Origin of the sequence: Cellulosimicrobium sp. PMB13 (genome assembly GCF_051294865.1) — a bacterium.
Taxonomy (GTDB): Bacteria; Actinomycetota; Actinomycetes; order Actinomycetales; family Cellulomonadaceae; genus Cellulosimicrobium.
The window spans coordinates 3,208,210-3,669,582 of sequence record NZ_CP145910.1 but is presented as its reverse complement, the minus strand read 5'-3'; the positions used below and the strand labels follow the sequence as shown (position 1 = coordinate 3,669,582).

Below are 461,373 nucleotides of genomic sequence, written 5' to 3'. Positions count from 1 at the left end.
ACGCGCTGAGCTCGTGCGCCGCGGCGGCGTCGGCGAGGTCGAAGACCTCGGCGACCTCGGGGCGCAGCACGCCCGCGTCGCCGAGCCGTGCGAGCTCGGCGAGGTCCGCGGCGTCGGGCCGGACCCACACGTAGTGCCCGCCGAGCTCGTCGCGCGCCCGCGCGTCGGTGATCGAGGCGACCGTGCCGCCGTCGCGCAGGACGTCCGGGACGGAGTCGAGGGCGTCACCGCCCACGTAGTCGAGGACGACGTCGACGCCCTCGGGCGCGAGCGCGCGCACGCGGTCCGCGAGGCCCTCCCCGTACGTCACCGGCTCTGCGCCCAGCGAGCGCAGGAAGTCGTGGTTCTTCTCGGACGCCGTGCCGATCACGCGCGCGCCCAGCGAGCGCGCGACCTGCACGGCGAACGACCCGACGCCTCCGGCCGCCGCGTGGACGAGGACGGTCTGCCCAGGCTGCACGCCCGTACGGCGGATCGTCTGGTAGGCGGTCAGGCCGGCGAGCGGGACCGCCGCCGCCTCCTCGAACGACCACGCGGCGGGCTTGCGCGCGAGGGTGCGCACGGGCGCGGCGACGAGCTCGGCGAACGTACCGCCCGAGAGCTGGCCGCCGACGACGTCCTTGCGCACGTACCCGTACACCTCGTCGCCGACCTGGAACTCCGGGGTGTCGAGGCCGACCTGCTCCACGACGCCCGCGACGTCCCAGCCCGGGACGACGGGGAACGCCGCGTCCATGACCGGGTCCAGGTAGCCCTGACGCACCTTCCAGTCCACCGGGTTGACGCTCGCGGCGCGCACGCGCACGAGGACGGAGTCGGGGCCGACCTTGGGGGTGGGGAGCTCGGTGAGCTCGAGGACCTCGGGGCCGCCGTAGCGGGAGTACGTGATGGCTCGCATACGGGCGGCAACGGCGAGCCACCACGCCCGCATTCCCGGGGAGGTGTCAGCCCTCGAGCGCGCTCGGGTCCATGTACAGGACCTCCCACTGGTGACCGTCGAGATCGGCGAAGCTCCGGGAGTACATGAACCCGCCCTCCTCCTGCGGGTCCTTGACCGCCGTCGCGCCCGCGGCGAACGCGGCGTCGGCGACGCGGTCGACGGCCTCCCGGCTCTCCACGCCGAGCGCGTTGATGACCTCGGTCGTCGCGGTCGCGTCGGCGATCGACTTGTTCGTGAACTGCTTCGCGAACTCCTCGGAGAGGAGCATCACGTAGATCGTGTCGCTGATGACGATCGACGACGCGTTCTCGTCCGTGAACTGCTCGTTCACCGAGTAGCCGAGCGAGGTGTAGAACGCCTTCGAGGCGTCGAGGTCCTTGACGGGCAGGTTGACGAAGATCTGGGTGCTCATGGATTCCTCCGGTCGTCGTGGCGCGTGGTGCGCCCGTTCGGTCGTCTCGAGGGGGTAGACGGCACCTCGGTGAGGAACTCATCGCCCCAGGCCGCCGGAGGTTTCGGAGGGTCGGGGTGTCGCGCCAGGTCCGTGGCTCGCTACGCTCCCGGCAGGACCGGGACGCGCGTCCGCGCGCCGACGGAAGGACGCCGCATGCCGGACGACCTGCTCGGGCGCGACGACGAGCTGCACCGGGTCGCGACGCTCGTGCGCGACGCGCGGAACGGTATCGCGGGCGCGCTGGTCGTCCGCGGCGAGGCAGGCATCGGCAAGTCCGCGCTCCTTGCGGCGTCGACCGCCGCGCTCGACGGCCTCGGTGTCGTGCGCACCGACGGGTACGAGGCGGAGTCCGGCATCGCCTACGCGGGTCTCCACCGCCTGATCGGCCCCTGGGGCACCCTCGTCGAGGGCCTCGCGTCGCCGTACCGCACCGCCCTGCGATCTGTGCTCGGTGGACGTGACGGGACGGCGGCCGACCGGTTCCTCGTCGGCCTCGGCGTGCTGGAGCTCCTCTCGGCGGCCGCACGCGAGCGCCCGCTCGTGTGCGTCGTCGACGACGTGCACTGGCTCGACGCCGAGACCGTGGCGGTGCTCGCGTTCGTCGCGCGCCGGCTCGGTGCCGAGGCGGTGGCGCTGCTCATGGCGTGCCGCGACGACGGCCGTCTCGACGAGAACTTCGCCGGCGTGCCCGTGCTGCCGCTCACGGGGCTCGACCCGGCAGCCGGTGCGCAGCTTCTGGTCGCGAGCCTGGACGACGGCGTCGACCCGCTCGTCGTCGCGCGGGTCGTCCGGGCGACGGGAGGGAACCCCCTCGCGCTCGTCGACCTCGCGCGCGAGCTCACGACCCAGGAGCTCAGCGAGTCGGCCGTCGGCGAGGAGCCTGTTCCCGTCGGCCGGCACCTCGAGGCGCACTACCTCGCGCGGGTACGGCAGACGTCGCCGGCGGTGCAGGAGTGGCTGCTCGTCGCCGCCGCCGAGGCGACCGGCACCGCGCGCCTGGTGTCGGAGGCGTGCGCCGGGCTCGGCATCGACCCGCGCGCCGCCGACGAGGCGGAGGAGCTCGGTCTCGTCGCTCTCGGCGCGACCGTGCGGTTCCGCCACCCGCTCGTGCGGTCCGCGGCCTACGGAGCCGCTCCCGGCCCGGACCGACGCCGCGCCCATCGTGCGCTCTCCGACGCCGCCGACGCGTGCGCACTGCCGGAGCTCGCGGCGTGGCACGCGTCGAAGGCGACGGTGGGCGAGGACGCCGCCGTCGCCGACCGGCTCGAGGCCGTCGCGGACGCCGCAGGCGCGCGGGGTGGCTTCGTCTCCCGGGCACGGGTGCTCGGCCGCGCGGCAGAGCTGACGCCGCCCGGCCCGTCGCGCGACCGCCGCGTCGTCGCGGCCGCCGAGGCTGCGGTCGCCGCCGGTGCTGCGCAGGTCGGCGCCACCCTGCTCGACGGGCTGCCGGACGCACGCCTCCCACCGGTCGAGCGGGCGCGGGTCACGGCGGTCCGTGTGTCGCTCGGCCTCTTCACCGGTGACCCCGACGTCCTCGCCCACGCCACGTCCGACCTCCTCGCAGCTGCGGAACAGCTGCGAGGCATCGAACCGGAGCGCGAGCGCCAGGCGCTGGTGCGCGCGTTCGAGTACACGCTGGTCGCCGAACGCTCCCGTCGGGGGGTGACCCTGACGGAGCTCGGCCGGCGTCTGCGCGAGGGTTCGGCAGGTTCCGACGACGCGGCGGCCAGGGTGCTGCGCGCGCTCGGCGCGCTGGTGCTCGACGGGACCGAGGACGCCGTGCCGGCGCTCCGGCGGGGCCTGGACGCGCTGCGCACGCTCGAGGGCCCGGGGGTCCTGCCGTACGCGTCCGCGGGCGTGGCGCTCGCGACGGCGCTCTGGGACCTGGCAGCACGCACGGCATGGCTCGACCAGGTGACCCAGGCCGCGCGGGACGCCGGGTCGCTCCAGATGGTCGACACGGGACTGTGGATCTCGTCGCTCGCCGAGCTCACGGGCGGCACCCCGCGCCGTGCCGGTCAGTACGTCGAGCAGGTGCGCGAGCTGCGTCGCGCCATCGGCTACGACGGCGAGCACGTGGTCAACGTCGCGTTCCTCGCCTGGACCGACGCCCCGCGCACGCAGGTCGAGGCCGTGGCGGTGGCCGCCGGGCAGGCCGGGTACGGCGGCGTCGAGTCGAGCGGACGGGCGGCGCTCGCGGTGCGCGACCTCGCGCAGGGCCACTACCGCGACGCCTACGTCGCGCTGCGGCCGCTCGTGGACGACCCGTTCCTCCAGGTCACCCCCCTGCAGCTCCCGGACTTCGTCGAGGCCGCGGTCCGCAGCGGGCACGACGGCGAGGCGGTGCGCCACGTCGGCCGGGTCGAACGGATCGCGGACGCGACCGCGTCGCCCTGGGCGCGAGGCGTCGCCCTGCGGTGCCGAGCCCTGGTGGCGCCCGGGACGGCGTCGACGGACCTCCTCGACGCCTCCGCCGAGGCGCTCGACGAGGCGGGTGCGGTGGTCGAGGCGGCGCGGTCGAGGCTCCTGCTGGGGGAGAGCCTCCGCCGGGACCGGCGTCGCGCCGAGGCGCGCGCACGGCTGAGGTCCGCCCTCGCGTTCTTCGAGGACGCCGGCGCGGCCGCGTTCGCCGAGCGGGCGCGGACCGAGCTGGAGGCGACCGGCGAGGCGCGGGGACGAGGACGGGCGGAGACGCCGTCCCTCCTCACGCCGCGGGAGGAGACGGTCGCCCGGCTCGCCGCGCGGGGGGAGACGAACGCCGAGATCGGGGCGACGCTGTTCATCAGCGCGAACACGGTCGACTACCACCTGCGCAAGGTGTTCCAGAAGCTCGGCGTCTCGTCCCGGCGGCAGCTGCGGGAGCGCTTCCCGGACGGGACGACCGTCTGAGCCGAGGGGGTCGGCGCGCGGTGAGGCCGCCGGGACGTCACCGGGGACTACGTGCCGCGCGTGGTCCGCGGGGCGGCGTGGCACGCGAGGCTCGGGTCGTCGGCACCCACCCCGAGGAGGCAGCATGCCGTACGTCACCACCGAGGACGGAGGACGGATCTTCTACAAGGACTGGGGTGACGGCGGGTCGCCGGTCGTCCTCAGCCACGGCTGGCCGCTCGACGCGGACGCCTGGGACGCCGCCGCGCTGTTCCTCGCCGAGCACGGGCACCGCGTGGTCGCCCACGACCGGCGGGGCCACGGTCGCTCCACGCAGACGTGGCACGGGAACGAGATGGACACCTACGCCGACGACCTCGCCACGCTCGTCGAGACGCTCGACCTGCGGGACGTGACGCTCGTCGGGCACTCGACGGGCGGCGGCGAGATCGTGCGGTACGTCGGGCGGCACGGCACCGGACGGGTCGCCCGGCTCGTGCTGGTCTCGGCGGTCCCGCCGTTCATGCTCCGCACCGACGACAACCCCGAGGGCCTGCCCGTCGAGGTCTTCGACCAGATCCGCGCGGGCGAGCTCGCGGACCGTGCGCAGCTCTACCGCGACCTCGCCGACGGCCCGTTCTTCGGCCACAACCGCAACAACGACGTCGACCAGGGCTTCCGAGACGCGTTCTGGCTCCAGGGCATGACGACCGGCCACCGGGGCGCGTACGAGTGCATCGCAGCGTTCTCGGCCACCGACTTCCGCGACGACCTCGCCGCGGTCGACGTCCCCACGCTCGTGATCCACGGCGACGACGACCAGATCGTGCCCTTCGAGGTCGGCGGCAAGCGGTCCGCCGAGCTCGTCGACGGGGCCCGCCTGGTCGTGTACGAGGGCAGCCCGCACGCCCTCCCGGACACCGACCGTGCCCGGCTGCACACCGACCTGCTCGACTTCGTCGACCCGTGAGGAGAAGCACCATGACCGAGAGCACCACGTCCGGCGCAGCACCCGAGGGCGCTGCGCCCGGACCGAGCACCGTCGTCCTCGTCCACGGGCTCTGGATGACCCCGCGCAGCTGGGAGGGCTGGGTCGAGCACTACGAGGCGAAGGGGTTGCGCGTCGTGACGCCGGGCTACCCGGGATTCGAGATCGAGGTCGAGGCGCTGCGCGAGAACCCGCAGCTCATCGCGGACCTCACCGTCCCCGAGACCGTCGACCACCTCGCCGGGGTGATCGATGCGCTCGACGAGCCGCCGATCATCATGGGCCACTCGTTCGGCGGCACGCTGACCCAGCTCCTGCTCGCGCGCGGGCTCGGGGCCGCGGGCGTCGTCGTGGACTCCGCGCCCACCGAGGGCGTGCGCGTCAACCCGCCGTCGCAGGCGCGCTCGCTCTTCCCCGCGCTGCGCAACCCGGCGAACAGGCACCGCGCCGTCGGCTTCACGCCCGAGGAGTTCCACTACGCGTTCACCAACACGCTCTCGGCGGAGGAGTCGCGGGCGGTCTGGGAGCGGTACGCGATCCCGGCGCCGGGGTCGTGGGTGTGGGAGTACGGCCTCATCGCCAACTTCAAGCCCGGGCACCAGGACACGTGGGTGGACTACTCCGCGGACCGTGCGCCGCTGCTGTTCATCGGCGGCGAGAAGGACCACATCATGCCGCCCTCGGTGAACCGGTCGAACGCCAAGCACTGGGAGAAGTCCCCGGCCGTCACCGAGTACCACGAGTTCGCCGGTCGCGACCACTGGACGTGCGCCGCCCCGGGGTGGGAGGCCGTCGCCGACCACGCGCTCGAGTGGGCGCTCGCACACGCCCGGACGACGGCGCCGCTCGCCTGACGCGCCGACCGCGCCCGGCAGCGTGGGCGGCGGCCCGAGGAGGACCGCCGTCCACGCCTCCCGGGTCGCACGGTCCCGGGGCGGGGACGCGTCAGACCAGCACGTCGCCGTCGCGCGCGACGACGCGGCCACCGGCCACCACGAGGGCGCGTCGCGGCGCGCGCACGACGGCGTCGGGGACGTTCTCGGCGTCGACGAGCACGACGTCCGCGGGCCCGCCCACGACCAGGTCGTGCACGTCGCGCCCGACGAACCGGGCGGCGTCGGCGGTGGCGATCCGTGCGGCCGTGACGAGCTCGTCGTCGTGGCGGAAGCGGGAGAGCCGCGCGAGCTGGGTGGTCAGCGCGAGCAGGTCGCCCGTGCCGTAGGGCGACCACAGGTCGCGGATGCCGTCGGTCCCGAGCCCGACGGCGACCCCCGCCTCGCGCAGCGCGTGCAGCGGCAGGGGAGCGGCACCGATCGGGGCGACCGTGGTCATGGTCATGCCCGCGTCACCCATCGCGGCGACGAGGTCCGCCTGGCGCGACGCGGGCACCTGCCCGACCGCGAAGCCGTGCGCGACGTTGACCTTCCCCTGCAGACCCGAGCGCAGCGTGCGCTCGATCATCAGCTCGATCTGGAAGGCCCCGAGCTCGCCGCCGTCGTGCAGGTGCACGTCGATCCCGACACCGTGCCGCTCCGCGATCGCGAAGAGCCCGTCGAGCTGGCCGACCGGGTCGCGGTCGATCGACGCCGGGTCCAGTCCGCCGACGTGCTCGGCCCCCGCCGCTGCCGCGGCGTCCAGCAGGTCGAGGACGCCGGGCCGGCGCAGCACGCCGTCCTGGGGGAACGCGACGATCTCGGCGTGCACCGCGCCGCCGAGCTCGGCGAGCGCCTCGCGCACGACCTCGATGCCGCGCAGCCCGAGCCCGAGGTCGACGTCGACGTGGGTACGGATCGCCGTCGTGCCGTGCCGGACGAACTCCCGCAGGACGGCGAGCGTGACGTCCACGCCGGGGATGCCGAGCTCGTCGCGGTGCGCCCGCTCGTGCGCGATGCGACCCTGCGTCGTCGCCTCGCCGCCGTAGCTCACCCACGGCTTGCCCCACCAGCTCTTGTCGACGTGCGCGTGCGCGTTGACGAGGCCGGGCAGCGCGAGCAGGCCGTGTCCGTCCACGACGCCGTCGGCGCCGCCCGGCTCGTCGGCGGTCCGCGCGGTGCCCGACGCCGCGGGCCCGGCCGGGTCGTGCGGCGTCACCGCCGCGATCCGGCCGTCGGCGACGTGCAGGTCGACCCGGTCGCCGCCCCACGGGCGGACGTCGCGCAGCACGGTCAGGGGTCGCGCGGCGGCTGCCGTCGGGGCGGTGCGGTCGGGGGTGCTCATCGATCGGTTCCTTCCGGGAAGGGGACGACCACCTGGGGTCGTCCGGGGATCTGGATCTCGGAGGACTCGAGGGTCGCGAGGTCGACGACCGTCGCGCCGTCCCACGCCTCGGCCTGGGTGTAGCCGCCCGCGAGCACCGCGTGGAGCGCGCCCGAGCCCGGGTCCGTCCACGTCGTCACGGTCTCGTGGCGGCGGGTGAGCGGCGCGACGCGCTCCTCGCCCGTCGCGGGGTCGAGCACCGCGACGTTGGGGCCGCCCGTCGCGTTCCCGAACGGGCCGTTGCCGACCACGACGACGCGACCGTCGGGCGTGCGGGCGACGCCGTGCTGGTGGCTGTCGGCGGCGGACGCGACGGTCGTCGTCGTCCCCGTCGCGGGGTCCAGGCGCACGAGCACCCTGCCCTGGTACGGCAGGAGCAGGGTGCCGTCGTCGTCGAGCGCCGCGTAGTGCGGCTTCTCGAACGACGCGAGCCCGTCCTCGGTGCCGAACGGCGCGACCTCGATGCGCCATGCCTGGAACGTGGTGGTGTCGACGACGTGCACGGAGAACTCGTCGTGGTCGACCGTGTAGACCTCGCTGCCGTCGGCCGAGACGAGCACGTCGAACGGCCGCAGCCCGACGGGCGTGCTCGCGACCACCTCGCGTGTCGCGACGTCGATCGTCTCGAGCGTCGAGTCCTCGCCGCGGTGCACGGCGACGTGGACGCGCGCGCCGTCCGGCGAGACGGCGATGCCCATGCCGCCGCGGCGGTACTCGCCGTAGCCGACGCGGGACGGGGCGTCGCGGTAGGGGATGAGGTCCGTGCGCACGAGCGCGTCGAGGTCGACGACGGCGACGCCCTGCGCGGTCGCGACGAACGCCGTGCGGCCGTGCGTCGCGATGCCCCACGGTGCCGGGCCGACGACGACGCGCGCCACGACGGCGCTGCCGTCGCGCACCGTCGGGTCGACGACCGCGAGCCCGTCGGACTCCGCCTCGGTGGCGAGCAGGAGGCGCGGTTCCGCCGGGTCCGTCGCCGTCGGTTCGTCGGTCGCGGTCGTGGGCTCGTCGGTGGGCTCGTCGGGAGTGGTCGCGGGCGGGGACGTGGAGGTTGCTCCGGACGAATCGGTCGCGCCGCCGGTCGTGCTTCCCGGCGAGCAGGCTGCGAGCACCGTGAGCGCCAGGACGGCGACGAGCGTACCGATCGACGTGGCGAGACCGGAGCGCCTGACGGGACGCCGGGCGGTGCTCGGTGCGGACGGGCAAAGCGAGGGCATTCGCAGATGGTATACCATTTACGACCGGAGAGCGCTGGTGCGGAGAGTGCCGCGGGATCGCCGTGACCCGCACGGGCAGTCCTCCGGGAGGATGGGACCCATGACTGCCGAGACCGTGGGACGTCCCGACGAGGGAGGCGTGCCGTCGGACGGGCCGTTCGAGCCGGAGGCGCGACGCGTCGAGCGGGTGCTGCGCGACCAGATCGTCGACGGCGCGCGCGCTCCCGGCAGCCGCCTCGTCGAGCGCGACCTCGCCGGCGAGCTCGGCGTCAGCCGGGTGCCGGTGCGCGAGGCGCTGCGCGTCCTCGTCGCCGAAGGGCTCGTGACCCCCCGGCCGCGCACGTGGGCCGTCGTGCGGACCTTCACCGATGACGACGTCGAGCACCTCCTCGAGGTCCGGTCCGCGCTCGAGCAGCTCGCCGCGCGTCGCGCGGCGGAGCGGCACGACCCCGTTGCGCTGGCCGCGCTCGACGCCGCCCTCGCCCGTCAGGCCGGTGCCGCCTCCCGCGGCGACGCGACCGCCGCCCGCCGGGCCGCCGCAGACTTCCACGAGGTGCTGCTCGCGGCGGCCGGAAACCCCATGCTCTCCGAGATCTCCGCCGTCACCGCGAGCCGGGTGCGCTGGCTCCTCGGCCAGCACGAGGACCTCGTCGAGATGGTGGACGAGCACTGCGCGCTCCTCGACGCCGTCCGCGCGCGGGACGCGGACGAGGCCGCGGAGCGTGCCGTCGCGCACCTCCGGACGTCGCGCGAGGCGGCGGCCAGGAACCGCGCCGCACCCTGAGCCGCGCCGCACCCACCGCCGCGCCGCACCCACCGCCGCGCCGCACCGCTCGTGCCGCGCAGCATGCCGAGCCGGCGTCAGGCGTCGGGCCCGTGGCGCCGGGGCTGGAGCACGACGACCGCCGTCTCGGTCGGACGCCGGGCCGCGAACCCGTCGAGCTTCTCGTCGAGCGTGCGCCACCGCGCCCAGAGCCGCTCGCGCTCCGCACCCCGCGCCGCACGGGCGTGCACCGGGCGCGTCTCGCCGTCGAGCACGACGGTCGTGTCGGGGAACGCCTGGAGGTTGAGCCACCATGCGGGCTCGGGCGCCGCCCACCCGTTCATGGCCAGCGTGACGAGGTTCGGCCCGTCCTCGAGGTAGCCGACGATGACGGCGTGCTCGCGGCCGGTACGTCGGCCGACGGTCCGCAGCAGGAGGGTGCCCCACCGGGTGGGCCCGGGACGCCACAGCCCACGACGGCCACCGGTGACGCGGTACCAGGCCCGGTGCACCACCCACGCCGACCGCACGAACCAGCGCGGGGGCAGGCGGGGACTCCGACCCGTGTCGGGACGGTCAGCAGTCGTGTCACCCATGAGCGCGCCTCCTGAGCGGCGAAGACGTCGGACGAGCCCACGGTCCCGCGCCGGACCCTCGCCGTCAACGGGTCGGGCCGTCACGGCGGGGGCAGCTCCACCACGACGTCGTCCGGCGACTTGTCGCGCCGCCAACCCTTCCACACCGGGTGACGGAGCTTGCCGAGGGGCGTGTCGCCGTCGGCCACGTCCTCGGCACCGCCCTCGGGCCGCCCCGTCCAGTCCCCGTAGACGACCTCCGCCACCCGCCGCGGCGAGACCCACCGGGCGTCCCGGGCGTCCTCGCGCGGCACGCCCACTGCGGCAGGCGTCGTCCGCTCGATCTTCCCGAACTCGGCGACGAGCTCACGGCGCTCTCCGTCCGTGAAGCCCGAGCCGACGCGGCCCACGTAGACCAGCCGGCCGTCGTCGGGCACGGCGAGCAGGAGCGAGCCCATGAGGTGCGTGCGCTCCCCGTGGCCTGGGCGCCAGCCCACCACGACGACCTCCTGCGAGCGCGCGTGCTTGAGCTTGAGCCACTGCTGCGAGCGCCGCCCCACGACGTACGTGCTGTCGCGCCGCTTCGCGACGACGCCCTCGAGACCGAGCTGCTTCGAGGTGCCCATCGCGGCGTCGAGGTCGCCGTCGAACGCGGGCGGCACGTGCACCGGGGCGTGCGCCCCGGCCAACAGCTCCTCGAGGATCTCGCGGCGCTCGTCGTACGTCCGCTTCGCGTGCGACCGGCCGCCCGACTCGAGGACGTCGAACACCATGACGTCGACCTTCACCTTGCGCCGCGCGACGGCGACGTCCGCCGGCTTCGCGATGTTCGCGCGCTGCTGCAGGCGCCGGAAGCTCGGGCGCCCCTGCGCGTCGAGCGCGACGATCTCGCCGTCGAGCACCACGGGCAGAGCATCGGCCGGGACCTGCTCCGCGAGCGCCTGCAGCTCGGGGTACGTGACGGTCATGTCCTTTCCCGACCGGCTGATCAGCCGCACCGACCCGGCGGAGACCTCGGCGAGCGTGCGGAACCCGTCCCACTTCATCTCGAACGCCCACGCGTCCGCGCCGTCGGAGAAGTCGGACGGGATCCCGGACGTGGCGAGCATGGGGCGCCAGTCCGTGCGGGCTCGCGACGGTACCTCGGGGGTGTCGTGGTCGGGTTGGGTGGCGGGTGGGCGGCGCGCGCCGGGTCTACCATCCGCGGCTCGTTCCTCGCCGCTCCCGCCAGACCCGCCACGACCCGGCGCGCGCCGCCCACCCGCCTGCTGAATCTCGCCGCGTCCCGTGGCCGCGTTGCCCGACGGCCGCCGCTCGCCCTCCCCGTCCGCCGCGCCCCGACCCCGCTCCCGATCGCGACGCGAGCCATCCGCCGCACCCTTCGGGGCCATGAGGTGGATGAGCCAGTTGTTCTCCTCGTCCTTGCCGCCGCGGCCGCGCGTGTGGATGAGGGCGAGGCGACGGGTGCCGTGCTGCTCGCCGTGGAGGGTGACGATGACCTCCTCGCCGTCGCGCCACTTCTCGAGCTCGTAGGTGCCCGCGTCCCAGATCGTGACCTCGCCCGCGCCGTACTCACCCTTCGGGATCGTGCCCTCGAAGGCTCCGTAGGCGAGGGGGTGGTCCTCCGTCTGCACCGCGAGGTGGTTCTTCTTCGGGTCGGTGGGCTCGCCGCGGGGCAGCGCCCAGCTGACGAGGACGCCGTCGTGCTCGAGGCGGAAGTCCCAGTGCAGGCGGCGCGCGTGGTGCTCCTGGATGACGAAGCTCATGCCCTCGCTCGTCGGCGGTGCGTCGGCCGGCACAGGTTCGGGCGTCTTTCCCGCGTCGCGCATCGAGCGGTACTTCTGCAGCCTGTCGGTCCGGTCCGTGCTGCCCGACGCCGCAGCGCCCTTGCGCTCGAACGTCGCCATGCGCTCGGGCGTGGGTTCGAGCGCCGAGAGGTGGCCGGAGGTCAGTGCGGCGAGCGGGTCGCCGATCGTGCGGACGCGCTCGACGACCTCGTCGGCCTCCAGGTGGCGCAGGTCGGGGTCGTCGAGCTCGTCCCACGTGCGGGGCGCGGCGACCGTGGGGTGCTCGCGCCCGCGCAGCGAGTAGGGCGCGATGGTCGTCTTGTTGCCGTTGTTCTGGCTCCAGTCGACGAGCACCTTGCCGCCGCGCAAAGACTTCTTCATGTCGCTCACGACGAGGTCGGGGTGCTCGGCCTCGAGGTAGCGCGCGAGCTCGTGCGCGACGGCGGAGACGGCCGCGGCGTCCTGCTTGCCGTCGAGCGCGGCGTAGAGGTGGATGCCCTTCGAGCCGCTCGTCACCGGGTGCGGGTCCAGGCCCATGCCCTGGAGGATCTGCCGTGCGAGGCGCGCGACCTCGGCGCACTCGGGAAGCCCTGCGCCCGGCCCGGGGTCGAGGTCGAGCACGAGCCGGTCGGGGTCGAGGTGGACGCCCGTGCGGCCGAACTGCCACTGGGGCACGTGGAGCTCGAGGGAGCCGGTCTGTCCGAGCCACGTGAGGGTCGCGAGGTCGTTGACGAGCACGTAGTCGTTGACGCTGTGCTTGTGCTCGATGCGCCGCGTGCGCACCCACGACGGAACGCCCTGCCCGGCGTTCTTCTGGAAGAACACCTGGCCGTCGACGCCGTCGGGCCAGCGCTTGCGCGTCGCGGCGCGGTTCGCGCAGTGGGGGAGCATGACGTCGGCGACGGCGGCGAGGTACGCGAGGACGTCGGCCTTGGTCGTGCCCGTCGCGGGGTACAGCACCTTGTCGAGGTTGGTGAGCTTGAGGCGGTGACCCTCGACGCTCACCGTGTGCCCGGACGTCGTGGCGGGAGGCATGCTCCATGGTCGGTCAGCCGTCCTCGGTCCGCGAGCCGCGCACGAGCAGGTCGCCGACCTCGCAGTCGAGCGCGTCGCAGATCGCGACGAGCGTGCTGAACCGGATCGCGCGCGCACGGTCGTTCTTGAGGACCGAGAGGTTGACGAGGCTGACGCCGACGAGCTCGCTGAGCCGCGTGAGCGTGAGCCCGCGGTCGTCGAGCAGCTCGTCGAGCCGGCAGTGGATGCCGGTCTCGCCGTCCGGGTCGGCGGGCGCCATCACACGAGCCCGTCGGTGTCGCGCTGCAGGCGTTCGCCCGACCGTGCGACCACGGCGACGAGCACGAGGAGGAGGGCGAGCGCCGCGAGCGGCCACGACACGCTGCCGAGGTCGAACCACGGCATCGCCACCCACTCGCGCTCGTCGAGCGGTCCGGTCCCGACGTCTCCGCTGGTCGGGTAGCCGAGCGCGACGAGCGCGCGCCGGGTCGAGAGGGTCTGCGCCCACGGCGCGACGACGGCCGTCGTGGCGCACAGGGCGGCGAGCGCGGCGAGGCCCCAGGTCGCGGTCCGCGCGAAGCTGCGGCCGAGCCACAGCCGGCGGCACAGGAGGACGACGACCGCGCACGCGGCGACGAAGAGCACGAAGGGCAGGGCGCCGGCGACCGCGGCGAGGACGCGCGCGTCGGTGAGCGGGTCGTGCGACTCGACCGTGACCTGCGAGTACCAGGACCACGACTCGCCGGCCGCTCCCGCGACCCGGGGTGACACGTCGAGCGGGGTCGCGACGCCGGCGTCGACCGTGAACGGGTACGCCGGGTTGAACAGCACCGCGACGCGCCACAGGCCGAGGAGCGTCGCGACGACCGCGGCGAGCACGGCGACGGTCGTCGTCAGGGTGAGGAGCGGGCGGTGCGCCGCACGCACCGCCGCCGTGGTCGTCGAGGCCATCAGGGTCCACTCCTTATCGATGATCGATATTATCGACGAACGATAACAGTGTGTGCCGTGCATGACGAGGGCGACCGGTGAAGACGTCGTGGCTCGGGAGGTCGAGGGAACGTCCGGGTGCCCCGGGGCGTCCAGACTGGGAGAGGGCCCGCGCGGCTGCGCGGGCACACCGGTGAGAGGAACGACGTGACGCACGAGACGGCGGACCGCCCGCCCCTGCCCCCAGACCTGGCCCCCCGCGTCCAGGAGTTCCGGCGCCTCCTGATGACGTACAAGTTCGGCATCGACGAGGTGATGACGAAGATCACCGTGCTGCGGGACGAGTTCCGCCACATCCACGACGACAACCCCATCGAGCACCTCGGGTCGCGCCTGAAGTCGATCGACTCGATCCTCGCGAAAGCGCGGCGCAAGGGCATCCCGCTCACGCCCGAGGGCGTGCGGGAGAACATGTTCGACGTCGCCGGCGTGCGCGTGACGTGCAGCTTCGTCTCCGACATCTACCGGGTGCGGGACGTGCTCGTGGGGCAGCGCGACCTCACCGTGCTGGAGGAGCGCGACTACATCGCGCACCCGAAGGGCAACGGGTACAAGAGCCTGCACCTCATCGTCCAGGTGCCCGTGTTCCTCTCGGACCGGGTGGAGGACGTCGTCGTCGAGATCCAGCTGCGGACGATCGCCATGGACTTCTGGGCGAGCCTCGAGCACAAGATCTACTACAAGTACCAGCGTGACGTCCCGGGCCACCTCACCGACGCTCTCCGGCTCGCGGCCGACGTCGCCGCCACGCTGGACACCACGATGGAACGCATCCACGACGAGGTGCGCGGGCTCGACGGGGGCCCCGAGCCCGCGGAGACCGCCGAGACCGTCGCCACGCCGCGCGAGACGCTCGAGGCGATCATGCGCACCGCCCAGGTCACGGACGAGGCGTTCCACGACCGCCGTCGGGAAGGCTGAGCCGCCGACCCGCCGAGCCCGCTCGTCCGCCGAGCCGGGTCACCCAGCCGGGTCACCCGCCATGGCCCCCGTGGCCGTCCTCCAGCCCGGCTCCGGGCACCTGGCGGGGCCCGCTGCCGGTCTCGCGTCCCGTCCCGTCGGCGTCGTCCCCGGTGTCGTGCTCGGCGTCCTGCCCCGTGTCGTGCGCGGCGTCATCCGAGGTGTCGTGCGACGCGGCGGGCGTCCTGATCTCGCCCGCCGACCCGCCCGGCTCGACGACGACGAGCTGGCCCATCATGCCCTCGTCCTCGTGCCGCAGCATGTGGCAGTGGTACATGTACGGCACGTCCGGGTCGGTGTAGTCGTCGAAGCGCAGGAGCAGGCGGTAGGTCCGGCTCGGCTCCAGGTAGATCGTGTCCTTGGGGCCTGCGAGCGCCGCCGGGGGCGGGTCGCCGTCGACGTCGAGGACGCGGAACTGCACGTCGTGGACGTGGAAGCTGTGCGGCACGGGGTGCGCGTTGCGCACCGTCCAGATCTCGGTCTCGCCGACGGTGACGGTCTCGTCGATCCGGCTCATGTCCATCCGGCGGCCGTTGATCTCGCGGTCGGCGAGCTCGAACGTCCGCTCGACGGTGGCGTCCTTGGCGCGCAGGGCGTCGGCGGCGGCTAGGCGGGACGGTGCCCATGCGGGCTCCGGTGACGGGGCGAGCTCGTCCGCGGCGCGCAGCTCGAGGACGTCGAACGACTCCTTGCCGCCCATCGCGAACGACGCGGCGACACCGCCCAGGTCGGCCGCGAAGGAGTGCAGCCGGGTCGTCTCCCCGGGTGACATCGTGACGACCACCTCCGCGCGCTCGCCCGGCGCGAGGCGCACCCGGTCGAGCCGGACGGGCGCGTCGAGCAGCCCGCCGTCCGTCGCGACGAGGTCCAGCCCCCGGTCCGGGAAACCCAGCTCGTAGGTACGCGCCGTCGAGCCGTTGAGCAGGCGGAGCCGCACGCGTTCGGTGGTCACGTCGTGGTACGCGCCCACCGTGCCGTTCGTCATGACGACGTCGCCCAGGATCCCCGGTTCGCCGGCGCCGTCGAGCTCCAGCCGGCCGTCGTCGTCGAGCACCTTGTCCTGCACGACGACCGGGACGTCGTCGACGCCGTACGCCGACGGCAGCGACGCCGCCGCGGACGCGTCGTCGTCCAGGAGGAACAGCCCCGCGAGACCGCGGTAGACGTGCTCCTCCGTCGCGCCGTGGGGGTGCGGGTGGTACCAGAGCGTCGCGGCGGGCTGGTCGATCGTCCACGTCGGTCGCCACGTCGCGCCGGGCGCGACCTCCTGGTGCGGGCCGCCGTCCATCGCGGCGGGCAGGTGCATGCCGTGCCAGTGGACGCTCGTCGCCTCGTCGAGGTCGTTCGTCACCTCGACCGCGACGCGCTCGCCGCGCGCGGCCCGCAGCGTCGGGCCGAGATAGGGGCCGTCGAAGCCCCACGTGGGGGTCTCGACGCCCGGCAGGAACGACGTCGTGCCCTCCTGGGCGGTGAGGGAGAACACGCGCGTGCCCTCGACGACGCGCGACGGGGCGAGCGGCGGGATGGCGAGCTCGGTCGTGAACTCCTGCTCCTGGACGGGGTGGACCGACGGCGCGAGCGCGCACCCGGCGAGCAGGCCCGACGCGGCGACCACGGCGGCGGTCGCGCGCACGATCCCCCGGCGGATCGGGGGCCTCACCGGGCCACCCCGTCTCGGACGCGCTGCACGAGCGCCGCGACCGCGCCGGCCACGAGGCCCCAGAACGTGCTCAGGGCGAGCGCCGGCACGAGCGTCCAGGCCGCCCGACCGCCGTCGAGCCCGACGAGCGCGGACACGGCCGCCGCGACGACGCCGAACGTCAGCCCCGCGAGGGTGAGGGTCAGGACGGGTCGCGCGACGCGGCCGAGGCCCACGACGGCGATCCACACGAGAGCCGTCAGACCGAGGATGGTCAGCGCGCGCGGCGCGCCGCTGCCGAGGCCGAGCAGGCCGGTGAGGGGCCACAGGAGGGCCATCGAGCCGAGGCCGAGCACGGTGGGCCACGAGAGCCGACCGGTCGTCGCGGGCGTGTCGTCGTCGGGGTGTGCCGGATGGGCAGCGGGGCGTGGAGGTGTCATGGTCTCGACGATGCCGGGGGCACCGGCCCCCTCACATCGGCCCCCGGACGGCTGTTGCCGCCGCGGCCCGTCGCGGCCCGGCGACGACCGGTGTCGCCCGGGGGCGACACCACCCTGAGACCGCGGGCTGATGCCCTCGGGGTACCCGGCTCCGTACGCTGGCGCCATGAGTGCGCCACAGCCTGCGTCGGTGCGCAGCCCGGGGGTCGCCGTCGCGGGCGCGCGGCCGGGCGTCGACCCTCGCCTCACGGACGGCCTGCTCGCGGTCGCGATGACGCTCGCGATCGCCGTCGTCATCGCGGCCGACTTCGACGGCGCGGGGGAGTCGGGCCCCGTCGCGTACGTCTTCGCGGTGGGGTTCGGGGCGCTGGTCGCGATCCGGCGCCTGGCGCCGCGCACGATGCTCGTGCTCACGGTGCTCGGGATCTTCGCCTACTACGCGCTCGGGCTGCCCGTGATCGGGATGGCCCTGCCCGCGGTCGCCGCGCTCTACTCGGCGGCCGAGCTCGGGCGGACGTGGTGGGCCGTCGGGTCCGGGGTGGTGCTCGTCGCCGTCGCCGCGTACTTCCGGGTCGCGGAGGGACAGCCGGTGACCTACCTCTACGGGTACGAGCTCGTGACGAACGTCGCGCTCGTCGCGGCGGCGATCGCGCTCGGCGTCGCGGTCCGGCTCACGCGCGCCGCGCGCGAGCAGGCCGAGCGGGTGCGCCTCCTCACCGCGGCGGAGCAGGCGCAGGCGGCCGACCGGCGGCTCGAGGCCGAGCGCGTGCGCATCGCGCGCGACCTGCACGACGTCCTCGGTCACCACCTCGCGGTCGTCGCGCTGCACGCGAACGTCGCCGGCGAGGCGGTGGGTCGCGACGACGACGCGGCGCGCGCGGCGCTCGGCCAGGTCGGGGACGCGGCGTCGGCGGCGCTGCGCGAGCTGCGCGCGACCGTCAAGGTCCTGCGCGGGCCCCTGCCCGACGCCCCGTCGCGCGGGTCGACGTCCCTCGCCGGGCTGGACGTGCTCGTCCGGCCCGCGCGCGCCACCGGCCTCGACGTCGTGCTCGACGTCGACGTCGCCCCCGGCGCGCTCGACGGCGCGATCGACGCCGCGGCCTTCCGGATCGTCCAGGAGTCCCTGACGAACGTCCTGCGGCACGCGGACGCGCGACGTGCGACGGTGAGCGCGCGCGTCGTCGACGGGCACCTGCTGCTCCGTGTCGCCGACGACGGCGCCGGGCGCCGCGCTCCCGGCGCCGAGGCGGGGCAGGGCATCGCGGGGATGGTCGAGCGGGCGACGCTCCTCGGGGGCCGGCTGGACGCGGCGGACGGCGCGCACGGCGGGTTCGTCGTGAGCGCCGACCTCCCGGCGAGGCTGGCGCCGTGATCCGCGTCGTGATCGTCGACGACCAGGAGCTCGTCCGCGCCGGGCTGCGGGCGCTCGCCGTGCACGACGGCGACGTCGAGGTCGTCGCCGAGGCCGGCACCGGGCGCGAGGGCGTGGCCAGGGTGCGCGAGCACCGGCCCGACGTCGTGCTCATGGACATCCGCATGCCGGGGACGGACGGCCTCGAGGCGACGCGCGCGATCGTCGCCGACCCGGCGCTCGAGACGGTCCGGGTGCTCGTCCTCACGACGTTCGACGAGGACGAGCACGTCGTCGAGGCGATCCGGTCGGGCGCCGTCGGGTACCTGCTCAAGGACGTGTCGCCGGGAGACCTGCGGTCGGCGATCCGCGTCGTCGCGGACGGCGGTTCCCTCCTCTCGCCGGCGATCACCGCGTCCGTCATGCGCGCCGCGGTCGAGGGCGCCCCGCACGCCCTCGACGCCGGACGCCTGGAGTCCCTCACGGCACGCGAGCGCGAGGTCCTGGAGCAGGTCGGGCGGGGCCTGACGAACGACGAGATCGCCCGCGTGCTGTTCCTCAGCCCCGCGACGGCGCGGACGTACGTGAGCCGTCTCCTCGCGAAGCTCGGGGCGCGCGACCGCGCCGCGCTCGTCGTCCTCGCCTACGAGACGGGCCTCGTGCGCCCGGGGGACTGAGGTTCCCGGGCGCACGAGGACGACCCGGGTCACGTCCAGCGGAAGAACCGGGCCGCGACGAGCGAGCACACCACGACCGTCCCCCCGAGGGCGACGAGGTGCGACGCCTCGACCGGTTGCCCGGCCCACGCGTCACCCAGGGCCTGGACCGACGCCCCGAACGGCAGCGCCTCCCCGACGCGGGCCACCGGCTCGGGCAGGTTCGACACGTCGCCGAACATGCCGCCCGTCGCGCCGAACGCGAAGAACACGACGAGGCCGAACGCGACGGACGCGTTCGGCGTCGGGGCGACCGCGGCGACGAGCATCCCCACGGCGTACATCGCGGTCGCGCTCAGCGCGAGCACGCCGAGGGCGACCGCGGGCACGGCGGGCATCCGCGCGTCGAACGCGACCGTCGCGACGACGAGCGCCATCGCGACGCCGAGCGCGGTCTGGACGGCGCTCACCACGACCTGCGCGACGAGCACCATGGCCGGCGACGCGGGCGTGACGGACAGGCGCTTGAGGACGCCTGCCCGCCGGTAGTAGGCGAGGAAGCTCGGCATGTTGATCACGCCGATGATCCCGACGACGATCGCGAGCACGACCGGCACGACGAACACGTCGAACGCGGTGCGGCCGCCCGAGTGCGGGATGACGACCTGCGTCGCGTCGCTGATCCCGTACATGACGAGGATGAGGACCGGCATGCCGAAGGGCATGACCAGCCCGGCCGTGTCGCGCACGACCATCTTCGCCTCGGCGACGACGAGCGCGGCCCACGCGCGCGGGCCCGGCCCTGTGGCGGCGCGCGCGACGGGCGTGGTGGCGGGGGCGGTGGTGGACATCAGGCGGCCTCCTCGGTCGTGGCGCGGGTGGGGTCGTCGCCCAGCGGGCGACCGGTGAGGGCGAGGAACGCGTCGTCGAGCGTCGCGCGCTCGAGCCGGGTCTCCGTCGCGACCACCCCGGCCCGCACGAGCGCGGTGCTCACCTCCTGGAGCAGCTCGCCGTGCCCCGTCACGACGACCTGCTCGCCGCGCACCTCCACACCGTCGACGCCGGGCACGCGGTCCAGGAGACCGGGCGAGAGCCGCGCCGCGACGCGGAAGCGCACGCGCTGGTCCAGCCCGGCTCCGGCGACCAGACCGGCGGGCGTGTCGTGCGCGACGACGCGGCCGCCGTCGAGCAGGGTCACGCGGTCGCACAGCCGCTCGACCTCCTCCATGAGGTGGGAGACCAGCAGGACCGTGACGCCGTCGTCGCGCAGCCGCTCGACCACGCCCCACACCTGGCGGCGCGCCTGCGGGTCCAGGCCCGTGGTCAGCTCGTCGAGGACGACGACGCGCGGGTCGCCGACGAGCGCGAGGACGATCGCCACGCGCTGCTGCTGACCGCCCGAGAGCTTCTCGTAGCGCACGTCACGCTGCTCGTCGAGGCCGAGCGTGGTGACGAGGTCGTCCGGGTCGTGCCCCGCCCCGTAGAACGAGCGGTACAGGTGCGCGAGCTCGCGCACCGTGAGCGCGCCGTGCAGGTAGCCGGACTGGAGCTGGACGCCCAGCACCCGGCGCACCGCGGCACGCTCGGTGAAGGGGTCGAGGCCGGCGACGCGCACCGAGCCGCCGTCCGGCCGGCGCACCCCGGCGACCATCTCGACCGTCGTGGTCTTGCCCGCGCCGTTGGGCCCGAGGATCCCGAGGATCTCGCCCTCGGCGGCGACGAGGCTCACGTCGTCGACCGCCACCGTCGTCCCGTGCTTGCGGCGGTAGCTCTTCGTCAGGTTCCGTGCGTCGACGGCGCTCATCGGCCCGTCCTTCCGGTCGGTCGTGGTCCGCATCCCGCGGCCGGTCCGCGAGCGGTCCCTCGACGCTACGGAGCGGGACGAGCGGTGCGCGCGTGCCGGACGTCACGGGCTCCGACCATGACTTCCGGCACGTGGCGGCACGCCCCGCGGTCCGTAGGGTGAGGAGATGCGACGCACCGACCCCGAGATCTGGGCCGGCATCGCGATGCTCGTCGTGGTGCTCGGCCTCGGCGCGCTCGTCCCCGCCGCCGCGCCGGAGTCCCTGACGATCCCCGTCGGCGCCTGGCTCACCGCGTTCGCCGCGTTCGTCGCCGTGACCGCGTGGCTCGTGCTCGGGGCACGGTTCGCGACCGCGCGCGCCTACCTGCTGCTCGGCGTGCAGGTCGTGCTCGTCGGCGTCCTCGTCCTCACCGCCCCGGGCGCCGGCTGGCTGCCGATCCTGCTCGTCGCCGTCGCTGCCGTGAGCGTGTACGTGGTCCCGGTGCGCGTGACGGCCGTCGTGGTGGTCGTGAACGTCGTCGTCGTCGCGGTCTCCGCAGGAGTCCGCGGGAGTCCCACCGACGCCGTGCTCGGCGGGGCGATCTACCTGCTCATCCAGGTCGCCAGCGTCGGGTCGACGCTCGCGCTGCGGCGGGAGCGGACGATGCGCGAGCAGCTCGCCGCAGCACACGTCGAGCTGCGCGCGGCCGCCGTGCTGCGCGACGTGTCGACCCGGTCCGACGAGCGCCTGCGCATCGCGCGCGAGCTGCACGACGTGCTGGGCCACCAGCTCACGGTGCTCGCCCTCGAGCTCGAGACCGCGAGCCACCAGGACGGCGACCGCGCTCGCGAGCACGTGCTGCGCGCCAAGGCCGTCGCGCGCGAGCTCCTGGGCGACGTGCGCGCCACCGTGGGGGAGCTGCGGCGCCGCGCGCCGAGCCTGGAGGAGGCGATCGAGTCGGTCGTCGAGCGGGTGCCGACCCCACGCGTGCGGGTCCGCGTGGCCGACGACGTCGCGGTCGACGAGGAGCAGACCGTCGTGCTCGTGCGCGCCGTGCAGGAGGTCGTCACGAACACCCTGCGCCATGCCGAGGCCACCGAGCTGACCCTCGACGTCGGCCTCGCCGCCGACGGCCGGGTCCGCCTCGTCGCGCAGGACGACGGGCGGGGCGCGCACCGCGTCGAGCCCGGTCACGGCCTGCAGGGCCTCGCCGAGCGCGTCGAAGCCCTCGGCGGGACCGTGCGCGTCGACGGCGCGTCGGGCTTCCGCGTCGAGGTCACGCTCGCCGACCCGCCCGCGAGGCTCCTGCCGCGCGAGGTCGTGCGGTGATCCGTGTCCTGCTCGTCGACGACCAGACGCTCGTGCGCCAGGGCATCCGCAGCCTCCTGGAGATCGCGCCCGACGTCGAGGTCGTCGCGGAGGCCGAGGACGGCATGACGGCGCTCGCGGCCGTGCGCGAGCACGCGCCGGACGTCCTGCTGCTGGACCTGCGCATGCCGCGCCACGACGGGATCTGGGCGCTCGAGGCGATGCGCGAGAGCGGGATCGAGACCCCGGCGCTCGTCCTCACCACGTTCGACGACGACGAGCTCGTGCTGCGCGCGCTCCGGGCCGGCGCCCGCGGCTACCTCCTCAAGGACGTGACGCTCGAGCAGCTCACGGGAGCGGTCCGCGCGCTCGCCGACGGCGGGACCCTCGTCCAGCCGTCGATCACGGACCGGCTCCTGCGCGCGGTGCGGTCAGGGGCGGCGGCCGACCCGGGGGAGGACGACGGCCCTCCCTCCCAGGACCTCACCGAGCGCGAGCTCGAGGTGCTGCGACTGGTCGCGGCCGGCTACTCGAACCGCGAGATCGCGCACGCCCTGTTCCTCGCCGAGGGGACGGTGAAGAACCACGTGTCGACGGTGCTGCTGAAGCTCGGGGCGCGGGACCGCACGCGCGCCGTGCTGCGCGCGCTCCACCTGGGCGTCCTGGGCTGAGGTCGTTCAGAGCAGGGTCTCGACGCCGATCCGGACGACGTCCCCCACGTCGACCTGCTCCGCCCGGCGGACGGCGGCCTTGACGGGGAGCACGTAGGTCTTGCGGCCCGCGTCCGGGAAGACGGACGTCGACCAGCGCGTGGCGCCGATCGTCACCTCGACCTTGACGGAGCCGAACCCGGCGGGCGGCAGGGGCAGCTCGGCGATCTCGTCGCTCACGTCCTCCGGCAGCGCCGCGAAGACCCAGCTGTCCGTGCGCGCCTCCCAGCGCCACAGCTCGGCCTCGAACTCGAAGCGGGTCCCGCCGCTGGCACGTGTCCCAGCCATCTGTCGTCCCCCGGTCGTCGTCGCCACCGTCCCATCCTTCCGCGGGCCACCCACACGCGGACGAGCCCCCGAGGGGTCGCGTCCGGGCGCGTCGCACGCCACCATGGACGGATGAGGGCCATCTGGAAGGGCGCCATCACGTTCGGGCTCGTCAACGTCCCCGTCAAGGTGTACTCCGCGACGCAGGACCACGACGTGCCGTTGCACCAGGTGCACGACAAGGACGGCGGACGCATCCGCTACCGGCGCGTGTGCGAGATCGACGGCGAGGTCGTGCCCTACGAGAACATCGCGAAGGCGTACACCGACGGCGAGCAGACCGTCGTGCTCACGGGCGAGGACCTCGACGCCCTGCCCGCCGAGCGCAGCCGCGAGATCGAGGTCGTCGAGTTCGTCCCGAGCGACCAGATCGACCCGCTGCTGCTCGACCGCAGCTACTACCTCGAGCCCGACTCGAAGTCCAACAAGGCGTACGTGCTCATGCGGCGCACGCTCGAGGAGACCGACCGGACCGCGATCGTGAAGTTCGCGCTGCGCCAGCGCACGCGGCTCGCCGCGCTGCGCGTGCGTGACGACGTGCTCGTCATCCAGACGCTCCTGTGGGCCGACGAGGTGCGCGACGCCGCGTTCCCCTCGCTCGACGACGAGGCCAAGGTCACCGACAAGGAGCTCGCGATGTCGTCGCAGCTCGTCGCGAGCTTCGAGGCGGACTTCACGCCCGAGGACTACGAGGACGACTACCAGGCCCAGCTCCGCCAGCTCATCGACGCCAAGCTCGAGCAGGGCGACGCGATCGACGTCGCCGAGACGTTCGGCGAGCAGGCGCAGGAGGGCGAGGGCGCCGAGGTCATCGACCTCATGGAGGCGCTGCGCAAGTCCGTCGCGTCGTCGAAGAGCGGCAAGGGCTCGTCGGGCTCCTCCGGTTCGTCGGGGTCGTCGTCCCGGTCGTCCGGTGGGTCGGGCACGACGGCGAAGGCCGGCTCCTCCGGGAAGGGCGGCTCAGGCTCGTCCTCCTCCTCGTCGTCGTCGACGAGGAAGACCGCGTCCTCGGGCTCGAAGACGGCGGCGAAGTCGGGGACGAAGAGCGCCTCCGGTACCAAGAGCGCGTCCGGGACGAAGAGCGCGGGGTCGACGACCAAGAAGGCGACGACCAGCACGCGCAAGAAGGCGTCCGCCTGAGGCACCTCGGGCCGGACGGGGTACGACGTCGAGGCGATGAGTTCGGGGACCGGGCGCCGTCGTACCTCCTGACGGCCCGGGCGGGCCGTGCCCGACACGAGGAGGCACCATGCGAGCGATCGTCCCGAGCCTGTGGTTCGACATGAACCTCGAGGAGGCCGTGGAGTTCTACACGGGCGTGTTCCCCGACGCGAAGGTCGGCGAGATGTTCCGCCAGCCCGACGGGACGGTCGTCTCCGCCGACTTCGAGCTCGCCGGGCAGCGGTTCGCCGCCATCAACGGCGGCCCGCAGTTCCCCTTCACGGAAGCGGTGTCGTTCGTCGTCGAGTGCGACTCCCAGGACGAGGTGGACAGGTACTGGGACGTCCTCACCGCGGACGGCGGTCAGGAGTCGCAGTGCGGGTGGCTCAAGGACAAGTTCGGGCTCTCGTGGCAGATCGTGCCCACCGAGTTCCTCGCGATGCTGCAGGACCCGGACGGCGCCAAGGTCCAGCGCGTCGTCGACGTCATGATGACGCAGGCCAAGCTCGACCTCGGGCCGCTGCGCGCCGCGTACGACGGCTGACCGCAGCGCGTTTCGTGAGGACCGGCCGGGGGCGCCCGCAATCGGACGCGAGCGAGGTATGTCCAGAGAGTCCGGGGTCTGGTTGAATGCGCGAGTCAGTCCCGCGACGGCCCGCGCCGTCCTTTCGTGAAGGACCACGAACCGAGTGAAGAAGCTCATCGCCAGCGCCGTCGGGACGGTGTTGGCCCTCGGCGGGCTGGGCGTCGCCACCGCGGCCCCCGCCTCCGCAGCCACGCAGGAGGTCCAGACCTCCTGCTCCACCGTCTACGTCAGCTTTCAGGAATACCCGGCCGGCACCACGGTGTCGATCGTGATCGACGGGAACACCGTCGAGGACGCGACCCTCGAGGACGGGTGGTTCTCCTCCTGGTACGAGGTCGACTGGTCGACGCCGCACGAATGGAGCGTCGTCGTCGATGCGCCCGACGGCGCGGAGGGAGACTTCTCCGACGGCGGCACGACGACGCCGTGCGACACCGATCCGTACCGGAACGCCGACGCCTCGGCCTCGTGCGGGGAGGTCACGGCGAACGTGTCGTCCTACCCCGAGGGTTCTCGGGTCCTGTTCTCGCTCGACGGGGAGACCGTCGCCGACGATCCGGTCGACGGCAACTATTGGAACGTCTGGCCGCTCGACTGGACCGTCGCGCACACCTGGTCCGTCACCCTGGACGCCGAGGACGACGCGCTCGACCTCTCCTGGGAAGGAGTGACAGAACCGTGCGACTCCGACCCGAACCTGCGGGTGGAAGTCTTCGCCTACTGCGACCAGCTGTCGGTGAACGTGAGCGGCTACCCGGCTGGTACGGCGGTCGTCGTGTCCGTCGCCGGCCAGACCGTCGGGGAGGGGAGCACCGACGAGGGTGGCTACTTCTGGGAGTCGTACGTGCTCGACGGGACCACGACCCACGACTGGACGGTCGTGCTCGACGCGGCTGACGACGTGTTCGATCGGGTCGAGTCCGGGACCTCGGTCGAGTGCTGGACGGAACCCGAGACGGTGCACCCGGAGACGCCGGCCGTGCTGACCGCGTGCGAAGCGACGCCCGACGACGTCCCGCTGCCTGCCGACACCGAGTCGATCTCCTACGCGCGCACGCCCGAGGGGATCGTGGCGACCGCCGCGCCCGGCTACCTCTTCCCTTCCTTGCAAGAGCTCGAGGAGTGGCGACTGGTCGTGGACGGACAGGTCGTGGTCGAGAACCAGGTCCTGCTGGACTGGAACTCCGTCGTCCGACCCCGTTGCGACCTCGACGTGGTCTCCGTGACCCCGGTCTGCGTCGATGGTGTGCCCTCCGTCGACGTCGTCGTTACGCCGCCGCCCGGTGCCGGCGACGACTCGCTCGAGATGGAGTGGGTGGGCCCGAACGGCGGCTACGACGACGTCGTGTACGGGGGCGGAGGCTTCGGTCAGCCCTTCGAGAGCCGCCAGCCGTGGCCGGCGTGGATCTCGAACGAGGACGGGACGGTCTCGCCCCACCACACGCCCGACTGGCGGCTGGACGACGTCGACCTGGCGTTCGGGGCGTCGGTGTGGGTGGACGGGTGGACCTACTCCCGCTACTACCGCGCCGTGTGGGAGGACGCGCCGACAGCCGATCCGTGCGCCGACGACCCGGGGCCGCACTTCAGTGTGGACGCTCGCGAGCGTCGGCTCGCCGGGAACATCTACCTCGCTGTGCGTGTGCTCAACGAGGACGACACCGCGGCAGAGATCACGGTGACGACGCACTTCGGCACCCGCACCTTCCGGGATGTCGCCCCCGGTGCGAGCGCGTACCAGTCGTTCGCGGTCCGGGCGTCGGAGTTTCAGGGCGTGCCGGTCGCGGTCAGCTTCGCCACCGACGTGGAAGGCCAGGTCGTGACGAGGGAGCGTGTCGTCACCGCGTGGGTCGGAGGGTAGGCGCTCGCCCGAACGCCATCGCGCTCCGGCGCGCTCCCTCGCCGGAGCGCGATGTCAGCGACGCATCGCGACGATCTCGGCGACGAGCGCGAGCAGGTCGTCCACGTCGTCTCCCCGGCGCGGCGCTCGGAAGGTGAGTCCCTCTGTGTCGTCGCCGCCCGAGGGCGGGCGGACCGGTGCTGACCCGCCCGGGTCCAGGACGGCGCCGTCGAAGGCGGCGTGCGCGTAGAGGCCGTCGCTGATGAGCACGACGGCGCGTGCGACGACGGGGTCACCGACCTCGTCGAGGACGGCGCGCGTCCAGGCGTCGTGCGCGCCGTCGAGCGCGGCGCGGGCGCGCGGGTAGGCGCCCTGAGCGAGCCGTGAGACGGCGAGGTAGACGAGCTCGAACTCGCCGTCGACGACGGTCGACGTGCGCAGCAGGTAGTCGACCGGGCCTTCGGGCGCCGCGCGCATCACGGCGACGTCGGCGTCGGTGAGCTCGCGCAGGTGGTCGACCAGGCCGTCGACGAGCGCGTCCTTCGACCCGAAGTGGTAGAGCAGGCCGCCCTTGGAGACGCCGGCGCGCTCGGCCACGGCCTCGAGCGTCGCGGCGCGCTCACCGTGCTCGACGAGGAGAGCGGCGAACGCGCGCAGGACCTTGGCGCGGGCGGCGGGGGGCGGGGGCATGGCGTCGAGGGTAGTCGCGACAGGTCACCGGCGGCATCGTCGTGAGAGCGAGGGCGGCACAGGACGCGCGCGGTGCCGAGCGTCACAGCCGTCTCGGGATGACGAAGGACGCTGGAGCGCGTTACTGTACCGTCTGGACGGTCCGGAAGTTCGACGCCACCGCGTCGCCCCGGCCGTCCGCTGTCGTGGAAGGACCTCGTCGTGACGGCGACCCAGCTCAACCGCCCCGCGATCCGCCCGGACGCCCCCACCGCAGCCGCGCCCGGCGCGGCGCGCCGGTGGCTCGCGCTCGCGGTGCTCATGCTCCCCGTGCTGCTCGTGTCGATCGACAACACGGTGCTCAGCTTCGCGCTGCCCCAGATCTCCGAGGCGCTGCGCCCCACGGGGACGCAGCTGCTGTGGATCATCGACATCTACCCGCTCGTGCTCGCCGGCCTGCTCGTGCCGATGGGCTCCTTCGCCGACCGCATCGGGCGACGCCGCCTCCTGCTCGCCGGTGCGGTGGGCTTCGCCGCGGTGTCCGTCGTCGCCGCGTACGCCCCGAGCGCGGAGGCGCTCGTCGCCACGCGTGCGGGCCTCGGGTTCTTCGGCGCGATGCTCATGCCGTCGACGCTCTCGCTCCTGCGGAACGTCTTCACCGACCGGGAGGAGCGGCGTCTTGCCATCGCGATCTGGGCCGCCGGGTTCGCGGCGGGCTCGGCGCTGGGCCCGATCGTCGGCGGTTTCCTCCTCGAGCACTTCTGGTGGGGATCGGTCTTCCTCCTCGCCGTCCCCGTGCTCGTCCTGCTGCTCGTCCTCGCGCCGCTCTTCGTGCCCGAGTCGCGCGACCCGGCTCCCGGGCGGGTCGACGTGTGGTCGATCCTTCTCGTCATGGCGACGATGACCCCGATCGTCTACGGGATCAAGACGCTCGCGAAGTCCGGGGTGAGCGGTCTCGCCCTGGCGAGCGTCGCCGTCGGGCTCACGGCCGGGACCCTGTTCGTCCGGCGCCAGCTGCGCCGCCCGGACCCGATGCTCGACGTGCGCCTGTTCACGCGCGGCGCGTTCAGCGGTGCCGTGCTGGTCAACCTGCTCTCGGTGTTCTCGCTCGTCGGCTTCCTGTTCTTCGTGTCGCAGGACGTGCAGCTCGTGCTCGGCCTGTCGCCCATGCAGGCGGGGATCGCCTTGCTGCCGGGGCTCGTGCTCATGGTCGTCGCGGGGCTCGGCGTGGTGAAGGTCGTCCGGCGCGTGCGCCCGGCACGGGTCGTCGCCGTGGCGCTGCTGTTCTCCGCGGCGGGGTACGCGATCGTCGCGGCGGGTGCCGGGGAGAGCACGCTCGCGCTGCTCGTCGTCGCGTTCGTCGTGCTGTCCTTCGGCGTCGGCGCGGCCGAGACCGTGTCCAACGACCTCATCGTGTCCTCGGTGCCCGCCGAGAAGGCGGGCGCGGCGTCCGCGATCTCCGAGACGGCCTACGAGGTCGGGGCCGTGCTCGGCACGGCGGTGCTCGGCAGCATCCTCACCGCGTCGTACCACGCGAACGTGGTCGTCCCCGCGGGAGTGCCCGCGGCGGACGCCGCCGCAGCGGCCGAGACCCTCGGGGGAGCGACACAGGTGGCCGGCACGCTGCCCGCAGGGCAGGCCCAGGCGCTGCTGGACTCGGCGCACGCCGCGTTCGGCAGCGGCGTCGGCGTGACGTCGCTCATCGGCGTCGTGCTCATGCTCGTCGCCGCAGGTGTGGCACTCGTCACGTTGCGCGACGCGCGGGCCTGATCCTGGTGCCCGGGTTGGCGGCACGGTGGCCGATCCGGGAGGCTGGGCGGTGATGAGCACCCCGCACCGCACCCCGCCCCGCTGGGTCCGCTGGACCCTGGGCATCATCGCCGCCCTCGTGCCGTGCGTCGTGTGGGGGGTCACGACGGCGACCGCCGAGCGCAGCCTCGGCCCGCACGAGGCGACGTACGAGGTGACGACCGACGGTCTCGTCGTCGTGGACCTCGGGCCGCTCGGCACGCTGCAGATCGAGTCACCGCTGCCGCTCGGGCTCGGCGCCGACGTCACGGTCCAGGAGATCCCGGCGGACCTGACCGCCGTCGGGCAGGCCGACACCCTGGAAGGGCTGTCGCAGGACCTCGAGGACTACCTGCGCTTCTTCGGCGGGCCCCAGGAGACGATCGGGTCGGTCGCGCGCGCCCTCGTCGTCGACGCCCTGCGCCGCACCGGCTTCGCGATCCTCGTCGTCGCCGCGGGCGGCGCGGGCCTGTACGCGCTGCTCGGTGCGGCGCGGCGTCGCGAGCTCACGGCGGTCACCGCGCCTCGGACGTTCGAGATCACCGCGAGCGTCGTCCTGGTAGGCCTCGTCGCGGCGTCCCTCTCGTCGAGCGACCCCGCGTCCTCGCGCAGAGAGGGGCAGCCGGCCTCCGCCGTGTTCGCGGGCACGCCGCTCGAGGGCGCGCGCATCACCGGGCGCCTCGCGGGCGTCGTCGACACCTACGGCTCGCTCGTCCTCGACTTCTACCGCGAGAACGAGGACTTCTACGCCGAGGCGAACGACAACCTCGTCACCGCCTGGGACCGGCGGCAGACCATCCAGCGGCTCAACGCCGCCGCGGTCGCGCGAGGCGAGCGGACCGACGGCGAGCGCGCCGTCGCGACGATCGCGCCGGACGACGGGCCGACGGCCGAGTCGAGCGATGAGTCGACCGATGCGGCGACCGACGAGGCGACCGACGACGCGACGGCGGCAGGGACGCCGACGTCGCCGGAGCCGGCGGCCGAGGAGGACCTCGTGACCCTCGTCGTCATCTCGGACCTGCACTGCAACGTCGGGATGGCGCCGCTCATCCGCACCGTCGTCGAGGGCTCGGGTGCGAGCGTCGTGCTCAACGCCGGGGACACGACCATGAACGGGACCGCCGTGGAGTCGTTCTGCGTCGACGCGTTTGCCGGCGCGATCCCGAACGGCGTGACGACGGTCGTCGCGGACGGTAACCACGACAGCGTCGAGACGTCCGCGCAGGAGCGCGGCCATGGCCAGGTCGTGCTCGACGGCGAGGTCGTCGAGATCGAGGGCATCCGTATCCTCGGGGACCGCGACCCGCTCGAGACTCGGCTCGCCGCCGCCGCGCAGCCCGCGCGCGAGGAGACGCCCGAGGAGTACGCGGCGCGCCTCGCCGAGACGGCCTGCACGGAGCAGGAGGACGGTGACGGCATCGACCTGCTCATGATCCACACGCCGCGCATGGGCAACGACGCGATCGAGTCGGGCTGCGTGCCGAACCAGATCTCCGGGCACATGCACACGCGGTCCGGGCCGGAGCGCATGGGCGGCGGGGTGCGCTACGTGAGCGGGAGCACGGCGGGTGCCGTGAAGGACCAGCTCCGCGTCGGGCCGCTCAAGGGGACCGCGGAGATGACCGTGCTGCGCTTCGACCCGCAGCAGCGCCGGATCCTCGACTGGCAGCTCGTGCAGGTCGGCACGGACGCGTCGGCGACGGTCTGGCCGCGACTCGCGTGGCCGGCACCCGCGGACCCGGCCCCGGCCGCGGAGGAGTGAGTCCGCTCGTGCGCGTCGCTGGCGTCGGGCCGCCTCGAGGCGCGGCAGGATGGTGCTCATGAGCAGGTCCACGCGCTGGGTCGTCGTCAGCGTCGTCCTCGCGCTCGTCGTGCTGCTGCTCGCCCCCTTCGTGTACAGCGAGCTCACCGAGGGTCGCACGCCGCCGCCGCTCGGTCTGCAGTCGCCGGGGGAGACGTCGCCCGCCGTCGAGTCACCGGCGCCGGGCCCGTTCGACGTCGACGGGCGCTGGGTCGTCGGACCGGGCTCCGCGGCCGGGTTCCGTGCCGAGCGCCTCGGCGTCCCCCGGGACGAGGCGACGGTCGTCGGCAGCACGCAGGACGTGACCGGTGCGGTGGAGGTCGTGTCGGGCGAGGCGACGACGTCGCGCGTCGAGGTCGCGACCGCGACCCTCACGACCGGGGACGCCGTCGAGGACGCCCTCCTGCGGCGCGTGCTCGAGGTCGACGTCTACCCGACGTCGGTCTTCGCCCTCACGACACCGCTCGACGTGACCGCGGTCGAGGACGCGCCCGGACCCGTGCTGCTCGAGGCGAGCGGGACCCTGACCCTGCGCGACGTCACCGAGCCGGTGACCGTCGCCCTCGAGGTCCAGCGCTCGGGCGAGGGGCTGCAGGTCCACGGTGCGATCGCCGTCCGGTTCTCCGACTACGGCATCGGCGCCCCGCAGCTCGCGCCGGTCGAGGTGCGCGACGAGGGCACGGTCGAGGTCAGCCTCGCCCTGTCCCGATCCTCGGGCTGACCGACGCCGGTGGCCGTGGCCTAGGGTGGTCGCGTGGACCGCCCCGACGACCTCACGCCCGTGGCCCAGGACTATCTCAAGGTCGTCTGGTCCGCCCAGGAGTGGTCCGACGAGCGCGTCACCACCAAGCTCCTCGCCGAGCGCATGGGCGTCGGGGCGTCGACCGTCTCGGAGACCGTGCGGCGCCTGAGCGCCCAGGGGCTGCTCGAGCACGCGCCGTACGGGGCGATCGCCCTCACCGAGCGGGGGCGGCTGCTCGCCCTCGCGATGGTGCGCCGGCACCGGCTGCTCGAGACCTACCTCGTCTCCGAGCTCGGGTACGGGTGGGACGAGGTCCACGACGAGGCCGAGGTGCTCGAGCACGCCGTCTCGGACCTCATGGTCGAGCGCATCGACGCCCGTCTCGGCCGTCCCACGCGGGACCCGCACGGCGACCCGATCCCGAGCGCCGACGGCGTGGTGGTGCGCCCGCCCGCCGTGCCGCTCGCGGAGCTCGTCGCGGGGGACGAGGGCGTCGTCGTGCGGATCTCCGACGCCGACCCGGACGTCCTGCGCTACCTCGCCGAGCTGGGCGTCGGCCTGGACACGCGCGTCGCGGTCACCGAGCGGCGCGAGTACGCGGGCACGCTGACGCTCGCCTGGTCGGGTGCGGGTGCGGGTGCGGGTGCGGGTGCGGGGGCCGGGCCGACGGCGCCGTCGCAGCTCGGTCTGCGCGCGGCCGGGCACGTGTGGGTCGTGCGGGACGCGGCCGTCTCCGCCTAGACTGACCACCTCACCTTCCTTCTCGTCGTCGATGTCGCCGACGGCGGTCGAATCGATTCGACCGCGCCACCTCGACCACCTCGACGACCCCGGGAGAACCATGACGGCACCGCGGACCGGGCCCGCGCTCCTCGCGCTCGCCCTCGGCGGCTTCACCATCGGGACGACCGAGTTCGCCACGATGGGCCTGCTCTCCGACATCGCGACCGACCTCGACGTGTCGATCCCCACCGCCGGTCACGCGATCACGGCGTACGCCGTCGGCGTCGTCGTCGGGGCGCCGCTGCTCACCGTCCTCGCGGCCCGCATGCCGCGCAAGACGCTGCTCCTCGCGCTCATGGGCTTCTACGCCGTCGCGAACGTGCTCTCCGCGACCGCGGGCAGCATCGAGACCCTCGTCGCCGGACGGTTCCTCGCCGGGCTGCCGCACGGCGCGTTCTTCGGCGTCGGTGCCGCGGTCGGTGCGGCCGTCGTCGGTCCCGGCCGGCGAGGTCATGCGGTCGCGATGATGATGACGGGCCTGACCGTCGCGAACGTCGTCGGGGTGCCGCTGTCGACGTACGTCGGGCAGCAGCTCGGGTGGCGCGCCGCGTTCGTCCTGGTCGGGGTCCTGGGGCTGGCCACGCTCGTCGCGCTCTGGCGGCTCGTCCCCGCCGGCGCGGGGCACGAGGCGTCGAGCGCCCGCCGCGAGCTCGCCGCGCTGCGCAACGCACCGTTGTGGATCGGCTTCGTCGCCGCGTCGATCGGGTTCGGCGGCATGTTCGCCGTCTACTCGTACGTCGAGCCGACGATCACCCGCGTGACCGGCCTCGCGACGGGTGCGGTCCCGATCGTCCTCGCGGTCTTCGGCGTCGGGATGACGGTCGGCACGCTGCTCGGCGGCAGGCTCGCCGACCGGTCGGTGATGCGCACCGTGTACCTCGGCTTCGTCTCGACCGCGGCGGCGCTCGTGCTCTTCGCCCTCACCGGTGAGCACCCCGTCCCGGCGGTCGTCGCGCTCTTCCTGCTGGGCGTCACGTCGCAGGTGCTCGGTCTCTCGCTCCAGACGCGCCTCATGGACCTCTCGCCGTCCGCCCCGTCGCTCGGTGCGGCGCTGTGCCACTCCGCGCTCAACGTCGGCAACGCCAACGGCGCGTTCCTCGGCGGGCTCGTCATCGCGGCCGGCTGGGGCTACCTCGCTCCCGCGTGGACGGGCGTCGCGCTCACGCTCGCCGGGCTCGTGATCATCCTCGTGTTCGGTCGCCGCCCGGCCGGCGTCGTCGTCGCCACCCTGCCCGACGCCGTCCGCTCGCCGCTGACCTCACAGCCGCGTCCCAGCGAGTCGCGGTAAGTTGTGCCCACCGCGCCGTCGGCGCGACCACGACGGTCCGGCGCGAGCCGGCGACCCACGAGGAGCGTCCCCGTGAGCAAGAGCGCCCCTGTCGACGCGACGGACGAGTCCGGTCCGGACGAGCTCGAGCGGCTGCACCCGGACGGGCCGCGCCCGATGAGCGCGCGGACGATCGGCTGGCTGCTCGTCGTCCTCGGGGCGATCGGCTTCTTCGCCTCCGCCGACCTGACCGTCGAGCGCTATCTGACGCTGATCGACCCCGACCACGCCCTGTCCTGCACGCTCAGCGTGTTCGTGGACTGCGGTCCGGCCATGGGGTCCTGGCAGGGATCGCTCCTCGGGTTCCCGAACCCGTTGCTCGGGATCGCCGGCTTCGCGGTCGTCATCACGACGGGCGTCGTCGTCCTCACCGGAGCGCGCCTCCCGCGGTGGTACTGGCTGTCGCTCCTCGCCGTGACGACGCTCGCGCTCGCGCTCATCGTCTTCCTCGTCTGGACGAGCCTGTACTCCCTCGTGCGCCTGTGCCCGTGGTGCATGGTCGTCTGGGCCGTCATGCTGCCGCTGTTCTGGTACCAGGTGGTCCACGCGGTGCAGGAGGGCTTCCTGCCCGCGAGCGACGGCGTGCGCCGGACGGTCGTCGGCAACCGGCACCTGTTCCTCGCGATCGGCTACGTGGCGCTCGTCGCGTGGGTCTTCCTGGTCATGGGCCAGTACATCCTCACGAGCCTCTGAGGCGGCACGGACCTCGGGACGTCGGGCGGCGCGCCGCCGACGGGCGGGCGCGCGGCCGACGGGTGCGTCGTCGTGCGCGACGGCGAGCGGTCGGTCCTCAGCGCCAGGCGGGCTGGTCCGGGGCGCTGTCCTGGGGCCCGCCCTGGGTGCCGTAGGCGGGCGCGGGTGCGGCCGACGCCTGGTGCGCGGACTGCGACGTCGCACCCGGCTGGCCCGCCGGGATCGGCGAGACGACGACCGCCGTCCCGTACGCGCAGACCTCGGAGAACGACTGCGCGATCTCGCCCGTGTCGAACCGCATGCCGACGACGGCGTTCCCGCCCCGGCGCTGCGCCTCCTGGACCATGCGGTGCATGACCTCCTGGCGCGACTCGTAGACGAGCTGGGTGTACTCCTTGACCTCCCCGCCGCCGATGGCGCGGAACCCCGCGACGAAGTTGGCGCCCATGTTGGCGCTGCGCACGGTCATGCCCATCACCTCGCCCAGCACGGCGTCGATGCGGTACCCCGGGACCTCGTTCGTCGTCACCACGATCACGCGCACATCCTGCCACGGTGCGCCCGGTCGGGGGACCGCCGTCGGGCCTGCGGACGGTCGGTAGAATCGGCCGCGTGACCACCCCTGACACCACCGAGATCACGCACGCCTCCGGCCAGCCCGCCTTCCGGTACACCCCGGCGCTCGCGGAGCAGATCGAGCTCAAGTGGCAGGAGCTGTGGGAGCAGCGCGGGACGTTCTTCGCCGCGAACCCGACGGGTGACCTCACCGACGGCGAGGGGAACGGCCCCGCCGGCTCGAGCCCGTACTTCATCATGGACATGTTCCCGTACCCCTCGGGTGCGGGGCTGCACGTCGGCCACCCGCTCGGGTACATCGCGACCGACGTCGTCGGGCGCTTCCGCCGCATGTGCGGCGACAACGTGCTGCACGCCCTCGGCTACGACGCGTTCGGCCTGCCCGCCGAGCAGTACGCCGTGCAGACGGGCCAGCACCCGCGCACGACGACCGAGGCGAACATCGTCAACATGCGGCGCCAGTTGCGCCGCCTCGGCCTCGCGCACGACTCGCGTCGTTCGTTCGCGACGATCGACCCCGAGTACGTGCGCTGGACGCAGTGGATCTTCCTGCAGATCTTCGACTCCTGGTACGACTCGGAGGCGGAGCGCCCCGACGGCGGTCGCGGCCGCGCGCGCCCCATCGCGGAGCTCGAGGCGCAGTACGCCGACGGGTCTCGCCCCGTGCCCGGCGGCGTCGACGGCGTCGAGGAGGGTGCGGACTGGGCCTCGCTCACGCCCGTGCAGCGCCGAGCGGTGATCGACCCGCAGCGCCTCGCGTACGTCGACGAGTCGCCCGTGAACTGGGCGCCGGGGCTCGGGACCGTCCTCGCGAACGAGGAGGTCACGGCCGACGGTCGCTCGGAGCGCGGCAACTTCCCCGTGTTCCAGCGCAGCCTGCGCCAGTGGAAGATGCGGATCACCGCGTACGCGGACCGCCTTGCCGACGACCTCGACCTCATCGACTGGCCCGAGAAGGTCACGGCGATGCAGCGGAACTGGATCGGCCGCAGCGAGGGCGCCCTGGTGCGCTTCGCGGTGCTCGGCTCCGCGGACGGCGCCAACGACGCCGCCGCGGAGTCCGGGACGCAGGTCGAGGTCTTCACGACGCGACCCGACACGCTGTTCGGCGCGACGTTCATGGTCGTCTCGCCCGAGCACCCCCTGCTCGACGAGGTGCCCGCGCACTGGCCCGACGGGACGTCGTCGGCATGGACGGGCGGGCACCGCTCGCCGGTCGAGGCCGTCGCCGCCTACCGGCGCGAGGCCGCGGCGAAGACCGCGGTCGAGCGGCAGGCCGACGCCGGGAAGAAGACCGGCGTCTTCACGGGCCACCTCGCGGTCAACCCGGTCAACGGCGCGACCATCCCCGTCTTCACCGCCGACTACGTCCTCATGGGCTACGGCACCGGCGCGATCATGGCCGTCCCCGGCGGCGACGAGCGCGACTTCGCGTTCGCGGAGGCGTTCGGGCTGCCCGTCGTGCACACCGTCCGGCCCGCCGACGGCTTCCCCGAGGGCTTCACGGGCGCGTGGACGGGCGACGGCGAGATCGTCGCGTCGTCCAACGACGAGGTGTCGCTCGACGGGCTCGACGTGCCCGCCGCCAAGCGCGCGATCACCGAGTGGCTCGTCGCGAAGGGTCTCGGCGAGGGCACCACGACGTACCGCCTGCGCGACTGGCTCTTCAGCCGTCAGCGCTACTGGGGCGAGCCGTTCCCCATCGTGTGGGACGCCAACGACCAGCCCGTCGCGATCCCCGACGCGATGCTGCCCGTCGACCTGCCCGACGTGCCCGACTACGCGCCGCGCACGTTCGAGCCCGACGACGCGGACTCCTCCCCGGAGGCGCCGCTCGGCCGCAACGCCGACTGGGTGAACGTCACGCTCGACCTGGGCGACGGGCCGCAGCAGTACCGCCGCGACACCAACACCATGCCCAACTGGGCGGGGTCGTGCTGGTACTACCTGCGCTACCTCGACCCGGCGTGGACCGGTTCGGCAGCGGGCGGGCCGGTGGCCGACGGTGCGGCGACCGGTGCCGACGAGCTGACCGTTGTCGACCCGGAGCTCGAGCGCTACTGGATGGGTCCGGAGCACAACGCGACCGCCGGGCGCGCGGGCGGCGTCGACCTGTACGTCGGCGGCGTGGAGCACGCCGTGCTGCACCTGCTCTACGCACGGTTCTGGCACAAGGTCCTCTACGACCTGGGGTACGTGTCGAGCATCGAGCCGTTCCACCAGCTCTTCAACCAGGGCTACGTGCAGGCGTACGCGTTCACGGACGCGCGCGGCCAGTACGTCCCGGCGGCCGAGGTCGTCGAGGAGCCCGCGGCGGACGGCTCGGGCGAGGTCGTGTACCGCTGGAACGGCGAGGTCGTGCTGCGCGAGTACGGCAAGATGGGCAAGTCGCTCAAGAACGTCGTCACGCCCGACGACATGTACGCCGAGTACGGCGCCGACACCTTCCGCGTCTACGAGATGTCGATGGGCCCGCTGGACCTGTCGCGCCCGTGGGAGACGCGCGCCGTCGTCGGGTCGCAGCGCTTCCTGCAGCGGCTGTGGCGCAACGTCGTGAGTGAAGACACCGGGGAGACGACCGTCTCGGACGAGCCGGCGTCGCCCGAGACGCTGCGCGCCGTGCACCGTGCGATCGCGGACGTGCGCGTCGAGATGGAGCACATGCGCCCCAACACGGCGATCGCGAAGCTCATCACGCTGAACAACCACCTGACGTCGCTCGACCGGGTGCCGCGCGAGGCCGTCGAGCCGCTCGTGCTCATGACCGCGCCCGTCGCGCCGCACCTCGCGGAGGAGCTCTGGCAGCGGCTCGGCCACGAGAGCTCGCTCGCGCACGCGCCGTTCCCGACGGCGGACCCGCAGCACCTCGTCGAGGACACGGTCACGTGCGTCGTGCAGGTCAAGGGCAAGGTCCGCGGCCGGCTCGAGGTGCCGCCGTCGATCTCCGACGAAGACCTGCAGGCTGCGGCGCTCGCCGAGCCGAACGTCGTGCGCGCGATCGACGGGGCCGAGGTCCGCAAGGTCATCGTCCGCGCCCCGAAGCTGGTCAACATCGTCGTCTGACGCTGAGTGCTGGGTATGTGTCGTCGTCTACCGGTCTGGACGACAAATACCCAGCACTCAGGGCTCGCTGACGAGGAGTCGACGGCGTGCCCGCGCCGCCTGCACCCTGCTCACCAGACGTTCGGGGTGGCGGATCACGTCGTCGGCGGTCGCGGTGATGATGATCCAGCCCGCGCCCTCCAAGCGCTGCCGCCGCTCGACGTCCCGGCGCCAGGTCGCCGGGTCGGTCCGGTGGACGTCGCCGTCGTACTCGATCGCGATGCGGAGATCGGGGTAGGAGAGGTCGGGCAGGGCGAGGAAGCGGCCGGACCCGTCGAGGGCTGGCCGGTTGACCTGCGGACAGGGCAGCCCGGCATGGACGAGCAGCAGCCGGGTCCGGGTCTCCATGCTGGAGTCGGTGCCTGACCGCAGCAGGTCGATCGCAAGGCGGCACCTCGCCAGCCCCCGCATCTTGTACGTGCGCTCCATGAGGTGGCGCAGCTCGTGGACCGTGGTCCGGGGTTCCGTACGCCGCATCATCGCGTCCCCGAGCACGACGACGGCGTCGGGTGTGAGCGCGTGCGCGAGGTGGAGCCACGTCTGCGCCGGCGACGTGACCCGCAACCCGTCGACGTCCACGACGTCGAGACGATCCTGCCCGCAGAAGTGCGACGTCACGGCGGCCCGCTGCGGCCGAGCACCGCGACGCGGCACGACCACGTGGATCCGGTCGTCGTGCTCGAGCTGCCACGGCACCTCGACGCCGAGAAGTCGGAGCGCTGTCGTCCGCGCGAACGCGGCGGTGCCGTCGAGCGTGTGCGCGATCGCCTGGCAACGGTCCACGAGAGTGGCGCAGGCGCCGACGATCCGTACCCCCGAGGTCGGCGCGATCATCGACGGCCCACGCAGGACGCCGGGCGTCACCCCCTGGGCCAACGCCTCGGACGTGGTGAGGATTCTGGGTTCCATGCGCCGAGGATGGTGACTCCCGAGCGCGAGCGGGCCCTCCTGCCGAGAACTGTGGACAACCCGACGCTGAGTGCTGGCAATCTGTCGTCAGAAGCCGGTCAGCACGACAAATACCCAGCACTCAACGGGCGGTCAGCGGCGGCGGGTGCCGAAGATCGTGCGCGTGAGCTCGCGGCCGAGCTGCGTGCCCGCCGAGCGCAGGAACGCGTCCAGCGGGTTCGACGCACGCGACCCGCCCGACCCGGAGCGGGAACCGCCGGAACCCGTCCCGCCCGTGCCGGAACGGGCCTTCTCGGCGTCGCGCTCGAGCTTCGCGCGCATCTTCTCGAGCTCCGCCTGCTCCTTCTTCGCCGCGCGCTCGGCCTCCTTCGCCGCCTCCTTCGCGACCTTCTCCTGCGCGGCGGCCTCCTCCTCCGCCGCCTGCGCCGCAGCGCGGGCGGCGGCCTGCTCCTGGACGCGCACCTGGAGGAGCTCGAAGGCCGACTCGGCGTCGACGGGCGTGCCGTACCGCGCGGTCGCGGGCGACGCCGCGACGATCGCCTCGAGCGCGTCCGACGGCGCCGGGTCCATCGAGGACTGCGGAGCACGGACCCGCGTCCATGCCACCGGGGCGGGCGCACCCTTCTCGGTGAGCACCGTGACGACCGCCTCGCCGGTGCCGAGCGACTGCAGGAGCCGCTCGAGGTCGTACGGCGAGTGCGGGAAGGTCCGCGCGGCGGCGCGCAGGGCGGACGCGTCGTCGGGCGTGAACGCCCGCAGCGCGTGCTGCACGCGGTTGCCGAGCTGAGCGAGCACGTCGGCGGGGACGTCCTTCGGGCTCTGCGTCACGAAGAACACGCCGACGCCCTTGGACCGGATCAGTCGGACGGTCTGCACGACCTGCTGGAGGAACTCCTTCGACGCGCCGGTGAAGAGCAGGTGCGCCTCGTCGAAGAAGAACACGAGCCGTGGCTTGTCGGCGTCACCGACCTCCGGCAGCTCCTGGAACAGGTCGGCGAGCAGCCACATGAGGAAGGTCGAGAAGAGTGCGGGCCGGTCCTGCACGGCGGGCAGCTCGAGCGCCGAGATCATGCCCCGACCGTCCGGTCCGGTCCGCAGCAGGTCCGACGTCGCGAACGCCGGCTCGCCGAAGAACACGTCGGCGCCCTGCGCCTGGAGCGCGACGATCTCCCGCAGGATCACCCCGGCCGTCGCGGCGGAGACGCCGCCGATGCCCTTCAGCTCGGCCTTGCCCTCGTCGGACGTGAGGTAGGCGATGGTGGACTGCAGGTCCTTGAGGTCGAGCAGCGCGAGCCCGTGCTGATCGGCCCAGTGGAACACGAGCCCGAGGCTGGACTCCTGGGTCTCGTTGAGCCCGAGCACCTTCGACAGCAGCAGGGGTCCGAAGTCCGTCACCGTGGTGCGGATCGGCACGCCCGTCCCCAGCCCGCCGAGCGTGTACAGCTCGACGGGGAACGCGGTGGGCGCCCAGTCCTGCCCGATCGAGCGCGACCGCTCGACGATCTTCTCGTTCGGGGCGCCGGGCTGCGTCAGACCCGACAGGTCGCCCTTGATGTCCGCGAGGAACACCGGGACTCCGGCGGCGGAGAGCCCTTCGGCCATCCCCTGGAGCGTCTTCGTCTTCCCCGTGCCGGTCGCACCCGCCACGAGCCCGTGCCGGTTGAGCATCCCGAGCGCGAAGCCGACCTGGACGTCCGCGCGCGCCGCCGGGTCACCACCGGGCTCGCCCTCCAGCAGCGCCCCGAGCGGCAGCGTGCCGTCCTCGGACGCGTACCCCGCGGCCACCTCGGCGGCGTAGCCCTCGAGCGTGCTCGTGCCCGACGGCGCGGCCTCCTCGTCCCGGGCGGTCGCCTGCGCGTGCCCCTCCGTCGCGGAGCTCGCCGCCGGGGACGCCGGGGTCACGTCGCCCTCGGCCGTCGCGGCCTCGGCGGCAGCCGCGCGTTCGGCCTCGGCCGCCTCCAGCGCCGCCTGGGCCGCGGCGGCGCGCGCCTCGGCGGCCTCCGCGGCAGCCTGCGCGGCGGCCGCGCGCAGGGCGGCGAGCTCCTGGTCGGTCCGGGCGGCGTCGTCGGGCATGCTCGGATCGTAGGTTCGGCGGGGGCGCACCGCAGCCGGACCGGGGATGCGTGCGCCCCGCCCGACGCCGTAGGGTGGCGCGGCCATGACCCACGACCACCACGTCCACGTCGTCACCGACTCGACCGCGTCCCTGCCGCGCGACGGCTCGCCGCGCCTCCACTCGGTTCCCCTGCACGTGGTGGTCGACGACGTGTCAGCCCTCGAGGGCGTGGACATCACCGCCGACGACGTCGCCGCGCGCCTCGCCGAGGGCCGCCGTGTCACGACGTCGCAGCCCTCGCCGCGCGCGTTCGCCGACGCCTACGCCGCGGCGGTCGACGCCGGCGCGCGCGCGATCGTGTCCGTCCACCTGTCGGGCGAGCTCTCGGGGACCGTCCACGCCGCGGCGCTCGCGGCGGCCGACGCCCCGGTGCCGGTGCGCGTCGTCGACTCACGGACGGTGGCGATGGGGCTGGGCTTCGCCGCGACGGCGGCGGCCGACGTCGGGCTGGACGGCGCGGACGTGGACACCGTCGCGCGTCGGGCGCTCGCGGTCGCGGACACGAGCCGAGCCGTCTTCCTCGTCGACTCGCTCGACCACCTGCGGCGGGGAGGTCGCCTCAGCGCGGCCTCGGCGGCGCTCGGCACGGTCCTCGGCGTGCGGCCGCTGCTCGCCGTGCGGGACGGGCGGATCGAGGTCGTGCAGAAGGTCCGGACGAAGGTCGCCGCCGTCGAACGTCTCACGACCGTCGCCGTGGAGTCGGCGGGCCGCCGGCACGCCCCCGTCCTCGCGGTGCACCACGTGGGGGACGACGACGGCGCCCGGCGCCTCGCGTCCGAGCTCACGGCTCGGACGGGGCTCGAGGTCACCGTGACGCCGGTGAGCGCGGTCCTCGGCGCTCACGTCGGGCCCGGTGTCCTGGCGGTCGTCGTCGCGGACCTCGCGCCGTAGGTTGTCGGCCGGGCGTCCGGGCCGTGCACAGGCCCGACGACGCACGGTCCCGTCCACAGGTGCGGTCCGGCGAGCCGCGTGCGCCCGAGGAAGATCCCTAGCGTGCGGGCATGACCACGCCTCGCCACGCTCCGCCACCTCTCCCGTCCCGGTCGCCGGTCGGCCGTGCGCCGCGCCGCAGCGACGCCGTCGTGCGGCAGCGGCTGCGGGCTGTGGCCGGGGGGACCCGGCCCGCGCTCGCCTGGCACCCCGCGACCGAGGCGGTCGAGGTGGTCCGGAGCCAGGAGCCGGAGCACCGTCAGGCCACGACGGAGCCCCTGCCGGACGGGTGGCTCCCGACTCGGCCGAGGCTCGGGTCTGGGTCTGGGTCTGGGTCTGGGGCTTGGGCTGCGTCCGGGTCCGGGTCCGGGTCGTGGGCTGCGTCCGGGTCTCGGGCTGCGGTTGAGGTGGGGACGGCGACCGGGTCAGCGCCGGTGTCGGAGTCTCCGTCTGCGCTGGGAGACGGGGCCGAAGGGGACGACGACCCGTGGCCGGACGGCACCGCGGCGGAGGCCGACGACGGTGCTGCTGCCGAGGCGATCGGGCTACGGGCCCGGCGGCGGACCGCGACGACCGTCGCGCACGCGTATGCCGCGGCGCACGGGCACCCGACGACGCACTCGGGCTTCGCCGCGCTCGACCCCCCCGACACGTCCGACGAGGGCGTGGGGCCTGGGACCGGGCGAGTACGCGCCTCCATCGCCGTTCGGGTCGCGGTCGCGGCGTCGCTGCTCGTCCTCGTCCTCGGCGGGGTGACGGCGGCACTCACCCTGCGACCCGAACCCGTGGCGGCGCTCGCGGCGGTGGACGACGCTCCGGGGACGGACGTCGGTGGGCCCTCGGGAGAGGAGGCCCGAGCGGCGGCGGACACCGTCGGCGGCCCGCACGACGACGCCGCGACCGACGACGCCGCGGGCGGTGAGTCACCGGACGCGGGAGCCGGCGCGGATCTCTCGCCGGAGGGTGCGGCGGCGGTCGTCGTGCACGTCGTCGGGCAGGTCGTGACGCCCGGCCTCGTCAGCGTGCCCGCGGGCGCGCGGGTCGCCGACGCGCTCACGGCGGCGGGCGGGGCGGGGCCGGACGCCGACCTCACCGCCCTCAACCTCGCACGCACCGTGGTGGACGGCGAGCAGATCGTCGTGCCTCGCCCGGGTGAGGTGGTCGCTTCCGGGACCACGACAGCCGGGCCCACGGGCGCCGGGACGACGGGCGCCGGGTCGACGGCCGGGACGGCGGCGGGGCCCGTCGACCTCAACACCGCCGACGCGGCGGCGCTCGACGGCCTCCCGGGCATCGGGCCGGTGCTCGCGGAACGCATCGTGGCGTGGCGCGACGCCAACGGCCGCTTCACGTCCGTCGACGAGCTCGGGGAGGTCAGCGGGATCGGACCCGCGACCCTCACCGACCTGCGCGACCTCGTCCGCGTGTGACGGACCTCCGGCTCGCGCCGGCGGCGCTCGCGGCGTGGACGGCCGCCGCGGTCGGCGTCGGAGGCGCGCCCGCTGCGGTCCTGGTCGCGGCGGCTGTCGGGGCGGCGGCGCTCGGCCTCGTGTGCCTCGCCCTCGTCGGCCGTGCGGTGGGTCCTCGCAGGACGACGGCTGTGGCGGCGACGGCTGTGCCCGCGACGGCTCTGCCCGCGACCGCTGCGCCAGCGACCGCTGCGCCCGCGACCGCTGCGCCCGCGACCGTGCCGGGCCGTCGGGGCGGGCTCGTGGGGCAGGCGGTCCTCGTCCTCGCCTGCGTGACGGCGGTGCTGCTCTCGTGCGGCGCCCAGCTCGTCGAGCGCGCCGGCTCGGGTCTCACCGACCTCGCGCAGGACGGTGCCACGGCACGCGTCACGGCGACCGTGCGCTCGGCCGTCGTCCCGCGAGCGAACCCGTGGACGGGGGAGGAGGACCGCCGCGAGGTCCGGGTCGAGGCGGTCCGGCTGACGGCGCGCGGCGTCACGACCCCCGCGTCGGGCCAGCTCGTCGTCGCGGGAGCAGGCGGCTCGTGGGACGGCCTCGCCTACGGGGCGACGGTCGAGGCCGTCGGCACGCTGTCCGTCGACGGCGACCGGACGTTCCTGCGCGTCGACGAGGCTCCGCGCGTCCTCGAACCGGCCCCGCCGCCGCTGCGTGCGGTGCACTCGATGCGGCAGGGACTTCTCGACGCCACCGCGGGGCTCTCCCCGCAGGCTCGGGGCCTGGTGCCCGGCGTCGCGGTCGGTGACACGTCACGCCTCGACCCGGAGCTCGACGAGGCGATGCGCACGACGTCCCTCACGCACGTCACGGCCGTGTCGGGCGGCCACTTCGCGATCATCGTCGCGTGCGTCGCCGCGCTGTGCGTCGCCCTGCGTGCGTCGCGCACGGTGCGCGTGCTCGTGACGGGCGCCGCCATGGCCGGGTTCGTGGTGCTCGTCCATCCGGAGCCGAGCGTGCTGCGCGCGGCCGCCATGGGCGTCGTCGGGCTGACGGGCGTCCTGCTGGGACGTCCGTCCCGGGCGGTCGCGGCGCTCGGGGCAGCCGTCGTCGTGCTCCTCGTGCTCGATCCCTGGCTCGCGAGGTCCTACGGCTTCGTGCTCTCCGTGGCGGCGACCGCGGGCCTCGCGCTCGGCACGGCACCCCTCGCACGCACCCTCGCGCCGTGGTGCGGCCGCACCACGGCGCACGTCCTCGCGGTCCCCGTCGCGGCACAGGTCGCGTGCGCACCGATCCTCGTGCTGCTCGAGCCGTCGGTGAGCGTGTACTCCGTGCCCGCGAACCTCGTCGCCGCTCCGGCGCTCGGGCCGGCGACGGTGCTCGGGGTCGTCGCGACGCTCCTGGCGCCGGTCTGGCCCGCTGGGGCGACGGGCGTCGCGGCGCTCGCCGGTGTGTTCACGGGCTGGATCGCGGGCGTGGCGGAGGTCTTCGCCGAGCTACCGGGCGCACGCCTGCCGTGGCCCGGTGGCGTCGGCGGGCTGCTCCTGCTCGTGCTCGTCACGGCGACGGGCCTCACGGTGCTCCTGCGCTCGCGGGGTCTGCGACGCGCCGCGGAGCGCCGCGAGCTGCTGCGAGTCCGCCGCCGGCCGTGGCGCAGCCGCCTGCGCAGGCACCTGCGCGCCGTGCGCAGGACGTCTCGCCCGGTCCTGCTCACCGCACTGGTCGGGATCGTCGCAGCGGTCCTCGTCGTCGTCCTCGTGGGGCACCGGCTCGCCGTCGTCGACGACGGCGTCCCGGCCGACTGGGCGGTCGTGGCGTGCGACGTCGGCCAGGGCGACGCGCTCGCGCTGCGCTCGGGTCCGTCGTCTGCGGTGGTCGTCGACGTCGGTCCGCCCGGCGCCGCGGCCGACCGGTGCCTCGACGACCTCGGCGTCGACCGGGTCGACCTGCTCGTCCTCAGCCACTTCCACGCGGACCACGTCGGAGGCCTCGACGCCGTCCTGCAGGACCGCGTCGTCGAGCGCGCGCTCGTCACGGGGACGCGCGACCCCGTCGCGCAGGCGGACCGCGCCCTGGGCCTCCTCGAGGACGCCGGGGTGCCCGTCGACGTCGCGCGACCAGGAGACGCCGCGCTCGCGGGCGGCGCGGACGGCGTGCGGTGGGAGGTGCTCCAGGCGGGCCCCGCTCCCGGGGGCACGGACCGCGACGGTACGGTGCCCGACCGCGGTCAGGGCGGCGGCGAGGGAGCCACGGGGGAGGAGGGAGCGGCGAACGACGCGAGCGTCGTCCTGCTTGCCGAGGCGCAGGGGATCGACGTCGTCGCGCTGGGCGACCTGGAGGACGCGGGCCAGGAGTCGCTCGTGCGAGTGCTCGAGGGGCGGGGCGGCATCGCGGTCGACGTCGTGAAGGTCGCCCACCACGGCTCGCGGACGCAGTCGGAGCGGCTCGCCTCAGCGCTGTCCCCGGCTGTCGCGCTCGTCAGCTCGGGGGAGAACACCTACGGCCACCCGACCGACCACGCGATGGACCTCTACCGAGGCGTCGGCTCGACGGTCCTGCGGACCGACACGTGCGGCACGTTCGCCCTCGTCGTGCGCGACGGCGTGCTCGGGTCGGCAGGCTGCGGGTGAGCCGGGCTGCGGGTGAGGCGGGCTGCGCGGACCACGGTGCCGACTGCTGTGCCGTGCGCGGTGCCGATGCCCTCGTCGACCGCCGCTGCGCGGTACGGGTGTCCCGTCGGGCCGAGCACAGGTGTCAGGGACCTCATGCCGAACGGGAGTCCTGCGGTGCTCGTCGTGGCGGTGACCGGCGCCACGGGTGGGTGGGGCGTGGCAGGCTTGGCGCATGCCCGCGCCGTCCCGGTCCTCCGCCCGCCCGTCCGCCGCGACCGGGTGGGACGACGTGCGGCTCGCGCCGGTCGTGCTGGTCCAGGGGCCGGAGTCGTTGCTCGCGGAGCGGGCCGTGGACGCGGTGCTCGACCTCGCGCGCGAGCGCGACCCCGAGGTGGAGAAGGTCGAGCTGGAGGCCGCGACGTACCAGCCGGGGACGCTCACCGTCGCGGCGAGCCCGTCGCTGTTCGGCGAGGCGAAGGTCGTCGTCGTGCGCGGGGCGGAGGGCGCGACCGACGCGCTCGTCACCGACGTGGTCGCGTACGTCCCCGTCGCGGACCCGGCGACGACGGTCGTCGTCGTGCACGGTGGCGGCGTGCGGGGCAAGCGCATGCTCGACACGATCCGCGCGAGCGGCGCGCCCGTCGTCACCGTCGAGGCGGTCAAGAAGGACGCGGACAAGGCCGCGTTCGTCACCGCGGAGTTCCGTCGTGCGCGTCGCCGCATCGACGGCACGGGCGTCCGTGCCCTGGTGGAGGCGCTCGGCAACGACCTGCGCGAGCTCGCGGCGGCGTGCGCCCAGCTGATCACCGACACTGACGGCACGGTCACGGAGCAGGTGGTCGACCGCTACTACGGCGGGCGCGTGGAGGCGACGGGTTTCCGCGTGGCCGACGCCGCCGTCGCCGGCAACGCGGGCGAGGCCGTCGCCCTGCTCCGGCACGCGCTCGCGACGGGCGCAGACCCGGTGCCGCTCGTGGCAGCGCTCGCGATGAAGCTGCGGGCGCTCGCCAAGGTCGGTGCGATGCGAGGGCGCGGCGGGGCGTCCGCGAAGGAGCTCGGCATGGCGCCCTGGCAGGTCGACCGCGCGAAGCGCGAGCTCTCCGGGTGGTCGCCCGAAGGGCTCGCGACGGCGATCAGCGCCGTGGCCCAGGCCGACGCCGAGGTCAAGGGCGCCGGGCTTGACCCCGTGTTCGCCGTCGAGCGGGCCGTCCTGACGATCGCGGGCTCGCGCGGGCGCTGAAGCCCGGACGGGCTCGGCCCGACCTCCGGCGCCCCACCTTCCGGTGCCCGACCTCCGGCGCGCCGTCGGGCATGCACGAGGGGCGCCGACCCGTCCGGGTCGGCGCCCCTCGTGGAGAAGCCTGTGGTCGCCTCAGTGGCGACGCGTCGTTCAGAGCGCGTTGACCGACTTCGCGATGGCCGACTTGCGGTTCGCGGCCTGGTTCGCGTGGATGACGCCCTTCGAGACGGCCTTGTCGAGCTTGCGCGAGGCAGCCTGGAGCGCGGTGCTCGCCGCGTCCTTGTCGCCGGCGGCGACGGCCTCGCGCACGCGGCGCACGTACGTCTTGAGCTCGGACTTGACCGCCTTGTTGCGCAGGCGAGCCTTCTCGTTCGTGCGGATGCGCTTGATCTGGGACTTGATGTTGGCCACGTGTGAGCTTTCTGGTGTGTTCGCCGGAGCGAGCGGATAGGTCGTAGAGGGCGGCTCCAGCTCCGGGACTGGGGTGGGGAACCCGTGGAGAGGTGCTGGAGCGGTGCCCGCCGACCTGGGCGGACACGCGACCATCGAGACTACCAGCCCGGACCCCTCTGAATCCAGTCGGCCCAGGGCGTCCGGCCGCCGTCAGCGGTGCGCTGCGACGCCCGCGACGACGCGGTCGAACACCGCACGTCCGACGACCGCGCCCTCGCGGCGCACGGCACCCGGGTCGACGCGCAGCACGCGGTCGAGCCGCACCTCGCTGTCCCGGCCCTTCCCGTCCCACGGGCCCGAGCCGATGTCGAGCCAGTGCCGGCCCCACCGCGCCTCGTCGCGCGCGTCGCGCGAGTGGTCCTTGCTCGTGAGCATCACGCCGAGCAGCCAGGCGCCGTCCCGACCGACGAGCAGCACCGGGCGGTCCTTGCCCTGGGTGTGGTCCTCCTCGAACGGGACCCAGGTCCAGACGATCTCGCCCGGGTCCGGCGAGCCGTCGAGCTGCGGCGCGTACGAGGCGCGCACCGCCCCCGTGTAGTCGCCGGGGTACGCCCCGCCCGGGCGAGCGGTCGGGCGGGCGGCGCCAGGCGTCGTGCCCGACGAGCGCCTGGGCGCCGGTCGCGGTGCGGGCCGGGGCCCACGGGTCGTGGTGGTGCCCGACCTCCCGGAGGGGCGCGAGATCCCGCGCACGACGGCGCGCGCCGCGTCGCCGAGCAGTCCCAGCCATCGGTTGCGTGCCACGCGCGGCACCCTACACGCGCGGACGGGCCGACCCGGGCGACCTCACGCAACACCCGTCCGGGCGCCGTTACCCCGCCGACACGTGCACGTGACGTGCCGGCATCCCGGCGCGCCTACCGTGCGGGCATGGCGGACCTGTTCGACGACTACCCGGTGTCGCGGGCCTGGGACGAGATGCTCGACCACGACGGCGCGCTGCGCCCTCGCTACGAGCGCGTGCACGCGACGATGACGCGGCTCACTGCCGGCGAGGTGGCGTCGCGCGCCGATTCGCTCGCCCGTGCCTACCTCGCCCAGGGCGTGACGTTCGACTTCGCGGGAGAGGAGCGGCCCTTCCCGCTCGACGTCGTGCCGCGGGTCGTCGAGCCGGACGAGTGGGACGTCGTGACGCGGGGCGTCGCGCAGCGCGTGCGGGCGCTCGAGGCGTTCCTCGCGGACGTCTACGGCCCGCAGCGCGCCGTGGCCGACGGCGTCGTGCCGCAGCGGCTCATCCTGTCGTCGTCGGAGTTCCACCGGCAGGTGTGGGGCATCGAGCCGCCGAACGGCGTGCGCGTGCACGTGGCGGGCGTCGACCTCATCAGGGACGAGGCCGGTGGGTTCCGCGTCCTCGAGGACAACGTGCGCGTGCCCAGCGGCGTGAGCTACGTCATCTCGAACCGGCGCGCGATGGTCCGGACGTTCCCCGAGCTGTTCTCGAGCCTGCGGGTGCGGCCCGTCGTCGACTACCCGCAGCGCCTCCTCACGGCGCTCCTCGCGGCGGCGCCCGACGGCGTCCCCGACCCGACGGTCGTCGTGCTCACGCCGGGCGTGTACAACTCGGCGTACTTCGAGCACTCGCTCCTCGCCCGACTGATGGGCGTCGAGCTCGTCGAGGGGCGCGACCTGTTCTGCGCCGGGGGCCGCGTGTACATGCGCACGACGGAGGGCCGGCGGCGCGTCGACGTCGTGTACCGGCGCGTGGACGACGAGTTCCTCGACCCTGTGCAGTTCCGTGCCGACTCGGTGCTCGGCGTGCCGGGACTGCTCGCGTGCGCCCGGCTCGGCACCGTCACGATCGCCAACGCGGTCGGCAACGGGGTCGCCGACGACAAGCTGGTCTACACGTACGTCCCGGACCTCGTGCGGTACTACCTCGGCGAGGAGCCGGTCCTGCCCAACGTCGACACGTGGCGGCTGCAGGAGCCCGCAGCCCTCGCCGAGGTGCTCGACCGGCTCGACGAGCTCGTGGTCAAGCCCGTCGACGGCTCGGGCGGGAAGGGCATCGTCGTGGGCCCGGCGGCGAGCCGCGCCGAGCTCGACGTGCTGCGGTCGCGCCTGCAGGCCGACCCCCGAGGATGGATCGCCCAGCCGGTGGTGCAGCTCTCGACGGTGCCCACCTTCGTCGACGGGGCCTTTCGTCCGCGGCACGTCGACCTGAGGCCGTTCGCCGTGCACGACGGCCGCGACGTGTGGGTCCTGCCGGGCGGCCTGACCCGTGTCGCGCTGCCCGAGGGGCAGCTCGTCGTCAACAGCTCGCAGGGCGGGGGCTCGAAGGACACGTGGGTGCTCGCGCGCGAGGAGCGCCGGCCGGAGGCTCCCGCCGGTCCGGCCGACTCCACGGACGTGCGGACCGTGCCGGCCGGTCCCGCGGCCGACGGGGACGCCCCGACGGCGCCCGGCGTCCCGCTCGTGACCAACCCGGCGGACGACCCGGGCCGTGCCGGCCGGACCGCCCAGCAGCAACAGCAGCAGCAGGGGCAGTCGCACCAGGTGGAGCAGCAGTCGCGGGACGACCTGCCGTCGTCCGCGCCGGAGGAGGTGGGCACGTGCTGAGCCGGATCGCGGAGTCCTTGTTCTGGATCGGGCGGTACGTCGAGCGCGCGGACGACACGGCTCGCCTGCTCGACGTCCACGTGCAGCTCCTCTCCGAGGACCCGTGGGCGGAGGAGGACCTCGCGTGCCGCGCGCTCCTCGCGGTGATGGACCATCCGGTGCCGGACGACGGCACGCTGGTCGACCGGGAGCACGTGCTGCGCCTCCTGGCGCACGACCAGATCGACCCGTCGTCGGTCGCGGGCTCGCTCGTCGCGGCGCGCGAGAACGCGCGCCGGGCGCGCGAGATCGTCTCGACCGAGCTCTGGGAGTGTCTCAACACGACGCGCAACCAGGTCTTCGGGGCGATCCGGACCGCGCCGCCGCACGAGTACTTCTCGTGGGCCCGCGAGCGCGCCGCGATCGTCGCCGGTCTCATGGACTCGGCGACGAGCCGCGACGCGACGTGGCACTTCATGATCCTGGGCCGGTCGATCGAGCGCGCCGACATGACGGCGCGGCTCGTGACGACGCAGGCCCGGCTCGGCCCGGCAGGCCCGGGCTGGACGACGCTCCTGCGCTCGTGCGGCGCTCACGAGTCCTACCTGCGGGCGAACCGCGGTCTGGCGTCGGACGAGCGCGCGGCAGGGTTCCTCCTCCTCGACCGGCTCTTCCCGCGCTCGATCGTGCACGCGCTCGAGACCGCGGAGAGCTGCCTGCGCGAGCTCGGCCCGCTCGAGGGCCGGCACGGCGTCGCCGACGAGGCGCGCCGGGAGCTCGGGATCGTGCGCACGAGCCTCGAGTACGCGCGCCTGTCGGACCTGCTCGCGTCACTGCCCGACGCCATGGAACGGGTGCAGCGCGCGTGCTCGCGGGCCTCCGACGCCGTGCGGGCGCGCTACTTCCCGTCCGGAGCGGTGACGACCTGGGTGGGTGAGGCCCTGTGAGCAGCGTCCTGCGGGTCGTGCACACGACCGCGTTCGAGTACGCCGAACCGATCACGGCGTCCTACAACGAGGCGCGCATGACGCCCGTGTCCGGCGGGCTCCAGGTGGTCGAGCAGGCGAGCGTCCGGGTGCACCCCACGACGTGGTCGCACGACTACACCGACTACTGGGGGACGACCGTCACGGTGTTCGAGGTGCTCGAGCCGCACGTGCGGCTCGTCCTGCGGGCCCACAGCACGGTCGAGGTGCGGGAGCAGGCGGCGCCCGCCGCGCCGCCGTCGTGGACGGACCTCGGCGACGAGCGCACCCTGGACGCGCACGCGGCGTTCCTCGCGGACACCCCGACGACCGCGGTGCCCGACGACGTCGCCGCCCTCGCGCTCGACGTCTCCGCGGGTCTCGAGCCGCACGCCGCCGCCGAGGCGGTGTGCCTCGCGGTGCGCGACCACCTCGATTACGTCCCCGGCGTCACGACGGCGCACACCCCGGCGCGCGAGGCGTGGGACGCGCGTCAGGGCGTCTGCCAGGACATGGCGCACCTGTGCGCGGGCGCGCTGCGCAGCGTCGGCATCCCCACGCGCTACGTCTCGGGCTACCTGCACCCGCGCCCGGACGCGGCCTTCGGCGAGCCCGTGGCGGGGGAGTCCCACGCGTGGGTCGAGTGGTGGGCGGGGGGCTGGTACGGGTTCGACCCGACGAACCGCCGACCCGTCGGGCACGACCACGTGGTCCTCGGGCGTGGGCGCGAGTACCGCGACGTCGCGCCGCTCACCGGGGTCTACGCGGGCGCCGGCGCGAGCGAGCTGGACGTCACCGTGGAGATCACGCGCCTGCGCTGAGCCGTGCGTCGCGAGCGGCGCTCACGGCGTGATGCGCTCGGCGAGTGCGGCGTCGAGCGCCGTCTCGTCGCCGTCGAGCGTGAGGCCCGTGACGACAGCGGGGTCCGGGACGACGCGCCCCCACAGGACGAGGGCGAGCTCCTGCGCGGGCGCCGAGACGCGCACCGCGCTCGGCACGCCGTCGGCCGCGCCGAGGACCCACGTGCCCGGTGCGTCGGTGGCGACGAGCGTCACGGGACGCTCCAGCGGCGACATGCGCCCGAGGCGCACCTGGCGCGGCTGCATGACCGTGACCACCTCGTCGACCGTGTCGGCCCACACGTGCGGCGCGACGTCGTCCACCGTTCGGCCCGTCGCCGCGCGCAGGTCGTGCAGGTGCACGAGCGTCTCGTGGACCTGTCGGCGGTGCCAGAACCGCGCGGTCGAGCCGGGGTCGTCGGTCTCGAGGAGCGTCCAGGCGCGCGCGTCGGGATCGAGCGACACGAGCGTCCCGTGCAGCTCGGCGGCCTGCTCCGCGTAGAACGATGCGAGGTCGAACGGACCGCGGCCCAGCGGCGTCTCCTGCCGGCGCCGCGCCTGCGCCGCCGCCCAGTGATGGATGCGCCCCAGGTGCTCGACGAGGTTCCGCACGCGCCACCGCCCGCACGCCGGGACGGGAGCACGCGGGTCGGCGTCGGGTATGTCGGCGAGGAACGCGTCCTGGAGCCGTCCGAGCAGGGCCAGCTGGTCGTCCATGGCGCGAGTATGCCGGGTGCCACGGACAGCACGGGCGAGGGGGCGCGCACCCCGGCCGGGACGGCGGGGCGCACCGTCCGGCTCAGGCCGCGAGCACCGCGTCCACCTCGCGCAGGAACGCGTCGAGGTCGTCGGGGTCGCGGGACGTCACGAGCGTGTAGCCGCCCGCGTCGTCGCGCACGACCTCGCGGTCCACCCACGCGCCGCCCGCGTTGAGGACGTCGGTCTCGAGCGACGGGTAGCTCGTGAGGGTCTTGCCCTCGACCGCTGCCGTCTCCACCAGGGCCCACGGGCCGTGACAGATCGCGGCGACGGGCTTGCCACCCGTGGTGAAGCTCCGCACGATCTCCATGGCGCCGTCGTCGAGGCGCAGGGAGTCGGCGTTGATCGTCCCGCCGGGCACGAGGAGCAGGTCGTAGGAGGCGGCGTCGACGTCCCCGAACGTGAGCTCCGGCGTCACGGTGCGGCCGGGGTCCTTGTCGCCTACGAGCGTCTGGACGTCGTCCGCGGAGACGGCGGCGACGTCCACGCGGACGCCCTCGCCGCGCAGGTGGTCGAGCGGGACGACGAGCTCGTCCTGCTCGACGCCGTAGTTCGTGACGATCGCCAGCACGCGGCGGCCGGTCAGGTCGGTTCCGGGCACGGTGGTCTCCTCTCGGGGGAACTCGCGGGGTCTCGCTCTCCACGCTAGGTCGGTGCCCCGGGTCTCGCAGGACGACGCGGCCGGTCCCGACGGCCGGGACACGCGTGGGACAATGGACGTCCGTGTCAGCCGGGCAGCGGGCGTGACCGCCGAGAGACCAGCCCACGGCGGCCCGGCCGCACGTCAGCCCACGTCACGCCCTTCCGTCCCTCACGCCACTCACAGCCCACGTCACAGGAGCGCACCCGCGTTGTCCCCGATCCCCAGCGCCGAGCTGAGCACCCGGATCCAGCCGGCGGCCACGCCGCCCGAGCTGATCCGCAACTTCTGCATCATCGCGCACATCGACCACGGCAAGTCGACCCTCGCCGACCGCATGCTGCAGCTCACGGGCGTCGTCGAGCCGCGGGCCATGCGTGCGCAGTACCTCGACCGCATGGACATCGAGCGCGAGCGCGGCATCACCATCAAGTCGCAGGCCGTGCGCATGCCGTGGGGGCGCACCGACGCGTCGGGGACCGACCAGGCCTACGCGCTGAACATGATCGACACCCCGGGCCACGTCGACTTCACGTACGAGGTCTCACGGTCGCTCGCGGCGTGCGAAGGCGCGGTGCTGCTCGTGGACGCGGCGCAGGGCATCGAGGCGCAGACGCTCGCGAACCTCTACCTCGCGATGGAGAACGAGCTCGAGATCATCCCGGTCCTCAACAAGATCGACCTCCCGGCGGCGCAGCCGGAGAAGTACGCGGAGGAGATCGCGGGCCTCGTCGGCGGCGACCCCGCGGACGTCCTGAAGGTCTCCGGCAAGACGGGCGAGGGCGTCGAGGTGCTGCTCGACCGGATCGTCGAGCGCGTCCCGGCCCCCGTCGGCGACGCCGACGCCCCGGCCCGCGCCATGATCTTCGACTCGGTCTACGACACGTACCGCGGCGTCGTGACCTACGTGCGCGTCATCGACGGCAACCTCAACCCGCGCGAGCGCATCGTCATGATGTCGACGCGCGCGACGCACGAGCTCCTCGAGATCGGCGTCATCTCGCCCGAGCCGATCATCACGAAGGGGCTCGGGGTCGGCGAGGTCGGCTACCTCATCACCGGCGTGAAGGACGTGCGCCAGTCGAAGGTCGGCGACACGGTGACGAACGCCGCGAAGCCCGCGTCCGACGCCCTCGGCGGGTACTCGGACCCGAAGCCGATGGTCTTCTCCGGCCTCTACCCGGTCGACGGCTCCGACTACCCGACGCTGCGCGACGCCCTGGACAAGCTCAAGCTCAACGACGCCGCCCTCAACTACGAGCCGGAGACGTCCGTCGCGCTCGGGTTCGGGTTCCGCGTCGGGTTCCTCGGCCTGCTGCACCTGGAGATCGTGCGCGAGCGCCTGGAGCGGGAGTTCGACCTCGACCTCATCTCGACCGCGCCGAACGTCGTCTACGACGTCACGCTCGAGGACGGCACCACGGTCAAGGTGACCAACCCGTCGGAGTTCCCGGGCGGCAAGATCAAGGAGGTCGTCGAGCCGGTCGTGCGCGCGACCATCCTGGCGCCGAGCGAGTTCGTCGGCACGGTCATGGGGCTGTGCAACGACCGTCGCGGGCAGATGCTCGGCATGGACTACCTGTCGGAGGACCGGGTCGAGCTGCGCTTCACGCTCCCGCTCGCCGAGATCGTCTTCGACTTCTTCGACCACCTCAAGTCCCGCACGCGCGGGTACGCGTCGCTGGACTACGAGCCCTCCGGCACCCAGGCGGCCGACCTCGTCAAGGTCGACATCCTGCTCCAGGGCGACCAGGTGGACGCGTTCAGCGCGATCGTGCACAAGGACAAGGCGTACGACTACGGCGTGATGATGACCGCCAAGCTCAAGGAGATCATCCCGCGCCAGCAGTTCGAGGTGCCGATCCAGGCCGCCGTCGGTGCCCGCGTCATCGCGCGCGAGACGGTGCGGGCCATGCGCAAGGACGTCCTCGCCAAGTGCTACGGCGGCGACATCAGCCGCAAGCGCAAGCTGCTCGAGAAGCAGAAGGAGGGCAAGAAGCGCATGAAGAACATCGGGTCCGTCGAGGTCCCGAAGGACGCCTTCATCGCGGCGCTCTCCTCGGACGGCGCGGGCGGCAAGGAGACCAAGGACAAGTCCAAGAAGTGAGCCCGGTGTGAGTCCGTCGTTGCCGGACGGCGAGCCCGTGCCCGACGACGGTGCCCTCCCCGCGTGGGTGGGTCACCCCGGTCCGGGCGCGCCGGCGCACGCCGGGAACCCGACGACGGAGCGTGCGTTCGGCGTCTACCTGCACGTCCCGTTCTGCTCCGTGCGCTGCGGGTACTGCGACTTCAACACGTACACCGCCTCCGAGCTCGGGGGCGGCGCGAGCCAGGCGTCGTACGCGACCACGGCGCTGCGCGAGATCGACCTCGCGGCGCGCGTCCTGCGCGACGCGCGCGTCCCCGAGCGCCAGGTCTCGACCGTGTTCGTCGGGGGCGGGACCCCGACCCTCCTCCCGGCGGGCGACCTCGCACGCCTGGTCGCGGGCGTCCGGGACGCGTGGGGGCTGGCCCCCGACGCCGAGGTCACGACCGAGGCGAACCCCGACTCGGTCACGCCCGCGTCGCTCGCCGAGCTCGCCGCCGCGGGGTTCACACGCGTGTCGTTCGGCATGCAGTCCGCCGTGCCGCACGTGCTCGCGACCCTCGAGCGCACGCACGACCCGCGCCGCATCCCCGACGTCGTGCGCTGGGCGACCGAGGCGGGCCTCAAGGTCTCGCTCGACCTCATCTACGGCACGCCGGGGGAGACGCTCGACGACTGGCGCACGAGCCTGGAGACCGCGCTCGCGACGGGCGTCGACCACGTGTCGGCGTACGCGCTGGTCGTGGAGCCGGGGACGAAGATGGCTGCTCAGGTGCGGCGCGGCGAGCTCGCCCTCCCGAGCGAGGACGACCAGGCGACGAAGTACGAGCTCGCCGACGAGCTCCTCACGGCTGCGGGCCTCACCTGGTACGAGGTGAGCAACTGGGCGCGCACCGACGACGACCGCTGCCGGCACAACCTCGCCTACTGGCGCGGCGACGACTGGTGGGGCATCGGCCCGGGCGCCCACTCGTACGTGGCGGCGGCGCCGGGTGCGGGCCCGCACGACGGCCGCACCGGGGTGCGGTGGTGGAACGTGAAGCACCCGCGGCGGTACGCGGCGCTGCTCGAGGCGGGGTCGAGCCCCGCGGCGGGGCGCGAGCTCCTGACGAGCGCCGAGGCGCACCTCGAGCGGGTCATGCTGCAGGTGCGCCTGCGCGAGGGCCTCGACCTGTCGCGGCTCTCGGCGGCGGGGCGCCACGCCGTCGCGGGTCTCGTCGGGAGCGGGCTCCTGGACGGCCGGTCCGCGGTCGCGGGCCGAGGGGTGCTCACCCTGCGGGGACGGTTGCTCGCGGACACGGTCGTCCGGGAGATCTCGGACGAGTGACGACGACCTGCGGCGTGACGCGGGTGAACAGGAACCCGGGGCGGCGTTTCCTCTAGCGCCGGTCGCCGTTTGCCGACAGGGTGTACCCCGACCGCGACCGGCGCACGGTACGGGCTCTCCCCACCGGGGGACACGGTGCGCGACGGCGGTCGACGTACCGAACGAGGAGACGCGATGAGCGACACGAGCGCCGGCGGCCCGCCGCGCGACGAGAACGACCCGAACCAGCCGCAGGAACCGGGCACGCCCGACCTGTCAGGCCCTGCGCAGCCCGAACCCCTTGCGCAGCCTGGACCCCCAGCGCAGCCCGAGCCTCCTGTCTCGCCCTACGGCGGACCGGACCCCGCCGCCGGGGCGGGTGGCCAGCCGACGGCCCAGCCCTACGGCGCGCCCCCCGCGGACCAGACGCCGTACGGGCAGCAGCCGCCACCGGCACAGCCGTACGGCCAGCCGGGCTACCCGCCGCCGGGACAGCCGTACGGCCAGCCGGGCTACCCGCCGCCGGGACAGCCGTACGGCCAGCCGGGCTACCCGCCGTCGGGCCAGCCCGGCTACCCGCCGCCGGGACAGCCGTACGGCCAGCCCGGCTATCCGCCGCCCGCCACGCCCTACGGCCAGGTCGACCAGCCGGTGCAGATCGGCGACGCGTTCTCCTACGGCTGGAACAAGTTCACGCAGAACGCGGGCGTGATCATCGGTGGGGTCCTCACCTACGTCGCCGCGCTCGCGCTCCTGAGCGTCCTCTTCTACGCCCTGCTCGTGGGGACCGCCGTGACGAGCATCGACCCCGTGACGAACGAGGTCAGCACCTCGGGCGGGCTCGCGTTCGGGATCGGCCTCTTCGTGTTCATCGCGGTGCTCGCCGTGCTCTCGCTCGTCGTGCAGGGTGTCGTCGTCAACGTCTCCCTGCTGGTCACGCGGGGCAAGAAGCTCGAGTACGCCGACTTCTTCCGTCTGCCGAACATCGGCAACGTCCTGCTCACCGCACTGCTCATGGGTCTGGCGATCGGCATCCTGAGCATCACGTTCATCGGGAGCATCGCCTTCGCGTTCTTCGCCCTCTTCACGATGTTCTACGTCATCGACAAGAACCTCGGGGTGTTCGACGCGTTCAAGGCGAGCTTCACGGTCGTGAGCCGCAACCTGGGAACGGTCGTGCTGCTGTTCCTCGCGGTCTACGCGGCGCAGATCGTCGGGACGCTGCTCTGCTACGTCGGGCTGCTCGTCGCCCTGCCCGTCGCGCAGATCGCCACCGCGTTCGTCTACCGACGGCTCAACCAGGAGCAGCCCGTCTGACGGTCCGCTCGCACGAGGGGGAGGTGCCTGACGGCGCCTCCCCTTCGTCGTGCCGGCCCCATCTCTCGCCGCCGCACCGGCGTGCCGACGCGCGGTGTCCGGCGGGAGCGGGCATCGTGTGGACGGAGCACGTCCTCCTAGACGAGAACGAGGTGGACCCATGACGCAGGATCCCGCCAACCCCGGCGACGAGCCACGCCGCGACCCCGCCGAGGGGGGCGACGGGGCCGACGAGGCCTCGTCGCCGACGCCCTCGCCGGCAGAGCCGTCGCCGCAGGACGCTCCGTCCCCGTACGGCGTCCCGGACGACACCGGCACGCCGCCTCCCGTCGGCTATCCACCGCCGGTCGCGGGGGCGCAGGCCGGCTACCCGCCGCCGGGGGCCGGCTACCCCCCGACCTCCGGCCCGGAGGCCGGGTACCCGCCGGGGTCCGCGCCCGGCTACCCGCCGCCCGCCGCACCGGCGAGCGGGTACACCGGTCCCGCCTTCGCCGTGGGCGAGGCGATCTCGTACGGCTGGCGCACGGTCACGTCCAACCTGGGTCCGTGGATCCTCGTCGCGCTGATCTTCATCGCCGTCAACGTCGCGTGGAACCTGATCACCGGGAGCTTCGACCAGTTCACGGAGGGCTACGACTTCGGGGACACGAACTTCGTGGCGGTCACCGGGATCACGTTCACGAGCGTCCTGCTCTCGGTGCTGGGTGCGATCATCGGCTACCTCATCACGGCGTTCCTCACGCGCGGTGCGCTGGACGAGTCCGCGGGGCGCCGCCCGGACGTCGCGGCCTTCTTCCGGGTGGGGAACGTCGTCAACGTCGTGCTGGCCGCGTTCCTCGTGACGATCCTCGCCACGATCGGTCTGGTCCTGTGCATCCTGCCGGGCATCGCCGTCGTGATCTTCTCCGCGTTCGTCTACTACTTCACGCTCGACCAGGGGCAGGACGCGATCAGCGCGATCCGGTCGAGCTGGTCGCTCGTCGCGAAGAACTTCGGGTCGGTCTTCCTCCTGCTGCTCGCGCTGTTCGGGATCAACATCCTCGGGGCGATCCCGTGCGGGCTCGGTCTGTTCGTGACGATCCCGCTGAGCTACGTCGCCGTCGCATTCGCCTACCGTCGCCTCGTCGGGCAGGTGCCCGCCTGACCGACGTCGTCCACCGACCCGGCCGGCACCCTGCCAGGTGCCGGCCGGGTCGCGCGCGGGACCCGCTCCCGACGGGTCAGGGCGCCGTCACGAAGTCGATGAGCTCCTCGACCCGGCCGAGCAGCGACGGCTCGAGGTCCGCGTAGGTCCGGACCGTGCCGAGGATGCGCTGCCACGCGCGCGCGACGTCGGCCTGGGACGACGCCGGCCAGCCGAGCTCGCGCAGGATGCCGCGCTTCCACTCCGTGCCGCGCTCGATCACCGGCCACCGCTCGAGCCCCACCCGTCCGGGCCGCACCGCCTGCCAGACGTCGACGTAGGGGTGACCCAGGACGACCACGGTCCCCGCCGGGACCGTGCGCAGCGCCGCGTCGGCGATCCGCTGCTCCTTGCTCCCCGGCACGAGGTGGTCGACGAGGACGCCTACCCGCTGCTGCGGCGTCGGGCCGAAGTCCGCGAGCGCGTCGGCGAGGTTGTCGACGCCGTCGAGCAGCTCGACGACGACGCCCTCGACGCGCAGGTCGTCGCCCCACACCTTCTCGACGAGCTCGGCGTCGTGCTTGCCCTCGACCCAGATGCGGCTCCCGCGCGCGACCCGGGCCCGCTGACCGGCGACCGCTCGCGACCCCGACGCGGTCCGTGCGGGGGCGGCGGGCGCCCGCGACGTCACGGGCGCGGTCAGCTCGACGGGCTCGCCGTCGACCCAGAAGCCCGGGCCGAGCGGGAACGTCCGCGTGCGGCCGGACCGGTCCTCGAGGACGACGACGTGCATGCCGCCGGACTTCTCGACGCGCACGACCGCGCCGACCCAGCCCGTCTGCACCTCCTCGACGACGAGGCCGCGCTCGGCGGCCTGCGGGCGCGAGACGCGGCGCGCGCGGTGGTGGGGGGTGGCGGGGCCCCCGAGGACGTCGGATCCGTAGCGGTCTGCAGGCACGACGACAACCCTAGGTTCGACCGGAGCGTGACCTGGCGGTACGACACGCGCCCTCCGGTCCCGGACGCGCGGGCCGGGGTGCCGGATGGTACGACGGACCGGTGACCGACTCCCCGGAACCCGACCGTCTGCGCTGGCGCGTCCTGGCGGTGTGCCTGGCCGTGGGGTTCGTCACGACGCTCGACGTGTCGATCGTCAACGTCGCGCTGCCCTCGATCGAGGAGTCGCTCGACGCCGGGCCGAGCCAGCTGCAGCTCATCGTCGCCGGGTACACGCTCGCCTTCGGCCTGGCCCTCGTCCCGGCGGGCCGGCTCGGGGACGCGGGCGGCCGACGTCGGCTCTTCATCGCCGGCCTGGTCGGGTTCGCGGTGTTCAGCCTCGCGTCCGGGATCGCTCCGACCGACGACCTGCTCGGCGTCGCCCGGCTTCTCCAGGGGGTGAGCGCGGGCCTGCTCAACCCCCAGGTCGTGGGCCTGATCCAGCAGCTCTTCGCGGGCGCCGAGCGCGGGCGGGCGTTCGGCCTGTTCGGCGCGACGATCGGCGTCTCGACGGCGATCGGCCCGCTGCTGGGCGGGCTGATCCTGGCGATCGCCGGCTCTGCCGACGGCTGGCGCTGGATCTTCCTCGTCAACATCCCCGTGATCGCCGTGCTGCTGCCGTTCGCCTGGCGGCTCGTCCCCGCCCCCACCCGGAGGCCCGGGCCCCGGCGGCTCGACCCGGTGGGGCTCGCCCTGCTGGCGGTCGTCACGGTCGCCGTCATGCTGCCGTTCGTCACGACGACGGGCCGCGGGGACGACCCGTCGCGCTGGTGGTGGCTCGCCCTGGGCGCGGCGGTGGGCGTCGTCGCGCTGCTGTGGGAGCGCCGGTACCAGCGACGCACCGGCGCCGCGGTGCTCGACCCGGACGTGCTCGGTCTCGCGTCGTTCCGCAACGGTGCGCTGCTCGGCATGGCGTACTTCGCCGGGTTCACGGGGATCTTCCTCGTCGTCACGCTCTACCTGCAGGACGAGGTCGGGTACACGCCCCTGCAGGCGGGCCTGGTCGGCATGCCGTTCGCGGCGGCCTCGGGCGTGTCGGCGTGGCTGGCCGGCCGTGCAGTCGCGCGGCTCGGCCGTCGGCTGGTCGTGCTGGGGCTGCTGCTCGTCCTGGCCGGCATGGTCACCGCGGACACCCTCGTGCGCACGCTCGGTGACGAGCCCGCCGTGATCGGTTGGGCGCTCGCGGGCGCCCTGGCTGTCGCGGGGACGGGCAGCGGCATGGTCATCGCGCCCAACCAGACGCTCGCGCTCGCCGAGGTCCCCGTCGCGAGCGGAGGTGTGGCCGGCAGCATGATCCAGGTCGGGCAGCGCATCGGGTCCGCCGTCGGCATCTCGGTGATCCTCTCGGTGTACTACGGCGGCCTGGCCGCCGGGACGGACGCCGCCCGGGCGACGGGGCGCGCGATGCTCGTCACCATCGGCCTCGTGGCGCTCGCTCTGGTCGTCGGTCTGGTCGACCTGCGTTCGCGTCGAGCGGAGGCCGCCCCGACCCGCGCGTCGGCCGCGTAGGATTAGCACTCGACGGACGAGAGTGCCGACGTCCCGGGCCCGGACCGGGCGGCGGTGCGCGGTACGCAGGCACGTGGGTGCGCAGGAGGTGGACGTGAGCGAGGAACGCCGGCTGGAGGTCCTGCGGGCGATCGTCGAGGACTACGTCCTGACGCGCGAGCCCGTGGGGTCGCGCGTGCTCACGGAGCGCCACGGTCTCGGCGTGTCGCCGGCCACGATCCGCAACGACATGGCCGCCCTCGAGGACGCCGGGTACATCGCGCAACCGCACACGTCGGCGGGCCGCATCCCGACGGACAAGGGCTACCGGCTCTTCGTCGACCGGCTCTCGGGCGTCAAGCCGCTCTCCGCGCCGGAGAAGCGCGCGATCGAGACGTTCCTGTCCGAGGGCGTCGACCTCGACGACGTCATCGCACGCGCCGGGCGTCTGCTCGCGCAGCTCACTGGCCAGGTCGCCGTCGTGCAGTACCCGTCGCTGCGCCGCTCCGGGCTGCGGCACCTCGAGCTCGTCCCCGTGGGGCAGGACCGCCTGCTCGTCGTCATCATCACCGACACCGGGCGCGTCGAGCAGCGCACGCTCGAGGTCGCGAGCGTCCCGGACGAGGGCACGCTCGCCGAGGCCCGCGCACGGCTCAACGCCGCCGCTGCCGGCAAGCGGCTCGCCGACCTCATCCCGGGCCTCGCGGAGGTCGCCGAGACCTTCCACCCCGACGACGCGCCGCTCGTGCGGGCGGTCGGCGAGCTCGTCGCGCAGACGCTCGCCGAGGAGAGCGAGGAGCGGCTCGTCCTCGCCGGGACGGCGAACCTCGCGCGTGCGGGCATGCGGTTCGAGCACGCGCTGCGCCCCGTGCTCGAGGCCCTCGAGGAGCAGGTCGTGCTCCTCGGTCTCCTCACCGAGATGGCCGCCGAGTCGGGCGTCAACATCCGGATCGGCCACGAGAACCGGCTCGAGGGGCTCGTGGAGACGTCCGTCGTGACGACGGGCTACGGTAACGACGGGGACACGGTCGCCCTGGTCGGCTCCATCGGTCCCACGCGCATGGACTATCCCGGGACGATCGCCGCGGTCCGCGCGGTCGCCCGGTACCTGTCGCGGGCGCTCGGCACGTGACCGGCCGCCCACCGACGACCACCGACGACCGGTCGACGACCGTCGGCGACCATCGAACCTGCCGGGCACGGCTCCGGCGCCCGGCACCAGCAGAGAGTGACGTGTGAGCGACTACTACGAGATCCTCGGCGTGGCCCGCGACGCCAGCCCGGACCAGATCAAGAAGGCCTACCGCAAGCTCGCCCGCGAGCTGCACCCGGACGTCGCGGGGGAGGAGTCGGGCGACCGGTTCAAGGACGTCGCGCGCGCCTACGAGGTGCTGTCGAACCCCGAGAAGCGCCAGCAGTACGACCTCGGCGTGGACCCGACCGCTCCCGGCGGCGGGGCCGGTGGCCCGATGGGCGGGGGCTTCGGCTTCCAGGACATCTTCGAGACGTTCTTCGGTGGCGGTCAGGCGCAGCAGGGCCCGATCCCGCGCGCGCGCCGCGGCCAGGACGCGCTCGTCCGCCTCGACATCGACCTCGCGGAAGCGACGTTCGGTGCCAAGCGCGAGCTCCAGGTCGACACCGCCGTCGTGTGCGGCACGTGCGGCGGCTCGTGCTGCCGCCCGGGCACCTCGCCGCGCACGTGCGACGTGTGCCACGGCCGCGGCACGGTCCAGCGCGTCGCGCGGTCGTTCCTCGGTCAGGTCATGACGAGCGCCCCGTGCGCCGCGTGCCAGGGCTTCGGCACCGTGATCCCGGAGCCGTGCGCGGAGTGCTCGGGAGAGGGCCGCGTCCGCAGCCGCCGCACGATCAGCATCAACGTGCCCGCCGGCGTCGACACCGGGACGCGCATCAAGCTCACGTCGCAGGGCGAGGTCGGCCCCGCCGGCGGTCCGGCCGGCGACCTGTACGTCGAGATCCGCGAGCGCAACCACGACACGTTCGTGCGTCGCGGCGACGACCTGCACTGCACGCTCCAGGTCCCCATGACGGCGGCCGCGCTCGGCACCGTGCTCGAGCTCGAGACGCTCGACGGCGCGCAGGAGATCGACCTGCGACCCGGCACGCAGCCGGGCCAGATCGTCACCCTGAAGAACCTGGGCGTCGGGCACCTGCACGGCGCGGGTCGCGGCGACCTCAACGTGCACATCGAGGTCCAGGTCCCGACGGCGCTGGACGAGGAGCAGGAGCAGCTCCTGCGCTCGCTCGCGACGCTGCGGGGCGAGGAACGTCCCGACCCGCGTCTGTCGGCCGCGCACCCCGGTGTCTTCTCGCGCCTGCGCGACAAGCTCTCCGGACGCTGAGGGATGCGCGTGAGCGAGCAGCGCCCGTGAGCGCCCCCGTCTTCCTCGCCGAGACCGGCATCGACCGCGTCGCCCCCGGCGACCGGTACGTCCTCGACGGCGCGGAAGGGCGCCACGCGGGCGTCGTGCAGCGCAAGGCGCGCGGGGAGCGGGTCGACGTCGTCGACGGCGACGGCGTGCGCCTGCGCTGCGTCGTCGAGGACGCCGACGCGGGCACGGTGACGCTGCTCGTCCAGGAGGTGGACCGCGAGCCCGCGCCGGACGTCGTGGTGACGCTCGTGCAGGCGCTCGCCAAGGGCGACCGGGACGAGATGGCGATCGAGGCGGCGACCGAGGTCGGCGTCGACGCCGTCGTCCCGTGGCAGGCGGAGCGCTCGGTCGTGGTGTGGCGCGGGGAGCGCGCCGCGAGGTCGCACGCCCGCTGGCTCGCGACCGTGCGGACCGCGACGAAGCAGGCTCGCCGGGCCCGCCTGCCGCACGTCGCGGAGGCCATCGACTCGCGCGGTCTCGCGGCGCGCACGGCGGAGGTGGTCGCCACGGGCGGGATCGTGCTCGTGCTGCACGAGGAGGCGACGACGGCGCTCGCCGACGTGCCCCTGCCGGCTCCCTCCAGCGACGCGACCTCGGCGGACGTCGCGGCACCCGAGATCCTCGTCGTCGTCGGGCCCGAGGGCGGGATCTCCGACCGCGAGCTCGACGCGCTCACCGCCGCAGGTGCCGTCGCGGCCCGGCTGGGGCCGCACGTCCTGCGGACCTCCACGGCAGGTCCGGTGGCCATCGCCCTGCTCGCGCAGCGGCTCGGGCGGTGGGGTGTCGACCGCGCCTGACGCCCGCGCGTCCGGCAGTGCGCCGCCCGGGTCCGCACGGCCCGGGCGAGGACCGGGGTCGTGGACTAGCCTCGGCCGCATGACGAGCACCGACACCGACTGCCTCTTCTGCCGGATCGTCGCGGGCGAGGTCCCCGCGGACGTCGTCGCGACGAGCGAGCGCTCGGTCGCCTTCCGGGACATCGACCCGCAGGCGCCCGTGCACGTCCTCGTCGTCCCGCGCGACCACCACGGGGACATCGCGCAGCTCGCCGCGGCGGACCCCGAGCTGCTGAGCGACGTCGTCGCGCTCGCCGACCAGGTGGCGGGGGAGCTCGCGGACGGGCAGTTCCGCCTGATCTTCAACTCCGGACCGCGCGCGGGGCAGAGCGTGTTCCACGTGCACGGGCACGTCATCGCGGGGACCGAGCTGGGCTGGTCGCCCGCCTGACGCGGAACCGTGCGAAAGCGCGTGTGCGCCCACCGCGTGCTCGGTACGATGGTGAGGTGCCCCACGGCACGTGTCCCACCGGCACCATCTGCACCACCCGTGCCACCTGACCCACCCGTACCACCCGTACGACTGCCCGAACGAAGGAGCGCAGCGGCGCAAGCCGGCTCATGACATCCCTGCCACGAGACACCGCACCCGGCTCGCCGGACGGAGGAACCACCGAGCACCGGGTCGAGCACCGCATCGTCATCCCGGGCCACGTCCCGATGGTCGCGCTCCTCGGCAGCGGCGACTCCGTGCTCCGCGCGGTCGAGGACGGGTTCCCCGCCGTGGACGTGCACGTGCGCGGCAACGAGATCGCCGTGACCGGACCGGCAGGGGACGTCGCCCTCGCGTCCCGCCTGCTCGACGAGCTCGTCGAGGTCGTGGAGGCCGGCACCCAGCTCACCGCGGACGTCGTCCGCCGGTCGATCCGGATGCTCACGGCCGCGACCGCGTCGCGCCCCGCCGAGGTGCTGACGTTCAACATCCTGTCCAGCCGCGGGCGCACGATCCGCCCGAAGACCGTCGGGCAGAAGCGCTACGTCGACGCGATCGACGCGAACACCATCACGTTCGGCATCGGTCCCGCGGGCACGGGCAAGACGTACCTCGCGATGGCCAAGGCCGTGCAGGCGCTGCAGTCGAAGCAGGTCAACCGGATCATCCTCACGCGACCGGCCGTCGAGGCGGGCGAGCGCCTGGGCTTCCTGCCCGGCTCGCTCACCGAGAAGATCGACCCGTACCTGCGGCCGCTCTACGACGCGCTCCACGACATGATGGACCCGGACGCGATCCCCAAGCTCATCGACGCGGGCACGATCGAGGTCGCGCCGCTGGCCTTCATGCGGGGTCGCTCGCTCAACGACTCGTTCATCATCCTCGACGAGGCGCAGAACACGACGTCCGAGCAGATGAAGATGTTCCTCACGCGCCTCGGGTTCGGCTCGCGGATGGTCATCACGGGCGACGCGACGCAGGTGGACCTCCCGGGTGGCACGGCGTCGGGCCTGCGGGTCATCGAGGACGTCCTCACGGGCGTCGACGACGTCGAGTTCTGCCGGCTGACGTCGTCCGACGTCGTGCGGCACCGGCTCGTGAGCGACATCATCGACGCGTACGCCCGCTGGGACGTCGCGACGGCGCCGGCACGGGACCGCGAGGCACCGCGCGGCGGTCGGCGGGCGGACCAGCAGCGGAACGACGGACGGGCAGGCGGACGATGAGCATCGAGGTCAACAACGAGACCGAGGCGGAGGTCGACGAGGCGGAGTTCGCCGCGCTCGCCCGGTACGTGCTCGACGCGATGCGCGTGCACCCGCAGAGCGAGCTGTCGGTCCTCTTCGTCGACACCGACGTCATGACCGAGCTGCACGTGCGCTGGATGGACGAGCCGGGACCCACAGACGTCCTCTCCTTCCCCATGGACGAGCTGCGGCCGGGCCGCGACGGGGAGGTCTCGGGTCCCGGCCAGCTGGGTGACGTCGTGCTGTGCCCCGAGGTCGCGGCCCAGCAGGCACGCGTGGCGGGGCACTCGACCGCGGAGGAGATGCTGCTCCTCACGACGCACGGCATCCTCCACCTGCTCGGCTACGACCACGTGGAGCCCGAGGAGGAGAAGGAGATGTTCGCGCTGCAGCGCAAGCTTCTCCTGACGTTCCTCGCGGGCCGGTGAGCGGCGAACCCGTCGCGCTCCTCGCGGCGCTGACCGTCGTGGCGGTCCTGCTCGCCGCTGCGCTCAGCGCGGCCGAGGCCGCGGTGCCGCGGGTCACGCGCGCCGCCGTCGCCGGGGAGGGCGAGCCCGGCGCCGTGTCGCCGCGAGCCCGCCGCGCGCTCGCGCTGCTCGCCGACCCGGCCGCGACGGCGCGGTCCGTCGGGTTCGCGCGCGTCGTCGTCGAGATGGTGGCCGTCACGTGCCTGACCCTCCTCGTCGCGGCGTGGCTCGAGCCGTGGTGGCAGGTCCTGCTCGTCGCGCTCGCGGCGAGCGTGGTCGTCGGCCTCGTCGTGGTGCGGGTGAGCCCGCGCTCGCTCGGGCGGCGGCACGCCGTGCGGGTGCTGCTCGCGCTGTCGGGGCTCCTCGCCGCCGTCACGGCCGCCACCCGCTGGCTGACCCGGCTCGCTCCGGCTCCGGACGCCGGGGCGCACGAGCGCGAGCTCCAGGACATGGTCGACCGGGTCAACGAGTCCGAGGTCATCGAGGACGAGGAGCGCGAGCTCATCCGCTCGGTCTTCGAGCTCGGCAGCACGCTGACGCGCGAGGTCATGGTGCCGCGCACGGACATGGTGACGACCTCGCGCGACACCCCGCTGCGCAAGGCGCTGTCGCTCTTCCTGCGCTCCGGCTTCTCGCGCGTCCCCGTCACGGGGACGTCGGCCGACGACCTCGTGGGCGTCGCGTACTTCAAGGACGTCGTGCGCGTGCTGGAGACCACGCCGGGCGACGCCGCGCGACCGGTGGGGGAGGTCGCACGGCCCGCGATCTTCGTCCCCGAGTCCAAGCCCGCGGACGACCTCCTGCGGGAGATGCAGGCGTCGTCGTCGCACATGGCGATGGTCGTCGACGAGTACGGCGGCATCGCCGGTCTCGTGACGATCGAGGACGCGCTCGAGGAGATCGTCGGCGAGCTCACGGACGAGCACGACCGTCCCGAGCCCGAGGTCGAGGATCTCGGGGAGGGGCGGCTCCGCGTGCCGGCGCGCCTCGGCGTCGACGAGCTCGGCGAGCTCTTCGACCTCGACCTCGACGACGACGACGTCGACACCGCGGGCGGTCTGCTCGCCAAGGCGCTCGGCAAGGTCCCGCTGCCCGGCTCCTCGGCCGACGTGCACGGCCTGCACCTCGAGGCGGACCGGGTGCAGGGCCGCCGCAAGCAGCTCGCGACCCTCGTCGCCTCCCGGGCAGACTCCCGCGCCGACTCCCGGGGCACCTCTCTCGACCACGCATCCCCCACCACGAAGGACACCCCATGAGCACCCCCCTGCCCGAGCACCGTTCCGGGTTCGCCTGCCTCGTGGGACGCCCCAACGCCGGCAAGTCGACCCTGACCAACGCGCTCGTCGGCCAGAAGGTCGCCATCACGTCCGGTCGGCCGCAGACGACGCGGCACACGATCCGCGGCATCGTGCACCGCCCCGACGCCCAGCTCGTCCTCGTGGACACGCCCGGGCTGCACCGGCCGCGCACGCTGCTGGGCGAACGGCTCAACGACCTCGTGCGCGGCACGCTCACCGAGGTCGACGTCATCGCGTTCTGCCTGCCCGCGGACCAGAAGATCGGCCCCGGCGACCGGTTCATCGCGAACGAGCTCGCCGAGGTCCGGCACGGTCGCCACCGCACGCCGGTCGTCGCGGTCGTCACGAAGGCCGACCTCGTGGACCGGGGGACCCTCGCCGCGCACCTGCTCGCCGTCGACCGCCTCGGCGAGCAGGCGGGCGGCTGGGCCGACATCGTCCCGGTCTCCGCGCAGGACGGCTACCAGGTCGACGTCCTCACGGACGTGCTCGTCACCCACCTGCCGGAGGGTCCCGAGCTCTACCCGGGCGGCGAGCTGACGGACGAGCCCGAGGCCGTCATGGTCGCCGAGCTCGTGCGCGAGGCCGCGCTCGAGGGCGTGCGCGACGAGCTGCCCCACTCGCTCGCGGTCCAGGTCGAGGAGATCGTCCCCCGCGAGGGCACCGGCGACGAGGCGGCGGGGAAGCCGCCGCTGCTCGACGTGCGCGTCAACCTGTTCGTCGAGCGCGACAGCCAGAAGGCGATCATCATCGGCCGCGGCGGCTCGCGCCTGCGCGACGTCGGCACCCGTGCCCGTCACGGCATCGAGGCGCTGCTGGGCACCCGGGTCTACCTCGACCTGCACGTCAAGGTCGCGAAGGACTGGCAGCGCGACCCGAAGCAGCTGCACCGTCTGGGGTTCTGAGGACGTGCCGGCGAGGCGGGGGCGGGGGAGCGCCCCCGCCCGACCGGCGGGTTCGTCCCAGGGACCCCGCCGCACGCCGCGACGTACGATCCTTCGGTGATCTTCCGGACCGCGGCGACGACGGCCGCTCTCGCGATCGTGCTCGCGGTCCTCGGCGCGGTCACCGGCCCGCAGTGGGACCCGGTGCCCGTGTCCGAGCACCTCGAGCCGGAGACGTCGGACACGACGATCGGCGGCCAGCCCCCCGGCGGCGCCGACGGGGTCGGGGCCTACGAGGTGCGCGAGACCGACGTGACGGTCCGGCTCGACGGCACGTCCGTGGGTGCCGTCCTGCGCGAGCCCGTCGACGCGCCCGGGGACCGGCCCGGCGTGGTGTTCGTCCACGGCGCGGGCACCGGTCTCGCGTCCGAGGCGTTCGTCGACGTCGCGGTCGACCTCGCGAGCGCCGGGGTGGTGACGCTCGTGCCGGACAAGCGGCTCGACACCTACACGACGCGTCACCGCGACTACGAGGCCATGGCGCTCGACTACGCGCACTCGGTCGACCTGCTGCGCGCGCGGCCCGGCGTGGACCCGGGCGCCGTCGGGCTGTACGGCGAGTCGGAGGGCACGTGGATCGTGCCCGTCATGGCCGCGGACGACCCCGGCATCGCGTTCTCCGTGCTGGTCTCGGCCCCCGTCGTGCCCCCGCGGCAGCAGGCTGCGTTCGCGGTCGACAGCTACCTGCGCAACACCGACGTCCCGCACGGGGTCTTCCGCGCCATCCCGCGCGCCGTCGGCATGGCCATCCCGGGTGGCGGGTTCGAGTACGCCGACTTCGACGTCGAGCCCTTCCTCGAGCGGCTGACGCAGCCCGTGCTCGTCGTCTACGGCACCGCCGACCCCTCGATGCCCGTCGAGCAGGGCGCGCAGCAGGTCCTCGACGCGACCGCGGACCAGCCAGGGGCCGGCACGACCGTGCGCTTCTACGAGGGCGCGAACCACGGCATCAAGATCGACGACGTCCTGGTGCCCGACTTCCCCCGGGACGCGGCCGCTTGGGTGACGTCCTTGCCGGACAGCGCCGACGCGTCGCCCCAGGTCGCGGGTGCGCAGCCGAACCAGCAGTACCTCGCGGGGCCCGTCCCCACCCCCCGCTGGTTCGGCAACGGCGACCTGTTCGTCGCGCTGGTCCTCGTGGCCGTCGGCCTGCTCGTCGTCGGGCCCGTGATCCGGCTCGTCACGAGCCTCGTCTCACGGCTGCGGCGGGTGGTCGGGCGCACTCCGCGCCCGTCCGGGCTCGCGCCGGGATTCCGCGGTCCGCTGACGGGGCTCGGTGCCGGCGCCGTCGCGACGGTCGTCGGGCTCGTCGTCTACCTCGTCGCGGTCGCCCGGCTCGCGCTCGACTACGAGAAGGACGCGTGGGTCGTGCAGGGCGGCTGGGTCGCGGTGCGGCTCGGGGGGCTCGCGACCCTCGTGGCCGCTGCCCTGCTGATCAACCGGTGGGCCGAGGTCCGGACGGCGCGCAAGGCCGTGGCGGGCGGCGCGCCCGCGGACGAGGCGGCCGAGCGTGGCGCCTCCGTGCGCGTCGCGGAGGGCGTCACGGCGCACGTGATGCTCTGGAGCGTGCTCACGGGCGCGACGGTCCTCCTTGTCGTGCTGGCGTACTGGGGCGTGTACCAGCTCGGCATCTGAGGGATGCCTGAGCCGCGTCCGAGCCGCGCCTGAGCGGGCCTCTGAGCGGCGTCGTCGGGCCGGCGCGCCTACCGTGGACGGGTGAGGCCTCGTCGGCGCGGCCACGACGGAGCGGGGGACGCCCGAGGTCGGGCGGGCGGTCCGCCGGACGTCCCTGCGACCGACGAGCGCGCGCCGCTGCGGTTCGAGCTCGTCGCGGACGACGACCCCGCGGTCGACGCGGCGGACGTCGCGCCTCCTGTCGAGCCGCACCCGGTCACCGACCTCCCGACACCGAGCGGGGGTCCGCCGACCCCGGGTCGGCCGTGGTACGCGCACCCCGTCCTGTGGGTCGCGGCGGTGGTCGCCGTCGCGCTCGGCGGGTCGTTCCTCGCGACGCGCGCCCTCGAGGCGGCGCAGCGCGTCGAGGTCGCGGCGCTCGACGGCGGTCTGCGACCCATCGAGGCCCCCCTGGAGGCACGCTGGTCTGTCCCCATCGAACCGGGTGGGGCGGTGATCGCCGGGCCGGGCGTCGTCGTCGCGCACGGCGACGGGCTGACGGCGTACGCGGTCGACGACGGCACCCCCGTGTGGCGCTCCGAGGCGGTGGGTGAGCTCGCGACGTGCGTGCCCCGCGCAGACCGGTCGCCGGCCCAGGTCGTCGTGTGCCTGACACCGCAGGAGGGTCCGGGAGCCCGGCTCACCGTCGTGCAGGCCGCGTCGGGCCGGACCCTGGGCGAGCGCGTCGTCCAGGTGGCGGGGCAGGCGGTCGTCCCGGTGGGCGAGGCCGACGTCGTGCGCGCCCGCTGGGACGACGGCGACGTCGTCCTCGTCCGGGAGGAGGCCGCGACAGGCGTCCTCCGGTGGGAGCGGCGCGTCGAGCGCGAACCGTCGGGCAGCCTGGGCCTCGCGGTGCGCTCGTCGGGGAACGGGATCGTGCTCGACGTGAGCCGCGGGGTCGTGACCCTCATGGCCCCGGGCCTCGTCGCGTCCCTCACGGAGGACGGCACGGTGCTCAAGGAGGGTGACGTGTGGACCGTCGCGCGCCTGCCCGACGGGCGGTACGTCGGCAACGAGTACGGCAGCGGCACGACCACCGTGTTCACGGCGGAGGGCGACCCCCGGCTGGAGGTCCGGGGGAGGGTCGTCGAGGCGCCCCTGAGCGACGGGTCGGTCCCGGGAGTCCTCGTCCTTAACACGTTCCGTGGCATCGCCGGCGTCGACGCCGCGACGGGCGCTGCGCTCTGGAGCCTCGCCGGCGTCGGTCACCGTCCCGTCGTGCGCGTCGACGGCCTGGTCGTCCTGCGGACGGAGGAGACGTTGCACGGGGTCGACGTCGCGTCGGGGGCGCTGCGGTGGGAGGCGCCCCTCACGGACGGGGCGACGTGGCCCGCACTCACCGACGGACGGTCGCTGCTGGTCGCCGAGGGGGAGGGCGGGCGACGCCAGCACCTCGTCTCGATCGCGCTCGCGGACGGTACCGTCGAGTGGCGGTGGCCGATCCCGGAACGCACCTACCACGCGTTCACGTCCGAGGGTCGGCTCTTCCTGCTCGGCACCGACCGTCTGACGGCGGTGTCCTGACCGGCGCCGCGTGGCAGGTTGAGCGCGGCGTGAGGAAACGGTAGAAACGGTCGGGGCCTCTTCGGCCCCGGCGGGGTGCGGCCTGCACCGCGCGACAGCGTAGGGAGCCACGATGACCAACGAGAGCCCAGCGGTCGGCGAGCCGCAGACCGACGACCCGGGGCCCGTGACCGGGGAGACACCGGGGGCGTCCGGCGACGAGGCGGCGACCGCCGAGCCCCGTCCTCGGGGCGGCGGTGCGGGCGAGCAGGCCGGGGAGGCGTCGGCACCCGGCGCGCTCTCGCCCTTCGCAGGGATCCCCGTGAGCGACTTCGTGCGCGACGGCGTGGCCGCCTTCCTGCTCCTCGTCTCGCTGGCGCTGCCGTGGGACATCGCCCACCGCGCCTCGGACAAGGTCGAGGTCGTCCTGCTGACGATCCTCTCCCTGCTGTCGCTCGCCCTGCCGTACCTCGCCCGGACGGGGGTGCTCCCCGCGACCTGGACGGTCCACACGACGCGCCAGGTGCGGCTGCTCGCCAACGCCCCCTACGCGCTGCTGGTCCTCGTCTACGTCGTCGTGGACGTCGTGGGCGGTGGCGACCTCTCGGACGGGTGGGGCGGCATCGGCTCGGCGGTCGCGCTCGGGCTCGCCGGCGCGCTGCTCGCGGCACAGCCCCGGCAGAGCGAGCTCGGCCCGGAGGACCTCGACCGCGCGGTGACGGGACAGTGGCTGCGGGTCCACCTCGTGCTCTCCGCCGTCCTCGCGGTGGGCGCGCTCGTCACCGTGGTCCTCACGGTGGTCGGCGCGTCCGACATCAGCGCGTTCGACGTGATCGACCTGCTGGTCATCGCGGCGTTCGTCGTCGCCCTCGTGGGCCTGCCCGCGCTCGGGACGTGGCGACGCTCCGAGGCGGCGCGGCTCACGCTCGTCGGCCTGGGCATCATCGTCGCCTCGGCGTTCGTCCTCGGCTCCGGCGACAACGGCATCCTCACGATGGAGGGGACGCACCTCGGCCGTTTCGGGCTCGTGCTCGTGCCGGCGCTCGCGGCGGTGGCGTCGTCGCCCGCGGTGCGGCGCGCCATGGCGACGGTCTCGCCCGTCCAGGCGTGGCTGGGGGTCGCTGCCCGGGGACTGGACCTCGTGGTCGTCGTCGGCGCCTTCCTCGCCCTGCACAGCGTCCTCGAGCTGGCCGACGGCATGCGGGGCGTCCCCGTGGTCCTCGGTGTCGTCATCGGCCTGCTCGTCGCGGGCGTCGCCCTCGTCGCACGCCGATCCCTCGCCCGCGACGCGGCGACGGGGCGCCAGCTCGCGCTCGGGGCCACGGGCGTCGTGGCGCTGCTCGGCATCGTGCTGCTCGTGGTGACCGCGAGCCGCGTGGCCTACGGCGGGAGCGTCGAGCACCTGCTCCTCGCGTTCGGGCTCCCGCTCCTCGTCGCGTACGCCCTGACGGTCCCGCGGGAGGTTCGCGACTACTTCGCCGAGCACCGGCCCGACCCGGCCGCGGCCGGTGGCGTGGCGACCGCCGCCTACGTCTGGCAGCCCGCCGCGCCCAAGCCGCCGCGCCAGTCCACCCCGGCGTCCGCGCCCGGCGCCGGGCCTCACGCGACGGCCGAGCCGCACGGGCCGGGCGCGTGGTCGACCGCGGCGGGCGGGACCGAGGTCCTCCCGGTCCAGACCGTGCAGCCCGAGCGCAGCGGGTACGCCGCACGGCCGGGTCTCACGCCCGTGGACTCGCAGACGACCGCGGTGATGCCGGCGGTCACCGACGGCTCGCGCGACGTCCCGGGCCAGACGGCGCAGCAGGGCTATCCGGCGCCCCACCAGGGTGGCGACCCGCAGCACCAGGCTGCGCCCGGCCAGACGGCGCAGCAGGGCTACGCCCCGCAGCAGGGATACGGCCAGCAGCAGGGGTACGGCCAGCAGACGCCGCAGGGCTATGCCCAGCCGGGGCACGCCCAGCCGGGCTACGGCCAGCAGGGTCAGCAGGCGTACGCGCCCCAGCCCGGCTTCACGGCCCAGCAGGCGCTCGACCCGTCGACCCCGCTCGAGGTGCTCGCCCAGATCGTGCAGGACGCCCCCCACCTGCGCCCGCAGGTCGCGGCGAACCCGTCGACCTACCCCGCCCTCCTCGAGTGGCTCGGCAACCTCGGTGACCCGGCGGTCGACGCGGCGCTCCGCTCCCGGCGGGGCTGAGCGTCGCGGAGCGCTGGCGCCGACGCGTGCGGGTGCTCGGGGCGTGGACGTCCCGGCCACCCGCGCGTGCTCGGGGTACAGTGAACGCGTGCACCTGATGCGGCGGCTCCTCCTTCGTTGCCGCGGCGAGGCCCTCTAGCCGGTCCCTCGTCGCGGTGGTTGGTGTGCCGGCTGACACCGATCAGGACGACCCGGAGGACCCACGATGAACGCCTCGACCAGCACCACGAGCACCAGCACCACCGACGCCGCAGCCGCGCAGGCGAACCCGCAGCAGCCGTCGGGCATGCCGATCCACAAGTACCTGCCGTTCCACCGCCAGTTCGACGTCACGGTCCCGGACCGGACGTGGCCGGACAAGCGCATCACGCAGGCGCCGCGCTGGTGCGCCGTCGACCTGCGGGACGGCAACCAGGCCCTCATCGAGCCGATGAACCCCGAGCGCAAGCTGCGCATGTTCGAGCTGCTCGTCGAGATGGGCTACAAGGAGATCGAGGTCGGGTTCCCGTCCGCCTCGCAGACCGACTTCGACTTCGTGCGGATGCTCATCGAGGAGAACCGCATCCCGGACGACGTCGTCATCCAGGTGCTGACCCAGTCCCGCGAGCACCTCATCGCGCGGACGTACGAGGCGATCCAGGGCGCGAAGCAGGCGATCGTGCACCTGTACAACTCGACCTCGGTCCTGCAGCGCGAGGTGGTGTTCCGCTCCGACGAGGACGGCATCATCGCGATCGCCGTCGACGGCGCGCGGCTGTGCCGGAAGTTCGAGGAGACCGTCCCGGGCACGACCGTCTACTACGAGTACTCGCCCGAGTCCTACACGGGGACCGAGCTCGAGTTCGCCGCCCGCATCTGCAACGAGGTCCTCGAGGTCTTCGAGCCCACGCCCGAGCGCAAGGTCATCATCAACCTGCCCGCGACGGTCGAGATGGCGACGCCGAACGTCTACGCCGACTCGATCGAGTGGATGCACCGGCACCTGAACCACCGCGAGAACGTCGTGCTGTCGCTGCACCCGCACAACGACCGCGGCACGGCGGTCGCTGCCGCCGAGCTGGGCTACCAGGCCGGCGCGGACCGCATCGAGGGCTGCCTGTTCGGCAACGGCGAGCGCACGGGGAACGTCTGCCTGGTCACGCTCGGCATGAACCTGTTCAGCCAGGGCATCGACCCGCAGATCGACTTCTCGGACATCGACCACGTGCGCCGCACGGTCGAGCACTGCAACCAGCTCGGCGTCCCGGAGCGGCACCCCTACGCGGGCGACCTCGTCTTCACGGCGTTCTCCGGCTCGCACCAGGACGCCATCAAGAAGGGCTTCGACGCCATGGCGGCGCACGCCGAGGCCGAGGGCGCGACCGTCGACGACCTCGTGTGGGCGGTGCCCTACCTGCCGATCGACCCCAAGGACGTCGGGCGCTCGTACGAGGCCGTGATCCGGGTCAACTCCCAGTCGGGCAAGGGCGGCATCGCGTACCTGCTGAAGACCGAGCGCCACCTCGACCTGCCGCGCCGGCTGCAGATCGAGTTCTCGAAGTCGGTCCAGACCCACACCGACGAGCACGGCTCGGAGGTCACGGGGGAGGACATCTGGCGGATCTTCTCCGACGAGTACCTGCCCGTCGAGCCGGGCTCCGGCCTGGAGCCGTGGGGACGCCTCAAGCTGCGCGCGACGCGCGCGTCCTCGAGCGAGGACGGGCCGGACACGCTGAGCGTCGACGTCGTCGACCGCGGCGAGGAGCTCACGCTGGAGGGCACCGGCAACGGGCCGGTGGCGGCGTTCGTCGACGCGATCGCCCAGGTCGGGGTCGACGTCCGGGTCCTGGACTACGCGGAGCACGCGCTGTCCGAGGGCGGCGACGCGACGGCCGCGGCCTACGTCGAGTGCCAGGTGGGCGACGACGTCCTGTGGGGCGTCGGCATCGACCCGTCGATCACGACGGCCTCGCTCAAGGCGATCGTCTCGGCGGTCAACCGCGCGGAGCGTGCCGCGGGCTGATCGTCCCGGGGCTCACGGTCACGGGGCCGCGGCGCTCACCCTCCGGTGGGTGCCGCGGCCCGGTCGTGCGCCGTCACGCGTTCGAGCAGGACCTGGAGCTGCGCGAGGTCCTCGTCGTCGAGGCGTTCCAGCGGCGACTCGGCGCTCAGCCGGTCGAGCATCGCCCGGCGGACCTCGTGCCCCCGGGGCGTGAGCGCGACGAGCTTGGAGCGGCGGTCGGTCGGGTGCGGGCGTCGCTCGGCGTAGCCGAGCGACACGAGCCGGGAGACGACGAACGTCACGTTGGACGGCTCGCACTCGAGGAGCACGGCGAGCTGACTGGGCGTGAGCGGGTCGACCAGGTCGCGGACGGCGCACGCCTGCGTGCACGTGAGCCCGTACGGCTCGTACATCCCCCTGATCGCCCGCTCCGACTGTTCCGCTACCGCATCGAGCAGGATGCGTACATCCCGTGTGCGGTCGTCGCGGTCGTGGGAACGGACCATGGACGCATGGTAGTCCTATCACCTGCGAGGACGTGCGGGTGAAAGGTGGTCAGATCGTGCAGTGGCAGCGCTAGACTGCGAGACCTGACGTGCCGACCGGCACGACGTCCGTCCGGAGGAGCCGCATGAGCACCGCTGCGTCGATCGACGACCTGCTGGGGCCGGCCTCGGCGCGGTTCTTCGGTTCCGGGTACCGCGCGGTGCGTCACGAGCTGCGCGACCTCGTGCACGAGCGGGGCCCGACGGGCGTCCCCGAGGTCCACGGCTCGGCATCCCTCCGCTACCCGCGGTCCTGGTCCGAGAAGGACGGGCGCGCGCTCGTCCCGCACGTCTCGTCGATCGACGCGTTCGTCCTCGCCGCCCAGCTCGCCGAGGTCCTGCTCGTCCTGTCGCTCGGGCTCCGCGACGAGGAACGCACGCGCGCGTGGGTCCGCTCGGTGGACCTGCGGTCGGGCGCGCAGCCGCAGGAGGACCTGGAGTCCGTCCCGCTCAGCGCCCGGTTGGTCGCGACCTCGACCGGTCCTCGAGAGGTGGCCTCGACCGTCGAGGCCCGCGTGGGCACGCTCACGACCGTCCTGGTCGTGGCCCACCCGCCCGGCGCCCGCGGCCGTCCCGTGGACGGCCCGGTGGTCCTCGACGACCTCCTCGGGCCGGCGTTCGAGAGGTTCCACGCGGGCGGGTACACCGCGTCGTCGCAGGAGATCGTCGACGTCGAGGTGGACGACGCGCGCGGCGTCCGGGCCGCCGTCGTCCCGTCCGCGGACCGCGCCGTGCCGCCGTCGTGCGACCTCGGCGGGTCGTACCGACCGGGCGTCACGTTCGTCGATGCGATCGTCGGTCTCGCCCAGGTCTCCGAGGTCCTGCTCTACGCGCTCGACGCGGTCGACCGTGCCCGCTCCCACACGATGTGGATGCGCCGCGTCCGGCTCGAGACCCCTGTCCCGGGCATGCCGCGCGAGCCGTTCCGCACGCGCGCCGACCTCCGGAGCGCACGCCTCGTGCCCCTGCACGGTGCGACGTGGCGGGCGGTCGAGATGTCGGCCACCTACCACGCGTACTCGGCGCGCTACGCCCTCGCCCACGAGCTGCCGACGGGCGGCGACGGGTCCGTCGTGCGCCCGGCCGTCGCGCCGGTCGAGGCCGCCTGATGCGGATCGCGGTCTCGGGCACCTACTCCGCCGGGAAGACCACGACGTCGCTCGCCCTGAGCCACCTCACAGGTCTCCCGCGCACGCACGCCCGCTCGATGCGGGAGATCCTGCCCGAGGTCCTGCCGGGGCGCCGGCTCGAGGACTGCACCGCGGTCGAGCTGCTCGAGCTGGGCATCGTCCGGTACACGGAGCGCGCGGTGCACGAGAGCCGCGCCGGGGACGCGTACCTCTCGGACGGCTCGTCCCTGCACGAGTGGGTGTACGGGGCGGTCCGCGCGGAGACGGGTATCGTCCCGAGCGACCACCGGCAGGACGACGCGCGCACCGCGGAGCGGGAGTTCCTCGCGTCCGCGATGTCGGCGTTCGGGGGAGTCGTCCGGCGGCACGCGCTGCGGTCGTACGACCTCTTCGTCCACCTGCCGGTCGAGTTCCCGCTCGTCCTGGACGGGCACCGACCGGTGTCTGAGCGGTTCCGTGAACGGTCCGACACCATGCTGCGCACGACGCTGGGGACCCTCGGCATCCCGTGCATCGTCGTCGGGGGGACCCTCGAGCACCGGCTCGAGCGGATCGTCGACGAGCTCGGCCTGCCGCGCGTCACCTCGGTCGCCGCCGCGGTGGCGAGGGCCCACGCGGACCTCGCCGCGATGGACGTGCGCGTGGAGACGGCTCGCCTCTGAGCCGTCGGGTCGTGGGCGGTCGCGCAGGGGGAGACCGCCCACGGCCCTCGTCCTGTCCCCGCGCTTCGCTCGCCCTCGCCGTCTGCCTGTCCGGCGCCCGGCGGGTGCGACGTCCGGGACGTCGGTGGCATGCGGGAGAATGGGCGCGTGGTCCTCTACCGAGACGACGCGATCGTCCTGCGCACCCAGAAGCTGGGTGAGGCGGACCGCATCGTCACCCTCCTGACGCGTGAGCACGGGAAGGTGCGCGCGGTCGGCAAGGGGGTGCGGCGCACGTCGTCGCGGTTCGGTGCTCGCCTGGAGCCGTTCATGGTCGTCGACGTCCAGCTCCACGCCGGACGCTCGCTCGACACCGTGACCCAGGCGGAGACGGTGGGCCCGTACGCGCGGCGCATCTGCGAGGACTACGCGCTCTACACGGCCGGGACGGTCATGCTCGAGACCGCCGAGCGGCTCGTCGCCGACGAGCGCGAGCCGGCGGTGCAGCAGTACTGGCTCCTCGCCGGGGCGCTGCGCGCGCTCTCGGAGCGCGCCCACGACCCGAACCTCGTGCTCGACTCCTACCTCCTGCGCGCGCTGGCGGTCGCCGGCTGGGCGCCGTCGTTCACGGACTGCGCGCGGTGCGGAGAGCCCGGCCCGCACCACGCGTTCGCCGTCGCCCAGGGTGGGGCGGTGTGCGGGCGGTGCCGCCCGCCGGGCTCGACGTCGCCCGCCCCCGAGACCTTCGCCCTCCTCGCCGCGCTGCTCGCCGGGGAGTGGGAGACCGCCGACGCCTCCGTGGCGCGGCACCGCAAGGAGGCGAGCGGCCTCGTCGCCGCCTACGGCCAATACCACCTGGAGAGAACGTTGCGATCCCTGCGCATGGTCGAGCGGGACGCCTGATGGCGCGCCGCACGCGTCCCGTCGTCCCGCCGTTCGCCCACCCGTCGGGTGCGCGCCCTCCGGCGATCCCGCAGCAGTTCGTGCCGAACCACGTCGCGGTCGTCATGGACGGCAACGGCCGGTGGGCGAACGCGCGCGGCCTGCCCCGCACCGCGGGCCACGAGGCGGGCGAGGCGGCGCTGCTCGACGTCGTCGCGGGTGCCGTCGAGATCGGCGTGAAGCACGTCTCCGCGTACGCGTTCTCGACCGAGAACTGGAAGCGCTCGCCCGACGAGGTGCGCTTCCTCATGGGCTTCAACCGCGACGTCATCCGTCGTCGTCGTGACGAGATGGACTCGTGGGGCGTGCGCGTCCGGTGGGCAGGGCGCCGCCCACGGCTGTGGACGTCCGTGATCAAGGAGCTGGAGATCGCGGAGGAGCAGACGAGGGACAACGACGTCTGCACGCTGACGATGTGCGTCAACTACGGCGGGCGCGCGGAGATCGCGGACGCCGCGGCGGCCATCGCGCGCGAGGCGGCGGCCGGGCGGCTCGACCCGTCGAAGGTCACGGAGCGCACCGTCCAGAAGTATCTCGACGAGCCCGACCTGCCTGACGTGGACCTCTTCCTGCGCAGCTCCGGCGAGCAGCGGACGTCGAACTTCATGCTGTGGCAGGCCGCCTACGCGGAGCTCGTGTTCCTCCCGGAGCCGTGGCCCGACGTCGACCGGCGCCACCTGTGGCGTGCGGTGGAGGAGTACGCGCGACGCGACCGGCGGTACGGGGGCGCGGTCGACGCGGTCGGCACGGCCTGACGGCGCGACCGGCTCAGGCGGGGACCGCGCGTACGGCGAGCGCCTCGAGCCGGTCCGCCAGATCCGCGGGACGGCTCAGCGCGACGAGGTGACCACCGGGCATCTCCTCCACCTCGAGCCCCAGGCGGTCCCGGGCCACCTCGCGCTGGAACGCGAGCGGGAAGAGGCGGTCGTCGCGCGCCTGCAGGACGACGGTCGGCACGTCCGGCCACGAGCTCGCGGGCCACGGCTGGGCGAACGACCGCGAGGACGGGGCCCGGTCCTCGCCGGCCAGGACCGCTGCCGTGATGTCGGCCGGGACGTCGTGGAAGAAATCCTCGACGCCGTCGAACGGTCCGAGACCTGCGGCGGCGCGTGCGGCCTCGTGCCCGGTCGCCGCCCACCAGTCACCGGCCGTCTCCCCGGGGCCCGGGATCATCGGGTTCAGCAGGACGAGGAGGCCGACGGGGACCTTCTCCGCGACCAGCCCTCCGACGTACGCCCCCATCGACTGTGCGACGACGACGAGCGTGCCGTCGGGCGGCGCGTCGTCGGGCAGGGCGGTGCGGAGCGTCGCGAGCGCCACGTCCGTGAGGGCCTCCCAGCCGTAGCTCTCGTCGTGCTGGGGAAGGTCGACCGGGACGGTGCGATGTCCGCGCACGTCGAGCTCGGGCACGAGCCGCTGCCAGTACCCGGGGTGACCGCCGGCGCCGGGCAGGAGGAGGAAGGTCGTCATGAGGGGAGGACCCGCGGCGGGCCCGCGACTCATCGGGCTCACCGCCCTGCGCTCGGCCCGTCCTCGGCCGCGGCGGACGGCACGTGAACGATCGACCGTGCTGCACGCCGTCGGACCGTGACCACGACCACGGCGACCGCACCGGCCACCAGGAGGAGCAGCGCGGCGGCGCCCCAGGGCGATCCCGCGGCGACCGCCAGGGCGGCGGACCACGCCGCCCAGCCGACGGTCGCGTAGATCGTCGCGTGCAGGGCGCAGCCCAGCAGCATGGCGGCCAGGTAGCGGCCGAACGGCATGCGGACGACGCCGGCGGCGGCGTTGACGACGGTCTTGGTCCCCGTCGCGAGGAACGACGCCGGGACCGCGACGATGCCCCAGCGGCGCAGCACGTCGACGCCGCGCGCGGTGGTGTCCCCGTCCAGCCACGCGTGGACCCGCGAGACCCAGGGCCGCACGGGTCGCGTGCGGTCGAGCGTCCAGACCGTGACGAGCCGAGCGACCCAGTACGTCGCCTGCGTGCGCACGAGGACGACGGCGAAGAAGAAGGCGAACAGCGCCGGGAACGGCGCGCCGTCCAGCGCGTCCGGCACGGCTCAGCCCCGCTCGGACCCGCGGGCCGCGCAGCTCTCGCACGTCCCGAACAGCTCGATGGTGTGCTGGATCTCGACGAACCCGTGCGTCGCCCCGACCTGCGTCGCCCAGGCCTCGACGGTGGGCCCGTCGATCTCCACCGTCCGGCCGCACGTGCGGCACACGAGGTGGTGGTGGTGCTCGCGTCGTTCGCACCGACGGTAGAGGTTCTCGCCCTCCTCGGTGCGCAGGACGTCGACGTCACCGCCGTCCGCGAGGCTCTGCAGCGTGCGGTAGACGGTCGCGAGCCCGACGGAGTCGCCGCGCGAGCGCAGGATCTCGTGGAGCTGCTGGGCGGAGCGGAAGTCCTCGACGTCCTCGAGGGCGTCGGACACCGCGGCGCGCTGGCGCGTCATGCGCTGCACGTGTCACCTCCGGTGGTGGGGCGGTCGGCGCCGGGGCCGAGAGCGCCGGCGGGGACGGGCCGGGCCTCGGGGAGGTCGACGTCGTCCGGGATGTCGGGGTGCGGGTCGCGCGCGACGCGCGGCCGGCGGCGCACCCACAGGGGGCTCAGGAGGGCCACGACGAGGTAGGTCCCGATCGCCAGGACGACGATCGTCGCACCCGGCGACAGGAGCTTCCAGTACGTGATCGACAGGCCGACGACGCACACCACGACGCCGACGACGCTCGCGACGAGCATCGTGCGACGGAAGGACCGCGTGACGAGCTGGGCGACCGCGACGGGCACGATCATGAGCGCGCTGACGAGCAGCAGCCCGACGACACGCATGGAGACCGTCACCGTGAGCGCGGCGACGACGGCGACCGCGATGTTGAGCGTGCGCACCGGCAGCCCGGAGGCGCGCGCGAACTCCTCGTCGTGGCTCACGGAGAACAGCGCGGCGCGCAGCCCGAGCCCGACGAGCAGGATGACCGCGCTCAGGACGACGGTGAGGACGAGGTCGGACGACGTCACGGAGGAGATCGAGCCGAACAGGTACTGCATGAGGCTCCCCGCGGAGCCGCCCGCGACACCGATCAGCAGGACGCCGCCCGCGATGCCGCCGTAGAAGAGCAGCGCGAGCGCGAGGTCTCCGCTCGTGCGGCCGCGCTCGCGCACGAGCTCGATGGCGACGGCACCGATCACCGCGGCGACGACGGCCCCGGGGATCGCGAGGGCGTCGTTCGGGACCAGACCCATGGCGGACCCGACGAGCCAGCCGAGCGCCACGCCCGTGAGGGCGACGTGACCGATGCCGTCACCGAGGAGCGACAGCTTGCGCTGCACGAGGTACGTGCCGACCACGGGCGCGCTCACGCCCACGAGGAGGGCCGCGACGAGGGCGCGCTGCATGAGCGGGTCGGTGAGCATCCCCGCGAGCTCGGAGGTGATCGACCCGGTCATGACGCCGTCCTCGGTGCGTGACCCGCGGCCGGGTCGGGGTACAGGGTGTCGCCGAGCCCGGTCGTCGGACCGGCGGGGGCGCCGTCGGGCGCCGGCTCGTGGGGGTGCTGGTGCTGGTGCGTCGCACCGGCGTGCGGCGACGACGGGCGGGGCGGAGCGCCGTCGTGCACCACGCGCCCGTGCCGCAGGACGACGGCGCGGCGGATGAGCGGGGCCAGGGCGCCGAGCTCGTGCAGGACGACGAGCACGGTGAGGCCGTCCCCGACGAGGCGCGTCATGGTCGCGGCGAACGACTCCTGGCTCGACTTGTCGACACCGGCGACCGGCTCGTCGAGGACCAGCAGGTCCGGCCGGCGGACGAGCGCGCGGGCGATGAGGACCCGCTGCTGCTGGCCGCCCGAGAGCTCGGCGGTCGAGTCCGCGGCGCGGTCGGCGAGGCCGACCTGGTCGAGCGCGGCGACGGCGCGTGCGCGCCAGTCGCGCGGCAGGCGCAGCCGTCCGCCGCCCAGGAGGCCCGAGGCGACGACCTCCGCGGCCGTCGACGGCATCCCCGACGGCGCGGCGACGCGCTGGGGGACGTAGCCGAGCCGCCGCCACGGGACGCGCGGACCGAGCGGTGCGCCGAACAGCTCGACCGAGCCCGCGGAGAGAGGGACGATGCCGACGAGCGAGCGCACGAGCGTGGACTTCCCCGAGCCGTTCGCGCCGAGGAGAGCGACGACGTCGCCCTGCGGCAGCGTCAGGTCGATGCCCCGCAGGATCTCGCTGCCGCCGAGGCTCACGTGCACGCCGCGAGCGGCGACGAGCGGGGCGGAGGACGTCACGAGCAGACCAGCCCGGACGTCAGCGCCTCGAGGTTGGACTCCATGACCCCACGGTAGTCCGTCGTGTCGTCGGCCAGGCCCTCGAGCGGGTCGAGCACCGCGGTGCCGACGCCCAGGTCGTCCGCGAGCGTCTGGGTCACCTTCGGGCTGGTCAGCGTCTCGAAGAAGAGCGTCGTCACGCCGTTGTCGCGCACGACCTCGCCCACCTCGCGCAGCCGCGCGGGGGACGGCTCGGCCTCGGGGTCGATGCCCGAGATGCCGACCTGCACGAGGTCGTAGCGCTCGGCGAGGTACCCGAACGCCTCGTGGGACGTGACGAGCGTCGCGCCGGCGCACGCAGCGAGGGCGTCGGCGTACTGCGCGTCGAGCGCGTCGAGGTCCGCGGTCAGGGCCGCGGCGTTGGCCTCGTACTCGTCGGCGTGCTCCGGGTCGATCGCCGACAGCTCGGCCGCGACCTGGTCGCCGACGGCCGCGAGGCGCGTGGGGTCGAGCCAGAAGTGCGGGTCGAGCGCGCCGTGGTCGTGCCCGTCGTCCGCGTGCTCCTCGGCGCTCTCTCCCTCGTGCCCGTCCTCGTGGTGGTCCGAGGTGCCGGACCCGGGGTGCTCCTCGAGGTGGGCCGCCTCGGTCGCGTCGACGACGTGCTCGGGGTCGCGCTGGACGACGCCCTCGTCGACCGCGGCCTGGAAGCCCGACTGGTAGACGACGAGGTCCGCGTCGCCGATCGCGCGCACCTGCGCGGGCGCGAGCTCGAGGTCGTGCGGCTCTGCGGCGGGCGGCGTGAGGTTGGCGACCGACACGAGGTCCCCGCCCACCTGCTCCGCGACGTACTGGAGTGGGTAGAACGACGCCAGGACCTGTACCCGCCCGTCCTCCGCCGCGCCGCCGGTCTCGCCCGTGCCCGACGAGCAGGCGGCGACGAGCGCCGTGGCGGCGAGGACGGCGGAGGCGGTGAGCGCGCGGCGGCGCAGGCGGGAGGAGGGAAGCATGGCTCCAGTCTCCTCCTTAGTGAAAATGAATGTCAAAACCGTTCGCGGTGACCCGGCTCACGCCCGGGGTACGCTGGTCGGTCGGCGCCGTCGTGGCGCCCGCCCACCCGTCCAGCCCCCACGAGCCACGTGCGGGGCCGATCTCCAGGAGTGATGACCGTGGCCGCTGCGCCCTCACCGACCGCCCGCCTCGACGCCGTCGTGTCCCTCGCCAAGCGGCGCGGGTTCGTCTTCCCCTCGGGTGAGATCTACGGAGGCACGCGCTCCGCGTGGGACTACGGGCCGCTCGGCACCGAGCTCAAGGAGAACATCAAGAAGCAGTGGTGGCGCTCGACCGTCACGAGCCGTGACGACGTCGTGGGGCTCGACTCGTCCGTGATCCTCCCGCGCCAGGTGTGGGTCGCCTCCGGGCACGTCGGCGTCTTCACCGACCCGCTGACCGAGTGCCTGTCGTGCCACAAGCGGTTCCGCGAGGACCAGATGATCGAGGAGTTCGAGGAGAAGAAGGGCCGCGCGCCCGAGGGCGGCCTCGCCGAGATCGCCTGCCCGAACTGCGGCACGCGCGGGCAGTGGACCGAGCCGCGCGACTTCAACATGATGCTCAAGACGCACCTCGGCCCTGTCGAGGACGAGTCCGGGCTGCACTACCTGCGCCCCGAGACCGCGCAGGGCATCTTCGTGAACTTCGCCAACGTCATGGGGGCCAGCCGCAAGAAGCCCCCGTTCGGCATCGGCCAGATCGGCAAGTCGTTCCGCAACGAGATCACGCCGGGCAACTTCATCTTCCGTACGCGCGAGTTCGAGCAGATGGAGATGGAGTTCTTCGTCGAGCCCGGGACGGACGAGGAGTGGCACCAGTACTGGATCGACGCGCGCACCGACTGGTACGTCGACCTCGGCATCTCGCGCGACAACCTGCGCCTGTACGAGCACCCGCAGGAGAAGCTGTCGCACTACTCGACCCGCACGGTCGACATCGAGTACCGCTTCGGCTTCCAGGGGTCCGAGTGGGGCGAGCTCGAGGGCATCGCGAACCGCACGGACTTCGACTTGAAGACCCACGCGGAGCACTCGGGCAAGGACCTGTCGTACTTCGACCAGACGAAGAACGAGCGCTGGGTCCCCTACGTCATCGAGCCGGCCGCCGGCCTGACCCGGTCGCTCATGGCGTTCCTCGTCGAGGCGTACACCGAGGACGAGGCGCCCAACGCGAAGGGCGGCGTCGACAAGCGCACCGTGCTCCGCCTCGACCACCGCCTGGCCCCGGTCAAGGCCGCGGTGCTGCCGCTGAGCCGCAACGAGCAGCTCTCGCCCAAGGCGAAGGACCTCGCGACCGAGCTGCGGAAGTACTGGAACGTCGACTTCGACGACGCGGGCGCGATCGGCCGTCGCTACCGCCGCCAGGACGAGATCGGCACGCCGTTCTGCATCACGGTCGACTTCGACACGCTCGACGACCAGGCCGTGACCATCCGTCACCGCGACTCGATGGCGCAGGAGCGCGTCGCCCTGGACAAGGTGACCGAGTACCTGGGCGGGCACCTGCTCGGCGCCTGACACGGCGGCCGCCGACGACAGACGACGACGGGGCGTGACCGTGAAGGTCCCGCCCCGTCGTCGTGCGCCTCGGGCGGCGCACCAGCCCCCTGCCGTCGTGCTAGATCTTCTTCGCCGCGCCCTTGCCCCTGTTGAGCACCGCGAGCACCAGGCTCACGACGAGGATCGCGACACCGATCCAGAGCAGCACCTTCGCGGCCTCGATCGCCACGCCCAGGATGAGCAGCACGGCGCCGACGATGACGAGGATCAGCCAGAGAGGCATGGGTGTTCCTTTCGTCTGTTGTCGGCCGAAATGCCGACCTGGGAACCCTCCCACACCTCCCTCTCCCTCGCGCGGCGACGGGAGACCAGCAGACGTCGGACGGTTGTCCGGAGTGCTGGGCGAGCACGCGGTCCCGCACGGATGGGACAATGGAGCGCGTGAGTGCCCCGACCCTCGACACGACGACCACGGCGAGCACGGCCCGCGCGTCCGCCCCCGTGCTGCCGCCCCTGCAGATCGGCCCGATCCGGGTGGACACGCCCGTGGTGCTCGCCCCCATGGCCGGCGTGACGAACAAGGCCTTCCGGACGCTGTGCCGCGAGGCGGGCGCGAGCGTCGGTGAAGACCCGGGTCTGTACGTGGCGGAGATGGTCACGAGCCGCGCCCTCGTGGAGCGCAACCCCGAGGCGCTGCGCATCGTGACGTTCGGGGCGGACGAGTCGCCGCGCTCTGCCCAGGTGTACGGCGTCGACCCGGCGACGGTGCGCGAGGCCGTGCGCATCATCGTCGCGGAGGACCGGGCCGACCACGTCGACCTCAACTTCGGCTGCCCCGTGCCCAAGGTGACGCGCCGGGGCGGCGGCGCCGCGCTGCCCTGGAAGCGCGACCTGTTCACCGCGATCGTGCGCGGGGCCGTGGAGGCCGCGCGACCGTACGGCGTCCCCGTCACCGTCAAGATGCGCAAGGGCATCGACGACGACCACCTGACCTACCTGGAGGCGGGGCGCATCGCGGAGGGCCTGGGAGTCGCTGCCGTGGCGCTGCACGCGCGCACGGCCGCCGAGCACTACTCGGGCACCGCGGACTGGTCCGCGATCGCGCGGCTCAAGGAGGCCGTGACGAGCGTCCCCGTGCTCGGCAACGGCGACATCTGGTCCGCGGAGGACGCGCTGCGCATGGTGGACGAGACGGGGTGCGACGGCGTCGTCGTCGGTCGTGGCTGCCAGGGCCGGCCCTGGCTCTTCGCCGACCTCGCCGCCGCGTTCGCCGGTCGGCCAGAGCGCGTGCGCCCCGGCCTGCGCGACGTCGCGGAGACGGTCTACCGCCACGGCGAGCTGATGGTCGACTACTTCGACGGCGACGAGGGCAAGGGCATGCGCGACCTGCGCAAGCACATGGCCTGGTACCTGAAGGGCTATGCGGTCGGCGGGGACGCGCGGCGAGCGCTCGCGATGATCTCGACGCTCGCCGAGCTGCGCGACCTGCTCGACGCTCTCGACCTCGACGCGCCCTACCCGGGCGAGGCGGCCGAGGGGCAGCGCGGACGCGCCGGCTCGCCCAAGACGCCGCACCTGCCGTACGGGTGGCTCGACTCGCGCGAGCTCGACGCCGAGCACTCCGAGCGGCTGCGCGAGGCCGAGCTGAGCGTCTCGGGCGGCTGACCGCACCGTGCGCACCGCGGGGGAGGCTTCCTGGCGCCTGTCCGTCTCCGACGGCGGCGCGCTCGACGAGGCCCTGTGGCTGCGGGACGCCCTGTCTCTCGACCTGTCGCTCGACCGGTCCGTCGACGACGCGGCCGACGACGTCCCGCCACGGGTCCTGGGCGCGGCGCCGGACCGGTCCGAGCTCGTCCCCGTCGCCGAGCGGGCCGCCGTGGCGACGCGGTGGCTCGCGTGGTGGCGCGACCTCGTGCGGTTGGAGGTGGCCGACCGGCTCGCCGAGGCGCCCTCGGGGCCCGACGCGTTCTTGGCCTGGGCCGGCGCGCGTCATGACGAGCGCCAGGTGCTCGGTACGCCGCCGGAGTACGACGGTCTCGGGGACGTCCCGCCGCTGCAGCGCGCCGCGGTGCTGCTGCACCCCGAGGCCAGGGAGCGGCTCGACCGGCGCGAGCGCACCGCTGGCCCGCGGCAGGCGGCGCCGCAGTACGCGGTCACCGCCCGCGACGTCGTCGCGGCGGTCGCCTCCGAGCGACGCGTCTCACCGGGCGCGCTCCGTGGCGCCGTCCTCGTGCTCGACGTCGACGGGCCGTGGTGGCGGGCCGTCGCGCCGGGAGCGGTCGCGTGCTCCGCCGACGTGCTCGACGACGCGAGCCGGGCGGAGGGCGTGCTGCGGGTCGCGTTCGAGTCGGGCCTGGGCGTCTGACGCCGGGGCGCCCGGGCGGGTGGACCTCGGTCGCGCGCACGGTCAGGGGAGCGGTCCCCATGTCCTGCGCACGTCGTGCGGTGCTAGCCTCCCGAACGGTGCGCGTGGAGCCGCACCGGACGACAGGACGGGGGCACGATGCGGGCGCTGAGCGTGACACGAGCGGCCTGGGCTGTGGCCGTGGCACGGGTGCGGGAACGGCTCGCCGCCCAGGGGATCGAGGCCGACGGCGTGCGCGTGCCGGCCGCGCCCACCGAGCCCGCGGACGACGTGTGGGCGGAGCTGCGTGAGCTGGGGATCGGCGACGAGCACGGGGGCGTCGAACCCGCATGGGCGGCGGCGATCGGGCAGCACCTCCTGTCGCCGGTCCGGGCGACGCTCCGGGCGAGCACGGGGACGATCGGTGCGACGACCGGCCTGACGCTCGTCGACGACCGCGTCCTGCTCATCCACGACGCCGTCCGGCGCGGCCCCGGACCGCGCGACCCCGAGGTCACGGCGGTCTCGCGGCACGTGGACGTCGTCCTGGTCCGTGTCGACGACCTGTGGCCCGCGATCACGCGCTTCCTCCCGCCGCTGCACCAGCTGACCGCCGGTGCACGGCCGTCGGGACGCTCGTCGTCGCTGCCGACGACGCCGCTCGACCGGGCCCAGGTGGAGAGCCTGCGGACGGGTACCGACGTGGACACCCTCCCGGCCGCCGCGCGTGCGGTCGTGCAGGACGAGCACGCGAGCTTCGCCGTCGTCGTCGAGGCCTGGCCCACGCCGGCCGGGCCGAGTGTCGTGTGGTCGCGGTGGTGGTCGGTCGCGGGCGACCTGCTGCTGGACGTACAGCTCCGCGACGACGGCGTACGTCTCGTCGAGCGCGCGCCGGGTGCCGTCGCGGCCGAGCTGCGCTGGGCGCTGGTGGGCGCGATCGACGTCACCGCCGGAGCGCCCCGGGCCGTGGTCGGCGAGGGGGGCGAGCGGTGACCGCGGGGATGTGGGGGATGGACGTCGCCGCGGTGCGGCGGCTCGGCACGGACCTCGAGAGAGCGGCCGACGACCTCGAGTCGGCCCGGGACCAGGTCGGTGTCCGGATGGCGATGTCGTTCGGGTTCGGCCCGGACATGGACGAGTTCCGCGGTCGGTGGAGCTCCGAGCTCGCGCCGTCGCTGTCGCGCGTGTGCGCGACGCTCCGTGAGGCCGCGCAGAGCGTCCGCCTCGACGCGGACCAGCAGGACACGGCGTCCAACGACGGCGGCGGGTCTGGCGGTGGGCACGGATCGGACGGCGGTGCTCGCGGACCGGACGGCGGCGGTCGCGGGGACGGTGACGACGGTGGCGGTGGTCCTCTCGACTGGTTGCGCGACCGCGGCGAGGACCTCTGGGACGCCGGGGGCGACGCTCTCGACTGGCTCGGGGACCGTGGCGAGGATCTCGCCGACGGTGCCAGCACCTGGTGGGACGCGACGAGCGACGACTGGCTCAACGTCGGCGACTCGTTCGGTCAGCTCTGGGACGCCACGGGCGGCTCGATCCTCGACGGTCGCTGGCCCCGCACGACGGAGGTCGCCGCGTCGATGATCATGGGCGCCGGCGCGCTCGGCGGTGCCCTGTACACGACCGCGACCGGCGACGAGGCGAACCTCTTCGACGACGGCGACCCGTACGCCGGCGATCCGCGTCGGGTGCCGACCGGAGCGAACCCGGACGGCGTCGAACCGCTGCGCATCCCGGACAGCCTGGACGATCTCACGGCGAGCGTGACCGACGCCTACCTCTCGGGAGACGGCTCCGTCCGGGTCACCACCATCGAGACAGCTGACGGACCTCGTGTGATCGTGAGCGTCCCCGGGACGGAGAGCTGGAGCCCGGGCGCGTCGAGCAACCCGATGGATCTCACGGGCAACCTCGTGACCGCGGGTGGCGGCAGCTCTACGATGTCCGAGGCGGTCGAGCTGGCGATGCGCAACGCGAACATCCCGGAGGGCGCCGAGGTCATGCTCGTCGGCCACTCGCAGGGCGGGATGACGGTCGCCGACCTGACCAGCGACCCGGACTTCGTCTCGCGCTACAACGTGACCAACGCGATGACGTTCGGGTCGCCGATCGACAGCCAGCAGATCGACCCGCGCGTCTCCGTCCTCGAGCTGCAGCACCAGACCGACGTCGTGCCCCGGCTCGACATGGAGGACAGCCTCTATGTCCCCAACCTCATGCCTCCCGGTCCTCTGAACCCTCTGGGACCCGCCTTCCCGTCGTTGCCGGGGCTCCCGAGCTTTTCCGACCAGACGGGGGCGAACCATGCCACGGTGACGCTGCCGAACCCGGGCCCGTGGTACGACGCCGCGGGCAACCACTCGCACCAGGCCTACAGCAGCTCGATCCTGCAGAGCACCGACCCCGGGCTCAGCGCGTACGAGCAGCAGCTTCGCCAGAGCGGGTTCCTGAGTGGATCGCCGGGCACGACGAGCGCGGTGGACGTCACCGTGGGACGAAGGGACTGACGGCGTGGCACGAGCGCGGTGGAGGCTGGTTCGGCGAGCGCTGGGCGTGGGCGTGGCGTTCGGGGTCGTGCTGCCGGTCGCCGGTTGTTCTCCCGGTGGTGGTGCCGTCGAGGAGTGCGAGGAGACGCTGGAGTCGTTGTCCCTCTCCGTCGACGGTGTGTCCGGGGCGGACTTCGAGTGTCATCGCAGCTTCGGGAACGACTGGGAGAAGGGCACCGTGACGGTGGCGGCGACGACGCAGGACGAGCTCGTCGGTGTCATGGAGGACGTGCTCCGGACGTATGCGGCATCGCCTGATCTCGATGACGCGTCCGGCCCGTCCGTGTACTTCACGTCGGAGGACGGCGGCCTCGGGGCCGGACCAGGTGACGTCGGCTTCAACGGGACGCCCTCGATGGCGCAGATCCGGGAGCACTACGGGATCGAGCCCTGACGCCGACGGCCGGGGTCCGGAAGACCCCGGCCGTCGGTGCGCTGTGCTGCGCCGCCTCTCTGGGCGTCAGAGCGCGCGCAGCCAGACCGTCGTGTCGGACGGCACGCGCACCTGCGGGTCGGCCGACCGGTCGGTGAAGACCGGACCCGACGCGACCAGCACCTCGACGCCGCGCGGCAGGACCACGGGCTCGCTCCCGAGGTTGGCCAGCACGACGACGTCGCGGTTGCGCAGCGCGATGACGTCGTCGGAGCCGGCGTACTCCTCGACCCACGCGAGCGTGCCCGTGCCGAGACGCTCGGCACGGCGCGTCGCGAGCGCGGTGCGGTACGTCTCGTACGTCGAACCGTCGACGCCGCGCTGGACGTCGGCGGCGTAGCGCGCGTAGGACTCGGGCTGGGGGAGCCACGTCTTGCCGGTCGGACCGAACCCGTGGCCGGGGGCGTCGGCGCTCCAGGGGAGCGGGACGCGGCAGCCGTCGCGGCCGGCCTCGGCGCCCTGCGTGCGGAAGAACGCGGGGTCCTCGCGCACGTCGTCGGGGAGCGCTGTGTGCTCCGGCAGGCCGAGCTCCTCGCCCTGGTAGAGGTACGACGACCCGGGCAGGCCGAGCATGAGCAGCGACGCGGCGCGCGCGCGCCGCAGGCCGAGCTCCTCGTCCGGCTGCGGCTCGTGCGCGAAGATCCCGTTGGGCCGCAGGCCCGGCTCGGCGAGACCGAGGCGCGACGCGTGCCGCACGACGTCGTGGTTCGACAGGACCCACGTCGTCGGGGCGCCGACCTCGTCGTTCGCGCGCAGCGACGCGGCGATGACCGTGCGCAGCGGAGCGGCGGACCACGGCGTCGTGAGGAACGAGAAGTTGAACGCCTGGTGCATCTCGTCCGGGCGCACGTACCGCGCGAGGCGGGACAGCGGCTCGACCCAGGCCTCGGCGACGAGCGCGCGGTCGCCGTCGTACCCGGCGAGCACCTGGTGCCAGGCGCGGTAGATCTCGTGCACGCCGTCCTGGTCGAACATCGGTCCGGAGTTGCCCGCGCCGGTCGAGCCGTCCTCGGGCGCGCCGGGGTCGACCGCCTCGTCGGACGTGGCGCCGCCCTCGGTGCCCTCGACCATCGAGACGGTGCCGTCCCAGTCGGGCAGGCCCGGGGCCTTGACCATGCCGTGCGCGACGTCGATGCGGAACCCGTCCACGCCCTTGTCGAGCCAGAAGCGCAGCACGTCCTCGAACTCCGAGCGCACCTCGGGGTTCTCCCAATCGAGGTCCGGCTGGGAGGAGTCGAAGAGGTGCAGGTACCACTGGCCGGGCACCTCGTCGGCCGCCCCGGTCAGGGGGCGGGCGTCCGCGCCGGCCGTGACGCGCGTCCAGGCAGGCCCGCCGAAGATCGACTGCCAGTTGTTCGGGGGCAGCTCCCCGTGCTCGCCCTCGCCCTCGCGGAACACGTACCGGGCACGTTCCGCGGACCCCTCGGGGGCGGCGAGCGCGGCCTGGAACCAGGCGTGCTGGTCGGACGTGTGGTTCGGCACGAGGTCGACGATCACGCGGATGCCGCGCGCGTGCGCCTGCGCCAGGAGCTCGTCGAAGTCGGCGAGCGAGCCGAACAGGGGGTCGACGTCGCGGTAGTCCGCCACGTCGTACCCGGCGTCCTTCTGGGGCGAGCGGTAGAACGGGCTGAGCCAGACGGCGTCCACTCCCAGCTCCGCGAGGTGGTCGAGCTTCGACGTGATGCCCGGCAGGTCACCGATCCCGTCACCGTCGCCGTCGGCGAACGAGCGGGGGTAGACCTGGTAGATCACCGCGTCGCGCCACCACTCGGGTGCCTCGCCCGCGCCCGCGTGCACGAGCGCACCCGCGGCGAGCGGCTGCAGGGTGGCGGTGGTGGTCGGCGTCGTCGAATCGATACGAGTCATCGAGCTGAAGGTCCTCACGTGTGTGGTCGTGCGTCGGGGTCGTGGTGCGTCGAGGGACGTCGAGGCGTGGTCGCGCCGACCCGCCATCGAGTGTAAGCGCTTGCGGTCCGGGCCTGTCGAGGTGCGACGGCGCGGGGCCGGGTCAGGCGGTCGGGTCTCCCGAGGGAGGCGCGGTCTCGGGGGCCGGGCGCGACGGGGCCGCGCCCGTGGAGTCCCGCACGATGAGCTCGGGCTGGAACAGCAGCTCCGAGCGCGGTGCCCGCTCGCCGGCGATCTCGGTGAGCAGCGCGCTGATCGCCGCGTGGGCCATCGCCGTGACGGGCTGGCGCACGGTCGTGAGCGGCGGGTCGGTGAACGCGATGAGCGGGGAGTCGTCGTACCCGACGACCGACACGTCGTGGGGCACCCGCAGGCCCCGGGAGCGCGCCGCGCGGATCGCGCCGAGCGCCATGAGGTCGGAGCCGCACACGATCGCGGTGTGCCCGGCGTCGATGAGCTCGCCCGCGGCGGCCTGCCCGCCCTCGACCGTGTAGAGCGTCACGACGACGTGCTCGGGGACCTCGGACGCGTCGGCGACGAGCTCGTGGCGGACTAGCGCGTCCGTGAACGCCGCGAGCTTGCGCTGCGCCGGGACGAAGCGGTCGGGCCCGATGGCGAGACCGATCCGGCGGTGACCCAGCGACACCAGGTGGCGCACCGACAGCTCGACGCTCGAGACGTCGTCGGGTGACACGAACGGCGCGTCGATGCCCTCCGCGTACCCGTTGACGAGGACGATCGGGATGCCGCGGCTGCGCAGACGCTCGTACCGCTCGTGGCTCGCCTGGGTGTCGGCGTGCAGGCCGGAGACGAAGACGATGCCGTCGACGCCGTGGTCCATGAGCATGTCGACGTAGTCGTCCTCCGTCGTGCCACCAGGGGACTGGGTGCACAGCAGCGGCGTGTACCCGTGCTCGGCGAGCACGGACTCGATCGTCTGGGCGAACGCGGGGAAGACGGGGTTCGTCAGCTCGGGGACGACGAGGCCGACGAGACCGGCCGACCGGGTGCGCAGCGTCGACGGACGTTCGTAGCCCAGCACGTCGAGCGCCGCGAGCACGGCCTGGCGCGTCTCGCTCGCGACGCCGGCCTTCCCGTTGAGCACGCGCGAGACCGTCGCCGTGGAGACGCCGGCCTGGGCGGCGAGATCGCTGAGACGGGTGCGCACGTGGGGAAGCGTAGGGGACACCGGACCTCCTCGTCCTGGTCGTCCGCCCGGTGAGTCGCGCGCTCGTGGTCGAGGCGCGCGAGGATCGCCGGCCGGAGGAGGCGGGCAGACGCCGTCGGGCGCCTTGAAAAGCGTTGCATGAAAGTTACCGCAACAACTTGCACAGGCGCCACCCGCCGATCTACGGTCAGTCGCATCAGGGTCCGGCACCGGCGCCAGCCGGGCGGGCCACCACCACACACGCTTGGAGTGCCCCTGATGCGACGGAGCATCCTTCTTGCCGCCGCGCTGACCACGACGCTCGCCCTGGCGGCCTGCTCGTCCGGCGAGAGCGGCGACGAGACCACCACGGAGCCCGAGGACACCGCGTCCTCCACGGGCGCGCTCACCGTCTGGGTCGACGAGACCCGCCAGGACGCCGTCACCGCCGCCGCGACCTCCTTCGAGGAGGAGACCGGGACGAGCGTCGAGGTCGTCCTGAAGAACTTCGAGGACATCCGCGCGGACTTCCTCGCGCAGGTACCGACGGGCGAGGGCCCGGACATCACGGTGGGTGCGCACGACTGGCTCGGTGAGATGACGACGAACGGTGTCGTCGCCCCGCTCGAGCTCGGTGACAAGGCGTCGGAGTTCGAGACGGTCTCGCTCGAGGCCTTCACGCAGGACGGCCAGGTCTACGGCCTGCCCTACGCGATCGAGAACATCGCCCTCATCCGCAACACCCAGCTCGCGGCCGAGGCGCCGGCCACGTGGGACGACGCCGTCGCGGCAGGTCAGGCGGCGGGGACGAAGTTCCCGATCCTCGTGCAGTCGGACAACGACAAGGGCGACCCCTACACGCACTACCCGTTCCAGACGTCGTTCGGCGCCCCGGTCTTCACGCAGAACGAGGACGGCAGCTACTCGTCCGAGCTCGCGATGGGCGGCCCCGAGGGCCAGGCCTACGCGACGTGGCTCGGCGAGCAGGGCGCTGCCGGCGTGCTGAGCCAGGACACGACCTACGACATCGCCGTCGAGGCGTTCAAGAACGGTGAGTCGCCGTTCATCGTCGGCGGGCCGTGGATGATCGAGTCCTTCGAGGGCATGGACCTGTCGATCGACCCGATCCCGGCCGCGGGCGACCAGCCCGCGCAGCCGTTCGTGGGTGTGCAGGGCTTCTACCTCAGCGCCGAGAGCGAGAACGCGATCGTCGCGAACGACTTCCTCGTGAACTTCCTCTCGACGGAGGAGGCGCAGCTCGCGCTGTACCAGGCGGGCAACCGTCCGCCGGCGCTCACCGCCGCGGCCGACTCCGCCTCGTCCTCCGACCCGATCGTCGCGGGCTTCCGTGCCGTCGGCGCCGAGGCCGTGCCGATGCCGTCCATCCCCGAGATGGCCTCCGTGTGGAGCTTCTGGGGCGTGACCGAGGCCGCGATCGTCAGCGGTGCGGACCCCGTCGCGACGTGGGACAAGATGATCGCCGACATCGAGGGCGCCATCGGTTCCTGACCGGACCCCGACCGGTACCGGCCGTCGTCGGCCGTGGGACGAATCCCACGGCCGACGGCGGCCCACCGGTCCGCCGCCTCACCGGGGCGGCCCCTGACCTGTGACGCGGTGCCGCTGCCGCGTCGGACCACCTCGGAGGCACCACGATGTCCGCCCCTCAGACCACGACCGACGAGCCCGTCGGCACCCCACCGGCCGACCCGCCGGCGCGTCGGCGTCCGACGCTGCGGCCGCGCGACGGCTCGCACGCGCGGGACTACGGGCCGGGCTTCTTCGTCAAGCTCGCCCTCATGGCCGTCGTCGACGCGCTCGGGGTCTACGTCGTGTGGTCCGCGTGGCAGGCCGGCTCGTACGGCGTCCTCGTCGCGAGCCTTGCGCTGCTCGTCGCCGCCAACTGGGTGTACTTCTCGCGCCGTGCCCTGCCGCTGAAGTACATCCTCCCGGGGCTCGCGTTCCTCCTGGTCTTCCAGATCTTCGTCGTGGCCTACACGGGCTACGTCGCGTTCACCAACTACGGCACGGGGCACAACGGCACGAAGGAGCAAGCGGTCTCCGCGCTCCTCGTGCAGAACGAGCGGCGCGTCGAGGGCTCGCCCTCCGTCCCGCTCACCGTCGTCGCCGACGGCGACGAGCTCGGGTTCGCCGTCCTCACCGAGGGTGGCGACGTCGAGGTCGGCTCCGCGGACCAGCCGCTTACCGCCGCCGACGGCGCGAGCGTCGAGGACGACCGCGTCACCGAGGTCCCGGGCTGGACGGTGCTGCCGCGCGACCAGGTGCTGCAGCGCCAGGGCGAGGTCACCGAGCTGCGCGTCCCGGTCTCCGAGGACCCCGAGGACGGCTCGATCCGCACGACCGACGCGCGCACGGGCTACGTCTACACCTCGTCGCTCGAGTGGGACGAGGCCGCGGACACGATGACGGACACCACGACGGGGACCGTCTACACCCCGAACGACGAGGGCCAGTTCGAGGCCGCCGACGGCACCACGCTCGCCGTCGGGTGGCGCGTGCCCGTGGGTCTCGACAACTTCGCGACGGCCTTCACCGACAGCCGGTACGCGGAGCCGTTCCTCAAGATCCTCGTGTGGACCTTCGTGTTCGCGGTCGGGTCCGTCGCGACGACGTTCCTGCTCGGCCTGTTCCTCGCGATCACGTTCAACGACACGCGGATGCGCGGCCGCAAGTTCTACCGCACGCTCATGATCCTGCCGTACGCGATCCCGGGGTTCCTCGCGGCGCTCCTGTGGTCCGGCCTGCTCAACACGCGGTTCGGGTACATCAACACGGTGCTGCTCGGCGGGGCGGAGATCCCGTGGCTCACCGACCCGTGGCTCGCGAAGCTCGCGGTCCTCGGCGTGAACCTGTGGCTCGGCTTCCCCTACATGTTCCTCATCTGCACGGGCGCGCTCCAGTCGCTGCCGTCGGACGTCATGGAGGCCGCCAAGATCGACGGCGCGGGCCGCTGGCGCACGTGGAAGTCGATCACCCTGCCGCTGCTCCTCATCGCGACGGCGCCGCTGCTCATCTCGTCGTTCGCCTTCAACTTCAACAACTTCACGCTCATCTACATGCTCACGGGCGGCGGTCCACGGTTCGCCGACGCGTCCGTCCCGCTCGGGCACACGGACATCCTCATCTCGATGGTCTACTCGATCTCCGGCGTCGACGGCTCCGCCGCGAAGGACTTCGGTCTCGCGAGCGCCCTGTCGATCGTCATCTTCCTGATCGTCGGGACCATCTCCGCCCTGGCGTTCCGGACCACGCGCAAGTTCGAGGAGATCAGCTGACATGGCGACCACCCACGCCGCGCCCGTCGTCGACGGCGCCACCCAGCCGGCCCCGGAGCGCCGCATGAAGCCCGGTCGCTGGTTCACCGAGCTCGGCTGGCGCCACGTCGTCGGCGTCGTCGCGGTCGTCTACGCGGCGTTCCCTCTCGTCTACGTGCTCTCCGCGTCTCTCTCGGAGAACGGCACGCTGACCGGGTCGAACTCCCTGTTCTCCGACGTCAGCGGCGCGAACTACGCCGAGCTCGGCACCACGATGTTCTGGACGTGGATGACCAACACGCTCGTCATCGCCGTCGTGACGTCGGTCGGCACCGTGCTCATGGGGGCCGCGGCGGCGTACGCGTTCTCGCGCTTCCGGTTCGCCGGGCGGCGCGTCGGCCTGACCTCGCTGCTCATCATCCAGATGTTCCCGCAGATGCTGGCGTTCGTGGCGATCTTCCTGCTGCTGCTCGGTCTCGGCGACGTCGTCCCCGCGCTCGGGCTGAACAGCAAGATCGCGCTCATCGCGGTGTACCTCGGCGGCGCGCTGGGCGTGAACACGTTCCTCATGTACGGGTTCTTCAACACGGTCCCGCGTGAGCTGGACGAGGCGGCGAAGATCGACGGCGCCACGCACACGCAGATCTACTGGACGATCATCCTGCGCCTCGTCGCGCCGATCCTCGCCGTGGTGGCGCTCCTGTCCTTCATCAGCACGTTCGGCGAGTTCATCATCGCGCGCATCGTCCTGTCGTCGGAGAGCAACTGGACGCTCGCCGTCGGGCTGTACGGGTGGGTGTCCTCGCTCCGCGAGGCCAACTGGGGGCTGTTCACGGCCGGAGCCGTGATCTCGGCGCTCCCGGTGCTCGCCCTGTTCCTGTACCTGCAGAAGTACATCGTCGGCGGCCTGACCGCGGGCTCCGTCAAGGGCTGAGCGTGCAGCAGTCCTCGCCCGGGGCCGCCCCGACGACCGCCGTCCCGACCACGACGCCGTCGGCCCACCACGACGGTTCCGCCCTGTACGTCCCCGAGGGCACGCCGGGCCTCGGCGACACGGTCCCGGTCCGCGTGCGCGTGCCGCGCGGTGCGGGCGTGCGGGACGTGTGGCTGCGCACGGTCCGTGACGGCGAGCCGCGGATGTCTCCCGCCCGGCTCGACCGCTCGGACGAGCACGAGGACTGGTACGTCGCCGACGTGCTGGTGCACAACCCGCAGACGGGGTACCGCTTCTTCCTCGACGCCCCGGGCGCCGACGGGACCAGCGGCTACCGCTGGCTCAACGGGCGCGGCACGTGGGACCGCGACGTACCCGACGCTGCCGACTTCCGCCTCACGGTCCACGACCCCGCGCCGTCGTGGATGGCCGACGGCGTCGTGTACCAGGTCTTCCCGGACCGGTTCGCGCGGTCGGGTGCCTCGGGGCGCCGGGACCTGCCTGGCTGGGCGGTGCCCGCGGCGTGGGACGACGAGCCGCACGGCGGGGGCCCCGACGTCGGGACGCAGTACTACGGCGGCGACCTCGCGGGGATCGAGGAGCGGCTCGACCACCTCGTCGCGCTGGGCGTCTCCACGCTGTACACGACGCCCGTGTTCCCGGGCCGATCGAACCACCGCTACGACGCGAGCACGTTCGACCACGTCGACCCGCTCCTCGGCGGTGACGAGGCGTACGCGTCGCTCGTCCGGGCCGCGCACGCGCGCGGGCTGCGCGTCATGGGCGACCTCACGACGAACCACACGGGCGTCGGCCACGAGTGGTTCTCCCGGGCGCTCGCCGACCCCGGCGCGCCCGAACGGGACTTCTACTACTGGACCGACGGCGACCCCGGGTACGTGGGCTGGCTCGAGCACGCGTCGCTGCCCAAGCTCTCCTACGGCTCGGCCGAGCTCGCGGCGCGCATGATCGACGGGCCGGGCTCCGTCGTCGGGCGCTACCTGCGCGAGCCGTTCGGGATCGACGGGTGGCGCATCGACGTCGCGAACATGACGGGTCGCTACGGCGCCGAGGACCGCACGCTCGACGTCGCACGCACCCTGCGGTCCACGATGGCCGCGATCAACCCCGACGCCGCGCTCGTCGCCGAGCACTTCCACGACGCCACGGGCGACCTCGCGGGCGACGGCTGGCACGCGAACATGAACTACTCGGCGTTCACCCGGCCCGTCTGGACGTGGTTGTCGCCGGCCGGGTCGTCCGTGCCGTACCTCGGCCTGCCCGTGCGCACGCCGCGGCGAGGCGGCCGGTCCGTCGTCGAGACCATGCGCGACTTCGACGCCGTGCACCCGTGGCGCGTGACCGCGTCGCAGTGGAACATGCTCGGCTCGCACGACACGCCGCGACTGCGCTCGATCGTCGGCTCGCGCGAGCTCGTCGAGGTCGCGGCGACGCTGCTGCTCACGTACCCGGGCACGCCGGTCGTCTTCGCGGGCGACGAGGTGGGCCTCACCGGGCTGAACGGCGAGCACGCGCGCGCCACCATGCCGTGGGACGAGCCGGAGCGCTGGGACATCGCGACGTTCGACCTCTACCGCTCCCTGATCGGGGTGCGTCGAGCGTCGTCCGCGCTGCGCTCGGGCGGGCTGCGGTGGGTCCACGTGGACGACGACGCGCTCGTCTACCTGCGCGAGACACCTGACGAGCGCGTGCTCGTCGCCGTCGCGCGCGACGCGTGGCCAGGAGTGCGCCTGCACCCCGCGGTCGTCGGGGCGGCGCGGGAGGCCGAGCACCTGCACGGTGGTCTCGACCTGTCCGTGCACGACGGCGCGTGGCGCCTCGGGAGCGACGGCCCCGCCGTTGGGGTCTGGCGCCTGCGCTGAGGCGCCGTCCGGTCGTCGCGGTCGCGCACGACGTCGTCGCGTCTCAGACGAAGAGGTGCGACACCCTGTCCACGGCGTCGTCGTACTGCGCGCGGTCGAACGCGAACGGCCCGAGGCGGCCGTAGTCCCAGCGCGGCTGGTGCGGCTGGGAGAAGCCCGACCACGTGACGGTGTCCTCGTCGACGGCGATCGTCGCCTCGAGCGGCCAGCACCCGGCCTCGTGACAGTCGCACGCCAGGATCCACGCGTGCCCCGGGGCGGGCACGCGCCCTCGTCCGTACCAGTGCTGCGCCGCCGGCCCGTACCGGAAGTGCTCGGGGACGAGCCCTCCGTACGCACCGGCGGGGGAGTATCCGGCGGACGACTCGAGGTCGCGTGCGAGCGCGACGAGCGAGCGACCGTCGACGTAGGGCACGACTTCGACCACGCCGTCGACGGTGACGACCCGGAGCTCGAGCGCGTGCGGTGCACCCATACGGCCGAGGCTACCGCCGGTGCACGGTCCAGGCTCTGCCGAGACGTGAGCTTCCGCCCCTGTCCCGCCCGGATCCGGGGCCGAAAGTCACTTCTCCGCGGCACCGGCCCCGTGGCAGGATCGCGGTCGTGCCCGCCGAACGCCTCGCCGTCATCTCGGACGTCCACGGGAACCTCTCCGCGCTGGAGGCGGTGCTCGCCGACGCCGCGTCGCGCGGCGTGACCCGCATCGTCAACCTGGGCGACGACGTCGGCAAGGGCCCGCGCGGGAGCGCGGTGGAGGACCGGTGCCACGAGGTGTGCGAGGTCAACGTGCGCGGCAACTGGGACGACTTCCTGCCGCGCTGGGCCGACGAGTCCGCGCCCGAGATGGTGTGGTGGCGCGACGAGCTGCGCCCTGACCAGCGTGAGCGGCTCGCCGCGCGCCCTCTGTGCCACGACCTTCTGCTCAGCGGGCGCCGCGTGCGCCTGTTCCACGCGTCCGCGGCCAGCCTGTACACCAAGGTGCACTTCCACCACACGCCCGAAGAGTTCGCGGCGATGTTCGCGACGACGGACCTCACCGGGCCCGGGCCCGCGCCGACCGTCGTCGGGTACGGCGACGTGCACGACGCCTACCTCGAGATCGACCGGGGCCGGACGCTCTTCAACACCGGCAGCGTCGGCAACCCGCTCGACGAGCCGACGCCGGTCTACGTGATCCTCGAGGGGGTCGTCGACTCGCCCGAGCCCGCGCCGTTCTCGGTGCAGCACGTCCGCGTCCCCTACGACGTCGAGGCCGAGATCGCCGTCGCGTACGAGCGGGGGATGCCGCAGGCCGACGAGTGGGCGCGCGAGCTGCGCACCGCGGTCTATCGCGGGCTGCACGAGCAGCCGGACTGACCGGCCGCGTCCCGGCGGACCAGCAGCTCGTCACGCAGGGATCGCTACGCTGAGCCGGTGCAGACCTTCGAGCAGGGCGCGTTCGACCCCACGGTCGTCGGGACCTCCCCCCGCCCGGCCTCCGGCGAGGAGGGGACGGCGTCGTACACGGACGCCGACACCGAGCGCTGGATCGTCGAGTCGCCCAAGTCCCGGGCCCGCACCCCGTTCGAGCGCGACCGCGCGCGCATCGTCCACTCGTCGGCGCTCCGCCGTCTCGGCGCCAAGACCCAGGTGCTCGGGCCGGGCAGCGACGACTTCGTGCGCACCCGCCTCACGCACACGCTCGAGGTCGCGCAGGTGGGCCGCGAGATCGGCAAGGCGCTCGGCTGCGACCCGGACATCGTGGACACCGCCTGCCTCGCGCACGACCTCGGCCACCCGCCGTTCGGGCACAACGGCGAGCGGGCGCTCGCAGACCTCGCCGTCGACATCGGCGGGTTCGAGGGCAACGCCCAGACGCTGCGTCTCCTCACCCGTCTCGAGCCCAAGGCCGTCGCCGACGACGGCCGTCCCGTCGGCCTCAACCTCACGCGCGCGAGCCTCGACGCGAGCGTCAAGTACCCCTGGGGCGCCGGCGAGGGGCCGCCCCGCGCCGACGGCCGCGCGACCCACAAGTTCGGCGTCTACGAGGACGACCGCCCCGTGTTCGACTGGCTGCGCGCCGGCGCGCCCCGTCAGGTGAAGTGCCTCGAGGCGCAGGTCATGGACCTGGCCGACGACGTGTCCTACTCCGTGCACGACGTCGAGGACGCGGTCGTAGGGGGCCGCATCGAGCTCGCGGTGCTCGAGGACGCCGAGGAGCGCGACCGCGTCGTGCGCGCGGTGCACGCCTGGTACGGCACCGCGCAGGACGCGGCCGAGCTCGAGGCGGCGATCGGTCGCCTGCAGAAGACCGGGCACCTCGTCACCGGGTTCGACGGCTCCCGCCGCGCGCTCGCCGCGCTCAAGGACGCCACGAGCCAGCTCATCGGCCGGTTCACGGGCGCGGCGCAGGAGGCGACCCGCGCCGTCTACGGCGACGGACCCCTCACGCGCTACGCGGCCCGCCTGGTGGTGCCCGACGAGACCGTCGCCGAGATCCTCGTGCTCAAGGGCATCGCCGTCGCCTACGTCATGGCGCCCCGGGAGCAGGAGCCGCTCTACCAGCGCCAGCGCGACGTGATCGCGGACCTCGTCGAGGTCCTCGCCGACCGGGCGCCGGTCGCGCTCGAGCCGTCCTTCGCCGCGGACTGGGCGGAGGCGGCCGACGACGCCGCGCGGCTGCGCGTCGTCGTCGACCAGGTCGCGTCCCTCACGGACGTGTCGGCGATGCAGCTGCACGCCCGGCTCGTGCGTCCGCGCGGCTGACGGCGCCGCCGTGCGACCTCACGCGTCGCCGCGCTCGGTGAGCCACGCGTCGCTCGCGCGCTGCACGTCCTCCGCGGTGACGGAGTCCGCGACGGTGACGAAGTACCAGCGGTGGCCGAACGGGTCGCGCACCGCGGCCTGGCGAAAGCCCTCGAACCAGTCCGCCGGCTCCGCGAGGCTCGACGCACCCGCCGCGACGGCGCGGTCGTGCGCCGCGTCCGTGTCCTCGACCGGTACGGAGAACGACGCGTGCGTCGGTGCGCCGGGCTCGGGTGCGACCGAGTCGGGCGGGAACGCCTCCGCGACCGTGAAGGTCGAGACGCCCGCCGCCGACCGGATCCGCAGGTCCGAGTGGATCACGGCGTCGCCCGACGTGACCACGTCGACCACCTCGGCACCGAGCGCCGCCTCGTAGAACGCGATGGCCTCTCGGGCGCCGCTCACCGTGACGTTCGGGTGCAGTGCCGACATCTGCATGGTGTCCTCCTCCGACCGGCGCCCGGTTGTGGGCGCGTCCGTCCTCGTCGCGAGCTCGTCGGAAGCTCGCCCCGAGCTCGTCCCGAGCTTGCCCCGGGTACCTCCCGGGAGCACCATGCTCGTGTCGGTCGGTCGTGCCAGTCTTGGAGGAATGCGACAGGTGTTCGAACGCGAGCCTCCCGGCGGTGCACGCCCCTCGACGACCTCGTTGCGCGGGATCGTCGACCCGGCCTCCGCGCGGCGCGGCTTCGAGCTCGTGCGGATCGACCCCGCGCCCGACCTCGCGGACCTCGTCGAACGGCACTGGGTCGTGCGCTGGGACCTCCCGCCGGGGCAGTCGTTCACGCAGGTCGTCGTGCCGCACCCCGTCGCCAACGTCGTGGCGGAGGAGTCCGGCTACGCCGCGCACGGCATCCCTCCGGGCCTGTTCGAGCGCACCCTCGTGGGGTGCGGTGCCGTCGTGGGGACAAAGCTGCGTCCGGGTGCCTTCCGCGTCCTCCTCGGGTCCGCGGACGCCGTCCGACCGGGCGTGCTCGTCCCCGCCGCGTCGTTCCTGGGTCTGACGGCGGACGCGGGCGCCCGCTCCGCCGTCACCCTGGCGGTGGCCGGACGCCCCGGGGAGGCCGTCGCGGAGGTCGAGCCGCTCGTGCGCGCCCGCGCACGCACGGTCCGCTCCGCCCGGGCCGCCCGCGACCTCGGACGGGTCCAGGGCGTCATGGCGGCGCTCGTCTCCGGTCGCCTCGGGCCCGGAGCCGGCGTGCACGAGCTCGCGGACGTCGTCGGGACCACGCCGCGCACGCTGCAGCGACTGTTCGCCCGGTACGTCGGCGTGAGCCCCAAGTGGGTGCTGCAGCGCCACCGCGTGCACCTCGCCGCCGACCTGCTCGCGAGCGAGCCCGCGCAGGACCTCGCGACCCTCGCGACCGCCGTCGGGTACTACGACCAGGCGCACCTCGGGACCGACTTCGTCCGCGCGACCGGGACCACCCCGGCGCGGTACGCCCGCCGCTGCGCGGCGTCGCGGGCGGCGCTCTCGGAGGCGGTCGGCGCGGCACCCGGCACGGGCGCCGGACCGGCCTCCGCGACCGCTCCGGACGCATAGACTCGGGTCGTGGCAGGCCTGATCCGACGCGAGGACGTGGACGCCGTCCGCGACCGCGCACGGATCGACGAGATCGTCTCCGCGCACGTCACGCTCAAGTCCGCCGGCGTCGGTTCGCTCAAGGGGCTGTGCCCGTTCCACGACGAGCGCTCGCCGTCGTTCCACGTGCGGCCAGGGGTCGGGCGCTGGCACTGCTTCGGCTGCGGCGAGGGCGGCGACGTCATCTCGTTCGTGCAGAAGATCGACGGCCTGACGTTCACGGAGGCGGTGGAGTACCTCGCCGACCGCGTGGGGATCCAGCTCCGGTACGAGGAGAGCGGGCACGGCGGGGGAGCGCCGCGGCCGCGCGAGGAGCCGGGCAGACGCCAGCGTCTGCTCGAGGCCCACCGTGTCGCAGCGCAGTACTACATGGAGCAGCTCGTCGGCCCGGGCGCGGGTGCCGCGCGCGCGTTCCTCGCCGAGCGCAGCTTCGACCGGTCCGACGCCGAGCACTTCGGGGTCGGCTACGCCCCGACCGGTTGGGACAGCCTCCAGAGGCACCTCCAGGGACGCGGGTTCACCCAGGCAGAACTCGTCGCGTCCGGGCTGATGAGCCAGGGCCAGCGCGGGATCTACGACCGCTTCCGTGGTCGGCTCGTGTGGCCCATCCGTGACGTCACGGGCGAGATCGTCGGGTTCGGCGCGCGCCGCCTGTACGACGAGGACCAGGGCCCGAAGTACCTCAACACCCCCGAGACGTCGCTCTACAAGAAGTCGAACGTGCTCTACGGCATCGACCTGGCGAAGCGCGAGATCGCGAAGCAGAAGCGGGTCGTCGTCGTCGAGGGCTACACGGACGTCATGGCCGCGCACCTGTCCGGCGTGACCACCGCCGTCGCGACGTGCGGCACGGCCTTCGGCACGGACCACGCGCGCATCGTCCGTCGGCTCCTGGGGGACACGACGGCGGGCGGCGGCATGCAGCTCGCGTCCGGCGCGTCGGTCGGCGGCGAGGTGATCTTCACGTTCGACGGCGACGCCGCCGGCCAGAAGGCCGCGGTCCGCGCGTTCGGCGAGGACCAGCGCTTCTACGCGCAGACCTTCGTGTCCGTCGAGCCCAGCGGCATGGACCCGTGCGAGCTGCGCATGGCGCGCGGTCCCGACGCGGTGCGCGCGCTCGTCGACGGGCGTCAGCCGCTGTTCGAGTTCGTCATCCGCACCACGCTCGCCGGCTTCGACCTCGACACGGCCGAGGGACGTGTCGGCGCGCTGCGCGCCGCTGCCCCGATCGTCGCCGGCATCCGCGACGCCGCGCTGCGCCCCGAGTACGCGCGCCTGCTCGCGGGCTGGATCGGGATGGACGCGGACCGCGTGCGGCGCGAGGTCTCCTCGGCGAGCCGGCGCCCGACGCCGGGTCCCGTCCGCGGCGCGCGGACCGACGACGCCCGGGCGGCCACGTCCGACGCCGCACCCGCCGTGCCGACGATGCCCGCACCTGACCCGCGCGACCCCGTCGCACGCCGCGAGCGGCTCGCGCTCGTCGCGGTCCTCCAGTACCCGCAGCACGTCCCTCCGGTGTTCGACACGCTCGACGAGGACGCCTTCTCGGTCCCGGCCTGGCGCGCCGTGCACGCCGCGGTCCGGGCCGCCGGGGGAGCGCGCGAGGGCGCGGCGCTCGGTGAGGGTCGCTGGGTGGAGGCCGTCGTCGAGCAGGCCGCCGAACCCGTCCAGGGCCTCGTCACCGAGCTCGCCGTGGCTCCGCTCCCGGAGGACCGCGAGAGCGTCGTCGGGGGCTACGTCGCCGGTGTCGTGCGCGGGCTCGTGGACCTCGGGCTGACCCGCCGCATCGCCGACGCGAAGAGCAGGCTCCAGCGTCTCGACCCGTCGGCCGACGTCGCCGCGTACCAGGAGGCGTTCGCCCGTCTCCTCGCCGTCGAGGCCGAGCGGCGCACGCTGCGCGAGGGTGAGATCGCCTGACCCAGATCGCCTGACCCACGGTGGCTGACGCGGGCGCGAGGCTGCCGTGAGCCCTGAGGTCGGGCCAGGACGTGAAAAGGGGCGCCGACCTGTGTCGACGCCCCTCTCGAAGGCTCCCGCGGTAGGACTTGAACCTACGACCGTCCGATTAACAGTCGGATGCTCTGCCAGCTGAGCTACGCGGGATCGGCCACGGTTTCACCGTGGTGACCGGGGAAAACTCTAGCAGGCTCAGAGGGGTAGTCCGGACGCCGACCGGACACGGGACTCGGCCGCGTCGACGCGTGCGGCGACCTCCGGGTCGTCGAGATCGACCCCCGGCTCCGTGACGACCTGGGAGAACAGGCCGCCGTCGGGATGGCGTCGCACGGCGACGCGCGCGGTGCGTCCTGCGGCGAACGTCACGGTCTCGGACAGGACGACGGACGACTGGACCCGTTCGCGCAGCGTCTGGACGAGAGCGGTGCGTCGCGGGTCGGCGAGGTGCAGCTCGACCGGGTCGGAACCGTCGACCCACGTGACCGTGAGGGTCGAGGGCTCGGGGGCGTACGACGCCCGGTCGACGTCCGACCACGGACGCCGCAGCGTCACCGCGCCGGCCGGGTCGCTCGTCACGAGGGTGCTGCGCGTCGCGACGGCCCACGACCCGTCCACGAGCTCCGCCGACGCGAGGACGCGGTCACCTGCCGCCACGTCGAGGGCGCGGCGGACCGGGTCGGGGAGCGAGTGACGGCGGAACCAGGGCACGGACCTACGGTAGCCGCTGAGCGGCCGCAGACGGCGCCGTCCCGCCCGGTCACGGTCCGCACGGGGTGCCCCGGGTGGCCCTCCGAGACGCACCCGCCCCGATGTCGGCGCGGTGCGGGATGATCCGGGGCAGCGTCCACCCACATCGAGGAGCCGTCATGACGACCGAACAGCCGACCACGCCCGACGCCGAGGACGGGGCCGTGTACCCGCACCGGCCCGCGTCGCGCCCGGTCGGACCGCCGGAGCCGATCGTCGTCGTGCGGCCGAAGCCGGCCGCGTTCTTCATCGCGCTGGGATTCCTCGGCGCGGTCCTCGCCACGTTCCTCATCGGGACCGGGATGCAGGAGAACAGCGCCGGCATCTACGCGAGCAACGACGGCGACGGGTTCCTCGTGGTCGGGATGGCCATCGCGATCGCCACTCTGGCGTGCCTCGCGGTCGGCGTCTACCGGATCGTCGCGGCCGTCGACGCGATCGCCGCGGAGCGGTACAACTCGACGCTCGAGCGACGCTGACGTCGGCACGGTGCGACGACGGCGCGTGGTGCGCGTGCGGGGAGGGATCGCAACGACCCGGCCTGGTGCCCCGTGCAGGACTTGAACCCGCGACCGAGAGATTATGAGTCTCCTGCTCTGACCAGCTGAGCTAACGGGGCGCGCCGCGATCTTAGCGCTCACCGAGTGCGGTCCGGGCGCTGGGGCGGTCTCATGGAAGTCATGACCATCCGGGTGCGGCGCGTCTACGACGAGCCCACCGACCGCGACGGTTTCCGTGTGCTGGTCGACCGGCTGTGGCCTCGTGGGGTCAGCAAGGAGGCCGCACGGGCCGACCTGTGGCTCAAGGACGTCGCGCCGTCGGACGCCCTGCGCCGCTGGTTCCACCACGAGGAGCCTCGCTTCGAGGAGTTCGCGCGGCGCTACCGCTCCGAGCTCGACGCGAACCCGGCGGTCGCCGACCTGCGCGACGTGGTCGCGTCGCGTCCGGTCGTCACGCTGCTCTACGGCGCGAAGGACCAGGAGCACAACCAGGCGGTCGTGCTGCGCGACTACCTCGGGACGGGGACGCCTACCGCCTCGGCCTGAGCGGCCGAGGATCGGGTACCGGGGCTCTCGTGGAGCGGTCGGCTCTCCCGGCGCAGGTCGCGGTCGAGCGCCCGCCTCAGCCGGGGCCCGAACGGCCGTTCGACGAGCCGGTGGATCGCGAGCGCCAGCAGCAGGCACGTCGTCACGGCGAGCGCGAGGGTGGCCCAGCCGGGCAGCGTGGGGTGCGCCGTCTCGATGACCCACCGGCCCCACGACGAGTGGACGAGGTAGAGCGGGTAGGTCAGGGCGCCGAGCAGCGTCGGCCATCTCCAGGAGAGCCGGGCCAGCGGGGTCATGGTCGCGGCGGCGACCACGGCGAAGCACAGGACGATCGCGGTCCAGTAGGTCGCCGGGGCCAGGGCGAGGTCGGTGCTGTTCTCGATCCGTACCGCCTGGATGCGTCCCGAGTGCGCGGCCGCGAGCGCGACGTCGAGCCCGAGCACGAGCCAGAGCACCGGTGAGCGCGGCTCGCGCGTGAGCAGGTAGAGCACCATGCCGCCGGCGAACAGCGGGGCGTCGGCCGCGACGAGGACGGTCGCCAGGAGATCGGACCCGGTCTGCGTCGCGATGGCCCCCGCGACCGGCCAGAGCGTGACGAACGCGATCAGCCGACCGCGCGTCAGGCCGACCGCCAGCAGCACGCCGACGAGCACGTAGAACCGCAGCTCGGACCAGAGAGTCCAGTAGACGGCCTCCACGTCGTCGATGCCGAACGCCCGCTGCACCATCGTGAGGTTCACGACGGCCTGCGGCAGGTCGACGTCGCGCCGACCCGGCGCGACGAGCACGAGCAGCACGAGCGTCACGAGGACCGCGGCCCAGTACGCGGGGAAGAGGCGCCCCGCGCGAGAGGCGACGAAGCCACGCACGTCGCGCCCCCAGGCGGTCATGAGGATGACGAACCCGCTGATGACGAAGAAGAGCTGGACGCCGAACGAGCCGAAGGCGGCGACCTGCTGGACGCCCGGCATCGCCTCGCTCGTGCGGTCGCCCCACGCGTGGTGGTTGACGGCCACGAAGTGGTACGCCAGGACGGCCGCGGCGGCGGCGAACCGGAGCCCGTCGAGGGCGACGAGACGGGGAGGCGTCGTGGACATCCGTGGCACGTTACCAAACCGTGATCTTGCACGCCCGCGAGGAGCGCCCGAAATGCGTGGAACCCGGACTGCTGCCAGAGTGTCGGGGCCGGAGATCCCGGCGGCGCAAGGGGCGGCGTCCCGAGTGAAGGAGAATCCGTGGCACCGAGCATGAGCTCAACGGGGAAGTCGGCCGCTCGTAGCGCGCAGGGGAGCAAGACGCTCGAGCTGCTGGCACGTGCCGGGTACGCGATGAGCGGCGTGCTCCACCTCGTCATCGGGGTGCTCGCCGTGCAGGTCGCGACCGGATCGGCGTCGAGCGAGGAGGCGAGCCAGACCGGGGCGCTCGCCGCCGTCGCCGAGACGCCCGGAGGTACCGCGCTCCTCTGGTTCGCCGTGGTCGCGTTCGCCGCGCTCGGTCTGTGGCAGGTGACGGTCGCCCTCAGCGGTGCGCTCGAGACCTCCGACCGGCTGAAGGCCGCCGGCAAGGCGGTCGTCTACGTCGCGCTCGGCGTCCTCGCCGTGCAGGTGGTGTCGGGCGCGTCCAGCGGGTCGGGCCAGGAGGAGAGCTTCACCGCGCGACTCATGCAGAGCCCGGGCGGCACGCTGCTGGTCGGGGCCGTCGGCGTCGGTGTCGTCGTCACCGGCGTCTACCACGTCGTCAAGGGGTGGAAGAAGAAGTTCCTCGAGGACCTGCGCGGCGGCACGAGCGGCCATGTCGGGCGCGCGGTCGTCCAGCTCGGCCGGGTGGGCTACATCGCGAAGGGGGTCGCTCTCGGCGTCCTCGGCGCGCTCTTCGTCGTGGCCGCCGTGCAGAACGACCCCGAGCAGGCCGGTGGGCTCGACGCCGCGTTCGCGACGATCGTCGAGCAGCCCTTCGGCGTGGTGCTGCTCGTGGCCGTCGGGCTCGGGTTCGCCGCCTACGGCCTGTACTCGTTCGCCCGGGCGCGGTACGCCCGCATGTGACGTACGTCCCGGGCAGGCGCCACGTCGGGGCCTGCCCGGGATCGGGCACCACGACGTCGTCGTGGAAGAATGCGGGCATGGCGATGAGAGAGATCCGCACCATCCCCGACCCCGTGCTCCGCACGCCGTGCGACGAGATCACCACGATCGACGACCGTGTCCGGTCCCTGGTCGCGGACCTCGTCGAGACCGTGGACCACGAGGGCCGAGCGGGTCTCGCCGCGAACCAGATCGGCGTGAGCCTCCGCGCCTTCTCGTGGAACATCGACGACGAGATCGGCTATGTGCTCAACCCCCGGATCGTCGAGCTCTCCGACGACTTCCAGGACGGCGACGAGGGGTGCCTCTCCGTCCCGGAGCTGTGGTTCCCGACCCGGCGCGCCTGGTACGCGCGCGTCGTCGGCACGGACCTCGACGGCAACGAGGTCGTGGTCGAGGGCACCGAGCTGATGGCTCGCTGCCTGCAGCACGAGTGCGACCACCTCGACGGCATGCTCTACCTCGACCGCCTCGACCGCTCGGTCCGCAAGAAGGCGATGCGGGAGCTGCGCGCGCAGCTCTGAGAGCCGAGCCCGCGTCGTCGGCCGTAGACGGCGCGCCCCGCCGAACTCTCGCGCAACCGCGCGCCGTCGTGCAAGATAGGCACGAGACACGCCGCGACGTACGTGTGACGTGCTGTGGATCCACCCTGGAAGAGGACGTTGGGGAAGACGCAACCTCGACCTAGGGAGGCAGACATGGCCGGTGCCATCACCCGCGGTGTTCTTTACGTGCACTCAGCACCCCGTGCTCTGTGCCCGCACATGGAGTGGGCCGCCGGGAACGTCCTCGGCGTGCGTGTCTCCCTGGACTGGACCGAGCAGCCCGCCGCGCGCGGGCTGTACCGCGGCGAGTACTCGTGGCAGGGCGCGCAGGGCACGGGGGCGAAGCTCGCGTCGGCCCTGCGCGGCTGGTCCCACCTGCGGTACGAGGTGACCGAGGAGCCCAGCCACGGCGTGGACGGCGGGCGCTGGTCCCACACGCCCGACCTCGGGATCTTCTACGCCGCGACCGACGTGCACGGCAACATCGTGGTCCCCGAGGACCGCGTGCGTGCCGCGCTCGACCAGGCCAACGATCCCTGGGCCATGCGCGAGGCGCTGCACCTCGCGCTCGGCAAGGCGTGGGACGACGAGCTCGAGCCGTTCCGCTACGCCGGGGCGGGCGCCCCGGTGCGCTGGCTGCACCGCGTAGGCTGACCACAGGCTGACCCGGACGCCCGCACGGCGGAGCACCGGCACGACGACGCGAGGCCGCCTCCCAGCCGGGAGGCGGCCTCGCGCGCGTGCGGACTCGTGAGAACGCCCGTCAGGCGCTCGTCACCGCCAGCGCCACGTTGTGCCCGCCGAACCCGAACGAGTTGTTGAGGGCCACGACGTCGCCCGCGGGCAGCGGCGACGGCGTGTCGCGCACGAGCGGGACCTGGAGCTCCGGGTCCGGGTTCGCGACGTTGATCGTCGGGGGCGCGAGGCGCTCCGCGACGGCCTTGATCGTGAAGATCGACTCGAGCGCGCCGGCGCCGCCGAGGAGGTGCCCCGTCATCGACTTGGTCGCGGAGAGCTGGACGTGGTCCGCGTCCCCGCCGAGCAGCGTGCGGATCGAGCGGGTCTCGGTGAGGTCGCCGACCTTGGTCGAGGTCGCGTGCGCGTTGACGTGCACGACGTCGCGGCCGGTGACCCCGGCCTCCTCGAGCGCCCGGCGCATCGCGGCGACCTGGCCGCGGCCCTCCGGGTCGGGGGACGTGATGTGGTAGGCGTCGGAGGACAGCCCGACGCCCGCGAGGCGCGCGTACACGCGGGCACCGCGGGCCGCGGCGTGCTCGGCGCTCTCGAGCACGACGACGCCCGCGCCCTCACCGATGACGAACCCGTCGCGGTCGACGTCGTAGGGGCGCGAGGCACCCTGCGGGTCGTCGTTGCGCAGCGAGAGGGTGCGGGACGCGGCGAACGCCGCGATCGGCATGGGGTGGATCGTCGCCTCGGTGCCGCCCGCGACGACGACGTCCGCGCGGCCCGCGCGGATCATGTCGACGCCGTAGCCGATCGCCTCGGCACCGGACGCGCACGCCGAGACGAGCGCGTGGGCGCCGGCGCGGGCGCCGAGCTCGAGCGAGACGTACGCGGTGGGGGAGTTGGGCATGAGCATCGGGACGGTCATGGGCAGCATACGGCGGGTGCCGCGCTCGCGCAGCGTGTCCCAGCCGTCGAGCGTGGTCCAGATGCCGCCGATGCCGGACGACACCACGGTGCCGAGCCGGTCGCCGTCGACGTCGGGGCTGCCCGCGTCGGCCCAGGCCTCGCGCGCCGCGATGATCGCGTACTGCGTCGAGGGGTCCATGCGCTTCATCTCGGGGCGCGCGAGGACCTCCTCGGGCTTGACCTTGATGGTTGCGGCGAAGGTCACGGGGATCTCGTAGCGCTCGGACCAGTCGTTGTCGAGCGTGCGCGCCCCGGACTCGCCGGCGAGCGCGGCCGCCCAGGTCGTGGGCACGTCCCCGCCGAGCGGCGTGGTGGCGCCGAGGCCGGTGACGACGACTTCACGGACGGCAGACATGGGAGCTCCTCGAGGGTGTTCGGTCGACGGGTGGGCGGACGGGCCGGCGGGGTGGTGCCGGCCCGTCCGCGCGGCCTGCCGGGCAGGCCGGGTGCTCAGGCTGCCTGGGCGCCCGTGATGTACGAGACGGCGTCGCCGACCGTGGTGAGGTTCTTGACCTCCTCGTCGGGGATGCGGACCCCGAACTTGTCCTCGGCGTGCGTGACGATCGTCATCATCGAGAGGGAGTCGATGTCGAGGTCGTCGGTGAAGGACTTCTCGAGCGCGACGGCGTCGGTCGGCAGACCCGTCTCCTCGGCGACGATCTCCGCGAGGCCGGCGAGGACTTCCTGCTCGGTGTAAGCCATGGTTTCTCCTTGTCGTGGGTCCGGCGGACCGGTCCCGGTGGCGATGCTCGGGCGGGCCCGAACGGTGGTGCGGTACTTGGTTGCGGTGTGGCTCGCCGGTCGACGACGAACCGCCCAGGGTGATTCTTCCCTACGGGAGGACGACCACCTGCGCCGCGTAGACGAGCCCGGCCCCGAAACCGATCTGGAGCGCGAGGTCGCCGGAGCCGACCTGCCCCTCGGCGAGGAGCCGCTCGGTCGCGAGCGGGATCGACGCGGCGGAGGTGTTGCCGGTCTCGACGATGTCGCGCGCGACGGCGACGGTCTCGGGGAGGCCGAGCTGCTTGACGAGCTGGTCGGTGATCCGCAGGTTGGCCTGGTGCGGGACGAAGGCCCGGATGTCGTGCGGGCCCACCCCGGCCTCGGCCATCGCCTTCGCGGCGACGGGGGCCATCTGGAAGCTCGCCCACTTGAAGACGGTCTGGCCGTCCTGGCGCATCGTCGCGAAGCCGGCCTCGGGCTCGGAGCGCAGGTCGGTCCAGGCGTGGGTCTGCCGGATCGCGTTCGCCCGGCTCCCGTCCGAGCCCCACACGGTGGGGCCGATGCCGGGCACGTCGGACGGGCCGACGACCGCGGCACCCGCACCGTCGCCAAGCAGGAACGAGATGGTGCGGTCCGTCGGGTCCACGAAGTCGCTGAGCTTCTCGGCGCCGACCACGAGGACGTGACGGGCGACCCCGGACCGGACGAGGGCGTCCGCCTGCGCGATGCCGTAGGCGTACCCGGCGCATGCGGCGGACACGTCGAAGGCCGCGGCGGGCGTCGCGCCCAGCCGGTCGGCCAGCACGGCCGCCGCGGACGGGGTCTGACGGAACCACGTGATGGTCGCGACGATCACGGCGTCGACCTCGGCACCGGTCAGGCCCGCGGCGTCGAGCGCGCGCCGTGCTGCGGCCTCCGCGAGGTCGACGACGTCGACGCCGGCCCCCGCCCGGCGGCGGGTGACGATGCCGGTGCGCTGGCGGATCCACTCGTCCGAGGACTCGATGGGCCCGGCGAGGTCGTCGTTGGTCACGACGTCCTCGCCGCGCGCGGCGCCGATCGCGAGGATCCGCGAGTGGGCGGGCCCGGTGGCCTGCCGCAGCGTCGGGCTGGTCACGCCCCCGCTCCCGCGGCGACGGAGTGCCGTGCGACGAGGTCGCGCGCCTTCTCGACGTCGGCCGGCGACTTCACCGCGACGGTCTCGACGCCGGGCAGGGTGCGCCGTGCGAGGCCCGTGAGGACACCGCCGGGGGCGAGCTCGAGGATCGCGGTCACGCCGAGCTCCGCGAGCGTCTCCTGGCACAGGTCCCACCGCACGGGAGCGGCGATCTGCGCGGTGAGGCGCCGCACGACGTCGCGCGCCTTGCCGTGGTCGCTGCCCTCGAGGTCGATGCGGCCGTAGGGCTCGCCGTCCGCGTTCGAGAGGAACGGCAGGCGCGGGTCCTGGACGTCCCAGGAGGCGGCCACGGGCTCGAAGGCCTCGAGAGCCGACTGCATGAACGGCGTGTGGAACGCCCCGGCGACCTGCAGGGGGATGACGCGCGCCTTGGCCGGGGGCTTCTCGGCGAGCGTGAGCAGGTGCTCGAGCGCACCGGCCGCCACGACCTGGCCACCGCCGTTGACGTTCGCGGGCCACAGGCCGGCCGACTCGATCGCCGTGAGGACCTCCTCCGGGTCCCCGCCGACGACGACGCTCATCCCGCTGGGGTTCGCCGCGGCCGCCGCGGCCATGAACCGCGCACGGTGCGAGACGAGCCCGACGGCGCCCGCGTCGTCGAGCACGCCCGCGACCGCGGCGGCGGCGAGCTCGCCGACGGAGTGGCCGGCGGTGACGTCGACGACCTCGGTGGCGTCACGGCCGTCGAGGATCTCGCGCAGCGCGACGAGCGAGGAGGCGACGATCAGCGGCTGCGCGACGGCGGTGTCCCGGATCGTCTCCGCGTCCGACGTCGTGCCGTGGGCGACGAGGTCGGTCTCGGCGGCCTCGCCGAAGGTGGCGAGGCGGTCGGTGACACCGGGCAGCTCGAGCCAGGGCGCGAGCATTCCGGGGGACTGGGAGCCCTGTCCAGGGCACAAGACGGCGAGCACCTGTCAACTGTGCCAACGCGGTGTCGATGGACCACGTCACGACCCGCACCAACCTTGAGGGGGGCGTTTGTGCGGAACCTCCAAGGATGGCGCGGTGGCCTCAGCGCGGGAGCGCCGCGAGCTGGCCCAGCGCGAGCGCGATCTGGAGCACGAAGGACTCACGGGCGTCGAGCGGGTCCCACCCCGTGATCTCGGAGACCTTGCGCAGGCGGTACCGCACGGTGTTGGGGTGCACGTACAGCGTGCGCGCGGCGGCCTCGAGCGAGCGGCCCGTCCCGAGGTAGGCCGAGAGCGTCTCGAGCACCGAGCCCGTCGCCTCGGCGAGGGGCCGGTACGCCTGCGTGACGAGCGTGCGCCGGGCGGTCGTGTCGCCCGTCAGGACGCGCTCGGGCAGCAGGTCGTCGGCGAGGACGGGGCGCGGCGCCTGGGGCCACGCGGGCGCCGCGCGCAGCCCGGCGAGGGCGGCCTGCGCGGAGCGACCGGCCTCCTCCAGACCGGCCACCGTGGGACCGATGACGACCGGGCCGGGCCCGAAGCGCGGGAGCAGGGAGGCGGCGGCGGCCTGGAGGTCCCCCTCGCCGCCGAGGACGAGCACCAGCCGGTCGCCGTGGATGCCGACGAGCGCGTCGCCGGCGGCCCGGCGCGTGGCCCGCCGCAGCTCGGCCGTGCGCACCTCGTCGAGCGACGCGGTCGTCGTCCCCGCGATGACCAGCGTCGACCCGCGGCCGCCCCAGCCGAGCGCGGACACGCGCGAGCGCAGCGAGTCGTCACCGTCGCCGCGCACGAGCGCGTCGACGACCAGGGCCTCGAGGCGCGCGTCCCACGCGCCGCGCACCTCGGCCGCCCGCGCGTAGACCTCGGCGGCCGAGAAGGCGACCTCGCGCGAGTAGCGCAGCACGGCCTCGCGCAGGTCGCGCTCGCCACCGGGGGCGGCGAGCTGGTCGGAGTGCGACTCGACGACCTCGACGACGATCCGCACGAGCTGGAGCGTGTTCTGCAACGAGATCGAGCGCGTGAGCTCGGGCGGTGCCGCGGCGAAGATCTCGCTCACGCCGTGCGGCGGGGCCAGCGGGTCGGCGTACCAGCTGACGAACGCGGTGATGCCCGACTGGGCGACGAGCCCGACGTACGACCGGTCCTCCGCGGGCAGCTCGCGGTACCAGGGCACCTCTTCGTCGAGCCGCCGCAGCGCGGCCGCCATGAGCAGACCGCTCCCGTCGCGCAGCCCCTGGAGGTTGTCCGCGTTGCCGGCGGTGCCGGTCGCGCGGGAGCGCCCGGAGGCTGTGGGGGAGGTGGCCGTCACGCGCCGAGCATACGGGCCGGTGTTGTGGACAGTCCACAAACCGCCTGTCGCAGAGGACCCGCGGAAGGCCGGTAGCGAGCGGGCGGGTGAGCGCCCGGGGGAGCCGCTAGGGTCGTGGGCATGGCTCTGATGCCCCGCCTGCGCCAGCTCATGCGACGCCCGACGTCCGCGTCGACGGTCGGCGCGCGCCGACCCAGGTCCGGGGAGAAGCGCGGCGACACCGTCCACGAGGACGCCCTGCGCGCGATGCTGGTCGACGACCCGAACGACGAGCGTGCCTTCCGCGCGCTCGCCGAGCTCGTGCGGCGGCGTGCCGCCGAGGGCACCCAGGTGGACGACCCGCTGGCCGCACCGGCCGACGAGTCTGAGAAGCAGCGTGCCGCCGACCTCGCGGTGTGGGCGCTCGCCGAGGAGCTCGCGGGCCACCCCAAGGGGTGGTTCCCCCTCATCGAGCTCGGTCGCCTGTCCCTCGACGACGACCAGGAGTCCGCGCTGCGCCGCTTCGCCACGGCCGCAGAGCGCGACCACACCGGGCGCGCGCTGGCCCAGTCGATGGAGGTCCTGCGCGACGCCGGCCTGCCCGGCGAGGCGCTCGGCCTCGGCGTCGGCCACTGGCGTGCGCGCGAGCACGACCCCGAGGTCGGACGACAGCTCGTCCTCGCCGCGATCGAGGCGGACCGCGCGGTGGAGGCACGGCACCATCTCGAGTCGCTGACGTCGTACGGCGACCCGGAGGCCGTCGCGCGCGTGCGCACCGAGCTCGAGCGTGCCGTCGCGCAGGCCGAGCAGCACCGCGCGGGCACGTAGACGAACGCGTCCGCGCCCCACGGCGAGCGCTGCACGCGGCGCTGCACGACGACGGCCGGTCACCTCCCCGCGGGAGGTGACCGGCCGTCGTCGTGCAGCGGTCAGGCCGTGCGGACCGTCAGGAGTCGCCGCCCGCGTTGCCGGACGTCCCGGCGGTGACGTCCATGAGGCGGTACTTCTCGATCGCCTTCGCCGACGCGTCGGCGGGCACCTTGCCCTGCTTGGCGAGGGCCTGGAGCGTGCGCACGACGACGGACGGGCCGTCGATCTTGAAGTGGCGGCGGGCCGCGGCGCGCGTGTCGGAGAAGCCGAAGCCGTCCGCGCCGAGCACCTCGTAGTCGCCCGGGACCCACTTGCGGATCTGGTCGGGGACGAGGTGGTCGTAGTCGCTCGTCGCGACGAACGGGCCCTCGGCGCCCGCGAGCTTCGCGGTGACGTACGGCGTGCGGGGCTCGGCCGCCGGGTCGAGGAACGCGGCCTGGTCCGCGGCGAGGCCGTCGCGGCGCAGCTCGTTCCAGCTCGTCACGCTCCACACGTCGGCCGAGACGCCCCAGTCCTCCTTGAGGAGCTGCTGCGCCTCGAGCGCCCACGGCACGCCCACGCCGGAGGCGAGGAGCTGGGCCTTCGGGCCCTCGGCCTCGGAGACCGAGACCCGGTGGATGCCGCGCAGGATGCCCTCGACGTCGACGTCCTCGGGCTCGGCCGGCTGGACCATCGGCTCGTTGTACACCGTGAGGTAGTACATGACGTTCTGGTCGCGGCCGTCGGAGCCGTCGCCGAACATGCGCTCGATGCCGTCGCGCACGATGTGGCGGATCTCGTAGCCGTACACCGGGTCGTACTGCACCATCGCGGTGTTCGTGCCCGCGAGCAGCGGGGAGTGCCCGTCGGCGTGCTGGAGGCCCTCGCCCGTCAGCGTCGTGCGGCCCGCGGTGGCGCCGACGATGAAGCCGCGCGTGAGCTGGTCGCCCGCCGCCCAGAACTGGTCGCCGGTGCGCTGGAAGCCGAACATCGAGTAGAAGATGTAGACCGGCACCATGATCTCGCCCTGCGTGGCGTAGGACGTGCCGACGGCCTGGAACGCGGCGGCGGAGCCGGCCTCGTTGATGCCGGTGTGCATGATCTGCCCGGCCTCGGACTCCTTGTAGCTCAGCATGAGCTCACGGTCCACGGCGAGGTAGTGCTGGCCCTGGGTGTTGAAGATCTTCGCCGAGGGGAAGATCGAGTCCAGGCCGAACGTGCGCGCTTCGTCCGGGATGATCGGCACGATGCGCTTGCCGATCTCCTTGTCCTTGATGAGGTCCTTGAGCAGGCGCACGAAGGCCATGGTGGAGGCGATCTCCTGCTGGCCCGAGCCCTTCTTGAGGATCTCGTAGGTCTTCTCGCCCGGGAGCGTGAGGGGCTTCGGCGACGAGCGCCGCTCCGGCACGAACCCGCCGAGCTGGCGGCGGCGGTCCAGGAGGTACTGGATCTCCGGCGCGTCGGCGCCCGGGTGGAAGTACGGCGGCTCGTAGGGGTTCGCCTCGAGCTCCTCGTCGGTGATCGGGATCCGCAGCGAGTCGCGCAGCGTCTTGAGGTCGGCCAGGTTGACCTTCTTCATCTGGTGCGTCGAGTTGCGGCCGGCGAAGGTCGACCCGAGGCCGTAACCCTTGACGGTGTGCGCGAGGATCACGGTCGGCTGGCCGGTGTGGGCGCGAGCCGCCGCGTACGCCGCGTAGAGCTTGCGGTAGTCGTGCCCGCCGCGCTTGAGGTTCCAGATGTCGTCGTCGGTCATGTTCTCGACGAGCTGCTTGGTGCGCGGGTCGCGCCCGAAGAAGTGCTCGCGGATGAACGCGCCGTTCTCCGCCCGGTACGTCTGGTAGTCGCCGTCAGGCGTGGCGTTCATGAGGTTGACCAGCGCACGGTCCTTGTCCGCGTTGAGCAGGACGTCCCACTCGCGGCCCCAGATCACCTTGATGACGTTCCAGCCCGCCCCGCGGAACTGCGCCTCGAGCTCCTGGATGATCTTGCCGTTGCCGCGCACCGGGCCGTCGAGACGCTGCAGGTTGCAGTTCACGACGAACGTCAGGTTGTCGAGCTGCTGCTGTGCCGCGAGCTGGAGCATGCCGCGCGACTCGGGCTCGTCCATCTCGCCGTCGCCGAGGAACGCCCAGACGTCCTGCTGGCTCGTGTCCTTGATCCCGCGGTTGTGCAGGTACCGGTCCGTCCACGCCTGGTAGATCGCGCTGGCCGGGCCGAGGCCCATGGAGACCGTCGGGTACTCCCAGAAGTCCGGCATGAGCCGCGGGTGCGGGTACGACGGCAGGCCGCCGCCCGCGTGCGACTTCTCCTGGCGGAACCCGTCGAGCTGGTCGGCGGACAGCCGGCCCTCGAGGAACGCCCGCGCGTAGACGCCGGGGGAGGCGTGACCCTGGAAGTAGACCTGGTCACCGCCGCCCGGGTGGTCCTTGCCGCGGAAGAAGTGGTTGAGGCCCACCTCGTACAGCGTCGCGACGGACGCGTAGGAGGAGATGTGCCCGCCGACCCCGATGCCCGGACGCTGCGCGCGCGTCACCATGACGGCGGCGTTCCAGCGGATCCAAGACCGGTAGCGGCGCTCGAGCGCCTCGTCGCCGGGGAAGTAGGGCTCCTCGTGCACGCCGATCGTGTTCACGTAGGGCGTGGCGAACGAGGACGGGATGGCGACGTTGCGCTCCCGGGCCCTCTTGAGCAGGTTCAGCAGGACGTAGCGGGCGCGCGGGCCCCCGCGGTCGTCGATCAGGCCGTCGAGGGACTCGACCCACTCGCCGGTCTCGGCGGGGTCGATGTCCGGTACCTGGCTGAGCAGACCATTGATCAGCGGTCCGGTCTCGTCGTACGAAGCCACCAGCAACCTCATATCTCGTCGGATGCCGGACGCCGGTCGCGCGGTACACGCCCGGTCGTCCGTCTCGGAGCCACACCGGGCACGCGGCCGCGGCCGCTGGTGGCGACCGCGCCTCTTCACGAGACCAGGGTGGTCTCCCCATTGTGTTCTCATCCGGGCCTGAAGTCACACCAACGAGTGGTCAAGGAGCAGTGATTTCCGTGACACGCGCGCGAGGCGGGACGCACGCGGACGACGCGTCGACGGGCCGTGTCCACGGGGTGCGCCTTGCCAAGCAGGGCACCGTACGGTGGGCTACCTTTGCCAGACACGGCACAGACACGGCATACGGTGGTCCGCCACCGGCCGTCCGGACCCGCAGGTGCGGGCCCGTCGGGCCGGTGCGGACTATGACGGACGAGGAAAGGAACGGCACGACTGTGACGGACACCGCAGGATCCGGCGGTATCGACCGCCTGGGGTTCGCGCCCGGGAACGTGGTCCAGGAGTTCGGGTGGTCGGAGGACGTCGACGACGACCTGCGCGCCGACCTCGAGGAGCTTGTCGGCGGAGAGCTGGTCGACGAGGACTACGACGACGTCACCGACGGCGTGATCGTGTGGTGGCGCGAGGGCGACGGGGACCTCACGGACATGCTCGTGGACGTCCAGACCGTCCTCGACGACGGGGGCCTGATCTGGATCCTCACGCTCAAGCCGGGCCGGCCCGGGCACGTGGGCCACAACGACATCCAGGAGGCCGCCACCACCGCGGGCCTGCACGCGACGAGCACGTTCTCGATCGCCCAGGACTGGTCCGCGACGCGCCTCGGGACGCGGGGTCGTGGTCGCTGAGCCGACGACGCCGTCGGGCACCGTGAGCGTCGCACCACCCGGGCCGGGCGACCCGGCCCCGGACTTCACGCTGCCCGACACGCACGGCACGCCGGTCCACCTCGCCGACCTGCGCGGCGGTCCGGTGCTGCTCGTGTTCTACCCGTTCGCGTTCTCCGGGATCTGCACGGGCGAGCTGTGCGAGCTGCGCGACCACCTCGACGAGTTCGAGACGTCCGGCGTGACGCTGCTCGGGATCTCGTGCGACTCCGTCTTCGCGCAGAAGGCGTGGGCGGAGCAGGAGGGGTTCGAGTTCGACCTCCTCGCCGACTTCTGGCCGCACGGCGCCGTCGCCCGGGCCTACGGCGTGCTCGACGAGGAGAACGGGCTCGCGCTGCGCGGGTCGTTCCTCGTCGACGCCGACGGGATCGTCCGCTGGTCCGTCGTGAACCCGCGCGGGCAGCGCCGCGACCTCGACGGGTACCGGCGGGCGCTCGAACAGCTCTGAGGACGGCGGCGCGGCCAGGCGGGGGATGACCGACGGCGGTCCTCGCGCCCGCTGGTCGCGCGGCACGAGGGCAGGGTGGCGACCGGTAGGCTGTGCATCGCTGTTCCAGGGCCTGTAGCTCAGCTGGTCAGAGCGCCACGCTTACACCGTGGATGTCGGGGGTTCGAGTCCCTCCGGGCCCACCCAGACTCCTCGGCTGTAGACGTTACAGCCGCGGCAGCACCGTGTCCCAGACCGCTCGCAGGATGTCGTTCGCGACGGCCTCGTTGTGGGCCGTCACGGTGACGACGGCGCGCTGCTCGGGCAGCGCGATCGAGAACTGGCCGTACTTGCCGTCGGCGCGCCACGCGCCGTCGGGCGTGCAGAGCCACACCTGGTAGCCGTACCCGCCGGTCGACTCGGGGTCCGTGGAGAAGGTCGACGTGTCCACCACGTCGGTGTGCATGGCCTCGACGTAGTCCGCGGGGACCAGCTCGGAGCCCTCCCAGGTGCCGTCCTGCAGCAGCAGCCGGCCGACGCGGGCGAGCTCGGACGTCGTGAGGTGCAGGCCCTTGGCCGCCTCGCTGTACCCCAGCGGGCAGCGCAGCCACTGCGGATTGACCACGCCCAGCGGGTCGAACAGGCGCGGCACGAGGTAGTCGCGCAGGTCCTGCCCGCTCGCGGCCGCGACGGCACGCCCGAGCAGGTAGGTCGACCCGTTGGAGTACTCGAAGCGCTCGCCGGGCGGCGCGACGAGGTCGGCGCCGAGGAACGCCGCCGCGACGTCGCGCGGTGCGTCGGCGGGACGCTCGAACCACGTGACCGGGCTCCCGGACGACATGTGCAGGAGGTGCCGCAGGGTGACGCCGTCGACGCCCGCCCCGAGCGGCCCCTCGTGCGGGACGTGGTCGACGAGGAGGTCGTCCAGGTCGAGCAGCCCCTCCGCACGGGCGATCCCGACGGCGAGAGCCGTCACCGTCTTCGAGCACGAGTAGACGTTCACGCGGTCGTCCGCGCGGAACCGGTGCTCGACGGGTGCGTGCCCCTCCCGGTGGACGTGGATGCCGTAGCTGCCGAGGGCCCGCTCGGCGTCGAGACGGGCGTAGTCGGCGAGGAGGTGGTCGTCGTCGGTCACGGGGACCATCATCGCCGACGTGTGGGCGGTCACTGGCAGGCTTCCACCATGCAGCCCGAGGACCCGGCAGACGACGCCCTCTGGACGGTCGAGCGGCACCTGCGCGCGGCACCACCCGCGGCGGCCACGCTCTACCGCGACGTCGAGGCCGCCGTGCGGGGCCTCGGTCCGGTGACGCTCTCGGTGTCGCGGTCGTCGATCACGTTCAAGGGCACCCGACGCGGGTTCGCCGGTGCCAGACCGACGGCGGCGGGGGTCGTGGGCTACCTCGACCTCCTGCGCGAGCTGTCCCGCGAGCGGCGGATCCGCTCGGTGAGCCCGTACCAGAGCAACCTGTTCGTCCACCAGTTCGTGCTGCGGGAGCCCGGTGATGTCGATGCGGAGTTCGTCGGGTGGCTGCGCGAGGCCTACGAGGTCGGGTGCGGGGCCCACCTGAAGGGCTCCTGATCGCGACGGGTCCCGGAGACGCCGCGCGTGGGTGGCGACCGGCAGACTCTCGTCGTGCACCTCGTCCTGTCCCGTTCGCCGGCCGACCGCGTGGCGCTCACCACCGTGCCCGACGGCGACGGGCCGGTGACCGCGCGCGAGGTCGAGCGCGGCCGGCTCGCCGAGGAGCTCCGGCGCACCGGCCCCGCCGCCCGGTGGACGTGGGACGACACGAACCGTTGGTACCCCGCGCTGCTCGCCGCCGGCGCTCGCGTCGAGCGGTCGCACGACCTGCGCCTCGCCCGCACGGTCCTGCGCCGGTCCGCGCTGACCGCCCGGACCCCGTACGCCGCACGGGAGCCCGGGCCGTGGGACGCCCTGACCGCCGCGCCGGCGGGCCCCGACCCGACGCTCCCGCTCCGCCCCGAGTCGCTCTTCGACCTCGGCGCCGACGCGCCCGGGGCGCTCGCGGCGCCGTCGGGCCTGGACCCGCTGCCCGAGCTGACCGACCAGATCGCGGCGGTCGCGGCGGCGCAGGGCCCGGACGCCGCGGGCCGCCTGCGGCTGCTCCTCGCGGGCGAGTCCGCAGGGGCGCTCGTCGCCGCGGAGATGCACCACGCCGGGCTGCCGTGGCGTGCCGACGTCCACGACGAGATCCTGTCGGGCGTCCTCGGTCCGCGACCGCGTCCCGGGGAGCGCCCGGCGCGCATGGAGGCGCTGGCCCGCACGATCCGCGACGCGCTGGACGCGCCGCCGACGCTCAACCCCGACTCGCACCCTGACCTGCTCAAGGCCCTCCAGTACGCGGGCGTCGGCGCGCGCTCGCTGCGCAAGTGGGAGCTCGAGCAGATCGAGCACCCGGTGATCGAACCGCTGCTGGAGTACAAGAAGCTCCAGCGGCTGCTCACGGCGAACGGCTGGGCCTGGCTCGACACCTGGGTGCGCGACGGCCGGTTCCGCACCGAGTACGTGGTCGGCGGCGTCGTCACGGGGCGGTGGTCGTCGAGCGGCGGGGGTGCCCTCCAGCTCCCGAAGCAGGTGCGCCGGGCAGTGGTCGCGGACCCGGGCTGGCGGCTGGTCGTCGCCGACGCCGCCCAGCTCGAGCCGCGGGTGCTCGCGGGGCTCGCGCACGACGAGCGCATGGCGGACGCCGGCCGGGGCGTCGACCTCTACGCGGGGATCGTCGCGTCCGGGGCGGTGGCGAGCCGCGAGCACGCGAAGGTCGGCATGCTCGGGGCCATGTACGGCGGGACGACCGGCGACAGCGCCCTGGTCCTGCCGCGGCTCGCGAAGGCGTTCCCGGACGCGATCGACCTCGTCGAGCGCGCCGCTCGCGCCGGGGAGCGGGGCGAGGTCGTCACGACGCGGCTCGGGCGCAGCTCCCCGGAGCCCGGCGCCGCCTGGCAGGAGGTCCAGTCCGGGGCGTACGCGGCCGACGACGCGACCGACGGCGCGGGGGGACGAGCCGGCGGCGGTGCGGACGCGCAGTCACGTGCCCGGTCGCAGACGCGAGCCTGGGGCCGCTTCACGCGCAACTTCGTCGTGCAGGGCACAGCTGCGGAGTGGGCGCTGTGCTGGCTCGCGTCGATCCGACGCCGGCTGTGGGCCCTGCCCGTGAGTGACGCCGCGGGGCAGGTCCAGGCACCGTTCGAGGGCCGGGCGCACCTCGTGTTCTTCCTCCACGACGAGGTCGTCGTGCACGCGCCCGCCGAGCTGGTCGAGGCGGTGGAGCACGAGGTCCGGGAGGCCGCCGTCGAGGCGGGGCGGCTGCTGTTCGGCGACTTCCCGGTCGACTTCCCGCTGACGGTCGCCGCCGTCGACCACTACGCGGAGGCCAAGTGAGCGCCGGTCCACCACGCGCAGGCGGCGCGGCGTCCGCGTCCACCCGGCGCAGGCGACCGACCGCGTCCGGCGGTGCGGGGCGGGATAGCCTGCCGCCATGACCTTCGACGCCGCCGCGGAGCCCGCCGACGAGCCCGCCGCCGGGCTCGCGCCCCCGACGCTCGGCCAGGTCGTGCGCACGCTCGACGAGCTCTACCCGCCGGGTACGGCCGAGGACTGGGACGCCGTCGGTCTCGTCGCCGGTGACCCGGCCGCGCCCGTCCGCAAGGTGCTGCTCGCCGTCGACCCGGTCGAGGACGTCGCGGACGAGGCGCTCGCCTGGGGCGCCGACCTGCTCGTCACGCACCACCCGTTGTTCCTGCGACCCGTGCACTCGGTGGCCGCGACGACGTTCAAGGGCTCGCTCGTGCACCGCCTCATCCGCGGCGGGTGCGGGCTGTACGTCGCGCACACGAACGCCGACGCGGCCGAGCGCGGCGTCGCGGACGCGCTCGCCGACGCGCTCGACCTGCTCCACCGCGTCCCTCTCGTCCCGCACGACGCCGGTCGCGGCGCGCCGCACGCGGCCGTCACCACCGGCACTGGACGCGTGGGCCGCCTGGCCGCGCCGCTCACGCTGCGCGCGTTCGCCGAGCGCGTCGCCGGGGTCCTGCCCGCCACGGTGCAGGGCGTGCGCGTCGCGGGTGACCTCGACGCGACGGTCGAGTCCGTCGCCGTCGTCGGCGGCTCCGGGGACTCCTTGTTCGACGCGGTCCGCGCGAGCGGTGCCGACGTCTACCTCACGTCCGACCTGCGCCACCACCCGGTCTCGGAGCTGCGCGAGCGGGCGCAGCTCGAGGGTGGGCCGTCGGCGACGCCGTTCCTCGTCGACGTCCCGCACTTCGCGTCCGAGTGGCCGTGGCTCCGCTACGCTGCCGAGGACCTCGCGCGGGCGCTCGCCGCGCGCGGCGCGCACGTGGAGACGCGGGTCAGCACGACCGTCACCGACCCCTGGACGGCCCGCGTCCCGTCCGCGTCGGCGCCCGGGGCGTCGGCGACGGGCTGACCCTGCGACGCCGTCGCCCCGCTGTCCGCGGCAGCCCGCCGCGACCCGCCGCGACCTCGACCCGCCCGACCCGACCGCGTCCCACGACCTGACCGGTCCCATGAAAGGAAGCACCACGTGGCCACCGCCCCGCCCGCAGACCAGCTCCGGCTCCTCGACGTCCAGGAGCTCGACACGCGACTGCAGCAGCTCGCCCACCAGCGCAAGAACCTGCCGGAGATCGCTCGCATCGCCGAGCTCGACGCGCAGGTGCAGGACCTCGCGACGTCGCTCGTCGAGTCCCGCACGGCGGCGTCCGACCTGCGCCGCGAGCTGAAGAAGGCCGAGGCCGACGTCGAGCAGGTGCGCACGCGCGCCGCGCGCGACCAGGCACGCCTCGACTCCGGGCAGGTCGGCGCGAAGGACGCGCAGGCGCTCGTCGGCGAGCTCGAGTCGCTCGCGCGCCGCCAGGGCGTGCTCGAGGAGGTCGAGCTCGACGTCATGGAGCGCCTCGAGGCGCACGAGGAGGCCCTCGGTCGCCTGGAGTCCGCGAACGCCGAGCTCGAGGCGGCTCGCGCCGAGGTCGTCGCGGCGCGCGACGCCCGCTTCGCGGAGCTCGACGAGGAGGCGGCGCAGGTCGCCGAGCGCCGTCGCGCGGCGGCCGACGGGATCGACTCCGCGCTGCTCGCGCTGTACGAGCGCGTGCGCGACCAGAACGGCGGCCGCGGGGTCGTCGCGATGCGCGGCCGTCGGCTGGAGGGCCTCAACGTCGACCTGAGCCCCGCCGAGCTCGCGGCCGTGACGTCCGCGGCCCCGGATCAGGTCGTCCGGCTCGAGGACTACGGCCACATCGTCGTGCGTCCGGAGGCCGTGGGCGCGTGAGCGCGGACGCACGCCCCGACGCCTCCCGGACCGGCCCGCAGGGCTCGTCGGGACGGCGCCACCTCGTCGTCGAGGCCGACGGCGGCTCCCGCGGCAACCCCGGGCCGGCCGGCTTCGGTGCCCTCGTGCGCGACGGCGCGAGCGGCCGCGTCCTGGCGGAGCGTGCCGCGTTCCTCGGCACGACGACCAACAACGTCGCCGAGTACTCCGGCCTCGTCGCCGGGCTGCGGGCGGCCGCCGCGATCGACCCCGACGCCCGGGTGACCGTCCGGATGGACTCGCGCCTCGTCGTCGAGCAGATGTCGGGGCGGTGGCAGATCAAGCACGCCGACATGCGCCGCCTGGCGGCGGAGGCCGCGACCGTCCTGCCGGCGGACCACGTGACCTACGAGTGGATCCCGCGCGCGCAGAACGCGGACGCGGACCGGCTCGCGAACGAGGCGATGGACACCGGCGGCACGATCGCTCGGGACCACGGCACGGACGACCCGCCGGACGACGGCGGCGTGGCTGCCGGGCACGACGAGGCGCCGCTCGAGCAGGCGCCCGGGGAGGGACGCGGCGAGGCCGGCACGACGACCGATCCGCTCACCCGGCCGTCCGGAGCCACGATCCGCTTCGACGACGCACCGGCGCTGACGGTCGTCCTCGTCCGCCACGGGCAGACGCCGTACACGCTCGCCGGGGCGTTCAGCGGCTCGTCGGTCCCCGGTCCGTCGCTGACGCCGCACGGGCGCACGCAGGCGGCGCGCGCCGCGGACCTCGTGTTCCGGATCGGCAGGTCGGCCTGGACCGACGTGCCCCGACCGTCCGCCCTCGTCGCGTCCCCTATGGTCCGTACCCAGGAGACGGCGCGCGCGGTGAGCCGGCGCCTGGGGCTGCCCGTGACGACCGACGCACGCTTCGCCGAGGTCGACTTCGGCGACTGGGAGGGCCTCACGGCCGAGCAGATCGACGAGCGGTGGCCGGGGCTGCGCCGCGACTGGTACACGTCGGGGACCGTCGCCGCGCCGGGTGGCGAGTCGGTCGCGGACGTCGGGGTCCGGGTGCGTGCGGGGCTCCGGGAGCTCGCGCGCACGCAGCTTGAGACCGCGCCGCCGGCGGGACGCACGGTCGTCGTCGTGGGCCATGCCGTGCAGGTGCGCGCCGCGATCGGCGTCGCCGTCCAGGCTCCGCCGGACCAGTGGTCCCGGTTCCGCGTGCCGCCCGCCTCGGTGAGCATCCTGCGGCTGTGGGCCGACGGGACGAGCGAGCTCGTGGCCCAGGGCGTCCCGAGCGACCTCTGAGTCAGGCCACGACGAGCTCGAGCGTGAACCGCCCGCGGCCGTCGTCGTGGAGGGTCGCGTCCAGCAGGTCGGTGCCGACGAGCTCGTCCGCGGCCTTCGCCAGGTCGTCCGCGGACGCCACGACACCGGCCCGGCGCACGAGGTGGGCCGTGAGCACGCCCCGCGTGTGCTTGGCGTTGTGGGACACCACCGAGCGCCTGCCGTCCGCCTCGCGCAGCACGCGCACGGCGACCCACTGCGCGGCGTCCGTGCCGGTCGTGCGGGGCCGCCACGCGGCGGCATACGTGGCGGACCGGCAGTCCACGACGACGTCGCCCGCCGCCCGCGCGTCGAGGGCCGCGCCGAGGTGCGGGCGCCAGGCCGTCGCGAGGCGCCCGAGCCCCGGGAGCGCCACGCCCATCGAGAGGCGGTACGCGGGCACGCGGTCGGCGGGGGACAGGGCGCCCCACAGCCCGGAGACGACCCGCACGTCCTCGGTGGCGCGTCGCGCGGCCTCTCCCTCGGCCGCGAGCGCGCCGCCGAGGTCCGCCGCGCCGTACAGGACGCCCGTGTAGACGTGCGCGGCAGGGGCCGCCGGCGCCGTGCGCAGCCCGGTGTTGCGGCGCACCTCGTCCGCCAGGCCGGGGCTCACGCCGAGCAGCTCGACGGCGTCCGCGCGGGCGCTCGCCGTGACGAGCGCGTCGAGGACCTGCTCGCGCCGGGCGGTGAGGGCCGGGGCGGTGAGCGTCGCGAGGTCGACCGGAGAGGCGCCGTCGGGCGCGGGGGTCTTGCCCTCGGACGGGGGCAGGAGCACGAGCACCCGGTCACTCTACGGTTGCGCCCGTGCCCTGCCCGGGCGGGTGGTGAGGCCGGCAGCGTGGGGTGCGTCACGTCGTCGGGCCGGAGCGCTACGCTGCCGCGGTGGCCCAGGTGAAGATCTACGGACGGCGCAGCGTGTGGGGCGAGCGGCGGGCGGAGGTGTCCGACGCGCTGCACGGCGCGCTCGTCCGCGCGTGGCAGCTTCCGGAGGACAAGCGGTTCCACCGCTTCCTGCTCCTGGACGACGACGACCTCGTCGCCCCGCGCTCGGACGCCTACCTCGTCGTCGAGGTCGTGTGCTTCACAGGGCGCACGCGCGAGGCGAAGCGCGCCCTGGTCACGGCCCTGTACGACGATGTCGCGCCCGCCCTCGGGATCGGCGCGGACGACGTCGAGCTCGTGATCCTCGAGGCGCCGCGCGAGAGCTGGGGGATCCGCGGCGTGAGCGGCGACGAGCTCGCGCTGACGTACCGCGTCGACGTCTGACCTGGTCGAGCTGGTGCTCGTCCGAGCAGCGCGCGCCGGGCAGTATCCTTGCGGGTGCGGACGAGTCGGTCGGGCGGTCGCGTCGGGGCAGGCCGCAAGGCCTCCCCGCCGAGGAACGTCCGGGCTCCGAAGGGCAAGGTGGTGGGTAACGCCCACCCGGGGTGACCCGCGGGACAGTGCCACAGAGAACAGACCGCCGTGCTGGTCGAGGCTTCGGCCCCGATCGGCGCGGTAAGGGTGAAACGGTGGTGTAAGAGACCACCAGCGGGCCGGGTGACCGGTCCGGCTCGGTAAACCCCACCTGGAGCAAGGTCAGACAGACTGTGTTTGAGGGCGGCCCGCCCGATTCTCTGGTGAGAAGCACAGTCGGGTAGACCGCTGGAGGCGTACGGCAACGTGCGTCGTAGATGGATGACCGTCGCCCGCGCGGGGGCAACCGCGCGCGGGAACAGAACCCGGCGTACAGACCGGCTCGTCCGCACCTTCGCACCCTCGCACGACGGGCGCGGAGGGACCCGACCCACCGTGCCGCACGACGCCGAGGAGTCCCCGATGAGCCAGCAGCCCCAGCAGCCCCCCGTCGCCTACGTCATCGCCGGGTCGGAGGCGACCGGCGGCGCCGGCATCCAGGCCGACCTCAAGACGTTCCAGCAGCTCGGCGCGTACGGCGTCGGGACGCTCACGTGCATCGTGTCGTTCGACCCGAAGAACGACTGGGGCCACCGCTTCGTCCCGGTGGACGCCCAGGTCATCGCCGACCAGTTCGAGGCCGCCGTGGCGACGCACTCGCCGTCGGTCGTGAAGATCGGCATGCTCGGCACGCCCGCCACCATCGACGTCGTCTCGGCGTCGCTGCGCTCGCGGTCGTGGGAGCACGTCGTGCTCGACCCGGTGCTCATCTGCAAGGGTCAGGAGCCGGGCGCAGCGCTCGACACCGACACGGCGCTGCGCGAGCAGGTGCTGCCGCTCGCGACGGTCGTGACGCCCAACCTCTTCGAGACGCGCACGCTCGCGGGCGTGGAGTCGATCGAGACCGTCGAGGAGCTCGTGGAGGCCGCGCAGCGCATCCGCGCCCTCGGCCCGGACGTCGTCGTCGCGAAGGGCGGCGTGGAGCTGCCCGGCCCGGACGCCGTGGACGTCCTCGTGGACGGCGACGGCGTCGTCGTGCTCTCCCGCCCCAAGGTGGGCGAGGAGCGCGTCTCCGGTGCCGGCTGCACGTTCGCCGCGGCGATCACGGCCGAGCTCGCGAAAGGCTCGGACGTCCGGTCGGCCGTCGAGGTCGCGAAGGAGGTCGTCACGCAGGGCATCGCGGCGCGCGTCCCGGCGGCGACGCCGTTCGACACCGTCTGGCAGGGCGCGTACCGCCCGTGATCGGGGATCACCCACCGGACGCGTGCGCGTCGGGTGTCGGTCAAGGAATACCCTCGTCCCCGTGAACGACCTCTCCCCACCGGAACTGACCCCCGGCAGCGGCGACCCCGCCCGGCTCGGCACCACCGTCCCCGGAGGCGCGGACGAGAAGGACCGCGGCCTCGCGCGCCACGACGTCCCCGCCCCGCTGCGCGACGACGTCCGCCTCCTCGGCGGGCTGCTCGGCACCGTGCTGCGCGAGACGGGCGGGCAGGAGCTGCTCGACGACGTCGAGCGCCTGCGCGAGCTCGCGATCGCCGCCTACGACGACACGACGGGCGCGGCGCTCGCCGACGCCGAGGCGCTCGTCGAGGGCCTGACGATCGAGCGCGCGGAGCAGGTCGCTCGGGCCTTCACGTGCTACTTCCACCTCGCGAACCTCGCCGAGGAGTACCACCGCGTGCGCGTCCTGCGGGAGCGCGAGGCCGAGTTCGCCACCCGTGCCGTCACGCACGACGACTCGCTGCCCGAGGCGTTCGAGCAGCTCGTCGCCGAGGTGGGCCGCGAGGAGGCGCTGCGGCGGCTGCGTCGCCTCGAGTTCCGCCCCGTCCTGACGGCGCACCCCACCGAGGCGCGCCGCCGGGCCGTCTCGGGGGCCGTGCGGCGCATCGCGACCCTGCTCGACGAGCGCGACGCCCAGCCCCTCGGCGGCACGTCCCTCGCCGAGAACGAGCGCCGCCTGCTGGCCGAGATCGACACCATGTGGCGCACCGCGCCGATCCGCGAGAACAAGCCGTCGGTCCTCGACGAGGTGAAGACGGCGCTCGGCGTGTTCGACGCGACGATGTTCGACACCTTCCCCACGGTGTACCGCCGCCTCGACGACTGGCTGCTCGGCGACGAGGCGGGCCGCGAGGAGCCGCTCGTGCGCCCCTTCGTGAGCCTCGGCACCTGGATCGGCGGGGACCGCGACGGGAACCCCAACGTCACGGCGGAGGTCACCCGGCAGGCCGCGGCGATCGCCTCCGAGCACGCGCTCGTCGCGCTCGAGGAGCAGACGCGTCGCGTCGGCCGCAAGCTGACGCTCGACGAGGTCGGCACGCCGCCGTCCGACGGGCTGCGCGCGCTGTGGCAGCGTCAGCGACAGCTCTCGGAGGCCGTCACGGCGGCGGCCTCCGCGGCGTCCCCGCGCGAGCCGCACCGCGCGGTGCTCCTCGTCGTCGCCGAGCGTGTCGCGGCCACGCGCGCCCGCAACGCCGACCTCGCCTACGCCGACCCGGAGCAGCTCGAGTCGGACCTGCGCGTGGTCCAGGAGTCGCTCGTCGCGGCGGGCGCCCCCCGGGCGGCCTACGGCGACCTGCAGCAGCTCGTGTGGCAGGTCGAGACGTTCGGCTTCCACCTCGCCGAGCTCGAGGTGCGCCAGCACTCGCAGGTGCACGCCGCGGCGCTCGCGGAGATCGCCGAGAAGGGCGTGCACGGCGACCTGTCGGACCGCACGCGCGAGGTCCTCGACACGTTCCGCGCCCTGGGCTCCGTCCAGCAGCGCTACGGCCTGCGCGCCGCGCGCCGCTACATCGTCTCGTTCACCCAGGCGCCGGAGCACCTCGCGGCGGTGTACGAGCTGGCGGAGCACGCGTTCGCGGGCGCGGACGACAAGCCGGTCGTCGACGCGATCCCGCTGTTCGAGACGTTCGCGGACCTCGAGGCGAGCGTCGACATCCTCGAGTCGATGCTCACGCTGCCGCAGGTCCAGAAGCGGCTCGCGGAGAACGGCCGCCGTGTCGAGGTCATGCTCGGCTACTCGGACTCCTCGAAGGACGTCGGGCCCGTCTCGGCAACCCTCGCGCTGCACGACGCGCAGCGCCGCATCGCGCTGTGGGCGGAGCGGCACGACATCACGCTGACCCTCTTCCACGGCCGCGGCGGCGCGCTCGGGCGCGGGGGCGGCCCGGCGAACCGGGCCGTGCTCGCCCAGCCGCCCGGTTCCGTGGACGGCCGTTTCAAGCTCACCGAGCAGGGCGAGGTCATCCTCGCGCGGTACGGCGACCCGACGATCGCGTCGCGCCACATCGAGCAGGTCGCCGCCGCGACGCTGCTCGCGTCCGCGCCGTCGACCGAGCAGCGCAACGCTGAGGCGACGGACCGCTACCGCGAGCTGGCCGCGGCGCTCGACGCCTCGTCCCGGCGCCGCTTCCACGAGCTCGTGCGCGCGGACGGCTTCCCGCAGTGGTTCGCGCAGGTGACGCCGCTCGAGGAGGTCGGTCTGCTGCCGATCGGCTCCCGGCCCGCGCGGCGTGGGCTCTCGGTGTCCTCGCTCGACGACCTCCGGGCGATCCCGTGGGTGTTCTCGTGGTCCCAGGCGCGCATCAACCTCGCGGGCTGGTACGGCCTCGGGACGGCGCTCTCCGAGTTCGGGGACCTCGACCTGCTCCGCGAGGCGCACCGCGAGTGGCCCCTGTTCGCGACGCTGCTCGACAACGTCGAGATGTCGCTCGCGAAGACCGACGAGCGCATCGCCGAGCGCTACCTCGCGCTCGGCGACCGTGACGACCTCGCGCAGGCCGTCCTCGACGAGCTCCGGCTGACGCGCGAGCGCGTGCTCGCGGTGACGGGCAACGCGTGGCCGCTCTCGAGCCGTCGCGTCCTCGGCCGTGCGGTCCAGCTCCGCAGCCCGTACGTCGACGCGCTGTCGCTGCTGCAGGTGCGCGCACTCCGGGGCCTGCGTGCGGGCGCCGACGGGACGACGAAGGACGAGCTGCAGCACCTTCTGCTCCTCACGGTGAACGGCGTGGCCGCCGGCCTGCAGAACACCGGCTGACCGGGCCGCCGACCGACCGGCCGTCCTCGGGGCAGCGCTCCGGGGACGGCCGTCGTCGTCTGGACAGCCGTCCAACTGTTGAATGAATCCTCAACTACCGGCCGTGAAGACGGCCATCTCGGGCGCTCAGGTAAAGTTCTTGCCAGAGGGCTCCCATTCGGTGGCATTTTTGGGCTACCCTGGCAACGATCGACCGCACTCCCCGCCGCGGTCCGACGACGTGCCGGGCGGGCCGGGCGGTCGATGGCGCCAAGCAGGTGGCGCCGACCCGTCGGGGCGGGCGGGGCAGGCAGCAGGAAGGCGGGGCGATGACGGTGCAGCAGGCAGAGACAAAGGACGCGGCGGTCGAGACGGGCGGGATCCGCCTGCTCGAGGAGCCGGGCGCCAGCGTGGTCGCCATGTGGGGGGAGATCGACGTCGCGCTGCGGAGCGAGGCGAGCGCCGCGCTCGCGAACGCGCTCGAGCGGGACGTCCCCGTGGTCATCGACACGTCGCGGGTGACGTTCATGGACTCGACCGGGATCGCGTTCCTCGTGCAGTTCTACACGATCGGGTCCGAGGAAGGTCTCTCGGTGACCCTGCGCAACCCACCCAGCGTCGTGACCGACGTCCTCGAGATGCTCGGCGTCATCGAGATCTTCGGCACCGAGCGGCACGAGGTCACGACGGCCTGAGCCCGCCGGCCGGCGGGCGCGCACGGAGCGGGCGCGGCGACCGGCCGGACGTCAGACGGCGTCCGCGGTACGCCGCGCGTCCTCGGCGGCGAGCGACGCGGCCCCCACGATCCCGGCGGCGTTGCGCAGCTGGGCCGGGACGATCGGGGCGCGCAGGTGCAGGCGCGGCAGGAAGTGCTCGTGCTTCTTGCTCACCCCACCGCCCACGACGATGAGGTCGGGGGAGAACAGGTCCTCGACCACGCCGAAGTAGCGCTGAAGACGTTCGGCCCACTGCTCCCAGTCCAGGTCCTCGCGGTCGCGGGCCGCGTCCGACGCCTTCGTCTCGGCGTCGTGCCCGTCGATCTCGAGGTGGCCGAGCTCGGTGTTGGGCAGGAGGTGTCCTTCGACGACGATCGCGCTGCCGATCCCGGTCCCCAGCGTCGCGACGAGCACCACGCCGTCGGCGTCGCGCGCCGCGCCGTACCGCACCTCGCCGATCCCGGCGGCGTCGGCGTCGTTGACGGCGACCACGTGACGACCCGTCTCCCGGTGCAGGAGCGCGGGGAGGTCCACGCCCGTCCACGACGCGTCGAGGTTCGCGATGAACCGGACGACCCCGTGCTGGAGGGGCGCCGGGAACGCCACGCCGATCGGGACCTCGGCCGGGAGGTCGTACTCGTCGACGAGCCGGGCGATCACCTCGGCGACGGCCTGCGGCGTCGAGGGCTGCGGTGTCGGGATGCGGTGACGCTCCTGGGCGAACTCGCCCGTGGCGAGGTCGACGGGGGCGCCCTTGATGCCGCTGCCGCCGACGTCGATGCCGAAGGCGAGCCCGTTCGGACCGGAGGTGTGGGGGGTCTTGTGCGCGTTCATGGGAGTGTGAGGATCTCCGCTCCGTCGTCGGTCACCAGCAGCGTGTGCTCGAACTGAGCCGTGCGTGAGGTGTCTGCGGTGACTACCGTCCACCCGTCCTCCCACATCCGCCACTCGGACGTGCCGAGCGTGAGCATGGGCTCGATCGTGAACACCATCCCGGGTTCGATCACCGTGCCGTGCAGGGGAGCGGCGTCGTAGTGGGGGATCACGAGGCCGGAGTGGAACGCCCTCCCCACGCCGTGGCCCGTGTACTCGCGCACGACGCCGTAGCCGAACCGGGCGGCGTAGCGCTCGATCACGCGCCCGATCACGTTCACCTCGCGTCCGGGTACGACGGCCTTGATCCCGCGCGCGAGCGCCTCGCTCGTGCGCTCGACGAGCAGTGCGGACTCCTCGTCGAGCGTCCCGACCGCGAAGGTCGCGTTCGTGTCGCCGTGGACACCGCCCAGGAACGCCGTGACGTCGACGTTGACGATGTCGCCGTCCACGAGCTCGGTCGAGTCCGGGATGCCGTGGCACACGACCTCGTTGACCGATGTGCACAGCGACTTCGGGAAGCCGCGGTAACCGAGCGTCGACGGGTAGGCACCGTGGTCGAGGAGGAGCTCGTGCCCGACGCGGTCGAGCTCGTCCGTCGTGACGCCGGGCGCGACGTGGCGCCCGACCTCGGCGAGCGCCTGCGCCGCGACGCGCGACGCGACCCGGATGCGCTCGATCGTCTCCGGGTCGTTGACCTCGCTCCCGGTGAAGGGCTGCGGCCCGGGACGACCGACGTACTCGGGACGCGCGATCGACGCAGGGACGGCGCGACGCGGCCCGACCGTCCCGGGGGTGAGGGGAGCGCGCCGCGCGGGCGCCGGGACCGCGGGGGCGGGTCGGACGCTGCCCGCGCCGGAGGGAGGAGTGGTCGGCGGCATGTGCGCAGTCTACGAACGTGCGGGCGCGTGCGCGGCGCCGGGCACGTGGGGGAGGATCGGAGGATGAGCACCGGACCTGTCGCCGACGACGGCGAGACCCCCACGACCGAGGACCAGTACTACTACGACACGAGGACCGGCGAGGTGCACCGCGGGCCGAGCGGGTCGTGGACGCACCGCATGGGCCCGTACCCGACGCGTGAGGCCGCCCAGAAGGCCCTCGAGACCGCGCGGCAGCGCTCGGAGGCCTGGGACGAGGAAGAGCGCCGCGAGCGCGGCGAGTGACGCACGCGCCTCCGCCGGGTCCGTGGCGCACCACGTGGGGTCGCCTCGGGCTGCTCCTCGCGGGACTGGCCGTCGGGGCGCTGACGTTCCTCGTCGCGCTGCAGGTCCGCCCCGGTCCCGGGGGCGGCCCGACGACGCTCGCGCCGTCGGGCCCCGCGGCCGCCGCGTCGCCGTCCCCGGACGCCACGACGGCGACCCCGGAGCCGACGGTCACGGCCGAGAGCGCGCCGCCGCCGCCGCTCGCGGGGCTCACGGTCGCCGTCGACCCGGGCCACAACGGGGGGAACGGTGCGAACCCCTTGACGGTCAACGCGCCCGTCGATGACGGGCGCGGCGGCAGCAAGGCCTGCAACACCGTCGGTGCGTCGACCGACGCGGGCTACCCCGAGCACGCGTTCACGTGGGACGTGAGCGGTCGCCTCGCCGCGCGGCTCACCGAGCTCGGTGCGGTCGTGGTCCTCACCCGGTCCGACGACGCGGGGGTCGGGCCGTGCGTCGACGCCCGGGGTCGCTTCCCTCAGGAGAACGACGCCGACGTGCTCGTGTCGGTGCACGCCAACGGCACGGAGGACCGGAGCGCGAACGGGTTCTTCGCGATCGTGTCGGACCCACCGGTGCACGACGCGCAGGGCGAGCCGAGCGTCGCGCTCGCGCGCGAGCTCGTGTCGGCGCTGGGAGAGGCCGGGTTCGCGCCGTCGTCGTCGGTCGCGGGGGACGACGGCCCGATCCAGCGGCGCGACGACCTCGCGACCCTCAACCACGCCGAGCGCCCCGCCGTCGTGCTGGAGCTCGGCGAGATGCGCAACGCGGGCGAGGCCGCCGTCATGGCGTCGGAGGACGGCCGCCAGCGCTACGCCGACGCCCTCGCGGCGGGTCTCGTCGCGTGGGCGGCGGACCGTGCGCCGGACGACCGGTAGACGCCGCGGCGTACCGCTGCGGGCGGTGCGCGGGTGGGCGGTGGGCGGTGCGGCCGGCGTCAGTGGGCGTCAGTGGGCGAAGCTGTGGGCGTCGTCGGGGAACGTCCCGCCGCGCACGTCGGCGGCGTAGTCGGCGGCGGCCTGGCCGAGCGCCGCACCGATCTCGGCGTAGCGCTTGGCGAACCGTGGTGACCAGTCGGTCATCCCCGCCATGTCGGTCCACACGAGCACCTGGCCGTCGCACGCGGCGCCCGCGCCGATGCCGATCGTCGGGATGCGCAGGATCTCGGTGATGCGCTCCGCAACCTCGACGGGGACCATCTCGAGGACGATCGCGACCGCCCCGGCCTCGGCGACGGCGAGCGCGTCCTCGCTGAGCCGCTCGGCGGCGTCGTCCCCCCGGCCCTGCACGCGCGGCCCGCCGAGCAGGTGCTCCGACTGGGGCGTGTACCCGAGGTGGCCCACGACGGGCATCCCGGCGTCCGTGAGGGCGCGGATCTGCGCGGCGACGCGGCGCCCGCCCTCGAGCTTGACCGCGCTCACACCGGTCTCCTTGAAGAAGCGCACGCCGGTCGCGAGCGCCTGCTCAGGGCCTGCCTCGTACGACCCGAACGGCAGGTCGACGACGGTGAACGCACGCCGCGCGGCGCGCGCGACGGCCCGCGCGGGCGGGATCAGGTCGTCCACGGTGACGGGCAGGGTCGTCGCGTGCCCGTGCATCGTGTTGCCGATCGAGTCGCCGACGAGCAGCATGTCGATCCCCGCCTCGTCGAAGATCCGCGCGGTCACGGCGTCGTACGCGGTGAGCATCGTGATCTTCTCGCCGCGCGCCTTCGCCTCGGCGAGGTGGTGCACGCGGACGCGACGCGGCCCCGTCCCGCCGGTCGCGGCGGGCTCGGGGGTGGTGTGAGCGGACATGGACGACCTTCCTGAGACGGGTTCTGACAGGCGACCGGCGGGGTGCCGCGACGGTCAGTCGAGCGGCTCGCGCCAGCGGTTGGTGATGGGCAGACGGCGGTCGCGCCCGAACGCGAGGGCCGTCACCTTCGGCCCCGGCGGGTACTGGCGGCGCTTCCACTCGGCGCGGTCGACGAGCGTGACGACCTTGTCGACGACGTCCGGGTCGAAGCCGCGCGCGAGCAGCTCCGTGCGGCCCTCGGCGTGCTCGATGTACGCGTCGAGCACCTCGTCGAGCAGGTCGTACGGCGGGAGCGAGTCCTGGTCGGTCTGACCGGGGCGCAGCTCGGCCGACGGCGGCTTGGTGATCGACGACTCGGGGATGGGCGGGATCTCGCCGCGGTCCAGGGCGTGGTCGTTGCGCCAGCGCGCGAGCTGCCACACGCGGGACTTGTCGACGTCCTTGAGGGGCGCGAACCCGCCGATGCTGCCTGCGTCGTAGATCGTCGCGTACCCCGTGGCGAGCTCGGACTTGTTGCCGGGCGCGATGACGAGGTGCCCCTCGCGGTTCGAGATCGCCATGAGGACCACGCCGCGCACGCGCGCCTGGAGGTTCTCCTCGGCGACGCCCTCGAGCTCCAGCTCGCCCTGGAAGGCCTCGACCATGGGCGCGATGGGCTGGACGCGGTAGTCGGCGCCGAGCCTCTTGGCGAGGTCGGCGGCGTCGTCCTTGCTGTGCTCGGACGAGTACCGGGACGGCATGGAGACGCCGACGACGTTCTCGCCGCCGATCGCGTCCGCCGCGATCGTCGCCGTGAGCGCGGAGTCGATGCCGCCCGAGACGCCGAGGACCACGGACCGGAAGCCGTTCTTGCGCACGTAGCCCGCGAGGCCCGTCACGCACGCCCGGTAGACCTCCTCGTCGGGGTGCAGCTCCGGCGCGCTCGGACCGCGGGGTGCGTCGCCGTCGTCGGGCAGGTCCCACACGAGGAGGTCCTCGACGAACTGCGGCGAGCGGGAGACGACGGCGCCCGTCGCGTCGGTGACGAACGACCCGCCGTCGAACACGAGGTCGTCCTGCCCGCCGACGAGGTTGACGTAGGCGACCGGCGCGGTCACCTCGCGCGCGCGGCGCGCGGCGAGGTCGGTGCGCACGTGACCCTTGCCCTCCTCGAACGGGGAGCCGTTGAGCACGAGGAGGAGGTCGAGGCCGTTCCCCGCCTCGTCGAGAGCCGCCATCTCGGTGACCGGGCCACCGTCCTGCCAGATGTCCTCGCAGATCGCGACGCCCACGCGGCGGCCCTCGACCTCGACGACCGTCGTCGTGCGGCCCGGGGCGAAGATGCGGAACTCGTCGAACACCCCGTAGTTGGGCAGGTGGTGCTTGTCGTACGCCGCCTGCACGACGCCGTCGCGCAGGACGACGGCGCGGTTCGTCGGCAGGTCGGCGGGGGAGCCGGACGCCTCACGCTCGGCGGCGCCTGCGCCGCGCGGGTCGCCGGCCGTCCCGACGGTGCCGAGCACCACGGTGACGTCGCCCAGGCCCTCGGCCGCGAGCCGGGCCGCGATGTCCGCGGCGGCCGCCCAGGCCGCGCGGCGGAAGGACGCACGCAGCGCGAGGTCCTCGATCGGGTAGCCGGTGAGGGTCATCTCGGGGAACGCGACGAGGGCGGCGCCGGCGGCCGCGGCCTCGCGGGTGCGCTCGAGGACCAGGGCGGCGTTGCCGTCGAGGTCCCCCACGCACGTGTCGACCTGTGCCAGCGCGACGCGCAGATCAGCCATGCGGCCAGCGTAGACGAGCGCGACGCGCGCCTCGTCCGCACGTGCCGGACGGCGTGGGGAGTCCGTAACCTGTCCGCGACAGGTCCGCCACACGGTCGTGTCACCCGTTCGTCACACGGATCAGGCAGGATGTACCGCATGGACAGGCAGCAGGAGTTCGTGCTCCGCACGGTCGAGGAGCGCGACATCCGCTTCATCCGGCTCTGGTTCACCGACGTGCTCGGGATGCTCAAGTCGGTGGCGGTCGCCCCGGCGGAGCTCGAGTCCGCGTTCGCCGAGGGCATCGGGTTCGACGGGAGCTCGATCGAGGGCCTCACGCGCGTGTACGAGGCCGACATGATCGCCAAGCCGGACCCGACGACGTTCCAGGTCCTGCCGTGGCGCGGCGAGCGGCACGGCACCGCGCGCATGTTCTGCGACATCCTCACGCCCGACGGCGAGCCGTCCCTCGCGGACAGCCGCAACGTCCTCAAGCGCGCGCTCGCGCGGGCGAGCGACAAGGGCTTCACGTTCTACACGCACCCCGAGGTCGAGTTCTACCTCTTCAACCAGCCGGCCGACGCCGAGTCGCCGCTCGTGCCGGTCGACCAGGGCGGCTACTTCGACCACCTCGCGCGGGGGTCGACGCACGACTTCCGCCGCGCCGCGATCACGATGCTCGAGTCCATGGGCATCTCCGTGGAGTTCTCGCACCACGAGGCCGGGCCGGGCCAGAACGAGATCGACCTGCGCTACGCCGACGCGCTGACCACGGCGGACAACCTCATGACGTTCCGCACGGTCGTCAAGGAGGTCGCGCTGGAGCAGGGCGTGTTCGCGTCGTTCATGCCGAAGCCGATGGCCGACCAGCCCGGCTCGGGCATGCACACGCACCTGTCGCTCTTCGAGGGCGACCGCAACGCGTTCCACGAGCCCGGTGCCCAGTTCGAGCTGTCCAAGACGGCGCGCCAGTTCATCGCGGGCCTGCTCGTGCACGCCGCGGAGATCACCGCGATCACCAACCAGTACGTCAACTCGTACAAGCGCCTGTGGGGCGGCGCCGAGGCGCCGAGCTACGTGTGCTGGGGCCACAACAACCGGTCCGCGCTCGTGCGCGTGCCCATGTACAAGCCGGGCAAGGGCAACTCGAGCCGTGTCGAGTACCGCGCGCTCGACTCGGCCGCGAACCCGTACCTCGCGTTCGCCGTCATGCTCGCCGCGGGCCTCAAGGGCATCGAGGAGGGCTATGACCTGCCCGAGGCCACCGAGGACGACGTCTGGGAGCTCACGGACGCCGAGCGCCGCGCGCTCGGCATCAAGCCGCTGCCGCAGTCGCTCGACGCCGCGATCCAGATCATGGAGAGCTCCGAGCTGGTCGCCGAGACCCTGGGCGAGCACGTGTTCGACTTCGTGCTGCGCAACAAGCGCCAGGAGTGGGACGCGTACCGCGCACAGGTCACGCCGTTCGAGCTGAAGCGGTTCCTCCAGGTCCTGTGAGCAGCTCCACGACGGCGTCGGGCCGGGCGGGCGGGTCGCGCCGGCCGACGATCACCGGTCGCCTGGTGCGCCTCGGGTTCGCCGACGTCACGCGCTCGGCGAGCCTGCTCGCCGACCCGGACCTGGCCCGCCTCCTCGACGGCGGTGCGGCCCCGGACGACGACCCCGGCACGACCGCGCCGGTGGACCTGAGCGACGACCTGCTGGCCGCGTTCGGTGCCGCGGCCGATCCCGACCTCGCGCTCCTCCAGGTCGTCCGCGTCGCGGGCGCACTGCGCCCGGAGGTCGAGCAGGGCGGGCCCCTGGCCGGTCTCGCGCGGCGCTGCCTCCGGCCCGGCGAGGCGCGGGACCGCCTGCTCGCCGTGCTCGGCGCCTCGGTCGCGCTCGGGGACGACGTCGTGCGACGGCCCGCGCTGCTCGAGGTCGTCGCCGACCCGGCGCCCGGGACGGGGGTCGACGCGCGGGACGTGCGGGCGGAGCTCCTGCGCGCCGTCGGCGCGGACCCCGACGCCGCCGCGCCGGTCGCCGACGAGCCGGGGCCCGCCCGCGTGGACGCGCTGCGCCGGGCGTACCGCGAACGGCTCCTGCGCATCGCCGCCACCGACCTCACGGCGACCGAGCCCCTCACCCGCCTGCCCGCCGTCGGCGCGGCGCTCGCGGACCTCGCTGCGGCGGCGCTCGAGGGCGCGCTCGCGGTCGCCCGCGCCGAGCTCGACGACCACGGCGCCGGGGTGCGTCTCGCGGTGATCGGCATGGGCAAGTGCGGCGCGCGCGAGCTCAACTACGTCTCCGACGTCGACGTGGTCTACGTCGTCGAGCCCGCCGACGGGTACGACGAGGCGTACGCGACGAGCGTCGGGGCGCGCCTCGCGACGGGCCTCGCACGCGTGTGCTGGGGTACCTCCGGCGAGCCCCCGCTGTGGCAGGTCGACGCCGCGCTGCGTCCCGAGGGCAAGCAGGGACCCCTCGTGCGCACCCTCGCGAGCCATGTCGCGTACTACGAGCGCTGGGCGAAGACGTGGGAGTTCCAGGCGCTGCTCAAGGCCCGCACGGTCGCGGGGGACCGCGAGCTGGGCCGCGCGTACGAGGAGGCGATCTCCCCGTTCGTGTGGTCGGCGGCCGGACGGGAGAACTTCGTCGAGGACTCGCAGGCGATGCGGCGCCGTGTCGAGGACCACGTGCCCGCGGCCGAGGCGGACCGCCAGCTCAAGCTCGGCAAGGGCGGCCTGCGCGACGTCGAGTTCACGGTCCAGCTCCTGCAGCTCGTGCACGGGCGCGGCGACGACTCGATCCGCAGCCGGTCGACGCTCACCGCGCTGACCGAGCTCGCCGCGGCCGGATACGTCGGCCGCGACCACGCGGCCCGGCTGGGCGTGTGCTACCGGTTCCTGCGCGCCCTCGAGCACCGCATCCAGCTGTTCCGGCTCAAGCGGACGCACCTCGTGCCGACGTCCGACGACGAGCTGCGCCGCCTCGCGCGCTCGCTCGGCCTGCGCGCCGAGGGTGCCGACGGGCTCACCGAGCGCTGGCGTTCGACGCGTCGTGAGGTGCGCACGCTGCACGAGGAGCTCTTCTACCGCCCGCTGCTCCCGGCGACCGCCCAGCTGTCGCCCGACGAGGTGAGCCTCGCCCCGGAGGCGGCCAAGGCACGCTTCGCGGCGATCGGCTACCGCGACCCGGCGGGCGCGATGCGCCACGTCCTCGCGCTCACCGAGGGCGTGAGCCGGCGCGCGGCGATCCAGCGCCAGCTCCTGCCCGTCATGCTCGGGTGGTTCGCCGAGGGCGCCGACCCGGACGCCGGTCTGCTCGCGTTCCGGACCCTGTCGGAGACGCTGGGGGCGACCCACTGGTACCTCAAGCTCCTGCGCGACTCCGGCTCGGCGGCCCGACGGCTCGCCCACCTGCTCTCGAGCTCGCGCTACCTGGCCGACGCCCTCGCGCGCTCGCCCGAGTCGGTGCGCTGGCTCGCCGCCGACGCCGACCTCACGCCGCGGGGCGCCGAGCGGCTCGCGGCGGAGACGGACGCGATCCTCACGCGCGCGGACCAGGTCGAGCCGGCGACGGTGAGCCTGCGGGCCGTGCGGCGACGCGAGCTCGCGCGCACCGGGGCGGCGGAGCTGCTCGGGGTCGTCGACCCCGTCCACGCGGCACGGAGCATCTCGGACGCGGCCGACGTCGTGCTCGTCGGAGCCCTGCGGGTCGCGGAGTTCGTGGCGCGCGACGAGCTCGGGTACGACCCCCAGGACCCCGGCTCCGCGCCGGCACGCGTGCTCGTCGTCGCGATGGGCCGCCTCGGTGGCCGGGAGATGGGCTACGGCTCCGACGCCGACGTCCTGTTCGTGCACGACCCGGCGCCGGGCGCCGCCGAGCGCGACGCCCAGGCGTACGCGCTCGCCGTGGCGACACGGCTGCGCCAGCTCCTGTCCGCCGTCGGGCCGGAACCGGCGCTTCCCGTCGACGCGGACCTGCGCCCCGAGGGCCGCAACGGCCCGCTCGTGCGCTCGCTCGCGTCATACGCCGAGTACTACGAGCGGTGGTCGAGCGTGTGGGAGGCGCAGGCGCTCCTGCGGGCGCGCCCCGTCGCGGGCGACGTCGCCGGGCTCGGCGAGGAGTTCGTGGGCGTCGTGGACCGTCGGCGCTACCCGGTGGGCGGACTGGAACCGGCCGAGGTGCGCGAGGTCCGCAGGATCAAGGCGCGCGTCGAGTCGGAGCGGCTGCCGCGCGGCGTGGAGGCCTCGCGCCACCTCAAGCTCGGGCGCGGGGGAGTGTCCGACGTCGAGTGGACCGTCCAGCTCTTGCAGCTCCAGCACGCGCACGACGTCCCGGGCCTGCGGACGACGTCCACGGTCGACGCGCTCGACGCGGCCGTCGCGGCCGGGCTGGTCGACGCCGACGACGCGGCCGTGCTCGGCGAGGCGTGGCACCTCGCGTCACGCCTGCGCAGCGCGCTCGTGCTGTGGTCCGGACGGACGACGGGGACGACCGTCGACGTGCTGCCGCACGACCGCTTCGCCCTCACCGGGCTCGCGCGCGTGCTCGACCTCCCGGACGTCGAGACCGGCGCGGAGCTCGAGGAGCACTACCTGCGCACCGCGCGGCGAGCACGCACGGTCATGGAGCGCGTCTTCTACGGCGAGGACTGACCGTGGCCCGGCGCGACGAGCCGCCCGTCCCGGGCCTGCTCGAACGGCGCGAGCCCCGGGTGCTCGGCGATTCTTGCGACCGCCGCGCGGCGCCCGAGCGCGGCCGCCGGCCGGCCGGGTCGTTCTACGGCTCGCGCCTGCGCTGGGCAGGGTGGATCGCCTGGGCGCTCGCGGCGTTCGCGGTCGTGCTGACCGTCGCGTGGCAGCGCCCCGAGCCCCTCGCCGCCGCGGTGCTGTGGGGCCTGTGCGGCGTCGGCTGCCGACGGTCAGCGCGCCTTGTGGAGGGTCCGCTCGGACCGGCCCGCGCGTTCGCGCTCCTCGGCCTCGTGGTCGCGCTCCTCGTGCTGCTGATCGTGGGCGCGGGCCTCGTCGCCCGGGGCGAGCGCGTGTGAGGCACCCGCCCCGGGGCGGGCACGTCAGAGGGTGCGGGGCGCGCGGTCGAGGTTCGCGCGCAGCTCGTCGGCGTCCTGGCGTGCGACGTACGCCGGACGGTCACGCTCGACGCGCCACGACTCCACGAGCGGGCTCGTGTCGACGGCATCGAACCCCAGCTCGTCGTAGAACCGCACGACCCAGGCGGCGGCCTCGGGGAAGTCGCTCGCGGTCGCCAGCGCGCGGCGTCCCGGCGTGCCCGCGGGGGTCCCGTCGGTCGTGATATCCGTCGACCGGATGTGGTTGAACGCCTTGGCCACCTTCGACCCGGCCAGGTGCTCCTGGAGCAGGCCCGACGACGTGGCCTCACCCCGGTCGAGGGCCTCGACGTGCCCGTCGCGCTCCCAGTAGTAGTTGTTCGTGTCGAGGACGATCTTGCCGTCGAGCGGCTCGGCGGGGACGTCGCGGTACGCCCCGAAGGGCACCGCTACGACGGCGACGTCCGCAGCGCGCGCCGCCTCCTCGGCGGTCGCCGCCCGTGCCCGCGGACCCAGCTCGGCGACGAGGCCGTCGAGCGTCCGGGGGGCCCGCGAGTTCGCGATGACCACGTCGTAGCCGTGGGCGATCGCCGCCCGGGCGACCTGTGAGCCGATGTTGCCTGCGCCGATGATGCCGAGAGTCGTCATGGTCATCGACAACGCACCGGCGCGCCCGCTATTCCGGCGACCTCCCGGACGGGGCGCCGTGTGGCATCCTGGCGTCCCAGGGGGTGTCCATGATCGATCCGCTGGTCGCGACGTTCGTCATCCTGGCGCTCGCGGTCGTGGGCTTCATGACCAACCGGTTGCCGCTCGTGGTCGTCGCGCTCTTCGTTCCGGTGGCGCTCTGGGCGACGGGGGTGCTCCCGCTCGACGAGGCGCTGGGAGGCTTCAGCGACCCGATCGTGCTGTTCATCGCCTCGCTGTTCGTGCTCAGCGAGGCGCTGGACTCCACGGGGATCACCGCGTGGATCGGGCAGTGGCTCGAACGGCGGGCGTCCCTCGGGCGCGCCGGGCTGCTCGCGCTCATGGTCGGCGTCGCGGCGCTCCTGGCGGCGGTCATCAGCATCAACGGTGCCGTGGCCGCGCTCCTCCCGGTCGCGGTCGTGGCGGCCGGGCGGGCCGGCATCGTCCCGTCGCGCATGCTCATCCCGCTCGCGTTCGCCGCCGGCGCCGGATCGCTGCTGACGCTGACCGGCACACCGGTGAACATCATCGTCTCCGAGGCGGCGGCCGAGGTGGGCGGCACGGAGTTCGGCTACTTCGAGTTCGCCCTCGTCGGGATACCGCTCGTCCTCGCCACGGCGGTGCTCGTCGTGACGCTGGGGGACCGGCTGCTCCCGGAGCGCGTCCCCGAGCACCTCGCCGAGACGACGGCCGACCCGCGCGAGCGGGTGCGCTCGTGGCGGGAGAGCTACACCACCGACCTGGACACCGGTCGCCTGTTCACCGGGGGGACGGGCGTCGTCGAAGTGCTCATCGCGCCGCGCTCCACCCTGGTCGGGCGGACCGTCAGCCCGGGCATGACGACGCGCGACGAGGGCCTCGTCGTCGTCGCGCTCCGGCGCGGCGACGGTCGCTCGACGGGACCGAACGCGCCGCAGGCCTCCGGCGCCATGACGCTCCAGGCCGGCGACGCCGTGCTCGTTCGCGGTCCCTGGGACGCGCTCCACCGCTACACGCGGTCGCCCGACGTCATCGCCGTCGACTCCTCGCAGAGCCTGCAGCGGGGCGTCCCGCTCGGGCGCGGCTGGCGACGGTGCCTCGTGGTGCTGGTCGTGACGATCGTGCTGCTCGCGACCGGGGTCGTCCCTCCCGTGATCGCGGGCCTGCTCGCCGCGGGAGCCCTCGTGCTGCTGGGTGTCGTCACCGTGCCTCAGTCGTTCCGCGCGATCTCGTGGGACACCGTCGTCCTGATCGCTGCGCTGATCCCCTTGTCGTCGGCCTTCGTCTCGTCGGGAGCCGCCGAGGCGATCTCCGGGTACGTGCTCGGCGCTCTCGGGTACGGCTCGCCACGCCTCGCGCTCCTCGTGGTGTGCGTGCTCACCATCGTGCTCGGTCAGTTCATCTCGAACGTCGCGACCGTGCTCGTGATGGCTCCTGTCGCGGTGTCGTTCGCGCAGTCGCTCGAGGTGAGCGTGCAGCCGTTCATGATGGCGCTCACGGTCGCCGGGGCCGCGGCCTTCCTCACCCCGATCGCCACGCCGGTCAACCTCATGGTCCTGCAGCCGGGCGGCTACCGGTTCGGGGACTACTGGCGTCTCGGCCTGCCCCTCGCGCTGGTCTTCCTCGCCGCCGCGGTCCTGTACGTACCGCTCGTCTGGCCGTTCTGAGCTCACCGTGTCCGCAGGTCAGGGTGGATTCACCCTGGCACGAGCACCGCGCGCGTGGGACGGTGTACCGCGACGTGCGCACTCCTGCCCGCGGCGCTCCGCCGGACCGGACACAGGGAGTCGTGCATGCACACCACAGACCCTCGCGTCGAGACCTACGACGTCGTCGTGATCGGGGCCGGGTACTCCGGGCTCGCGATGCTGCACCACCTGCGCGAGATCGGTCTGTCGACGCTCGTGGTCGACGCCGCCGACGGCGTCGGCGGCACGTGGTGGGCGAACCGCTACCCGGGCGTGCGCACCGACTCGGAGTACGACTCCTATGCGTTCTCGTTCTCCACCGCGGTGCGCGAGGAGTGGGTGTGGACCGAGCGGTACCCGCGGGGCGAGGAGATCCGCGCCTACCTCGAGTTCGTCGCCGACCGCCTCGACCTGCGCCGCGACATCCGGCTGAGCACGCGGGTCGAGAGGGCCGAGCACTCGGACTCGACCAACCTCTGGACGCTGACGCTCGCGGACGGCTCCCGGCTGCGGTCGACCTACCTCGTGTCGGCGACCGGTCTGCTCTCGCGCCCGGTGCTCCCGGCCGTCCCGGGGCTGGAGACGTTCGCGGGCCCGGCGCACCACTCCGCCCGCTGGCCGCACGAGGGCGTGGACCTGACCGACAAGCGCGTCGGGATGATCGGGGTCGGGGCGTCGGGCATCCAGATGCTGCCGGAGCTCGCCGCGCAGGCCGCCCACGTCACCGTGTTCCAGCGCACGCCCAACTACGTCGTCGAGTCGACGAGCCCTCCCGTCACCCCGGAAGAGCTCGCCTCGCTGCGCGAGAACTACGACGCGGTGTTCGAGCGCGCGGCACGGCACCCGTTCGGGGTGCCGATGGACTTCCCCGCGCACTCGGCGCTGGAGGTGGACGACGACGAGCGGCGGCAGGTGTTCGAGTCCAAGTGGCAGGCGGGGGGCTTCCACTTCGCGATGGAGTGCTTCACCGACCTCATGACGAGCCCGGAGGCCAGCGCGTACGCGTCGGAGTTCATCCGCGGCAAGATCCGTGAGGTCGTCGCCGACCCCCGGACTGCGGAGGCGCTGTGCCCGACGACCTACACCTTCATGGGCAAGCGCCCGCCGACCGGCCACGGCTACTACGACGCGTTCAACCGGGAGAACGTCGAGCTCGTCGACGTGCTCGCGTCGCCGATCACCGAGGTGACGCCGCGCGGCGTGGTCGTCGACGGGGTCGAGCACGAGCTCGACGTGCTCGTGCTCGCGACGGGGTTCGACGCCATGACGGGTGCGCTGACGGCGATCGACGTCGTCGGGCGCGAGGGGATCACGCTGCGCGAGAGGTGGGAGCGCGACGGCCTGCTCACCTATCTCGGGATCGGCGTGCACGGGTTCCCGAACTTCTTCATGTCCGTCGGCCCGCAGACCCCGCTGTCCAACCTGCCGGTCCCCGTCCAGCGCGGCGCGCAGTGGCTGCAGCGCGCGCTGTCGTTCGCTCGGGAGAACGGCGTGGACCAGCTCGAGCCGACGCGCGAGGCCGAGGACTGGTGGCGGGCGGAGACCGAGCGGGCCGGGCACGCCACGGTCATGTACGCCGAGGGCCGCAAGGCCGGCGCGTGGTTCGTCGGCGGCAACGTGCCCGGCAAGCGTGAGGAGATGGCCGTGTACCTCGGCGGCGGGCACGTCTACCAGGACCTGTGCGCCGAGGTCGAGGCGGAGGCCTATGCGGGGCTTCGCCCGGACGCCGGCCTTCCCTCGGCACATGTCCCGGCGGGAGAGACGCCGCAGGTCGCCTGACGCACCGCTCCGCTCACACGACTGCGTCGCTGGGCCACGCCGGTGGGGCCGCCGGGGGAGCGGCAGCCCCTCGCCTGCGCAGGCCGCGAACCAGGAGTGACGACCCGAACCCGGCGAAGACCACGCCCGCCCCACCGAGGATCACCTCGAGCGCATGATTGAGCGGGCCGCTGTCCAGCCGCGCGTCGGACGGGTCCGCAGGGTCGTACAGGACCGTGACGTCGTCGCCGATCTCCGGATGCGACGTGCCTGTCACGGCGCTCACGACGGTGTATCGCTGACCGTCGGCCTCGAACTCGACGACGGGGTACTCCGCGCGGCTCGACGAGCGGCTCCCGTGCGACCCCCACCGCACGTCGAGGTCGACGACGGTGCCGGTCGTCCGCTCGGCCGTCTGCTGGAACGAGTAGGTCGAGCACCCGATCACGACCGCAGCAACCACGAGCCCCAGCCCGACCGCGGCGAACACCCCTCCGACGATCATCCTCACCCGCACGTGCACGGACCGTTCCTCTCCCTCGTCCCGCCCCGACGGACGGTGCGGGCCATACCGTACCGGCACGCTCGGCCCGTGGGGGATCCCTGTCCGTCGCCGGGCGGTGGTCGAGAACGCGTCGATGACACCGCGAACGCGAGACGGCGGCTGACGCGGCGCGTCGCCCGAAGGCGATCGCGCACGTCAGCCGCCGTGTCGGGCGACTCACCAGGGGCTAGGAGCCCCGTCTGTCAGATGTCGTAGTAGAGCTCGAACTCGTGCGGGTGCGGGCGCAGACGGATCGGGTCGATCTCGTTGGTGCGCTTGTAGTCGATCCACGTCTGGATGAGGTCCGGCGTGAAGACGTCGCCCTGCGTGAGGAACTCGTGGTCGGCCTCGAGGTTGTCCAGCGCCTCACCGAGCGAGGCGGGAACCTGCTGGATCTGCGCGTGCTCCTCGGGCGGCAGCTCGTAGAGGTCCTTGTCGATCGGCTCCGGCGGCTCGATGCGGTTCTTGATGCCGTCGATGCCGGCGAGCAGCTGGGCGGCGAACGCGAGGTACGGGTTGGCCGACGGGTCCGGCACGCGGAACTCGACGCGCTTGGCACCGGCGGAGGAGCCGGTGACCGGGATGCGGATGCACGCGGAGCGGTTGCGGGCCGAGTAGACCAGGTTGACCGGGGCCTCGTAGCCCGGGACCAGGCGGTGGTAGGAGTTCACCGACGGGTTCGTGAACGCGAGGAGCGACGGGGCGTGCTTGAGCAGGCCGCCGATGTACCAGCGCGCGATGTCCGACAGGCCGCCGTAGCCCTTCTCGTCGAAGAACAGCGGCTTGCCGTCCTTCCACAGGGACTGGTGGGAGTGCATGCCCGAGCCGTTGTCGCCGAAGATCGGCTTCGGCATGAACGTGACCGACTTGCCGGCCTCGAAGGCCTGGTTGCGGATGACGTACTTGAACTTCATCAGGTCGTCGGCCGCGTGGAGCAGCGTGTTGAAGCGGTAGTTGATCTCCTGCTGGCCGGCGGTGCCCACCTCGTGGTGCGCGCGCTCGACGTCGAGGCCGACCTGCTCCAGCGTCGCGCACATGTCGTCGCGCAGGTCCGCGAAGCGGTCCGACGGGGAGACGGGGAAGTAGCCGCCCTTGTAGCGCGTCTTGTACGCGAGGTTGCCACCCTCCTCCTCGCGGCCCGTGTTCCACGCCGCCTCGATCGAGTCGAGGTAGTAGAAGCTCGAGTGCTGGTTCGTCGCGAAGCGCGCCTCGTCGAACAGGTAGAACTCGGCCTCGGGGGCGAAGAACGCCGTGTCCGCGATGCCGGTGGAGCGCAGGTACGCCTCGGCCTTCGCCGCGATGTTGCGGGGGTCGCGGGAGTACGGCTCGCCCGTGAACGGGTCGACGATGGAGAAGTTCACGACGAGCGTCTTGCGCTTGCGGAACGGGTCCACGAACGCGGTCTTGACGTCCGGCACGAGCTTCATGTCCGACTCGTGGATCGCCTGGAAGCCGCGGATCGAGGATCCGTCGAACATCAGGCCGTCCTCGAACGCCGCCTCGTCGAACTGCGAGACGGGGATGTTGAAGTGCTGCATGATGCCGGGCAGGTCGCAGAACCGGACGTCGACGAACTCGACGCCCTCGTTCCGCGTGAAGGCGATTGCCTCCTCCGCGTTGTTGAACATCCGTTGCTCCTTGATCGGTGGTGCCGTCGGGCCGCGCGGCACGAGCCGCTGACGTGGCGCCCACGAACCTAGGCCGCGGCGGTTTCCCCGCCGTGTACCCGTTGTTTCGGGCGTGTTACGTCCCGCGTCCCTGTGTGACGGTCGTGCTACGCGAGGGCGCGCTCGACCCACGCGGATCGAGCGCCGTGACGCACAGTACCGCCGCGCGACCGGCAGGCGCCGCGGGTGTCCACCGGCGGGCACGTACGCTGGACCCGTGGTTTCACGCGAAGACATGGGTTCGTGGCTCGAGGGCACGCCCGGGGGTCGGCAGGAAGGGCGCGGTGCCCGGCTCGGGCTCCCGCCGGAGGGTCCGGGCTCGCTCGCGACGGTCGGACGGCGCGTCGTCGCTCTGGTGATCGACTGGACGCTCGCGACCCTCGTCGCCTTCCTGTTCTTCCGACCTGCCGCGCCCGGGTTCTTCGAGGGCGTCTCCGCGCTGCCCGTGTGGTCGCAGCCGCTCGTGTTCGCGATCGAGAACGTGCTGCTCGTCAGCACTCTCGGCTTCACGGTCGGTCACCGGCTCCTCGGCATGCGGGTGCACCGGCTCGCGGCTCCCACGCGCATGGTCGGCGTCGGGCGCGCCCTCCTGCGCACCGCCCTGCTGCTGCTCGTCATCCCCGCGGTCGTCTGGGACTCCGACGGCCGAGGTCTGCACGACCGCGCCGCCGGCACGGTGCTCGTCCGCACCTGAAGCACCGCGGGCTCTTCCGCGCGACCGCGCCTCCCTCCGCCAGACCGGGCTGACGGGTCGCGGGGACGACGACGCCCGGCCGGTGAGGTGGTGCTCCTCGCCCGGCCGGGCGTCGTCGTGCAGCGGTATCGGAAGCTGCGGGGACCGGTCAGCGGCCCTTCATGCCCTTGCGGTCGGGGCGGGCCCGCGTGGGGTCGATGCCCTTGGGGATCGGCAGCCGGGCCGCACCGAGGGCGCGCAGACGCTTGGAGACCTGCGCCGTCTCGGGCTTGGTGAGGGTCGGCTTGAGCTTCTGCACGGTCCGCGGCAGCTTCTGCAGAGCGACCTGGCCCTCCTCGTTGCCGACCTGGATCGTCGTCACGGGGACGTTCGGCAGGACGCGGGTCACGCGCTTGCGCTCGCTCTCGAGGAGCCTGTTCGCGCGGTGCGCCGGGCCTTCGCTGACGAGCACGACGCCCGCACGCCCGACGCCGCGGAACACGAGGTCCTGCGTGCGGGGGTCGATCGCGACGGGCTCCTCGTCGAAGGTCCAGCCGCGGCGGATCGTGCCGAGCGCGGCGCGCGCTGCGCCCGGCTGGCCCTCGATCTGGCTGTAGGCGGCACGCTCCGCGCGGCGGGTGAGCACGAACATCGCACCCAGCAGGCCGAACGGGATGCCGACGATGAGCGTGTAGACCCACTGGCCCCACCACAGGCCGATGCCCACGGCGACCGCCACGACCCCGAGGAACACGCCGAGCATGATCCACGTGACCGCGGGGTCCTGCTTGCGCGTCATCTGGTACGCGGCCCACACCTGGTGGTACCAGCGCTGCTTCTTGGGCTTCTTCTGCTTGCCGACCGGCTCGCCGGCCGCGGGCGCGCCGGTGGCGTCGGAGTTCTTGCGGGCCATGGTCCCTCAGTCTAGTGGGGTGCGCGGGCGAGGAGGCTCGCGGCCTCCTGGCGCGAGGTGGTGGGCTCGGCGAGGTGCGCGAGCGCCGTCGGGATCTCCATGCCGCGGCGCGTCATCGCCTGGCCCCACAGGCGCCCCGCGCGGTAGGACGAGCGGACCAGCGGCCCCGACATGACGCCGAGGAACCCGATCTTCTCGGCCGCGTCGGAGAGCTCGACGAACTCCTCCGGCCTGACCCACCGGTCGACCGGGTGGTGACGCACCGACGGGCGCAGGTACTGCGTGATGGTGACGAGGTCGCACCCCGCGTCGTGCAGGTCCTGGAGGGCGTCCTTCGCCTCGGCGATCGTCTCGCCCATGCCGAGGATGATGTTGGACTTCGTCACGAGGCCGGCCTCGCGCGCCCGCGTGAGCACCGAGAGCGACCGCTCGTACCGGAAGCCGGGACGGATCTGCTTGAAGATGCGGGGCACGGTCTCGAGGTTGTGGGCAAGCACCTCGGGGCGTGAGCCGTTGACCTCGTCGAGCAGCTCCGGGATCGCGTTGAAGTCCGGGATGAGGAGCTCGACGCCCGTGCCCGGGTTGAGCGCGTGGATCTGGCGGACGGTCTCCGCGTAGAGCCAGGCGCCGCCGTCGGGCAGGTCGTCGCGGGCCACGCCCGTGATGGTCGAGTAGCGCAGGCCCATCGCCTGCACGGACTCGGCGACACGGCGCGGCTCGTCGGCGTCGAAGTCCGCCGGCTTGCCGGTGTCGATCTGGCAGAAGTCGCAGCGTCGCGTGCACTGGTCGCCACCGATGAGGAAGGTCGCCTCACGGTCCTCCCAGCACTCGAAGATGTTGGGACAGCCCGCCTCCTCGCAGACCGTGTGCAGCCCTTCGCGCTTGACCAGTCCCTTGAGCTCGGAGTACTCGGGGCCCATCGTCGCGCGGGTCTTGATCCACTCGGGCTTCTTCTCGATCGGCGTCGCGGCGTTGCGGGCCTCGACCCGGAGCATGCGCCGGCCTTCAGGTGCGATCGTCACGGGTGTCTCCCGGTCGTCGTGGCGGGGTGAGCGCCGGCGCCAGACCGCGAGCGGTCAGGAGGGCGCCTCGCCGGTGGGCGCGACGCCCGGTACGACGCCGGACTCAGGTCAGCGTACGGCAGCCGCCGCGCTCGTCCCCGCCCGGCGACCAGCACGTGGACGTGACGTCAGCGACATCCCGGCCGCGAGCAGGAGCGTCGCCGCGACGACCGGGACGGCGAACGCCGCGGTCGTCGATGCGGACTCCGCGAGCAGGCCCGCGCTCGTCGCCCCGAGCGCGACGCCGACGACGTTCGCGCTCGCGACGAGCGTCATCGCCGCCGCGGTCCGACCGGCGGGCGCCCTGCGACCCGCGACGGTGAAGACCGTGACCATGACCGGCCCGACGAACAGGCCCGCGACGGCGACCGCCGCGACGACGAGCGGCAGCGAGCCGGTGGACGCCGCCCCGAGGAGCGCGAGGGCGCTGACCAGGAGCCCCCCCGAGAACGTCGTCCACCGGCCGGCCTGGGACCAGCGGTCGGGCAGCGCGACGACCGCGAGCGCCGTGATCGCGGACCCGACGCCGAGCACCGCGTACACGAGCCCGGCGAGGTCGGGGGATCCCACGTCGCGCGTGAGGGCCGTGAGCGCGGCCTGCGTGCCGCCGAACACGAGGCCCATCGCGACCATGCCGACGACGGCGACCGCCTCGACCCGTACGAGGCGCAGCGCGGCGCGGGGCCCGGTCGGGCGGGTCGAGCGGGCGGCCTGCGGGCGGTTCGTCCCCGTCCGGGCGCGCGCCGTCGGGTGCAGCGCGAACGCCGTGCCGGCGACGACGACGAGCGCGGCGGCGGCGAGCATCGCCGTCCGCGGCGAGCCGAGCGCCGCCAGCACGCCCACGAGCGCGGGGCCGAGCACGAAGCTCACCTCGTCCGCGGTGCTCTCGTAGCTCATCGCCGCGGACAGGGTGCGCGGCTCGTCGGCGGTGAGCGCGATCCAGCGCACCCGCGCCAAGGGTCCGACCTGCGGCACCGACGCCCCGACGAGCGCCGCGGCACCGAGCACGGCAGCCGCCGGGCCGGTGGGCCCTGCGGTCGCGGCGAGCAGAGCGAGCACCGCGAGGCCCGCGAGGGGTGCGCAGACCAGCACGACGCGGCGTTGCCCGACGCGATCGGCGAGCGCGCCCTGGGTGGGCCCGCCGACGGCGGTGCCGAGCGCCGTCGCGGCGGACGCGAGGCCGCCCTGGCCGACGGAGCCGGTGGTCTGCGTGACCAGCAGCAGCGTGCCGATCGTCAGCATGGAGAACGGCAGCCGCGCGAGGAACGCGACGGGGAGGAACCAGGGTCCCGCGAGGCGCGGGAGGCGGGCGTAGGCGCCGGTCCGCTCGAGGGCGCCGCGGCGCCCGTCGCTCGGCGACGGCCCGGCTGCCGGTGTCTGGGTGGGTGGGGCGGGGAGTGCGGAACGTGTCATGCGGTGTCCAGGGTCGACGTGTCGCGCGCCGACCCACCCGAACTCCGGAGCGCAAGACTTCCCTGAGCCCCCAGGATAGCGCGGGGTGTGCGCTAGCCGGCGGTGAGCGCCGTGGCGCGCCCCGCAGCGGCGCCGGACGTGGCGGCACGCAGCGGGGCCAGCGCGTCCTCCAGCGCCGGGACGAGCGCGGGCGCGACGTCGGCGAGGGTGACGGTCCGGCCGAGCTCCGTGGTGAGCGAAGTCACGTCGGCGTCCTCGATCCCGCACGGCACGATGCGTTCGAAGCGTGCCAGGTCCGGGTCGCAGTTCAGCGCGAGGCCGTGCATCGTGACGCCGCGGGCCACGCGCACGCCGATCGCGCAGACCTTGCGCTCACGCCGGGACGCGTCTGCCGCGAGCCACACCCCGCTGCGTCCCTCGACGCGGATCGTCTCGAGCCCGAGACCGGCGCACACCGTCATGACCGCGTCCTCGAGCGCCCGGACGTACGCGACGACGTCGACCGGCTCCGCGAGCCGGACGATCGGGTAGACGACCTGCTGCCCGGGGCCGTGCCACGTGATCTTCCCGCCCCGGTCGACGTCGACGACGGGCGTGCCGTCGTCCGGGCGGTCGGTGCGGTTGGTGCGGCGACCGGCCGTGTACACGTCGGGGTGCTCCACGAGGATCAGGGTGTCCTCGCGGGCACCCGACGCCACGGCGTCGTGCACGGAGCGCTGGAGCTCCCACGCCTCGTGGTAGTCCGTCCGGGCGGGCAGGGTGAGCACGTCCATCGGGCCAGGCTAGCCCTCGTCGCGCGGTGCGCGGGGCGCTGTGGGCAAGGTCTCCAGCATCGTCAGGAGCAGCTCCCGCAGCGCGGCGACCTGGTCGTCGTCGAGGCCGCGGGTCGCGAGGTCCTCGGCGGGGCGCCGACGGGCCGCCGTGAGCCCGGCGGCACGACCCGCGTCGGTGATCGCGACGACCCGGCGACGCCGGTCCTCCGGGTCGCCCGTCCGCGTGACGTATCCCGAGCGCTCGAGGCGCGCGACGATGCGGCTCATCGTCTGCTCCGTCACGCCGGAGTCGGCGGCGAGCTCGCGCTGCGACCGTGGCCCGCCGAGCAGGTGCATGAGGACGGGGAAGCCGGCGTGGTTGAGGTCCCACTGCGCGAGGTGGGCGTTCCACGACCGCTCGATGCGGCGGGCGACGGCGAACAGGATCCGGCCCGTGGGCCACTCGGTCGGATCGGCGGACGCCGGGTCGGCCGACGTGGGGTCGGCGAAGGTCGGATCGGCGTCCGACCCGTCGGCACGGCGCACGGCCGGTCTCTCCACGTGCATTCCTCCCTCCGCCATGGCACCATTCCTCAGCATGCTGAGCAACAGGACGAGCGGGATCCTCCGCGGGCTGATCATTGTCGCAGTCATCGGTGTGTGGATGGTGATCGGCGCGCTCGGTGGACAGGCGCAGGGCAAGCTCAGCACCGTCCAGACCAACGACGCCGCCGCGTTCCTCCCGGCGAGCGCCGAGTCCACGCAGGCCGCCGAGCTCGCGGACGACTTCGTGGACACGGAGTCGCTCCCCGCGCTCGTCGTGGCCTCGACGGGCGACGGGTCGGCGCTCGCCGCGGACGATCTCGCCGCGCTCGAGGCGTACGCCGCGGCCGTGCCGGACGCGGAGCTCGAGGGCACCTCGGGCGACGAGCCGCGGACCGTCGGCGACGTGTCCACTGCCGACCCGGTCGTCGTGCCGTCCGAGGACGGCGAGGCGGCGCTCGTCGTCGTCTCGCTCGACGCCGCCGTCGCGTCCGACCGTGTCGGTGCGGACGAGGACAGCGTGAGCGAGCTCGCCGTCGGCGCGCTGCGCGACCTCGCCGCGGCGGACGTGGCGGACGGCGGGCTCGCGGGGACGGAGCTCGAGGTCTACGTCACCGGGCCGGCCGGGTTCGTGGCCGACCTCGTCACAGCGTTCGGCGGGATCGACACGGTCCTGCTGCTCGTCGCTCTCGGGGCGGTCCTGATCATCCTGGCGATCGTCTACCGCTCGCCCGTCCTGCCGTTCCTCGTCATCCTCACCGCGGTGCTCGCGCTCACGCTGGCCGGCCTGGTCGTCTACCACCTGGCCGCCGCGGACGTCCTCACGCTCAACGGGCAGTCGCAGGGCATCCTCTCGATCCTCGTCGTCGGCGCCGCGGTCGACTACTCGCTGCTCGTCGTCGCGCGGTACCGGGAGGAGCTGCGGCTCGTGCGCTCGACCGTGACGGCGCTGCGCCGCGCGGTGCGCGCGTCGGTCGAGCCGATCGCCGCGAGCGCCGGCACCGTGATCGCCGGGCTCCTGTGCCTCCTGCTGTCCGACCTCTCCTCGAACCGCAGCCTCGGGCCCGTCGCCGCGATCGGGATCGCGGCCGCTTTCGTCGCGGCGCTCACGCTGCTGCCCGCGCTCCTCCTCGTCGCCGGCCAGCGCTCGCGCGCCCTGTTCTGGCCGCGCATGCCGCGGTTCGCGGGCGAGCACGCGCTGCCCGACGACGCCGTCCCCGGGTCAGGTGCGGACGTCGCCCGGGCCGCGACGTCGTCCGAGGACGCCGTGAGCGTCGAGGGCCACGGCGTCTGGTCGCGCGTCGCGAGCTTCGTCGGGCGCCACGACCGGCCGGTCTGGATCGTGACCGCCCTCGTCCTCGCCGCGTGCGCCGCGTTCGTCCCGACGCTCGACGCCGACGGCACCGGGGACTCGGAGGTCTTCCTCACCCAGGTCGACTCCGTCGACGGCGAGGAGGTCCTCACGGAGCACTTCGAGGGCGTCTCCGCGCAGCCCGCGATCGTCGTCGCGCCCGAGGCCGACGTGCAGGCCGTCGTGGACGCCGCCGAGGCGACCGACGGCGTCGCCTCGGCGAGCCCCGTGACCGACCAGCCGGCGCCCGCGCCGGGTGCGCCCGCCCAGGGCGACCCGCTCGTCGTCGACGGGCAGGTGCGGGTCGACGTGACGACGGACGCGCCGTCGGACAGCCAGGAGGCCGTCGAGACGGTGTCCGCGCTGCGCGACGCGGTGCACGACGTCTCGCCCGACGCCCTCGTCGGGGGAGCGGCGGCGGAGCGTCTCGACACGCAGCTCGCCGGGCAGAGCGACCTGCGGACCATCGTGCCGGTCGTGCTCGTCGTGATCCTGCTCATCCTCATCCTGCTGCTGCGCTCGGTCGTCGCCCCGGTGCTGCTCATGGCGGCCAACGTGCTGTCGTTCGGCGCCGCGCTCGGTGTCGCCGCGCTCGTGTTCAACCACGTCCTCGACTTCCCCGGGGCGGACCCGGCGGTGCCGCTCTACGCGTTCTGCTTCCTCGTGGCGCTCGGCGTGGACTACTCGATCTTCCTCATGACGCGCGTGCGCGAGGAGAGCCTGCGGGTCGGGACCCGGCGCGGCGTGCTGCGCGCGCTGGCCGTCACCGGGTCCGTCATCACCTCCGCCGGCGTGGTGCTCGCGGCCACCTTCGCGGCGCTCGGCATCATCCCGCTGCTGTTCCTCGCCCAGCTCGCCTTCATCGTGGCGTTCGGCGTGCTCGTCGACACGCTCATCGTGCGCAGCCTGCTCGTGCCGGCGCTCGTGCACGACGTGGGGCGCCGCTCGTGGTGGCCGAGCGCGCTCGGGCGGACCGACGGTGGCTCGGACGAGCCGGGGAAGCCGGACGAGCCCGGGGAGCCCGCGGCGCCGGCCGCCCCTGCGGGGCGCGGCGCGAGCTGAGGGAGGGACCTAGCCCGCAGGGATCGGCTCGGCGGGGCAGTCCGCGAGGACGCGCTCCATCGCCTCGGCCTCGGACGGCGTGACGGACAGCCCGTACTCCGCCTTCACGGCGATCTGCCGCGCCACGTACGGGCAGCGGAACGCGTGGTTCGGCGGGAGCCAGGCGGAGGCGTCGCGCGCACCCTTCGACTGGTTCGAGGGTCCGTCCGCGGCCAGGAGGTTGAGCGGGTCGTTCGCGAAGCGCGTGCGCGTCTGCGCGTCCCAGGAGCGCGCGCCCTTGCGCCACGCGTCGAGCAGCGGGACGACATGGTCGATCTGCACGGCCGCGCTCGTCGCGTTGCCGCGGCGGAACTCGATCGTCTCCCCGGTGTACGGGTCGAGGAACGTGCCCGTGCGGACCTCGCACGGCTCGCCGCGCGTGGAGAACGTGAGGTCCGTGAGGTCGCGCGCGAGGACGTCGTTGCGCGTGTCGCAGCCGTTGTCGTCCACGTCGGCCCACGCGCTGCCGAACTCGGCGCGCTCGTAGCCGGTGTCGGGCCCCGGCCCCTTGACGTCCAGGCGCGCGAGCGCGGCGAGCGCCGTGCCCTCCGTCGCCACGGGCTCTGGCGCGTCGACCGCGGCCGACTCCTCGTCGAGCACGTTCGCGAGGACGATGAGGAGCGCGAGCGCGACGAGCACGTAGCGCAGGACGGTGCGTCGAGGAACCCGACGGCTCGTGGTGCTCAAGGGACGACCTTCCCGAATCCGATCCTCGACCCGCGTGCGCAGGAGCCGCACGCAGTACACCAATCCGGACCAACGCGCACATTCTGCCAGAGCCGGACGCATGCTCCGACCCGGTCTCGACCCGTCGTCGGGCGGTGCTCGCCGACTAGATTGGTGCGCATGGTCAGCGCAGAACGTCCGCTCAGGGTCGGGGTCGTCGGGTACGGGGGAGCGGGACGGGGCATCCACGCGCGGCTCGTGCGCGAGGCCGGGCACGTCGTCACCGCGGTCGTCGTGCGCTCGCCCGAACGGCGGGCGGCCGCCGCCGAGGACTGGCCCGGGGTGCACCTGCACGACGACCTCACCGCTCTCGTGGCCGACCGCGACTCCTACGACGTCGTCGTCGTGGCGAGCCCGACGGCGCTGCACGCCGAGCACGCCGCGGCGCTCGCGCAGGCCGGCGTCCCGACGGTCGTCGACAAGCCGCTCGCCCTGGACACGGCGTCGGCGCGCGGCGTCGTCGAGGCCGCGCAGGCCGCCGGCACGCCCCTGACGGTGTTCCAGAACCGGCGCTGGGACCCCGAGCAGCTCACGCTGCGGCACGTGCTCCAGCAGGGCGACCTCGGGACCGTGCATACGTTCGAGCGCCGCTGGGAGCGATGGCGGCCCGTGCCCCAGCAGCGGTGGAAGGAGAACGACCCCGTCGGCGGTGGGCTCCTCCTCGACCTCGGTCCGCACCTGGTCGACTCCGCGACGCAGCTCTTCGGGCCCGTGACGTCGGTGTGGGCCGAGCTCCGCTCCCTGACGACCCCGACGGAGGACGACGTCTTCCTCGTGCTCCACCACGCTCCCGACGCGACGGGGAACGCGGTCGTGAGCCGGCTCTGGGCGGGTTCCGTCGTCGGGGCGCCCGGTCCGCGCACGCGGGTCCTCGGGTCGGCGGGAGCGTACGTCGTGACGACCTTCGAGAACGACGCGTCGCCGTTCGAGGTCTTCGACGACGCTGCGCCGGCCGGCTCCGAGGGCTGGGTCACGCACGGTCGCGAGCGCGTCGCCGTGGAGCGCGCCCCCGGTGGCCACGCGGACTTCTACCGCGCCGTGGCCGCGTGGCTGCTCGACGGCGGTCCCGTCCCGGTCGACCCGCGCGACGCCGTCCGCACGGCGGAGGTGCTCGACGCGGCGCGGCGCAGCGACGCCGAGGGCCGTCGGATCGACGTCTGACCGGACGACGCGCCGGCGACCGTCCGTCCTGTGGATAACCCGTCGCTGCGGCTCTCGGCACGGTGAGATGGGGTCCATGCCCGTCTCGCCGCCGTCGCACGTCACCGACCCTCCGGCCGTCACCCCGCGCGCGATCGAGACGCTCACCGCAGCGGGTTGGCAGGTGCTGCCCCGTCCCGGCGCCCCCGGGGGCCTCGTCGCGCGGGACGCGGCCGGGGACGACTGCACGATCAGCGTCGTCGCGGTGCCCGACGAGCCCGCGGCCCGCACCGCGCTCGTCGACCACCTGCACGGCCTGGGCGGCGGCGACGAGCACCTCGTCGCGGTGCGCGCCGTCGTCGAGACCGGAGACGGCGGCCTCGCCGTCCTGAGCCAGCACGTCGAAGGGCTGCGTCTCGACGAGCTCGCCGCGGCCCGCGGCCCGTTCACCGCGGGGGAGGCCGTGACCGTGCTCGTCCCGGTCGCACAGGCGCTCGCGGCGCTCCACCGCGCCGGACGCGTGCACGGGTCGCTCGACGCCCGGGCGGTCGTGCTCTCCCCGGACGGCCGTGCCGTGGTCCGGCCACCGCTCACGCCAGGCGACGGGACCGCGGCCGACGACGTGCGCGACCTGGCGCGGCTCGCGCTCGGGCTCGTCCCGCCACCGGCGTCGAGCCACCCCGCGTCCGGCGGGCCGCCGGCGGACCCGGACGAGGCGCGGGACCTGGCTGCGCTGCACGGCGAGCTCGTCGTGGCGTTGCGCGAGGACCCCCAGGCCCGCCCGGCGGCGGGGACGTTCGCCGCCCGCTGCTACGACGCGGTCGAGCCCCGGCCCGTGACCATGCCCGACCCGGCGCGGCTCGTGGCCGCCGCCCTCGGCGGGCGGCGCACGACGGCGGGGGTCGCGACCGCGGAGCCAGGTCCGGCACCCAGGGCGTCCCGCTCGCGCAGGGACGTGGCTCGTGCGCGCCGGGTCGGTCCCCGCACGGCCGGCGGACGTCCGGGCCGTGCGGCCCGTGCGCCCGGGCGGGCCGCTGAGCGGACGGCCGGGGCTCCGGGGCGCGGTGGCGTCACGCGCGCGGTGCTGGCGGCCACCGGGATCGTCGCGGGCTGCGTCGCCCTCGTCGTCGTCCTGCTCCAGCTCGCAGGCACGCCGGAGGGCACGCCGACCCCGGGCGACGGGCCGGCGACGCGCAGCGCCGCGACCGATCTTTCGACGGGCTCCGCGTCCGACCCCACGGCGGACCGGGACGACCCGCTGGGCGCCGCCCACGAGCTCACGGTCCGGCACCTGGCCCTCGTCACGGGCGGCGGCGGAGACCTCGCGGCCGTGGTCGTCCCCGGCACGCCCGCGGCGACGAGCGAGCAGGAGCTCCTGGCCGAGCTCGAGGGCACCGTCGTGCTCGACGCGCAGGTGGAGGTCTTCGACGCGCGGCAGGGCTCGTCCGCGCCCGCGGACGAGGCGCACGTCGAGGTCGACTACGCGGTGAGCGCCCACCGCCAGCGGACTCCGGAGGGCGAGGTCCAGGTTCCTGCGACGCCGCGGACCACCGTGGGCCTCGTCCTGCGCTGGACCGACGCGGGCTGGCGTGTCGCCGAGGTGCTGGGCTGACGTCTGCTGACGTCTCCCCGGCTGCTCAGCCCTCGACCACCGACCGGGCAGCGGCGTCGAGCTCGGGGTCGTTGAACCGGAAGCCGCTCGCCTCCAGCACGGTCGGCAGCGCCCGCTGGGAACCCAGGATGTCGGACGCGAGCTCGCCGAGCGCGATCTTCAGAGCGAACGACGGCACGGCGACGATCGCCGGGCGGTGCAGCGCGCGGGCGAGCGCGGACGTGATCTCGGCGTTGGTGGCGGGCACCGGTGCGCACAGGTTCACCGGGCCGTGCACGGGTGCGGTGAGGAGGTGCCGCAGGGCGGCGACCTCGTCGCGCAGGGTGATCCAGCTCCAGTACTGCCGGCCGGAACCGAGGCGGCCGCCGACCCCCAGGCGCAGGAGCGGCAGGAGACGGCCCAGCGCACCGCCCTCCGACGACAGGACGATGCCGGTGCGTGCGTGCACGACCCGCACCCCGGCGTCCTGCGCGGGAGCGGTCGCCGCCTCCCACTCGCGCACGAGGCGTGCGAGAAAGCCGTCGCCCGACGCGGACGTCTCGGTGAGGACCTGCGCGCCGCGGTCGCCGTAGTACCCGATCGCCGACCCCTGGACCCAGACCGGCACCGGGCGGTCGAGACCGGCGAGCGTGCGCGCGAGAAGACCGGTCGTGCGCGTACGGGACGTGACGAGCGTCCGTTTGTAGTCCGTCGTCCAGCGGTGGTCCCCGACGCCCGCGCCCGCGAGGTTGACGACGGCGTCCGCGCCCTCGAGCGCCGCGGGATCGAGGATCCCGGCGTCGGGGTCCCACTGGCGCTCGTCGCTCGTCTGCGGCGGTCGCCGCACGAGCCGACGCACGTGGTGCCCGTCCTCGCGCAGCCGTTCGAGCAGCTCGGCGCCGATCAGTCCGTGCGAGCCGGCCACCACGATGTCCATGGGTCCACCGTACGGGTCCCGGCGGGTCGCGTGCACCGGTGCCGCGGACGCACCGAGGGCCCCCGACCGGTGCGGTCGGAGGCCCTCGGAGGAGGCGCGGTGTCAGCGCACGAGCGTGCCGGTCAGAGACCGACCTCGGACTCGAACGCGCCCTCCTCGATCCGGTTCTTGATCGAGGTGAGGAAGCGCGCGGCGTCGGCGCCGTCGACCAGGCGGTGGTCGTAGGACAGGAAGATGAAGCACGTCGAGCGGATGCCGATCGTGTCGTTCCCGTCCGCGTCCGTCACCACGGCCGGGCGCTTCGTGATCGTGCCCGTGCCGAGGATCGCGACCTGACCGACCGGGACGATCGGCGTGTCGAAGACCGCGCCGCCCGACCCGGTGTTCGTGATGGTGAACGTGCCGCCCGCGAGCTCGTCGGGCCCGACCTTGTTGGCACGGGTGCGTGCGCCGAGGTCGGCGATCTTGCGCGCGATGCCGGCGAGGTTGAGGTCGCCCGCGTCCTTGATCACGGGGACCACGAGACCACGCTCGGTGTCCACCGCGATGCCGACGTTCTCCTGGCCGTGGTACGTGATCTCGTCCTCGGCGAAGGTCGCGTTGATCTTCGGGTAGGCCTTGAGCGCCTCGACCGCGGCGAGCGTGAAGAACGGCAGGAACGTGAGGTTCGCACCCTCGCGCGCCTTGAAGTCCGCCTTCGCGCGGTTGCGCAGCGCGGCGACGCGCGTGACGTCGACCTCGACCGCCGTCGTGAGCTGGGCCTGGGTGCTGAGCGCCTCGACCATGCGGCTCGCGACGAGCTTGCGGAGCCGGCTCGTCTTCTCCGTCGTGCCGCGCAGCGGCGACACGGCGGGCACGGACGGCTTCTTCGGCGCGGCCGGAGCCGACGCGGCGGCAGGGGCCGCGGCGGACGCCTTGGCCTCCTCGGCCTTGCGAGCCGCCTCGAGGACGTCCTCCTTGCGGACGCGTCCCCCGACACCCGTGCCGGTCACGGTCGACAGGTCCACGCCCTTGTCGGCCGCGAGCTTGCGCACGAGCGGCGTGAGGTACGTGCCGCCAGCCTTCGCCGCCGGCGCCGGGGTCGCACCCGGTGCCGAGGGAGCTGCCTGCGCGGGCTTCGCCGGCTCCGACGGAGCGCTCGTCGCGGGCGCCTCCTCCTGGGCCGCCTGCGCCGGGACGTCCGCCTCGCTGGCCGGGGTCTGCGCGGTGACGGGATCCTGCGCCGACTGCTCCTCGTGCTTCGGCGTCTCCTGCGGCTGCGCCGCCGCGGGAGCCTCCTGCTGCGGAGCCTCCTGCGCCGCGGCCGGGGCCGCGCCCGAGCCGACGATCGCGAGGACCGCGCCGACCTCGACCGTCTCGTCCTCCTGGACGAGGATCTGCTGGACGGTGCCCGCGACGGGCGACGGGACCTCGGTGTCGACCTTGTCGGTCGAGACCTCGAGCAGCGGCTCGTCGACCTCGACGCTGTCGCCGACGGCCTTGAGCCAGCGGGTGACGGTGCCCTCGGTGACGGACTCGCCGAGCGCCGGGAGCTTGATCTCCTCGCCGCCCGAGCCTCCTGCGGGAGCGGGAGCCTCCTGGGCAGGGGCCTCCTGCGCCGGGGTCTCCTGCGCGGCGGCGACGGGGTCCGCGGCCTGGGGGGCCGGCTCCTCGGCCGGCTTCTCCTCGGCGGCGGGCTCCTCGGCCTGCGCGGGCGCGGCGGAGCCGCCGCCCTCGCCGGAACCGATGACGGCCAGGTTCGCGCCGACCTCGACGGTCTCGTCCTCCTGGACGAGGATCTGCTCGAGGACGCCTGCGACGGGGGAGGGGATCTCGGTGTCGACCTTGTCGGTGGACACCTCGAGCAAGGGCTCGTCGACCTCGACGGTGTCGCCGACGTTCTTGAGCCAACGGGTGACGGTGCCCTCGGTGACGGACTCGCCGAGTGCCGGCATCTGCACGTTCTCAGACATGACCTGCCTGGTCTCCTTCGATCGTTGGGGGTCAGTTGTGGGCGTGCAGAGGCTTGCCGGCAAGTGCCAGGTGCGCCTCTCCGAGTGCCTCGTTCTGGGTGGGATGGGCGTGGACCAGGGCGGCGACGTCCTCGGGGTACGCCTCCCAGCCCACGATGAGCTGGCCCTCGCCCACGAGCTCGCCGACGCGCGCACCGATCATGTGCACACCGACGACGGGGCCGTCCTTGCGGCGGACGAGCTTCACGAAGCCGCTCGTCCCGAGGATCTTGCTCTTGCCGTTGCCCGCGAGGTTGTACTCGAGGGCCTCGACGGCCTCGGACCCGTAGGTCTCGCGCGCGTCGGCCTCGGTGAGCCCGACGGACGCGACCTCGGGCTCGCAGTACGTCACGCGGGGGATCGACGACTCGACGATCGGCGTCGGCTCCAGGCCGGCGATCTGCTCCGCGAGGAAGATCCCCTGGGCGAACCCACGGTGCGCGAGCTGCAGACCGGGGACGATGTCGCCCGCGGCCCAGATGTTGCCGACGCCGGTGTGCAGGCGCTCGTCGACCACGACGAAGCCGCGATCGAGCGTGACGCCCTGCTCCTCGTACCCGAGGTCGGCGGTGCGGGGTCCGCGACCGACCGCGACGAGCAGCAGCTCGGCGTCGAAGGTCTTCCCGGACTCGAGCGTGACCGTGACCCCGGAGTCGGTCTCCTTGACGCCCGCGAACCGGTCGCCGAGCGAGAACTGGATGCCGCGCTTGCGGAACGCGCGCTCGAGAGACTTCGACAGCGCCACGTCCTCGTTCGGGACGAGGTGGGGCAGCGCCTCGACGATCTGGACGTCGGCGCCGAAGGAGCGCCACACGCTCGCGAACTCGACGCCGATGACGCCGCCGCCGAGCACGACCACCGAGGAGGGGACCCGGTCGAGGCCGAGCGCCTGGTCGGACGTGACGACGCGGCCGCCGATCTCGAGACCGGGCAGCGTCCGGGAGTACGAGCCGGTGGCGAGGACGACGTGGCGGCCGGTGTACCGGGTGCCGTCGACCTCGACGGTGTCCGGCCCGACGAGGCGACCGTGGCCCTCGACGTAGGTGATGCCGCGCGACGCGACGAGTCCCTGCAGGCCCTTGTAGAGCCCTGCGACCACGCCGTCCTTATAGCTGTTCACCCCGGCCATGTCGACGCCGTCGAAGGTGCTGCGGACACCGAACCGGGCGCCCTCTCGCGCGCCGTCGGCGAGCTCGGCCGCGTGCAGCAGGGCCTTCGTCGGGATGCACCCGTTGTGCAGGCACGTCCCGCCCAGCTTGCCCGACTCGACGAGCACGACGTCGAGGCCGAGCTGCGCGGCCCGCAGCGCCGTCGCGTAGCCGGCGCTGCCTCCGCCCAGGACGACGACGTCCGACGGGGTGCCGGATGGTGTGGCGGGTTCGGCCACGTGCGACTCCTTCAGGGAGGGGAGAGCGGTGTCGGACGTCCACGGCACGACGACGGGCCGACGGGACCGGTGGGTCCCGGCCCACGGTACGTGAACGTTCTCCGGAGCCATCTTGGCACCTCGGGCACCGCCTCCCCAATCGAGGACGGCCTTGGCGGCTGTGACGATGGAGACAGGAGCGGGGTGGACCGGCGCCCCGGTGTCGCACGGACGTCGCCCGTCTCCCGCCCGGGAACCGTCCAGCGCCGCGCTGTACCCTGCCGGTGTGTCCCGGCTCTCACGACTCTTCTCCCGTCGTCCGACCACGAGCTCGGCCGCGGCCTCGTCCCCGGCAGCATCGTCGGACGCCCGCAGGGCGACCCTCGCGCACATGCAGGACTTCGTCCGCACGCGCGTCGGTGTCGAGGCGTACGTCGAGCCGCCGACGCAGGACACGGGGGCGACGCTCCTGCTCATCGCGACGACCGGCGAGTGGACGCGTCGACGCGTGCCGGACGAGCGGACCGCGTTCGACGTCGCGGGCTCGCTCGGCGTGCCCGTCTACAACGTGCGGTTCACGGGATACCCGCAGCGCATGCGGGACTGGAACTCGCGCCAGCGTCGGCGCTGACGCCGGCGCGAGTCCCTCGGGGCTCAGCGCCCGGCGCGGCCCTCGACGAGCGACAGCAGCGTCCGCACCGCGACGCCGGTCCCGCCCACGGGCGTGTACCCGTGCGCCGAACCCTCGTTGAACGCGGGTCCCGCGATGTCCAGGTGCGCCCACGGCGTCGACCCGACGAACTCCTGGAGGAACAGCCCGGCGACGAGCATGCCGCCGAACCGGTCCCCGATGTTCGCGAGGTCGGCGACCTTCGACTTCAGGGACGCCCCGAGCTCCTCGGGCAGCGGCATCGGCCAGAACTGCTCGCCCGCGCCGTCCGCGGCCGCGACGACCTCGGACCGCACGGCCTCCGCACCCATCACGGCGGACACGCGGTTGCCCAGCGCGACCATCTGCGCACCGGTGAGCGTCGCGACGTCGAGCACGACGTCCGGCTTCTCCTCGACGGCCGCGACGAGGCCGTCCGCCATGACGAGGCGGCCCTCGGCGTCGGTGTTCAGCACCTCGACCGTCTTCCCGCCGCGGATCGTGATGACGTCGGACGGGCGCTGCGCGGTGCCCGACGGCATGTTCTCCGCGAGGCACAGCCACCCGGTGACGGCGACCGGCAGGCCCAGGCGGGCCGCCGCGACGACCGTGCTCAGGACCGCTGCGGCCCCCGCCATGTCGGACTTCATCGCCTCCATGCCCTTCGCGGGCTTGATGGAGATGCCGCCCGAGTCGAACGTGATGCCCTTGCCGACCAGAGCGACCTTCGCCGCGGGCCGCGCGGGGGAGTACGCCACCTTGACGAGCCGCGGCCCGCGCGTCGAGCCCTGACCCACCCCGACGAGGCCGCCGTAGCCGCCGGCCACGAGCGCCTTGTCGTCGAGGACGGTGACCTTGAGGCCCTTGGCCCCGGAGTCCTTCACCGCCTGCTTCGCCGCGTCGGCGAACGCGGCAGGGAAGAGGTCGTTCGGCGCGGCGTTGACGAGGTCGCGCGTCGCGTTGACGGCGTCCGCCACGACCCGAGCACGCTCGACGGCGGTCTTGACGGCAGCGCTGCGGGCGTTCGGGGCGAGCACCTCGATCGTCGCGACCGGCTGCGCCGACGCAGCGGTCGCGGCCTCGCCCGTGCGGTACCGCGCGAACGCGTAGGCGCCGAGCAGAGCGCCCTCGGCGACCGCTGCGACGTCCTCGACGTCCTCGACGGGCAGCGCGACGGCCACCGAGCCCGTGCCGGCGAGCGCGCGCACCGCGGCGCCCGCGGCCCGGCGCAGCGTCTCGGTGCCGAACGTGCCGTCGGCACGGCGGGCGCCCAGCCCGACCAGCACGAGCACGTCGGCCGCGAGGTCGGCGCCCCCGGGCACCTTGCGGACCTCGTCGGCGGCCCCGGTGATGCCGAGCGCGGGCGCGAGGTCCTCGAGACCGGCGACGACCGCGCGGGGCAGGTCGCCCCCGACGATCGCGACGCCGTCCGACGACGTGTGGGTGCCGACGACGAGCACGTCGACCTTGGCACCGGCGGGACTCTTGCTGGAGACGATCAGTTCAGCCACACCGGCGATGCTAACCCCGGACCCGGCCCGATTCCGCCTGGGCGTACGACCGCCGGTACGCTCGGCGGCGTGGTCCTTCCCCTCGTGCTCGCCGTCGTCGCGGCGTGCGTGGCGCTCGCGGGCTGGGCGACCGTCTACGTCGTGCGCGACCAGGCCGTGGTCCTGCGCCAGCTCTGGGGCGCCGCCGTCGTCGAGGGACTGATCCTCGTGCAGGGCGTCGTCCTCGGCGTCCTGGGTGCGACGGGGACCGCGCCGACGGACCCGGTGCTCCTGTGGGGCTACCTCGTGACCGCGCTGTTCGTCCTGCCGGTGGCCGCGCTGTGGGCGTTCGCCGAGCGCACGCGCTGGAGCTCGGTGGTGCTCGCCGTCGCCGCGCTCACGGTGGCCTTCCTCGAGTGGCGGGTCTGGCAGATCTGGAACACGTGACCCGGAGGTCTCGATGAGCGCACCCCGCCCGACCGGCAGCGGGTTCGGCCGCTTCCTCGTCGTCGTCTACGGCATCTTCGCCGTCGCCGCCACGGCGCGCGCCGGCGTGCAGCTCCTGCGCGACTGGCACGAGGCGCCGCTCGCGTACGGCCTGTCGGCGTTCGCCGCGCTCGTGTACGTCGTCGCCACCGTCGCCCTCGCGCGCGGCGGTCCGGTGGCCCGGCGGGTCGCCTGGTGCGCCGTGGGGGTCGAGCTCGTCGGCGTGCTGGCCGTCGGGACGCTCTCGCTCGTCGACGCCGCGGCCTTCCCGCGCGCGACCGTGTGGTCCGGCTTCGGTCAGGGCTACGGCTACGTGCCGCTCGTCCTGCCGTTCGTCGGCCTGTGGTGGCTGTGGCGCACGCGCGCCGTACCCGACGACCCGCACGCCAGCCTGCCCGACGACGTCCCGCCCGCGAGCGGGACCACCCGCCCGTCCGCCCACGACACCTCGGAGGACGTCGCATGAGCCGCCGCCCGGTCCTGTACTCGCTGCTGTTCGACACCGTCTTCACCCGCATGGACCCCGAGCGGGCCCACGAGGTCGCGTTCACCCTCATCTCCGCCGCCGGCCGGGTGCCCGTGCTGCGCGACGTCGTGCAGGGTGCGCTCGCGCCCTACCTCGGCCGGGGGGTCGGGGGGCGCGGGAGCGTCGAGGTGCTCGGACGCGTCTTCCCGGCGCCGTTCGGCCTCGCGGGCGGGTTCGACAAGAACGCGCGCGCGGTGCGCGGGCTGACGATGCTGGGGTTCGCGTTCGTCGAGATCGGGACCGTGACCGCGCACGCCCAGCCGGGCAACGAGAAGCCGCGCCTGTGGCGCGAGCTCGACGTGCGCGGCGTGCGCAACCGGATGGGCTTCAACAACGAGGGCGCGGCGGCGGCGGCCCGACGGCTCGAGGAGCTGCGCTCCACGCCCGCCGGTCGTGCGGTGATCGTCGGGGCGAACGTCGGGAAGACGAAGGTCACGCCGGCCGCGGAGGCGCCGGGCGACTACGCGACGAGCGCGAGCCTGCTCGCCCCGTTCGCGGACTACCTCGTCGTCAACGTGTCGTCGCCCAACACGCCCGGCTTGCGCGACCTCCAGGAGGTCGAGTCGCTGCGCCCGATCCTCGTGGCGGTGCGCGAGGCCGCCGACGCCTCGACCGCCGCCGCGGGCGTCGGTCGCGTGCCGCTCCTCGTGAAGATCGCGCCCGACCTGGCCGACGAGGACGTCGACGCGGTCGCGGACCTCGTCGACGAGCTGGACCTCGACGGGGTGGTGGCCGTGAACACGACGATCGGTCACGACCGCGGCCCGGGCGGGCTGTCCGGCCCGCCGGTCCTCGCCCGCGGACGAGCGGTCGTGGCGCGCCTGCGCGAGCGCCTCGGCGACCGGCGCGCGATCATCGGCGTGGGTGGCATCACGACGGCGCACGACGCGCGCGACTACCTCGACGCGGGCGCCGACCTCGTCCAGGGCTACACGGGCTTCCTCTACCAGGGCCCGTTGTGGGCGGCCCGCATCAACCGCTCGCTCGTGCGTCACCCGGAGCCGGGTGCGAACGTGCGGGGCACGAGCAGCACGGACACGGAGGAGACGCGATGATCCGGCCGCAGTGGGTCTGGGAGCTCGACGACGCCGACGGGCGCCCGCTCGGCGCTCCGGTGAGCCCGGTCTTCACGACGCAGTTCGACGCCGAGCAGTGGCTCGGCGAGACGTGGCGCACGCTCGCGGCCAGCGGCGCGGTCGTCGCGCGACTCCTGCACGACGGCGCGCAGGCGACGGCGCCGGTGGAGCTCAGGGCGGGCTGAGCCCAGGGCGTGTCCGCCGGCGATCGCGGCCGGGCGGACCGCGTCCAGGGGGTCGCGGACTGACGGCGCACGGTGGTTCAGCCCCGCACGCGGTCCCACGCGGCCGCGAGGCGCCGCACCGCGCCGGCGACCTCGTCGGGCGGGCGGGAGAACGTCAGGCGCACCCGGTCGGTCGAGCTGCCGTCCGGGGTGAAGGTCGGCCCGGCGTTGACGAGCACGCCCTCGGCGGTCGCCGCCGCGGCGAACGCGTGCGCGAGCGGCGCGCCCAGCCCGGCCCACAGCGACAGGCCGCCGGGTGGCACGGGGACGTCCCAGTCGGGCAGCGCGTCGGCGAGCAGGCGGCACACGTGGTCGCGCTGCTCGCGCAGCATGACGCGTCGCTCGGCGAGCACGGCCGTCCGGTCCTCGAAGAGCTCCACGACCGCGAGCTGCTCGAGCAGCGCGGTCGCGATGTCCGCCGACTGCCGCGTCCGGGCCAGGCGCGCGACGAGGTCGGGGTGCGCGCGCACCCACCCGACGCGCAGGCCGCCCCAGAAGGACTTCGACGCCGAGCCGACGGTGACGAGGTACGGCGACGTGCCGTCCCCGGCGAGCGGCGGCGCCACGTCTCCCTCGTCGTGGGGGTCCGTGTCCAGGGACAGGTCGGTGAGCGTCTCGTCGCCGATGACGGTCACGCGGTGGCGCGCCGCCGCCTCGCGGACCCCCGCGCGCTCGTCGGGCGTGAGCGTGTAGCCCGTCGGGTTGTGGAAGTCGGGGACGAGGTAGACGAGCCGCGGTGACACCTGCCGCAGCGTGGACTCGAAGAGGCCGACGTCGAAGCCCGGCGCCGACCCCGGTCCGCCGCGGCCCACGGGGAGCGCGACGAGACGTGCCCCGGCCCGGCGCATCGCCTCCATCGCGTGGTAGTAGGTCGGCGACTGGACGACGGCCCGGTCGCCGGTGCCGAGGAGCGTCGCGGCGAGCGTCGCGATCGCGTGCTGGGCACCCGTGGTGACGAGGATCTGGTCGGGGTCCGTCGGCGTGCCGCGCGCGGTGAAGCGCGCCGCGACCGCCTCGCGCAGCGCCGCGACGCCGTAGGGCTCGTACCCGCCGCCGGCGAGGTGCTCGGGCAGGCGCTCGAGCGCGCGCCCGTAGGCGCCGTGCAGCCCGGACGGCGCCGCCGACGTCGCCTGCGACAGGTCGGCGAGGTCGGCGGCGACCCCGGTGCCCGCGAGACCGGCGGGCGCCGGGGCGTCGCCCCCGGCGGGTCGCGCCGCGGACCGGCGTCGGCCGCCGTGCGGCAGCACGACCACCGTTCCCGCGCCCGTGCGCGACCGCGCGAAGCCCAGCTCGCGCAGCCGACGGAAGGCTGCGGCCGTCGTCGTGCGGGAGACGCCGAGCGCGGTCGCGAGGTCGCGCTCTGACGGCAGCCTCGTGTGCGGCGCCAGCGTGCCGGCGAGCACGGCGGCGCGCAGCGCGTCCGCGAGCGCGACGTAGGCGGGTCCGCCCGCGTGCCAGCGACCGAGGAGCCGGACGGCCGCGGCGGGGGAGAGGTGACGGTGCACGTCGAGCCCGGCGCTCGCGGGGGCGGGCCGGGCGGTCGGCCGCACCTCGTCGCGGGTCGCACGCGCAGTACTCATCAGGCCACTCTCTCCCCATTGGCTATAGAAGGCGATGCCAATCAGACCACAGGATGGTGGCCATGTCACCGTTCCGCCGCACCGTCCAGCTCTTCCTCGGCCTGCTCGGCTACTCGCTGTCCATGGCGATGCTCCTGCACGCCGGTCAGGGCGGGATGCCCTGGGACGTGCTCCACCAGGGGATCGTGGAGCGCACCGGGCTGCCCTTCGGTGTCGTCGTCGTGGCCCTCAGCGCGCTCGCGCTGCTGGCGTGGATCCCGCTGCGGCAGCGACCGGGGATCGGGACCCTCGCGAACGTCGTCGTCATCGGCGTGACCATCGACCCGGCGATCGCGCTCGTCGAGCGGGTCGTGCCCTCGCCGGGGACCGTGGCGGGCGTCGCCCTCGCGCTCGGCGGCGTCGTGCTCAACGGCGTGGCGACGTCGGCCTACCTCGGCGTGCGCCTCGGCCCCGGGCCGCGCGACGGCCTCATGACGGGCCTCGTCGCCCGGACGGGCCGGTCCGTGCGGCTCGTGCGCACGCTCATCGAGGTGGTCGTGGTCTCGCTCGGCTGGGCGCTGGGCGGGACGCTCGGCTGGGCGACGCTCGCCTACGCCGTCGGTGTCGGTCCGATCGTCCAGGCCACGGCGCGCTGGTTCGCCCCGCGTGACCAGCCGGGCGGGCGTCGTGCGCGCCGGGCGACGGCGGTGGCGACGGACGACCGGACGACGGCGGACGTGGCGACGGTGCCGCGTGCGGGGGAGACCGCGCCGGCGCGATGAGGCTCCCGGCCCGGGCGAGGGAGGCATGCCCGACGCCCGGGCCGGTGGGACGACGACGCGCGGGGCGCCCGGACCGGGCACCCCGCGCGTCGTGCACGGCGATCGTGCGGTGCTGCGGCAGCAGGCGTCAGGACGGACGCTTCTGCGGCGCACCCTCCGCGGTCTTGCGCGCGTCGCGCTCGACGACGTCGCCCAGGACCTCGTCGATGCGCGCGAGGAGCTCCGCGGGGATCGTGACGCCCGCGGCCTTGACGTTCTCCGCGACCTGCTCGGGGCGCGACGCGCCGACGAGCGCCGCGGCGACGTTGTCGTTCTGGAGGACCCACGCGATGGAGAGCTGCGCCATGGACAGGCCGAGCTCGTCCGCGACCGGCTTGAGGTCCTGCACGCGCGCCAGGACGTCGTCGGTCATGAAGCGCTGGATCATCCGCGCGCCGCCCTTGTCGTCCGTGGCGCGCGAGCCCTCGGGCAGCGGCTGGCCCGGCACGTACTTGCCGGACAGGACGCCCTGGGCCATCGGCGACCAGACGATCTGCGACACGCCGAGCTCGCGCGAGGTCGGCACGACCTCGTCCTCGATGACGCGCCACAGCATCGAGTACTGGGGCTGCGACGAGATGAGCTGGAAGCCGAGGTCCTTCGCGAGGGCGTGCCCCGCGCGGATCTGGTCGGCGGTCCACTCCGAGACGCCGATGTACAGGGCCTTGCCCTGGCGGACGATGTCGGCGAACGCCTGCATCGTCTCCTCGAGCGGCGTCTCGGTGTCGAACCGGTGCGCCTGGTAGAGGTCGACGTAGTCCGTGCCGAGCCGCGTCAGGGAGCCGTTGATCGACTCCATGACGTGCTTGCGCGACAGGCCGGAGTCGTTCGGGCCGGCGGGCCCGGTCGGCCAGTACACCTTGGTGAAGATCTCGAGGGACTCGCGACGCTGCCCCTTGAGGGCGTCGCCGAGGACCTGCTCGGCCTTCGTGTTCGCGTAGACGTCCGCGGTGTCGAACGAGGTGATGCCGGCGTCGAGCGCGGCGTGGACGCACGCGGTCGCGGTGTCGTTCTCGACCTGGGAGCCGTGGGTGAGCCAGTTGCCGTAGGTGATCTCGGAGATCTTGAGACCCGAGTTGCCGAGGTAGCGGTAGTTGGGCATGGCCCTAACCTATCGGCCGGGACGGTTGCCCGAGGAACCGGCGGGCGGACGCCCGGCGGTCCCGGCCGTCACTCCGGGTAGACGCCGTGCTTCTTGTGCACCGGCTTCGGCAGACGTGCCCTGCGCAGCTGGAACGCGCGCATCACGGCGTACATGACGGTGCCCTTCGGCACCTCGCCGAACTTGCGGACCAGCCGCTTGCGCAGTCCGCGCCACATGATGAACGCGTCGATGATCGTCAGCAGCACGATGACGTACAGCGCCATGACCGTGACGAAGGCGAGGCCCTGGTTCTGGGCGGTGAGCAGCGACATGACGATGAAGACGAGGGCGATCGGGAGGAAGAACTCGCCGAGGTTCCACCGCGCGTCCACGTGGTCGCGCACGTAGCGGCGGACCGGTCCCTTGTCGCGCGGCGGCAGGTAGCGCTCGTCGCCCGTCTGCATCGCCTGGTACTCGCGGTCGCGCATCTCGCGCTGCTTCTCCCGCGCCGACTTCGCCGCCGCCCGACGGTCGTTCGGCACGAGGGGGCGCTTGTTCGCGGCCTCGGAGTCCTTGCGCTTGGGTGTGGGACGGCCCTTGCCTGTGGCCGTGCCGGCCTGCTCGATCTCGGCCGCCGCGGCGACGGGGTCGGGGGCAGGCGGCGTGGCGCCGGACTTGTTGCGGGAGAACACGGGTCCAGCGTAGTCGAGAGCGAGGGCGCTCCTCGCCCCGCCCCCAGGGTGACGTACGGTGCTCGCCGTGACGAACTCACCCGACACCACCGACCCGACCCTCGCCACCACGCTGCGCGAGACGGTCGCCGGCCTGTTCCCCGCCCTGCGCGCGTACCTCGAGGCGCTCGTGCGCATCCCGAGCGTCTCGAACGCCGCGTTCGACCCGTCGCGCGTCGCGGCGAGCGCCGACGCCGTGGCCGCCCTCCTGCGCGAGGCCGGGCTCCCGGAGGTCCAGGTGCTGCGCGCGACCACCGAGGACGGCCGCGAGGGCGCACCCGCGGTCGTCGCGCGCCGTCCCGCTCCCGACGGCGCGCCGACCGTCCTGCTCTACGCCCACCACGACGTGCAGCCCCCGGGCGACGCGTCCACCTGGGACACCGAGCCGTTCGTCCCCACCGAGCGGGACGGCCGTCTCTACGGGCGTGGAGCGGCCGACGACAAGGCGGGCGTCGTCGCCCACCTCGGCGCGCTGCGCGCCCTCGCGACGCTCGGGGACCTTCCGGTGGGCGTCACCGTGTTCGTCGAGGGCGAGGAGGAGGTCGGCTCGCCGACGTTCCTGCCGTTCCTCACGCAGCACCGCGACCTGCTCGCGGCCGACGTCATCGTCGTCGCCGACTCGGCGAACTGGAAGATCGGCGTCCCCGCCCTGACCACGTCGCTGCGGGGTCTGGTCGACTGCGAGGTCGAGGTCGCCGTCCTCGACCACGCCGTGCACTCGGGCATGTTCGGAGGTCCGGTGCTCGACGCCGTCACGCTGCTCGCCCGCCTGATCGCCACGCTGCACGACGACGCGGGCGACGTCGCGGTGGACGGGCTCGTCGTCGGGGCCGAGCCCACGGTCGACTACGCGGAGTCCGACTTCCGCGCGGACTCGTCGCTCCTCGACGGCACGGTCCTCGCCGGGCAGGGCAGCATCGCCGGGCGGTTGTGGACCAAGCCCGCGATCGCCGTCATCGGTCTCGACGCGCCGAGCGTCGCGCACGCGTCGAATACGCTCACGCCGCGCGCGACCGCGAAGCTCTCCGTGCGCCTCGCGCCCGGCCAGGACCCTGCGGCCGCGATGGCGGCGCTGCGCACGCACCTCGAGGCGAACGCGCCGTTCGGCGCGCGCGTCACCGTCCGCGACGGCGAGCAGGGCAAGCCGTTCCTCGCGCCCGCCGACTCCGCGGCGATGCAGGCCGCGCGGTGGGCGTTCGCGACGTCCTGGGGCACGGACCCGGTCGACATCGGCATCGGCGGGTCGATCCCGTTCATCGCCGACCTGCTCGACGTCTTCCCCGACGCGGCGATCCTCGTCACGGGGGTCGAGGACCCGGACTCGCGCGCGCACGGCGCGAACGAGTCGGTGCACCTCGGCGAGCTCGAGAAGGTCGTGCTCGCGGAGGCGCTGCTCCTCGCGCGGCTCGGCGGCCTCGTCGCCTGACGCGCGGCCTCACCCGAGGCTCGCGCGCAGCTCGTCGGCGTCGTCGAGCGCGGTGCCGACGGCCTGGCGCGCGGCCTCGTCCAGCGTCGGGACGAGCGCCGCGAGCACGTCGAGGTGCTCGCGGGCCGCGTCGGGGTCGTCCGTGCGGACGGCGAGCTCTGCCAGGTAGGCGAGCGCGCGCACCCGGTCCGCGGGGTCGGTCTCGTCGCCCGCGCGCCGGAGCGCGCCCGCGAGGATCCGGCGTCCTTGCACGGCGTCGCCGTGGGAGTCGGCCTGCACGACGGCGTCGTCGAGGGCGCGCGCGACCCGGCCGGCGGGCCGCTCGGCGTAGGCCTGGCGCGCCGACTCGTCGCCGGTGCTGCTCTCCCGGGCCTCCTGGTCCGGGCCGCCGCCCGAGCCACCCGCTCCGGCGGGCGGCCGCCGCATGACCCGTACCCAGTTGCCCGCCGGGTCGACGACGCTGAACCCGGCCGTGCCGCCCGCGTTCGCACGACGGCGCGGGCGCGTGATCCGGGGCACGCCCGTCAGCGGGAGCCGGCCGTACCGGGCGCGCAGGCCCGCCGCGAAGGTCTCGAACACCGGCGCCGTGTCGTCGACGAGCGCGATGCACGTGCTGTACGAGTCGTCGGGCGCGACGCCGTCCATCCCGAAGTAGTGGATCTGGAACTCTCCGCGCCGCACGACGACGTAGGGGTTCGGCCGGAGCTGGCGGTAGGTGACGGCGAGCCCGAGGTCCACCCAGAAGTCGCGCATCGCGTCGACGTCGGGACAGGGGAGCGCGGGCACCATCGTGGCGTCGAAAGGGTCGGTCTCCATCCGCCCATCGAACCACCAGGGGCGACGTCCGCCTCAGACGGTGCGGTGGGCGACGTCGAGCGCGCGGGCCCAGGCCGCGACGTCGTCGGGGAGCTCGGGCGAGACCAGGTCCCCGCCGAGCAGGCCGACGACGTCCGGTGCCGGTACGCGGTCCCCGGAGCCGCGGGCCAGGAAGCGGCCCGCGACGAGGCCCCGTGCGCACAGCTCGCCGCGTCGCGAGAAGACCTGCTCGAGATACACGACGCGCTCGTCCCAACCGACCACGCGCGTCGTGATCTCGAACCGGTCCCACAGCTGCAGCGACCGGCGATACTTCATCGTCGACGCCGCGACCACCGGGTACCAGCCCTTGTCCTTGAGGAGCGAGAACCCACCGAGGTCGGCGATGTAGTTGCTGCGCGCGATGTCCATCAGCTGCAGGTACACGCCGTTGTTCACGTGGAGGTAGAAGTCGAGGTCGCCGGGGTGGACGCGAAGGTGCGTCACCGACGGGTCGAGAGGGTGCCGTCCGGGGACGGCTCGGCGGGGCATCGTGCTGGCGACGAGGAGCTGGAGCTGACGGGTCACGCTCGCAGGCTACTATCCCGCACCACCGGTATCAGGTATCGACGGAGGTGTGCGAGGATGCGCGGCGTGACGACGACGAGCACCGCACCTCGCCCCACCGCTCCTGACTCAGCACGGCACCCCTGGGTCGTTCGTGCGTTCCGCGCCGTCGCGATCGCCGAGGCGTTCTCCTGGGCGGGCCTCCTCGTCGGGATGTACCTCAAGTGGGTCGCCGGGACGACCGAGCGAGGGGTCGAGATCTTCGGGCCGGTCCACGGCGGGCTCGTGCTCGTCTACGTCGCGCTCGCGGTAGCGGTCGCGGTACGCCTGCGCTGGTCTCTCTGGACCACGTTCCTCGCGCTCGCGGCGACCGTCCCGCCCTTCTGCACCGTCGCCTTCGACGTGTGGGCGCACCGCTCCGGCCGCTACCGCGCGCGTCGCGCCTCGACGCCGGTCGCGGGCTGAGGCCCGCCGGGGCCCCCTGGGGGCCCGCTGGGGGCCCATGCCTAGACCGGCGGCACCGGGTCGTACTGGATCGCGCGCCGCACGGCTCGCGCGACGTCCGGGCTCTCGAGGCGGGCGACCAGGTGCAGCGCCATGTCGATGCCGGCCGAGACGCCCGCCGACGTCACGACGTCGCCGTCGTCGACGAACCGCGCCTCGGTGTCGAGCACCACGCTCGCGTCGATCTGGGCAAGGTCGTCGTAGTGCGCCCAGTGCGTCGTCGCGGGCCGCCCGGAGAGCAGGCCCGCGGCCGCCAGCACGAGCGACCCCGTGCACACCCCGGCGATGATCGGCGTCTGCGCGCGCATCGCGCGCAACCAGTCGAGGTGCGCGCTGTCGGCGAGGAGGGCGCGCGTGCCCCAGCCGCCCGGGTAGACGAGCAGGTGCAGCGGCCCGACGTCGTCGGCGGACCGGTCGGGGACGAGCCGCAGCCCTTTCGCGAGGCGCACGCCGCCCCCGTCCCACGAGAACGTCGAGACGTGAGGCTTGATCGCCGAGTGCTCGGCCCACGCGGTGAGGACCTCGAACGGGCCTGCGACGTCGAGCTCCTCCGCCTCGTCGAACACGAAGATGCCGACGTTCATCCCGTTGCCGGTGCTCATGCACCCACCTCCGCGTGCCGCCGGTCCCTCGACGGCCTCGTCGCGCCGGGCCGCTAGATCCCCGGCAGCGCCAGCATCTGGTCGAGCGCGACGCGCGCCCAGTGCGCGTCGTCGGCGTCGACGACGATCCGGTTGACCACGCGGCCCACGGCGAGCGACTCCATCGCCCACACGAGGTGCGGCAGGTCGATCCGGTTCATCGTCGAGCAGAAGCACACCGTCGAGTCCAGGTAGTGCACCTGCTTGTCGGGGTGCGCGCGGGCGACGCGCCGCACGAGGTTGAGCTCCGTGCCGATCGCCCAGGACGACCCCGGCTCCGCGGCGTCGAGCGTCTGGATGATGAACTCCGTCGAGCCCACGAGGTCCGCCGCCGTGACCACCTCGTGCTTGCACTCGGGGTGGACGAGCACGTTCACGTCGGGCACCGCGGCGCGGATGTCGGACACGTTCTTCGCGGAGAACCGACCGTGCACCGAGCAGTGCCCGCGCCACAGGATCATGCGCGCGTCGCGCAGCTCGGCGTCCGTCAGGCCGCCGTTCGGCTTGCGCGGGTCGAACACGACGCACTCGTCGAGCGACATCGCGAGCTTGAGCACCGCGGTGTTCCGGCCCAGGTGCTGGTCGGGCAGGAAGAGGACCTTGCCCGTGCCGTCGACGCCTCCGACCTGGTCGAACGCCCAGCGCAGCGCGACCACCGCGTTCGACGACGTGCACACCGTCCCACCGTGGCGTCCCGTGAACGCCTTGATCGCCGCGGACGAGTTCATGTACGTCACCGGGATCGTCGAGTCGGCGATCCCCGCCTCCTCGAGCACGTCCCACGCGTCCTCGACCTGGTCGATCGCCGCCATGTCGGCCATCGAGCAGCCCGCCGCCAGGTCCGGCAGCACGACCTGCTGGGCGTCGGACGTGAGGATGTCCGCGCTCTCCGCCATGAAGTGCACGCCGCAGAAGAGGATGAACTCCGCCTCGGGCCGGGCGGCGGCCTCGCGCGCGAGCTTGAACGAGTCGCCCGTGACGTCGGCGAAGTCGATCACCTCGTCGCGCTGGTAGTGGTGGCCGAGGACGAACGCGCGCTCGCCCAGCGCCGCCCGCGCCGCCCGGGCGCGCTCGACGAGGTCCGGGTCGCTCGGCGCGGGCAGGTCGCCCACACACTCGACGCCGCGCTCGGACGCGAGGTCGCGACCCTGACCCAGCAGCAGCAGGGCGGAGGGAGCGGGCTCGGCGAAGCCGGAGCCGTCCCCCCGCGGAGCCGCGTCGGGGCCGGTCAGACCGGAGTCCAGCAAGGTGCTACCAGTGCTCACGGGAACATCGTCGCACAGGGTGTCGTCGACGCGTCTCCGGTCGCGCGGGGCGGCCCGGACGCCACCTGGCAGGCTCGCAGGCTGGCAGAATCCCCGCATGCGCGTCCTCGTCACCGGTTCGACCGGTCCCGTCGTGCCCGACGGCGCGTGGCCGGCCCGGGCGGGCGACCTGGCGCCCGCGTCGCCGGACGGGGCCGGTGGGCCGGTGTCCGCGCGGTCGACGACGCCGGCGCCTCGGGACGTCGCGCGCTGGTGGGCGGAGACGGTGAGCGCCACCGGACGACCTCGCGGCGAGGTGCAGGTCGACCACGTCGGGCTCGCGAGCTCGGGGCCGGCCTTCCTCGATGCCGTCGCCCTCGTCGCGCCCGAGCTGCTCGCCGGCGTGGTTCCCGGCCCGGGTGGCCGGGACGTGCCGGTCGCTGTCCGCCGGGACGTCCGCACCGGCACCGTCTACGCGGACGCGTCCCAGGTGCCGGCGGTCGAGGACCCCGCGACCCACGACCTCACGACCGGCCGGCGTGCACCCGACGGCCCGTCCAGCAGCGCGGCCGCGTCCTCGACCCCCAGGGCGTCCGACGCCCTCGGTCACCTGGTCGCCCTCTGCGCGGACGCGGCACGGACCGCGGACGGGCGTCCGGGACGCGTCGTGCTCGCGACCGGGGGAGCGCGCAGCCACGACGCGGGGGAGGGGCTGCTCCGAGCCCTGTCGGGCGCACCGGCGGCGAGGACCGGACCCGGTGGACCGCCCGGTGCGACGGGGCGCGCGCCGTCGTGCAGTGACGGCGCGCCGACGGCCGCCGCGCCGACGGCCGAACGGCTGCGCGCGGCCCGCCGGGCGCTGCGTGACGTGCGCCTCGTGGCGGCCGTCGCCACTGACGCTCCGCTGCTCGGCCTGCACGGGGCGAGCGCGGCGCTCGCAGCCCGTGGCGTGGAGGACGCCCTCGCCCAGGACCTCGAGCGGGCGCTCGGGGCGGTCGCGCACGAGGTGGCGGCGGCCGTCGAGGCGCTCGACCGGGACGGCCGTGGGCCGCTCGGTCGCGACCTCCTCGCCACGGCGGGCCCGCGTCGGCTGGCCGGTGTGCCCGGGTCGGGCAGCGGCGGAGGCGCTGCCTTCGCCGTCGTGGCTCTCGGCGGGCGTCTGGTCCCGGCGCTGCGCGAGGTCGCGGACGTCGTGGGCCTCGACGAGCGCCTCGCCGTCGCCGACCTCGTGGTCGTCGTCGTGGACGAGCTCGGCGCGCACGAGATGGGCGAGGGCGCGGTCCACGTGGTCGCGCAGCGTGCCGCGAGGCATGCCGTACCGGTCGTGGTCGTCGCACGGTCGGTCGTCGCCGGCCGGCGGGAGCAGGCGGCAGCGGGTCTCAGCGGCGCCTACGCGTGGGGGCAGGACGCGCCGCAGACCCTCGTCGAGCGCGTCGCCCGCACCTGGTCGCGCGCCTGACAGCTGCTTCCTGGAGGCTCCTGCCGGGCCGGGGACCGCGTCAGCCGAGGTCGACGCTCCCGTCGGGCAGCACCCGCCATGCCGGGTTGTGGGCGATCTCCCACACGACGCCGTTCGGGTCGACGACGTGCGCGTGGAAGACCCCGCCGAACCGGCCCTCCTGCGGCTCCTTGCGGAGGTCCCCGCCCGCGGCGAGCATCCGCTCGCACAGCGCGACGACCTCGGCCCGCGAGCCGACGTTGTGGGAGAGGGTGACGCCCGTCACCGAGGCGTCCTGGTCGTCGACGCCCTGGTCCTCGATGAACTTCGAGCGCTCGAAGAACCCGAGGAGCTGCCCGGCCGCCGAGCGGTAGAAGAGGATCTCACCGGGGACGTCGAGCTGGGCGGTCCAGCCCAGCGCCCCGTAGAAGCGACGCGCGGCGTCGAGGTCTCGCGTCGCGATCGTCACGAAGTGCACCGCCTGGTCCATGTCTGCTCCCGTCGTCGGTGTCGTCCGGCCGTGGTCGACCGTACGCCCCGCACGCGTCGTAGACTCGGGAACACGACCGGCACGTGTGGTGTTGTGGACCTGACGGGATCTCTCGGGGACCAGGCTCGAGAGGCCACGGATAGCCGGCCACCACCGGGGCACACGTGCCCCCGACAGCGCGGAGACGAGATGAGCGAGACCACCGAGATTGCCACCCACGGCGTCGACCTGACCGATGTGGCCGCGGACAAGGTCCGCACCCTCCTCGAGCAGGAGGGCCGCGACGACCTGCGCCTGCGCGTGGCGGTGCAGCCCGGCGGCTGTTCCGGCCTGATCTACCAGCTCTACTTCGACGAGCGCCTGCTCGAGGGCGACGCCCTGCGCGACTACGACGGCGTCGAGGTCGTGGTCGACAAGATGAGCGTCCCCTACCTCGAGGGCGCGACGATCGACTTCGCCGACACCATCGAGAAGCAGGGCTTCACGATCGACAACCCCAACGCGGGCAGCGCCTGCGCGTGCGGCGGCTCGTTCAGCTGACGCACCGTCCCTGCGGGACTCCACGGGAGCCCGGTCCCCTCGCGGGGGCCGGGCTCCTGGCGTCTCAGCGGCCGAGCTCGACCGTGATCGCCCACACCGACGGGGCGGCGGCAGGCTCGCGCTCCTGAGGGACGTCACGCTCCTGCGCGACCTCGTGGCCCTCGGCGACCTCGTGCTCGTCGACGACGCGGTGACCCCGCATGCGCGCCCAGGCGGGCACGTCGAGACGCGCCGCCGGGTCCGTCGACCACACGGTCAGCAGGTCGCCGGTCCCGCGCTCGCGCGCCGCCGCGGCGAGGCGGATCACCGGTACCGGGCAGCGGAGCCCGCGGGCGTCCACCACGACGGGCTCGCGCGCACCCCCCGCGACGGCGTCGGTCGCGTCGTCGGGGCTCACAGCCCCTCGACCCCCAGCGCGGCGCGCACGCGCGCGACGGCGTCCGGCAGCACCCCGAGGAAGCGCTCGACGTCCTTCTCCGTCGTCGAGCGGTCGATCGCGATCCGGACGTTCCCGTGCGTGAGGACCCCCATCGCGGCGAGCACGTGGGACGGCTCCAGAGTGCTCGACGTGCACGCCGATCCCGAGCCGACGGCGATGCCCTCCCGGTCGAGCTCGGTGAGCAGCGCCTCCCCGTCGACGTAGAGGAACGAGAACGTCACGACGTGCGGGAGCCGGTCGACCGCGTCGCCCACCACCTCGACATCGGGGATCGCGGCGACGCGCGTGCGGACCCGGTCGACGAGCTCGCGCCGGCGGGAGTCCTGCGCCTCGCGGTCCGCGAGGACGGCCTGGAGACCCACCGCGGCGGAGAACGCGGCCGGGACGCTGACCCCACCCGGTGCGAAGGGTTCCGGGTCCTCCGGGAACGGGCTGCGCCGTCGGACGCGCGAGCGCAGGGCGAGGACCCCCACGCCGGGGGCCGCGCCCCAGTCGCCCGGGTCAGCGGCCAGCGCGTCCCACGACTCCCCGACGGAGACGTGGCCGAGGCTCGCACCCGCGTCCACGAGCAGGGGGACACCCGCCGCGCGCGCGGACCCGTGGACCGCGGAGAGCGGTTGGAGGGTGCCCACCTCGCCGTTGGCGTGCTGCAGCGCGGCGAGGGCGGCGCCGGGCTGCGACACGGCGTCGGACATGTCGCCGGCGCTCACGCGGCCGGAGCCGTCCACGGGGACCACGACCCGATCGAGCCCGCCGTGCTCCGCGGCGTGCAGCACCGCCGCACGCTCGACCGCGCCGACGACGACGCGCGAGCCGACGCGTCGTCGTCCGGCGGCCAGCGCCGCGACGGCCGTGTGCAGCGACGCGGTGTGCGACGGCGTGAAGACGACCTCCTCGGTCCTCGCCCCGAGCGCGGAGGCCACGGCCTCCCGGGCGCCGTCGAGCAGCGCCGCGGCACGGCGACCCTCCGCGTGGAGGCGGCGCGGGTCGGCCCAGCCGTCGTCCATCGCCTGCTCGAACGCCTCGCGCGCGAGCGGGTGCCAGGGCGCGCGCCCGCCGTTGTCGAGGCGGACGCGCGGTGCGCGGGTGGTGTGCGTCACAAGGTCTCCAGCGTCGCGGGGGGCGGGAGCGGCCGGGGCCGCACGTGGCGGCCCGGGTCGCCGACCGCGGGTGACCCGGCAGGATCGTTGCGCTCGCGCGGTCCTGCACGGTGGCGTGCGCGAGACACGAGCACGGTACCGCCGAACCGCGCCGCAGCGGTGCGGGCGAACGATCTGACAGAGTCGCCCGGCGTGTTCCGAACCCGGCCTGACCGGCCCGGACGTGTCAGGGATCTCCTGCCGGTGCACGGCGTTCCGGGGCACGAGGGGCGGAATCCCGCGCTAGGCTTCGTGTGTCGAGGACGAAGGTCCTGTGCTGGGCTCGTGGAGACGGGTTCGGGCAGGACGTGACGTGAAAGGCCCCCCTTGCACTCGCAACCCCCTAGCCGCACACGGCGCACCATCCTGCGGGCGACGGCACTCGCCGTCGCCGTCGCTGCGGTGGCGTCCGGCTGTGCCAGCGACACGGTCCAGCGTGGGTTCCTACCCGGATACGACGACGGGGAGGTGACCAACCAGACCGCACGGATCACCTCGTTGTGGAACGGCTCCTGGATCGCCGCGCTCATCGTCGGCATCATCACGTGGGGCCTGATGCTGTGGTGCGTCGCCGCCTACCGCAAGCGCAAGGACGACCACGTCCTGCCGGTCCAGACGCGCTACCACCTGCCGCTCGAGATCATGTACACGGCCGTGCCGATCCTCATGGTCCTCGTCCTGTTCTTCTACACGGACCGCGACATGAGCGCGATCCAGGACAGGGACGTCGAGTCCGACATGACCGTCCAGGTCATCGGCAAGCAGTGGAGCTGGGACTTCAACTACGTCGACGAGGACGTCTACGAGACCGGCCAGCACCTGGCGAACGTCGGCGAGACGCTGACCGAGGAGGCCGCGATTGACGGCGCCCCCGGCACGGGAGAGGTGCTGCCGACGCTGTACCTGCCCGCCGGCGAGAGCATTCGGTTCGTCCTCGACTCGCGCGACGTCATCCACTCGTTCTGGATCCCCGCGTTCCTCTACAAGCAGGACATGATCCCGCACCGCACGAACGAGTTCGTCGTGACCCCGGAGCGCGAGGGCGTCTACGCCGGGAAGTGCGCCGAGCTCTGCGGCGAGCACCACTCCGGCATGCTGTTCAACGTCGAGGTCGTCGATCGCGCCGAGTTCGACGCGCAGATGGAGGCGCTCCGCGAGAAGGGCCAGGAGGGGCAGATCCCCGTCGAGGGCTTCAGCCGCCTCCAGGACCCGAACCCCGTCGCCGCTACCACGGAGGGTGAGCACTGATGGTCGCGCAGGCCGAAGTCATCCCCGGTCTCGCGCCCCGGCGCCAGACCCTCGGGCGGACCGTGATCAAGTGGGTCACGTCCACCGACCACAAGACGATCGGGTACCTCTACCTGATCTCGTCGTTCATCTTCTTCTGCATCGGCGGCCTCATGGCCCTCGTGATCCGGGCGGAGCTCTTCGAGCCCGGGATCCAGCTCGTGCAGAGCAAGGAGCAGTACAACCAGCTCTTCACGATGCACGGCACGATCATGCTGCTGCTGTTCGCCACCCCGCTCTTCGCGGGCTTCGCGAACGTCATCATGCCGCTGCAGATCGGCGCGCCGGACGTCGCGTTCCCGCGGCTCAACATGTTCGCGTACTGGCTCTACCTCTTCGGTGGGCTCATCGCGTCGGCCGGCTTCTTCACGCCGCAGGGTGCCGCGTCGTTCGGCTGGTTCGCGTACGCGCCGTTGTCCAACACGACCTTCAGTCCAGGGCTCGGGGGAGACCTCTGGGTCTTCGGGCTAGCACTTGCAGGCTTCGGGACGATCCTCGGTGCGGTCAACTTCATCACGACGATCATCACGATGCGCGCTCCGGGCATGACCATGTTCCGGATGCCGATCTTCACCTGGAACACGCTCGTCACGAGCCTCCTGGTGCTCATGGCGTTCCCCCCGCTGGCCTCGGCGCTGTTCGCGCTCGGCGCGGACCGACGCCTGGGTGCGCAGATCTTCAACCCCGAGAACGGGGGCGCGATCCTCTGGCAGCACCTGTTCTGGTTCTTCGGGCACCCTGAGGTGTACATCATCGCGCTGCCGTTCTTCGGCATCGTGACCGAGATCCTGCCGGTGTTCAGCCGTAAGCCGATCTTCGGCTACAAGGGCCTGGTCTACGCGACGATCGCGATCGCGGCGCTCTCGGTGACGGTGTGGGCGCACCACATGTACGTGACCGGGGCGGTCCTGCTGCCGTTCTTCGCCTTCATGACGATGCTCATCGCCGTCCCGACCGGTGTGAAGTTCTTCAACTGGATCGGCACGATGTGGCGCGGCAAGCTCACGTTCGAGACGCCGATGCTCTGGTCGATCGGCTTCCTCGTCACGTTCCTCTTCGGCGGCCTGACAGGGATCATCCTCTCGAGCCCCGCGCTGGACTTCTCCCTGTCCGACTCGTACTTCGTCGTGGCGCACTTCCACTACGTGGTGTTCGGCACCGTCGTGTTCGCGATGTTCGCGGGCTTCTACTTCTGGTGGCCGAAGTTCACGGGCCGGATGCTCAACGAGCGCCTCGGGAAGATCCACTTCTGGCTGCTGTTCGTGGGCTTCCACACGACGTTCCTCATCCAGCACTGGCTGGGTGTCGAGGGCATGCCGCGCCGGTACGCGGACTACGCACCGTCCGACGGCTTCACCTGGGAAAACCAGGTGTCGACCGTGGGTGCGTTCCTCCTCGCGGCGTCGACGCTGCCGTTCCTCTGGAACGTGTACACGACGTGGCGCAACGCGCCGAAGGTCACCGTGGACGACCCGTGGGGCTACGGGCGGTCGCTCGAGTGGGCCACGTCCTGCCCGCCGCCGCGGCACAACTTCACGTCGCTGCCGCGGATCCGTTCCGAGTCGCCCGCCTTCGACCTGCACCACCCCGAGGTCGCGGCGATGGACCACGCCGAGCCGAACCCCAACGTCCTCGAGCAGGTTTACGGCGAGGCCGACCGGCGCGGTGAGAAGAGCGTGGCGCTGGACCGCCTGAGCGGCAGCGACGAGGCCGCGAGCCACTCCACGACCACGACGATCATCGACGAGCCCGGCACCACGGGCCCCACGGACGAGGAGACGGGCAAGTGAGGGTCGAGTACAAGCTGTTCCTCTACGGGACGCCGTTCTTCGTGCTGGCAGGAGTCGTCTACGGGTTCATGAGCGGCTGGGAGCCGGTAGGTTCCGTGGCCATCCTCCTCACCGCGGGCCTCGTGGCGATGATCGGCGCCTACCTGTGGCTGACGGGCAAGCGGATCGACGACCGCCCCGAGGACGACCCGGACGGCCTCGTCGAGCAGGGCGCCGGCGACCAGGGCGTCTACGCGCCGTGGAGCTGGTGGCCGCTCGCGATCGCCTCCGCCGGTGCCATCACGTTCCTCGGCCTCGCCGTCGGCTGGTGGCTGGTCTACGTCGGCGTCGCAGTCGGCGCGATCGCGCTGGTCGGCTGGGTCTTCGAGTTCTCCCGGGGGCAGCACGCCCACTGATCGACCCCTTCCCGCCAGCTGGCGGAAACCGACGTCGGGCCCGGCTCTCCTCGCGGAGATGCCGGGCCCGACGTCGTCGACCTGCGGCGGTGTCACGGGCCGTGACGCGAGCGCGGCGAGGTGCCGAACCCGGGGTTGAACGTCACTGGAGCATCAGGGCGATGCGTAACCCGGGGTTCGGGAGGGCAGGATGCCGAGAACGTCTTGGGGGCCGTCATCCGATGGATAACGGCCCCCAAGACGTTCTCGTCGTTGGCAGGCGGTGTTGTCAGGCCCTGTTCTCAGGCGGGGACGATGAGTCCGGCGGTCTGGGTCTTGGCGCGCTGGAGGCGGGCCTCGGCGTCGGACCAGTTGACGAGGTTCCACCAGGCGGTGACGTAGTCGGCGCGCACGTTCTGGTAGTCGAGGTAGTAGGCGTGCTCCCAGACGTCGAGCAGGACGATGGGGGTCAGGCCGAGGGCGATGTTGCCCTGCTGGTCGTAGAGCTGGACGGTGATGAGCTTCTGGCCGATGGAGTCCCAGGCCAGGATGGCCCAGCCGGAGCCCTGGACGCCCGCGGCGACGGCGGCGAACTGCTTCTTGAAGGCGTCGAACGAGCCGAAGTTCTCGTCGATCGCGGCGCCGATCTCGCCGGTGGGCTCGCCGCCGCCCTCGGGGGAGAGGTTGGTCCAGAAGGCGGAGTGGTTGACGTGGCCGCCGAGGTTGAACGCGAGGTTCTTCTCGTGGAGGTTGATCGCGGCGAAGTCGCCGGACTCGCGGGCGTCGGCGAGCTTCTCGAGGGCGGTGTTGGCGCCGGTGACGTAGGCCTGGTGGTGCTTGGAGTGGTGCAGCTCCATGATCCGCCCGGAGATGTGCGGCTCGAGCGCACCGTAGTCGTACGACAGCTCGGGCAGCGTGTAGACAGGCATGCGGATCTCCTCCTGGTTCGGGCCACCGCAGGCCTGGTGCCGGCACGGCGGCTGGTCGACGGGCGAACGGGAGCGGTGAAGTCACCAACCCCCGGAGACGCCGATGACCCGCGACCAGCCCTCGGAACTCCGAGAAGCCGTGTCGCGGGTCATCGTCCTACTGTGCAGGAACGTCAGGGTCGACGCTCGTCGGCACCGCCCTCGGGCTCGACCAGGTCACGTCCACCACCGACGGCGGCACCTGTCTCGAGCTCGGCGTGGGAGCCGCCCCCGAGCGCGTCGTGCTCGCCGTGCGAGTGGGCGGCCGCCAGCTCGGCAGGCGTCACCGGCTCGACACGGTCCTCGTAGAAGAACCGCGAGAGCCGCTGCAGACGCTTGTCGCTCTTGTAGCCCTTGCGCCGCACACCGCGGGAGTCGGTCGCCGGCTCGATCTCGAGCGGGGCGTGAGCCGGGTAGTTGACGCGCAGCCAGCGCTCCTGCTCGTCGAGCGGGCGGTGGACCTCGATGTACTCGCCGTGCGCGAACCGGACGATACGTCCGGTCTCGTGCCCGTGGAGCACGAGCTCGCGGTCCTTGCGCTGGAGACCCAGGCAGATGCGCTTCGTGATCCAGTACGCGAACCACGGGCCGACGAAGAACAGGATGCGGAACACCCAGGTGATCGTGTTGATCGACATGTGGAAGTGCGTGGCGATGAGGTCGTTCGACCCGGCGAGCGCCAGGATGATGAACGCCGTGAGGAACGCGACGCCCAGGCCGGTGCGGACCGGGACGTTGCGCGGACGGTCGAGGACGTGGTGCTCGCGCTTGTCCTTCGTCACGGCCGCCTCGAGGAACGGGTAGACGAACAGGAACGTGAACAGCAGACCGGGGACCACCACGGCGGGGATGAGGACGTTCAGGGGGACCGTGAAGTCGCCCCAGGTGACGAACTCCGCCCCGCCTGGCATGAGGCGCAGAGATCCCTCGAGGAACAGCATGTACCAGTCCGGTTGGGCGCCCGCCGACACCGGTGACGGGTCGAAGGGACCGTAGTTCCACACGTTGTTGATCGCCATCGTGCCGCCCATGAGGGCGAGGATGCCGAACACGACGAAGAAGAAGCCGCCGGCCTTGGCCACGTACACCGGGAACAGGGGGAAGCCGACCACGTTCTTGTCGGTGCGGCCACCGCCGGGGTACTGCGTGTGCTTGTGCAGCACGACGAAGAAGAGGTGCAGGGCGACGAGCGCCAGGATGAGACCCGGCACGAGCAGGATGTGCACCGTGAACAGTCTCGGGATGATGTGCTCGCCCGGGAACTCGCCGCCGAAGATGAAGTACGACAGGTACGAGCCGATGAGCGGGATCGCCTTGACGACGCCGTCGGTGATGCGCAGGCCGTTCCCCGACAGGACGTCGTCAGGCAGCGAGTAGCCGGAGAAGCCGGCGGCCAGCCCCATGATCATGAGGAGCAGGCCGACGATCCAGTTGACCTCGCGCGGCTTGCGGAAGGCGCCGGTGAAGAAGACGCGCATCATGTGCGTGACGATCGCGGCCATGAAGACGAGCGCCGCCCAGTGGTGGATCTGCCGCATGAGCAGACCACCGCGGACCTCGAACGACATGTGCAGCGTCGACGCGAACGCGTCGGACATGAGCACGCCGTCCATCGAGGCCGGCTCACCGTGGTAGGTGACGAGCGACATGCTCGGCACGAAGAACATCGTCAGGAAGATGCCCGTGATGATGAGCACGATGAACGAGTAGAGCGCGATCTCGCCGAGGAGGAACGACCAGTGGTCGGGGAAGACCTTGCGCGCGAACTCCTTGACCGCCGAGCCGATGCTCGTGCGCTGGTCGAGGTAGTCCGCCGCCTTGCCCGCGCGCGTGGTGGGTGCGGCACCGCCGGCGCGGGCGGTCGGTGCGGCGTTCCCGGTGCTGGTGGTCACTTCAGACGCTCCCAGAAGCTCGGACCGATGGGCTCGTGGAAGTCGCTCTGCGCGACCAGGTAGCCCTCGTCATCAACGGTGATCGGCAGCTGCGGCAGGGGCCGCTTGGCGGGGCCGAAGACCACCTTCGCGCCGTCGGCCACGTCGAACGTCGACTGGTGGCAGGGGCACAGCAGGTGGTGCGTCTGCTGCTCGTAGAGCGCCACGGGGCAGCCGACGTGCGTGCAGATCTTGGAGAACGCGACGATGCCGTCGTACGACCAGGTCTCACCCTCGGGGGACTGGTCGGCGTGGAGGTCGCGCGGGTCGAGACGGACCAGGAGGACGACGGCCTTGGCCTTCTCCGTGATCCACTCGTGGGACTGCATCTCCTCCTGGGAGGCCTCGGGGATGATGTGCACGACGGAACCGATGGTCACGTCAGCCGCCTTGATGGGCCGGCCCGACGGGTCGATCGCGAGGCGCGTCCCGGGCTTCCACATCGTGTGCTTGAACTTGGAGACGTTCCAGTCGCCGCCGACGCTGCTCACGAGCGGCACCGCGATGGTCAGCGGGAAGAGCGCGAGGGCGGAGATCACGGCGCCTTTGAGGACCCCGCGGCGGGCGATCCCCGAGTCCTTCACGCCGGCCTCGAGCTCGGCGAGCGCGCCGGCACGGGTCTCGTCGTCGCTCGCGATCGCGTGGCGCTCGTCGACCTTCTCGTGGTCGGACATGAGCGTCTTGGCCCAGTGCACGGCACCGAGGCCGATGCCGAGCAGCGCGAACGCGATGGCCACGCCGAGGGTGAGCGTCGAGAGACGGACCCCTGCCGTGGTGCCGTCCGGCGGCAGCGCGAAGTAGACGACCATCGAGGCGATGGTGCCGATCACGGAGATGCCGAACAGGGTCGCGGTCTGACGCTCCGCACGCTTCGCGGCACGCGGGTCGCGGTCCGCCTGGCGGCTCTTGTGCTCCGGCAGGCCCGGGTCCGGGAAGGTCTCGAGGGTGCCGTGCTCCTCGCGGTGCCCGACCTCGCGGTGCGAGGACTCGGGCGAGCGCGGGTTCTTGTAGTCGCTCACGAGGACTTCGCTCCGATCCACACTGCGGCCCCGATGAGGAGGCCCATACCGACGATCCACGCCCACAGGCCCTCGCTGACGGGGCCGAGCGAGCCGAGGCTGAGGCCACCGGCCGAGCCCTCGCGCTGGTCGACGAGGAACGCGATGACGTCGCGCTTCTCCTCGGGCGTCACGGTGGCGTCGTTGAACACCGGCATGGACTGCGGACCGGTCAGCATCGCCTGGTAGATGTTGCGCTCGGAGGTGTCCCACAGCGGAGGCGCGAACTTGCCCTCCGACAGGGCGCCACCGGCTCCGACCGCGTTGTGGCACATGGCGCAGTTGGTGCGGAAGATCGCGGCACCGTTGGCGATGTTGCCGAGCTCGGCGTCCACCTGCTCGTCCGTCGGGATCGCCGGGCCGGCGCCGAGCGAGGCGACGTAGGCGGCGAGCTGGGCCGTCTGCTCCTCGTCGAACTGGCGCGGCTTCTGGAGTGCCTGCGGTCCGTCCATCTGCATGGGCATGCGGCCGGTGGACACCTGGAAGTCGACCGACGCCGCGCCCACGCCGACGAGCGACGGGGCGGACTCCGTGCCCTCCGCGTTCGGGCCGTGGCACGTGGCGCAGTTGGCCTGGAACAGCTTCTGGCCGGTCTCGATGTCCTCGGTGCTGGCGGTCTCGGCGTTCGCCGGGGTCGGGGCAAGGGCGGCGTAGACGCCACCGGTGACCAGCAGCGCCAGCAGCAGCAGCACGACCGGCGCGAAGCGGTGGTGTCTGCGGGCGGCGAGTGCCTTCACGAAATGATCCTCGTCTCGCAGGTGGGGGAGCAGGGGGCGGGAGATCTGGCGGCGGACGGAGCCCGGAGGGACGTCAGCGCAGGATGTAGATCACGAAGAACAGCGCGATCCACACGACGTCGACGAAGTGCCAGTAGTAGGACGTCACGATGCCCGTCGTGGCTTCGTGGTGCCCGAAGTTCTTGGCCGAGAACGAGCGGCCCAGAAGGAACAGGAAGGCGATGAGTCCGCCGACCACGTGCAGGCCGTGGAAGCCCGTCGTGATGTAGAAGACCGAGCCGTACGGCGTGGACGAGATCGAGACGCCGTGCTCGACGAGCTCCGCGTACTCGAAGACCTGGCCGCCGATGAAGAAGGCGCCCATGAGGAACGTCAGCGTGATCCACTCGTTCATGCCCCAGCGGTTGATCTGCCAGATCGAGCCGGTGCGGACGGGCTGGAAACGCTCCGCCGCCATCACCCCGAGCTGGCACGTCACCGACGACAGGACCAGCACGATGGTGTTCGTCAGGGCGAAGGGAAGGTTGAGCTTCTCTGCCTGTGCGGCCCACTCCTCGGCAGGCATCACCGAGCGGACGGTGAAGTACATGGCGAACAGGCCGGCGAAGAACATGAGCTCGCTGGCCAGCCACACGATCGTCCCGACCGAGACGGGGTTCGGTCGGTTGACGCTCACGTGCTGATGGGCGTGGGGGGCAGCCGTTGCGGTCGACACACCAGCCATTATGGCCGACGACAGGGTGGTTCGCGGCACCGGGCGTGCCACCCGGAGGCGGTGAATCTCACAAAGTCTCCAGATCTTCCCACGCGGACCTGCACTTGGTGACGGATCCCCGTGAAGTGCCATGAAATCGGCGCGCCCCGCCGCTGGTCAGCGGGCGGACGACTCCCTGTGGAACGAGCGTCCGGGGGTGCTGCGAGGACCCCGGACGTGCCAAGATGCCAGCGTGAGCCGGGCTCCCTCGCCCGTCCGCTCCGACCGCCGAGGACGAAGGTGACGGTGACGACGATGACGACGACCGTGACGACCACGCACGGGGACGCCGCGGCGCCCCAGGCGCGCGCGCCGCGCATCCTGCTCTACAGCGACGACGTGAGCGTGCGCGAGCAGGTGCGGCTCGCCGTCGGGCGCAGGCTGCGAGCCGGCAGCCCCGACATCGAGTGGCACGAGGTCGCCACGTCCGACGCCGTCGTCTCCGCCGCCGACTCGGGTGGCTGGGACCTGCTCGTGCTCGACGGGGAGGCCGACAAGGCCGGCGGCATGGGCCTGTGCCGCCAGCTGAAGAACGAGATCTACCGCTGCCCACCGGTCCTGGTCCTCACCGGCAGGCCGCAGGACGGTTGGCTAGCATCGTGGTCGCTCGCCGACGACGCGGTGCCGCGTCCGTTCGACGCGGTGGAGCTGCAGCGCGCCGTCGCCGACCTGCTGGGTGCCGCCGGCACCCCGTGACCGACCAGCCGAAGGGCAGGACCTCGTGACCGCCACCTCCCATCCCGCCAGCACGACACCGGGTCCGACGGGAGCGACGCGGTCGTGGCCGGCGATGCTCGCCGGTCTCGTCGCGGGACGGGACCTGTCGGTCGACGACGCGGCGTGGGCGATGGACCAGGTCATGTCCGGCGAGGTGTCCCCGGTGCGCCTCGGGAGCTTCCTCGTGGCGCTGCGGGCCAAGGGCGAGACGGTCGCCGAGCTGACCGGGCTCGCCGACGCGATGCTCGAGCACGCCAGCAGGTTCACCGTCGAGGGTCCGTCCGTCGACATCGTCGGCACGGGAGGGGACCAGGCCCACACGGTTAACGTGTCGACGATGGCCTCCCTCGTCGTGGCCGGCGCCGGACCGCGCGTGGTCAAGCACGGCAACCGGGCCGCGACGTCCTCGTCGGGCGCGGCGGACGTGCTCGAGGCCCTCGGGATCCGGCTCGACCACGGTCCGGAGCGCGTCGCGCGGATCGCGGACGAGGCCGGCATCACGTTCTGCTTCGCGATGGTGTTCCACCCGTCCATGCGCCACGCGGGCGTCGCCCGCAAGGAGCTGGGCATCCCCACCGCGTTCAACGTGCTCGGTCCGCTGACGAACCCGGCGCAGCCGCCGGCCGCGGCCATCGGGGTGGCCGACCGGCGCATGGCGCCGCTCATCGCCGGGGTGCTCGCGGCGCGCGGCACGTCGGCACTCGTCTTCCGCGGCGACGACGGCCTCGACGAGCTCGCCGCGACCGGGACGGCGACGATCTGGGAGGTGCGTGACGGCGCGGTCGTCGAGCACCGGCTCGACCCGGTCGCCGACCTCGCGCTCGAGCCCATCACCGTCGAGGACCTGCGGGGCGGGGACGCGGCGCACAACGCCGAGGTCACGCGCCGGTTCCTGGACGGCGAGCCCGGTCCCGTGCGCGAGACCGTCCTGCTCAACGCGGCCGCGGCGCTCGTCGCGGACGCGACCCTCCCGGGCACGACGGACGGATCGCTCGTGGAGAGGCTGCGGGCGGCCTACGAGCTGGCCGCCGCGAGCGTCGACTCGGGCGCCGCTCGCGGGGTTCTCACGCGCTGGGCCGAGGCGGCCGCCCGGGACTGACCGTCAGTCGTCGAGCCCCAGGGCGAACGCCTGCTCGAGGTCGACGTTGGAGTACGCGCGGAAGGCGATGAAGGTCTCGGTCCGGACGACGCCGGCGACCTTGCTGATGCGGTCGGCGATCACGTCGGCGAGCTGGTCGTGCTCCTGCACGCGGACCATCGCGACGAGGTCCGCCTTGCCGGTGACCGAGTAGACCTCGCTGACGCCCTTGAGGTCGGCGACCTCCGAGGCGACCTCCGGGATGCGCGCGGGATCGGTGTCGATCAGGACGATGGCGGTGAGCATGGTTCCTCCGGGGACGGGTCGTCGTCGTGCGCCCACTCTACGACCGAGCCTGCGGCGTCTGCGGGCACGCCGTGCCGGGCCACCTCGCGGGCCGTGACGGCGGGATCGACGTGGGACCGGGCGGAACGCACGGGGGAGGTCCACGTGCCGGTCACCTCGACGAGGCGCACCCCGGGCTGCTCGAGCCACGCGAGCACGATCTCGGCCTCGTGGGGGTGGCACGCCGGGGCGGGCGGCACGGGCGCCGCGACGCTCTCCGCTGTCGCGACGAGCGCCCGCACGAGCGGCCACGGGTCCTCGCCCGGAGGGCTCACGCCCGTCGCGGCGAGGCGCGCGTGGCGGACGACGACGATCTCCCACCCGCCGTCGTCCGTCTCGCGTGCGGCGACGAGCTCCTCGCACGCGGACAGCGGGGCCAGCCGCTGCGCCCGCCCCGCACCGGCGAGGAACGCCCGGAGCCGGTGCGTGACCTCGCCCGCCTGCTCGTACCGCTCGTCCTGCGCGAGCGCCGAGATGCGCCGGCCGAGCTCGGCGACGACCTGCGACGGATCCCCTTCGAGCGCCCCCCGGACGGCTTCGGCGACCGCCGCGTAGCCCGCGTCCGGCGTCCTCGCGACGCAGGGCGCGGAGCAGCGACCCATCTCGGCGAGCACGCACGCGCTCGCGCCGCTGCTCGCGACGACCGGCAGGCGCCGGCTGCACTGCCGGATCGGGAAGGCGTCGTGGAGCGCGTCGACCGCGGCCTGGGCCTGCTTGCCCGACGCGAACGGGCCGATGTGGGCGGCCGGCGCCCGCACGTCGCGCACGACCGACAGGCGCGGGTACGCCTCGTGGGTCAGCCGCACCCACGCCATGCGTTCGGGGTGGCGCGAGCGCCGGTTGTACCGGGGCGAGTGCTCGGCGATCAGGCGCAGCTCGCGCACCTGCGCCTCGAGCGGCGTCGCGCACACGACCGGGGTCACGGCGTGCGCGATGCGGACCATCTCGGTGATGCGCGCACGCTTCTCCGACCGGGTGAAGTACGAGCGCACCCGGCGCCGGATGGAGGTCGACGTCCCGACGTACAGCACCTCGTCGCCCGGACCGCGGAAGAGGTACACGCCCGGCGCGTCCGGCAGACCGTCCGCGAGGTGGCGCTTGCGCCGGACGTCCTGCGGCACGGGGTCGGTCGCGGTGGCGAGGTCCTCGAGGTGCGTCACGCCGAGGGGGCCGAGGCGGCCGAGCAGGGCGTGCAGCACGTCGACCGTCGCGCGCGCGTCGGCGAGCGCGCGGTGGTCGGGCGTGACGGTCGCGCGGAAGAGCGCCGCGAGCGTCGAGAGCTTGTGGTTCGGCGCCTCGTCGCGCGTGACGACGCGCCGCGCGAGGGGCACGGTGTCGAGCACCTGGTTGCCCGGCCACTCGTACCCGGCCGCGGCGCACGCTGCCTTGAGGAACGACACGTCGAACGGCGCGTTGTGGGCCACGAGGACCGCGTCGCGCGCGAACTCGAGGAAGCTCGGCAGGACCGCCTCGATCCGCGGTGCCGTGGCGACCATCGCCGACGTGATCCCCGTGAGGCGCGCGACGAAGGCCGGTACCGGCCGTCCCGGGTCCACGAGCGTCTGGAACTCGCCCAGCACCTCGCCGCCGCGGACCTTGACGGCCCCGATCTCCGTGATGCCCTCGGCGGCCGGCGACCCGCCCGTCGTCTCGAGGTCGACGACGACGAACGTCACGTCGCTCAGCGGGGTGCCCAGGTCCTCGAACGACGCCTGGACCGGCGACCCGACGGTCGCCGCCGCTGCTCCCGCCGGACCCGTCCGGTGAGGCGACAGCAACGGGCTCGGTGACATGGCGGGAAGGCTAGCCATGCCCTCCGACAGACGACGGCCCCGGACGACGACGGCCCCCCGGATCGTGCCGGGGGGCCGTCGCCAGGAGCGGTGGCAGGTCAGCGCACGGGGGCCGCGCCGTCGGCGTAGATCGCGTCGACGTCGGCGGCGAAGGCCTTGAGCACCTCCGAGCGCTTCACCTTGAGGGACGGCGTGAGATACCCGTTCTCGACGGTGAAGTCCGTGGTGAGGACGGTGAACTTGCGGATGGACTCCGCCCGCGAGACGGCCTGGTTCGCGCGCGTCACGGCCGCGTCGAGCGCCGCCAGGACGTCGGCGTCCTTCGCCGCCTGCTCGACGGTCAGCTCGCCCTTGCCGTGCATGGCGGCCCATCCGGGCAGCCCTTCCGGGTCGAGCGTGACGAGCGCCCCGATGAACGGCTTCTGGTCGCCGACCACGACGCACTGCGACACGAGCGCGTGCGCGCGGATCCGGTCCTCGAGCATCGCGGGCGCCACGTTCTTGCCGCCGGCGGTGACGATGATCTCCTTCTTGCGACCGGTGATCCGCAGGAACCCGTCCTCGTCGAGCGAGCCGAGGTCGCCCGTGCGGAACCAGCCGTCGTCGAACGCCTCCTGCGTCGCCTGCTCGTTGCCGTGGTAGCCGCGGAACACGTGGTGCCCCTTGAGGAGGATCTCGCCGTCCGCACCGATCCGCACGGCGCACCCGGGGAGCTGCGTGCCGACCGTGCCGATCCGGGTGGCCGACGGTCGGTTGACCGCCGTGGGCGCCGTCGTCTCGGTGAGGCCGTAGCCCTCGAGGATCCGGATCCCGATGCCGCGGTAGAAGTGCCCGAGCCGCTCGCCGAGCGGCGCACCGCCCGAGACGGCGAACTTCGCGTGCCCACCCAGCGCGTGGCGCAGCTTCTTGAACACGAGCGCGTCGGCGACCTTGTGCTGCACCTTGAGGCCGATTCCGGGGCCCTTGGGGTCGTCGAGCGCGCGCGAGTACGCGATCGCCGTCGCCGCGGCCCAGTGGAAGATCTTCAGCTTGCCGCCCGCGGCCGCCTTCTGCTCCGAGGAGTTGTAGACCTTCTCGAACACGCGCGGCACCGAGAGGATGTAGGTCGGCTTGAAGGTGCCGAGGTCGGCGAGGAGCGTCCTCGTGTCCGGGGTGTGGCCGAGCACCGTCCCGCCTGCCACGACCAGCACGCCGATGAAGCGTGCGAACACGTGCGCGAGCGGCATGAACAGCAGCGTGCGCGCCCCGGGCTGCTTGAAGACCTCGGGCACGGCCTCGACCGCGTTGACCGTGAGCGAGTAGAAGTTCTCGTGCGTCAGCTCGGCGCCCTTCGGGCGACCCGTCGTGCCCGAGGTGTAGATGATGGTCGCCACGTCGGCGAGGTCGGCGAGACCGCGTCGGCGCACGATCTCCGCGTCGTCCACGTCGGCGCCGTCCGCGGTGAGCGTCGCGATCGCCCCGCTGTCGATCACGAGCACGTCGCCGAGCGACGGTGCTCCCTGCCGCACCGACTCCGCGGTCGCGGCGTGCGCCTCGGTCTCGACGACGAGCAGACGCACGTCGGCGTCGGACAGGATCCACTGGACCTGCTCGGCGCTCGACGTCTCGTACAGCGGCACGGGCACGGCGCCCGCGGCCCACGACGCCCAGTCGAGGAGCGTCCACTCGTACCGCGTCCGCGACATGATGCCCACCTGGTCGCCGGGCTGGACGCCGCGCGCGACGAGCCCCTTCGCGACGGCGACGACCTCGGCGTCGAACTCCTGCGCGCTGAGAGCCTCCCACGCCCCGCCCGGGCCCGTCGGGCGTTCCACCATGGGTGCCGCCGGGTCGGCCGCGACGCGGCTCGCGAGAAGGTCGTTGAGGTTCTTCGACGGATCGACTTCGACGATCCGTGGGGCGCTGATCTCGTCCATGCTGGCTCCAGTGGCAGTAGTCGACGGTGGGAGAACCCTACCCAGTGGCGGTGCGTGCCGCGGACCACCGGATGTCGGTAGGCTTCAGTCGCTGTGCGCTGCTTGCGCAACGTTTCGCGCGTGCGTGGAGTTCCGGCCCGACGCGTCCTCGCGTGCCCGGCCGCGGGCGCCCGGCATCGGCTCGGTCAGCGACATCTAGCGAGTGAGGACGGGACATGCACGCCATCGGTGTGGACATCGGCGGGACGAAGATCGCGGCCGGCGTCGTCGACGAGACGGGTGAGATCCTCGCCCAGACGCGTCGCGACACCGAGCCGGACGACGTCGCGAGCATCGATCGTGCGATCGCCGAGGTGTACGCCGAGCTGTCCGCCGACCACGAGGTCGGCGCCGTCGGCCTCGCCGCCGCCGGGTTCGTCAGCCCCGACCGCACCTCGGTGCTCTTCGCGCCGAACATCGCGTGGCGCGAGTACCCCCTGGCGCGCAACGTGCGCGACCTCATCGGGGACGACGACGTGAGCATCGTCGTCGAGAACGACGCGAACGCCGCCGGCTGGGCCGAGTTCCAGTTCGGCGTGGCGCGCGACGCGAGCGACATGCTCATGCTGACCGTGGGCACGGGGCTCGGCGGCGCGATCGTCGTCGACCGTCAGCTCGTCCGCGGCAAGTGGGGCGTCGCCGCCGAGGTGGGCCACATGCGCGTCGTGCCCGGCGGGCACTACTGCGGGTGCGGGCACGAGGGCTGCTGGGAGCAGTACGCCTCCGGCACGGCGCTCGTGCGCGACGGCCAGGGCGCGCTCATCGCGCAGCCCGACCGCGCGCGCCGCCTCCTCGAGCTGTGCGGCGGCGACGCCGACAAGCTGACGGGCCCCCAGATCACGCAGGCCGCGCAGGAGGGGGACGACCTCGCCGTCGAGCTCCTCGCGAACCTGGGCCGCTGGATCGGCGAGGGTGCGGCCTCCGTGACCGCGCTGCTCGACCCGGAGCTCATCGTCATCGGCGGCGGCGTCGGCGCGGCGGGAGACCTGCTCCTCCAGCCCGTCCGCCGTGCGTTCGCCGACCAGCTCTCGGCCCGCGGACACCGGCCCGAGGCGAAGATCGAGCTCGCCGAGCACGGCAACGAGGCCGGCATCGTCGGCGCGGCCGATCTCGCGCGCCGCTGACGTGACCGCGGGCGGGGCGGTCCGGCGACCTCCCCGCCCACGGCACGGTCACACGACGGCGCCCGGCCCCCGGTCGTCGTCGCGCCGGTGCGGCATGCGCCACAGCAGCACGGCGAGGCCCGCGAGGAAGGCGAGCCCGCCCACCTGTGCCACGACGACCGGGAACGGGCGCGCGACCACGAGCAGCACGAGCAGGACCACGGGCACGCCGACGACGAGCGACCACGCCATCGTCAGCAGCGGGTCACGACCGAGGACGAGCGGCGGGTCCGGGGGCACGAAGTGGCTCTCGGCCTCCTCGAGCGCCTCCACCTCGGGCGTCGCGGGCCAGTCGCGCGGCCCGGACGGCTGGACCCACGGGGCGACCGGGACGGATCCGAGCACGTCCCGCCCGCGCGGTGCCTCACCGGTGGCCGACGGTGTCCGGCGGCCCGGGGCCTCGCCGTCGCCCGGGGCAGGGCGGACCGGGCCCGGGTCGAGGTCGGACAGGTCGCCGAGCTCGGCGACGATGCCCGCCCAGCGTGCGTCCACGTCCAGGTTCTCGTCGCCCTTCTCGGCGGGTGCCCCGGCGGTGGCCCCGTCGTCGCCGGGAGCGGGCACGGCGCTGCCGGGACCGGTGACGTCGGTCCCGTCGTCGGGGTCGGTGCGGTCGGGGTCCGGACGTTCGGTGCCGGCGGGCTCGGGCGTCCCGTCCGGGGAGGGCTCCGGGACGTCGTCGGGGGGTCCGGCGTCCGGCTGGGCATTCGGTGCGGCCATGACAATCACTCTAGAGTCGGATGCACGTCCCGTGCCGGGACCCCGCGAGGAGGAACGTTGTTCTACTGGTTCATGAAGCAGGTGATGGTCGGGCCCCTGCTCCGGGTGCTCTACCGTCCCTGGACGCGGGGCGTGGAGAACGTGCCGGACTCCGGCGGGGCGATCCTGGCGAGCAACCACCTCGCCGTCATCGACTCGTTCATCCTCCCGTTGGTCCTGGGCCGCAAGGTGCAGTTCCTCGGGAAGTCCGACTACTTCACGGGGACCGGGGTCAAAGGACGCCTGACCGCGGGCTTCATGCGCGGGGTCGGCACCATCCCGGTCGACCGTGCGGGCGGCAAGGCGAGCGAGGCCGCGCTGAGCACCGGCCTGCGCGTCCTGCGCGACGGCGACCTCTTCGGCATCTACCCGGAGGGCACGCGCAGCCCGGACGGCCGGCTGTACCGCGGCAAGACCGGCGTCGCGCGCCTCGCGCTCGAGTCCGGTGCGCCCGTGGTCCCCGTCGCGATGATCGGGACCAACATCGCCCAGCCGATCGGCAAGGTCATCCCCAAGCCCATGCGCATCGGGATCGTGGTCGGCGAGCCGCTCGACTTCTCGCGCTACCGCGGCATGGAGAACGACCGCTTCATCCTGCGCTCGGTGGCGGACGAGATCATGTACGCGATCATGCGGCTGTCGGGGCAGGAGTACGTCGACATCTACGCGGCGACGGCGAAGGCCCGGATCGCCGCCGGTCACCAGGAGGTCGAGCACGGCGGAGGTGCCCCCGGCGGGCGTCCCGTCCCCGACGTCCAGGTGCCGGAACCGCCGTCGGAGCCCGACGCCGCGTCAGTAGACTGAGCCGGGCTGACCGGACCGCGAGCACCGCGGTCCGTCGCCGGCCTCGTGGCGCCCACCTCCGCCGTCGCCCGCGCGAGCACGACGGGCGGCAGGGCCGGGCGCCAGCAGATCCCGTCCCACGGATCCCGTCCCACGAGAGGTTCTGAGTTCACATGTCGGTTCGTCGCGTCGCCCTCCTCACCGCGGGCGGCTTCGCCCCGTGCCTGTCCTCCGCCGTCGGCGGGCTCATCGAGCGGTACACCGAGCTGGACCCGGAGATCGAGATCATCGCCTACCAGTACGGCTACCACGGCCTGCTCACGGGCACGAAGATCGTCGTGGACGACGAGGGCCGCAAGCAGGCCGGTCTCCTGCACCGCTTCGGCGGCTCCCCGATCGGCAACTCGCGCGTCAAGCTGACGAACGCGAAGGACTGCGTCAAGCGCGGTCTCGTCCAGGAGGGCCAGGACCCGCTGCAGGTCGCGGCCGAGCAGCTCAAGACCGACGGCGTGGACGTGCTCCACACCATCGGCGGCGACGACACCAACACGACCGCTGCCGACCTCGCGGCCTACCTGCACGACAACGGGTACGAGCTCACGGTCGTGGGCCTGCCCAAGACGATCGACAACGACGTGATCCCGATCCGCCAGTCGCTCGGCGCGTGGACCGCGGCCGAGGAGGCCGCGGGCTTCGCCGCGAACGTCATCGGCGAGCACCGCTCGGGCCCGCGCATGCTCATCGTGCACGAGGTCATGGGCCGGCACTGCGGCTGGCTCACCGCGGCGTCGGCGGCGGAGTACCGCAAGTGGCTCGACGCCCAGGAGTGGGCCCCGGCTCTCGGGCTGACGCGCGAGCGCTGGGACGTGCACGCCGTCTTCCTGCCTGAGCTCGCCCTCGACATCGATGCCGAGGCGGAGCGCCTCAAGGCGATCATGGACACGCAGGGCAACGTCAACATCTTCCTGTCCGAGGGCGCGGGCATGCACGAGATCGTCGCGCAGCTCGAGGCCGCGGGGGAGACGGTCGAGCGCGACCCGTTCGGCCACGTCAAGCTCGACACGGTCAACCCCGGCCAGTGGTTCGCGAAGCAGTTCGCCGAGAAGCTGGGCGCCGAGAAGGTCATGGTCCAGAAGTCCGGCTACTACTCGCGCGCCGCGGCCGCGAACGCCGAGGACCTGCGCCTCATCAAGTCGATGACCGACCTCGCGGTCGAGTGCGCGCTGCGCGGCGAGTCCGGCGTCATCGGCCACGACGAGGAGCAGGGCGACCGCCTGCGCGCGATCGAGTTCCCGCGCATCGCGGGCGGCAAGGCGTTCGACGTCACGCAGGCGTGGTTCGGCGAGCTGCTCGACGGCATCGGTCAGCCGCTCGTCGCCGCCGCCCCGGCCGCGCACTGACGCCGGCGGCACCGCGATGACCACCACGAGCGAGCCGGAGGTCGGCACCGACCTCGACCGATTCCGTTCCCTCGTCGCGCTCCAGCAGCCGACGTGGCCGGACGAGGCGGCGCTCGCCGAAGTGCGCGAGCGCCTGTCGGCCTCCGCGCCGCTCGTGGTGCCCGCCGCCGCGGACACCCTGCGCTCCCGGCTCGCCGCGGCGAGCCGGGGCGAGGCGTTCCTCCTCCAGGGCGGCGACTGCGCCGAGACGTTCGCGGAGGCCAACGCCGACCGCATCCGCAACAAGATCCGCACCATCCTCCAGATGGCGGTCATCCTCACGCACGGCGCGAGCATGCCGGTCGTGAAGATGGGGCGCATGGCGGGGCAGTACGCGAAGCCGCGCAGCTCCGACAGCGAGACGCGCGACGGCGTCACGCTGCCGGCCTACCGCGGCGACATGATCAACGGCCACGCGTTCACCGCGGCGTCGCGCGTCCCCGACCCCGAGCGGCTCGTCGAGGCGTACCAGATCTCGAGCGCGACGTGGAACGTCGTGCGCGCCTTCACCACCGGCGGCTTCGCCGACCTGCGCCAGGTCCACGAGTGGAACCGCGGCTTCATGCGCAACCCCGCGTACGCGCGCTACGAGCAGACCGCGTCCGAGATCGACCGCGCGATCCGCTTCATGGACGCGTGCGGCGCGGACTTCGACGCGCTGCGAACGGTCGAGTTCTTCGTCAGCCACGAGGCCCTCGTGCTCGACTACGAGCGCGCGCTCACGCGGTTCGACGCGCGTACGGGCGACGCGTACGACACGTCCGCGCACTTCCTGTGGATCGGGGAGCGCACGCGCCAGCTCGACGGCGCGCACGTCGAGTTCCTGTCGCGCGTCGCCAACCCGATCGGCGTCAAGCTCGGCCCGACGACGTCGCCGGACGACGCGCTCGCCCTCGCCGAGCGCCTCAACCCGGGCCGGGTCCCCGGCCGTCTCACGTTCATCTCGCGCATGGGTGCGGGCCGGGTCCGCGAGGCGCTGCCCCCGCTCGTGGAGGCCGTCGCGCGCGAGGAGGTCCCCGTCACCTGGGTGACCGACCCCATGCACGGCAACACCATCACGTCCGCGAGCGGGTACAAGACGCGCCGGTTCGACGACGTGCTCGACGAGGTCCGCGGGTTCTTCGAGGTCCACCGTGCGGCGGGGACCGTCCCCGGCGGGCTGCACGTCGAGCTCACCGGCGACGACGTCACGGAGGTGCTCGGCGGGTCCGAGGAGATCGACGACGCGGGGCTGGCCCTGCGCTACGAGACGCTCGTCGACCCGCGGCTCAACCACCAGCAGTCGCTCGAGATGGCGTTCCAGGTCGCGGAGATGCTGCGGCGCTGAGAACTTCGACCAGGTCCGTCACCGTCGCCCGGGGGTGCCCCGGGCGATCGTGTCAGAAGACGTTGAGGACGATCGTCGAGCCCTTGGGGGCCGTCCTGCCGTCGCCGCCCGGCGGGTCCTGGGCGTAGACGATGTTGAGCGGGTGGATGCCCTGCGGGTAGCGGATCTCGACCTCGAAGCCCGCGTCCTTCAGGAGCTTCTCGGCGTCCGCGACGTTGCGGGTGTTGGTGTTCGGCACCTCGACGAGCGGCGGGCCGAGCGAGACGACGACCGAGACGGTGTCGGTGCGGACGGCGTCGGTGCCCTGCTCCGGAGACTGCCGCACGACGAGACCGGCGGCCACCGACTCCGAGTACTCCTCGGTGACGTCGACGACGAGCCCTGCGTCCTCCAGGGTGCGGACCGCGGAGTCCTTCTCGGACCCCGTGACCTGGGGGACGACGACCGGCGCCGGTCCGGCCGAGACGGTGAGGACGACGGGCACGTCGTGCCGGATCGTCGAGCCCTCCTCGATCGCCGCGCCGTCGGGGTCGGTGACGGCCATGACCTGGCCTGCCGGCACCTCGTCGTGGTGCTGCGTCACCGGCTCGCCGAGGGTCAGGTCGGCGCCCTCGACGGCCGCCGCGGCCTCGACCTGCGTCGACCCGACCAGACCGGTCGGCACGGTGAGCATCCGCACGCCCTGGGACACCACGAGCTGGACGCTGCCGTCCTTGCGCACCGCGTCGCCCGACGGCGGGTCGGTCGACACGATCGCGCCCGCGGGCACGGTGTCGTCGTAGCGCTCGTCGACCGTCACCTCCAGACCTGCGTCGTCCAGGACGGCGCTCGCCTCCGCCTGCGAGACCCCGGTCAGACCGTCCGGGACGGTCGTGTACGCGCCGGGCCCGGACGTGAACCACCAGGCCGCGCCGCCGCCGCCGAGGGCGAGCACCAGGAGCACGACGAGCGTCCAGACGAGCGCGCGGACGGCGCGCCCACGCCTCCGGCCGCCGTCCCGGGACGGGTGCGGCGGCCCGGGCTGCGTCGTCGGCACCATGAGGTGCCCGACGGCGAGCGGTTCGGTGAGTCCTGCGGCCTCCCGGTCGCGGAGGCTGAGCGTCGCGAGCGAGGCGGTGGGGGCGGGTCCGGCGTCGTCGGCCCCATCGACCCCGTCGGCCTCGTCGGGGGCCCAGCGGGGCACCGCACCGGTCGCGGGGGCAGCTGCCGCGTGCGCCGCGTCGTCGGGCGCGGCGGGCGGGTCCACGCGCCGCTCCAGGTCCGCGGGGTCGAGCGCCGCGCGGACCGAGCGGACGAGGGCGAGTGCCGCGCCGGCGTCGGCCGGCCGGTCCGCCGGGTCGCGCGCGGCGAGCGCGCACAGGAGGTCGTCGAGCTCGGGCGGGAGCCAGGGTGCGGTGTCCGACGGCGGCGGGACGTCGTTGTTGACGTGCTGGAACGCGACCTGGATGGGGGTGGAGCCGACGTACGGCACGGAGCCGAGGACCATCTCGTACGCGAGGATCCCGACGGCGTACACGTCGGTGCGCGCGTCGCACGCGCCGGTCGCGATGAGCTCGGGCGAGAGGTAGGCCACCGTGCCGAGGATCGTCCCCGTCGTCGTGGACGTGACCTCGTTGACGGCGCGCGCGAGCCCGAAGTCCGTCACCTTGAGACGGCCGTCCGCGTCGAGCAGGACGTTCTCGGGCTTGATGTCGCGGTGCACGAGGCCCGCGCGGTGCGCGGCGGCGAGCGCGTCCAGGACCTCGCTCAGCACGTCGAGCGTGCGGCCCAGGGTGAGGGTCCCCTCCGAGAGCATCACGCGCCGCAGGTTCGTCCCCGCGACGTACTCCATGGTCAGGTAGCTCGTGTCGCCGTCGAGGCCCTGGTCGTAGACCGCGACGAGACCCGGGTGCGTGAGCCGGGCCGCGGCGCGTGCCTCGCGCCGGAAGCGCGAGACGAAGTCGGCCCCCGTCGCCCCCTCGGCGAGGTGCGGGTGCATGACCTTGAGCGCGACGTCGCGGTCGAGCCGGCGGTCGACCGCGAGGTACACCGTGGCCATGCCGCCGCGCGCGATGCGCGACACGACCTCGTAGCGCCCGTCGACCAGGCGGCCTACGAGGGGATCGGTCGTCACGGTGGCCACGGTGGCAGTCTAGGCGGCGACCGGCGCCGTTCCGGTGAGCCCGGGCGGTCGGGTCGTGGGCGTCCTGTGCAGGCGCCGTAGGCTTGCCCCGTGACCGATCACGACGCGACCACCGACCCCTCGACCGATCCCTCCGTCGACCGCTCCGCCGAGCTCGACGCCCTCGTGGGGGAGTGGCTCTCCCTGCCCGACTTCGCCGAGGCTCTCGGCACCGACGTCGGCAGAGCGCGCAGCATCGTCCAGGAGCGCCGCGTCGTCGGGATGCGGCGCGGCGAGCGCACGACGTTCCAGGTGCCCGCACGCTTCCTCGTGCCGCTGCACCTCATCGAGCCGGCGAACGCGAAGCAGCCCTCCGGCGACGGCCGCCTCGGCGTGCTCGCGAGCCTGCAGGGGACGATCGCCGTGCTGACCGACGCCGGGTTCCGTGACGAGGAGATCATCGGCTGGCTCTTCCGCACCGAGGAGGAGCTGGGGGAGTCGCCGATCGACGCCCTGGTCAAGGGTCGCAAGGCGCACGTGCGGCGCATCGCCCAGTCGCTCGCCTGACAGGCGCCGTCAGGCCGAGCGTTCGACGGCGGCGCGCGAGAGCGCGGCGAGCATCTGCGCTCCCGGTTCCTGGAGGTCGACGCCACCGAGGGCGACGAACGCCCGGTCGGTGAGGTCGTCGATGAGCGCCTCGACCGACGCGAGGGCACCGGTGGCGACGAGAACCTCCCGCAGGTGCCCGACCGACGCGGCGTCGAGCGCGGGGTCCCCGAGGCGGTCGAGCAGCAGCGTCCGCTGCTCGGGCGACGCCGCGGCGAGGGCACGGATCACCAGGACGGTGCGCTTGCCCTCGCGCAGGTCGTCGCCGGCGGGCTTGCCGGTGACCTGGGCGTCGCCGAACACGCCGAGCACGTCGTCGCGGAGCTGGAAGGCCTCTCCGACGGGCAGCCCGAACGTGCCGGTCGCTGCGACCTGGGCGTCGTCGGCGCCCGCGAGCGCGGCCCCGAGCGCGATCGGGTGCTCGACGGAGTAGCGCGCCGACTTCGACCGGACGACGGCGCGGGCGCGCTCCTCGTCAGCGGCCGGGTCCTCGCCCCAGGGAAGGGCCTGCGCGTGGACGTCCAGGTACTGGCCGACCGTCACCTCGGTCTGCATGCGCCCGAAGACGCTGCGGCTGCGCCCGGCGACGTCGTCCGGGACCGTGGCCAGCGCGTCCCCCAGCTCCCGGTGGCTCCCGATGAGCGCCAGGTCGCCGAGCAGGATCGCGGTGCTCTCGCCGTACCGGTCCGCGTCCCCGTGCCACCCCGAGCGGTGGTGCAGCCCGGCGAAGGCCCGGTGCGCCGTCGGCCGCCCGCGTCGCGTGTCGGACGCGTCCATGACGTCGTCGTGGAAGAGCGCCGCGGCCTGGAACAGCTCGAGCGCCGCTCCGGCGCGCAGCACGACGTCGCGCCGCGGGTCCTCCGGGTCGCCCCCGTGCGCCCGCCACGACCAGTAGCAGAACGCCGCGCGGAGCCGCTTGCCGCCCGCGAGGAGCTCCTCGGTGGCCCGGACGAGCGGTGCGGCGTCCGGGTGCGTCGTGGCGAGCTCGTCGGCGAGCCCGGCGCACGCCCTGCTCAGCGCCGCGTCGACGCCGGCGCGCACGCCCTCACGGTCGACGAGGCTCGTCGGGGTGGCCTGCTCGTCCTCGGACGGACCGGCGTGGGGGGCGGAGGCGCTGGGGGTCCCGTTCGGCACGGGGGCAGCCTATGCGACGGAGGTCAGCCGCCGACGACCTGGCCGCTGATCGTCACGAGGCGCTCGGCCTCGTCGTCGAAGATGCCCACCGCCACCGACTCGGCGGGCGCGTCGGCCGCCGGGGCGCGGACGAACGTCGTCAGCGACGTGAGCGCGCTCGGGACGGCCGATGGCGAGACCGTGAAACCAGCGGCACCGAGGGTCTCCGCATAGTAGGCGGTGAGCGCGTCGACGGAGTCCTCCGAGCGCAGGTTGAGCGTGATCGCGGTGAGGGTGCCGTCGTCGGACGGACGAGCCGAGCTCGCGAGGACCTGGGAGCCGGGGGCGACGGGCACGAGCTCGGCGGGAAAGCCCTGGGCGAGGTCGCCGACCGCCGAGGCGACGTCGTACTCGGGCAGCGGGGTGCCCGGCGCCGCGACCGGTGCGTCGTCGGGGCCGTGCGTCTCGTCGGGGTCGTCCGCGAGCCGACCCCGATCGGTGGGTGCGGCGTCGGGTGCGTCGTCGCTCCCCGCCGGGCCGCACGCGGTGAGCGCCACGACGAGCAGGGCGGCGAGGACGAGGGCCGGGACCGCGCGGACGTCGGAGGCGCGAGGCGGTCGAAGGGGCACGCGCACACCGTAGTCATCGTGGCGGGATCGGGCCAGCAGCTGCCAGGACGGTCGACCACAACCTCTGGCCGTGTCCACAGCCGCGCGAGCGAACCCCCGCGCGGGCGCCGGAGCGGCTGGGATGGCGACCATGTCGACCCTGATCCGGGCCCGCGGCCCGCGCGAGCTGCTCGCCTACGTCCCCTTCCGTCTCGGCTACCGGCCGCACGAGAGCGTCGTGCTCGTGGGGCTGCGCGGCCCGCGCGGCCGCGTCGGCCTCGTCGCGCGCGTCGACATCGACGACGTCGCGGACCTCGAGCACGGGCCGCAGGTCGCGCGCACGGTGCTCGCCCACCTGTCCGCCGACGGCGCGTCCCGGGCCGCCGTCGTCGTGTACACCGACGCGCCGCTGCGCGCCGGCGGCCCGGAGGCCGCCCGCGCACGGGCCGCCGTCGAGCACTGCCGCGAGACGGTCGAGGACACGTTCGGACCGACCGACGTGTGGGTCGTCACGACGACGGGCTGGGGCTGCCTCGACTGCGACGACCCGGTCTGCTGCCCACCGGGAGGTCGGCCTGCGAGCGAGCTCGAGTCGAGCGAGGTCGGGGCTCACATGGTGCTCGCGGGTGCGAGCGTCGCCGACACCCGGGAGGACGCGTTCCGGATCCCGCCCGCCGCTCCTGACGCCCGCCGCAGCGCCGCGCGGGCGTCGCGCCGCGCGAGGGTCCGGTCGTCCGGGCGGCCGGCGTCCGAGGCGTCCACCTGGAGACAGGAGGGCCTCGCCGCCTGGCGGCGCGCGGTGGCGCTCGCCGCGGGCGCGGCCCCCGGGAGCCCCCCGGAGCTCTCGCCCACCCTGCTCGGCCGCGTCGAGGCGGCCCTCGAGGCCGTCCCCGTCCGGGACGCCGTGCTCCTGTCGTTCGTCCCGGGTGTGGGAGACCTGCCGGAGCGGACGGCACGAGGCGGGGGCGACGTCGACGCAGGGACGGGCGAGGCCATCGCGAGGATCGTCGACCCGGCCGTCGCCATCGTCCCGGACCCGGAGGAGACCGAGCCGGCGCGGGTCGTGCTCGAGGGCGTCGTCGCCCATGCCGCCCGACGGCGAGCGGCCCCGGCCCTGACCCTGCTCGCGCTGATCGCCTGGTGGCACGGCGACGGGGGCCGAGCCTCCGAGCGCTTGCGGGAGGCGCTCGCCCAGGACGGTTCGTACCGTCTCGCGCTCCTGCTCTCGAGCGCCCTCGACGCCGGTGTCCCCCCGGGATGGGTCCGTGCTCGGGGCTGAGGGTCTCCGGTCGTCCGGGCGTGGTCGGCTCGGGTACGGTCGGCACGGTGGCGCCGCCACCTCCCGTTCCGACGAGCCGCCCCGCGGAGGACACATGACCGTCGTCGTCGCCCACCTGAGCACACCCGAGGGCCGGGAGGCGCTCGACACCGCCGCGACGGAGGCGGTCCGCCGCGGGACCGAGCTCGTCGTCGTGGTCGGCGAGTCCGCGGTGTCCCCGGAGGCGGACACGGTGCGCGGAGACGACCTGCGCCGGGTCGAGGAACGGCTCCAGGGTGCGGGCGCGACCGTGCGCGTCGAGAACGGCACGGCCGACCTCGCGGAGGACCTCGTGGCGGTCGCGGAGCGCACGTCCGCGGACCTGATCGTCATCGGCCTGCGACGACGCAGCCCGGTCGGCAAGCTCATCCTGGGATCCAACGCGCAACGCATCCTCCTCGACGCGCCGTGCCCGGTGCTCGCGGTCAAGCCGGAGCGTGCCGCGGCCCGGTGAGGACGGTCCGCCGGGAATCTTCGGCGTGCCGCGGTCGTTGACCCCACATGGCCCCGGCGCGGAAGCGCCCTGTGACACAGCACTGAGCACGAGAAGCCGCCGACGACGAGCGCGTGCAGCCACGTGTCGCGACGCTCCGCGCGCGGATCGCCGGTACAATAGAGATGTCCACCCGAGCCCGACGACTCGCCGCGAGAGTCGGTGTGAGCCCGTGAGAGTTCCCGAGCGAGCACCCTGATCACGGTCCATGTCCCCCGCTCTGGTGGCCCTACCGCCCCCCATGTGATGCCGAAAGGTCGGTTTGTGGCGCCCTCCACACAGATCCCCGCACTCCCGCGCGAGTTCGAGCACCCCGCACTGCAGGAGCTCCTGCGCCGCGGGAGCGCCAACGGCCGCGTCGACGCCGAGAGCTTTCGCACCGCGTGCGAGCAGGCGGCAGTCAACGACGCCAAGCGGCTGAAGGCGGTGTTCCGCGCGCTCGCGGGTGCAGGCGTCGAGGTCGAGATCCCCACCGCGACCGCGGTCGCCGCGGCGGCGAGCCCGCGCAGCACGACGACGGCACGCGCGAAGGCGGCCCCCAAGGCCTCGTCGACGCGCACCACGAGCGCTGCCACGGCCGAGCCGGCGTCCGACGAGTCGGACGCTGCGCCGTCGGCCACCCCGACGCGTGCGACGAAGGCGGCCGCCACGAAGAGCGCGGGCGCCAAGACCACGCGCGCCACCCGGTCCACCGCCACGAAGTCCGCGGCCGCGGCCAAGGCGGGCGCCGCGAAGGACGTCGACGCGGACGACGCGGTCGACGTCGAGGACCTCGAGATCGACCTGGCCGAGGACGCCGGGGAGGTCGGCGCGGCGACGACCGCCGGCGCGAAGACCGGAGCGGCCGCCACCGAGGGCGCCGAGGAGGCGCGTGGCTTCGTCGTGTCCGACGCGGACGAGGACGACGCCCCGGTGCAGCAGGTCGTCACCGCCGGCGCGACCGCGGACCCGGTGAAGGACTACCTCAAGCAGATCGGCAAGGTCGCGCTGCTGAACGCGGAGCAGGAGGTCGAGCTCGCCAAGCGCATCGAGGCCGGCCTGTTCGCGGAGGAGAAGCTCGCGGCCGAGGGCGACGACCTGGAGCGCAAGCTCAAGCGTGAGCTGCAGTGGATCGCGCACGACGGCAAGCGCGCGAAGAACCACCTCCTCGAGGCCAACCTGCGCCTGGTCGTCTCGCTCGCCAAGCGGTACACGGGCCGCGGGATGCTGTTCCTGGACCTGATCCAGGAGGGCAACCTCGGTCTCATCCGTGCGGTCGAGAAGTTCGACTACACCAAGGGCTACAAGTTCTCGACGTACGCGACGTGGTGGATCCGCCAGGCGATCACGCGCGCGATGGCCGACCAGGCCCGCACCATCCGCATCCCGGTGCACATGGTCGAGGTCATCAACAAGCTTGCCCGCGTGCAGCGGCAGATGCTCCAGGACCTGGGCCGTGAGCCCACGCCCGAAGAGCTCGCCAAGGAGCTCGACATGACCCCGGAGAAGGTCGTCGAGGTCCAGAAGTACGGTCGTGAGCCCATCTCGTTGCACACGCCTCTCGGCGAGGACGGCGACTCCGAGTTCGGTGACCTCATCGAGGACTCCGAGGCCATCGTGCCCGCCGACGCCGTGAGCTTCACGCTCCTGCAGGAGCAGCTGCACCAGGTCCTCGACACGCTCTCGGAGCGCGAGGCCGGCGTCGTGTCGATGCGGTTCGGCCTGTCCGACGGGCAGCCGAAGACGCTCGACGAGATCGGCAAGGTCTACGGCGTGACGCGCGAGCGCATCCGTCAGATCGAGTCCAAGACGATGTCGAAGCTCCGCCACCCCTCGCGCTCGCAGGTCCTGCGCGACTACCTGGACTGACACACCGCGCGAAGGGCCCGGGAGGACTGGTCGTCCTCCCGGGCCCTTCGTCGTTCACCGGGTGCCGTCGCCGTCGTCCAGGCTCCTTCCGGCGCTCGAGTCCCCACGACTGCGCGCCGCCGGCCCGTCCGAGGTCGGGTCGTCCGGGGACGACGACGCCCCTCCCGGTGGGTGGTCACCGAAAGGGGCGTCGTGGGGTAGGGGTGGCCTCAGCGCATCGCGCCCGCGCCGTGCTCGGCGTGCAGGCGGTCCGTCTCGTCCTGGATCTGGGTCGCGACGCCCGAGTAGGCGTCGGCGTGGGCCCGTGCGTGGTGGCCGCAGAACAGCAGCTCGCCGCTCGGCAGGACCACGCGGACGTACGCCTGGGCCCCGCAACGGTCGCAGCGGTCGGCCGCGGTCAGGGGTTCGGTGGTAGTCGTCGTAGCAGTCACACGACCATGAAACCATCTTCTGCCCACCCGACCGTGCCCGCGGCGCCCTGGTTCGCTACCCGCGTAGCCCTCGCCCGACGGGAATACGGCGGCACGGCGGTCGAGCGGCATGGCAGCGCCGGGGCGTGGGTGGCCTCGACTACGCTGTCCGCCGTGACGACCACCTCCGCTGAGTCCAGCTACACCGCTCGGCACCTGTCCGTGCTCGAGGGCCTCGAGGCCGTGCGCAAGCGCCCGGGCATGTACATCGGCTCGACCGACTCCCGCGGCCTCATGCACTGCCTCTGGGAGATCATCGACAACTCCGTGGACGAGGCGCTGGCCGGCAACTGCTCGCACATCCGCGTCGTGCTGCACGCCGACACGTCGGTCACCGTCGAGGACGACGGGCGCGGCATCCCGGTCGACATCGAGCCGAAGACCGGGCTCTCGGGCGTCGAGGTCGTCTTCACGAAGCTCCACGCGGGCGGCAAGTTCGGCGGCGGCTCGTACACCGCGTCGGGCGGGCTCCACGGCGTCGGCGCCTCCGTCGTCAACGCCCTGTCGGCGCGCCTCGACGTCGAGGTCGACCGTGGCGGCAAGACGCACCGCATGACCTTCCACCGCGGCGAGCCCGGGACGTTCGCCGACCCGAAGACGGGGCCGACGCCGGACGCGCCGTTCGAGCCGTTCGTGGACCGGTCCGAGCTCGCCGTGGTCGGCAAGACCAAGCGGGGAGTGACGGGGACGCGCGTGCGCTACTGGGCGGACCGTCAGGTCTTCCCGAAGAACGCCGTGTTCTCCTACGACGAGCTCGTCACGCGCGTGCGCCAGACGACCTTCCTCGTCCCGGGCCTGCAGGTCACGGTCCGTGACGAGCGCGGCCTTCCCGGCACGCCGGCGCAGGACGGGCCGCACGAGGAGACGTTCGTCCACCACGGCGGCTCCGTGGACTTCGTCGAGTTCCTCGCGCCCGACGCCCCGGTCACCGCGACGTGGCACCTCACCGGGAGCGGCACGTTCACCGAGACGGTCCCGGTCCTCGACGACCGCGGCCACATGTCGCCGCAGGCGGTCACGCGGGAGTGCGAGGTCGACGTCGCGCTGCGCTGGGGCACGGGCTACGAGACCGAGGTGCGCAGCTTCGTCAACATCATCGCCACCCCCAAGGGCGGGTCCCACCTCGGTGGGTTCGAGGCCGGTCTGCTCAAGGTCCTGCGCAAGGCCGTCGAGACGAACGCGCGCCGCCTCAAGGTCTCGACACGTGACGCGTCGGAGCGCATCGAGAAGGACGACGTCCTCGCGGGCCTCACGGCCGTCGTCACGGTGCGCCTCGCCGAACCGCAGTTCGAGGGCCAGACGAAGGAGGTCCTCGGGACGGCGCCGGTGCGCGCGATCGTCACGCGCGTCGTCGAGAAGGAGCTGAACGCCCTGCTGACGTCGACCAAGCGCGACGAGAAGACCCAGGCCGCGCTGCTGCTCGACAAGGTCGTCGCGGAGATGCGTGCGCGCATCACCGCACGCAAGCAGAAGGAGATCTCGCGGCGCAAGAACGCGCTCGAGACCTCGTCGCTGCCCGCGAAGCTCGTGGACTGCCGCAGCGACGACGTCGGGCGCAGCGAGCTGTTCATCGTGGAGGGCGACAGCGCGCTCGGTACCGCACGCCTCGCCCGCAGCTCGGACTTCCAGGCGCTCCTGCCGATCCGCGGCAAGATCCTCAACGTGCAGAAGGCGTCCGTGAGCGACATGCTCCGCAACGCCGAGTGCACCGCGATCATCCAGGTCATCGGCGCAGGCTCGGGTCGGTCGTTCGACCTCGAGGCCGCGCGCTACGGCAGGATCGTGCTCATGACGGACGCCGACGTCGACGGCGCGCACATCCGCACCCTGCTCCTCACGCTCTTCTACCGGTACATGAAGCCGATGGTCGAGGCGGGCCGTGTGTTCGCCGCCGTTCCGCCGCTGCACCGGATCGAGGTCATCGGGTCGGGACGTCGCAAGAACGAGTACATCTACACGTACTCCGAGGCGGAGCTCACGGCGACGCTCAAGAAGCTCGACAAGGCCGGGCGCCGCTACAAGGACGACATCCAGCGGTACAAGGGCCTGGGGGAGATGGACGCCGACCAGCTCGCCGAGACGACGATGGACCCGCGGCACCGCACGCTGCGTCGGGTCACGGCCGAGCACGCGGAGGCCGCGGAGCGCGTGTTCGAGCTGCTCATGGGCAGCGACGTCGCGCCGCGCAAGGACTTCATCGTCGCAGGCGCCGCCGAGCTCGACCGCGCTCGCATCGACGTCTGACACAGGTCACCTCCGCGGGTGCCGGGGCCCGACAGGAGCACGTCCGCCTGTCGGTCGGCAGGTCCTGACGACGTCGGCGCTGAGTAGGCTGTGCGGGTGACCCTCCGGACCCTTCGCGAGACGCCCGCGCGCTCGCTGACCACCCTCACGTCCCTCCTGCTCGCCGCGGGCCTCCTCGCCGGGTGCTCGTCGGCCGCCGACACGGGCGACGCAGCCGAGACCACCACGCCGACCGCTAGCGAGAGCAGCGCGAGCGAGGAGCCCAGCGCCCCGGCCGACGGCTCCTCCGCAGAGGCGCCGGAGTTCTCGTACGAAGGCGAGGAGGGGAGCATGGCGCTCGACCTGCTGCTCGCGGCGGACCCGACGGCCGAGGTGACCGGCGAGGGCGAGAACGCGTACGTCACCGCGATCGACGGCATCACGGCCGACCCGGAGAGCGAGTTCTGGGCGCTGTACGTCAACGGTGAGATGGCTACGGTAGGGGCAGGCATGCTCGAGACGAAGGACGGGGACGAGATCACGTGGAAGCTCGAGACGTTCACCTCGTGACACACCTCCTGACGCGCTGGTGGCGCCCGGCGCTCGTCGTCGCGCTCGCGGCGCTCGCCGTCGTGTGGCGCCTCGTGCGGGCCGACCTCGGCGCGCCGCCCAACCTCGAGCTGGTCACCGCGGCGACGTTCGCCGCGACGATCCTCCTGCGCTCGCGCTGGGCCTTCGTCGTGCCGCTGGCCGTGACGGTCGTGTCCGACGTCGTGCTGGGCAACACCTCCATCGCGCTGTTCACGTGGAGCGCGTGGCTCGTGGTCGGGCTCGGTTCCCTGCTCGCGCGGAACACGTCCGGGTGGCGACGGGTCGGTGCGGGTGCGGCGTTCGGCGTGGCCGGGTCGCTGTGGTTCTTCCTCTGGACGAACTTCGGCGTGTGGCTCCAGGGCCGCGGTACGTGGTACCCGGCGAGCGTCGAGGGTCTGGTCGCGAGCTACGTCGCCGGCCTGCCGTTCCTGCGGACGATGCTGCTCGGCAACCTCGTGCTCGTCCCGCTCGTCGCGGCGGGGACCCTGCTCGTCGACCGGCTGGAGGCGTCGCACGATCTGGCCTCCGCCGTCGCGCGCCCGGCCTGATCTCCGCGCGGACACGGCCCGCCAGCGCGGGGGGCCGCGCGGCCGCGCGTAGGGTCGACGGCATGCAGATCACGGCGGAGCGCGGGGACATCACCCGAGCGACGACGGACGTCGTCGTCAACGCGGCGAACTCGAACCTCCTGGGCGGGGGAGGGGTCGACGGCGCGATCCACGCCGCTGCGGGGCCTCGCCTGCTCGAGGCGTGCCGCCATCTGCGGGCGACCACGCACCGCGACGGCCTCGACGTCGGCGACGCCGTCGCCACCGACGCGTTCGACCTTCCGGCGCGATGGGTCGTCCACACCGTCGGGCCGAACCGGCATCGCGGCCAGACCGATCCTGCGCTGCTCGCGTCGTGCTTCACCCGCTCGCTCGACGTCGCGGCGGAGCTCGGCGCGCGCTCCGTGGCGTTCCCTGCCGTGAGCGCCGGGGTCTACGGGTGGGACCCGGAGGTCGTCGCGACCGTCGCGGTCGATGCCGTGCGGGGCTGGCGTCCGCAGGGTGGGGGCAGCGTCGAGGAGGTCCGGTTCGTGCTCTTCAACGACATGCTCCTCGACGCGTTCAGGACGGCGCTCGCGCGCCGGTGAGGCAGCGCGTCATTCGAGCTGCTCGGCGAGCGCCACGATGATGCCGCTCGGGCCGCGCAGGTAACAGAGCCGGTACGCGTCCCCGTACCGGACGATCTCGCCGAGGAGCGCCGCACCGTGGCCGCGGAGGCGTTCCACCGTGTCGTCGATGTCGTCGACGGCGAACATCACGCGGTGCAGGCCGAGCGTGTTCGGCGACGCGTCGCGCAGACCCACGTCGACGAGCGCGGGGGAGTGGTACGTCGTGAGCTCGAGCCGACCCGCGCCGTCGGGCACCCGCATCATCGCGATCTCGGACCGCATCCCGTCGAGTCCGACGACGCGCTCCGCCGACCGGCTCTCGATCGGCGTCCTGCCCTCGAGCTCCATCCCGAGCTCGGTGAAGAACGCGACCGCCGCGTCGAGGTCGTCGACGACGACGGCGACGTTGTCCAGCCTCTGGATCGCCATCCATCGAGAGTAGGACCCGGACGCCGCCGTGGCGAGCGGCCGGAAGGCGCTGCTGCGCGGTGTCTCGCTCAGGAGAGGGCTGCGCAGTCCCCGCGGATGCGAGACTGGTCGCGAGGGCGGCTGCGAGCGGCGAGAGGTCGTCGCGCTCTGACGTCAGCCGCACGCACGAGCACGGAGGAACACCGATGGCACACCCGCGGCTCTTCAGGATGAGCTTTGCCAGCATCTACCCGCTCTACGTGACCAAGGTCGAGCGCAAGGGACGGTCGACGGAGGAGCTCGACCAGGTGATCACCTGGCTCACGGGCTACGACGAGGCGGGACTCGAGAAGGCGATCGCCGACGAGGTCGACCTCGAGACCTTCTTCGAGCAGGCGCCGGCGATGAACCCGAACGCGGCGCTCATCACGGGCGTGATCTGCGGCTACCGGGTCGAGGACATCGAGGACCCGCTCATGCAGAAGATCCGCTGGATGGACAAGCTCGTCGACGAGGTCGCACGCGGCAAGAAGATGACGTCGATCCTCCGGGGCGCGCCGACCCCGGCCCCCGCCGCGTAGCCGGGGCCGTTCGGCGTTCGTGAGAGTGCGGCTGCCTCGGACGTCGCCGGCTCAGACGCCGCGGCCCGGCTCGCTCATGTCGCCCGTCCCCGGCGTCCCCTCGGCGAGGCCGTAGCGCAGGAGCACGGTGCCGGTGGGGCTCGGTGCGGGTGGCTCGAGGAGCGTGAGGTTGGTGGGGACCGCTCCGCCGTCGAACACCGTCTTGCCCGTGCCGAGCACGATGGGGTGCACCCACAGGTCGAGGCGGTCGAACAGCCTCTCGCGCAGGAGGGACTGCACCAGGTTCAGGCTGCCGACGACCTTGACGTGCTCGTGCCGGTCGCGGACCTCGCGCACGGCCGTCGCCAGGTCGGGCCCGAGCAGCGTCGACCCGGCCCACGGCAGCTCAGGCGTCCCTCGGGAGGCGACGTACTTGGGAACGCGGTTGAAGAGGGTCGCGAAGCCGGCGTCCGGCCCGTCCTCCTGGTGCGGCCAGTACGACGCGAAGATGTCGTACGTGCGCCGGCCGAGCAGCAGCGCGTCCGTCCCCTCGTAGGCCGCGTCGATCTGCGCTCCCGCCACGTCGTCGAGCAGCGGCGCCTGCCAACCGCCGAACGGGAACCCGTTCTCGGGGTCCTCCTCCGGCCCGCCGGGCGCCTGCCCGACGAGGTCGAGGGTCGTGAACAGCTCGATCTCGATGAGTCCCATGGTCGTCTCCAGGTCGCTCGCCGTCTGGGCCCTGGGGTAGACCCCGCAGCGCCAGGGAACTCATCGATCACGGAGGAGCGCACCACGCCACTCGGCGACGAGGACGAGCGAGGTGTGCTCGAGGAGGAGGGTCGCTGCCGGACGCGCGCGCGGCCCGACCGTGCCGACGTGGCGTATCCCACGCGCTCGGTTGGAACGGCGGGCATCCGCCGAGCGTCCTACGCTCGGGGACGCGGGAGTGGACGGCGCCAGCCGTCGGCGCCCGCCCGGCGCGGCCGCGGTGCCGCACCGGCGGTCAGGCGCCCCCGGTCGTCTCGTCGCTGAGCCGGGCGCACGTGCGCCCGGTCGTCTGGAGCTCGTGTGTCAGGTAACGCCACCGCCAGGTTCACCAACGTCGCGCTGCTGTCCGTCACCAGCCGGCTTCCCGCCGGTGTGCGGACGTCTGCCGAGGTGCAGGAGCGTCTCGCCCCCGCGCTGCGGCGGCTGCACCTCCCGTCCACGCTGCTGCAACGGGTAGCGGGCGTGCGCGAGCGGCGTACCTGGACCGCCCAGGAGGACGTCGACGACGCGACGGTCGCCGCGGGGCAGGAGGCGTTCCGCGCCGCCGGGGTGGAGCCGAGCGACGTCGGGCTCCTGATCAACACGTCGGTCACGCGCAAGCACCTCGAGCCGTCGGTCGCGGTGCGGCTGCACCACGGGCTCGGCCTGCCGTCGTCCGCCACCAACTTCGACGTCGCCAACGCGTGCCTCGGCTTCATCAACGGCATGAGCCTCGCCGCGGGCATGATCGAGTCCGGTCAGATCCGCTACGCGGTCGTCGTGGACGGCGAGGACGCCGACGTCATCCATGACCGCACGATCGAGCGGCTGCTGCGCGAGGACCGCGACCGCGACGACTTCATGCAGGAGTTCGCCTCGCTCACGCTCGGCTCCGGCTCGGCCGCCGCCGTGCTGGGCCGCGCGGACGAGCACCCGCGCGCCCACCGCGTGCTCGGCGGCGTCACGCGCGCAGCCACCCGGTTCCACGACCTGTGCGTGGGCAGCACCGACGGCATGTTCACCGATGCCCAGGCGCTGCTCGAGGGCGGCCTCGAACTTGTCGTGGACGCCTGGAAGGACGCCGTCGCCGACTGGGACTGGTCCGCCATGGACCGGTACATCACGCACCAGGTCTCGCGCGTGCACACCGACGCGATCGTCGAGGCGGTGGGCCTGGACCGCTCGCGCGTGCCCACCACCTACGAGCGGCTCGGCAACGTGGGTCCGGCGTCCGTGCCGATCACGCTCGTCGAGGAGCAGAGCACGCTCAGCGCCGGCGACCGCGTGCTGCTCATGGGCGTGGGCTCCGGCATCAACACCGCGATGCTGGAGCTGGCCTGGTGACCGGGCCCGCCTCCACACCCGCGACCGACACCCTCCTCCGCCCCGCTCGCACCGTCCCACCCGGGCTGCCCGGCCTGGACCCGCGGTACAGCCACGTGCTGCGCGACGCCCGGGGCGCGACCTGGCACTACCTCGACACGGGCCCCGAGCTCGAGCGGCGCGGCCTCGCGCCCGTCGGCACCGTGCTCGCCGTGCACGGCAACCCCACGTGGTCCTACCTGTGGCGGCGGCTCGTGTCCGACTCCGTCGCGGCCGCCCGGGGCGGCGGTGCGGAGTGGCGCGTCGTCGCCGTCGACCAGCTCGAGATGGGGTTCTCCGCCCGCACCGGCGAGCACCGCGCGCTCGCGCGCCGCGTCGCCGACCTAGGGGCCTTCACCGAAGCCCTCGGCCTCGCCGGGCCCGTCGTCACCCTCGGCCACGACTGGGGTGGCGTCATGTCCCTCGGCTGGGCCGTCGACCACCCCGACCTCCTCGCCGGCGTCGCTCTGCTCAACACGGCCGTGCACCAGCCCGACGACGCCGCGCTGCCCGCGCCGCTGCGCCTCGCGCTCGCCGGGCCCGTGCACCGGGTCGGCACGCGCACGACGCCCGCCTTCCTCGACACGACGCTCGCCCTGGCGCGCCCGCGCCTGCCTGCCGAGGTCGCGGCCGCCTACCGGCTGCCCTACCGCGCCGCGCACGACCGCGACGGGATCGAGGGCTTCGTCGCGGACATCCCCGTGGACGCCGCGCACCCCAGCGCGCCCGAGCTCGACCGCGTCGCCGCCGGCGTCGCGCGGCTCCGCGTGCCCGCCGTGCTGCTGTGGGGGCCGCACGACCCGGTGTTCTCCGACCGCTACCTCGACGACCTCGTGCGCCGGCTGCCGCACGCGCACGTGCACCGGTTCGCGGACGCCGGCCATCTCGTCGCCGAGGACGCGGACTGGACGCCTGCTGTCCTCGGGTGGCTCGGGGGCGAGGTGCTGTCCAGGGCCGGTGCGGGGACCACCGGCGCCGACGGGGGTGCCGACTCGCCGTTTGTGCCGCTGTGGGCGGGGCTGGACGCGCGGGCGGAGGACGACGCGCCCGCGGTGCTGGACATGGCGGCGACCGGTGCCGGCGGTTCTGCCCGGGCCGTGAGCTGGCGGGCGCTGCACCGGCAGGTGCGCCGGGTGGCGGCGGGGCTGCACGCGATCGGGGTGCGCCGGGGCGACCGCGTGTCGCTGCTCGTGGAGCCGGGGCCCACGCTGACCGCGCTGGTGTACGCGTGCCTGCGGATCGGGGCCGTCGTGGTGGTCGCCGACGCCGGGCTGGGAGTCCGCGGGCTCACGCGCGCCCAGCGCGGGGCGTGGCCGCGGTTCGTCGTCGCGCAGACCAAGGGCCTGGCCGCGGCGCGCGCGCTCGGCTGGCCCGGCGTGCGGATCTCGGCGGACCCGCTCGCGCCCGCGGTCCGGCGGGCGCTGGGCGTGGCCCACGAGCTCGTCGACGTCGCGCGCGCCGGCGAGGGCGGCGCGCTGCCGTCCGAGCCCGGCCCCGACGACGAGGCCGCCGTGCTGTTCACGTCCGGGTCCACGGGCCCGGCCAAGGGCGTCGTGTACTCGCACGCCCGCCTCTCCGCGCTGCGGGACACGCTCGCCGAGCACTTCGACGTCGGCCCCGACACCGGGCTCGTCACGGGCTTCGCCCCGTTCGCGCTGCTCGGGCCCGCGCTCGGCACCCGGTCGGTGACGCCGCGCATGGACGTCTCCTCGCCGCGCACGCTCACCGCCCGGGCCGTCGCCGACGCCGTGCGCGCGTCGGACGCGCGCATCGTGTTCCTGTCGCCCGCCGCGATCCTCAACGTGGTCGCGACCGCCGACGCGCTCGACACCGCCGACCGCGCCGCCCTCGTGCGCGTGCGCACGTTCCTCTCCACGGGCGCGCCGATCTCGGCCGAGCTGCTCGGCTCGGCCGCCGAGCTCATGCCCGCGGCCACCGCGCACACCCCGTACGGGATGACGGAGTGCCTGCTGGTCACGGACGTCACGCTCGACGGCATCCGTGACGCCGCCGCGGCCCCCGACGCGGGCGTGTGCGTCGGCCTCCCCGTGCCCGGGGCGGAGGTGCTCGTCAGCGCGCTCGACGACGACGGCGCCGCGACCGGCGCGCCGTCGGCGGCACCCGGCGTGCTCGGCGAGGTCCTCGTGCGGGCCGGGCACCTCAAGGAGCGCTACGACCGGCTGTGGCTCACCGACCTGGCCGCCGAGCGCGACACCCCGCCCGGGCGCTGGCACCGCACCGGCGACGTCGGACACCTCGACGCGCAGGGCCGCCTGTGGATCGAGGGGCGGCTCGGGCACGTGCTCCGCACCGCCGACGGCCCGCTGGCCCCCGTGGGGCCGGAGCAGCACGTCGAGCGGGTGGCGCAGGTGCGGCGGGCCGCCGTCGTCGGCGTCGGGCCCGCGGGCGTGCAGCAGGCGGTGGCGGTGGTGGAGACCGTGCCCGAAGCACGGCGCCCCGGGCTGGCGCCCGAGGCGCTGACCGCCGCCGTGCGCGTCGCGTCGCCCGTGCCGCTCGCGGCCGTGCTCGTGGTGCCGCGCATGCCCACCGACGTGCGGCACAACTCCAAGATCGACCGGACGCGCCTCGCCGCCTGGGCGGACGGCGTCCTCGCCGGCGGGCGGGTGGGGCGGCCGTGACCGTGGTCGTGACCGGGGCGTCGGGGCTGCTCGGAGGCGCCGTCGCCCGCGCGCTCGTGGCCCGCGGCGACGCGGTCCGCACGCTCCAGCGGCGCTCCTCCGGTGTGCCGGGCGTCCAGGACGTCCAGGGGTCCGTGACCGACCCGTCGGCCGTCGCGCGCGCCGTCGAGGGCGTCGACGCTGTCGTGCACCTCGCGGCCAAGGTGTCGCTCGCGGGCGAGCCTGCGGAGTTCCACGCCGTGAACGTCGAGGGCACCCGCGCGCTCCTCGACGCGGCCGAGCGCGCCGGGGTCGAGCGGTTCGTCCAGGTGTCCTCGCCGTCCGTGGCCCACCTGGGCTCGTCCCTGGTCGGGGCGGGCACGACGCCGGCCGACCCCCGGCACGCGCGCGGCGAGTACGCGCGGACCAAGGCGGTGGCCGAGCTGCTCGCCCTGGGCCGCGACCGCCGTCGGCGGCCGGACGGGTCGGGCGGGACCGGACCGAGCGTCGTCGCCGTGCGCCCGCACATCGTGTGGGGGCCGGGCGACACCCAGCTCGTCGAGCGGGTGCTCGAGCGGGCGGCGGGCGGGCGCCTGCCTCTACTGGGGCACGGCGCGGCCCTCATCGACACGCTCTACGTGGACAACGCCGCGGACGGCATCCTCGCCGCACTCGACCGCGCCCACGACGTGCACGGCCGCGCGTACGTGCTGACCAACGGCGAGCCCCGCACTGTCGCCGACCTGCTCGCGGGCATCTGCCGCGCGGGCGGCGTCGAGCCACCGCGGTGGCGCGTGCCGGCCGCGGTCGCGCGCGCCGCGGGCGGCCTGGTCGAGGCCGTCTGGCGCGTGCGCCCGGGCACCGACGAGCCGCCGATGACGCGCTTCCTCGCCGAGCAGCTGTCGACCGCGCACTGGTTCGACCAGCGGACCACGCGCCGCGACCTGCGCTGGTGCCCCGCCGTGAGCGTCGACGAAGGGCTGCGGCACCTGGCCGTGCACTACGGCGGCACTGCCGCCTAATGCACGAACGGGACCGAGGTGCGGCCGGGACCCGTCACGAGGGCCTGCTCTGCGGGGAACCAGAGGCCAGTTCGCCAGGTCAGGGCCACGCCTTGTGAGGTTCTGGGAGCACGAGGAGTCGACGCCAGTCGCGGAACGTATCCAGGCGGCGATGTTGCCCCAACTGGCGGCGATGTTGCCCGAAATGTAAGAGGGCCCTTCACGGTTGAGGGCGTAGCAGTGCCCTCGATGTCATGTCTCGGGAGACTGTGAACGAATGTGTCTCGATGTCCCGCCTCGAACAGTCGGCTGGTATTTCGGTCTCGGGTAGGGCGGCCATGGCAGGATGCGCACCATGTCAGACCCGGGTCCTGCAACCGACGAGTACGATCGGCGCGCGAACATCTATAGCAACCAGTCTGGGGAGGTCACGCCCGTCCGCAAAGACCAGATCCACGGACTCGACTCGTTCATTGAAGGTTGGCGTCACAACGTTGAGTTCCCACATCAGTTAAGTTTTGGTGGCTGGCAGATGTCGGATGAGGAACATCCGGCTGGCACCGGGCGACCAGCGTATCGCCTCGTGCATAAGACAATTCGCACCATCCCCAATCCTCAGGTATCAATGCTCTATCCGAACCTTAGGATCAATGTAGGGAATGGTAAAGTCACATTTGGCGAACCTCGATTTGGCGACGCCTTGGCGGGCCGACTGCCAGGCATTTTTATCGTGCCTGAGTGGGGTGAGCTCAAGCAGTCAGGACTAGATTACGGGTACGAATGGCAACCCAATGCCAACTTAAAATTCGAAGGTCACCAGGAGGTGACGCCGCCAACAAACTACCTTGAGATCCTTTATGAGTTGCCCGAGGGCGATTGGTCGGAGTTCGACGCTATGCTGGCAGCCGGTCGAGCGGGAGTCGCTGAACTCACTGCAATGATCGACTTCATGTATGGCGCGCGGCTACTTGGTCCGATACTCACCGAGGAAGTCGGTGAAGTGTTCGAGGATTGGCACTGGAACCGTCTGCTCGGAGGCCGTTCGCTGGGAATGGAGAGCCAGGCTCGCATGGAAGTCCTTGACGGTCAGCGCTTCATCGATCTGGTGGGTTCGGCGATCGAGAAACGGCTTGAGCTTCCGGCGGAAGAGCGGGCACGACTCAAGGTGGCATCCCAATGGTATTGGCGTGCGGACTCCGAGCTGGATCGCGTACAAAAGTACATTGCCTACTGGCTGTGTATCGAGGCGCTCGAGCTTGGCGAGAACGCCAACATCAAGCCAGTAAAGCTGGCGGTTGCGCGGATTCTTGAAATCGACCATAAGGCGGCCAGTGCGGCGGTCGGCGAGATGTATCGCATTCGGAATGGTCTAGTCCATGGTGTCGTTCGGGCGGTGGAGAAATCCGCCCTGGATCGCGTTGAGGCATTGGCCGTGGTGCTGCTTGAGGAGCACAGCCTTGGAACGGTCTCTGATCAGCGTCGAGACGCCTTGCGAGTCGCCGTCGAACTGGCCAAGCTGCCCAAGGTGAACCGCACCCAGCACTGACGCATTAGCGACGAAGGTGAATGCGCCAGTGGGGAGCCCTGCAAGAGTGCTGCGGCGCGTGCAAGCGCCACTCCAGGAACGCCTCGTGGGCCCGGTTCACGACCCGTCTTGGAACGCCCTTCAACTGGCAGAGCTAAATTGCGACCATCCAGACCTTCAGGTACTGGTCGCGCAAAAGCATCGCCGCAGGTCAGCTCACTGGAGCCGGGCCGACCAGCCGGGACCCAACTTGAAGAACGTCAGACGGAGAAGTACTTCGCCTCGGGGTGATGGAAGACGAACGCGTCGGTCGACTGCTCCGGGTGGAGCTGGAGCTCCGCGGACAGCTCGACGCCCACGCGCTCGGGGCGCAGCAGCTCGACGACCTTGGTGCGGTCCTCCATGTCCGGGCACGCGGGGTACCCGAGCGAGAAGCGCGCGCCGCGGTACTCGAGCTTGAACATGTCCTCGACCGCGCTCGGGTCCTCGTCGGCGAAGCCCAGCTCCGACCGCACCCGCGCGTGCCACATCTCGGCGAGCGCCTCCGTGAGCTGCACCGAGAGACCGTGCAGCTCCATGTACTCGCGGTAGTGGTTGCCGGCGAACAGCTTGGCGGTGTGCTCGTCGACGCTCGCGCCCATCGTCACGAGCTGGACGGGCAGCACGTCGTACCGGCCGGTCTCCTCGACCCACGACCGCGGCTTGACGAAGTCGGCGAGGCACAGGTGCCGGTCGCGCCGCTGCCGGGGGAACGTGAAGCGCAGGCGCTCGGTCCCCGGCTCGCCGCCCGAGCCGCCGTCGGGCGCGCCGATCCCCGCGAGCCCGGCACCGTGGTGCGCGACGACCACGTCGTCGCCCTCCGACCACACCGGGAAGTAGCCGTACACGACCGACGGGTCGACCATGCCCTCGGTGCGGATCCGGTCGAGCCACTCGTTGAGGCGCGGCCGACCCTCGGTCTCGACGAGCTCCTCGTAGGAGGCACCGTCGTCCCCACGCCCCGGCTTGAGACCCCACTGGCCCATGAACGTCGCGCGCTCGTCCAGGAACGCCGCATAGTCTGCGAGCCGCACGCCCTTGACGAGCCGCGTTCCCCAGAACGGGGGATCGGGCACGGGGTTGTCCGCCGCGACGTCGGACCGTGCGGGCAGGTCCTCGGGCGCGGTCTCGGTCACGGTGACGACCGCGTGCCGGCGCTTCTTCAGCGCGGGCAGCCCGACGGCGTCGGCCGACTCGCCGCGCGCGACGCGCACGAGCGGCTCCATGAGCCGCAGGCCTTCGAACGCGTCGCGTGCGTACCGCACCACGCCGGGGAACTGCCCGGCGAGGTCGTCCTCGACATAGGTCCTGGTCAGGGCAGCGCCCCCGAGTAGCACCGGCCAGCGCTCGGCCAGCCCGCGCGACGCGAGCTCGGCGAGGTTCTCCTTCATGACCACGGTGGACTTCACGAGCAGCCCGGACATCCCGATCACGTCGGCGTCGTGCTGCTCGGCCGCCTCGATCATCGCCGAGATCGGCTGCTTGATGCCGATGTTGACGACCGTGTAGCCGTTGTTCGTGAGGATGATGTCGACGAGGTTCTTGCCGATGTCGTGCACGTCGCCGCGCACGGTCGCGAGGACGATCGTGCCCTTGCTCCCTGTGTCCCCCTCGACGCGCTCCATGTGCGGCTCGAGGTGCGCGACGGCCGTCTTCATCACCTCGGCCGACTGCAGCACGAACGGGAGCTGCATCTCGCCGCGTCCGAAGAGGTCGCCGACGACCTTCATGCCCTCGAGCAGGTGGTCGTTGACGATGTCGAGCGCCTTCATCCCGTCGGCGAGTGCGGTGTCGAGGTCGTCCTCGAGCCCCTTGCGCGCGCCGTCGACGATGCGCCGCTCGAGGCGCTCGCCGACGGGCAGCGCGGCGAGCTCGGCCGCGCGCTGGTCCTTGAGGGCCGCCGAGTCGACGCCCTCGAAGAGGTCGAGCAGCACGGCCAGCGGGTCGTGCACGAGGTTGCCCTCGTCGTCGTACCGGCGCCGGTCCCACACGAGGTCGAGCGCGGCCTCGCGCTGCTCGTCGGGGATCTGCGCGAGCGGCAGGATCTTCGCCGCGTGCACGATCGCGGAGTCCAGGCCGGCCTCGACGGCTTCGTGGAGGAACACCGAGTTGAGCACGGTGCGCGCGGCCGGGTTGAGCCCGAACGACACGTTCGACACCCCGAGCGTCGTGTGGATGCCGGGGAAGCGGCGCGTGATCTCGCGGATCGCCTCGATCGTCTCGATCGCGTCGCGTCGCGTCTCCTCCTGCCCGGTCGCGATGGGGAACGTCAGGGCGTCGACGATGATGTCGTCGACCCGCATGCCCCAGTCGCCCGTGAGCGTCTCCACGAGGCGCGTCGCGATCGCGACCTTCGTCTCGGTCGTGCGCGCCTGCCCCTCCTCGTCGATCGTCAGCGCGACGACCGCCGCGCCGTGCTCCACGACGTGGGGCATGACCCGCGCGAACCGCGACGTCGGGCCGTCGCCGTCCTCGAAGTTCACCGAGTTCACGACGGCCCGCCCGCCGACGAGCTCGAGCCCGGCGGCGATGACCTCCGGCTCGGTCGAGTCGACGACCAGCGGCAGGGTCGACGCGCTTGCGAGGCGCGAGACGACCTCGCGCACGTCCGCGACGCCGTCGCGCCCCACGTAGTCGATGCAGACGTCGAGCAGGTGGGCGCCGTCGCGAGTCTGGGCGCGCGCGATCTCGACGCACTCCTCCCAGTTCTCCGCGAGCATCGCCTCGCGGAACGCCTTGGAGCCGTTCGCGTTCGTCCGCTCGCCGATCGCGAGGACCGACGCGTCCTGGTGCAGGTCCGTGTGCGAGTACAGGCTCGCGACGCCGTTCTCACGCTGGGGGTGCCGCTCGGCCACCGGGCGCCCGTGCACCGCCTCGACCACGCGGCGCAGGTGCTCGGGCGTCGTCCCGCAGCAGCCGCCGACGAGCCCGAGCCCGAACTCCTGCACGAACTGCGTGTGCGCGGCGGCGAGCTCGTCAGGAGTGAGCGGGTACGACGCGCCGTCGGGCCCGAGCACGGGCAGGCCCGCGTTGGGCATGCACGTCACGGGAATCTCCGCGTGGCGCGACAGATGCCGCAGGTGCTCGCTCATCTCCGCCGGGCCCGTCGCGCAGTTGAGCCCGATCGCGTCGACCTTCAGCGCCTGGAGCGTCGTGAGCGCCGCGCCGATCTCCGAGCCCATGAGCATCGTGCCCGTGGTCTCGACCGTCACCTGGGCGATCACCGGGACCGAGCGTCCCACCTCACGCATCGCGGCCCGGGACCCGTTCACCGCGGCCTTCGTCTGCAGCAGGTCCTGGCTCGTCTCGACCAGGATGGCGTCCGCGCCACCCTCCAGCAGACCGGCGGCCTGCTCGGCGAACGTGTCGCGCAGGTGCGCGTACGTCGTGTGCCCGAGGCTCGGCAGCTTCGTCCCCGGCCCCATCGAGCCGAGGACCCAGCGCGGCTGCTCCTCGGTGGCGAAGGCGTCCGCGCGCTCACGGGCGATCCGCGCGCCGGCCGCCGCGAGCTCCCGGATGCGGTGGTCGATGTCGTAGTCCGACAGGTTGGACCAGTTCGCGCCGAATGTGTTCGTCTCGATCGCGTCGACCCCGACCTCGAGATACGCGTCGTGCACGGAGCCGATGATGTCCGGGCGTGAGACGTTGAGGATCTCGTTGCAGCCCTCGAGCCCCTCGTAGTCCTCGAGGCTCGGGTCCTGCGCCTGGATCATCGTGCCCATCGCGCCGTCCGCGACGACGACGCGCGTCCGCAACGCCTCGGCGAAGGCCCGGGAGCGGGCGTCGGCGATCTCCTGGGCGACGGCAGTGAGCATGGGTGCAGCCTAGACGCCGGGTGCGACCGTGCGAACGACCATCTCACGACCCCCTCGCCGGTGGCCGAGAAGCGATTTTCCGCCCTGGATTCGCCCGGTGACGGGGCGGAAGGTCACGTCTCGGCGTCCGCGGCCGGCAGAAATCCCCGTGCCCGACGCCGGTCCCTCGCCTAGCGTGGTCGGCATGCCTTCCAGCCCGGTCACGAGCACGACCGCCCCGCCGCTCACTCCGATCGCCCAGCGTGCCGCGGCGCCGGCGACCCTCCCGCCCGTGAGCGCAGGCGGTCTCACGTGGCGGCCCGCCGTCGCGGCCGACGCGCCCGCCCTGCTGACGCTGAAGAACGAGATCGCCGCGACCGACGCCGAGCCGTACCGCGAGACGCTCGCCGAGGTCGAGGAGATGTTCACCGCGCCGTGGCGCGCTTTCGAGACGGACTCGCTCGTCGGGGTCGATACCGACGGCACGCTGCGTGCCTACGCTCTCGTCGACACGCACCCCGGGGACACGAGCACGGTGCGCGTGTACCTCTGGGGCGGCGTCCACGCGTCGCACCGGGGCCGCGGCGTCGGGCGCGAGGTGCTCGCCTGGACGGTCGCGCGAGCGCGCCAGGTGCTCGCGGCCAGCGGCAAGGAGATCCCGGCCCGGCTCGCGCTCTACGGCGAGGACACCGACCCGCCGTCGAAGGCCCGGCTCTACGAGCGGTTCGGCTTCGAGGCCCGCCGCTACTACTCCGACCTGCGCCGCGACCTCGCCGCACCCGTGCCCGACGCACCGCTCGACGGGTCGCTGCGCGTCGTGCCCTGGTCCGAGGAGCTCGACGAGGCGACGCGCCTCGCGCACAACGACGCGTTCCGCGACCACTGGGGCAGCGAGCCGCGCACGCCCGAGGCCTGGACGCACGGCCGCAGCGAGTTCGCGCCGCAGTGGTCGTTCCTCGTGGTCGACGACGCCCCCGACGTCGACGCGCTCCTCGCCGACCCGCACACGGACCCGGAGACCGCGGCGACGCTGCGGGCCGGCGGGCCGCTCGTCGTCGGCTACGAGATGGCCGGGCGCTACGACGAGGACTTTCCGGTCCGCGGCTACACGTTCGGCTACACCGAGCTCCTGGGGGTGCGGCGCGCGTACCGCGGCAGGAAGGTCGCCGTCGCGGCGCTCGCGGCGGCCATGCGGGCGATGGCGGCGGACGGGATGCAGTACGCGAGCCTCGACGTCGACACCGAGAACCCGTCCGGCGCCCACGGGCTGTACGCGAGCCTCGGCTACGAGAAGGTCAGCGGCTCGCGGATGTACTCGATCGAGCTCTGACGCCTGTCCCGCGAGATCGACCCGTACGCCGCGAGATCGACCTTCGGAGGGTCGATCTGGTGCCGTACGGGTCGATCTCGCCGCGGCGGGTCAGAGCGAGGGGGCGTCGAGCGCGTTGCAGTCCTGGATCGTGCCGCCGTTGTAGCCGATGGTGAACCAGCGCTGCCGCTGCTCGCTCGAGCCGTGGGTCCACGCCTCGGGGTTGACCTGACCGGTCGCGGACTCCTGGATGCGGTCGTCGCCGACGGCGGACGCGGCGGAGAGCGCGTCGCGGAGCTGCTGCTCGGTGACGGGCTCGAGGAACGTCACCCCGGTGTCCGGGTCCGGGGTCGACGACGCGTGGCCGGCCCACATCCCCGCGAGGCAGTCGGCCATGAGCTCGATCCGCACCGAGTCGGACTCCGGTCCGGTCCCGCTGCGGTCGGCCGCCTCCATCGCGCCGATCTGCTGCTCGATGTGGTGCCCGAACTCGTGCGCGACGACGTACATGCGCGCGAGGCCGCCGTCGTTCGCGCCGAAGCGCGACGTGAGGTCGTCGTAGAAGCCCACGTCGATGTACACCGTGCGGTCGCTCGGGCAGTAGAACGGCCCGACGGCGCTCGTCGCGGCACCGCACCCTGTCGACACCTGGCCGGTGAAGCTCACGACCTCGGGAAGCTCGTACTGGACGCCGGACTGTGCGGGCAGGGTCTCGTCCCAGTACGCGTCGAGCGCCTGCGCGGTGGCGCTGAGCTCGCACTCGAGGTCGGTGTTGGCCTGCTCGGCGGTGCAGTCGCCGACGGCCTGCGCCTGGCCCTCGCCGAGCGCGTCCGACCCGCCGCCGTCCTCGCCGGTCAGACCGCTGAGGTCGATGCCCGTCTGGCCGCTGAGGAACGCGACGGCGAGCGCGACGAGCACGGCACCGATCCCGCCGCCGGCGATCAGCGGTCCGCGACCGCGGCCGCCGCCCTTGCGCACACGGCCGCCCTCGAACGAGCCACCCTCCTGGAACGTCACGAGCACAAGGTACCGCCGGGCCGGTCAGCAGGCCCCCGGACGGGCGGTCCGGTGGACCGGACGGCAGGCCCGTAGAATCGACGAGGCCCACCGCGGGCCGGTCCCCCTGCGAGGGCTTGCGATGGCCTTGCGACGGCCCAGCGACGACCCTGTGTCGCCCGAGGCCGAGGCGACCGGCCGCCGTCGGGCACCACGAACCACCCGAGAGGACCCTCCCGTGATCACCGCCCACGGCGTCGAGCTGCGTGTCGGCGCCCGTGTCCTGCTGCACGAGGCCACGTTCCAGATCGCCGCCGGCGACCGGATCGGCCTCGTCGGGCGCAACGGCGCCGGCAAGACGACCCTGACCAAGACGCTCGCGGGGGAGACCCAGCCGACGGCGGGGAAGATCACGCGCGGCGGCGACATCGGCTACCTCCCGCAGGACCCGCGCACTGGCGACCTCGACGTCCTCGCGCTCGACCGCGTGCTGTCGGCCCGCAACCTCGACTCGATCGTCCGCCAGATGCGCGAGACCGAGGGCGCGATGGCGAGCGCCGACGTCGAGACGCACGAGGCCGCGATGGAGCGCTACCCCCGGCTCGAGGCGCGCTTCCAGGCCGCGGGCGGGTACGCGGCCGAGAGCGAGGCGCACCGGATCACGAGCAACCTCGGCCTCGACGACCGCGTGCTCGGCCAGCCGCTCAACACGCTGTCGGGTGGCCAGCGCCGTCGCGTCGAGCTCGCGCGCATCCTGTTCTCCGGCGTCGAGACGCTGCTCCTCGACGAGCCGACGAACCACCTCGACGCCGACTCGATCATCTGGCTGCGCGACTACCTCAAGGGGTACTCCGGCGGCTTCGTGGTGATCTCGCACGACACGGAGCTGCTGCGCGCGACGGTCAACAAGGTGTTCCACCTGGACGCCAACCGTGGCGAGCTCGACCAGTACAACCTCGGCTGGGACGCCTACCTCGCGCAGCGCGAGTCGGACGAGCGCCGTCGTCGCCGGGAGCGGCAGAACGCCGAGAAGAAGGCCGGTGTCCTGCAGGCTCAGGGCGAGAAGATGCGCGCCAAGGCGAGCAAGGCCGTCGCGGCGCAGAACATGATGCGGCGCGCGGAGAAGCTGCTGGCCGGTATCGAGGGCGAGCGTCAGTCCGACAAGGTCGCCAAGCTGCGGTTCCCGAAGCCGGCCCCGTGCGGGCGCACGCCGCTCACCGCGTCGGGGCTGTCCAAGGCGTACGGGTCGCAGGAGGTCTTCACGGGCGTCGACCTGGCGATCGACCGGGGGAGCCGCGTCGTCGTGCTCGGGCTCAACGGCGCCGGCAAGACGACGCTCCTGCGGATCCTCGGCGGCGTCGAGAAGCCGGACACGGGGGAGGTGCACCCCGGGCACGGCCTGAAGATCGGCTACTACGCCCAGGAGCACGACACGCTCGACATGGACGTGACGGTCGTGGAGAACCTGCGCCACGCCGCGCCGGACCTCACGGACACCGAGGTCCGCTCGACGCTCGGCTCGTTCCTCTTCTCCGGGGACGACGCGGACAAGCCGACCAACGTGCTGTCCGGCGGCGAGAAGACGCGCCTCGCGCTGGCGACGCTCGTCGTGTCGTCGGCCAACGTCCTGCTGCTCGACGAGCCCACCAACAACCTCGACCCCGCGTCGCGCGCGGAGATCCTCGGGGCGCTCAAGACGTACGAGGGCGCGGTGGTCATGGTCACCCACGACGACGGCGCGGTCGAGGCCCTCGAGCCCGAGCGCGTGCTGCTGCTGCCCGACGGCGACGAGGACCTCTGGAACGACGGCTACGCGGAGCTGGTCTCGCTCGCCTGACGCGCGGCGTCGAGCTGGGCGTCGACGAGCGCGTCCTCCTCGTCCTCCGCGGTGGGGCGCCGGGTGCGGGCGTCGCGCCGGGCGCGCGCCGCGCCCGGGTCGTCGGCGGCGAGAAGGTCGCCCGCGGTCAGCGTGGTGTCCTCGCCGCGTGCGTCGCGCCGGTCCCGGCGTACGAGCAGCCAGAACCCGATGACCGCGCCGAGCGCGAAGACGGCCCACTGGAACGCGTAGGACAGGTGGGACCCGGGGTCGGTGTCGGGCTTCGGCAAGGTCTCGAGCGGCACGGCGGGCGCCGGGTCCTCCGACCGGAGCTGCCCGTACGCACCGACCGTCCGCCCGTCGGCCCATGCGGCGCCGTCGGGCCCGGCGGCGAGCACCTGGTCGGTGGAGATGGCCTGCACCTGTCCGTCGGGCGCGTCCCGGCCCGACGACGGCTCGTCGCCCCGCAGGGTGACGGTCGCCTCGACGTCTCCCTCCGGCGGGGCGGGCAGGTCGCCGGGGGTCACGGCGTCCGTGCCGAGCGGCACGAAGCCGCGGTCCACGACGACCACGAGCCCGTCGGGCGCGCCGGGGGCCGGTTCGGTGACGAACGGCACGAGGACGTGGAAGCCCGGGCTGCCGCCGACGGGGCGGTTGCGCAGGAGGACGGTCGCGTCGGCCTCGTACCGACCCTCGAGGACCACCGGCCGCCACACGTCGGCGTCGTCGAGGGACGCGCCGGGCGCCGGCAGGAGGTCGGCCACGGGAACCGGGTCGGAGACGTAGTTCGCCTCGATCTGCTGGATCTCCGCGTCGCGCGCGACGTACCGGTTCCACTGCCAGCGCCCCGCCAGGAGGCACAGCGCGACGAGCACGACGACGCCGACGGCGAGCGTCACCCACTGCCGCGGCGTGCGCGGCTGGTGGGCGTCGGCGGTGGCGCGCTGCGTCGTCGGGCCCGGGGCTGCGGAAGGCGCGCCCGGACCGGTCGGTGCAGCCGTCACGGTGCCGGCCGGCGGTCGAGGTCGTCGACGGGCACGGTCGAGCGCCAGAACGAGCGCGCACCGAGGAACGTCTCGAGGTGCTCGCGGTGGGCGTCGCACGCGAGCCAGACCTTGCGCCGCTCGGGCGTGTGGATCTTGGGGTTGTTCCACAGCAGGCCCCACGCGGCAGCCTCGCGGCAGCCCTTCGCGCTGCACACCAGCTCGTCGTCGCCGACCGGGTCGGCGAGCCCCAGCACGTCGGTCATCGCGGGTCTCCCGACGTCGGTCCGGGCCCGAGGCCGTGACCGCCCGGCACGTCGCCGGGCGGCAGGGCACGGTGCTCCATCGGGGAGGTGTCGTAGTGCACCTGGTCGCGGCCCGCGTTCGCACCGAGAACCGCCACGTACGGCAGCACGACGGCCGCGACCGCGAGGATCAGGGTGAGCCACGGCAACGTGTTCCACACGGCGACCGCCGCGACGAAGCACACGACGCGGATGCCCATCTGGACGAGGTACCGGCGCGTGCGACGCGCCTGGTCCTCGGCCAACGGCTGGGGCGCGGCCGTGATGCTCTGGACGGGCTCGGAGGACCGACCGCCCGCACGTCGTGTGCTCACCCGACCAGTCTACGTTTGTGCGGACCCCACAAAGCGCGCGGCGGCGACGTATGACGGTCCGCGCGCGCACCTCGTCGAGCTCACGGGGTAGGTTCGGTGCGGTGCCGAGCGCCTGCCGACGCGGGCGCGCACCTCCCCACCGCCGCCACCGAGGAGACCCACGTGTCCGACGTCACCAACTCCGCCCCGCGCACCGTCGTCGTCACCGGCGCCGCACGCGGGATCGGCCGGGCCATCGCCGAGCGGTTCGTAGCCGACGGCGACCGGGTCGCCACCGTGTACCGCGGCGGGGACCTGCCCGAGGGTGTCTTCGGCGCGGTCGCCGACATCACCGACACGGCTGCGGTCGACGCCGCGTTCACGGAGATCGAGAACGAGCTCGGGCCGGTCGAGGTGCTCGTCGCCAACGCCGGCGTGACGCGCGACCAGCTCCTGCTGCGCATGACCGACGAGGACTTCGAGTCCGTCGTCGACGTGAACCTCACCGGGACGTTCCGCTGCGTGCGGCGTGTGACGAAGGGCATGATCCGGCAGCGCCGCGGGCGCATCGTCCTCGTGTCGTCCGTCATCGGCCTGTACGGCGGCGCCGGCCAGGTCAACTACGCGTCGTCGAAGTCCGCGCTCGTCGGCATGGCGCGCTCGATCACGCGCGAGCTCGGGTCGCGCGGCATCACGGCGAACGTCGTCGCGCCGGGCTTCATCGACACCGCGATGACCGCCGAGCTGCCCGAGGAGCGCCAGGCCGCCTACAAGGCGGCGATCCCGGCCGGCCGGTTCGCGCAGCCGGAGGAGGTCGCGGGCGTCGTCCGGTTCCTCGCGTCCGACGACGCCGCATACGTCTCGGGGGCCGTGATCCCCGTGGACGGCGGCCTCGGCATGGGCCACTGACCCCTCGCCGGTCCACACCTCCGGGCGTCCCACGCCGCCCGGAACCTGCTCTCTTTCAGTACGCTCGCCCCAGCGCGCCCTCTCACCGGGCGCTCGACGGAAGGAAACCGATGGGTCTGCTCGACGGCAAGAAGCTCCTGGTGACGGGGGTCCTCACCGACTCCTCGATCGCGTTCCACGCGGCGCGGCTCGCCCAGGAGGAGGGAGCGCAGGTGGTGCTCTCCTCGTTCGGCCGCCAGATGAAGCTCACGCAGGCGTTCGCCAAGCGTCTGCCCGCGGAGGCCCCCGTCGTCCAGCTCGACGTCACCGACCAGTCGGACCTCGACGGCCTCGCGGACGCGGTCCGCGAGCACGTGGACGTGCTCGACGGCGTCGTGCACTCGATCGGCTTCGCGCCGCAGTCCGTCATGGGCGGCAACTTCCTCTCCGCCTCCTGGGAGGACGTCGCGACCGCTCTGCAGGTCTCCACGTTCTCCTACAAGTCGCTCGCGACGGCCGCCAAGCCGCTCATGACCAACGGCGGGGCGCTCGTGGGGCTGACGTTCGACGCGCAGTTCGCCTGGCCCGTCTACGACTGGATGGGCGTCGCGAAGGCCGGCCTGGAGTCCGCCAACCGCTACCTCGCTCGCGACCTCGGCCCCGACGGCATCCGCGCGAACCTCGTGTCCGCCGGGCCGATCCGGACGACGGCCGCCAAGTCGATCCCCGGTTTCGCGACCATGGAGGACGCCTGGCCGACGCGTGCCCCGCTCGGCTGGGACCAGACGACCGCCGAGCCGGCCGCGCGCGCCGTCGTCGCCCTCCTCTCCGACTGGTTCCCGGCGACGACCGGTGAGATCGTGCACGTCGACGGCGGCGTGCACGCCATGGGTCAGTGAGGCAGGTGGCGCAGGTGGGCGACGAGACCGGCGGCGCGCGGCGCCTCGTGCTCCTGCGCCACGCCAAGGCGGAGCGGGCGGGGGCCGTCGACGACGTCCTGCGGCCCCTCCGGCTCGACGGCCGGCGCCAGGCCGGACGGGTCGGGGCCGCGCTGCGGGACAGCGGCCTCGTGCCCGACCGGGTCCTGTGCTCGTCGGCGCTGCGCACGCGCCAGACGTGGGACCTCCTCGCGGCGCACCTGGGCGACGTCGAGCCGGACGTGACGGTCACCGACACGCTGTATGCGGCGGACGTCGCGGACGTCGTCGAACTCCTTGCGCAGACCGACCCGCGCGTGCGCACGCTGCTCGTCGTGGGCCACGAGCCGACGATGGCCGCCACGGCGACGCACCTCGCGGACCCCGCGTCGGACGGCGGGGCGCTCGCCCAGGTGCGCGTCGGGGTGCCGACCGCGACGTACAGCGTCCTCGAGTCCGACGCCGCGTGGCAGGACTGGGGACCGCGCGGGGCGCTCCTCACCTACGTGGGACGACCCACGGCCTGAACGTCGCAGCGGCCGGTACCGGGGTCCCCGGTGCCGGCCGCTGCCGTTCCGCGGGCGTCGCTCGCGGAGCGCCCGCGAAGATCCTCAGCGGCGCCCGGCCGCCGCGTCCGCACGGTCGACGACGTCCAGCACGGCGTCGAGCCGGGGCCCGTCCACGCTGAAGGGTGCCTGCTCGCGCACGACGGGCTTGGCCGCGAACGCGATCCCGACACCGGCCGCCGCGATCATGTCGAGGTCGTTCGCGCCGTCGCCGACGGCGATCGTGTCCTCGACCGGGACGCCTATGCGCGCCGCGAGGTCGAGCAGCGTCGCCGCCTTCGCCGCCCGGTCGATGACGGGCCCGACCGTGCGGCCCGTCAGGTGGCCGTCGGCGACCTCGAGGCGGTTCGCGCGGAACAGCGTGATGCCCAGCTCCGCGGCGAGATGGGCCACGATCTCCTCGAACCCGCCGGACACGAGCCCGACCTCCCAGCCGCGCCGGCGCGCCTCGGTGACGAGCTCCGCGGCGCCCGGCGTGAAGGTGGCGCGTCCGCGCACGTCCGCGAACGCCTCGACGGGGACGCCCGCGAGCGTCGCGACACGCTCGCGCAGCGACGCGGCGAAGTCGATCTCGCCGCGCATGGCGCGCTCGGTGACCGCCGCGACCTGCTCCCGCGTCCCTGCGTGGTCGGCGAGGAGCTCGATGACCTCCTGCTCGATGAGCGTCGAGTCGACGTCCATCACGAGCAGCCGGGCGGGGCGGGTGGTCGTCACGGCGCGTGGGTCCTGGTCCGGGTGCTGGGCGAGTGCGGGGGAGGCCGTCACTCGACGACCGTGCCCTTCGGGACCACGGTGATGCCGGACTCCGTGACCGTGAAGCCGCGCGCGCGGTCCTGCTCCGGGTCGAGCCCGATGCGTGCCTGCTCCTGCACGACGACGTTCTTGTCGATGATGGCGCGGTGGACCTGCGCGTGCCGGTGCACCTGGACGCCGTCCATGAGCACAGAGTCCGAGACCGACGACCACGAGTGCAGGTAGGTCCCGGGCGACAGGACCGAGCCGACCGCCGTCGCGCCCGAGATGATGACGCCGGGGGAGACGAGCGAGTCGGCCGCGTGCCCGAGTCGGCCCCGCCCGGCGTGCACGAACTTCGCGGGGGGAAGACCCACGTAGCCCGTGTGCAGCGGCCACTCCTCGTTGTAGAGGTTGAACACGGGCGTCACCGCGATGAGGTCCTTGTTCGCGTCGTAGTACGAGTCGATCGTCCCGACGTCGCGCCAGTAGTCGCGGTCGCGGTCGGTCGAGCCGGGGACGTCGTTGCGGATGAAGTCGTAGACCGCCGCCGTGCCCTTCTCGACGAACGCCGGGACGATGTCCCCGCCCATGTCGTGGCGCGAACCGGCGTTCGCGGCGTCGGACGTCACCGCCTCGACGAGCGCGTCGGTGTCGATCACGTAGTTGCCCATGGACGCGAGGATCTCCTGGGGGGAGTCCGGCAGCCCGACCGGGTCCGTCGGCTTCTCCCGGAAGGCGGCGATCTTCGTCGGGTCCTTCGCGTCCGTCTCGATGACGCCGAACTGGTCGGCCATGCCGATCGGCTGGCGGATGCCCGCGACGGTGAGCTGTGCGCCCGACTCGACGTGCGCGTCGACCATCTGGGAGAAGTCCATGCGGTAGACGTGGTCGGCGCCGACCACGACCACGATGTCGGGGCGCTCGTCGTCGATGATGTTGAGGCACTGGTAGATCGCGTCCGCGCTGCCGAGGTACCAGTGCTTGCCGACGCGCTGCTGCGCGGGCACCGGGGCGACGTAGTTGCCCAGCAGGGCCGACATGCGCCACGTCTTCGTGATGTGCCGGTCCAGGCTGTGCGACTTGTACTGCGTGAGCACGACGATGTGCAGGTAGTGGGAGTTCACGAGGTTCGACAGGGCGAAGTCCACCAGCCGGTAGATGCCGCCGAACGGCACGGCCGGCTTGGCCCGGGACTCCGTGAGGGGCATGAGGCGCTTGCCCTCGCCCCCGGCGAGGACGATGGCGAGAACTCGGGGTGCGGCGGCCATGCCCAGACCGTAGTCCCTCGGGACGGGGCCTCGCAGCCGGGGGCCGGATCCTGGTCCCGACCCGACCGTGGGCGTCCCGTGGCGGGTGTGTCGTCGTGCACTAGCGTGTGGCGCGTGAGAGTCGACCTGCTGACACGCGAGTACCCGCCGCACGTGTACGGGGGCGCCGGCGTGCACGTCGCCGAGCTGTCCGCCGTCCTGCGCCGCCACGTCGACGTGCGCGTGCGCTGCTTCGACGGACCCCGCGCCGAGGACGGGGTCACGGGCTACTCGGTGCCGGGCTCGTTGTCCGCGGCCAACGCGGCGCTCGGCACGTTCGGCGTGGACCTCGCGATGGCCGGCGACGTCGCGGGTGCCGACCTCGTGCACTCGCACACCTGGTACGCCAACCTCGGGGGCCACCTGGCAGGTCTGCTGCACGGCGTGCCGCACGTGCTGTCCGCGCACTCGCTCGAACCCCTGCGTCCGTGGAAGGCCGAGCAGCTCGGCGGCGGCTACGCGCTGTCGTCGTGGGCGGAGCGCACGGCCTACGAGGGGGCCGCCGGCGTGATCGCCGTCTCCGCCGGCATGCGGGACGACATCCTGCGGGTGTACCCCCAGGTCGACCCGGCGAAGGTCCACGTCGTGCACAACGGCATCGACCTCGACGGCTGGCGCCGGCCCGAGAGCGATGCCGACCGCGTGGTCGCGGACCGGGTCGTGCGGGACCTCGGCATCGACCCGGACCGGCCCGCCGTCGTGTTCGTCGGCCGGATCACGCGGCAGAAGGGCCTGCCCTACCTGCTGCGCGCCGCACGCGCCCTGCCCCCCGAGGTCCAGCTCGTGCTCTGCGCGGGCGCCCCCGACACGCCTGAGATCGCCGCCGAGGTCAGCGGCGCCGTCGAGGTGCTCCAGGCCGAGCGCACGGGCGTCGTGTGGATCGAGCAGATGCTGCCGCGCGCCGAGCTCGTCGCCGTCCTCGCCGCGTCGACGGTGTTCGTCTGCCCGTCCGTCTACGAGCCGCTCGGCATCGTCAACCTCGAGGCGATGGCCGTCGGGCTGCCCGTCGTCGGGACCGCGACCGGCGGCATCCCCGAGGTCGTCGACGACGGCGTGACGGGCCTCCTCGTCCCGATCGACCAGTCGGACGACGGCACGGGCACCCCTCTCGACCCCGACCGGTTCGTCGCCGACCTCGCCGACGCCCTCACGCAGCTCGCCACCGACCCGGCGCGCGCCACCGAGATGGGGCACGCGGCGCGCACGCGCGTCGAGGAGCACTTCGCGTGGGACGCGATCGGAGAGCGCACCCTCGACGTCTACCGGACGGTCCTGGGACAGTCCTGACGCACGCGGGGTTCGCCGCGGGTGGTGCGAGCGCCGTGGTCGGGTCGGGTGGCCGGGGCGGCTGACGTGCTCGGGCTGCCGCGCCGTGGTCGGGTCGGGGGCCGGGGCGGCTGACGTGCTCGGGCTGCCGCGCCGTGGTCGGGTCGGGGGCCGGGGCGGCTGACGTGCTCGGGCTGCCGCGCCGTGGTCGGGTCGGGGGCCGGGGCGGCTGACGTGCTCGGGCTGCCGCGCCGTGGTCGGGTCGGGTGGCCGGGGCGGCTGACGTGCTCGGGCTGCCGCGCCGTCACCACGGTCCGTCGGCTCGCCTCTGAGGAGCGCGGCTCTGACGCCCTTCGCACATCACCCGCCCCGGCCGCCGTCGTCTCGCCTCGGGTGCCCCTCGCCTCACGACGTCCGACCCGGTCGCGATCGTCGGCCGGACGGCGCGGTGCGGAGTGGTGACGGGCAGGACGAGCGGTGGGGTCGGACCGTGTGCGAAGGGCGTAGAAGCGCGCGCGGGAACGTGACCTTGCCGGCCGAGGTGACGGCGCGCCAGCCCGAGCGCACGGTGCGACGCCACCGCGGAGGTGACGCACGACCGGACGCGACGGGCTCAGGCGCGAGGGCGGCCGGGCGCGTCGTCGCTGACCCAGAGAGTCGCGGCCCCGATCGCGCGGCGGGACGCGCGGTCGACCTCGCGGAGCGCCGTGGAGCGTTGGTCGGCCTGCCACAGGTTGACCGCACCGCCGTCGTCGGCCGCCGCGAGGTCGACGATCGCGCGCAGGCGCACGGCCTGCTCGAGCACCCGGACCGCGCGGCCGTCCAGGCTGGCCGGCAGCTGCCAGGAGGGGGCGCCCCCGGAGCGCAGGCCCGCGATGGCGTCGGCCGCGTCCTCCCGCCAGCGTGCGACGTCGAGGGCGTCGAGGGCCTGCGTCGCGACGAGGAGGGCCGTCCGGAGCTCGTGCTCGGCCTCGCCCAGGGTCCCGGTGGCGCCGAGCACCCGGGTCGTCCAGGGCGCCACGGCCGTCACGTGCCACGTGACCAGGTGGCCGGGTTCGAGGTCGCTGCCGAACTCGGTGACCTCGGGGGCGAGCGCCCACGACCCCGCGGAGGTCGTGACCAGCACGCACTCGCCGACGTCGGTGGCCGTGGCGGCGACCTCGGGCGGGACGCCCGTCACGTCCCCCGGGACCGGGGCGAGCGCGACGACGGCGCTCGCGCCGCCCGACCACGCGCCGAGCAGGTCGGCGAGCCGGACGTCGCCCAGCGCACCGGAGGCGACGTGCGGCTCGTCGTCCCGCTCGACCGCGCGCACGGCGCGCGCGAGGGCTTCGTCGTCGGCGGGAGCACGGTGCGCGGCCCGCAGCCACAGCGCGAGCAGCGCGCTGCGGGGCAGCGCACCGGGCGCGGACGCCGAGGCCGCCCCGGGCGTGCTGGACGAATGGGAATCCACGTCGGCCAACCTATAGGGTCGGTGACCATGAGCGCGGTTCTCGACCTGCAGGGCGTCACCGTCCGACGTGGCACCACAACCATCCTCGACGCGGTGGACTGGCAGGTGAACGAGGGCGAGCGCTGGGTGATCCTGGGCCGCAACGGCGCCGGCAAGACGACCATGCTGCAGATCGCCTCGGCACGCATGCACCCCACGTCGGGGTCCGCGGAGGTCCTGGGCGAGCGCCTGGGCCGCGTGGACGTGTTCGAGCTGCGCCCCCGCATCGGGCTCGCCTCGGCGGCTCTCGCCGAGCGCATCCCGGGCGACGAGACGGTGCGCGACGTCGTGCTCACCGCCGCGTACGGCGTGACGGGGCGGTGGCGCGAGAGCTACGAGGACTTCGACACCGAGCGCGCGGACGACCTGCTGCGCGCGTTCGGGGTGGACGGCCTCGCGGACCGTACGTTCGGCACGCTGTCGGAGGGCGAGCGCAAGCGGACGCAGATCGCCCGCGCGCTCATGACGGACCCCGAGATCCTCCTGCTCGACGAGCCCGCCGCCGGACTGGACCTCGGCGGGCGCGAGGAGCTCGTCGCCGCGCTGTCGGAGCTCGCGGGCGACCCGGCGTCGCCGGTCCTCGTGCTCGTCACGCACCACGTCGAGGAGATCCCGCCGGGCTTCACGCACCTCATGCTGCTGCGCGACGGAAGGGTCCACCGGGCCGGGCCGATCGGCGAGGTCCTCACGGCCGAGAACCTCAGCGAGGCCTTCGGGCTCCCGCTGCTCGTGGCGCACGGCGGCGGGCGCTGGATGGCGCGCGCGGCCCGCCCCTGACCTGGTCGGACGGTGGTGGGGGCACGCGACTCGTGCCTGCCCGACGAGGCGTGCATCCAGCCCGATAGTTCGGTAAAGTACTCGTAAAGACCGCACGGACGATCGGGGGTCGAGATGGACTGGCTGTGGTGGGTCGGAGGCGCGCTCGTCTTCGCCCTGATCGAGATCATCTCGCTCGACCTGGTGCTCATCATGTTCGCCGGGGGCGCGCTCGCCGCGGCCGGCGTGAACGCGGCGGGCGGGCCGCTGTGGCTCCAGATCCTCACGTTCGCCGTCGTGAGCGTGATCCTCCTCCTGACGCTGCGGCCGTGGCTCCTGCGTGGACTGCGGGACCGCGTGCCCCTCGCCGAGACGAACGTCGCCGCGCACGTCGGGCGGGCCGCGCTCGCCGTCGACCAGGTCACCGAGGTCGGCGGCCGGGTCAAGCTCGTCGGCGAGGTGTGGACCGCGCGCACGGAGCCCGACGCCCCACCGATCCCCGCGGGCGCCGACGTGCGCGTCCTGCGCATCGACGGCGCGACCGCCGTCGTCGCCCCGCTGCCGGCGGAGCACCCCCGGGGCGCCTGACCAGACCGAGACGTCCCACGGCACACCGCCCAGCCCGGCCGGGCTGGGGAGACGACCAGGAGGCAGCCGATGACCGACCCCAGCCCCGGAACGATCCTCGCGTACATCGTCCTCGCGCTCGTCCTGATCTTCGTGATCGTCGCGCTCGTCAAGGCGGTGCGCATCGTCCCGCAGGCCGTGGCGCTCATCGTCGAGCGGCTGGGGCGATACTCCCGCACCCTCGAACCGGGCCTGCACCTGCTCGTCCCGTTCGTCGACAGGGTCCGCGCGTCCGTCGACCTGCGCGAGCAGGTCGTCTCGTTCCCGCCGCAGCCGGTCATCACGTCGGACAACCTCGTGGTGAGCATCGACACCGTCATCTACTTCCAGGTGACCGACCCGAAGTCCGCGGTGTACGAGATCGCGAACTACATCACGGCGATCGAGCAGCTCACCGTCACCACGCTGCGCAACGTCATCGGCTCGATGGACCTCGAGCAGACGCTCACCAGCCGTGACCAGATCAACGGGCAGCTGCGTGGAGTGCTGGACGACGCCACCGGGCGGTGGGGCATCCGCGTGAACCGCGTCGAGCTGAAGTCGATCGACCCGCCGGCGAGCGTCCAGGGCTCGATGGAGCAGCAGATGCGTGCGGAGCGTGACCGCCGCGCCGCGATCCTCACCGCCGAGGGCTTCAAGCAGTCCCAGATCCTCACGGCCGAGGGTGAGAAGCAGGCCGCGATCCTGCGCGCCGAGGGCGACGCACAGGCGAAGATCCTCACGGCCGAGGGCGAGGCGCGCGCGATCCTCCAGGTGTTCGACGCGATCCACGAGGGGGACGCCGACCCCAAGCTCCTCGCGTACCAGTACCTGCAGATGCTGCCGCAGATCGCCAACGGCACCGCGAGCAAGCTGTGGGTCGTGCCGACCGAGTTCACGGCGGCGCTCGGCTCGATCGCCAAGGGCTTCGGCGGCGTGCCCGGTATCGACGGCGGGGGAGTGCCGGGCCCGACGCCCGCGGAGGACGCGGAGGCCGCCGAGGCGAGCGCCGAGGCCCGGCGCGAGCGCGACCGCGACCGGGTCCGGTTCGGGACGCCGTCGCTCACCGACCCGGCGGAGGCGCTCGCCGAGGCGCGACGCCAGGCGGAGGCCGCGACGGCCGACGCCACGAGCTCCGGCACGCGGTCCGGGCTGCCGTTCGACCCGTCGACGGAACGCGGTCAGCATCCTGGCGGCCAGCACCGCGCGACGCCGCCCGAGCCGGGGGCCGCGGCTCCTCGGCCTCTCGGTGGAGCCGCGCCGTACGCGCCGCCGCCCCCACCGCCCGTGACCGAGGACGAGCCGCCGACGGACGAGCCGCCTTTCGGCCAGCCGCCGTCGTTCGAGCCGGGGCGTTGAGCCCGGCGAAAATCTGTTGCAAGTGAGTGCTCACTCACTTACTGTGGTCCTGTGATCGACTCCTCCCGCGCCGCTGCGCGTCCCGAGCGTGCGGCGCGGATGTCGCGCGACGACCGTCGGGACGCCATCGCGGCGGCGACGGTGCCGCTCCTCGTCGAGCACGGCGCCGCGGTCACGACGCGACAGATCGCCGAGGCCGCCGGCGTCGCGGAGGGCACGCTCTTCCGGGCGTTCGCCGACAAGGACGAGCTCCTGCGCGCCGCGGTGGTCCGCTCGCTCGACCCGCAGCCGCTCGTCGACGCGATCCTCGCGCTCCCTGGTGACGACCTCCCCGCGCTCGTCCGGGAGCTCGCCGGACTGCTCGCCGAGGCCCAGCGGGCGGGCATGCGCGTCTTCGCGGCCGCCCACCAGGTCCTCGGTGGGCGCTTCGGTCCGGGCGGCGGCCCACCGGGCGGGGAGTCGCGGACGGCTGGCGCCGGTGCGCACCCCCCGCACCCCGGCCTCGACGCGCGCCAGCGCTCCGCGGCTGCCCTGGGAGCCGCGATCGAGGAACGGCTGCAGCCGCACAGGGACGAGCTGCGGGTTCCCGTGAGCGTCGCGGCGGTGGTCGTCTCGTCGTTCGTGCTCGCCCCCGCCGTCGCGCACCTCGCGGGCGGGAGCCGCCTCGACGCCGACCAGGTCGCCGACCTCCTCCTGCACGGGATCGCTGAGCCCACCGGCACCGACCCGTCGCCCTGACACCGCCGCACACGTCCGGCCCGAGCCCCGTCCGCGCGGTGCGCCGCGCAGCACCTCGACCCCGAACCCGTCCCAGCGACAGGACCTCCCATGCTCCTCAGACTCCTGCGGGCCTACCTGCGCCCGTACACCACCCCGATCGTGGTCATCCTGGTCCTCCAGCTCGTCCAGACCATGGCGACCCTGTACCTCCCGAGCCTCAACGCCGACATCATCGACCAGGGCGTGACCCAGGGCGACACCGCCTACATCGTGCGGACCGGCGGCGTCATGCTCGCCGTCAGCCTCGGTCAGGTCGTGTGCGCGATCGTCGCCGTGTACTACGGCGCCCGGGTCGCGATGGCCCTCGGCCGCGACGTCCGCGCGGGCCTCTTCACGAACGTCCAGCGCTTCTCGGCCCAGGAGATGGGGCGCTTCGGCGCGCCGTCGCTCATCACGCGCACGACCAACGACGTCCAGCAGGTGCAGATGGTCGTGCTGCTGTCCTTCACCATCATGGTGATGGCGCCGATCATGCTCGTGGGCGGCGTCATCATGGCGCTCCAGGAGAACGTTGAGCTGTCGGCGCTCCTCCTCGTGATCGTGCCCGTGCTCGGCGTGAGCGTCGGCCTGATCGTCGCCCGCATGGTGCCGTACTTCCGGCAGATGCAGACGCGCATCGACGCGATCAACGCCGTGCTGCGCGAGCAGATCACGGGTATCCGCGTGATCCGCGCCTTCGTGCGCGAGCGCCACGAGGAGCAGCGGTTCGGGGAGGCCAACGAGGCGCTGTTCGACACGTCCCTGCGGGCCGGCAAGCTCATGGCCCTGATGTTCCCGACCGTCATGCTCGTCATGAACGCGTCGAGCGTCGCGGTGCTGTGGTTCGGCGGGCGGCAGATCGACGCGGGCGCGATGGAGGTCGGGGCCCTGACGGCCTTCCTGTCCTATCTCATGTACATCCTCATGGCCGTGATGATGTCGACGATGATGTTCGTCATGGTGCCGCGGGCCGCCGTCTCGGCCGAGCGCATCACCGAGGTGCTCGACGCGCAGGCCTCCGTGGTCGAGCCCGAGCGGCCGGTCGCGCTCGGCGACCGCACCGGGAGGGTCGAGCTCTCCAACGTCGAGTTCCGCTACCCGGGTGCGGAGGAGCCGGTCCTGCACGACGTCTCGTTCGTCGCCGAGCCGGGACGCACGACGGCGATCATCGGCTCGACGGGAGCGGGTAAGACCACGCTCCTCAACCTCGTCCCGCGGTTGTTCGACGTCACCGGCGGGTCCGTGCGGATCGACGGCACGGACGTGCGCGACCTCAGCGGTGCCGACCTCGGCTCGCTCCTCGGGCTGGTGCCGCAGAAGGCCTACCTGTTCTCGGGGACCGTCGCGGACAACCTGCGCTACGGCAGGCCCGAGGCGACCGACGACGAGCTCTGGGCGGCGCTCGAGGTCGCCCAGGCGCGAGACTTCGTCGAGTCGCTCGACCAGGGGCTCGCGTCCCCGGTCGCGCAGGGCGGGGCGAACTTCTCGGGCGGTCAGCGCCAGCGCCTCGCGATCGCTCGCGCCGTGGTGCGCGACCCGGCCGTCTACCTGTTCGACGACTCGTTCTCGGCGCTCGACTACGCGACGGACGCCCGGCTGCGCGCCGCGCTCGCGCCGCGGACCCGGCGGTCGACCGTCATCGTCGTCGCCCAGCGCGTCGCCACCATCCGCGGCGCCGACCAGATCCTCGTGCTCGACCACGGCCGCATCGTCGGGCGCGGCACGCACAGCGAGCTCCTCGAGTCCAACGAGACGTACCAGGAGATCGTCTACTCCCAGCTCTCCATGGAGGAAGCAGCATGAGCCGCGACGAGACGGCCCGGGGCGCGGACGAGGCGCTCGCGCAGAGCACCGACGAGGGTGACGGCACCACGACCAGCGGCGGGCGCGACGTCGCCTCCACCCGGCTCCGGGGTCGTCCCACCGGGGGCGGCCCGGGACCGATGGGCGGCATGGGGATGCCGGGCGAGAAGGCCATGAACTTCCGCGGCACGCTGCGCCGGTTCGCGGGAGCGCTGCGCCCCGAGCGCGTGCCCGTCGTGGCGGTGGTGCTCCTCGGCATCGTCTCGGTCGCGCTCGCCGTCGCCGGGCCGAAGCTGCTCGGCAACGCGACGAACGTCATCTTCGCGGGCGTCGTCGGCGCGCAGCTGCCGTCGGGCATCACGCAGGCACAGGCGGTGCAGGGGCTGCGGGACCAGGGCCAGGACCAGGTCGCCGACCTCGTCTCCGGCATGGTCGGCCTCGTGCCCGGCCAGGGGATCGACTTCACGGCGCTCGCGACCGTGCTCGCCTGGGTGCTCGCCGTCTACGTGGGCTCGTTCCTCTTCGGCTGGCTCCAGGGCCGCATCACGGCGATCGTGGTGCAGCGCACCGTGCTCCGCCTGCGCAGCGACGTGCAGACCAAGCTCGGCCGCCTGCCGCTGGCGTACTTCGACCGCAACCCGCGCGGCGAGATCCTCTCGCGCGTGACGAACGACATCGACAACATCTCGCAGACCCTCACCCAGACGCTGTCCCAGCTCGTCACGTCGATCCTCACGGTGATCGGCGTGCTCGCGATGATGTTCTGGATCTCGCCGCTGCTCGCGGTCATCGCCCTCGTCACCGTCCCGCTGTCGGTGCTCGTCACGGCGCAGATCGCGAAGCGCTCGCAGCCGCAGTTCATCGAGCAGTGGGCGGCGACCGGCCGCCTGAACGCGCACATCGAGGAGATGTACACGGGCCACACGCTCGTCAAGGTCTACGGCCACCAGCAGGCGGCGATCGAGGACTTCGACCGCGAGAACGACGCGCTGTACCGGTCGAGCTTCAAGGCGCAGTTCATCTCCGGCACCATCCAGCCGGCGATGGGGTTCATCGCGAACCTCAACTACGTCGTCGTGGCAGTCGTGGGTGGTCTGCGGGTCGCGTCGGGCACGATGACGCTCGGCGACGTCCAGGCGTTCATCCAGTACTCGCGCCAGTTCACGCAGCCCATCACGCAGATCGCGTCGATGATGAACCTGCTCCAGTCGGGTGTCGCGTCGGCCGAGCGCGTCTACGACCTGCTCGACGCCGAGGAGCAGTCTCCCGACCCGTCGCCCTCCGCGACGGTGGAGCCCGTGCGGGGACGCGTCGCGTTCGAGGACGTGTCGTTCTCCTACGACCCGGACGCGCCGCTCATCGAGCACCTCGACCTGGTGGTCGAGCCGGGGCAGACGATCGCGATCGTCGGCCCGACGGGCGCCGGCAAGACGACGCTCGTCAACCTGCTCATGCGCTTCTACGACGTCGACTCCGGGCGGATCACGCTCGACGGCGTCGACACGCGCGACATGACGCGTGACGACCTGCGCTCCGACATCGGCATGGTGCTGCAGGACACGTGGCTGTTCAAGGGCACGATCGAGGACAACCTGCGCTACGGCGTGCGGGACGGCGTGCACGTCGATGACGAGGCGTTCCTCGCGGCGACGCGCGCCACGTCGGTCGACCCGTTCGTGCGGACCCTGCCCGACGGGTACGCGACCGTGATCGACGACGAGGGCAGCAGCGTCTCGGCGGGGGAGAAGCAGCTCCTCACGATCGCGCGCGCGTTCCTTGCCGACCCGGCGATCCTCGTGCTCGACGAGGCGACGAGCTCGGTCGACACCCGCACCGAGGTGCTCGTCCAGGAGGCGATGAACGCCCTGCGCGCGGGGCGCACGTCGTTCGTCATCGCGCACCGGCTGTCGACCATCCGCGACGCCGACACGATCCTCGTCATGGAGCGCGGCGCGATCGTCGAGCAGGGGTCGCACGACGAGCTCCTCGCCGCGGGCGGTGCGTACTCGCGCCTCTACGAGAGCCAGTTCGCGGCCCCGCTCGGCGCCGACGCGGGCGACCAGGACGATGCGGCCGCGGTGGCGGCGGGCCCTCCCGCGGGGTGATCTCCGAACCCGTCAGGGCCCTGGGTCACCGGAGTGACCCAGGGCCCTGACCGGTGAGCGGGGTGTCAGCCGCGCGTCACGAGCGCGGGGACGTGGTCGCGCGCCAGCCAGCGGCGGTCGACCCACTTCGTGACCTCGACGAGCAGGAACACGACGACGGAGAGCCCGATCGTCTTGCCCCACTCCGCGGCGTCGATGGGCGCCGACTCGAACCACGTGTGCATGAACGGCGCGTAGACGAAGACCGCCTGGAGGACGAGCAGCGTGGCGGCCGAGATCCAGATCACCCGGTTGCCGCGCAGGACGTCGAGCGTGAGGCTCGACCGGTCGAGGAACCGGCAGTTGAACAGGTAGGCGAGCTGTCCGAGCGCGAGCATCGTCACGGCCGTCGTCTGCGCCTCCTCCAGCGGCACGCCCTGCGCACGCTCGACGTAGAACAGCAGGATGGTCGCGCCGCCGATGAGGAGCGAGACGAGGAGGATGCGACGCAGGTAGGCGCCGTCGAGGATCGACGCGCCGGGGTCGCGCGGCGGGCGGCGCATGACGTCGGGCTCCGCCTTCTCGTACGCCAGGGCGAGCGACAGCGTGACTGCGGTGATCATGTTGATCCAGAGGACCTGGACCGGCTGCAGCGGGAGCGTGAGCCCGAACAGCACGGCCACCAGGATGACCAGCGACTGCGCGCCGTTGGTGGGGAGGAGGAACAGCACCGACTTGCGGATGTTGTCGTAGATCCGGCGCCCTTCCTTCACGGCCCGCTCGATCGTCGCGAAGTTGTCGTCCGCGAGGACGACCTCCGCGGCCTCCTTCGTCGCCTCGGTGCCCTTGATGCCCATCGCGACGCCGACGTCTGCCTGCGTGAGCGCCGGTGCGTCGTTCACGCCGTCGCCCGTCATCGCGACGACCTCGCCGTGGGACTGCAGCGCGGAGACGATCCGGATCTTGTGCTCAGGGCTCGTGCGCGCGTAGACGTCGACGTCGCGCACGACGGCGCGCAGCTTCTCCGTCGACATGGCCTCGAGCTCCGGGCCCGTGAGGACCGCGGGGGAGGAGTGCCCGTCGCCGCCGTCGGGCGAGCCGTCCACGATGCCCATCTCGCGACCGATCGCGACGGCCGTGCCCGCGTGGTCGCCGGTGATCATCTTCACGCGGATGCCGGCGTCGCGGCACTCGGCGATCGCCGCGACGGCCTCGGGTCGCGGCGGGTCGACGATCCCGACGAGACCGCACAGCTCGAGCCCCGTCGCGACGTCCTCCGCGTCGAGCGTCGAGGTCTTGTCCGCCGCGCGCGCCCGGGCGGCCGCGAGGACGCGCAGGCCGCGCGCTCCGAGCGCGTCGATCTGCTGCTCCCACAGCTCCCGGTCGAGCGGCGCCGGACGCCCGTCCGAGCCCGTCTGCGTCGCGCAGCGGTCGAGCACCCGGTCGGGGGCGCCCTTGACGTGCACGTGCAGCGCGCCGGCGCTGTCCGCGTCGAGCGTCGCCATGAACTTGTTCTCGGACTCGAACGGCACGACGGCGACGCGCCGCCACCCCGTCGGGTCGACGCCAGCCTTCATGCCGAGCGTGCGCAGCGCGCCCTCGGTCGGCTCGCCGACGAGACGCCAGCCGTCGGCGTCGGCGTCGTCGGGGACGATGCGCGCGTCGTTGCACAGCATCATGGCCGTCGCGACCGCCGCCAGGTCCGGGTCGTCGGCGAGGTCGACGGCCCGGCCGTCTGCAGGGCCAGCCGGTCCCGCCCCGGCCGACGCCGCGGCGTCGGGCACGAGCGTCACGTCGCCGACGGGCGCGTACCCGGCCCCGGCCACCGCGAACGACCGCGAAGACGTGCGCACGGTGCGGGCCGTCATCTCGTTCTTGGTGAGCGTCCCGGTCTTGTCCGAGCAGATCGTCGTGACCGAGCCGAGCGTCTCGACCGCCGGCAGCTTGCGCGTGATCGCGCGCCGCCGCGCCATCTGCTGCACGCCCAGCGCGAGCGTGATGGTCACGAGCGCCGGCAGGCCTTCCGGGACCGCCGCGACGGCGAAACCGATGGACGCCGAGACGAGCTCGGGCACGGAGAAGTCGTGGACGACACGTCCGATGATCACCATGACGACGGCCATGGCGAGGATGAGGACGGCGAGCACCTTGCCGAACTTGTCGAGCTGGCGCGTGAGCGGCGTCTCGAGGTTCCGGACCTCGGAGATCATCGTCTGGATGCGACCGATCTCCGTCGCCTGCCCGGTCGCCGTGACGACGCCCAGCCCCTGGCCGGCCGCGACGATCGTCCCCGAGAAGAGCATGCTCGTGCGGTCCCCGACGCCCGCGTCCGCGTCGACGGCCGCGACCTTCTTCGACGACGCCACCGACTCTCCCGTGAGGGCCGACTCCTCGACGCGCAGGTTCGTCGCCTGCAGCAGTCGCACGTCGGCGGGCACCTTGTCGCCCGACCGGACGCGCACGACGTCGCCCGGCACGACGTCGTCGGCGTCGATCGTCGTCCACGCCCCGTCTCGCCGGACCTGCGCGGTCACGGAGAGCATGTTGCGGATGCCGTCGAGCGCGCTCTCGGCCCGGCCCTCCTGGATGAACCCGATCGCCGCGTTGATGACGGCCACCGCGAGGATCACGGTGAAGTCGACCCAGTCGCCGAGGATCGCCTTGAGGACGGCGGACACGAGCAGGATGTAGATGAGGATGTCGTCGAAGTGGACGAGGATCCGCTTCCACAGCGGGTCGCGCTGCGGCGGTGCGAGCCGGTTCAGCCCGACCTCCGCGAGGCGGGCGGCCGCGTCGTCGCCCGCGATCCCGTCGTCGGTCGAGCGCAGCGCGGTGACGACGTCGGCAGGCGGCCGTGACCACGGCGCGGCGAGCGCGGGGTCGTCGGCGAAGGTCGTGGTGGAGGTCGGCACGGCGTCCGGCGGGGGTCCCATGTGCCCATTCGACCGCTCGCGGGCGCATCCCGCGAGAGGGCGAACGTCCTTCAGCGTCCGCCCGGGTCCGTGAACGGGTCGACGACGGGGACGCCCGTGTCGCGGAAGTCCCGGGCGTTGCGGGTCGCGACCGTGAGGCCGTGCACGAGCGCGGTCGCCGCGAGCAGGGAGTCCACGGCCGGGAGCGTTCGCGTCGCGTGCAGCGTCGACCACCGTGCCGCGACGTCGAGGGTGACGGGCAGGAGGCGGTCGGCGTAGCCGTCCTCCAGCCCGCGGACCCACGCGTCGAGGGCCCTCGCCCGGCGCGCGTCGCGGGGAGCCAGGCGCTCGATCCCGGTGCAGATCTCCCCGATCGTCAGCACCGAGAGGTGGAGCTGGTCCGTGCGCAGCCCGCGGAGCCACGACACGACGTGCGCGTCGGGCCGCGACCTGACCAGCTCGGAGACGACGTTCGTGTCGAGCAGATACTTCACGAACCGGTCCCCAGGTCGACCTCGCGCAGGGACGACCGGTCGCGCACCACCTCGAGGTCGTCGACCTCGGGCGCCTGCAGGAGGTAGTCGGCGAGCTCGAGCCGGACGCCCGTCAGCTCGTGGTAAAGGTCGATCCCCACGACCACGGCGACGTCCTTGCCGTGCCGGGTGATCACCTGGGGTGTGCCGTCGGCTGCCTGCCGCAGCACCTCGCTGAGACGCTGCTTCGCGTCCTGGACCTGCCAGCTCGTCATCGTCGCTACCTCCCATCGGTCAGTCTAGACCGTCTGGACAGGATGTCCGGGCCGTCGTCCCGTGGCAGGTTCGCGCCCTGCAACCCTCCCTACGTCGTGGGCAGCGTCGCGCGACGGCCGCGCGACGCGGACGTCGGAGGTGGGCAGGATGCCTGACGAGCGCACGACCGAACAGACCGTCCTCGAGCTGCGGATCCACGGCGTGGCGAACACGCCGCCGCACGGCATGCTCGACCTCCCGCACGGTGAGGTCGAGCAGTGCGACGGGGACGGGCTGGGCAGCTTCTGGGTCCCGACGCCTGCCGTGGACGCACGCGACCGGGTCCCGGGGAGCGGCGCCGTCCCGGTCGCGCCGGGTGACCTCCACGCGATCCGCGGGGACGTGCGGCGCGAGGCCTACTCGTGGGGCGCGATGGCACGACTGGGATCCTTCCCCCTGTCCGGGGTCGTCGGCGCCGTCGGTCGCGGCCTCACGCGCGCGCTGTGGGCGCTCAACGTGCCGTTCGGTCTCGCGAACGTCGCGTACTGGGCCCGGCGCGTGCCCGGCGCCGAGGACGGGGACGTCGGCCGGGACCCCGCCCGTCGTGCCGACGAGACCGTCGAGCGCGCGCGACCCGAGGCCGCGGCGGCCGCCGTGCGCCTCTTCGGCCTCGCCCTCACCCTCCTGCTGACCGCCGCCGTGACGACGGTGACGGTGCTCGTCGTCGGCACCCGCTGCATGGGCGTCGTCGCACCGGACGCCACGACCGTCGACGTGTGCGCGCGCGTCCCGGCGGTGCTCGACGGCCTCGCGCGCACGGACCACGGGGACCGGGTCGTGCTGCTCTCGCTCGTTCCCGTCGCCGTCGTGCTCCTGCTGGTCGCCGTCGCGCGCGCCGGCCAGGTCCGGTTCGACGAGCGCGTCTCGCTCGCGCGCGCGGGGCAGGTGCGCGTCGGGGCCGGGACGGGCCCGCTGCTGTACCGGGCGGGCTTCTGGAGCCGACGCGTCGCGGGCCCGTCGGCCCTCCTCGCGCACCTCGCCGGGGCCGTCGCGATCGTCGCCGTCCTGCTCGCCTGGACCGACGACCGGTCGAGGACGGGCACGGGGCTCCTCGTCGCGGGGGCCGTCGTGATCGCCCTGTGCGGTGTCGTCGTCGCCCTGCGCAACGACGACGACGGGATCCAGGTGACGCCGCCCCGCTGGAAGGGCGCCCTCGCCGTCGCCGCCGTCGCCCTCGCCGTGGCCCTCTGGGTCGCCTCCGCGATGCTCAGCGCAGATCGCGCCCCGGGAGCCGACCTGCCGTCGTACGTCGGGATCGACGTCGCGCCCACGATGCTCGGCGCGGCCCTGTCCGGGATCGCGGCGGCCGCACTGCTGTGGCGCCGGCGCGTCCCGACGCTCGTGTGGGCCGCGGTGCCGGTGGTCGTCACTGCGTGCCTCGCCGTCGTCGCCGTCGCCCGGGTGGTGGACGACGGCGGCGCGGTCGCCGCGTACGGCCAGACCACGAATGCGCTCCTCGTCTGGGGCGCCGTCGCGGCGCTCGCGGTGCCGCTCGGCGTCGCCCTCGTCCCGGTGCTCTCGCCGGTCCGTCGGCAGGGCCCGGCGCGCTGGTCGGGCTGGTCGGGTGCCGGCCCCGGGGTCTTCCTCCTGACCGCCACCGCGACCGCGGCGGTGCTCACGAGCCTGCTCGTCCTGGGTACCCAGGTGTACCTGGCCGGCGGGAGGGACACGCGCCCGGACGCGGACGGGCAGCTCAGCGTCGCGATCGTCCGCACCGTGCCCGGCGTGCAGGACCTGCCCGTCCCCTCCGCGTACACCGAGTTCGGCATCAGCGCGCTCGTGCTGTGCGCGACCGCTCTTCTCGGGCTCCTCGCGCTCGCCGCGCCGGGCCTGCACGACCTCACCCGGCCGTGGACCACCTGGATCGGTCGCGCCGCCGGGACGGAGTCCGACACGACCGGTCCGACGGGCTGGGCGGCGTCGAGCATCGCCGAGGCCGAGCGGCGGCGGACCGAGGGCACGCGGCAGCGGGTCGCCGACATCCCCGTCGCGGCACGCCGCGCCGTCCGCGCCCGACAGGTCGCAGGGGTCACCCACCGGGCGGAGAACGCCGTCGGGGTCCTCGCCCTCGCGTCCTGGTGCACGCTCGTCGTGACGATCCTGCTGGGGCGGACGGGGGAGTCGGTGGCCGGGGTGTGGGACCTCGGCTGGGACCAGCTGGCCGCCGTAGCGGTCCCCGCCGTCGGGGCCCTCGCCCTGGCGCTCGTGGCGAGCTTCGTCGCCGCGGGAGGCGAGGGCTTCTCTCGCCCCTGGGGGCTGCTGTGGGACCTCATGTGCTTCCTGCCGCGCAGCGCTCACCCCTTCGGCCCGCCGTGCTACGCCGAGCGCACCGTCCCCGAGGTGGCTGCGCGCGTCGAGGCGTGGCTCGACGCCGAGGACCTGCCGCCCGCGCGTCGTGTCGTCGCGGCCCCCCGGCGCCGCGTCGTCCTCTCGGCGCACTCCCTCGGCGCCGTCATGGCGGTCGCCGTCGTGCTGGGCCGCGCGGGGAACCCGGCACCGCGCACGGGCGACGTCGCGCCCTCGCTCCGGACCGACGGCGACGGCAGGCTCGGGCTCCTCACGTACGGGGTGCAGCTCCGTCCGTACTTCGGCCGGTTCTTCCCGTCCCTGCTGGGCCCACAGGTGCTCGGGACGCCGCCCTGCAGCGGGCCGGCATGGCGCGGGGACCCGTGGCGCCGCCAGACCACGAACCCTCGGGTGGCGCTGCGCGAGGCCGCGTGGCTCGAGGCCCCGGGTGCACGGTCCGGCAGCGCCGCGGGAAGCACGCTCGCCGCGCACGACGCCCTGCGCAGGACCGCGGTGGAGCGCGACGCGGAGCTCCGGCGGGCCGAGCGCCGCCTGCGGAGCGCGACGGCGCGCCGGCTGCCCGAGGCCCGCGTCGAGCGGCTGCGGGCCGACGTCGCCACCGCGAGGGAGGCGCTCGAGGTCGCCCGGGTACCGCTCGAGGCCGCGGAGGACACCGTGACGGGCGCCGTCGTGGCGGGGCGTCGCGCGCTCGGCACCGCGGCCGACGCGGCGGAGCGCGCCTATCGCGCCGCGCGCCTCCACGGTGAGGACGCGACCGCGGAGCGCCGCGCCGCCGACGCCTCGTGGTGCCGCGCGGCCGCCGGTCCCGGCTCCGGGCCGCTCGATCCCGCGACGCCCACGCTCGTCCGGCTCCTGCGGCACCACGAGCGACAGCCCGCGTGGGTCAACCTGTGGCGCCGCACCGACGTCCTCGGCTTCCCCGTCGTGTCCTACGGGACGAATCCCGTGGACCGGGGCGCGGACGAGGTCGACCGCGGCGCCTACCTCTTCACCGTGGCTGCGCACAGCGCCTACCCCCGCGCCTGGGCCTACCACCTGGCCCTGGACACGGTGCTCGGCAGGCTCGGCACCCCGCCGCCCGACCCGAGCCCCGGCCGGACCACGCCACCGCGGGTGCGCAGGATGCCCGCCACGGTCGGCTGATCGGGGAGAATCGACGGCGTGATCCCCGAGAGCCTGCACGTCGTCCGCGTCACCGATCCTGCCGACGAGCGGCTCGCCGACTACACGAGCCTCACCGACGTGGCGTTGCGCGCGAAGCACGAGCCCGAGAAGGGGATCTACATCGCGGAGAGCTCGACCGTCATCCGCCGCGCGCTCGCCGCGGGGCACCGGCCGCGGTCGTTCCTCATGGCCGAGCGCTGGCTGGCAGACCTCGCCGAGGACATCGAGGCGCTCGCCGCGCGGTTCCCCGTCGACGACGCGCCGGGCGGCACGGGGCAGCCGGTCCCGGTGTTCGTCGGGGAGCCCGACGTGCTGGAGGCGATCACCGGCTTCCACCTGCACCGCGGGGCGCTCGCCGCCATGCACCGCCCGCCGCTGCCCGGCGTGCACGAGCTCGTGACCGGCGCGCGCGGCGGGGCGGGCGCCCGTCGCGTCGCGGTGATCGAGGACGTCGTGGACCACACGAACGTGGGTGCGATCTTCCGCTCGGCGGCCGCGCTGGGCGTCGACGCCGTGCTCGTCTCGCCGCGGTGCGCCGACCCGCTCTACCGCCGGTCCGTGCGGGTGAGCATGGGCACGGTGTTCCAGGTGCCGTGGACGCGGTTCGAGACCTGGCCCGGAGGGCTCACGAGCCTGCAGGAGGACGGCTTCACCGTCGCGGCGCTCGCGCTGTCCGACGACGCGGTGACCCTGGACGAGCTCGTCGCCGACGCGCCCGAGCGGCTCGCGCTCGTGCTCGGGACCGAGGGCGACGGGCTGTCGCGCGGCGCGGTCGAGGCGGCCGACCGGGTCGTGACGATCCCGATGGCCGGGGGAGTGGACTCGCTGAACGTCGCGGCGGCGTCGGCGGTGGCCTTCTGGGCGACGCGCGCGGAGATGTCCGGGCTTCTTGACACAGATGTCTGAGAGCGCTCAGTATTGATTGCGTTCGGCAATTTGCTTGCGAGCGCCTCTGGGCGCGGACGGCCCGCTGCGGCGGGCGTTCGACCCGCCTGACCACGAAGGAGCACCACCCCCGTGCGAGCATTCGGCATCACCGGCTACAAGCGGCCGCTGACGGAGATCGAGGTTCCCGAGCCGGTCGTCGGCCCGCACGACGTGCTGGTCGACGTCGAGGCCGCGGGCCTCAACCACCTGGACGAGAAGATGCGCGCGGGAGAGTTCAAGGCGATCTTGCCGGTGCCGATGCCGCTGGTCCTGGGCTACGACGTCGCCGGTACCGTGCTCGAGGTCGGCGACCGGGTGAGCCGCTTCGTCCCAGGCGACCGCGTGTACGCGCGCCCGGCCGCGGGCGGGACGTTCACCGAGCGGGTCGCCGTCCCCGAGGACGAGCTCAGCAGGATCCCTTCCTCCCTCAGCACGGTGGAGGCCGCCGGCCTGCCTCTCGTCGCGCTCACCGCGTGGCAGGCCCTCGTGGAGCGGGGGAACCTCCAGCCCGGACAGAAGGTCCTGGTCCACGCCGGTGCCGGCGCGGTCGGGTCGCTCGCGATCCAGCTCGCGAAGCACCTCGGCGCACACGTCGCCACCACCGCCGGCGGCGCGGGCGTCGAGCTGGTGCGCGAGCTGGGCGCGGACGTCGTCGTCGACTACCGGGCCCAGGACTTCGAGAAGGAGCTGTCCGGGTACGACCTCGTGCTCGACAGCCTCGGCGGGGAGAACCTCACCAGGTCGCTGGGGGTTCTCCGACGCGGCGGGAAGGTCGTCGGCATCGCCGGGCCGCCCGACCCGGCCTTCGCCCGGCAGGCCGGCCTCCATCCCGTGCTGCGGCTCGCCGTCGCCGCCCTGAGCGGCTCGGTCCGCCGCCGGGCGAAGAAGCTGGACGTGACCTACGAGTTCCTGTTCATGCACGCGTCCGGCGACCAGCTGCGTCAGATCACCGCTCTTGTCGAGAGCGGCACCCTGCGGCCGCTGCCCGTCGAGACCTTCCCCCTCGACGAGGCCCCCGAGGCGCTCGCCGCGCTCGCCGCCGGCCGCATCCGCGGCAAGGCCGTCGTCACCCGCGCCTGACCGCCCGTCGCGGTGAGGATCCGGCTCCGTGACCGGCATCGGATGCCACCCGAGCGGCTGGTGCCGCGGCGCGCGGGGCGGCGTCGCGGCACCGTCGCTCCGGTCAGGGCCTCGCGGCGCTCAGCTGGGGGTACAGCACCTCCAGGGGTGCGCTGAGCCCGGCCTTGAGCTGGACGGACGTCTCGTCCGCGAGCACCTCGTGCTCGTCGGCCTCGACCGCGGCGAGCACGGTGGCGACGAGGTCGGCGGGATCGGTCTTCGGGCCGTCGGCATGTGCGGCCATGGCGGTGTCGACCCAGCCGACGTGCACGCCGACCACGTGCACACCCGCAGGTGCGAGCTCCAGGCGCAGCGAGTTGGTCACCGACCACAACGCCGCCTTCGTGGCGCTGTAGATGCCGCCGGCCGCGTACCAGCTCATCGCGGAGTGGATGTCGACCACGGCCGCGTCCTGTGCTCGGGCGAGCAGCGGCGCGTACGCACGGGTGAGCAGCAGCGGGCCGACGAAGTTCGTCTCGACGCTGGCGCGGATCTCCGCGTCCGTGTGGTCGAGGATCCCGGAGCTCGCGACGGAGACGCCGGCGTTGTTGATCAGCACCGTGACGTCCGGCGCGGCCTCGACGACCGCGCGGACCGAAGCGGGGTCGGCGACGTCGAGAGGCAGCGGGACGACGCGCTCGTCCTCCCAGGTGCGCGGGGTGCGGGCAGTGGCGTAGACCTTCGCCGCGCCGTGCGCGAGGGCCTGGTGGACGAACTGCGTGCCGATGCCGCCGTTCGCGCCGGTGACGAGGACGACTGCTCCGTGGAGGCTGGGCATGGGTGCTCCTTCTGGTCGGGCCGCAGGCGTGCGGGGCGCTCGTGGAACAATGAGGCCCGGCACACCTGAGGCCGCACAGCGCTGACTCTGCTCTGAACTGAGCGGACTCAGAGACTATTCCGGAGGCAGCACGTCATGGCAGTCGCCCCCACGCCGACCGGCCGGCGCGAGCGCAACAAGCAGCAGAAGCTCGAGCGGATCACCGCAGCCGCGCGAGAGCTGTTCGCCGAGCGCGGTGTGGACGACGTCACGACCCAGCAGATCGCCGACCGGGCCGACGTCGGCGCCGGCACCCTGTTCCTCTACGCGAGGAGCAAGGGCGACCTGCTGCTCCTCGCGCAGAACGCGTCCTACGCCGACGCGCTGGCCCGCGGCATCGAGGCCGCGGCGGGCACCCCCGAGGTCCTCGACGCGGTCCTCGCGCTCGTCCGGCCTGTCGTCGAGTGCAACCGCACCCAGGTGGAGAACGGCCGGACCTATCTGCGCGAGATGGTGTTCGGCGACCCGGCAGAGCCGCACCACCGCGAGGCGCTCGCCATCGTGGAGCGGACCGAGCGCGCGGTCGCCGACGTGCTGGGTCGCGGCGGGAGCGTGCCGGAGCAGGACGTGGCCACGCTGGCGCACGTGGTGTCCGCAGTGGTGTTCCTGGCGATGGCCACGCGAGCGGACGCCGGCACGGGGGTCGACGAGATCCTGGCCGACATCCGCCGCCAGGTCGCCGCGGTGCTGCCTGCCGGGATCTCCTGACCGTCGACGCCGACCTGATCGGCCGTCGGGCCACCGAGGCCGGGTGCGCCGCCCGTCGACGTCGGGCGCTCGGCGTGACGTCGTGAGCTGCGGATCACTGCTCGGGGCGTGGCGCCACGGCATCCGCGAGGCGCTCGACCTCGCGCACGACGACCGCCACGACGCGCGGGTCGCCGAGCGGCTTGAAGTGGCCGGACACGGGGAGCTCGATGTTCGTCGCGCCCGGGAGCGCGCCGGTCTCGGGGATGTGCGGGTCGAACCGCGGGAACACGGCGGTGATGCGCGCGTCGACGGCGCGCTCCGCGACGAGGGCGAGGAGCTCGGCGTCCGTGGGGGAGAACGCGCGCAGCGTGCGGCCCACGAGGTACCGGGCCCAGCGCGAGCCGCGGAACGGCGTCGCGACCGCGACCATCCCGGCGACGCGGTCGCCGGCGGGGGAGAGCATGACGCGCTTGCCCATGAGCCCGCCCTTGCTGTGCGCGACGAGGACGGCGCCGCGCAGGTCGGCCGTCTCGAGGTACGCCGCGGCGAGCTCGGCGCCCGCGGCGACGGGCTCGCGGTTGTACCGCAGGTCCGGCACGACGTGCACGGGGTGGCCCGCCGCGGCGAGCGCGCGGGCCTCGGGCGCGAGGAACTGCCAGGTCTCGTAGACGCCGGGCAGGAGCAGGACCGGGGCGCGGTCTCCCGGCCCGGTCGGCACCGGCCGTCCGGGCCGCAGACCGTGCTCGAGCTGGCGGGCGCCGGCGTAGACGTAGTCGGCGGCCCAGTGCGCCAGGTGTCGGGCGCGGTCCGGGAGGCTCACGCTCATCGGGCGACCTGTCCGACGTCCCGTGCGGCGGCGAGGACCGCGTCGACGAGCGCGCCCGGGTCGGAGTCCATCGCGTGGTGGCGACCGGTCACCTCACGCAGCTCCCCGTGCGGCGCGGTCTCGGCGAGCTCGCGGGCCCAGGCGTGCGGCGCGATCGGGTCGTCCCTGCCGCGCAGCACGACGACGCGCCCTGGCACGCGCGGCAGGACCTCCTCGAGCCGGTGCCCCAGCATGCGGCGCACCTGGCGCGCGTAGTACGGCAGCGTGCAGCGCAGGACGTAGTCGACGGCGAGCGTGCCGAGCGCGCGCGGTCGCTCGCCGAAGCCGTCGCGCAGGAGGCGCAGCCCGTGGCGCGGCGCGGTGCGCGCACGGCGGTCCGCGGTCGGCCCGACGAGCACGCCCGCGGGCGCCTCGCGCGGGTGGTCGGCCATCGCCTGCCCGACGATCTGCCCACCCATCGAGTGGCCTACCAGCACGACCGGAGGTGCGGGGGCGTCGTCGGGCAGCACGGCCAGGACGCGGTCGCGGACGTAGGCGGCGACGACCGCCGCGTGCTCCTCGAGCGGGACGTCGCGCCCTGTGCGGGGCGCGGCGCCGAAACCCGGCAGGTCGAGGGCGTGGACGGCGGCGCGGACGTCGTCGCGGCGTGCGAGCTCGTCGACGACCGGGCTGAACGCTCGCGCCGACGAGCCCACGCCGTGTACGAGCACGACGACGACCTCGGGGTCCGGTGGCCCGCTGACGTGCGCGACGGCGGTCAGGTCGCCGACCGTGAACCGACCGTCCGCCTCGTCCTGCGTCGGAATCCAGGACGAGGTGCGGGTCGGCATGCGCCCAGCATGCGGGAGGTGCGGCCGGCGCGCACGGCCGGCCCGGAACGGAGGCAGGGCGGTGCGACCGGCGGAGCGACGAGAGCGGGCCCGGGGAGACCCCGGACCCGCTCCGTCATGGTGCGTGCGGCCGTCAGCTCACGTCGCCGCGCCACGCGCCCGTCTCGACGCCGCGCGACTCGATGAACTCCTTGAACCGTGCGAGGTCGCCCTTGACGCGACGCTCGTCGAGCTGCAGGAGGTCGCCGGCCTTCTCCACGACGCCCTCCGGCGACCAGTCGAGCTGGACCGTCACACGGGTCTCGGCGTCGCTCAGGCGGTGGAACGTCACGACGCCCGCGTGGTCCGGGCCCGACGTGCTGTTCCACGCGACGCGCTCGTCGGGGTGCTGCTCGGTGATCTCGGCGTCGAACTCGCGCTCCACGCCGCCGATCTTCGTCTTCCAGTGCGTGTGCGTCGCGTCGAGCTGCCGGATCTCCTCCACGCCCTCCATGAAGCGGGGGAACTCCTCGAACTGCGTCCACTGGTCGTAGGCCGTGCGGACGGGGACGCTGACATCGACGGACTGGGTGACCGTGCTCATCGAGATACCTCCTGGTGTCGGGGGCGGTACTCCTCCACCCTGAGCAGGTTGGCGTCCGCTCGCGCGTCGAGCGCCGTCACTCCACGTGGCTCGACGGGTCTCCCGAGGCAGGGCTGGACCCCGTGTCGCGCTCCGCGGCGGGGTCGCGCATCTCCGCCTTGTCGACGACGCCCAGCTCGTCGAGGAGGAAGAGGAACGCGCGGGCGTACGGGTTGTCGTCGACCCGCTCGCGCACCTCGGGCCACGCGATCTGCTCGCGCATCGCGCGCGCCACCGGGAGCAGGCGCGAGAAGTCGCAGAAGTGCTCGCCGATGACGCGCAGCTTCGACGCCATGATCTCCGTCGCCGACAGCACGGGCATGCGGACCGCGAGCACCTCGAGCTCGTCGGTGCGGGCCAGCAGGTCGTCGTCGATCGGCTCGCCGACCATGCGGTAGAGCACGTCGACGAGCTCCCCGTGGTGGTACGCCTTGAACAGCCAGTTCTCCGTCGGCTCGGTGATCTCGAGCCCCGCGTCGGCCAGCACCTCGCGCGCCCGGTCCACGTCGATCTCCCGGATCGCGAAGTCGGCGTCGTGGCTGGGCTCCGGGGCGCCGCGCGCCCACGCGGCGTACCCGCCGACGAGCGCGTGCGGGATCCCGGCCTCGGCGAGCGCGGCCGCCGTCATGCGCAGGCCGTCGTGCAGGGCCTCTCTGTCGTCCACCATGCCGAAGGGTCTACACCACGCGCCGTCCACCGGCACGTCGCGCGCCCGTCCCTCGGCACGTCGTGCGCTCGTCGGGCGGACGGCGGCGCACCGACGGGCCGTGCGGGGGTGCGGCGTGGCGCCCCCGCCCTCAGAATCGAGACGATGCGCCTCGCGACGTTCAACATCCTCCACGGACGGTCGACGGTCGACGACAGGGTCGACCTCGACCGCTTCGCGGACGCGGTCCGCGCGCTCGACGCCGACGTCCTCGCGCTCCAGGAGGTCGACCGCGACCAGCCGCGGTCCCACGGAGCCGACCTCACGGCCGTCGCCGCCGAGGCCGCGGGAGCGGTCGACCACCGGTTCGTGGCGACGCTCGTCGGGGAGCCGGGCGTGTGGTCCGCGCCCACCGGTGAGCAGCAGCCGGGCCAGGCGGCGTACGGGATCGCCGTCGTGAGCAGGTTCCCGGTGCGTTCGTGGCGGACCGTCGTCATGCCGCCGCCGCGCACGCGCGTCCCGGTGCGCTTCCCCGGGAGCCGCGTGCCCACGCTCGTGCGCGACGAGCCGCGCGCCGCGCTCGTGGCGTGCGTCGACGCGCCCGCGGGCCCGGTGACCGTCGTGTGCGCGCACCTGACCTTCGTGCCGGGACGCAACCTCACCCAGCTCGTCCGGCTGACGCGCTCGCTCGTCGAGGACGCACCGGCCGGAGAGCCCGTCGTGCTCATGGGCGACCTCAACATCGACGCGCCGCAGGCCGCCCGCACGAGCGGGTGGCAGCCGCTCGCGAGCGCCCCGACGTTCCCGGTCGGCACGCCCGCGCGCCAGCTCGACCACGTGCTCGCCCACGGGGCCGTCCGCGCCACCGCTCCGGGGGTCGCGGTCGACACGGGGCTCTCCGACCACCGGGCGCTCGTCGTGCCCGTCGCGCTCGGCGGCGAGCACGCCGCGTCGCCCACGCGCGCGCACGCCGCGGACGAGGACCGCGCGCCGTCGGTCCACCAGCAGGAGCACGGCGCCCGACGCACGTGACGGCAAGGGTGACGGGCTCGCGTGACGACGGTCGCACCGCCAGCCACTGGATCAGGACGGCCTATGTAGATTAGCCTCACCTTTGTGAGTGCACCCTCAGTCGAGTCCCCGACCTCGCGCCGGCCCCGTGCCGCAGCGCTGTCCGGCCACGACCTGCACCTGTCGTACGACGCCCGGACCGTCGTGCACGGCGCCGGTCTCGACCTCGTCCCGGGCGAGGTCACGGCCCTCATCGGGCCGAACGGGTCGGGCAAGTCCACCCTCCTGCGCTCGCTGGCCCGCCTGCACCGGCCCGACGCCGGCTCCGTCACGCTCGACGACGCGACCGACGCCCTCGCGCTGCACCCCAAGGACTTCGCACGGCGCGTGACGCTGCTGTCCCAGAGCCGGCCCACGCCGTCGGGCGTGTGCGTGCGCGACGTCGTCGCCTACGGCCGCCACCCCTACCGCGGGCGGTTCCGCGCGAACGACCCCGACGGCCCGCGCGCGATCACGCACGCGATGGAGGTGACAGGGGTCGCCGCGATGGCCGACCGCGGCGTCGACGAGCTGTCCGGCGGCGAGCTGCAGCGCGTGTGGCTCGCGACGTGCCTCGCGCAGGACACCGGCGTGCTCCTGCTCGACGAGCCCACGACGTACCTCGACCTGCGCTACCAGGTCGAGCTGCTCGACCTCGTGCGCGACCTGGCGGCCGAGCACGGCGTCGCCGTCGGCGTCGTCCTGCACGACCTCAACCAGGCCGCCTCCGTGGCCGACCACGTGGTCCTGCTCCACCACGGCGTGGTGCGCGCGGCCGGGCCGGCCGACGAGGTGCTCACCTCGGAGCTCCTCACCGAGGTGTACGGCATCCACGTCGACGTCTACACCCACCCGCTCACGGGTCGCACGTGCTGCGAGCCGCTCGGGCGGCACGCCGCCCGGGTCGGCGCCGCCGTGCTCGCCTGACCGCCCTCCGCACGTCCCTCATCCCGCAACGCCCGGGTCTCGCGCGGCCTCCTGCCGCACCGTCGCGCCCGGCACCTACACCGAACTTGTGAGGACACTCATGCGCTCGACCCGTACCCGATCCCTCGCCGCGGGGGCCCTCGCCCTCGCCGCGACGTTCGCCCTCGCCGCGTGCGGCACGACCGAGGACCCGGCGGACGCCGCGACCGACGACAGGGCGACCGACGCGGCCTCCGGCCCCGTGACGTACACCGACGAGCGCGGCGAGCACACGCTCGACGCGCCCGCGACCGAGATCGTCTCCCTCGAGTGGGGCCTCACGGAGAACCTCGTCGCGCTCGGCGTCGAGCCCGTCGGCCAGGCCGACGTCGAGGGCTACAACACGTGGGACACGGTCGCGCCGATCGACGCGAGCACGCCCGACGTCGGCACGCGCGGCGAGCCCAGCCTGGACGCCATCTCGGCACTCGAGCCGGACCTCGTCGTCACGACGACGGACCTGCCGGAGAACGTCATCGCGCAGATCGAGGAGGTCGCGCCGGTGCTCGTGCTGCGCGGCTCCGACGGCGAGGACCCGATCGGCTACATGCGGTCCACGGTCGAGACCCTGGGTGCCGTCACGGGCCGCGAGGACGAGGCGACCGCCGCGCTCGAGGAGTACGACGCGACGATCGCGGACGCCACGGCGGCGCTCGAGGAGGGCGGTCTGGCCGGGGCCGAGTTCGTCATGGCCGACGGCTGGGTCACCAACGGCGCCGTGTCCGTGCGCATGTTCACCCCGGGGTCGTTCTTCGGCGCGATCGGCGAGGAGCTCGGCCTCGTCAACGCCTGGACCGAGGGCGGCGACCCCGACTACGGCCTCGCGCAGACCGACGTCGAGGGCTTGACGCAGCTCGGTGACGTGCAGTTCCTCTACGTCGCGAGCGAGTCGGAGCCCGACCCGTTCACCGACGGCCTCGCGGGCAACGCCGTGTGGGAGCAGCTCCCGTTCGTCGTCTCCGGCGACGTGCACCGCCTGCCCGACGGCATCTGGATGTTCGGCGGCCCGCTGTCCGCGGCGGCCTACGCCGACGCGGTCGTCGACGCCCTGACCGCCTGACCCTCCCACCACCGCGGGCGTGAGCCCGCGACCAGAAGGCTGACGAGACGACTGTGACGAGGCGAGAGCGCACGACGGCGGAGCCGGACACCCTCCTCCTGGAGGACCCGGCTCCGACCGCCGTGCCGACATCCGACACCGCCCGCGGCGACGATCCCGCCGTCACGACGGCAGCACGCGTGCCGACGTCGCGCCTCGGGATCGCCGGGGCGTTCGTCGTCGCGGTCGTGGTCGCGGCCGTCCTCGCCGCCGTGCACCTCACGCAGGGCACGGCCGACGTCGGACCGCTCGACCTCCTGCGTCTGGCCACCGGCGGGGACGGCGTCGACCAGACCGTCGCCGTCCTCGTGGCCTCCCGCGTGCCGCGGCTCCTCGCGGGCCTGCTGCTGGGCGTCGCGCTCGGCGTCGCGGGCGCCGTGCTCCAGTCGGTCGCGCGCAACCCGCTCGCGTCCCCGGACACGCTCGCCGTGAACGCGGGCGCGTACCTCACGGTCGTCGTCGTCGCCGCGTTCGGCGTCTCGATCCCGTTCTACCTCCAGGGCGGCCTGGCGTTCCTCGGCGGGCTCGCCGCGGCCGGGCTCGTGCTCGTGCTCGCGCGCGGCGGTGCCGACGGGCCGACCCGCCTCGTGCTCGCCGGGTCCGCGATCATGCTCGCGTTGCACTCGCTGACGATGGTCCTGCTCGTGCTGTTCGAGCAGGAGACGATGGGCCTGTTCGCGTGGGGGAGCGGGTCCATCGTCCAGTCGGGCACCCGTACCGTCGCGATGGCCACACCGGTCGTCGTGGTCGGCGTCCTCGCCGCCCTCGTCCTGTCGCGCCGCCTCGACCTCCTCGGTCTCGGTGACGACGCCGCGACCGTCCTCGGCGTCGACGTGCGCCGCACGCGCGTCGTCGCGGTCCTCGTCGCCGTGCTGCTCGCCGCCATCGCCGTGACCGTCGCCGGACCGGTCGGGTTCGTCGGGCTCGCGGCCCCCGTCGTCGCGCGGCTCGTCGCGCGCCGCGTCCCCGGGCTCGGGCGGCACGTGCTGCTCCTGCCGTTCGCCGCGGTCGTCGGCGTGGTCGTCGTCCTCGGCGCGGACGTCCTGCTGCGCCTCCTGCTGCCGGGCATCCTGTCCATCGCGGTGCCCACGGGGATCGTGACGACCGTCCTCGGCGCAGTCCTGCTGATCTGGCTCGCGCGACGTCTGCGCGACTCCGGCTCCGGGGCCCGCGGCGGGCACGGCGCGCTGAGCCGGCCACGCTCGCGCCGGGCCGTGATCGTGGTCCTCGTCGTGCTGGCGCTCGCGGTCGCCGCGGCGGCCGTCGCCGGGCTCCTGCTCGGCGACCGGGTCGTGCTGCTCGGCGACGTCGCGAACTGGTGGAACGGTGCCGCGGGGCGGCACGTGACCTTCGTGCTCGACCAGCGCGTCCCGCGCGTGCTGGCCGCCCTGCTGGCCGGCGCGGCGCTCGCGCTCGCCGGCACGATCGTGCAGGCCGTGTGCCGCAACCCGCTCGCCGAGCCCAGCCTGCTCGGCGTGACGTCGGGTGCCGGGCTCGGGGCCGTGACGATGATCCTCCTCGTCCCGGGCGTCGGGATCTGGCCGATGTCCGCCGCCGCGGCGGTCGGGGCCTTCGCGGTGTTCGGCCTCGTCTACGGGCTGTCGTACCGCGGCGGGCTGAGCTCCGACCGGCTCGTGCTCATCGGCATCGGCGCCCAGGCCGGCGTCATGGCCCTCATCACGCTGCTCGTCGTCGTCGTCGCGCCGTGGGACGTCAACCTCGCGCTCACCTGGCTCTCGGGCTCGACGTACGGGCGCACGCTCGAGCAGCTCCTCCCGGTCGCGCTCGCGCTCCTCGTCATCACGCCGCTCGCCGCCGTGCACCGCCGCGACCTCGACGTCGTCGCGCTCGACGACGACACGCCGCGCGTCCTCGGCGTCGCGCTCGACCGCACGCGCCTGCTCCTGCTCGGTGCCGCCGCCCTGCTCACCGCCGCGGCCGTGTGCGCGATCGGCGCGCTCGCGTTCGTGGGGCTCGTCGCCCCGCACGCGGCGCGGGCGCTCGTGGGCGCGCGGCACGCCCGCGTGATCCCCGTCGCGATGCTCCTGGGTGCGCTCCTCGTCTCCGTCGCGGACACGCTGGGGCGCGTCGTCATCGCGCCCGAGCAGATCCCCGCGGGCCTCGGCACGGCGCTGCTCGGCGCGCCGTACTTCGTCTACCTGCTCTGGCGCAGCCGGGGCCGGGGTGCGTGACGCGGATCACCGGTTCCCCGGGAGGTCCGGAGCCCGGACGGGTTGACCCGGGCCGCACTGCGTAGGTTAGCCTCACCTGTGTGAGTCAGACCGTCGAGACGCCCCGGACCGCCGCCCGTCGTCGCCCCGCCGCGCGGGCCGCGGCACGGGCCACGAGCCCGTGGCAGTTCTTCGACGTCGCGGTCGCCCGGATCGAGCAGCTCACGCCGAGTTACCGGCGCTTCACGTTCACCGGGCCCGAGCTCGCGCACTTCGCCGACCCGGGCCGCGACGTGCGGATCAAGTTCGTCCTGCCCGCCCCCGACGGCGGCTACGAGCACCTCGTGCGCTCCGACGACTGGTACGCCGCGTGGCGCGCCCAGCCCGAGGAGCGGCGCAACCCGTTCCGCACCTACACGACCGTCGCCGTGCGCCCCGAGGTGGGGGAGGTCGACGTCGACGTCGTGCTCCACGGTGACGCCGGACCGGCCTCGCGGTGGGCGCTGCACGCCGAGGTCGGCACGCCGCTCGTCCTGCTCGGCCCGGACGCTCGCTTCGACGGCCCGCCCGGCGGGATCGAGTTCCACCCGCCGGCACGTGCTCACGCGCTCCTGCTCGCGGGCGACGAGACCGCGCTGCCCGCGATCGCCGCGATCTGCGAGGACCTGCCCGCCGACGCGTGGGGCGAGGTCTACGTCGAGGTGCCGCACGTGCAGGACGCGCGCACGCTCGTCGCGCCCCCCGGGGTGCGCGTGACGTTCCTGGCGCGCGACGCCGAGGCGGCGCCCCACGACCTGACCGACGACGTGGCCGGTGACCGCACGCACGCGGAGCACGGCGCGCTGCTCGTGCCCGCCGTCAAGGAGGCCGCCGAGCGGATCCTCGCCGCCGGTGTGCTGGGCACCGACCCGCCGACGCAGTGCACGACCGCGGAGTCGCTCGAGGACGTCGACGTCGACGCGTCCATCCTGTGGGAGGTCCCCGCCCTGCTCGAGGACGAGACCGTCCTGTACGCGTGGCTCGCGGGCGAGGCCAGCGTCATCAAGACGCTGCGCCGCCACCTCGTCGCCGAGCTGGGCGTCGACCGCCGGGCCGTCGCGTTCATGGGCTACTGGCGCCAGGGCCGCGCCGAGGGCTGAGGCCTCTCCACGCGCGAGGCCCCGCCGCATCGGGGCGGTTCCCAGGGGTCGTCGCACGACGTACTCACGTGGGGAGCGAGCTGAGGGCGTCGTGCTGTGTGTAGTCTCTGGCCACACACGGTCACGACGGGGGTGCGTTCATGCGAGGAAGCAGGGCGGCCGGGGGCTCAGCCCTGGTGCTGGTGGCGCTGTTGGTGGCTGGCTGCAGCAGCGCGAGCAGCGAGCCACCCGAACCCACGGGAGAGGTGGCCCAGGTCGACGCGCCCGGAGACGCCGTGGCGCAGGACGCTGCCGCGTGCGCGGCTGTCTCCGACGTGATGACGATCGTGGAGAACGCAGACGTCGCCCTGAGCGAGGGCCGCATGGCCGCCCAGGAGCAGCAGGGCTGGTACGCCGTCGCGACGCGCTCACTCGACCGCATCCCGTCGAGCGGGGACGGTGCTGTCAGCCGCGGGATCGCCGACCTGCAGGAGGCGGTCGGGGTCAGGTCGGACGCCTGGAACGACGCGCTCACCGCGCTCGGCGAGCCGTGCCTGGCGGTGGATGCCGAGCTGACCATCTCCATGTTCACCGGCGGCTGAGGCGCGCTTGCGGCGACCACGTGAGCTCACGTCGTCCGGCGGGGCCCTCGGCGTCCGTGCGGGAGGTCGGCGCCGGGCAGGTCGGGACCGGCAGGTCAGCCGGCCGGGACGGCGAGGTCGTCGACCACCTCGACGCCCGGCAGGCGGCCCAGCAGCGCGCCCGGTAGGAGCAGCTTCGAGCGGCGCACCCCGCTGCCGACCAGCGCGAGCTCGCCGTCGGTCACGACGCGCGCGTCGACGAGGACCCGCCACCCCTCGGGCAGCCCGATCGGCGTGATCCCGCCGTACTCCATCCCGGACTCGGCCGTCGCGCGGTCGGTCGGCAGGAACGACGCCTTGCGCACGTCGAGGAGCTTGCGGATGCGCGTGTTGACGTCGGCGCGCGTGTGGGCGCGCACCACGGCGGCGGCGATCCTCTCGTCACCCGCGCGCGAGCCGCCCACGACCACGCAGTTGGCCGACGCCTCGACGGGCAGCGCGAACGTCTCGTTGAGGGTCGCGGTGTCCGCGAGGTCGGGGTCGATCTCGGTGACGGCCACCAGGGCGGCGACGTCGGGATCGACGTCGGCCCAGCGCCGCAGCGCGTCCGCCGTCGCCGGGGCGACGAGGTCGAGGTGGTCGAGCGCGGGCTCCCAGCGCAGGGAGCCGAGCGTGGGGAGGGCGGGGGCGTCCATGGGTCCTTCCGGTGGTCGGCGGCACGGCGGCACCCGTCCGGAGGGGTGGGTGGAGGGTGGCCAGGCGGCCGGCGGTCAGTCCTGCACCTGGTACGTCACCGTCAGGGTCGCGCGTGCGAGCGTGTGGAACAGCGCGTTGAACGCTACCGCGGTCGGCGTCGCGTCGGGGCCCAGGCCCGCGGCGTCCGCGAGCGAGTCGACGTCGAGGGCGTGCACCGCGAACACGTAGCGGTGCGGGCGGTCGCCCGCGGGCGGCGCGGCGCCGGTGTAGCCGGGCTCGCCGCCGTCGTTGCGGACGTGGAATGCGCCGTCGGGCAGGCCCGAGCCGTCGGGGGCGCCGGCGCCGCTCTCGAGCGACGTCACGGTGGCGGGGACGTCGGCGACGGTCCAGTGCCAGAAGCCGGCGGGGGTCGGAGCGTCCGGGTCGAAGCACGACACGACGAACGAGCGCGTCCCCTCCGGGGCGCCGGACCACGCGAGGGCGGGGGACCGGTCGCCCTCCGCGGCGACGTGCGCTGCGGGCATGGGCTCGCCCTCGGTGAGGTCGGTGCTCGTGAGCGCGAACGACGGCACCGCGGGGAGGCGGTCGTAGGGGTCGGGGGCGGTCGGACGGGAGTCGAGGTCCACAGAGGTCATGGCCACATCGTGCCGAACCGGACGGCCGCAGGCATCTCGCGGAGCACGCGGCGCCGGGTCCGGGGAAGAGTGACCCTCAGGTGAAGGTCGAGGGTTCGAGGGCGGCGCAGAGAACATTCGACCGATGGTCGAGGGTTGAGGAGGAGCATTCGGACGAAGCCGACGACCCGACCCCGCGGAGTTGACAGGGCCGACGGGGCGGTCGAACACTGGAGATGTTCGAACATCTGTTCGAGACGCTGCTCGTCCTGACCGACGAGCGCCGTGGAGCACGAGCAGGACCTGGAGGCGAGATGACCGTCCTCGCCGATCCGGCCGAGCGCCCGACGCCTCCGGTCGGCCCGACACCTCAGGACGCAGGCCGGGCCGAGCGCGCCGCCCTGGCGCGGGCCGCGCTGCGCCGGGCGGAGGAGCGCGCAGGCGTGCGCCACCACGACCGCCGTCGCCCTCTCGCGACGCCGGCCCTCGCTCCCGTCACGCCCGTCGCCGTCCTCCGCGACCGCGCCACCGACGTGCGCACCGCCGCGCGGACCGACGTGCGCACCGACGCGCGGGCCGTGCCCACCGTGCCGGCGGTGCGCGTCCCGCCGCGCGAGCCGTCGCGGACGACGGCGCCCGACGAGCGGTCGTGGCCCGTGCAGGACGCGCTCGCCCCTCTCCTGCCCACCGGCGCGCTCCAGCGCGGCACGGTTCTCGCCGTGCGCGGCTCGACGAGCCTGCTGCTCGCGCTGGTCGCGGGCGCGTCGGCGGCCGGGGCCTGGACGACCGCGGTCGGCCTGCCCGACGTCGGGCTGCTCGCCGCCGCGGACGCCGGCGTCGACCTCGGCCGCCTCGCGCTCGTGCCCCGCCCGGGGCCGGACGCCGCGGTCGCCCTCGCGGCGCTCGTCGACGGGATGGACGTCGTGGTCGTCGGCCCGGCGGCGGCGCTCGTCGACGCCGACCGCCGTCGCGTCGTCGCGCGGGCGAGGGAGCGCGGCACGGTGCTCCTCGCCGCGACCACGTGGCCCGGAGCGCACGTCGCGCTCACCGTGACGGGCGGGGCCTGGTCGGGCGCCGACCACGGCGCGGGCTGGCTCCGTCGCCGCACGCTGCGCGTCGAGCGTGCGGGGCGCGCGGGGGCGGCGCGGCCGGTCCACCTCGAGGTCGAGCTGCCGCTCGGCCGCCGGGACTGGCCCGCGTACCTCGTCGAGCGCGACAGCGCGACGGCGGCCGACCGGCGGACGGCCGACGACCCGGTCGCCCTGACGCAGCGCGCGGACCGGCTGAGGCTCGTGGGATGAGCCGCCCGACCCGTGGCCCGAGGCCTGCCTCCGGGCAGGCAGGGCAGGCAGGTCAGCCCGCGACCGACGTGGTGGGCAGGGCGCCCACGCGCACCGCCGCCCTGTGGGTCCCGGACTGGCCCGTGCTCGCCGCGATGGCCGTCCGCGAGATCCCCGCGCACGTGCCCGCCGCGACGCACGACGGCCGCCGCGTCGTCGCCGTCTCCGCCACCGCGCGGGCCGCCGGGGTGCGCCGGGGGATGCGGCGCCGTCGGGCGCGCGAGTGCTGCCCGGAGCTCGAGCTGCTCGACGTCGACGACGCGCGCGACGCCCGCGAGTTCGAGCCCGTGGCGCTCGCGGCGGAGTCCGTCGTGGCCGGGCTGGAGATCACCCGGCCCGGGCTGCTGCTCCTGCCCGCCACGGGCGCGAGCCGCTACCACGGCTCTGACGCCGCGCTCGCGGAGGCGCTCGTGGCGCGCGTCGTCGAGCGCACGGGCCACGAGGCCCAGGTGGGCGTCGCCGACGGCATCCTCGCGGCGGTGCTCGCCGCGCGCTCGTCGGTGACGGTGCCGCGGGGCGAGGCCGCGGCGTTCCTCGCGCCGCGCCCCGCGGCCGACCTCGTCCACGTCGCCACCCGGCCCGACGTCGCGGTCGCGGTCACCGAGCTCGTCCAGCTCCTCGACCGCCTCGGCGTCCGCACGCTCGGTGCGCTCGCCGCCCTGCCCGCCGCGACCGTCGAGGGACGCTTCGGCGAGACCGGCGCGTGGGCGCACCGCCTCGCGCGCGGCGAGGACCTGCGCCCGCCCGCCCGGCGGCGCGTCGAGCCGGACGTCGCGGTCGCCACCGAGCTCGACCCGCCCGCCGAGCGCGTCGACGTCGCGACGTTCGCCGCACGCCGCCTCGCGGAGGACCTCCACGACCAGCTCGTCACCCGGTCCCTCGTCGCGGGGAGGCTGCGCATCACCGCGCGCACGACCGAGGGCGACGACCTCGAGCGCACGTGGCGCCTCGACGGTCCCACGGGCGTGCTGAGCCCGGCCCGCATCACCGACCGGGTGCGCTGGCAGCTCGAGGGCTGGCTCACCACGGCCTCGCTCCGGGCCGCCGGGCGGCCCGGCGGCACCGTCGCCGTGCCCGACGGCGCACCCCTCGCGCGCCTGGCCCTCACCGCCGAGGAGGTCGTCCCCGCGGGCGCCGAGCAGCCGCGTTTGTGGGGCGCCTCCAGCGGCGAGGACCAGCGCGCCCACCGTGCGCTCGGCCGCGTCCAGGGCCTGCTCGGCGGCGACGCCGTGCTGCGCGCGCGCGTCCAGGGCGGCCGCGACGCGGCCGACCGCGTCCACCTCGCCCCGTTCGGCGAGGACGTCGCGCTCCCGCGCGACCCCGACCGGCCCTGGCCCGGCGCGCTGCCCAGCCCGGCCCCCGCCGTCGTGCCCGCCGCCCCGCAGGACGCCGTCGTGCTCGACGACGCCGGGCGCCCCGTCGTGGTCGACGCGCGCCTCGCGATGAGCGGCGAGCCGGCGAGCGTGCGGTGCCCCGCGGACGAGGCGACCGGGACGGCCCGGCGGACGCCGGAGAGGGTGGGCGAGACGGGTGCGGGTGAGGAGCGCGCCGTCGTCGACTGGGCCGGGCCGTGGCCCGTCGCCGAGCGCTGGTGGGCCCCCGCGCCCCGCCGCCGCGTCCACCTCCAGGTGCTGCTCGACGACGGCCGTGGGCTGCTGCTCGCGAGCACGCGCGGCCGCTGGACCGTCGAGGGGGTGTACGACTGATGCCGCGCGCCCCCCGGTACGCCGAGCTGCACGCCCACTCCGCGTTCAGCTTCCTCGACGGCGCGTCCCACCCCGAGGAGCTCGCCGCCGAGGGCGCGCGCCTGGGGCTGTCCGCGCTGGCGATCACCGACCACGACGGCCTCTACGGCGTCGTCCGGTTCTCCCAGGCCGCCGCGAAGGTGTCGCTGCCCACCGTCTTCGGCGCGGAGCTGCACCTGCCCGTCCCCGCCGGCCCGGCGGGGGAGACGGCCGGGAACCCGTCCGGGCGCGGGGCGCAGCGCGGGCGGCGCGCGCCGTCGGGCGCACCCGTGCTCGACCCGCCCACCGGCGTGCCCGACCCGCGCGCCACCCACCTGCTCGCCCTCGCGCGCGGCCCCCAGGGCTACCGGAACCTGTCGCGCGCGATCGCCACCGCGCACCTCGCGACCGGGACCAAGGGCGCCGCCGACTACCGGCTCGAGGAGCTGGGTCACGAGGCCGACGGGCAGTGGCTCGTCCTCACCGGGTGCCGCAAGGGCGCCGTGCGCCGCGCGCTCGTCACCTCCGGGCGCGCCGAGGCCCGTCGCGAGCTCGACCGGCTCGTCGCCGTCTTCGGCGCCGGGAACGTCGCCGTCGAGATCACCGCCCACGACGACCCGCGCACCGCCGACCTGCACGACGCGCTCGCCGACCTCGCCGCCGACGCGCGGCTCCCGCTCGTCGCGACGACCGCCGCCCACTACGCCCGCCCGCGCGACGCCGACCTCGCGGGGGCGCTCGCGGCCGTGCGCGCCCGGTCGTCGCTCGACGACATGGACGGCTGGCTGCCCGGCGCCCCCACCGCGCACCTGCGCTCCGCCGCCGAGATGCTGACGCGCCACCGCCGGTACCCGGAGGCCGTCGCGACGGCCGCGGCGCTCGGCGACGAGTGCGCGTTCGACCTGAGCCTCGTCGCGCCGCGGCTCCCGCCCTACCCCGTGCCCGACGGGCACACCGAGGCCACGTGGCTGCGCGAGCTCGTGCGGCGCGGGGCCGAGGACCGGTACGGGCCCCGCCCCCGGCCGGGCGAGAGCGAGCGCGTGCCCGGCGCGTGGCGGCAGATCGACCACGAGCTGAGGGTCATCGAGGACCTCGAGTTCCCCGGGTACTTCCTCGTCGTCTACGACCTCGTCGAGTTCTGCCGCGTCAACGGCATCCTCGCGCAGGGCCGCGGGTCCGCCGCGAACTCCGCCGTCTGCTACGCGCTCGGCATCACCGCCGTCGACGCCGTGAAGCACGGCCTCCTGTTCGAGCGCTTCCTCGCGCCCGAGCGCGACGGCCCGCCCGACATCGACGTCGACATCGAGTCGGAGCGGCGCGAGGAGGTCATCCAGCACGTCTACGGGAAGTTCGGCCGCACGCACGCCGCGCAGGTCGCGAACGTCATCTCCTACCGTCCCAAGTCCGCCGTGCGCGACGCCGCACGGGCGCTCGGGTACGACATCGGGCAGGCTGACGCCTGGAGCAAGTCCATCGAGCGGTGGGGCTCCCTGCGCGGACCGGACCCGTCGTCGCCGGCGGCGGACCGCGCCGCCAAGGAGCGGGACATCGCGACGAAGACCGCCGAGAAGGACGCGCGCGTCGCGGCGCTCTGGGGCCCTGTCTCTCCGGGGTCGGTGGCACCTGGGAGGGAGGTGGGGGTGGCGCGCGCGGCCTACCATCCGCGGGCCTCGTCCCTCGGCCCGCTCCCGCCAGACCCGACCACGGCCGCGCGCGCCACCCCCACCTCCCCACGCACCGGCACCTCCCGAGGTGAAGCCTCGGGCGACGACGGCCTCACCTCCCGACGTGCCGGCACCTTCCGGGACGGCGCCTCGCGCGACGACGGCCCCACCTCGGCGTCGGGCGTCGTTACCGGTGCCACGTCCGGTGGGCGCGGCGAGCGGCTGCACGTCGGGCACCGGGGCGACTGGTCGCCCGACCTGACGGGCCGGGCGATGCGTCCGCGCGTCGTCGACCCTCTCGCCGAGGACCAGGGCGACGCGCACGGCAGAGGGCGGGGGGTGGGGACCGCCGAGGGCCGTGGTCGGGCCTGGCGGGAGGACCCGAGGAACGAGGGTCCGGATGGTAGGCCCGAGCGCGGTCCCCACCCCCCGGCCGGAGGTGACCGGGAGCGAGGCGACCACAGGAACAGGATCGAGGGCGCGCTGCGCGCGGACGACACGCACGACGTCGTGCCCGAGCAGCGGCCGCCGTCCGCCGCGGAGGACGGTGAGATCCCCGACGAGGTGCTGGACCTCGCGGACCGGATGCTGCGCCTGCCGCGGCACCTCGGGATCCACTCGGGCGGCATGGTCATGTGTGACCGCCCGGTCATCGAGGTGTGCCCCGTCGAGTGGGCGCGCATGGAGGGGCGCACGGTCCTGCAGTGGGACAAGGAGGACTGCGCCGACGCGGGGCTCGTGAAGTTCGACCTGCTGGGGCTCGGGATGCTCACGGCGCTGCGCATCGGGTTCGGTCTGGTCGAGCAGCACGAGGGGGCGCACCTGGAGCTGCACACGCTGCCCGAGGACGACCCGGCGGTGTACGACCTGCTGTGCGCCGCCGACACCGTGGGTGTGTTCCAGGTGGAGTCGCGCGCGCAGATGGCGACGCTGCCGCGGCTGCAGCCACGACAGTTCTACGACATCGTCATCGAGGTCGCGCTCATCCGCCCCGGACCGATCCAGGGCGGGTCCGTGCACCCGTACATCAACCGTGCGCGGGGCCGGGAGCCGGTGACGTTCCTCCACCCGCTGCTGGAGAAGTCGCTGGGCAAGACGCTCGGGGTGCCGCTGTTCCAGGAGCAGCTCATGCAGATGGCGATCGACGTCGCGGGCTTCTCGCCGGCGGAGTCGGACCAGCTGCGGCGCGCGATGGGGTCGAAGCGCTCGGTCGAGCGCATGGAGGCGCTGCACGGGCGGCTCCTCGAGGGGATGGCGAAGAACGGGGTCCCGCCGGACGTGGGCGAGCAGATCTACGACAAGCTCAAGGCGTTCGCCGACTTCGGGTTCCCCGAGTCGCACGCGTACTCGTTCGCGTTCCTCGTGTACGCGAGCTCGTGGCTCAAGGTGCACCATCCCGCGGCGTTCTACGCGGGGCTGCTCGCGGCGCAGCCCATGGGGTTCTACTCGCCGCAGTCGCTCGTGGCCGACGCGCGGCGTCACGGCGTGACGGTGCTGCGCCCGGACGTCAACGCGTCGGGGGTCGAGGCGACGGTCGAGCGTCTGCCTGCGGACGGGGGCACGGGAGAGGGCGGGGGGTCGCGGATCGACACCGCGTTCGGGCCCGAGCCGGACCTCGGGCTCGCGGTGCGGCTCGGGCTCGCGAGCGTGCGGGGGCTGGGCAAGCAGGCCGCCGAGCGGATCGTCGCGGCCCGGGACGGGGCCGACGGCGAGGGCACCGCGGCATCGCCCGCCGGCCCGGCGTCGTCGTGGGTCGACGACGGGCCCCGACCGTTCACCGACCTGCGCGACCTCGTGCGGCGCGTCGACCTCACGACCGCCCAGCTCGAAGGGCTGGCGACCGCGGGCGCGACGGAGTCGCTCGGGACGTCACGCCGCGAGGCCCTGTGGGCCGCGGGCGCCCTGTCCCAGGAAGGACCGGACACGCTGCCGGGCGTGAGCGTCGGCGTCGAGGCACCGCCCCTGCCCGGGATGACCGACGTCGAGACCGCCGTCGCCGACGTGTGGGCCACGGGCGTGTCGACCGACTCCTACCCGACGCAGCACGTGCGCGGTGGGCTCACTGCCGCCGGGGTGCTCACCGTCGCGGGCGCGGTGCGTGCCGCGGAGGAGATCGAGTATGCGGACGAGGCGGAGCGGGCGGCGGGGGAGCCGCCCGGTACCCGCCCGCGGCCGGGGTCGCGCGTCGCCGTCGGGGGCGTCGTGACCCACCGGCAGCGCCCCGGCACGGCGCGCGGCGTGACCTTCCTGTCCCTCGAGGACGAGACGGGCATCCTCAACGTCGTGTGCTCGGCCGGGCTCTGGCGCCGGTTTCGCAAGGTCGCGCGGGCCTCTGCGGCGATGGTCGTCCGGGGTCGTCTCGAGCGGGCCGACGGCGCGACGAACCTCGTCGCCGAGCACCTCGCCCCGCTCTCGCTCCAGGTGTCGACGACGTCGCGCGACTTCCGTTGAGCCGGCGTCTGGTATCACGCGTCCCGCGCGGCTGCTCCTTCCTCGTAGGAGGACCACGGGAAGGACCGGGCCATGTCGACGGAGACAGGACAGGGCGGACGCCGCCGGTCCCCGCGTCGCGTCATCGCCGTGCTGCTGACGGCCGGGGTCGTGTGCGCGGCCGCCGCGTGCAGCTGGGACGGTGAGCAGCCCGCACCGGACCTCGGGACGGTGGCCGACGACGCGACGGCGACCGAGGACGCAACGGCGACGGAAGGCGGCGGGCCCCCGGCGCGGGGCGGAGCCACCGGCGGTTCGCCCGTGAGGATGGGGACCGCCGCGCAGCAGGTCGGCATCGACTTCGCCCAGGTGCGTGCGACGTTCCTCGACGAGATGACGGAGAGCTGCGGCGGGGAGCTGTGCGTGACCGTCGTCTCCGATCCCTCCGACGCCGGGCCCGGGTGCCTCTACGACGGGTCCGACCCGGCATGGCGCGAGGGCCTCACCGTCGAGCGGTGGTCGACCGTCGTCCTCCTGGCCGACTGCAGCGCGACCACGACCGATCCCGGCAGCACGGACACCGACGGCACGGACACCGAGAGCACGGACACCGAGAGCACGGACACCGGCACGACGGATCCTGGCGGCACGAGCACGACGACCGGCACGGGCGGCGACCCGGGCGGCGACCCGGGCGGCGCCGGCGGCGGCGGGGGAGCCGCGACGGGCGACGGGCCGTGACCGAGCGTCCTCCGGCACCGAGCGGTGCTGCCCGCCCGGCCGACGCCCGGCCACCGGAGGACGCCGACCCGAGCACCGACGTGCCGCGTCTCGCGAGGATCGTGACGGAGGTCGTGGCCCCTGCGGGACTGCTCACCGCGCTGCTCTACTTCTTCGGCCGCCAGCGCGCCATGTTCTTCTACCAGTACTTCGGCGTCGACGTCACGTCCCTCCAGCTCACGTCGACGGACTACCTGGTGCTCGCCCAGGACGGCTTCCTCCTCCCGCTCGCCGTCGTGGCGGTCGCCGTCCTGGTCGCGCTCTGGGTGCGGGGCGGCTCGGTCCGGGCGGACGAGCGGCGACCGCACCCGCGCGTGCTCCTCGGCATCGGCGCGGTCGCGGCGGTCCTCATCGGGTTCGGGCTCTTCCAGGCCGTCTGGCCGGGCCGAGGGCTCGCCGACGGCGTCCCGTCCTGGGTCGCGCCGCTCTGCCTCGCGCTCGGCCTCCTGGTCATGGTCGCCGTCGTCCGGAGATGGCGCGACGAGCTCCGACGTACCCGCCCGGAGTGGCGTCCACCGTCCGTCGCCGCACGTCTCACCGAGTGGGCGGCGGTGTTCGTCCTCGTGGCCGTCTCGCTCTTCTGGGCGGTCGCGAACTACTCGGCGGACATCGGCGAGAGCCGCGGCCGTCAGTTCGAGGCCGAGCTCGCCGCGTACCCGGGGGTCGTCGTGCGCAGCACGGCAGACCTGCGGCTCGTCGCGCCCGGCGTGGAACCGCTGGTCTGCGGTCCGGAGGGCACCGCCTTCCGGTACCGGTACGACGGGCTCGTCCTCGTGCAGCAGGCGGGTGGAACGTACTTCCTCGTCCCGCGCGACTGGTCGCGCGCGGCACGGGACTCCGCAGTGCTCGCCGTGCCGGTCATGGACGGGGTGCGCCTGGACTACCTGCCGCCGGACGCGCAGGGCGGGGCGCCGCGGCACGGGCCGGTCGCGCCGGACGGCGGCTGCTGAGAGCCGGGGCTCACGCGCCGTCGGGCGCCTCCGTCACGACGACGCACACCTCGAACCCGTCCCGGGCCCGGCGCAGCAGGTAGCGCACGGCGCTCGACTCCTTCTCGTTCGCGTACTCGTCCCGGTAGCTCCAGCGCACGTGCGCCCACACGAGCGCGTCGCCGACCTCCTCGACGTGCTCCAGGTGCACCGTCGCCGCGACGAGCCCGCGCTCGCGGTAGCCGCGAGCGGCGTCCCGGGCGGCGTCACGCACCGCGTCGGGGTCGGGCACGAGCTCGGACGACGACGCTCCGACGGTGAGCGCCGGGAACGCGTACGCCGACGCGATCGCGTCGAGGTCGCCCGTGCTGACCGCGACCCCGAAGGTGGTGAGGAACGCCTGGACGTCGTCGGCGTCGAAGGACGCGGTGGAAGGCTCCATCTCCCCGTTCTACCGTGCGCTCGCTGACTGCGCCGCGCGGCGGGCGCCTGTCGTGGCCGCCCGTGTCCGCCTGGTGACCATGAGCGTCTTACGTTGTCCCGAGTCGCAAGACGGCCATCCATGTCGACAAAGCCGACCCGTAGCGTCCAGATATGCGGACGGACCGGAGCCCCAGCGCCTGGGCCACACGACGATGTGCGTGTCCTGGCAGCTCCTGACACTGCCGCGGCCCGGCTCCACGCCGTCGACCCGACACCGGTCCTGACCTCGTCCCGTAGGTCGATCCCCTCCCCATCGCCTCCTGCACGGCAGATCCACGCCCCGTCGCAGCAGTGCTGCGCGCGCCCACACCGAAAGGCTGCCCCACGATGACCGTCGTCCCCTCGTCACCACCCACCACGGAGCACGACGAGCCACCACCGGGTGACGGCTCCCTGCGTCTCGGCGTCGACGACAGGTTCGCGGTTCCGCCCCGAGCGACCAGGCGTCGTCGACGACTCACCGATCTCGCCGGACGCGCGGTCGGGCCGGTCCTGGTGCTGGTCCTCTGGGCGGTCGCCACGTCCCTCGCCTGGGTGTCGCCCATCCTGCTGCCCTCGCCGGCGAGCGTGTGGGACGCGGGCGTCGACCTCGTCGCGTCCGGCCAGCTGCAGGAGAACCTCCTCGTCTCGCTCGCCCGTGCGGGGACGGGGCTCGCCATCGGGGTCGCGGTCGGCGGGCTGCTCGCCCTCTTCACCGGGCTGAGCCGGGTCGGTGAGGTCCTCGTCGACTCGAACGTGCAGATGCTCCGGGCGATGCCGATCCTCGCGCTGCAGCCGCTCGTCATCGTGTGGTTCGGCATCGGTGAACCCACCAAGATCCTGCTCGTGGCGCTCGCCGTGACGTTCCCGGTGTACATCAACACGCACGCAGCGATCCGTTCCGTGGACGCGCGGCTCGTCGAGCTCGCGACGACCGTCGGCCTATCGCGGTGGGAGCTCGTGCGGCGGGTCGTGCTGCCCGGGGCGCTCCCCGGGTTCCTCACCGGGCTGCGGTTCGCGACCGCCATCTCGTGGCTCGTGCTCGTCGTCGCCGAGCAGATCAACGCGACCGCGGGGATCGGCTACCTCATGACCCAGGCCCGCACGGTCGCACGGACCGACGTCATCATCGTCGGGCTCGTCGTGTACGCGCTGCTCGGGCTGATCTCCGACACCGTCGTCCGGCTCATCGAGAGGAGGTCCCTGGCATGGGCATCGACGCTGCAGGCGCGTTGAGCTCCGGCGCGCCGACCACCGGCGCCGAGGCACCGGTGGTGGCGACGGCCGGACGCGGACCCGTGGTGGTGGAGACCGCGGGCGTGGCCCGCGCGTTCGACGGCCGAGGCGTGCTGCACGACATCACGCTGCAGATCCGTCGCGGGGAGTTCGTCGCGCTGCTCGGCCGCTCCGGCTCCGGCAAGTCCACCCTGCTGCGCATCCTCGCGCGGCTCGACCAGCAGTATGAGGGCCGCCTCGACGTGCCACGACGCCCCGCCGTCGCGTTCCAGGACTCCCGGCTCCTGCCCTGGGCGCGCGTCCTGCCGAACGTCGTGCTCGGTCTCCGCGGAGCGGCCGCCCGGGAGCGCGGTCGCGAGCTGCTCGCCGACGTCGGACTGGCCGACCACGCGGACGCCTGGCCCAAGACCCTGTCCGGCGGGGAGCAGCAGCGGGCCGCGCTCGCCCGGGCGCTCGCCCGGGACCCTGAGCTGCTGCTCATGGACGAGCCGTTCGGCGCGCTCGACGCGCTGACGCGGATCAAGATGCACCGGCTCCTGCGCGACCTGGTCGCGCGACACTCCCCGGCGGTCCTGCTCGTCACCCACGACGTGGACGAGGCCGTCCTCCTCGCCGACCGCATCATCGTGCTGACCGACGGCCGCCTCTCCCTCGACGAGCAGGTCGACCTGCCCGCCGTCGGCAGACGGTCCCACCCGCGGTTCGCCGAGCTGCGCAGCCGCCTGCTCACCGAGCTCGGCGTCGGCGACGACGACCACTGAGACGACACGACCTCACCGGGACGGCCGCGCGACGCGGCCGCCCACACGACCACCGTCCCCTTCTCCGCGAGAGGTTCATCCACCATGCCCACGAACAGCCCCGGCCGGCCCACGGGCCGCACCCGGTCCCTTGTCGGCGCCGCCACGGCGCTCCTCGCCCTCACGCTCGCCGCGTGCAGCTCCGCGGGGGCCACGGGTAGCCCGTCGGCGAGCGGCGACGACGCCTCCGGCGTGGTCCTCACCGTCGGCGAGCTCGGCGCCGCCCTCACGCAGCAGTCGCTGCTGGAGGCCGCCGGCGAGGCCGACGGTCTCGACTACGAGGTCGAGTACGCGCTGTTCCCCTCCGGGCCGGCGTTCATGGAGGCCGTGCCCTCCGGGGCGGTCGACCTCGCGCTCATGGCCGACACCCCGGCGATCTTCGCCCAAGTGGGCGGGATCCCCGTCAAGGTCGTCGGCGTGCAGCGCTCGGTGGCCGACGGCCGGTCGTTCGTCGAGATCGTGACCGACCCGGGCTCCGGCATCGACGACGTCGCCGACCTCGAGGGCAAGAAGGTCGCGCTCCTGCCCGCGACGATCCTGCAGTACACGGTCGCCCGCGTGCTCGAGGCAGAGGGGCTCGACTACGCGGACATCACCCCCGTCGAGCTGCCGCTCACGGACGCCGTGGCGGCTCTCGCCAAGGGTGACGTCGACGCCGTCGCCTCGCTCGATCCCACGCTCGCCCAGCTCAAGGCCAACGGTGCGGTCACCGTCGGGGACGGCGTCGGCGTCACCTCCGGGTACTCCTACGTCGTCGCCACCGACGCCGCCCTCGCCGACCCCGCCAAGGAGGCGGCCGTCGCCGACTACCTCGGGCGGCTCGGTCGTGCCGAGCAGTGGGCCGTGGAGAACCCGGACGCCTGGGCCGCGACCTACTCCGAGCTCACCGGCCTCCCCGTCGAGATCTCTCGGGCGGTCCGGGAGCGATCAGCCGCCGGCTGGGTCCCGATCGACGACGAGGTGATCGCGACGCAGCAGGAGCAGGCCGACGTCTACACCGAGCTCGGGCTCATCGCCGAGACGCTCGACGTCAGCCTCGAGTTCGACGACCGCTTCAACGACGTCCTCGTCGGAGGTGCCGCATGACCGGCACGGAGCAGCACCCCGCCCAGCACCCCGACGTCCCGGCCGGCGCACGCGGCTACGAGCGCTTCCCCGGTCGCGTCGGCGAGACCGTCCGCGCGTCCACCCGAGCGTGGCCCCGTCCGCGCACCGCTCGCGAGGGCGCACCGAACGTCATCGTCGTCGTCCTCGACGACATGGGCTACTCCGACGTCGCGCCGTTCGGCTCGGAGATCGCCACGCCGACGCTGTCGGCGCTCGCGGACCGCGGGTACCGGCTCACGAACTACCACACGACGCCGGTCTGCTCACCGGCGCGTGCCGCGATCATGACGGGCCTCAACCCGCACCGCGCGGGCTTCGCGTCGGTCGCCAACTCCGACCCCGGGTTCCCGAACCTGCGCCTGGAGATCGACCAGGACGTCGCCACGCTGCCGGAGTCGCTGCGCGCAGCGGGCTACGCGACGTACGCGTTCGGCAAGTGGCACCTGACGCGCGACGCGCTCATGCACGACGGCGCGGACAAGTCCTCGTGGCCGCTGCAGCGCGGGTTCGACCACTTCTACGGCACGCTCGAGGGCGCGAACTCGTTCTTCCACCCGAACCAGCTCGTGCGGGACAACACGCCGGTCGACCTCGAGGACTGGCCGGCGGACTACTACCTGACCGACGACCTCACGGACGACGCGATCGCCCAGCTCGCGACGCTGCGCGCGCAGGAGCCGGACAAGCCGTTCTTCCTGTACTTCGCGCACCACGCGATGCACGGGCCGCTCGGGGCGAAGCCGGGGGACATCGCGGCCCAGCGCGGGCGCTACGCGGCCGGGTGGGACGAGGTCCGGCGGGCACGGCACGCCCGTCAGATCGAGCTGGGGATCTTCCCGCCGCACACCCCGCTGCCGCCGTCGGCCACCGAGCCGGGCTTCGAGGTCCCGGCGTGGGACGATCTCGACCCGCGCACCCAGGACCTGTACGCGCGGTACATGGAGGTCTACGCCGCCATGGTCGCGAACGTCGACGAGAACCTGGGCCGCCTGCTGGGCGTCGTCGACGACCTCGGCGAGCTCGACGACACGGTCGTCGTGTTCACGTCCGACAACGGCGGCACGGCCGAGGGCGGCCCGGAGGGCACGCGGTCGTACTTCTCCCGGTTCGTGCACATCGCGGGCCTGCCGCAGGACTGGGAGAACGACGTCGAGCGCGACCCCGACCTGATCGGTACGCCCCGCACGATGGTCCACTACCCGCGCGGGTGGGGACAGGTGTCCAACACGCCGTTCCGTTTCTACAAGGGTCAGACCCACGCTGGCGGGGTGCGGGTGCCGTTCTTCGTCTCCTGGCCGGCCGGGCTTCCCCGGGCGGCCGACGACGACGGTCTGCGCCGCCAGTACCAGTACGTCACGGACCTGACGCCGACGATCCTGGACCTCGTCGGCGTCGAGCGCCTCGCCGAGCGGAACGGCCTGCCGACCCAGGAGATCGACGGCGTCTCGCTGCGTCCCGTCCTGGCCGACCCGTACGGTCCCTCGACCCACCCGGAGCAGTACGCGGAGTTCGGCGGGTCTCGCGGGTACTACCGCGACGGCTGGAAGCTCGTGTCCCTGCACACGCGCGGGCAGTCGCTCACCGAGCCACGGTGGGAGCTCTACCACGTCGAGGAGGACCCCAACGAGCTCGTCGACCTCTCGGAGAAGGAGCCGGAGCGGGTCGTGGAGCTGGCGGCCGCCTGGCAGGACGCCGCCTGGCGCAACACGGTGTTCCCCCTCGGGGCGTCCTTCGCGCCCGGGCGGCGACCGGCGGAGAAGGTGCTCGAGCGACCGGTCCGGCTGCTTCCGCGGACCCGGCGTCTCGAGCGGTACCGCTCCGCGAAGCTCACGTCGCTGCGCTCGTTCGACGTCGTCGCCGAGGTCGCCGCGGCGGGGGAGGGCATCCTCGTGGCGCACGGCGACCAGGGCGGCGGCTACGCGCTGTACGTCGAGGAAGGGACGCTGCACCTGGCCTACAACGAGTACGGACGCCTCCACGAGGTGCCGCTCGGGTCGTTCACGACGGGCACGGTCGGCGCGTCGTTCACGTGGCTCCCCGACTTCCGCTGGAAGGTCGCCGTGAGCGTGGACGACGCACCCCGCGGCGGCCTCGACGACGTCACGATGCTCGTGGGCATGGCGCCGTTCAGCGGGATCGACGTGGGCGTCAACCGTGGCGGCCCCGTGCACTGGGGGCTGCACGAGCGGCGCGGGTCGTTCCGGTTCACGGGCCGGCTCGTCGCCGTCACGTACGTACCGGGCGAGCGAGCGGCCTACGACCCGGACCGGGTCGCCGAGGTCGAGGAGGACGTCGCCGCGTTCTACGACTGACTCTCCGACCTCGTCGGTCGGCGGTCACGTCGACCGCGCCCGCGCCCGGACCGTCGTCCGGGCGCGGGCGCTCGCGTCCCTGCGTCGGTCACCACGCCTGGGCTATCAGCTCGGCGAACAGCTCGTCCCCGTCGGCGTCGAGACCGCGGGTCACGAACCACGCGCACATCGTCCGGCAGTCGCGCAGCAGGAGCTCGGTGCCGAACGGGTTCGCGACGAGGTCCACGACCTGGGGGAGGTCGATGAGGACGAGCCGGTCGTCGTCGGCCAGCACGTTGTACGGCGACAGGTCGCCGTGCGCGTAGCCGAGCCGGGCCATGACGGCCATCGCGTCGCGCAGCTGGTCCCACCACGTGGCGAGCACGTCGACGTCGGGCCGGGTGCGCGCGAGGCGCGGTGCGGCTTCGTGGGTCTCGCCGTCGCTCGTCCCGACGAACTCCATGAGGATCTCGGTGCCGTCGATCTGGACGGGGTAGGGGACGGGCACGCCCGCGGCCCACAGCTCGCCGAGCGCCGCGAACTCGGCCGCCGCCCACTGACCGGCCGCCACCTGCCGCCCGTAGGACGACTTCCGGTCGAGAGCGCGCCGGTCGCGCGTCCGGCGCACGCTCCGGTCCTCGGTGTACAGGGAGTCGCGACGGAAGGCGCGGTGGTCGAGGTCGCGGTAGCGCTTCGCGGCGAGCAGCGACCGCTGCGCGGGGTCCCCGGGGACGGCGCGCTCGACGAGGAAGACGTCCGCCTCCTTGCCCGTCTTGAGCACGCCGAGCTCGGTGTCGACGGCGGCGTCGGCCGTCACGACCCAGGCAGGGTGAGGTTCCGGGCCGCGCTGGCCCTTCTCGACGGCGTGCCACGTCGACCACCGCTGGTCGGCGTCGAGCGCGGCGTCGAGCACGCCGAGGGTCTCGCCGGCCAGCTCGTCGGCGCCGTCGTGACGTCGCAGGCGCCGCGGCGGGGGAGTGCGCGGGTCGTGCGCGAAGGTCGGGGGCAGGTACGGGTACGGGTCGGACAGGTCGTGCTCGGGCACGGTGGCTCCTTCGGGCGAGGAGCGCGCGGTGTGCCGGCCCGGCGCCGTCGTGGCGCGGGCGGACGACAGCCGCATCAGCGGCGGGCAGCGCTCCCGGGGGTGGTGGACACGCAGGACGGGCTCGTCCAGCTCATGGCGTCCTCCTCTCCTCCGGTGCCCGACGGCGCGGGCGGCTCGGATCCGACCGTCTCACCGGCCGCCGTGGCGGGGCAAGGCCTTTTCCGGTCTCAGAACGCCACTGCCACCGCGGACTCGACCGCCGTGACGAGGCGGTTCCAGGTCCCCAGCGTGTCGAAGCCCATCTGGTCGAGCGCCGACCAGGTGAACCCGACGACGGCGTAGAGCCCGACCGCCGTCGCGAGCAGCCACTCGCGCACGGAGCCGGTGTCGCCGAGGAGCGGGACGGCGAAGCTGCCGCCGGGCCGCCAGACGTCGTCCACGAGGAAGGAGCGACGCACCCAGCGCGGCGAGCGCAGCTTGACGGGCCACAGCAGGGGCGCGCCGTTCGTCGTGAGCACGTCGCCGAGGATGTGCACCGTCACCCCGAGACCGACGGCGACGGGCAGCCAGTTCCACTCCTCGGGGGAGAAGAGCGCGACGAGCGCTGCAACGGTGAGCGACGTGAGCCAGGGCGCGAGCTTGCCGCGGCGCGTGAGCTTGAGGGCCTTGAGAGCGAGCGCGACGAGCAGGACCGCGAGGATGCCGCCGCCGACGTACACCGTCCCGAACGACTCGGTCTCGACCGTCACGAGGCCCGCGGCCCACGCCAGTGCGGTGAACACCGCGATGCCGAGGAACGAGTGCGTGCCCTGCCGGTGGCCTCCGGAGATCGCCTCGACGGCGTCGGAGACCCACTCGCTGACGGGCGGCAGGGAGTGGGCGAACGTCCCGTTGTGGTGGTCGGCGTCCGGCAGCAGGGCGGCGCCCGCACACACGACCGCTCCCGTCATGACGCCCACCGACGACACCGGGTGCAGCCCGAGAGCGAAGGGCGCGGTCGACGTCACGGCGATCCAGGCCGCGGCTCCTGTCGCGGCGTGGTTGGCACCCATCATGGTGAGGCGGTCTCCTCGTCGTCGGCCCGCCGCGTCCGTCGGCGTCGGGAGGTCTGTCCGGAACGTCCGAACCCTACCGGTGGTCGGTGACATCGCTGCTGCGCGAGGGGGGACCGAGAAAAGTGTGCCAAGCGCAGCATCTCGACGCTTCGACCCGCGCGGAGCCACCACCAGGCGCCCGGACGAGGACACCCGTAGCCTCGATCGATGCGCCCTCGCACTCTTTCCGCCGCCGGCCTCGCCACGTTGTTGGGGTCGTCCGGCGTGCTGCACCTCGTTCGCCCACGAGTCTTCGAGCCGCTGATCCCGCACGGACTCGGCTCTCCGAGGGCGTGGGTCGTGGGCAGCGGGGTGGCCGAGCTCGCGTGCGCCGTCGCGCTAGCCCTGCCACCGACGCGCCGACTCGGGGGCGCGGCGAGCGCCGCCCTGCTCGTCGGGGTCTTCCCGGGCAACGTGAAGATGGCCCTCGACTCACGCCGTGGTGCGCGCGCGTGGGCCCGGCGCCCCGCGGTGGCGTGGGGTCGGCTCCCGCTCCAGGTCCCGCTCGTCGCCTGGGCGGTCTCCGTCGCGCGGGACGAGGGTCCGGGCCTCGTCGGGTAGACGGCGGTCCCCGCCGCGAGGCGGGGACCGCGTGCCGGACGGGACCGGCTGGACGGCCCGTCAGGCGCCGGGCTTGAGCAGCACCTTGGTCCAGCCGTCCTCGCGCGCGTCGAAGCGCGCGTAGCCGTCGGGCGCCTCGTCGAGCCCCAGCTCGTGCGACACGATGAACGACGGCCGTGCCCGGCCCGCCACGATGAGGTCGCGCAGCTGGCGGTTGTACCGCATGACCGGTGCCTGGCCGGTGCCCATGTGCTGGCCCTTGGTGAAGAACTGGCCGTAGTCCCACCCAATGCGGCCCTGCTTCGCGTCCTCGTCCTGCGCGCCCGGATCCTGGGGCACGTAGACGCCCACGACGCCGATGCCCCCGGTCGCGCGCACGACCTGCACGAGATTGTCGAGCACGAGCTCGGGGTGCTCCTCGCCGGACGGGTCGTGGGCCTGGTAGCCGACGGCCTCGACGCCGCTGTCGACGCCGCGACCGAGCGTGGCCTCCATGATCTGCTCGACGGGGTCGCCCTGCGAGAAGTCGACGCCCTGGGCGCCGATCGACTCGGCGAGGCGCAGCCGGTCGGGTTCCTTGTCGACGACGAAGACGCGCGCCGCGCCGCGGATCAGCGCGCTGTGCGCCGCCATGAGTCCGACGGGTCCGCCGCCGAAGACCGCGACGTCGTCGCCGGGCGACACCCCGGCGAGCTCGGTGCCGTGCCACCCGGTGGGGAAGATGTCGGAGAGCATCGTGAAGTCGTTCTCGTGGTCCGTGCCCTCGGGGAGCTCGAGCAGGTTGAAGTCCGCGTACGGGACGCGCAGCACCTCGGCCTGGCCGCCGTCGTAGGGGCCCATGTTGGCGTAGCCGTAGGCGGCGCCGTCCATGCCCTCCGTGGGGTTGGTGCGGAGGCAGAACGACGTCCAGCCGGCGATGCAGTTCCGGCACGTGCCGCAGGCGATGTTGAACGGGACCGAGACCCGGTCGCCGACCCGGACCCGGTCGACGGCGTCGCCCACCTCCTCGACGACCCCCATGTTCTCGTGGCCCAGGACCTTGCCCTCCTCGACGGCGGTCCTGCCCTCGTACATGTGCAGGTCGGAACCGCAGATGTTGGTGGTCGTGATCCGGACGAGGGCGTCCGTCGGCTTCTCGATCCTGGCGTCGAGGACCTCGGTGACCTCGACCTGCTTCGGCCCGCGGTAGAGGACTGCGCGCATGGCGACCTCCTGGCTGTCAGGGGTGGGACCCGTGTGCTCGAGCCCGGCCCCGCCATCGTGCGCAGGCAGGAGGGCGCTCGCACGCCCGGCGGCGGCGACCGGGTCGGTGACGGGACCCGGGGTCGACGAATTGCGCTCCCGACATCTTTCCGACCACCTCCAGAAAAGGGGTTGTGCCCCTTGAATTGATGCCGTACGGTAATCCTCGGTCCACTCAGAGCCGGACCTTCGGGTGCGAAGACCGACGCGAGAGGAGCAGCACAGTGCGAGCATTCCACCGGAACGACCCACGCCGTCCCGTGCTGCGGGGCGAGCAGGAGCTCGTCCTGCCGAGCGCGCCGCGACAGTGCCGCTCCACGTATGCCCTCGAGCCCTTTGGCGGCCCCGTCGTCTGACCCTCGCGTCGACACGACGGGCCGCCCCGGAGCATTTTTCCAGGGCGGCTCTTTCGTGCGCCGATCCTTGGTCGGGGTCGCATTCTCGTGACCATTCATCGTCATTCTTGCCGGCGCCGTGCGTGCTCCGTCCGCGCGGCCGTGGTGAATGCACGACGGTGAGCGGAGCGATTCTTCGTGGTCCTTTCATCACGACGTCTGCCCGACGTTAAGGGCACCAGCGCACGTAGCTCAGCGGAAGAGCGCCGGCCCTCGCGGGTCGGGAGTCGAGGGTTCGAGCCCCTCCGCGCGCACCCCGTCCCGTCACCCGGCGGGCACCATGGGAAGAACGACCCGAGGAGGTCATCACCGTGAGCACCGAGGCCCACGCGTTCCCCGTCCCGCTGTCCGGCGCGAAGGCGCCCACCCTCATGTGGGCGCACGAGCACGAGGTCGACAGCGCCGCGCTCCAGCAGCTGCGCAACATCGCCGCGCTGCCGTGGGTCGAGGGCGTGCGCGTGATGCCCGACGTCCACCTCGGCAAGGGAGCGACCGTCGGCTCGGTCATCGCGATGCGCGACGCGGTCTCGCCGAACGCGGTCGGGGTCGACATCGGCTGCGGCATGATCGGTGTCCGGACGTCGCTCACGGTGGAGGACCTGCCCGACGACCTGCACGCCCTCCGCTCACGGATCGAGGCGGCGATCCCCGTCGGGTTCCACGCGCACGACGAGCCGGTCGACGTGCGCCGGCTGCGGTCCATCGCCGGGACCGGTCCGGCCGAGGTCGGTCGAGGCGTCGACGCCTTCTGGTCGCGGTTCTCGGGCCTGCACGGCAAGGTCTCCGACCTGGAGGCCCGGGCCCGTCGTCAGCTCGGAACGCTTGGCTCAGGCAACCACTTTGCTGAACTGTGCTCGGACACCGAGGGTCGCGTCTGGCTCCAGCTGCACTCGGGCTCTCGCAACATCGGCAAGACGCTCGCGGAGCAGCACGTCGCGGTCGCGAAGCGCCTGGAGCACAACCAGGGCCTGGTGGACCGCGAGCTCGCGGTGTTCCTCGGCGGCACGCCCGAGATGGACGCGTACCTCGCCGACCTCTGGTGGGCGCAGGAGTACGCGGCGCGCTCGCGCGCCGTGATGATGACGCTCGTCGTCGACGCGGTCCGGGCGTCGTTCCCCGACCGTGAGGTCACGTTCGAGGAGGCCGTCAACGTCCACCACAACTACGTCGCGGTGGAGCAGGTCGACGGTCGGGACCTCGTCGTCACCCGCAAGGGTGCGATCCGCGCCGGCGCGGGCGACCTGGGGCTCATCCCCGGCTCGATGGGCACCGGCTCGTACATCGTCCGCGGCCTCGGCAACCCGGAGTCGTACTGGTCGGCGTCGCACGGCGCAGGGCGTCGGATGTCGCGGACGAAGGCGAAGAAGACCTTCACGCTCGACGACCTCGCCGCGCAGACGGCCGGCGTGGAGTGCCGCAAGGACGCCGGGGTGCTCGACGAGATCCCGGGCGCGTACAAGGACCTCGACGCGGTCATCGCCGCGCAGTCCGACCTGGTCGAGGTCGTCGCGCGGCTCACCACGCTGCTCTGCGTGAAGGGCTGACGCGGCACGTGCGGACACGGTCGGCGCCGGGGCTCCCGGCGCCGACCGCGTCCGACGTGCCATCGCCTCAGGAGGACACGTCCGCCGTCGTGAACCGGCTCCAGGCCAGGGCGCCGAAGACGGCCGCCCACGCCGCCTGGACGGCGAGCCCCTCGCCGAGCACGCCGAGGTCGATCTCGGCCCGCAGCAGCTCGCCGACGTCGAGCCAGTGGTGGGTGAGGAGCGCACCGTGCACGGCGGACAGCTGCGGGAGGGCATCGAGGACGCCGGACACGATCGCGACGACGACGGTCGCCGCCGTCGCCGCCACCGGGACCTCGGTGAGCGTCGAGAAGAACAGGCCGACCGCGACGAGCCCGGTGAGCGACAGCCCGACGTACGCGACGATGCCCGCGGTGCGCGCCACCCCCTCGGCCGTGGACACGGTGTCGCCCGACAGCAGTGTCACCTCGCCGACGCCGAAGTACGCCGCTCCCGTGACGAGTCCCGAGAGCGCGATCGCGACGACGGCGCACCCTGCGAAGACGAGCACGGCGAGCGCCTTCGCGGCGAGGAGCCTGGTCCGGGGCACGGGGACGAGCAGGAGGTAGCGCAGCGTGCCGGCCTGCGCCTCGCCGGCGACGGCGTCGCCCGCGACGACGCCCACCACCAGCGGCAGCAGCAGGGGCAGGCACGCGACGAGCGCGGTCAGCACGAGGAACAGGCCGTTGCCGGTCACGCGGTCGAGGAACGGCGGTCCCCCCGCACCGACCGCGGTGTCCCGGGTGACGAAGAGCACGGTACCGAGGAGCACGGGGACGAGGGCGAGCCCGACGAGCAGGACGACGTTGCGCCGCCGGCCCAGGACGAGCCGCAGCTCGCTGGTGAGCAGCCGCCCGAACGCGCCGCGGGTCCGGCCGGGCGACGTCTCGGGCTCCGCGCCGGTCTCCACCTCAGCGAGCGACATCGAACCCCTCCCCGGTCAGCTCGACGAACAGGTTCTCCAGGCTCGGCCGTCGGACCTCGAGCCCGACGAGGTCCAGCCCGGAGCCCACCATGGCGGCCGAGATCTTCTCCGGCGCGACCATCCCGAGGCGGGCGGACAGCGCCGTCCCCTCGGTCTGCACGTCGACCAGGCCGAGGTCCCCGAGGAGCCGTGCCGCGCCCTCGACGCACGCGCGCGTGGTGCTGACGACGACCGTCGCCTCCCCGTCGGCGGCGAGCTCCTGGGGCGGTCCCTGGACGAGGAGCCGACCGCGGCTCATGACGCCCACGTGCGTGCACACCTGCTCGACCTCCCCGAGGAGGTGCGACGAGACGAGGACGGTCGTGCCGGCGTCGGCCAGCTCGCGCAGGAGGTGGCGCACCTCGCGCGTGCCCTGCGGGTCCAGCCCGTTCGTCGGCTCGTCGAGGACGAGCAGCTCGCGCGGCCGCAGCAGCGCCGCGGCCAGCCCGAGGCGCTGCTTCATGCCGAGCGAGTATTGGCGGAACGGCTTGCGCGCCGCCGCCGTGAGTCCCACCCGGTCGAGCGCCGCGGCGGCCCGCCGGTCGCGGGTCCGGGGGTCGGCGGTCGCGTCGACGGCGTCGAGCCGGTCGAGGTTGGCTCGCCCGGACAGGTAGGGGTGGAACCCCGGGCCCTCGACGAGCGCGCCCACCCGGGGCAGGACGCGCCGCCCGGCCCCGGGCATCGGCTCCCCGAGGAGGGTGGCCGTCCCCGAGGTGGGTGCGACCAGTCCCAGCACCATGCGCAGCGTCGTCGTCTTCCCGGAGCCGTTCGGTCCGAGGAAGCCGTAGACGGCGCCGCGCGGCACCGCGAGGTCGACCCCGTCCACCGCGACCTGACCCGAGCGGAAGCGCTTGGTCAAGCCGCGGGTCGCCACGGCGAGGTTGCCGGTGCCGGCAGCGCTCGACGGGCTCGTCGGGCTCGTCATGCGAGGTCGCGCAGCACCTCGGGGGGCACGGCCCCGACGAGGACGCGGCCGTCGTCGGTCACCAGCACCGAGAGGAGCGCCGAGGAGAGCAGGCGGCCCTCCGGAACCTCCTCGGTCAGCTGCTCGTAGATCGCGGCGGCGTCGATCTCCGGCAGCCCGGGCGCCGTCCCGTCCTCCCCGACGAGCTCGTCGTACAGGTCCTGGGCGCCGGCGGAGCCGAGGCTCCGCTCGGCCCCCGGCAACGCGGCCACCGACGCCGGGTCTCCGGCGAGCAGGCCGGCGACGTCGACCCCTTCGACCGACACGACCGTCTCCCAGCCGGTGCCGCTCACCGAGACGCCCTCGGGCGCGGCCGTGAGTGCCTCGGGGCCCGACGACGGGTGGTCGGCCGGGTCCGGCAGCGGAACCTCGACCTCGCTCGTGGTGGCCCCCGCCGGAGCGGCGAAGTCGAAGACGGCGTCGTCCGGCGTCGCGAAGGAGACGTCGGTGAAGCCGATCTCCAGGGCGGGCGTCTGCGCGTCCTGCGTGCTCCAGACCTGGACCCGCAGCGGCGTGGAGGTCTCCGCGTCGACCGCGACGAGGACGCGCTCCACGAGGGTGCCGTCGGTGCGCGGAACGAGGCCCAGCTGGTAGGCGTCGCGGCCCGCGACCTCGGTGGCCGAGCCGACCGTGACGTCCGTGGAGAGCCCGGCGTAGGCGACCAGCGCGTCGGCTGCCTCCGCGGGTGTCGGCAGGTCGCCCGCCACGTCGGGTGCGGTGCCTGAGCGGGCGGCCTCGTCGAGCTGCTCGTACGCCGCGAGGTCCTCGGGAGCGACCGTGTAGTGCACGACCTCGTCGTCGCGGCTCGAGTACGTCCAGGCCTCGGCCCCGTCCCGGACGACGGAGAACTCGGACAGGTCACCGAGCAGCGCGGCGCGCGAGCGGTCCTCGCCGTCGGACCACAGGCGCACGGTCGAGCTGCCGCCCAGCAGGTCGAGCGGGCTCGCGCCCTGCAGCTCCTCGAGCGGCAGGTCGGGAAGTCCGAGCCGTGCGGTGTGGACCACGGTGCCCGACAGGGGGACCGGGTCCGCCTCCGCGACCCGCGCCAGCAGCTCGGCGGGCGTGAGCTCGGGAAGGTCGGAGTCGGCGGACGCGATGAGCGCGGGCGCCGCGAACGCGCCGCCGACCACCGCGGCGACCACGACGGGCACCGCCCAGCGGGCGCGGCGCGACGGCCCGCGGGGGGTATCGCGGGCGGGCTCGCTGGGGGACGACGGGAGGGGTTCCGTAACCATGTCGACACCGTCGCACACCGCACCTGTGGCCACGCTGAGAAGGACCCGCCCGCCGCGCGCACGTCGCCGGGCGGGTGGGATGCTGTCGGCGTGCGAGTGCTGGTGGTGGAGGACGAGCGGGGCGTGGCCCGGGCGCTGCGCCGCGGCCTCCTGGCCGAGGGGTTCGCCGTCGACGTCGCGCTCGACGGGCGGCGCGGTCTCGAGCTCGCGGCGTCCGGCGAGTTCGACGCGGTGCTCGTCGACATCATGCTGCCCGGCCTCAACGGGTACGACGTGGTCGCCCGGCTCCGCGAGCTCCGGGTCTGGACGCCCGTGCTCATCCTCAGCGCCAAGGACGGCGAGTACGACATCGCCGACGGCCTCGACCTCGGCGCGGACGACTACCTCACGAAGCCGTTCTCGTTCGTCGAGCTCGTCGCGCGGGTGCGGGCCCTGGTACGGCGGGGCCCGCAGCCGCGACCGGCGGTGCTCACGGTCGGCGACCTGTCCCTGGACCCGGCGACGCGCGTCGTGACCCAGCGCGGCTACGAGGTCGTGACCACGGCGCGCGAGTTCGCGCTCCTCGAGTACTTCATGCGCCGGCCGGGCCAGGTCCTGAGCAAGGGCGAGCTGCGCGACCACGTGTGGGACGCGGCCGGCGACGGGCTCAACGTCGTCGAGGTGTACGTCGGCTACCTGCGACGCAAGTTCGGCCAGGCGGTCATCGAGACCGTGCGCGGCGCCGGGTACCGACTCGTGGTGCCCGCGGCGCCCGCGCCACCCCGTCCCGTCGCGCCGTGACCAGTGCCGGGGACCGGTGACGGCCGTGCGGACCTGGTCGTTGCGCGCCCGGCTCACCACGCTGGCTTCCGTGGTCGTGGCGGCGGCGCTCGCGGTCGGCGCTCTCGCGCTGTCCTCCGTCGTCTCGGGGAGCCGTGTCGCCGCGCTGGACGACATCGCGCGCGACCGCGCGCTCCTCGTCGCCCGGCTCGCGACGAGCGACCAGGTACCGGACGTCCTGCCGGTCTCCGAGCCAGGGGAGGTCGTGCAGCTCCTCGGGCCGACGGGCGACGTGCTCGCGTCCTCGGCGTCGGCGAGCCGGACCTTGCCGATCCTGCCGGCCGGGGAGGTCTCGACGCTGCGTGCCGAGGCCGTCGCCGCGGACGACGTGCGCGTCGTCGGCACGGACCGCAGCGCCTACGACGCCGCGGCGCGGGTCGCGGTGGCGCCCGCGCCGGGGACGGACGGGGCCACCGCGGTCGCGAGCATGCCGCTGCAGGAGGTGGAGGGGGTGGTGCGGGCGCTGCGCGTCTCGCTCGCCGTCGTCGTGCCGCTGCTCACGCTCGTGGCGGCGGCGGTGATCTGGACGGTGCTGGGGCGCGCGCTGTCCCCCGTGGAGGAGCTGCGCCGGGGCGCCGACGCCATCGCCAGGTCGGGGGGACCCGGCGAGCTGCCGGTGCCGCGCGCCGACGACGAGCTCGGGGCGCTCGCCCGCACCCTCAACGCGATGCTCGACAGCCTGCAGGCGGCCGCCGCCCGGCAGCGGTCGTTCGTCGCGGACGCGGCGCACGAGCTGCGTTCCCCCGTGGCGGCGCTGCGGGCGAGCATCGAGGTCGCGAGGCTCCACCCGGCGGCGTACCCCGGCGACGAGCTCGCCGTGGAGCTCGAGGACGAGGTGCTGCGGCTGCAGGCGCTCGTCGACGACCTCCTCGTCCTCGCACGTCTCGGCGCGCTGCCCGTCGTCGACGAGGACGTCGACCTCGGCGCGTTGGCCCGCGAGGTCGTCGCGGTGTCGGGGGAGAGGCAGCCGGGGGAACCCGGTCGTCGTCCCGTGGCGGTGACGGTCGTCGTCGACGGCACGGCCGTCGCGCGGGCCGACCGGGCCGCCGTCGGCCGGATCCTGCGCAACCTGGTCGACAACGCCGTCCGGCACGCCACGTCCCGGGTCCGTGTGACAGCCTCGCCCGCGAGCCTCGTCGTGGACGACGACGGGCCGGGCATCGGCCCGGGCGACCGTGAACGCGTCTTCGAGCGCTTCACCCGGCTCGACGAGGCGCGCGAGCGGGACGCGGGCGGCACCGGTCTCGGGCTGGCGATCGCTCGCGAGACCGCCCGCGAGCACGGTGACGACGTGGTGCTGGGAGACTCGCCGCTCGGTGGTCTGCGCGCCGAGGTGCGGCTCTCCCCGACGTGATCCTCTCGCCGTCCGCGACGCGGACGGCTCAGGCCGGGACGAGCACGGGCTCCGGCGCAGGGTCGGCGTGGGGCTCCGGCAGGCGTGCGGGTCCGGTCTCGTGAGGCGTCACCGGCACGGGTGCAGGTCCGGTCCCGCGAGGGGGCTCGGGCCTGCGCCCCGACGTGCTCAGCCGTCGGTGCAAGGCTCCGGCGCCCACCACGCCGGCCACCACGAGGCCGCCCGCGACCAGCGCGCCGCGTGCCCCCAGGAGCTCCATGAGCAGCCCGAGCAGCGGAGGCCCGGCGAGGCCCCAGGTGGTGCTGGCGGTGCGCCAGACCCCGAGCACGCGACCCCGCAGCTGGGGCGGCGGGTCGGTCTGCAGGACGGTGGTCCCCGCGGTGTCCGAGATCGACTCGACGACGGCCATCGGCCCGACGACGAGCAGGAGGACCGTCAGGGTCGGGGCCAACCCGGCGACGACCTGGAGGAGTGCGCCGGCCGCGGCGAGCAGGGCGACCAGGCGCACCGTCGGGCGCCGGAGCCGTCCGGCGAGCACGGCCCCCAGGATCCCGCCGACGGCCAGCACGGTCGACACCGTGCCGAACTCCTGCGCGCCACCCGCGAGCGCGCCCGTGACGAGGACGGCGAGCGTGAGGGTGTAGTTGCGGCCGAGCACGGCGCTCACGGCCGTGACGACCAGGAGCGCCACGAGTCGTGGTCGGCCGAAGAAGTAGGGCACCGCCCCGCGGCTCTCGTCGCCTGGGCCGGGGCGCACGACCGGGTCCGGGCCGACGACCGGGCCGACGACCGGACCCGCGGTCGGCACGTCCACCTCCTGAGGCGGGGGTGCGGAGGAGCGCCCGGCGTCCGGGTGCAGCACGAGGAACGGCACGACGAGCGCCACGCCGAGCAGGGCCACGCCGTTGGCGACATAGGCGACCGCCGGTCCGGCGAACGCCACGGCGCCGCCCGCGAGCGCGACGCCGACGAGCCGGCCGGCGCTGTGCACCACCGAGCCGATGCCGATGGCGGACGGGACGTCCTCGACCGGGACGAGGTCGTTGCCGAGGAGCGCGGTGGCGGGCCCGTCGACGGTCGCGACGAGGCCGGTGACCGCGGCGAGGACGAGGAGCACGGGCAGGCTGAGCAGGTCGAGCGCGACGAGCCCCGCCGTCGTCAGGGCGACGACGCCGAGCACCGCCTGGCTGAGGGCGGCGGTCAGCTTGCGCGGCCACCGGTCGACGACGGCGCCCCCCGCGACCCCGAGGAGCAGGGCGGGGGCGGCCTGGACGGCGAGGGAGAGGCCGGTGACGGCGGCCGACCCGGTGACCTGCAGGACGAGCAGGTTCTGGACGGTGAGCTGCATCCAGGCGCCCGCGTTCGACACGAGGTTCGCGCCGGACCACCAGCGCATCGACCGGTGCCGCAGCGCGCGCCAGGGGGATCGGTCGGGGGCCGTCGGGGGGAGAGGTCGGTCGAGGGCAGGACGGGAGAGCTTCAGGGCAGGGAGAGGCACAGCACGCATTCAGGAAGAGGGAGGCGCCCGTCAGGACAAGGGGCGCGGGCGTCCGGAGCGGGCACCCGCGCGGACGGTCGAACATTCAAGCAAGCGTCTCGGGAAGCGCTCCACCTCCGGACCCCGATCGTGACCAAGGTCGCAGCGCGCGAGCGCGGGCCGGCGTGCCTACCGTGAGCGGGTCCTGCCGACGGGACGACGGGGGAGGGACTGTGCTGACCGAGGTCGCGGACCGTGTGCACCGGCTGGAGCACGCTTACGTCAACGTCTACCTCGTCGCCGACGACGAGGGCCGGGTCCTCGTGGTGGACACCGGCCTCCCGGCGACGTGGGACCTGCTCGGGCACGCGTTGCGGGAGCTCGGGCACCGCCCGTCCGACGTCGCAGCCGTCGTCCTGACGCACGCCCACTTCGACCACACCGGCTCGGCCGCGAAGGCGCAGACGAGGCTGGACGTGCCGATCTGGCTCCACGAGGACGACTTCGAGATCGCCGCTCACCCGTACCGGTACGCGCACGAGAACGTCCGTGCGCTGTACCCGCTGCGCTACCCGGCAGCCGTGCGCATCCTCGCGTCCATGACGGCGGCGGGTGCCCTCCGCGTCCCCGGTGTGCGGGGGCTGCGGCATACGGAGCCGGGGGCGACGCTCCCCGTGCCGGGCTCGCCTCGCGTCGTCTTCAGTCCAGGCCACACGGCCGGGCATTGCGCGCTGCACCTGCCCGAGCGCGACGTCCTGCTCACGGGCGACGCGCTCGTCACGCTCGACCCCTACACCGGTGCCCGAGGACCGCAGATCATCGCCGGCGCGGCGACGGCCGACAGCGCCCAGGCGCTCGCGTCCCTGGACCGCCTCGTCGAGACCGGTGCGACGACGCTCCTGCCGGGCCACGGGGACCCGTGGACCGAGGGGGTCGAGGCCGCCGTCGAGCGGGCGCGCGCCGTGGGCGCGCACTGAGCGCCTGCCGGTCGAGCGAGCCGTCGGGAGGACGGACGACGGAACGACGAAGCGGGCCCAGGTTTCCCTGGACCCGCTCCGTCGTCGCTGTCTCAACGAGTGTCCGGAGGGGGACTTGAACCCCCACGCCCGATAAAGGGCACTAGCACCTCAAGCTAGCGCGTCTGCCATTCCGCCACCCGGACGAGTGGACCTTCCCGGCGTTTCCGCCGTTCCGGTGCGGGGAAAAACATAGCACGGTTGGCGGGTGGATCCCGCATCGCGTCCACCTCGCCGACCTGCGCCCCGAGAGCTGTCCGCCGGGGCGGGAGGACCTCTCCGGGGCCGGTGCGCCGTACCCGGCGTCGGGGGACGACCTGGGGCACACTGGGCGGATGAGGGCGACGAACGGACGGTGCCACGCGTGACGGACGAGCAGCGGCCTGCGAGCGGTCCCGTGCCCACACCGCGTCCCGGTGCCGGTTCCGAGCGCTCGGCAGCGTCGGTCAAGCACCTCGCGGGGGCGTCGCGCGAGGCGCGCAAGGTGGCGGGAGCGCGTCGCAACCCGTCGGTCGTCGGGTACGACGACACCGTCCCCGCGTGGCTGCGCACGACGGCCGGCTGGTCGTGGCGGCTGCTCATGGTCGTGGCGGCGGTCGCGCTGATCTTCTACGCGACGGCGCAGGTCCAGCTCGTGTTCGTCGCCGTGTTCCTGGCCCTCGTCATCACCTCGGTGCTGCGGCCGGTCACCGACTTCTACGCGCGCGTCATGCCCCGCGGCCTGGCGACTGCCCTCGCCATCCTCTCGGCGGTGCTCTTCATCGCGGGCTTGCTCACCTACATCATCACGTCCGTCGCGGGCCAGTGGCAGAGCCTCGCGGAACAGTTCGACCAGGGCATCAGCCAGATCCTCGACCTCCTCGAGAACGGCCCCCTGCCCGTGACGATCACCTCGGACGACTTCGAGGGATGGATCGAGAACGGCCGCCAGTGGCTCACCGAGCACGGTGGTGACATCGCGAGCCAGGCGGCCGCGAGCGCCGGCTCGGTGTTCGAGGCGTTCGCCGCCGTCGCGCTCGCGATCTTCTGCACGGTCTTCTTCCTCGCGCGCGGCAAGGACCTGTGGACGTGGTTCCTCAACCAGCTCCCGGCGCGCTCGCGCGACAGCTGGAAGATCGCCGGGGGCGCGGGCTGGTACACCTTCTCCGGCTACGCGCGCGGCACCGTCATCATCGCGATCATCGACGGCATCCTCGCGGGGATCCTGCTCGCGATCCTCGGCGTCCCGCTCGCGGCACCGCTCGCGGTGCTCGTGTTCATCGGAGCCTTCATCCCGATCATCGGCGCACCGCTCGCGATGATCATCGCGGCCGTCGTCGCGCTCGCCGCGGAGGGCATCGTCACCGCGCTCATCGTCACGGTCGGCATCGCGCTCATCGGGCAGTTCGAGGGCCACATCCTGCAGCCGCTGATCATGGGCGCCCAGGTCTCGCTGCACCCCGTGGTGGTCGCGCTCGCGGTCACGGCCGGGACGTTGCTCGCCGGGATCCTCGGGGCCGTGGTGTCCGTCCCGCTCGTCGCGGTCGCCTGGGCGGTGTTCTCGAAGCTGCGGCACAAGGACCCGCCGATGGAGGACGAGATCCCCACGGCCAAGGAGATCGCGCTCGCGGACGGCCCGTCGTCGACACCGCCGACCCGCGACGCGGCGGTCTGACCGCGGGGGACGAGCAGGCCGGCACCCGGCCCCGCGTCAGCGCCGGATCGCGGAGACCTCCGCGGCGAGCCGCAGGCTCACGTGGACCCGGTCGCCCGCGCCCTTGCCGAGCCGGTCCCGGACCGCCCGCAGGACGGCGAGCAGGTGCGGGCCGCCGTAGGCGACGAGCGACGCGTGGTACGCGACGTCGTCGACCTCCACCCGGACGGGGACGCGCCCACGCGTGCCGAACAGGTCCGTGGTGTCGAGCGGCACCTCGACGAACAGGCCCGAGGCGGTGCCGGCCGCGGTGAGGACGGCGTCGAACTCCACCTCGCCGGGGTCCGTCCACGTGGGCATGGCCCGACCGTAGCGGACAGGCCGGGTGCGCGGAACCCTCCGCGTGGGGGGCGTGCGCCCGCCGTCGTGCGCGCCGGGGCGAGGCGCGACGACACTGGACCATGAGGATCGGGATACCCACCGAGATCAAGAACCACGAGGACCGCGTCGCGCTCACCCCCGCCGGCGCCCACCACCTCGTGCGGGCCGGGCACGACGTGCTCGTCCAGTCCGGGGCCGGTACCGGCTCCCACCTGCCCGACGACGAGTTCGAGCGCGCGGGCGCGCGCGTCGTCGCCTCCGCCGAGGAGGTGTGGGGCGAGGCGGAGCTCGTGTGCAAGGTCAAGGAGCCGGTCGCGAGCGAGTACGGCCATCTGCGCGAGGACCTGCTGCTGTTCGCCTACCTGCACCTCGCCGCCGACGCCGCGGGCACGCGCGCGCTGCTCGACGCCGGCACGACGTCGATCGCGTACGAGACCGCGCAGGCCCCGGACGGGACCCTGCCCCTCCTCGCGCCGATGAGCGAGGTCGCCGGGCGCATGGCGACCCAGGTGGGGGCGTGGCTCCTGCAGCGCCCGGCCGGCGGGCGCGGCGTCCTGCTGGGAGGCGTGCCCGGGACGCCGCCGGGTCGGGTCGTCGTGCTCGGGGGAGGCACGGCGGGGCGCAACGCCGCCGAGATCGCTGTCGGGATGCGAGCCGAGGTGACCGTCCTCGACCTGTCGCTGCCGGTCCTGCGCGCGCTCGACCTCGAGTTCTCCGGCCACGTGCGGACCGTCGCGTCGAGCCTGTACGCGGTCGAGCGCGCCGTGCTCGAGGCCGACCTCGTGGTCGGGGCCGTGCTCGTCGCCGGTGCCCGCGCGCCACGGCTCGTGAGCGACGACCTCGTCGCCCGGATGCGCCCCGGCGCCGTGCTCGTCGACGTCGCGGTCGACCAGGGCGGGTGCTTCGAGGGGTCGCGGCCCACGACCCACGACGACCCGACGTTCGCCGTGCACGGCACGACGTTCTACTGCGTCGCCAACATGCCCGGCGCCGTGCCGGTCACGAGCACGCAGGCGCTGACGAGCGCGACGCTGCCGTGCCTCGCGGCGCTCGCGGACGGCGGGCTCGACGCCGTCCGCGACGACCCGCTCCTGGCGTCGGGCGCGTCGACGCACCGCGGCGTGCTGCTCAACGAGGCCGTCGCGGCGGCGCACGGGCTCGAGTGGTCGCCCCTCGCGGAGGTGCTCGGGGGCTGAGCACTCGCCGGACGTCCCGGCACGTCGTCGGGCCCGGAAAGGACGTGAGGCCTGGCGCCGCACCGTGGCAGGGTGGTCCGGTGCAGCCCTTCGCCCTGGACGACGGCGTCGTCCACCTCGCTACCCCGACCCTCGACGACGTCGACGCGATCACCGTCGCGTGCCAGGACCCCGACGTCGCCGCCTGGACCGTCGTCCCCGACCCGTACACGCGCGAGGACGCGCTCGGCTTCGTGCGCGACTACGTGGCGCCCGGCTGGGAGCGCGGCAACGTCTTCACGTGGGCGGTGCGCGAGTCCGTCGGCCCGTCGGGCATGCCGGGACCGGAGGGGGTCGGCCCGCTGCTCGGGATGTTCGGCCTGGGCGTCGACGACGCCCCGGACGGGCAGCGCTCTGCCGAGATCGGCTACTGGATGTCGCCCGCCGGCCGCGGTCGTGGCCTCGCGACGGCCGCGGGCCGGCTGGTCGTCGACTGGGCGTTCGACCCGGAGGGCCTGGGCCTCGCGCGCCTGTCGTGGGAGGCGTACGTCGGCAACTGGCCGTCGCGGCGCCTCGCGTGGCGACTCGGCTTCCGGGTCGAGGGCACCGTGCGCGGTCACTCCCTCCAGCGGGGCGTGCGTCGCGACGCGTGGGTCGCGACGCTCCTCCCGGACGACCCGCGCGAGCCGGTCGAGCCGTGGCCCGACGACGCACCTCGCCTCGCGACGACGTCCTGAGTGCCGTCCCGCCGCCCGGGTGGATTCCGTTTCACCCGGGCGGTGCCGCGGGGTGAGGATGGGGGCCATGACGTCTCAGCCGCTCGCGCCCACCGGCGCAGACCTCGACCTCGATCCCGCCAACCCGTTCGCCGCTCCGTCGCCGCTGCCGTACGAGCTGCCCGACTACACCGCGGTCCGCGAGGAGCACTACGTGCCCGCGCTGCGCGCGGCGATGGCCGCGCAGCGTGCCGCCGTCGAGACGATCGCCACCGACCCGGAGGCGCCCACGGTCGCGAACACGCTCGAGGCGCTCGAGCGTTCCGGCCGCAGCCTGTCGCGTGTCGCGCACGCGTTCTACAACCAGCTCAGCGCCGACGCGACGCCGGGGCTGGAGGACATCGAGGAGGAGCTCGCCCCTGAGTACGCGGCCCACCACGACGCGATCTACATGGACGCGCGCCTGTACGCCCGCGCGCGGGCGCTCCAGGAGGCCGCCGACGCCGGCGACGAGACGCTGGAGCCCGACGCCGCGTGGCTGCTGCACACGCTGCTCACGGACTTCCGCCGCTCGGGCGTCGAGCTCGACGCGGCGGAGCAGGAGCGTCTGCGCGAGATCAACGGGCGTCTGACGAGCCTCGAGGCCGCGTTCGGTCGCAAGCTCCTCGCGGGTGCCAACGCGGCGAGCGTGCTCGTCACCGACCGGGCCGAGCTCGCCGGGCTCGCGGACGACGCGGTCGCGGGCGCGGCCGAGGCTGCCGCCTCGCGCGGCCACGAGGGCGCGTGGCTGCTCGAGATGCAGCTCCCGACCCAGCAGGGCGTGCTCGCGTCCCTCACGGACCGCGACGTGCGCGAGCGCGTGCAGCGGGCGTCGGAGGGTCGCGGCGCGACGGGTGACGACCACGACACGCGCGAGATCGTCCTCGAGACCGTGCGTCTGCGCGCCGAGCGCGCGCGGCTCCTCGGGTACGAGCACCACGCGGCGTACGTCGCCGAGGACGCGACGGCGAAGACGACCGACGCGGTGAACGCGATGCTGTCCCGGCTCGCGCCGGCCGCCGTCGCGAACGCCCGTCGCGAGGCCGCGGACCTCGAGGCGGCCCTGCAGGCGGACCACGCCGGCGCGAGCCTGCGTGCCTCCGACTGGTCGTTCTACGCCGAGCGCGTGCGCAAGGACCGCTACGCGCTCGACGACGCGCTCCTGCGCCCCTACCTCGAGCTCGAGAAGGTCGTGCACGACGGCGTCTTCCGCGCCGCGAACCGGCTCTTCGGCATCTCGTTCACCGAGCGCACGGACCTCGTCGGCTACCACCCCGACGTCCGCGTGTTCGAGGTGTTCGACGCCGAGACGCCCGGGGCCGCGGGGGAGGGGATGGGCCTGTTCCTCGCCGACTGGTACACGCGCGAGTCCAAGCGGGGCGGCGCGTGGATGAACAACCTGATCGACCAGAACCACCTGCTCGGCCAGAAGCCGGTCGTCGTGAACAACCTCAACATCGTCAAGCCGCCGGCGGGCCAGCCGACGCTGCTCGTGTGGGACGAGGTCATCACGCTGTTCCACGAGTTCGGGCACGCGCTGCACGGGCTCTTCTCCGACGTGCGGTTCCCGTCGCAGTCCGGCACCGACGTGCCGCGCGACTTCGTCGAGTACCCGTCGCAGGTCAACGAGATGTGGGCCTGGGAGCCCGACATCCTGCGCGCCTACGCCGTGCACCACGAGACCGGCGAGCCCATGCCGTCGGAGTGGGTCGACACGATGCTCGCGTCGCGCCAGTTCAACGAGGGCTTCGGCACCACGGAGTACCTCGCCGCCGCGCTGCTCGACCAGGCGTGGCACCAGCTCGCGCCGGACGCGGTGCCGGCGGCGGTCGACGAGGTCGTGCCGTTCGAGACGGCGGCGCTCGAGGCCGCGGGCGTGGCGTTCGCGCCGGTCCCGCCGCGCTACCGCACGACGTACTACAACCACGTCTTCGGCGGTGGCTACTCGGCGGGCTACTACTCGTACATCTGGTCCGAGGTGCTCGACGCGGACACGGTCGAGTGGTACCGGGAGAACGGCGGTCTGACGCGCGAGAACGGCGAGCGGTTCCGCCGCGAGCTCCTCGCCCGCGGAGGCTCGCAGGACCCGCTCGCGTCGTTCCGCGCGCTGCGCGGGCGCGACGCGGACATCGCCCCGTTGCTCGCCCGCCGCGGTCTCGACGCCTGAGACGTCCGCGAGGTAGAGCCCTGGTCACGACCACGGCTCTACCTCGCCGACCACGGCTCTACCTCGCGCTCCGGCCCGGGTAGCGTGAGCCCATGACCAGCGCTCGCCCCGAACCTGTCGCCGTGCCCGTCCCGACCGCGCAGGACGAGGTGGTGCGCATCTGCCAGGACCTGCTGCGCATCGACACGTCGAACTTCGGCGACGGGTCCGGTCCCGGCGAGCGCGCCGCGGCCGAGCACGTCATGGCGCTGCTGCACGAGGTCGGCCTCGAGCCCGAGCTGTTCGAGTCCGCACCTGGGCGCGCGAGCGTCGTCGTGCGGCTCGAGGGCGCGGACGCCACCCGGCCCGCGCTCGTGCTGCACGGGCACCTCGACGTCGTGCCCGCGCAGGCGTCCGACTGGTCCGTCGACCCGTTCGCCGGCGAGGAGCGCGACGGTCTCCTGTGGGGGCGCGGCGCGGTGGACATGAAGGACATGGACGCGATGATCCTCGCGGTCGTGCGCCAGATGGCCCGCGAGGGGCGCAAGCCCGCGCGCGACGTGATCGTCGCCTTCTTCGCCGACGAGGAGGCGGGCGGGACCTACGGGGCGCGCTACGCCGTCGACCACCGGCCCGAGCTCTTCGAGGGCGCCACGGAGGCGATCAGCGAGGTCGGCGGCTTCTCGGTCGAGGTCGGCGGCCGGCGCGCGTACCTGCTGCAGACCGCCGAGAAGGGCATCGCGTGGCTGCGGCTCGTCGCCGACGGCCGCGCGGGCCACGGCTCGCAGGTCAACGACGACAACGCGGTGACACGCCTTGCCGAGGCCGTGGCGCGTATCGGCGCCCACCACTGGCCGTACACGCTCACGCCGACGGTCGACGCCCTCCTGCGTGGCGTCGCCGACCTCACGGGCCTGCGCTACGACCCCGAGGACCCCCGCAGCGTCGACGCGCTCGTCGCCGCGCTCGGTCCGGCGTCGCGCTTCGTCGGCGCGACCGTGCGGCACACCTCGAACCCCACCCAGCTCGCCGCCGGGTACAAGGCCAACGTCATCCCGGGGCGTGCGGAAGCCACGATCGACGCGCGCCTGCTCCCCGGCCACGAGGAGGACGGGTTCCGGCGACTGCGCGAGCTCGCCGGCGAGCACGTGCGGGTCGAGGAGATCCACCGCGACATCGCGCTGGAGGTCCCGTTCACGGGCGACCTCGTCGACTCGATGGTCGACGCGCTCGTCGCCGAGGACCCCGAGGCGACCGTCCTGCCGTACACGCTCTCGGGCGGCACGGACAACAAGTCGCTCGCGCGCCTCGGCATCACGGGGTACGGGTTCGCGCCCCTGCGCCTGCCCGGCGACCTCGACTTCTCGGGCATGTTCCACGGCGTCGACGAGCGCGTGCCCGTCGACTCGCTGCGGTTCGGGGTCCGCGTGCTCGACCGCCTCCTGCGCACCTGCTGACGCGTCAGCGGTCGTCGAGGAGCGCCGCGACCGTCGAGCGCAGCTGCGCTCGGTAGCCGCCGCCGAACAGCACCGCGTGGACCGCGACGGGGTACACCTGGTGCAGCGCGACCCGGTGCCGCCAGCCACGGGCCAGCGGCCGCACCTCCTGGTAGCCGGCGACGATCTCGTCGAGGTGCGGGGCGCCGAACAGCGCGAGCATCGCGAGGTCGGCCTCGCGGTGCCCGCCGTGCGCCGCGGGGTCGATGAGCACGGCCTCGGCCTCGCGCGAGCCGTCCGGCGCGGCGTCCGTCGGCGTGGACCAGAGCACGTTGCCCGACCACAGGTCGCCGTGCAGGCGTGCGGGGGAGTCGTCGAGCGCCGGTCGGGCGAGGTCGGGGAGACGCTCGGCGAGCCGCGCGAGGAGCGCCGCGTCGTCGGCCCCGAGCGCCCCGCGCACCTGGCCCTGCTCCGCGACGGGCGCGAGGCGGGCCTCGGCGTAGAACGACGGCCAGTCCGCCCACGCGCCCGTCGGCAGGGGCAGCGGGTCGTCGAGCGGCCCGAAGAACCCGTCCCCGTGCCACCCGGCCGCAGGTGCTCCCCAGGCGGGCGCCCCGGCGTCGTGCACGACGGCGAGGCCTCGCCCGAGCGCGCGGGCGGCCGACGGCGTCGGTCGGGCGGGCACCAGCCGCTCCAGGTCGAGGTGCGTGCGGCCCACGTCGCGCACCTCCACGACGCGCGGGCCGCCCGGGACGCGGAGCCACGCGAGCCCCGCGGCCTCGCACGCGAAGAAGCCCTCGGGAGCGTCCCGCCGGGACTTCGTGAAGACGTCGCTCACGCGCTCGCCCCGACGGTCACGACCCCGACGGTCACAGCGTCGAGCGCACCCGGATGATCTTGCGGCGCAGCCACACGCGGCGCTCCCCGCCGACGTACAGACGCGTGCGGGCCAGCTCCCACCGGCCGTACTCCGCCTCGTCGGTCAGCAGCCTGGTCGCGTCCGACCGGCTCGTCGAGCGGTCGATCGTCAGGACGCGGTACTCGTACTGCCCACCCTGCGCAGCCCTCTCGGGCTGCCGGCGTGACGTCGACCTGCTCTCCACGTGTCACCGTCCTCGTTCCGCTGCTCCCGTCGGCGGGCCGGAGTGGTCGGCCACCGGCGACTTTCGAGTGCCATTGTGCCCCGCTCAGGGCTACCGTCAGGGTATGACCGCTGACCCGCGTGCCGCGCTCGACCGGTTCATCGCCGCGCTCGAGGCCCACTACAACGCCGTCGCCGCCCGACGGGGGGACGACGACCCGTCCGTGGACGACGCCTACTACGTGCTCGCGGACGCCTTCGAGGTCTACGACGAGGCGCTCGGGCAGGTGCACGGGGAAGCGACGCCGTTCTACCTCGCCGAGGAGGACGACGACGAGGACGACGACGACGAGGACGACGAGGACGCGGACGACGACGAGGACGACGCGCTCGACACGATCGACGACGACGAGCTCGCGAGCGAGCTCGAGACGGACGGCGCGCGCTGACCTCCCGAGGTCACCACCGCTCGGGGTAGCCGACCTCGATCTCGCTCACGTCGTCGAGCGCCGCCCGCACGGCGTGCGGCAGCTCGAGGTCGGTCGCGTCGAGCGACGCGCGCAGCTGTGCGGGTGTGCGGGCCCCGACCAGGGCGCTCGCCACGGTGGGTCGGCCCAGCAGCCAGGACAGGGCGACGTCGAGCGGCGCGCGCCCCAGGCCCTCGGCAGCGGTCACGACGGCCTCGACCACGCCCGACGACCCGTGGTCGAGGTACGGCTCGACGAACGCCGAGAGGTGCGGTGACGCGCCACGGGAGTCCGCGGGCAGCGAGCGCCGGTACTTGCCCGTCAGCACCCCGCGGCCGAGCGGCGACCACGCGAGCAGGCCGAGCCCGAGGGCGTCGGCCGCAGGCACGACCTCGCGCTCGGCGCCGCGCTGGAGGAGCGAGTACTCGACCTCGACCGCCGCGAGGCCCACGTCGTCGGTCCCGCCGAGGAGCGCCGCGGCCTGCGCCGTGGCCCACCCGGGGTGGTTGGAGAGCCCCACGTAGCGCGCACGACCCGAGGTCACGGCGTGGCGCAGCGCGGAGAGCGTCTCGGTGAACGGCGTCCCGGCGTCGGGGGCGTGGACGAGGAACAGGTCGACGTGGTCCGTGCCCAGCCGGTGGAGCGAGTCGTCGAGCGAGTCGAGCAGCGCGCCGCGCGACGCGTCCACGACCGGCCCGGTCGGGGTGTGCCGCACGCCCGCCTTCGTGCACAGCAGCACGTCCCGCCGGGACACCTTGCTCCCCAGGAGGGAGCCGAGCAGCGTCTCGGCGTCCCCGTCGGCGTACGACGCCGCGGTGTCGACGAGCGTCCCGCCCGCGTCCACGAAGTCGCGCAGCTGCTCGCCCGCGTCGAGCTCGTCGGTGTCGCGGGCCCACGTCATCGTCCCGAGGCCGAGGACGGACACGCGCAGGCCGGTGCGGCCGAGCTGGCGGAGTTCCATGGGAGCCGAGGGTACCGGCGCGCACCCGCTCCCGCGGGCCGGGCGCGCGCCGTCGGACCCGGACCCGGCCAGGTTCACCCGGTGGTCGGGGCGGGCCTCCGGGCCCGGTATCGTGGCCGCTCGTGAACGCGTGGGAAGCCGTCCTCCTCGGCCTCGTCCAGGGCCTGACCGAGTTCCTCCCGATCTCCTCGAGCGCGCACCTGCGCATCGTCGGGGAGCTCATCGGGTCCCAGGACCCAGGAGCGGCCTTCACGGCCATCACCCAGATCGGCACGGAGACGGCCGTCCTGCTGTACTTCCGCCGGGACATCGCGCGGATCTGCGTCGCCTGGTGGCGCTCGCTGCGCGGCGACCACGGGACGGACTGGCGCTCGCGCATGGGCCGCGGCGACCACGACGCCCTCATGGCCTGGTACATCGCCCTGGGCTCGATCCCCATCGTGGTGCTCGGCCTGCTGTTCCAGGACGCCATCGAGAACACGTTCCGCAACCTGTACCTCACGGCCCTCATGCTCGCCGTGTTCGCGCTCCTGCTCGGCTGGGCGGACCGTGTGGGCGCCAAGCGGCGCGCGCTGCGCGAGCTCACGCCCGGGCAGGCGGTCGCGTTCGGGTTCGCGCAGGCGCTCGCGCTCGTGCCGGGCGTCTCGCGCTCGGGCGGCACGATCACGGCGGGGCTCCTCATGGGGTACACGCGAGAGGCCGCGGCGCGCTACTCGTTCCTCCTCGCGATCCCCGCGGTGCTCGGATCGGGGTTCTACCAGCTGTTCAAGTCCGCGGGGGAGCCCGTGCCGGGCGCCCCGGGCGCCGGGGCCACGCTGATCGCCACGCTCGTCGCGTTCGTCGTGGGCTACTTCGTCATCATCGCGTTCCTCAAGATCGTCTCGACGTTCAGCTACACGCCGTTCGTCGTCTACCGCCTCGTGCTGGCTGCGCTCCTCGTGCTGCTCCTGCTCACGGGAGTCCTCGAGCCGGGCGGCACCGCGGCCACGACGCCCTGACCGGACTGGGCGGCACAGCCGTTCAGAGCCAGCCCGCGCGCCGGAACACCCGGTAGAGCACGACGCACCCGACCGCCATGAGCGCGAGGGCCATCGGGTAGCCGAGCGTCCAGGCGAGCTCGGGCATGTGGGCGAAGTTCATGCCGTACACGCCGGCGACGATCGTCGGGTAGACGAGGATCGCCGCCCACGCGGAGATCTTGCGCATGTCCTCGTTCTGCCGCACCGAGACCTGCGACATGTGGACCTGGAGCATGTCCGAGAGCAGGTCGTCGTGGGCGTCGAGGTGCCGGTCGATGCGCTCGACCGTGGAGACCAGGCGCTCCAGCACGCGGCGGTCCACCCCGAGGTGGTCCGGCACGTCCGGGTCGAGGAGCTCGGGCAGCTCGGCGGTCACGGGCAGCAGCGCCCGCCGCGCCTCGGTGATCTCGCGCTTGAGGTCGTAGATGCGCTGGACCGGGTCGGCGCGCCGTTGCTCGAACACGAGCCGTTCGGTGCTCGCCACCGCGTCCCCGAGCTCCAGCTCGACGGCCGACGCCCCGGAGACGACCGCGGTGACGGCCGCCGCGGTCACTCGCCGGACCGCCCCGCCGCGCGGAGCGCCCGGGGCCTGAAGGCGGTCGAGCATCTCGTCGTGCACCCCGGCGCCACCGTCCTCGGCGGTGAGCACGACGCCGGGGCCCACGAGCGTCGCGAACCGACCCGTGTGGACCTGGCGGTCGTCCGGCGTGTACCAGGCCGTGGGCGTCACGACGAGGAGCCAGTCGTCCGCGACGCGCTTGACCACGGCGAGCGGGTGTCGCGACCGCGGGGTGTCCGGGTGCCCCGCCCCCGCGTGCGCGTCGGGCCCGAGCCCCGCCGCGGCGTCGTGCAGGGCCGCGACGTCCGCCAGGCGCACCCACGTCGCCCGGTCGGCCGCTCCCGCGGCGGCGTTGCCGCGCAGCAGCTCCGCGACCGGGGCGACGGCGCCGGGGTCGAGCGGGCGGGCCTCGCCCGCGCCCGCGTCGACGTGCCAGGCGGCGACCGGCCGGGTCGCGGTCGCCGTCCCACCCTTCGCGGGCGGGCCGGGGAGCGTGGGGTTCGTCACGTCCGCATTGTCGCGCGCCACGTGGGCGCGCGCCCGGGCGGGACGGCGGCGCGACGCGTGCGACGTGGCCGTTATGGTGGTCGCGTGCACAGCTGGCCCGCCCCCCAGATCCCCGAGCTTCCCGGCCGTGGCCATCCCGTCCGGGTGCACGACTCGACCTCAGGCGAGCTCGTCGTCGCCGCCCAGGGCGACACCGCGACGCTCTACGCGTGCGGCATCACGCCCTACGACGCGACGCACATCGGCCACGCGAACACCTACGTCGCGTTCGACCTGCTCGTGCGCGCCTGGCGCGACGCCGGGTACGACGTCACGTACGCGTCGAACGTCACGGACGTGGACGACCCCCTGCTCGAGCGCGCCGCGGCGACCGGCGTCGACTGGCGCGCGCTCGCCACGGAGCAGATCGCGCTCTTCGCCGAGGACATGACGGCGCTCGGCGTCGTCCCGCCCGACGTCTGGGACGGTGCGGTCGAGAAGATCCCCGCCGTCGTCGAGGCCGTCTCCGCGATGCTGGCGGCCGGCACGGCGTACCGCGTACCGGTCGAGCCCGGCGCAGGGGGCACCGACGCGGGCCTCGGGGACGTCTACGCCGACCTGTCGGCCGACACGGCCTTCGGCTCCGTCTCGCGCTTCGGGCGCGACGTGATGGAGCGGCTCTTCGCCGAGCGCGGGGGAGACCCGAACCGCGACGGGAAGAAGGACCCGCTCGACCCGCTGCTGTGGCGGCGCGAACGACCGGGTGAGCCGGCGTGGGACGGTGGCGTGCTGGGCACCGGCCGGCCGGGGTGGCACATCGAGTGCTCGGTCATCGGGCGCGACGCGCTCGGGCTGCCGTTCGACGTCCAGGGCGGCGGGGCCGACCTGCTGTTCCCGCACCACGAGATGTCGTCGTCCCACGACCGGGTGCTCGCCGACGGCGCCGCGCCGCGCGTGCACGTGCACGCCGGGCTGGTCGCCTACGAGGGCCAGAAGATGAGCAAGTCGCTCGGCAACCTCGTGCTCGTGTCGAACCTGCGCGCCACCGGGGTCGACCCCATGGCGATCCGGCTCGCGCTCCTCGCGCACCACTACCGCACCGAGTGGGAGTGGACCGACGACGACCTGCCGTCCGCCGCCGCGCGGCTCGAGACCTGGCGCGACGCCGTCTCGGGCAACGGCGGCCCGGACGCGACCGCGATGCTCGACGCCGTGCGGGCCGCGCTGGCGACGGACCTCGACGCGCCCGCGGCGCTCGCCGCCGTCGACGTGTGGGCCGCGGAGTCGCTGCGTCCCGGCCGGGACACGAGCGCCGACGACGAGGGCGCGCCCGGCGTCGTCGCCCGGACGGTCAACGCCCTGCTGGGCGTCCGGCTCTGACGGCTCGGCAGCCGGCCGCGAGGTCCTAGACCGTCGGACCCTTGCCACGCTCCCCGGAGCTGCCCGGGTCACGACGCCGCAGGTAGCGCTCGAACTCGCGCGCGATCGCCTCGCCGCTCGCCTCGGGCAGCTCGGCGGTGTCCTTGGCCTCCTCGAGCTGCTGCACGTACTCCGCGATCTCGGCGTCCTCGGCCGCGAGCTCGTCGACGCCGTGCTGCCAGGCCTGCGCGTCCTCCGGCAGCTCGCCGAGCGGGATCGCCTCCGACACGAGCTCCTCGACGCGCGCGAGGATCGCCAGCGTCGCCTTGGGCGACGGCGGGTGCGCGACGTAGTGCGGGACGGCCGCCCACAGCGACACGGACTGCATCCCGCGCTCGGCGGCGGCGTGCTGCAGGACCCCGACGATTCCCGTGGGCCCCTCGTACGTGCTCGGCTCGACGTCGAGGACGGCCTGCAGGCCGACGCTCTCCGAGGTCGCGGTCATGGGGATCGGCCGCGTGTGCGGCACGTCGGCGAGCAGCGCGCCGAGCGTCACGACCGTGCGGACGTCGTGCTCGACGGCGATGTCGAGGAGCTCCCGGCAGTAGGTACGCCACCGCATCGACGGCTCGATGCCGTGCACGAGGACGACGCGGCGGCCGCTCGGAGCGATCGTCGCGGTCGCGATCGTCGTGGTCGGCCACGTGATCTCGCGGCGGCCGTCCTCGTCGGTCGTGACGACCGGGCGGTTCACCTGGAAGTCGTGGTACTCCTCGGGATCGAGCTCGTCGACGTCCTCGGCGCCCCACACCTCGTGCAGGTGAGCCAGCGCGGACGTCGCGGCGCTGCCCGCGTCGTTCCAGCCCTCGAACGCCGCGATCATCACGGTCTGGCGGGCGCCGTCGTGCACGTTCTCGCTCATCGCCCCAGCCTATGCGGCAGGGCGCCGTGGCGTCGGGAGGGGTTCGCCCGTGGCGTACCCGCCCGCCGCGTAGGGTGGTGGGAGCGGGCCGGCGCCCCGGCGCGGCCCGCGCACCGCCCCCCACCCCTGGAGCCTGAGTTGACCTCGCCACGCCCTGCCCCCGTACCCGTGCCCCGCGACGCGCTGCCCGCCGCCGTCCTGTGGGACATGGACGGCACGCTCGTGGACACCGAGCCGTACTGGATCGCGGCGGAGCACGAGCTCGTGGACGCGCACGGCGGCACCTGGACCCACGAGGACGCGATGTCGCTCGTCGGGAACCCGCTGCTCACCTCGGCGCAGATCCTCCGCGAGCGCGGCGGCGTCGACCTGCCCGTGGAGGAGATCGTGCAGTTCCTCATCGGCCGGGTGATCGACCAGGTGCGCGTGAAGGTGCCGTGGCAGCCGGGCGCGCGCGAGCTGCTGGCGTCGCTGCGCGAGGCGGGGGTCCCGTGCGCCCTCGTGACGATGTCCTACCGCGAGCTCGCGGAGCCCGTCGCCGCGCTCGCGCCCGCCGACGCGTTCCAGGTGCTCGTGTGCGGGGACGAGGTCGAGCGCGGCAAGCCCGACCCGGAGCCGTACCTCCTCGCGGCGGAGCGCCTGGGCGTCGACGTCACGCGGTGCGTCGCGATCGAGGACTCGCCGGCGGGCATCGCGTCCGCCCTCGCGTCCGGCGCCGCGACCCTCGGGGTCGAGGCCGTGGTCCCTGTCCGCCCGGCACCGGGCCTCAGCCGCACCCCGTCGCTGGAGCACGTCGACCTCGGCCTGCTCGCACGGCTCGTCGCCGACGAGGTCGTGGACCTCATGCCGGTCAGCCTCTGATCGGGGGGCTTCCCGGTACCACGCGCCCGGCGTCGCGCCGGTACATCGCCGCGTGGTCGTGCAGCTCCGGCCGGCCGGTCGTGCGCGCGTGCTCGTCGGTCCAGCCGGCGAGGTCGAGGAGGCGACGGCGCATGGTCGTCAGCACCTCGCCGGGAGCCGGGGCGAGGTCGCGACCGTAGCCGTCGAGCAGCACCGTCAGCCGGTCGGGTGGTGCGAGCCGCGGTGCGGGCGGACCGGGGACGGGCATGTCCTCGCACCACCCGCACATCCGGTACGCGAGGTACGCCAGGTCCCACGCCCGCGGGCCGGGGGACGCCATGTCGACGTCGATGAACCCGACCAGGCCGCCGTCGGAGTGGACCATGTTGTAGGGCGCGGCGTCGTTGAGGCACACGACCTCGACCGGCTCGCGCGCCGGGGAGCGCCACACCGCGCCCGCCGGGGCGAACCCGACGGTGGCGTCGTGCCACTCCCGCAGCATCGCGCCGGCAGCCCGCAGGGTGCGCGGGTCCCAGACCCAGTCCGGGACGGGCCAGCCGCCGACCTCGCCCTCCAGCCACGTCAGGACCTCGCGCCCCTGCACGTCCAGGCCGAGCGGCGCCGGGACCGACGTCACGCCGTGCGCACGCACCCACGCGAGCAGCGCGTGCACGGTCGGCGTCCACGGGCCGGCGGTGCGACGGACGGTGTCGCCGACGCGCACGACGTCGTTGACGTTCCCGCCCGTCAGGGTGATCTCCGCCGTGCCTGCGTCGGCCGTGTCGTCGGTGCGCACGGGCCGATGGTCGCACGAGGCGTCCGCCCGAGGCGAGGTCGGGGAGCCGCGGCTCGGGTGGCTCAGAGCAGCGCGGCGAGCAGCGAGGCGGCGCGCGCCGCGCCGTCGGTCTCGACCGGCAGGGTGCGCCGGTCGCGGCCGCCGGAGAGCTCGGCCACCATCGCCGCGGCGAGCGCGTCCGGGTCGGACGCCTCGCCGTACTCCACGCACCGGCCCGCGCCGTAGCGCTCGAGCCGGTGCCGGACGTGGACGTTCTGCTCGAAGTGGTGCCGCAGCGGGACGTAGAGGAACGGCGTGCCCGCCGCGGCGAGCTCCATGCACGTCGTCAGCCCGCCCTGCACGACGGCGAGGTCGCACGCCGCCAGGTGCCGGTACAGCTCGGGGACGTAGCCGCGGTAGGTGACACCGGCCCGCCGGGGCAGGCTCGCGGGGTCGATCCTGGGGCCGGTCACGACGAGGACGTGCAGCCCGTCGACCAGCCGTCGGGCGGACGGGACGGCGTCGAGCACGCGCCGCAGCAGCGGGCTCCCCACGCCGGAGCCGCCGACGGTGACGACGCACAGCACGTCGTCGGGGCCGTAGCCCAGACGATGCCGCAGCTCCTCGCGCTCGGCCACGGTCGGCGGGACGAACCCCGTGACGTAGCCGGCGAAGTCGAAGTTCTCCTCGGTCCACTCCCGGATCCCCGGGAGGCCGGGACCGAGCGGGAGGTCGACGACGTCGGCCGGGTCGCCGACGAAGACGGAGCGGTCCCGGACCCGCCCGTAGCGCGCCCGCTGCTCGACCATCTCGGCGTTGTAGTCGGCGGTGAGCGCCGCCTCCCGGGCGCCGCCGTCGGGCATCGGCACCCACCCGACGAAGTCGGTCATCCACGCGAAGGAGAACCGCTTGAGCTCGGGGTTCTCGTGCAGGAAGTGGTCGACGTCCCACGCCTCGTCCCCGACGACGAGGTCGTAGTCGCCGTCTGCCACGACGTCGGCGAACACCATGAAGTTGTTCACCATGATCTCGTCCATCCGGCGGATCGCCTCGAACGCGTGCAGGTCGTGGTCGGCGGCCTCGTCCTCGACGTGGGCGGACTCGTCGGCGAGCCACGCCGAGGCAGGGTGGACCCGCTCGCCGGCGTCGGCGAGCACGCGGGTCACCGGGTGCTGCGTCAGCCAGTCGACCTCGAGGTCCGGGTGGTGCTCCCGCAGCGCCTGCGCGACGGCCAGGTCGCGCCGTGCGTGGCCCAGGCCGATCGGGGAGGACAGGTACAGCGCCCGGCGGCGTCGGCGCTGCGCGCGCGTCCAGGTCCGACGGCGGGCCGGCGGCCGGGTCTCGGCGGCGGCGGTCCGCTCGACGAACTCGCGTAGCAGCAGGTTGGTCCGCACCGGGTCGCGCGCCGGCAGCCCGTGCCCGCCGCCGTCGACGAGGACGAGCTCGCCGCCGGTGAGCGCGGCGAGCCTCTCCCCGATGGCGGTGGGCCGGACGGCGTCCTGCGTCCCGTGCACGACGAGCACCGGGCAGCGCACCTGCTCGCACAGAGGGTCGAGCGGCGTCCGGGTGGCGCCCTCGAGCCCGAGCCGACCGGCCGTGGTGTCGGCGAGCGTCTGCGGGCTGACCTCGTGGGCCCACCCGACGACGTCCTCGACCTGCTTCGTGGAGTGGGGTTCGGTGAACATCTTCCGGGCGAAGAAGTCGACGTAGTCGTCGTACCCGCCGCCGAGCCAGTACTCCTTGTTGTACTTGGCCCAGCCCTCCGTGGTGTCGTGATGGCGGTCCCACGCGTACTGCTCGCGCTCCGGCATCGAGACCGCCAGCCCGCACGAAGGGGCGATGGCGACGATCCCCTGGACGCGTCCCGGGCGCGCCACGGCCAGGTGGACCGCCCAGGCCGCCCCGCAGGAGTACCCCACGGCGACGGCCCGGTCGGTCCCGGTGGCGTCGAGCACCGCGGCCGCGTCCGCCGCGTACTGCTCGTCGGTGTAGGCCGCGGCCCCCTGGGGCCGGTCGGCGTCGCCGCTGCCGCGACCGTCGAACGTGACGACGCGGAACGACCGCGACAGGAAGGGCACCTGCGCCTTCCAGAACCGGGACCGCACGAGGGACCAGGTCGGCAGCAGCAGCACGGAGGTCGCACCGCTGCCGTGGACGGCCCAGGGGAGCCGCACGCCGTCCCGGACGGCGACGCCGGTCCGGTCGGGCGGGCGTGCTGGCCGCGGCTCCCTCGGTTCCATACTCATTCCTACTCCTCCTGGCTCTCGAGCGTCAGGCCCGGATCTCCAGGACGCGGTTGAACGGCGTCTCGGCGACCGACGCGAACCGGCCGAAGCCCGCCGCGGTCGCGACGTCCCGGATACGGGCCGGGCCGGCCTGCGTGCCGAGCGCGAGTCCGACGTCCTGCGACAGCGACGCCGGCGTGCACAGCAGCGTGGAGAAGCCGTAGTACGCGCGCCCGACCGGGTTGAGGTTGTCCTCCACGTGGTCCCCGGCCATCGGCTCGACGACCATCCAGGTGCCGTCCGGCGCGAGCGCGGCGCGGACCTGCTCGGCGGCCCCGACGGGGTCGCCCATGTCGTGCAGGCAGTCGAACATCGTCACGAGGTCGAAGCCTGTCCCCGGGAGCTCCTGGGCCGAGGCCACCTCGAACCGCACACGGTCCGCGACGCCGGCGTCCTCCGCCCGCTGCCGCGCGGTGGCGATCGACTCGGGGTGGTAGTCGGAGCCCACGAACCGTGAGAGCGGGAAGGCCTGGGCCATGAGCACGGTCGACGCGCCGTGCCCGCAGCCCACGTCCGCGACGAGCGCGCCCGCCTCCAGCTTCTCGACGACCCCGTCGAGCGCGGGGAGCCACTCGGCGACCAGGTGCGCGTGGTAGCTGGGACGGAAGAACCGCTCGCAGCCGACGTGGACGTCGGTGACGTGCTCGTGCCAGCCGAACCCGCCGCCGCTCCGGGCGGCGTCGAGGACGTGGTCGACGTCGTGCACCGTGCCCAGGGCGATCTGGAAGAAGCCGGGCAGGAACGCCGGGCTGTCCTCGACCGTGAGCGCGACCGCCTGCTCGGGCGGGAGCGTGTACCGGCCCGACGGCGGGTCGTACGTCAGGTAGTCGCCCGCGGCCTGGGCGTTGAGCCACTCGCGCGCGTACGGCTCGGCGGTGCCGGTGCGCTCGGCCAGCTCGGCCGGCGTCGTCGGGCCGTTTGCCGCGAGGTCTCGGTAGTAGCCGAGCTTGTCGCCGAGGACGACGAGCGCCGCGTTGAGGGTCGCGCCGACCTCGTCGACGGCGCGGAAGACGAACGCCATGAGGGCGTCCATGTCGAGGGCCGGGGGCGCCTCGCTCGAGGTGGTCATCGGATGCTCCTGTGGTGTCGGTGTCCCGGCAGGTGCCGGTACCGGCGAACGTAGGCGTCGGCCCGTTCCGCCCGCGTCAGGTGGCCCCCCTGGTCGTCGGCACCCGGAAGCTCGTCCTGGCTGGGGCGGTCCGCGCCTCCCTAGACTCATGGACGTGGTGCTCCTCGGCAGGGCCGCCGAGCAGGAGACGGTCTCCCGCCTCCTCGCCTCGGCGCGTCTCGGCCGCGGCGGCGCGCTCGTGGTCACGGGGGAGCCGGGGATCGGCAAGACCGCGCTCCTGTCCGCCGCCGTCGCGACGTCCGTCGGCGACGGCGGCGCGGTCACGCGCGTGCTCGAGGTGACGCCTGCGGAGGTCGAGCGGGACCTGCCGTTCGCGGCCCTCCACGCCCTGCTGCTGCCCGCGCTGTCCCTGCTCGACGAGATCCCCGGCCCGCAGGCCGCCGAGCTCGGGGCGGCACTGAGCCTCCGCCCCGGTGACGGCAGGGACCGGTTCGCGATCGGCGCGGCGACCCTGAGCCTGCTCTGCCGCTACGCCGAGGAGGGCCCGGTCGTCGTCGTGCTGGACGACGTGCACTGGGCGGACCGGCCGTCGGTCGACGCGCTGGCCTTCGCCGCGCGCCGCGTGCGCGACGACCCCGTCGCGGTGCTCGTCGCGGGACGCAGCGGCGAGCTCCCCGAGCCCGTGCGCGACCTGCCCACGCTCGACCTCGCCGGCATCGCCCCCGACGCCGCTGCGCGGCTGCTCTCCGCGGCGTTCCCGTCCGGGCCGTCGCGCGCGCTCGACGAGCTCTACCGGGAGACCGGCGGGAACCCCCTCGCCCTGCTCGAGCTCGCGGCCGAGCCGCTGGACGACCCGACCGCGGGCGACGCCGCGGCGGGGTTCCCGCACACCCTCCCCGAGCGGCTCCAGAGGTCCTTCGCGCGGCGGCTGGACACCCTGTCGGCGGCCGACCGGACCGTCGCGCTGGTGGCGACGCTCGCCGGCGGCGACCTCCGTCTCACCCGCGCGGCGTGCCGTCGGCTCGGCCTCGACCCCACCGGTCTGGACGATGCCGCGAGGGCGGGCCTGCTCACGGTCGAGGGCGAGCGCATCACGTTCCGCCACCCGCTGCTGCGCTCGGTCGTCTACGGGGCCGCCGACCAGGAGTTGCGCCGCCGCGTGCACGGCAGCCTCGCCGCCGAGCTCGCGCCCGTGGACGCCGACCGGCACGCGTGGCACCTGGCGGCCGCCACGACCCGGCTCGACGAGGACGTCGCGACGCTCCTCGAGGAGCTCGGCGCCCGGGCGGCGGCACGGACGGCGTTCACCGTCGCGTCGACCGCCCTCGAGCGCGCCGCTCGGCTGAGCCCGACGCCCGGTGCGGCGCGGTCGCGGCTCGTCGCGTCCGCACGGGCCGCCGCGTCCGGGGGCCTGCCCGACCGGGCGCTGGCGCTGCTGGACGAGGCCGAACCGCCGACAGGACCTCTCACGGCGCAGGGAGCGGAGCTGCGCGCCACCCTCGCGATGCGTTCGGGCTCGGCGCGCGTCGGGCTCGACCTGCTCGAGCGCGCGGCCGACCTCGCCACCGTCGACGACCGTGTCCTGCTCCTCGCGGAGGCGAGCCGGGCGTGCATGTACCTCGTCGACACGGTCGCCCTGCGTCGCGTCGAGGCACGGCTGGTCGCGTCCCTGCCCGACACGACGGACCCCGTGGCCCGTGCCGTCGGGCTCGCGTCCTCCGGGGCGTCGGGTGTCCTGCTCGGCCGAGACAGCACGTCGCGCCTCCGCACCGCCGTCGCGCTGCTGGCCGAGCACGCCGATCCCCTCGCGCACCCCGCCGCGCTGCCCTGGCTCATGCTGGCGCCGCTGTTCCTGCGCGACGCCGTCGACGGTTCGCGGCTGCGCGCCCTGGTGGACCAGGTCCGCACGCGCGTGGGCGTGGGCGTGCTGCCCGACGTGCTGTTCCACGTCGCGCGGGACCAAGCGACGTCGAACGCCTGGGAGCGGGCGGCGGCCAACTACGACGAGGCCGCACGCCTGGCCCGGGAGACCGGACAGGGCGGCGGTCTCGCCATGGCGCTCGCGGGACTCACGTGGCTCGAGTCGCGCGCCGGGCGGAGCACGGCGTGCCGGCGGCACGCGGCGGAGGCGTCGGCGCTCTGCCGCGAGCGGTCGATGCTGTTCGGCGAGATCTGGTGCGAGCTGGCGCTCGGCGACCTCGCGCTGTCGGAGGGCTCGTCGGGCGAGGCGGCGGACCGCTTCACGGCGCTCGCAGCGCGCCTCGAGCGCCTCGGCGTCGGTGACCCCGACCTGCATCCCGGGCCGGAGCTGGTCGACGCCCTGCTGCGGACCGGCCAGGCCGGCGCGGCGGGGACGGTCGCCGAGCGGTTCGCGGCCTCCGCCGCGGCCAGCGGGCGCCCGTGGACGCTCGCGCGCGCCGAGCGGGCGCTCGGTCTCGTCGCCGCCGAGGACGAGTTCTCGACCCACTTCGACGCGGCGCTCACGAGTCACGCGCAGACCCGCGACCTCTTCGAGCGCGCCCGGACGCAGCTCGCCTACGGGATGCGGCTGCGCCGGGCAGGTCGACGCGTGGACGCCCGCGTCGTCCTGCGGGACGCGCTGGGCACGTTCGACGCGCTCGGGGCCGTCGTCTGGGCGGCCGGCGCCCGGGCCGAGCTCGAGGCGACGGGCGAGAGGGTCGCGCCGCGGGAAGGGGTCGGTCCGAGCGCCCTCACGCCCCAGGAGCTGCAGGTCTGCTTGCTCCTCGCCGACGGGCGGACGACCCGCGAGGCGGCGGCGGCCCTGTTCCTCAGCCCCAAGACGATCGAGTACCACCTGCGCAAGGTGTACACGCGGCTCGGTATCCACTCCCGGGAGGAGCTCGCCGTCGTGCTCCGGGGAGCGGACCCGGCGAGCGCATAGTCTGTGCCGGTGGACGGACCAGAGCCCCGAGCCCCCCGCACGCCCCCACGTCAGGACGTGCCCGGGCGCACGAAGGGCTGGGTGATCGGCCGCGTCTCGGGTGCCCCCGTGATCCTCACGCCGTCGTGGTTCCTGGCCGCCGCGATCCTCACGGTGCTGTTCGCGCCGACGGTCGAGAACCTGGCGCCCCACCTCGGCGGCGAGCGGTTCCTCGTGTCGTTCGCGTTCGTCCTGCTGCTCTTCGGGTCGGTCTTCCTGCACGAGGTCGCGCACGCGCTCGTCGCCCGCGCCCGGGGCCAGCAGGTCACCGAGCTCGCCGTCACGCTGTGGGGCGGGCACACCGCGTACTCCGGCACGTCGGCCCGTCCGCTCGACGGCTTCCTCATCTCGGTCGTCGGCCCGCTGACGAACCTCGCGCTCGCAGTCGTGTTCTGGCTCTCCTTCCAGGCGACGGACGTCTTCTCCGTCCCCGCGCTGCTGCTGTATGCGGGCGCGTTCTCCAACGCGTTCGTCGGGTTCTTCAACCTCCTGCCCGGGCTGCCGCTCGACGGCGGGCAGATCCTCGAGTCCGCCGTGTGGGCGGCGACCGGCTCGCGGACCAGGGGCACCGTCGCCGCGGGCTGGGTCGGCCGAGCCGTCGCCGTGGGCGTCGTCGCGTGGGCGCTGCTGTGGCCGCTGTCGCTAGGTCGGCAGCCCTCGCTCTGGACCGTCGCCTGGGCGGCCCTCATCGGCGCCTTCCTCTGGTCCGGAGCGGGGCAGGCGATCGCGGCCGGGCGGACGCGCGAGGCGGTCGCGGGACTGTCGGTGCGTGGCCTCGCGCGGGCCGCCGTGCCAGTGGCCTCGGGTTCGTCAGTCGCTGCGGCCGGTCGTGCGGTCGCGCTCGCGGGCGGCCCGCACGTCCTGGCCGTGCTGGTCGACGACGCTGGGCGGACCGTCGGGTACGTCGACCCGGCCGCAGCCGCCGCGGTCCCGCCCGACGCCGCCGAGACCACGCCCGTCGGCGCGGTCGCCGTGCCGCTCCCGCCGGGTACCGCCGTGGACGCCGGGCTCGTCGGGCAGGACATGCTCGCCACGCTCGCCCGTGCCGGTCGGCAGACGGCCGTCGTCCCGGTGACCGACGGCGGCCGCGTCGTCGGCGTGCTCGAGGTCGCCCGGGTGGTCACCGCGCTCCGGGACGCACGACGGCGCTGAGCCCGTCCTCGCACGAGCCCCTCGCACGTCCTTCCCGGCCCGCGCACGACGGCGCCTGCGGGTGCGGCGCAGGCGGGCCCGTAGGATGGTCGCCCGTGACCGACGAGCCCACCGCCAGCCTGCCCGCCCAGCCCTCCGCCCCCGAGCCCGCGGACGGCCCGGGGCCTGCCGGCGCGACGGGTGCCGACCAGCGGCGCGGTCCGCTGCGGGTGGGTGACAAGGTGCAGCTCACGGACCCCCGGGGCCGCCTGCACACCATCACGCTCGCGCCCGGGGCCACGTTCCACACGCACAAGGGCTACCTCCGTCACGACGACCTCATCGGGGCCCCCGAGGGCTCGGTCGTGCGCAACACCGCGGAGATCGAGTACCTCGCGCTGCGACCGCTGCTGGCGGACTACGTGCTCTCCATGCCGCGCGGCGCCGCGGTGGTCTACCCGAAGGACGCCGGGCAGATCGTCGCGATGGCCGACGTCTTCCCCGGCGCGCGCGTCATCGAGGCCGGCGTGGGCTCGGGTGCCCTGACGATGTCGCTCCTGCGCGCCGTCGGCGACGCCGGCGACCTGCACTCGATCGAGCGTCGCGAGGACTTCGCCGCGATCGCACGCGGCAACGTCGAGAACTTCTTCGGCGGCGAGCACCCCGCCTGGACGCTCTCGGTGGGCGACCTCGCCGACGTCCTGCCCACCGTCGCCCCCGACGGCACGGTGGACCGCGTGGTGCTCGACATGCTCGCGCCGTGGGAGAACCTCGACGTCGTGGCGCGCGCGCTCGTGCCCGGCGGGGTGCTGGTCTGCTACGTCGCGACGACCACGCAGCTGTCCCGCCTCGCCGAGGACCTGCGCTCGGACGGCCGGTACGCCGAGCCGGTCGCGTGGGAGTCGATGGTCCGCGGCTGGCACCTCGAGGGGCTCGCGGTGCGCCCGCAGCACCGCATGATCGGGCATACCGGGTTCCTCCTCACGGCGAGGCGCCTGGCGGACGGCGTCGCACCGCCCGAGCGCAAGCGCCGGCCCGCGAAGGGCGCGTACCCGACCGACGCGGAGCAGTGGTCCCCGGAGGAGCTCGGCGAGCGCCCCGTGTCCGAGAAGAAGATCCGCCGCGTGCGGCGCGACGTCGGGCAGGCGCCCGGCGATGCGGCGGTCGCCGGTCCGGGTGCTCGGTCGGACGCCGGGCCGGACGCTGGGTCGGACGCGGCGGAGGGCCTCGCGGACGACGTGCCGGGTGCGTGACGTTCCGGTAACGATCGGCACCGCGTCGTCTCACGGTGGGTGTCGTCCGTGTACGCGGACGAGAATTGTGCCTAAGGTCTAGACCCGATCGCCGGTGGTGGCCGACCACGGCACGGGCGCGGCGTACGCCGCGCGCCGTCCGGCCGCCCGCGGCGACCGGGTGAGCCGCCGGCGAGAGGGGAACACCCGATGAGCGAGACATTCGGCCGAAGCGACGAGGGCGCGCCCAGCGGCGCGCGAGAGCTCGCGCTGCTCTCCGCGAAGAACGAGAGGCTCGCGGAGGCGCTGCGCGCCGCGCGGGACCAGATCCTCGACCTCAAGCGCCAGATCGACGACCTGGCCAAGCCCCCGGGCACGTACGCGGTGTTCCTCGCGGCGCACCCGGACGGCTCGGTCGACGTGTCCGCGTCGGGTCGCAAGATGCACGTGGGCGCGAGCCCGAGCCTCGACGTCGAGCGCCTGCGCCCCGGCCAGGAGGTCAAGCTCAACGAGGCCATGACGGTCGTCGCCGCCGGTGGCTACGAGCGCACCGGCGAGATCGTCACGGTCAAGGAGGTGCTCGACGCCGACCGCGCGCTCGTCGTCGGGCGCGCCGACGAGGAGCGCGTCGTGCGCCTCGCGGGCTCCGTCGCGCACACCGCTCTGCGTGTCGGTGACTCCCTGACGATCGACACGCGCTCGGGCTTCGTGTTCGAGGTCATCCCGAAGTCCGAGGTCGAGGAGCTCGTCCTCGAAGAGGTCCCGGACATCCGGTACGAGGACATCGGCGGGCTCGGCCCGCAGATCGAGCAGATCCGCGACGCCGTCGAGCTGCCGTTCACCCACCCCGACCTGTTCCGCGAGCACGGGCTGCGCCCGCCGAAGGGCGTCCTGCTCTACGGCCCGCCCGGCTGCGGCAAGACGCTCATCGCCAAGGCCGTCGCGAACTCGCTCGCGCACACCGTCGCGCGATCCCGCGGCGAGGACGTCGAGCCCGGCACGGCGAAGAGCTTCTTCCTCAACGTCAAGGGCCCGGAGCTGCTCAACAAGTACGTCGGCGAGACCGAGCGGCACATCCGGCTGATCTTCGCCCGGGCGCGCGAGAAGGCGTCCCAGGGCACACCCGTCGTCGTGTTCTTCGACGAGATGGAGTCCCTGTTCCGCACGCGCGGCACGGGTCTCTCCTCCGACGTCGAGACGACGATCGTGCCGCAGCTCCTCTCGGAGATCGACGGCGTCGAGCGGCTGGACAACGTCATCGTCATCGGCGCCTCGAACCGCGAGGACATGATCGACCCGGCGATCCTGCGCCCGGGACGCCTCGACGTGAAGATCAAGATCGAGCGGCCCGACGCCGAGGGGGCCAAGGAGATCTTCGCGAAGTACCTCACCGACGACCTGCCGATCCACGCGGCGGACCTCGCCGAGCACGGCGGCGACGAGCGCGAGGTGCTCGATGCGATGATCCGGTCCGTCGTCGAGCGCATGTACTCCGAGGACGAGGAGAACCAGTTCCTCGAGGTCACCTACGCGAGCGGCGACAAGGAGATCCTCTACTTCAAGGACTTCAACTCCGGCGCGATGATCCAGAACGTCGTCGACCGCGCGAAGAAGTCCGCGATCAAGGACCTCCTCGCCACGGGCCAGCGCGGCATCCGCGTCGACCACCTCCTCTCGGCGTGCGTCGACGAGTTCAAGGAGAACGAGGACCTGCCGAACACCACCAACCCCGACGACTGGGCGCGCATCAGCGGCAAGAAGGGCGAGCGCATCGTCTTCATCCGCACGATCGTCCAGAAGAAGGGCGAGGGCGGCTCCCCGCGCACCATCGACACCGTCACGAACACCGGCCAGTACCTGTAGCGCGTCGCGGGTTCGCGGTTGGCGGGGTGCGCCGGGACGTGGCACTCCGGGGCGGCCGTGCCGCGGCGTTGGTGGCGCCGGGGCGTGGCACTCCGGGGCGGCCGTGCCGGGTCTACCATCCGCGGTGCTCGTTCCTCGCACCGCTCCCGCCAGACCCGCCACGACCCGGCACGGCCGCCCCTCCGGCCACGCCCCGGCGCCGTCGCGTACTGACCTCACCGAGCGCGTTGGCGAGGGACCGGACGAGCGGGTGGGGCGACGTCGCGCACTGCGACGTGGTGAGGGACCGGACGAGCGGGTGGGGCGACGTCGGATGCGAAGGGCGTCAAGGCCGCGCTCCTAGAGCCCACGGCCGAAAGACTGTGGCGACGGCGCGGACAGCCCGAGCACCGACGGCGCGCCACCCGTGGTGGCGACCTGCGTTCGCCGTGGACAGAGCCGACGCGTCGTCGCAGGTGCGGCTTAGGGTGGGCGCGTGAGCGTTCGACGGGTCATGGGGATCGAGACCGAGTACGGCGTGCTGCAGCCGGGCCAGCCCCTGGCGAACCCGATGCTCATGTCGAGCCAGGTCGTCACGACGTACCGGGCGCTCGCGGCGCGCAGCGACGGGGCCCGGGGCCGGGCGCGCTGGGACTACGACGACGAGGACCCGCTGCAGGACGCGCGGGGGTTCCACGTGCCGCGCGCGTCGGCGCACCCGTCGCTGCTCACGGACGACCCGGCCGCGCCGGCGCCGTCGGGACCGGTCGCGGGGGACGGGGCCGACGAGAAGGACGCCTCGTTCCAGGAGGTCGCGCGGCCGACGACGGAGGAGTACGACGACCCGAGCGCGGCGAACGTCATCCTCACGAACGGCGCGCGGTTGTACGTCGACCACGCGCACCCCGAGTACTCGTCACCCGAGGTGACCGTGCCGCACGACGTGGTGTGCTGGGACGTCGCGGGGGAGCGCGTGATGCTCGCGGCGTCGCGGGAGCTGGCGAACGCGCCGGGCGCCCCGGTGGTGCTCTACAAGAACAACGTCGACGGCAAGGGCGCGAGCTACGGCACGCACGAGAACTACCTCGTGGACCGTGCGGTGCCGTTCGGCGTGATCGTCGAGATCCTCACGCCGTTCCTCGTCACGCGGCAGGTGTTCGCGGGGTCGGGACGGGTCGGGCTGGGCCCGACGGGAGACGGGGACGGGTTCCAGGTCTCGCAGCGCGCGGACTACGTCGAGGCCGAGGTGGGTCTGGAGACGACGTTGCGGCGCCCGATCGTCAACACGCGCGACGAGCCGCACGCGGACCGGCAGCGGTGGCGGCGGCTGCACCTCATCATCGGCGACGCGAACCTCTTCGAGACGGCGACGTACCTCAAGACGGGCACGACGTCGCTCGTGCTGTTCGTCGTCGAGCATCTCGAGGAGCTCGGTGCCGCGCTGAGATCGCGCCTCGCGGGCCTGCGGCTGGTCGACCCGGTGGCCGACGTGCAGCGCGTGAGTCGTGACCTCGACCTGACGCAGCGGCTGCGGCTCGCGGACGGCCGCACGCTCACCGCGCTCGAGATCCAGCGCGAGTACCTGGAGGTGGCGGCGGAGGCGTCGCGGCGCCTCGCCGGGGAGGACGGCCCCGACGCACCGACGCGCGACGTCCTGGAGCGCTGGGACTCCGTGCTGACGCGCCTCGCGACCGACCGGGAGTCGTGCGCGCGCGACGTCGAGTGGGTCGCGAAGCTGCGGCTCCTCGACCGGTTGCGCGAGCGCGACGGTCTCGACTGGGGCCACTCCCGGCTCGCGGCGCTCGACCTGCAGTGGTCCGACGTACGGCCGGAGCGCGGCATCTATCACCGCCTGCTCGCGGCCGGGGCGGTCGACCGGGTGGTCACGGAGCGCGAGGTGGGCGCGGCGGTGCACCACGCCCCGGAGGACACTCGCGCGTACTTCCGCGGCGAGGTCATGGCGCGGTTCGGGGACCAGGTCTCGGCGGCGAGCTGGGACTCGGTGATCTTCGACGTGCCGGGATCGCCGTCGCTCCAGCGCGTCCCGATGATGGACCCGCTACGGGGCAGCCGCGCCCACATCGGTGCGCTGCTCGACGCGAGCCCCGACGCGGCGTCGCTCCTGGCGGGTCTCGCGGCACCGGGGTGACGCTCAGGAACTAGGCTGGACGCACGACGGCGCCCCGCACGGGGCGTCGCGTGCGAGCAGGAACCGCTCGCGGCCGGGCCGCGTGCGGGTCGGAGGACGAGCGCCGGTCACGACCGGCGGACGAGGAGGCCACCATGGCGGGTACGGAACGCACCCACGCGTCGCACGAGGACCGTCGCCCCGACGACGAGCCGGACGTCCCGGAGGTCCCCACCGCGCCGCAGGCGCAGTCGCGCGACGCCGAGGTGGACGCCCTCCTGGAGGAGATCGACGAGGTCCTGGAGACGAACGCGGAGTCCTTCGTCCGGGGCTTCGTGCAGAAGGGCGGCGAGTAGGAAGGGTGGCGGACCGCTGATGAGCACCCACCAGCCCGACCGCCTGCCCGGGCGGCTCCCCGACGCGTTCACGACCCCCGGGTCGTCGTCGTTCCTCGACTTCCTCTCCGGCCACGCCCCGGACCTGCTGCCGTCGCACCGCGCGGCGTCGCACGCCGGCTCGGGCGCCGCACCGGCGGCCCCGCACGCGACCACGATCGTGGCGTGCACGTTCGGGACCGACGGCGCGGGCGGGGTCGTGATGGCGGGTGACCGGCGCGCGACGATGGGCTCGATGATCGCCCATCGTGAGATCGAGAAGGTCTTCCCGGCGGACGAGTTCTCCGCCGTCGGCATCGCCGGCACGGCCGGCCTCGCGGTCGAGCTCGTGCGCCTGTTCCAGCTCGAGCTCGAGCACTACGAGAAGATCGAGGGGACGTTGCTGTCGCTCGACGGCAAGGCGAACCGCCTGTCGACGATGATCCGGCAGAACCTCGGCATGGCGATGCAGGGCCTCGCCGTGGTGCCGCTGTTCGCGGGCTTCGACCTCGACCGCGGGCAGGGCCGCATCTTCTCCTACGACGTCACGGGCGGGCGCTACGAGGAGCGCGAGCACCACAGCGTGGGCTCGGGGTCGGTGTTCGCGCGCGGCGCGCTGAAGAAGCTGTGGCGTCCGGGCCTGGACCGCGACGCGGTCGTCCGGGTCGCCGTCGAGTCGCTGTACGACGCCGCGGACGACGACTCCGCGACCGGCGGTCCGGACACGGTGCGCCGGATCTGGCCGGTCGTCGCCGTCGTGACGGGAGCGGGCTACGAGCGGGTCCCGGAGACCGAGCTCGAGGCGGTCGTCGAGGAGATCGTCGCCGAGCGTCGCGGCCTCGCCGGGGGCGGGCGCGGCACGGCCGAGCAGGGAGGTGACCTCGCATGACGATGCCGTTCTACGTCTCGCCCGAGCAGCTCATGAAGGACCGGGCCGACTTCGCGCGCAAGGGCATCGCCCGGGGCCGCTCCGTCGTCGTGCTCGCGTACGAGGACGGGATCGCGTTCGCGACGGAGAACCCGTCGCGCGCGCTGCACAAGATCTCGGAGATCTACGACCGCATCGCGTTCGCCGCGGTGGGCAAGTACAACGAGTTCGAGAACCTGCGGGTCGCGGGGGTGCGCTACGCCGACCTGCGCGGCTACTCCTACGACCGGACCGACGTCAACGCGCGGGGTCTCGCGAACGCCTACGCGCAGACGCTCGGCACGGTCTTCACGACGGAGTCCAAGCCGCTGGAGGTCGAGCTCGTCGTCGCCGAGGTCGGGCCGACGTCCGCGCAGGACCAGATCTACCGCATCTCCTACGACGGGTCCGTGGCCGACGAGCAGGGCCACGTCGTCATGGGCGGGCAGTCGGAGCAGCTGGGTCGCATCCTCGACGACGCCTGGCGGCCCGGGCTCTCGCTCGGCGAGGTGCTGCGGCTGGCCGTGCGCGCGCTGGGGTCCGGCGGAGAGGGCGAGCAGCCGCGGGGGATCGCCGCGAACCAGCTCGAGGTGGCCGTGCTCGACCGCACCCGACCGCGGCGTGCGTTCCGACGCCTGTCGGGGACGGTGCTCGACGAGCTGCTCCAGGCACCACCCGGCGAGACCCCGGCGACGGGCGACGACGCCGAACCCGCGCCCGGCGCGGCGGACGAGGGGTAGGACGGCATGGACCGCAGGATCTTCGGGATCGAGACGGAGTACGGCGTCACGTGCGCGTCGGACGACGGCCGCGGGCTCTCGGCCGACGAGGTCGCGCGCTACCTGTTCCGCAAGGTCGTCGCGTGGGGTCGCTCGTCCAACGTGTTCCTGCGCAACGGCTCGCGCCTGTACCTCGACGTGGGCTCGCACCCGGAGTACGCGACCGCCGAGTGCGACGACGTGCGCCAGCTCGTCGCCTACGACCGCGGCGGGGAGCGGATCCTCGAGGGTCTCGTCGCCGACGCACAGCAGCGGCTCGAGCACGAAGGGCTGCCCGGCCGGATCCACCTGTTCAAGAACAACACGGACTCGGCAGGCAACTCGTACGGGTGCCACGAGAACTACCTCGTGCGCCGCCAGGGCGACTTCGCGCGGCTCTCGGACGTGCTCGTGCCGTTCCTCATCACGCGTCAGGTCCTCACCGGCGCGGGGAAGGTGCTCTCGACCCCGCGGGGCGCCGTCTACTGCCTCTCGCAGCGCGCCGACCACATCTGGGAGGCGGTGTCGAGCGCGACCACGCGCTCGCGGCCCATCATCAACACGCGCGACGAGCCGCACGCCGACGCGGAGAGCTATCGGCGGCTCCACGTGATCGTGGGTGACTCGTCGATGGCCGAGACGACCACGATGCTCAAGATCGGCACGACCGACCTCATCCTGCGCATGATCGAGGCCGGCGTGCCGATGCGGGACCTCGCGCTGGAGAACCCCATCCGCGCGATCCGCGAGATCAGCCACGACATGACGGGCAAGCAGCCCGTCCAGCTCGCGAGCGGGCGCACGGTCACCGCGATCGACCTGCAGGGCGAGTACCTGCAGCGCGTCAAGGAGTTCGTCGAGGCCGGGGTCTCCCCGACGCCGGTCGTCAAACAGGTCCTCGACCTGTGGGAGCGCGGGCTGCGCGCGCTCGAGTCGGGCGACCTCTCGCTCGTCGACCGCGAGCTCGACTGGGTCATCAAGTACCGGCTGATCCAGCGTTACCAGGCCAAGCACGGGCTCGAGCTCGACGACCCGCGCATCGCCCGGCTCGACCTCGCCTACCACGACATCTCGCGCACCGAGGGCCTGTACAACCTGCTCGCGGCTCGCGGCATGGTCGAGCGGATCACCACCGACCTCGAGGTCTTCGAGTCGACCGCGGTCCCGCCGCAGACGACGCGCGCGAAGCTCCGCGGCGACTTCGTGCGCGCCGCGCAGGAGGCCCGCCGCGACTACACGGTGGACTGGGTACACCTCAAGCTCAACGACCAGGCGCAGCGCACGGTGCTGTGCAAGGACCCTTTCCGCAGCGTCGACGAGCGCGTGGAACGACTCATCGAGTCGATGTGACGTGCGGGGCGTGATGTGAGGACAGTGGTTCCGACGGTCGTGCGGCCTCTCGCGGGAACGGCACGGCCGGTACGACGGCGCGCGCGCGGTGCGGGCGTGACCGTGCTGGTGCTCGCCGCGGCCCTCCTGCTGGGGGCGTGCGAGGAGCCCGAGGACACGCCGTCGACGCCGGCGAACACCGCGCTCGAGGTGACCGGTTCGGCGGGCTCGCCGCCGACCCTCGAGTACACGCCGCCGCTCGACGTGCCTGAGGTGCGTTCAGAGGTGCTGTGGCCGGGGACGGGGCGCGAGCTCGCGGACGGCGACCCGGTGCTGCTCAACCTCTACGCGCAGGACGCGCGGGACGCCACGGTGCTGCAGAACACCTACGCCGACGCCCCGCAGTGGCTCGCGCTCGACGACTCCTCGGTGGGCGGCGAGCTCGCCGACGAGCTCCGCGGGCAGCGCGTCGGGGCGCGCCTGCTGCACGTGGAGGAGGACGACGGCGTCCCCGTCGTCCTCGTCGTCGACGTGCTGCCGACCCGGGCGGACGGGGAGGCCGTCGCGCCCGAGGCGGCCGAGGGCGTACCGACGGTGACGCTCGCCGAGGACGGCGCCCCGACGATCACGATCCCGCCGGACGCCGCGCCGCCGGGCGACCTGGGGATCCGGCCGCTGATCCGCGGCGACGGGCGGCAGGTCGAGGCGGGCCAGGTCGTCACGGTCCGCTACACGGGGGTGCGCTGGTCGGACGGCGAGGTGTTCGACACCTCCTGGGCGCCGGACGCCGCCCCGTCGTCCGTGATGATCGGCCTCGGCGAGGTGATCGAGGGCTGGGAGCAGGGACTGCTCGAGCAGTCGGTGGGCAGCCAGGTCATGCTCGTCGTCCCGCCGGAGCTCGGCTACGAGGGCACCGCGAGCCCGCTCGCGGGCGAGACGCTCGTGTACGTCGTCGACATCCTCGACGCGCACTTCCCCGTGACGGCGGAGGAGGCGGCGGGCGGAGCGGGCGGCACCGACGGCGCCGAACCTGCCGCGCCCGACCAGACCGGCGACGCGCCGGCCGACCAAGGAGAGACCTCATGACCGTCGCGATCCGCGTGATCCCCTGCCTCGACGTCGACGCGGGCCGCGTCGTCAAGGGCGTCAACTTCGAGAACCTGCGCGACGCGGGCGACCCCGTCGAGCTCGCGTCCCGCTACGACGGCGAAGGCGCGGACGAGGTGACGTTCCTCGACGTCTCGGCGTCGTCCGGCGACCGTGAGACGACGTACGACGTCGTGCGCCGCACGGCCGAGCAGGTGTTCGTCCCGCTCACCGTGGGTGGGGGCGTGCGCGCGGTCGAGGACGTGGACCGTCTGCTGCGCGCGGGCGCGGACAAGGTCGGGGTGAACACCGCGGCGATCGCGCGACCGGAGCTCATCGCCGAGATCGCCGACCGGTTCGGCAGCCAGGTGCTCGTGCTCTCGGTCGACGCCCGGCGTGTCACCGGGGAAACGGCCACGGACTCCGGCTACGAGGTGACGACCCACGGCGGACGACGGGGCACCGGGATCGACGCGGTCGGCTGGGCCGCGCGTGCGGCGGAGCTCGGCGCGGGGGAGATCCTGCTCAACTCGATGGACGCGGACGGCACGACGGCGGGCTTCGACCTGGAGATGTTCGCCGCGGTGCGCCGCGAGGTGCGCGTGCCGCTCATCGCGAGCGGTGGCGCCGGCACGCCGGAGCACTTCGTCGAGGCGGCGCGGGCGGGCGCGGACGCCGTCCTCGCAGCCAGCGTGTTCCACTTCGGCGCCCTGACCGTGGGTCAGGTCAAGGACACGCTGCGCGAGGCCGGCATCGCCGTGCGCTGAGGCCGGCCGGACCGGACGGGGTGCCGTTTCCCTGTGAGAAGATCGTCGGATCCCGAACGAAAGACGAGGTACGTCCCGTGCCCGGCAGCACGACGCGCCCGAACGGTGCCGACGCCCAGCCCACCGCCCCCGACTCCCTCCCTGCAGAGCCGCGGGTCCGTCGTCCGCACGGCCTGACCGGGTCGCGCGTGCGTCGCTCGCTCGTCCTCATGGGGCGTGGCCTGCGTGACGAGCCGCGCACGTACGTCCTCGCGATCGGCTCGTCCGCGATCTTCGGGGCGCTGACCGTCGGCGTGAGCAGCGCCATCGGCACGGTCACCGACGAGGTCGTCGTCCCGGCGCTCGCGGGTGACGAGGCCGCGCGGGACCGCATCTGGCTGGCCGGCCTCGTGCTCGCAGGCATCGCCGTCTCGCTCGCGGCGAGCGTCGCCGCCCGGCGCATCTTCGCCGGTAACGGCTATGCGGCGCTCCAGGCACGGCACCGCACGGCCGTGACGCGGCAGTACCTGCGGCTGCCGATGTCGTGGCACCGCGCGCACCCGGCGGGTCAGCTCCTGTCGAACGCGAGCTCGGACGTCGAGGCCGCGACCGGCGTGTTCAACCCGCTGCCGTTCGCGCTCGGCGTCGTCGTGATGATCGGCGTGTCCGCCGTGATGCTGTTCCGGATCGACGTGTGGCTCGCGTGCGCCGCGCTCGTCGTCATCCCGGTGGCCGTCGCCGTGAACGTCGTGTTCCAGCGGTACATGTCGCCCGCCATCACGCGCGCCCAGCGGCTGCGCGCCGAGGTGGCCGACGTCGCGCACGAGAGCTTCGAGGCGGCCCTGCTCGTCACGTCGCTCGGCACCGCGGACCGTGAGGAGCGCCGCTTCGCGGAGCGCACCGACACCCTGCGCGCCGCGAACGTCCGCGTCGGCGTCGTGCGGGCCTTCTTCGACCCGGTCATCGAGCTGTTGCCCTCCCTCGGCACCCTGCTCGTCCTCGGTGTCGGCACCGTGCGCCTCGCCGCGGGCGGCGTCCAGCCGGGCGAGATCGTCACGGCGGCGTACCTCCTGACGATCATGGCCGTCCCGGTGCGCGCGTTCGGCTGGGTCCTCGGCGAGCTGCCGCGAGGCCTCGTCGGGTACGAGCGCATCAGCCGCGTCGTCGACGCCGGGACGGGACTCGTCCCGGGGGCGCAGCCCCTCACCGGGGCGGGCGGGGTGCGGGTGCGGTTCGAGGGCGTGGGCGTCGACGTGCGTCCCGGCGGCCGTCCGGTCACCCTCCTCGACGGCGTCGACCTCGACCTCGCCCCCGGCAGCACGGTCGCCGTGGTGGGGTCGACGGGCGCGGGCAAGACGACCCTCGTGTCCCTCCTCGCGCGCCTGTCCGACCCCACGCGGGGACGGGTCACGCTCGACGGCACCGACGTGCGCGACGTGCGGCAGGCCGACCTCACCGCGCAGGTCGCGCTCGTCGCGCAGCAGGCGTTCGTGTTCGAGGACACCGTGCGCTCGAACGTCACGCTCGCCGACGAGGGCAGCGGTCCCGACGACGCCCAGGTGTGGGAGGCGCTGCGCCTCGCGCGCGTCGACGACGTGATCGAGCGGCTGCCCGGCGGCCTCGACGCCCCCCTCGGCGAGCGCGGCGCGAACCTTTCCGGCGGGCAGCGCCAGCGGCTCGCGATCGCCCGCGCCCTGGTCCGGCGACCGCGCCTGCTCGTGCTCGACGACGCGACGTCCGCCGTCGACCCGCGCGTCGAGCAGCAGATCCTCGCCGGGCTGCGGGACGAGGGCCGGGACCGGCCGACGGTCGTCATGGTCGCGTACCGGATGGCGAGCGTGGCGCTCGCGGACGTCGTCGTGCACGTCGGGTCGGGACGCGTGGTCGACGTCGGGACGCACGACGAGCTGCTCGCGCGCGACCCCGGCTACCGCGAGCTCGCGACCGCCTACGCGCGGGAGGCCGAGCGCCGCGCCGCCGACGAGCAGGACGCGGCGGACGACGAGATCCGCCGGCACGAGCTGCAGGCGGCCGACGAGACGGCCGACCCCGCGCCTGGGGACCTGGACGGGCGCGAGGGCTGGCGCGAGGACGAGGCGGACGACGTGGCGCGTCGGGCCGAGGCAGGGGCTCTGGAGGAATGACGACCACGACGACGACCTCGGACACGGGCACGACCACGGGCGCGCCCGCCGACTCGCGCATCGCCTCGGCCAGCACGCTCGGCGTGCTCGCCACGCTGCGCCGCGGCGTGCAGGTCTCGCCGCAGATCCTCGACGGGCTGTGGATCACCCTCGGCCTGGCGGTCGCGGCGGCGCTCGGACGCGTCGTCGTGCCCGTGACCGTCCAGCAGACGATCGACACCGGCATCCTCGCCGACGGCGGACCGGACACCGGCCGCGTCGGGCTGCTCGTCGGCGCGGCCGCGGCGGTGCTCGTCGTCGCGGGCCTGTGCTCGGCGCTCGTCAACGTCCGCCTCTTCCGGTCGACCGAGGCAGGGCTCGCGCACCTGCGCGTGCGCGCGTTCCGCCACGTCCACGACCTCTCGGTGCTCACGCAGAACACCGAGCGTCGCGGCTCGCTCGTGTCCCGCGTGACCAGCGACGTCGACACCATCTCGCTCTTCGTGCAGTGGGGCGGCATCATGCTGCTCGTCTCCGTGCTGCAGATCGGCGTCGCGACGGTGCTCATGGCGATCTACTCGTGGCAGCTCACGATCGTCGTGTGGGCGTGCTTCGTGCCCCTCTTCCTCGTCCTGCGACCCGCGCAGCGACGGGTCAACGACGCCTACACGACCGTGCGGGCGCGCGTCGGCGCGATGCTCGGTGCGATCTCCGAGTCCGTGGTCGGCGCCGAGACCATCCGCGCCTACGGCGCCGGCGCGCGCACCGCGCGGCGCATCGACTCCGCTGTCGACGGCACGCGGCGCGCCATGGTGCGCGCGCAGAAGCTCGTCGCGGTGGTCTTCTCCAGCGGCGTGCTCGTCGCGAACCTCGTCCTCGCCGTCGTCGTGGTCGTCGGGTCGCTCCTGGGCGTCGCGGGCGACATCTCCGTGGGGCGGCTCCTCGCGTTCCTCTTCCTCGTCCAGCTCTTCACGGGACCGGTCCAGATGGCGACCGAGATCCTCAACGAGCTGCAGAACGCCGTCGCCGGGTGGCGCCGCGTGCTCGCGGTGCTGGAGACCCCGGTCGAGGTCGTCGACCCGGGCGAGGACGGCGTCACGAGCCCGCGAGGGCCCGCGAACGTCCGTCTCGAGGGCGTGCGGTTCGCCTACCCCGACGGCCCGGAGGTGCTGCACGGCGTCGACCTCGACCTGCCGGCCCGCGCGTCCGTCGCGGTGGTCGGCGCGACCGGGTCGGGCAAGACGACGATCGCGAAGCTCGTCACGCGGCTCATGGACCCCACCGCGGGGCGGGTGCTGCTCGACGGCGTCGACCTCCGCGAGATCCGGACCGCGAGCCTGCGCGAGCGCGTCGTGCTGGTCCCGCAGGAGGGCTTCCTCTTCGACGGCACGCTCGCCGACAACGTGGCGTACGGCCTGCGAGGGGACCCGGGCGCGCCCGCTGCGGGCACGCCCGAGCGCGAGCAGATCGAGTCGGCGGTCGACCGGCTCGGGCTGACCGACTGGGTCGCGGACCTGCCGGACGGCCTCGACACCGAGGTCGGGCAGCGCGGCGAGTCGCTCTCGGCGGGGGAGCGTCAGCTCGTCGCGCTGCTGCGCGCGTACCTCGCCGAGGCCGACCTGCTCGTCCTGGACGAGGCGACGTCCGCCGTCGACCCGGCGACCGAGGTGCGCATCGCGCGGGCCCTGGCGTCGCTCACGGCGGGACGGTCGACGCTCACCATCGCGCACCGCCTCTCGACGGCCGAGGCGGCCGACCTCGTCGTCGTCGTCGACGCAGGGCACGTGGTCGAGCTCGGGCACCACGCCGAGCTCGTCCGCGCGGGCGGCGTCTACGCGCACATGCACGACGCCTGGGTCTCGCAGACACGGTGACGCGCGCACACGACGGGCGGTCGGCCGGGCCCGGCGAGACGACGCGCCGCGCGGGCGCCCGCGTCTGGCAGGATTCTCGGGTGCCCGACGACACCCTGCCCGCACCGTCCCTCGACCCCGACGTCGCGGCGCGCCTCAAGCGCGACGACGCCGGGCTGGTGGCGGCGATCGTCCAGCAGCACGACACCGGCGACGTGCTCATGCTCGGCTGGATGGACGACGAGGCGCTGCACCGCACGCTCACGAGCGGCCGCGTGACGTTCTGGAGCCGCTCCCGACAGGAGTACTGGCGCAAGGGCGACACGTCCGGTCACGTCCAGGTCGTGCGCTCGGTCGCGCTCGACTGCGACGGTGACGCGCTCCTCGTGCGCGTCCACCAGGTCGGCGCCGCGTGCCACACGGGGACTCGCACCTGCTTCGAGGCCGGGGGAGACCTCGGCGCGGTGGTCGGGGAGCTCCCCGCCGCGGTCGCCGAGACGACCCCCGACGCCACGGCGGACCGCACGACCGATCCCGAGGAGGAGAACCAGTGAACGCGACCGCGCAGGCCGAGCCCACCACCGTCCCGGCAGGCGGACCGGCGTGGGGCGAGACCTGGCCGGTCGCCGCGGGCTTCCGCGCCCTCGCGTCGACGCGCCGCGTCGTCCCGGTGGTCCGTCGTCTCCTGGCCGACGACGTCACGCCCGTCGGGCTGTACCGCACCCTCGCGCAGGGTCGCCCGGGCACGTTCGTGCTCGAGTCCGCCGAGTCGGACGGCACGTGGGGGCGCTGGTCGTTCGTGGGCGCCGCGTCGCGCGCGACGCTGACGTCGCGCGACGGCCGGGCCGTCTGGTCGGGTGACGTGCCGGTCGGCATCCCGACCGAGGGCGACGTCGTCGAGGTCCTCGACGCGACGCTCGAGGCGCTGCGCACGCCGCCCGTCGAGGGACTCCCGCCGCTCACCGGCGGTCTCGCGGGCGCGATCGGCTGGGACGTCATCCGGCACTGGGAGCCCACGCTGCCCGCCGCCGCGCCGGACGAGCTCGGTGTGCCCGAGCTGACCCTGTGCCTCGCGACCGACGTCGCCGCGGTCGACCACCGCGAGGGCAGCGTGTGGCTGGTCGCGAACGCGATCAACTTCGACGACACCGACGAGCGCGTGGACGAGGCTTACGCGGACGCGGTGGCCCGGCTCGACGCGATGCAGGCCCGGCTCGTCGCCGGCGGCTCGCACGTCGTCTCGGTCGGCGCGGACCTGCCCGAGCCCGAGCTCGAGTTCCGCTCGACGCGCGAGGAGTTCGAGGCCTCCGTGGTCGCGGGCAAGGACGCCATCCGCGAGGGCGAGGTCTTCCAGGTCGTGCTGTCCCAGCGCCTCGACCTCGACTGCCCCGCGGAGCCGCTCGACGTGTACCGGGCGCTGCGGACCATCAACCCCAGCCCGTACATGTACTACTTCCAGCTCACCGACCCCGACGGCCGGGACTTCGCCGTCGTCGGGTCGAGCCCGGAGACGCTCGTCAAGGTCACCGCCGGTCGGGTCGTGACCTTCCCCATCGCGGGGTCGCGGCCGCGCGGCGCCACGCCCGAGGAGGACGTGGCGCTCGGCGAGGAGCTCCTCGAGGACCCGAAGGAGCGCGCCGAGCACATCATGCTCGTCGACCTGTCGCGCAACGACCTCGTCAAGGTCTGCGAGCCGACGTCCGTCGAGGTCGTGGAGTTCATGGCGACCAAGCGGTTCAGCCACATCATGCACCTGTGCTCCACCGTCGTGGGCACCCTGCGCGACGGCGCGACCGCGCTCGACGCGTTCCGCGCGACGTTCCCCGCCGGCACGCTCTCGGGCGCACCGAAGCCGCGCGCGATCGCGCTGATCGACGAGCTCGAGCCCGCGCGGCGGGGGATCTACGGCGGGACGGCCGGCTACTTCGACTTCGCCGGCGACATGGACATGGCGATCGCGATCCGTACCGCGCTCATCCGCGACGGCCGCGCGAGCGTCCAGGCCGGCGGCGGGATCGTCGCCGACTCGGTGCCCGCGCTCGAGTACGCGGAGTCGCGCAACAAGGCCGCGGCCGCCGTCCGGGCCGTCCAGGTCGCGGCACGGCTGCGGGGCCTGCGATGAGTGCCGGCACGGCGTCCCGAGCCCGCACGCCCTCGCGTCGCGCGGCGATCTGGCTGCTCCTGCTGCTCGGGGGGGCGACGCTCGCCGCGTCCGCCGTCACGTGGTCGACCACGACGGGGGCGACCGCGCTCGACCCGGTCGTGGAGGTCACCGTGAGCGGGACCACCGCGGCGCCCGGCGTGGGGGCCGCCGCGCTCGTCCTCGTCGCCGCCGGTCTCGCGCTCGGGCTGGTCGGCCGCATCGGGCGGTGGGTCGTGCTCGCCGTCGCCGCGGCGAGCGGCGTGGTCACCACGGCCGCCGCGCTCGGCGTCGCGCTCGACCCCGAGCCGAGCGCGCGCTCCGCCGTCGCCGAGGCGACCGGGGTCACCGAGCTCACGTCGGCCGTCTCGCTCACGGCGGCACCGTGGGTCGCCGCTGCGCTCGGCGTGCTGACCGTCGTGGCCGTGGTCTGGGTCGCCGTCGGCTCCCGGGGCTGGCAGCGGGCCTCGACCCGCCACGAGCGCGACGGCGCGGCCGCCGGGGCACCGGTGGCGGCCGAGGCGGGGGCTGCGGGCGCGACGACGCCACCCCCCGACACCGGCGGCGCGGCGACGACACCGCAGGACGACGAGCTCACCGACCACGACGCCTGGGACGCGCTGTCCCGGGGCGAGGACCCCACCGACCGCTGACCCGACCGTCACCGGACGACCCGGCTCCCGGTCCGCCGCTCGCGCGGTCACGAGGGCTGGTCCGATAGTCTGGCGGCACATCTTGACGAAAGGCACGACCCTCATGGCCGAGAACCAGAAGACGACCGAGATCGCCTACCTGCCGCCCGCGGCGCCGCCCACGAACCACGGGCACACCGTCGCGGCGTGGACCACGATGATCGGCATCATGCTCGGCGCGCTCGTCGCCGCGATCGGCGTCGTGCTCCCCGCGGTCTCGGACGTCTCCGCCGTCTGGCTGTTCTGGGTCGGCATGGGCGTCGTCGCGCTGAGCCTCGTGGCCGGTGTCGTGCTCCGGAACATGGGCTACGGGCAGAAGTCCGTCTCGCGGTGACCCAGCCGCCGGTCGCGGGACCGCCGGGGGACGAGCTACCAGCCGTGCCCCCCTACGCAGGGAGCCCGTACCCGCCGGTCCTGGCGCAGAACGGTCTCGCGGTGTGGTCGCTCGTCCTCGGCATCGCGTCGTTCGTCCTGAGCTGCGGGCTGCTCACAGGCATCCCCGCGATCATCCTCGGCACGCAGGCGCGGCGCGCGGTCGCGAACGGCCAGGCCGACAACGGCGGCCTCGCGACCGCGGGCATCGTCCTCGGCTGGGTCGCCGTCGGGCTGTCCGTGGTCGCTGTCGCGCTCGCCGCGATCCTGTTCCCGGCGCTGCTCGCCTGGCTCGGGTCGATCCCGGACCAGCAGTGATCGCGCCGTCGTCCCCGAGCGGGACGCTCGGGAGCGCCGGGCCGGACGGCGGACCGTCCCGGCCGGTGCCCGAGCGCCGGGCGCGTGGGCCGCGGGGCGCGGCCGCGCCGCTGGCGACCGGCGCCGCGGTGGCGGCGGCCGTCGTGTACGTCGGGCTCGTGGACCCGAACCGTCCCGGCCACTTCCTCGTGTGCCCCCTCCTCGCGCTGACGGGCCTCGCGTGCCCCGGGTGCGGCGGGCTGCGCGCGACGCACGACCTCGTGCACCTCGACCTCGCCGGGGCCTGGTCGATGAACCCGCTCTGGGTGCTCGTCGCACCGTTGCTCGTGGGCCTGTGGTCGGTCTGGCTCGTGCGGGCGTGGCAGGGCCGGTCAGGGCCGAGCCTGCCGCCCGCCGTCGCCTGGACGGGCCTCGTCCTGCTCGTCGCGTTCGGCGTCCTGCGCAACGTCCCGGGGCTCGTGGAGTGGCTCGGCCCCGTCCCCTCCTGAGGGCTCCGGCGCACGTCTCGGGGGATGGGCCGTGGTCATCGTCACTCGGGCACGGCCCTACGATGGCAGATACCTCCGTGTCAACGGGCTGACTCGTCCCTGTGGACGAGCCCGTCCGGGTCGACCGACGACGGAGGCCGGGGACGAGCACGGGGAGTGATGGGGCGATGACGGTTCTCGACGACATCGTCGCCGGGGTGCGCGAGGATCTCGCGGCACGCCAGGCGACGACCTCGCTGGACGACCTCAAGGAGCGCGCGGCACGCGTGCCGGGCGCGCTCGAGTGCGTGAGCCGCCTCAAGGCGGACCACGCCGTCGCGATCATCGCCGAGGTGAAGCGCTCGAGCCCGAGCAAGGGCGCCCTCGCGTCGATCGCCGACCCCGCCGAGCTCGCCGGCGAGTACGAGACGGGCGGCGCCTCCGCGATCTCCGTGCTCACCGAGCAGCGCCGGTTCAACGGCAGCCTCGCGGACCTCGACGCCGTCCGCGCACGGGTCGACGTCCCCGTGCTGCGCAAGGACTTCGTCGTGACGCCCTACCAGGTGTGGGAGGCGCGCGCTCACGGTGCGGACCTCGTCCTCCTCATCGTCGCGGCGCTCGAGCAGACGGTGCTCACGTCGCTCGTGGAGCGGGTGCACTCGCTCGGCATGACCGCCCTCGTCGAGGTCCACACGCTCGACGAGGTGGGGCGCGCGCTCGACGCCGGCGCCCGCGTCGTCGGCGTGAACTCGCGCGACCTCAAGACGCTCGACGTCGACCGCACGACCTTCGCGCGCCTCGCGCCGGCCATCCCCGACGACGTGGTGCGCGTCGCGGAGTCCGGCGTGCGCGGACCGCACGACGTCATGGACTACGCCCGGTCCGGGGCGCACGCCGTGCTCGTCGGGGAGGCGCTCGTGACGGACGACGCCCCGCGCGCGTCCGTCGCGGACCTCGTGGCCGCCGGCGCGCACCCGTCGCTGTGGTCCGTGCGGCCCTGAGGCGTCGACCGTCCCCGACCGTCACGCTGCAGGTGCCGCGCCCCGGCCCACCACCCCGTCTCCCGCAGGAGGTCCGGCCCCGTGCCCGACTCGACACCCACCACCCCTGAGACCGCAGACACCGCCTCCGTGCGCGCCGAGCTCACCCGCTCGCTCGCGAACCAGGAGGGTCCGTACTTCGGCGCGTTCGGCGGACGCTTCGTCCCCGAGGCGCTCATCGCCGCGCTCGACGAGCTCGAGACCGAGTACCGCAAGGCGCTCGACGACCCGGCGTTCGTCAACGAGCTCGCGCGGCTCCAGCGCGAGTACACCGGTCGGCCGAGCCCGCTGACGGAGGTCCCCCGCTTCGCCGCGCAGGTCGGGGGAGCCCCCGGCGCCGTCCGGATGTTCCTCAAGCGCGAGGATCTCAACCACACGGGCTCGCACAAGATCAACAACGTGCTCGGCCAGGCGCTCCTCGTGAAGCGCATGGGCAAGACGCGTGTCATCGCCGAGACGGGGGCGGGCCAGCACGGTGTCGCGACGGCGACCGCCGCGGCGCTGCTCGACCTCGAGTGCGTCGTCTACATGGGCGAGGAGGACACGCGCCGCCAGGCCCTCAACGTCGCGCGCATGCGCCTCCTGGGCGCCGAGGTGGTCCCCGTGACGATCGGCCAGCGCACCCTCAAGGACGCGATCAACGAGGCGCTGCGCGACTGGGTCGCCAACGTCGAGTCCACGCACTACCTCCTGGGCACCGTGACCGGGCCGCACCCCTTCCCCGAGATGGTGCGCGAGTTCCACCGCGTCATCGGCGAGGAGGCGCGCACCCAGGTCCTCGACCGGATCGGCCGCCTCCCGGACGCCGTCGCGGCGTGCGTCGGCGGCGGGTCCAACGCGCTCGGCATCTTCAACGCGTTCCTCGACGACGACGGCGTCGAGCTGTTCGGGTTCGAGGCGGGCGGCGAGGGCGTCGAGACCGGACGGCACGCTGCCCGCTTCAGCGGCGGCGTCCCGGGCGTGCTCCACGGCGCGCGCTCCTACCTCCTCCAGGACGAGGACGGGCAGACGCTGCCGAGCCACTCGGTCTCCGCCGGGCTCGACTACCCGAGCGTCGGCCCCGCGCACGCGTGGCTGCACGACCTCGGACGGGCCACCTACGAGCCCGTGACGGACGCCGAGGCCATGGAGGCGTTCCGCCTCCTGTGCCGCACGGAGGGCATCATCCCGGCGATCGAGTCGGCGCACGCGCTCGCCGGCGCGCTGCGGGTCGGGCGCGCCGCCGTCGCGGCGGGGCGCGAGGACCACGTGGTCCTGGTCAACCTCTCGGGCCGGGGCGACAAGGACGTGGCGACCGCCGCACGGTGGTTCGACCTCGTGGACGACGACGCGATCGCCGAGACGGCGACGGGTACGGAGGGACAGCTGTGAACGGCGTGCAGGAGGCCCGGAGCACCGCGGTGCCGAGCGAGCCGGGCGGGGTCACCTCACCCACCGCGGACCGTCTCGCCACGCTGCGGGACGAGGGGCGCGCCGCGCTCGTCGGCTACCTCCCGGTCGGGTTCCCGACCGTGGAGCGGTCGATCGAGGCCGCGCTCGCGATCGTCGACGCGGGCGTCGACGTCCTCGAGCTGGGCGTCCCGTACACCGACCCGGTGATGGACGGCCCCGTGATCCAGGCTGCCGCGCAGACCGCGCTGGACGCGGGCAGCCGCGTCGCGGACGTGTTCCGCGTCGTGGAGGCCGTGTCGTCGCGCACCGGCGGTACGGTGCCCGTCCTCGTCATGACCTACTGGAACCCGGTGCTGCGCTACGGCGTCGACGCGTTCGCGCGCGACCTCGCCGCCGCGGGCGGTGCGGGCCTCATCACGCCGGACCTCATCCCCGACGAGGGGCGGGAGTGGATCGAGGCGGCGGACCGCCACGGCCTCGACCGCGTGTTCCTCGTCGCGCCGAGCTCGACGCCCGCGCGCCTGAGCCTGACCGTCCGTGCGACCCGTGGCTTCGTCTACGCGGCGTCGACCATGGGGGTCACGGGGGAGCGGACGCAGGTGGGGCCGCGCGCCGAGCAGCTCGTCGCCGACACGCGCGCCGCGGGCGCGCCGTTCGTGTGCGTCGGCCTGGGGGTCTCGACCGGCGCGCAGGCCGCCGAGGTCGCGCGCTTCGCCGACGGCGTCATCGTCGGCTCGGCGTTCGTCCGTCCGTTGCTCACCGACGCACCGTGGGAGGAGCGACTCGACGCGCTGCGCGCCGTCGCGTCGTCGCTCGTCGACGGCGTCCGGGGGGCACGCCTGACCGCGCCCGACGGCGGCCCGGCGGGCGACGCACCGGCCGTCGGTGCCGGGGAGGTGGTCGCGTGAGCGCCACGCTCGCCGTCGCGCAGGTCGTGGAGGCAGCAGGAGCCCTGCCCGCGGCGATCCCGAGCCCGCCGCAGCACACGTGGTACCTCGGGCCGTTCCCTATCCGTGCGTACGCGCTCGCGATCCTCGCGGGCATCGTCGTCGCGCTGTGGCTCACCCGGCGCCGCTGGGTCGAGCGCGGGGGCGAGGCCGACGACGTGCTCGAGATCGCGTTCTGGGCCGTGCCGTTCGGCATCGTCGGCGGCCGGCTCTACCACGTGTTCTCGACGCCGGACCCGTACTGGGGACCCGGCGGCGACCCCGTCCGTGCGCTGTACGTGTGGGAGGGCGGCCTCGGGATCTGGGGCGCCGTCGCGCTGGGTGCCGTGGGCGCCTACATCGGCTGCCGCCGGCAGCGGGTCAGCTTCCCCGCGTTCGCCGACGCGCTCGCGCCCGGTCTCCTGCTCGCCCAGGCGGTCGGGCGGCTCGGCAACTGGTTCAACCAGGAGCTCTTCGGGTCGCCCACGACGCTCCCGTGGGGTCTGCGGGTCGACGACTCCGTCGCTGCGGCCGCCGGGTTCCCGCCGGGCACGCTGTTCCACCCGACCTTCCTGTACGAGATGGTCTGGAACATCGGTGCTGCCCTGCTCCTGATCTACGTGGACCGTCGGTTCCGGCTCGGTCATGGTCGGGTATTCTGGCTGTACGTCTTCGTCTACACGCTGGGTCGGGTGTGGATCGAGATGTTGCGCATCGACGAGGCCGAGCTCGTCTGGGGTCTTCGGCTGAACGTCTGGACCTCGATCGTGGTCGGTGTCGGTGCGTTGGTAGCGTTTATCGTTGTCGGGCGTCGCCACCCCGGGCGTGAGGAGACGGTCTCTCTGGAGACGACCTCCGACGGATCGCCCGAGGAGACGCCCGCCACGGAGTCCGAGGAGCCGGTCGAGCAGTCGACCGACGACGAGGACGCCGAGCAGACCGAGGACCCCGACGACTCGTCGAAGTCCGAGCAGGCAGGTGCCGCGCGACCAGACCCAGGTCGCTGAGCTCCCGTCATTCATCGGCGAATCCGCCGGGCGACCGCCCGGTGGGTTCTGTCATGTTCGTAGGGCCGAAGACGTCCCGAATCCCCCCAGCTGGATACCAGCCCGGCCGTCTCGGCCGGGCGCCTGTGAGGACGGTGTTGATGACCACGCCGCAGCATCGGGACGCGCACCGGGCACCTGCCCTGTCCGTGCCTCCCACGGCTCTCGGTCTGTACGACCCCGCCGCCGAGCACGACGCGTGCGGTGTCGCCTTCGTGGCGACGCTGCGCGGCACGCCCGGACGCGACATCGTTGACGCAGGGCTGACGGCCCTGCTCAACCTCGACCACCGCGGTGCCGTCGGCGCCGAGGAGAACAGCGGCGACGGTGCCGGGATCCTCACGCAGATCCCCGACGCCTTCGTCCGCGACGTCGTCGACGCCGAGCTCCCGCCCGCGGGGCACTACGCGATCGGCATGGCGTTCCTCCCGCAGGACGACGAGGCCGCAGCGGCCGCCGTCCGCGGGGTCGAGGCGATCGCGGCCGAGGAGAAGCTCGACGTCCTCGCCTGGCGCGACGTCCCGGTGACCGCCGACCTCGTCGGCCCGTCGGCCCGCGCCTCCATGCCCACCTTCCGTCAGGTCGTCGTCGCCGACCCGGCGCGAGAGCTCTCGGGCGTCGCACTGGACCGCCGCACGTACCGGCTGCGCAAGCGCGCCGAGAACGAGCTCGGGCTGTTCTTCGCGTCGCTGTCCGCGCGCACGCTGACGTACAAGGGCATGCTCACCACGGCCCAGCTCGAGCCGTTCTTCCCGGACCTGTCCGACCCGCGCTACGCGAGCGAGATCGCGCTCGTGCACTCGCGCTTCTCCACGAACACGTTCCCGTCGTGGCCGCTCGCGCAGCCGTTCCGGATGATCGCGCACAACGGCGAGATCAACACGGTGCGCGGCAACCGCAACTGGATGGCCGCGCGCGAGGGCACCCTGGAGAGCGAGGCGCTCGGCGACCTCGCCCCGCTGCTGCCCGTGTGCTCCGACGGCTCGAGCGACTCCGCGAACTTCGACGAGGTGCTCGAGCTCCTGCACCTGTCGGGCCGCCCGCTGCCGCACGCGGTCCTCATGATGATCCCGGAGGCGTGGGAGAACCACGCCGAGATGAACCCGGACCTGCGGGCCTTCTACGAGTACCACGCGGCCCTCATGGAGCCGTGGGACGGACCGGCCTGCCTGAACTTCACGGACGGCACGCTCATCGGCGCCGTCCTCGACCGCAACGGCTTGCGCCCGGGACGGTACTGGGTGACCGAGGACGGTCTCGTCGTGCTCGCGAGCGAGGCGGGCGTGCTCGACCTCGACCCGGCGACGATCGTGCGCAAGGGCCGCCTCGAGCCGGGGCGCATGTTCCTCGTCGACACCGGCCAGGGCCGGATCGTCGAGGACGAGGAGATCAAGTCGCAGCTCGCCGCGCAGCGTCCGTACGCGCAGTGGGTCGCCGACAACTCGGTGTACCTCGACCAGCTCCCCGAGCGCGAGCACGTGGCGCACAGCCCCGCGTCGGTGCAGCGCCGCCAGCGCGCCTTCGGCTACACGGAGGAGGAGCTGCGGATCATCCTCACGCCGATGGGCAACACGGGCGCCGAGCCGCTCGGCGCGATGGGTACCGACACCCCCGTCGCGGTGCTCTCCGAGCGTCCGCGGCTGCTGTTCGACTACTTCACGCAGATGTTCGCGCAGGTGACGAACCCGCCGCTCGACGCGATCCGCGAGGAGCTCGTGACGTCGATCGGCGGGGCGATCGGCCCCGAGCCGAACCTGCTCGTCGACACGCCCGAGCACGCGCGCAAGCTCGTGCTGCCGTTCCCCGTGCTCGACAACGACCAGCTCGCGAAGATCATCCGCGTCGACAAGGACCCGAGCCTTGCCGGGATCTTCCGCGCCGTGACGGTGCGTGGCCTGTACCGCGTGTCCGGCGGGGGAGAGGCGCTGCTCGAGCGGCTGGAGGAGATCTTCGCGGAGGTCGACGCGCACGTCGAGGCCGGCGCGAGCTTCATCGTGCTCTCCGACCGCGACTCCGACTCCGACCTCGCGCCGATCCCCTCGCTCCTGCTCTCGAGCGCGGTGCACCACCACCTCCTGCGCCGGCACACCCGCACCCAGGTGTCGCTCGTCGTCGAGGCGGGCGACGTGCGCGAGACGCACCACGTCGCGCTGCTGATCGGGTACGGCGCGGCCGCGGTCAACCCGTACCTCGCCATGGAGACGGTCGAGGACCTCGCACGCCGCGGCTACCTCGCGGTGGACCCCGAGAAGGCCGTCGCGAACCTCATCAAGGCGCTCGGCAAGGGCGTGCTCAAGGTCATGAGCAAGATGGGCATCTCGACCATCTCCTCGTACCGCGGCGCCCAGGTGTTCGAGGCCGTCGGCCTCTCGCACGACCTCGTGCGCGACTACTTCGCGGGCACGACCTCGCGGCTCGGCGGCATCGGGCTCGACGTCGTCGCCGCCGAGGTCGCGGCACGGCACGCGGAGGCGTACCCGGCGTCGGGCAACCACCAGGCGCACGTGCGCCTCACCACGGGCGGCGAGTACCAGTGGCGCCGCGACGGCGAGGAGCACCTCTTCGACCCGGAGACCGTCTTCCGTCTCCAGCACTCGACGCGCGAGCGCCGGTTCGACGTGTTCCGCGACTACACGCACCGGGTGGACGAGCAGTCGTCGCGCCTCATGACGCTGCGCGGCCTGCTCGCGCTGCGCGAGGGCGAGCGCCCCCCGGTCCCGCTCGACGAGGTCGAGCCGGTGAGCGAGGTCGTCAAGCGGTTCAACACGGGTGCCATGTCCTACGGCTCGATCTCCGCCGAGGCGCACGAGACGCTCGCGATCGCCATGAACCGCCTCGGCGGTCGCTCGAACACGGGCGAGGGCGGCGAGGACCCCGAGCGCCTGTACGACCCGGAGCGTCGTTCGAAGGTCAAGCAGATCGCGTCGGGACGCTTCGGCGTCACGAGCGAGTACCTGACCAACGCCGACGACATCCAGATCAAGCTCGCGCAGGGAGCCAAGCCCGGCGAGGGCGGTCAGCTCCCGGGGCACAAGGTGTACCCGTGGGTCGCGAAGACCCGGCACTCGACGCCGGGTGTCGGCCTCATCTCGCCGCCGCCGCACCACGACATCTACTCGATCGAGGACCTCGCGCAGCTCATCCACGACGCGAAGAACGCGAACCCGGCGGCGCGCATCCACGTCAAGCTCGTGTCCGAGTTCGGCGTCGGGACGGTCGCGACGGGCGTGTCCAAGGCGCACGCGGACGTCGTGCTCATCTCGGGCCACGACGGCGGCACGGGCGCGAGCCCGCTGACGTCGCTCAAGCACGCCGGCACGCCGTGGGAGATCGGCCTCGCCGAGACCCAGCAGACGCTCGTCCTCAACAACCTGCGCGACCGCATCGTCGTGCAGGTCGACGGCCAGATGAAGACCGGTCGCGACGTCGTCGTGGCCGCGCTGCTCGGGGCCGAGGAGTTCGGGTTCGCGACGGCCCCGATGGTCGTCTCCGGCTGCGTCATGATGCGCGTCTGTCACCTCGACACGTGCCCGGTGGGCGTCGCGACGCAGAACCCGGAGCTGCGCGCGCGGTTCACGGGCAAGCCCGAGTTCGTCGTGAACTTCTTCGAGTTCATCGCCGAGGAGGTGCGCGAGTACCTCGCGCGCCTGGGCTTCCGCAGCATCGAGGAGGCCGTGGGCCACGTCGAGCTGCTGGACACGCGCAAGGCGGTCGACCACTGGAAGGCGCAGGGTCTGGACCTGGGTCCGGTGCTCGAGCGGCCGGTCCCCGTCGAGGGCTCCTCGCTGCGCAACACCACGACGCAGGACCACGGCCTCGACAAGGCGCTCGACAACCAGCTCATCTCGCTCGCGGCCGACGCGCTCGAGCGGCAGGAGCCGGTGCGGATCTCGCTCTCGGTGCGGAACGTCAACCGCACCGTCGGGACGATGCTCGGCCACGAGGTCACCAAGCGCTACCGGGGCGCGGGCCTGCCCGACGACACGATCGACGTCACCCTCACCGGGTCCGCCGGCCAGTCGTTCGGCGCGTTCCTGCCGCGCGGCGTCACGCTGCGCCTGTTCGGCGACGCGAACGACTACGTGGGCAAGGGCCTGTCGGGCGGCCGCATCGTCGTGCGGCCCGACCGCAACGCCGTGCTCACCGGATCGAGCAACGTCGTGGCGGGCAACGTCATCGGCTACGGCGCGACGTCGGGCGAGATCTTCCTGCGCGGACGCGTCGGCGAGCGCTTCGGCGTGCGCAACTCGGGCGCGACGCTCGTCGTCGAGGGCGTGGGCGACCACGGCTGCGAGTACATGACGGGCGGCACCGTGCTGGTGCTCGGGCCTACCGGGCGCAACTTCGGCGCCGGCATGTCCGGCGGCACGGCGTACGTCCTCGACCTGCGCGAGGCGGCGGTCAACACGAGCGCGCTCGCCACCGGCGAGCTGGGCCTCGGCCCGCTCGAGGACGCCGAGGTCGAGCTCGTCGAGCAGCTCGTGCGGCGCCACCACGAGGAGACGGGGTCGCTCCTCGCGGCCGAGCTCCTCGACGACTTCCCCGCGGCGGTGCAGCGGTTCACCCGCGTGCTGCCGACCGACTTCGCGCGCATGCGCTCCGCGCTCGAGAAGGCCGAGTCCTCGGGTCTCGACCCTGCGGCCCCGGGCGTGTGGGACCAGATTCTGGAGGTGGCCCGTGGCTGACCCCCGTGGCTTTCTGAAGGTGCGGGAGCGCGAGCTCCCGCCGAACCGGCCGGTCGCCGTGCGCCTGCGGGACTGGAAGGACGTGCACGCCCACCTCGAGGAGGGCCAGGTCTTCCTCAAGGAGCAGGCGGGCCGCTGCATGGACTGCGGCATCCCGTTCTGCCACCAGGGCTGCCCGCTCGGCAACCTCATCCCCGAGTGGAACGACCTCGTCTACCGCGAGCAGTGGGCCGACGCGATCGACCGCCTCCACGAGACGAACAACTTCCCGGAGTTCACCGGTCGCGTGTGCCCGGCACCGTGCGAGTCGAGCTGCGTGCTCGGCATCAACCAGCCGGCCGTGACGATCAAGAACGTCGAGGTCTCGATCATCGACGAGGCGTTCGCGCGCGGGTACGTCACGCCGCAGGTGCCGCAGCGACTCACCGGCTCGACCGTGGCGGTCGTCGGGTCCGGCCCGGCCGGGCTCGCCGCCGCGCAGCAGCTCACGCGTGCCGGGCACACGGTCGCCGTGTACGAGCGGGACGACGCGATCGGCGGGCTGCTGCGCTACGGCATCCCCGACTTCAAGCTCGAGAAGGTCCACATCGACCGCCGCATCGCGCAGATGGAGGCCGAGGGCACGCGGTTCCGCCCCGGTGTCGAGATCGGCGTCGACATCACGTGGGACGAGCTGCGGGCGCGCTTCGACGCGGTCGTCGTCGCGACGGGCGCCACGGTGCCGCGCGACCTCACGATCCCCGGCCGCGAGCTCGACGGCGTCCACTTCGCGATGGAGTTCCTCCACCAGGCGAACGCGGTCGTCGCAGGGAGCGAGGTCCCCGGACAGATCACCGCGACCGGCAAGCACGTCATCGTCATCGGCGGCGGGGACACGGGGTCCGACTGCCTCGGCACCGCGCTGCGCCAGGGTGCGGCGAGCGTCACGACGCTCGCCATCGGCAAGCAGCCACCGCTCGAGCGCGCCGCGAACCAGCCCTGGCCGACCGACCCGATCCTCTTCGAGGTGTCGTCGTCGCACGAGGAGGGCGGCGAGCGCGAGTACCTCGCCTCGACCGTCGAGCTCCTCGGCGACGACTCCGGGAACGTGACGGCGCTGCGCGTCGCCGAGACCGAGTACCTGCCCGACGGCCGACGCGTGCCGAAGGCGGGCACCGAGCGCGAGATCCCCGCGGACCTCGTGCTCGTCGCGATGGGCTTCACCGGACCCGAGACCGACACCCTCACGGGACAGTCGGAGGCCGGGCTGACGGCCCGCGGGCTCGTGGCCCGCGACGACGACTTCGCGTCGACGCTCCCCGGCGTCTTCGTGGCGGGGGACGCCGGACGCGGTCAGTCGCTGATCGTGTGGGCGATCGCCGAGGGTCGGGCGGCGGCGGCCTCCGTCGACGCCTACCTTCAGGGAGGGACGGAGCTGCCCGCGCCGGTACGCGCGAGCACCGTGTCCTTGCGCGCTTGACGTGCACCCGGCGTCGGATGTCCGGCGCCGGGACGATGAGCGGGGCATCCTGGGAGGGGCACCCCGCGACGGCCGGCTCGCCGCCGGTCGGAGAACCAGAGGCTGGAGATATGCGCAGAGCAAAGATCGTCTGCACCATCGGACCCGCGACCGAGTCGAAGGAGCAGCTCAAGGCGCTCGTCGACGCCGGGATGGACGTGGCCCGGATCAACCGGAGCCACGGCAGCGCCGCGGAGCACGAGGCCGTCTACCACGGCGTCCGTGAGGCCGCGGCGGCCTCGGGCCGTTCCGTCGCCGTCCTCGTCGACCTCCAGGGGCCGAAGATCCGCCTCGGGCGATTCGGTGGCGACGAGAAGCACTGGCTCGACGAGGGTGACACGTTCACCATCACGACCGAGGACGTCGTCGGGACCAAGGAGCTCGTCTCGACGACCCACAAGGGTCTGCCGGGCGACGCACGCGTCGGGGACCCGCTGCTCATCGACGACGGCAAGGTGCTCGTCCGGGTCACGGCGGTCGAGGGACCGCGCGTGGTCACCCGCGTCGAGGTGGCCGGCCCGGTGTCCAACAACAAGGGCATCAACCTGCCCGGGGTCGCGGTCTCCGTGCCGGCCCTGTCCGAGAAGGACCGCGACGACCTGCGCTGGGCGCTGCGCCTCGGTGCCGACATCATCGCGCTGTCCTTCGTGCGCTCCGCGGCCGACTTCGACGACGTCAAGGCGATCATGGACGAGGAGGGCCGCACGGTCCCCGTCGTCGCCAAGATCGAGAAGCCGCAGGCGATCGAGAACCTCGCCGAGATCGTCGACGCCTTCGACGGCGTCATGGTGGCGCGCGGCGACCTCGCGGTCGAGCTCCCGCTCGAGCAGGTCCCGCTCGTGCAGAAGCGCATCGTCGAGCTCGCGCGCCGCAACGCCAAGCCCGTCATCGTCGCGACGCAGGTGCTCGAGTCCATGACGAACTCGCCGCGCCCCACGCGCGCCGAGGCGTCCGACTGCGCCAACGCCGTGCTCGACGGCGCGGACGCGGTCATGCTGTCCGGCGAGACGAGCGTCGGGGAGTACCCGATCCTCACCGTGCAGACGATGGCGCGCATCATCGAGGCGACCGAGGAGGCCGGCCGCGAGCGCATCGCCCCGCTCGGCTCGACGCCGCACACCCGCGGTGGCGCGATCACGCGTGCCGCAGCCGAGATCGGCGAGATCCTCGGCGTCAAGTACCTCGTGACGTTCACGCAGTCCGGCGACTCCGCGCGCCGCATGTCGCGCCTGCGCTCGTCCATCCCGCTGCTCGCCTTCACGCCGCGCGAGCACGTGCGCAACGCCCTGTCGCTCACGTGGGGCACGCAGACCTACGAGGTCCCCGAGGTGGAGAACACCGACGCGATGGTGGGACAGGTCGACACGACCCTCCAGGCCAACGGCCTCGCCGAGGTCGGCGACCTCGTCGTCGTGGTGTCCGGCGCGCCGGTCGGCCAGCCCGGCACGACGAACTCGATCCTCGTGCACAAGATCGGCGACCACTCCGACACGCGGAAGTGACGCCGTCGCACCCGTGAGGGTGTGACGACCTGACGCCCGGGTGGGCGCGCCGCACGGCGCACCCACCCGGGCGTCGTCGTACCGCGTCCTTTCGGGCGGCGAGGTGTCGGTGCTTGCCTTCGCGGGCGCTCCGAGGAGGAGGGCGCGGGTCTACCATCCGGCCGCTCGTGCCTCGCGGCCTCCCGCCAGACGCGCGGTCGATCCGGGCGAAAACGGAGCGACGGCGACCCGGCGTTGCTTCTACCCTCGCGGGATGCGCGCCGTGCCGGACTCCCTGGACCCTGAGGTCGTGCGTCGGGTCGACGCGCGGCTCGACGCCGTGGTGCGGGGCGAGGGGGTGGCGATCCCGCTCGCCGTCGAGAGCGGGAGCCGGGCGTGGGGGTTCCCGTCGCCGGACTCCGACTACGACTGCCGCTTCGTGTACGTGCGGCCGCGCGCGGACTACCTCGACCCCTGGCCGGCGCGTGACGTCGTGGAGACGCCGCTCGACGCCGTGCTCGACGTCAACGGCTGGGACCTGGTCAAGGCCGTGCGACTGCTGGTGCGCGGGAACGCGACCGTGACCGAGTGGTTGCGGTCGCCGGTCGTCTATCGCGGGGACGACGGGTTCCGGGCCGAGCTGCTGCGGCTCGCGGAGCAGGTCGTCCGCCGCGACGACCTGCGTCGGCACTATCTGCACGTCGCGCTCGCCCAGGGCGAGCGCCAGAGGCGTCGGCACGGGGCGGGCGACACCGCGTCGTCGGCGGCTGCTGTGGCCATGGCCGGGCCGCGGCTCAAGACGTTCTTCTACGTCCTGCGTCCCGCCGCGGCCCTGCGCTGGCTGCGCGTGCACGACGGCGCCGTGGCACCGCCGATCGACCTGCTGCGGCTTCTCGAGGAGTCCGCGGCGCCGGGCGTCGTCGTGCGTGCGGCGGCGGAGCTCGTGGCGCGCAAGGCGGTCACGCGCGAGGCAGGGACGGGCACCGTTCCGGGCGTCCTCGCGACGTTCGTCGAGGACGAGCTCGACCGCGCGCGGTCGGCCGTCGGGGCGGCTGCGAACGGCGTGGCGGCCGGCGGCGCCGCGGGGGAGCGTGCGGCGGCGCGCGAGACGGCCGCCGCGGCGTTCCGCGGCCTCGTGGACCGGTACGCGCCGGACGTCACACCGCGGCCGGTTCCCACGGCGTGAGCCACGCCGGCGCGTCGGGGCTGAGGGCGAGCGCGCGGAGGATGCCGTCGAGCACCGCGGCGCGGCCGAACTGCAGCGCGTGCGCCCGCGCTTCCTCCCGCGCGCGCTGACGCGTCGCGTGGTCGGTCGCGAGGACGTCGTCGAGCGCCCGGGCGATCGCCGCCGGGTCGGCGACGGGGACGATCTTCGCGTGGTGGCCGACGGCCTCGCCGATGCCGCCGGTGTCGGTCGTCACGACGGGCCCGCCGCCCGCGAGCATCGACTCGGTGAGGGCGATGCCGAACGTCTCGACGAACTCGGGCCGCGGCTTGCTCGGGAGCACGAACGCGGCGCTCGCGGCCATGAGGTGCGGCTTCTCCGCGTCGTCGACGTCGTCGAGGAACGTGATGCGGTCGGCGGCCGTGCTCGCGGCGGCCTGCGCGCGCAGCTCCGCCTCCTGCGGGCCGCGGCCCGCGACGACGAGACGGTGCGTCGCGGCCGCGCCCGAGCGCGCGAACCCCTCGATCAGGTCGTCGACGCCCTTCGCCGCTGCGAGCCGCGAGAGGTAGAGCACGTAGCCGTCCGCGTCGAGCCCCCGCCGCGCGAGGACGGCGGCGGTCTCCTCGGGGTCGAGGTCCGTGTAGGCGCTGGTGTCGATCGCCGGGTACGAGACCTGCACGCGCTCGCGGCACTGCGGGGCGAAGAAGGTCCCGTGCCGGTCGTCGATCTCCTGGGCGCACGCGACGATGAGGTCGCGCGTGTACCGCGACACGGCGACGCACAGGTCGCTGGACAGGTAGTCGGCGAGCACGTGGGCGGCCGCCCCGAACCGCCCCGCCTCGACGCACGAGCGCACGACGTTCGTCACGTCCGAGCCCACGGCCTCGGCGACGGTCGCGACGTCGACCGGCAGGCCGGTGCTGCGCGCGACGCGCACGGCGTCGGCGACCGCGGTCGTGTGCGGGCTGAGGTAGAGCGAGAGGCAGACCGTCGGGACGCCGTCGGTGAACAGCTCCACGAGCCGGCCCGTGAGCCCGGCGAGGTACCGGCCGTCGGGGACCTTGTAGTCGCCGACGGGCTCGGGTCGCTCGACGGTGATGCGGGGGCTGTAGGGCAGGACGGTGTCGAGAGGCTTGAGCGGCAGCCCGGCCTCGCGCAGCCGGTCGACGGGCCACGTGACGATCCGGACGTCGGTGAACCCTCGTTCGAGCGCGGCCTCGGCGAGGTTGCGCGCCTCGCCGGAGTGGCCGCAGATCACGGGGTCGGCGCGCACGACGATCACGAGTCGGCGGTCGCGGGCGGCGTCGGTGCGGTTCATGGCGTCTCCCGGGGTGGTGGGGTGGGGATGGCGGTGTGCGACGGCGGGAAGGACGGGGGTCGGTCCGCGGGAGCCGTGCCCCATGCGGCCGGTTCGGGGCCGAGCTCGAGGAGGAGGCGTCCGCCCCGCCGGACCGCGCTGGCCGGCAGCCAGGTCCGGAGGAGGGGCCGCCCGTCGAGCCAGGCGGCGCGGACGTACTGGGGCGGGGTCGACCGGCCTGGGGGCGCGAACCCGGTGGTCTCGATCGTGAGGACCCCGCCGGGGACCTGCAGGCGGGACTCGGAGAAGGACGGGGCGTTGACCAGGAAGAGCGCCTGCCCCGCGACGGGGAACAGTCCGAGCGACGCCCACACGTACCAGGAGCTCAACCCGCCGGAGTCGTCGTTGCCGGGCAGCCCACCGGGGCCGGTGCCGAACCTCTGGTGCACGGCCGCGTGCACGACCTCCGCGGTCCGGTCGGGCCGGCCCGCGTAGTGGTAGGCCCACGGGGCCTCCATGTCGGGCTCGTTGTTCAGCCCCTCGAACCGGTCGAGCGCGTAGCCCGCGGCCATCTCCGCGGGGCCGGGCCGCTCGCCCGGCTGGACGACCGGCTCCGCGCCGTAGCCGAAGAACCGGTCGAGCAGCGCGACGAACGCGTCGTCGCCGCCCGCGAGCGCGATCCGCGCCGCCATGTCGTGCACGAGGCGGAACGAGTAGTTCCAGCGCCCGCCCTCGTAGAACGTGGAGTCGTGCAGCAGGCCGGTCGCGGGGTCGAACGCGTTCGCCCACCCGGCGGCGAGCCGGCCGAGCTCGTCGGCCAGCGCGACGTCGCCGACGCGACGGGCGACCCGCTCGGTGCACCAGTACCCGAACGCCAGGTCGAGCGTGTGGCTGATCGGGTGCGCGACGCCGTGCAGGAGGTAGTCCTCGCCGTACGTCCGGCGCAGGTCGTTGTGCATGTGGACCAGGGCCCAGTCCCAGTCCAGTCCCGGCACGTCGAGCGCGCAGAGATCGGCGAGGAACGTCTGGGCGAGCGCGCTGGCCTGGCGCGAGAACCGGTCCGCGCCGCGCGCCATCCGGTAGCCGATGGGGAAGTTCCCCTCCTCCTCGCAGATGTGCAGGAGCGCCGTCGCGAGCTCGACGGCGCGCTCGGGGAAGAACGTGGTGAGCAACGGGAGCTGCGTGCGGTAGATGTCCCACATCGTCGAGAGGTCGTACGCGAACGGCCCGTCGGTCGGCCAGAACGGGCTCTCGTCGAGGGCGAGGCACGGCTTGACGAGCGAGTGGTAGAGGGCGGTCACGAAGACCGAGCGGCGCTCGTCGTCGGCGCCGTCGACCTCGACGCGGCCGAGGTGCTCGCGCCACGTGCGCGCGGTCACGGCATGCCGTCCCGTGAACGACGCCGGGCCCGGCCCGCAGTCCGCGACGAGGTTCTCGCGCGCCCGCTCGGGCCCGCGCAGGGAGAACCCGACGCGCAGCTCGACGACCTGGCCCGCGCTCGTCGGTCCCGCCCACATCAGACCGAACGGACGCAGCGTCGTCGGCCGGATGTCGCCGAGCTCCAGGCGCGTGCTCCCGGGCATGAGGCGCCGGTCGTACCAGAGCATCTGGCGCCACCGCGGGGCGTCGCACTCGAGGTGTGCGGCGAGCGGGGCGCCCTCGACGACGATCTCGCCGTACGCCGCCCCGGGACCGAGGGTGCCGAGGCGGGCGCGCAGCGGGACCGTCGCGCCGAACGGGATGGCGAGACCCCCGAGCGACAGGTCGACGACGACCCGCGCGTCGTGGTGCTCCGGGAAGGTGAAACGGTGCACCGCGCTCTTCGGGCCCACCGTCACCTCGCACAGCACGCCGCTGTCGAGCGTCGCCGCGTAGCGGCCCGGCGAGGCCTCCTCGTCGTGCAGCGCCCACGTGCGTCCCAGCGCGTCGAGGGGCTCGAGCATCGGCGTCACCCGGAGATAGTTGTAGTACTTGCGGATCGCCCCGGTGCCGGACTGCTGGAAGTGCGTGACCCCGGACGCGACCTGGACGTCGGCGAGCGACGTCGGCATGCCCTCCGTGCTGATGTCGTACCGCCCGTACCCGGTCGGGTACGCACCCGAGTAGGCGCACGCGGACACCATCCCGAGCGGGTGGCACGCGCCCGGATGGGTGTTGCCGACCTGCGGCTTCGGGGCCCACCAGGTCGCCGCGAGGCCCGTGGGAGGGGGCAGGGCGGTGGCTGCCGTGCCGACGAAGGGGTCGACGAGGTCGAGCAGGTCGTCGGTCATGGCCCCCCTCTCGCGCGCCGGCGGGTGGCGGCGCGGCCCGTGCGTGCGTCGTGCTGCGACGGTACGACCGTGGTGTGTCCGCGGAGTTTCCGTCAGATGAAGGGGTGGGGCGCACCGTCCACCGACACCGTCCGTTCGCCGGCCGTGCACCTGCCCCGTCTACCCTTCGCCCAGGACCATCTACCAGCCCTGGAGCAGTGTGCAGCCCGTCACCACCTCGCCCGACCCTCTCCTCGCGGCAGGCCGCGCGCCCGCGCCGAGGACGCTCCTCGACGTGCTCGCCTCGACGGCGGCCGCCCACCCGCAGGCCCCGGCGATCGACGACGGCCGGACGCTGACCTACGCGCAGCTCCTCACCGAGGTCGGTGCGCGGGCGGCCCGGCTCGTCGAGCAGGGGGTCGGTCCCGGGGATCGCGTCGGCGTCCGGGCGACCTCCGGGCGGGCCGACCTGTACCTGTCGATCCTCGCGATCCTCACCGCCGGAGCGGCCTACGTCCCCGTGGACAAGGACGACCCGCAGGAGCGGGCGGAGCTCGTCTTCACCGAGGCGGGTGTCCGGGCCGTCGTGGGCGACGACGGCCACCTCGCTGTGCCGCCCGACGTCGCGCCGAACGCCCGCGCGGGGGAGCGGCCCGGCCCGGGAGACGACGCGTGGATCATCTTCACGTCGGGGTCGACGGGCACTCCCAAGGGCGTGGCCGTGTCCCACCGCAGTGCGGCGGCGTTCGTCGACGCGGAGGCGCGGCTCTTCCTGCGGGACGCCCCGCTGGGTCCGGGGGACCGGGTCCTGGCCGGCCTGTCCGTCGCGTTCGACGCCTCGTGCGAGGAGATGTGGCTCGCGTGGCGGCACGGCGCGTGCCTCGTCCCTGCTCCTCGCTCGCTCGTGCGTACCGGTGCCGACCTCGGCCCGTGGATCGCGGAGCAGGGGATCACCGTGGTCTCGACGGTCCCGACGCTCGCGGGCCTCCTGCCGCCGGAGACGCTGAGCTCCGTGCGCCTGCTCATCTTCGGCGGCGAGGCGTGCCCGCCGGAGCTCGTCGACCGGCTCGCCGTACCGGGCCGCGAGGTGTGGAACACCTACGGTCCGACGGAGGCCACCGTCGTGGCCTGCGCCGCCCTGCTCGGCGGCCCCGGGCCTGTGCGCATCGGTCTGCCGCTGGACGGGTGGGACCTGGCAGTGGTCGCGGCCGACGGCGCACCGGTCGCGCCCGGGCAGACGGGGGAGCTGGTCATCGGCGGCGTGGGGCTCGCCCGCTACCTCGACCCGGCCAAGGACGCCGAGAAGTACGCCCCGCACCCCGGGCTCGGCTGGGACCGCGCCTACAGGTCGGGCGACCTCGTCGTGCGCGACGACGCGGGGCTGCTGTTCGTCGGACGCGCCGACGACCAGGTGAAGGTGGGCGGGCGCCGCATCGAGCTCGGCGAGATCGACTCCGCCCTCCTCGCGCTCGACGGAGTGAGCGCCGCCGCGAGCGCCGTCCGACGCTCGGGCGCGGGCAACCAGGTGCTCGTCGGGTACCTCGTGCCGGACCCCGGGCGGGAGGAGCCGCTCGACGCGCGGGCGAGCGTCGAGGCGCTGCGGCACACCCTGCCCGCCGCGCTCGTTCCCCTGCTCGCGGTCGTCGAGGAGATCCCGACCCGGACGTCGGGCAAGGTCGACCGGGACGCGCTGCCCTGGCCGCTGCCCGAGGGGTCGCAGCTCGCCGCCGAGTCACGCGTCCCCGACGACGCCGTGCCCCTCACGGCGGCGGAGGAGTGGGTCGCGGGGATCTGGCACGCGGTGCTCGGCGCCGCTCCGCAGGTCGCGGACGACGACTTCTTCGAGCTGGGCGGGGGGAGCCTCACGGCGGCGCAGGTGGTCTCGGCGCTGCGCGAGCGCCTGCCGAGCATCACGGTGGCCGACCTCTACGACAACCCGTCGGTGGGTGAGCTCGCCGCGTTCGTCGAGCGCGGCGCCGCCGCCGCGGCGTCCGACGGCGCGCCCGCGGACGGCAGCTCCCCGGCCGCCGCGACCGCCGGCCCGGTGGCGCGGCGGACGCAGCTGGTGCAGCTCCTGGTCGTGCTCGCGCTGCGGACGATCGCCGGGCTGCGGTGGCTCGTCTGGGTCGCCGCCCTCGGCAACGTGCTCGCCGCCACGACGTCCCTCCCGTTCGTCCGCCCGGTCTCGTGGTGGTGGGTGGTCGCCGGCTGGCTGCTGCTGGTGAGCCCGCCGGGCCGCCTGCTCGTCGCCGCCCTCGGGGCACGCCTGCTCCTGCGCGGTGTCCGACCGGGGAGCTACCCGCGCGGTGGCAGCGTGCACGTGCGGCTGTGGGCGGCGGAAGGGCTGGTCGGGGCGAGCGGTGGGGTGACGGTGGCCGGGGCGCCGCTCGTCGGGCTCTACGCGCGCCTGCTCGGCGCGAAGGTCGGTCGCGACGCCGAGCTGCACGCGCTGCCGCCCGTGACCGGGATGCTCTCCCTCGGCAAGGGGAGCGCGGTCGAGCCCGAGGTCGACCTGTCCGGGCACTGGCTCGACGGCGACACGCTCCACCTCGGCAGGGTGCGGGTCGGAGCCGGCGCGACGATCGGCGCCCGCTCGACCCTCCTGCCCGGCGCGCGGGTCGGCAAGGGCGCGGACGTGGCCGCCGGATCGTGCGTCGCGGGACGGGTGGGCGCGCGCGAGTACTGGGCGGGCTCGCCCGCGGTGCGCGTCCGCAGCGAGGTGAAGCACCCGTGGCCCGACGAGCGCCCTCCGCGGCGACGGCGGTGGGAGGTCGTGTACGGGCTGAGCGGGCTCGGCCTGAGCCTGCTCCCGGTGCTCGCCGTCGCGGCCGGTCTGCTCGTGCTGCTCGGCGGCGTGCCGCTGACCGGTGTCCCCCGGGGCGTCGGGGCGCTGCTCGGACCGCTCGCGGCATGGGTCCCCGCGGCGGCGCTCGCGGCCGCGGCGACGTACGCGCTGCTCGTGCTCGTCAGCGTCCGGCTCCTCGCGCTCGGGCTCGGCGAGGGCTATCACGCCGCGCACAGCCGGCAGGGCTGGCAGGCGTGGGTCACCCAGCGGCTCATGGACTCGGCGCGCACGGCGCTGTTCCCGCTGTACTCGAGCGTCTTCACGCCCGGGTGGCTCCGACTGCTCGGCGCGCGCGTGGGCCGGGACGTGGAGGCCTCGACCGTGGTCGGCCTCCCGTCGATGATGGAGGTCTCGCGCGGCGCGTTCCTCGCCGACGACACGATGGTCGCCCCCTACGAGCTCGGCGGCGGCTGGGTCCGGGTCGCCCGCGCCCGCGTGGGCAAGCGCGCGTTCCTCGGGAACTCGGGGATCACCGCGCCAGGTCGTTCCGTGCCGAAGAACGGCCTCGTCGCGGTGCTGTCGGCCGCGCCGGCCAAGGCCAAGGCGGGATCGTCGTGGCTCGGCAGCCCGCCGACCCGGCTGCGCCGCGTCGCGCAGGGCGAGACCGACGAGTCGCGGACGTTCTCGCCGCCGGCCCGGCTGCTCGTCGCGCGGGGCGCGTTCGAGCTGCTGCGCTGGGCGGCCGTCGTGTGCTCGGCGTACCTCGCCGTCGGGGTGGTCGTCGTGCTCCTGACGGTCGTCGACACGCGCGGCCTGGGGGCGGCCGCCCTCGGGTCCGGGGTCGTCCTGCTCGCGGCCGGAGCGGTGGGCGCGCTCCTCACCTCGGTGGTCAAGTGGGTGCTCGTCGGTCGGTTCCGGGCGGGGGACCACCCGCTGTGGAGCACGTTCGTCTGGCGCAACGAGCTGCAGGACACCTTCGTCGAGGTGGTCGCCGCGCCGTGGTTCGCCACGCACGTCTACGGCACCCCGCTGCTCACCGCGTGGCTGCGCACGCTCGGCGCGCGGGTCGGCCGCGGCGTGTGGTGCGAGACGTACTGGCTCCCCGAGGCGGACCTGGTCCACCTGGACGACGGCGCGACCGTCGGGCGCGGGTGCGTCCTGCAGACCCACCTCTTCCACGACCGGGTGATGAGCCTCGACACGGTGCGCGTCGCGCCGGGCGCGTCCATCGGCCCGCACGGGGTGATCCTGCCCGCCGCGGTCGTGGCGGACGGAGCGCGCGTCGGCCCCGCGTCGCTCGTCATGCGCGGCGAGCTCGTGCCGCCGGGAACGCTCTGGCACGGCAACCCGATCGTCCCGTGGACGAGCGACCTGCCGGCGACCGCCCTGCGGCGCGGCGGTCGGGCGAGCACGCGGTGAGCGCGCCCGCCCTCACGTACGATGCGGCGGACCCGACCCTGGAGGACGCCCGACCGTGGCTCACCGTCGATCGTTGAACGGCCCCGACCCCTACGCCCCGCACCGCGGGACGTCCGACCACCACGTGAACCGCTACGGCCTCCAGCTGACGTACCGCGTGCGTCCCAACCGCCTCGACGGCGTCGCGACCCTGGACGTCGTCCTGGACGCCGACGTGGACGTCCTCGAGCTCGACCTCGTCCACCTCAAGGCGACGCGCGTGACCGTCGACGGCGCCCCGGTGCGGTTCGGGCACGCCGGCGGGCGGCTCACCGTCCGGCTGGGACGCCTCGCCGTGCGCGGCACGGCGCTGCGCGTCGAGGTCGTCTACGGCGGGCGGCCCCGGCCGTGGATCGGCCCGTGGGGCGACGTCGGCTGGGAGGAGCTCACGGAGGGCTCGCTCGTCGCCGGGCAGCCTGACGGCGCTCCCACCTGGTTCCCGTGCAACGACACGCCCGCGCACAAGGCCACGTTCGAGATCACCGTGACGACCGACGCGGGCTACACCGTCGCGGCCAACGGGCCGCTGCTCGACGTGTCGCGCAAGGCGTCGACGAGGACCTGGCGGTTCGGCCCGACCGCCCCCATGTGCACCTACCTCGCGACGGTGGTCGTCGGCCGGTTCGACGACCTCGACGTCGGCCGCAGGTCCGGCCTCTCCGGCCTCCTGGACGCCGTCCGGCACCCCGTCGCCCAGACCGCCCTCGCGCACGCGTCGCAGCGCGACGCGGTGCGCCACGACCTGGCGCGGCACGCCGAGACGATGAGCGCGTTCGAGTCGATGTTCGGGCCGTATCCCTTCGCGGAGGGCTACCGGCTCGTCGTCACGGAGGACGACCTCGAGATCCCGCTCGAGGCGCAGGGACTGTCGATCTTCGGCGCGAACCACCTCGACGGCGACGGGACGTGGGACCGGCTCGTCGCGCACGAGCTCGCCCACCAGTGGTTCGGCAACAGCGTGTCCGTCGCGCGGTGGCAGGACATCTGGCTCAACGAGGGCTTCGCGTGCTACGCCGAGTGGCTGTGGTCCGAGGCGGCGGGCCGCGAGAGCGCCGACGCGCACGCGCGGCACCACCACGCACGGCTCGGGGCGCTGCCCCAGGACCTCGTGCTCGCCGACCCGGGGCCCGACCTCATGTTCGACGACCGGCTCTACAAGCGCGGGGCCCTGACGCTGCACGCGCTGCGCCTGACGCTCGGCGACGACGGCTTCTTCGCGTTCCTGCGCCGCTGGACGTCGACCCACCGGTTCGGCTCGGTGACGACCGCCGACCTCCGGGGGACCCTGCGCGAGGGCGGGGCGGACGTGGACCGGCTGCTCGACGCCTGGCTGCTCGACGCACCCCTGCCGGAGCTGCCCGTGGCACCGACGTCGTGACGACGGTGCCGGGGAGATGCTGCGGTGAGGTGCCCCGGGTGGGATTCGAACCCACACTGGATCGGGTTTGAGCCGAACGCCTCTGCCGGTTGGGCTACCGGGGCATCGCATCGCCACCACGACGGCGCTGCGCGGCTCTATCGAACCACACGGCCCAGATGGAGCGAGAATCACAGTGCGCCGGGGGTGAAACCCGGGGGCGGCACGGGGTGGGGCGCACTACGATGAACAGCGTGAGTGACCAGACAGCGCAGCCCGCGGACAAGCAGCCGCTCGACCTGCCCCCCATGCTCGAGCCCCAGCCCGTCGAGACGACGCCGCCGTCGACGGGTCGTCCCGCACGCCGCGCGGTCGTCGCCGAGGACGAGGCGCTCATCCGCCTCGACGTCGTCGAGACGCTGCGCGAGGCCGGCTTCGACGTCGTCGGCGAGGCCGGCGACGGCGCGACCGCGGTGCGGCTCGCGCTCGAGCTCAAGCCGGACGTCGTCGTCATGGACGTGAAGATGCCCGAGCTCGACGGCATCTCCGCGGCCGAGCAGATCGGCAAGGCGCACGCGGCGCCGGTCGTGCTGCTGACGGCGTTCTCGCAGGCCGAGCTCGTCGAGCGCGCCCGGGACGCGGGGGCCATGGCGTACGTCGTCAAGCCCTTCACCCCGGCGGACCTGCTCCCGGCCGTCGAGATCGCGATCTCGCGCTACTCGCAGATCTCGGCGCTCGAGTCCGAGGTCGCCGACCTCGCGGAGCGGTTCGAGACGCGCAAGCGCGTGGACCGCGCCAAGGGTCTGCTCATGACGAAGATGGGCCTGTCGGAGCCCGAGTCGTTCCGCTGGATCCAGAAGACGTCGATGGACCGTCGCCTGACCATGCGCGAGGTCGCGGACGCCGTCATCGAGCAGGTCGGCGGCGCCTGACCGCTCGCGGGTGACCGCGTTGTCAGGGGTCGCTGATCTGGGCCTTTGTCACGCTCCGGTAACAGGGCTATCGTCTTGGACTGGCGTCCAGTTGTTTCCGGGGCGGTGAACGCGGTCGCCACGTAGTGCTCGGTCGGCAGCCATCGGCAGCTGTCGTCTCGTACCGGAGCGACGTGGACCTTCTCACACCCCATGTCCTCCCTGTGCCGTCGGACCACGGTGAGAACGAGGAGGATCGCGGTGCGCTCAGCAGTCGAGGTCAGGCCGGCGGTCGGCGACGACCTGCCCGGTGTCGCCGCGCTGTGCGCGGAGGCCCGTACGGAGTCGGCGTCCGGTGCGCAGATCTGCGCCCCCGACGTGGAGCGTCTCGTGCGACACCTGTCGGTCCTGCTCGCCCTGCCCGGCGGGCACGTCCTCGTCGCGCAGCAGGAGGGTCGCCCCGTCGGCTTCGTCCTCGCCCGCGTGCTGGAGCCGCACCTCTTCGCCGACGAGCCGAGCCTGTACGTCGAGGCCGTGTACGTCGGTGAGGACGCCCGACGACGCGGGGTCGGGCACGCCCTGCTCAGCGCGACGGCGGAGCTCGCCGCGTCGGCCGGGGCGTCGCACGTCTACTCGGTCCCGATCCCGGGCTCGCGCGGGGTGCAGCGGTTCCTCTCCCGGCTCGGCTTCGGCCCGGTCGCCGGTCACCGTGTCGTGCAGACCGCCGTGCTGCAGCGTCGGCTCGCCGCCGACCTCGCGCCCGCCCGTCGCGGGACGCGGTCCCTCGAAGACCTCATCGCCCGCCGACGTCGTGCCCGCACCGAGGGCATGAGCGGTCCGGTGGACCTGCGCGACTTCCAGGCGGAGTACCGCCGTCGTGCGGGTCTCGCGGCGTCGTCCGCCGAGCACGAGCGCCTCTCCGGCTGAGGCTCCGCCGGAGGTCGGCCGCCGAGCGCGCCCGACCTCTCTCGCCACGGGTCAGGGGCGGTCGAGGATCATGCACGTGAGCCGTGCCGTGCACACGCGCCGCCCGGCGTCGTCCGACACGACGATCTCGTAGCTGGCGGTCGTCCGGCCGAGGTGCAGCGGTCGTGACACGCCGTGCACCCAGCCCTCGCGCGCGGACCGGTGGTGCGTCGCGTTGACCTCGATGCCCACCGCCGCCCGTCCGGGTCCGGCGTGCAGCTGCGCGGCGATCGACCCGAGCGTCTCGGCGAGCACCACCGACGCGCCGCCGTGCAGCAGACCCGCCGGCTGCGTGTTCCCGGCGACCGGCATCCGGGCCGACACGTGGTCGGCGGCGACGTCCTCCAGCTCGATGCCGAGGCGCTCGATGAGCGTCCCCTCCGTGCGCAGCCCGAGGGCCTCGTAGGCGTTCTGCGCGGCGTCGCGGGCGTCAGGAGCGGCAGGGGCGGGGCGGGCGCCGTCGGCACCGTGCGTGTCGGTCATGGGCGATAGGTTGGCACCCGTGACGACCTCCGCGCGACCCCGCCTGCTGCTCATCGACGGACACTCCATGGCCTACCGCGCCTTCTTCGCGCTCCCGGCCGAGAACTTCTCGACGACGACGGGCCAGCACACGAACGCCGTCTACGGCTTCATCTCGATGCTCATCAACCTGCTGCGCGACGAGGAGCCCACCCACGTCGCCGTGGCGTTCGACGCCGGTCGCCAGTCGTTCCGCACCGAGGTCCTGCCGAGCTACAAGGGCACGCGCGAGTCGACCCCCGAGCCGTTCAAGGGCCAGGTCCCGCTCATCAAGGAGATCCTCGAGACCCTGCGGATCCCGACGCTCGAGCGCGAGGGCTACGAGGCCGACGACATCTTCGCGACGCTCGCGACGCAGGGTGCCGCCGCGGGCATGGAGGTCCTCGTCTGCTCCGGCGACCGCGACTCCTTCCAGCTCATCGGCCCCGACGTCACGGTGCTGTACCCGAAGCGCGGCGTCTCGGAGCTCGCGCGCATGGACGCGGCGGCCGTCGTCGAGAAGTACGGCGTGCCGCCCGAGCGGTACCCCGACCTCGCGGCGCTCGTGGGGGAGACGTCGGACAACCTGCCCGGCATCCCCGGCGTCGGGCCGAAGACCGCCGCGAAGTGGATCACGACCTACGGCGACCTCGAGGCGCTGCTCGAGCGCGCCGACGAGATCAAGGGCAAGGCGGGCGAGAACCTGCGCGCCGCCGTCGAGCAGGTCCGGCTCAACCGGCGGCTCAACGCGCTCCTGTGCGACCTCGAGCTCCCCGTCGGACCCGACGACCTCGCGGCGCGGCCGTGGGACCGGGAAGCCGTGCACCAGGTGCTCGACGCGCTCGAGTTCCGGGCGCTGCGCGACCGCCTGTTCGCCATCGCGCCCGAGGGCGAGGTCGAGACCGAGGAGGGGTTCGACGTCGACGTGGCGGACGTCGTCCCCGGCGGGCTGGGCGCGTGGCTCGCGGAGCACGGGGCGCGCCGCCTCGGCGTCGAGGTGTCGGGGAAGGCCGTTCCGGCCGGCGGCGACGCGTGGGCGCTCGCCCTGTCCGACGACGCGGGGTCGGCCGTCGCGTTCGACCTCGCCGACCTCGCCCCCCAGGACGAGCAGGCGCTCGCGGCCTGGCTGGCGGACGCCGACCGGCCCAAGGTGGTGCACGGGGCGAAGTCGGCCTCGCACGAGCTCGCCGCGCGCGGCCTCGACCTGCGGGGCGTCACGTTCGACACCGAGCTCGCCGCCTACCTGTGCCACCCCGACCAGCGGGGCTACGACCTCGGAGACCTCGTCGTGCGCCACCTGCACCGCGAGCTGCGCCCCGACACCGCGGCAGGCGACGACGCGCAGGGCGCGCTCGACCTCTCGCTGGACGGGAACGGCGAGCAGGAGCGGGACGCGATCCGGGCTCTCGCCGTCGCCCAGCTCGCGGACGTCCTGACCGGCGAGCTCGAGGACCGCGGCGCCGGGCACCTCCTGACCGACCTGGAGCTGCCGCTGACGGGCGTGCTCGCGCGCATGGAGCGGACCGGGATCGCCGCGGACGTGGAGTACCTGACCGAGCTCGAGCGGCACTTCGGCGACCTCGTCGTGACCGCGGCCACCGAGGCCTACGCCGTCATCGGGCGGGAGGTGAACCTCGGGTCGCCCAAGCAGCTCCAGGAGGTGCTGTTCGACCAGCTCGGCATGCCGAAGACGAAGAAGATCAAGACCGGGTACACGACCGACGCGTCGGCGCTGGCGGACCTCTTCGCCAAGACCCAGCACCCGTTCCTCGAGCACCTGCTCGCGCACCGCGACGCGTCACGCCTGCGCCAGACGGTGGAGGGGCTGCTCAAGTCGGTCGCGGACGACGGCCGCATCCACACGACGTTCCAGCAGACGATCGCCGCGACCGGGCGCCTCAGCTCGACGGAGCCCAACCTGCAGAACATCCCCATCCGGACCGAGGCGGGCCGCCGGATCCGGCGCGCATTCGTCGTCGGGCAGGGGTACGAGACGCTCCTCACCGCCGACTACAGCCAGATCGAGATGCGGATCATGGCCCACCTGTCGGGGGACGAGGGGCTCATCGAGGCGTTCCGCTCCGGCGAGGACCTGCACAGCTACGTCGGGTCGCGCGTGTTCGACGTGCCGGCGGCCGAGGTGACGCCCGCGATGCGCTCCAAGATCAAGGCGATGTCGTACGGCCTCGCCTACGGGCTCTCGGCGTTCGGCCTCTCGCAGCAGCTGACCATCGAGGTCGGTGAGGCGCAGAAGCTCATGGACGACTACTTCGAGCGCTTCGGCGGAGTGCGGGACTACCTGACGGGCGTGGTCGACGAGGCGCGCGCGACGGGGTACACCGCGACCATCCTCGGCCGTCGGCGGTACCTGCCGGACCTCACGAGCGACAACCGCCAGCGACGGCAGATGGCCGAGCGCATGGCGCTCAACGCACCGATCCAGGGCAGCGCCGCCGACCTCATCAAGGTCGCGATGCTCGGCGTCCAACGCGCGCTCGACGAGCGCGGGCTGCGCTCGCGACTGCTGCTCCAGGTGCACGACGAGCTCGTGGTCGAGGTGGCGGCGGGGGAGCGGGACGAGGTCGAGCAGGTGCTGCGCACCGAGATGGGCGCGGCCGCACAGCTCGACGTCCCGCTCGACGTCTCCGTCGGCGCCGGCGCGACCTGGCACGACGCCGGTCACTGACCGGCTCAGCCGGGCCGACGCGTCCGGAAGATCGCCGTCCCCGGCAGGCGCGCGCCGCGCACGGGCCCCCACCCGCCCCACACCTCGGGGTTGTCCTCGGGCCACTCGGGCTCCACGACGTCGGTCACGACGAGGCCGGCCGCGACCACGTCCCGGACGTGGTCGCCGAGCGTGCGGTGGTACTCCGCGTACAGGACCCGGCCGGCGTCGTCGGACTCCACGTACGGCCGACGGTCGAAGTAGGACCGGTTCGCCGTGAGCCCGTGCTCGCCCGGGTCGTCCGGGAACGCCCAGCGGATCGGGTGCGTGACGGAGAACGTCCACGTGCCCCCGGGCCGCAGGACACGAGCGACCTCGCGGTGGACGGCGTCGGCGTCGGGCACGAAGGGGATGGCGCCGAACGACGTGAAGGCGACGTCGAACGTCCCGTCGGCGAACGGCAGGCGGCGTGCGTCGGCCTGGACCAGGGGGACATGGACGCCGGTCCGGCGGTCCAGGTCCGTGCCGGCGGCGAGCATCCCGCCCGACACGTCGGTCGCCACGGCGAGCGCTCCGTGCGTGACGAGCCACCGCGAGCACTGGGCGGCACCGGCGCCGACCTCCAGCACCCGACGGCCGTCCACCTCGCCGAGCAGGTGGACGTCCTTCTCGCGCAGCCCTTCGGGGCACCAGCAGAAGTCCGTCGCGCCGAGGAACTCGCCGTGCTCGTCGAGGTACTCGGCCGCGTTCGCGTCCCACCAGGACCGGCCGGCGCGCCCGCCGTCGGCGCCCAGGACGTCGCGGTAGCCCGCGTGCGCGACGGGACCAGGTGCGGCGGCGTCCGCGGGCCGAGGCCGGTCGGGACCGGTGGGGTGCGAGGGCATGCGGCCATTCTCGCCCGCCGGCCGCGCGCGGGGACGGAGGACCTCCTCCGGTGGTCTCCGGGACCTTGGTCTCCGGTGCGCCCGGATGGCAGGACGCGCCGCGGGTGAGGTCGCTCACGTGACTAGGGTGGTGGCGACGCGGCGCCGCGGGGGCAGCGCCTCCGTCTCGCCGGGAAGGGTGCGCCACGGGCGCACCGACGACGAGACGGAGGACCACGTGCGGATCGGACTTCTCACGGGCGGCGGCGACTGCCCCGGGCTCAACGCGGCGATCCGTGCCGTGGTGAAGCAGGGGACGGGGGAGTACGGGCACACCGTCATCGGCTTCCGCAACGGGTGGCGCGGTGTCGTCGACGGCGACGTCCACCCGCTCGGTCGGCAGGACATCCGCAACGTGCTGCCCGTGGGCGGGACGCTGCTCGGCACGGCGCGGTTCCACCCGAGCACCGAGGACGGGAGCATGGAAGCGGTGCTCGCGACCGTCGAGGCCGAGCGGCTCGACGCGATGATCTGCATCGGCGGCGACGGGACGCTGCACGCGGCCAGCCGGGTGGGCGAGGCCGGGGTCCCGATCGTCGCGATCCCGAAGACGATCGACAACGACGTCGAGGGCACGGACCTCTCGATCGGCTTCCACACCGCGGTCAACATCGCGACCGAGGCGCTCGACCGCGTGCACACGACCGCGGAGAGCCACAACCGCGTCATGGTCGTCGAGGTCATGGGTCGGCACGCCGGCTGGATCGCGGTGAACGCGGGCATCGCCGGCGGTGCCGAGGTCGTCCTCGCGCCCGAGGAGCCGTTCGACATCGACCAGGTCGTGAAGTTCCTGCGCCACCGCCACCGGGCGCACGCGAACTTCTCGATCGTCGTCGTGGCCGAGGGCGCCGTGCCGCGCGAGGGGTCGTCGATGGAGTTCACGCAGCAGCTCGGGCGGTTCGGGGAGATCGTCGCCGGCTCGGTGGGCGAGCGCGTGAGCGCGGAGATCTCGGCGCGCACCGGCTTCGACACCCGCCTCACGGTGCTCGGCCACGTGCAGCGCGGCGGGGAGCCGACACCGACGGACCGCATCCTCGGGAGCCGGTTCGGCGTCGCGGCGGTCGACGCCGTGAGCGCCGGGACCACGGGGGTCATGACCGCGCTGCGCGGGGAGCGGGTCGAGCTCGTCCCGCTCGCCGAGGTCGCCGGCCGCCCCAAGCGCGTCCCGGCAGAGCTGCTGCGCGTCGCACGCGTCCTCGCCTGAGACGTGCCCGGGGCACGGCCCGCGGGAGGGCCCGCGGGAAAGCACCGGACGACGGCGGGGACGCCACCGGGCCCGCGTTGACCCTGGTGACCTGCCGCGCGTAGGATGGACGGCGGTGCCTTGCGCCTGTCGTCAGGCCTCACGCCACCATATCCGTGCACGTCGTCCGCGTCAGGACGGCGGCACACTCCCTTATCCGCTCGACTTCCCTGTCCGCATCGGAGCATCGAACTCAATGACCATCTCTACCCCCGCGAAGTCCGCACCCCAGGTTGCCGTCAACGACATCGGCACCGAGGAGGACTTCCTCGCCGCCGTTGACGCGACCATCAAGTACTTCAACGACGGTGACATCGTCGAAGGCACGATCGTCAAGGTGGACCGCGACGAGGTCCTTCTCGACATCGGCTACAAGACCGAGGGCGTCATCCCCTCCCGCGAGCTGTCCATCAAGCACGACGTGGACCCCGGTGAGGTCGTCAACGTCGGCGACGCGGTCGAGGCCCTCGTCCTCCAGAAGGAGGACAAGGAAGGCCGTCTGATCCTGTCCAAGAAGCGTGCGCAGTACGAGCGCGCCTGGGGCACGATCGAGAAGATCAAGGAAGAGGACGGCGTCGTCACCGGCACCGTCATCGAGGTCGTCAAGGGCGGCCTCATCCTCGACATCGGTCTGCGTGGCTTCCTGCCCGCGTCCCTCGTGGAGATGCGTCGCGTCCGCGACCTCCAGCCGTACGTCGGCAAGGAGATCGAGGCGAAGATCATCGAGCTCGACAAGAACCGCAACAACGTCGTGCTCTCGCGCCGTGCGTGGCTCGAGCAGACGCAGTCCGAGGTCCGCTCCACCTTCCTGCAGACGCTGCAGAAGGGTCAGGTGCGCCCCGGTGTCGTCTCCTCGATCGTCAACTTCGGTGCGTTCGTGGACCTCGGCGGCGTCGACGGTCTCGTGCACGTCTCCGAGCTGTCCTGGAAGCACATCGACCACCCCTCCGAGGTCGTCGAGGTCGGCCAGGAGGTCACGGTCGAGGTCCTGGACGTCGACTTCGACCGCGAGCGCGTCTCGCTGTCGCTCAAGGCGACGCAGGAGGACCCGTGGCAGACGTTCGCCCGGACCCACGCGATCGGTCAGGTCGTCCCGGGCAAGGTCACCAAGCTCGTCCCGTTCGGTGCGTTCGTGCGCGTCGAGGACGGCATCGAGGGCCTCGTGCACATCTCCGAGCTCGCCGTCCGCCACGTCGAGCTGCCCGAGCAGGTCGTCAACGTCGGTGACGAGGTCTTCGTCAAGGTCATCGACATCGACCTCGAGCGTCGCCGCATCTCGCTGTCGCTCAAGCAGGCCAACGAGGGCGTGGACCCGGAGTCGGACGACTTCGACCCCGCGCTGTACGGCATGGCCGCCGAGTACGACGAGCAGGGGAACTACAAGTACCCCGAGGGCTTCGACCCGGAGACCAACGAGTGGCTCGAGGGCTTCGAGACCCAGCGCGAGGCCTGGGAGGCCGAGTACGCCAAGGCGCACGAGCGCTGGGAGGCGCACCGCAAGCAGGTCGCCGAGGCGCTCAAGGCGGATTACGAGACCCCGGCGAGCTCCGACTCGTCCTCGTCGTCCTCCTCGTCGTCGTCCGCGGGCAGCAGCTCCTCGTACTCGTCGGCCCCGGCCGCCGAGGCGACGGGCACGCTCGCCTCGGACGAGGCGCTCGCCGCTCTGCGCGAGAAGCTCACCGGCAACTGATCCGTCCGCGGCCCGTCGGTCGCGACCGGACAGCACGAAGGCCCGTCACCCCTCGGGGTGGCGGGCCTTCGCCGTGTCTCGGCGGTCGCCAGGGCATGCTCGGCGGGCGACCGGCCGGGTCGGCGACGCTCAGCCGACGGTGACGGGCGAGTTCGCGAACTGCGTGCGGTAGAGCTCGGCGTACCGGCCCTGGCGGGCGAGCAGCTCGGCGTGCGTCCCGGTCTCCACGACCCGCCCCGCGTCGAGCACGACGATGAGGTCGGCCTCGCGCACGGTCGACAGGCGGTGGGCGATGACGAGGGACGTGCGCCCGCGCAGCGCCTCCGCGAGCGCGGCCTGGACCGCGGCCTCGGAGCCGGAGTCGAGGTGTGCCGTGGCCTCGTCGAGCACGACGACGTCGGGCGCCTTGAGGAAGACGCGCGCGATCGCGAGGCGCTGCCGCTCGCCGCCGGACATGCGGTAGCCGCGGTCGCCGACGACCGTCTCGATGCCGGACGGCAGGGCGGCGACGACGTCCCACACGTGCGCCCGGCGCAGCGCGGCCTCGATCTCGGCGTCGGTCGCGTCCTGCTTGGCGTAGCGCAGGTTCTCGGCGATCGTGTCGTGGAAGAGGTGGGCCTCCTGCGTGACCACGCCGACGGCGTCGTGCAGGCTCTCCTGCGTGACGTCGCGCAGGTCGCGGCCGGCGATGCGCACGGCACCCGCCGTCGGGTCGTACATGCGCGTGACGAGCTGGGAGACGGTCGTCTTGCCGGCGCCGGACGCGCCGACGAGCGCGACCATCGCGCCGGCCGGGACGGAGAACGAGACGTCCGTCAGCGTGTCGGTCGTCGGATCCACGCCGTCGACCGCGACGGACTCGAGCGACGCGAGGGAGACCTCGGACGCCGACGGGTAGCGGAACCGGACGCCGTCGAGCTCGAGGCTCGCGCCGTGGAGCGCGACGTCGGCGGACAGGTCGTCGGCGTCGGGGGCGTCGACGACCGTGGGCTCGAGGTCGAGGACCTCCAGGACGCGCTCGAAGCTGACGAGCGCCGTCATGACGTCGACCTGGACGTTCGACATCGCCGTCAGCGGCCCGTAGAGCCGGCCGAGGTAGGCGGTGAGCGCCACGACGGTGCCGACGGTCAGGGACCCGCCGATCGCCATGACGCCACCGAGCCCGTAGACGATCGCGACCGCGACGGACGCGACGACGGTCAGGCCGACGCGGAACACGGTCCCGTACATCGCCTGCTTGACGCCGATGTCGCGCACGCGGCCCGCCTGCGACGCGAAGCGCTCGGACTCGCGCTCGGGGTCGCCGAACACCTTGACGAGGTGCGCGCCGGCGACGTTGAACCGCTCGTTCATCGTCTGGGCCGCCTCGGCGTTGAGCTCGTAGCTCTCGCGCGTGATCGCGGCGAGCCGCTTGCCCACCCAGCGGGCGGGCAGGACGAACGCGGGCAGCAGCGTCAGCGCGAGGAGCGTGAGCTGCCACGACATCGAGAGCATCGCGGCGAGCACGAAGACGACGGTGAGCAGGTTGGAGAACACGTTCGACAGCGTCGACGTGAACGCCTGCTGCGCGCCGAGCACGTCACCGTTGAGGCGCTGCACGAGCGCGCCGGTCCGCGTACGGGCGAAGAACGCGAGCGGCATGCGCTGGACGTGGTCGAAGACGGCCGTGCGCAGGTCGACGATGAGGCCCTCGCCGATGCGCGAGGAGAACCAGCGCTGGACGACGCCCAGCCCGCCGGAGAGGATCGCGAGACCGGCGGCGACGAGGGCGAACGTCACGACGACGTCGACGCGTCCCTCGACGATCCCGTCGTCGATGATCCGCTGGAACAGGAGCGGGGTGACGGCGCCGGCGGCGGCGTCGAGGGAGATGAGCGCGAGGAACACGCCGAGCTGCCGCCGGTAGGGGCGCGCGAAGGTGAGGACGCGGCGCACGGTGCCGCGGTGGAGCCGCCGGTGGGCGACGCTGGAGTCCTGGCGGAACGAGCGCATGCCGCGCCCGCCGCCGGAGCCGGGTCCGGAGAAGGAAGTGGGGTACGTCATCTGGCCTCCCGTGGGGTAGGGAGCGCTGGTCGTCCGCGGCGGCGTGGGTCGCCGGCCGGCGGGCGCGGGCACCTCGTGGGGGCGGGGCCTCTCGCGCACAATGATGCTGAGTCTAACTCACTATGAGGGTGGGATACAAGAGGCCTGCTGGCGGGTACGCTCGGCTCGTGACCGATCATGACGTCGAGCGCCCCGCGCCCGGGGCCGCTGCGCGCGGCGCCGCCAGCGAGGACGAGGCGGGGGAGTTCCTGTCCCTGCTGCACGCCGCCCTGCGCACCGTACGCCGCGAGGCGAGCGAGCGTCTCGAGCCGGCCGGGACGACCCCCGGACAGTTCCGGATGCTGCGGCACCTCGCGCGCTGCGACGGTCCGTGCCGGCTGGGCGCGGTCGCGGCCGCGCTCGACGTCGCCCCACGGTCGGTGACGTCCAAGGTCGACGACGCCGAGGCCGCCGGGCTCGTGCGGCGCACGCCCGACCCGCACGACCGCCGTGCGACCCTCGTCGAGCTCACCCCCCGGGGACGCGACGTCGTGGCGCAGGTGGGCGCGGAGCGGTCGAGCAGCGCCGGCACGCTGCTCGCGCGCCTCGACGCGGCGGACCGGCGAGAGCTCCTGCGGCTCCTGCGGGCGGTCTCGGGCGAGCCCGGCGCCTGACCGTTCGCGCGGTGTCCCGCGGGCACGGCTGGCAGGATGGGGCCCATGTTCCGCATCGGGTTGACCGGAGGCATCGCGGCAGGCAAGTCCGTCGCCCTCGCACGCTTCGCCGAGCTGGGCGCCGTGGTGATCGACTACGACGTCCTGTCGCGCGAGGCGGTCGCACCGGGGACGGTCGGCCTCGACGAGGTCGTCGAGGCGTTCGGCCCGCAGGTCCTCGCCGCGGACGGGACGCTCGACCGACCCGCGCTCGCCCGCATCGTCTTCGCCGACGACGCGGCGCGCGAGCGCCTCAACGCGGTGGTGCACCCGGAGGTGCGCCGGCTGGCCGCGGAGCACGAGGCCGCCGCCGCCGCGGCCGACCCGCGCGCCGTCGTCGTGCACGACATCCCGCTGCTCGTCGAGACCGGCGACCCCGCGCGGTTCCACCTCGTGGTCGTGGTGCACGCGCCGGCCGACCTGCGGGCCGACCGGCTCGCGACCCGCGGCCTCGACCCCGTCGAGGCCGCCGCCCGGATCGGAGCCCAGGCCGACGACGCCGCACGCCTCGCGGTCGCGGACGTCACGCTCGACGGGAGCGGGACGCCCGAGGCGCTGCGCACGCAGGTCGACGACCTCTGGGCCAAGGTCTGCACGGAGCTCGACGAGGAGAGCGAGGCCGACGCGTGACGGTCCTGGTCAGCGGGTTCGAGCCGTTCGGCGGCGACGACACCAACCCGTCGTGGGAGACCGCGCGGGCGCTCGCGGCCCGTGGGCGTGAGCTCGTGGGCGACGACGTCGTCGCCGTCCGCCTCCCGTGCACGTTCGATGGCGCGTGGCCGGTCCTCGAGGAGGCGATCCGGGAGCACGCGCCGACCGTCGTGGTCGCCCTCGGACTGGCGGGCGGGTCGCGGTCGGTGCGGCTGGAGCGCGTCGCGATCGACGTGGTCGACGCGCGGATCCCCGACAACGCGGGCGTCGCGCCCGTCGACGAGCCGGTCGTGGCCGACGGCCCGGCGGCGTACTGGTCGGGACTGCCGCTCAAGGGCGCGCTCGCCGCCCTGCGGGACGCGGGACTGCCCGTCGAGGTCTCGAACACGGCCGGGACCTACGTGTGCAACGCGACGTTCTACCGCCTCATGCACCACGCGTCCTCTGCGCCCGGTCTGCGTGCGGGCTTCGTCCACGTGCCGTCCGAGGACGTCCTCGCGGTCGACGACCAGGTGCGCGCGGTGGCCGTCGTGGCGCGGGCGGCGCTCGCGGGCGCGCGCGAGCCGGTCCTCGCGGCGGGCACCGAGTCCTGACCGGTCACCGATCGGCGACCGCCCTTCAGCCCTGCGCTGACGCCGCGTGTGGGTGTGGGTGGCGGGTCGTACGGTGGATGCCATGCGCCCCGTGACCGACCTGCAGCGAACCGCCGCGCCCTTCGAGGTGATCTCGGAGTTCCAGCCCTCGGGGGACCAGCCCACCGCGATCGCCGACCTCGCCGGCCGTGTCCGGGCAGGGGAGAAGGACGTGGTCCTGCTCGGCGCGACCGGGACGGGGAAGTCCGCGACGACGGCGTGGCTCGTCGAGGAGCTGCAGCGCCCGACGCTCGTCATGGCGCCGAACAAGACGCTCGCCGCGCAGCTCGCCACGGAGTTCCGCGAGCTCCTGCCCAACAACGCGGTCGAGTACTTCGTCTCGTACTACGACTACTACCAGCCCGAGGCGTACATCGCGCAGACGGACACGTACATCGAGAAGGACTCGTCGATCAACGACGAGGTCGAGCGCCTGCGGCACTCGGCGACGAGCTCGCTGCTGACACGGCGCGACGTCGTGGTCGTCGCCTCCGTGTCGTGCATCTACGGCCTGGGCACGCCCCAGGAGTACGTGGACCGCATGGTGCGGCTCGACGTCGGCATGGAGGTCGAGCGCGACGACCTCCTGCGCCAGTTCGTCACCATGCAGTACACGCGCAACGACCTGGCGTTCACGCGCGGCACGTTCCGCGTCCGCGGCGACACGGTCGAGATCATCCCGGTGTACGAGGAGCTGGCGATCCGGATCGAGTTCTTCGGCGACGAGATCGAGTCGATCCAGACGCTGCACCCGCTGACGGGCGACGTCGTGCGGTCCGAGCCCTCGATCCACGTCTTCCCCGCGACGCACTACGTCGCCGGGCCGGAGCGCATGGAGCGCGCCATCTCGTCCATCGAGGCGGAGCTCACCGAACGCCTCGCGGAGCTCGAGCAGCAGAACAAGCTGCTCGAGGCGCAGCGTCTGCGCATGCGCACCACGTACGACATCGAGATGATGCGCCAGATCGGCACGTGCTCCGGCATCGAGAACTACTCGCGCCACATCGACGGCCGCGTGCAGGGCACACCGCCCAACACGCTGCTCGACTACTTCCCCGAGGACTTCCTCCTCGTCATCGACGAGTCGCACGTGACCGTCCCGCAGATCGGCGCGATGTTCGAGGGTGACATGTCGCGCAAGCGCAGCCTCGTCGACCACGGCTTCCGGCTACCCAGCGCGATGGACAACCGTCCGCTGCGGTGGGAGGAGTTCGTCGAGCGGATCGGCCAGACGGTCTACCTGTCCGCGACCCCGGGCTCGTACGAGCTGTCGATGTCCGACGGCGTGGTCGAGCAGATCATCCGGCCGACCGGCCTGGTCGATCCGGAGGTCGTGGTCAAGCCCACCACGGGCCAGATCGACGATCTCCTGCACGAGATCCGCGAGCGCGCGGACCGCAACGAGCGCGTGCTCGTCACGACCCTCACGAAGAAGATGGCCGAGGACCTGACGGACTACCTGCTCGAGAAGGACGTCCGGGTGCGGTACCTGCACTCCGAGGTCGACACCCTGCGTCGCGTCGAGCTGCTGCGCGAGCTGCGCCTCGGCCAGTACGACGTGCTCGTCGGCATCAACCTCCTGCGCGAGGGCCTCGACCTGCCCGAGGTCTCCCTCGTCGCGATCCTCGACGCCGACAAGGAGGGCTTCCTGCGCTCCCCGACGTCGCTCATCCAGACGATCGGTCGCGCGGCCCGCAACGTCTCGGGCCAGGTGCACATGTACGCGGACCGGATCACCGCGGCGATGGCGGCGGCGATCGAGGAGACGGACCGGCGGCGCGAGAAGCAGGTCGCGTACAACCTCGAGCACGGCATCGACCCCACGCCGCTGCGCAAGCGCATCTCCGACGTGACCGACATGCTCGCGCGCGAGGACGTCGACACGGCCGAGCTGCTCGCGGGCGGCTTCCGCCAGCCGGGCAAGGGCAGCAAGGGCAAGGCTCCGGTCCCGGGCGGGCCCAAGGAGGGCGCGACGTCGGGCAACCGCCTCGCGGGTGCCGCGGCGAGCGACCTGGCCGAGCTCATCCAGGAGCTCAGCGACCAGATGCACGCCGCGGCCGGGGAGCTCCAGTTCGAGCTCGCGGCGCGCCTGCGCGACGAGATCTCCGGGCTCAAGAAGGAGCTGCGACAGATGCAGGCCGCGACCGCCTGAGCTCCGCGTGCCGGGAGAGGGCCGCCCGTCGGTCGGCGGATGATCTCGCCCGGTGACGACGTTGTGCCCTGGTGAGCCAGCATGACCTATGCTGGCTCCTCGTTGAAGGGGAGTATTCCTCCGCGGTGATGTCGTCATCACGACCGGCGCAGTCGTCGGTCCGGTGTCACCGGTCCCGCAGCCTCCGCACCGTTCTCCGCGGTCGTGCGCTGCGTGGCGGAAGAGACCTTCGGTACTCAGTGCTACGTACCGGAGGTTCCCTGCATGGACGTCCCCGTCTGGGTCTGGATCGTCACCGTCGGCGTCATCCTCGCGATGCTCGCCGTCGACTACGTCGGTCATGTCCGAACACCCCACGCCCCCAGCCTGCGCGAGGCCACGCGGTGGTCCATCGCCTACGTCGCCGTCGCGCTCGTGTTCGGCGTCATCGTCTGGGTCGTCTGGGGCGGCACGTACGGCGGCGAGTACTTCGCCGGGTACATCACCGAGAAGAGCCTGTCGGTCGACAACCTCTTCGTGTTCGTCCTCATCATGACCAGCTTCCGCGTCCCGAGGCTGTACCAGCAGAAGGTCCTGCTCATCGGGATCACCATCGCGCTGGTCCTGCGCACCATCTTCATCCTCCTGGGTGCGGCCGTCATCGAGAACTGGGCCTGGGTCTTCTACATCTTCGGCGCCTTCCTCATCTGGACCGCGGTCGCGCAGGCGCGATCCGGCACAGGTCATGACGAGGAGTTCTCGGAGAACGCGGTCCTGCGCCTCACGCGTCGGCTGTTCCCGACGACGGACACGTTCGTCGAGGACCGCATGACGACGAAGATCGACGGCAAGCGGTTCATCACGCCGATGCTCATCGTCATGATCGCGATCGGCAGCGCCGACCTGCTCTTCGCCGTCGACTCGATCCCGGCGATCTTCGGCCTGACGCAGGAGACCTACCTGGTCTTCGCCGCGAACGCGTTCTCGCTGCTCGGCCTGCGGCAGCTCTACTTCCTCATCGACGGCCTCCTCGACCGCCTCGTCTACCTCAACTACGGCCTCGCGGCGATCCTCGGGTTCATCGGCATCAAGCTCGTCATCCACGCCATGCACACCAACGAGGTGCCCTTCATCAACGGCGGCGAGCACATCACCGCCATCCCCGAGATCTCCACGCCCGTCTCGCTGGGCTTCATCCTCGTCGTCCTGACGATCACCACCGTCGCGAGCCTGGCCCGGTCGAACGCCGACCGTCGCCGTGAGGACTCGCGCATCCAGGAAGGTTCTTGATGGTCCACGAGCTCCCGCTCTGGTTCGAGTGGGCGTCGCTGTCGGCGCTCGGCGTCCTCCTCCTCGTCGACCTGTTCGTCGTCGGTCGGCGCCCGCACATCCCCTCGATGCGCGAGAGCGCGCTGTGGGTCGGGTTCTACGTCGCGCTCGCGCTCGCCTTCGGGGCGATCGTCGGCGCGATCGGGGGAGCGGCTCCCGCCGGGGAGTTCTACGCGGGCTGGCTCACGGAGTACAGCCTGTCGGTCGACAACCTCTTCGTCTTCGTCATCATCATGGCGAGGTTCGCGGTGCCCAAGGAGCAGCAGCAGCGCGTGCTCATGGTGGGGATCATCGTCGCCCTGGTGCTCCGCGGCGCGTTCATCCTCGCGGGCGCGGCCGTCCTCGAGCAGTTCGTCTGGGTGTTCTACCTGTTCGGCGCCTTCCTCGTGTACACCGCGATCAAGCTCGTCACCGGTGGTGACGAGACGGAGGAGTACCACGAGAACCGTGCGGTCCGTCTCCTGCGTCGCGTGCTGCCGATCGGCACGCAGTACGACGGCGGCCGCCTGCGCACGGTGGAGGACGGCCGCAAGGTCTTCACGCCGCTCGTCGTCGTCTTCCTGGCGATCGGCAGCACCGACCTGCTCTTCGCGTTCGACTCGATCCCGGCCATCTTCGGGCTGACCCAGGACCCGTTCATCGTCTTCACGACGAACGTCTTCGCCCTCATGGGTCTGCGCCAGCTGTATTTCTTGCTCGGCGGGCTGCTCGAGCGGCTGGTCTACCTGCCGATCGGGCTCGCGGTGATCCTCGGGTTCATCGGGGTCAAGCTCGTGCTGGAGGCGCTGCACGAGAACACCGTGCCGTTCATCAACGGCGGCGAGCACCTCGACGGCGTGCCGACGGTCCCGATCTGGCTCTCGCTCGTCGTGATCGTCGGCGCGCTCCTCGTGACCACCGTCGCGAGCCTCCTGCGCACGCGTGCGCAGGGCGCGGTCGCGGCGCGGGACGACGTCACCGACGCGGCGGCGGACGCCTCGGCGGTCGAGAGCGGGTCCGGCGTGGAGGCCGAGCCGGTCGACGCGACCGCCGTCGGGGACGCCCCGGCGCCGCGCGACGCGCCGTAACGCGTCAGGCGCGGTGCGCCCAGTCCCCGATCACGGGCGACCACGGACGCACCGTGCGCTCGGCCACCAGGCCGGCGAGCGCGAACGGGTCGGCGTCGAGGATCTCGGCCACAGCGGCCGGCGACCCGGCGTCGAGCACGAGGAGCGCGCCGGCAACCTCGTCCTGCGTCGCGGGCAGCGGCCCCGACGCGAGGAGCGTCCCCTGCTCGTGCAGCCCGCGGAGGAAGGCCCGGTGCTCGGCCCGGACCGCGTCCAGCTCGGCGGGACGGTCGGGGTAGACGTAGGTCACGACGTGGATCGGCATGGCGCCATTGAAGCAGGGCTCCGCACCGGCGCGGACAGCCGTCCGAGGGACCGCTCGCGACGCCGGCGTTGACGCCGCCGCGCCGCCGCCGCGACGTCGACCGCAATGTCGTGGCGCCGGGAACTCGTCGCTCCTAGTGTCGCGGGGCATGAGCGACCTCACGATCCTCGCCACGTCGGGCGGGTACGCGCCCGGACACCGGACGCGCGTCGCGCTCGGGCCGCTGGTGCACCACGCGGCCGAGCTCGCCGGCGTCGAGGGCACGCCGCGCGTCTGTCACGTCGGGACGGCCGGCGGCGACCAGTCGTGGTTCCACGCCGAGCTCGACGAGGCCGCGCGCGTCGCCGGGGTCCGGATGTCCCACCTCTCCCTGTTCAGCATGCCGAACGTGGACGACGTGGAGGCCTTCCTGCGCGAGCAGGACGTCGTCTGGGTCGGGGGCGGCTCGGTCGTCAACCTCCTCGCGGTCTGGCGGGCGCACGGCCTGCCCGAGATCCTGCGCGCGGTGGGGGAGAGCGGCGTCGTGCTCGCCGGCATCAGCGCCGGGTCGCTGTGCTGGCACGTGGGCGGCACGACCGACTCGTTCGGGCCCGAGCTGCGGCCGGTCACCGACGCCCTCGCGTTCGTGCCGTTCGGCAACGGCGTCCACCACGACGCGGAGCCCGGTCGTCGCCCGCTCCTGCAGCGGCTGGTCGCGCAGGGGACGCTGCCGACGTCGTACGCGACGGACGACGGCGTGGGCCTCGTCTACCGGGACGGGCACCTCGTGGAGGCGGTCACCGAGATCCGTGGCGCCGGGGCGTGGGAGGTACGGCGCGAGGAGGACGCCGACGGCGCGTCGACGGCGGTCGAGGCCCGCCTCGAGCCACGGGTGCTGCGCGGGGCCCGCTGACACGCCCGCACCGACTCACCAGCCGCGGGCGCGCCACGCGGCGAGGTGCGGGCGCTCCGAGCCGAGCGTCGTGTCGGCGCCGTGCCCGGGGTAGACCCACGTGTCGTCGCCGAACCGGTCGAAGACGCGCTCCGTGACGTCACCGAGGAGCTGGGCGAACCGCTCCGGGTCGTGGTCGGTGTTCCCGACACCGCCGGGGAAGAGCGAGTCACCGGTGAACAGGTGCACGCGACCGCCGACGCCCTCGTGCGCGTGCAGGGGCTCGCGGTAGGCGAGCGCCACCGACCCCGGGGTGTGACCACGCAGCGCCACCACCTCGAGGAGCGACCGCCCGACGGCGACCCTGTCCCCGTGGCGCAACCTCCGGTCGGCGGGCACTCCGGTGGCGGCCGTGACCGCGTCGGCGTCGGCGTCCCCGACCGCGAGGGCGGCGTGCGTCGCGGCGACCACGTCTGCCAGCGCCCCGACGTGGTCGTGGTGACGATGGGTCGTGACGACGGTCGTCAGGCGCCCTGCCGGGGCCCCGTCGACCGACGCCTCGGCGAGGAGCGAGAGCAGCCGGCGCGGCTCCGCGGCCGCGTCGACGAGGACCTGGTCGCCGGTGTGCCGGCACGTGAGGAGGTACGCGTCGTTCGCCATCGGCCCGACCGCCGCCTTGCGGATCTCCAGGTCGTCGAGCCGGCGGACGTCCGACGGCCCTCCCACCACGACCTCGCCCGTGTACGTCATGGCCACAGTCTGCCTCGCGCACGGTCGTGGCGGTCCGGCGCGACGGCGCGCTGTCGGTCGTGATGCGCGGGCGAGCGTCGGGTGCGGAACTGCCGCGTCGTCGGGCCGCAGCGCATGGACCTTCGGGGACCGATCGGTGCGGATCCGGAGAAGAGCCGTCGAACATCTGTGCGAGTGTCGGTGGTCGGTCGTACCATTCTTCGGTGAGCAATCGCCTCGTCATCTCCGGTGCCCGCGAGCACAACCTCCGCGACGTCGACCTCGACCTCCCGCGCGACCAGCTCATCGTCTTCACCGGCCTGTCGGGGTCCGGGAAGTCGTCGCTCGCGTTCGACACGATCTTCGCCGAGGGCCAGCGGCGGTACGTCGAGTCCCTGTCCGCGTACGCCCGGCAGTTCCTCGGGCAGATGGACAAGCCGGACGTCGACTTCATCGAAGGGCTGTCGCCCGCGGTCTCGATCGACCAGAAGTCGACCAACCGCAACCCCCGGTCGACGGTGGGCACCATCACCGAGGTCTACGACTACCTGCGCCTGCTCTTCTCGCGCGCGGGCACCCAGCACTGCCCGGTGTGCGGCGAGCGGGTGACCGCCCAGACGCCGCAGCAGATCGTCGACCGCCTGCTCGAGCTGCCCGAGGGCACGCGCTACCAGGTGCTCGCGCCGGTCGTGCGCGGTCGCAAGGGGGAGTACTCCGAGCTCTTCAAGGAGCTGCAGGCCAAGGGCTTCGCCCGCGCGCGCGTCGACGGCGAGGTCCGCACGCTCACCGACCCGCCGGCGCTCGAGAAGAAGCTCAAGCACGACATCGAGGTGGTCGTGGACCGGCTCGTCGCGCGCGACGGCGTGCAGCGCCGGCTCACCGACTCCGTCGAGACGGCGCTCGGCCTCGCGGGCGGGCTCGTCGTCGTCGAGCTGGTGGACGCCGAGGCCGACGACCCCGCTCGCGAGCGCCGCTTCTCGGAGAAGCGCGCGTGCCCCAACGACCACGAGCTCGCTCTCGACGAGGTCGAGCCGCGCACGTTCTCCTTCAACGCGCCCTACGGCGCGTGCCCCGAGTGCACGGGCATCGGCTTCCGCCTCGAGGTGGACCCGGACCTCGTCATCCCGGACGAGGAGAAGTCGCTGGCCGAGGGCGCCGTCGCGCCGTGGGCGCAGGTCTCGTCCGAGTACTTCGAGCGCGTCCTGACGGCGCTCGCCGACGATCTCGGCTTCTCCATGGACACGCCGTGGCGGGCGCTGCCCGAGCGTGCGAAGAAGGCCGTCCTGCACGGGCAGAACCACGAGGTCCACGTCCGGTACAAGAACCGGTGGGGCCGCGAGCGGCAGTACTCGACGGGCTTCGAGGGCGTCATCACGTTCCTCGAGCGTCGTCACTCCGAGACCGAGTCGGACTGGTCGAAGGAGAAGTACGAGGCGTACATGCGCGAGGTGCCGTGCCCCGTGTGCCGCGGCGCGCGCCTCAAGCCCGAGGTGCTCGCGGTCAAGGTCGGCGGGAAGTCGATCTGGGACGTGTGCCGGCTCCCGCTGCGCGAGGCCGCGCAGTTCCTCGGCTCGCTGGAGCTCGGGCAGCGCGAGCGCGCGATCGCCACGGAGGTCCTCAAGGAGATCGACGCCCGCCTCGGCTTCCTGCTCGACGTCGGCCTGGACTACCTCTCGCTCGAGCGCCCGGCGGCGACGCTGTCCGGAGGAGAGGCGCAGCGCATCCGGCTCGCGACGCAGATCGGCTCCGGTCTCGTCGGCGTCCTCTACGTGCTCGACGAACCGAGCATCGGCCTCCACCAGCGCGACAACCGCCGCCTCATCGAGACGCTCACGCGCCTGCGCGACCTCGGGAACACGCTCATCGTCGTCGAGCACGACGAGGACACCATCCGTACGGCGGACTGGATCGTCGACATCGGCCCGGGTGCGGGCGAGCACGGCGGTCGCGTCGTGCACTCAGGCGACTACGCCGGGCTGCTCGAGGCGCCGGAGTCGGTCACGGGCGCCTACCTGTCCGGGCGGCGGAGCATCCCGCTGCCCGCCGAGCGACGGCCGACGGACCCGGACCGGCAGATCACGGTCGTCGGCGCGCGCGAGCACAACCTCACGGGCATCGACGTGAGCTTCCCGCTCGGGACGTTCACGGCCGTGACGGGCGTGTCGGGGTCGGGCAAGTCGACCCTGGTCAACTCGATCCTCTACACGGTGCTCGCGAACGAGCTCAACGGCGCCCGTCAGGTGGCCGGGCGGCACACGCGCGTCACCGGGCTCGACCACCTGGACAAGGTCGTGCACGTCGACCAGGGCCCGATCGGGCGCACGCCGCGTTCGAACCCGGCGACGTACACGGGCGTGTGGGACCACGTCCGCAAGCTCTTCGCCGAGACCACCGAGGCCAAGGTCCGCGGCTACACGCCGGGCCGCTTCTCGTTCAACGTCAAGGGCGGGCGCTGCGAGGCCTGCTCGGGCGACGGCACGCTGAAGATCGAGATGAACTTCCTCCCGGACGTCTACGTCCCGTGCGAGGTGTGCCACGGCGCGCGGTACAACCGCGAGACGCTCGAGGTGCACTTCAAGGGCAAGACGGTCGCGGACGTGCTGGACATGCCGATCGAGGAGGCCGCGGAGTTCTTCGCCGCGGTCCCGGCGATCTCGCGCCACCTCAAGACGCTCGTCGAGGTCGGGCTCGGCTACGTCCGGCTGGGCCAGCCCGCCCCGACGCTCTCGGGCGGTGAGGCGCAGCGCGTGAAGCTCGCGAGCGAGCTGCAGAAGCGCTCGACGGGGCGCACGATCTACGTCCTCGACGAACCCACGACGGGCCTGCACTTCGAGGACATCCGCAAGCTGCTCGGAGTCCTGCAGTCGCTCGTCGACAAGGGCAACTCCGTCCTTGTCATCGAGCACAACCTCGACGTCATCAAGAGCGCCGACTGGGTCGTCGACATGGGGCCCGAGGGCGGCTCGGGCGGCGGGAAGGTCGTCGCGCAGGGCACGCCCGAGCAGGTCGCGCGGGTCGCCGCGAGCCACACCGGGCGGTTCCTCGCGGAGATCCTCGACGAGCACCCCGACGTGCCGGTCGGCGCACCGGCGCAGGACCAGGCCGACCCGACGCCGGCCGCCACCAAGGCCAAGGGCAGGTCCTCGCGGGCCCGCCGGGCGACCGACGAGCCCGGTCCCGGTCGGAGCACCACCCGGCGCAAGGCCTCGGCGGCCTGACGCCCGTCAGGCCACGGCGCGACGTGCCGGTGCCGGCTCGACGAGGACGCGGAAGTTCACCGAGCGCGCGATGAAGCAGTGATCGTGCGCGCGGTGGTGCAGGACGGCGAGAGCCTCGTCGTCGGTGCCCGGGCCGTCGTCGACCACGACGCGCGGGTGCAGCGTCACGTCGGTGAACTGGCCCTCGCCGCCGGACTCGACGCGCATCGTGCCGGTGACGTCGTCGACGTACTCGCGCACGACGACGCCCGCCGCCGCGGCGAGGTGCAGGAACCAGAGCATGTGGCACTGGGACAGGCTGACGACGAACAGCTCCTCGGGGCTGTACCGCGTCGGGTCCCCGCGGAACGCGGGGTCGGCGGACCCGGGCAGGGGCGGGCGCCCGTCGAGGAGCACGTCGTGGTCCCGGTCGTACGAGGTGTAGGAGCTCGTGCCCCTCGTGCCGGCGCCGGTCCAGCGGACCGTCGCGGCGTAGCCGTGCTGTGCGCTCATGGCGTCACCCTAGCGGCCGGTGACAGGGATCACACCCAGCGCACCGGACCGCTCGCTGTCGGTGCGCTGACCTACGCTGGAGACCATGGCTGACCCCGCGACGTACCGCCCTGCGCCGGGGGAGATCCCCACCTCGCCCGGCGTCTACCGGTTCCGGGACGAGCACGGCCGCGTCATCTACGTCGGCAAGGCGAAGAACCTGCGCTCCCGGCTGTCGAGCTACTTCCAGGACGTCGCCAACCTCCACCACCGCACCCAGACCATGGTCACCACGGCGGCGTCCGTCGAATGGACCGTCGTCGGGACCGAGGTCGAGGCTCTCGCGCTCGAGTACACGTGGATCAAGGAGTTCGACCCGCGGTTCAACGTCAAGTACCGCGACGACAAGTCGTACCCGTACCTCGCGGTGACCATGGGGGAGGAGTTCCCCCGGGCCCAGGTCATGCGCGGCGCGAAGCGTCCCGGCACGCGCTACTTCGGCCCGTACGGCCACGCGTGGGCGATCCGCGAGACGCTTGACCTCCTGCTGCGCGTCTTCCCCGTGCGCACCTGCTCGGCGGGGGTCTTCAAGCGCGCCCACCAGACGGGCCGGCCGTGCCTGCTCGGCTACATCGACAAGTGCTCGGCGCCGTGCGTCGGGCGCATCACGCCCGAGGACCACAAGGCGCTCGCGGAGGACTTCTGCGACTTCATGGCGGGGGACACGCAACGCTTCGTCAAGCGCCTCGAGCGCAAGATGCGCGAGGCCGCCGCCGCGATGGAGTACGAGGCCGCGGCGCGCCTGCGCGACGACCTGGGTGCGCTCCAGCGAGCCACGGAGAAGAACGCCGTGGTGCTCGGCGACGCGACGGACGCGGACGTGTTCGCGCTCGCGGGCGACGAGCTCGAGGCCGCGGTCCAGGTGTTCCACGTCCGCGGTGGCCGCATCCGCGGCCAGCGTGGCTGGATCGTGGAGAAGGTCGAGGACGTCACGGACGCCGAGCTCGTCGAGCACCTGCTGCAGCAGGTCTACGGTGCGGCGGAGGAGGCCGCGGCTCTCGACGCGCGCACCGGGGCGGGGGCGCGCGGCGGCGCCCGCGACGTCGTGCCGCGCGAGGTGCTCGTCCCCGTCCTGCCGCCCGACACGGACCAGGTCACCACGTGGCTGACGGGCCTGCGCGGCGCCCGCGTCGACGTGCGCGTCCCGCAGCGCGGGGACAAGAAGGAGCTGGCCGCGACCGTCCGGGCCAACGCCGAGCACGCGCTCGCGCTGCACCGCACGCGCCGCGCGGGCGACCTCACGACCCGCAGCCAGGCGCTGCGCGAGATCCAGGAGGCGCTCGACCTCGACACCGCGCCGCTGCGGATCGAGTGCTACGACGTCTCGCACAACCAGGGCACCTACCAGGTCGCCTCGATGGTCGTGTTCGAGGACGGTCTCGCCCGCAAGAGCGAGTACCGGCACTTCACGATCCGCGGGCCCGAGGGCGACGGCGCACGCGACGACACCGCGGCGATGCACGAGGTCATCTCGCGCCGGTTCAAGAGGTACGTCGCGGACCGGTCGCGTTCGGGCGAGGTGGAGCTGGACCTCGAGGCCGACGACGTCGGCGCCGGTGGCGACGCCGCCGACCGCGAGGCGCAGCGTGCAGCAGCCGTCGCCGGCTACGTCCCGCGCAGCGGCGAGGTCGACCCCGACGCCCCGACGGACCGGCGTGCGCGCTTCGCGTACCCGCCGAACCTCGTCGTGGTCGACGGCGGCCCGCCCCAGGTCGCGGCCGCCGCCCGCGCGCTCGCCGAGCTGGGTGTCGACGACGTCGCGCTGTGCGGCCTGGCGAAGCGCCTCGAGGAGGTCTGGCTCCCGGGCGAGGACTACCCGGTGATCCTCCAGCGCTCGTCCGAAGGCCTCTACCTGCTGCAGCGCGTGCGCGACGAGGCCCACCGGTTCGCGATCAGCCAGCACCGGAAGAAGCGCAGCAAGGGCATGACGGTCTCGGCGCTCGACGAGGTCCCCGGGCTCGGACCGGCGCGCAAGGCGGCGCTGCTCAAGCACTTCGGCTCGGTCAAGCGGCTGCGCGCCGCGAGCGCCGAGGAGATCGCGACGGTCCCCGGGATGGGAGCACGCACGGCGCAGGCCGTCGTCGCCGCGCTCGCGGACGGCCGCACGACCACGGCGCCGGACGCCGGCACGGACACGCCGGACGCCGGGTCCGACGCCCCGGCCACCGGCACCGCCGGCCCGGACACACCGGTCACGGACGCCGCCATCGTCAGCCGGTGACCGGCTGGCATGCTGGGACCATGAGACCGGAACCCTCCCCGACCACGGTCCCGAGCGGCATCCCGGCGATCGAGGCGGCCACGCACGCTCCCGAGCGCCGCGAGCCGGAGGTGCTCATCATCACCGGCATGTCCGGTGCGGGGCGCTCGCGCGCCGCCGCGGTCCTCGAGGACCTCGACTGGTACGTGGTCGACAACCTGCCGCCGCGCATGATCGTGCCGCTCGTCGACCTCATGACGCGGTCCGGCTCGACGCTCGAGCGCATCGGCGCCGTCGTGGACGTGCGCGGACGCGAGTTCTTCACCGACCTGGTCGAGGTCCTCGACCACCTGCGCCAGAACGGCGTCTTCTACCGGATCCTCTTCCTCGACGCCTCGGACGAGGTCCTCGTCCGCAGGTACGAGCAGGTGCGCCGCCCGCACCCGCTGCAGGGGGAGGGGCGCATCCTCGACGGGCTCGGCGAGGAGCGCCGCCTGCTCGCGAGCCTCGAGGAGCGCGCCGACGTCGTCATCGACACGTCCGAGCTCAACGTGCACGACCTCGCGCGCGAGGTGCGCTCTGCCGTGGCCGAGGGCACGCCGGACACCCTGCGGATCAACGTCGTCTCGTTCGGCTTCAAGTACGGGCTGCCGCTCGACGCCGACCACGTGGTCGACGTGCGGTTCCTCGCGAACCCGTACTGGATCACCGAGCTGCGCCACCTCACCGGGCGGGACGTCCCGGTGCGCGACTACGTCCTCGGACGACCGGGTGCGGTCGAGTTCGTCGACCGGTACGTCAGCGCCCTCGAGCCGGTCCTCGCGGGCTACCTCGGCGAGGAGAAGCGGTACGTCACGATCGCCGTCGGGTGCACCGGCGGCAAGCACCGCTCCGTCGCGATCAGCGAGGCGATCGCCGCGCGCCTGCGCGCGCAGGGCCAGCGCGTGACCGTCACGGCACGCGACCTCGGGAAGGAGTGAGCCCGTCGTGGTCACGAGGAGGTCCCCGGCGGTCGTCGCGCTCGGCGGCGGTCACGGGCTGTCCGCGAGCCTGTCGGCGCTGCGGCTCATGTCCGACCGGCTCACGGCCGTCGTCACCGTCGCCGACGACGGCGGGTCGTCCGGGCGCCTGCGCACCGAGCTGGGCGTGCTGCCCCCCGGGGACCTGCGCATGGCGCTCGCGGCGCTGTGCGACGACTCCGAGTGGGGCCGCACGTGGAGCGCGCTCCTGCAGCACCGGTTCACGTCCGAGGGCGACCTCGACAACCACGCGGTGGGGAACCTGCTCATCGTCGCGCTCTGGGAGCTCCTCGACGACCCGGTCGCCGGTCTCGACTGGGTGGGGCGCCTGCTCGGGGCGCGTGGTCGCGTGCTGCCCATGGCGGCCGTGCCGCTGGGGATCGAGGCGGACGTCCGGACGGGGGACGGGCTCGAGACCGTCGTCGGGCAGAGCCGGGTCGCGGTGACCCACGGACGCATCGAGCAGCTGCGCCTCGTGCCGCCCGACCCGCCGGCGTGCCCCGAGGCGGTCGCCGCCGTGCGGGACGCGGACTGGGTCGTCCTCGGGCCGGGGTCGTGGTTCTCGTCGGTCATGCCGCACCTGCTGGTCCCCGAGCTCGCCGCCGCGCTGCACGAGACGAGCGCACGCCGCTGCGTGACGCTCAACCTGTCGAGCGAGGCCGGCGAGACGTACGGGCTCTCGGCGACCGACCACCTGGAGGCGCTGCACAAGCACGCGCCAGGGCTCCTGATCGACGCCGTGGTCGCGGACCCGACCGCGGTCGAGGACACGGAGCAGCTGGCCGAGGCGGCCCAGCGCATGGGGGCACGCCTCCTGCTGCGCCAGGTCGCGCTCGGTGACGGCACGGCGCGCCACGACGCCCTGCGTCTCGCCGCGGCGTACCGCGACGTCTTCGACGACTTCCTCGGCGACGTCGGGACGCGCACGCGCTGACCCGACACCGGCCGCTGCGACATCGGCCCGCGGCCTCCCGGGGCCCGCGGAGCGGGGCCGGGTGCCTCCGGCACCGCCCGCCCGGCCCCCCGATCGATGGCAGGATGTCGCCATGGCGCTCACGGCACAGGTGAAGGACGAGCTGGCACGGGTGCGGGTGGACAAGACCTCCTGCCGCAAGGCCGAGGTCTCGGCGATGCTCCGCTTCTCCGGCGGGCTGCACCTCATCTCCGGCCGCATCGTCATCGAGGCCGAGCTCGACACCGCGATCGCCGCCCGGCGCCTGCGCGAGACCATCGCGGACGTCTACGGCCACACGAGCGAGCTGATCGTCGTCTCGGCGGGCGGCCTGCGCAAGAGCAGCCGCTACGTGGTGCGCGTCGTGCGCGACGGCGAGTCGCTCGCCCGCCAGACGGGGCTCCTGGACCAGCGGGGCCGCCCCGTGCGCGGACTGCCGCCGCAGGTCGTCTCCGGTGGGGTCGAGGAGTCCGAGGCGGCGTGGCGCGGCGCGTTCCTCGCGCACGGCTCGCTCACGGAGCCGGGACGCTCGTCCGCGCTCGAGGTCACGTGCCCCGGCCCCGAGGCCGCGCTCGCGCTCGTGGGCGCAGCGCGACGGCTGGGGATCTCCGCGAAGTCGCGCGAGGTGCGCGGCATCGACCGTGTGGTCATCCGCGACGGCGACGCGATCAGCGCGCTCCTCACGCGGCTCGGCGCGCACGACGCCGTCCTCGTCTGGGAGGAGCGGCGCACGCGTCGCGAGGTCCGCGGCACGGCGAACCGCCTCGCGAACTTCGACGACGCCAACCTGCGCCGCTCGGCACGGGCCGCCGTGGCGGCGGGCGCCCGCGTCGAGCGCGCCTTCGAGATCCTCGGCCCCGACCTCCCCGACCACCTGCGCGAGGCGGGCGAGCTGCGCCTGGCGCACAAGCAGGCGTCCCTCGAGGAGCTCGGCCAGCTCGCCGACCCGCCGCTGACCAAGGACGCCGTCGCCGGCCGCATCCGCCGGCTGCTCTCGACCGCGGACAAGAAGGCGGCCGAGCTGGGCATCCCCGACACCGAGGCCGGCCTGAGCCCCGAGCTCCTCGACCTCTGAGGGGCCCGACCTCGGCGCACGACGGTGCGGGCAGCCCGCGGTCCCGGTCCTGTTGCGCGCCCCGCGACACGTGGCACCGTAGACGGCACGCACGTTCGGGACCATGGTCCCGAAGTGTGGGATCCAGGTCACACGATGGAGAGGTGTTGGTATAGGCTCGGGTACGTCAGGTGACAACGACGTGCTCCTTCGCTGACACCCCTCGTGGGCGTGGGTGGTCCCGGCTGTCGCCGTGGCGTTCCCGCGAGCACGACGGGTGCTGAGCCGATGATCGGGCAGCGAGCACGAGCGTGATCACCACCTGCGTACGCCGTCGTACGTGATCGTTCGGCATCAACCGTGTGCGTCGGTACACCCGGCGCGCCCTGAGGAGGGCATTGTGACCATCCGCGTCGGTATCAACGGCTTCGGCCGTATCGGACGGAACTTCTACCGCGCCATCGTGGCGTCGGGCGCTGACATCGAGATCGTGGGGGTCAACGACCTCACGGACAACAAGACGCTGGCGCACCTGCTCAAGTACGACACGGTCCTCGGCCGTTTCCCCCTGAGCGTGGACTTCGACGACGAGAACATCATCGTCGACGGCAAGAAGATCCGTGCGCTCGCCGAGCGCGACCCGGCCAACCTCCCGTGGGGCGAGCTGGGCGCCGACATCGTCATCGAGTCGACCGGCTTCTTCACCGACGCGACGAAGGCCAAGGCGCACATCGACGGCGGCGCCAAGAAGGTCATCATCTCCGCCCCGGCGAAGAACGAGGACGCGACGTTCGTCGTCGGCGTCAACTCGGACCAGTACGACCCGGCGGCGCACCACATCATCTCCAACGCGTCGTGCACCACGAACTGCCTCGCCCCGCTCGCGAAGGCGCTCAACGACTCGATCGGCATCGAGCGTGGCCTCATGACCACGATCCACGCCTACACGGGTGACCAGAACCTGCAGGACGGCCCGCACCGCGACCTGCGCCGCGCCCGTGCCGCCGCGCAGAACATCGTCCCCACCTCGACGGGTGCCGCCAAGGCCGTCTCCCTCGTGCTCCCCGAGCTCAAGGGCAAGCTCGACGGCTTCGCGCTCCGCGTGCCGACGATCACCGGCTCGGCCACGGACCTCACCTTCACCGCCTCCAAGGAGGTCACGGTCGAGGAGGTCAACGCCGCGGTCAAGGCTGCCGCCGAGGGCCCGCTCAAGGGCGTCCTGTCCTACGTCGAGGACGAGATCGTCTCGAGCGACATCGTCACCGACCCCCACCAGAGCATCTTCGACTCGAAGCTCACCAAGGTGATCGGCGACCAGGTCAAGGTCGTCTCTTGGTACGACAACGAGTGGGGCTACTCGAACAGCCTCGTCGCGCTGACCCAGCTGGTCGGCGACAAGCTCTGACCCTGCCGCTCCCGTAGCGCCAGCCCTGAGCAGCACCATGCGTCCGCGTGCGCGTCCCCGGCCACGGCCGGTGACGCGCACGCGGACGTCCTCATGTGCGGGCCGCGCCGGCAGGACGCCGGCGCCCCGCACGACGGCGACCGAACCGTAGGAGACCGCATGAAGACCATCGACGACCTGGGCGACCTGCGCGGCAAGCGCGTGCTGGTCCGCTCGGACTTCAACGTCCCGCTCGACGGGACGACCATCACGGACGACGGCCGCATCCGCGCCGCCCTGCCCACGCTGAAGAAGCTCACCGACGCCGGCGCGAAGGTGATCGTCACGGCGCACCTCGGCCGCCCCAAGGGCGAGCCGGACGCGAAGTACTCCCTCGCGCCGGTCGCGGCCCGCCTCGGCGAGCTGCTCGGCGTCCCGGTGCATCTCGCGCAGGACGTCGTCGGCGCGTCGGCGCAGTCGACCGTCGAGGCGCTCGGCGAGGGCGAAGTCGCCCTCCTGGAGAACATCCGCTTCGACGCGCGCGAGACGTCCAAGGACGAGACCGAGCGCCAGTCCCTCGCGAACGACCTCGCGGGCCTCGCGGACGCGTTCGTGTCCGACGGGTTCGGGGTCGTGCACCGCAAGCAGGCGTCCGTCTACGACGTCGCGCAGGTGCTGCCCGCCGCCGTCGGCGAGCTCGTTCTCAAGGAGGTCGACTCCCTCAAGCGCGCGACCGAGGACCCGCAGCGGCCGTACGCGGTCGTGCTCGGCGGCTCGAAGGTCTCCGACAAGCTCGGCGTCATCGCCAACCTGCTCACCAAGGCCGACCGCCTGCTCATCGGCGGCGGCATGGTCTTCACGTTCCTCGCGGCCCAGGGCCACCAGGTCGGCAAGTCGCTGCTCGAGGCCGACCAGATCGACACGGTGAAGGGGTACCTCGCGGACGCCGAGAAGAACGGCGTCGAGATCGTCCTGCCGACCGACATCGTCGTGGCGGACGCGTTCGCGGCCGACTCGCCGCACGAGGTCGTCGCCGCCGACGCGATCCCCGCCGACAAGATCGGCCTGGACATCGGCCCGGCGTCGGCCGAGCTGTTCGCGAGCAAGATCGTCGACGCGAAGACGGTCGTGTGGAACGGCCCGATGGGTGTGTTCGAGTTCGACGCGTTCGCCGGCGGCACGCGGGCCGTGGCCCAGGCGCTCGTCGACGCGACCGCGCAGGGCGCGTTCACGATCGTCGGCGGCGGCGACTCCGCAGCGGCCGTGCGCACCCTCGGGTTCGACGAGGCCGGCTTCAGCCACATCTCCACCGGTGGCGGCGCGAGCCTCGAGTTCCTCGAGGGCAAGGACCTGCCGGGGATCTCGGTCCTCGAGGCCTGATCCCGCCCCTGCACCATCCCCGACGCGCGGCCCCGGGAGGACCGGGGCCGCGCGCCATGACGAGAGAAGACGAGACCGTGGCGAACCGCACCCCGCTCATGGCGGGCAACTGGAAGATGAACCTGGACCACCACCAGGCGACGCACACCGTGCAGAAGCTGGCATGGACCCTCAAGGACGCGAAGCACGACTACTCGGCCGTCGAGGTCGCCGTGCTGCCGCCCTTCACCGACCTGCGCTCCGTGCAGACGCTGGTGGACGCCGACAAGCTCGAGCTGAAGTACGGCGCGCAGGACGTCTCGGCGCACGCCGAGGGCGCGTACACCGGCGAGATCTCGGCCTCGATGCTCGCGAAGCTCGGCGTCTCGTACGTCGCGATCGGGCACTCCGAGCGCAGGCAGTACCACGGCGAGTCGGACGCGCTGGTCAACGCGAAGATCGTCGCGGCCGTCGGTCAGGGCCTCGCCCCGATCCTCTGCGTCGGTGAGGGCCTGGACGTGCGCAAGGCGGGCGAGCAGATCGCCTACACGCTCGCCCAGGTCGAGGGCGCGCTGGCCGGGCTCCCGGCGGCGCAGATCGCCGACCTCGTCATCGCCTACGAGCCCGTCTGGGCCATCGGGACGGGCGAGGTGGCGACGCCCGAGGACGCCCAGGAGGTCTGCGGCGCGATCCGTGGCGCCCTCGGCGACCTGTACGACGGCGACGTCGCCGCGGCGACGCGCGTGCTCTACGGCGGTTCGGTGAAGTCGTCGAACGTCGCCGCGATCATGGCGCAGCCGGACGTCGACGGCGCGCTCGTCGGCGGCGCGAGCCTCGACCCCGAGGAGTTCGCGAAGATCGCGCGCTACCAGGCGCACGCCACCGCGTGAGCCGTGCCCGTGGTCCCCGGTCGCGTCGCGCACCGGGGACCGCGGGCGGCCTGGCCCCGGCGGTCGCCCTGCACGGGCTCCGTACCCGCCTGCGGGACGGGCGGCGGTGGCCAGCACGCGAGACGCCGCGGCGGAGGTTGGCCGTGGCGGCCCCGCGTCGCCTACTCTTGTCCCCTGTGCGGCAGGCCACGGCCTGCGCACGACAACCGTGCGGTCGCCCTCGACCTCGTCGAGCCGGCCCTGAGCCTCAAGGACGTACTCGTGGACGTGCTGCGCATCATCCTCCAGATCCTGCTGGTTCTCACCAGCGGCTTCCTCACCCTGCTCGTGCTCATGCACAAGGGCAAGGGCGGCGGCCTCTCCGACATGTTCGGCGGCGGGATCTCGAGCTCCGTGGGCAGCTCCGGCGTCGCCGAGCGCAACCTCAACCGCATCACGGTGACCTTCGCGCTCGTCTGGGCCGTCGTCATCGTCCTGCTGGGTCTGATCCAGAAGGTGAGCTGACCACGCCGCCCCGGACGGGGCGGCGTCGGGCGGGGCGAGGTGCTCCGCCTGCAACGACCGGGTGCCGACGGTGGCACGCATGACGGGGGAGTAGACGTGGCAGGTGGTAGCGCGATCCGCGGGTCGCGGGTGGGTGCCGGGCCGCTCGGCGAGTCCGAGCGCGGCGACATGGCTCCCCGGTTCGGGGTCTCGTACTGGTGCGCCAACGGCCACGAGACCCGGCCCAGCTTCTCGTCGGAGGCCGACATCCAGGCGCCCGAGACCTGGGACTGCCCGCGGTGCGGCTTTCCCGCCGGCCAGGACCCCGAGAACCCGCCGGTCCCGGTGCGCAACGAGCCCTACAAGACGCACCTCGCGTACGTGAAGGAGCGGCGCTCCGACGAGGACGGCGTCGCGATCCTCGACGAGGCCCTGGCCGCGCTGCGCGCCCGCCGCGGACGCTGAGAACACCTGCTGGCTCCGCGTCACGCGTCACCGGGTCGCCGCACGCAGGCGCCCCCCGACGAGACCCGAACGGGACGGCCCGCCCCTCCACGCCGAGCGTGGGGAGGCGGGCCGTCGTCGTGAGGTGCGTGGCCGAGAGGTGCGGCCGCGCACGCGGATGGACCGGGTCTAGCCCTTCGCCCTGACCTCGGCCGCGTCGCCGGTCCCGGCTGCCGCGACGTCGACGAGCCAGAGCGTGCGCTCGGTCCCTGCGACGGCGGCAGCGGGGGTGTCGTGCCGGTCTGCGCCGCCGAGAGCCGACGCCACTGCCGGCGCCTTCTCCGCGCCCGCCGCGACGACCCACACCTGGCGCGCGGCCGCGAGGGCCTCGAACGTCAGGGTCACGCGCTCCGGCGGAGGCTTCGGCGACCCGTGCACACCCGCCGTCGGCACCCCTGACACGTCCAGGCCGGGGTGGCCGGGGAACAACGAGGCGACGTGACCGTCCGGCCCCATCCCGAGGAGCAGGACGTCGAACTCCGGGACGGCCGAGCCGCCGACGGCGTGCGCGGCGAGCTCTTCCGCGTACCGCGCCGCGGAGTCCTCCGGCGTCGCGACGACGTCGGCCGCCGGCATCGGGTGCACGTTCTCCGCGGGGAGGTGGGGCAGCTGGTCCAGGAGCGCGTCGCGGGCCTGCGTCTCGTTGCGCTCGGGATCCCCGGACGGGAGGAAGCGCTCGTCCCCCCACCACAGGTGCACGCCGGACCAGTCGACGGCGTCCCGTGCAGGGTGGCGCGCCAGCGCCGCGAGGCTCGCGATCCCGACCGTCCCGCCCGTCAGGACGACGTGCACGGGCCGGCGCGTCGACTGCACGTCGAGGAGACGCGTCACGAGACGCGAGGCGACGGCCTCGGCGAGGACGGCACCGTCCGGGTGCACGACGACGAGGCGTGCGTGGGAGGCGTGGGCGACCCCGTGGGCCGTCGCGCCGTCGCCGCTCACGCGCCCACCTTGGTGAGCCCCTTGGTGAGCACCTCGCCGTAGACCTCGTCGGGGTCGAGACGACGCAGCTCCTCGATGAGGGCTTCGCTGAGCGTGCGGATGGGCAGGGCGACCCGTCGGTCCGGCTTGCCGGGCTGGCTGATCGTCACCGTGCGGCCGTCGGGCCGGTCGAGGATGACCGCGCCGCTCTTGCGCTCGAGCGTCACGCGCGTGATCGCCTCGGCGCCGCGGCGTCGCACGACCTCCGCGGGGCAGCGAAGACGCTGACCGAGCCACGCGGCGAGCAGGTCGAGCGACGTGTGCTTGGCCTGCCCCTCGACGGTCACGCTGGTCACCGGGTCGTACGGCGGCTGGTCGAGGGCCGCGGCGATGAGACCCCGCCACAGCGTGACGCGTGCCCACGCGAGGTCCGAGTCCCCGGGACCGTAGGTCGTGGCGAGCGCGGCGAGCGTCGCCTCGGGGTCCTTGGCCGTGATGGAGTCCGTGATCCGTCGCTGCGCCATCGCACCGACCGGGTCGTCGTCCGGTGAGGCCGGCGGCTCGCCGGGCCACCACACGACGATCGGTGCGTCGGGCAGCAGGAGGGGCATGACCAGGGTGTCGGCGTGCTCGCGCAGGGGACCGGAGGTGCGCAGCACGACGACCTCTGACGCGCCGGCGTCGCCGCCCACTCGGATCTGGGCGTCGAGGCGCGCGCTGCTGCCGCGCGAGGCGGGAGCCACGACCACGACCCGGCACGGGTGCTCGCGGCTCGCGTCGTTCGCGGCCTCGATCGAGGTCTCGACGTCGGACTCGCGCGCGATGACGACGAGCGTCAGGACACGGCCGAGGGCGATCGCGCCCCCCTCGTCCCGGAGGCGCACGAGGCGCTTGTTCACCGCGTTCGTCGTGGTGTCGGGCAGATCGATGATCATCGCGGGGTCCTCCCCGGTCGCGTGCTGACGGTGCGCGCCGAGCGGCGCGCGGGTCGGGGCCGTCCGGCGGTGCGGCCGGCGAGGTGGCGCGGGGCGGTGCGGGGGCTCACGGCCGCCGCCACGAGCGGCCGTCGCGCGCGAGCATCTCGTCGGCGGACGCCGGGCCCCAGGTGCCGGAGCGGTACTGGTCGGGCGTGCCCTTCGCGGCCCAGTGCGCCGTGATCGGGTCGAGGATCTTCCACGAGAGCTCGACCTCCTCACGGGTGGGGAACAGCGGCGGGTCGCCGAGCAGGACGTCGAGGATCAGGCGCTCGTAGGCCTCGGGGGACGACTCGGTGAAGGCGTGGCCGTAACCGAAGTCCATCGTGACGTCGCGCACCTCCATCGCCGTCCCGGGGACCTTCGCACCGAAGCGCATCGTCACGCCCTCGTCGGGCTGGACGCGGATGACGAGGGCGTTGTTGCCGAGGTCGGACGCCTGCGACGTCTCGAACGGCAGGTGCGGTGCCTTCTTGAACACGACGGCGACCTCGGTCACGCGTCGCCCGAGGCGCTTGCCGGTGCGCAGGTAGAACGGCACGCCCGCCCAGCGGCGGTTGTCGATGTCGACGCGGATCGCGGCGTAGGTCTCGGTCTTGGAGTCCGCGGAGATGCCGTCCTCGTCGAGGAAGCCGATGACCTCCTCGCCACCCTGGAGACCGGCGGCGTACTGGCCGCGCGCCGTGTGCCGCGACAGCTCGCGCGGCACCCGCACGGAGGACAGGGCCTTGATCTTCTCGGCGCGCAGCGACGGCGCGTCGAACGAGACCGGCTCCTCCATCGCGACGAGCGCGAGGAGCTGCAGCAGGTGGTTCTGGATGACGTCGCGCGCGGCGCCGATGCCGTCGTAGTACCCCGCGCGGCCACCGATGCCGATGTCCTCGGCCATGGTGATCTGCACGTGGTCGACGTAGTGCGCGTTCCAGATCGGCTCGAACATCTGGTTCGCGAACCGCAGGGCGAGGAGGTTCTGGACCGTCTCCTTGCCGAGGTAGTGGTCGATGCGGAAGACCGAGTCGGGCGGGAAGACCTCGGAGACGACCGCGTCGAGCTCGCGGGCGCTCTCCAGGTCGTGGCCGAAGGGCTTCTCGATGACGACGCGCCGCCACGCGTCCTCCTCGGACTTCGACAGCCCGGACTCCGCGAGCTGGCGGCACACGACGGGGAACGCGCTCGGCGGGACCGACAGGTAGAACGCGTGGTTGCCGCCCGTGCCGCGCTCCGCGTCCAGGGTCTCGACGGTCTCGCGCAGGCGCTCGAACGCGGCGTCGTCGTCGAACGAGCCCTGCACGAAGCGGATGCCTTCCGCGAGCTGGCGCCACGTCGCCTCCCGGAACGGGGTGCGCGCGTGCTCCTTGACCGCGTCGTGGACGACCTGGGCGAAGTCCTGGTCCTCCCAGTCGCGACGCGCGAAGCCGGTGAGGGCGAAGCCCGGGGGGAGGAGACCGCGGTTCGCGAGGTCGTACACCGCGGGCATGAGCTTCTTGCGCGCGAGGTCACCCGTCACGCCGAAGATGACGAGCCCGCACGGGCCTGCGATGCGGGGCAGTCGCAGGTCGAGGGGGTCGCGCAGGGGGTTGTGCTCTGCCGTGATCTTGGCCGGTCTCACCTGGTGGCACCGTTCCGTTCGAAGGATGGGAGAGTTCTGAGGCGTGCCGCGATCCTAGGAGGGAACCCGGCACGCCCGGGGGTTCTGCTCGCGGACCGGACGGGCGTCAGCCCTGGTCGGCGACCTGGCGCAGGTTCTCCGCGGTGGTCTCGAGAAGCTCCGTCCAGCTGTCCTCGAACTTGCGCACGCCCTCGGCCTCGAGGCGGGCGGTCACCTCGGTGAGCGAGACCCCGAACGACTCGACGGTCTCGATCGTGCGGCGCGCCGCGGCGGCCGTCCCCGTCACCGTGTCGCCGGTCACGACGCCGTGGTCCGCGAACGCCTGGAGCGTGCCCTCGGGCATCGTGTTCACCACGCCGTCGGTCACGAGCTCGTCCACGTACATCGTGTCGCGGTACTCGGGGTTCTTCACGCCGGTGGACGCCCAGAGCGGACGCTGCGGGTGGGCGCCGGCCGCGGCGAGCGAGCGCCAGCGGTCCGTGCCGCTGAACTCCTCGTAGGCCTCGAACGCGAGACGCGCGTTGGCGATCGCCGCCTGGCCGCGCAGGTCCAGCGCCTCCGGCGTGCCCACCTTCTCCAGGGCAGCGTCCACCGCGGTGTCGACGCGCGAGACGAAGAAGGACGCGACCGAGCCGATCGGCGCGAGGTCGATCCCTGCGGCGCGCGCCTGCTCCAGCCCGGTGGCGAACGCGTCCATGACGGCGCGGTAGCGCTCGAGCGAGAAGATCAGCGTGACGTTGACGCTGATCCCCTGCGCGAGCGTCCGGGTGATCGCCTCCAGACCGGGCAGCGTGGCGGGGATCTTGATGTAGACGTTGGGGCGGTCGATCGTGCGCCACAGGCGCTCGGCGACCTCGACGGTGGCCGCCGCGTCCTGGTTCGCGAGCCGCGGGTCGACCTCGATCGAGACCCGCCCGTCGACCCCTTCGGTGGAGTCGTACAGCGGGCGCAGGAGGTCGGCTGCCGCGCGGACGTCGTCGGTCGTGATGCGCTCGACAGCGGCCTCCACGGCTGCGGCGTCGGTACCGGCCGGCGCGAGCTCGGCGAGCTGCTCGTCGTAGGCGTCGCCCTTCGACAGGGCGGCGGCGAAGATCGTGGGGTTCGTCGTCACGCCGACGACGCCGCGCGTGGCGACGAGGTCCGCGAGGTTGCCGGAGCGCAGGCGCTCGCGGGAGAGGTCGTCGAGCCAGATCGACACCCCTGCCTGCGTGAGCTGCTCGATCGGTCCGGGGACGGTGGTCTGCGTCATCAGGGGTCCTCTCGTGGTACCTCGGCGGGGCCGCGTCGGCCCCGTCGGTCCGTCCCGGCGCGGTGCCACGGGTGCATGATCCGTGGCGCAGGTCCGAGGTGGGGCGCCGGGACCGGGGCCCCACCTCGGAATCTACGGTCGGTCAGGCGAGGTCGCCAGTGCCGCCCTCGACGGGCTTCGCCGGGCCACCGGGGGCGGCACCGCCGCGCGCCGCGGCGATCGACTCGTGCGCCGCTGCGGCGACGGCCTCGGCCGTGATGCCGAACTCGCGGTAGAGGACCTTGTAGTCGGCCGACGCCCCGTAGTGCTCGATGCTCACGATGCGCCCGGCGTCGCCGACCAGCTCGCGCCAGCCCTGCGCCACGCCCGCCTCGACGGAGACACGGGCCCGCACCGACGACGGCAGGACCGACTCGCGGTACGCGTCGTCCTGCAGGTCGAACCACTCACGGCTCGGCAGCGAGACCACGCGGGCCTGCACGCCCTCGGCGGCGAGCTGCTCGCGCGCCGCGACGGCGAGCTGCACCTCGGAGCCGGTGCCCAGGAGGATGACGTCGGGGGTGCCCTCGGCGTCGACGAGCACGTAGCCGCCGCGCGCCGTGCCCGACGCGTCCGCGTAGCCGTCCGTGCCGCGCGGGAACGTCGGGACGTTCTGGCGCGTGAGGATCAGGCCGGCGGGGCGCTCGGTCGTCTCGAGGATCGTGCGCCAGGCCCATGCGACCTCGTTGGCGTCGGCGGGACGCACGACGTCGAGGCCCGGGATGGCGCGCAGCGCCGCGAGGTGCTCGATCGGCTGGTGCGTCGGCCCGTCCTCGCCGAGCCCGATGGAGTCGTGCGTCCACACGAACGTCGACGGGATCTGCATGAGCGCGGCCAGGCGGACCGCCGGGCGCATGTAGTCGGAGAACGTGAGGAACGTGCCGCCGTAGGCGCGCGTGCCGCCGTGCAGCACGATCCCGTTGAGGATCGAGCCCATCGCGTGCTCGCGGATGCCGAAGTGCAGCGTGCGGCCGTACTCGTTCCCGGGGAACTTCTTCGTGGCGTGCTCGACCGGCACGAACGACGGCTCGCCGTCCATGGTCGTGTTGTTCGAGCCGGCGAGGTCGGCGGAGCCGCCCCACAGCTCGGGGAGCACGTCCTTGAGCGCGGTGAGGACCTTGCCCGAGGCGGCGCGCGTCGCGACGTCCTTGCCGGCCTCGAACGAGGGGAGCGAGTCCTCCCAGCCGTCGGGGAGGGTGCGCGTGGTGAGGCGCTCGAGCAGCTCGACGCCGGCCGGGCTCGCCGTCTTCCAGGCCTCGAACGCGGTGTCCCACGCGGCGCGCTGGTCGCCCTGGCGCTCGGCGACGGACCGGGTGTGTGCGAGCACGTCGTCGTCGATGGCGAACGTCGCCTCGGGGTCGAGGCCGAGCTCGACCTTGAGGCCGCGGACCTCGTCGGCGCCCATCGCGGAGCCGTGGATGCCGCCGGTGTTCTGCTTGGTGGGCGACGGCCAGCCGATGATCGTGCGCAGCGCGATGATCGACGGCTTGCCCGTCTCGGCGCGCGCCGCCTCGAGGGCCGCACCGAGGGCGTCGACGTCCTCGGCGTAGCCCGTGCCGCCGTTCGTGAAGTCGACGCGCTGGGTGTGCCACCCGTACGCCGCGTAGCGCGCGAGGACGTCCTCCGTGAACGCGATGTCGGTGTCGTCCTCGATCGAGATCTTGTTGTCGTCCCAGATCACCACGAGGTTGCCGAGCTGCTGGTGGCCGGCGAGCGAGGAGGCCTCGGACGTCACGCCCTCCTGCAGGTCGCCGTCGGAGGCGATGACGTAGACGTGGTGGTCGAACGGCGACTCGCCCGGGGCGGCGTTCGGGTCGAGCAGGCCGCGCTCGCGGCGCGACGCGAAGGCCATGCCGACCGCGGACGCGAGGCCCTGGCCGAGCGGCCCGGTCGTGATCTCGACGCCGTTGGTGTGCTTGTACTCGGGGTGGCCGGGGGTCTTGGAGCCCCACGTGCGCAGCGCCGCGATGTCGTCCATCTCGAGGCCGTAGCCCGCGAGGAAGAGCTGCAGGTACAGCGTGAGCGACGAGTGGCCCGCAGACAGCACGAAGCGGTCGCGACCGACCCAGTGCGAGTCGGCCGGGTCGTGACGCATGACCTTCTGGAACAGCAGGTAGGCGGCCGGGGCCAGCGAGATCGCCGTGCCCGGGTGGCCGTTGCCGACCTTCTCGACGGCGTCGGCGGCGAGCGCCTTGATCGCCTTGACGGCCCGGTCGTCCAGGTCCGTCCAGTCCAGGGGCGTGTGAGCAGGGGGCAACGCGTTCACCGAACCTCATTCCCGTCCGGAGCGCGCGCCCCGGATCCTCGCGACAACTCGAAGCAACCGTCGACCTGTCCCTGCCGGTGCGCCCCGACGTCGTCGGGGCCCGGCTGGGACGGCGCGACCCGCCGGTCGAGTGGACGACGGGCACGGAGCGGCGCAGCGCGGTTGCGGCACCCAGCCTATACGCGTACCGGGTTCACGCCCGGTGGGTGCTCACGTCGTGGATTTCGGTCGGATCTCACACAATATGCGGGCCGGTGCGGTCGGCCCCGGCGCAGGTCGCGACGTACGATGCTCGGGGACGGCCGGTGGTCCGTCCCCGCTCGCCCCCCACCTCAGAACGGAACACCGAAGCGCGTGCACACCACGAGCCAGGCACCGATCGACGGGACCGGAGTCCCGTCGCGCACCGTGCCGACCCCCGGGTCGGCGGACGAGACGGCGCGTCCCTCCGCGGCCGTCGCCGCTCGCGGGGTGAGGGCGCGCGTCGGCGCGTACGTCGCGCTGACGAAGCCGCGCATCATCGAGCTCCTGCTCGTCACGACCGTCCCCACGATGATCCTCGCGGCGGGCGGATTCCCCGGCTTCTGGCTCGTCGTCGCGACGCTCGTGGGCGGCACGCTCGCCGCCGCGTCCGCGAACGTCTACAACTGCTATCTCGACCGCGACATCGACGAGATGATGAACCGCACCAAGCGGCGTCCGCTCGTCACGGGCGAGGTCACGCCGCGCGCGGCGCTCGTCTTCGCGACGGTCCTCGGCGTCGTGGCGCTCGTGTGGTTCGCCGTGCTCGTCAACGCGCTCTCGGCCTGGCTGACGTTCGCCGCCATCGCGATCTACGTGGTCGGCTACACGATGATCCTCAAGCGCCGCACCCCGCAGAACATCGTGTGGGGCGGGATCGCCGGCTGCATGCCCGTCTTCATCGGGTGGTCCGCGGTGGCGGACTCGCTGAGCTGGGCCGCCGTCGCGCTCTTCCTCGTCATCTTCTTCTGGACGCCGCCGCACTACTGGCCGCTGTCGATCAAGTTCAAGCGCGACTACGAGAACGCGGGAGTCCCGATGCTCCCGGTCGTCGCGGACGACCGCAAGGTCGCGCGCGAGATGATCGTGTACGGCCTCGCGATGGTCGCGTCGTCGCTCGCCCTGTGGCCGCTCGCGGGCATGACCTGGGTGTACGGCGTCGTCGCCACCGTCCTCGGCGTGTGGTTCATGACGTCGTGCGTGACGATGCTGCGCCGCGCGCAGGACCCGTCGCGCGGCAAGATCGGCGCGATGAAGGTCTTCCACGCCTCGATCACCTACCTGACGCTGCTGTTCGTCGCCGTCGCGGTCGACGTGTTCCTGCCCTTCTGACACCTGCTGACACCTGCCGGCACAGCCGTCCCCGGGCCGCCTCCGGCTCCGCGCCCGTCGGCACGGGCATGATGGTCCCGTGCCCCCTGCGCCCTCCGCCCGAGCCGCTGAACCGGTGTCCGTCGCGCCCGTCGTGGTGCCTGACGCCCTGGACCGGGCGGCGCGCGAGTACCTGGCGCACCTCGCGGTGGAGCGAGGGCTGTCGGCGAACACCGTCGCGGCGTACCGTCGCGACCTGACGCGCTACGTCGCGTTCCTGGCCGGACGCGGCAACCACGCGGTGCGCGACGTCGCTCCGGAGGACGTCTCGCTCTACGTCGCGGCCCTGCGCACGGGGTCCGACGGCGGTGCGTGCCTCTCGCCGTCGTCCACGGCCCGGTCCGTGGCCGCCGTGCGGGGCTGGCACCGCTTCTGCGCGGCAGAGGGGCTCGCCGACGGCGACCCGTCGACGGACGTCCGACCGCCCGCCCAGAGCAAGCGGCTGCCGAAGGCCATCTCGACCGACGAGGTCGAGCGCATCCTCGAGGCGGCAGGTGCCGGGGACGGTGCCGCGCCGCTGCGTGACCGGGCGCTTCTCGAGCTCGTGTACTCGACGGGAGCGCGCATCTCGGAGGCCGTGAACCTCGACGTCGACGACCTGGACCTCGGTTCGGGGGCCGTGCGGCTGCTCGGCAAGGGCGGGAAGGAGCGCGTCGTGCCGGTGGGGTCGTTCGCGCGGCGCGCGCTCGACGCCTACCTGGTGCGCGGCCGCCCGGAGCTCGCGTCGCGCGGCCGGGGCACTCCTGCGACGTTCCTCAACACGCGCGGCGCGCGGCTGTCGCGCCAGAGCGCGTGGGCGGTGCTGCGCACGGCCGCGGAGCGGGCGGGGCTGGCCCACCCGGAGCGGATCTCGCCGCACACCCTGCGTCACTCGTTCGCCACGCACCTGCTCGCCGGTGGTGCGGACGTGCGCGTCGTCCAGGAGCTACTCGGCCACGCGTCGGTGACGACGACGCAGATCTACACGCTCGTGACGCCCGACACGTTGCGCGAGGTCTACACCGCCTCGCACCCCCGCGCGCTCGGCTGACGCGCCGCTGCGGGCGCCGAGAGATGCGCTACCGCCCGAGTGATGCACGCAGACGTGCATCACTCGGGCGAGAGTGCATCGTTCGAGCGGACTCGCGGCGCGCGGGCGCGTGCGCACGGGCGGGCGCGGAGGGCTGCGATACCGTGGCGGACGTGAGCAGCCAGGCCGAGACCCAGCACGAGACCGGCGGCACGTACCCCGCGCCCGGTGCCGGTGCCCGCCCCGCCGCCCCGTCGGAGGCCCCGTCGGACCGGCAGGCGGGCGCGTCGTCCGAGCCCGTGGCGCACGTCGAGGAGGCGCCCCGCGTCGACGTCGTCGGCCGCCCGCTCCCGGTGTTCCCCGACCCTGCGCCGCTCGCGTCGCACGGCCCCGGCCGGATCATCGCGATGTGCAACCAGAAGGGCGGCGTCGGCAAGACGACCACGACGATCAACCTCGGCGCGGCGCTCGCCGAGTGCGGGCGCCGGGTCCTCCTCGTCGACTTCGACCCGCAGGGCGCGGCGTCCGTCGGCCTCGGGGTCAACCCGCACGAGCTCGACCGCACGGTCTACAACCTGCTCATGGAGCGCGGCGCCGACGTGCACGAGGTCATCGTGAGCACCGACGTGGAGAACCTGGACGTCCTGCCCGCGAACATCGACCTGTCGGCCGCCGAGGTCCAGCTCGTCGGTGAGGTCGCGCGCGAGTCCGTGCTGGCCCGCGTGCTGCGCCCGGTCGTCGACGAGTACGACGTGATCCTCGTCGACTGCCAGCCGTCGCTCGGCCTGCTGACCGTCAACGCGCTCACCGCAGCGCACGGCGTGCTCATCCCGCTCGAGTGCGAGTTCTTCGCGCTGCGCGGCGTCGCGCTGCTCGTCGAGACGATCGAGAAGGTGCGCGACCGGCTCAACCCGCGCCTCGACGTCGACGGCATCCTCGCCACGATGTTCGACTCGCGGACCCTGCACTCGCGCGAGGTCGTGGCGCGCGTCCACGAGGCGTTCGGCGACAAGCTGCTCCAGACGGTCATCGGGCGCACGGTGAAGTTCCCCGACGCGTCGGTCGCCGCCGAGCCCATCACGGTGTACGCGCCGAACCACCCGGGTGCGCAGGCCTACCGGCAGCTCGCGCGGGAGCTGGTCGCCCGTGGCGACGCCGCCTGACACCGACGCCGCGTCCCCGCGCACCGAGCAGCGCGGTTTCGAGGTCCGGCTCGACAACTTCAACGGCCCGTTCGACCTGCTGCTGTCGCTCATCACGAAGCACAAGCTGGACATCACGGAGATCGCGCTCGGGCGCGTGACCGACGACTTCATCGCCCACATCCGGGAGCAGGAGCGCGCGGCGACCGCGGCGCACGCCGCGGGCGAGGAGCACCCCGGCTGGGACCTCGGGACCGCGAGCGAGTTCCTCGTCGTCGCCGCGACCCTGCTCGATCTCAAGGCGGCGCGGCTCCTCCCGTCGGGGATCGTCGACGACGAGGACGACCTCGCGCTCCTGGAGGCGCGGGACCTGCTGTTCGTCCGTCTCCTCCAGTACCGCGCGTACAAGGAGGTCTCGGGCGTGCTCGCGGAGCGGCTCGAGAGCCAGGGCCGTCGGTTCCCGCGCGTCGTGCAGCTCGAGCCGCACCTCGCCGCGCTCCTGCCGGAGCTCGTGTGGACGATGGGTCCCGACCGCCTCGCGGCGCTCGCCGCGGCCGCGCTCGCGCCGAAGGCGCCGCCGCCCGGGGTGGACCTCGCGCACCTGCACGCCCCGGCGGTCAGCGTGCGCGAGCAGGCCGACGTCGTGGCGGAGCGCGTCCGGCGCCAGGGCGCGACGACGTTCCGCGCCCTCGTCGCGGACGCGGGGGAGACGGTCGTGGTGGTCGCGCGGTTCCTCGCGCTGCTCGAGCTCTTCCGCGAAGGGCTCGTCGGGTTCGACCAGGTCTCCCCGCTCGGCGAGCTCACCGTCCGGTGGGCGGGCGAGGACGACGCGGGCCTGGCGGCCGGCGTCGGCAGCGAGTTCGACGAGGACGACGAGCGGGACCCGGGCGCGGTCCCCACCGCGCCCGGCCCGGTGCCGGAGCGGTACGACGACGAGCAGGCACGCGACCAGGACGCCGTCCTGGAGCGTGACATGACGGAGGTGCACGCGTGACCGAGGTCGAGGACGACCGGACCGTCGAGGACGCAGCGGTGACGGCGGACGACGCCGCCGACCTGCCCGACGTGCACGGGCTGCCGGGCGGGCTACCCGCCGCTCTCGAGGCCGTGCTCATGGTCGCGGACGAGCCGATCCCCGTGGTCGAGCTGGCCGCGGCGCTCGCCGTGCCGACGGACGAGGTCGCCGAGACGCTCGTCACCCTCGCGGCCGAGTATCGCGGCGACGACGGCTCCCGGCCGCGCGGGTTCGAGCTGCGCGAGGCAGGCGGTGGCTGGCGGGTGTACTCCGCGCCCGCGCACGCGGAGGCCGTCGGGCGGTTCGTCCGGGGCGGTCAGACGGCCCGGCTGACCCAGGCGGCGTTGGAGACTCTGGCCGTCATCGCGTACCGTCAACCGGTCAGCCGGGGGCAGGTGTCCGCGGTCCGGGGCGTGAACGTCGACGGCGTGGTGCGCACGCTCGCCGCGCGGGGGCTCGTGGCCGAGGTCGGGCAGGACCCGCACACGGGCGCCGGTCTGTTCGGCACGACCGGGTACTTCCTCGAGCGCATGGGCTTCACGTCGCTCGACGAGCTGCCGCCGCTCGCGCCGCACCTGCCGGGGATGGACGATCTCGAGGGGATCGACGGGCTCGCCGACCTCCGGTCGGCCGGCCCGCGGCAGCCCTCGGCGGCACAGACGCCCGACGACGCCGGGTCGACCGACCCGGCGCACGACGAGGGCACGGACGAAGGACAGCGATGAGCACAGCAGACCGACGCCGGGACGGCGACGGGGCACGTCGACGCGACGACGCGCAGGGCCGCGATGCCGGACGGGGCACGGGCGGCGCCGGACGTGGTGCGGCCGGGAGCGGACGTGGTGCGGCCGGGAGCGGACGTGGTGCGGCCGGGAGCGGACGTGGTGCGGCCGGGAGCGGACGTGGTGCGGGCGGCGCAGCCGGCGCAGGTCGCGCGGCAGGCGGCGCCGGTCGCGGTGCGGCGGGTCGGGGCGGTGCACCGGGCGGTGCCGGGCGAGGCGCGCGGGTCGGTCCTGGCGCACGGCCTGCCGCGGCCCAGCAGCAGCGACGTCGTCCGCGCGCGGATCCGGCGGAGCCGGTGCGCGACGTGCACGTCGAGGACGGCGTGCGCCTGCAGAAGGTCCTCGCGTCGGCCGGTCTGGGGTCGCGCCGTGCGTGCGAGGAGCTCATCGCCGACGGCCGCGTCGAGGTCGACGGGGTGCAGGTGCGCGAGCTGGGCGTGCGCATCGACCCGGCGACCGCCGTCGTGCACGTGGACGGCCTGCGGCTGCAGCTCGACACGTCGCGCGTCACGCTCGCGCTCAACAAGCCGCGGGGCGTCGTGTCGACCATGCACGACCCGGACGGGCGCACGTCGCTCACCGACTTCGTCGCCGACCGCTCGGAGCGGCTTTTCCACGTCGGGCGGCTCGACGCCGACAGCGAGGGGCTGCTCCTGCTGACGAACGACGGCGAGCTCGCGAACCGCCTCGCGCACCCCTCCCACGAGATCGCGAAGACGTACCTCGTGACGGTGCAGGGCAAGCTTCCCGGCAACGTCGCGAACAAGTTCCTGCACGGCATCGAGCTCGAGGACGGCGTCGTGCGCGCCGACTCCTACCGCGTGGTCGACCAGGTCGCCGACCAGACGATGGTCGAGATCGTGCTGCACTCGGGCCGCAACCGCGTCGTGCGCCGCATGTTCGAGGAGGTCGGTCACCCAGTGACCCGCCTCGTGCGCACCCGCATCGGCCCGATCGCGCTCGGCAACCTGCGCCCCGGCACGACGCGCGTCCTCGGGCGCACCGAGCTCGGGACCCTCATGTCCGCCGTCGACCTCTGAGGCCGCCCGAGGCCTCCGTACCACTGCACGAAGGAGCACCACCCATGCCGGTCCGGGCCATCCGGGGCGCCACCCAGCTCGACGCCGACGAGCGCGAGCACCTCTTCGCGCGCACCCGCGAGCTCGTGCAGGAGGTGCTCGACGCGAACCGGGTCGACACGTCCGCGCTCATCTCGATCCTCTTCACGTGCACGCCGGACCTCGTGTCCGACTTCCCGGCCGCGGCCGCGCGCGAGCTGGGCCTGGGGGACGTCCCCCTGATGTGCGCGACGGAGATCGCGGTCCCGGGCGCGCTGCCGCGCGTCGTGCGCCTCATGGCCCACGCCGAGCTGGACGTCGACCGCGCCGACGTCCAGCACGTGTACCTGCACGGCGCGACCGCGCTCCGCCGGGACCTCGCGCAGTGAGCACAGCCAGCCCGGTGAGCACGCGCGACGACGCGCGAGGAGGAGACGAGATGACGCAGGGGACGCCGGGCACCGACGCCCGCGCGGAGGGCGGCGCCGCCGCCCCGCTGACGATCGCGATCGACGGGCCGTCCGGCTCGGGCAAGTCGAGCGTCGCGAAGGGCGTCGCACGACGGCTCGGGCTCGCCTACCTCGACACGGGGGCGATGTACCGCGCGGCGACCTGGTGGTGCCTGCACCGCGGCGAGGACCTGCACGACACGCTCGCGGTCGCGCGTGCCGTGCGCGTCATGCCGCTCGCCGTGGGCCTCGACCCGGACGACCCCACGGTCCACGTCGACGGGACGGACGTCGGCGAGGCGATCCGCAGCACCGAGATCTCCACGGCCGTCAGCGCCGTGGCGACGAACCTCGACGTGCGCGCCGAGCTGCGCCGCGTCCAGCGCGCGGTCATCGAGGCGGAGCACGGCCCGGGCGGGTTCTCCGCCGGGCGCGGCGTCGTGGCCGAGGGGCGGGACATCACCACGGTCGTCGCGCCGGACGCCGACGTGCGGGTCCTGCTGACCGCGAGCGAGGAGGCGCGCCTCGCCCGCCGCTCGCTCGACGTGCACGGCAGCGCGGACGCGGCGTCCGTCGAGGCGACGAAGGACCAGGTGCTGCGCCGCGACCGCGACGACTCGACGGTCTCGCAGTTCCAGGTCGCGGCCGACGGCGTCGTCACCGTCGACTCGTCGGAGCTCGACCTGCCGCAGACGGTCGACGCGGTGCTGGCCGTCGTCGAGCGGACGACCGGTCGGGCGGTGGGCCCCCGCCCCGCACCGTGAGCGGCGCGCCACAGGGGCCTCGCCCCCCGTCGCCCGCGGGACCGGCCTGGTCGCGGTGGGTCGGGCGCTTCCTCGCGCGCGTCGTGTGGGCGACGCGCGTCGAGGGCGCCGAGAACGTCCCGGCCGACGGTCCCGTCGTGCTCGCCGCGAACCACACGGGCCTCGTCGACGGTCCCGTCGTGCTCGGCGTCGCGCCGCGGCCGCTGCACGTGCTCGTCAAGGAGGAGATGTTCGTCGGCCCGGTCGGGGTCGTCCTGCGCGCGGCGGGCCAGATCCCCGTCGACCGCGACGGCGGCCGCCGGGCGCTGTCGACCGCGCTCGCGGTCCTGCGCCGCGGCGGTGCGGTCGGTGTGTTCCCCGAGGGCAACCGCGGCCGTGGCGACGCGACCGCGGCGCGCGCGGGCGTCGCGTGGCTCGCGCTCAACGGGCACGCCCCGGTCGTCCCCGTCGCGGTCCTCGGCACGCGACGCACGGGCGAGGGCGTCGACCACGTCCCCGGCCTGCGCCGGCGCCTCGTCGTGCGGTTCGGTGAGCCGCTGGTCGTGGAGCGCGTCCCGGGGGTGAGCGGCAAGCAGGCGCTCGAGGACGCGAACGAGAGGATCCGGCACGCGCTCTCCGTGCTCGTCGCCGACACCGTGGCGAGCTCCGGGATCGTGCTTCCCCTGGACGACCCGAACCGCGAGGGACGACCGGCGTCGTGACGGCCGGCGCGCCCCCGCCCGGCACCGTCGGCGACCGGCCGGCGGCGGGCATCCTCCTCGGGCTCGCGTCGGCCCTCGCGTTCGGCGCGAGCGGACCGTTCGTCAAGCCGCTGCTCGAGGCGGGGTGGACGCCCGGCGCGGCCGTCCTCGCCCGTGCGCTGTGCTCGGCGCTCGTCCTGGCGCCGTTCGCCGTGGTCGCCCTGCGCGGGAGCCGTCGGGCGCTGCGCCGGGAGTGGCGCCTCGTCCTCGGGTTCGGGCTCGTCGCGGTGGCCGCGACCCAGCTGTGCTACTTCGCGGCCGTCGAGCGCCTGCCGGTCGGGGTCGCGCTGCTCGTCGAGTACCTCGCGCCCGTCCTGCTCGTGGGCCTCGCGTGGGCGCGCTCGCGGCGGGTCCCGCCACGGCTCACCCTCGCCGGGTGCGCCGTCGCGGTGGCCGGCCTGGTCCTCGTCGTGGACCCGGGCGGCGCGAGCCTCGACGTGCTCGGGGTCCTCTTCGCACTCGGTGCCGCGGTCGGGCTGGGCGCCTACTTCGTGCTCTCCGCCCGCCCGACGACGGTCCCGCCCGTCGCGCTCGCGGCGTCCGGCCTCGGTGTCGGGGCGGTCGCGCTCGCGGCGGCGGGCGTGACGGGACGGCTCCCGCTGCGCGCGCCGCTCGTCGACGTGCCGCTCCTCGGATCGACCGTGCCGTGGTTCGTGCCGCTCGCGGTCGTCGTGCTGGTCGCGACGGCGTTCGCGTACGTCTCGGGCGTCGCGGCGACGGTGCGTGCGGGGGAACGGCTCGCGTCGTTCGTGGGGCTCTCCGAGGTGCTGTTCGCCGTGCTCATCGCCTGGCTGCTGCTCGGCGAGGTGCCGAGCGTCGTGCAGGGTGTCGGCGGGGTGCTCGTCGTCGCAGGCATCGTCCTCGTCCGCCTCGCGGGCACGGAACGGGTGGCGCTGGGCCTCGACGCCGGGGCGTCCCGGCGCGCCACCACGGCCGACGCGGAGTAGGTTCACGCGTATCCCGCGCCGTCGGCCCGGGGCGCGCGAGGAGGCGCAGGTCCTGCGGGGGAGGAGCAGCGATGGCGGACAAGGTCAGCACCGTCGACGAGTACGTCGCGTCCCTCTCGCCCGCGACGCGCGACGTCGTCGAGCACCTGCGCGGCGTGATCCACGCGACGGTCGACGGGCTCGGCGAGCGGATCAGCTACGGGATCCCGACGTTCACGCTCGACGACCGCTACGTCGTCTACCTCGCCGGCTGGGCTCACCACGTCTCGCTCTACCCGGTGCCCGACGACGAGGACGACGACCTCGCGCGGCGGATCGCGCGCTACCGCGACGGCAAGGGCACGCTGCGGTTCCCGCTCGCGGAGCCGGTGCCGGACGACGTCGTGCGTGACGTCGTCGCGCGGCTGGCCGCTCGTCATCACGGAGCGGTCGGCTGACGCGCGCCCGTCCTGCGACGCGGCGCGCGACGGGGCGTCGGTGCCGCGTTCGGAGAGTGCGCGCACTCCTGGGAGAATGGTCCCCATGACCACACCCGACCAGGCCCAGCCCGGCACGCCCGACGAGACCGACGCCGTCGGGCAGCCCGTGGACGGGACCACCACCACTGCCGAGGCCGGCGGCCCGACCGACGGGTCCACGGACACCGTCGACGACGAGGCGCGCGAGCGCGCGCTGCGCGCCGGACTCGAGGACTACGAGCTCGAGGACACCGACCTCGCCCTCATCGACGCGGACGACCTGGACCTCGAGGACCACGAGCCCGAGGCGCCCCTGCCCGTCCTCGCGGTGGTCGGGCGACCGAACGTCGGCAAGTCGACGCTGGTCAACCGTATCCTCGGCCGCCGCGAGGCCGTCGTCGAGGACAAGCCGGGCGTCACGCGCGACCGCGTGAGCTACCCGGCGGACTGGGCCGGCCGCCGGTTCACGCTCGTCGACACGGGCGGCTGGGAGGTCGACGTCGCGGGCCTGGAGTGGAAGGTCGCGGAGCAGGCCGAGGTCGCGATCTCGCTGGCCGACGCGGTGCTCTTCGTCGTCGACGCCACCGTCGGGGCGACCGCCACGGACGAGCGCGTCGTGCGCCTGCTGCGCGAGTCGGGCAAGCCGGTCGTGCTGTGCGCCAACAAGGTCGACGGCCAGTCCGGCGAGGCCGACGCCGCGTCGCTGTGGAGCCTCGGGCTCGGCGAGCCGCACCCCGTCTCGGCGCTGCACGGCCGCGGCACCGGTGACCTGCTCGACGCCGCGATGAAGGCGCTGCCGACGGAGTCGGAGCACGGCGAGCTGCGCCCCACGGGCCCGCGCCGTGTCGCCCTGATCGGGCGCCCCAACGTCGGCAAGTCGTCGCTGCTGAACAAGATCGCGGGCGCCGAGCGGGTCGTCGTCGACGAGACGGCGGGCACGACGCGCGACCCGGTCGACGAGCTCGTCGAGATCAAGGGCGTGCCGTACGTGCTCGTCGACACCGCGGGCATCCGCCGGCGCGTGCACCAGACGAAGGGTGCGGACTTCTACGCGTCGCTGCGCACCCAGGCCGCGATCGAGAAGGCCGAGCTCGCGGTCGTGCTCGTCGACGCGTCCGTGCCGCTCACGGAGCAGGACACGCGCGTCATCTCGCAGGTCGTCGACGCCGGGCGCGCGCTCGTCATCGCCTACAACAAGTGGGACCTCATGGACGAGGACCGCCGCCCGTTCCTCGAGCGCGAGATCGAGAAGGACCTCGTGCAGGTCACGTGGGCGCCGCGCGTCAACGTCTCGGCCCGGACCGGCTGGCACACCGACCGGCTCGTGCCGGCGATGGAGCGCGCGCTCGACTCGTGGGACATGCGCATCCCGACGGGTCGGCTCAACGCGTTCCTCGGCGAGCTCGTCGCGGCGCACCCGCACCCGCTGCGCGGCGGCAAGCAGCCCCGCATCCTCTTCGCGACGCAGGCGTCCACGCGCCCGCCGCGCTTCGTGGTCTTCGCGACGGGCTTCCTGGAGGCCGGGTACCGCCGGTTCATCGAGCGCCGCCTGCGCGAGACGTTCGGCTTCGAGGGCACGCCCATCGAGATCAGCGTGCGTGTCCGGGAGAAGCGCAAGCGGTGACCGACGGCGCGGCGGGGCCACGCAGCGCGGTCGCGAGCCGCGGCCGCGTGCTGCGGCTGGGCGTCGCGCGGGACACCGCCGCGACGCGGCACGTCGTGACGTTCCTCGTCGTCGCGGTGGCCACGGTCCTCGTCACGCGGTTCCTCCTCGCCGCGTCGGGGTACCCGCAGGTGGGCGGGGGAGACCTGCACGTCGCGCACGTGCTGTGGGGCGGCCTCGGGATGGCGCTGGGCATCGTCGTGCTGCTGTCGTTCGTCGGCCCGACCCTCCGCTCGCTCGGTGCCGTTCTCAGCGGGATCGGGTTCGGGCTGTTCGTCGACGAGATCGGCAAGTTCGTCACGGCGGACAACGATTATTTCTACGAGCCGACGGCGGCGCTCATCTACGCGACCGTCGTGGTCCTCGTGCTCGTGACCGAGGCGCTGCACGGCCGGCGACGGCACCACGGCGCGGAGTACCTCGCGGTGGCGACGGACCGCGCGGTCGCGGGCGTCGCGGGAGGCTTCACCGACGAGGCGCGCGCCGAGGCGCGTGCGCTCGCGGCGCGCGGTCGGGGCGAGCCCGGCGCAGCCGAGGTGGCCGCGCTGGTCGAGGCCGTCCCGCGCGACGTCGTGGACGTGCCCGACCCCGTGCGCGCGCTCGTGCGCCGCGCGTCGGACTGGTTCACGGCGGCGCTCGAGCGGCGCTGGACGGCGGTCGTCGTGGTCGTCGCGGTGCTGGCGACGGTCGCCGGCTCGGTCGCCGTCGCGGTGCGCGTGCTGGTGCGTGACGTCGACGTGCCCGTCTGGGTCGGCCTCGGGATCCTCGCGGGCGCCGTCGTGACGGTCGCGTGCGTGGTGACCGGGCTGCTGGCCGGGCGCGTCTCGCGACGTGCGGGGGCGGTGTGGGTGCGGCGCGGCGTCCTCGTCTCCCTCCTGCTCACCCAGCTCCTCGTGTTCCGGGCGGTGCAGTGGGTCGGCGTGGCCGGGCTGGCGGTGGACCTGCTCGTGCTCGCCGCGCTCGGGTCCGCGCTCGGGCGGGACGACGAGCGCCGGTCCACCGCGGGCGGCACGCGCTCGGTCTCGCACCCGGCGGGTGGGCGCGGACCGGGCTAGCCTGCTGGACGAGGCACCTCGCCTCCCGCGTGCAGCAGCTCGCGCGAGCCCGCCGATCCGGCCGTCGGCCGGACGTTGCCCGGAGCCCGCCATGAGACCTGCCACGAAAGCCCTCGCCCTGTCCGCCGCGGCCGCCGGCGCCGCGACCTGGTGGTCGCGCCGCTCGTCGGCCGACGGCGCCCGTCCCCGGACGCTCGCCGTCACGGTGCACCGCTCCTACGAGGAGCTGTCGTCCGAGCTCGCGCAGCACCGGCCCGCGCCGCTCGCCGACCTCGGCGACGCCGTCCGCCTTCACAGCACGCCCGCGCCGAAGGACTTCGGCACCGAGCTGCGCCTGACCGTCGAGCGCCCCGGCGACGTCGCCGTCGACGACGCCCGCCAGGCTCTGCGGCTCACCAAGCAGCTCCTGGAGACCGGGACGGTCATGCCGCCCGACGAGCCGCTCGTGCGACGGCGCACGCTCACGGCGCTCCCGCTCGAGACCGCGATCCGCCGGGCCGGGAAGGAGGGACGGCTGTGAAGGCGCTGCAGTGGACGGGCGTCAACGAGCTCTCCGTCGGCGACGTGCCGGACCCCGAGCTCCTCGACGACCGCGACGTGATAATCAAGGTGCGCCGGACGGTGACGTGCGGCTCCGACCTGCACCTGCTCGGCGGGTACATCCCGTTCATGCGCTCGGGCGACGTGCTGGGCCACGAGTTCCTGGGCGACGTCGTCGAGGTGGGCCCGGCGGTGCGCAACCACCGCGTGGGCGACCGCGTCGTCGTGTCGTCGTTCGTCGCGTGCGGGCAGTGCTGGTACTGCCGCCAGGAGCTGTACTCGCTGTGCGACAACGGCAACCGCAACCCCGCGATCACCGAGGGCCTGTGGGGCTTCGCGCCCGGCGGTTGCTACGGGTACTCGCACGCCATGGGCGGCTACATGGGCTCGCACGCCGAGTACGTGCGCGTCCCGTTCGCCGACGTGGGCGCGTTCACCGTGCCGGGGGACGTCCCCGACGAGCGGGCGGTCTTCGCGTCCGACGCCGCGGCCACCGGGTGGATGGGCGCCGACCTCGGTGGCGTGCAGCCGGGCGACGTCGTCGCCGTGTGGGGAGCGGGCGGCGTCGGTCAGATGGCCGCGCGCGCGGCCATGCTGCTCGGCGCGGAGCGCGTGTTCGTCATCGACCCGCTCGAGGACCGGCTGCGCATGACGCGCGAGTTCGTCGGCTGCGACACGCTGCGCGAGGGCACGGACGACGTCGGCGCCGCGCTGCTCGAGGCGACGGCCGGGCGCGGGCCGGACGTGTGCATCGAGGCCGTCGGGATGGAGGCGAGCGGCGGGTCGCCGGTCGAGGAGGTCTACGACCGCGCCAAGCAGTACCTGCGGCTCCAGACCGACCGGCCCACGGCCCTGCGGCACGCGATCTACCACTGCCGCAAGGGCGGGAGCGTGTTCGTCCTCGGCGTCTTCGCGGCGCTCGCGGACAAGTTCCCGCTCGGCGCGGTGATGAACAAGGGCCTGACGCTGCGCGGAGCCCAGATGCACGGGCAGCGGTACATCCCCATGCTCCTCGAGCGCATGCAGCGCGGGGAGCTGGTGACGGAGCACCTCGCGACGCACGTCATGCCCCTCGACGACGGCCCGCGCGGCTACGAGATGTTCAAGACGAAGGAGGACGGGTGCGTGCGCGCGGTGTTCCTGCCGCACGGCTGAGCGAGCGGCCGCACGGCTGATCGGACGCCACCACGACGGCCGAACCCCGGGTTACGGCGCGATCCAGGGCTGGATCGCCACGTAACCCGGGGTTCGGCACGTGCTGGGTGGCGTGCACGGCCCGTCGGGACGCGGCGTGCGGGTCAGCGCATCGACGTGACGGGGAAGCCGTCCATGTCGTCGAACGACTGGTTCTCGCCGGCCATCGCCCAGACGAACGAGTACGCGGCCGTCCCGACGCCCGAGTGCACCGACCAGCTCGGGGAGATGATCGCCTCGCGGTCGCCCACGACGAGGTGGCGCGTCTCGGTCGGCTGCCCGCACAGGTGGATGACGCGCGCGTCGGCCGGCACGTCGAAGTACAGGTAGCACTCGGTCCGGCGGTCGTGCGTGTGGGCCGGCATGGTGTTCCACATGCTGCCCGGGTGCAGCGACGTGACGCCCATGACGATCTGGCAGGACTTCACGCCGTTCTCGTGGATGTACTGGTTGAGCGAGCGGCGGTTCGACGTCACCTGGTCGCCGAGCTCGCGCACGGTGCCCTCGCCGGGCAGCGTGAGCACGGTCGGGTAGGCGGTGTGCGCGGGCGCGGAGAACAGGTAGAACGCGGCGCGCTCGGCGCCGCCCTCCTCCTCGCCCGACGCGTCGGCGGAGCCCTCGGCGTTCGCGAAGACGACCTCGCGCACGCCGCGGCCCACGTACAGGCACGCGCCCTTGGGCAGCTCGTGCACCTCGCCGTCGGTCGTCACGGTGCCCGTGCCGCCGACGTTGACGATGCCGATCTCGCGGTGCTCGAGGAAGTACTCGCTGCGGATCTCGTCGTACGTCGGCAGCGGGAGCGGGGCGTCGCCCGGCACGGCGCCGCCGAGCACGACACGGTCATGGTGGGTGTAGGTGACGTTCACCTCGCCCGGGACGAACAGGTCCTGGACGAGGAAGCGGTCGCGCAGCTCCTGCGTCGTCGCTCCGGTGATCTGCTCGGGGCTGGTGGCGTAACGCTGTTCCACGGGTCTGCTCTCCTGGTGGTGCGGATGGTGCTCGGTCGGGCTTCGGGGGTCGGTCGGCGGCTCAGCGCACGAGCCAGCCGCCGTCCACGGGGAGGATCACCCCGTGCACGTACGCGGCGGCGTCGGACGCGAGGAAGACGAGCGCGCCCGCGAGGTCGGCGGGCGTGCCCCAGCGTGCGGCCGGGATGCGCTCGGCGATCGAGCGCTCACGCGACTCGTCGGCGCGGATCGGCGCGGTGTTGTCGGTCGCCATGTACCCGGGCGCGATCGCGTTGACGTTGACGCCGCGCGCGGCCCACTCGTTGGCGAGCGCCTTGGTCAGACCGGCGACGGCGTGCTTCGACGCCGCGTAGCCGGGCACGAGGATGCCGCCCTGGAACGACAGCATCGAGGCGACGTTGACGATCTTGCCGCCGCCGCGCTCGAGCATGCGGCGGCCGGCGGCCTGCGACAGGTGGAACACGGCGTCGAGGTTGACGGTCAGCACGGTGTCCCAGTCCTCGACGGGGTGCTCGGCCGCGGGCGCGCGGCGGATCGTGCCCGCGTTGTTGACGAGCACGTCGACACTGCCCAGCGCCTCCTCGACCTCGGCGACCGCAGAGCCGAGCTCGGCGGGCGTCGCCGTCGTGAGGTCGCGCTGCACGGAGTGGACGCGGCGGCCGAGCGCCTCGACCTTGGCGATCGTCTCGGTGGGCACGCTGCGGTCGAGCAGCGCGACGTCGGCTCCCGCCTCGGCGAGCGCGACCGCCGCGCCCTGGCCGAGCCCGCGGCTCGTGCCCGTGACGAGGGCGACCTTCCCGTCGAGACGGAACTGGTCGAGGATCATGCGGGCGCTCCTTCGGTCGAGGTGGTGGGGCCGGCACTCGTGGCCGCCTCCGAGGTCTCCGGGCCGGCGAAGCGCGTCGTCAGCGCACCGAGGCCCGCGACGCGGATCGTCACGGCGTCGCCGTGGCCGAGCGGGCGGTGCGCGGCGAGCGCCTCGGGCAGCTTCTGCGGCGTGCCGGTCGAGATGACGTCGCCCGGCTCCAGGGTCATCACCTGGCTGAGGTAGTGCACCAGGAACGGCAGCCGGAACACCATCGTCGACGTGCTCTGCGACACGGTGACGACGCCGTCGCGCACCACCTCGACCGTCAGGTCGTGGAAGTCGGCGACCTCGTCCGCCGTGACGACGGCGGGCCCGAGCTGGCCGAACCCGTCGAGGCACTTGCCCATCGTCCACTGGCTCGACCGGCGCTGCCAGGAGCGGTCCGACACGTCGTCGAACAGCGCGTACCCGGCGACGTGGTCCATCGCGTCCTCGACGCCCACCCGGTGCGCGCGCCGGCCGATCACGACGGCGATCTCGCCCTCGTAGTCGACGTCGTCCGCGACCGGGGGCACGGTGATGACATCGTGCGGGCCGCTCAGCGTGTTCGGCGTCTTGACGAAGACGTCCGGGAACTCCGGGTCGTCCGTCGTCGGGTCCTGCCCGTCCGGCACGTGACCGCGGTAGTTGTACCCCAGGCACAGGATCTTGCCGGGGCGGACCGGGGGAGCGAGCCGCGCGTCGTCGGCCGGAGGGAGCGCGTGGAGCGCGGCCGGGTCGGCCGCGGCCCGCCCGACGGCGTCGCGCACCCGGGCGGTCAGCGCCGGGTCCGCGAGGACGTCGGTGACCGTGACGCGCGCACCGAGGACCGGGGCGAGGTCGAGCAGGCGCTCGCCGTCGCCGTCGGGGACGAGGGCGCCGGGACGCTCGATCCCGTCGGCGACGTGCGTGACCAGCCTCACCAGTACCTCACCCAGCCCGGGAGCGTGTGGCGCACGAGCGCCTCGAGGTAGAAGTAGTCGCCCCAGAGGCTGCCCTCGTCGACGCCGATGCTCTTCGGCGCGTCGTAGACCGAGTGGAGCAGGAGCGCGTCGGACTCGACGCCCTCGGCGGCCGGGGTGTAGCCGGTGACGAGCGCGCGGAGCATGTCGAGCGAGGCGGTCGCGTAGCGCTCGCGGCGCTCCGGGTCCGTCTCGACCGCGGCGAGCTCGTGCAGGCCGCACGCGGCGATCGCGGCGGACGAGCTGTCGCGCGGTGCGTCGCTGCCGTCGGTGTAGACGAGGTCCCAGTACGGCACGCCGTCCGACGGCAGGTGCGCGAGGAAGTAGTCCGCGCAGCGCCGGGACGCGCGCAGCAGCTCCGGGTCGCCCGTCACCTGGTGGTTCATGGCGAAGCCGTAGATCCCCCACGCCTGGCCGCGCGCCCAGCACGAGTCGTCGCCGGCGCCCTGCTCGGTCCCGCCGCGCAGGGGCTCGCCCGTGACGGGGTCCCAGTAGAACGTGTGGAACGTCGTGTCGTCCTCGCGCACGATGTGGCGCGCGAGCTGCGCGGTGTGGCGGCGCACGGCGTCGGGGTAGCGCTCCTCGCCGGTCTGCTCGCCCGCCCACGTGAGCAGGGGCATGTTCATGAGGCTGTCGACGATCGTGCGGCCACGCTGGGCCGGGTCGGACAGGTCGCCCCACGCCTGGAGGATCCCGGCCGGCTCGAGGAACCGGACCATGAGGTGGTCGGCGGCGGACAGCGCGGCCCGCCGTGCGGTCTCGTCACCCAGCAGGCGCCACGGCGCGACGCACGACAGCGTGTAGAGGAAGCCGAGGTCGTGCGTGTGCAGGTCCTCGCCCTGGTCGACGCGGCGCGCGAAGTCGGCGACGTGCCGCTCGCCGGCCGTGCGGAACGTCTCGTCGCCCGTGAGCTCGTAGGCGAGCCACTGCATGCCGGGCCAGAAGCTCGTGGTCCAGCCCCGGTTCGCGCCCTCGGCGAACTCGGGCGTCGCGGGACGGGGCGGGTAGAGGTTTCCGGCGGTCGTGTCGTCGGGGTAGGCGTCGCCGAACGCGGCGATGTTGCGCCGGACGGTCGCGAGGGCGGCGTCGACGGCGGGTGCGAGCTCGGTGGCGAGCCCGGTGGCGAGCGTCATCAGGAACATCCTTCGGGTCGGGCGAGAGCGCCCGACGGTCGGTGACGTAGTCAACAGGTGCAGCGGTGAGACGGCCGCACGGGGAGCGGTGAGAGGTCAGCGGGAGGCGGCGGCCGGCGTCGTGCCCGACCCCGTGACCGCGCCGAGGGTGGAGTGGAGCGCGTAGCGGGCCCCGCCCCACGCGACGAACAGGAGCGGCGCGAGCGCGAGCCCGAGCCCGACGGCTGGCCGCGCCGCGACGACGGACCCGAGCATCGCGAGGACGAGCAGCGCCGGCAGCGTGAGGTACCAGCGCCGGACGCCCGCGAAGAGCGACACCCGCAGCAGGTCGCGCAGGCGCGCCGTCGGGTGGTCGGCCAGGGACGCCGTGGCGACGAGCGTCGTCACGAGCGTCAGGACGATCAGCGTGACGAGGACCGGGATGGCGACCGCGCCGACGGCGTGGCCCCACACGGCACGCACGTCCACGGCGAGCACGACGACGAGGGCTGTGCCCAGCGCCCCGACCGCGACGGACCGGCGCCAGTGCTGCCGGTAGCCGCGCCAGAACGTGCGCACGACCTGTGCGGACCCGTCCGCCGTGATCGCCCGGAACACGGCGAACGCAGCGACGAGCGCGGGCGTGCAGAACGGGGCCAGCACCGCGAGCGCGGGCCACGACGCGGACGGGTCCGTCGTCATGGCGAGCACGACGAGGGGCAGGCACGCGACGACGACGAGGAGGTTCGTCGCGAGCCCCGCGTACACGGTGCTGAAGACGAGCTCGTACGTCTCGTGCGAGACGAGGCGGCGCCGTGGCGCGTGCGCGGAGGAGGCCATGGGATCAGCCCTTCAGACCGGTCGACGCGACACCCTCGACGAAGTACCGCTGGCCGAGGAGGAAGATGATCGCGATCGGCAGGACGGAGAGCACGGAGCCCGTCATGATCAGCGCATGCTCGGCGTTGTACTGGCCGATGAAGGACTTGAGCCCGAGCTGGACGGTCCACAGGTCGGGGGAGCGCAGGTAGATGAGGGGTCCGAGGTAGTCGTTCCACGTGTTGACGAACGTCAGCAGCGTGAGGCTCGCGATCGCCGGCACGGACAGCGGCATCATGATGCGCCGCCAGATCCCGTACTCGCTGAGACCGTCGATGCGCGCCGCCTCGCTGAGCTCCTCGGGGATCGTCTCGAAGTACTGCTTCATGAGGAACACGCCGAACGCGCCGAAGGCCTGCAGGGCGATGATCGCCCAGAGCGTGTTCGACAGCCCCACGTCGGACAGCATGATGAACTGCGGGATCATGTACGACTGCCACGGCACGGCGATGGTGCCGATGTAGAGCAGGAACAGCACGTCGCGCCCGCGGAAGCGCATCTTCGAGAAGCCGTACGCCGCGAAGCTGCCGGTGAGCACCTGCAGCACCGTGACGGTCACGGACAGGATGAGCGTGTTCTTGAGCCACGACGTCATGTCGGACTTCGCCCAGATGTCGAGGTAGTTCTGCCAGACGACCGGGTCCGGGATCCACTGGATCGGGATCGTGAACACCTGGTTGTTGTTCTTCAGGGACGAGATGACCATCCAGAAGAACGGCAGCAGGATCGCGGCGGCGGCGACGGCCATCGCGACGTAGCCGGCGGTCCTGCCTGCGACGGAGGTGGCGCGGCCGCGGCGCGGACGCAGGTCCGGGGCGAGGGTCGCGGGGGCGGCGGCGGGGGTCGGGGTGTCGAGCGTGGCCATCACGCCTCCCTCCTCTTGTTGACGAGGAACTGGACGATGGTCACGCAGATGCAGATGAAGAACAGCACGACCGCGACGGACGACGCGTAGCCGAACTGGTTCTCCACGAAGCCCTTCTGGTAGATGTACTGGCTCAGCACGAGGGTCGACTGCCCGGGGCCACCGTTGGTCATGACGAGGATCAGGTCGAAGATCTTGAAGCTGCCGATCGTGAGCATCACGGTGACGAAGAACATCGTCGGGCGCAGGCCCGGGAGCGTGACGTTCCAGAACCGCTGCCACGCGTTGGCGCCGTCCATGCGGGCCGCCTCGTAGAGCTGCGCGGGCACCGTCTGCAGGCCCGCGAGGAGCAGGAGCATGTAGTACCCCATCTCGCGCCACACGCTCACGAGGATGACGGCGGGCATGGCCCACGTGCTCGACGTCGTCCACCCGGGCGGGTTGTCGACGCCCACGGCGCGCAGGAGCTGGTTGATGGGCCCGAACTCGGGGCTGAACAGCATGTTCCACACGACGGCGATCGCGACGATCGACGTGATGTAGGGGAAGAACGCGACGGTGCGGAAGAACGCGACGCCGCGGAGCTTGCGGTTGAGCAGGAGCGCCAGACCCAGGGATGCGCCGAGCGTCAGCGGGATGTGGATCGCCGCGTAGTACAGCGTGTTGAGCAGGGCCTTGTGGAAGCTCGCGTCGCCGACGAGGCGCTCGAAGTTGTCGAGGCCGATCCACTGCGCCGCGCCGAACACGTTCCAGCTCGTGAACGAGATGTAGAACAGCACGATCACGGGGATGAGCGTGAGCAGGGCGAAGCCGATGAAGTTCGGCAGGATGAAGCTCCACCCGACGAGGGTGTTGCGCAGCTTCAGGCGGCTTCCGGCGCGGCGGCGGCTCGTCGGCGGTCGGGACGGCGTGGCCGGCCCGTCCGTCCCGGGCTGCGACCGCGCGTCGGCGGCGATGGTCGACATCGTGGGACTCCTGTGTCTGGAAGATCGTGGTGTGCCGGCCCGGCCGGGGCGCCGCGGTCAGCGGCGCGGCGCCCCGGTCGGGTGCGGCGGAGGTACCGGGAGGCGTCAGCCGATGCCGGCCTCGGACGAGGCGCGGTTCTCGGCCTCGGGGATCGCGTCGGCGATCGGGGTGGACCCGGACATCACGGCCGTGTGCAGGTCGTTGAGGATGTTCTGCACGGCGGCGGTGCTCGGCGCGACCGGGTTCTCCGGCTTGGTCTCGTGCGTCGAGAACGCGAACTTCGACAGGTCGTCCGTCGGGACGCCCTCGAGGCCGAAGAACGTGTCGACCACGGTGTCGGAGAAGAGGGCCGGCGTGATGCCGATCTCGGCGAGCGCCGCGGCGCCGCCCTCGCCCGCGGCGAACGCGAGGAAGTCCTTCGCGGCCTGGACCTTGTTCTCGTCGATCGCCGGGTTGATGCCGAGGCCGGTCGGGTCGCCGAACGTCACGGGCGTGGCGTCCGTGCCGGTCGTGGACTCGTCGACCTGCGGGATCGGGGCCATGCCCCACGCGAACTCGTCCGCCTCGCCGTTCTCCTGCTGCGCGATGAGCGTCGCGGCGTACCACGTGCCCATCGGCATCATCGCGGCCTGCTGCGTGCCGAACTGCGCCTGGTAGGTGAGCGAGTTCGTCGTCACGGTGCCGAACGTGGGCTGGGCGCCCGCGTCCTGCAGCTCGATCGCGCGCTCGTAGAACGGCTCGAGGAACGAGTAGTCGGCGCTGTCGAGCGACGCGCCGTCGCTCTGCGCGAGGGCGAAGCCCTGCACCGTGGACTGCCACGAGTGCTGGTACGTGCCGGTCGCCGTCGAGCCGGAGCCCTGGAACGACGTCGTCAGGTCCTTCGCGGCCTGCGTGTAGTCGTCCCACGTCCACGAGCCGTCGGGCTGGGCGACGCCCGCCTGGTCGAACAGCTCCTGGTTGTAGTAGAGGATCCACGAGTCCTGGCGGTAGGGCACCGCGTAGGTCGCGCCGTCGGCCTCGTACGCCTCGACACCGCTCGTGCCCTCGTCGAGCTCGCTCGCGACGTCCGAGACGTCGAGCAGCTGCTGGCCGGACTGGTACGTGTAGAAGTTCTTGAGGTTCTTCAGCACGTAGATGTCGGGCGCCGTGCCCGCGGCGAGGTCAGCCGTCATCTGGGTGTCGTAGTCGTTCCCGGCGGCGTACTCCTTGACCTCGACCGTGACGTCGGGGTTCTCCTCGTGGAACGCGTCCGCGATGGTCTGGAACTCCGGCGTGGACGCCAGGCTCCAGCCCGCGAGCGTCAGGGTGACGGGGCCGTCGGCCGTGGCGTCGCCACCGGCCTCGCCGGACCCTCCGCCGCAGGCGGTCAGCGTGAGGGCGACCACGGCAGCCGTGCCGATCGCGATCGGTGTCGTGCGCTTCATGTTCCTTGCTCTCCTTCGAGTTCGGCGGCCCGACGTCGGGCCTGGTCCTCGCGCCGGTGGGGTCGGCGGTCGGGGTGGGTCAGGGCAGGTCGGTGAGCGTGCGTTCTCCGTCCGGCCAGTGCACGAGGGCAGTGCGTCCTGCCGCCGTGAGCTCGGGCGCCGAGAGCGTGCGGTGCGGCGCCGAGGGATAGGGGTCGCGGGCGGGGCCCGCGAGGGTGAGGAGCACCGCGTGCCAGCGGCCGGGCTCGACCGGGAGGTCGACGACGTCGGCCGCGGACGCGTGCCCCAGCGGCGAGGCGTCGGTGCGGTGCTCGCTCGTGACGGGCGCGTCCTGCGCGGTGAGCGGGACGAGCGACGCGGTGAGGCCGTCGCCGTCGACGACGGGCCAGCCGCCGACGCGCAGCCGGACGGTCGAGGCGTCCACGCCGTCCGCGAGCTCGTCGACGCGCACGAGGCGGACCTCCCACGGGCCGCGCACGAGCGAGACGACCGTGAGGGTGCCGGCGTCGGTCGCGACGCCGGGCAGGCCGTGGCCGTGGTCGCGGCCGCCGGTCTCGGCGTCGAGCCAGTGCGCGCGGACGACCGAGCCCGAGACGCCCACGGGCGCCTGGCCCGGCGTCTCGTCGACACGGGTGTCGAGCGCGCGCCAGCCCGTGCGGTGCGTGGCGCGTCCGGCGCCGTCGACGAGCGTGACGCTCTGCTCGACCGGCGACGTGCGGCTCGCGAGGTCGGACCAGGGCGCCGTCGCGGTCGAGTACCCGAGGCGCGCGTAGAGCGGCGAGTCGCCGACCCGGTCGCCCTCGAGCGCGTGGTCCGTGCCGTGGTTGACCACGCGCACGACGCCGTCGGCCCGCGTGCCGCTGACGACCCAGCCGGGCGCGGCGACGGCGCGCAGCACGTCGCCGCGCTCGACGGGCAGCGGCTCCTCGGTCGCGGTCCACGCCGGGTGGTCGGCGGGCAGCGCGAGCCCGATCAGGCCCTTGCTCGCCCAGTACGGCGACCCCGGGCCGGTGTACGACTGCGAGATCGGCAGCCACTCGTGGTGCCAGCCCTGCGTGAGCAGGCCGCGCTCGTCGGGCGCGCCGTGCTCGACGAAGTGGGACACGACGCCGGATGCCGCGCGGCGCAGCAGGCCGGGGGAGTGCGAGGGGACCTCGGCGATCGCGCCGACCCAGAAGGGGGCGGCGGCCGCGAAGCGGTACGTGAGCGAGCGGCCCTGCAGGAGCGGCGAGCCGTCGGCCCCGACGAGCGCGAGCGCGTCGTCGAGGTAGCGGTCGAGGAGCCGCACGTCGCGCTCGCGGCGCGGGGCCGCGAGGTCCTGCGCACCCCGCATGCGCGCCCACAGCGTGGGGTACAGGTGCAGCGCCCAGCCGGCGTAGTGGTCGTAGGAGCGCTCCGCGCCGTCGGCGAGCCAGCCGTCGGCGCGCTCGAACGAGTCGTGCGTCGCGAGGTCGGCGGCCATCTCGTCGAGCGAGTGCGGCCCGCCGACCGAGCGCAGGAACGTCTGCACGACCAGGCGGAACCAGACCCAGTTGATGCGCGGGTAGGTGTCGTCGCCGACGGCCTCCGCGAGGTAGTCGACGAGCTGTTCCTGGACGAGCGGCGACAGCCGGTCCCAGATCCACTCGCGCGTGAGGTCGAGGACGAGCGCGAGCGACGCGGCCTCGACCTTGGCCTGCGCGTGCTCCGACAACCGCAGCCAGCGGTCCTCGGCGTGGGGGTCCGAGCCGGCGGCGAGGCCCTGCGCGTACCACTCGGCCCAGCCGTGCGGGTCCGCGCCGCGCTCGCCCGCGAGACGGAAGCCGGCGAGCAGGAACGTGCGGGCGAAGCCCTCGAGCCCGTCGACCGCGCGGCCGTAGCCGCCCTCGGGCCCGGGGAACGTGATCCGGGCGTGGCCGGGGGAGGCGAAGGGGAGTGCCGACGAGAGCAGGTGGTCGCCGAGGGCCGCCCACCGCGCACGGTCCCACCCGGTGAGGGGGCTCGTGGCGAGGGACGCGGTCGGCTGCGACCGGGTGCTCTCGTACGTCATCGTGTCCTCCGTCGTGCGGTGCGCCTCCGTGCGCTGGACCGCTGGTGCGTGCTGGTGATGCCGGTCACGTGAGGTGATCGATCACCGAACACTTCCGCAGTCAAACGTTCACGAACGGACGCTGTCAAGCGCGTTGCCCTTCTGTTATGATCGCTTCTGATCGAACGGGCGGAACGGTCCGCCCGCGGTCACACCAGCGGTCACCACCTCGACGGAGAGAGATGCCCACCCACTTCACCGGCCCGCTCGGTGCCGCCTTCGGCCTGAGCGCCGCGTCGCGGCCCGAGCGACGAGCCGCCTTTGCCCGTCTCCTCGTCGACCCGGCGCGGGCTCTCCCCGTCGTTCCCGCGGCGGAGCGCGTGGTCTGGACCCCCGGTTCCGGCGCTTCGCCCGGCGGTATCGACGCCGTGACCGTGGAGGCGGTGCTGGTCCGGGGCGAGAAGGACCGCGGGACGCCGTGGCCGCTCCCGCTCGCGAGCACCGCCGCGCGCCTGCACCGCGACGGCGACCGCACCGCGCACGAGGAGCTCGTCCTCGGGCGTCAGCGCCGCCTGTCGCGCGCCGTGGTCGCCGCCGCGGTCACGCTCGACGACGCGTGGGTCGACGAGGTCGCCGACGGCATCTGGGCGGTGTGCGAGCAGAGCACGTGGTGCTGGCCCGCGCACGACGACGCCTTCGCGACCCGGGGCTGGGTGCTGCCCGACCGTGCACGCCCGTACCTCGACCTCGGCGCCGGCGAGGTCGCGGGGCAGCTCGCCTGGGCGGACCACGTGCTCGGCGACGCGCTCGACGCCCGGTATCCCGGGCTGCGTGCGCGCGTCCGGGCGGAGGTGCGCGAGCGCGTGCTCGACCCGTTCGTCGCGCGCCGCGACTGGCACTGGATCGGCCTCGACGGCGACGTGCACAACTGGAACCCGTGGATCCACGGCAACGTGCTCGTGGCCGCGCTGCGCCTGCTCGACGACCCCGCCGACGCGGAGCTGCGCGCGCGCGTCGTGGACCTCGTGGTCGAGGGCCTCGACCGGTACGTCGCGGTGCTCCCCGCCGACGGCGCGATCGACGAGGGCTACGAGTACTGGTGGAACGGCGCGTGCCGCGCGATCGAGGCGCTCGACGTGCTCGCGCACGCGACGGGCGGTGCGCTCGACGCCCTCGACCCGGAGAGCCCCGTGCCCGCGCTGCGCGCGACGGTCGCGTTCCCGCACCGCATGCACCTCGGCGGCGACTGGTACCTCGACCTCGCCGACGGCCGCGCGCGACCGCCCGCGGGCCAGCCGTGGCACGCACTGCACCGGGCCGCGCGCCGCGCCGGCGACGAGCACGCGCTGCGCCACGCGGCGTCGTACCGGGTGCCGGGCGAGCCGGTCGCCGACGAGGACTCCGGTCTCGGGCGACTGCTGCGCGCGGTCACGGACGTCGACTGGCTCGAGGCCGGGCCCGCCGAGGCCCCGTTGCCGCGCGACGTGTGGCTGCCGTCGACGCAGGTGCTCCTCGCGCGCGAGCGGGCGGGCACCCCCCGGGGTCTGACGCTCGCGATCAAGGGCGGGCACAACGGCGAGCACCACAACCACAACGACGTCGGGTCGTTCGTCGTCGCGTCCGACGGCGTCCCCGTGCTCGTCGACGCCGGTCGCCCCACGTACACCGCGCAGACGTTCGGCCCCGACCGGTACGCGATCTGGACCATGCAGAGCTCGTGGCACAACGTGCCCGAGATCGCGGGCACGCCGCAGGGCGTCGGCGAGGGCTTCGCGGCGCGCGACGTCGTCCCCGGGGACGGCGCGCTGACGCTCGACCTCGCGGGCGCCTATCCCGTGGACGGGCTCCAGGCGTGGCGCCGCACCGCACGCCTCGAGCGGGGTGCGGGCCACGACGAGGACCGCGGTGGTCAGCGAGCCCGCGGCAGGGCCTGCGTGACGGTCCACGACGCCTGGGACCTCGACGCGGCCGCTCCCGCAGCGGCGGTCGTGCACCTCATGGTGGCCGGTGACGTCACGACGTCACCGGGCCTCCTGCGTGTGGTCCCGCTCGGTGGTGCGACCCCCGTCGTCGTGCGCTGGCCCGAGGACGTCCCGGTCGACGTGACCGTCCGGAGGCTGGACGACCCGATGCTGGCGGAGGTGTGGGGCGAGACCCTGACGCGCCTGACGCTCGACGTGACGGACCGGACCGAGCTGACTCTCGTCGTCGAGCAGGACGACACCATCACCCAGGAGGGGGCCCTGTGACCACGGAGGAGATGCAGCGCGCGCCGCTCGCCGCCGAACGACGCGCGCACCTGCTCGCGTCGCTCGAGCGCGACGGTGTCGTGCGCGTCGCGGACCTGACGGACGAGCTCGGCGTGACGGCCGTGACCGTGCGCCGCGACATCGCCCAGCTCGAGCGCGAAGGGCTGCTCGCGCGTGTGCACGGCGGCGCCGTGCCCGTCGACGGCCGCGAGAGCGGCACCGAGCGCACGCCGACCGCCACGATCGGCGTGCTCGTGCCGTCGCTCGACTACTACTGGCCGGGCGTCGTGCGCGGCATGGAGGCCGAGGCGCGCAAGCACGGTCTGCGCGTCGTGCTCCGCGGATCGTCGTACGAGGTCGCGGACGAGCGCCCGACGATCGAGCGGCTCGTCGAGGGGGAGGACCTGCGGGGCCTGATCCTCGCGCCGCGCACGGACAGCCCGCACGCGCAGGAGCTCGTGCAGTGGCTCGCCCGCACGGACGTCCCGTCGGTGCTCGTCGAGCGCGAGGCGGCGCTCGCGCCGCACCGCGAGGCGCTCGAGTCGGTCGTGTCCGACCACGCGCTCGGCGCGCTCATGGCCGTGCACCACCTCGCCGACCTCGGTCACCGCCGGGTGGGCCTCGTGCTCTCGCGCCAGTCGCCGACGTCGCGCAAGATCGCCGCCGGCTGGCGTGCGGCGTGCGGGGACCTGGGCCTGTCGTCCGAGGAGCACTTCGAGCGCCTCGCGCCGGACCGGCACAAGCCGGAGTTCGCGAAGGCCATCGCGGAGGTCGTGGACACGGCGGTCGCGTCGGGCACGACGGCGCTGCTCGCCCACTCCGACCCCGAGGCCTTCGCGATCGTGCAGAGCGCGCAGGACCGCGGGATGTCCGTCCCGGGCGACCTGTCCGTCGTCGCGTACGACGACGAGGTCGCCGGGCTGTTCAGCCCCGCGCTCACCGCCGTGCGCCCGCCGCGCGCCGCGGTGGGGCACGCGGCGGTGGACCTGCTCGCGAAGCGTCTGGCCGACCCGACGCGACCCGTGCACCGCGTCGCGATCAGCCCGAAGCTCGTGGTGCGGGAGTCGACGGGGCGGGTGACGGCGGGACGCGCCTGACCGTTCCTGCGCGGTCCTCGCCTCGACCGGTCGACGTGTGCCAGGGTCGTGCCCGTGCCTGATCTCATCGCCGAGCCCGACAGCGCCTCCCTGCCGACCCTCCCGGTCCTGCCCGGGTTCCACCCCGACCCGTCCGTCGTGCGGGTCGGGGACCTGTACTACCTCGCGTGCTCGAGCTTCGAGTACGCGCCGGGCGTGCCGGTCTTCCGCTCGCCCGACCTCGTCGCGTGGGAGCTGGTCGGCCACGCGCTCGACCGCCCGTCCCAGCTCGCGCTCGCGCAGGCCGGGCCGTCGGGCGGGATCTACGCCCCGACGCTGCGCCACCACGACGGCCGGTTCTGGCTCGTCACGACGAACGTGAACGACGGTCCCGGGCACCTGCTCGTCTCCGCGACCGACCCGGCCGGGCCGTGGTCCGAGCCGGTGCGCATCGACGCGGGCGGGATCGACCCGGACCTCGCCTGGGACGACGACGGGACGTGCTACCTCACGTGGTCCGACGGCGGGATCGTCCAGGCAGAGCTCGACCCGACGACCGGCGAGCTGCTCACCGCGCCGCGCACGGTGTGGCAGGGGACCGGCGGGCAGCACCCGGAGGGCCCGCACCTGTACCGGGTCGGGTCGTGGTGGTACCTGCTCATCGCCGAGGGCGGCACGGGGCACGGCCACGCCGTGACGGTCGCGCGGGGATCCACGCCGAGCGGGCCGTTCGAGGCGTGCCCGGACAACCCGGTGCTCACCGCCCGCGGGACGCGCAGCCCGGTGCAGAACACGGGTCACGCCGACCTCGTGCAGCGCCCCGACGGCTCGTGGGCCGCCGTCTTCCTCGGCGTCCGGCCCGACGGGAGGTTCCCCGGGTGGCACGTGCTCGGTCGTGAGACGTTCGCGGCCGAGGTCTCGTGGGTCGACGGCTGGCCCCGCGTGGGCCGTGCGCTGCAGCCGCACGCCACCCCGGCGGTCGAGAGCACCCTCGGGGACGTGCGCCTCCCGAGGGACTGGGTGGCTGCGAGCGCGTTCCCCGGCGACGTGCTCACGTGGTCCGACGGCGCGTGGCGGCTCGTGCCGCGGGCCGCCGACGACCGGTCGTTCGTGGGCCGCCGCCAGGAGCACCGGGTGTCGAGCGCCCGCGCGCGCGTGGACGCCTCCGAGGGCGTCGGCGGGCTCGAGCTGCGCGTCGACCCGGAGCACGCCGTGACGCTCGAGGTCGCGGGCGACGTCGTGCGCGTCGTCGCGCGGATCGGGCCGGCGGTCTCCGTCCTCGCGGAGGCGGTCACGACCACCGGTGCGGAGCTCGAGCTGCGCACCCAGGCGTCGACCGCGCACGAGTACAGCCACCGGCGCGGGCCGGACGAGGTCGTCGCGGTGCTGCACGGTGCGGACGGGCCGCGGGAGCTCGCGCGCGTGGACGGACGGTATCTGTCGACCGAGGTCGCGGGCGGCTTCACCGGGCGGATGGTCGGCCTCTCGTGCGCGAGCGGTCGGGTCACGGTCGAGGCCTTCAGGTACTCCGGCAGCGCGGAGCCCGCGCCCCTCGCCTGAGACGCTCGTCGATCGTGCTCGGCGACGCCGCTCGTGTGCGCGTCGTCGCCGGAGACGGCTCACCCCCCGTACCGGATCGGTACGGGGGGTGAGCCGCATCGGACAGGTCCTGCGCGGGGCCGGGGGACCGGCCCCGCGCAGGAGTGGTGCAGGGCGGTGCCGGGTCAGCAGGTGGGCGCCGGGTGGGCGACCTCCTCGACGCTCTCGCGGTCGCCGCCGTCCGCGGTGCGGGCGGTGACGGTCACAGTGCCCTCGGCGGGCGTCGTGCGGACGGCGAACGACTGGTAGGCGTTCTTGCCGGGCGCGACGGCCGCGAAGGTCTTCGACCCGTACGCCGTGGCGACCTCGATGTCGAGGGCGGCCTCGTCGTCGTTGGTCACGCGGACCGTGAGGTACGGCTTGCCCGCGAGGCAGCGCGTCTCGACGACGGCGGTCGTCGCCACGCCCTGCTCGACCTCGTCGCCCGCGATCCCGATCCACGAGAGGACCGGGGCCTCGGTGCCGCCGTCGCTCGCCACGGTGTACGACACGACGGTCTGCTCGGTGAGCGTGAACTCGCCCGAGAGCACCTGCGAGCGGCCGGAGCTGCCGTTGGGGAACGCGACCTTGCCCACGGGGACGGTGACGGCCTGGCCGTCGGAGCCCGTCCAGGAGACCGAGGTCTGCATGTTGCGGGCCTTGCCGCTGCCGACGTTCCACCACTCGGTGTGTCCCGAGGACACGGTGTACGTGCCGGCCGGGAGCGTGAACCGGTAGACGAGCGGCGTCGAGGCGCCGGCGGTGTACCAGCCGGTCTCGCGCATCTTGTCGTACGGCGTCTGGCCCAGCAGGCCCTTCGCCGAGTAGTTCGCGGCCCGGCCCCAGCCGGCGGCGTCGGACCAGAGGGCGTCCGGCTCGGCGTTGCGCAGCGCGCCGCCCTGCGCCTCGACGAAGCCCTTGACGGCGGGGAACGCGGTGGCCGCCGGGACGGCGGGCGCGTTCGCGTCGACGAAGTACTGCAGGCCGTCGGGGACGACCTCGACCTGCGCCGTGACGGCGAGCGCCTCGTTGCCCGTGAACGTCCCGGTGACGTTCACCAGGGCGTACGGGGTGTCGAACGCGCCCGCGGGCACGAACCACTCGACCGGGGCGTCGATCGTCGAGCCGGCCTGGGACGTCGCGCGGACCGTCTCCGGGAGCTCGGGGACGTCGCCCGCCGAGGTGGCGAGGCGTGCGACGGGCTCCGCCACGGTGACCGGGGTGGTCTCCGGGTCGGTGACGACCGGCGGCGCGCCGCCGACGAGCACGTCGACGCCGTCGAGCGTGAACGTGCCGCTGCGCACGGTGACCGTCACGGTGTGCGGCGTCGAGCCGTCGAGCCCGCGCTGCCAGTACGACGTCTGGCGGTCGCCGGTCGAGCCGACGTTCACCGTCCGCACGGGCTGGTCGTCGACCGCGACGTCGATCGTCGCGGCGCCGCTGGCGCCGAACAGGTTGAACCCGGTGCCGTCGACCTCGAACACCGCCGAGCGGCCCGTGGCGAGCACGTGCTGCGTGCGGTTGAGGTGCGCGTAGCCGGCCTGCGTGTAGGCGAAGCCGCCGGGGTAGGAGATGCGCGAGTCGGCGTCGTCGATCTTCACGGACTCCCACGCCTGGCCCTCGATCGGGGTGACGGCGAGGTCGTCGTACTGGGTGTTGTAGTACCCGCTGACGATCGAGATGCGGCCGGTGAGCACCGGGTTGGTGCTCGCGTCGACGTACCGCGCGAGCGGGGCGTCATCGAGCGTGACCGTGATGACGTTGTCGCGCGCCTCGACGGACAGCGAGTGCCACGCGTCGGCGTCGAAGCCGGCGATCGTGCCGGACGAGACGGCGGTGCCGAGCTTGCGCAGCTGCCACGTGCCGTCCGCGTAGACGCGGGCGGTGTACGTCGCGAGGTCCTCGCCCGTCGGGACGTGCTGGCGCACGCCGAGCCCGGCGTAGTTCGGCAGGCTCGCGTCGCGCACCTGCGTGTCGAGCCGGAAGTCGACCGACGCGGTGTAGCTCGCCCACGAGTGGTCGCCCAGCACGGTGGCCGGGGGAGCCGTGGACGGCCTGTTCTGCGCGTGGCTGCCCCACACGTCCCACGTGTAGCCGCGGTTCTCGGCGTGGATCTTCTGCACCATGACGTTGCCGCGCTCGCCGTCGCCCTCGACGACCTCGAACGCGCCGTTCTGGTCCGCCGTGTACCGCGGCGAGCCGCCGCGGCGCTCGACGTAGCCCATCTCGACGCCGTTCACGTCGGCGGTCGGGTAGCCCTCGTACTCGTAGTCGTCGGTGTACGGGAGCTCGAGCGCGGCGTCCTCGGCCGGCGAGGCGTAGTCGGCGCGGTCGTAGGCCGCGGTCGTGCCGTGCACGCCCTGGGCCAGCGTCGACAGCGTCTGGATCGAGTACGGCGCGATCTCGACCTGGTAGACGGCGTACTCGACGCCGTCCGTCGTCTCGGTGCGCACGGGCTCGACGTAGCCGGTCGGCCGCAGCCAGTTGGCGTCGTACTCCTCGCCGGCGTCCGGTCCGCGCGTCTCCCACACGGTGAGCGGACGCGGCTCGCCGAGGTTGGCGACCTTCACCTCGAAGTGGCGCGCGGTCTTCGTGTTGTTCGCGTGCACCTGCGTGAAGTCGGGCTCGCCGCCGTCCGCGGCGGGCGTGCGCAGCGTCATGTACGTCCGGGTCGAGGTGTCGACGTTGGTGCCGCCGTCACCCTTCGTCCCGTCGCCGTATGTGGCGCCCTCGACGTACTCCCAGCCCGACTCGGCGAACTGGTGGAAGTGGCGCACGAGCGCGACGCCGACGCCGCCCTCGTAGTAGCCGGACCACGGGTCCGACGCGCGGATGAGGTGCTTGGGCGAGTACTGCGTGCCCTCGTACATCGCGCTCACCGCGGGCTGGAAGAGGAACGACGTCATGTGCGCCGGGTTGTCGCCCGCTCCGCTCCAGCGGTAGGCGTTGATGAAGCGGTCGGCGATGTCGACGGCGCCCACGGTGCCGCCGATGCCGCCGCGCGCCGGGTCGGCCTCGACGCGGTACTCCGGGTCGATCATCGGGGCGACGCCCTCGGAGTACAGCACCTCCATGCCGAACTCCTTGTTGAGGCGCGTGAGGTTCGGCCCACCGGCGATGTCGTAGTGGTACCCGATCGCGTCGACCTGCTCGAGCGCCGCCGGGCTCGCGAGGATCGCCGCGGCGACCGGCTCGACGTTGCGGTACGTGTCGAGCGCGACGATCTTGATGTCGCCGTAGTCGTAGCGCGCGTCCTCGGCCTCGGCGTCCTCCTCGAGGCGCTCGGCGAAGTCCACCACCCACGCGAGCTCGGGCGCGATCGACGGCTGGTGGAAGCTCCCGCCCACCTCGTTCTGCGACGGGGACATGTAGTCGAACTCGACGCCGTACGTGTCGTACGCGGCGTCGATCGTCTCCTTGTACCACTGGTAGCGCAGGTCGGGGTCCGTCTTGGTCCACGACGGCTCGCCCCAGCGCAGCGCCTCGGTCTCGATGTCCGGGTTGATGGACAGCGCGTCGGCGATGAAGTGGAAGCCCGAGCCGCGCAGCACGTTCGCGGGCTCGTCGGCGCTGCGCTTCGTCGCGGGCTCGGTGCCCGACGACGTGTTGTTGTCCGCGCCGAGCTCGACCTTGATGTGCTTGAGCCCCGCACCCGTCTCCGGGTCGAAGATCAGGTGCATGATGCGCCAGTAGGCCTCGGGGTTCTCCTCCTTGTAGTCCAGCAGGAGGTTGCCCGTGTTGTTGCACGAGACGGAGCCGAAGCCGCCGAACACGTTGAACGGCGTCCCGTCCTCGCGGCGCTCGACGTCCTCGCCGTCGACGAGGATCTGCTGCCAGTCGATCGACGGGTCGTCGAAGCGCAGCTCGGGCAGGTCGGCCGGGAGCGCGCTGGTGGTCGACGGCGCGGCCGGGGCGGTCGGGGCCGACGCCGCGGGCGTCGCGGCGACGAGGCCGGTGACCGACAGCGCGAGCGCCGTCGTCACGGCGGTCGCCGCGCGGGCGCGACCGGTCGGCCCGCCGGGTGGGGCGTGGAGTCTCATGGTGTGCCTTCCTGTCGCCGGCACCGGCGACATGGTGCGGGGTGGTGGGGGGAGGCTCAGCCGCAGTGCGCGGCGGAGGCGGTGAGGTCGTGCTCGGTCGTGACCGTGCGGCTGTCGACGTCGGCGCTCGCCGTCACGGTGACGGTCACCGCGTCGGTGCTCGCCTGCCGGGTCGCGAACGACTGGTACGCGTTCTTCCCCGGCGCGACGTCGGCCACGGTCCGCGTGCCGAACGGCGTCGTGAGGGTGACGTCGACGGGCACCTCGTCGTCGTTCGTCGCACGGACCGCGACGTAGGCCTTGCCGGCGAGGCAGCGGACCTCGGCCTGGACGGCGACCGCGAGCTCCGGGTCGACCGGCTCCTCGCCGGGGACCGTGCCCGCCACGGAGAGTTCGCTGATCTTCAGGTAGGAGCCCGGGGTGTCGAACGTCAGGCGCAGCGCGTCGGACACGACCGCGTCGAAGCCGACCGTCGTGAGCGTGCCGTTCGCGGCGGGCGCGACGGCGCTCGCGGTGGTGGGGCGCCACACGCCGTCGGCGTCGCGGTACTCGACGCCGACGCCCGTGATCGTGCCCTCGGTGTTGGTGAGGCGCACGGCGTCCAGGCGCCACTGCTCGGCCGCGGCGACCGTGAACGTCACGCGGTCCTTCTTGCCGGTGCCGCCCGCCCACGTGGACCACGCGGTCGAGGGGTTGCCGTCGCACGCGAACGACGCCGGCATGGTGCCGTACTCGGTCTGGTGGAACGACGCGCTCACGGTCGTACCGGGCTCGCGGCACACGTCCGCCGGGCCGTCGACCTGTACGGTCGCGGTGACGTACCGCCCGGCGAGTGGGCCGTCCCCGGCCACGTGCCCGACGAGCGTGTGCGTGCCCCGCGTGGCGAACGCGGCGTCGAGGCTCGCGGTGCTCCAGTCGGCGGTGAGGTCGTCGTACCGCTCGCCGTCGACGGTGACGTCGAACGTCGGGTCGAAGGCGTCGCGGTCGTCGACGTGGGCGGTGAACTCGAGCGGGGTGACCGGCTCGAGCGGGTGGAACAGCGTCGTGTTCGCGGGGTCCCACGCGCCGACGTTCTCGACGGTCACGCGACCGTCCTTCACCTGGATGGGTGCCCACACGTAGCGCGAGCGCTCGCCCGCCGAGCCGTTGGCCTCGGTGATCCAGCGGTCGCCCATGTACGCGAAGCGGCCGGCCTCCTGGTCGATCGCGATGACGAACGTGGGCTGGGAGTCGAAGCACTCGACCGGGTCGGCGGTCCCGACGCCCGTGCGCGCGGCGTCGCCGACGCACGGGTTCCCGAGCCGCTCCCACTGGCCGGTGGACGGGTGGCGGTCGTTGTCGCCGACGACGGCCTCCGTGGGCGTGATCATCGAGCGCGACCGGTACGCGACGACGGGCGTCGAGGCCCAGCCGTCGGTGCCCGACGTGAGCATGTAGTACCAGCCGTCGTGCTTGAACACGCTCGACGCCTCGCGCGAGAAATCGGGCAGCACGCGGTTCGAGAAGTCCTCGCCCAGGGCGGCGTCGCTGCCCGTCTCGAGCGGCCCCGTGTACTCGGCGTTGAGCCGGGACACGTACATCCACTTGTTCATCTCGGACGAGTAGACGGCGTAGGCGTCGTCGGCGACCGGGTCGACCGTGTGCTCGTCGGTGTCCTGGAAGATCGTCATGTCGCGCGAGTCACCCTCGCGGCCCGCGTTCGGCACGCCCGGCGCCCAGTTCATCTTCGTCGTGTTGACGAGCTTGAACGGACCCCACGGGGTGTCCGACGTCGCGAAGCCGATCTCCGCGCGCGAGTACCGGGACCCGACGTTCTGGTTCGCCGGGTCGCCGCCCCCGCGCACCCAGCTCACGAGGTCGGCGTTGTCGGCCAGCGGCCCGTCCGCGTGGTAGATGATGACGAACTTCTTCGTCTTCGCGTTCCAGAGCATCTTGGGACGCTCCATGATGTTGATGTTGCCGTTGAGGCGGTACGAGGCGTTCGCGAGCGCGGCCTCGTCGTACGTCGCGGCGACGCCGGCGTCCTCGTCGGCCCACGTCTCGACGTAGGGCGCGACGAACGCCTTGGCGGCGTCGATCTGCGCCTGCGTCGAGGTCGCGTCGGGCGCGGTCTTGTTCGCCACGGCCTGCAGCGCGTCGACCTTCGCCGGGTCGACCTCGACGGCCGTGCCCGCCGCGTTGACGCGCAGCGTGAAGTGCTGGTGGCTCGGGAGCACCCGGCCCATGTCGTGCCACGTGGTGAGGTCGGTCGACCAGTAGCCGCGCACGCCGTCCACGGGGCGCGTCGCGTGCGTCTTGTCCTCCCCGTACCAGAGGTGGACCTCCTGGTCGGTCGTCCCGTCACCGGTGATGTCGAGGCCGACCTCCTCCTCGTGGACGGTGACGACCGAGCCGCCGTGGGCCTTGATCGCGTTGCCGTCGACGTCGTTCCAGACCGAGCCGTCCGGTGCCGGGACCGTGCCCGACGGCGCAGCGGCGGGCAGGGCTGTCGTGCCGGTCGCGTCCGTGGTCGCGGCGGTGGGCGAGGTCGCGGAGGTGGCTGAGGTCGCGGGTGCGGCGACCGCCCCGAGCGAGCCGCCCAGGACGAGGGCGGTCGCGGCGGCGAGGGTCGGTGCGAGGCGTCGACGATGACGCGGGGGTGCGGAGGTCGGGTGGTGCGAGCGGTGGGCGGGTCCGGCGGCAGCGTCGGGCACGAGGATCTCCTTCGATCATCCGCTCTGCCCGCGACGATCTTCCATGATCGTTTATGTTTGTTCACGAGCAGCAGCGTTCGTTCGTGTCCGAAAGTATGTTCTGCCTCACCGACCGTCAACCGAGTGGCGCGACCTGAACCGAAACGAACACGTCGCAGCGATCAGAGGCGGACGTGAACCGCTGAGGTCTAGGCGTGGTCCGAGGGGGTGTTCTCGGCAGTGGGGTGTGTGTGCGTGGCGTCCCAGCTGGCGAGGAGCGCGAGTGCGTCGTGCGTGGGGGAGCCCGGTGCGGCGGAATAGGCGACGAGCTGTGCACCGCGGTCGGTGGTGAGGTCCATCGACTCGTAGTCGAGGTCGAGGTCGCCGACGACGGGGTGGGAGATCGACTTCACCCCGGCGCGGTGGTCGCGCACGTCGTGAGAGGCCCACAGGGTGCGGAAGGGGTCGCTGCGGGTCGCGAGCTCGCCGACGCGGTCGCTCAGTCCGCGGTCGTGCGGCGAGCGGCCGGCCTCGACGCGCAGGATGGCGACGGTCTGGTGTGCGGCGCCGTCCCAGTCGCGGTAGAAGCCCTCGGCTCGGGGGTCGAGGAAGACGAAGCGAGCGAAGTTTGCCGGACGCTGGGGCAGGACGTACATCTCGGAGAACACGGCGAGCCCGAGCCGGTTGATGGCGATGATGTCGAGGCGGCCGTTCTGCACGAACGCGGGCACGCCGGACATGGCGTCGAGGAGCTGCTGCACGCCGGGACGCACCTGCTGTGCTCTCGCGCGCGGGCGCCGGCGTGCCGGTCGGGCGCCGTCGTTGGCGGCGCGTACGAGGTCGTGCAGGTGGGAGCGTTCGGCCTCGTCGAGCTGCAGGGCCCGGCTGATGCCCTCGAGCACGGACTCGGAGACGCCGGTGGCGTTGCCACGCTCGAGGCGCACGTAGTACTCGACGCTCATCCCGGCCATGAGCGCGACCTCTTCGCGACGAAGCCCGGGAACGCGTCGGCGACCGCCGAAGTCGGGAAGGCCGACGTCGGCGGGGGTGAGCCTGCCCCGTCTGGTGGTCAGGAACTCGCGGAGGTCGCTCCGGATGTCCATGACTCGGAGCGTACGTCGGCCGCGTCGACCCGAGGGAGGTACGGGCAGTGACCCTATAGAGCGGGTCTGTCTGCCGACCTGGGCGCGGAGCTTGACTGGGCCTCACCCGCCGTCTGCGTCCACCCGACGGCACACGACCACTCAGGAGCAGCAGATGAAGAACGCACGTCTCGGAGACCTCGAGGTCTCCCGCATCGGCCTCGGCGCGATGACCATGGCCGGCACCTACACCTCCGAAGGTGCCCTCGACGACGCCGAGTCGATCCGCACCATCCACCGCGCCCTCGACCTCGGTGTCACGCACATCGACACCGCCGAGATCTACGGGCCGTTCCTCAGCGAGGAGATCGTCGGAAGCGCCCTCAAGGGCCACCGTGACGACGTCGTGATCGCCACCAAGTTCGGGCTCTTCGACCACACCACCGGGCACGGCGACACCAACAGCAGCCCCGAGAACGTCAGGGCCGCCGTCGAAGGCTCGCTCACCCGGCTCGGCACCGACCGCATCGACCTCTACTACCAGCACCGCGTCGACCCCCGCACCCCGATCGAGGAGACCGCGGGCGCCGTCGCCGAGCTCATCGCCGAGGGCAAGGTCCTGCACTTCGGCCTCTCCGAAGCGTCCGCGCAGACGATCCGTCGTGCGCACGCCGTGCAGCCCCTCACGGCCCTCCAGACCGAGTACTCGCTGTGGACCCGCGACGTGGAGAGCGAGATCCTGCCGCTCCTGCGCGAGCTCGGCATCGGCTTCGTCCCCTACTCACCCCTCGGCCACGGCCTGCTCACCGGGCAGATCCGCACGGTCGAGGACTTCGCCGACGACGACTGGCGCAAGACCAACCCCCGGTTCACCGGCGAGAACTTCCGCCGCAACCTCGCGATAGTCGACGAAGTACGCGCCATCGGCGCCGAGATCGGCGCCACACCCGCCCAGACCGCTCTCGCCTGGATCCTCACCCGAGGCCAGGACATCGCCCCCATCCCCGGCACCCGCCGTGTCACGCGGGTCGAGGAGAACACCGCCGCCGACGCCGTCGAGCTGACCGACGACCAGATCCAGCGCCTGAGCTCGCTCGAACCAGCCGCCGGCGCCCGACACGACGAGGCCAACATGGCCTCGATCGACCGCTAGGAACACCAGAATGGCGTGATGCTCAGCACCCGCCGCGCCCGTCATGAGCGCGTGTCCGCGTCGCTCGCCGCTCTCGACGACGACGGGTCGGCGGCGCTTCTCCGCGCCGCGCCCACCGGTGCCGTGGGCGTGGGCGGCGGCGCCACGGTGCTCGACGTCGACGGAGTCCCGGTGTTCGTCAAGCGCATCCCGATCACCGACCGGGAGCTGGCGCACCCGCGCAGCACCGCGAATCTGTTCGACCTGCCCATGTCCTGCCAGTACGGCATGCATCCCTTCGCCGGCCCGGGCTTCGGTGCGTGGCGCGAGCTAGCGGCGAACGAGATCGTCACCGAGGGCGTGCTCGTCGGTGAGGCGGAGTCCTTCGCGCTGCTGCACCACTGGCGCGTGCTGCCGGGGCGCCCGCCCGTCGCGGCCGAGCACTCGGACGTCGAGGCGGTCGTCGCGCAGTTCGGCGGCGACCCGGCGGTGCGGACCCGGTTCGAGGAGCTGTCCGACGCGACCTCCAGCCTCGTGCTCTTCATGGAGCACCTGCCGGACCGGCTGCCCGACTGGCTGGACGATCCGGCGGCCCGAGCCGAGCGGCTCGAGGATCAGCTGTTCGAGGCCGTCGAGTTCCTGCGCCGCCGCGACCTGCTGCACCTGGACGGGCATTTCGGCAACATGCGGGCCGACGACGAGCGGATCTATCTCGTGGACTTCGGGCTCGCCACGTCGCCGCGGTTCGACCTGTCCGACGCCGAGCAAGCCTTCGTCGCCCGCAACGTGAACCACGATGCCGACTACGCGGCGATGCGCCTGGTGAACTGGCTGGTCACCACGGTGTGCGGGGTGCCGATGCCGGTCAGCGGCGGTCCGGTGGCTCGCAACGAGTACGTCCGTCGATGCGCGCACGGAGAGATCCCAACCGACGTGCCGGCGCCGGTGGCGGGCATCCTCGCGCGGCACGCTCCCGCCGCGGCGCGGATGAACGACTTCTGCTGGCGTCTGGTCGGCGGTGACATCCACGCGCAGTACGGCGACGACCGGCCCTGAGGGACCGGCCGTCGCCGTGCTGCGTTGTGCGGAAGCTCAGCCCAGCGGGCCGTACAGCGGCGGAGCCGTGCGGGCCTGCGTCGCCTGCTCGAGCGCGTACGCCAGACCGAGCAGCGGACCCTCGTCGAAGTCCCGACCGAGCAGCTCGAGATTGACGCCGGCGCCGGGGATCGCCTCGGTCGCGGACGCCTGACCCATCGGCACGGTCACGGCGGGCATCCCCGTGTTGGGGCTGAGCCGCAGGTTCGTGCCGATCGTGCCGTAGGGGTTGCCGCTCGGGTAGACGAGGGCGTCGAGCTCGAGCTCGTCGAGCATCCCGGTGACGAGCGTCTTGCCCTCGGCCAGCACCTTGGTGTGCGTACCCTCGGGGCCGGCCCACGCCTGGTACGTCTCCTCGGTGATCGCCCCGCGGGACACGTAGGTGCTGCGGCGCGACGGGACGTAGCGCCCCGAGTCGACGATCTGCGACAGCGTGCGGGCCTCGACCGCGGGGGAGAGGTGGTTCGCGACGTACGCGTCGAGGTCGTGCTTGAACTCGTTCGTCGAGCCGGAGCCCTCGCCCACGACGCTCGCGAAGCCGCGCGGCAGCACGTCGGAGTACGAAGTCGGCGGGGTGACCTCGACGACCGTCGCGCCGAGCGACTCGAGCGTCGCGCGGGTCTCGGCCCACAGGCGGACCGTGGTCGCGTTGGTGCCGATCATCGACGGGACGTACCCGATGCGGGCGCCGTCGAGCGCGTCGGCGTCGAGGTACTGCGTGTACGACGCCGGGACCTCGCCCTGCTGGCGCGACGTCACCGGGTCGGCCGGGTCGACGCCCACGACCGCGTCGAGCGCGACGGCCGCGTCGGTGACGCTGCGCGTCATCGGGCCACCCGTGTCCTGGCTCAGCGCGAGCGGGATGATGCCGTCGCGGGACGCGAGGCCGATCGTCGGGCGCACGCCGACGAGCTGGTTGTACGACGACGGCACACGGATGGAGCCGCCCGTGTCGGTGCCGAACCCGATGCCGGCGAGGTTGGCCGAGATGGCTGCCCCGGTACCGCCGCTCGACCCGCCGGCGGTGCGGCTCGTCGAGTAGGGGCTCGCGACGTACGTCGCGGAGCCGGCCGCCTGGAAGGACGAGAACTGCGACTCGAAGCCGAACGCGAACTCGTCGAGGCTGGCCTTGGCGAGGAGCACGGCGCCGTCGGCCCGGAGACCGTCGACCATCGCGGCGTCGGTCGCAGTCTGGTTGGCGTCCCAGCACCCGCAGCCGCCCGTCGTCGGCATGTCCTTCGTGTCGTAGTTGTCCTTCACAGCGACCGGCACGCCGAGCAGCATGCTCGTCATGCCCTGCGACGCGCGCACCGCGTCGGCCTGCTTCGCGGCGTCGAGCGCGACCGTGCTCGTCGTGACGATCGACGCGAGCGGGCGGCCGCCGGCGCCCGTGTCGACGAGCGTGCGGTCGTAGGCCGCGATGCGGTCGAGGTACTCCTGGGTGATCTCGACGGACGTCGTCACGCCCGCGTTCATCGCGGCCTGCATGTCCACGACGGACGCCTCGACGAGCTCGAACGGCCCGTCGTCGTAGACGATGCGCTGCGAGACGGCGGCGAGGTCCGCGACCGTGAGGGCGCCGTCCGCGTCGGTGTCGACGAGCGCGACGTCCTTCCAGCCCTCGTCCTGCGCGGTCAGGCCGAGGTTCGCCGCGACGACCGCGAGGTCGTCCGCCGTCACCTGGAGGTCACCCGTGAGGTCGAGCTCGGTGTAGTACGGCGCGAGGAACGTGCCGGGTGTGGCGGGCGCGGGGGCACCGGTCGCGGTCGGGGCAGCGGCCAGGCCGACGACCAGGCCGGTGAGCGTCAGCGCGGCGACGCCCCCTGCCGCGCGGCGGTGCGTGAGGGTCACGGGTCGGTCCTTCCGGGGGTGGTGCGCGGAGACGGTCGTGGCGGTGTGCGTGCTCATCGGGACGCCACCGCCCGACGGCGCGCCACGAGGATCCCGACACCGGTCGCGACCGCGAGCAGCGCGCCGGCGACGATCGCCGCGACGCTCGCGCCCGTCGAGGCGAGCGGGCCGCCCGTGCCGCCGCCGCCCGTGCCGCCGGTGCCGGACGTCGTGGGCGACGTCGGGTCGGAGGTCGCGTCGTCGTCCGTGGGGCCGGTCGTGCCCGGGTCGGTGGGTGGCGTCGTCTCGCCCGGCTCGTCGGTGGGGACCGGCACGGCCGTGATGGTCGTGTTCGCCGTGCCGGCGTCCTCGAGCGTGACGGTCTCCTCGTCGGTTCCGACGAGCGTGACGACGGGGACGTCGAACGCGGCGTCGCCCGCGGCGAGAGCCGTGAACGTCAGCGCCGCGAGCGTGACGTTGCCCTCCAGGCCCGGCGAGGTGCCGAGACGCGTGGACGCGACGGCGACCGTCCCGGCGCCGTCGTCCGTCGCGTCGGAGAACCCGCCGTCGGGCGTGACGGCGCTGTCCTCGACGTACTCGACGAGCTCCGGGTCGTACGCGACCGCGAGGTCGTAGGCGTAGAGGTCGGCGGCGCCCGTGACGGCGACGGTCACCTCGATCGGCTCGCCGGCCTCGACGGTGGCGGGCGCGTCGACGGTGACGTCGGCGACGGACGGCGCGGCCTGGGCCACCTGGGCCGTGAGCAGGCTCGCGGCGAGCGTCAGGCCGCCGACGAGCGTGGCGCGTCGTCGTGCCCGACGGCGCGTGGGGGTGTGGGTCATGGGGGAGCGGTTCCTTCCTCGGGCGGCGCGGGCGCATCTGTCCCCGGGGTCCTGAGGGGGTGCCCTGCCGCCAGCGATGCTCACAGGACCCTGTTTCCCGGTCGTTTCCGGCGCGTTAGCGCAAACACGCACGTGGGTCTCGGTTCTGCTTCACCCGGTGCCGCGTGGCGCGGGTCGGCCGTTTCGCGGTGCCGTCGCGGCGGCTAGGGTGACGGCCATCACAGCACGAGGCGAGAACCGAGGTGACGGCGTGATCGAGATCGTCTTCCGGATGCGGGACTGGCACTCCGTCGACGGAACGCTGGACAACACCGGGGCGACCGAGCGCGTGGGAGGAGACGAGGCGCTCGCCGCGTCCGCGGGCCGGCTGAGGGAGGCCGGCTGGGCAGCGGCCGCCCGGCACCCGAGCAGGCGGCCCGAGTGGGGCTGGCCGCCGGAGGACGACGAGCTCGCCGTGACGCTCGACCGGACCGACTGGGAGCTGGTCGTCCACGAGCTCCGGCGCTGGGCGGAGATCACCGCGCTGCGGTCAGGCGACGACGCACGGGACGAGGCAGCGACGCAGCGCCGGGTCGCGCAGCTGATCGAGCGTCGGCTCGACGGCGGAGCAGCTTCCACCCAGCCCGCGCCGTCGGGCGGGTCGACAGGACCGGCCCCGTCGACCGAACCGGCATCGTGAGCACTTGATGATGTCCGTGACGTGGCCGCAGGCTCTGGCCTGGCGGCTGGTACGGCAGTTCCTCGACCCCGTGGGCGACGAGCCGGTCTCCGGCGTCGTGCGCCGGCTTGGCGCGGTGCCCGCCGCGGCGGACGCCGAGCTCGCGATCCGCCTGCGGCAGACGACGTCGCAGCCCGGCGAGGTGTCGCGTGCGCTGGCCGACGGAGAGCTGCTCGCCGTCTACGCGTTCCGCGGCGCGACACACCTCGTGACCCCCGAGGACGGCGGCGCCTACCTCGCGCTGCGCGCCGCCGGCCGGATGTGGGAGCGCGCGAGCTGGCGCGAGTACTACCGCCTCGAGCCGGAGGACTGGCCGCGGCTGCGCGAGCTCGTCCGTGAGGCCCTGAGCGACGGACCGCTGACGCGGGCCGAGCTCGGCGACGCCGTCACGCGCGACGCCGCGTACGCCCACCTGGGGCAGGCGTTCGCCGACCCGGCGCACACGGTCCTCAAGCCGTTCGTGTGGCAGGGCGACATGAGCTTCGGGCCGTCGCGCGGCCAGGAGCCCACGTTCCGGCGGCTCGACACCAACCCGCGCTGGACGCCGTGGCCCGACCTCGACGAGGCGGGTCGCCACGCGGTCCTCGCGTACGTCGGTACCTACGGGCCGGCCACCGAGGCGCACGTCCAGTACTGGCTCGGCGAGGGCCTCGGCGCCGGTCGCGCCCGCGTCCGCCGGTGGTGGGTGGAGCTCGCCGAGCGGTTCGCCGAGGTCGACGTCGAGGGCGAGCCCGCGACGGTGCTGCGCGAGCACGCCGACGCCCTCGCCGAGGCGCAGCCGTCGACGAGCGTGCGTCTCCTCCCGGGACACGACCAGTGGGTGCTCGGCCCGGGCACGGCCGACGCGCACGTCGTGCCGCCGGAGCATCGCCAGGCCGTGAGCCGCGGGGCGAACCTCGTCGTGGCCGGCGGCGTCGCGGGCACGTGGGCTGTGTCCGGCGACGAGGTCACGGTGACGTGGTTCGACGGCGCCGGGCCGGCCGTCGAGGCGACGGCGCCCGGGGCGCTCGCGGACGAGGTCGGGCGGCTCGGTACTCTTCTCGACCGTCCGCTGCGGCTTCGTCCGCGAATGGACTGAGGCGTCAGGCGTAGGGAGCGGCTGTCGTCCACCGGAGGCGCGGCTTCCACGGCATGGCGAGAAGAAGTCCGACCAAGCCCTCGGCAGTGTCCTCGCGGACCGAACCGTCCGGCATGGGGACGCGGTAGGAGCGCACCCCCCGTCCTGTGCCGACCTCGATCCTCCCCTCGACGGCCGCGGCGATGATCGCCTCGACCACGTCGACGCTGGCCTGCTCACGGGGCAGCTCCCAGCCGGGAGCACCGCCGAGACTGACGACGACACCGTCGGCGTCGTGCATCACCCAGACCTCCACCGTGCCCTCCGACGGCGAGCTCACCGTGAACCCTTCGACACCACCTTCGTCGTGGGGCGGGCAGACGCTTCCGCGGCCGGTCAGCCGCTCCTGCAACCGGGCCGCCAGGGCGCGGAGCGCAGCAGTGGTCTCGTCGAGCGGCAACGCCTGCGGGGCCTTCATGGGGGCAGAGTCTTCCACGGCGACACCGCGCTCCCTGCCGGGTTAACCGTCCGAACGTGCGCTCGATCTGTCACCCTTCCTCCGTGAGGTCACGAGGGACGGCTGCCAGCTTCATGGCGCGCGATGGCGCCAGTGCTGACGAGAGACAAGCACTCTGCCGCGCGGTGCTGCACGTGCTCCAAGACCGGCTGACCTCCATCGATGTCGACGTGTACTCGGACGACCCGTGGCCACCCGACGTCGAGTGGGCGGTGGCGGAGCTCTCCGACCGCGCCGTCGAGCAGCGTGGCCGGTTCGCGAAGCGGTTCGGCTGGGCGCCGAGCGTCACGGTCCGGCTCGACCCGAGCGCCGACCGCGACCTCGACCTGGCCGCGGCGATCGCGCCGTACACGATCGCGATGACGGGAATCGCCACGAACGGAGGCGTCGTCGTGTCGGCGGCCGACACCGGCAGCTCGTTCGTCGTCGAGCTCACGCCCACGGAGCATGCGGCGGTCCTCGCCCGTCTCGCAGAGCTCGGCGTGGGCCCAGACGTGCTGGTCGTGTTTGAGAACTGAGGGCAGGACGCAGCGTCGATGACGGCGCGGGCACGGTCCTGTACGGTCCGGCATGAGACCGGGTCGACCGGTGACGAACACCCGGGAGGCCATCGTGGCGCGAGGACGGGCCGCACGGGGCGACACCGCGCCTTCCTCCGAGTTCTGGCGCCTCGTCGCACTCGGCCACGGACGGTGCGACGCAGACGCCCTCGTGCCTCTGCAGCTCGCCTTCGACCAGCCGTCCGAGCGCCCGGCGCGCGCGTTCGCCCGTGACTTCGCCCGGGCCGTGGAGGCCTTGAACACTCCGGCGCACGCGGCACAGCTCGTGCGCGACGAGTCGGAACCGCTCGACAGTCCGCTCCTTCCCATGTCGGACGACGTCTTCCTCTCCGCGCGCTGCGCGGTCATTGCCGCGGGTCGAGAGGAGTGGGAGAGGGTGGTTGCTGACCCGGCGGCTCTCTCCGGCCGCTGGCGCGTCGCCGACGGCGAGCTGTTCTTCGCGGTCGTCCACGACATCGCCCTGGACGCCGGAGAGAACGCGCTGGACGAGCTCGCGGCTTCTTTGGCCCAGCCGGACGACTCGTGGCTCGGCGGTGGTGGCGGGCATGACGTGGGCGTACCCGTCCCGGCGGCGTACCGCTGGGCCGAGCTCGAGCTCGGGGAGGCGCTCGCTGCGAGCGACGCATGGCGCGCTTGGTGGTCGGCCTCGGGGCGTGGCCGGCTCGACCTCCTTCCCTTCGTGAGCCCTGACGTATCCGACGTCGTCCGGCTTCGACGCCGTCGCTGCTCCTACGAGCTCGCGATGACGATCGACAGTGCGGGGATGCACGGGGAGGACCCGCAGCGGCTCGCCGACCTCGCCGTAGCCCACCTGCGGGTCCAGATCGAGGCAGTCCGGGAACGCCTGCATCTCCCGCCGACTCCGCCGTGGCCGGAGCTGCCACCGGTTCCAGACGACCTGTCGTGCTTCGAGGGGGAAGACCCGGTGACGCCCGAGGAAGTTGGCGAGGCGCTTGCCGAGCTGGGCATGGGACAGGAGTTCATCGACTCCGTCGTGCGCGCCACGAGGTGGTCCTAGCCCCGCACACCGGAGGCCAGTCCGGCATCGTGGGGCAGCGCCGGCTCACTCCCGGGCCACAGGTGTGTCCGGGTGGAGAATGCTCGTATGGCGACGGCAGGGTCGGCGCCGGCCGAAGGCGACGACGTCGCGCGTCTGACGGACGCGCAGCGTGCCTTGCGCGCGCAGATCCTCGCGACGGAGCACTGGAGTCTTCTCGCGTCGCGTTCGACGACGCAGAGCGAGGTGCTGACGCGCATCGCGATCTTCCTCACTCTCGTCTCGGCGGGGGTCTTCGGGCTGGGAGTGCTCGGCAACGCGACGAGCTTTCGGGGCGGGTTCGCGGCCGTCGCGATCGGCGTGCTGCTCCTGCTGTCCCTGCTCGGCGGCGTGACGCAGCTCCGCGTGTTCGCCACGGCAGAGGAGGACCTAGCCCACGTGCTCGCGATGAACCGGCTGCGCGGCGCGTACGTCGACCTCGACCCGGGCGTCGAGCGGTACTTCCTCATGTCGGCCGCCGACGACCTGGCCGGTGCCAACCGTACGTACTTCCCGTTCGCGTCGCGGGACCGGACGCAGATGCTCGCGAGCTCGATGATGCTCATCCTCGTCGTCGAGTCGGTGCTCGTCGGGCTCCTGTGGGGAAGCGTCGTGTGGGCGCTCACCGACGCCGCGGGGTGGGCGATCGCCGTCGGCGTCGTGGCCGCGGTGGCCAGCTTCGTGCTGTGGTTTCTGCGCGGTTACCGGAGCTACCGGGCGCTGTGGCGCCGGCATGTTCCGCTGCGCCACAGCGACCCGCCGGCCGGCACCGCGCCGGCGGGTACGCCGTGACCGCTCAGCAGGTGAGCGCCGGGTGGGCGACCGTCTCCGACCCCTCACGGTCGTCGTCGCCGTCCCGCGAGGTGATCGTCACCGTGCCCGCGGTAAGGCCGTCGCGCGCGGCGAACGCCTGGTAGCCGTTCGACCCCGCTGCCACGGCCGTGAAGGTCTTGCTCCCGTACGCGGTGGCGACCTCGACGTCGAGCGGCACGTCCTCGTCGTTCGTCACGCGGACGGCGAGGTACGGGCGGCCCGCGAGGCACCGCGGCTCGACCTCGGCGGTGATCGCCGGGGTGGCCCACGCCGGGCTGACGAAGATCGTGTACGAGGCCGAGGTGTCCGGGGAGACGCCGTTGCTCGCCGTGATCGTGAAGCGGTACGCGAGCGCCGTCGTCGCCGTACCGCTGATCTCGCCGGTCGCCCCGTCGAGGGTCAACCCGGGAGGCAGCGTGCCGCGCGTGACGGCGAACGTCGGCGCGGGGTACCCGGACGCCGTGAGCGTGAAGGAGTACGGCTCGCCGACGACGGTCCCGCCCGGCGCGCCGGACGTGATCACGGGCGAGCCCGCGGAGGCGAGCATCTCGAGCGGGATCGAGGCGGCGATGGCCTCCTGACCGGCGACGTTCGCGTGGACGCCGTCGCCCGTGTCGTACGCGGGGAGGATCGAGTTCGGGTTAGCCGGGTCGCGCAGCACGGCGTCGAAGTCCACGACGCCGTCGCACGTGCCGCTGCAGTTCCCGCCCTCGCGGACGAACGCGTTGACCGACGACCGGTACTCGTTCATGAGGGCGGTGTAGCCGGGACGCGGGGTGATGGGCGTGACGTAGACCTTGATCCCGGCGTCGCGCAGGCGCTCGAAGATCTGCCGGTAGCTCGCGAGGATCGCGGCGTCCGAGCAGCCGTTCGCCAGGTCGTTGGTGCCGTAGTAGAAGATCACGCCCGTCACGCCGCTGAGCGCGAGGACGTCACGGTCGAGCCGGGAGACGCCGTCGAGGCCGCCGCTCCCGCACGCGGGCGAGCTCGTGGTGCCGCTGATGCCCTCGTTGACGACGGCGACCTGCTGGGACGGGGGGAGCTCGTCGACGACGCGGCGCGCGAGCTCGTCGGTCCAGCGACGGTCCTGCCCGAACGCGTCGCAGCCCGGGCCGCAGTTCTCGCTCCCGACGCCGTCGACGACCGAGCTGCCGTACGCGACGATCGTCCCGGCGAGATCCGTGTTGTAGACGTCGACGGCGCTGACGAAGTACGTCCACGGCAGGTTCTCGGTGAACGACGCGCCCGAGACCTCGGCGTTGCGGTTGCCGGAGCCGATGGCTGCGCCGTAGTTGTTGCGCCCCGCCCGGTCGTGCAGGCTCGCGACGGTCGGCCGCGCGAGGAAGAACGTCACGGCGAGCTCCTGCTGCGCCGTCGTCCCGATGCTCGTCGGGTCGCTCCACACCTCGCCGCCCACGGGGATCGTCACGCTCTCGGCCCCGTCGAACGTCAGCACGCGGCTCGTCCCGTCGACGATCGCCGGGCCGCCCGCGCTCAGCGCGAGCGACGTCTGGTCGATGACGAGGGGACGCGTCCCGTACTGGTTCTGCAGGCGGATCCGCACCGCGTCGCCGCCCTGCGTGAGCCGCGTGATCATGCGCATGGACTGGTTGTCGAAGTTCTTCCCCGACACGCGCTGCTGCGACTGCGCCCAGCTGGTGAACCAGCCCTCGTCGTCGTGCGTGTCGGCCGCCGGGGCGACGGTCTCGTGCGTGACGACCGTGGGCGACGCCACGGTCGCGTTCTGGATCGTCGGCGTCGGCGTGGCTGACGCGGTGGCAGCGGTGGCACCACCGCCGAGAACGACGGCGACCGCCGTGACGAGGGCGGTCAGCAGTCTGCGGGAGCGATGCGGCGTCATCGAGGCACCTGGATTCCTGGCGAGTCCCACGCGACGGACGGTCGGACGTCGTCGTCCGCGCGAGCCTCACCATCGAGGTTGATAGCGTTGTCAGCGGCGACGGTAGCACCGAGACGCCCACAGTTCGAGCGCTCCTGGAGGGTGTGTGACCAGCGACGATCCTGCGTTCCACCTCGCTCTGGACGAGATCCGCGCCGTCACGGGCTTCGCCGCGCGGTGCGCGCTGACTGTGCTGCCGCTCTACGAGCGTGACGCCCCGGGCGACGCCGTCCCGCGCGAGGCGATCGATGTCGCGCTCGCGTTCGCTGCGGGGGAGCGGCGGACGAACGCCCTGCGCGTGGGCGCTGTCGATGCTCTGCGTTCGGCGAAATCGGCCGGCGCACCAACGGCGGAGCACGCAGCCAGCGCAGCAGGCCACGCGTCCGGTGCGGCTTACCTCCATCCGCTCGCGCAGGCGACGCAGGTGCGGCACATCCTCGGCTCGGCCGCGCACGCCGCCCGTGCCGCGGAGCTGGACGCCGGCGACGACCCTCGGGTCGGCGCCCGGGAGATCGAGCGGGCGCGAGAAGGCGCACCGGTCACCGTGGTCGACGTGCTCCGTCGGTACCCCGCGGCTCCCGACGGCGGGGGCCGCGTCGGAGAGTTGTTGCGGCTGCTCGACGCCGCGCTGCGTCGCTGACACGGGCCAGTTGGAGCCGCCCGATGCTGCTACTTCATCCTTGTCAGGAGTGTGGCGAGGCTCATGCGTACCGGCGCGGATCCACGTGCACATCGTGTGCGAGATAGATGCATCATGTATCTATGCCACGTACCACCAGCGGCTCCGCTACCGAGCAGGCCTACCGTCACGTCAAGCGGCACGTCCTCGACGGGAGCCTGCCCGGCGGGTCGATGACGAGCGAGGGCGAGGTCGCCGAGCAGCTCGGCGTGAGCCGCACGCCGGTACGGGAGGCGTTCCTGCGGCTCGAGGCCGAGGGTCTGCTGCGCCTGTACCCAAAGCGCGGGGCGCTCGTCGTGCCGATCGCGCCGGGGGAAGTGGACGACGTGCTCGACGCGCGGCTTCTCGTCGAGACCCATGCGGCTCTCGGCGTCGCGCGTCTCCCGGAGAGCGAGCTCACCGCTCTCGTCGCCCTTCTGCGCGACCTCGTCGTCGCGCAGGAGGCAGCCGTCGCCGACCGCGACGTCGCCGAGTACGCCACTCTTGACGCGCGGTTCCACGCCGAGATCGTCGCTGCCGGTGGGAACGACCTCCTCACGGCGTTCCACACGAGCCTGCGCGAGCGCCAGCAGCGCATGGTCGCGCACAGCGTCCGGTGGGACGAGAGCCGGGCCGCGACGTTCGTCGCCGGGCACCGCGCGCTCGTCGACGCCCTCGAGGCCCGTGACACCCGCACCTACAAGCGCCGCATCCAGCGCCACCTCGACGACGCGCGGACCGGCCTGTGAGCCGCGCGACCGACGCCCCCACCGAGGTGAGCCGGCAGACCGGGACGGCTCCGCGCGTCGGGCACCGGGCGTGGCTGCCCGTCGCCCTGGTCATGGCCGTCGTCGCGTGGGGCGGCAACGAATTCACGCCGCTGCTCGTCATGTACCGGGAGGTGGGGCACTTCTCGGCGGTGACCGTCGACGCGCTGCTCGCCGCGTACGTGCTCGGGATCGTGCCGGCGCTGCTGCTCGGCGGTCCGCTGTCCGACCGGTACGGGCGCCGACCCCTGCTCCTGCCCGCCGCGCCGGTCGCGCTCGTCGGGTCGCTCGTGCTCGCGGCGGGGGAGTCGTCGGCCGCGCTGCTGGCCACCGGGCGCGTCCTGTGCGGGGTGGCGCTCGGGCTCGTCATGGCCGTCGGCACCACGTGGGTCAAGGAGCTCAGCGACGCCGCGGCGCAGCAGTCCGGCGTGCCCGACGGCGGCTCTGGCGCCCGGCGCGCGGGCCTCGCCCTCACGCTGGGGTTCCTCGTCGGGGCCGGCGTCGCCGCGGTGCTCGCGCAGTGGGCGCCCTGGCCGACGCACGCCGCCTACCTCCTGCACGCGACGCTCGCCGTCGTGGCGGGCGTGTGGGTCCTGCGCGTCCCCGAGACGCGCTCCGGCGCGGGGGTAGGTGTCGACGGTGCGGAGCGGGGACGTCTGGTCGACGACCTGCGCGTCCCGGCTGTCGCGCACCGGAGGTTCCTGCGCGTCGTCGTGCCGGTGGCCCCATGGGTGTTCGGCTGCGCGGGCAGCGCGTACGCGGTGCTGCCCGGCCTGGTCACCGCCAGCGCGGGCAGCGCACCCATCGCGTTCTCCGGGCTCATGACGGTGCTGGGGCTCGGGTGCGGCGTCGGAATCCAGGTGCTCGGCCGGCTCATCGACACCCGGCACAGCGCGCGGGCGTCGGTCGTGGCGATGTCGATCGTCGTCGTCGGCATGGGGCTCGGTGCGCTCGCCAGCGCGCGGCTCGACCTGCCGACGGCGCTCGTCGCCGCCATGGTGCTCGGCGCCGGGTACGGGCTCGCGCTCGTCGCCGGGCTCAGCGAGGTCCAGCGCATCGCGACGCCCGACGACCTCGCCGGGCTCACCGCCGTGTACTACTCGCTGACGTACGTCGGGTTCTGCGTGCCGGTGGCGCTCGCGGCGCTCTCCGTGCGGTGGACGTACGCACAGATGTTCCTCGGCGGGCTGGTGATCGCCGCGTCGTGCCTGGTGGTCGTCGCGTTCGCGTGGCGTGCGCACCTGCCGACGGGGGAGCGGCGTGCCATGCTGGAACCCAGCGTCGCGACCGACCGCACAGCCGCGACCGGGGCAAACGGTGCTCTCGACGAGGTGCGGATGGGGTAGAGTATCCGAGGCTTCACGGGGTCCGGTCCGCAGGGATCTGGCGCGGTGATCCAGCCACGGGCTGTGGCGCAGCTTGGTAGCGCACTTGACTGGGGGTCAAGGGGTCGCAGGTTCAAATCCTGTCAGCCCGACAGTGTGATGTCTCAGGACATCGGAATGGCCGGACCTACGTTTTCGTAGGACCGGCCATTCGTCGTTTGGGGGTGGGCCCGGATGGTCGGCTGGTGGGCTGGTAGTCGCGTGTGGGGCCGAGGGTGAGCTCGCGCAGGATCTCGCCGGTGGCGCGGTCGATGATGCGGATGTAGAGGTCGTGGATCAGGAGCAGGACGTAGGTTCCGGCGTAGGTGCGGCCGATGCCGATGTGGTGCAGTCGGCTGGCGTGGCGCAGGGTGACGGTGCCTGTGTTGGAGACGCGGTCTTCGCGGATGCGGTCGTGGGTGTCGCGGGCTGGTTGGCGGTGGCGACTTCGTCGTAGCCGCTGGCGGCCCTTCGTGGACGCCGTGATCGTTGAACGTCTCGATCAGCCGCCGTGAACCGTGGGATGCCACTCTTCGCCAGGAGGCCGATCCAGCCATGGCCCGAGTGTCATCGTCACGTTGAACCCGACTCCACGGTACGGTGCGCCATGGCAAGCAGGCGTGCTTGCGACGGAGTTGGGATCAGTGCATCCGGCGTGGGCTCATGACTTGGAGACAGCGGCGACACATGGGATATCTCTACGAGAATAGCAACCCTGACCGGTTTCAGCACCTATGCCAATCCCTATTGGTATCTACGTTCCCGAAGCTTCAGTGCCTTCCGATCGGGCAACCGGACGGCGGCCGAGATGGTTGGGATCCCGAGTCCAAAACTGTCCTGCAAGTCAAATTCAAGCGTACAGAGGAAGAGGAGAGCGCGGATTGGTTAATAGCGGCCCTGGAAGGCGAGCTTCCAAAGATTGGCCGACTCATCGAGCGTGGGGCTAGACAATACATAATCGCTACTAACGCCCGGGGCACGGCTCATCTAGATGTTGGTCGAATCGACCGGGTTCAAGCATGGCTCGACGAACACGTCTCCATACCGGCCGCTTGCTTCTGGCGTGACGAAATCGATAGGCGACTCGACAAAGCTCCGCCTTCACTCAAATTGAAGTACGCGGAGCTCCTGAGCCTCGAAGACGGTATTGAAGTAGTCTTAGGAACGGTCATGGGCAACGACCGAGCACGTCAGCAAGACGCGATACGGGCGTTCGTCGCTTCGCAATTTGACGCAGACAAGACAGTAAAGTTCAAGCAAGTGAGCCTATCAAACGACCTGCTAGACCTGTTCATCGACGTGCCAGTCGGATTTCCCAACAAGTTCTTTGAGCGCTCGGGGAACGGAGCTGGTCAACGAGAGAAATTGGCAAGTCTCCTCGCCACGGTTGGCGGGATAGAACGGCCCTACTATGTCGACGAGGCAAGCGGCGGGCAGGAAATCATCGTCCGAGCGGAGTCCGGTAGGATCAAACGACTGAGAGTTGGCGCGGCTGAACTACTCCTGAGCGAGGCAGCCCAGGAGCATCTCCGGCTCATTGTCTTGGAGGGTGCGCCCGGTCAGGGAAAGTCAACACTAGCGCAATATGTCTGCCAGATGCACCGCGCGCGATATCTGAAGAAGGCGGACGTCTTCGGGCGCATTGACGACAAGTACAAGCAGACAGCATTCAGGGTCCCATTCAAAGTCGATCTCCGCGACTATGCTGCGTTTCTCGACGGGAACTCGCCATTCGCGGATAGCAATTCAGCCCAGCCTCGTACTTTCGACCTCTTCTTGGCCCAACTTATAACCTACAGTTCTGGCGGTGTGGACTTTTCGGCATATGATGTGCTTTCGCTCCTGAAGAGCATGCCCGCTCTCCTGTTCCTCGACGGTCTCGACGAAGTTGCCGATATTGCGGCGCGTGAGTCGCTCGTTGCGTCGATCGGAGAAGCGCTCACACGTTGGAACGAGTTCGAAATTGATCTTCAGGTGGTGGTCACTAGTCGACCATCGGTATTCGGGCGAGCGCCCAGTTTTGGAAAGTTTGGCTTCACCACCCTGACGCTGGAGAACATTGATCGCGCCAGAGTCAACGACTATGCCGACCGTTGGGTGCGGGCGCGGGCTCTCAACGACAGTGAGCAGCGCGATGTGAAGAAGATTCTGTCCGAAAAGCTTGAACTCGCGCATATCAGGGATTTGACGCGCAATCCGATGCAGCTGACGATCCTCCTGAGTTTGATACACCAGATCGGCCACTCCTTGCCCGATCAACGAACAGATCTGTATAGCAGATATGTCGACCTGTTCTTGACGCGCGAGGCGGACAAGTCGGTGCGAGTGCGCGAGAATCGGCCTGTTTTGCTTGGGTTCATTCAGCATCTTGCTTGGGTTCTTCAAACGCAGGCGGAATCATCGAAGTCTGCAGGGAGTATATCCGTCGCCGACCTGCAAACGCTGGCTCGTTCGTACCTTGAGAGCGGCGGGCATGACGTCGATATTGCAGATGATCTATTTGGCGGCGGTTTGGAGCGCATCTTCGTGCTCGTTGAGCGCATCGAGGGCCTCTACGAGTTCGAAGTGCAACCCCTTCGCGAGTATTATTGCGCTCAGTACCTATACACGACTGCGCCCGTGGGCACGTACCGTGATCTTGAAATTCACGGCGATAGGGCTCAGCGATTCGAGGCACTGGCGTCGAACCCGTTTTGGTTGAACGTTTGTCGCTTCTACGCGGGGTCTTGCGAGCGAGGCGAGACTGGAACGCTCGTGCTGAGCCTAGAAGAGATGATTAAGACCGGCGACGTTGTGCTGTCTGTACACGCGCGAAGAGTCGGACTTGCTCTACTGCAGGATTGGGTGTTCAGTAACTCAAAGTACCCACAGAACCGTCTGGTGCAAGCCGTCTTTGATGACGACGGCGTGCAGGTTCTTCTCGTTGGGGACGGGCTCGCAAGCGAGGAAGTAGTTCTTGACGCAGACTGTGGCCGAAACGCTTTGCGTGATTTGATTTTTGACCAGTTGAAGTCGTGGCCGGTCGACATACGAACTTCTGTCATGTGTCAGGTCCTGCGAATGAACGGCGGTGAGAATCTGGCACAGCGGTTCTGCGAACTTCTAGAGGGAACTACGGGCACGGAGCGCTCTTACCAGTTGGTGCGAATGTTCCGTTCCGGGGCAGCTTCGGGTTTGGAGCCACAGATCGTCTGGCGGCTGATCCTAGAAGATGATCCCCATCGGAAGGATCTCGTTTTCCGTTGCTCCGAGCTAGTGTGGGCTGAGTCAGAGCTTGCGTCGCGGATGCCCGAGTTAATTGATGTATTCGTTACCGCAGTCTTGGGTGGTCAGGTCACTGGTACTGGTCACAGCTACTCCTCGCTGAGCGTACTTGCGGAACTTCTGGGGAACTCGCCCGGAACTTACCTTGGGCTACGGCGGGTCCTAGGGCTGGGAGTTATCGAGGAGGAAGCGTCTGTTGCTGACGGGGGAGCGTTGATACCTCCGTCTGTTCAGCGATTCCTTTTAGGGGTCTCTGCAATGGAACTCGATTCAGCCTTCGAGCGTCCTACCCCACCAGAGGCTTGGCGAGCGATCACGGAACTAGCGCGCGATTGCTTTGGTGAAACTTGGTCGGCGATGTCTATCGCGATTCGCGTGGCTGGTATGCGTGTTGTCACTGGGTTGCCGCAGGGGTCAGATCGTCTTTTCGATCCAACGGTTCCGCTGTGCGCCAGGGCACGGGCAGCTCGCCTGCGCCGTGGCGGCACCGCGTGGTGGCTTCGGCAACTCGATGAAGCCAAGACGGTGTTCGACCGGATGTTCTGGGCGGGGCTTGTATTGATGTGGTCAAGCGCCAAGAATCTCTACGAGTTGGCCGATCAGACAAATGAGATCGTAGAATCTCTTGCCGATGACGACTATCGTGTGCTTCGGGCGACCATACTATCGGCTGCTTCCGGTCGTGAGTATCGTACCGACAGGAAGAAACTGCCATTTGTGGACCTTCGGCCCTTTTCTGATAGATCGGCAGTCTTGGTTGCGACCGCGTTTGGCTCGCCGTCCGCCGATCTCCGCTACAGCAGCAAACAGGAGAAGGCGGAGCTGTTGGGGCCGTTTATTGATTCGCTTCGTGAGGCGGAGGAGCTTGCGAAGGTTCCGTCGTGGAAGGACGCTGAACGAGCGCTTGCCTGGGCGCGGCGAGTCTACGAGTGGCGGCGTAGCGGGCGACGCGGTCTTTCATATGCCACGCACCGTCACATGTTGGAGGCGCGCTTACGACCGGAAGCCGCAGCCGAGATTCTCGAGGCTCCGAAGCTCTATCCGCCTGAGCTCGTGATTCGTGGCCTTCAGACGCTGCAGAGCCGCTATCGTCCAAGGGCACTCGTTTCAGCGGCGTTCGAGGAGGGCTGGACGTTCGACTAGTTCGTCTTTCGAATGAAACAGCGTCTTGCCCGGTCCGGCGACGCTCGCTCCCAGCGTGGAGTGCACGCCTGTGATGCGTTCCCCTAGGCTCGGGGCATGCCGATAGTTTTCCTCGTCCGTCATG

At 73.5% G+C, this 461,373-nt stretch carries 397 protein-coding genes, 7 tRNA genes and 1 other RNA gene (2 of these 405 cut by a window edge); 251 read left to right on the top strand and 154 right to left on the bottom strand.

The annotated features are described in order from the left end of the window. Both V5D56_RS16515 and V5D56_RS16510 read right to left on the bottom strand, forming a co-directional pair. Positions 1-898, bottom strand: partial view of an NADP-dependent oxidoreductase gene (locus tag V5D56_RS16515; RefSeq protein WP_435736371.1) — the 5' portion only. 38 nt of this gene lie to the left of the window's left edge; only the first 898 of its 936 coding nucleotides appear in the window; it begins with the start codon at positions 896-898; the stop codon falls past the left edge of the window. A 46-nt stretch (positions 899-944) separates the two neighbouring features. Continuing rightward, positions 945-1,352 (bottom strand): VOC family protein, encoded by a 408-nt coding sequence (locus V5D56_RS16510; RefSeq protein WP_435736370.1) that lies wholly within the window; start codon positions 1,350-1,352, stop codon positions 945-947. 195 nt (positions 1,353-1,547) lie between these two features. Between V5D56_RS16510 and V5D56_RS16505 the strand changes: the two genes are divergently transcribed. The 3 genes from V5D56_RS16505 to V5D56_RS16495 all read left to right on the top strand — a co-directional run bounded on the left by V5D56_RS16505 (position 1,548) and on the right by V5D56_RS16495 (position 6,104). Continuing rightward, a complete protein-coding gene (locus V5D56_RS16505) occupies positions 1,548-4,283 on the top strand; it encodes a helix-turn-helix transcriptional regulator (protein ID WP_435736369.1) in 2,736 nt (911 codons plus the stop codon). 124 nt (positions 4,284-4,407) lie between these two features. Beyond that, positions 4,408-5,232, top strand: coding sequence for an alpha/beta fold hydrolase (locus V5D56_RS16500; RefSeq protein WP_435736368.1), 825 nt, complete (start codon positions 4,408-4,410; stop codon positions 5,230-5,232). An 11-nt stretch (positions 5,233-5,243) separates the two neighbouring features. Then, positions 5,244-6,104 (top strand): alpha/beta hydrolase, encoded by an 861-nt coding sequence (locus tag V5D56_RS16495; RefSeq protein WP_435736367.1) that lies wholly within the window; start codon positions 5,244-5,246, stop codon positions 6,102-6,104. 91 nt (positions 6,105-6,195) lie between these two features. Here the strand turns inward: V5D56_RS16495 and V5D56_RS16490 are convergent, their stop codons facing one another. Further along, positions 6,196-7,467, bottom strand: coding sequence for an amidohydrolase (locus V5D56_RS16490; protein ID WP_435736366.1), 1,272 nt, complete (start codon positions 7,465-7,467; stop codon positions 6,196-6,198). Further along, a complete protein-coding gene (locus V5D56_RS16485; protein ID WP_435736365.1) occupies positions 7,464-8,723 on the bottom strand; it encodes a YncE family protein in 1,260 nt (419 codons plus the stop codon). The genes V5D56_RS16490 and V5D56_RS16485 overlap by 4 nt, the downstream gene beginning before the upstream one ends. A gap of 100 nt (positions 8,724-8,823) precedes the next feature. Here V5D56_RS16485 and V5D56_RS16480 point away from each other — a divergent pair, with 100 nt between their 5' ends. Further along, a complete protein-coding gene (locus V5D56_RS16480) occupies positions 8,824-9,507 on the top strand; it encodes a GntR family transcriptional regulator (protein ID WP_435736364.1) in 684 nt (227 codons plus the stop codon). Positions 9,508-9,584: 77 nt separating this feature from the next. Here the strand turns inward: V5D56_RS16480 and V5D56_RS16475 are convergent, their stop codons facing one another. From V5D56_RS16475 to V5D56_RS16460, 4 genes are all read right to left on the bottom strand, one after another. After that, positions 9,585-10,082: a nitroreductase/quinone reductase family protein gene (locus V5D56_RS16475; RefSeq protein ID WP_435736363.1), complete on the bottom strand. Its 498-nt coding sequence runs from the start codon at positions 10,080-10,082 to the stop codon at positions 9,585-9,587. Between the two features lie 80 nt (positions 10,083-10,162). After that, complete coding sequence (locus tag V5D56_RS16470) at positions 10,163-12,883, bottom strand: ATP-dependent DNA ligase (protein ID WP_435736362.1); 2,721 nt, start codon at positions 12,881-12,883, stop codon at positions 10,163-10,165. Positions 12,884-12,896: 13 nt separating this feature from the next. Next, entirely contained in the window at positions 12,897-13,142 is a 246-nt protein-coding gene (locus tag V5D56_RS16465; RefSeq protein WP_435736361.1) for a helix-turn-helix domain-containing protein, read from the bottom strand. Further along, positions 13,142-13,813, bottom strand: coding sequence for a hypothetical protein (locus V5D56_RS16460; RefSeq protein ID WP_435736360.1), 672 nt, complete (start codon positions 13,811-13,813; stop codon positions 13,142-13,144). Before V5D56_RS16460 ends, V5D56_RS16465 begins: the two co-directional genes overlap by 1 nt. Positions 13,814-14,077: 264 nt before the next feature. Here V5D56_RS16460 and V5D56_RS16455 point away from each other — a divergent pair, with 264 nt between their 5' ends. Continuing rightward, positions 14,078-14,773 carry a GTP pyrophosphokinase gene (locus V5D56_RS16455; RefSeq protein ID WP_435739059.1) on the top strand — a complete coding sequence of 232 codons (696 nt, stop codon included), beginning with the start codon at positions 14,078-14,080 and terminating at the stop codon, positions 14,771-14,773. Positions 14,774-14,825: 52 nt separating this feature from the next. Here V5D56_RS16455 and V5D56_RS16450 read toward each other — a convergent pair whose 3' ends face one another. Both V5D56_RS16450 and V5D56_RS16445 read right to left on the bottom strand, forming a co-directional pair. Beyond that, positions 14,826-16,472, bottom strand: a complete 1,647-nt coding sequence (locus V5D56_RS16450) for a multicopper oxidase family protein (RefSeq protein ID WP_435736359.1) — start codon at positions 16,470-16,472, stop codon at positions 14,826-14,828. Next, on the bottom strand, positions 16,469-16,891 hold the full coding sequence (locus V5D56_RS16445; protein ID WP_435736358.1) for a hypothetical protein: 423 nt from the start codon (positions 16,889-16,891) through the stop codon (positions 16,469-16,471). Before V5D56_RS16445 ends, V5D56_RS16450 begins: the two co-directional genes overlap by 4 nt. A gap of 166 nt (positions 16,892-17,057) precedes the next feature. On the opposite strand from V5D56_RS16445, the gene V5D56_RS16440 reads away from it, so the two are divergent. Together V5D56_RS16440 and V5D56_RS16435 are read left to right on the top strand one after the other, a co-directional pair. Further along, entirely contained in the window at positions 17,058-18,263 is a 1,206-nt protein-coding gene (locus tag V5D56_RS16440; protein ID WP_435736357.1) for a sensor histidine kinase, read from the top strand. Beyond that, positions 18,260-18,919 carry a response regulator gene (locus tag V5D56_RS16435; protein ID WP_435736356.1) on the top strand — a complete coding sequence of 220 codons (660 nt, stop codon included), beginning with the start codon at positions 18,260-18,262 and terminating at the stop codon, positions 18,917-18,919. The genes V5D56_RS16440 and V5D56_RS16435 overlap by 4 nt, the downstream gene beginning before the upstream one ends. Before the next feature lie 29 nt (positions 18,920-18,948). On the opposite strand, the gene V5D56_RS16430 is transcribed toward V5D56_RS16435, so the two are convergent. Together V5D56_RS16430 and V5D56_RS16425 are read right to left on the bottom strand one after the other, a co-directional pair. Continuing rightward, positions 18,949-19,749 (bottom strand): ABC transporter permease, encoded by an 801-nt coding sequence (locus V5D56_RS16430; protein WP_435736355.1) that lies wholly within the window; start codon positions 19,747-19,749, stop codon positions 18,949-18,951. Next, positions 19,749-20,702 (bottom strand): ABC transporter ATP-binding protein, encoded by a 954-nt coding sequence (locus V5D56_RS16425; RefSeq protein ID WP_435736354.1) that lies wholly within the window; start codon positions 20,700-20,702, stop codon positions 19,749-19,751. Before V5D56_RS16425 ends, V5D56_RS16430 begins: the two co-directional genes overlap by 1 nt. 166 nt (positions 20,703-20,868) lie before the next feature. On the opposite strand from V5D56_RS16425, the gene V5D56_RS16420 reads away from it, so the two are divergent. Together V5D56_RS16420 and V5D56_RS16415 are read left to right on the top strand one after the other, a co-directional pair. Next, a complete protein-coding gene (locus tag V5D56_RS16420) occupies positions 20,869-22,011 on the top strand; it encodes a sensor histidine kinase (protein ID WP_435736353.1) in 1,143 nt (380 codons plus the stop codon). Next, a complete protein-coding gene (locus tag V5D56_RS16415) occupies positions 22,008-22,661 on the top strand; it encodes a response regulator (protein WP_435736352.1) in 654 nt (217 codons plus the stop codon). The genes V5D56_RS16420 and V5D56_RS16415 overlap by 4 nt, the downstream gene beginning before the upstream one ends. 6 nt (positions 22,662-22,667) lie before the next feature. On the opposite strand, the gene V5D56_RS16410 is transcribed toward V5D56_RS16415, so the two are convergent. Further along, complete coding sequence (locus V5D56_RS16410; RefSeq protein ID WP_435736351.1) at positions 22,668-22,988, bottom strand: DUF1905 domain-containing protein; 321 nt, start codon at positions 22,986-22,988, stop codon at positions 22,668-22,670. Positions 22,989-23,099: 111 nt separating this feature from the next. Between V5D56_RS16410 and V5D56_RS16405 the strand changes: the two genes are divergently transcribed. The 3 genes from V5D56_RS16405 to V5D56_RS16395 all read left to right on the top strand — a co-directional run bounded on the left by V5D56_RS16405 (position 23,100) and on the right by V5D56_RS16395 (position 26,635). Continuing rightward, the gene (locus V5D56_RS16405; RefSeq protein WP_435736350.1) at positions 23,100-24,167 is read left to right on the top strand and encodes a Ku protein; all 1,068 of its coding nucleotides are present in this window, start codon (positions 23,100-23,102) and stop codon (positions 24,165-24,167) included. Positions 24,168-24,276: 109 nt separating this feature from the next. After that, on the top strand, positions 24,277-24,732 hold the full coding sequence (locus V5D56_RS16400) for a VOC family protein (protein WP_435736349.1): 456 nt from the start codon (positions 24,277-24,279) through the stop codon (positions 24,730-24,732). 145 nt (positions 24,733-24,877) lie between these two features. Continuing rightward, the gene (locus V5D56_RS16395) at positions 24,878-26,635 is read left to right on the top strand and encodes a hypothetical protein (RefSeq protein ID WP_435736348.1); all 1,758 of its coding nucleotides are present in this window, start codon (positions 24,878-24,880) and stop codon (positions 26,633-26,635) included. A 54-nt stretch (positions 26,636-26,689) separates the two neighbouring features. On the opposite strand, the gene V5D56_RS16390 is transcribed toward V5D56_RS16395, so the two are convergent. Further along, the gene (locus V5D56_RS16390; protein ID WP_435736347.1) at positions 26,690-27,304 is read right to left on the bottom strand and encodes a TetR/AcrR family transcriptional regulator; all 615 of its coding nucleotides are present in this window, start codon (positions 27,302-27,304) and stop codon (positions 26,690-26,692) included. A 231-nt stretch (positions 27,305-27,535) separates the two neighbouring features. Here V5D56_RS16390 and V5D56_RS16385 point away from each other — a divergent pair, with 231 nt between their 5' ends. From V5D56_RS16385 to V5D56_RS16360, 6 genes are all read left to right on the top strand, one after another. Next, entirely contained in the window at positions 27,536-29,053 is a 1,518-nt protein-coding gene (locus V5D56_RS16385) for an MFS transporter (protein ID WP_435739058.1), read from the top strand. Positions 29,054-29,105: 52 nt separating this feature from the next. Continuing rightward, a complete protein-coding gene (locus tag V5D56_RS16380; protein ID WP_435736346.1) occupies positions 29,106-30,836 on the top strand; it encodes a metallophosphoesterase family protein in 1,731 nt (576 codons plus the stop codon). 58 nt (positions 30,837-30,894) lie between these two features. Then, entirely contained in the window at positions 30,895-31,596 is a 702-nt protein-coding gene (locus V5D56_RS16375) for a YceI family protein (RefSeq protein WP_435736345.1), read from the top strand. 33 nt (positions 31,597-31,629) lie between these two features. Continuing rightward, positions 31,630-32,358, top strand: coding sequence for a metal-dependent transcriptional regulator (locus V5D56_RS16370; RefSeq protein WP_435736344.1), 729 nt, complete (start codon positions 31,630-31,632; stop codon positions 32,356-32,358). Between the two features lie 100 nt (positions 32,359-32,458). After that, on the top strand, positions 32,459-33,688 hold the full coding sequence (locus V5D56_RS16365) for an MFS transporter (RefSeq protein WP_435736343.1): 1,230 nt from the start codon (positions 32,459-32,461) through the stop codon (positions 33,686-33,688). A 72-nt stretch (positions 33,689-33,760) separates the two neighbouring features. After that, positions 33,761-34,420, top strand: a complete 660-nt coding sequence (locus V5D56_RS16360) for a vitamin K epoxide reductase family protein (RefSeq protein ID WP_435736342.1) — start codon at positions 33,761-33,763, stop codon at positions 34,418-34,420. Positions 34,421-34,517: 97 nt separating this feature from the next. Here V5D56_RS16360 and V5D56_RS16355 read toward each other — a convergent pair whose 3' ends face one another. Beyond that, positions 34,518-34,958 (bottom strand): YbjQ family protein, encoded by a 441-nt coding sequence (locus tag V5D56_RS16355; protein WP_435736341.1) that lies wholly within the window; start codon positions 34,956-34,958, stop codon positions 34,518-34,520. 74 nt (positions 34,959-35,032) lie between these two features. Between V5D56_RS16355 and leuS the strand changes: the two genes are divergently transcribed. Continuing rightward, entirely contained in the window at positions 35,033-38,059 is a 3,027-nt protein-coding gene (gene leuS, locus V5D56_RS16350) for a leucine--tRNA ligase (protein WP_435736340.1), read from the top strand. 57 nt (positions 38,060-38,116) lie between these two features. Here the strand turns inward: leuS and V5D56_RS16345 are convergent, their stop codons facing one another. After that, positions 38,117-39,007 carry a hypothetical protein gene (locus tag V5D56_RS16345; RefSeq protein WP_435736339.1) on the bottom strand — a complete coding sequence of 297 codons (891 nt, stop codon included), beginning with the start codon at positions 39,005-39,007 and terminating at the stop codon, positions 38,117-38,119. Between the two features lie 132 nt (positions 39,008-39,139). Continuing rightward, entirely contained in the window at positions 39,140-41,080 is a 1,941-nt protein-coding gene (locus V5D56_RS16340; RefSeq protein ID WP_435736338.1) for a helicase HerA-like domain-containing protein, read from the bottom strand. A gap of 85 nt (positions 41,081-41,165) precedes the next feature. On the opposite strand from V5D56_RS16340, the gene V5D56_RS16335 reads away from it, so the two are divergent. The 4 genes from V5D56_RS16335 (at position 41,166) to holA (ending at position 47,308) form a co-directional block, all read left to right on the top strand. Next, a complete protein-coding gene (locus tag V5D56_RS16335) occupies positions 41,166-42,014 on the top strand; it encodes a DegV family protein (RefSeq protein ID WP_435736337.1) in 849 nt (282 codons plus the stop codon). Positions 42,015-42,487: 473 nt separating this feature from the next. Beyond that, positions 42,488-43,483 (top strand): helix-hairpin-helix domain-containing protein, encoded by a 996-nt coding sequence (locus tag V5D56_RS16330; RefSeq protein ID WP_435736336.1) that lies wholly within the window; start codon positions 42,488-42,490, stop codon positions 43,481-43,483. Next, entirely contained in the window at positions 43,480-46,086 is a 2,607-nt protein-coding gene (locus tag V5D56_RS16325) for a ComEC/Rec2 family competence protein (RefSeq protein WP_435736335.1), read from the top strand. The genes V5D56_RS16330 and V5D56_RS16325 overlap by 4 nt, the downstream gene beginning before the upstream one ends. A 214-nt stretch (positions 46,087-46,300) precedes the next feature. Beyond that, a complete protein-coding gene (gene holA / locus V5D56_RS16320) occupies positions 46,301-47,308 on the top strand; it encodes a DNA polymerase III subunit delta (protein WP_435736334.1) in 1,008 nt (335 codons plus the stop codon). A gap of 150 nt (positions 47,309-47,458) precedes the next feature. Here the strand turns inward: holA and rpsT are convergent, their stop codons facing one another. Both rpsT and V5D56_RS16310 read right to left on the bottom strand, forming a co-directional pair. Next, positions 47,459-47,719 (bottom strand): 30S ribosomal protein S20, encoded by a 261-nt coding sequence (rpsT, locus tag V5D56_RS16315; protein WP_251151603.1) that lies wholly within the window; start codon positions 47,717-47,719, stop codon positions 47,459-47,461. A gap of 192 nt (positions 47,720-47,911) precedes the next feature. Then, positions 47,912-48,502: a type II toxin-antitoxin system PemK/MazF family toxin gene (locus tag V5D56_RS16310; RefSeq protein ID WP_435736333.1), complete on the bottom strand. Its 591-nt coding sequence runs from the start codon at positions 48,500-48,502 to the stop codon at positions 47,912-47,914. Between the two features lie 126 nt (positions 48,503-48,628). On the opposite strand from V5D56_RS16310, the gene V5D56_RS16305 reads away from it, so the two are divergent. Genes V5D56_RS16305 through V5D56_RS16295 form a run of 3 tightly spaced genes read left to right on the top strand, consistent with a single transcriptional unit; the run spans position 48,629 to position 52,079 of the window. Then, on the top strand, positions 48,629-50,314 hold the full coding sequence (locus V5D56_RS16305) for a circularly permuted type 2 ATP-grasp protein (protein WP_435736332.1): 1,686 nt from the start codon (positions 48,629-48,631) through the stop codon (positions 50,312-50,314). Beyond that, the gene (locus tag V5D56_RS16300) at positions 50,308-51,240 is read left to right on the top strand and encodes an alpha-E domain-containing protein (RefSeq protein WP_251151600.1); all 933 of its coding nucleotides are present in this window, start codon (positions 50,308-50,310) and stop codon (positions 51,238-51,240) included. Before V5D56_RS16305 ends, V5D56_RS16300 begins: the two co-directional genes overlap by 7 nt. Next, positions 51,237-52,079: a transglutaminase family protein gene (locus V5D56_RS16295; RefSeq protein WP_251151599.1), complete on the top strand. Its 843-nt coding sequence runs from the start codon at positions 51,237-51,239 to the stop codon at positions 52,077-52,079. The genes V5D56_RS16300 and V5D56_RS16295 overlap by 4 nt, the downstream gene beginning before the upstream one ends. A 21-nt stretch (positions 52,080-52,100) precedes the next feature. On the opposite strand, the gene V5D56_RS16290 is transcribed toward V5D56_RS16295, so the two are convergent. After that, the gene (locus V5D56_RS16290) at positions 52,101-52,814 is read right to left on the bottom strand and encodes a maleylpyruvate isomerase family mycothiol-dependent enzyme (RefSeq protein ID WP_435736331.1); all 714 of its coding nucleotides are present in this window, start codon (positions 52,812-52,814) and stop codon (positions 52,101-52,103) included. An 82-nt stretch (positions 52,815-52,896) separates the two neighbouring features. Continuing rightward, entirely contained in the window at positions 52,897-53,457 is a 561-nt protein-coding gene (locus V5D56_RS16285) for a type 1 glutamine amidotransferase domain-containing protein (protein ID WP_435736330.1), read from the bottom strand. Positions 53,458-53,707: 250 nt separating this feature from the next. On the opposite strand from V5D56_RS16285, the gene lepA reads away from it, so the two are divergent. The 4 genes from lepA to V5D56_RS16265 all read left to right on the top strand — a co-directional run bounded on the left by lepA (position 53,708) and on the right by V5D56_RS16265 (position 59,349). Next, the gene (gene lepA / locus V5D56_RS16280) at positions 53,708-55,603 is read left to right on the top strand and encodes a translation elongation factor 4 (RefSeq protein ID WP_435736329.1); all 1,896 of its coding nucleotides are present in this window, start codon (positions 53,708-53,710) and stop codon (positions 55,601-55,603) included. A 7-nt stretch (positions 55,604-55,610) separates the two neighbouring features. Continuing rightward, entirely contained in the window at positions 55,611-56,909 is a 1,299-nt protein-coding gene (gene hemW / locus V5D56_RS16275; protein ID WP_435736328.1) for a radical SAM family heme chaperone HemW, read from the top strand. Positions 56,910-57,083: 174 nt separating this feature from the next. Then, entirely contained in the window at positions 57,084-58,205 is a 1,122-nt protein-coding gene (locus V5D56_RS16270) for a hypothetical protein (protein ID WP_435736327.1), read from the top strand. A gap of 160 nt (positions 58,206-58,365) precedes the next feature. Continuing rightward, entirely contained in the window at positions 58,366-59,349 is a 984-nt protein-coding gene (locus V5D56_RS16265; protein ID WP_435736326.1) for a hypothetical protein, read from the top strand. Positions 59,350-59,425: 76 nt separating this feature from the next. Here the strand turns inward: V5D56_RS16265 and V5D56_RS16260 are convergent, their stop codons facing one another. Beyond that, on the bottom strand, positions 59,426-60,286 hold the full coding sequence (locus tag V5D56_RS16260) for a DUF3097 domain-containing protein (protein ID WP_435736325.1): 861 nt from the start codon (positions 60,284-60,286) through the stop codon (positions 59,426-59,428). Positions 60,287-60,387: 101 nt separating this feature from the next. Here V5D56_RS16260 and V5D56_RS16255 point away from each other — a divergent pair, with 101 nt between their 5' ends. The 13 genes from V5D56_RS16255 to leuA all read left to right on the top strand — a co-directional run bounded on the left by V5D56_RS16255 (position 60,388) and on the right by leuA (position 76,800). Continuing rightward, a complete protein-coding gene (locus V5D56_RS16255) occupies positions 60,388-61,833 on the top strand; it encodes an MFS transporter (RefSeq protein ID WP_435736324.1) in 1,446 nt (481 codons plus the stop codon). A 94-nt stretch (positions 61,834-61,927) separates the two neighbouring features. Further along, on the top strand, positions 61,928-62,944 hold the full coding sequence (hrcA, locus tag V5D56_RS16250) for a heat-inducible transcriptional repressor HrcA (protein WP_435736323.1): 1,017 nt from the start codon (positions 61,928-61,930) through the stop codon (positions 62,942-62,944). A 103-nt stretch (positions 62,945-63,047) separates the two neighbouring features. Next, positions 63,048-64,172 (top strand): molecular chaperone DnaJ, encoded by a 1,125-nt coding sequence (gene dnaJ / locus V5D56_RS16245; protein WP_435736322.1) that lies wholly within the window; start codon positions 63,048-63,050, stop codon positions 64,170-64,172. Between the two features lie 26 nt (positions 64,173-64,198). Beyond that, the gene (locus tag V5D56_RS16240) at positions 64,199-64,999 is read left to right on the top strand and encodes a 16S rRNA (uracil(1498)-N(3))-methyltransferase (protein ID WP_435736321.1); all 801 of its coding nucleotides are present in this window, start codon (positions 64,199-64,201) and stop codon (positions 64,997-64,999) included. 79 nt (positions 65,000-65,078) lie between these two features. After that, positions 65,079-65,429, top strand: a complete 351-nt coding sequence (locus V5D56_RS16235; RefSeq protein WP_435736320.1) for an HIT domain-containing protein — start codon at positions 65,079-65,081, stop codon at positions 65,427-65,429. Positions 65,430-65,599: 170 nt separating this feature from the next. Continuing rightward, entirely contained in the window at positions 65,600-66,697 is a 1,098-nt protein-coding gene (locus V5D56_RS16230) for a PhoH family protein (protein ID WP_435736319.1), read from the top strand. Next, positions 66,694-67,146: an rRNA maturation RNase YbeY gene (ybeY, locus tag V5D56_RS16225; RefSeq protein WP_435736318.1), complete on the top strand. Its 453-nt coding sequence runs from the start codon at positions 66,694-66,696 to the stop codon at positions 67,144-67,146. The genes V5D56_RS16230 and ybeY overlap by 4 nt, the downstream gene beginning before the upstream one ends. Beyond that, on the top strand, positions 67,143-68,441 hold the full coding sequence (locus tag V5D56_RS16220) for a hemolysin family protein (RefSeq protein WP_435736317.1): 1,299 nt from the start codon (positions 67,143-67,145) through the stop codon (positions 68,439-68,441). The genes ybeY and V5D56_RS16220 overlap by 4 nt, the downstream gene beginning before the upstream one ends. Then, a complete protein-coding gene (era, locus tag V5D56_RS16215; protein ID WP_435736316.1) occupies positions 68,438-69,388 on the top strand; it encodes a GTPase Era in 951 nt (316 codons plus the stop codon). The genes V5D56_RS16220 and era overlap by 4 nt, the downstream gene beginning before the upstream one ends. A gap of 96 nt (positions 69,389-69,484) precedes the next feature. Then, on the top strand, positions 69,485-71,062 hold the full coding sequence (locus tag V5D56_RS16210; protein ID WP_435736315.1) for an alpha/beta hydrolase family protein: 1,578 nt from the start codon (positions 69,485-69,487) through the stop codon (positions 71,060-71,062). Between the two features lie 81 nt (positions 71,063-71,143). Beyond that, positions 71,144-72,625 (top strand): PQQ-binding-like beta-propeller repeat protein, encoded by a 1,482-nt coding sequence (locus V5D56_RS16205; RefSeq protein WP_435736314.1) that lies wholly within the window; start codon positions 71,144-71,146, stop codon positions 72,623-72,625. Between the two features lie 112 nt (positions 72,626-72,737). Next, positions 72,738-74,798: a hypothetical protein gene (locus tag V5D56_RS16200; protein WP_435736313.1), complete on the top strand. Its 2,061-nt coding sequence runs from the start codon at positions 72,738-72,740 to the stop codon at positions 74,796-74,798. 205 nt (positions 74,799-75,003) lie between these two features. After that, the gene (gene leuA, locus V5D56_RS16195) at positions 75,004-76,800 is read left to right on the top strand and encodes a 2-isopropylmalate synthase (RefSeq protein WP_435736312.1); all 1,797 of its coding nucleotides are present in this window, start codon (positions 75,004-75,006) and stop codon (positions 76,798-76,800) included. A 35-nt stretch (positions 76,801-76,835) separates the two neighbouring features. On the opposite strand, the gene V5D56_RS16190 is transcribed toward leuA, so the two are convergent. Continuing rightward, the gene (locus V5D56_RS16190) at positions 76,836-77,285 is read right to left on the bottom strand and encodes a MarR family winged helix-turn-helix transcriptional regulator (protein WP_435736311.1); all 450 of its coding nucleotides are present in this window, start codon (positions 77,283-77,285) and stop codon (positions 76,836-76,838) included. A 125-nt stretch (positions 77,286-77,410) separates the two neighbouring features. Between V5D56_RS16190 and V5D56_RS16185 the strand changes: the two genes are divergently transcribed. The 4 genes from V5D56_RS16185 to V5D56_RS16170 all read left to right on the top strand — a co-directional run bounded on the left by V5D56_RS16185 (position 77,411) and on the right by V5D56_RS16170 (position 80,792). Further along, positions 77,411-78,433 (top strand): AvrD family protein, encoded by a 1,023-nt coding sequence (locus V5D56_RS16185; protein ID WP_435736310.1) that lies wholly within the window; start codon positions 77,411-77,413, stop codon positions 78,431-78,433. After that, complete coding sequence (locus V5D56_RS16180) at positions 78,433-79,116, top strand: AAA family ATPase (protein ID WP_435736309.1); 684 nt, start codon at positions 78,433-78,435, stop codon at positions 79,114-79,116. The genes V5D56_RS16185 and V5D56_RS16180 overlap by 1 nt, the downstream gene beginning before the upstream one ends. A 147-nt stretch (positions 79,117-79,263) precedes the next feature. After that, entirely contained in the window at positions 79,264-79,998 is a 735-nt protein-coding gene (recO, locus tag V5D56_RS16175; protein WP_435736308.1) for a DNA repair protein RecO, read from the top strand. Next, complete coding sequence (locus V5D56_RS16170) at positions 79,998-80,792, top strand: isoprenyl transferase (protein ID WP_435736307.1); 795 nt, start codon at positions 79,998-80,000, stop codon at positions 80,790-80,792. The genes recO and V5D56_RS16170 overlap by 1 nt, the downstream gene beginning before the upstream one ends. Before the next feature lie 13 nt (positions 80,793-80,805). Here the strand turns inward: V5D56_RS16170 and V5D56_RS16165 are convergent, their stop codons facing one another. The 6 genes from V5D56_RS16165 to V5D56_RS16140 are packed head-to-tail and all read right to left on the bottom strand — an operon-like array spanning position 80,806 to position 85,295. Beyond that, the gene (locus V5D56_RS16165; protein ID WP_435736306.1) at positions 80,806-81,507 is read right to left on the bottom strand and encodes an alpha/beta fold hydrolase; all 702 of its coding nucleotides are present in this window, start codon (positions 81,505-81,507) and stop codon (positions 80,806-80,808) included. 38 nt (positions 81,508-81,545) lie between these two features. Then, entirely contained in the window at positions 81,546-82,097 is a 552-nt protein-coding gene (locus tag V5D56_RS16160; protein WP_435736305.1) for a DedA family protein, read from the bottom strand. 3 nt (positions 82,098-82,100) lie between these two features. Then, positions 82,101-82,493, bottom strand: a complete 393-nt coding sequence (locus V5D56_RS16155) for a Fur family transcriptional regulator (RefSeq protein WP_435736304.1) — start codon at positions 82,491-82,493, stop codon at positions 82,101-82,103. Then, positions 82,490-83,485 carry a metal ABC transporter permease gene (locus tag V5D56_RS16150; protein WP_435736303.1) on the bottom strand — a complete coding sequence of 332 codons (996 nt, stop codon included), beginning with the start codon at positions 83,483-83,485 and terminating at the stop codon, positions 82,490-82,492. The genes V5D56_RS16155 and V5D56_RS16150 overlap by 4 nt, the downstream gene beginning before the upstream one ends. After that, positions 83,482-84,309 carry a metal ABC transporter ATP-binding protein gene (locus V5D56_RS16145; protein WP_435736302.1) on the bottom strand — a complete coding sequence of 276 codons (828 nt, stop codon included), beginning with the start codon at positions 84,307-84,309 and terminating at the stop codon, positions 83,482-83,484. Before V5D56_RS16145 ends, V5D56_RS16150 begins: the two co-directional genes overlap by 4 nt. Then, on the bottom strand, positions 84,306-85,295 hold the full coding sequence (locus V5D56_RS16140) for a metal ABC transporter substrate-binding protein (protein ID WP_435736301.1): 990 nt from the start codon (positions 85,293-85,295) through the stop codon (positions 84,306-84,308). The genes V5D56_RS16145 and V5D56_RS16140 overlap by 4 nt, the downstream gene beginning before the upstream one ends. A gap of 159 nt (positions 85,296-85,454) precedes the next feature. Here V5D56_RS16140 and V5D56_RS16135 point away from each other — a divergent pair, with 159 nt between their 5' ends. Next, a complete protein-coding gene (locus V5D56_RS16135; protein ID WP_435736300.1) occupies positions 85,455-86,852 on the top strand; it encodes a glycine--tRNA ligase in 1,398 nt (465 codons plus the stop codon). A 100-nt stretch (positions 86,853-86,952) separates the two neighbouring features. On the opposite strand, the gene V5D56_RS16130 is transcribed toward V5D56_RS16135, so the two are convergent. Next, positions 86,953-87,117: a hypothetical protein gene (locus V5D56_RS16130; RefSeq protein WP_251151566.1), complete on the bottom strand. Its 165-nt coding sequence runs from the start codon at positions 87,115-87,117 to the stop codon at positions 86,953-86,955. A 149-nt stretch (positions 87,118-87,266) separates the two neighbouring features. Between V5D56_RS16130 and dusB the strand changes: the two genes are divergently transcribed. The 5 genes from dusB to V5D56_RS16105 all read left to right on the top strand — a co-directional run bounded on the left by dusB (position 87,267) and on the right by V5D56_RS16105 (position 92,121). Then, complete coding sequence (dusB, locus tag V5D56_RS16125; RefSeq protein WP_435736299.1) at positions 87,267-88,499, top strand: tRNA dihydrouridine synthase DusB; 1,233 nt, start codon at positions 87,267-87,269, stop codon at positions 88,497-88,499. A 7-nt stretch (positions 88,500-88,506) separates the two neighbouring features. Then, positions 88,507-89,199, top strand: coding sequence for a hypothetical protein (locus tag V5D56_RS16120; RefSeq protein ID WP_435736298.1), 693 nt, complete (start codon positions 88,507-88,509; stop codon positions 89,197-89,199). A 180-nt stretch (positions 89,200-89,379) separates the two neighbouring features. Then, the gene (locus tag V5D56_RS16115) at positions 89,380-90,171 is read left to right on the top strand and encodes a hypothetical protein (protein ID WP_435736297.1); all 792 of its coding nucleotides are present in this window, start codon (positions 89,380-89,382) and stop codon (positions 90,169-90,171) included. Between the two features lie 17 nt (positions 90,172-90,188). Continuing rightward, positions 90,189-91,688 (top strand): hypothetical protein, encoded by a 1,500-nt coding sequence (locus V5D56_RS16110; protein ID WP_435736296.1) that lies wholly within the window; start codon positions 90,189-90,191, stop codon positions 91,686-91,688. 4 nt (positions 91,689-91,692) lie between these two features. Beyond that, complete coding sequence (locus V5D56_RS16105; protein WP_435736295.1) at positions 91,693-92,121, top strand: hypothetical protein; 429 nt, start codon at positions 91,693-91,695, stop codon at positions 92,119-92,121. Positions 92,122-92,187: 66 nt separating this feature from the next. Here V5D56_RS16105 and V5D56_RS16100 read toward each other — a convergent pair whose 3' ends face one another. Together V5D56_RS16100 and V5D56_RS16095 are read right to left on the bottom strand one after the other, a co-directional pair. Then, positions 92,188-94,026 carry a glycoside hydrolase family 13 protein gene (locus V5D56_RS16100; RefSeq protein WP_435736294.1) on the bottom strand — a complete coding sequence of 613 codons (1,839 nt, stop codon included), beginning with the start codon at positions 94,024-94,026 and terminating at the stop codon, positions 92,188-92,190. A gap of 142 nt (positions 94,027-94,168) precedes the next feature. Further along, positions 94,169-95,233, bottom strand: a complete 1,065-nt coding sequence (locus V5D56_RS16095; RefSeq protein ID WP_435736293.1) for a LacI family DNA-binding transcriptional regulator — start codon at positions 95,231-95,233, stop codon at positions 94,169-94,171. Positions 95,234-95,491: 258 nt separating this feature from the next. Between V5D56_RS16095 and V5D56_RS16090 the strand changes: the two genes are divergently transcribed. The 4 genes from V5D56_RS16090 (at position 95,492) to V5D56_RS16075 (ending at position 101,304) form a co-directional block, all read left to right on the top strand. Continuing rightward, positions 95,492-96,721 carry a sugar ABC transporter substrate-binding protein gene (locus V5D56_RS16090; protein WP_435736292.1) on the top strand — a complete coding sequence of 410 codons (1,230 nt, stop codon included), beginning with the start codon at positions 95,492-95,494 and terminating at the stop codon, positions 96,719-96,721. Positions 96,722-96,867: 146 nt separating this feature from the next. Continuing rightward, entirely contained in the window at positions 96,868-98,508 is a 1,641-nt protein-coding gene (locus tag V5D56_RS16085; RefSeq protein ID WP_435736291.1) for an ABC transporter permease subunit, read from the top strand. Position 98,509: 1 nt separating this feature from the next. Continuing rightward, positions 98,510-99,421 (top strand): sugar ABC transporter permease, encoded by a 912-nt coding sequence (locus tag V5D56_RS16080; RefSeq protein ID WP_435736290.1) that lies wholly within the window; start codon positions 98,510-98,512, stop codon positions 99,419-99,421. A 2-nt stretch (positions 99,422-99,423) separates the two neighbouring features. Further along, a complete protein-coding gene (locus V5D56_RS16075) occupies positions 99,424-101,304 on the top strand; it encodes a glycoside hydrolase family 13 protein (protein WP_435736289.1) in 1,881 nt (626 codons plus the stop codon). Between the two features lie 43 nt (positions 101,305-101,347). Here the strand turns inward: V5D56_RS16075 and V5D56_RS16070 are convergent, their stop codons facing one another. Then, positions 101,348-101,779, bottom strand: a complete 432-nt coding sequence (locus tag V5D56_RS16070) for a hypothetical protein (RefSeq protein ID WP_435736288.1) — start codon at positions 101,777-101,779, stop codon at positions 101,348-101,350. Between the two features lie 128 nt (positions 101,780-101,907). On the opposite strand from V5D56_RS16070, the gene V5D56_RS16065 reads away from it, so the two are divergent. Together V5D56_RS16065 and V5D56_RS16060 are read left to right on the top strand one after the other, a co-directional pair. Beyond that, entirely contained in the window at positions 101,908-102,660 is a 753-nt protein-coding gene (locus tag V5D56_RS16065) for a metallophosphoesterase family protein (protein ID WP_435736287.1), read from the top strand. Between the two features lie 57 nt (positions 102,661-102,717). After that, entirely contained in the window at positions 102,718-104,049 is a 1,332-nt protein-coding gene (locus V5D56_RS16060) for a deoxyguanosinetriphosphate triphosphohydrolase (protein ID WP_435736286.1), read from the top strand. A gap of 18 nt (positions 104,050-104,067) precedes the next feature. Here the strand turns inward: V5D56_RS16060 and V5D56_RS16055 are convergent, their stop codons facing one another. Beyond that, a complete protein-coding gene (locus V5D56_RS16055; RefSeq protein ID WP_435736285.1) occupies positions 104,068-104,526 on the bottom strand; it encodes a VOC family protein in 459 nt (152 codons plus the stop codon). A 151-nt stretch (positions 104,527-104,677) separates the two neighbouring features. On the opposite strand from V5D56_RS16055, the gene V5D56_RS16050 reads away from it, so the two are divergent. Further along, on the top strand, positions 104,678-105,628 hold the full coding sequence (locus V5D56_RS16050; protein ID WP_435736284.1) for a helix-turn-helix domain-containing protein: 951 nt from the start codon (positions 104,678-104,680) through the stop codon (positions 105,626-105,628). Positions 105,629-105,637: 9 nt separating this feature from the next. Next, complete coding sequence (gene dnaG, locus V5D56_RS16045; RefSeq protein WP_435736283.1) at positions 105,638-107,584, top strand: DNA primase; 1,947 nt, start codon at positions 105,638-105,640, stop codon at positions 107,582-107,584. 113 nt (positions 107,585-107,697) lie between these two features. Here the strand turns inward: dnaG and V5D56_RS16040 are convergent. Beyond that, positions 107,698-107,770: transfer RNA gene (locus tag V5D56_RS16040), tRNA-Asn, on the bottom strand. Between the two features lie 45 nt (positions 107,771-107,815). Next, positions 107,816-108,331 carry a hypothetical protein gene (locus V5D56_RS16035; RefSeq protein ID WP_435736282.1) on the bottom strand — a complete coding sequence of 172 codons (516 nt, stop codon included), beginning with the start codon at positions 108,329-108,331 and terminating at the stop codon, positions 107,816-107,818. A 158-nt stretch (positions 108,332-108,489) separates the two neighbouring features. Here V5D56_RS16035 and V5D56_RS16030 point away from each other — a divergent pair, with 158 nt between their 5' ends. Further along, positions 108,490-108,849, top strand: coding sequence for a hypothetical protein (locus V5D56_RS16030; protein ID WP_435736281.1), 360 nt, complete (start codon positions 108,490-108,492; stop codon positions 108,847-108,849). 63 nt (positions 108,850-108,912) lie between these two features. Here the strand turns inward: V5D56_RS16030 and V5D56_RS16025 are convergent. Then, positions 108,913-108,989: transfer RNA gene (locus V5D56_RS16025), tRNA-Ile, on the bottom strand. Between the two features lie 61 nt (positions 108,990-109,050). Here V5D56_RS16025 and V5D56_RS16020 point away from each other — a divergent pair. Next, positions 109,051-109,416, top strand: coding sequence for a DUF488 domain-containing protein (locus V5D56_RS16020; RefSeq protein ID WP_435736280.1), 366 nt, complete (start codon positions 109,051-109,053; stop codon positions 109,414-109,416). Here V5D56_RS16020 and V5D56_RS16015 read toward each other — a convergent pair. Further along, positions 109,380-110,513 carry an acyltransferase family protein gene (locus V5D56_RS16015; protein WP_435736279.1) on the bottom strand — a complete coding sequence of 378 codons (1,134 nt, stop codon included), beginning with the start codon at positions 110,511-110,513 and terminating at the stop codon, positions 109,380-109,382. The genes V5D56_RS16020 and V5D56_RS16015 overlap by 37 nt on opposite strands. A gap of 138 nt (positions 110,514-110,651) precedes the next feature. Between V5D56_RS16015 and V5D56_RS16010 the strand changes: the two genes are divergently transcribed. From V5D56_RS16010 to V5D56_RS16000, 3 genes are all read left to right on the top strand, one after another. After that, the gene (locus tag V5D56_RS16010; RefSeq protein WP_435736278.1) at positions 110,652-111,458 is read left to right on the top strand and encodes a DUF1206 domain-containing protein; all 807 of its coding nucleotides are present in this window, start codon (positions 110,652-110,654) and stop codon (positions 111,456-111,458) included. Between the two features lie 77 nt (positions 111,459-111,535). Further along, positions 111,536-112,021: a peptide deformylase gene (def, locus tag V5D56_RS16005; RefSeq protein ID WP_435736277.1), complete on the top strand. Its 486-nt coding sequence runs from the start codon at positions 111,536-111,538 to the stop codon at positions 112,019-112,021. A 174-nt stretch (positions 112,022-112,195) separates the two neighbouring features. After that, entirely contained in the window at positions 112,196-112,696 is a 501-nt protein-coding gene (locus tag V5D56_RS16000) for a DUF3145 domain-containing protein (protein WP_435736276.1), read from the top strand. A 109-nt stretch (positions 112,697-112,805) separates the two neighbouring features. Here V5D56_RS16000 and V5D56_RS15995 read toward each other — a convergent pair whose 3' ends face one another. The 5 genes from V5D56_RS15995 to V5D56_RS15975 all read right to left on the bottom strand — a co-directional run bounded on the left by V5D56_RS15995 (position 112,806) and on the right by V5D56_RS15975 (position 117,809). Beyond that, entirely contained in the window at positions 112,806-114,050 is a 1,245-nt protein-coding gene (locus V5D56_RS15995) for a beta-ketoacyl-[acyl-carrier-protein] synthase family protein (RefSeq protein WP_435736275.1), read from the bottom strand. A 95-nt stretch (positions 114,051-114,145) separates the two neighbouring features. Then, complete coding sequence (locus V5D56_RS15990; protein ID WP_251151547.1) at positions 114,146-114,397, bottom strand: acyl carrier protein; 252 nt, start codon at positions 114,395-114,397, stop codon at positions 114,146-114,148. Positions 114,398-114,527: 130 nt separating this feature from the next. Further along, positions 114,528-115,535, bottom strand: a complete 1,008-nt coding sequence (locus V5D56_RS15985; RefSeq protein ID WP_435736274.1) for a beta-ketoacyl-ACP synthase III — start codon at positions 115,533-115,535, stop codon at positions 114,528-114,530. Further along, the gene (locus V5D56_RS15980) at positions 115,532-116,506 is read right to left on the bottom strand and encodes an ACP S-malonyltransferase (protein ID WP_435736273.1); all 975 of its coding nucleotides are present in this window, start codon (positions 116,504-116,506) and stop codon (positions 115,532-115,534) included. The genes V5D56_RS15985 and V5D56_RS15980 overlap by 4 nt, the downstream gene beginning before the upstream one ends. Positions 116,507-116,606: 100 nt before the next feature. Beyond that, positions 116,607-117,809, bottom strand: a complete 1,203-nt coding sequence (locus V5D56_RS15975; RefSeq protein ID WP_435736272.1) for a PucR family transcriptional regulator — start codon at positions 117,807-117,809, stop codon at positions 116,607-116,609. Positions 117,810-117,929: 120 nt separating this feature from the next. Here V5D56_RS15975 and V5D56_RS15970 point away from each other — a divergent pair, with 120 nt between their 5' ends. Then, the gene (locus V5D56_RS15970) at positions 117,930-118,616 is read left to right on the top strand and encodes a hypothetical protein (protein WP_435736271.1); all 687 of its coding nucleotides are present in this window, start codon (positions 117,930-117,932) and stop codon (positions 118,614-118,616) included. A 118-nt stretch (positions 118,617-118,734) separates the two neighbouring features. Here V5D56_RS15970 and aceE read toward each other — a convergent pair whose 3' ends face one another. Beyond that, positions 118,735-121,482: a pyruvate dehydrogenase (acetyl-transferring), homodimeric type gene (aceE, locus tag V5D56_RS15965; protein WP_435736270.1), complete on the bottom strand. Its 2,748-nt coding sequence runs from the start codon at positions 121,480-121,482 to the stop codon at positions 118,735-118,737. 389 nt (positions 121,483-121,871) lie between these two features. Between aceE and V5D56_RS15960 the strand changes: the two genes are divergently transcribed. The 3 genes from V5D56_RS15960 (at position 121,872) to V5D56_RS15950 (ending at position 122,984) form a co-directional block, all read left to right on the top strand. Next, complete coding sequence (locus tag V5D56_RS15960) at positions 121,872-122,315, top strand: DUF3052 domain-containing protein (RefSeq protein ID WP_435736269.1); 444 nt, start codon at positions 121,872-121,874, stop codon at positions 122,313-122,315. Then, on the top strand, positions 122,305-122,802 hold the full coding sequence (locus V5D56_RS15955; RefSeq protein ID WP_435736268.1) for a peroxiredoxin: 498 nt from the start codon (positions 122,305-122,307) through the stop codon (positions 122,800-122,802). Before V5D56_RS15960 ends, V5D56_RS15955 begins: the two co-directional genes overlap by 11 nt. Before the next feature lie 108 nt (positions 122,803-122,910). Further along, positions 122,911-122,984: transfer RNA gene (locus tag V5D56_RS15950), tRNA-Val, on the top strand. Between the two features lie 23 nt (positions 122,985-123,007). Here the strand turns inward: V5D56_RS15950 and V5D56_RS15945 are convergent. After that, positions 123,008-123,916, bottom strand: coding sequence for a serine hydrolase domain-containing protein (locus tag V5D56_RS15945; RefSeq protein ID WP_435736267.1), 909 nt, complete (start codon positions 123,914-123,916; stop codon positions 123,008-123,010). Between the two features lie 48 nt (positions 123,917-123,964). Between V5D56_RS15945 and V5D56_RS15940 the strand changes: the two genes are divergently transcribed. The 5 genes from V5D56_RS15940 to V5D56_RS15920 all read left to right on the top strand — a co-directional run bounded on the left by V5D56_RS15940 (position 123,965) and on the right by V5D56_RS15920 (position 129,376). Further along, the gene (locus tag V5D56_RS15940; protein ID WP_435736266.1) at positions 123,965-124,363 is read left to right on the top strand and encodes a DUF5655 domain-containing protein; all 399 of its coding nucleotides are present in this window, start codon (positions 123,965-123,967) and stop codon (positions 124,361-124,363) included. Positions 124,364-124,417: 54 nt separating this feature from the next. Continuing rightward, positions 124,418-126,184 (top strand): bifunctional 3'-5' exonuclease/DNA polymerase, encoded by a 1,767-nt coding sequence (locus tag V5D56_RS15935; RefSeq protein WP_435736265.1) that lies wholly within the window; start codon positions 124,418-124,420, stop codon positions 126,182-126,184. A gap of 97 nt (positions 126,185-126,281) precedes the next feature. Next, a complete protein-coding gene (locus V5D56_RS15930) occupies positions 126,282-127,229 on the top strand; it encodes a Nif3-like dinuclear metal center hexameric protein (protein ID WP_435736264.1) in 948 nt (315 codons plus the stop codon). Between the two features lie 117 nt (positions 127,230-127,346). Continuing rightward, entirely contained in the window at positions 127,347-128,090 is a 744-nt protein-coding gene (locus V5D56_RS15925; RefSeq protein ID WP_435736263.1) for a zinc ribbon domain-containing protein, read from the top strand. Further along, entirely contained in the window at positions 128,087-129,376 is a 1,290-nt protein-coding gene (locus tag V5D56_RS15920; RefSeq protein ID WP_435736262.1) for a bifunctional RNase H/acid phosphatase, read from the top strand. The genes V5D56_RS15925 and V5D56_RS15920 overlap by 4 nt, the downstream gene beginning before the upstream one ends. Before the next feature lies 1 nt (position 129,377). On the opposite strand, the gene V5D56_RS15915 is transcribed toward V5D56_RS15920, so the two are convergent. Then, complete coding sequence (locus tag V5D56_RS15915) at positions 129,378-130,175, bottom strand: YaaA family protein (protein ID WP_435736261.1); 798 nt, start codon at positions 130,173-130,175, stop codon at positions 129,378-129,380. A 101-nt stretch (positions 130,176-130,276) separates the two neighbouring features. On the opposite strand from V5D56_RS15915, the gene V5D56_RS15910 reads away from it, so the two are divergent. The 5 genes from V5D56_RS15910 (at position 130,277) to V5D56_RS15890 (ending at position 135,502) form a co-directional block, all read left to right on the top strand. Further along, complete coding sequence (locus V5D56_RS15910) at positions 130,277-130,660, top strand: tautomerase family protein (protein ID WP_435736260.1); 384 nt, start codon at positions 130,277-130,279, stop codon at positions 130,658-130,660. 61 nt (positions 130,661-130,721) lie between these two features. Next, an RNA gene (gene rnpB / locus V5D56_RS15905) (RNase P RNA component class A) lies at positions 130,722-131,139 on the top strand. 73 nt (positions 131,140-131,212) lie between these two features. Beyond that, complete coding sequence (locus V5D56_RS15900) at positions 131,213-132,031, top strand: hydroxymethylpyrimidine/phosphomethylpyrimidine kinase (RefSeq protein WP_435736259.1); 819 nt, start codon at positions 131,213-131,215, stop codon at positions 132,029-132,031. A gap of 187 nt (positions 132,032-132,218) precedes the next feature. After that, complete coding sequence (locus V5D56_RS15895; RefSeq protein WP_435739057.1) at positions 132,219-134,828, top strand: phosphoenolpyruvate carboxylase; 2,610 nt, start codon at positions 132,219-132,221, stop codon at positions 134,826-134,828. 308 nt (positions 134,829-135,136) lie between these two features. Then, positions 135,137-135,502, top strand: a complete 366-nt coding sequence (locus tag V5D56_RS15890) for an STAS domain-containing protein (protein ID WP_435736258.1) — start codon at positions 135,137-135,139, stop codon at positions 135,500-135,502. A gap of 51 nt (positions 135,503-135,553) precedes the next feature. Here the strand turns inward: V5D56_RS15890 and ppgK are convergent, their stop codons facing one another. Both ppgK and map read right to left on the bottom strand, forming a co-directional pair. Further along, positions 135,554-136,357, bottom strand: a complete 804-nt coding sequence (gene ppgK / locus V5D56_RS15885) for a polyphosphate--glucose phosphotransferase (RefSeq protein ID WP_435736257.1) — start codon at positions 136,355-136,357, stop codon at positions 135,554-135,556. Continuing rightward, positions 136,354-137,277 (bottom strand): type I methionyl aminopeptidase, encoded by a 924-nt coding sequence (map, locus tag V5D56_RS15880; protein ID WP_435736256.1) that lies wholly within the window; start codon positions 137,275-137,277, stop codon positions 136,354-136,356. The genes ppgK and map overlap by 4 nt, the downstream gene beginning before the upstream one ends. A 63-nt stretch (positions 137,278-137,340) precedes the next feature. Between map and V5D56_RS15875 the strand changes: the two genes are divergently transcribed. Together V5D56_RS15875 and V5D56_RS15870 are read left to right on the top strand one after the other, a co-directional pair. Continuing rightward, positions 137,341-137,562, top strand: coding sequence for an SPOR domain-containing protein (locus V5D56_RS15875; protein ID WP_435736255.1), 222 nt, complete (start codon positions 137,341-137,343; stop codon positions 137,560-137,562). Next, positions 137,559-138,479: an N-acetylmuramoyl-L-alanine amidase gene (locus tag V5D56_RS15870; RefSeq protein WP_435736254.1), complete on the top strand. Its 921-nt coding sequence runs from the start codon at positions 137,559-137,561 to the stop codon at positions 138,477-138,479. The genes V5D56_RS15875 and V5D56_RS15870 overlap by 4 nt, the downstream gene beginning before the upstream one ends. A 69-nt stretch (positions 138,480-138,548) precedes the next feature. Here the strand turns inward: V5D56_RS15870 and panB are convergent, their stop codons facing one another. Further along, positions 138,549-139,397, bottom strand: a complete 849-nt coding sequence (gene panB, locus V5D56_RS15865) for a 3-methyl-2-oxobutanoate hydroxymethyltransferase (RefSeq protein ID WP_435736253.1) — start codon at positions 139,395-139,397, stop codon at positions 138,549-138,551. A gap of 54 nt (positions 139,398-139,451) precedes the next feature. Continuing rightward, the gene (locus tag V5D56_RS15860; protein ID WP_435736252.1) at positions 139,452-141,158 is read right to left on the bottom strand and encodes an NAD+ synthase; all 1,707 of its coding nucleotides are present in this window, start codon (positions 141,156-141,158) and stop codon (positions 139,452-139,454) included. 138 nt (positions 141,159-141,296) lie between these two features. On the opposite strand from V5D56_RS15860, the gene V5D56_RS15855 reads away from it, so the two are divergent. From V5D56_RS15855 to V5D56_RS15845, 3 genes are read left to right on the top strand one after another with little or no spacing between them, the layout of a single operon-like run. Beyond that, complete coding sequence (locus V5D56_RS15855) at positions 141,297-142,634, top strand: glutamine synthetase family protein (protein WP_435736251.1); 1,338 nt, start codon at positions 141,297-141,299, stop codon at positions 142,632-142,634. Further along, positions 142,631-145,777, top strand: coding sequence for a bifunctional [glutamine synthetase] adenylyltransferase/[glutamine synthetase]-adenylyl-L-tyrosine phosphorylase (locus V5D56_RS15850; protein WP_435736250.1), 3,147 nt, complete (start codon positions 142,631-142,633; stop codon positions 145,775-145,777). The genes V5D56_RS15855 and V5D56_RS15850 overlap by 4 nt, the downstream gene beginning before the upstream one ends. Before the next feature lie 2 nt (positions 145,778-145,779). After that, positions 145,780-146,169: a hypothetical protein gene (locus tag V5D56_RS15845; RefSeq protein WP_435736249.1), complete on the top strand. Its 390-nt coding sequence runs from the start codon at positions 145,780-145,782 to the stop codon at positions 146,167-146,169. A 24-nt stretch (positions 146,170-146,193) separates the two neighbouring features. Here the strand turns inward: V5D56_RS15845 and V5D56_RS15840 are convergent, their stop codons facing one another. Continuing rightward, on the bottom strand, positions 146,194-146,835 hold the full coding sequence (locus tag V5D56_RS15840) for an NADPH-dependent F420 reductase (RefSeq protein ID WP_435739056.1): 642 nt from the start codon (positions 146,833-146,835) through the stop codon (positions 146,194-146,196). A gap of 89 nt (positions 146,836-146,924) precedes the next feature. Here V5D56_RS15840 and V5D56_RS15835 point away from each other — a divergent pair, with 89 nt between their 5' ends. Beyond that, on the top strand, positions 146,925-148,520 hold the full coding sequence (locus tag V5D56_RS15835) for an SLC13 family permease (protein WP_435736248.1): 1,596 nt from the start codon (positions 146,925-146,927) through the stop codon (positions 148,518-148,520). Between the two features lie 126 nt (positions 148,521-148,646). After that, complete coding sequence (locus V5D56_RS15830) at positions 148,647-150,320, top strand: flavin-containing monooxygenase (RefSeq protein ID WP_435736247.1); 1,674 nt, start codon at positions 148,647-148,649, stop codon at positions 150,318-150,320. Positions 150,321-150,333: 13 nt separating this feature from the next. On the opposite strand, the gene V5D56_RS15825 is transcribed toward V5D56_RS15830, so the two are convergent. Beyond that, positions 150,334-150,822, bottom strand: a complete 489-nt coding sequence (locus tag V5D56_RS15825) for a DUF3592 domain-containing protein (protein ID WP_435736246.1) — start codon at positions 150,820-150,822, stop codon at positions 150,334-150,336. Positions 150,823-151,046: 224 nt separating this feature from the next. Then, the gene (gene glnA, locus V5D56_RS15820) at positions 151,047-152,471 is read right to left on the bottom strand and encodes a type I glutamate--ammonia ligase (protein ID WP_435736245.1); all 1,425 of its coding nucleotides are present in this window, start codon (positions 152,469-152,471) and stop codon (positions 151,047-151,049) included. A 256-nt stretch (positions 152,472-152,727) separates the two neighbouring features. On the opposite strand from glnA, the gene V5D56_RS15815 reads away from it, so the two are divergent. Continuing rightward, complete coding sequence (locus V5D56_RS15815) at positions 152,728-153,204, top strand: RDD family protein (RefSeq protein WP_435736244.1); 477 nt, start codon at positions 152,728-152,730, stop codon at positions 153,202-153,204. Positions 153,205-153,352: 148 nt separating this feature from the next. Here V5D56_RS15815 and V5D56_RS15810 read toward each other — a convergent pair whose 3' ends face one another. The 5 genes from V5D56_RS15810 to V5D56_RS15790 form a co-directional block, all read right to left on the bottom strand. After that, positions 153,353-154,096, bottom strand: a complete 744-nt coding sequence (locus tag V5D56_RS15810) for a DUF4191 domain-containing protein (RefSeq protein ID WP_435736243.1) — start codon at positions 154,094-154,096, stop codon at positions 153,353-153,355. 11 nt (positions 154,097-154,107) lie between these two features. Further along, positions 154,108-155,118 (bottom strand): lipoyl synthase, encoded by a 1,011-nt coding sequence (lipA, locus tag V5D56_RS15805; RefSeq protein WP_435736242.1) that lies wholly within the window; start codon positions 155,116-155,118, stop codon positions 154,108-154,110. A gap of 108 nt (positions 155,119-155,226) precedes the next feature. Beyond that, positions 155,227-156,570 (bottom strand): MFS transporter, encoded by a 1,344-nt coding sequence (locus V5D56_RS15800; protein ID WP_435736241.1) that lies wholly within the window; start codon positions 156,568-156,570, stop codon positions 155,227-155,229. Positions 156,571-156,662: 92 nt separating this feature from the next. After that, entirely contained in the window at positions 156,663-157,343 is a 681-nt protein-coding gene (gene lipB / locus V5D56_RS15795; RefSeq protein ID WP_435736240.1) for a lipoyl(octanoyl) transferase LipB, read from the bottom strand. A gap of 9 nt (positions 157,344-157,352) precedes the next feature. Then, positions 157,353-157,883, bottom strand: coding sequence for a MarR family winged helix-turn-helix transcriptional regulator (locus V5D56_RS15790; RefSeq protein WP_435736239.1), 531 nt, complete (start codon positions 157,881-157,883; stop codon positions 157,353-157,355). A 37-nt stretch (positions 157,884-157,920) separates the two neighbouring features. Between V5D56_RS15790 and V5D56_RS15785 the strand changes: the two genes are divergently transcribed. After that, complete coding sequence (locus tag V5D56_RS15785; protein WP_435736238.1) at positions 157,921-160,278, top strand: MMPL family transporter; 2,358 nt, start codon at positions 157,921-157,923, stop codon at positions 160,276-160,278. A 9-nt stretch (positions 160,279-160,287) separates the two neighbouring features. Here V5D56_RS15785 and V5D56_RS15780 read toward each other — a convergent pair whose 3' ends face one another. Continuing rightward, the gene (locus V5D56_RS15780; RefSeq protein ID WP_435736237.1) at positions 160,288-161,004 is read right to left on the bottom strand and encodes an HNH endonuclease family protein; all 717 of its coding nucleotides are present in this window, start codon (positions 161,002-161,004) and stop codon (positions 160,288-160,290) included. A gap of 159 nt (positions 161,005-161,163) precedes the next feature. Between V5D56_RS15780 and V5D56_RS15775 the strand changes: the two genes are divergently transcribed. Next, positions 161,164-162,204: a Gfo/Idh/MocA family protein gene (locus tag V5D56_RS15775; RefSeq protein WP_435736236.1), complete on the top strand. Its 1,041-nt coding sequence runs from the start codon at positions 161,164-161,166 to the stop codon at positions 162,202-162,204. A 76-nt stretch (positions 162,205-162,280) separates the two neighbouring features. Further along, positions 162,281-163,795 carry a hypothetical protein gene (locus tag V5D56_RS15770; protein WP_435736235.1) on the top strand — a complete coding sequence of 505 codons (1,515 nt, stop codon included), beginning with the start codon at positions 162,281-162,283 and terminating at the stop codon, positions 163,793-163,795. A gap of 25 nt (positions 163,796-163,820) precedes the next feature. Here V5D56_RS15770 and V5D56_RS15765 read toward each other — a convergent pair whose 3' ends face one another. The 3 genes from V5D56_RS15765 to lpdA all read right to left on the bottom strand — a co-directional run bounded on the left by V5D56_RS15765 (position 163,821) and on the right by lpdA (position 168,089). Beyond that, positions 163,821-164,711, bottom strand: coding sequence for a TIGR01777 family oxidoreductase (locus tag V5D56_RS15765; protein WP_435736234.1), 891 nt, complete (start codon positions 164,709-164,711; stop codon positions 163,821-163,823). A 122-nt stretch (positions 164,712-164,833) separates the two neighbouring features. Further along, positions 164,834-166,663 (bottom strand): 2-oxoglutarate dehydrogenase, E2 component, dihydrolipoamide succinyltransferase, encoded by a 1,830-nt coding sequence (gene sucB, locus V5D56_RS15760; RefSeq protein ID WP_435736233.1) that lies wholly within the window; start codon positions 166,661-166,663, stop codon positions 164,834-164,836. A 31-nt stretch (positions 166,664-166,694) separates the two neighbouring features. Continuing rightward, complete coding sequence (lpdA, locus tag V5D56_RS15755) at positions 166,695-168,089, bottom strand: dihydrolipoyl dehydrogenase (RefSeq protein WP_435736232.1); 1,395 nt, start codon at positions 168,087-168,089, stop codon at positions 166,695-166,697. A gap of 370 nt (positions 168,090-168,459) precedes the next feature. On the opposite strand from lpdA, the gene V5D56_RS15750 reads away from it, so the two are divergent. After that, positions 168,460-168,699, top strand: a complete 240-nt coding sequence (locus V5D56_RS15750) for an oxidoreductase (RefSeq protein WP_435736231.1) — start codon at positions 168,460-168,462, stop codon at positions 168,697-168,699. Positions 168,700-168,722: 23 nt separating this feature from the next. On the opposite strand, the gene V5D56_RS15745 is transcribed toward V5D56_RS15750, so the two are convergent. Next, positions 168,723-170,228, bottom strand: coding sequence for a leucyl aminopeptidase (locus tag V5D56_RS15745; protein WP_435736230.1), 1,506 nt, complete (start codon positions 170,226-170,228; stop codon positions 168,723-168,725). A gap of 69 nt (positions 170,229-170,297) precedes the next feature. Between V5D56_RS15745 and V5D56_RS15740 the strand changes: the two genes are divergently transcribed. Genes V5D56_RS15740 through V5D56_RS15725 form a run of 4 tightly spaced genes read left to right on the top strand, consistent with a single transcriptional unit; the run spans position 170,298 to position 172,480 of the window. Continuing rightward, positions 170,298-170,654 (top strand): hypothetical protein, encoded by a 357-nt coding sequence (locus tag V5D56_RS15740; RefSeq protein ID WP_435736229.1) that lies wholly within the window; start codon positions 170,298-170,300, stop codon positions 170,652-170,654. A 13-nt stretch (positions 170,655-170,667) separates the two neighbouring features. Beyond that, a complete protein-coding gene (locus tag V5D56_RS15735) occupies positions 170,668-171,159 on the top strand; it encodes a hypothetical protein (protein WP_435736228.1) in 492 nt (163 codons plus the stop codon). Continuing rightward, a complete protein-coding gene (locus V5D56_RS15730; RefSeq protein WP_435736227.1) occupies positions 171,156-172,274 on the top strand; it encodes a quinone-dependent dihydroorotate dehydrogenase in 1,119 nt (372 codons plus the stop codon). Before V5D56_RS15735 ends, V5D56_RS15730 begins: the two co-directional genes overlap by 4 nt. Beyond that, the gene (locus V5D56_RS15725; protein ID WP_435736226.1) at positions 172,271-172,480 is read left to right on the top strand and encodes a hypothetical protein; all 210 of its coding nucleotides are present in this window, start codon (positions 172,271-172,273) and stop codon (positions 172,478-172,480) included. Before V5D56_RS15730 ends, V5D56_RS15725 begins: the two co-directional genes overlap by 4 nt. Before the next feature lie 77 nt (positions 172,481-172,557). On the opposite strand, the gene V5D56_RS15720 is transcribed toward V5D56_RS15725, so the two are convergent. Continuing rightward, positions 172,558-174,099 (bottom strand): PLP-dependent aminotransferase family protein, encoded by a 1,542-nt coding sequence (locus V5D56_RS15720; protein WP_435736225.1) that lies wholly within the window; start codon positions 174,097-174,099, stop codon positions 172,558-172,560. Between the two features lie 62 nt (positions 174,100-174,161). Here V5D56_RS15720 and V5D56_RS15715 point away from each other — a divergent pair, with 62 nt between their 5' ends. Next, positions 174,162-174,860: a YczE/YyaS/YitT family protein gene (locus tag V5D56_RS15715; RefSeq protein ID WP_435736224.1), complete on the top strand. Its 699-nt coding sequence runs from the start codon at positions 174,162-174,164 to the stop codon at positions 174,858-174,860. Between the two features lie 127 nt (positions 174,861-174,987). On the opposite strand, the gene V5D56_RS15710 is transcribed toward V5D56_RS15715, so the two are convergent. Continuing rightward, entirely contained in the window at positions 174,988-176,001 is a 1,014-nt protein-coding gene (locus tag V5D56_RS15710) for an aldo/keto reductase family protein (RefSeq protein WP_435736223.1), read from the bottom strand. 68 nt (positions 176,002-176,069) lie between these two features. Beyond that, a complete protein-coding gene (locus V5D56_RS15705) occupies positions 176,070-176,675 on the bottom strand; it encodes a DUF3043 domain-containing protein (RefSeq protein WP_435736222.1) in 606 nt (201 codons plus the stop codon). Between the two features lie 67 nt (positions 176,676-176,742). Here V5D56_RS15705 and V5D56_RS15700 point away from each other — a divergent pair, with 67 nt between their 5' ends. Continuing rightward, positions 176,743-178,140, top strand: coding sequence for a dipeptidase (locus V5D56_RS15700; RefSeq protein ID WP_435736221.1), 1,398 nt, complete (start codon positions 176,743-176,745; stop codon positions 178,138-178,140). 9 nt (positions 178,141-178,149) lie between these two features. On the opposite strand, the gene V5D56_RS15695 is transcribed toward V5D56_RS15700, so the two are convergent. Beyond that, positions 178,150-178,956, bottom strand: a complete 807-nt coding sequence (locus V5D56_RS15695; RefSeq protein ID WP_435736220.1) for a hypothetical protein — start codon at positions 178,954-178,956, stop codon at positions 178,150-178,152. 33 nt (positions 178,957-178,989) lie between these two features. After that, on the bottom strand, positions 178,990-179,523 hold the full coding sequence (locus V5D56_RS15690; protein WP_435736219.1) for an acyl-CoA thioesterase: 534 nt from the start codon (positions 179,521-179,523) through the stop codon (positions 178,990-178,992). A 66-nt stretch (positions 179,524-179,589) separates the two neighbouring features. On the opposite strand from V5D56_RS15690, the gene V5D56_RS15685 reads away from it, so the two are divergent. Next, on the top strand, positions 179,590-179,967 hold the full coding sequence (locus tag V5D56_RS15685) for a DUF3817 domain-containing protein (protein ID WP_435736218.1): 378 nt from the start codon (positions 179,590-179,592) through the stop codon (positions 179,965-179,967). A gap of 41 nt (positions 179,968-180,008) precedes the next feature. Here the strand turns inward: V5D56_RS15685 and V5D56_RS15680 are convergent, their stop codons facing one another. Beyond that, on the bottom strand, positions 180,009-180,608 hold the full coding sequence (locus V5D56_RS15680) for a DJ-1/PfpI family protein (RefSeq protein WP_435736217.1): 600 nt from the start codon (positions 180,606-180,608) through the stop codon (positions 180,009-180,011). A gap of 53 nt (positions 180,609-180,661) precedes the next feature. Continuing rightward, positions 180,662-181,912: a quinolinate synthase NadA gene (gene nadA / locus V5D56_RS15675; RefSeq protein ID WP_435736216.1), complete on the bottom strand. Its 1,251-nt coding sequence runs from the start codon at positions 181,910-181,912 to the stop codon at positions 180,662-180,664. A gap of 97 nt (positions 181,913-182,009) precedes the next feature. Here nadA and V5D56_RS15670 point away from each other — a divergent pair, with 97 nt between their 5' ends. Next, positions 182,010-183,350, top strand: coding sequence for a glycerate kinase (locus V5D56_RS15670; RefSeq protein ID WP_435736215.1), 1,341 nt, complete (start codon positions 182,010-182,012; stop codon positions 183,348-183,350). Between the two features lie 40 nt (positions 183,351-183,390). Here V5D56_RS15670 and V5D56_RS15665 read toward each other — a convergent pair whose 3' ends face one another. Next, the gene (locus V5D56_RS15665; protein WP_435736214.1) at positions 183,391-183,819 is read right to left on the bottom strand and encodes a VOC family protein; all 429 of its coding nucleotides are present in this window, start codon (positions 183,817-183,819) and stop codon (positions 183,391-183,393) included. A gap of 189 nt (positions 183,820-184,008) precedes the next feature. Here V5D56_RS15665 and erpA point away from each other — a divergent pair, with 189 nt between their 5' ends. Next, the gene (erpA, locus tag V5D56_RS15660; RefSeq protein ID WP_251151481.1) at positions 184,009-184,359 is read left to right on the top strand and encodes an iron-sulfur cluster insertion protein ErpA; all 351 of its coding nucleotides are present in this window, start codon (positions 184,009-184,011) and stop codon (positions 184,357-184,359) included. Positions 184,360-184,423: 64 nt separating this feature from the next. Here erpA and V5D56_RS15655 read toward each other — a convergent pair whose 3' ends face one another. Together V5D56_RS15655 and V5D56_RS15650 are read right to left on the bottom strand one after the other, a co-directional pair. Beyond that, positions 184,424-184,756 carry a sulfurtransferase TusA family protein gene (locus tag V5D56_RS15655; protein ID WP_435736213.1) on the bottom strand — a complete coding sequence of 111 codons (333 nt, stop codon included), beginning with the start codon at positions 184,754-184,756 and terminating at the stop codon, positions 184,424-184,426. Further along, positions 184,753-185,898, bottom strand: a complete 1,146-nt coding sequence (locus V5D56_RS15650; protein ID WP_435736212.1) for a cysteine desulfurase family protein — start codon at positions 185,896-185,898, stop codon at positions 184,753-184,755. The genes V5D56_RS15655 and V5D56_RS15650 overlap by 4 nt, the downstream gene beginning before the upstream one ends. Before the next feature lie 366 nt (positions 185,899-186,264). Here V5D56_RS15650 and ctaC point away from each other — a divergent pair, with 366 nt between their 5' ends. The 3 genes from ctaC to V5D56_RS15635 are packed head-to-tail and all read left to right on the top strand — an operon-like array spanning position 186,265 to position 189,409. After that, the gene (gene ctaC, locus V5D56_RS15645) at positions 186,265-187,185 is read left to right on the top strand and encodes an aa3-type cytochrome oxidase subunit II (protein ID WP_435736211.1); all 921 of its coding nucleotides are present in this window, start codon (positions 186,265-186,267) and stop codon (positions 187,183-187,185) included. Continuing rightward, positions 187,185-189,014 carry an aa3-type cytochrome oxidase subunit I gene (ctaD, locus tag V5D56_RS15640; protein WP_435736210.1) on the top strand — a complete coding sequence of 610 codons (1,830 nt, stop codon included), beginning with the start codon at positions 187,185-187,187 and terminating at the stop codon, positions 189,012-189,014. Before ctaC ends, ctaD begins: the two co-directional genes overlap by 1 nt. After that, entirely contained in the window at positions 189,011-189,409 is a 399-nt protein-coding gene (locus V5D56_RS15635) for a cytochrome c oxidase subunit 4 (RefSeq protein ID WP_251151476.1), read from the top strand. The genes ctaD and V5D56_RS15635 overlap by 4 nt, the downstream gene beginning before the upstream one ends. A gap of 281 nt (positions 189,410-189,690) precedes the next feature. Here the strand turns inward: V5D56_RS15635 and V5D56_RS15630 are convergent, their stop codons facing one another. From V5D56_RS15630 to ctaE, 5 genes are all read right to left on the bottom strand, one after another. Then, positions 189,691-190,317 carry a superoxide dismutase gene (locus tag V5D56_RS15630; RefSeq protein WP_251151475.1) on the bottom strand — a complete coding sequence of 209 codons (627 nt, stop codon included), beginning with the start codon at positions 190,315-190,317 and terminating at the stop codon, positions 189,691-189,693. Positions 190,318-190,490: 173 nt separating this feature from the next. After that, complete coding sequence (gene qcrB / locus V5D56_RS15625; RefSeq protein WP_435736209.1) at positions 190,491-192,248, bottom strand: cytochrome bc1 complex cytochrome b subunit; 1,758 nt, start codon at positions 192,246-192,248, stop codon at positions 190,491-190,493. Then, positions 192,245-193,306, bottom strand: a complete 1,062-nt coding sequence (gene qcrA / locus V5D56_RS15620; RefSeq protein ID WP_435736208.1) for a cytochrome bc1 complex Rieske iron-sulfur subunit — start codon at positions 193,304-193,306, stop codon at positions 192,245-192,247. Before qcrA ends, qcrB begins: the two co-directional genes overlap by 4 nt. Then, a complete protein-coding gene (gene qcrC / locus V5D56_RS15615; protein WP_435736207.1) occupies positions 193,303-194,082 on the bottom strand; it encodes a cytochrome bc1 complex diheme cytochrome c subunit in 780 nt (259 codons plus the stop codon). Before qcrC ends, qcrA begins: the two co-directional genes overlap by 4 nt. 73 nt (positions 194,083-194,155) lie before the next feature. Next, positions 194,156-194,806: an aa3-type cytochrome oxidase subunit III gene (ctaE, locus tag V5D56_RS15610; RefSeq protein ID WP_435736206.1), complete on the bottom strand. Its 651-nt coding sequence runs from the start codon at positions 194,804-194,806 to the stop codon at positions 194,156-194,158. A gap of 285 nt (positions 194,807-195,091) precedes the next feature. Here ctaE and V5D56_RS15605 point away from each other — a divergent pair, with 285 nt between their 5' ends. Both V5D56_RS15605 and trpD read left to right on the top strand, forming a co-directional pair. Further along, positions 195,092-195,532: a hypothetical protein gene (locus tag V5D56_RS15605; RefSeq protein WP_435736205.1), complete on the top strand. Its 441-nt coding sequence runs from the start codon at positions 195,092-195,094 to the stop codon at positions 195,530-195,532. A gap of 94 nt (positions 195,533-195,626) precedes the next feature. Beyond that, positions 195,627-196,652 (top strand): anthranilate phosphoribosyltransferase, encoded by a 1,026-nt coding sequence (gene trpD / locus V5D56_RS15600; RefSeq protein ID WP_435739055.1) that lies wholly within the window; start codon positions 195,627-195,629, stop codon positions 196,650-196,652. Between the two features lie 3 nt (positions 196,653-196,655). Here trpD and V5D56_RS15595 read toward each other — a convergent pair whose 3' ends face one another. From V5D56_RS15595 to V5D56_RS15585, 3 genes are all read right to left on the bottom strand, one after another. Beyond that, a complete protein-coding gene (locus V5D56_RS15595) occupies positions 196,656-196,937 on the bottom strand; it encodes an Lrp/AsnC family transcriptional regulator (RefSeq protein WP_251151469.1) in 282 nt (93 codons plus the stop codon). Continuing rightward, entirely contained in the window at positions 196,916-198,769 is a 1,854-nt protein-coding gene (locus V5D56_RS15590; protein ID WP_435736204.1) for a DEDD exonuclease domain-containing protein, read from the bottom strand. The genes V5D56_RS15595 and V5D56_RS15590 overlap by 22 nt, the downstream gene beginning before the upstream one ends. 98 nt (positions 198,770-198,867) lie before the next feature. Further along, a complete protein-coding gene (locus tag V5D56_RS15585) occupies positions 198,868-200,685 on the bottom strand; it encodes an AMP-dependent synthetase/ligase (RefSeq protein ID WP_435736203.1) in 1,818 nt (605 codons plus the stop codon). Positions 200,686-200,900: 215 nt separating this feature from the next. On the opposite strand from V5D56_RS15585, the gene V5D56_RS15580 reads away from it, so the two are divergent. Continuing rightward, entirely contained in the window at positions 200,901-201,848 is a 948-nt protein-coding gene (locus V5D56_RS15580) for an ROK family glucokinase (RefSeq protein ID WP_435736202.1), read from the top strand. Positions 201,849-201,896: 48 nt separating this feature from the next. On the opposite strand, the gene V5D56_RS15575 is transcribed toward V5D56_RS15580, so the two are convergent. After that, complete coding sequence (locus V5D56_RS15575) at positions 201,897-202,604, bottom strand: hypothetical protein (RefSeq protein WP_435736201.1); 708 nt, start codon at positions 202,602-202,604, stop codon at positions 201,897-201,899. A gap of 57 nt (positions 202,605-202,661) precedes the next feature. Between V5D56_RS15575 and V5D56_RS15570 the strand changes: the two genes are divergently transcribed. The 3 genes from V5D56_RS15570 to V5D56_RS15560 all read left to right on the top strand — a co-directional run bounded on the left by V5D56_RS15570 (position 202,662) and on the right by V5D56_RS15560 (position 206,192). After that, positions 202,662-203,447 (top strand): lysophospholipid acyltransferase family protein, encoded by a 786-nt coding sequence (locus V5D56_RS15570; RefSeq protein WP_435736200.1) that lies wholly within the window; start codon positions 202,662-202,664, stop codon positions 203,445-203,447. A 152-nt stretch (positions 203,448-203,599) separates the two neighbouring features. Further along, on the top strand, positions 203,600-204,826 hold the full coding sequence (locus V5D56_RS15565; RefSeq protein WP_435736199.1) for a pyrophosphate--fructose-6-phosphate 1-phosphotransferase: 1,227 nt from the start codon (positions 203,600-203,602) through the stop codon (positions 204,824-204,826). 16 nt (positions 204,827-204,842) lie between these two features. After that, positions 204,843-206,192, top strand: a complete 1,350-nt coding sequence (locus tag V5D56_RS15560) for a class II 3-deoxy-7-phosphoheptulonate synthase (RefSeq protein WP_435736198.1) — start codon at positions 204,843-204,845, stop codon at positions 206,190-206,192. 52 nt (positions 206,193-206,244) lie between these two features. On the opposite strand, the gene pknB is transcribed toward V5D56_RS15560, so the two are convergent. Then, complete coding sequence (gene pknB, locus V5D56_RS15555) at positions 206,245-208,314, bottom strand: Stk1 family PASTA domain-containing Ser/Thr kinase (RefSeq protein ID WP_435736197.1); 2,070 nt, start codon at positions 208,312-208,314, stop codon at positions 206,245-206,247. A 90-nt stretch (positions 208,315-208,404) separates the two neighbouring features. Between pknB and V5D56_RS15550 the strand changes: the two genes are divergently transcribed. Beyond that, positions 208,405-208,860 carry an Rv2175c family DNA-binding protein gene (locus V5D56_RS15550; RefSeq protein WP_435736196.1) on the top strand — a complete coding sequence of 152 codons (456 nt, stop codon included), beginning with the start codon at positions 208,405-208,407 and terminating at the stop codon, positions 208,858-208,860. A gap of 9 nt (positions 208,861-208,869) precedes the next feature. On the opposite strand, the gene V5D56_RS15545 is transcribed toward V5D56_RS15550, so the two are convergent. Then, the gene (locus tag V5D56_RS15545) at positions 208,870-210,033 is read right to left on the bottom strand and encodes a polyprenyl synthetase family protein (RefSeq protein ID WP_435736195.1); all 1,164 of its coding nucleotides are present in this window, start codon (positions 210,031-210,033) and stop codon (positions 208,870-208,872) included. A 23-nt stretch (positions 210,034-210,056) separates the two neighbouring features. Beyond that, positions 210,057-210,641: a hypothetical protein gene (locus V5D56_RS15540; RefSeq protein ID WP_435736194.1), complete on the bottom strand. Its 585-nt coding sequence runs from the start codon at positions 210,639-210,641 to the stop codon at positions 210,057-210,059. Between the two features lie 130 nt (positions 210,642-210,771). Here V5D56_RS15540 and V5D56_RS15535 point away from each other — a divergent pair, with 130 nt between their 5' ends. From V5D56_RS15535 to V5D56_RS15525, 3 genes are all read left to right on the top strand, one after another. Beyond that, positions 210,772-211,899 carry a DUF4192 domain-containing protein gene (locus V5D56_RS15535; protein WP_435736193.1) on the top strand — a complete coding sequence of 376 codons (1,128 nt, stop codon included), beginning with the start codon at positions 210,772-210,774 and terminating at the stop codon, positions 211,897-211,899. Between the two features lie 94 nt (positions 211,900-211,993). After that, the gene (locus tag V5D56_RS15530; protein ID WP_435736192.1) at positions 211,994-212,392 is read left to right on the top strand and encodes a universal stress protein; all 399 of its coding nucleotides are present in this window, start codon (positions 211,994-211,996) and stop codon (positions 212,390-212,392) included. Positions 212,393-212,695: 303 nt separating this feature from the next. Then, positions 212,696-214,279 carry an RNA polymerase sigma factor gene (locus V5D56_RS15525; RefSeq protein WP_435736191.1) on the top strand — a complete coding sequence of 528 codons (1,584 nt, stop codon included), beginning with the start codon at positions 212,696-212,698 and terminating at the stop codon, positions 214,277-214,279. Between the two features lie 209 nt (positions 214,280-214,488). Here V5D56_RS15525 and V5D56_RS15520 read toward each other — a convergent pair whose 3' ends face one another. After that, a complete protein-coding gene (locus V5D56_RS15520) occupies positions 214,489-214,710 on the bottom strand; it encodes a DUF7455 domain-containing protein (protein ID WP_435736190.1) in 222 nt (73 codons plus the stop codon). A gap of 153 nt (positions 214,711-214,863) precedes the next feature. On the opposite strand from V5D56_RS15520, the gene V5D56_RS15515 reads away from it, so the two are divergent. The 4 genes from V5D56_RS15515 (at position 214,864) to V5D56_RS15500 (ending at position 218,698) form a co-directional block, all read left to right on the top strand. Next, the gene (locus V5D56_RS15515) at positions 214,864-216,993 is read left to right on the top strand and encodes a DNA gyrase/topoisomerase IV subunit B (protein ID WP_435736189.1); all 2,130 of its coding nucleotides are present in this window, start codon (positions 214,864-214,866) and stop codon (positions 216,991-216,993) included. A gap of 96 nt (positions 216,994-217,089) precedes the next feature. Then, a complete protein-coding gene (locus V5D56_RS15510; protein WP_435736188.1) occupies positions 217,090-217,542 on the top strand; it encodes a DUF4430 domain-containing protein in 453 nt (150 codons plus the stop codon). Next, positions 217,539-218,111, top strand: a complete 573-nt coding sequence (locus V5D56_RS15505) for a DUF6580 family putative transport protein (protein WP_435736187.1) — start codon at positions 217,539-217,541, stop codon at positions 218,109-218,111. Before V5D56_RS15510 ends, V5D56_RS15505 begins: the two co-directional genes overlap by 4 nt. Before the next feature lie 62 nt (positions 218,112-218,173). After that, positions 218,174-218,698, top strand: coding sequence for an O-acetyl-ADP-ribose deacetylase (locus V5D56_RS15500; protein WP_435736186.1), 525 nt, complete (start codon positions 218,174-218,176; stop codon positions 218,696-218,698). A 9-nt stretch (positions 218,699-218,707) separates the two neighbouring features. Here the strand turns inward: V5D56_RS15500 and V5D56_RS15495 are convergent, their stop codons facing one another. After that, the gene (locus V5D56_RS15495) at positions 218,708-219,148 is read right to left on the bottom strand and encodes a VOC family protein (RefSeq protein ID WP_435736185.1); all 441 of its coding nucleotides are present in this window, start codon (positions 219,146-219,148) and stop codon (positions 218,708-218,710) included. A 185-nt stretch (positions 219,149-219,333) separates the two neighbouring features. Between V5D56_RS15495 and V5D56_RS15490 the strand changes: the two genes are divergently transcribed. Then, the gene (locus tag V5D56_RS15490) at positions 219,334-219,708 is read left to right on the top strand and encodes a DUF2200 domain-containing protein (protein WP_435736184.1); all 375 of its coding nucleotides are present in this window, start codon (positions 219,334-219,336) and stop codon (positions 219,706-219,708) included. Between the two features lie 51 nt (positions 219,709-219,759). On the opposite strand, the gene V5D56_RS15485 is transcribed toward V5D56_RS15490, so the two are convergent. Next, positions 219,760-220,395, bottom strand: a complete 636-nt coding sequence (locus tag V5D56_RS15485) for a dihydrofolate reductase family protein (RefSeq protein WP_435736183.1) — start codon at positions 220,393-220,395, stop codon at positions 219,760-219,762. Between the two features lie 360 nt (positions 220,396-220,755). On the opposite strand from V5D56_RS15485, the gene V5D56_RS15480 reads away from it, so the two are divergent. The 4 genes from V5D56_RS15480 to V5D56_RS15465 all read left to right on the top strand — a co-directional run bounded on the left by V5D56_RS15480 (position 220,756) and on the right by V5D56_RS15465 (position 226,961). Continuing rightward, on the top strand, positions 220,756-221,778 hold the full coding sequence (locus tag V5D56_RS15480) for a 3-oxoacyl-ACP synthase III (RefSeq protein ID WP_435736182.1): 1,023 nt from the start codon (positions 220,756-220,758) through the stop codon (positions 221,776-221,778). Further along, a complete protein-coding gene (locus tag V5D56_RS15475) occupies positions 221,775-224,435 on the top strand; it encodes an alpha/beta fold hydrolase (RefSeq protein ID WP_435736181.1) in 2,661 nt (886 codons plus the stop codon). The genes V5D56_RS15480 and V5D56_RS15475 overlap by 4 nt, the downstream gene beginning before the upstream one ends. After that, positions 224,432-225,436, top strand: a complete 1,005-nt coding sequence (locus tag V5D56_RS15470; protein WP_435736180.1) for an NAD-dependent epimerase/dehydratase family protein — start codon at positions 224,432-224,434, stop codon at positions 225,434-225,436. The genes V5D56_RS15475 and V5D56_RS15470 overlap by 4 nt, the downstream gene beginning before the upstream one ends. A gap of 334 nt (positions 225,437-225,770) precedes the next feature. Further along, complete coding sequence (locus tag V5D56_RS15465) at positions 225,771-226,961, top strand: hypothetical protein (RefSeq protein ID WP_435736179.1); 1,191 nt, start codon at positions 225,771-225,773, stop codon at positions 226,959-226,961. Positions 226,962-227,200: 239 nt separating this feature from the next. Here the strand turns inward: V5D56_RS15465 and metH are convergent, their stop codons facing one another. Beyond that, the gene (metH, locus tag V5D56_RS15460) at positions 227,201-230,794 is read right to left on the bottom strand and encodes a methionine synthase (protein ID WP_435736178.1); all 3,594 of its coding nucleotides are present in this window, start codon (positions 230,792-230,794) and stop codon (positions 227,201-227,203) included. A 184-nt stretch (positions 230,795-230,978) separates the two neighbouring features. Here metH and V5D56_RS15455 point away from each other — a divergent pair, with 184 nt between their 5' ends. Continuing rightward, a complete protein-coding gene (locus V5D56_RS15455) occupies positions 230,979-232,103 on the top strand; it encodes an N-acetyltransferase family protein (RefSeq protein WP_435736177.1) in 1,125 nt (374 codons plus the stop codon). Between the two features lie 90 nt (positions 232,104-232,193). Here V5D56_RS15455 and ypfJ read toward each other — a convergent pair whose 3' ends face one another. Then, entirely contained in the window at positions 232,194-233,099 is a 906-nt protein-coding gene (gene ypfJ / locus V5D56_RS15450; RefSeq protein WP_435736176.1) for a KPN_02809 family neutral zinc metallopeptidase, read from the bottom strand. A gap of 217 nt (positions 233,100-233,316) precedes the next feature. On the opposite strand from ypfJ, the gene V5D56_RS15445 reads away from it, so the two are divergent. Continuing rightward, complete coding sequence (locus V5D56_RS15445; protein ID WP_435736175.1) at positions 233,317-234,915, top strand: ABC-F family ATP-binding cassette domain-containing protein; 1,599 nt, start codon at positions 233,317-233,319, stop codon at positions 234,913-234,915. Here the strand turns inward: V5D56_RS15445 and V5D56_RS15440 are convergent. The 3 genes from V5D56_RS15440 to V5D56_RS15430 are packed head-to-tail and all read right to left on the bottom strand — an operon-like array spanning position 234,888 to position 236,496. After that, on the bottom strand, positions 234,888-235,898 hold the full coding sequence (locus tag V5D56_RS15440) for an SURF1 family cytochrome oxidase biogenesis protein (protein ID WP_435736174.1): 1,011 nt from the start codon (positions 235,896-235,898) through the stop codon (positions 234,888-234,890). The genes V5D56_RS15445 and V5D56_RS15440 overlap by 28 nt on opposite strands. Beyond that, the gene (locus tag V5D56_RS15435; protein ID WP_435736173.1) at positions 235,895-236,143 is read right to left on the bottom strand and encodes a hypothetical protein; all 249 of its coding nucleotides are present in this window, start codon (positions 236,141-236,143) and stop codon (positions 235,895-235,897) included. Before V5D56_RS15435 ends, V5D56_RS15440 begins: the two co-directional genes overlap by 4 nt. Continuing rightward, positions 236,140-236,496, bottom strand: a complete 357-nt coding sequence (locus tag V5D56_RS15430) for a DUF3099 domain-containing protein (protein ID WP_435736172.1) — start codon at positions 236,494-236,496, stop codon at positions 236,140-236,142. Before V5D56_RS15430 ends, V5D56_RS15435 begins: the two co-directional genes overlap by 4 nt. 162 nt (positions 236,497-236,658) lie before the next feature. Here V5D56_RS15430 and V5D56_RS15425 point away from each other — a divergent pair, with 162 nt between their 5' ends. From V5D56_RS15425 to V5D56_RS15415, 3 genes are all read left to right on the top strand, one after another. Beyond that, a complete protein-coding gene (locus tag V5D56_RS15425) occupies positions 236,659-237,384 on the top strand; it encodes a beta-ketoacyl-ACP reductase (RefSeq protein WP_435736171.1) in 726 nt (241 codons plus the stop codon). 110 nt (positions 237,385-237,494) lie between these two features. After that, positions 237,495-238,262, top strand: coding sequence for an enoyl-ACP reductase FabI (fabI, locus tag V5D56_RS15420; RefSeq protein WP_435736170.1), 768 nt, complete (start codon positions 237,495-237,497; stop codon positions 238,260-238,262). A gap of 14 nt (positions 238,263-238,276) precedes the next feature. Further along, a complete protein-coding gene (locus tag V5D56_RS15415) occupies positions 238,277-238,807 on the top strand; it encodes a SixA phosphatase family protein (RefSeq protein WP_435736169.1) in 531 nt (176 codons plus the stop codon). Between the two features lie 84 nt (positions 238,808-238,891). Here V5D56_RS15415 and serB read toward each other — a convergent pair whose 3' ends face one another. After that, the gene (gene serB, locus V5D56_RS15410; RefSeq protein ID WP_435736168.1) at positions 238,892-239,560 is read right to left on the bottom strand and encodes a phosphoserine phosphatase SerB; all 669 of its coding nucleotides are present in this window, start codon (positions 239,558-239,560) and stop codon (positions 238,892-238,894) included. A 47-nt stretch (positions 239,561-239,607) separates the two neighbouring features. Then, positions 239,608-240,849 (bottom strand): glucose-1-phosphate adenylyltransferase, encoded by a 1,242-nt coding sequence (glgC, locus tag V5D56_RS15405; protein ID WP_435736167.1) that lies wholly within the window; start codon positions 240,847-240,849, stop codon positions 239,608-239,610. A gap of 114 nt (positions 240,850-240,963) precedes the next feature. On the opposite strand from glgC, the gene glgA reads away from it, so the two are divergent. Next, positions 240,964-242,175 carry a glycogen synthase gene (gene glgA / locus V5D56_RS15400; RefSeq protein ID WP_435736166.1) on the top strand — a complete coding sequence of 404 codons (1,212 nt, stop codon included), beginning with the start codon at positions 240,964-240,966 and terminating at the stop codon, positions 242,173-242,175. 592 nt (positions 242,176-242,767) lie between these two features. Here glgA and V5D56_RS15395 read toward each other — a convergent pair. Next, positions 242,768-243,607, bottom strand: a complete 840-nt coding sequence (locus V5D56_RS15395) for a hypothetical protein (protein ID WP_435736165.1) — start codon at positions 243,605-243,607, stop codon at positions 242,768-242,770. Positions 243,608-243,634: 27 nt separating this feature from the next. On the opposite strand from V5D56_RS15395, the gene V5D56_RS15390 reads away from it, so the two are divergent. The 6 genes from V5D56_RS15390 (at position 243,635) to V5D56_RS15365 (ending at position 251,034) form a co-directional block, all read left to right on the top strand. Then, positions 243,635-244,423: an ABC transporter ATP-binding protein gene (locus tag V5D56_RS15390; protein WP_435736164.1), complete on the top strand. Its 789-nt coding sequence runs from the start codon at positions 243,635-243,637 to the stop codon at positions 244,421-244,423. Positions 244,424-244,537: 114 nt separating this feature from the next. Then, entirely contained in the window at positions 244,538-244,990 is a 453-nt protein-coding gene (locus tag V5D56_RS15385) for an NfeD family protein (RefSeq protein ID WP_435736163.1), read from the top strand. Positions 244,991-245,059: 69 nt separating this feature from the next. Next, a complete protein-coding gene (locus tag V5D56_RS15380; RefSeq protein ID WP_435736162.1) occupies positions 245,060-246,367 on the top strand; it encodes an SPFH domain-containing protein in 1,308 nt (435 codons plus the stop codon). A 51-nt stretch (positions 246,368-246,418) separates the two neighbouring features. Beyond that, positions 246,419-247,105: a TetR/AcrR family transcriptional regulator gene (locus tag V5D56_RS15375; RefSeq protein WP_435736161.1), complete on the top strand. Its 687-nt coding sequence runs from the start codon at positions 246,419-246,421 to the stop codon at positions 247,103-247,105. A 90-nt stretch (positions 247,106-247,195) separates the two neighbouring features. Then, positions 247,196-248,929, top strand: coding sequence for an ABC transporter ATP-binding protein (locus tag V5D56_RS15370; RefSeq protein WP_435736160.1), 1,734 nt, complete (start codon positions 247,196-247,198; stop codon positions 248,927-248,929). After that, complete coding sequence (locus V5D56_RS15365; protein WP_435736159.1) at positions 248,926-251,034, top strand: ABC transporter ATP-binding protein; 2,109 nt, start codon at positions 248,926-248,928, stop codon at positions 251,032-251,034. The genes V5D56_RS15370 and V5D56_RS15365 overlap by 4 nt, the downstream gene beginning before the upstream one ends. A gap of 65 nt (positions 251,035-251,099) precedes the next feature. Here V5D56_RS15365 and V5D56_RS15360 read toward each other — a convergent pair whose 3' ends face one another. Genes V5D56_RS15360 through V5D56_RS15350 form a run of 3 tightly spaced genes read right to left on the bottom strand, consistent with a single transcriptional unit; the run spans position 251,100 to position 254,673 of the window. Beyond that, positions 251,100-253,946 (bottom strand): cation-translocating P-type ATPase, encoded by a 2,847-nt coding sequence (locus V5D56_RS15360; protein WP_435736158.1) that lies wholly within the window; start codon positions 253,944-253,946, stop codon positions 251,100-251,102. Positions 253,947-253,996: 50 nt separating this feature from the next. Next, positions 253,997-254,419: a type II toxin-antitoxin system VapC family toxin gene (locus V5D56_RS15355; RefSeq protein ID WP_435736157.1), complete on the bottom strand. Its 423-nt coding sequence runs from the start codon at positions 254,417-254,419 to the stop codon at positions 253,997-253,999. After that, positions 254,416-254,673 (bottom strand): type II toxin-antitoxin system Phd/YefM family antitoxin, encoded by a 258-nt coding sequence (locus V5D56_RS15350; protein WP_435736156.1) that lies wholly within the window; start codon positions 254,671-254,673, stop codon positions 254,416-254,418. The genes V5D56_RS15355 and V5D56_RS15350 overlap by 4 nt, the downstream gene beginning before the upstream one ends. A 148-nt stretch (positions 254,674-254,821) precedes the next feature. Between V5D56_RS15350 and V5D56_RS15345 the strand changes: the two genes are divergently transcribed. From V5D56_RS15345 to V5D56_RS15335, 3 genes are all read left to right on the top strand, one after another. Continuing rightward, positions 254,822-258,163, top strand: coding sequence for a hypothetical protein (locus V5D56_RS15345; protein ID WP_435736155.1), 3,342 nt, complete (start codon positions 254,822-254,824; stop codon positions 258,161-258,163). Between the two features lie 18 nt (positions 258,164-258,181). Further along, positions 258,182-259,090 carry a TrmH family RNA methyltransferase gene (locus tag V5D56_RS15340; RefSeq protein ID WP_435736154.1) on the top strand — a complete coding sequence of 303 codons (909 nt, stop codon included), beginning with the start codon at positions 258,182-258,184 and terminating at the stop codon, positions 259,088-259,090. Positions 259,091-259,201: 111 nt separating this feature from the next. After that, positions 259,202-260,191 (top strand): NADP-dependent oxidoreductase, encoded by a 990-nt coding sequence (locus tag V5D56_RS15335; RefSeq protein ID WP_435736153.1) that lies wholly within the window; start codon positions 259,202-259,204, stop codon positions 260,189-260,191. Between the two features lie 103 nt (positions 260,192-260,294). On the opposite strand, the gene V5D56_RS15330 is transcribed toward V5D56_RS15335, so the two are convergent. Next, positions 260,295-261,008, bottom strand: a complete 714-nt coding sequence (locus V5D56_RS15330) for an SDR family oxidoreductase (RefSeq protein ID WP_435736152.1) — start codon at positions 261,006-261,008, stop codon at positions 260,295-260,297. A 135-nt stretch (positions 261,009-261,143) separates the two neighbouring features. On the opposite strand from V5D56_RS15330, the gene V5D56_RS15325 reads away from it, so the two are divergent. Further along, positions 261,144-261,755: a TetR/AcrR family transcriptional regulator gene (locus V5D56_RS15325; protein ID WP_435736151.1), complete on the top strand. Its 612-nt coding sequence runs from the start codon at positions 261,144-261,146 to the stop codon at positions 261,753-261,755. 94 nt (positions 261,756-261,849) lie between these two features. On the opposite strand, the gene V5D56_RS15320 is transcribed toward V5D56_RS15325, so the two are convergent. The 4 genes from V5D56_RS15320 to V5D56_RS15305 form a co-directional block, all read right to left on the bottom strand. Continuing rightward, on the bottom strand, positions 261,850-262,563 hold the full coding sequence (locus V5D56_RS15320; RefSeq protein ID WP_435736150.1) for an alpha/beta hydrolase: 714 nt from the start codon (positions 262,561-262,563) through the stop codon (positions 261,850-261,852). Then, positions 262,560-263,393: an alpha/beta fold hydrolase gene (locus V5D56_RS15315; RefSeq protein ID WP_435736149.1), complete on the bottom strand. Its 834-nt coding sequence runs from the start codon at positions 263,391-263,393 to the stop codon at positions 262,560-262,562. The genes V5D56_RS15320 and V5D56_RS15315 overlap by 4 nt, the downstream gene beginning before the upstream one ends. Positions 263,394-263,526: 133 nt before the next feature. Next, the gene (locus V5D56_RS15310) at positions 263,527-263,976 is read right to left on the bottom strand and encodes an SRPBCC family protein (RefSeq protein WP_435736148.1); all 450 of its coding nucleotides are present in this window, start codon (positions 263,974-263,976) and stop codon (positions 263,527-263,529) included. Positions 263,977-264,052: 76 nt separating this feature from the next. Then, positions 264,053-264,682 carry a nucleotidyltransferase family protein gene (locus tag V5D56_RS15305; protein ID WP_435736147.1) on the bottom strand — a complete coding sequence of 210 codons (630 nt, stop codon included), beginning with the start codon at positions 264,680-264,682 and terminating at the stop codon, positions 264,053-264,055. Between the two features lie 144 nt (positions 264,683-264,826). Between V5D56_RS15305 and V5D56_RS15300 the strand changes: the two genes are divergently transcribed. The 6 genes from V5D56_RS15300 (at position 264,827) to V5D56_RS15275 (ending at position 271,667) form a co-directional block, all read left to right on the top strand. Further along, complete coding sequence (locus V5D56_RS15300; RefSeq protein WP_435736146.1) at positions 264,827-265,693, top strand: endonuclease/exonuclease/phosphatase family protein; 867 nt, start codon at positions 264,827-264,829, stop codon at positions 265,691-265,693. A gap of 84 nt (positions 265,694-265,777) precedes the next feature. Then, entirely contained in the window at positions 265,778-266,638 is an 861-nt protein-coding gene (locus V5D56_RS15295) for an ABC transporter ATP-binding protein (RefSeq protein ID WP_435736145.1), read from the top strand. Positions 266,639-266,738: 100 nt separating this feature from the next. Further along, positions 266,739-267,737, top strand: coding sequence for an ABC transporter substrate-binding protein (locus V5D56_RS15290; protein ID WP_435736144.1), 999 nt, complete (start codon positions 266,739-266,741; stop codon positions 267,735-267,737). A gap of 53 nt (positions 267,738-267,790) precedes the next feature. Next, complete coding sequence (locus V5D56_RS15285) at positions 267,791-269,968, top strand: iron ABC transporter permease (protein ID WP_435736143.1); 2,178 nt, start codon at positions 267,791-267,793, stop codon at positions 269,966-269,968. 80 nt (positions 269,969-270,048) lie between these two features. Continuing rightward, positions 270,049-271,086, top strand: a complete 1,038-nt coding sequence (locus tag V5D56_RS15280) for a siderophore-interacting protein (protein WP_435736142.1) — start codon at positions 270,049-270,051, stop codon at positions 271,084-271,086. A 140-nt stretch (positions 271,087-271,226) separates the two neighbouring features. Beyond that, positions 271,227-271,667, top strand: coding sequence for a hypothetical protein (locus V5D56_RS15275; protein WP_435736141.1), 441 nt, complete (start codon positions 271,227-271,229; stop codon positions 271,665-271,667). A gap of 95 nt (positions 271,668-271,762) precedes the next feature. Here V5D56_RS15275 and V5D56_RS15270 read toward each other — a convergent pair whose 3' ends face one another. Further along, the gene (locus tag V5D56_RS15270; protein WP_435736140.1) at positions 271,763-272,341 is read right to left on the bottom strand and encodes a YbaK/EbsC family protein; all 579 of its coding nucleotides are present in this window, start codon (positions 272,339-272,341) and stop codon (positions 271,763-271,765) included. 75 nt (positions 272,342-272,416) lie between these two features. Continuing rightward, complete coding sequence (locus tag V5D56_RS15265) at positions 272,417-272,977, bottom strand: YbhB/YbcL family Raf kinase inhibitor-like protein (protein WP_435736139.1); 561 nt, start codon at positions 272,975-272,977, stop codon at positions 272,417-272,419. Between the two features lie 215 nt (positions 272,978-273,192). On the opposite strand from V5D56_RS15265, the gene V5D56_RS15260 reads away from it, so the two are divergent. From V5D56_RS15260 to V5D56_RS15240, 5 genes are all read left to right on the top strand, one after another. Beyond that, positions 273,193-274,257, top strand: coding sequence for a hypothetical protein (locus V5D56_RS15260; RefSeq protein WP_435736138.1), 1,065 nt, complete (start codon positions 273,193-273,195; stop codon positions 274,255-274,257). Next, positions 274,254-276,002 carry a DNA polymerase Y family protein gene (locus V5D56_RS15255; protein WP_435736137.1) on the top strand — a complete coding sequence of 583 codons (1,749 nt, stop codon included), beginning with the start codon at positions 274,254-274,256 and terminating at the stop codon, positions 276,000-276,002. Before V5D56_RS15260 ends, V5D56_RS15255 begins: the two co-directional genes overlap by 4 nt. Further along, positions 276,002-280,135, top strand: a complete 4,134-nt coding sequence (locus V5D56_RS15250) for a PHP domain-containing protein (RefSeq protein ID WP_435736136.1) — start codon at positions 276,002-276,004, stop codon at positions 280,133-280,135. The genes V5D56_RS15255 and V5D56_RS15250 overlap by 1 nt, the downstream gene beginning before the upstream one ends. A 72-nt stretch (positions 280,136-280,207) precedes the next feature. Next, a complete protein-coding gene (locus tag V5D56_RS15245) occupies positions 280,208-280,855 on the top strand; it encodes a hypothetical protein (protein ID WP_435736135.1) in 648 nt (215 codons plus the stop codon). Next, positions 280,852-281,844 (top strand): hypothetical protein, encoded by a 993-nt coding sequence (locus V5D56_RS15240; RefSeq protein WP_435736134.1) that lies wholly within the window; start codon positions 280,852-280,854, stop codon positions 281,842-281,844. Before V5D56_RS15245 ends, V5D56_RS15240 begins: the two co-directional genes overlap by 4 nt. A 10-nt stretch (positions 281,845-281,854) precedes the next feature. On the opposite strand, the gene V5D56_RS15235 is transcribed toward V5D56_RS15240, so the two are convergent. Beyond that, the gene (locus tag V5D56_RS15235) at positions 281,855-282,265 is read right to left on the bottom strand and encodes a DUF6841 family protein (RefSeq protein ID WP_435736133.1); all 411 of its coding nucleotides are present in this window, start codon (positions 282,263-282,265) and stop codon (positions 281,855-281,857) included. Between the two features lie 368 nt (positions 282,266-282,633). On the opposite strand from V5D56_RS15235, the gene V5D56_RS15230 reads away from it, so the two are divergent. The 4 genes from V5D56_RS15230 to V5D56_RS15215 all read left to right on the top strand — a co-directional run bounded on the left by V5D56_RS15230 (position 282,634) and on the right by V5D56_RS15215 (position 287,740). After that, complete coding sequence (locus V5D56_RS15230; protein ID WP_435736132.1) at positions 282,634-283,521, top strand: ABC transporter permease; 888 nt, start codon at positions 282,634-282,636, stop codon at positions 283,519-283,521. Continuing rightward, positions 283,494-284,282 carry an ABC transporter ATP-binding protein gene (locus tag V5D56_RS15225; protein ID WP_435736131.1) on the top strand — a complete coding sequence of 263 codons (789 nt, stop codon included), beginning with the start codon at positions 283,494-283,496 and terminating at the stop codon, positions 284,280-284,282. Before V5D56_RS15230 ends, V5D56_RS15225 begins: the two co-directional genes overlap by 28 nt. A gap of 84 nt (positions 284,283-284,366) precedes the next feature. After that, positions 284,367-285,407: an ABC transporter substrate-binding protein gene (locus tag V5D56_RS15220; RefSeq protein WP_435736130.1), complete on the top strand. Its 1,041-nt coding sequence runs from the start codon at positions 284,367-284,369 to the stop codon at positions 285,405-285,407. Beyond that, positions 285,404-287,740, top strand: coding sequence for an arylsulfatase (locus tag V5D56_RS15215; RefSeq protein WP_435736129.1), 2,337 nt, complete (start codon positions 285,404-285,406; stop codon positions 287,738-287,740). The genes V5D56_RS15220 and V5D56_RS15215 overlap by 4 nt, the downstream gene beginning before the upstream one ends. Before the next feature lie 88 nt (positions 287,741-287,828). On the opposite strand, the gene V5D56_RS15210 is transcribed toward V5D56_RS15215, so the two are convergent. Continuing rightward, positions 287,829-288,653 (bottom strand): serine protein kinase RIO, encoded by an 825-nt coding sequence (locus V5D56_RS15210; protein WP_435739054.1) that lies wholly within the window; start codon positions 288,651-288,653, stop codon positions 287,829-287,831. A 338-nt stretch (positions 288,654-288,991) separates the two neighbouring features. Next, positions 288,992-289,819: a metal-dependent hydrolase gene (locus V5D56_RS15205; RefSeq protein ID WP_435736128.1), complete on the bottom strand. Its 828-nt coding sequence runs from the start codon at positions 289,817-289,819 to the stop codon at positions 288,992-288,994. A 207-nt stretch (positions 289,820-290,026) separates the two neighbouring features. On the opposite strand from V5D56_RS15205, the gene V5D56_RS15200 reads away from it, so the two are divergent. Continuing rightward, a complete protein-coding gene (locus V5D56_RS15200) occupies positions 290,027-290,419 on the top strand; it encodes a DoxX family protein (RefSeq protein ID WP_435736127.1) in 393 nt (130 codons plus the stop codon). 60 nt (positions 290,420-290,479) lie between these two features. On the opposite strand, the gene V5D56_RS15195 is transcribed toward V5D56_RS15200, so the two are convergent. Beyond that, a complete protein-coding gene (locus tag V5D56_RS15195; protein ID WP_435736126.1) occupies positions 290,480-291,622 on the bottom strand; it encodes a glutathione-independent formaldehyde dehydrogenase in 1,143 nt (380 codons plus the stop codon). Positions 291,623-292,237: 615 nt separating this feature from the next. Here V5D56_RS15195 and V5D56_RS15190 point away from each other — a divergent pair. Beyond that, positions 292,238-292,310 (top strand) — tRNA-Ala (locus V5D56_RS15190). Positions 292,311-292,427: 117 nt separating this feature from the next. Next, entirely contained in the window at positions 292,428-293,600 is a 1,173-nt protein-coding gene (locus V5D56_RS15185; protein ID WP_435739053.1) for an RtcB family protein, read from the top strand. 67 nt (positions 293,601-293,667) lie between these two features. Here V5D56_RS15185 and V5D56_RS15180 read toward each other — a convergent pair whose 3' ends face one another. The 3 genes from V5D56_RS15180 to V5D56_RS15170 are packed head-to-tail and all read right to left on the bottom strand — an operon-like array spanning position 293,668 to position 296,784. After that, the gene (locus V5D56_RS15180) at positions 293,668-294,546 is read right to left on the bottom strand and encodes an ABC transporter permease (protein WP_435736125.1); all 879 of its coding nucleotides are present in this window, start codon (positions 294,544-294,546) and stop codon (positions 293,668-293,670) included. Then, positions 294,533-295,510 carry an ATP-binding cassette domain-containing protein gene (locus tag V5D56_RS15175; protein WP_435736124.1) on the bottom strand — a complete coding sequence of 326 codons (978 nt, stop codon included), beginning with the start codon at positions 295,508-295,510 and terminating at the stop codon, positions 294,533-294,535. Before V5D56_RS15175 ends, V5D56_RS15180 begins: the two co-directional genes overlap by 14 nt. After that, positions 295,507-296,784: a LolA family protein gene (locus V5D56_RS15170; protein WP_435736123.1), complete on the bottom strand. Its 1,278-nt coding sequence runs from the start codon at positions 296,782-296,784 to the stop codon at positions 295,507-295,509. Before V5D56_RS15170 ends, V5D56_RS15175 begins: the two co-directional genes overlap by 4 nt. A 90-nt stretch (positions 296,785-296,874) precedes the next feature. Here V5D56_RS15170 and V5D56_RS15165 point away from each other — a divergent pair, with 90 nt between their 5' ends. Then, positions 296,875-297,564 carry a response regulator transcription factor gene (locus V5D56_RS15165; protein ID WP_435736122.1) on the top strand — a complete coding sequence of 230 codons (690 nt, stop codon included), beginning with the start codon at positions 296,875-296,877 and terminating at the stop codon, positions 297,562-297,564. Positions 297,565-297,589: 25 nt separating this feature from the next. Continuing rightward, entirely contained in the window at positions 297,590-298,957 is a 1,368-nt protein-coding gene (locus V5D56_RS15160; protein WP_435736121.1) for an ATP-binding protein, read from the top strand. Between the two features lie 28 nt (positions 298,958-298,985). On the opposite strand, the gene V5D56_RS15155 is transcribed toward V5D56_RS15160, so the two are convergent. Continuing rightward, positions 298,986-300,464, bottom strand: a complete 1,479-nt coding sequence (locus V5D56_RS15155) for an MFS transporter (RefSeq protein WP_435736120.1) — start codon at positions 300,462-300,464, stop codon at positions 298,986-298,988. Positions 300,465-300,667: 203 nt separating this feature from the next. Here V5D56_RS15155 and V5D56_RS15150 point away from each other — a divergent pair, with 203 nt between their 5' ends. Continuing rightward, positions 300,668-301,411 (top strand): MBL fold metallo-hydrolase, encoded by a 744-nt coding sequence (locus V5D56_RS15150; RefSeq protein ID WP_435736119.1) that lies wholly within the window; start codon positions 300,668-300,670, stop codon positions 301,409-301,411. A gap of 100 nt (positions 301,412-301,511) precedes the next feature. Here V5D56_RS15150 and V5D56_RS15145 read toward each other — a convergent pair. Next, positions 301,512-301,596: transfer RNA gene (locus tag V5D56_RS15145), tRNA-Leu, on the bottom strand. A 218-nt stretch (positions 301,597-301,814) separates the two neighbouring features. Between V5D56_RS15145 and V5D56_RS15140 the strand changes: the two genes are divergently transcribed. Then, positions 301,815-303,104: an AI-2E family transporter gene (locus V5D56_RS15140; RefSeq protein ID WP_435736118.1), complete on the top strand. Its 1,290-nt coding sequence runs from the start codon at positions 301,815-301,817 to the stop codon at positions 303,102-303,104. Between the two features lie 36 nt (positions 303,105-303,140). On the opposite strand, the gene V5D56_RS15135 is transcribed toward V5D56_RS15140, so the two are convergent. Beyond that, entirely contained in the window at positions 303,141-303,443 is a 303-nt protein-coding gene (locus tag V5D56_RS15135) for a DUF1905 domain-containing protein (protein WP_435736117.1), read from the bottom strand. Positions 303,444-303,544: 101 nt separating this feature from the next. Between V5D56_RS15135 and ald the strand changes: the two genes are divergently transcribed. The 4 genes from ald to V5D56_RS15115 all read left to right on the top strand — a co-directional run bounded on the left by ald (position 303,545) and on the right by V5D56_RS15115 (position 308,997). Beyond that, the gene (gene ald, locus V5D56_RS15130) at positions 303,545-304,660 is read left to right on the top strand and encodes an alanine dehydrogenase (protein ID WP_435736116.1); all 1,116 of its coding nucleotides are present in this window, start codon (positions 303,545-303,547) and stop codon (positions 304,658-304,660) included. 80 nt (positions 304,661-304,740) lie between these two features. Continuing rightward, positions 304,741-305,376, top strand: coding sequence for a GNAT family N-acetyltransferase (locus V5D56_RS15125; protein ID WP_435736115.1), 636 nt, complete (start codon positions 304,741-304,743; stop codon positions 305,374-305,376). A gap of 67 nt (positions 305,377-305,443) precedes the next feature. After that, positions 305,444-307,561, top strand: a complete 2,118-nt coding sequence (locus tag V5D56_RS15120; RefSeq protein WP_435736114.1) for a M3 family metallopeptidase — start codon at positions 305,444-305,446, stop codon at positions 307,559-307,561. 92 nt (positions 307,562-307,653) lie between these two features. After that, on the top strand, positions 307,654-308,997 hold the full coding sequence (locus V5D56_RS15115; RefSeq protein WP_435736113.1) for a M20/M25/M40 family metallo-hydrolase: 1,344 nt from the start codon (positions 307,654-307,656) through the stop codon (positions 308,995-308,997). A 4-nt stretch (positions 308,998-309,001) separates the two neighbouring features. Here V5D56_RS15115 and V5D56_RS15110 read toward each other — a convergent pair whose 3' ends face one another. Continuing rightward, on the bottom strand, positions 309,002-309,814 hold the full coding sequence (locus V5D56_RS15110; protein ID WP_435736112.1) for a fructosamine kinase family protein: 813 nt from the start codon (positions 309,812-309,814) through the stop codon (positions 309,002-309,004). A 31-nt stretch (positions 309,815-309,845) separates the two neighbouring features. Next, entirely contained in the window at positions 309,846-310,079 is a 234-nt protein-coding gene (locus V5D56_RS15105; RefSeq protein WP_435736111.1) for a DUF5703 family protein, read from the bottom strand. Between the two features lie 103 nt (positions 310,080-310,182). On the opposite strand from V5D56_RS15105, the gene V5D56_RS15100 reads away from it, so the two are divergent. Beyond that, positions 310,183-310,506 carry a primosomal protein gene (locus tag V5D56_RS15100; protein ID WP_435736110.1) on the top strand — a complete coding sequence of 108 codons (324 nt, stop codon included), beginning with the start codon at positions 310,183-310,185 and terminating at the stop codon, positions 310,504-310,506. Positions 310,507-310,516: 10 nt separating this feature from the next. On the opposite strand, the gene V5D56_RS15095 is transcribed toward V5D56_RS15100, so the two are convergent. Beyond that, on the bottom strand, positions 310,517-311,485 hold the full coding sequence (locus V5D56_RS15095) for an aldo/keto reductase (protein WP_435736109.1): 969 nt from the start codon (positions 311,483-311,485) through the stop codon (positions 310,517-310,519). 122 nt (positions 311,486-311,607) lie between these two features. On the opposite strand from V5D56_RS15095, the gene V5D56_RS15090 reads away from it, so the two are divergent. Further along, entirely contained in the window at positions 311,608-312,483 is an 876-nt protein-coding gene (locus V5D56_RS15090) for an undecaprenyl-diphosphate phosphatase (protein WP_435736108.1), read from the top strand. A gap of 22 nt (positions 312,484-312,505) precedes the next feature. Here V5D56_RS15090 and V5D56_RS15085 read toward each other — a convergent pair whose 3' ends face one another. Beyond that, the gene (locus tag V5D56_RS15085) at positions 312,506-313,570 is read right to left on the bottom strand and encodes a CorA family divalent cation transporter (protein WP_435736107.1); all 1,065 of its coding nucleotides are present in this window, start codon (positions 313,568-313,570) and stop codon (positions 312,506-312,508) included. Between the two features lie 84 nt (positions 313,571-313,654). On the opposite strand from V5D56_RS15085, the gene mshC reads away from it, so the two are divergent. Next, entirely contained in the window at positions 313,655-314,929 is a 1,275-nt protein-coding gene (gene mshC / locus V5D56_RS15080; protein ID WP_435736106.1) for a cysteine--1-D-myo-inosityl 2-amino-2-deoxy-alpha-D-glucopyranoside ligase, read from the top strand. Between the two features lie 25 nt (positions 314,930-314,954). On the opposite strand, the gene V5D56_RS15075 is transcribed toward mshC, so the two are convergent. Further along, the gene (locus V5D56_RS15075; RefSeq protein ID WP_435736105.1) at positions 314,955-315,830 is read right to left on the bottom strand and encodes a PAC2 family protein; all 876 of its coding nucleotides are present in this window, start codon (positions 315,828-315,830) and stop codon (positions 314,955-314,957) included. Positions 315,831-315,968: 138 nt separating this feature from the next. Here V5D56_RS15075 and V5D56_RS15070 point away from each other — a divergent pair, with 138 nt between their 5' ends. Then, complete coding sequence (locus V5D56_RS15070; RefSeq protein WP_435736104.1) at positions 315,969-316,691, top strand: HAD family hydrolase; 723 nt, start codon at positions 315,969-315,971, stop codon at positions 316,689-316,691. On the opposite strand, the gene V5D56_RS15065 is transcribed toward V5D56_RS15070, so the two are convergent. The 3 genes from V5D56_RS15065 to V5D56_RS15055 form a co-directional block, all read right to left on the bottom strand. Next, on the bottom strand, positions 316,681-317,466 hold the full coding sequence (locus V5D56_RS15065; RefSeq protein ID WP_435736103.1) for an aminoglycoside phosphotransferase family protein: 786 nt from the start codon (positions 317,464-317,466) through the stop codon (positions 316,681-316,683). The two genes, V5D56_RS15070 and V5D56_RS15065, sit on opposite strands and share 11 nt — an antisense overlap. 62 nt (positions 317,467-317,528) lie before the next feature. Continuing rightward, on the bottom strand, positions 317,529-319,691 hold the full coding sequence (locus V5D56_RS15060; RefSeq protein ID WP_435736102.1) for an alpha/beta fold hydrolase: 2,163 nt from the start codon (positions 319,689-319,691) through the stop codon (positions 317,529-317,531). A 25-nt stretch (positions 319,692-319,716) separates the two neighbouring features. Then, entirely contained in the window at positions 319,717-320,799 is a 1,083-nt protein-coding gene (locus tag V5D56_RS15055) for a class I SAM-dependent methyltransferase (RefSeq protein WP_435736101.1), read from the bottom strand. Positions 320,800-320,947: 148 nt separating this feature from the next. On the opposite strand from V5D56_RS15055, the gene V5D56_RS15050 reads away from it, so the two are divergent. From V5D56_RS15050 to V5D56_RS14920, 27 genes are all read left to right on the top strand, one after another. Next, on the top strand, positions 320,948-323,701 hold the full coding sequence (locus V5D56_RS15050) for a helix-turn-helix transcriptional regulator (protein ID WP_435736100.1): 2,754 nt from the start codon (positions 320,948-320,950) through the stop codon (positions 323,699-323,701). Between the two features lie 57 nt (positions 323,702-323,758). Next, positions 323,759-324,892 carry a site-2 protease family protein gene (locus V5D56_RS15045; RefSeq protein ID WP_435736099.1) on the top strand — a complete coding sequence of 378 codons (1,134 nt, stop codon included), beginning with the start codon at positions 323,759-323,761 and terminating at the stop codon, positions 324,890-324,892. Between the two features lie 119 nt (positions 324,893-325,011). Next, positions 325,012-326,124: a tRNA (adenine-N1)-methyltransferase gene (locus V5D56_RS15040; protein ID WP_435739052.1), complete on the top strand. Its 1,113-nt coding sequence runs from the start codon at positions 325,012-325,014 to the stop codon at positions 326,122-326,124. Between the two features lie 189 nt (positions 326,125-326,313). Continuing rightward, entirely contained in the window at positions 326,314-327,966 is a 1,653-nt protein-coding gene (arc, locus tag V5D56_RS15035) for a proteasome ATPase (protein ID WP_435736098.1), read from the top strand. Between the two features lie 493 nt (positions 327,967-328,459). Continuing rightward, positions 328,460-330,094: a depupylase/deamidase Dop gene (dop, locus tag V5D56_RS15030; RefSeq protein ID WP_435739051.1), complete on the top strand. Its 1,635-nt coding sequence runs from the start codon at positions 328,460-328,462 to the stop codon at positions 330,092-330,094. A 134-nt stretch (positions 330,095-330,228) separates the two neighbouring features. Then, on the top strand, positions 330,229-330,429 hold the full coding sequence (locus V5D56_RS15025; protein ID WP_435736097.1) for a ubiquitin-like protein Pup: 201 nt from the start codon (positions 330,229-330,231) through the stop codon (positions 330,427-330,429). Between the two features lie 19 nt (positions 330,430-330,448). Beyond that, on the top strand, positions 330,449-331,336 hold the full coding sequence (gene prcB / locus V5D56_RS15020; RefSeq protein WP_435736096.1) for a proteasome subunit beta: 888 nt from the start codon (positions 330,449-330,451) through the stop codon (positions 331,334-331,336). Then, on the top strand, positions 331,333-332,094 hold the full coding sequence (gene prcA, locus V5D56_RS15015) for a proteasome subunit alpha (protein WP_435736095.1): 762 nt from the start codon (positions 331,333-331,335) through the stop codon (positions 332,092-332,094). Before prcB ends, prcA begins: the two co-directional genes overlap by 4 nt. Positions 332,095-332,100: 6 nt before the next feature. After that, a complete protein-coding gene (gene pafA, locus V5D56_RS15010; protein ID WP_435736094.1) occupies positions 332,101-333,462 on the top strand; it encodes a Pup--protein ligase in 1,362 nt (453 codons plus the stop codon). Between the two features lie 96 nt (positions 333,463-333,558). Then, positions 333,559-334,527 carry an FKBP-type peptidyl-prolyl cis-trans isomerase gene (locus V5D56_RS15005; protein WP_435736093.1) on the top strand — a complete coding sequence of 323 codons (969 nt, stop codon included), beginning with the start codon at positions 333,559-333,561 and terminating at the stop codon, positions 334,525-334,527. Then, entirely contained in the window at positions 334,524-335,294 is a 771-nt protein-coding gene (hisF, locus tag V5D56_RS15000) for an imidazole glycerol phosphate synthase subunit HisF (protein WP_435736092.1), read from the top strand. Before V5D56_RS15005 ends, hisF begins: the two co-directional genes overlap by 4 nt. A gap of 209 nt (positions 335,295-335,503) precedes the next feature. Beyond that, positions 335,504-337,417, top strand: coding sequence for an ABC transporter ATP-binding protein (locus V5D56_RS14995; protein ID WP_435739050.1), 1,914 nt, complete (start codon positions 335,504-335,506; stop codon positions 337,415-337,417). Further along, positions 337,414-339,270: an ABC transporter ATP-binding protein gene (locus tag V5D56_RS14990; RefSeq protein WP_435736091.1), complete on the top strand. Its 1,857-nt coding sequence runs from the start codon at positions 337,414-337,416 to the stop codon at positions 339,268-339,270. The genes V5D56_RS14995 and V5D56_RS14990 overlap by 4 nt, the downstream gene beginning before the upstream one ends. Before the next feature lie 80 nt (positions 339,271-339,350). Further along, on the top strand, positions 339,351-339,803 hold the full coding sequence (gene hisI, locus V5D56_RS14985; protein WP_435736090.1) for a phosphoribosyl-AMP cyclohydrolase: 453 nt from the start codon (positions 339,351-339,353) through the stop codon (positions 339,801-339,803). Continuing rightward, positions 339,800-341,371, top strand: a complete 1,572-nt coding sequence (locus V5D56_RS14980; protein WP_435736089.1) for an anthranilate synthase component I — start codon at positions 339,800-339,802, stop codon at positions 341,369-341,371. The genes hisI and V5D56_RS14980 overlap by 4 nt, the downstream gene beginning before the upstream one ends. Then, positions 341,368-342,042, top strand: coding sequence for a Trp biosynthesis-associated membrane protein (locus tag V5D56_RS14975; RefSeq protein ID WP_435736088.1), 675 nt, complete (start codon positions 341,368-341,370; stop codon positions 342,040-342,042). Before V5D56_RS14980 ends, V5D56_RS14975 begins: the two co-directional genes overlap by 4 nt. A gap of 103 nt (positions 342,043-342,145) precedes the next feature. Beyond that, on the top strand, positions 342,146-342,415 hold the full coding sequence (locus tag V5D56_RS14970; RefSeq protein WP_435736087.1) for an HGxxPAAW family protein: 270 nt from the start codon (positions 342,146-342,148) through the stop codon (positions 342,413-342,415). Between the two features lie 44 nt (positions 342,416-342,459). Next, positions 342,460-342,771: a DUF4190 domain-containing protein gene (locus V5D56_RS14965; RefSeq protein ID WP_435736086.1), complete on the top strand. Its 312-nt coding sequence runs from the start codon at positions 342,460-342,462 to the stop codon at positions 342,769-342,771. Continuing rightward, positions 342,768-343,259: a DUF2752 domain-containing protein gene (locus V5D56_RS14960; protein WP_435736085.1), complete on the top strand. Its 492-nt coding sequence runs from the start codon at positions 342,768-342,770 to the stop codon at positions 343,257-343,259. Before V5D56_RS14965 ends, V5D56_RS14960 begins: the two co-directional genes overlap by 4 nt. A 167-nt stretch (positions 343,260-343,426) precedes the next feature. Beyond that, positions 343,427-344,239, top strand: a complete 813-nt coding sequence (trpC, locus tag V5D56_RS14955; RefSeq protein WP_435736084.1) for an indole-3-glycerol phosphate synthase TrpC — start codon at positions 343,427-343,429, stop codon at positions 344,237-344,239. Between the two features lie 129 nt (positions 344,240-344,368). After that, the gene (gene trpB, locus V5D56_RS14950) at positions 344,369-345,649 is read left to right on the top strand and encodes a tryptophan synthase subunit beta (protein ID WP_435739049.1); all 1,281 of its coding nucleotides are present in this window, start codon (positions 344,369-344,371) and stop codon (positions 345,647-345,649) included. 5 nt (positions 345,650-345,654) lie between these two features. Continuing rightward, positions 345,655-346,578, top strand: a complete 924-nt coding sequence (trpA, locus tag V5D56_RS14945) for a tryptophan synthase subunit alpha (RefSeq protein ID WP_435739048.1) — start codon at positions 345,655-345,657, stop codon at positions 346,576-346,578. Continuing rightward, complete coding sequence (lgt, locus tag V5D56_RS14940) at positions 346,575-347,603, top strand: prolipoprotein diacylglyceryl transferase (RefSeq protein WP_435736083.1); 1,029 nt, start codon at positions 346,575-346,577, stop codon at positions 347,601-347,603. The genes trpA and lgt overlap by 4 nt, the downstream gene beginning before the upstream one ends. A gap of 140 nt (positions 347,604-347,743) precedes the next feature. Then, complete coding sequence (gltB, locus tag V5D56_RS14935) at positions 347,744-352,327, top strand: glutamate synthase large subunit (RefSeq protein ID WP_435736082.1); 4,584 nt, start codon at positions 347,744-347,746, stop codon at positions 352,325-352,327. Next, positions 352,320-353,786, top strand: coding sequence for a glutamate synthase subunit beta (locus tag V5D56_RS14930; RefSeq protein ID WP_435736081.1), 1,467 nt, complete (start codon positions 352,320-352,322; stop codon positions 353,784-353,786). The genes gltB and V5D56_RS14930 overlap by 8 nt, the downstream gene beginning before the upstream one ends. A 110-nt stretch (positions 353,787-353,896) precedes the next feature. Beyond that, the gene (gene pyk / locus V5D56_RS14925; protein WP_435736080.1) at positions 353,897-355,327 is read left to right on the top strand and encodes a pyruvate kinase; all 1,431 of its coding nucleotides are present in this window, start codon (positions 353,897-353,899) and stop codon (positions 355,325-355,327) included. Between the two features lie 253 nt (positions 355,328-355,580). Beyond that, complete coding sequence (locus V5D56_RS14920) at positions 355,581-356,492, top strand: nucleotidyltransferase domain-containing protein (protein WP_435736079.1); 912 nt, start codon at positions 355,581-355,583, stop codon at positions 356,490-356,492. Here the strand turns inward: V5D56_RS14920 and V5D56_RS14915 are convergent. Further along, the gene (locus tag V5D56_RS14915; RefSeq protein WP_435736078.1) at positions 356,464-357,789 is read right to left on the bottom strand and encodes a glycosyltransferase; all 1,326 of its coding nucleotides are present in this window, start codon (positions 357,787-357,789) and stop codon (positions 356,464-356,466) included. The two genes, V5D56_RS14920 and V5D56_RS14915, sit on opposite strands and share 29 nt — an antisense overlap. Then, positions 357,786-360,038 carry a glycoside hydrolase domain-containing protein gene (locus V5D56_RS14910; RefSeq protein ID WP_435736077.1) on the bottom strand — a complete coding sequence of 751 codons (2,253 nt, stop codon included), beginning with the start codon at positions 360,036-360,038 and terminating at the stop codon, positions 357,786-357,788. The genes V5D56_RS14915 and V5D56_RS14910 overlap by 4 nt, the downstream gene beginning before the upstream one ends. Before the next feature lie 199 nt (positions 360,039-360,237). Between V5D56_RS14910 and V5D56_RS14905 the strand changes: the two genes are divergently transcribed. Together V5D56_RS14905 and V5D56_RS14900 are read left to right on the top strand one after the other, a co-directional pair. Then, positions 360,238-364,221 carry a Pls/PosA family non-ribosomal peptide synthetase gene (locus V5D56_RS14905; RefSeq protein ID WP_435736076.1) on the top strand — a complete coding sequence of 1,328 codons (3,984 nt, stop codon included), beginning with the start codon at positions 360,238-360,240 and terminating at the stop codon, positions 364,219-364,221. Between the two features lie 73 nt (positions 364,222-364,294). Further along, the gene (locus tag V5D56_RS14900) at positions 364,295-365,638 is read left to right on the top strand and encodes a M1 family metallopeptidase (protein ID WP_435736075.1); all 1,344 of its coding nucleotides are present in this window, start codon (positions 364,295-364,297) and stop codon (positions 365,636-365,638) included. Between the two features lie 30 nt (positions 365,639-365,668). On the opposite strand, the gene V5D56_RS14895 is transcribed toward V5D56_RS14900, so the two are convergent. Continuing rightward, a tRNA-Leu gene (locus tag V5D56_RS14895) sits at positions 365,669-365,742 on the bottom strand. Between the two features lie 183 nt (positions 365,743-365,925). On the opposite strand from V5D56_RS14895, the gene V5D56_RS14890 reads away from it, so the two are divergent. Beyond that, complete coding sequence (locus V5D56_RS14890) at positions 365,926-366,549, top strand: ANTAR domain-containing response regulator (protein WP_435739047.1); 624 nt, start codon at positions 365,926-365,928, stop codon at positions 366,547-366,549. A 240-nt stretch (positions 366,550-366,789) separates the two neighbouring features. Then, positions 366,790-367,455 carry an N-acetyltransferase family protein gene (locus V5D56_RS14885; RefSeq protein WP_435736074.1) on the top strand — a complete coding sequence of 222 codons (666 nt, stop codon included), beginning with the start codon at positions 366,790-366,792 and terminating at the stop codon, positions 367,453-367,455. A 51-nt stretch (positions 367,456-367,506) separates the two neighbouring features. Here V5D56_RS14885 and V5D56_RS14880 read toward each other — a convergent pair whose 3' ends face one another. Beyond that, a complete protein-coding gene (locus tag V5D56_RS14880; protein ID WP_435736073.1) occupies positions 367,507-367,977 on the bottom strand; it encodes a hotdog fold thioesterase in 471 nt (156 codons plus the stop codon). Between V5D56_RS14880 and polA the strand changes: the two genes are divergently transcribed. Then, positions 367,976-370,681 carry a DNA polymerase I gene (gene polA / locus V5D56_RS14875; RefSeq protein WP_435736072.1) on the top strand — a complete coding sequence of 902 codons (2,706 nt, stop codon included), beginning with the start codon at positions 367,976-367,978 and terminating at the stop codon, positions 370,679-370,681. The two genes, V5D56_RS14880 and polA, sit on opposite strands and share 2 nt — an antisense overlap. A 5-nt stretch (positions 370,682-370,686) precedes the next feature. On the opposite strand, the gene V5D56_RS14870 is transcribed toward polA, so the two are convergent. Then, complete coding sequence (locus tag V5D56_RS14870) at positions 370,687-371,544, bottom strand: class I SAM-dependent methyltransferase (RefSeq protein WP_435736071.1); 858 nt, start codon at positions 371,542-371,544, stop codon at positions 370,687-370,689. 217 nt (positions 371,545-371,761) lie between these two features. On the opposite strand from V5D56_RS14870, the gene V5D56_RS14865 reads away from it, so the two are divergent. Together V5D56_RS14865 and rpsA are read left to right on the top strand one after the other, a co-directional pair. After that, entirely contained in the window at positions 371,762-372,787 is a 1,026-nt protein-coding gene (locus V5D56_RS14865) for a 6-phosphofructokinase (RefSeq protein WP_435736070.1), read from the top strand. Positions 372,788-373,022: 235 nt separating this feature from the next. After that, positions 373,023-374,516: a 30S ribosomal protein S1 gene (gene rpsA, locus V5D56_RS14860; protein WP_435736069.1), complete on the top strand. Its 1,494-nt coding sequence runs from the start codon at positions 373,023-373,025 to the stop codon at positions 374,514-374,516. 129 nt (positions 374,517-374,645) lie between these two features. On the opposite strand, the gene V5D56_RS14855 is transcribed toward rpsA, so the two are convergent. Beyond that, on the bottom strand, positions 374,646-376,559 hold the full coding sequence (locus tag V5D56_RS14855) for an ABC transporter ATP-binding protein (RefSeq protein ID WP_435736068.1): 1,914 nt from the start codon (positions 376,557-376,559) through the stop codon (positions 374,646-374,648). A 167-nt stretch (positions 376,560-376,726) separates the two neighbouring features. Between V5D56_RS14855 and V5D56_RS14850 the strand changes: the two genes are divergently transcribed. The 6 genes from V5D56_RS14850 to V5D56_RS14825 all read left to right on the top strand — a co-directional run bounded on the left by V5D56_RS14850 (position 376,727) and on the right by V5D56_RS14825 (position 383,061). Then, complete coding sequence (locus V5D56_RS14850) at positions 376,727-377,212, top strand: MarR family winged helix-turn-helix transcriptional regulator (protein ID WP_435736067.1); 486 nt, start codon at positions 376,727-376,729, stop codon at positions 377,210-377,212. 45 nt (positions 377,213-377,257) lie between these two features. Further along, positions 377,258-377,881 carry a dephospho-CoA kinase gene (gene coaE, locus V5D56_RS14845; protein WP_435736066.1) on the top strand — a complete coding sequence of 208 codons (624 nt, stop codon included), beginning with the start codon at positions 377,258-377,260 and terminating at the stop codon, positions 377,879-377,881. Continuing rightward, positions 377,878-378,495, top strand: coding sequence for a pyroglutamyl-peptidase I (locus tag V5D56_RS14840; RefSeq protein WP_435736065.1), 618 nt, complete (start codon positions 377,878-377,880; stop codon positions 378,493-378,495). The genes coaE and V5D56_RS14840 overlap by 4 nt, the downstream gene beginning before the upstream one ends. A gap of 82 nt (positions 378,496-378,577) precedes the next feature. Then, positions 378,578-380,686, top strand: a complete 2,109-nt coding sequence (uvrB, locus tag V5D56_RS14835; RefSeq protein ID WP_435736064.1) for an excinuclease ABC subunit UvrB — start codon at positions 378,578-378,580, stop codon at positions 380,684-380,686. A gap of 264 nt (positions 380,687-380,950) precedes the next feature. Next, the gene (locus V5D56_RS14830; protein WP_435736063.1) at positions 380,951-381,955 is read left to right on the top strand and encodes a TerC family protein; all 1,005 of its coding nucleotides are present in this window, start codon (positions 380,951-380,953) and stop codon (positions 381,953-381,955) included. Continuing rightward, positions 381,955-383,061, top strand: a complete 1,107-nt coding sequence (locus V5D56_RS14825) for a TerC family protein (protein ID WP_435736062.1) — start codon at positions 381,955-381,957, stop codon at positions 383,059-383,061. The genes V5D56_RS14830 and V5D56_RS14825 overlap by 1 nt, the downstream gene beginning before the upstream one ends. Before the next feature lie 4 nt (positions 383,062-383,065). Here the strand turns inward: V5D56_RS14825 and V5D56_RS14820 are convergent, their stop codons facing one another. Next, entirely contained in the window at positions 383,066-383,365 is a 300-nt protein-coding gene (locus V5D56_RS14820) for a YciI family protein (protein WP_435736061.1), read from the bottom strand. Positions 383,366-383,513: 148 nt separating this feature from the next. Between V5D56_RS14820 and V5D56_RS14815 the strand changes: the two genes are divergently transcribed. Then, positions 383,514-384,257, top strand: a complete 744-nt coding sequence (locus V5D56_RS14815) for a Type 1 glutamine amidotransferase-like domain-containing protein (protein WP_435736060.1) — start codon at positions 383,514-383,516, stop codon at positions 384,255-384,257. Positions 384,258-384,272: 15 nt separating this feature from the next. Here the strand turns inward: V5D56_RS14815 and V5D56_RS14810 are convergent, their stop codons facing one another. After that, on the bottom strand, positions 384,273-384,986 hold the full coding sequence (locus tag V5D56_RS14810; RefSeq protein WP_435736059.1) for an MBL fold metallo-hydrolase: 714 nt from the start codon (positions 384,984-384,986) through the stop codon (positions 384,273-384,275). 203 nt (positions 384,987-385,189) lie between these two features. On the opposite strand from V5D56_RS14810, the gene uvrA reads away from it, so the two are divergent. Next, the gene (gene uvrA / locus V5D56_RS14805) at positions 385,190-388,183 is read left to right on the top strand and encodes an excinuclease ABC subunit UvrA (RefSeq protein ID WP_435736058.1); all 2,994 of its coding nucleotides are present in this window, start codon (positions 385,190-385,192) and stop codon (positions 388,181-388,183) included. Between the two features lie 6 nt (positions 388,184-388,189). Here uvrA and V5D56_RS14800 read toward each other — a convergent pair whose 3' ends face one another. Next, positions 388,190-388,675 carry an OsmC family protein gene (locus V5D56_RS14800; RefSeq protein ID WP_435736057.1) on the bottom strand — a complete coding sequence of 162 codons (486 nt, stop codon included), beginning with the start codon at positions 388,673-388,675 and terminating at the stop codon, positions 388,190-388,192. Positions 388,676-388,760: 85 nt separating this feature from the next. Between V5D56_RS14800 and uvrC the strand changes: the two genes are divergently transcribed. The 9 genes from uvrC to V5D56_RS14755 all read left to right on the top strand — a co-directional run bounded on the left by uvrC (position 388,761) and on the right by V5D56_RS14755 (position 398,520). After that, a complete protein-coding gene (gene uvrC / locus V5D56_RS14795) occupies positions 388,761-390,935 on the top strand; it encodes an excinuclease ABC subunit UvrC (RefSeq protein ID WP_435736056.1) in 2,175 nt (724 codons plus the stop codon). Between the two features lie 20 nt (positions 390,936-390,955). After that, entirely contained in the window at positions 390,956-391,894 is a 939-nt protein-coding gene (gene rapZ / locus V5D56_RS14790; RefSeq protein WP_435736055.1) for an RNase adapter RapZ, read from the top strand. A 7-nt stretch (positions 391,895-391,901) separates the two neighbouring features. Continuing rightward, positions 391,902-392,867 (top strand): gluconeogenesis factor YvcK family protein, encoded by a 966-nt coding sequence (locus tag V5D56_RS14785; RefSeq protein WP_435736054.1) that lies wholly within the window; start codon positions 391,902-391,904, stop codon positions 392,865-392,867. A gap of 112 nt (positions 392,868-392,979) precedes the next feature. After that, the gene (whiA, locus tag V5D56_RS14780) at positions 392,980-393,960 is read left to right on the top strand and encodes a DNA-binding protein WhiA (protein ID WP_435736053.1); all 981 of its coding nucleotides are present in this window, start codon (positions 392,980-392,982) and stop codon (positions 393,958-393,960) included. A 379-nt stretch (positions 393,961-394,339) separates the two neighbouring features. Next, complete coding sequence (gene gap, locus V5D56_RS14775) at positions 394,340-395,344, top strand: type I glyceraldehyde-3-phosphate dehydrogenase (protein WP_251151132.1); 1,005 nt, start codon at positions 394,340-394,342, stop codon at positions 395,342-395,344. 159 nt (positions 395,345-395,503) lie between these two features. Further along, positions 395,504-396,703, top strand: a complete 1,200-nt coding sequence (locus tag V5D56_RS14770; protein ID WP_435736052.1) for a phosphoglycerate kinase — start codon at positions 395,504-395,506, stop codon at positions 396,701-396,703. Between the two features lie 77 nt (positions 396,704-396,780). Next, positions 396,781-397,572: a triose-phosphate isomerase gene (gene tpiA, locus V5D56_RS14765; protein ID WP_435736051.1), complete on the top strand. Its 792-nt coding sequence runs from the start codon at positions 396,781-396,783 to the stop codon at positions 397,570-397,572. A 261-nt stretch (positions 397,573-397,833) separates the two neighbouring features. Next, positions 397,834-398,076 (top strand): preprotein translocase subunit SecG, encoded by a 243-nt coding sequence (gene secG, locus V5D56_RS14760; protein ID WP_251151129.1) that lies wholly within the window; start codon positions 397,834-397,836, stop codon positions 398,074-398,076. 96 nt (positions 398,077-398,172) lie between these two features. After that, the gene (locus V5D56_RS14755; protein WP_251151128.1) at positions 398,173-398,520 is read left to right on the top strand and encodes an RNA polymerase-binding protein RbpA; all 348 of its coding nucleotides are present in this window, start codon (positions 398,173-398,175) and stop codon (positions 398,518-398,520) included. Positions 398,521-398,688: 168 nt separating this feature from the next. Here the strand turns inward: V5D56_RS14755 and pgl are convergent, their stop codons facing one another. The 5 genes from pgl to tkt all read right to left on the bottom strand — a co-directional run bounded on the left by pgl (position 398,689) and on the right by tkt (position 405,617). After that, positions 398,689-399,501 (bottom strand): 6-phosphogluconolactonase, encoded by an 813-nt coding sequence (gene pgl, locus V5D56_RS14750; protein ID WP_435736050.1) that lies wholly within the window; start codon positions 399,499-399,501, stop codon positions 398,689-398,691. Continuing rightward, entirely contained in the window at positions 399,498-400,415 is a 918-nt protein-coding gene (gene opcA / locus V5D56_RS14745) for a glucose-6-phosphate dehydrogenase assembly protein OpcA (protein WP_435736049.1), read from the bottom strand. Before opcA ends, pgl begins: the two co-directional genes overlap by 4 nt. A gap of 106 nt (positions 400,416-400,521) precedes the next feature. After that, positions 400,522-402,063 (bottom strand): glucose-6-phosphate dehydrogenase, encoded by a 1,542-nt coding sequence (gene zwf / locus V5D56_RS14740; protein ID WP_435736048.1) that lies wholly within the window; start codon positions 402,061-402,063, stop codon positions 400,522-400,524. A 106-nt stretch (positions 402,064-402,169) separates the two neighbouring features. After that, positions 402,170-403,312, bottom strand: coding sequence for a transaldolase (gene tal, locus V5D56_RS14735; protein ID WP_435736047.1), 1,143 nt, complete (start codon positions 403,310-403,312; stop codon positions 402,170-402,172). A gap of 142 nt (positions 403,313-403,454) precedes the next feature. After that, positions 403,455-405,617, bottom strand: coding sequence for a transketolase (gene tkt / locus V5D56_RS14730; RefSeq protein ID WP_435736046.1), 2,163 nt, complete (start codon positions 405,615-405,617; stop codon positions 403,455-403,457). 354 nt (positions 405,618-405,971) lie between these two features. On the opposite strand from tkt, the gene V5D56_RS14725 reads away from it, so the two are divergent. The 15 genes from V5D56_RS14725 (at position 405,972) to V5D56_RS14655 (ending at position 419,786) form a co-directional block, all read left to right on the top strand. Then, entirely contained in the window at positions 405,972-406,970 is a 999-nt protein-coding gene (locus V5D56_RS14725) for a heme o synthase (protein WP_435736045.1), read from the top strand. Between the two features lie 79 nt (positions 406,971-407,049). Next, positions 407,050-408,039: a site-specific tyrosine recombinase XerD gene (gene xerD, locus V5D56_RS14720; RefSeq protein WP_435736044.1), complete on the top strand. Its 990-nt coding sequence runs from the start codon at positions 407,050-407,052 to the stop codon at positions 408,037-408,039. A 278-nt stretch (positions 408,040-408,317) separates the two neighbouring features. Then, on the top strand, positions 408,318-409,181 hold the full coding sequence (locus V5D56_RS14715) for a ParA family protein (RefSeq protein WP_435739046.1): 864 nt from the start codon (positions 408,318-408,320) through the stop codon (positions 409,179-409,181). Continuing rightward, positions 409,165-410,154: a segregation and condensation protein A gene (locus tag V5D56_RS14710; protein ID WP_435736043.1), complete on the top strand. Its 990-nt coding sequence runs from the start codon at positions 409,165-409,167 to the stop codon at positions 410,152-410,154. Before V5D56_RS14715 ends, V5D56_RS14710 begins: the two co-directional genes overlap by 17 nt. After that, entirely contained in the window at positions 410,151-410,900 is a 750-nt protein-coding gene (gene scpB / locus V5D56_RS14705) for an SMC-Scp complex subunit ScpB (protein ID WP_435736042.1), read from the top strand. The genes V5D56_RS14710 and scpB overlap by 4 nt, the downstream gene beginning before the upstream one ends. A gap of 353 nt (positions 410,901-411,253) precedes the next feature. Next, on the top strand, positions 411,254-411,997 hold the full coding sequence (locus tag V5D56_RS14700; protein ID WP_435736041.1) for a pseudouridine synthase: 744 nt from the start codon (positions 411,254-411,256) through the stop codon (positions 411,995-411,997). Positions 411,998-412,041: 44 nt separating this feature from the next. Further along, positions 412,042-412,404 (top strand): chorismate mutase, encoded by a 363-nt coding sequence (gene aroH, locus V5D56_RS14695; protein WP_435736040.1) that lies wholly within the window; start codon positions 412,042-412,044, stop codon positions 412,402-412,404. A 50-nt stretch (positions 412,405-412,454) separates the two neighbouring features. Further along, positions 412,455-413,228, top strand: a complete 774-nt coding sequence (gene cmk, locus V5D56_RS14690) for a (d)CMP kinase (protein WP_435736039.1) — start codon at positions 412,455-412,457, stop codon at positions 413,226-413,228. Next, a complete protein-coding gene (locus tag V5D56_RS14685) occupies positions 413,225-413,929 on the top strand; it encodes a lysophospholipid acyltransferase family protein (protein WP_435736038.1) in 705 nt (234 codons plus the stop codon). Before cmk ends, V5D56_RS14685 begins: the two co-directional genes overlap by 4 nt. Then, positions 413,926-414,915: an EamA family transporter gene (locus V5D56_RS14680; protein ID WP_435736037.1), complete on the top strand. Its 990-nt coding sequence runs from the start codon at positions 413,926-413,928 to the stop codon at positions 414,913-414,915. Before V5D56_RS14685 ends, V5D56_RS14680 begins: the two co-directional genes overlap by 4 nt. A gap of 71 nt (positions 414,916-414,986) precedes the next feature. Further along, positions 414,987-415,352, top strand: coding sequence for an iron chaperone (locus V5D56_RS14675; protein ID WP_435736036.1), 366 nt, complete (start codon positions 414,987-414,989; stop codon positions 415,350-415,352). A gap of 85 nt (positions 415,353-415,437) precedes the next feature. Continuing rightward, positions 415,438-416,997: a ribosome biogenesis GTPase Der gene (der, locus tag V5D56_RS14670; RefSeq protein WP_435736035.1), complete on the top strand. Its 1,560-nt coding sequence runs from the start codon at positions 415,438-415,440 to the stop codon at positions 416,995-416,997. Continuing rightward, positions 416,994-418,091 (top strand): hypothetical protein, encoded by a 1,098-nt coding sequence (locus V5D56_RS14665; protein ID WP_435736034.1) that lies wholly within the window; start codon positions 416,994-416,996, stop codon positions 418,089-418,091. Before der ends, V5D56_RS14665 begins: the two co-directional genes overlap by 4 nt. A 91-nt stretch (positions 418,092-418,182) precedes the next feature. Continuing rightward, positions 418,183-418,611, top strand: coding sequence for a hypothetical protein (locus tag V5D56_RS14660; RefSeq protein WP_435736033.1), 429 nt, complete (start codon positions 418,183-418,185; stop codon positions 418,609-418,611). Beyond that, positions 418,608-419,786, top strand: coding sequence for a zinc-dependent alcohol dehydrogenase (locus V5D56_RS14655; RefSeq protein WP_435736032.1), 1,179 nt, complete (start codon positions 418,608-418,610; stop codon positions 419,784-419,786). The genes V5D56_RS14660 and V5D56_RS14655 overlap by 4 nt, the downstream gene beginning before the upstream one ends. Before the next feature lie 143 nt (positions 419,787-419,929). On the opposite strand, the gene kduI is transcribed toward V5D56_RS14655, so the two are convergent. From kduI to V5D56_RS14610, 9 genes are all read right to left on the bottom strand, one after another. Next, positions 419,930-420,793, bottom strand: coding sequence for a 5-dehydro-4-deoxy-D-glucuronate isomerase (gene kduI / locus V5D56_RS14650; protein ID WP_435736031.1), 864 nt, complete (start codon positions 420,791-420,793; stop codon positions 419,930-419,932). Between the two features lie 61 nt (positions 420,794-420,854). After that, a complete protein-coding gene (kduD, locus tag V5D56_RS14645) occupies positions 420,855-421,619 on the bottom strand; it encodes a 2-dehydro-3-deoxy-D-gluconate 5-dehydrogenase KduD (protein WP_435736030.1) in 765 nt (254 codons plus the stop codon). Beyond that, positions 421,616-422,563: a fumarylacetoacetate hydrolase family protein gene (locus tag V5D56_RS14640; protein ID WP_435736029.1), complete on the bottom strand. Its 948-nt coding sequence runs from the start codon at positions 422,561-422,563 to the stop codon at positions 421,616-421,618. Before V5D56_RS14640 ends, kduD begins: the two co-directional genes overlap by 4 nt. Then, on the bottom strand, positions 422,560-423,735 hold the full coding sequence (locus V5D56_RS14635) for a glycoside hydrolase family 88 protein (protein ID WP_435736028.1): 1,176 nt from the start codon (positions 423,733-423,735) through the stop codon (positions 422,560-422,562). Before V5D56_RS14635 ends, V5D56_RS14640 begins: the two co-directional genes overlap by 4 nt. A gap of 96 nt (positions 423,736-423,831) precedes the next feature. Beyond that, complete coding sequence (locus V5D56_RS14630) at positions 423,832-424,554, bottom strand: DUF624 domain-containing protein (RefSeq protein ID WP_435736027.1); 723 nt, start codon at positions 424,552-424,554, stop codon at positions 423,832-423,834. 4 nt (positions 424,555-424,558) lie between these two features. Continuing rightward, positions 424,559-425,458, bottom strand: coding sequence for a carbohydrate ABC transporter permease (locus tag V5D56_RS14625; RefSeq protein WP_435736026.1), 900 nt, complete (start codon positions 425,456-425,458; stop codon positions 424,559-424,561). Further along, complete coding sequence (locus tag V5D56_RS14620) at positions 425,458-426,423, bottom strand: carbohydrate ABC transporter permease (RefSeq protein ID WP_435736025.1); 966 nt, start codon at positions 426,421-426,423, stop codon at positions 425,458-425,460. Before V5D56_RS14620 ends, V5D56_RS14625 begins: the two co-directional genes overlap by 1 nt. A gap of 105 nt (positions 426,424-426,528) precedes the next feature. Beyond that, entirely contained in the window at positions 426,529-427,848 is a 1,320-nt protein-coding gene (locus tag V5D56_RS14615) for an ABC transporter substrate-binding protein (protein WP_435736024.1), read from the bottom strand. Positions 427,849-427,927: 79 nt separating this feature from the next. Next, positions 427,928-429,877, bottom strand: coding sequence for a DUF2264 domain-containing protein (locus V5D56_RS14610; protein ID WP_435736023.1), 1,950 nt, complete (start codon positions 429,875-429,877; stop codon positions 427,928-427,930). Positions 429,878-430,098: 221 nt separating this feature from the next. On the opposite strand from V5D56_RS14610, the gene V5D56_RS14605 reads away from it, so the two are divergent. The 3 genes from V5D56_RS14605 to V5D56_RS14595 are packed head-to-tail and all read left to right on the top strand — an operon-like array spanning position 430,099 to position 434,741. Further along, positions 430,099-432,105: a heparinase II/III domain-containing protein gene (locus tag V5D56_RS14605; RefSeq protein WP_435736022.1), complete on the top strand. Its 2,007-nt coding sequence runs from the start codon at positions 430,099-430,101 to the stop codon at positions 432,103-432,105. Then, a complete protein-coding gene (locus V5D56_RS14600; RefSeq protein WP_435736021.1) occupies positions 432,102-433,202 on the top strand; it encodes a substrate-binding domain-containing protein in 1,101 nt (366 codons plus the stop codon). Before V5D56_RS14605 ends, V5D56_RS14600 begins: the two co-directional genes overlap by 4 nt. Before the next feature lie 54 nt (positions 433,203-433,256). Next, positions 433,257-434,741, top strand: a complete 1,485-nt coding sequence (locus V5D56_RS14595; RefSeq protein ID WP_435736020.1) for a family 43 glycosylhydrolase — start codon at positions 433,257-433,259, stop codon at positions 434,739-434,741. 164 nt (positions 434,742-434,905) lie between these two features. Here the strand turns inward: V5D56_RS14595 and V5D56_RS14590 are convergent, their stop codons facing one another. The 3 genes from V5D56_RS14590 to V5D56_RS14580 all read right to left on the bottom strand — a co-directional run bounded on the left by V5D56_RS14590 (position 434,906) and on the right by V5D56_RS14580 (position 442,574). Next, a complete protein-coding gene (locus V5D56_RS14590) occupies positions 434,906-438,799 on the bottom strand; it encodes a hypothetical protein (protein WP_435736019.1) in 3,894 nt (1,297 codons plus the stop codon). 56 nt (positions 438,800-438,855) lie between these two features. After that, positions 438,856-441,492: a glycoside hydrolase family 43 protein gene (locus V5D56_RS14585; protein ID WP_435736018.1), complete on the bottom strand. Its 2,637-nt coding sequence runs from the start codon at positions 441,490-441,492 to the stop codon at positions 438,856-438,858. Between the two features lie 188 nt (positions 441,493-441,680). Beyond that, the gene (locus tag V5D56_RS14580; RefSeq protein WP_435736017.1) at positions 441,681-442,574 is read right to left on the bottom strand and encodes a helix-turn-helix domain-containing protein; all 894 of its coding nucleotides are present in this window, start codon (positions 442,572-442,574) and stop codon (positions 441,681-441,683) included. A 154-nt stretch (positions 442,575-442,728) separates the two neighbouring features. Here V5D56_RS14580 and V5D56_RS14575 point away from each other — a divergent pair, with 154 nt between their 5' ends. Together V5D56_RS14575 and V5D56_RS14570 are read left to right on the top strand one after the other, a co-directional pair. Further along, entirely contained in the window at positions 442,729-443,706 is a 978-nt protein-coding gene (locus V5D56_RS14575; RefSeq protein ID WP_435736016.1) for an aldo/keto reductase, read from the top strand. Positions 443,707-443,877: 171 nt separating this feature from the next. Next, a complete protein-coding gene (locus tag V5D56_RS14570) occupies positions 443,878-444,741 on the top strand; it encodes a serine/threonine protein phosphatase (RefSeq protein WP_435736015.1) in 864 nt (287 codons plus the stop codon). A gap of 36 nt (positions 444,742-444,777) precedes the next feature. Here the strand turns inward: V5D56_RS14570 and V5D56_RS14565 are convergent, their stop codons facing one another. Beyond that, positions 444,778-446,631: an amidase family protein gene (locus V5D56_RS14565; RefSeq protein WP_435736014.1), complete on the bottom strand. Its 1,854-nt coding sequence runs from the start codon at positions 446,629-446,631 to the stop codon at positions 444,778-444,780. Between the two features lie 53 nt (positions 446,632-446,684). Beyond that, positions 446,685-447,452 (bottom strand): cohesin domain-containing protein, encoded by a 768-nt coding sequence (locus V5D56_RS14560; protein ID WP_435736013.1) that lies wholly within the window; start codon positions 447,450-447,452, stop codon positions 446,685-446,687. A 250-nt stretch (positions 447,453-447,702) separates the two neighbouring features. On the opposite strand from V5D56_RS14560, the gene V5D56_RS14555 reads away from it, so the two are divergent. Continuing rightward, a complete protein-coding gene (locus tag V5D56_RS14555; RefSeq protein WP_435736012.1) occupies positions 447,703-448,131 on the top strand; it encodes a hypothetical protein in 429 nt (142 codons plus the stop codon). Positions 448,132-448,138: 7 nt separating this feature from the next. Beyond that, positions 448,139-449,248 carry a DNA glycosylase AlkZ-like family protein gene (locus V5D56_RS14550; RefSeq protein ID WP_435736011.1) on the top strand — a complete coding sequence of 370 codons (1,110 nt, stop codon included), beginning with the start codon at positions 448,139-448,141 and terminating at the stop codon, positions 449,246-449,248. A 4-nt stretch (positions 449,249-449,252) separates the two neighbouring features. Here the strand turns inward: V5D56_RS14550 and V5D56_RS14545 are convergent, their stop codons facing one another. Next, on the bottom strand, positions 449,253-449,705 hold the full coding sequence (locus tag V5D56_RS14545; RefSeq protein ID WP_435736010.1) for a hypothetical protein: 453 nt from the start codon (positions 449,703-449,705) through the stop codon (positions 449,253-449,255). 173 nt (positions 449,706-449,878) lie between these two features. Here V5D56_RS14545 and V5D56_RS14540 point away from each other — a divergent pair, with 173 nt between their 5' ends. The 3 genes from V5D56_RS14540 to V5D56_RS14530 all read left to right on the top strand — a co-directional run bounded on the left by V5D56_RS14540 (position 449,879) and on the right by V5D56_RS14530 (position 452,132). Further along, a complete protein-coding gene (locus V5D56_RS14540) occupies positions 449,879-450,262 on the top strand; it encodes a hypothetical protein (protein WP_435736009.1) in 384 nt (127 codons plus the stop codon). A gap of 52 nt (positions 450,263-450,314) precedes the next feature. Beyond that, positions 450,315-451,322, top strand: coding sequence for a DUF4240 domain-containing protein (locus V5D56_RS14535; protein ID WP_435736008.1), 1,008 nt, complete (start codon positions 450,315-450,317; stop codon positions 451,320-451,322). Between the two features lie 87 nt (positions 451,323-451,409). Continuing rightward, positions 451,410-452,132 (top strand): hypothetical protein, encoded by a 723-nt coding sequence (locus V5D56_RS14530; protein ID WP_435736007.1) that lies wholly within the window; start codon positions 451,410-451,412, stop codon positions 452,130-452,132. 4 nt (positions 452,133-452,136) lie between these two features. Here the strand turns inward: V5D56_RS14530 and V5D56_RS14525 are convergent, their stop codons facing one another. Then, on the bottom strand, positions 452,137-454,014 hold the full coding sequence (locus tag V5D56_RS14525) for a GDSL-type esterase/lipase family protein (protein WP_435736006.1): 1,878 nt from the start codon (positions 454,012-454,014) through the stop codon (positions 452,137-452,139). A gap of 145 nt (positions 454,015-454,159) precedes the next feature. Between V5D56_RS14525 and V5D56_RS14520 the strand changes: the two genes are divergently transcribed. The 6 genes from V5D56_RS14520 to V5D56_RS14495 all read left to right on the top strand — a co-directional run. Next, positions 454,160-454,693, top strand: a complete 534-nt coding sequence (locus V5D56_RS14520) for a putative immunity protein (RefSeq protein ID WP_435736005.1) — start codon at positions 454,160-454,162, stop codon at positions 454,691-454,693. A 122-nt stretch (positions 454,694-454,815) separates the two neighbouring features. Continuing rightward, positions 454,816-455,460, top strand: a complete 645-nt coding sequence (locus V5D56_RS14515) for a GntR family transcriptional regulator (RefSeq protein WP_435736004.1) — start codon at positions 454,816-454,818, stop codon at positions 455,458-455,460. Further along, positions 455,457-456,824 carry an MFS transporter gene (locus V5D56_RS14510; protein WP_435736003.1) on the top strand — a complete coding sequence of 456 codons (1,368 nt, stop codon included), beginning with the start codon at positions 455,457-455,459 and terminating at the stop codon, positions 456,822-456,824. The genes V5D56_RS14515 and V5D56_RS14510 overlap by 4 nt, the downstream gene beginning before the upstream one ends. A 57-nt stretch (positions 456,825-456,881) precedes the next feature. Then, positions 456,882-456,955, top strand: a tRNA-Pro gene (locus tag V5D56_RS14505). A gap of 1,057 nt (positions 456,956-458,012) precedes the next feature. Continuing rightward, complete coding sequence (locus V5D56_RS14500; RefSeq protein WP_435736002.1) at positions 458,013-461,249, top strand: NACHT domain-containing protein; 3,237 nt, start codon at positions 458,013-458,015, stop codon at positions 461,247-461,249. A gap of 96 nt (positions 461,250-461,345) precedes the next feature. Then, positions 461,346-461,373, top strand: partial view of a histidine phosphatase family protein gene (locus V5D56_RS14495; protein WP_435736001.1) — the start only. Its footprint extends 710 nt past the window's final position; only the first 28 of its 738 coding nucleotides appear in the window; the start codon lies at positions 461,346-461,348; its stop codon lies off the right edge, out of view.

Excerpts from the sequence above, each read along its gene's own strand:
- V5D56_RS16510 (WP_435736370.1), bottom strand. The coding sequence starts at position 1,352 with ATGAGCACCCAGATCTTCGTCAACCTGCCCGTCAAGGACCTCGACGCC.
- V5D56_RS16505 (WP_435736369.1), top strand. The coding sequence starts at position 1,548 with ATGCCGGACGACCTGCTCGGGCGCGACGACGAGCTGCACCGGGTCGCG.
- V5D56_RS16500 (WP_435736368.1), top strand. The coding sequence starts at position 4,408 with ATGCCGTACGTCACCACCGAGGACGGAGGACGGATCTTCTACAAGGAC.
- V5D56_RS16495 (WP_435736367.1), top strand. The coding sequence starts at position 5,244 with ATGACCGAGAGCACCACGTCCGGCGCAGCACCCGAGGGCGCTGCGCCC.
- V5D56_RS16490 (WP_435736366.1), bottom strand. The coding sequence starts at position 7,467 with ATGAGCACCCCCGACCGCACCGCCCCGACGGCAGCCGCCGCGCGACCC.
- V5D56_RS16485 (WP_435736365.1), bottom strand. The coding sequence starts at position 8,723 with ATGCCCTCGCTTTGCCCGTCCGCACCGAGCACCGCCCGGCGTCCCGTC.
- V5D56_RS16480 (WP_435736364.1), top strand. The coding sequence starts at position 8,824 with ATGACTGCCGAGACCGTGGGACGTCCCGACGAGGGAGGCGTGCCGTCG.
- V5D56_RS16475 (WP_435736363.1), bottom strand. The coding sequence starts at position 10,082 with ATGGGTGACACGACTGCTGACCGTCCCGACACGGGTCGGAGTCCCCGC.
- V5D56_RS16470 (WP_435736362.1), bottom strand. The coding sequence starts at position 12,883 with ATGCCTCCCGCCACGACGTCCGGGCACACGGTGAGCGTCGAGGGTCAC.
- V5D56_RS16465 (WP_435736361.1), bottom strand. The coding sequence starts at position 13,142 with ATGGCGCCCGCCGACCCGGACGGCGAGACCGGCATCCACTGCCGGCTC.
- V5D56_RS16460 (WP_435736360.1), bottom strand. The coding sequence starts at position 13,813 with ATGGCCTCGACGACCACGGCGGCGGTGCGTGCGGCGCACCGCCCGCTC.
- V5D56_RS16455 (WP_435739059.1), top strand. The coding sequence starts at position 14,078 with ATGACGTACAAGTTCGGCATCGACGAGGTGATGACGAAGATCACCGTG.
- V5D56_RS16445 (WP_435736358.1), bottom strand. The coding sequence starts at position 16,891 with ATGACACCTCCACGCCCCGCTGCCCATCCGGCACACCCCGACGACGAC.
- V5D56_RS16440 (WP_435736357.1), top strand. The coding sequence starts at position 17,058 with ATGAGTGCGCCACAGCCTGCGTCGGTGCGCAGCCCGGGGGTCGCCGTC.
- V5D56_RS16430 (WP_435736355.1), bottom strand. The coding sequence starts at position 19,749 with ATGTCCACCACCGCCCCCGCCACCACGCCCGTCGCGCGCGCCGCCACA.
- V5D56_RS16425 (WP_435736354.1), bottom strand. The coding sequence starts at position 20,702 with ATGAGCGCCGTCGACGCACGGAACCTGACGAAGAGCTACCGCCGCAAG.
- V5D56_RS16420 (WP_435736353.1), top strand. The coding sequence starts at position 20,869 with ATGCGACGCACCGACCCCGAGATCTGGGCCGGCATCGCGATGCTCGTC.
- V5D56_RS16410 (WP_435736351.1), bottom strand. The coding sequence starts at position 22,988 with ATGGCTGGGACACGTGCCAGCGGCGGGACCCGCTTCGAGTTCGAGGCC.
- V5D56_RS16405 (WP_435736350.1), top strand. The coding sequence starts at position 23,100 with ATGAGGGCCATCTGGAAGGGCGCCATCACGTTCGGGCTCGTCAACGTC.
- V5D56_RS16400 (WP_435736349.1), top strand. The coding sequence starts at position 24,277 with ATGCGAGCGATCGTCCCGAGCCTGTGGTTCGACATGAACCTCGAGGAG.
- V5D56_RS16390 (WP_435736347.1), bottom strand. The coding sequence starts at position 27,304 with ATGCCCCCGCCCCCCGCCGCCCGCGCCAAGGTCCTGCGCGCGTTCGCC.
- V5D56_RS16380 (WP_435736346.1), top strand. The coding sequence starts at position 29,106 with ATGAGCACCCCGCACCGCACCCCGCCCCGCTGGGTCCGCTGGACCCTG.
- V5D56_RS16375 (WP_435736345.1), top strand. The coding sequence starts at position 30,895 with ATGAGCAGGTCCACGCGCTGGGTCGTCGTCAGCGTCGTCCTCGCGCTC.
- V5D56_RS16365 (WP_435736343.1), top strand. The coding sequence starts at position 32,459 with ATGACGGCACCGCGGACCGGGCCCGCGCTCCTCGCGCTCGCCCTCGGC.
- V5D56_RS16345 (WP_435736339.1), bottom strand. The coding sequence starts at position 39,007 with ATGGAACCCAGAATCCTCACCACGTCCGAGGCGTTGGCCCAGGGGGTG.
- V5D56_RS16340 (WP_435736338.1), bottom strand. The coding sequence starts at position 41,080 with ATGCCCGACGACGCCGCCCGGACCGACCAGGAGCTCGCCGCCCTGCGC.
- V5D56_RS16335 (WP_435736337.1), top strand. The coding sequence starts at position 41,166 with ATGACCCACGACCACCACGTCCACGTCGTCACCGACTCGACCGCGTCC.
- holA (WP_435736334.1), top strand. The coding sequence starts at position 46,301 with ATGCCCGCGCCGTCCCGGTCCTCCGCCCGCCCGTCCGCCGCGACCGGG.
- V5D56_RS16305 (WP_435736332.1), top strand. The coding sequence starts at position 48,629 with ATGGCGGACCTGTTCGACGACTACCCGGTGTCGCGGGCCTGGGACGAG.
- V5D56_RS16290 (WP_435736331.1), bottom strand. The coding sequence starts at position 52,814 with ATGGACGACCAGCTGGCCCTGCTCGGACGGCTCCAGGACGCGTTCCTC.
- V5D56_RS16270 (WP_435736327.1), top strand. The coding sequence starts at position 57,084 with ATGAGCGACACGAGCGCCGGCGGCCCGCCGCGCGACGAGAACGACCCG.
- V5D56_RS16265 (WP_435736326.1), top strand. The coding sequence starts at position 58,366 with ATGACGCAGGATCCCGCCAACCCCGGCGACGAGCCACGCCGCGACCCC.
- V5D56_RS16235 (WP_435736320.1), top strand. The coding sequence starts at position 65,079 with ATGACGAGCACCGACACCGACTGCCTCTTCTGCCGGATCGTCGCGGGC.
- V5D56_RS16230 (WP_435736319.1), top strand. The coding sequence starts at position 65,600 with ATGACATCCCTGCCACGAGACACCGCACCCGGCTCGCCGGACGGAGGA.
- ybeY (WP_435736318.1), top strand. The coding sequence starts at position 66,694 with ATGAGCATCGAGGTCAACAACGAGACCGAGGCGGAGGTCGACGAGGCG.
- era (WP_435736316.1), top strand. The coding sequence starts at position 68,438 with ATGAGCACCCCCCTGCCCGAGCACCGTTCCGGGTTCGCCTGCCTCGTG.
- V5D56_RS16200 (WP_435736313.1), top strand. The coding sequence starts at position 72,738 with ATGACCAACGAGAGCCCAGCGGTCGGCGAGCCGCAGACCGACGACCCG.
- leuA (WP_435736312.1), top strand. The coding sequence starts at position 75,004 with ATGAACGCCTCGACCAGCACCACGAGCACCAGCACCACCGACGCCGCA.
- V5D56_RS16190 (WP_435736311.1), bottom strand. The coding sequence starts at position 77,285 with ATGGTCCGTTCCCACGACCGCGACGACCGCACACGGGATGTACGCATC.
- V5D56_RS16185 (WP_435736310.1), top strand. The coding sequence starts at position 77,411 with ATGAGCACCGCTGCGTCGATCGACGACCTGCTGGGGCCGGCCTCGGCG.
- V5D56_RS16180 (WP_435736309.1), top strand. The coding sequence starts at position 78,433 with ATGCGGATCGCGGTCTCGGGCACCTACTCCGCCGGGAAGACCACGACG.
- V5D56_RS16170 (WP_435736307.1), top strand. The coding sequence starts at position 79,998 with ATGGCGCGCCGCACGCGTCCCGTCGTCCCGCCGTTCGCCCACCCGTCG.
- V5D56_RS16165 (WP_435736306.1), bottom strand. The coding sequence starts at position 81,507 with ATGACGACCTTCCTCCTCCTGCCCGGCGCCGGCGGTCACCCCGGGTAC.
- V5D56_RS16155 (WP_435736304.1), bottom strand. The coding sequence starts at position 82,493 with ATGACGCGCCAGCGCGCCGCGGTGTCCGACGCCCTCGAGGACGTCGAG.
- V5D56_RS16150 (WP_435736303.1), bottom strand. The coding sequence starts at position 83,485 with ATGACCGGGTCGATCACCTCCGAGCTCGCGGGGATGCTCACCGACCCG.
- V5D56_RS16140 (WP_435736301.1), bottom strand. The coding sequence starts at position 85,295 with ATGCTTCCCTCCTCCCGCCTGCGCCGCCGCGCGCTCACCGCCTCCGCC.
- V5D56_RS16130 (WP_251151566.1), bottom strand. The coding sequence starts at position 87,117 with ATGCCTCTCTGGCTGATCCTCGTCATCGTCGGCGCCGTGCTGCTCATC.
- dusB (WP_435736299.1), top strand. The coding sequence starts at position 87,267 with ATGGAGCGCGTGAGTGCCCCGACCCTCGACACGACGACCACGGCGAGC.
- V5D56_RS16110 (WP_435736296.1), top strand. The coding sequence starts at position 90,189 with ATGGACGTCGCCGCGGTGCGGCGGCTCGGCACGGACCTCGAGAGAGCG.
- V5D56_RS16100 (WP_435736294.1), bottom strand. The coding sequence starts at position 94,026 with ATGACTCGTATCGATTCGACGACGCCGACCACCACCGCCACCCTGCAG.
- V5D56_RS16090 (WP_435736292.1), top strand. The coding sequence starts at position 95,492 with ATGCGACGGAGCATCCTTCTTGCCGCCGCGCTGACCACGACGCTCGCC.
- V5D56_RS16085 (WP_435736291.1), top strand. The coding sequence starts at position 96,868 with ATGTCCGCCCCTCAGACCACGACCGACGAGCCCGTCGGCACCCCACCG.
- V5D56_RS16080 (WP_435736290.1), top strand. The coding sequence starts at position 98,510 with ATGGCGACCACCCACGCCGCGCCCGTCGTCGACGGCGCCACCCAGCCG.
- V5D56_RS16070 (WP_435736288.1), bottom strand. The coding sequence starts at position 101,779 with ATGGGTGCACCGCACGCGCTCGAGCTCCGGGTCGTCACCGTCGACGGC.
- V5D56_RS16055 (WP_435736285.1), bottom strand. The coding sequence starts at position 104,526 with ATGCAGATGTCGGCACTGCACCCGAACGTCACGGTGAGCGGCGCCCGA.
- V5D56_RS16050 (WP_435736284.1), top strand. The coding sequence starts at position 104,678 with ATGCGACAGGTGTTCGAACGCGAGCCTCCCGGCGGTGCACGCCCCTCG.
- V5D56_RS16030 (WP_435736281.1), top strand. The coding sequence starts at position 108,490 with ATGACGACCGAACAGCCGACCACGCCCGACGCCGAGGACGGGGCCGTG.
- V5D56_RS16020 (WP_435736280.1), top strand. The coding sequence starts at position 109,051 with ATGACCATCCGGGTGCGGCGCGTCTACGACGAGCCCACCGACCGCGAC.
- V5D56_RS16015 (WP_435736279.1), bottom strand. The coding sequence starts at position 110,513 with ATGTCCACGACGCCTCCCCGTCTCGTCGCCCTCGACGGGCTCCGGTTC.
- def (WP_435736277.1), top strand. The coding sequence starts at position 111,536 with ATGGCGATGAGAGAGATCCGCACCATCCCCGACCCCGTGCTCCGCACG.
- V5D56_RS16000 (WP_435736276.1), top strand. The coding sequence starts at position 112,196 with ATGGCCGGTGCCATCACCCGCGGTGTTCTTTACGTGCACTCAGCACCC.
- V5D56_RS15995 (WP_435736275.1), bottom strand. The coding sequence starts at position 114,050 with ATGTCTGCCGTCCGTGAAGTCGTCGTCACCGGCCTCGGCGCCACCACG.
- V5D56_RS15990 (WP_251151547.1), bottom strand. The coding sequence starts at position 114,397 with ATGGCTTACACCGAGCAGGAAGTCCTCGCCGGCCTCGCGGAGATCGTC.
- V5D56_RS15970 (WP_435736271.1), top strand. The coding sequence starts at position 117,930 with ATGGCTCTGATGCCCCGCCTGCGCCAGCTCATGCGACGCCCGACGTCC.
- V5D56_RS15960 (WP_435736269.1), top strand. The coding sequence starts at position 121,872 with ATGACGGACGAGGAAAGGAACGGCACGACTGTGACGGACACCGCAGGA.
- V5D56_RS15940 (WP_435736266.1), top strand. The coding sequence starts at position 123,965 with ATGCAGCCCGAGGACCCGGCAGACGACGCCCTCTGGACGGTCGAGCGG.
- V5D56_RS15930 (WP_435736264.1), top strand. The coding sequence starts at position 126,282 with ATGACCTTCGACGCCGCCGCGGAGCCCGCCGACGAGCCCGCCGCCGGG.
- V5D56_RS15900 (WP_435736259.1), top strand. The coding sequence starts at position 131,213 with ATGAGCCAGCAGCCCCAGCAGCCCCCCGTCGCCTACGTCATCGCCGGG.
- V5D56_RS15890 (WP_435736258.1), top strand. The coding sequence starts at position 135,137 with ATGACGGTGCAGCAGGCAGAGACAAAGGACGCGGCGGTCGAGACGGGC.
- ppgK (WP_435736257.1), bottom strand. The coding sequence starts at position 136,357 with ATGAACGCGCACAAGACCCCCCACACCTCCGGTCCGAACGGGCTCGCC.
- map (WP_435736256.1), bottom strand. The coding sequence starts at position 137,277 with ATGCCGCCGACCACTCCTCCCTCCGGCGCGGGCAGCGTCCGACCCGCC.
- V5D56_RS15875 (WP_435736255.1), top strand. The coding sequence starts at position 137,341 with ATGAGCACCGGACCTGTCGCCGACGACGGCGAGACCCCCACGACCGAG.
- panB (WP_435736253.1), bottom strand. The coding sequence starts at position 139,397 with ATGTCCGCTCACACCACCCCCGAGCCCGCCGCGACCGGCGGGACGGGG.
- V5D56_RS15860 (WP_435736252.1), bottom strand. The coding sequence starts at position 141,158 with ATGGCTGATCTGCGCGTCGCGCTGGCACAGGTCGACACGTGCGTGGGG.
- V5D56_RS15855 (WP_435736251.1), top strand. The coding sequence starts at position 141,297 with ATGGACAGGCAGCAGGAGTTCGTGCTCCGCACGGTCGAGGAGCGCGAC.
- V5D56_RS15840 (WP_435739056.1), bottom strand. The coding sequence starts at position 146,835 with ATGACGACTCTCGGCATCATCGGCGCAGGCAACATCGGCTCACAGGTC.
- V5D56_RS15835 (WP_435736248.1), top strand. The coding sequence starts at position 146,925 with ATGATCGATCCGCTGGTCGCGACGTTCGTCATCCTGGCGCTCGCGGTC.
- V5D56_RS15830 (WP_435736247.1), top strand. The coding sequence starts at position 148,647 with ATGCACACCACAGACCCTCGCGTCGAGACCTACGACGTCGTCGTGATC.
- glnA (WP_435736245.1), bottom strand. The coding sequence starts at position 152,471 with ATGTTCAACAACGCGGAGGAGGCAATCGCCTTCACGCGGAACGAGGGC.
- V5D56_RS15810 (WP_435736243.1), bottom strand. The coding sequence starts at position 154,096 with ATGGCCCGCAAGAACTCCGACGCCACCGGCGCGCCCGCGGCCGGCGAG.
- V5D56_RS15800 (WP_435736241.1), bottom strand. The coding sequence starts at position 156,570 with ATGACACGTTCCGCACTCCCCGCCCCACCCACCCAGACACCGGCAGCC.
- lipB (WP_435736240.1), bottom strand. The coding sequence starts at position 157,343 with ATGGACGTGCTCACCCTGCCCGCCCGGACGGACTACCACGAGGCGTGG.
- V5D56_RS15785 (WP_435736238.1), top strand. The coding sequence starts at position 157,921 with ATGCTGAGCAACAGGACGAGCGGGATCCTCCGCGGGCTGATCATTGTC.
- V5D56_RS15775 (WP_435736236.1), top strand. The coding sequence starts at position 161,164 with ATGGTCAGCGCAGAACGTCCGCTCAGGGTCGGGGTCGTCGGGTACGGG.
- V5D56_RS15770 (WP_435736235.1), top strand. The coding sequence starts at position 162,281 with ATGCCCGTCTCGCCGCCGTCGCACGTCACCGACCCTCCGGCCGTCACC.
- V5D56_RS15765 (WP_435736234.1), bottom strand. The coding sequence starts at position 164,711 with ATGGACATCGTGGTGGCCGGCTCGCACGGACTGATCGGCGCCGAGCTG.
- sucB (WP_435736233.1), bottom strand. The coding sequence starts at position 166,663 with ATGTCTGAGAACGTGCAGATGCCGGCACTCGGCGAGTCCGTCACCGAG.
- V5D56_RS15750 (WP_435736231.1), top strand. The coding sequence starts at position 168,460 with ATGCAGGACTTCGTCCGCACGCGCGTCGGTGTCGAGGCGTACGTCGAG.
- V5D56_RS15735 (WP_435736228.1), top strand. The coding sequence starts at position 170,668 with ATGAGCGCACCCCGCCCGACCGGCAGCGGGTTCGGCCGCTTCCTCGTC.
- V5D56_RS15730 (WP_435736227.1), top strand. The coding sequence starts at position 171,156 with ATGAGCCGCCGCCCGGTCCTGTACTCGCTGCTGTTCGACACCGTCTTC.
- V5D56_RS15725 (WP_435736226.1), top strand. The coding sequence starts at position 172,271 with ATGATCCGGCCGCAGTGGGTCTGGGAGCTCGACGACGCCGACGGGCGC.
- V5D56_RS15720 (WP_435736225.1), bottom strand. The coding sequence starts at position 174,099 with ATGAGTACTGCGCGTGCGACCCGCGACGAGGTGCGGCCGACCGCCCGG.
- V5D56_RS15715 (WP_435736224.1), top strand. The coding sequence starts at position 174,162 with ATGTCACCGTTCCGCCGCACCGTCCAGCTCTTCCTCGGCCTGCTCGGC.
- V5D56_RS15710 (WP_435736223.1), bottom strand. The coding sequence starts at position 176,001 with ATGCCCAACTACCGCTACCTCGGCAACTCGGGTCTCAAGATCTCCGAG.
- V5D56_RS15695 (WP_435736220.1), bottom strand. The coding sequence starts at position 178,956 with ATGGAGACCGACCCTTTCGACGCCACGATGGTGCCCGCGCTCCCCTGT.
- V5D56_RS15680 (WP_435736217.1), bottom strand. The coding sequence starts at position 180,608 with ATGAGCACCGGCAACGGGATGAACGTCGGCATCTTCGTGTTCGACGAG.
- V5D56_RS15670 (WP_435736215.1), top strand. The coding sequence starts at position 182,010 with ATGCGCGTCCTCGTCACCGGTTCGACCGGTCCCGTCGTGCCCGACGGC.
- V5D56_RS15665 (WP_435736214.1), bottom strand. The coding sequence starts at position 183,819 with ATGGACCAGGCGGTGCACTTCGTGACGATCGCGACGCGAGACCTCGAC.
- erpA (WP_251151481.1), top strand. The coding sequence starts at position 184,009 with ATGAGCGAGACCACCGAGATTGCCACCCACGGCGTCGACCTGACCGAT.
- ctaD (WP_435736210.1), top strand. The coding sequence starts at position 187,185 with ATGGTCGCGCAGGCCGAAGTCATCCCCGGTCTCGCGCCCCGGCGCCAG.
- V5D56_RS15630 (WP_251151475.1), bottom strand. The coding sequence starts at position 190,317 with ATGCCTGTCTACACGCTGCCCGAGCTGTCGTACGACTACGGTGCGCTC.
- ctaE (WP_435736206.1), bottom strand. The coding sequence starts at position 194,806 with ATGGCTGGTGTGTCGACCGCAACGGCTGCCCCCCACGCCCATCAGCAC.
- V5D56_RS15605 (WP_435736205.1), top strand. The coding sequence starts at position 195,092 with ATGACGACGACCGTGACGACCACGCACGGGGACGCCGCGGCGCCCCAG.
- trpD (WP_435739055.1), top strand. The coding sequence starts at position 195,627 with ATGCTCGCCGGTCTCGTCGCGGGACGGGACCTGTCGGTCGACGACGCG.
- V5D56_RS15595 (WP_251151469.1), bottom strand. The coding sequence starts at position 196,937 with ATGCTCACCGCCATCGTCCTGATCGACACCGATCCCGCGCGCATCCCG.
- V5D56_RS15590 (WP_435736204.1), bottom strand. The coding sequence starts at position 198,769 with ATGTCACCGAGCCCGTTGCTGTCGCCTCACCGGACGGGTCCGGCGGGA.
- V5D56_RS15585 (WP_435736203.1), bottom strand. The coding sequence starts at position 200,685 with ATGGACGAGATCAGCGCCCCACGGATCGTCGAAGTCGATCCGTCGAAG.
- V5D56_RS15580 (WP_435736202.1), top strand. The coding sequence starts at position 200,901 with ATGCACGCCATCGGTGTGGACATCGGCGGGACGAAGATCGCGGCCGGC.
- V5D56_RS15575 (WP_435736201.1), bottom strand. The coding sequence starts at position 202,604 with ATGGCCGCACCGAATGCCCAGCCGGACGCCGGACCCCCCGACGACGTC.
- V5D56_RS15565 (WP_435736199.1), top strand. The coding sequence starts at position 203,600 with ATGTCGGTTCGTCGCGTCGCCCTCCTCACCGCGGGCGGCTTCGCCCCG.
- V5D56_RS15560 (WP_435736198.1), top strand. The coding sequence starts at position 204,843 with ATGACCACCACGAGCGAGCCGGAGGTCGGCACCGACCTCGACCGATTC.
- V5D56_RS15535 (WP_435736193.1), top strand. The coding sequence starts at position 210,772 with ATGTCGACCCTGATCCGGGCCCGCGGCCCGCGCGAGCTGCTCGCCTAC.
- V5D56_RS15530 (WP_435736192.1), top strand. The coding sequence starts at position 211,994 with ATGACCGTCGTCGTCGCCCACCTGAGCACACCCGAGGGCCGGGAGGCG.
- V5D56_RS15500 (WP_435736186.1), top strand. The coding sequence starts at position 218,174 with ATGCAGATCACGGCGGAGCGCGGGGACATCACCCGAGCGACGACGGAC.
- V5D56_RS15495 (WP_435736185.1), bottom strand. The coding sequence starts at position 219,148 with ATGGCGATCCAGAGGCTGGACAACGTCGCCGTCGTCGTCGACGACCTC.
- V5D56_RS15490 (WP_435736184.1), top strand. The coding sequence starts at position 219,334 with ATGGCACACCCGCGGCTCTTCAGGATGAGCTTTGCCAGCATCTACCCG.
- V5D56_RS15485 (WP_435736183.1), bottom strand. The coding sequence starts at position 220,395 with ATGGGACTCATCGAGATCGAGCTGTTCACGACCCTCGACCTCGTCGGG.
- V5D56_RS15465 (WP_435736179.1), top strand. The coding sequence starts at position 225,771 with ATGTCAGACCCGGGTCCTGCAACCGACGAGTACGATCGGCGCGCGAAC.
- metH (WP_435736178.1), bottom strand. The coding sequence starts at position 230,794 with ATGCTCACTGCCGTCGCCCAGGAGATCGCCGACGCCCGCTCCCGGGCC.
- V5D56_RS15455 (WP_435736177.1), top strand. The coding sequence starts at position 230,979 with ATGCCTTCCAGCCCGGTCACGAGCACGACCGCCCCGCCGCTCACTCCG.
- V5D56_RS15435 (WP_435736173.1), bottom strand. The coding sequence starts at position 236,143 with ATGACCGACGTGCTGGGGCTCGCCGACCCGGTCGGCGACGACGAGCTG.
- fabI (WP_435736170.1), top strand. The coding sequence starts at position 237,495 with ATGGGTCTGCTCGACGGCAAGAAGCTCCTGGTGACGGGGGTCCTCACC.
- glgC (WP_435736167.1), bottom strand. The coding sequence starts at position 240,849 with ATGGCCGCCGCACCCCGAGTTCTCGCCATCGTCCTCGCCGGGGGCGAG.
- V5D56_RS15390 (WP_435736164.1), top strand. The coding sequence starts at position 243,635 with ATGAGCGCGGTTCTCGACCTGCAGGGCGTCACCGTCCGACGTGGCACC.
- V5D56_RS15385 (WP_435736163.1), top strand. The coding sequence starts at position 244,538 with ATGGACTGGCTGTGGTGGGTCGGAGGCGCGCTCGTCTTCGCCCTGATC.
- V5D56_RS15380 (WP_435736162.1), top strand. The coding sequence starts at position 245,060 with ATGACCGACCCCAGCCCCGGAACGATCCTCGCGTACATCGTCCTCGCG.
- V5D56_RS15370 (WP_435736160.1), top strand. The coding sequence starts at position 247,196 with ATGCTCCTCAGACTCCTGCGGGCCTACCTGCGCCCGTACACCACCCCG.
- V5D56_RS15365 (WP_435736159.1), top strand. The coding sequence starts at position 248,926 with ATGAGCCGCGACGAGACGGCCCGGGGCGCGGACGAGGCGCTCGCGCAG.
- V5D56_RS15360 (WP_435736158.1), bottom strand. The coding sequence starts at position 253,946 with ATGGGACCCCCGCCGGACGCCGTGCCGACCTCCACCACGACCTTCGCC.
- V5D56_RS15350 (WP_435736156.1), bottom strand. The coding sequence starts at position 254,673 with ATGACGAGCTGGCAGGTCCAGGACGCGAAGCAGCGTCTCAGCGAGGTG.
- V5D56_RS15345 (WP_435736155.1), top strand. The coding sequence starts at position 254,822 with ATGCCTGACGAGCGCACGACCGAACAGACCGTCCTCGAGCTGCGGATC.
- V5D56_RS15330 (WP_435736152.1), bottom strand. The coding sequence starts at position 261,008 with ATGCCCAGCCTCCACGGAGCAGTCGTCCTCGTCACCGGCGCGAACGGC.
- V5D56_RS15325 (WP_435736151.1), top strand. The coding sequence starts at position 261,144 with ATGGCAGTCGCCCCCACGCCGACCGGCCGGCGCGAGCGCAACAAGCAG.
- V5D56_RS15320 (WP_435736150.1), bottom strand. The coding sequence starts at position 262,563 with ATGAGCGTGAGCCTCCCGGACCGCGCCCGACACCTGGCGCACTGGGCC.
- V5D56_RS15315 (WP_435736149.1), bottom strand. The coding sequence starts at position 263,393 with ATGCCGACCCGCACCTCGTCCTGGATTCCGACGCAGGACGAGGCGGAC.
- V5D56_RS15310 (WP_435736148.1), bottom strand. The coding sequence starts at position 263,976 with ATGAGCACGGTCACCCAGTCCGTCGATGTCAGCGTCCCCGTCCGCACG.
- V5D56_RS15305 (WP_435736147.1), bottom strand. The coding sequence starts at position 264,682 with ATGGTGGACGACAGAGAGGCCCTGCACGACGGCCTGCGCATGACGGCG.
- V5D56_RS15300 (WP_435736146.1), top strand. The coding sequence starts at position 264,827 with ATGCGCCTCGCGACGTTCAACATCCTCCACGGACGGTCGACGGTCGAC.
- V5D56_RS15290 (WP_435736144.1), top strand. The coding sequence starts at position 266,739 with ATGCGCTCGACCCGTACCCGATCCCTCGCCGCGGGGGCCCTCGCCCTC.
- V5D56_RS15275 (WP_435736141.1), top strand. The coding sequence starts at position 271,227 with ATGCGAGGAAGCAGGGCGGCCGGGGGCTCAGCCCTGGTGCTGGTGGCG.
- V5D56_RS15270 (WP_435736140.1), bottom strand. The coding sequence starts at position 272,341 with ATGGACGCCCCCGCCCTCCCCACGCTCGGCTCCCTGCGCTGGGAGCCC.
- V5D56_RS15265 (WP_435736139.1), bottom strand. The coding sequence starts at position 272,977 with ATGACCTCTGTGGACCTCGACTCCCGTCCGACCGCCCCCGACCCCTAC.
- V5D56_RS15260 (WP_435736138.1), top strand. The coding sequence starts at position 273,193 with ATGTTCGAACATCTGTTCGAGACGCTGCTCGTCCTGACCGACGAGCGC.
- V5D56_RS15255 (WP_435736137.1), top strand. The coding sequence starts at position 274,254 with ATGAGCCGCCCGACCCGTGGCCCGAGGCCTGCCTCCGGGCAGGCAGGG.
- V5D56_RS15250 (WP_435736136.1), top strand. The coding sequence starts at position 276,002 with ATGCCGCGCGCCCCCCGGTACGCCGAGCTGCACGCCCACTCCGCGTTC.
- V5D56_RS15245 (WP_435736135.1), top strand. The coding sequence starts at position 280,208 with ATGTCGACGGAGACAGGACAGGGCGGACGCCGCCGGTCCCCGCGTCGC.
- V5D56_RS15235 (WP_435736133.1), bottom strand. The coding sequence starts at position 282,265 with ATGGAGCCTTCCACCGCGTCCTTCGACGCCGACGACGTCCAGGCGTTC.
- V5D56_RS15230 (WP_435736132.1), top strand. The coding sequence starts at position 282,634 with ATGACCGTCGTCCCCTCGTCACCACCCACCACGGAGCACGACGAGCCA.
- V5D56_RS15225 (WP_435736131.1), top strand. The coding sequence starts at position 283,494 with ATGGGCATCGACGCTGCAGGCGCGTTGAGCTCCGGCGCGCCGACCACC.
- V5D56_RS15220 (WP_435736130.1), top strand. The coding sequence starts at position 284,367 with ATGCCCACGAACAGCCCCGGCCGGCCCACGGGCCGCACCCGGTCCCTT.
- V5D56_RS15215 (WP_435736129.1), top strand. The coding sequence starts at position 285,404 with ATGACCGGCACGGAGCAGCACCCCGCCCAGCACCCCGACGTCCCGGCC.
- V5D56_RS15205 (WP_435736128.1), bottom strand. The coding sequence starts at position 289,819 with ATGATGGGTGCCAACCACGCCGCGACAGGAGCCGCGGCCTGGATCGCC.
- V5D56_RS15200 (WP_435736127.1), top strand. The coding sequence starts at position 290,027 with ATGCGCCCTCGCACTCTTTCCGCCGCCGGCCTCGCCACGTTGTTGGGG.
- V5D56_RS15195 (WP_435736126.1), bottom strand. The coding sequence starts at position 291,622 with ATGCGCGCAGTCCTCTACCGCGGGCCGAAGCAGGTCGAGGTCACCGAG.
- V5D56_RS15185 (WP_435739053.1), top strand. The coding sequence starts at position 292,428 with ATGTGGGCGCACGAGCACGAGGTCGACAGCGCCGCGCTCCAGCAGCTG.
- V5D56_RS15180 (WP_435736125.1), bottom strand. The coding sequence starts at position 294,546 with ATGTCGCTCGCTGAGGTGGAGACCGGCGCGGAGCCCGAGACGTCGCCC.
- V5D56_RS15175 (WP_435736124.1), bottom strand. The coding sequence starts at position 295,510 with ATGACGAGCCCGACGAGCCCGTCGAGCGCTGCCGGCACCGGCAACCTC.
- V5D56_RS15170 (WP_435736123.1), bottom strand. The coding sequence starts at position 296,784 with ATGGTTACGGAACCCCTCCCGTCGTCCCCCAGCGAGCCCGCCCGCGAT.
- V5D56_RS15155 (WP_435736120.1), bottom strand. The coding sequence starts at position 300,464 with ATGCGTGCTGTGCCTCTCCCTGCCCTGAAGCTCTCCCGTCCTGCCCTC.
- V5D56_RS15135 (WP_435736117.1), bottom strand. The coding sequence starts at position 303,443 with ATGCCCACGTGGACGGACCCCGGCGAGGTGGAGTTCGACGCCGTCCTC.
- ald (WP_435736116.1), top strand. The coding sequence starts at position 303,545 with ATGAGGATCGGGATACCCACCGAGATCAAGAACCACGAGGACCGCGTC.
- V5D56_RS15120 (WP_435736114.1), top strand. The coding sequence starts at position 305,444 with ATGACGTCTCAGCCGCTCGCGCCCACCGGCGCAGACCTCGACCTCGAT.
- V5D56_RS15115 (WP_435736113.1), top strand. The coding sequence starts at position 307,654 with ATGACCAGCGCTCGCCCCGAACCTGTCGCCGTGCCCGTCCCGACCGCG.
- V5D56_RS15100 (WP_435736110.1), top strand. The coding sequence starts at position 310,183 with ATGACCGCTGACCCGCGTGCCGCGCTCGACCGGTTCATCGCCGCGCTC.
- V5D56_RS15095 (WP_435736109.1), bottom strand. The coding sequence starts at position 311,485 with ATGGAACTCCGCCAGCTCGGCCGCACCGGCCTGCGCGTGTCCGTCCTC.
- V5D56_RS15075 (WP_435736105.1), bottom strand. The coding sequence starts at position 315,830 with ATGAGCGAGAACGTGCACGACGGCGCCCGCCAGACCGTGATGATCGCG.
- V5D56_RS15060 (WP_435736102.1), bottom strand. The coding sequence starts at position 319,691 with ATGAGTATGGAACCGAGGGAGCCGCGGCCAGCACGCCCGCCCGACCGG.
- V5D56_RS15055 (WP_435736101.1), bottom strand. The coding sequence starts at position 320,799 with ATGACCACCTCGAGCGAGGCGCCCCCGGCCCTCGACATGGACGCCCTC.
- V5D56_RS15050 (WP_435736100.1), top strand. The coding sequence starts at position 320,948 with ATGGACGTGGTGCTCCTCGGCAGGGCCGCCGAGCAGGAGACGGTCTCC.
- arc (WP_435736098.1), top strand. The coding sequence starts at position 326,314 with ATGAGCGAGACATTCGGCCGAAGCGACGAGGGCGCGCCCAGCGGCGCG.
- dop (WP_435739051.1), top strand. The coding sequence starts at position 328,460 with ATGGGGATCGAGACCGAGTACGGCGTGCTGCAGCCGGGCCAGCCCCTG.
- V5D56_RS15025 (WP_435736097.1), top strand. The coding sequence starts at position 330,229 with ATGGCGGGTACGGAACGCACCCACGCGTCGCACGAGGACCGTCGCCCC.
- prcB (WP_435736096.1), top strand. The coding sequence starts at position 330,449 with ATGAGCACCCACCAGCCCGACCGCCTGCCCGGGCGGCTCCCCGACGCG.
- prcA (WP_435736095.1), top strand. The coding sequence starts at position 331,333 with ATGACGATGCCGTTCTACGTCTCGCCCGAGCAGCTCATGAAGGACCGG.
- pafA (WP_435736094.1), top strand. The coding sequence starts at position 332,101 with ATGGACCGCAGGATCTTCGGGATCGAGACGGAGTACGGCGTCACGTGC.
- hisF (WP_435736092.1), top strand. The coding sequence starts at position 334,524 with ATGACCGTCGCGATCCGCGTGATCCCCTGCCTCGACGTCGACGCGGGC.
- V5D56_RS14995 (WP_435739050.1), top strand. The coding sequence starts at position 335,504 with ATGGGGCGTGGCCTGCGTGACGAGCCGCGCACGTACGTCCTCGCGATC.
- V5D56_RS14990 (WP_435736091.1), top strand. The coding sequence starts at position 337,414 with ATGACGACCACGACGACGACCTCGGACACGGGCACGACCACGGGCGCG.
- V5D56_RS14975 (WP_435736088.1), top strand. The coding sequence starts at position 341,368 with ATGAGTGCCGGCACGGCGTCCCGAGCCCGCACGCCCTCGCGTCGCGCG.
- V5D56_RS14970 (WP_435736087.1), top strand. The coding sequence starts at position 342,146 with ATGGCCGAGAACCAGAAGACGACCGAGATCGCCTACCTGCCGCCCGCG.
- trpC (WP_435736084.1), top strand. The coding sequence starts at position 343,427 with ATGACGGTTCTCGACGACATCGTCGCCGGGGTGCGCGAGGATCTCGCG.
- gltB (WP_435736082.1), top strand. The coding sequence starts at position 347,744 with ATGACCACGCCGCAGCATCGGGACGCGCACCGGGCACCTGCCCTGTCC.
- pyk (WP_435736080.1), top strand. The coding sequence starts at position 353,897 with ATGCGCAGAGCAAAGATCGTCTGCACCATCGGACCCGCGACCGAGTCG.
- V5D56_RS14920 (WP_435736079.1), top strand. The coding sequence starts at position 355,581 with ATGCGCGCCGTGCCGGACTCCCTGGACCCTGAGGTCGTGCGTCGGGTC.
- V5D56_RS14915 (WP_435736078.1), bottom strand. The coding sequence starts at position 357,789 with ATGAACCGCACCGACGCCGCCCGCGACCGCCGACTCGTGATCGTCGTG.
- V5D56_RS14910 (WP_435736077.1), bottom strand. The coding sequence starts at position 360,038 with ATGACCGACGACCTGCTCGACCTCGTCGACCCCTTCGTCGGCACGGCA.
- V5D56_RS14890 (WP_435739047.1), top strand. The coding sequence starts at position 365,926 with ATGCTCGAGCCCCAGCCCGTCGAGACGACGCCGCCGTCGACGGGTCGT.
- polA (WP_435736072.1), top strand. The coding sequence starts at position 367,976 with ATGGGCGATAGGTTGGCACCCGTGACGACCTCCGCGCGACCCCGCCTG.
- V5D56_RS14880 (WP_435736073.1), bottom strand. The coding sequence starts at position 367,977 with ATGACCGACACGCACGGTGCCGACGGCGCCCGCCCCGCCCCTGCCGCT.
- V5D56_RS14870 (WP_435736071.1), bottom strand. The coding sequence starts at position 371,544 with ATGCCCTCGCACCCCACCGGTCCCGACCGGCCTCGGCCCGCGGACGCC.
- rpsA (WP_435736069.1), top strand. The coding sequence starts at position 373,023 with ATGACCATCTCTACCCCCGCGAAGTCCGCACCCCAGGTTGCCGTCAAC.
- V5D56_RS14855 (WP_435736068.1), bottom strand. The coding sequence starts at position 376,559 with ATGACGTACCCCACTTCCTTCTCCGGACCCGGCTCCGGCGGCGGGCGC.
- coaE (WP_435736066.1), top strand. The coding sequence starts at position 377,258 with ATGTTCCGCATCGGGTTGACCGGAGGCATCGCGGCAGGCAAGTCCGTC.
- uvrB (WP_435736064.1), top strand. The coding sequence starts at position 378,578 with ATGCGCCCCGTGACCGACCTGCAGCGAACCGCCGCGCCCTTCGAGGTG.
- V5D56_RS14830 (WP_435736063.1), top strand. The coding sequence starts at position 380,951 with ATGGACGTCCCCGTCTGGGTCTGGATCGTCACCGTCGGCGTCATCCTC.
- V5D56_RS14825 (WP_435736062.1), top strand. The coding sequence starts at position 381,955 with ATGGTCCACGAGCTCCCGCTCTGGTTCGAGTGGGCGTCGCTGTCGGCG.
- V5D56_RS14820 (WP_435736061.1), bottom strand. The coding sequence starts at position 383,365 with ATGCCGATCCACGTCGTGACCTACGTCTACCCCGACCGTCCCGCCGAG.
- V5D56_RS14815 (WP_435736060.1), top strand. The coding sequence starts at position 383,514 with ATGAGCGACCTCACGATCCTCGCCACGTCGGGCGGGTACGCGCCCGGA.
- V5D56_RS14810 (WP_435736059.1), bottom strand. The coding sequence starts at position 384,986 with ATGACGTACACGGGCGAGGTCGTGGTGGGAGGGCCGTCGGACGTCCGC.
- V5D56_RS14800 (WP_435736057.1), bottom strand. The coding sequence starts at position 388,675 with ATGAGCGCACAGCACGGCTACGCCGCGACGGTCCGCTGGACCGGCGCC.
- uvrC (WP_435736056.1), top strand. The coding sequence starts at position 388,761 with ATGGCTGACCCCGCGACGTACCGCCCTGCGCCGGGGGAGATCCCCACC.
- rapZ (WP_435736055.1), top strand. The coding sequence starts at position 390,956 with ATGAGACCGGAACCCTCCCCGACCACGGTCCCGAGCGGCATCCCGGCG.
- whiA (WP_435736053.1), top strand. The coding sequence starts at position 392,980 with ATGGCGCTCACGGCACAGGTGAAGGACGAGCTGGCACGGGTGCGGGTG.
- V5D56_RS14770 (WP_435736052.1), top strand. The coding sequence starts at position 395,504 with ATGAAGACCATCGACGACCTGGGCGACCTGCGCGGCAAGCGCGTGCTG.
- opcA (WP_435736049.1), bottom strand. The coding sequence starts at position 400,415 with ATGATCATCGATCTGCCCGACACCACGACGAACGCGGTGAACAAGCGC.
- tal (WP_435736047.1), bottom strand. The coding sequence starts at position 403,312 with ATGACGCAGACCACCGTCCCCGGACCGATCGAGCAGCTCACGCAGGCA.
- aroH (WP_435736040.1), top strand. The coding sequence starts at position 412,042 with ATGCCGGTCCGGGCCATCCGGGGCGCCACCCAGCTCGACGCCGACGAG.
- cmk (WP_435736039.1), top strand. The coding sequence starts at position 412,455 with ATGACGCAGGGGACGCCGGGCACCGACGCCCGCGCGGAGGGCGGCGCC.
- V5D56_RS14675 (WP_435736036.1), top strand. The coding sequence starts at position 414,987 with ATGGCGGACAAGGTCAGCACCGTCGACGAGTACGTCGCGTCCCTCTCG.
- der (WP_435736035.1), top strand. The coding sequence starts at position 415,438 with ATGACCACACCCGACCAGGCCCAGCCCGGCACGCCCGACGAGACCGAC.
- V5D56_RS14660 (WP_435736033.1), top strand. The coding sequence starts at position 418,183 with ATGAGACCTGCCACGAAAGCCCTCGCCCTGTCCGCCGCGGCCGCCGGC.
- kduD (WP_435736030.1), bottom strand. The coding sequence starts at position 421,619 with ATGATCCTCGACCAGTTCCGTCTCGACGGGAAGGTCGCCCTCGTCACG.
- V5D56_RS14635 (WP_435736028.1), bottom strand. The coding sequence starts at position 423,735 with ATGACGCTCGCCACCGGGCTCGCCACCGAGCTCGCACCCGCCGTCGAC.
- V5D56_RS14630 (WP_435736027.1), bottom strand. The coding sequence starts at position 424,554 with ATGGCCTCCTCCGCGCACGCGCCACGGCGCCGCCTCGTCTCGCACGAG.
- V5D56_RS14625 (WP_435736026.1), bottom strand. The coding sequence starts at position 425,458 with ATGGCCACGCTCGACACCCCGACCCCCGCCGCCGCCCCCGCGACCCTC.
- V5D56_RS14620 (WP_435736025.1), bottom strand. The coding sequence starts at position 426,423 with ATGTCGACCATCGCCGCCGACGCGCGGTCGCAGCCCGGGACGGACGGG.
- V5D56_RS14615 (WP_435736024.1), bottom strand. The coding sequence starts at position 427,848 with ATGAAGCGCACGACACCGATCGCGATCGGCACGGCTGCCGTGGTCGCC.
- V5D56_RS14610 (WP_435736023.1), bottom strand. The coding sequence starts at position 429,877 with ATGACGTACGAGAGCACCCGGTCGCAGCCGACCGCGTCCCTCGCCACG.
- V5D56_RS14605 (WP_435736022.1), top strand. The coding sequence starts at position 430,099 with ATGCCCACCCACTTCACCGGCCCGCTCGGTGCCGCCTTCGGCCTGAGC.
- V5D56_RS14590 (WP_435736019.1), bottom strand. The coding sequence starts at position 438,799 with ATGAGACTCCACGCCCCACCCGGCGGGCCGACCGGTCGCGCCCGCGCG.
- V5D56_RS14580 (WP_435736017.1), bottom strand. The coding sequence starts at position 442,574 with ATGGACATCCGGAGCGACCTCCGCGAGTTCCTGACCACCAGACGGGGC.
- V5D56_RS14575 (WP_435736016.1), top strand. The coding sequence starts at position 442,729 with ATGAAGAACGCACGTCTCGGAGACCTCGAGGTCTCCCGCATCGGCCTC.
- V5D56_RS14560 (WP_435736013.1), bottom strand. The coding sequence starts at position 447,452 with ATGACCCACACCCCCACGCGCCGTCGGGCACGACGACGCGCCACGCTC.
- V5D56_RS14550 (WP_435736011.1), top strand. The coding sequence starts at position 448,139 with ATGATGTCCGTGACGTGGCCGCAGGCTCTGGCCTGGCGGCTGGTACGG.
- V5D56_RS14545 (WP_435736010.1), bottom strand. The coding sequence starts at position 449,705 with ATGAAGGCCCCGCAGGCGTTGCCGCTCGACGAGACCACTGCTGCGCTC.
- V5D56_RS14535 (WP_435736008.1), top strand. The coding sequence starts at position 450,315 with ATGAGACCGGGTCGACCGGTGACGAACACCCGGGAGGCCATCGTGGCG.
- V5D56_RS14530 (WP_435736007.1), top strand. The coding sequence starts at position 451,410 with ATGGCGACGGCAGGGTCGGCGCCGGCCGAAGGCGACGACGTCGCGCGT.
- V5D56_RS14525 (WP_435736006.1), bottom strand. The coding sequence starts at position 454,014 with ATGACGCCGCATCGCTCCCGCAGACTGCTGACCGCCCTCGTCACGGCG.
- V5D56_RS14515 (WP_435736004.1), top strand. The coding sequence starts at position 454,816 with ATGCCACGTACCACCAGCGGCTCCGCTACCGAGCAGGCCTACCGTCAC.
- V5D56_RS14500 (WP_435736002.1), top strand. The coding sequence starts at position 458,013 with ATGGGCAACGACCGAGCACGTCAGCAAGACGCGATACGGGCGTTCGTC.